Genomic DNA, 361,043 nt, shown 5'->3' with positions numbered 1-361,043 from the left:
GACTTGCATGTATTAGGCACGCCGCCAGCGTTCGTCCTGAGCCAGGATCAAACTCTCATTAAAAGTTATGATAATGTCTTGCGACATTTAGCTCATTGTTGTTTGCTAGCGAATTGACTTCACTAAAATTAAAAATGTTTGTTGTTTTTACAAGATGTAAAAACGCCCTACACATTTGGTTTGTCTTACTTTGTTCAGTTTTCAAAGGTCTACTTCGTTGCGTTTTAGCAACTCATATATCATAACAAGAAGTGAAATGTTTGTCAACCTCTTTTTTGATTTTTTTTTAAATCTTTTTGAATGAAATCAGTCGTTTGCACGAGTTGTTTCTTTCAACTTTAGTAGAATAACATAACAAGAATGTTCTTGTCAACACTTTTCTAAAAAAGTTTTTTTCGTTGATTTAAAAAGGTTTAGCTGTCTTAGCGACATGTATTAATATACCAAGAGAAAGTCATTTCGTCAACACTTTTTTTCATTTTATACAAAATAAAAATAACACTTGTTGTATTATAACGTTTTCTGTCAAATTCACTCTCTAGATAAATTATATTTCTACGAATAATCGAGTTACTCTTGATTTTGAGAAAAGATGGGCACCCCTGATACTTCTAAACTTTTGAGCACATTTCGAAGTGTTTCTGGTGGTTCCCAAGAAAACATTGAATCTAGTTCAATTTTTTTCGCTTTTTCTTCATCTAATTCAAACACAAAAAGTGGCACTTTAATTCCTTCATACGTTACGCTAGTCAAATCAACTAAATCAAGTAACTTAGTATCTACAGGAACATTTTGTTTAATTTCTTCCAGAATACAGGCCAAACTAGTCAAGCCATTTTTCGTTTCCGTTTGAAAAAACGTAAAACTACTAGCTTTTTTTTCTACTAAAAAATACTTTGATCCATCTTCTCCATTTAGCATTATTGTTCCAGCTACTTTTTGCTTGCCCATTACTCTCCACCTCGGTTAGTCTGATTGTAAATGTATTTATGAAATGATGATAGCATATTTTATGAAATATTTCAGAATTTTTTCCACTTACTCATTGCTTAATAATTCAGTTGCTTCTTCAACCCAGACTGGCAGAATATTTTTTAAAGATTCAAAGCCGATTTTTTTATTTTTATTAGTAAAAAATTTTTTTCTTCTGTACTGTGTTGGCGGGACTGCATGATCTAATACTCTGAGTGACAAGCTGATTTTTTGGGTGTACATGTCAATATCAATAATCTTTACTTTGACTTTTTGCCCTACTTCTAGTACCTCTTGAATATTCTTTATATAGCCATGTTTTACTTCTGATATATGAATCAAGCCTTGTGTGTCTTTGTCTAGAGATACGAATGCTCCGTATGGTTGAATCCCTGTGACTTCCCCTTCAATATCCGTTCCAATTGAATAATCCATTATTTTGTCCTCCTCTCTATAAATATCTTTCTTATTTTCATTCAATTATTATACTTCATATAGAAACAAATGAAAAGTTCCACTAGTTTTATAAACAGTAAAACTGAGTTTTGATCTTCTATAAAAGTCAAAACTCAGTTTTTTTATTATTTATTTAATTCTTTTTCAGCCAATAGTAAACATCCGGTAACTCCAGCTTTGTCTTCTAACGCACAAGGGACAATATAGTCTTCTAGATCAGGAACTGGCACATAGTCATTCATTTGTTCTTTAAATGATTCACGAATTAACGGGAATAATTGCTTTTGTTTCATTACACCGCCGCCAAAAATAATTTTTTCGGGTGATAAAATCAAAGTATAATTCACGATTGCTTGGGCTAAATAAAATGCTTGAATTTTCCAATATGGATCGTCTTCTGCTAGATGTTGGGCTCTTTTCCCCATTCTGTCTCCTATAGCAGGACCAGCAGCCAATCCCTCCAAACAGTTTCCGTGAGAAGGACAGTTTCCTTTGTAGGTATCTTCTGGATGTTGACGAACTAAGATATGCCCCATCTCCGGGTGACCGAAACCTTCTAGTAGTTGACCATTGACTACTCCGCCGCCGCCAACACCAGTACCAGCCGTAAGATAGACACAACTATCTTTACCAACTGCAGCACCTTTTCTTAATTCTCCATAAGCAGCAGCATTTACATCTGTTGTCCAAGCGATTGGAACCTGGTATCTTTTTTTCATTTCTCCAACAAAATTATAGTCTTTCCAAGCTAATTTTGGTGTGTTGGTTACATAGCCATATGTTTTTGAATTTTTGTTGATATCTATTGGACCAAAAGATCCGATTCCAATAGCATCTACTGGATGTTTGTCAAAAAATGCAAACACTTCCTTCATCGTTTCAGATGGTTTTGTTGTAGGAATACTAACACATTCCAAAATATTTAGTGAATCATCACTGACCGCGCACACAAACTTTGTGCCTCCCGCTTCAATCGCTCCGTACATCAAGAATATTCCTCCTATTTTTTAAAACTTATTTTGTGATTTCAATGGATTCGATTACCACATCGTATACTGGCTTATCTTGTGGTCCTCGTTGCACACTCGCAATTTCATCCACAATTTCCATTCCAGAAACTACATGTCCAAAGACCGTATGGCGAAAATCAAGCCACGGAGTTCCCCCATTTTTGTATGCTTCAATCACTTCTTTAGGATAACCCGCACCTTCTAATTGGCTCAACATATTTTGTGGAACTGTTTTGTTTTGTACTACAAAAAACTGGCTTCCATTTGTATTTGGTCCTGCATTAGCCATAGACAATGCACCACGTAAATTAAACAAATTCTGTGAGAATTCATCTTCAAATTTTTCTCCATAAATACTTTCTCCACCCATACCTGTACCAGTTGGGTCTCCGCCTTGAATCATAAAATCTGGAATAACTCGATGGAAAATCACCCCGTCATAGTATCCGTTTTCAGATAACTCAATAAAATTTTTAACCGTTTTAGGTGCTTCTTCTGGGAACAATACAATCTCAAAGCTGCCTTTATTTGTGTTTATTTTTGCTTTTGGTCCTTTAGCTGCTGCTAAGTCTACTTGTAAAAATGAAGTCATAAAATTCCTCCTAATAGTTTTTCTCATACATCATAACCAAATTTACCACTTTTTTCTATACTTTTTAAGAGTTTTTATTAGAAAATCAAATTTATGTTGTTCTTTTTTAAAATATCGTATACTACTCATTGTAGGATTTATTTAGCTTTAACTATTTTTTAGAAACTGAGGTGAAAGAATATGTCTTCTATTTCAGAAGAAATTTATGACATAACCATTATCGGTGGCGGGCCAATTGGCTTATTTGCCACTTTTTACGCTGGTATGAGAAACGCAAAAACAAAAGTTATTGAAAGTCTCCCAGAATTAGGCGGACAGCTAGCGACTCTCTATCCAGAAAAATATATTTATGACATTGCTGGTTATCCCAAAATCAAAGCCCGTACGTTGGTCCATAACCTGGAAAAACAAATTGAGCATTTCCATCCCACTATTTGCCTTCAAGAAGAGGTACTCGAAATCAGTCAAAACACAGATGGAACCCTTAAAATTTTAACTAATTTAAGGGAGCATCAAACAAGGAGTATCATCATTACAGCAGGAAATGGTGCTTTTAAACCCAGAAGACTAAATTTAGAGGCTGCTTCTTTTTGCGAAGGAAAAACTTTGCATTATCATATTACAGATAGCAAGCGGTTTGCTGATAAAGACGTCATTGTCACTGGTGGAGGCGATTCAGCTGTAGATTGGTCCCTAATGCTAGAAAAAGTCGCTAAATCTGTCACCCTCGTTCATCGTCGTCCTGAATTTCGTGCACATGAACACAGTTTAGAATTGCTAGATCATTCGACTGTCAAAGTGAAGACACCTTATGTTTTAGAATCATTGTTTCATGATGCAGGGCATCTGCAAAACATTCGGATTAAAAACCCTAAAAACGATACTACTGAGATTCTTTCAACCGACCATTTAATTGTCAATCACGGTTTTAGTTCTGCACTCGGTCCAATCAAGAACTGGGGATTAGCACTTGATAAAAATGCCATCTCCGTTGAAAGCGACATGTCAACTAGTATTCCTGGAGTCTATGCTGCTGGTGATATTTGCACATACGATGGAAAGGTAAAACTCATCGCAACCGGATTCGGTGAGGCACCTACAGCTGTAAATAATGCACTTCACTTTATCCAACCGAAAACTCGAACACAGCCTGCGCACAGTACAAGCCTGTTTAAGAACTAATTGTAAACGGAGGAAGATAAAATGGAAAAATTAGAAAAAGTCGCACGCCAACTTATTCAAGAACGTGGCGTAAAAATTACAGATATTGCTGAACTCGTTATGTTTTTACAAAAAAAATACATCAAAAACTTACAACTTGAAACTTGCATAGACAGTGTCAATCGAGTATTGAAAAAAAGAGAGGTTCAAAATGCCATTTTAACGGGAATCCAGCTAGATATTTTAGCTGAAAAAAATCAATTGCTCTCCCCACTTCAGGAAATGTTGCAAAATGATGAAGGGTTGTACGGAGTTGATGAAATCATGGCCTTATCTATCGTAAATGTCTATGGTTCGATTGGCTTTACGAATTACGGCTATGTTGACAAAGTAAAACCAGGCATTTTAGAGAAGTTGAATGAACATGACGGTAAGGCTGTCCATACATTTTTAGATGACATCGTTGGAGCAATCGCTGCAGCTGCTGCTAGCCGCTTAGCTCACTCTCAATTAGATCCAAACGGGATTTAACTACTAAAATGAGACCAAACAAAAACAAGAGCAAGACAAAACGAAGCTGTTTTGTCTCGCTCTTGTTTTTTTTCTACCTTTTCATAGATTTTTTTCCAAGCACGACTCCACCTAACATCAATCCCTCAAATAACACAAATGCTAGGATAAAACAGTGCATAAAATAATCTTCAGGTAATACTAAAATAATGGGATCTGTCGCAGGATTAAATACCCAGTTGTCGTTGGAAAACAGCAACTCATGAAATAAAACAAAAAAACGTTCAAACCCCAAAATCATGATAAATCCTAATAAAAATGGTACTGCAGAACCAATTTGAAATGGGCGGATCAAACGCCATAGCCGTTTAGATTTCAAACAATCTCTTAAAAAGAAACCTGCAGGCACAGCCGTTATCCCCAGAATAAAATAATTAAATAGAAACAAACGCTTCACATCAACAAAATGCTGCCGTCCAGCATTTGACATTGTAAAATTGGATAACTTCAAGACTTTTTGGAAAGGCCAGTTTAAATAGTGCATCAATTCTTTATAATTTAGAAGTAGTTGTTTTTGGGTTAATCCAGCACTATCTGCCAAATTCATCACGTGACTATCCACCACATAAAGTGGATAAAAGTTTATCGTAATCGTAATAACAAGCGCAATGAGAAATAAAAACAGGCACAGGAATCCAACTTTTCCACGAAATAAATTAGTTAGTTTCAAAAGACCACTCATCCAAACTGTTTAAAACATGGGTTGGTGCCACAGGCAAACTGGTAACGGCTTCTTTGGGCGTAAAGCCTGACAATACAAGCATCGTGTCAATATTATTTTGGATTCCCGCTTGAATATCTGTCTCATAGTTATCTCCAACCATGACCACTTTGCTTTTTGGCAAGCCTAGATGTGCTACAGCACGGTCCATGATAACTGCTTGCGGCTTTCCAATATAAACGGCTTTTTGTTGTGTCGCTGTTTCAATACAGGCAATTAACGAACCCGCTCCTGGTAAAAGACCCTTTTCCGTTGGAATATTTTTATCAGGGTTGGTCCCAATAAAACAGGCCCCTTTTTGAATAGCCAATGTAGCCTTTGTTAACTTTTCATAGTTCAATTGTGTGTCCAACCCCACAACGACAAAATCTGGCGTTTCTTCGTCTAGCTCAAATCCAGACTCAGTAATTAAATCAACTAACCCAGTTTCGCCAATTACAAAAACTTTGTTGCCGCGATTTTGTTCTTTCATATAGTCAATCGTTGCTAAAGATGCGGTATAGATTTGTGTTTCTTCTACATAAATATCAAAGAGCGTTGCTAGTCTTTGTTGCACTTCACTTGGCTTTTTTGTCGTATTATTCGTAACAAATGTAAATGGAATGCCTTTTTTTTGTAAGGACTCCACAAACCGTTTACCTGAAGGGATTGGTTCAGTTCCTAAGTAAATAGTTCCATCTAAATCAATTAAATATCCTTTATAGCTCACGCAAACCTCTCCTAATTGCTGTCTGAATTTTTTTGACGAATCGTAAAATGACGTTTTGTCGTTGTCACGCGTTCTTTTGTTTCACCCATCGCTTCTTTTTCAACTTTCTCTGCTCTTTTTTTGATGATTGGTTTCTTTTTGCTTACGACCTTAGTCGTTTCTACTTTCTCTTCTGTAAATGCTTCTTGTACAATTTCTTGGCTCTTTTTCTTACGATGTCGTGTTTTTTTGCGTTCTTTTTTACCACCTAGGCGTTCAATCACGAAGAAAGCACAACCAAAATTGCAGAATTCATATAAATAATCTTCTAAGGCATCAATCCGCTGATCAGCTGGTGCTTTTCGATTATAAGAATCGAAAAAACCTTTCAAGCGTAATTGTTCATATCCCCAGTCCGCTACTATATAGTCATACCGATTTAAAATGTCACTATAGCGTTCACTTAGTTTTTCAGGTTGAAATGCATCACGGTAGTTTAACACTAAGCGATATTTTTTATCTCCCATGAGAAATGTATCTTCATCAATAAAATAAATAGCATTTGGTTTTTCTTTTTCTTCTTTTATCGGGGGCATCTCTACAATTTCTTCCAAAACTTCTGTTACTTCTGTTGTTAAGTTTATGGTTTCATGTTCTTTTGTTTCACTCATCATTTCACCGCCTTCACTTTAATCTATTATATCTTTTTTTATTTTTAATGGATAGTGCTTTTCTAAGTATTTTGCAGTCACCCGACGCAAGAAATCTGGATAAACCATTTCAATCTCTCCAGCAATTTCAATTGTTGGGAAGAATGGAATAAACAAAAAGTGATCTACTGTTACAAAAGTGTACCTTTTCGTTGCAATAATGGGTTTCCCCGCGTAGTAACCTTTTTTTGAGTGTCTCTCGTACGACATGCCATCAAAGACAACCGTGCCAAAAACTTCTCCTCTAAATCCCATGCCAAGAATGGGATAATTTTTTAAAAAGCCTTGATTCTTCGTGATTTCTTGAAACAATCTCACCAAATCTGCTCCACTTAATGTTACACGGATCAAATGCATTGGATGTGGCAAGATTTGATGCAACTGGTTGGCTGTAACGATTCCTTTTGGTAGGCTTGCTAAAAATAGTCCACTATTCAACATTGCACTTGTCGTACTCGCATAAGCTTCAATTGCCTTTAGCGCTATCTCAATCAACGGATTGGCTTCTTCCCAGCTTTGAGCTAAAGAATGCGGGATTCGTGCGATTCTTTGCCCTTTTAATTGTTGATACCCTTGCTCCAGATAACTCTGTATCTCATCAGCATCCTTCTGTTGTTCAAACATCTCTGACGTAGGGTGAACCGTTGCTTCCTTTCCTAGTAGATGCGTTGCTTCTATTCTAAGCGTGATTTCGCCGACATAATACCCGTACTTCCCAGCTGCAGCAAGCAATGTTTCATGGACTTGTTCCCCGTCTGGTAACAAGTGATGCGTATGCGCGCCTATGATGACGTCAATCTCAGGAAATCTTTCTGCCAACCTTCGATCTTCTTGAATTCCTAAATGCGAAAGCAATACAATGGCATCTGCTTTTTTTTCCACCATTCGAATTAAGTCTGGTAACACCTCATCTGGACTAAGCGCACTCCAACCATTTGGATGATAGGTCAGTGGAAATGGTGCGGTCAACCCCAATACTGCTAGCTTAAAACCTTTACTACTTTCTAAAATTTTGTACGGAGTTGCCCATTTGGGTAATTGGTTCGTCTTTTCATCATATATATTTCCTAACACAACAGGAAAATCTGCCTGATTGTACAAATCGTTAAGCTCTTTTCGACTATTGCCAATCCCCTCATTATTGCCAATGGTCACCGCATCATATTCTACTTGATTCATCAATTGAATGTTGAATTGTCCATTTGTGGATTCAGTTAGTGGGTGACTTCTATCAACAAAGTCGCCTAAATCAAGTTGAAAAACAGTTGCTCCCTCTTGTTCCAACCTCTTTTTTCTTTGCGCTAAAAAACGGCGTATTTTCGGCCAATGTTCGAAATGAGAATGTAAGTCATTTGTATGTAGCAATACGATTTTCTCCATCTATTCGCCATCTTTCTCTTTTTTTAACATCATAATAGTATCATATTTCAAAAAAATTCGATATGATAATACATAAAGGAGGCGGTTACACGTGATTTTTCATTTTTCAGATTTTCCCCCAATCGAAATTCAAGCAAACTCAAAGGGAATTACATCGCTCACTTTCGACACCTCATCACCCAAGCTTCCTGAAAGCGAGCGAGAGAAGTTATTCATTCAGCAAGCACAACTCGAACTAGCCGAGTACTTCTGCCAAAAACGCAAGTCATTCAGTGTCCCACTATCTCTGCAAACAGGAACCATCTTTCAACAAAAAGTATGGCAAGCCCTTCTTGCTATTCCTTATGGTGAAACAAGAAGCTATCAAGAAATCGCCACACTCATTGACTCTCCTAAAGCAGTGCGTGCAATTGGTCAAGCAAATAAAAAAAATCCTCTCGCAATCTTCATTCCCTGCCATCGTGTTATTGGTAAAAATGGACAATTAACTGGTTACATGGGCGCCCATGCTCATTCATTATCAGTTAAGCATAAGTTACTGCAATTGGAAAAAACAGCAGACTTTTAACCTTATTTTTTTGAACACTAAATTATTTACTCTTTTTTTTGAAAATGGTATGCTTGTTTCAGACAAAGGAGTGAATTTATATGGTAAATGAAAAAAAATTTGGCTGGGGCGAATTAATATTAGGCATTCTTTTTATTATTATTGCGATGTTTAGTTTTTCAAATCCTGAAAAAACATTGAAAGCTTTTGTTGTGTTATTTGGGATTGGTGCCATTATCAAAGGGCTGTTCTCTTTGCTTTCTTATTCTAAATTAAAAGAGTTAAGTGGAATTCATGCTGGTTCTTTAATCTTAGTAGGAATTCTTGATGTTTTATTGGGGCTCTTGCTTGTAACAAATTTATATTCTGGTATTTTCGTATTCGCTGTGATGTTTGCAATTTGGTTCTTAGTGGACTCCATTGCGTCTTTAATCAACATTGGCTATTTGCGTGAAAGACACACACCGTTATTTATCTTCACCTTAATCCTCAATATTATTTGTGTATTCATTGGACTTTCATTACTATTTAATCCCATCTCTTCTGCTTTAACCCTATCATTTTTAGTTGGGTTTTACTTTATGATGTTTGGAATTGAAATGGTTGTGCTCGCTTTCCATCGTTTCTAAAAGCGCTAAAAAAGTTTGAGGATAGTTGTTATCCTCAAACTTTTTTTGTTTACTTTTTAGTTAAAAATTGATTAATTACATCGAAAGCTAAATGTCTATATCCAGCTTGGCAGTGCTGTTCACCGCCAGTTTCTTTTGTAAATACTTTAGACGTAACTGAAGCAGCGTTGACTAATTCTTTTTCAATTTGATGCAATCTTTCAATCGGCACATATTGATCTTGTTCTCCTGCAAGCAGCAATACATCTTGATTGACTAATGGTCCAAGATTAGCCATCGTATGCTTTTCAAAGTTTTTGATTAAAGCAAATGGCGTTTTTTCGCCTGTGTTTTCCATTCCCTTTTTGATTTTCCAGTTTAAGTCTAAATCTTGACTCATTTTTTTGTAAAAGATTTGATTCACAGCCTCTTCTTCTTTTGCCTCCATAAGTGCCATCAAAGAAGCCCAATCTTTTTTATCAGTTTTCATTTTTAACGTATCCAAACCTGAATAAAAAATGTCAAAACAAACCACTTTATCAATTCTCTTTTCGAAAGCTGCAGCACGAATCGCAAAGTATCCTCCCCAAGAAATCCCTACAATATTTACTTGGTCCAAATTAAAATAATCTAAGAGTGCTTTCATTGGTTTTTCCCAATTTGGTATGAATTTCAAGCCGTTTTTTAGTGCACTCCCTTGCCCTGGTCCTTCAAATAAAATAATATTGTGCTTCAACTGTTTTGCCACATTTTCTATCATGGGCAAAAGTTCTTCAATATATGAATCGTATCCTGCAAAGAAAACAGTAGTAGGTAGATTAGGGTCTTCTCCCATTCGAATCGCTGGTAAAAATGACTGTTCGTAAGGTACTTCATACATTTTAAAATGCGAGGTGTCATAGGACTTATAAAAGTTTTCGCGATATTTATGATACATTTCATTCTTGTAAGAACTTGAATCATCTAGATAAAACTCTGCAGCTTGATAATATTTTGAAGCTAAGTCAAAATCGCCATTCTGCTCACGTTCAACTGCTTTTTCATGCCAAACTTTAAACCAACCATCTACATCTATGAGTTTGGGAATGATTTCTTTTAGATCCTTTTGTGCTCTTGAATCATTTTGAAATGTATCTCCCATAAAACGATTAATTTGTAAATCAAATTGTTCATTACCTGTATATTCTTCAAACATATTAATTTCCTCCTCTTTTGATAGTCTTACTATACGCCAACTAAAACTTGCAAACGACTAGCAATGTTATATAATTAGTACGAAATCGAACCTTTCTTACTAAATCGTAGGAAAAGGATCAAATTAGGGGGAAATGTCCATGAAAGAAGATGTCCGAATCATCAAAACCAAAAAAAATATCGAACAATCCCTGATCAGCTTACTTGAGACAAAAGACTTCCGCCGATTAACCATCAAAGATATTTGTCAAAAAGCTATGATTAGCAAATCTACATTCTATGCCCATTATTTGGATAAATATGATTTACTAGAAAAAATTGTTACGACTTATAGCCAATTAGTATCCGATGAAATTGCGATGCGTTTTCAACCAGAACAACAAACACATATCGTTACAAACTTTCATAATTTCGAAAGCATCTTACTTGGAAATAGACAAGTCTATAAAACGTTACTCAAAATTCATGAGCCAGAGGCAGATTTATCTGCCAAGCTCGAGCATATTTTTTATGAGCACAGTCTGGAGTACATCAAAGCTAAAGAGCAAAAACTAGAGGTACCAAAAGAATTTTTAGCTTCTATTTATGCTACTTATGTCATGCAACTATTGGCCTGGATGTTAAAAACCGGTGAGACTTCAAAAGTTCTTCCAGTATCTGAACTATTACAGTCTACTTTTGACTTATAAAAAAGAGAACCTGAAGCCTAACTCAAAAGTTAGGTTTCAGGCTCTTTTTATCCAACTAATTAGTGAGAATAGAAGTAACTCCTTTGGAAACAAGCTGAATGGAAAAAAAGTCTAAAGGCTAATTTCTATGAATTCTTGCTTATTGCCCAGAGTTACCCACTTCTCTCCAGTCTTTTTTTGTGATTATGGGCTTATTGTAATTCAATTGTTAACCATCCTTTTTGCGCTTTGCCCATCTTTTGCATGATAGCAAAACCAATATAAGAAATGATAGCTGGAAGCACCACTCCAACCAAAAGATACACAAAGAAATCAGTTGTACTTTTCGACAAAATATTTAGCGGTGCAATCAGTGAATTTAGACCAATTCCAGCCAATTCGTAGGTGGTTTTAAAACCAAAGCCAACCGTTGCAATTGGTGCACTAATAATGGCAGCTATGAATGGTGGAATGACAAGTTGTGGATGTAGCGTCAAATTAGCAAATTGAACTTTTGGTGTAATTAAGCCCTGTGCTAAATTTGCTCCTATTTTATTCTCACGCCATGACATCACGGTAAAGCCAACAAATTGACTCGTACAACCAATTAATGCAGCAGCTGAGGAAACCGGATCTAGCGTGAGTGCAATCGCAAGTGCAGCAGAAGATGCCGGTGTCATTAACAGAACACTCCAAGCAAGCGCAATCACAGATGAACCGAGTAGTGGGGAAATCGTAATTGAAGTTGCCATAAATTTACTAATTGCAAGCAAAGCTGGGGTTGTAACCGATGCCAGACCAAGTCCAACAATCCCACCAATAGTCACTGATATAAACGGTACTAAAACCATATCTAGTGGCGTTTTACCTGTCAACCAATTTCCAATTAAAACGGCTACTAGAGCAGCTAAAACTGCACTGATTGGTTGCCCCGTCGTGATAATGCCACTTCCAATCGGTTGAACTACTGCATGACTCGTTGCCGTAGTAGCTGGAACAGCATTATTTATAAAAAAGATTGAATTTGAGCCTACGGTAGATGCGACCATCGCACTAAATAATACTAGCGTGTTGCTTTTTAATTGATAAGCTACGGCTGCACCAAAAGCTGGCGCTAGTAAAATTTTAGCCATTGTCCCAATCTGATGAAATGCTGTCCATCCTACAAAATTTGCCAACGTTTCACATAAGAGTCCAATCCCAAGCATGACTAAAACCGCATTTGATACCCCTGCAGAAACGCGATAGACATACTCTCTTGTCGTTATTTTTTCATTTTGTGATGCCTGCTCTGTTGCGCCCATCTTTTTACCCCTTTTCTAAAATCTAAATCCGAACCATCCACAATCACATAGATGTGTAAAGTAATTTTTACTATACCTTGTTTCTATTAAATAATCAATACATATAACTGAATTTTCTGAAAATAAAGTCTTTTGTTCGTTACTTATCCTCCTAACACTGATTTACATTTTAAATAATCAAAAAAAGGATAGGAGAGAAGCAGGAGCACCTTCTTCTTTCCTATCCTATCTTGAATATATGATAATTTTAAAAACACGTCATTAACGATTTTGAATAAATTGTGTAATCTCTTCTTCGGTAAGAGAAGAATCACATACTACTTTCACCTTTTCTTCTTGTACAACTAGTAATGCCGGTACTGTGGGAATTGTATATTGATTACGTAAAGCAGTTAATTTTGCCAAGTCATCAGAATTCTCACTATCAACAAAGTATACAGGAAGATTAAGCTTTATTTTTACCGCTTTTAACTTAGGGGCAAATTTTCTGCAAAAAGGACAAGTCGCTCTTCCTAAGAATAAGATTTGTTTTTTTGTTTCTGTTAATTTTTGTTCCAGCTGTTGCACATTGATTGGTTCAAATAATTCTATGTCTTTTTTAAACGCTTCAATTTCTGACATTATCCATTCCTCCATCATCACTTTTAGTAAACTACTTATATTTTCTCCTACTCTTACTAATTTGTCTAATCTAGCGCTTGTGAATGGAAATTACTTTTCTTTTAAACCTTCTTCTGTTTGACTCAAATGATGATTGGCATAACGATTAAATAAAAACCACGCACATAAAGAAAAGAAAATTGGCCCACAAATCATCCATAGCGTATCCCCCACTCCTGCTTGGCCATGCTCAAAAATTGGGGCAAAAACCGTAAAGAAATTGGCACCAAAAACAACCAGAAAAACGATTATAGATACCAAATTTATGGAAAATGGTGAGGTGAAAACTTCAAACTCCTTTTTAATCGTCTGATTTTTTTTGAATAACGGGAAAGCTATTACAAGAAAAACACTAGGCAATGTAAGCGAAACATTCGACATCAAAGTTAATTTATTATAAAAATCGCTCGGATCCTTACTAATAAAGGAAGAGAGTAAAATAATAGCCGTCACAATAGCAAATTGTGCCCACATGGCATTTTGCGGCATCCCAACTTTATTTAGCTGCGTCATTTTTTTGGACCAAATTTCTTTTGGTGTTCCAGTAATAACTGATTTTAAGGGCGAATAAGCTAAGGTGAAAAAACCACCCGTATAGGCTAAAAACATGGATAAACCCGTATACCGTGCAAAGTATGCGCCAATCGTCGTACTTTGACTAGCATCTAAGCCTAGTGCTTGACCTAATTGTACCCCTAAATTATTCATCATCACATAGGTAATATTTCCAAGATTGGTTGTCCGATGATTCAGTACCGCTTGCCAATTAGTACTAATTCCCCAACAAGCAATTCCGATAGCATACCCCAATGCAATCGTAACAGCGGCTAGTAAAATCCCCTTAGGAAAATTTTTTTCAGGCTTGTCTGTTTTTTCAACTAAACTGCCAACTGCTTCAATTCCTCCATAGGCAAATATGGCAAAAACAATAAACGACAAAACCTGCATCTGAGACTGATAGGTAGGATTTGGTGAAGAAAAAAGATGGGTTGGAGGTTGTGCAAACTGTCCGTGATTCTTGATTAAAATAATGCTACTCGTCAAAAGAAGCACCACGTTCAACACCCCTACCGCTAGACCACCGATACTGGTGATTTTGATAATTTGTTTCATCCCTCTAGATGAAACAAAAGTTAACACCACCATCCAACCAATGGATAATACACCTATTACTTGAGTCGAATTAAGCGCGAAAAAGTGCCATTTTTGAGTTTGGTCACTACCAGATGCAGATAAAAAAGTTGAAAGTGTTATCCATATTTTGGGTGCTACGGATACCATCCAGATAATGTAAGAAGCAAACCACATAAATGTTCCTATAAATGAGAGTCTTTCTCCTAGGGCATCTTTCATCCAAGTATAAATCCCTCCGCTTTCATTTTTATAGGCAGAACCAAATTCTGCCATCATCAAAGCATATGGAATAAAAAATAAAAAAGCTGCAAGTACATACCAAACAATTGAACCATATCCCATTAAATAAAACGCAATTGGACCGTTGGAAAAACCAAATACCGAAGTAAAAATCATCAAAATTAATCCTAAAATTGTCATTTTTTTATTCATTTAAACACGCTCTTTTTCTATATATTATACAAATTACAGTATAATAACATTTCTGTTCAAAACCTACCTTTATGAGAATTTTATTATTTAAATGAAATTTATTTCATAATAAGCAAGCTAAAAAGAATTATTATTCATTATTCACAAAAAAAATACAAGAATTGATGAATCAATTCTTGTATTTTTATGCTTTCTTATGCTTGATAAACGCTAAACCGTGCATTTTTATGTTTGCCAGCAATTGCTTCTTCTACAATTGCAATCGCATAATCCGCATAACTAATGAAGCTTTGACCTGCTTGATTTACTGTAAACTCTTCTCCTGCAACTTGATAGCTTCCCACTCTTTTTCCATCTGCTTGAAAATCTGCTGCAGGACTAAGGTAAGTCCAGTGAACATTTTTAGCATTCCTAATCGTATCTAACTGAACTGCCTGTGACTCTGCAAATGGTTTGTATACTTCGGGAAAATCTGGCGTATCTTTCAACTGTAATTGATGTGCCGGATCAACATACAAACTTCCTGCGCCTCCCACAATAATCAAGCGTGTCTCTAATCCACTAAAAATTTGAATCAGATGTTGGGTGGACTTCTCAAACTCATATGCTGCATCAGCCCCAACAAACCCAAGTGCGCTGATGACAACATCAAAACTTGCAACATCTTCTTTTGTTAGCGCATAAACATCTTTCACAATCTCTGGAATTCCTGTTTTCCCACCCTGTCTTACAACTGCCGACACATCAATATTTCTTTCTTTTGCTTCTTTCACAACTAATTTTCCAACTTTTCCTGTTGCACCAATTATAGCTAATTTCATCTACATTTCCTCCTATTTAGTAATCACTATAGTTACATTTTGTTTTATAATAAAACGAGAGTTAGCTCTCGTTTATTTCAATAATATCTTCTAAAACATCTTGTAAAGTCACCTTTTTCAAATCTTCTTCCATTTTTTCTTGAATTTTTCGATACTCTCGCTCAAGTGCAGTTTGAATATTTCTTCCAATCAAGCACTCAATATTTGTATCTTGATGAATATTGAAAAGGTCATTCTTTAAAGCCAGTGCTTGATAAACATCATATAAAGAAATCTGACTAGGCTCTCTAGTCAATGAAGTTTTGGTTGCACCACGAGAACTTTCGATTAGCCCTGCCTTTTTTAATGCGCTCATATAACGTCTAACTACAACAGGATTTGTATGAATACTACCTGCAATAAATTCAGAGTTGACTTGCGTTGCCTCTTTGGAACCAATCAAAGTTAGGATATGGACAGCAACACTTAGTTTGGTTGATACAGCCATTATTTCCTCACTTCCTAATGTAACTATTTAAGTTACATTTATAATACTAGACTATTTTTAAATTGTCAACTAAAAAAGCTGAGGATGCTCCTGCAGCTTCTTGATGGTCTTATTTCATCTTTCACTTTGCGCCAATCAGTTGCTCTTTGGCATGAATTAATTCGGTAAGCAACGTGCAAAATGGTGTATCAATTCCATATTTTTCACCTTTACGAACGACCACCCCATTGATGTAGTCAACCTCGGTTAAGCGATGATTTTTGACCAAGTCTTGATGCATAGAAGGATAGTGATTACCAATCCCATTTGGATCAAATGTTTTGATGATTTTTTGTAGCACAGCAGCCTCATCCAAAATCAAACGCTCTTGCTTAGCCACTAAAACAAACTCATGCAAAATATTTTTTATAATCGAAACCGCGACATCCGTCTGACCAAGCTCAGCAATTGTTGCATCCAGCAAGGCACAAGTTCCATTCACCGTCCCATTGACACAAGCTTTTTCCCAAATAGAGTACCGAACATCTGGGCTATATTTGCAGTGTAGCCCAGCTTGGTCTAAAATTTTGACCACTTCTAATGCGTAGTCTTTACCTTTTGGTGCAAGATTTTGAAGCTCGACACTTCCGTCCCCAATAAGTTCTGCTTTCCCTGCTCCTGCCAAGCCAGCAGTCCACATCGTAATACCAATTAAAATATTATCTTTAGGCATAAATTTCTCTATCACATCTTCGTGACCAATTCCATTAAGCAAGCACAATACTTTTGTTTCACTGTGAATAGCAGTAGATAGAGCTGACAGCATATCTTCAAGCTGCATTGCTTTAGTAAAAAGCAAAATCAAATCAATTTTTTGCTTAGTTTCTGCTATTTCTTCTGGAAAATAAATCGGAATGTAACTCGTAAACATTTCTCCATTCAAGTTTACTTTCAAACCATTTTTGCGAATCTCGTTGATATGATCTTCCCATTTGTCAATAAGAATGACGTCATTTCCTGCTTGGTGCAACATGAATCCAAAACGACTTCCCATAGCTCCAGCACCGGCGATTGCAATTTTCATTCTTTTCCACACACCTTAATTTATAAATTTCACTACGGATACAGTATATAAAAATTATCTACAAATGAACAGTCTTATCAAAAAGTTTGAATATTCTTAGTATACAGCCAACTGTAATGAATTTTTAAAAAGCAAGCCTCTTCCTCTACTTAAGAAAGGATGCTAAAACAGCAAAAATTTTAATAAACAAACAGCAAGCATGTACTTGCTAAACAAAAGAATCAGAGTTATACTGCAAGTACTTGCTTGCTTTATGAAGTTTTAAATATACCTTTTTGTATGGATTGAGATATTCCCCCCGCACTTCTATCTCGTATATTTAAAAAACAGGACATTGCTCTTACAAAATTCTACTATTTAAACACTTTATTCATGCAAGCAATCTATTTAAAATTTGGAGGTTATACGCGTGGAATTTAAAAAATTTATATTTAGTAAGGGAGCGCTACTTGCTTTAGCAGTCACGATTTTTTATGGCGTTTTTATGATCAGTATCTACTTTTCAGGATACAAAGCCATTCCCGACAAGATTAAAGATTTGCCTATTGCAGTAATTAGCAACGATTCCGACAGTCAAGAATTAAAGGATAATTTAGTCAAAAAGCTTCCTTTTAATACGATTCATCAAAAATGGACAATGGATAAAGCAAAAAAAGAATTAGACAAACGATCGATTTATCTTATTGTTGAAATTCCTAAAGACTTTAGTAATCACGTTCAAACTCTAGACAAAACTGCTAAACTTCACTTTTATATCAACGAATCCAATCCAACAACAGCCGTTACTGCGATGGAAAGTGTTGCAACAAAAATTGGCGCCTCTATCAATGAGAACATTCTTTTAAATAAAGGTAAAGCAATTTTAACAAGCGCACAGCTTACTGTTTTAAAAGAGCAAGTAGCACAAAAAGTTTCTGCCACACCCCAAGCAAAGGACCAAATTGAAACACAAGCAGAAGTCCAAAAAAGTCAGATTGAAACCAAAATTAATCGTACTTATAAAAATTTGGGCAACTCTTTCATACCAGTTATCCATAAAACCAATAAAATCCCTTCTGGTATGAATCACAGTATGGCTCCATTTTTCCTTTCTTTATCGATATATATTGGAACATTGATGGGTGCAACGATTATCTTAGGAACCTATACTAAATTTGCAGGGCGTATTGGTCGATTCAAATCTTTTGCCATGTTAGAAATTACGGTTGCTCTTATCTCTGTTATTACGCCTTTAATCATTGTATTATTAGCACAAGCATTTAATAACTTTGACAGTAGCCTTATTACACAACTATGGTTCACACATGGCTTAGAGCTTTTTACCGCTATGAATATTAACCTCATTTTTATTATACTAATTGGGCAACTTGGAATGATCATTAACGTTCCAATGATGTTGATGCAAGTGGTTGCTGGTGCTGGATTGATTCCAAAAAGTATTTTACCGTCATTTTTCAAAGGATTTAGTACTATTTCACCTTGTTATTACTCTATTCAAGCAGACTTTAATGTCTTATACGGTGGGAGTGGTACAGGAGATTTATGGCTGAAGCTTTTCTACGTAGCTCTAGTTGCGGTGCTCTTAAATCTACTTGCTGTCACAATTCGTAAAAAGAATTTATCTGGGGAATCTCTTTAGTCTTTTCGCTACACAAAAAATAAGAAACCTACGTCTCAATAGGTTTCTTATTTTTGTTTGTTTTAAGTTTGTTTTTTTTATTACATTAATATATTACCTCTAAATGAAAGCGTTGTCAAACGTTTTATGATATTTTTTACTTCTTATTTCAGAGCCATTACATGCAGATTTTTGGACTTTTAGCCACAAGCCAGTATTACGCTTGATTTTTTTCTTTAACTTATATCTTTTTTATTAATGCCTTCTTACTTGTTCCAACTATTTTTCTAACTCGCTAAGACAGAATTTCCTATAAGTTGAAGAAGTAACAAGTTCTTTCCTCTATCCATTAACTAGGCTAACATATAGTAATCATTTTTTACTACCCTCCCCTTACGCTTCAATTTTTATCTCTTGTAGTTTGTTTCCATAATCTTTTTTCCTCAATCACTAGACACTGCTTGAAGAGTTTGTCGATAAAGTAACGATCATGCGAGGTCACTAAAATTGTTCCTAAAAATTCTTTTAAATAACTTTCAATCTCTTCTCGAGTTTCAATGTCTAAGTGATTCGTTGGTTCATCTAAGATTAGTAGATTAATCTCTTGTTGAAATAATTTGGCTAACTCGAGGCGGATTTTTTCGCCCCCAGATAAATCGATTAGACGCTTAGTCACATCCTCTTGATAAAACCCATACTGCGCCAGAACTCTTCTGGCACTTTCTTCTTCCCCCACGGTTTCTTGAAAATAAGTTAATACGGTCTTCTTTGGTTCCGAATATAGGATATTTTGTGCTAAATAACCAATTTTCACACCACTTCCCAAACAAATTTCTCCTTGAGTGGGCCGGTCAATCCCTAACAGCATCTTAAAAAAAGTGCTTTTGCCACTACCATTTTTTCCTATTAAGGCTAAATGTTCTTGCCAATAAATCGTAAAATCTTCTGCTTCAAATAATAATCTATCTTCATAAGATTTAGAAAGCTGACACACTTTTAAAACTTCTTTTCCAGACCGAGTGAAAGACTGATTTTTTTGTCCTAATTTTCTCTTTTGAGCAATTGGTCGTTTGACTCCTTGCATTTTTTCTAAACGTTTTTCTAGATGTTTGGCTCGTTTGAAAAATTTTTCATTATCTCCTTCGTTACCCCACTGGCGATATCGACGAATTGCTAATTTAATTTTTTGAATTTCTTTTTTCTGAAGTTCGTAATTTTTTTGAATTAGCGCTTCTCGTTCTGCTTTTAATTTTTGATACCGCGTATAATTTCCTGGGTAGGTAAAAACTGCTCCATCCTCGACTTCAATGATATTTTCTACTACATTATCTAAAAATCGGCGATCATGTGAAATCACCAGACAGGCTGCTTTGGTATGCGCCAGATAGCGTTCCAACCATTCAACACTTTGAGTATCAAGATGATTGGTTGGCTCATCAAGCAGGTAAAGGTCAACATCCAAAAGCAGAATATGTGCGAGCTGAACCAGCACCTTTTCTCCACCACTTAACAAATTCAAACAAGTCGTAGCTTTTTTGGCTAAACCCAATCCCTTTAGAACAGTGGTTATTCTTTCTTCCAGAATGTAGCCACCTTTTTGTTCGTATGCTTCTTGTACTCGAGCATACTTTCCCATAATTTTTTCTAGGTCACTATTGGTCTGACACATCTGTGCCTCTAATGTTCGTAATTGATCACCCAACTGATGAATATCTGAAAAGCTAGACAGTAAGTAAGCAGATACTGACAAATCAGAGACAATCGTTTCTTGTTTAATCGAACCAATGCTCAATTTTTTTTGGCAACTAACCGTTCCTTTTGTCGCCTGTTCCGCTCCAGTAATCAATTTAAAAATCGTAGACTTCCCCGAACCATTACTGCCAATTATTCCTATTTTTTGCCCATCATTTATTTGGATAGAAACCTCTTCTAATATAGGGGCTCCTCCAAAATTTTTCGTCACATTATTTAATTGTACTAACATTTTTTGCTCCTTCTAGGCCAACCGTAAGAAAGAAAAAAGGTCATGAATTTATCATGACCTCATGTTATTTAATTATTTTCTTATTTTTATAAGAGAACAAACGACTGGTCATTTTTTTCTGTTTTTTTGTTATTTTTGATTACACTTATCCCATAAACAGAAAAACAAAAAACAATTGCATGGCAAAAACTTGTGAAATAACGCTGATAATTAGCGATTTGTGTTATTTTTGTCATACGTCTCATCCGTTGTTCCCTCCTTTTTAATTGCTCAATTTCAGTATAACAGAAATTTTTTTTCTTATCTACCATTCTTTCTCAAGGTTGCTTTGTTTGCTAAAAAGAAAGAGCTTTAAAATGTTTTTAGCCGTATTGGCAATATTTAAAAGTGTATTTTCTTTTTTTAACGCTTCTTCAAGAGAAATGGGGGCCGATTGTATACAAAATATTCCTTGGAAATTAGCTGCTAATTGTGGCTTTATTGCAGTGTATCTGCCACACAAGACTACGACTGGGACAGCGAACTTTTGGGTTAATTGGGCAATCCCAAATGGCACTTTTCCATTTTCAGTCTGTGAATCTATGCTACCTTCTCCAGTAAAAACAAGGTCTGCTTTTGAAACCATCTGTTCCAGGTTGGTAAACTGCGAAATCAGCTCAAAGCCACTTTGTAGCTCACCACCAAGTGCTACAATAGCACCACCTAACCCACCTGCTGCTCCACTACCAGCAACTTGGTTCAATACAATCTGATCATGTTCTTGTAGATAGGTAGCGATTCGTTGTGCCTTTGCATCTAATTTTTCAAGAATTTCTGGACTGCCTCCTTTTTGCATCCCAAAAACTTTAGCCGCCCCGTTTGATCCATAATAAACATTGGTAACATCTGCTGCTGCAATTAAATTTATTTGAGCAAATTGCTGTTTAACTCTAGCTAAATCTAGTTTTTTTGCAACAAGTAGTGGGTTCCCCGTACGAGCCGTGTCTCCAGTATCTGCTCCTAAAGCTTGAAGAAATCCAAGCCCACCATCCGAAGTCCCACTTCCACCTAAAGTTAGAATAATTTGATTCACCCGTTTTTCTAAGGCATCTTTTACTACTAACCCCAGACCATATGTACTTGCCTGACAAAGAGTTTCTTCACATGGGTGAATCAAGTCTAGTCCGACAACTTTTGCAGATTCAATAATCGCAATTTTTTTATTTTCTTTCAGAGTAATCAGATATTCTGTCTTACAATTTCTCCCTAATAAGTCAACTGTAGAACAACTTTGAAAATGTCCACCATTCGCTGTATAGATTGCTTCTAATGACCCTTCTCCTCCATCTGCAATTGGAATACACACACACTCAACTTGTGAAAAATCAGCCTCAATAGCCTCTTTCACTGCTTGATTTAACTCTAAAGAAGTAGCACTTCCTTTAAAAGAATCGATTGCCACAACAACGTTCATCTTTATCCCCTCCTTTTGCTATTCTTTCTCCTATTTAGTATAGCATCGATTTGCTAAAAGAAAAAAAAGATAAGGCAAAAATCAATAGACTTTGCCTTACCCACCAAGTTGCACCAAACACCGGAAAATACTCTCTTCCTTGTAACTTGCTATTTTGACGCTGATACTACTTTCTCAGATTTATTTTAAAAGAAGCTCATGAATTAAAGTTGGATGATTTTGTTGCTCTGAAATCGTGAAGCAGGAATAAAGCTTATGAATAATTGCATCAACTTTTTCTTCATTGCTATAAACAGTAATAAGAGATTCACCTTTTGCCACAGGGTCTCCAACTTTTTTATTCAGTACCAGACCAACTCCTAAGTCAATCACATCATTCTTTGTCGCTCTCCCTGCCCCTAGCATCATCGCTACCGTTCCTAGATCATGCGCAACAATCTCTGAGACAAAGCCATTCTGTAAGGCCGGAATTTCAATTTTAAAGGCAGCTTGAGGCAATTTTGTTGGATCATCTACAACAGAACTATCTCCGCCTTGATTATCTAAAAATGTTTTAAACTTTTCAATCGCTGCGCCACTTTGAATGGCTTGTTGCAACATGACACGTGCTTTCTCTACCGTATCTGCTTTATTGGATAGGACCACCATTTGACTACCTAATGTCAGCACTAACTCCGTTAAGTCTTTTGGTCCTTGTCCTTTTAGGGTATCAATGGCTTCTTTGACCTCTAGTGCATTCCCAATCGCGTTGCCCAATGGTTGCGACATATCTGAGAGAACTGCCACCGTCTTACGTCCGACTTTACTGCCAATTGTAACCATCGTTTCTGCTAATTGCTTTGCCTCTTCCTTTGTTTTCATAAAAGCACCTGCTCCAACTTTTACATCCAATACAATCGCATCAGCCCCAGCAGCAATCTTTTTACTCATAATAGAACTTGCAATCATTGGAATAGAATTAACGGTCCCAGTCACATCTCTTAGTGCATACATTTTTTTGTCTGCTGGGGTTAGATTGCCACTTTGTGCAACGACTGACAACTGATTTTGATTGACTAATGTTATGAATTCTTCTTTGCTGACTTCAACATGAAACCCTGCGATTGATTCTAGTTTATCAATAGTACCTCCTGTATGCCCTAAGCCACGCCCTGACATTTTCGCTACTGGAATACCTAACGCCGCTACTAGTGGAGCTAGCACTAGCGTTGTTGTATCTCCTACCCCACCAGTTGAATGCTTATCAACTTTTATGCCAGCTATCTCACTAAGATCGATTTTTTCGCCTGAATCCACCATAGCTAATGTTAAGTCAGCTGTTTCTTGAGCAGTCATTCCTTGAAAGAAAATAGCCATAGCAAGAGCACTTGCTTGATAATCAGGAATCTGCTCATTAGTATACCCTGTAACAAAAAATTGGATTTCTTCTTTACTTAATACTTGACCATCTCTTTTTTTACTAATAACATCGACCATTCTCATTACTTTCACATTCCTTTTCTATTTGATCTATTGGAGCAAAACTGCCTGACAAATTAAATCGATTAAAAACAAACTGGCTAGTCCATATACGATTGGGTGAATACTCGCTCTTTGACCAACTGCTACCTTTACGATTGGATAAGAAATAAAGCCAATTGCTAATCCAAAAGAAATACTATTTGAAAATGAAATCAATACCACTATTAAAAATGCTGGAAACCATTCACTAAAATCAAATAAATCAATTGTACGTAATTGCTGCATCATAATTGCACCCGTTATAATAATGACAGGAGCTGTAGCAACTTGAGGGATAAGCGCTAAAAACGGAGTTGTAAAAATGGCGACCAAAAATAAGCAACCCGCTACAAACGCCATCCCCCCAGTTCTTCCCCCACTCTCAATTCCAACTGCACTTTCTGCTGCTACAACGGTTGGGCTCGTTCCTAAAAAGCCAGAGATAAAACTAGCGACAGAGCTACTCTGAAAAGACTGCTTAAAACGCTTTTTATTAGGCAATATTCCTGACAAAATTCCCATTGACTCAAAAATCAGAATCATGCTCATTGAAAATACCGCCAAAATAAATGGAAGTGAAAAGAATTCACGGAAGTCCCCTGGACCTATATTTTTAAAATAAGTTTGAAACTCAGAAAAATGAAGTTTCGTCGTTGTCATCTGATCTTGAATATGGAAAATCAAACTCAGTACAGTTGTCAGAATAATTCCTAGCAAAAATCCCCCTGGAGTCCCTCTAAGATAAAAAATTAAGCTCATAATCAAGCCGACAACTCCAAGTAGTGTAGCTGGCTGCGATAAATCCCCCATCATCAGCAAACCTTGTTTCCCTCCTGCTTGAATCAAATGTGCTTTTTCAAGACCCAATTCTACTAAAAACAGCCCAATACCTGCTGTAATTCCAGTTTTCAAATTGTCTGGTATCGCTTTTGCGAGTTGCATGCTAAAACCACTTATTGCGATGACAAAATAAACAATACTACTACATATCGAAATTGCGATAGCTTCTTGCCAAGAAAGCTGCATCCCATTGACAATCGTGTATGTAAAAAATGCATTAATTCCCATGCCAGGAGTCATGACTATGGGCGCTTTTGCCCAGAAGGCCATCAAAAAACAACCAATTGCAGAAGAAAAAATAGTCGCGCACACACTGTAGCCGATGGGAATACCAGCATCCTTTAGAATCATTGGATTGACAATGATAATATAAGAAATAGCAACAAATGCTGTACAACCTGCAATTAGCTCATTCTTCAATTGCTTTTTGTCCTTAAAAAGTTCTATAATTGAGAAACTTTTCTTTTTTTCTTTTAATTTTGACACACCCCTTAAACTCCTTAGCCTTTAATTTTTCACTAAATATCACCAAACAAACAGACCCACAATTGCTGCAGATAGCAATGAAACCAAAATCCCCGATAATAACATATAGCTAACATTTTTTGCAATATACTCATTTTTCTCCTTATCGACAAGCCCTTTGAAGCAGCCAATAATCATTCCAAGTGTCGAAAAGTTCGCAAATGAAGTAATAAAAACAGTCAGCACTGCCCGGTAATGATTAGGAAAATGGGCAATGTTTCCTGTCACTTTGGACATGACTACAAATTCATTTGTCACTAGTTTGGTCCCCATATACTGTGCCATTTCAAAAGCAGTATGAGTATTTAAGCCCATCAACCAAGCAAATGGGAACATCACAATCCCTAAGAGGTGTTCGAGTGTTAACCAAGGATTTACAAGTTGTAACACTTTATCAATTAACGCTGCAATTGCAACAAAGGCAATGACATTTGCTGCGATAATTAAAATTAATTTTCCAGCTCCGACGATTGAATCCCCTAAAAATGAGAAAAACGGTTCTTTTTCAATCATTCCTTCTTGCTTTGTCTCTTCTCTTTCTCGAATTGACCCAACTTCTGTAGCCTCAGCATGCGATCCACTCATTTGGGCCACAGTATCTTCTTCTTGTGATACACTAACCGGATGCAAAATACTGGAAATAATGATGGAATTGATGATATTGACTGGGATAGCTGTTAGGATAAATTGTGCTGGCATCATCGCAATATACGCACCAATAATGGACGCAGTAACACAACTCATCGACATCATGGCGATAGTCAAATTTCTTTGTTTGTTGATTAATTTTAATTGCAAGCTAGAAACAGCAAGCGCTTCTGTATTCCCCAAAAACATCATTTCAATTGCAAAAAATGATTCAAATTTTGGTTGTCCTGTAATCTTAGAAATAGCTTTCCCTAACCATTTAATAACGAAAGGAAGTACGCCGATATAAGTTAATATATCAAACAATGGCACAATTAATAATATTGGCATTAAGACTGTTACAAAAAATCCGAGTTTGCCTAATGCTTCAACATTTTGGTATTGTGCTGGAAAAATAAACCAAATCCCTTGATAGGAAACTTTTACCATTTTGTCAAATCCTTCTGCCGCTAATTGAACCATCGTTCTTCCGATAGTAAAACTTGTTAAAAACCACGTCATACATAAGTTGAGCATTAACATAATCCCGATAGACTTCCACCGAATTTCCTTTTTCTTCTTTGAAAATAGACAGGCTAAACCAATAAAAACAATGAGACCAAGAACGTTTACAATTAGATACATATTCCTTCTCCTTTACTGAATCAATGGATTCATTTCATTGTGCTACATCGTCCATCTTATGTAAGTACCGTCTCATTTAATAACAAAACAAACAACATACACAAATGATTTATAACACTCACTTAAATGGATTACAATTCAAATTGTAAAGGTAAGCGTTTGCAATGTCAAAGGAATAACGAGATATAATATGGTTAGATAAGAAACCGATGAACTTCCTCTCATTTTTAAAATAACAATATTAGATATCTATTTCGATCACACATTGTTTTCTCCCCCGTTTCTTTTCATAAGATTAAAAAAGGGGGGAGAGGGTAATTTTACTTGAGTTTTCTGCCAACGTTTCAAAAAGAGCCAGAAGGATAACTTAAAAGTTATCTTTCTGGCTCTTACTATCGAAATAAGCGGTGAGAGCAGAAATACTTCTGTTCCACCCACTTCTATAAAAATACTGTTTAAACAAAACCACCGAATGGATTGTCCAAATCGATTGGCTCTTCTCTTACTACAACTAGCTCTTTGTTCATAAAGGCTTCAATACCTGGCTCTCCTAGCTCACGACCATAACCAGAACGTTTCACTCCACCAAATGGTAATTCTGGTAATGTTCCACCATAACTGTTTACAAAAACAGCTCCAGTTTCAATTTGTTTTGCTACTTCCGCTCCACGCTCTTGCGTACCAGCAAAAACAATCCCACTTAATCCGTAATTCGAATCATTTGCTAACTCAATCGCTGCTTGTTCGTCTTTTACTTTGTACACTTGACCCACTGGTCCAAAGAACTCTTCATAGTAGGCAGGATTATCAATAGTGATGTCTGTCAAAATCACTGGATGGAAAAAGCTATCATCCCCTTGATTTTTTGTCATATCACCATAAGCCAAAGTCGCACCATTTTCAAGTGCTTTTTCAACTTGTTTCACTAAATCCTTTTTCGCTTTTAAAGAACTCAAAGGTGCTAACGTAGTACGTTCGTCAAAAGGATCACCCGTTTTAGCATCTGCAAAGGCTTCTGTTAGCATCGCCAATACTTTTTCGTAGTTATTTTCAGTTACAATAAAACGCTTAGAAGACGTACAAACTTGTCCTGCATTGTACAAACGTGCTTGCCCAATAATCTTTTTCACTTCATTTAGGTTCGCATCTTCTAAAACGATAAATGGATCACTTCCACCCAACTCTAAGGAACTACGTTTTAAATTTTTCCCTGCTTCTGCTGCAATCAACTCGCCCGCACGCTCTGAGCCTGTAAGTGCGACTCCTTGGACACGCTTATCTGCAATAATTTGATTGACTTGACTATAATCTACAAATAAGTTGGTACAAGCGCCCTCTTCTACTCCAGCCTCTTTTAATAAAACTTCAAAGGCTTCAGCTGAACCTGGTGTATTACTTGCATGTTTATAAACCATTGGGTTCCCAACAATATAGTTTGGGGCAAAAACACGCATCAATTGGTAGATTGGAAAATTCCAAGGCTCAACCGCCATTAATATCCCAATTGAATGCGGAACCATTTGAGCTTTGCCCATACGAGATTCAAAAGCTGTCGGTGCCATAAAAGTATCTGCTTTTTCTGCATAATATCTTGCAATTTCTGCTGAAACCAATACTTCACCTTTTGCTTCTGAAATTCTTTTCCCCATGTCTTTTGTGATAATTGCAGCTAGCTCCTCTGCTTTTTCTGTAAAGAGCTCACTAACTTTATATAAAACCTTCGCTCGTTTCTCAACAGATTCTTTACGCCATTGTTTATATAATCGATGTCCTTTTGTAAGTGCGCTTTCTACATAAGCATCATTATGGTTGTCATATGTCTTTTCTACTTGGTTTGTATACGGATTTGTAACTTGATAAGCCATTCCATTTCCTCCTCAACTTTTTAGTTTTAGTATTTATTACCTAAAAAAGTGTATTTTAGTACTTAATACCTAAATTATACTACAGGTCTTCCCTAAATGAAAAAGAAACTACTCTGAATTGAAAAATAATCTAAAAAAGCTCCCTAAAAAATTAAAAAAGAGAGTGCGACAAAAGCAACTTTCACTCTTATCTCACTCTCAAAATTTAGACCTTCAAGGACATTCATTCGTTATTGCTCGTTTTAAAAAACTTTTTCTGTTCTAAGTATCGTTCTCTAAGTAGTTAGACTTGTTCTACTTTTTTACGCAGAACTAGTTTCGTAAGTTCCATCAAAATCATCGCTAAGAATGCTAGTCCAAATGCGATACCAAATTGGTGGAAACCAAAGGAAGCAGGAATAGAAAATACTTCTCTTAAACCAGGTAATAACGCTACACCATACAAGGCACTACAGAATAGAACCGCATAAATAACCGTTTTGTTTTGGAAAAAACCTGCACCAATTGCTGTTTGAACATTCGATCTAGCTGGAAATGTTTGCAAAGTTCTGCTAAGTATTAATGTTGAAAAAGCCATTGCTACACCCATTTCAGCTGAATCCTGCAAGCCAATAAATTGTGCAACGATCACGGCAGCCCCAATCAAAATCCCTCTATAAACAACTGATAGTAACGTTTGTCCTGCAAAAATTCCTTCGTTAGGATCTCTTGGTTTACGTTTCATTACATTCGGTTCACTTTTTTCCATCCCTAAGGCAATCGCAGGGATAGAGTCATTCACCAAATTGATGAATAGCAATTGAAGGGCGGTAAAAGGATTCACCCAGTTCATCAAAAGCGCTACAATAATCGCGATAATCGCCCCTAAGTTTCCAGCAAACAAATAAGCAATCGCCTTTTTGATATTATCATACACATTTCGGCCGACTTCCACCGCTTGAACGATAGATACAAAGTTATCGTCTGTAAGTACCATCGCTGCTGCATCTTTAGCAACATCCGTACCACTTCCCATTGCAATCCCAATATCTGCTTGTTTTAGTGCAGGGGCATCATTGACGCCATCTCCCGTCATTGCAGAAACATGTCCTTTATTTTGCCATGCACGAACAATTCTGATTTTATTTTCTGGAGAAACACGAGCATAGACAGAGATTTTTTCTAAATCTGCATTTAACTTCTCTTCGCTCAGCGCATCTAGTTCTTGACCGGTAAGCGCCATATCGCCATCAGCAAAGATTCCAATTTCTTTGGCAATTGCGCTTGCAGTGGTTTTATGATCCCCTGTAATCATTACCGTTTTAATTCCTGCACTCTTGGCATCTGCTACAGCTTGGAATACCGCTTCACGAGGAGGGTCAATCATGGCCAAAATTCCTACTAATACAAAATCATTTTCGTCATCTAAACTTACTTCATGTTGCTCTTCTAGTAATTTATACCCAAAAGCCAGTACACGTAACGCACGATTAGAAAATGCTTCGTTTTGTTTTTTCATTTGATCCAAAATTTCAGTAGTCAAAGGTTGAACTTCTCCGTTGATTAGTACCTGTTTACTACGAGAAAAGACAATATCTGGGCCACCTTTTGTCAGTAACATCCGTTTGCCATCAATAGTATGAACCGTTGACATCAACTTACGATCAGAATCAAAAGGCAATTCCGCTTGACGAGGATATTTTTTACGTAGTTGTTCGAATGGTTGATTGACTTTATCGCTAAATGAAACCATCGCCACTTCAGTAGGATCTCCTAATTCTTGTCCTTCTTCACTGATACTGGCATCGTTAGCTAGTACTGAAATCTGAATTAAACGTTCTTCATCTTTTGACCATGTTTCTGGTTGAGGATTGAACTCGCCTGTTTTCCCATTTGGTAAGTAAAAATCGACAATAGTCATTTTATTTTGTGTGAGCGTTCCAGTTTTATCCGTACAGATAATACTTGTCGAACCTAGCGTTTCTACTGCTGGTAATTTTCGGATAATAGCATTCCTTTTAGCCATTCTCTTAGTTCCAAGCGAGAGCACAATAGTCACGATAGACTGTAATGCCTCTGGAATAGCCGCAACTGCAACCGCAACTGCAAACATAAAAGCATTCAGCAAATCTTTTGAGACATCTTGTTGGCCTTCTAGAAAGATTCGAGCGACTTGAATCCCTAATATAACTAGGGATAAAATTAAAATAGCAATTCCTAATTTTTTACTGAACTTGTCAAGATTACGTTGCAATGGTGTCACACTTGAAGTAGCATTCTCTAACAAATCAGCAACTTGACCAATTTCTGTTTGATTTCCCGTACTTGTAACAATAAATGCTCCACGTCCGTATACCACAAGGGTCCCACTATGAACCATATTGACCCGGTCACCCACTGGTACTTCTTTTGTTAAATCCACTACTTCTTTTTCAGCAGGAACAGATTCTCCTGTAAGCATTCCTTCGTCAATCTTCAACGTTCCAGCTTCTGTTAGACGTCCATCTGCAGGAACATAGTCCCCAGCGTCTAGTAACACAATATCACCTACTACAAGTTCTCTAGCTGGTACACTGATTTTTTCACCAGAACGTACTACTTTAGCCATCGGTGCCGAAAGCTGTCTCAGTGCATCTAAGGAGCTCTCTGCTTTTTTGGTTTGGACAACACTTACAACTGAGTTTAGTAGTAACACAGCAAAAATAATGATTGATTCAAGAGGTGACCCCATTAATAGTTGAACAACCGAAACAATTAAAAGAACTATGACCATTGCATCTTTAAATGTTTCTAAAAATAACTTCAGAACCGATTCCTTTTTCTTGGCTTTTAACTCATTGTATCCATCTTTTTCTACTCTTTCTTTGGCTTCTTGAGTGGTTAATCCTTCTGGTTGTGTCTTAGTTTCCTGATAAACAGCTGCTAATTTTTGCTGATAGACACTATTTTTCACTTGACTAGCTGTCTTTTCTGCTACTTTTTCTTCCAATTTTCATTCCTCCTATATGTAACTCTACACATTCAAACATTAGCGTTTTATTAAATAACCTTGCCTCCATTCTACTCGCATCCTCACTTTGTTACAAAAAGAAAAGACTTAAAGTGGAAGGTTATTTTTAAACCCTCCACCTTAAGTCTCACTATTCAAGTCTGTGATTTGAAGATAATACCAGAAAATTGGCTACAATTAACTTACTGTTGATATTATCACAACGTTTCCGTTGCCAGTTACTCCCCTAAGGATGTCTTATTTGATTAATTTCATCATACTTGAATTCGGAAAAAAAAGCAACCATTCTATTCGTTTCTTTTTTATTTTAAGTATATTTTCTGCAGATAACTTCTTCCACTATATAGAATAGCACTACCAACTGCTACAGTAACTCCCGCAAAATAAAATGTTATATGCGGAGAAAACCACTCTGCTATTTTCCCTGCTAAATACGGGGCAATTGCACCTCCAGTAAATCGGACAAAACTATAGGCTGCTGAAGCGATGGAACGCTCAACAGGGGCTACTTCCATTACAGTTGTTGTCAGTAAGGTATTACTTATGCCTTGAAAAAATCCAGAAATCATAATGCCAAACATAATGACTACAGGATATTCGGTAAAAATTCCCATTACGCCTAAAACAACTGCAAAACCTAATAAAGAAAACAGTAGCATTTTAGTAGTTCCATATGTCTTTTCAAATTTGGGAGCTAGAAAGACAGAACTAACGGCCAACAATATCCCCCAACCAAAAAAAGAGAACCCCACTTCTAGTGCATTAAAATGACGCAGCAAAAATGGGGAGTATGCTAGAACTGTAAAAAAGCCAAAATTATAGCACAGTGCTGTCAAGCCAGTAATCTTCAAACCACCATGTTCCAGAGCTTTTAATGCCTCCCAAACTCCAGCTTTTTTCTTAGGCTTTGCAATTGGATCAAGCAAAAACCACACCAAAACAAATGCAACTAACATCAAAAATGCAACACCAAAAAAAGGGCCTCGCCATGAAAAGCTGCCTAATATCCCTCCAATAAGTGGCCCCACAGACATGCCCATCCCCATTGCTGCCTCATACATAATCACCGCTTTTTCGCTTCCACCAGTACTGACACCAATTATGGTCGACAAAGCTGTGGCAATAAACAGGGCATTCCCCAGTCCCCATCCTGCTCTAAAACCTATTAGTGCTCCAACGGAACCCGACAAGCCACCCAAAAAAGAAAATAAGATAATCACGACTAATCCTATTAACAATGTTTTTTTTGCCCCAATTCTACTCGAAATAAATCCTGTAAAAAGCATGACCACTCCAGTAACTAACATATAGCTAGTAAATAATAATGACGTTTGTGCTGCTGTTGCGTGTAGTGATTTGGCAATGGATTGTAATATCGGATCTACCAGTCCAATCCCCATAAAAGCTACCACACATGCAAAAGCTACTGCTAATGCAGGCTTTGATTGTTTGGATAAGCTACCAATAATACTTTCAGCTTCAGCTTTTTTTCTTTTTTTCATTTGTTTTCCCCCTAAAATTACTTCTTTCAACTTTTCTAGTATACTGCTCTTTTTTATTATATGTCAATATTTACATATAAATATTTACTTATAAATCATTGAGACCTTTTCTTTTTTTTGTGATATAGTAAAAGAAAAAGTGAGTAAAGGTGGCCTCATATGAATAAATTAGCCCATATTTTATTAGGCCTACTGTATAGAAAACCTTGCAGTGGGTACGAATTACAAAAATTATTAAATTTAATCTGGCAAGCACACCATAGTCAAATCTATCCTCTGTTAGCAAAATTAGAAAAAAATCATTTTGTGTATTTTGAAGAAACCAAAGATAAACCCGCCAAAAAAATTTATTTTCTAACTGCTTTAGGCAAAGAAAAAGTTGAAAATTGGTTAGATGAGCCTACTCCATTTACTCTAGCCAAGGATGAATGGGTCGCAAAAGTTTATATTATCGGCTCCATCGATATCGAACTTGGGAAAAAATTATTTTACGAACGCGAAAAATATTTACAAGAACAAATTAAAAACTGCCAACAAAAACTAGAGACAATGGAACAGCGAAAAGAAAATATTGAGTATTATCAGCATGATTTTGGCCGCTACTTGGTAGTCGTTAGACGGATTGGTCTTTTAAAAGAAGAACTTAATTGGTGTGCTTGGGCTAAAGAAAGTTATCAAGAATTTTTGACTCTAAAAAAGTGTGAAACAAAGTGAATACTCACTTTTATTTCACACTCAAAGTCGCTTTAACTTACCTAAACAGTGGTAACTTCTTTTTTATTGACAATTTTTTAACGTTTTGCTTTTTTTAATCTTCTTTTTCTACTTCTAGAACTGTACCTGTCTCTGCATTAAGCGTGACATCCGTCTCACTTTTTCCAGACTTCACTTTGACCTCCCAATAAACGGTATCCAGTTCTTTTTCCAAATTCCACTCTACCGCCGTTCCGTCACCTGCAGCTTCTTGCGCACGCGAAGTGATTTCTTCCAAAGATAAAAGGTTGGTTGTCACCATTCCTTTTTCCTTTCGCTCCACACCATTTTTTTCATCATTCTCTAAATTTTCGACACGTTTTTTCTTGATATCACCAGTTTTAGCATGAATTTTTAGCTCATATTCTTTTTGATCATCGACCCCCTTAATTTCGTAGTAATAGATGCCAAATGATGAATCAAGCTCAATAGAAGTCACAGATGTATTGGGGTAATTACTTTCATAAATCTGTACGGCATGAGCGAGCGTCAGCCTTGTAGTTTCTTGACTTATACTGTTTGTTTCTTTCGTCGCGGAAGTTCCACCCTCGCTTTGCTGAATTGAAGTAAGGCTAGTCAGCTGGTTATTTTGTTTAGCCTCATCCTTTTTAGCTTGCGTACACGCTCCAAGAAACAGACTCAAGCCAACTATTCCTAAAATACTTATTTTTTTCATTTTCATTCTCCTTTCATTTCCTATATCATGAGAGCTTATTTTAAAACTCTTTATTACAGACAATTAAAAATCAAAAATACTTTTCTCTCTGTTGCTTGAATAACCTGCATCTTTTACTTGCAAAGCCCTTTTATTTTTTCTACATTATTACTAAAAAGGCACTTAATTAAGCCTAAAATTAAAGCGAAATGTCCTCCCAACCTTGCGCATTTACGCAAATCAGATTGCACCTTCCCCATTCCGTTCAATTTCGTCCTATTATCATACTAACAAATTTTAAAATAATCAATCTATTTTTTTATTTTAAGAATTCGCTTGCAAATTTTAACTGAATATGGTAATTTTAACCTCGACGCAAAACGTAAATATTACGTTTTGAAAAAAATAAAACATGAGGAGCGACAATCTTGAAAAAAAAATTATTCTTACCTATTTTCTTCCTTGCCCTTTTCTTACCAATAGTCACTGGATGTACTAGCAAAACGCAGACCAATACATCTAATACCGCTACAACAACTAGTCAGACTGAGCAGCCTCAACTCACTACTTTTGAAGACACACAAGTGAGTGATCGAGCACTTTCTGATTGGGAAGGCTCTTGGAAATCTATTTATCCTTATTTAAAAAGTGGCGCATTAGATTCTGTCTTTAAAGAAAAAGCCAAAAAATCATCTGATAAAAACTTTGAAGAGTACAAAAAATACTACAGCGTTGGCTACAAAACAACTACTGAAAAAATAGATATTTACAAAGACAAAATCTCTTTTTATACAGATAATCATTGGCAAAATGGTAGTTATCAATATGTTGGCTACAAAATTCTTACTTACGAATCTGGAAGCAAAGGTGTCCGTTACTTATTCAGCAAGATTGCTGGCGATGAGTTAGCTCCAACTTCTGTTCAGTTTAGCGATCATCTGATTCAATCAGAAAAATCTGCTCATTTTCATTTGTTTTTCGGAAATGAATCGCACGATGAACTACTAAAAGAAATGGATAACTGGCCAACTTATTTTCCTAGTTCTGCTTCTGAAAGTAGTATTGTTCACGATCTGCTTCATCATTAATAACACCTTCCTTTTTTACACAGTTTTTTATTTGTGATAGTATACTTTTATAATACTTAGGAGCTGAAACAATGAGAATACTGATAACTGGGTTTGACCCATTTGGCGGTGAACAAATGAATCCTTCTTTTGAAGCAATTCAACTATTGCCCGCCTCCATTTGTGGGGTCTCTATCATAAAAGAAGAAATTCCTACTGTTTTTGGAAAAGCAAAATCCGTCATGGAACAATTGATCGAAAAGCATCAACCAGATATCGTGATTAATGTCGGTCAGGCTGGAGGCAGAAATTCTATTTCATTTGAACGTGTCGCAATCAATATTGACGATGCGAAAATCCCCGACAATGAAGGAAACCAGCCGCTTGATTGCGTCATTCAAGAAAATGGTGCACCTGCTTACTTCACACAATTGCCAATTAAAGCTATGCTACGCGCCTTGACTGAAGAAGGGATTCCAGCTACTGTTTCGAACACTGCAGGAACTTTTGTCTGTAATCATATTATGTATCAAGTCCAGTACTTAATTCAAACCCGCTATCCTACTCTTCAAGCTGGCTTTATTCATGTTCCTTACATTTTGGAGCAGAAAACATCTAGTAATCATGCAGCCTTTTTTCTTCCACTAGAAACGATTGCTGCAGGCATTAAAAAAGCTATTGCCACGATTATTGAGTATCAAAATCAGCCGGATATAAAAGAAGTTGGTGGTCAATTGTATTAAAAAAACATGTGCCCCTTGCATAAGCAAGAGACACATGTTTTTATTTTATCAACTATTTTGTTGCTTCAATCACTTTCGTATTGCTCTTAGGGCTTGTTTTGTAGAAGATTGCATACAAAATTGCACATACAATCGGAATAATGGCTGCTACAACATACAATCCTCGGAATGAAAAGAGACTACGTAATTCTCCCATCACATATGGGCCAACACCAAGACCTAAATCCAAGCCAATGAAATAAGTAGAAAGGGCAATTCCTACACGATGGCTTTCGACTTTTTTCAAACAAACTGCTTGTCCATTTGACATAAAGGTTCCATAACCAAGACCTACAAATCCACCTGAAACTAATAACATCCAACTTGAATGAGTAATACTTAATGACAGTAAACCTAAAGTTAAGAAAATATAACTTGGATACATAACATAATTTTCACCCTTATTATCAAAAATACGTCCTGAAAGCGGGCGTGTTGCTGTAATTACAAGTGCGTAGACAACGAAGAAAAAGGAGCTTGCTGAAACCAAATGAATGACTTTTGCATATGAAGATAAGAATGATAAAACACTTGAGTAAGCTAAGCCCATTAAAAAGGCAATCCCCGTAATAAACATTACTTTGTATTCAATAAAGCTACTAATACTATTATCTTTCAACATTTCCTTATGTTCATCTGATAGCACCAAATTCTTAACTGGTACTGCAAAACAAGCAATTGTCGTAATGAAAATTAAAGCAATAGAAAACATCGTTACAAAATAAAAGCTTGTCGTATTCATCAAAATCATTCCAATAAATGGTCCAATGGCCGCTGCCAAACTTGTACTTAGTCCATAATAATTAATTCCTTCTCCTTTTCTCGAATCAGGAATATATGCTGTAACCGTAGCGTTTGTAGCAGTTGAAACTGTCCCATAAGCAAAACCATTTAAAAAACGAACAATGAATAAGATTACTAAATTAGGCATATAAAGATAGGCAATTGTTGTTGCTAAGTAAAAGATTGCTCCGTAACGCATTACTGCCTTTCTTCCATACAGCTCTAAAGTTTTACCAAAATACAGACGTGCTAACAGTGTCCCGATAATATAAATACCAGAAGCAAGTCCGGCTTGACTAAGTGAAGCATGAAGTTTGTCTTGTGCAACTGCTGCAATGATAACCATTAATAAATAGTATACAAGATAAACGACAAAATTAATTAATGTAATACTGATAAACCCTTTATTGAATAACTTTTCTTCCACTTTTTCTTCCATAATTCCTCTTGTCACCTTACTTAATTTATTTGTCCAAATTCAATCAAAAATAAAAAATAAAAAATGCTTAAAAACAAAAAAACTCACTTGATTGTCCTCTAGTCAGCGCCTACAATAATTTAAAATTCAGCAAAACCAGCTGTCGCTGCGCTAGACAATTCTGGGAAAAATTCCATGCCATTCCTCCTTCAAACGAATTCAATAGGTTAATTGCTACTATACTAGAAATGCGCCAAAAAAAAATCTATTTTTGTGTATGCTAAATTAGAGTAACATTTGTTACACTTTTTTGTGGTTTTCATCTGTAGCAAGATTGTGTATTTTTAAAGAAGATTTACTTTGGGAAAAGGTTTGGTTAAGTAAAAGTAATGAGCTTTTACACTTAATAATGAAATGGTTAAAGGGAGTAGAAACAAATGGACAGGTCAATTTTAAAAAAATATCTTGAGGAACATTCATTTCCTATTATCGTGAAGGAACGTAAAAAATACCTGACATACGAAGGTCTGCAAGACCGACATGCCTATATATTGAAAAGCGGCATCATCAAAACGAGTGTCATTTCAAAAGATGGTCGTGAATTCAATTTAGAATATATCAATAGTTTGGAAATTGTTTCTCTATTAAAAGATGAGTATTCACAATTTATTGATGCTCCTTTTAATATCCGCGTTGAATCTCAAACTGCCGAACTTTATCAAATCGATCGAGTGCAATTTTGGCGTGATATCAATAACAACTTAGACCTGCAAGCCTATGTAAAAGATTATTATCGCCTGCGTCTGATGCGTTCTATGAAAAAAATGCAACAAATGCTGATGAATGGCAAGTTCGGAGCAGTTTGTGCACAACTTTATGAGTTATATGAACTTTTTGGAGTAGAAGCTGGTGATGGGATGTATTTGATTGATTTCATGGTAACCAATGAAGAAATTGCTCATTTTTGTGGAATTGCTTCTGCTAGTAGCGTCAATCGTATGATGCAGCAATTAAAAGATTTAGGGGCCATCGAGATTTGTAATCGCCGGATTTTGATTAAAAATTTAGCTATTATAAAGGAAAATATTATTTTTTAGTGTTTCATTTATCTGAAAATTACAAAAGAGATCAGTTCCACCTTTTAAGGGTGAACCTGATCTCTTTTATTACTTACTCGGTACAAAAAGAGGTACAAAGTCAGCTAAGTACTCTAACTTTAATGGTAGTTCTGGTCCTTTATCACCGTCAATTCGTGAAAAAATTTTGTGTTGCTCGTATTCAATTAGTGGTGTTAGTTCTATTTTTTTTGATTCTATGTAGGTTAGACCACTTGCCCCTTTAAATTTTCCTTTGATGACAAAATAGCCTAATTGAACTAACTTCCCAAAAGTCATATTATTTAAGATGCTCATATGAAACTTATCGACTGATGAGTCAATATATTCGAAACCACCGATTGAGTAGGTGGTTGTGATCAAAGAAAACCATACTTTCAGTCGTTCTTCTTTCTCATCTGTTTTGACCAAAACCTTATGTGAACACCCTTTCCCAAATTGCTTCAATGCCTTGATAGGGTAAATGATTAGTCCCCACTTCTTTTTTTCACTCTGTCTGACATCATTAGACATGTCTGCAAATGCGCCAAATGTAAAAGAACTCACAATTCCTTTTTTTGTGTGCCTTTCATCTTCACACACACCTACACCTACCGCTTGCTTTTTGCCTCGGAGAATCACTTGCATTGCTTTTTCCATATCCAAAGGAATCTGCCAATGTCTGGCAAAATTATTGACCGTCCCGCCGGGGAGTATCCCTAAAGGAATGGCTTTTCCTTTTTGCACAAATGCTGTCACTACAATATTGAGCGTTCCATCTCCACCAATTGAAACAATGGCATCGTATTGATCAATCGCAGCTTTCACTTTTTCAAGAGCAGTTTTTTCATCTGGTGCAGTTAAAAAAACAGCCTCAATATTTTTATCACTTAGTTTTTCAAGCAGTTTTTGTGCCAGCTCTTCCGCTTGTCCATTTCCCGCATTTTTATTAAAAAAAATCGCATATTTCATCTGTATTCCCCCGTAAACAGCCTATATAGTCGACTAACAACTAGATTTTACTTTAAGTGTATGCTACTTATTGCAAGAATACAAATTTCCTAATCTGATTTAACTAATAGTTTATTGTTGATATAAACACTTTTTAATTTAGCTATTTGATTGTATCGTTGTCGTGTTCAGCAAATCTTTCGCTTATTATCTGAAAAAATTACTTTTTATGCTTAGCTTGACACTTACACCCAAGATAACAACACCAATCAGTACCACGCTATATGATGGAGCTTTGCTGCCAGTTTTTGGCAATAATTTTTTTTCTTCCTGCTTGTTATTAGGCGAAATAGCGTTACTTGGCGTACTAGTTGTATCTGTTAGTTTTCGACTTTGTGTACTACTTGTTGATTTACTCGCTTGATTACTCGAGTCAACATCTGTCCTAGCTGTAGAACTCGAAGCTTCATTTATTGTACTGCTTGTCGTTGTATTTTGTGGATAGTTTGTTGTTTGAGTTGAAGAGATAGTTGTTTCTGAATGGTGGGAAGAACTCTCTTCAACTGAACTTGTTGTACTCGTTTCTGTTGCCGCAACTTCTGAAATTCTTTTTTCTGCAACATAACGAATTGCTTGATTCTTAAAGGAGCGGACAAAATCAACTGTCGCACTTAAATCTTCTGGTCCTTGAACTGGATTTTCTCCAAGCTTTGCTAATAAATACTTATCCGAACTATGTGGATACATATAATTATTAACCGTTACTGTATATTGACCATTTGGCTCCACTTTTTGACCGTTTGGCAGATACATATCTATTACTTGTCCGTATTTTCCCAACTTGCTATTCCAAGTGTAAAAAAAACCGCTAATGCTTACATCTGCTCCATAACTACTAAATTGACTATTAATAATTTCTCGCAAATCCGAGCCGCTTATCTCTAATTTAACAAGAGTGTTATTGAAGGGTTGAATATTAAATAAATCATTCCACGTAATAGTCCCAGCTTTTAAATTGTCACGAATTCCTCCACCATTCATCAACGCAAAATCGCTGTTCATAGATGCTCTCATTCCATCTGCAATCAAGTTACCAAGAGCGTTATCTCCAACTAAACCTTTCGTTGCATATCCTCCTTTCATCTCAAGGTCTGCTTGACCGATTACTTCATTTAATTTAGGACCAGCTTTTTCTTCATATTTTGCTAATATAGCCGCTACTTGCGGATCAGGCGTCACATTCTTTTGAACAACATCCACAATCTCTGCAGATTTTTTCACCACATCTCCAGTTTTTTTATCAAGTTTTATCTCAACGTCTGCAAAAGATTTCCCATATTCCCACGCTTGCACAATCAATTTATTGTCAACTACTGCATTTAGCTTCACATGGTTATGGGCTGCAAAAATGACATCCACTGCACTGTTTACTTTCTTGGCAAGTGTAGCAATTTCACCTGTTGCACCCTCTCCAGATTGTACCCCTGGTACATGCGCCAAAACAACAATTGCTTCTACTCCTTGTTTTTGAAGCTCCGTTGTATACTGATTAATTGCTGCTGCTTCATCTGTAAATCGAATATTTTCATTTCCTTTACTGATAATCATATTTGGCGTAGCTGTCGTCGCAACACCAATAAATCCAATTTTGACTCCTTGCACCTCTTTAATTGCGTATGGTGGTAACACAAGATTTCCAGTATCTTTGTACGATATGTTCGCTGCAACTACTGGGAACTTCATTCCAGCATAGCCTGGATTTCCATTTATATGATTTCCTCCATTAATCATTCTGATTAGCTCAGGGACTCCCTCATCAAATTCATGATTTCCTACTGTTCCTACATCAAAACCAAGTGATTGCATGATTTCAACCGTTGGTTCATCTTGAAAGAGCGCCGAGGTCGGAGAGCTTCCTCCAATCATGTCCCCAACATTTACTAAAAGTGAGCTTGGATAGCGCGCTTTCCTTTGTCTTAGATATGTTGCTAAATAGTCAGCGCGTCCCAGTAGCTGATTATTTACAGTATACTGTTCTGTGATTTTCCCGTGTAAGTCATTCACACTTAGCAGATGTAAATCAATCGTCGGTTCTTCTGAAGAATCCGTTGTTTCAGCTGGAACTACTTCATTTGAAGAGCTGCTTTTTGCAACTGTATTCGTAGTTGCACTGATTGCCTTAGTTGCAAAACCTAAATTGCGAAAGTCATCTTTCGCCTTTGATATCCATTCGCTACCACTATCAAATAGATCCACCCAATTTTTTCCCTTTGTTACTGTACTTTTTCTAACAAAGGTTTGATCCGTCCCCCAATTTTCTCGTCTGCCAATCACACCAAAAGTATCCAACACTTGATTTTGTTTTTTCAGTGCAACCGTATCATCTCCGCTAAAATTTACTACATTACTTTGAATATTAGAAACTTTTTTAACTTCTTCCCCTGCCAAAGGATGCCCCACTACGTAAACAGCTCCGCTTGACAATTGCCCACTCAACTGTAGAGAATTTGTCGGTTCAGATGCACCACTTGAATAAAGGGCTAAAGTATATTGACTCAAGTCGACTGATTGATCCGTTCCATTGTATATTTCAACGGCCTTATTATTGGCACTGCCTTCAACATACTCTGAAATATATAAATCGGTTGCTTGTGCTTCGGTTGTATCTGCCAGTGTCTTCGTATCATTTAAAACTGTTCCAAATAGTAGTAAACAAATAGTTAAAAATAAACGTCTCCCTTTCACTTTTTTCATTCTTTTCCCCTTTAAATTTTATTTTCTTTTTGTAGAAACCGCTTACTCAAAGCAAAGATACACTTTAAATTCTTTCTACTAAAGACAGATTAAATTATACGAAACAGATGTAAAAATCCAGTATAAATCATGTGAATTTTTTAAAGATAACCCTTATTAGAAGGTTAAGATTCTTTCAAAACAAAAACAGGACATAACTTTTGAGTTATGTCCTGAGCTTTTAGTATCTGAGTATGTATTGCTCGTAACAGCAGTTCCCTTAAAAATAAGTTATATAAGTTATAATTCAACCCAATTTTAAAAAAGCTTTTGTCAGGGTGTTACTTTTTTCAAAATTGAACGCTCCTGTTCTCATTGTTTTATCTCCAAAAGTAAGATTCTTAGTTCACTTAATTGATTGAATCATCCTCGCCACATCTTGATCGTAGTCGGTTGGCAAGGACATTGATTGGGATTTTTATAGAAGGTTATCGCCCCATCATGATTCGCTTGATACGTCACAATAATCGTTCCAGCCATCGTACCATCAGTACTAAAGCTTAGAGTGATACTTTCATAATCCATAGACACAGAGACTGTATACGGGAAGACAGCTGTATGCTCAGGATTTTTATGAACTGCTCTTTCAATTGGTTGTTGACGAGTTCCATAAGAATGCACTAACGCTTCTATAACTCGGGCATTTTCAATCTGTTCATCAGAGTATCCCAAAAAAGAACTTGCTTGTTGACTAACAAATGTTTGCACCGAGGTACTCTTTGTTGCTATTGAAGAGTCCTTTATAACAGCTGAAGCTGCCGTACTAGTTGTTTTAACGGTTTGTTTATTCTTCCCACATGCAGCCAATAATCCTAAACAAAGGCATACTCCCATCAACTAATTGTTAATTAAGTGGGAAAAGTCAAACTTGGTCGCAATTTTTTATAAACCAGATACTTTGCTTAATCGAGCGATAAACTCTTCTAGCTTGCTCTTTAGACATCCTATACCGCCTCTCAAAGACTGCCCGTACTTCTGTCGTCTGCTGTTTCCGATTATTTCTCCGAAACGATTGCACTTGTTTTAAACTGTTCACTTACATATTTTGCATAAGTTTGGTGTGTTTTTACAAGTTCAGTATGTGTGCCACTTCCAGTAATTTGGCCCTTTTCAAGAAAATAGATCCTATCACTATCTACAATCGTTGCTAATCTGTGTGCAATCACGAGCGTCGTACGCCCTTGCATCAAATTAGAAAGTGCGCGTTGAACTTTCATCTCAGATTCACTATCTAAACTTGCGGTCGCTTCATCTAGCATCAAAATTTTAGGATTTCTTAAAAAGGCTCGAGCAATAGCAATTCTTTGTCGTTGTCCACCAGAAATTTTGACACCACGTTCGCCAACTTCTGTATTTAGTCCTTCCGGCATCTCCTCAACAAATCCACGCGCATAAGCTAGCTCTAAAACTTGCCATAAGTCTTGATCAGAAAAATTTTGCGTTAACCCATAGGTTAAATTCTCTCGTATTGTGCCCGCCATAATAGCACTATCTTGTGAAACAAAGCCAATTTGAGCGCGGTAATTACTCAAATTCATGGCTGAAATCCTTGTATCTCCAATTGAGATAGTCCCACTAGTAGGCTCATAAAAACGTTCTAACAAACTAAAAATAGTCGACTTTCCTCCACCAGAAGGTCCTGCAAATGCAATAACTTCATTTGATTTTGCTTTAAAAGAAACATTTTTTAAAATGAGCTCTTCCTGGTTATATGCAAAGTCGATATTTTTCACATCCAGTGTTTTTCCTGTTACATCCATCTCAATACCACCGGTAAGTTCTTCTGACTCCTCTTCAAGCAATTCTTGGACACGTTTGGTCGCACCTGCTGTTTTTGCTATCTCTGTAAATAAAGTAGCTAGACTAGAGATTGAGCCAATTAAGTTAAATAAGTACATCAAAAAACTTAGTAGTGTTCCAATTTCCATCTCACCAATTGCAATACGATGCATTCCATAAATTAATAGTCCAAAGATTAAGCTCATCATGATCATCATCATAAAGGGTTGAATCATTGCATCAAAAATAGCTTCTTTACGCCCTACTTTGAATAGTTTATTCACTTCATGGCTTCCTCGTTTTTGAACTTGCTCTTCCGCATTTGACGTTTTCACCAAACGAATCTCACTCAACGTTTCATTTGCAATGCCACTAAATTCAGCTAATGCATCTTGACGCATGTGCCCTACTTTTGAGCCAAATGTAAAAATAGGAATCATCGTAATCACAACAACCGGAACAGCCACAAGCATTGCCAGACTCATCTTCCAGTCCATTCGAAACATCATATAAATAGAACCAATGACCAGTATTGCACTCGATAATGTTTGAGGAAAAGTACCAGCCAGAAGCTGTTTCACTTGAGAGGTATCGTTGACAAGTCGACTAGAAGTTTCCCCTGCCTTAGTTGTATCAAAATACTTTACTTTTAATGTCGTTAGTTTTACCCACAGTCTCTTTCTTAAATTCTGAATAACATTTTCTCCAAAAATCCCTAAAATTGTTCCACCAATCGCAGATAAGATGGCGGATATCACAAACATTCCCACGGCTTGAAGCATCAATGTATAATCAATTTTTTTGGCAAAACTATTGACTAATGTCGCAGCTAGTTTTGGGACATAAATCTGAATTCCCGAAGAAAACATCAATAAACCAATTCCTATGATCAACAAATACCATTTGGGCTTGGTGGACACTACCAAATGTGTAAATGCTCTTAGTGAAAACTTGGATGAGCCTTTCTTTAATCGCTGTTTAGCTTGTTTCTTATTACTCATTCTTCATTGCCCCTCCAAAAACGATTATTTCTACCGAATCCTCTTCTGAGCATTTCCTCAGAGAAGCCATCTATTTTGCTTCTTTTAAGCATCTGTTCACGTGCTCGTTCAAATTGAGTGGACATTGCACCCAATTGTTGCCACCTGTCTTCATTTCCAAATTGCTCTTTTAGCTGACTTTGAAACACTTCACTGGATATATTTTCAATCATACGCGTGAGGTATTCCTCTAAATTGTCAACCTCCTCTTCTTTGAATCCGCTAAATAGTTCATCTATCAAACCAGAAGAAACCGTGTCGCGATTTAAAATACTGTCTTTCCCTTTTTCAGTTAGTTTAATCAAGATAACTCGCGCATCTTTTTCTGATTTTATTCTTTCGATTGTGCCATTTGTTTCTAACTTCTTGATAATTTGGGTAACACTGGACGGTTTGATATCTAGATACTCCGAGATTCTTCCAGCTGTCACTTGTTCTTCTTTTTCTAACAATAACAGGGTTTCAAACGCATTATCTTTTTTTCCCTGAACTTGATTTGCAAAGATTAAAAAAGGCTGATGGGCTACCTCTGTTAATTTTGATAGGATCTTTTGTTTCTTCATAGTCATAACTCCATCCGATTTTTATTTAGTTTTATAAATATTAACAAACTAAATATTATCATATCTATTTAGTTTGTCAAATAAAAAGCTAAATAAAAAATACGAAGCGAAAGCAACACTCACTTTCGGTTCATATCCATAGTTAGAAAAATATCGTAAGCTATTACACCTAATGACCAATCTATCTTCTGTTAGAAATATCCATATCCACTGCTTAAAAATACTTTAAAATCCTGATATTCAACTTTTTACTGATAAAGCTAATCACGACAAGCGTCAAGTAATGAAAGAAAAGAACCACTAAAATTGCTAACACCAAAAAAGTGTACATCGGCAAATCTTCTTCCACAACTTTTGCTAACATTATAGGCGGAACGATGGTTAAAAAATTAATCAAGATAACACAACCATATCTTGCATTTTTATAAAAATAATTGAGATACTTGACCTTCTCAAATAATTTATGCATCATATCCCTCCTTGCTAGTTATTGAATACAGTATAGCATCTAAAAGAAGGACCAACTTAAATTGTGCAATATATTATACACAATCGACTTTTCATTCCATTTTTCTTTTGACTAGGAGAGTGTAAAAGAAGGCTTTATCTCCGAGAAATACATTAAAAGAACTGCATCTACAGATGTCACTTGTTTAGATACTAAGAGCCTGAGTTTTTGATTGAGGACCCAAGCTCTTTTTTATTTTTCTCTCATAAAAAAACTCAAAAGTTAGCAAAAATAGCCTAACTTTTGAGTTTCTACTCTGTCTGATTTATCTAAGATTCTACTCTACAAACGGTTCTTCACCGAGTGCCTGTTGCGCCGCCAAGTTTAATAAACTCCATTGACGATCAAAACCTGGTTGGAAAAAGAAATCTGCTTCTGCCAAATCTTCTAGCGACAATTTTTGCTGAATCGCTAAGGCTAACACATTGGCTTGTGCTGTTATATCATAAGTTGACAATACCGCACCACCTAAAATTTGGTGTGTATAAGGATCAAAGAATAGTTGTACACTAACGCTATGATTTCCATGCTCATTCGGAACATATTTTGGTCTTAGTGTATCTTCATAATAAGAAGAATGCACCTCTACTGAAGCCTTATCTGCGGTAAAACTATTTAAGCCGCTTGTTGCAAAGTGATAGTCAAACACATTAAGTGCGGACGATCCCACAAGTCCTCCAAATGGTTGAGCAGGAACTTTTTCAAACAAATGTTTGACAACATAGCGCGCTTGTCTTCGTGCAATCGTTGCAAGTGCGATTGGCACTTTTTTACGCGCAGGAATTGAATAGACAAGTGTCGCATCTCCAACTGCATAAACATCCTCTACATTTGTCTGTAAATACTCATTTGTATTAATCCAGCCGCGATCATCTAAATCAATCGTTCCTTTTAGCCATTCCGTATTAGGCTTGACTCCAGCTGCTTGGATAACAAGATCTGTTTCAATGGTCTCTTTTGACGTTTTAACCGCCACAACTTTTTCTTTTCCTTCAAAAGCTTGAATTTTGGCACTCGTAATAACATCTATTCCTTTTTCTTTTAAATGTTTTTCAAGAATATCCGTCAATTCTGGATCTAAGTATGTACCGAGCGGGCGATCAATCACATCCAAAATAGTTACTTCTTTGCCAGCCTTACGACTTGCTTCTGCTGCTTCAATTCCAATATAGCCAGCTCCGACTACAGTCACATGTTTGACTGTTGGGTCTTCTAATTTGGCTTTGATTTTAGTAGCCCAATCATACCCACGCATTAAATAAACATTTTCCAATTCATTACCTGGTACTGGCAAAGCGTTAGGCTTCACACCTGAACTTAATATGAGCTTGTCATAGTCATATTCCTTTGTTTCATTGCTAACTGAGTTGAAAACCGTTACTTTTTTAGTAGTGGTATTGATTGCTTTCACTTCATGATTATTTAAAATAGAGACATTTTCTTGCGGGAAATTTTCAGGTCGAAAATTGCGCACATCTTGAACATCTGTTACTTCATTTTCGAGATATAGCTCCATCCCACATGACATAAACGAAATGAAATCACCGGCTTCAAACAATGTAATTTCCACATTATCGCCATAACGAGACAGCAGTTCTAATATTGATTGGTGTCCTCCATGTGATGCTCCTACAATGATAACTTTTGTTTTTTCCATCTTCACCTTGTCCCCTATCTTTTATTTATAATTATTACAATTTAAGCGTACCATGGATAACTTTTAACTTCAAAAATTATGCCCTGAAAAATAAAGAAGAGTCAAAGACATAGCTTTTATGCTATGTCTTTGACTCTTCTAATCTGAATAAACATTGAGAATCGAATTCTTCAAGCCAATCTCAGTTTTCCAAGCATCCTTACTCGTTACTAGTTGAATTAGCTTTCTTTGTATAGGTTGCATCAAATTTTACTTCTGGATAGCTTGAGGATTTCTTTTGAAGCAATGGCTCTGTTTTTCCTTCCAAGTATTGATCAAAAAAGTCACTTACATAGGTTCTTGTAATATCAACCGTATGATAAGGGGTCAGACCTCTAGCAAACAAGTAAGGAGAGATAAACGCTATTTCTGTGAAGCTTTGATGGTAAAATTTATCTACAGTTAAATAATAAGTATCATTTGTGCTTTTACTCATTGCCGATTTTAAATCTGGTTCAAATTCTTCGTATGAAACTTTTTCTTTAATTTTTGAATTTGGCTTCAAGCTTTCAGCCGTATTTCCCGACATAATATACATAAAGGGTTGCGTAACACCTTTACTTGAAACAGTCCCCCAAAATCCACCTTCAAGACTAACACCAGCCTTAATTCTTTTATCTTGAGCTAAAGCCTCAGCGGTCGTTGCACCACCAAACGAGTGACCAAACATCCCAACTTTATCTAAATCCATTTTCCCTGTAAATTTACTGTTATTTTTATTCCATGACTCTAATTTATCCAAGACAAAAGAAACATCCTTAGCACGTACCGCAACGCTCTTCACATTATAATCGTAAAGTCCTTTAGAAGTTGAAAACTTTGGATCTGCTTGATAATAAGCATTTTTCCCATTTGCCAGCGTTACTTTGGCAGAAGTATACGGATGATCCATTCCTACAACGATGTATCCACGACTGACTAATTCTTCAATCGCTGACATACTTTGATATCTTGTTGACCGAATTCCTGGTGAAAATAAGACAACTGGATAATTTTTCTTTTTGTTAGAAATTGTCGCATTTTTTACTACATGAGTTTTCACTAATGACAAATGGCTAAACAATTGTTTTGGCAAGTTAAAGACTAAGCTGATTGCTTCGCCCAAACTGTCCGGATAAGATTCTTTTTCTTTTTTCTTTTGTGCACTTTTGTCAGTTGGATACCAAACACTGACTGCAACATTTCGTTTATCAGTTGGATTCTTTGTAAAGGTTTCTGAGCGAGAAGAATCGACTAGAACCTTTGTTGTTTCTCCTATACCATATTCACCAGTTGGATTAGGCATGGTAAAAACAGGTAAAACACTGCTTAAGACAACAGATACCGCAAGAAATGCAAGTGCTATTATTGTGCTAATCACTCGTAAAATAACGTGTTTACGGACGCCATTTGCTGCTTTTATTCGATAAAATAACCCAATTAAAACCAACACACCAATCGTATAAACACCTACCATTTGAATCCGTGCATGATCAATAAAAAGATGTAGCAAGCCAAATACAAGCACACTTGAAAATAGCCACGCATATATTTTTTTGCTCCATTTCCCCCAAATAGAAAAGCAAGTAGCAATAACTACCACAACAGAAAAAATAATTTCTAATACTCTCATTTTTTTCCCTCCTATGAAATAAGTTTGTTGAAAATCATTCAACTTCAATAGTATAAAGTATGAAGTATACTTCAATGTCAATCGTTTTTATGTTAAAACCTCAGTTTATTTTATAAAAATATGCTACACTAAAAAAAACTAGATATTTATTAATTAAGGGAGGTAAATCCTATGGAACCTATGACACGTGGAACACTCGCAAAAATGGCTGGTATGAGCAGCTCTACTATTCGTTATTACGAAGACTGTCAGCTGTTACCCAAAGCAAAGCGTTTAGAAAATGGCTATCGTATTTACTCAGAAGAATACTTGATCATGCTCAAATTTATCAAAGATGCTAAAAAGCTCGGTTATACACTCAATGAGATTCGTGAAATTTTGGCCATGCTTAATAGTGAGATGCACCCTGAAGAATTAAAAAAGCTTGTCCACAATAAAATTGAAAACATTGAACATAAGATAAAAGATTTACGTGCCATGCAAAAATTACTAGCTAGCTTACTTACCTTTTCTGATTCAGACATTCATAATTACTTGAACACTTTCCGTTAAATTGAGTTTCTCCTTCAATTTCCATCGCAACGGACAAAGAAGCGCTTTGCTATTTCAAATAGTCCAAAGCGCTTTTTACTTGTCCCAATTTACACAAAACTAACTATTCGTTCAAAAAGCTAACTTTTTGCTTAATTTGTACTTGTTATTTTTAAAATTACGCGAGTGTTATCGTATTCGTTCTCACATTATTTTTTACTTCTCTTTATTCGGAACACCAAAGATCCTAAAGCTCCTATTAGCATCGTCAGTCCTATATTTATCAGACTGGAATGCTTTTCAGATGTTTGTGGTAATTTTTTGACAGAACTAGATGTTTTATTTTGACTCGTTCCTTGTGTCTTAGTACTAGTTTGAGCATTCTCTTTACCCGATAACGCGTGAGGTGCTTTACGGACAACGCTTGTTGCCGGTTCACTATCGCGGTTACTTCCAGGCGCTTTTTGCGTGGCACTGAGTTTTTCATTCGCCTTAAGCGTCCCTTCGTCCACGGGGATACTCCATGTCCCGTCTTCTTTGACTGTAGTTGTTCCTAGTTTCTTCCCTGACTCATCATAGACTGTGACACTATTTCCAGGTGTTCCCGTTCCGCTCACACTTGTATCTGAATCTTTCGCGTTGTTGATTGTCGGTTTGTCTGCCGCTTTGTCTTCACTGACAACGCTTGTTGTCGGTTCACTATCGCGGTTACTTCCAGGTGCTTTTTGCGTGGCTTTCAAGTTTTCTCCTGCTTTTAATGTCCCTTCGTCCACGGGGATACTCCAGGTCCCATCTTCTTTTACTGTAGTCGTGCCTAGTTTCTTACCTGACTCATCATAGACTGTGACGCTATCACCAGGTGTTCCCGTTCCACTCACACTAGTGTCTGAGTCTTTCGCGTTGTTGATTGTCGGTTTGTCCGCCGCTTTGTCTTCACTGACAACGCTCGTTGCTGGTTCACTATCACGATTACTTCCAGGCGCTTTTTGCGTGGCTTTCAAGCTTTCTCCTGCTTTTAATGTCCCTTCGTCCACGGGGATACTCCAGGTCCCATCTTCTTTGACTGTAGTCGTGCCTAGTTTCTTACCTGACTCATCATAGACTGTGACGCTATCACCAGGTGTTCCCGTTCCGCTCACACTAGTATCTGAATCTTTCGCGTTGTTGATTGTCGGTTTGTCTGCCGCTTTGTCTTCACTGACAACGCTCGTTGCCGGTTCACTATCGCGATTACTTCCAGGCGCTTTTTGCGTGGCACTGAGTTTTTCATTCGCCTTAAGCGTCCCTTCGTCCACCGGAATACTCCAGGTGCCATCTTCTTTTACTGTAGTTATTCCTAGTTTCTTACCTGACTCATCATAGACTGTGACGCTATCACCAGGTGTTCCCGTTCCACTCACACTAGTGTCTGAGTCTTTCGCGTTATTAATCACTGGTTTGTCTGCCGCTTTGTCTTCACTGACAACGCTTGTTGCTGGTTCACTATCGCGGTTACTTCCAGGTGCTTTTTGCGTGGCTTTCAAGTTTTCTCCTGCTTTTAATGTCCCTTCGTCCACTGGGATACTCCAGGTCCCATCTTCTTTGACTGTGGTCGTGCCTAGTTTCTTCCCTGACTCATCATAGACCGTGACACTATTTCCAGGTGTTCCGGTTCCACTCACACTAGTGTCTGAGTCTTTCGCGTTGTTGATTGTCGGTTTGTCCGCCGCTTTGTCTTCACTGACAACGCTTGTTGCTGGTTCACTATCGCGATTGCTTCCAGGCGCTTTTTGCGTGGCACTGAGTTTTTCATTCGCCTTAAGCGTCCCTTCGTCCACCGGAATACTCCAGGTCCCGTCTTCTTTGACTGTAGTCGTGCCTAGTTTCTTCCCTGACTCATCATAGACTGTGACGCTATTTCCAGGTGTTCCCGTTCCACTCACACTAGTGTCTGAGTCTTTCGCGTTGTTGATTACTGGTTTGTCTGCCGCTTTGTCTTCACTGACAATGCTCGTTGCCGGCTCACTATCACGATTGCTTCCAGGCGCTTTTTGCGTGGCACTGAGTTTTTCATTCGCCTTAAGCGTCCCTTCGTCCACCGGAATACTCCAGGTCCCGTCTTCTTTGACTGTAGTCGTGCCTAGTTTCTTCCCTGACTCATCATAGACTGTGACGCTATCACCAGGTGTTCCGGTTCCGCTCACACTAGTATCTGAATCTTTCGCGTTGTTGATTACTGGTTTGTCCGCTGCTTTGTCTTCACTGACAACGCTTGTTGTCGGTTCACTATCGCGGTTACTTCCAGGTGCTTTTTGTGTGGCTTTCAAGGTTTCTCCTACTTTTAATGTCCCTTCGTCCACCGGAATACTCCAGGTCCCGTCTTCTTTGACTGTAGTCGTGCCTAGTTTCTTCCCTGACTCATCATACACCGTGACACTATCACCAGGTGTTCCCGTTCCGCTCACACTAGTATCTGAGTCTTTCGCGTTGTTGATTGTCGGTTTGTCTGCCGCTTTGTCTTCACTGACAACGCTCGTTGCCGGTTCACTATCGCGATTACTTCCAGGCGCTTTTTGTGTGGCTTTCAAGTTTTCTCCTGCTTTTAATGTCCCTTCGTCCACTGGGATACTCCAGGTCCCATCTTCTTTTACTGTGGTCGTGCCTAAATTTTTCCCTGACTCATCATAGACTGTGACGCTATCACCAGGTGTTCCCGTTCCACTCACACTAGTGTCTGAGTCTTTCGCGTTGTTGATTGTCGGTTTGTCCGCCGCTTTGTCTTCACTGACAACGCTCGTTGCTGGTTCACTATCACGATTACTTCCAGGTGCTTTTTGTGTGGCACTGAGTTTTTCATTCGCCTTAAGCGTTCCTTCGTCCACTGGAATACTCCAGGTCCCGTCTTCTTTGACTGTAGTTGTTCCTAGTTTCTTCCCTGACTCATCATAGACCGTGACACTATTTCCAGGTGTTCCCGTTCCGCTCACACTTGTATCTGAATCTTTCGCGTTGTTGATTACTGGTTTGTCTGCCGCTTTGTCTTCACTGACAACGCTCGTTGCCGGTTCACTATCGCGATTACTTCCAGGCGCTTTTTGTGTGGCTTTCAAGCTTTCTCCTGCTTTTAATGTCCCTTCGTCCACGGGGATACTCCAGGTGCCATCTTCTTTTACTGTAGTTATTCCTAGTTTCTTCCCTGACTCATCATAGACTGTGACGCTATCACCAGGTGTTCCCGTTCCACTCAAACTAGTGTCTGAGTCTTTCGCGTTGTTGATTGTCGGTTTGTCCGCCGCTTTGTCTTCACTGACAACGCTCGTTGCTGGTTCACTATCACGATTACTTCCAGGTGCTTTTTGTGTGGCTTTCAAGTTTTCTCCTGCTTTTAATGTCCCTTCGTCCACTGGGATACTCCAGGTCCCATCTTCTTTGACTGTGGTCGTGCCTAGTTTCTTCCCTGACTCATCATAGACCGTGACACTATTTCCAGGTGTTCCGGTTCCACTCACACTAGTGTCTGAGTCTTTCGCGTTGTTGATTGTCGGTTTGTCCGCCGCTTTGTCTTCACTGACAACGCTCGTTGCTGGTTCACTATCACGATTACTTCCAGGTGCTTTTTGTGTGGCACTGAGTTTTTCATTCGCCTTAAGCGTTCCTTCGTCCACTGGAATACTCCAGGTCCCGTCTTCTTTGACTGTAGTCGTGCCTAGTTTCTTCCCTGACTCATCATAGACTGTGACGCTATCACCAGGTGTTCCGGTTCCACTCACACTAGTGTCTGAGTCTTTCGCGTTGTTGATTGTCGGTTTGTCCGCCGCTTTGTCTTCACTGACAACGCTCGTTGCTGGTTCACTATCACGATTACTTCCAGGCGCTTTTTGCGTGGCTTTCAAGCTTTCTCCTGCTTTTAATGTCCCTTCGTCCACTGGGATACTCCAAGTGCCATCTTCTTTGACTGTGGTCGTGCCTAGTTTCTTCCCTGACTCATCATAGACTGTGACGCTATCACCAGGTGTTCCGGTTCCACTCACACTAGTGTCTGAGTCTTTCGCGTTGTTGATTGTCGGCTTGTCCGCCGCTTTGTCTTCACTGACAACGCTCGTTGCCGGTTCACTATCGCGGTTACTTCCAGTCGCTTTTTGTGTGGCTTTCAAGCTTTCTCCTGCTTTTAATGTCCCTTCGTCCACTGGGATACTCCAGGTCCCGTCTTCTTTGACTGTAGTCGTGCCTAAATTTTTCCCTGATTCATCATAGATCGTGACACTATTTCCAGGTGTTCCAGTACCACTCACACTGGTATCTGAATCCTTAACATTATTGATTGCTGGTTTATCAGCAATACTTGTATAAGTCATCGTGTTAAATTTAATTGAGTGATTCGTTGGATATCCACCCGTAGAGGAACTAATATTAAAATGTAATTCTGCATTTTGATCGACAATTCCATTAAGATTTTTGCTAAAATGATAGACTGTCCCGTTATAGTCTAAATCAACTGTTAGCCCCATATTCCCATCATAATTGATGGATAATTTATGATACTGACCATCTAAAAAAGAATTAGATATTTTTTGATAACTAGTGGAATCAATTGTGCCAATTCCTGATGCATTAGTAGTCACAAACGCACCGTAAGGAACTTGCTTTCCTTTATCATTTTCCCCTTTAATATCTTTGGGATTTTGAAATGGATTTGACTTCATTGATTCATTGTTTTGCCAAGTATCAATTTTCCAGCCAAAAGCATTAGGAATACCATAAATTCCTAAATTACCGGCTGTACCACCAATTTGTTGTTTTTCTCCAGTATAAAAAGCAATCCCGATTCCATCAGCAGCGGGCGCAGTTCCTACATTTATATCAATATCTAGATGAAATGATTGTTGCAGGTCAATATTATTATTGAACGTCACAACCCCTGCTTGTTGAGAACCAGTGGTCATTTTTTGAATTCCGGTACTTTCATCATAATTATTCAATGCCGAACCCAACTGAGTAAAGTTTTTTAAAAAACTCTCTTTTGAAATCGTGCTGCCGTTAATAGTACTTGCTTCGGTTGCCATTGCAACTATTGCATTTGAATAAAGTGGCACAGAACAGGTAGACAACGTCATGATTCCGGCTGCGGTCAGTTCTATTATTTTTTGCTGTTTAGACTTTTTTTTCATTTTTTCTCCCCCAAAATAACCTATTGAATATCTAATATAACATACGATTTATAAATAACTTTCATTCCCAATACAAACATATACATATTATATGATACGATACCGCTTTGTTTTATTCAATTATTTACCTTTATTTTTATAAAAAATATACCTAAAAACAAATACAAATTCTTCAAAATCAGGGGGAAGTTGCTTTATATAAAAGAGAAATAAATCTTTTTTACTTTTTCAACCCTTTCAAAAAAATCATTCCCTTCCCATTTAATAGATTAAATTATTAAAAAATAAATTTAATATACATATATTTTTTAAAATAAATATTCTGAATCAGACTTTCCTGATTCGTAATCTCTTTATTTGGGACAATTCCTCGTCTAAATAAGAAGAAGCAGAAAAGCATAACAACTTTTCCGCTTCTTCTTATTTAGACGAATTAATCACGCTTGAAGGTTAAATGAAAATCAGTATATGGTTGCAATGTCTCTAACAACAGCAGATCTTCCGTAGCAATTTGACCAATTTTGTTTACTCTGTTATCTTTCGGTCGACTTTTAAGAGCTATTTGTAATTCTGCTTTGTATTGCCCATAATTCTCATTTAAAATTAGTACATCTCCCTTCTGAATTGGAGCACTGTTTTCCCTAGCAGGAAGAGGAGACTCTCTGTATATAAAACGTGGCAAGGACGAACGGATCATGTATTCCGAACAATCACCTCTATACATGTGGTTTACATCTTCCACAATCTTTTTTTCAATCGGCCACAATCCGTCAGCAGGGACGACTGTTAATGACAGTCGCTCTTCTAGAAATGCTCTTTTCATCTCTGCTAATTCATTTTCAACAGCATAGGCATTTCCTATAATAATGTCTTCAACAACATCTAATGCTTTTAAATGTCTCACTTGTGCATACAATGGTAAGTTTCTATGCGCTTCGATTGTGCAAAGCCCTTCCTGCAATTCCCATGGTCCTAATTTAGCCGATGGCGCTGTCACAAATGCCGCTGTTCTCAAATTTTTTTTTAAAAATCGCTTTGAGCAATGAATGAAATATTCTGTTGAAAGACCTGTATAAGCTTGCGGAAAAAAATTATGACATCCCACTAGGTTTGCTCGGTTGGGGTGATAATCAAAAATCCGCTCTAAATAGTGATCCTCATTGCTCATATTAATCTCAATTTTAAGACCATAGCGATTTCTTGTCATTTCCGCTTCTTCTTTACCAGTAAATCCCATATCTAAACGAATTCCTTTAACACCTAAATCTGCAAAATAGGCTAAATCAGCAGTAGAAATTCCTAACGACTTTAACGTATACGGATTGACATCCAAATACGTTTCAAAACCTAAATGATTCCCATAAGCAATAGTTTTTTTCATTCGCTTGATTATCGGTTCAAGTTGATTTTTTTTAACATTAAATAAAAGTAAATTCATAAATATCCTTGAGAAATCATATTGTTTTGCTAATGCTAAATAGGCTTTATCTTTTTCAAAACTACTTTTTTCTGGGTATAAACTAACACCTAACTTGCCCATCTTGCTCCTCCTATACTAACGATTTAACTTTTCACTTCTATCCCAGACTCTTCTTGAAGCGCTTTTTTGTCGGCAACTTTAAAAAATGGGTACCATATTAAAATACTAACGAACAAGCAGACCATTCCCACTAGAAGTAGGGGAATTCCACCACGAAAAATCATATTAATTAAAGCAGGAGTGGTCCAAGGAAAGGAAATGGTTGGATTGTACTTTGTCAGATCAATCAATGAAGTCATTGCCCAAGCAATTCCACCCATAAGTAACGGACCAATCGCCATCGGAATAAAGAAAATCGGATTCATAATAATCGGCATCCCAAAAATCAAGGGCTCATTTATATTAAAGATTGAAGGTGCTGCTGTTAATTTGAACATCTCTTTGTAGCGCTTTGATTTGGCCGTAATCATCGAAATCACAAGACCCATCGTCGCGCCTTGACCTCCAAAGCCTGTTCCACAAGCTACACCCACAACCGCAAACATCAAATAAGGAACCGGTTGTCCTGATGTGTATGCCGTAATATTCGCAACGCTATTTGCCATCACAATTGGCGTAATCACACTGTAGACAACTTGCGGATGAATGCCAAAATACCAAAAAAAGTTGGCGAGTGATAAAATTAAAATTAACGATAATGGGGATCCGACTAAATCTTGCAGTGGAATTTGAATGACTCCGGTGATAAAGGAAAAGATATTGCCGAATCTTGAAAAGAAAGGGGCAAACTTAAAGAACAAGCGCAAACAAAAAGCAATAATCATAATGACACCCGCTATAAAAGTTGGACTCAAAGATTCCGAAACATTTGTTGGCACGCTCTCTGGTAATTTAATAACAAAATGCTTTTTATTTAAATAAATATAGACCCGAGCTACCAAATACCCTACAAACATCGCAACAATAATACCAGAAGCTCCAATATAATCGCTAGAAAAAGCATTTAACGTGCTTACAGACTCAATTGTAGCTTGTGCGGGATATTGTGTGAGTTGCTCTTTGACATTAAACAACATAAATTGCTGTGGAACAAGAATCATAAATCCAGAAAGCGAGAGAACCCCTGCAATCAAAGGATTATACTTAGGCGCATTGATTTTGACATAACTATACGCAAAGGTATACGCTAAAAACAATCCTAGTGCATTGATGGTTGCATTTTGTACAGCTACAAAATCATTATAGACTCCCACAGATACCAGCCAATTTTGCCATGCTGGTATGGGGAAAAAGCCAATAATCATCAAAATAGAAGCCCCCAACGTAACCGGCGTAATCTTCATAAATGCCTCTGTTAAAGCTCTAAAAAAAGGACTCTTATTCATATAAAGTGCAATTGGACCAAAAAATTGATCAATAAACTTCTCCATATTTTTCATTTTTTCTCTCCCCTTCTAACATTCTTGCTACTGCTCCAATCATTCCAGCCGCATTCCCCAATTGGCACGACTCAATAGCAGGCGTCCCTATGGCTGAAATCTCTGGATAACGGGTGACAAGTACTTTGAGCGCTTTTTTTATTCCATCCATTATGGTTTCATTCTCACTGATTCCACCGCCAATTAAGATTTTTTCAGGATCTAGCGAAACCGTAATATTGAGTAATAATACTGCTACATTGTTATAAAATTCTTCTAAGCTTTCAATCGCTTGAAGTTGACCTTGGCTTGCACATAGCAATATTTTTTTAATATCTAACTCCCAATCTTCAAACGCGCGATTCCCCAATTTTCGATTATAGATTCGACATAAGCCTGCAACTGCACCACAGTGAAAGCTAGCAGAATCATATCCTACAGGCTCACTTTTACCAAGTCCCATCAGCATCAGTCCAAACTCTCCTGCTGCGCCAGTACGACCTTGAATGACTTTGCCATTGAGTACAATCGTCCCCCCTACTCCAGTCCCTAGAGGCAAACAGACAAAATTATGACAATTTTTTCCAGCACCAATCCATTTTTCCGCATAGCCAACTGCTTTGGCATCGTTCACTATACAAACTTTCATCTTTGTTTTATCTCCTAGTATTTGTGCTAAATTGTACCGATACAAGCCTTCCAATGCCCCTGATGTCAGCATTTGGCTTTTCTCACTGATCACACCGGGGATACTCAGTGCAACACCCACAAGCGGTCTTACGTTTTTTATCTTTAAAATAATTTGAATCAAGGATTCAATAATTTTTTCTGGTTCTTTTCGATTACTTGGGATTTTATTTTGTGATAAAACGTTTCCATTTTCATTGATCACGCCGTACTTGATAAAAGAGCCCCCAACATCAATACCCAAATATTCCTCCACCTACCTCACCTACTTTTCTAATCCATTTTGCTGAATCACTTGTTGATACCAGAAAAAGCTATCTTTTTTGTAACGTTTCAGATCTTTTAAGTCAAAATCCTCACGATTTACATAAACGAATCCATACCGTTTACGAAATCCTTCGTGTGTACTGATCAAATCAATTGCACTCCAAGGACAATAACCGATAAACTCTACCCCGTCTTCAATAGCCAGTCTCATTTGTTCAATATGTGCTGCCAAATATTCTATTCGGTAATTATCATGAATTTTTCCATCACTTGTCAAGGTATCTTCTTGCCCTAAGCCGTTTTCAGTAATCAAAACTGGTAAGTGATAGCGCTCATATAATTGATTTGCGGTCACACGAAGCCCGACTGGATCAATTGGCCAGTTCGAAAATTCAGTTATCGGCAAATGCTGATTTGTTTCAGTCTGAAAGAATCCCGGTATTGAAAAGCCAGATTGCTGATCTTTCGCATCATTCTGTTTGCCATTTTTAGAAGCTGCAACAGTCATTGAATTATAGTAATTAAAGGCAATAAAGTCCGCTGTATTTTCTTTCAAAACCTGCTCGTCTTCTGCTGTGATCTCTGGAACTGCATCCATAGCTTTTAACATTCGCATGGCTAAATGATTGTATCTTCCATAGACTGCTGGATCCAAAAATAGCCAGTTTCTAAGGGCACTCATATACTCCGCAGCTAACATATCTTCTGGTTTTTCTGACTTTGGATACACACATGCAATGTTAGGAGCGGGGCCAATTTTCCCTGGATAACCACCCTCATGATAAATCTTCATCGCCTTCGCTTGTGCCACTAACATATGATGATTGCCTTGAAAGACTTCTTTCCAACTAGCCGTTTTGCCGTCCAAAGCTCGACTAGCAAATACCAACATATTTTGTTCGTTAATCGTTTGCCAGTAGTTCACTCGGTCCCCGTAACGCTCAAATAATAATTGACAATAAGTAACAAAAGCATCGATGGTAGCACGATTGGCCCACCCTCCTTCTGCTTGTAAAGAAAAAGGCAAATCAAAATGAAAAACAGTAGGAATAGGTTCAATTCCTTGAGCCAATAATTCGTTGATAAGATTGTCGTAAAATGCTAAACCCTTTTCGTTCACTTTTCCGTGTGACATGACTCTTGTCCAAGAAATCGAAAAACGATATGCCTTTAAGCCTAATTCTTTAAAGAGTTTCACGTCTTCTTTGTAGCGATTGTAATGGTCAGAAGCAACTTTAAAGTCGGTAGTATCTGGAACAGGCTTGCGAATATCTTGTACAGACGGCTCTTTTCCATCTTGGTTCCATCCTCCTTCAACTTGGTAAGCACTTGTTGAAGCCCCCCACAAAAAATTTTTTGGGAATTTTTTCATAACACGTCTCCTCCATTTCTTTTATCTACACTCATTATATTTGAGAAAGCGCTTTATTTATATTATAATTTAAATATCTATAGTAATAATTAAAGACGATTTGGAGGGTATTACATGTTTGAGCAAATAAAGTTATTAACCGAATTTACTGAATATCCCTTTGCACTATTTCAAGAGCAGGTTTGTATTTTTGAGTCAAAAATCAAAGCGAGTGATGTTTTAAATGCTTTTTCAAAGAAATTTTGGAACTACAGTGAGACTGATACCCTCTCCATCACTTATTTTCGTGGCTTAATTTTTCTATCAACAAAGTTTATTATCAACAAATCAAACTTTATGCTCATAATGATTATGTCCGAAAAAAACAGCTGTAATTGGACAAATTTAGACTGGACCCTACTATTTAAAAAAATTCAAGCTTATATCGCAATTCTTTCTGATACAAAACAGTTAACCATAAAAAAGCGACACTTTGAAATTCCTGCGACTCAGGACTCTGAAGAAGAGAAAATCTTTACAGAACAAACATTCCAGACAACTTTCACCGACCATTATCAATTTGAAAAACATCTAATGGATGCTTTAAAAACAAGCGACTCCTTGATTTTAAATAAAATGGTCCACAATTTGTCAAAGATTAATCAAACCCCACTTTCAAACAACAAACTGCTCGAAAAAAAATATCGTTTTGTTTCTTTGATTACGTTAGTTAGTCGTGCTGCTATTCAGTACGGCTGCTCCCCAACACATGCTTACCGGCTTTCAGATTCACTGATTCGTCAACTTGATTTCATTCAAGCCACTCCCGAGTATCATTCTTTAATCAAGCAAATGCTCAATGAATTTTCGTTGCTTATAAAAACAAATACCGCCTCGTCTACCTCTTATATCGTAAAATCAGCGATTGAATACATCCATCAAAATCTGTATGATGACCTTTCCAACTCGACTATTGCAGAAAAAATTGGTGTCCATCCAGTGTATCTATCTTCCACTTTTAAAAAAAATACAGGCAATTCACTTCGTCATTTTATTACGAAAACACGAGTCAAAGAGGCAAAATATCTCTTAGTTAACACCGATTTAGCCTTAAAAGAAATTTCTGGGTCTTTGCATTTTTCTAATCAAAGTTATTTTTGCAAACTATTCAAAGCAGAAACTACTTATACACCAAAAGAATATCGTATTCTATTTTGAATTCCTAGTAAATTTAGTAGCCTATCACTTAATTCAAGCAGAAAAAAAGACAATCGATAGTTCTTATCGGTTGTCTTTTGTTTTACGCTATGAAAATTACTGTTCAGATGACAGATTATATCTGGTTCATCTTTTTGTAACAAAAAATGGCTACAATAATGAATCCTAGACCTCCAATTATTCCTACAAGATTAGGTCCAATGAACAAGTTGTGCGCTTCCTTCATCGAGGTAAATAAATAGCTTGGCGTATACTTGTCAATCGCATTTAGCGCAGCATGGGCAACAACACACACCCATACAGATTTTGTTTTAAAAAAGAGAGAAGACAAGATTGTATTCATCACCATACAAAAGAAAATCATCATGGTAATCCCTAAGGCAGGGTGATCTGTACCATAGTTGAGGCCCATGTAAACAAGTGGTGCATGCCACACTCCCCATATAAATCCTGTTAAAACAACTGCTTTTTTCCTAGAAAATTTTTCAGATAGCTTGGGTAATAAATACCCTCTCCAAGCAAATTCTTCTCCAAAACAAGAAAGTAAGCCTCCCAACGGATTGACCAAAATACACAATGGCACAATGATTGCTAGTTGTTTAAAATATGCTCCCGCGGTAGTGAGATCGCTTTGGTAAGCAAACTTTGACCCTAAAAAGTCCAGTTGATCTGGAAAGAAGAAAAAATAAACTGCTGCGCCCGAAAAAGCAATGATGGGCGTTGCGAAATATGCCAATAAATAATACCATTTATTCTGCTTAAAAAAAGGACGCAGAAAAAGATTTTGAGCTTTTTCTTTTGTTAGAACTCTTGTAAGTATCACACTAATCATTGGCGTAAACATTAAGCCTACTAGATAATTAGGATTTTTATTTTGGGCGTACCTCAAACTTAGAACCCCCATAAAAATTGTAGCTAGTACTAGAAAAATCACTATTCTTTTGTTGGTTAACCTCGTAGTTTTCATCAACTCTCCTCCTTATCTGCATTATAGTTTTTTCCTTTCCCTAAAGAATCAGTCAAAAGTCGCATTTCTATCTAGTCTTTTTATAACGTTTGTTATATAACAAAAAATAAGAGACTGGAACATAACTCAGAGGTTACAATTCAGGCTCCTATTAGTCAAATAAAAACATTGCTTTCAGAAATAAGCTAAAATTAATAAAAAATTTGAAGCGCAACTAGCGTAAATTTCTGCTTATTTCTTAGGTTCAAAAACTTCTGTTTCTCCGTATTTCTGTTACTATTCCCAACTCTATTTTATTGTTGATCTTGAATTTCTTTCTATAATTTTTTTTCAGCTTCTCTCATATGACTTTCATAATTTTCTACTTTGTATAACAAATAATCATGTGCTTCTTGCATTTCTACAATTTTTTCTTGCATGATTTTTGCTTGTTCTATTAATAACGCTTTTCTTGCAAAAATCGTCGCGTCATCATCTTCATAAATCATTGACACATATTCTCTTAAACTTTCTATCCCCATACCTGCACGTCGCATGATTTTGGCAAATTTTAATTGATTAAGACTGCGCTCTGTAAAATCACGCATGCCGTTTTCTTTTCGCGGGATGGGCATAATTATTCCAATCCGCTCATAATACCTAATCGTATCATTGGTTAAGCCGGTTAGCTTTGCTGCTTCCTTCATATTCATTCTGTTCTCCCTCCAACTTCCATTTGATTCACTAAATTAATTGGATTTATAAAACGCGTGTCTTATCATTTCATCCATACGTGCAATATTACTTGCCAAACTGATATTCAATTCATGCCCTATCTGTGCTATTATACGTTTTTTGAACTTTTTGTACTTTAGCCTGAGTCGTTATCAACTTACCTGTTTAAAACTGGATTACTCGTTTGGCTATAGTTCTCTACTTTTTGATAATTTTTATTCTTAAGCTTCTATACTTTGTGATGCTACTATGCATTATACTAAACACCAAGCATTGAAACTAGTAGTCAGCAATAAAATTTAATGCACCTTTATTTCTCAACATCAGCTCTCACTAAAACCAGCATAACAAAGCTTTTGCTTATTTGTGTCAGCTGACTTGTGCCAAATCGTTTTGCTCGAATACTTTCATTAGTAGACATTCTACCTGACTATGATCTAACTCTTAGTTCATTTCATTGTAAAAAACAACTTTTTCCAGTGGTAATCTTGAGGTTTGATACGCTGGTTTTTTTTGTTTACCCAAAGATATCAACAAAACCGGCGTGTATCGACTCGGTATCTTAAAAGCTTTTGCTAACTGCTCTTTGTCGAAACCTCGCATTGGGGTTGTGTCAAAGCCTTCTGCTTTTGCAAGCAACATAAATTGCATTGCCGCCAGACTGGTATCGACTGTAACCGTTTGAAGTAAGTCATCCGATTGCATGTTTTGATATAAATTTGTGTATTTTGCTTCAGACATTGTCGCTATTTTCTCGGGCATATTATTTTCAAATACTGCTTGGGCATATATTTCATGTGCTTTTTTATAGCCTTCTAAATCACCCAGTGCCACGATTGTGGCGGAGGCCTCTATTATTTGTTGCTGATGAAACGCAATCGGATATAACTTTTCTTTTTGTTTTGTCTCGTCGATGACTAGAAATCTCCATGCTTGAAGATTACCGCCTGAGGGGGCTTTGGTAGCTACACGAAGGAGCTGATTTATTTTTTCTCTAGTTATTGACACATTTGGCTGATAACTTCTCACTGCATGTCGTTCTTCTATGACCGATTGTGCCGAAAGATCTTGTTGTTCTTTTTCCATCCTTTTCACACTTCTTTCTTTTTCGATAAAACCATTATATAATCGGTATAAATCTTTACAAGTACGCAAAATTTAAATACTTAGTACATTTTTTTTTACTAAAGGAGACTTTTGATGCAAAACTTTAAGCAAGACCAACAATCTACTTGCCATGTAAAAAATGCCTTAGAAATCTTACAAGGAAAATGGACCTTACAAATCATTTATCTTTTACTTACAAAGAAAACCATGAGATTTGGACAACTAAAAAGAGCGTTACCGGGTATCAATAATACTATTTTAGCTACTACTTTAAAAAAACTTGAAGAAAAAAAGATTGTCTTAAGAATACAGTAAAACGAACTGCCGTTGCGGGTAGAATACTCTTTGACTGCAACGGGTAAAAACCTTGATGACGTCTTTCAAGAATTAGATTCTTGGTGGGAAAATTCCATGCAGTAATCCGGTTGTTTTTCCTACGAGTATCAGTTAGAATGACATTATTGCTTGTCTATACAAATATAAAAAGGACGGTGGCATTATGAAAAAAATGAAAGTAGCAGTCATGGATGGAATTGGTCAAACAAGTTTTGTCGAAAGAGAAGTTCCCAGACCAAATGAACATGAGGTTTTAGTTGAATTAGACTATGTCGGAGTTTGCGGATCTGATTTACATTACTATGAATCTGGTGCTATCGGAGATTATATTGTCCAACCACCTTTTGTCTTAGGACATGAAGCTGGAGGAAAAGTAGTTGAAATAGGAAAAGGTGTCACGCATCTAAAAGTTGGGGACTTGGTCGCACTTGAACCAGGAAAGACTTGTGGGAAATGCGAATTTTGTCGCACAGGACGTTATAATTTGTGTCCCGATGTTGCATTTTTTGCAACCCCTCCTATTGATGGAGTCTTTCAAGAATATGTCACACACGATGCAAGCTTATGTTTTAAATTACCTGATACTGTTGATACAATGTCCGGTGCCCTCATTGAACCTTTAGCAGTAGGCTTTCATGCTGCTTTTCAAGGGGAAGCAAAAATTGGCCAAAAAGCCGTGATCACCGGAGCTGGAGCAATTGGATTAGTCACATTACTTGCCTTAAAAGCTCTCGGTTTGAATGAGATTTATGTCGTAGATGTAATGGACAATCGCTTGGAAAAAGCAAAAGAGCTAGGTGCTACGGCCGTCATCAACGGTAAAAAAGAAGATACCGTCGCAAAACTGCGCGAGTATACGCAGGGAAAAGAGCTTGATTTGGCAATTGACACAACTGGTTCTGCCTTTGTCGTCGGTCAAGCCATTGAGGCCGTAAAAAAAGGCGCAAATATCGTCCTTGTCGGGTACAGTCCAACAGGTCGCATGGATTTGCCGATTAGTTTATTCATGGATAAAGAGCTGTCTTTAAAATCTGTTTTCCGTTATCGCCATATCTACCCACTAGCTATCGAAGCAGTCGCTTCTGGTCGAATCAATGTTAAGGATATTGTCACGAATGTTTTTGAATTTGCTGACATCCAAAATGCGCTAGATAGTTGTGTCAATAACAAACAGGAAATAGTGAAAGCCGTTATTCAAATCAAAGATCCAACTTTAAACTAAAATAAAAAAGAAATAACCTGTTGGTTATTTCTTTTTTTTACTGTCCATTGTATTTTTTAGCAGCTGCTATTTTTTTATTGGTTTCATCCAGGATAGTCTGATTTTTTTGAGCCATTGTTTCTGCTCTTTCTTCTTGTTGCTTTTGTACTTCCTCTTGTTGTTTTTTTAATCGTTCTTTTGCATCTGACACTGATTCATCTTCTTTTTTAAACAATTTTTCCACAAATTTATCTGAAACCTTTTTGAACCCATCAACTGCGCCTTCTTCAATTGTTTTATACCCATCTACTACTGTTTTTTCTATTTTTTTATGTGTGCTGACTACTGCTTTTTCTATTTTTTTGTCCGTCATATTCCATTCTCCTTTTTTTTCTTTATTTTCATTGAACTGTTAGCTAATTTATGCAAAAAGTAAATTTAATTCTGGAAAGCCGCCATTCGTAAAGTATACGATTCCAGTAATACTCAGTGCAATAACTCCTAATAAAATGGCGGTTCCATACTTATACTTATTGATTTTTTTTCCCTTTTCTAACCCTTTTGGTAATAGCAGCAACATTAAACTTATAGATAAGCAAAATGTTGCTATGAAAATTGCTACCGCTCCAATCCCCATCCCAAAGTTTGCGAGTGCTAAAACGACAGAAAATACGATTCCTAAAACACTCATCCCCCAAACACCATATTTAGTCCCAACAAACAAATTGTCAATTGTTTTAAATAGCATCATTTTTTTACTTCCTTTCTTTTATCAAAATCTTACAACCATCTATTTTTTGCGTTTAAACCAAACGGCCCCAGCCACAACAACGACTACAACTGCTCCTACTGCAAATGTTCCTAATGACATTTCCTTCACTCCTTTTTCTTTTTTATCTTTCACTACTATTTTTTGCGTTTAAACCAAACGGCTCCAATTGCAACCACGACAACGACTACAACTGCTCCTACTGCTAACGTTCCTAATGACATTTCCTTCACTCCTCTCGTTTTGCTTTTGTTTATATTAAAAGAATAGCTTTAGCGTATTTATAAACGAATGCTAAAATGTTACGAAAATGTTAAGACTCACTTTTTCTAATAATAAAGCCACTACAAAAAAATCTAAGACAAAACTTTAATAAGTTTTGTCTTAGACATCAACTGTTTGCCGATTTTAACAACTTTTTTTTTCTTCTTTTCTCAATCGATTTTTCATTACTTTTTTTCGACCACTGATATATCTGACCCATAAAAACGTACACGGAACACACAATAAAATACCAATCCCACAATAAAGCATCGTAATAATTTCTAAGACAATAACTTTTGAATTCATCATCTCATCAAAAGAATAGTGCAAGTCTTTCACCCAAATAAATAAGGAAATATTTTGACCAAAAAAGGCAAAAAACAATGTGTTTATTGAAGAAATGATTACGTCTTTCCCCACAGTCATGGCTGATTTTAAGAGCTGATTATCTGTTATTTTAGGTTGTTCTTTCTTAAGTGCAGTGATGTATGCCACCAGAGTGACCGATGTATCAATGATAACTCCAAGCGACGCCATAATCAGTACCACAATCGTTAATTGGTCAAAACGAATGCCAACATACATCGAGAACATATCTGCATCTGCCATTTCTTCTTGAACGAACCCTTGTACTTGAAAATAATGGAGTGTCAATGTAATCAATAACGAACTAATCAAAATTGTTGTCACAGTCCCTAAAAAGGCTGCCCACGAATAGAGATTACGCTCATTCATCCCAACTGTCATAATAGCTGAAAAAAGAACTACTGTAGCAATCGACAAGAGAAATACAGGGATACCTAATGCTAGTAACACAATAAGACTCATAAACAAGACTAAGTTTAAGACCATAATCCAAAAAGCTTTTGATCCTTCTTTACCGCCGATTTTTTTCATAAGTAAATACAAAATGACACTCAAAACCATGATTACATTCATTTTATCCCCTCTTGTTTCTTAAAAAGATAAACGCGCGAATCGTGATGGGAACGGTCAACACAATGCCAATGCTTCCAACGAGTGCACGCATGACTTCAAGTGACAAAAACATTTTAAATGTATAAACGTAAGCCAGATTATTTCTCAAATAGAAGATTAGCGTCGGAATAGCTCCACTCACATAAGAAAAAAGCAACACATTATTCATGGGTCCCATAATAGATTGCCCAATTTTTCGACCTTCTTCTTTTAATTCAACATTCGAAATGTTTGGCTTTTGTTGTTTGATCTCAGTCATAGAAGCAATAATAGAAACTGCCACATCCATCACAGCACCCAAGCATCCTAAAAGCAGCTCTGCCTTAAAAATATCACGATAATGCCTAGTCAAGAATGCCATTTCTTCAAAGTGGAGACCCTTATCCTTTAAAATATACATTGTTACTGTCCCAATAAAATAGGCACTCGCTATACTGAGTAATGTCGCTATCATCGCTATTATTGCCATTTGCCGATTTCTCGTAAGAACAAAAAGCATAATAGCCACCATGACGCCTGTCGCAAAAAAGGTTAAAACAGTCAGATTTTTAAAAATATTTCCAGCATACAATTGGACCAAGCCATAGAGTACCAGACAATTCAGACCCGTCGTCCCTACTAGTTTCAGACTAAAAACAGTCCCAAACATCAATAGACAAAACAGAGAAAAACAAATTAAAGACCATAGAGCATCAACTCGCCTTGTTCCAATCAATTGCCATTTCTTTTGCCCTCCCGAATATTTTCGGATTCTTACCTTTTCTCCAACTTGATAGCGTTGATCTAACACATGAGACAAAGAATAGCTGTTATCTAGATGTATAATTGACTCGCCTTTATTATCTAACTTTAGTGTCAGACGTTGCATTGTCAATGAGTCCTGATTGCCATTTCTATCCGTCATTGACTGCTTGCTGATTACTTTTGTTTTGATGACTTTCGCAACAGTATACTTGTTGTTTGGAAAGACATTCAGGAAAAAAAGACCCAGCAGATAGATGAGTACTACACAAAAACCAACAAAAATTTTTCTTTTCAATTTTTCACTCACCCTTCCGCTTGACCCTGTCATTCAACTTTTCTTAGAACCGGTTATTTGTTATGCATCTATTCATTCTTGAAAAGACAATAACTTTAATACCTCGGAAGTAGCTAATTCGCTAATCTTTTTGTCCTGTGATATTTTTCCTCCTTCAAGTAAAAGTATCCTATCACAAGACTTTAAAATAATTTCTGGGTCATGCGTAATCATCAAAATATGCTTACCTTCCCTGGACAGCTCTTTTAGAAAGTGCGCAATAATTGTCAGATTCTTTCCATCTAACCCAGAAGTCGGCTCATCCAGTATGAGAATCTCACGTTGTTGAATCAGACCAATTGCGAGCACTAGTCGTTGCCTTTGCCCACCTGATAAATTGTACGGATGCTGATTGCGAAACGCCCAAAGTCCCATTTTTTTTAAAATTTTTTCAATTTGTACTTGATCTACATTACGTTTGCCAATCGCGAGCTCTGTCAATAAATCATCACCAAAAACTTGATAGATGCTTTCCTGCATGACCATCCACACTGATTTTTTTAAGTCTCGTTTTCGAAGCAACTGGCTTTCTAGCAAAATTTCCCCACTGGAAATGTGAGTCAAACCACTAAGCGCTTTGGCAAGACTCGTTTTCCCCGCACCATTTTTTCCGATTAAAGCAAGGACTTCTCCAGCTCTATGCTGATAGGAAACACTTTGAAGGATTTTTTTTCGTTTGACTGATGCTTGGACGTCTCTCACATTAATAGTTTGACTAAAATCCGACTGATTTTTCCTTTCATTTTCGATTTCAGACAAGTCTGTATGGCGAATTCCCATTTTGGCTCTTTGAGCATTGGAAAGCTGGGTCATTTCTAGTGCAGTCAATTCTTTGACTATTTGACCATCTTCCATATAGATAAAACGATCTACACTATCCATTAAATAATAAACACGATGTTCTGCTATAATAATAGTTTTCCCTTGCTGTTTTATGTGCTTGATCTGCTCTTTTAAACTTTCTGTACTTACCAAGTCAAGATTGGCACTGGGTTCATCCAAAATAACTAATGAAGGATCAGTCATTAATGCTGTGGCAATTGCTACTTTTTGTTTTTGTCCACTAGATAAAGAAGCCAATGTTTGATTTAAAATATCTTCTAGTTTTAACGCTTCACTGACCTGTTGGATTCTTTGTTCAATCACTTTTGGATTACAACCATAATTCTCCATTTCAAAAGCCAGCTCATCCTTTACAATAGTTGTAAAAAACTGACTTTTAGGATCTTGAGAGACAACTCCTACTTTCTTGATAAACTCCGTATTAGTTACTTCGTCTAATTTTACGTGATCAAAAAAAACTTCTCCAGAAAAGCTAGCCTCATCATAAAAATACGGAACCAAGCCACTACAAATTCTAGCGAGACTAGTTTTACCGCAGCCCGAAAGGCCAATAAAAGCAACTACTTCGCCAGTTTTTATTTCTAGTTGAATCTGATGTAAAATCTTATTATCTTTTTGTTGATACTCTATATTTTTTAGCTGTAACATCTTTTCACCTCTATTTAATAAACAACACCGCTAGTACCCCTATCATAATAAGAAGGAACGATCCATCAAATGGAGCTAACTTGTCCTCATGGATACTGGTTCTTTTTACGCCACTATCCATCCCTCGAATATACCCATTCACCGATAATTCATCGGCTAAATGAATGGTTCTCATAAGCAAAGGAACCATTGCATATTCAAACAAGCTTAGAGGATGACTCCAATTTTTAAGATGTTTATACGAGATTCCTCTCATCTGAGTACTTGCTTGAATCATTTCATTCTCATTTTTTAAAACAGGAAAAAAACGAAAAAGAATCGATAAAGTTGTGATGAACGTCTGTGGCAAGTGTAAACTTTGTAAGGCCGACATCAACTTACTTGTTGAAACCTGCGCAATAGAACTAGCGACAATTAAAGTCGGGTACATCTTGATTAGGATAAAGAGAAATACATTCAAAAAACTTAACGCAGGAATTGTCACGTAATGACTAAAGAAAAAAAACAATCCGTAAAGAATCCCTCCACCTAATAGCCAATAAAATAACGACTTATTCACACATTGAATGCCTAAAAAAAGAACACAAACTAACGTCATACTCACTGCTTGTTGCAGGTTAAAAAAGAAACCCGCTATTCCTAAAAAGAACAAAAAAACTAATTGAATGCGAACATTATATTGCCTTGTCATCTTAAAACTCCTTAATATAACCAGACTTCACAAAATGTTTTTTGAGTATTGTTCGACCAAATAACATTCCTAAGTAAGTCAAAACAAACGAACAGATTATCCCTAAAACCATCCACAATGGAGAGCTCAAGAAATAAAATATTTTCCCAATCATCTCTGAACTATAATGAACCGCTTCAAAATAAGTTTTGCCAAATAGGAATGCAATAACATAAGTTCCAAGACCGTACAACGTTCCATAAACACTATAAGCTAGCGCTTGTCTTGAAAAATTCCGATACTGTGTACCGTCTCCTTTCAAAAGAGTCGCTTCTGCTATCAAACCACTAATTACACAAAATGGGAGCATGACAGGAACCCCCATCAGCATATAAAAAACGCCCAAGATTGCCCCCATTAAAGTAAGCGTCCATTTTTTTCCAACCTTAAAAGACAATAGTAAGTAGATAATTGCCAAAAAGAACGTACAAACACCCGAAACTAGCGGTAAAATATATAACGTAACTGGGCTTAATACAATTGAAACAATGTTTTCAACAATAAACATCAGTACCCCAAAGAGACCGATACTAATCAAATCCTTGGAGGCTATTTTTTGTTTGCTCATTTTTATTTTCTTCTCCTTTACCAAATTCTAAATAAGTGAATCACAAAAACTAAAACGATAATAGTTATCATTACAGTTATTAAAACACAAAAAAAATACTTTGACAACTAATGTTTGAAACAAAAAAAAGCACAAAGTCATCCTTCTACTTTTTTTATTTTTTCAAAATACAATCTATATTTAAAAAATAGTTAGTTTATGTTATCTTATAATTAAACCATTTAAAACAATTTAATTTACTTGAAAGAAGGTCAGAAAATGAAACTTAAAGTTGCAATTTTTGAAAATCAGCGCCATCTAGCAGAAAAAATTGAAAATTTATTATTTCATTATCATCCTACTCTTTTTGAGACCTCTATCTATTATAGTTCGAACAAATTACTGGCTCACATCCCAACTATTGAATACGATTTTTTTATTTTAACACTTGAACAGCTACCTCCTAATGGTCTAAAAGTTGCACAAAAAATCAGAGAGCAAAACACAAATATTCCTCTTATTTTATTAGCAAATAATCCAAACCAAGTGAAATTAGAAGAAATATTTTTGGTGCATCCTTTTGATTATATGATACAGCCCATCCAGAAAAACCGTTTTTTTAAAACGTTGGAAAGTGTCACGAATTCTCTCGCTCAAACACGTCAGACCATCAGCTTTATGGAAAATAAAAAAACAGTAAGAATAAATAGTGCGACTATTATTTATTTTGAAAAAGACCGTCGTCAAGTAATAATTCACACAAAAGAACAGCACCACATTACTTATATGTCGACTAAATATCTCCTAAAACTGTTAAATCATAAGTTTATTCAAGTTCATACTTCCTATATTATTAACCTAGACTTTGTCTCAGTGATCAAAAAAAATTATGTTTATTTAAAAAAAGATAATACTAAAATTATTAAAGTTCCCATTAGTAGAAAATTTAAAGAATCCGCTTTTAAAAAAATAGTGTTGGATTAAGAAATGACAACTCATTTAGGACATTATAGACTCAATAAGCATCCGCCTTATCAATTTTTTTAGATAATATCCCTAGCCAATAAATCTGAAGAAAAGCTAGTAGACTACTAAAGATGAAGGTAATCCACAAATAATTAATTGTACCCAAAGCAGATAGATTCGAAAGTATTAGGATACCTACAACAGTGGTAATAATGACTGTAATTTCAGACTGTCTCCAAATTGCTATAATCTCTGAACACAGACTAATTGAGAAAACAAATAGTGTATAAATAATACAAATCCCCATTCCATTTAGTATTTGATTTTCTCCATTGCTGTCTTTTAGTCGAAAAAAATAGCTAAATAAGACTTCTAAAGCGAACAATAGTAAATTTCCTACAAAAAAAGGAACCAATAGTTTATTCATAAAAGCCAATGTCTTTATGACCAATAATCTGCTACGCTTGATAGGGTATAAAAAAGTCCGAATTCTATGTGCGCCAATATATTGCTGAACAATATTTTTTCTTAAAAAAATAGCGCCAACCAAGCACACCACACACATCGTAACAGTTGTAGCAAGCGCAAGAATTGACTGAAACTCTGATAGTAGTTTATCTTCAACTTCCAACTTTCCAACTAAATAAAAAAATAGAAAAGAAATAATTTGACTAAATAATGTTACGCAAAATATAATTTTTCCACTTCCATGCAACTTGCTCGATTCATATCTAAAAATATGAAAAAATTAAGTCGTACTTGATCTGCTTGCTTTTTTTTGGTCATAATATTCGCTTAACCCTCCTTTATACAGCATATTTATTTTGCTAATTGGTACTGATTTTTGTATTAATCCATGCTCTATAAAAAGAACTTCATCAATAAAACTAGCTAGTTGGTTTAAACCATGATCACTAATAAGTATGATGCATTTTTTAGACATTTTTCTTAATTTACTAATAAATAATGATACACCATTTTTTAAAAAAACTGAGTGAATTGTAACAATCTACAAGTTTACTGTAAGAATTAACATAGAAAATACAGAAAGCTTTTGGTTCTTTCCGTATAACACTTTATCTGTTTACACTTTTTTCCCCAAACACTAAAAAACTATGATCGAAATAGAGTATATCGAATGGATAGAAGGAAATACGACTATTGAATCCTCTCAAAGAATGTGACAAAACATCCTGAACATTCCGTTGGTCAAACAAATAGGGAAAAAGAGTGTCCAATCACAAATTAACTGCTTTTTTCTTTATGTTTTTTTCCCTAAATCTACCCCAATCGCCTTATTTTTCTCGTCACTTTTACTATAAAATAGTTGGTAAAACAAGAATTGGTATTACACAATTTATTTGATATAATAAATTGGCAGTTAAACAGCCATTTATTTCAGCCCATACTTACGTAGAAAGGGGTGAGCTCATGAATTTTTACGATTGGATAAAAATCATGATTCCACCATTTCCCATCAAAGGATGTTTTTTTCCCGTATTATAAAAATAAGGAGAATTCTTATGGAAAAAAACATCGTAACCAAAAACAAAAAAATTCATCTAGCCTTACTAATTTGTCTTGTAGGGTTTCCACAAATAAGCGAAACAATCTACAGCCCTTCTTTAACAGAAATTGCTAGAAGTTACCATATTTCGTTAAATCTAGCACAAATGACACTAAGTATTTATTTTTTAGCCTTTGCGCTTGGCGTATTTTTCTGGGGCATAAGCTCAGACTATCTTGGACGTCGCAAAGCAATGAATTTTGGGATTCTATTTTACGTCCTAGGTTCATTATTCTGTTTTTACTCGACTAGCGCTCTCAGCCTTTTTATAGGTCGCTTTATTCAAGCCTTTGGAGCAAGCACTGGCTCTGTCACAACACAAACAATACTCCGAGATTGTTATCAAGGAAATGATCGTCACCGATTATTTGGAAAAATCTCAGCAGCTTTGTCCTTTTCCCCTGCTATTGGTCCTTTAGTTGGTGGTTTTATTGGAGAATATTCCGGTTTTCGTGCTATGTTTTTATTTTTAGTCTTAATGGGATTAATCTTACTCTTTTGGAGTGTTAGTAGCCTTAGGGAAACCAAACCGAATAAAGTCCTTTCTTTTTCTACTAGCACGATTTTAGGAGTTGGAAAAGCGATGCTTGTAGATCGTTATACTCTGTCTTTTGGTCTGCAAATTGGAATTTTCAATGGCATTTTGTTTAGCTACCATTCCGAGGCACCAACCATTTTTATTCAGAAGTTTCATTTTAGTCAAAGCAGTTATGGTTTCATGGGATGTATCGTTGCTTTGGCCACCCTATTAGGAGCCTGGATATCAAGCAAAGCTCTAAAAACAAAATCAGCTAATTTAATTATAAAAGATGGCATTAAATTAGCTTTCTCCGGTGCTTTGTTACTTTGTGTTATCGTACTTTTAGCCGTTCCTTTATCCATACAGATACTCATCTATATCGTTGGAACTTTCATTCTTTTAGCAGGAATTGGAATGGCTCTGCCAAATTGTTTGAGTTTAGCACTAACCAAGTTTTCTAAAGTAGTTGGGACAGCGGGCGCATTGCTAAGTCTAGGCTACTATATCATCGTTAGCAGTTGCACCTTTTTAATTAGTATTTTTCATACCGGCTCTATTGCCGTATTCCCATTGTTTTCCGTCTTCTTACTGGTGCTTTCATTTCTTTGTATTAGGTTAGAAAACGAGCACTGAGCATAGGTGCCACTTGAGTTGAACAGAAAAAAGTCCGTCAGTCTTTGCGCAATGTAAAGGCTAACGGATTTTTTTATTCGTGTTTTAGTCATCGCTAAATAAAAGACTCATTTAAAACAAGCTTTGTGAGCATTTCAAAGTCTACTACTTCCCATTTTCTAACCTATTCAAACGCAGAGTCGGGACAAAAAATTACACGCCTCATCATTTGTTTATAGCATCCGCCACATTACTATTATAAAAAGAGCGCCTAAAAATTTGGCGTAGGTATTTTTATCAAATTGCATCCGTTTCTATTTTTTATTTGATACTATGGACTCCGTCTATATACGAATTGCCTCAATCGCTAGTTTATCGTCCAACAGCGTATCATGAAAAGAGCCTAGAACAACGATGTTCTAGGCTCTTACTATCTAAATACAGGATTGATTAAAAAACACTGCTTCGAAATAAATGGAAATCAGCAAAAATTGGAAGAGAAACTCCCGTGAATGCTTACTTATTACTCAGAAATACATATTTTTGCCACAACCGTTTTTTCCAAATAACAATTTTCCTACTCAATGCTGTCAAAATGGAGACAAATAGGCTTGTTAGCCACAGGATCTGTTCCTATTGTGGCTTTGATAGAAAATAATTCTTCTAATACTTTAGGCGTCATGATTTCAAAAGGCGTCCCTTGTTGTATGATTCGCCCCTCTTTCATTCCAATCATAAAATCGGAAAAACGCGCTGCTAAATTTAAATCATGGAGAACCATAACAATTGTTAACTTATTGTTTTGGTTTAACTTTTTTAATAAATTTAAAATGTCAATTTGATGACCTAAGTCAAGATACGTTGTAGGCTCATCAAGTAAAATAATATTGGTTTTCTGTGCCAACGCCATGCCAATCCAAACACGTTGTTTTTGTCCACCAGATAAGTTTTGCATTTTTTCTTCTGCTAATTCAAGTAAATTCGTTTGCATCAAAATATCATCAACTAGTTTGTTTTCCTCCAGAGAAATTTTTTTGAGCATCTTGCGATACGGATAGCGCCCTAGCTCGACGATGTCTCTCACAGTTGCATCCTCAGGCGCACTAGCACTTTGCGGCAGATACGCCAACTTTGTAGCAATTGTTCGATTGGACAATTGTGCCATATCTGTATTTTCAAGATATACAACACCCGCATCTTTTTTTAATATCCGACTAATCCCTTTTAATAAAGTAGATTTTCCACAACCATTTGCTCCGATAATAACAGAAATTTTTCCTTTTATAAAAGCTAAATCTAATTGTTCAATAATTTTTTTTTGGTGATAAGATAGGCTTAACTTTTCAATTATTAAGCTTTGGGTCTCTTTCACTGACAAAACCACCTTAGATTTCGACTTATAGTTTGCGTCACGACCGACATATGATTCTCATCTTGTGCCACGTAAAAGTTGAGTTTTTTCGTCATTTGAGAAAGTAGCAACTCCTCTTTTGCTCGCTTAGCTAGAGGAACCATGTCTCCTTCCAACGAACCGACAGAAAGATGAACATTTTTTTTAGCAATCATTGGGGCAAGGGCTAGTCGCTTGAAAAACATTTCTTGATCCCACCATAGAGAAGGACTAACGGCTATATAATCTGTAACAAATGGCAAAGTTTCTCTCAAGTACGTTTCCAAAACACAAAGTCCTCCTAGCGAATGACCAAAAAACCCAACTTTTTCTGGGTTGATCGTATACTCACTTAGGATAAACTGATGCGCTTGCTTGATTGATTCCAAAAAAGAATCAAGATTTCCCCCTTGAGGAAAATCTTTTCTGGGATCATTTTCTGCTACAGGATTGACTTTTTTAGGCGTATAATCTTGAAAGCGTCGTTCTCTTGAAAATGAAGTCTCCCCGTGGTAGGACAAACCGACCACTAGGATTGGAGAAACACCTGTTTTTGGTGTGTTTCTCGTTTGAAGTTTCACTACTTCACCAATCATATTCGCAAAAGCATCTCCATCCAAAACGTACAAAAGATTGATTGGAACGTCTTTTTCTATTATTTTTGGCGCATAGATATCTAGATACCGCTCTTTTATTTTAACTGTTCTCATTTCTGTTCTCATTTCTGTTGCTCCTTTCTCTGACCAAGAAATAAATAAAAAAGATACGGAATGCCAAGTAAGCCCATCATCGCATTTAAAGGCAATTCGTTTGGTGTAAAAAGCATTTTTGAACAGAGATCACAGAAAAGAAGTAGCGTCATTCCGTTAAAACAAAGCCCATAAAGATACCCTTTCTGTTGCTTTTTAAAAAACATCAAACGAGTCAATGCAGGAACAAGCAGCCCTACAAATCCGATGGTTCCTGCAGTTAGCACACTCGCACAAATGAATATCGCAGCCAGTACAATAAAGAATACACGCCAAAAAGTGGTTGAAAAACCAATTGTTTCCAAATGAGTATCAGAAAAACGTAGTAAGCTTAACTTAGGATAAAAAATAAAGAGAAGCGTCAAACTAGGCAGCACCCATGCCCCCATATCCACTACTTTTTCCCAATTCACCTGGCTAATGGAACCTTGCAACCATGTGTTCACTCGCGAATAATCATCCGCATTAATTTTTAAAGAAAAAAATGTGACCAGAGCAGAAAAACCTGAGCCAATCCCAATACCATTTAAAATAAAGCGAAACATACTGAGTTTCCGATGACTTATCGATAAAATCAGATTTAGGCTCAAAGCGGAAAAAGCACCGATTAAACCAAAAGACATTAAGGAGATAGACTGAAAAGCGCTTAACGATGTCTGATAATTGCCTAACAAAAAAAAGTAAAATACCGCACCAAACGCCACACCAGAACTCACACCCAAAATACCCGAATCGGCAATGGTATTTCTTGTAATTTTCTGCAGAATATCTCCACTAACGGACAAACAAATCCCTACTAAGCAAGCACTCAGTACCCTTGGCAAACGAAAGGCAAACAAAATCAAGCTAGCTTCTTTGGTTCCTTTCTGAAAGAATAAAAGATTGAATAATTCAGATATACTCATTGAAATCGTCCCGACTTTTAGCGCAACAAAAAACAAGACGATGAACATCCCGATAGATAAAAGTAAGGCTTGATAATTACGTATCATAACTAAATGTATTCCCCTTTCTTATGAGATATAAAAATAGAGGTACACCAATCATCGCGATGACCACACTAATCGGCGTTTCAAAAGGAGCATTTACTAGCCGTGATAGATAGTCACTCACAAGCACTAAGGAGGCCCCCAGCATTGGGACGAGCAAAATATTATCCGAATATTTTTTTCCAATAAGCAACTTAGAAATGTGTGGCACAACCAAACCGATAAATGCGAGCCTTCCCACCACAGCAACACTCACTCCCGTAAATAGAACCACCAATCCTGATAAGAGTAAACTCACCATTTTTCGATTCATTCCAATAACCGTTGTGATATCTTGCCCAAAAGCAAAGATATTCAGTTCTTTTCTTAGTATCAACAGAAAAAAAATACCCATTATAAGAAAAGGCAGAAAATACCACACATCTACTAAAGACACGCGGTACAAGCGGCTTGCATACCAGGCTGATACTGACTGTGCTATATTGAAATAAGACACTATAAAAGTCGTCGCACTGCTTAGCAACATACTCAAGACAATGCCTAAAAGAGGTAAACCTAAACGATTTTGATTATTGATTAATTTTTTAGAAATAAACGATAATAAAGTCGAGGTTAACACAGACCCTACTAAAGACAAGCAGATTTTTTCTAACATACTAGCTTCTGGTCGGAATATCATCATCAAAGAAATAGCCAAAGCGGACCCCTCCGAAATTCCCATTAAGGAAGGATCGGCTAAATCATTTTGATACTGTAATTGCATCAAAAGACCACTCAAACTCAAACTTGCTCCTACTAAAAGAGCAACTAGAATACGTGCAAAACGTGACATAAGCAACACATGTTCTTGGTTGTTGGAATCATAGTGGCTTACCGTATCGTAAAATTTAACCATCGTAAAATCAAGATTAAACTGTAGTGAAAGCAGCGAAAACGATAAGATTGTTACGAAAAGTAATAGAGACACGCCCACCACTTTATTGAAACGGATCATGTCGATTTCTCCTTTTATTTCAAGACTTTTTTATTAAGTTGCTCTAACATTTTTGCTTTGCTCAAATATGTTCCTCCTTGATAGCCACCATCCACAACATCAAAATAAACCTTGTTTTTCTTTGTGGCTGTCATACTTTTCCAGATAGGATTCGCTTTTAATTCTTTAATAAAGCTTTCGTGGCCCTTATTTTCATCTGCAGCAAACTGAACAAAGACAATATCTGGATTAATTTTAGCAAATTGCTCTATCGAAATCGTTTCTTGTCCCTTGACTTTGTCGATTGTCTCAGGTTTTTTAAATCCTAATTCATCATATAGCATCGGATTATAATAAACCTGACTTCCGTACAAACACAGCTCTCCCCCACGGACGCGTAAAATGACAACAGATAGATCCGAAATAGCTGCATGAGTTTTTTTAGTTTTCATCAGTTCTTTTTCATAATCTGAAACTAAGCTCTGAGCCTTTTCTTCTTTACCAGAAAGCTTGCCTAGTAAGCTTAGGTTCTCTTTCCATGTACTGGATTGATGAGATACATTAATCGTTGGTGCAATTTTTTCTAGATTCTTCGTTACACTCTCATCAAATTTTGTTGAACCTAAAATGACATCTGGCTGCAACGAAGTCATTACTTCTACATTAGGTCCAAATTTATCTCCCACATTCACAATCTCTGACCCCAAAGCAGAAGACAAATAATGAGGGATTTCTCCTCCAACAGTCACAGCACCTAATGGCTTCACTCCGAGTGCCGCTGCATCTTCCATTGCTTCAATACTCGCTGTCACAATTTTCTTTGTAGGAATATTCACTTGATAGTCTTTATTTAAATAGGTGATTGATTGTTTCTTGGCCGCCACACTTGTATCACTATTACTTGATTGACTCGCTGTTGCACTACCTTCTTTTTTACTCTCACAGCCCACAAGCAACAAACTAATCAGTAAGGCACCACATAACAAAACATTTTTTTTCACAATTTCCCCTCCTTTTTATAAATGATAATGAATCTCATTATCATTTATAAAAGTGTATCAAACTATCCCTAGTTTTTCAAGTAAACTTTTGCTTATAGCGCTCTGTAAATCAGGCTAGTTAGGCAACGATATATCACAAATAAACCACAGAAAGAGTTTCTTTCTGTGGTTTATTTATTTTCTTCTTCACTAAGCCCAATGAATTTCCTCCTTATTCTCTATTTTTCGCCAGCTATTTTTCCTCTTTCTTTGTTCCTTCCATCTATTTATGAAAAGATTTTTCATCACACATTCTCGTTGCACTTTGCTTGTCACATCAAATAAATGAAGATGCCGCCCCAACTGATTCACTCATTTAACGTTTCTCAATTGGGATTTTCTTCTTTTATTCACCTTACAACATCTATCTCTTCTCATTTTTCTTTATTGTTAAAACTAAAACCTATAATTGGATCACTTTATCGTATTTTTCCCTTGTTTCTGGATTAATATGATGTTCAATATCTATTGTCAATTTATTTTCAGCAAGTAGCCTTTCAAGCAGCTCTGTCCCTAGTGTAACGTCCAAAGATGAAATTGCTTCATCTATAATAAAGATGTCGCGATCAAATAATATTGCTCGTGCAATTTCCACCCTTTTTGCTTCCCCTCCTGATAGTAATTTACCAGACTCACCCACAACGTAATCCAAGCCTCTTTCTTCAACTACCGAATTTAAGCCTGCTTTAGCAACAGCATTTTGAATTTGACTATCTGTAAAACTTTTCCCTAAAGTCAGATTTTGCAAAATTGACTCATTAAAAAGTGAAGGGGTTTGCTGAATAATTGAAAAGCTTTTTAAAATCTCTTTGGTGCTTATCTTGGATAAATCAGTATTATTGATGTAAATACTACCCGACTTAGGCCTAATCTGTTTTGTAACCAACTGTAGTAACGTTGTCTTCCCCGAACCAGACGGACCTTGGATCAAAATTTTTTCATCCGTATTGAGTGTAAAACTCAAGCCAGAAAAAATGGTCTTATCATTCACTTCATAAATAACATCTTTAAATTCAATACAATTGATTTTGTCTTCTATAAAATGGGTTTCTACCTCTTCAGAGAAGGTTACTATTTCTTCAATCTCGTTTCTAATTGGGGCAGTGGATTGGATGACACTTCTTAACTTAAAAGCTCCCATCAAGCTGTTAATAATCCAAGAACTAGAATATTGAATCGCAACAAAAGTAGCCAATGGGAGATTCCCCTTAATCGTCAAATAAATTCCTATACCTATCGGCGTAAACATACAAGTGTAGCCTATAATCATTTGGAAAGATTGTGAGAGTGAGATATTATTTTTCATGCTTACTTTTTTAGTTTCTGTGTGGATTGAGTCCAAATTGATACGATCAATCTGTTTTTTCTTCACATTGTATACTTTTATCGTCCAAATATTTTGGAAAAAGTCAGTCAATGATTTGGTGAAATTTTTGTTACTATCCGTCCATCCATCGGTAGACTTTGAAATCTTACTTTTCAAAACATTCGAAAACAGATGTGGAATAGCTGCAAAAATCATAAAGATTAGTGTCAAAACAACATTACTAAAGAGTGAATAACAAAAAGTCACCCCTGCCGTGATTAATACACTATAAACCTTAAGCTTAGCTCTCAAATAGTTTTCTTCATACAGAGATAGGTCATTTTGAAAAAATGAAATATTATCTGTTACAATATTTTTGTTGGATAATGTATACTCTTCCAGTTTATGATTGAGCAACTTTCGCTTCAAGTTAACCATTTTTTCTTTTATGTACTGATTAATTGTGACCTCCTTATAGTATTCGACCACTTGAAAAAAAGCATAGCCTACAATTACAAGTAACGTAAACGGTAAAACCATTGAGAGTTGTTTATGGTCTATTACATAAAAAATTAAAGAATAGCTTATCACATTAAAAACCAATTCCAACGAACTAAGCGTTAATAATAAAACCAAAAGTATTTTTTTGTGTATTTTCATATGTCATCCTCCGATAAAATTTTGCTTTCTTTTCAAAAGTGCTAATATAACTTATTTGACAGATCTATTCTAGAAACTATCTTTAGAATTTTTTAAGCAACTTTTTTTCATAACCACATAATAACTTCTAATTATTTTATTTTTTAAAGTAATAAAAATTTTATTATAAAAAAGCCCTTCTATTAAATTTAACTTATTATATCAGAAAAAACTGGGAAATCCTTTGTTTATATAAAAAAATTAACTATATAAAGTTTAAAATATTTATACAAACATAAAAACTGATATTCCATCATTTTACAAACAAAACTTTTTAAACCTTCACACAATGAAAAAGAATTCCAAAAATATATTCTCTCACAAACTACCTCACCAACTTCTCAATAACATAGCTATAAACAATCAAACTGCGACAACAAAGGATAAAAACACGATGAATATCTACATGCATATTTTAGATTCAAAAAAATTCCAACTAATCTCTAAATTAAATAAATTTTACTCTATCGATGCAGCTAAACTAAAAAAAATATAAATCCTTGTAATCAATGCTTAAGCAGCAATCACAAAAATTTATATTGGTTCTATTATTTTCTATTTAATATGAGTAGATATAGAAAGTACCGAAATCAAAGCGATAAGGACAAGAAGAAAAAAATAGTGAGCGCTACCCTAATTGAAGATATTCTTGAATTAGTTTACACTTATCCAAAGTCAGGCAATGGTTCTATCCATCATTGATTAACGCCTCATTATAGAGAAAAACAAGAAAGCCTAAACCTTCTCGTGCCCTGCTCTTTAATTATTTTTTTGCCATTCTTTATATACTTCTAAGAAACGGATTTCTTCCTCATCAATTTATCCTTCAAATAACACTTTATCGATATTTTCAAAGAAGTATCTAAGCTCGTTTCGTATAAAACATTATAGAAACTTTCCAAACGATTTGAGCAAGTCTTAACAACCCTAGAATAATTTTAAAAGATTATGCCATATTATTTAATCGAACTTAGTCCATTTCAATTCGAAATGGGCTAGATATATGTTGAATAAATCTTTTTTATTCGCCATAACTGTTTTTACAACCGTAATTTCAGGTATAACTAGAAAGTTATTCTAATGTTGGTTTGACGATAAAGATGGTAAATAAAGAATAGTGCCAACAAATTCGCACTAGTGAAAAAAAGCCACTACATCTGCACAGATAGTGGTCTTTGTGCTAAATATACTAGCAAATCTCCTTGTTTTCGCTTCTTTATTATATCCTGATTTCAAATTTGAATCAAAATAGAGATCTATATGGGTAATAAAAAAACCTTAATTTAGTTCATATAATTCAATTTTTTTAAAAATCCAATTACCAAAACTTAGTAAATAGTCATAATTTCCTTGAATAATAATTTGAGCATTTTTTGAAGATTTTAATTGATATGATAATTTTCTTTCACTACCTTCATAGACATTATTATATTGTTTAATAATTTTCTCTTTTAATGTATCCATCTTCTCTAAAGTTATTATCGGAATATTAATAACTAAAAGCCCTCTAAATTCATTATCAATGGTATTAATAAGTTCTTGAGTATCAAAACTATCAATATCCCCTACAAATTTATACAATTCTGATTTTAGAAATCTCCATTGTCCACCGACTTTACTGCCTTTCAATTTTCCTTCAGATATATAATTTCTTATTGTTCTTGTTGTAACACCTAATTCATTAGCTATTTCTGTTACGGTTAAAAAATCACTCACATTAAATTCTCCTCAGTTATAAAGATATTATTTTGTTGGCAAATTTTTTGAATTTTTTATCATGAGACGTAAAAATAATAATTTTATCAGATGCATTGTCCATTAAAAAATTCATAATCTCACACCCTGATTCATAATCTATATTACTTATACTTTCATCAAGTATATATAAATCTGACTCATTTAATATTGTACGACAAATAGCTATTCTTTGCTTCTCCCCACCAGATAAATTTGCACCATTTTCATATAACGTTGTTTTCCACTCTTTACTTTTCAAAATAGAATCTAAGATATTTGATTCTTCAATTATTTTTTTTGTATATTATTTAATTCTTTTCCCATGGTTATATTGTTTTCTAAAGTTGTCGATAAAATAAGCGGATCTTGAGAAATATATGAAATATTCTTTCGTATATCTCTGTTTCTAATACTATTTATATCATGTCCATTAATTTTAATTCCAGTTGAATTTCTAAATTTTAATAATAATCTTAATAATGATGTTTTACCACTACCAGATTCACCCTCTAAATAGACAACATCTCCCTTTTTTAAATATCCAGATAAATCATAGTTGTAGTTCTTCTCTTTTAATTTAAAGCTAGGCTGCTTTAACTCAATAGAATTAATTTCATCTATTTCGATATTTCCATCAAGCTCACTATGCTCATCTAACTCTTTTTGAATAAAATTATGAGAAGTAGTTAATGATTTTAAATCAATATTCAATTTAGATATATCGTTTAATGAAGAATAATACATGGGAATTAATATACTTAAAATAATCAAGCTACCTACAGGCTTTGTCTGATTGATTATCATTATACTTGTCCAAAGGTATGTCAAATTTTGTACTACTTGATTAATAAAAGAAATTGAAGTGCTACTTACTTGGGCATATTTATTAGTATTAGCAAGTGTATTATACATATATTCAATTTGTGGTTTTAATAAATTTTGAATTGCTTCAGCACTGGATTGCGACTTAACGTTATCTATATTTGATAATGTTACGATTAAATCTTTGTTCGCTGATGCTGTATGTGCTTGCATAGTTTCCATTTTCTTTGATAATTTTTTATTTATATATTTATAGCCAAAAAAGTTAATTGGTAATAAAAATAATAAAACCCAAAAAATAGGTTTAGAAACAATAAATACAATAACTAGAGCTGTGACGATAGTAAATATAGCTTTTATCATATTAGGAAAACTAGAAATAATAAATAAATATAGAGTGTCTACTGCCACTAAAATTCGATTAATTAGATAGGATGATTCTTTCTCCAAAAAAGTATTGTATTCAACATTCATCAATTTGTTAATCAATTTAAATAAATAGTTAACATTAAATTTGGAAGCGAAGTTTTCTCTAAAAATCATCATAATTATTTGAACTAAAAATGATACTAACATACTAATAAAAACAATCAACATTATTTCATAGGAAACATCCATGTTTTTTTCATTATAGTATTGAATAATCATGGGAGTTATTATACCAGTTATTGCACCCAATATAACTAAAAATATAGTCACAATAATAAATTTTCTTTCTTTTTTTACTTCCTTCATATTCCTAACCTCTTTCCTAATATTTCCTTAAACGATTTTACTATTCCATTCTGTTTTTGTCAAATTTTCCTAATACTAAGAGAAAAATTAGGAATACATTTGACTTTAGTAGGAATTTATAGGAAAATAATTGTAACATTTAATTATGTTACGAAATTAGAGTTAGTAAATTAAAGGAGAATGAATATGAGTAACTATGAATGCCCCAAATTAAAATCTATTAAAGACGAAAAATCTAGTGATACAATATAAAACAAAGCATTACATACAAAATGTCATAATGGCAGAAAATATTTAGCTGTTAAAACCATTTATTCACTGCAATGTAACTTCTGTCGATCATTCGTTTCTCTTACCATTTTTTAGAAGAGGTGTTGTGTATGAAAGCTGTTCAGAATATAACATTTATTCGCTTTTTATTTCTAATTTCTTATGTTACATTTTTTATGAGTCTTATTTTTGCACTTATTAACTCTAATTTTCTAGCTATTCTTTCTATGATTTTATGCTATTTTTCAGATTACTTTGTTCCAGATAGATATGCAATTCGATATGAAAAACATTGGCATGTAAAAGAACCTTTATTTTTCACCACCATCTCAGGAACTACAGAAAAAAAGATATTTATTATTCTAGGCATTATAATATTTGGTTTTCTTCTTTACTTTTTTACTTTTTATAATGAATTATTCCATGTGGTTCTGTTGCCAAGTTTTTCAATCAAGTAAATTTAGTGTAACCTCTAGTTAAGACGACTTTGGAGTAACAAAATAATGAACTATTTTAAAGACAAATAATTTCAAAAAGATGTGCTTATTGTAGAAATTAGAGATCTACATAAGAATAGCCAAAAAGAATGAACTCTTTTTGGCTATTCAGTGTGTCTTGAAATAAAAAGATTATCGCTCATTATAAAACTTTACAACTGAATTGAAAAAATAAGGGTATAAAAAAAGCATGAGGAAATATCATGCTTTTTTAAAACCAGGATTGATTGTATTTAGAAAGTACTCTTGATTAATTTGATGCTTTTTCTTGTTGTTTCTCGTGTTCATCTATTTTTGATACGGGAATAACTTCATTGTATTTTTCTCTTTCCCATAGTGCACCTGATATATCATCTTCAAATTTAATTTCTCCACTTGCAAGTGATACTGATACAAAAAAGTTTAGTTTTTTATCATTGTTAATGAATCCATGTAATGCTGTTCCTAATGGGCTATTCGTTATTTTAGTAAATGTAATACTGTTTACGTCGGTATAATTGTATCTAATGAATTTTTCAACACGTGGTTTTTGGGTTTCCCAAAATGCCTCCACTTTTTGTTCAGATTTTTTTTGTTGTTCAACACGTATCATAATAAATCCTCCAATACACAGAATAATACTAAAAAAAGTGATCAGAATTACCTTGTTTTTTTTTGTCATATAAAAAGGTCTCCTTGTTTTTAGTAGAATAAGACAAGTATAACATATGTAATGTGAGGCAGTTCCCTGTGAAAAAGAAAGTTACGAATGAAGAATATCAAAATTTAGCTGATAAAGTCTATAAATCAGATAAACAAAAAATTGGCGATACAATAGCTAGGATCGCTCATTTGGAATTTTACAACAGAACTGAAAAAAATTGTTAGGTATAAAAAAAAGTATGAATTTATGCTTTTTTCTATCGAGGTTGTGGGTATTTTAAAGAGTGCTTATTCGTTTATTTTTTCTTACGATTGTCAATTTGGGATACTGGGATAAATTCAGGGTATTTTACATACGAATCTAAGTTTCCGCTATGTGAAATATTACTTTCAAATTCTTTTTCTCCAGTTCCTATTGAAACAGACACATCAAAATATAGATTTTTGTCATTATTGATATAGCCATTTTGAACAGTTGAAAATGGTGTTTTTTCTATATTAGTATAAGTTATTGAGTTAATATTCTTAAAATTATATTTAATAAATTTTTCGACACGTGGTTTCTGTGTTTCCCAAAAGTTAGCTATTTTTTGTTCAGAATCTTTTTGTTGTTCAATTCGTACCCTGATAAATCCTCCAATACATAGAATAATACTAAAAAAGGTGATCAGAATTACCTTGTTTTTTTTCGTCATATAGAAAGGTCTCCTTGTTTTTAGTAGAATGAATAAGATAAACAAAAGACTGGCGATACAATAGCCTGGATCGCTCATTTGGAATTTTACAACAGAACAGAAAAAAATTGTTAGGTATAAAAAAAGTATGTGGAAACGTCATGCTCTTTTAAAACCAGGATTGATTGTATTTAGAAAATCAGCTTGATTCGTTTGTTTTTTTCTTATGGTTTTCGATCTCAGATAATGGAATAACTTTCGGGTATTTTTCTAACTCCCCCATTTTTTCGCTGTAAGATATTCCTGTATTAAATTCTGTTTCTCCTGTGCCTAAAGAGACAGAAACATCGAAATCCATTTCTTTATCATTATTAATATAACCAAACAAGTTACTGCCTAGTGGATCATTTTCAATTTTAGTAAAAGTGATAGTTTTTACATCCTTAAAGTTATATTTAATGAATTTTTCGACACGCGGTTTTTGGGTTTCCCAAAAGTTAGCTATTTTTTGTTCAGAATTTTTTTGTTGTTCAATTCGCACCATGATAAATCCTCCAATACATAGAATAATACTAAAAAAGGTGATCAGAATTACCTTAGTTTTTTTTGTCATATAGAAAGTTCTCCTTGTTTTTAGTACAATGAATAAGATAAGTATAACATATGTAAAGTGCGGAGGTTTCCTATGGGTAAAAAAATTACAGATAAAGAATATAAAGATTTGGCGAAGCAGGTTTATCACTCTGATAATGCTAAAATTGGACGGACAATAGCTGATGATTGGGTAATAGTAAAAAAACTAGATGATCCTGATAACAATGGCTGTCAGGGAGTGGCGGTAGTTCGAAAAGAAGACTATAAAAAAGGGAAAACAGATTATGATAATGTCGTTATTGCTTATCGAGGAACAGAGTTCGGTAAAGGCGATGGGGACGTTACAGCTGATTTGAATCAAATTGTGCTGGGCTTGAAATCAAATACAAAACAAGTAATGATTCCAAAGACTGGCGTTATAATAGAAGTACCCGTTAAAGCTCAAACAGAAACCGCGCTTAATTTTGCGAATAAAGTTCGAAAAACGTATAAAAACGCAGAAATCAACACAACAGGACATAGTTTAGGAGGAGCTTTGGCAAGTTTTGTTGCTTGCATGGAAAAATATAGCGGAGTTGTTTTTTCAGCGCCGAATGTATATCGTTTGTTGGATAATGATGGCAAAAAAAATGTCAATAGTGGTTTGATGGCTGGAAAAATTACGAATTTCACCAACGCTGATGATTTAGTCGGAAACTTTGGTTCAGCTGACAAACTTGTCTTTTCAAAAATTACAATCCAACGTGGGGATGTTTCCAACCCATGGTATGGTTTAATTGGGATTGCTGGACATTTTTTTGAGACCTACGGAGGGTTTAATTCAAATGGGAGTATAAAGTTAGCAGTACAACCAGATGTTATCTTAGCCCAAGCAAGAGCGATTCAGGGTATCGCAGAAATTGATCAAAATCAGGCCATTCAAGCCCTATTGGATTATCTGGAAGAAGATTCTGAAGGGTTAGCAAAAATAAAGAATGATTTTGTGAATCAAGTGGGCAGTGGAGAGTTTGAGTTGTTGACTGAGAGCGATGTTCTCGAAATAATGGAAGATTTGGTTCAAGTCAAAGACGGTTCTAAATACTATTGTATTAATAAAGAGCGCGCAATGGATTTAGCGGATTCTTTGTATGAGCAACGAGTGAGATTATATGATTTTTCAGAACAAATTGGTGCAGCTGCGGCAGGATACCAGCAAATGGATTATGATACAACATCATTAATCGAAGGAGTCAGTGAAAATTTACGGTAGATAGGAGAATTAGATATGGATTTAGCATCAATTAATCGACAACTCACTCATATGGAACGTCAATTTTCAGAGGGTGTTGAAGGAATAACAGAATCAATGATTCATTTACTTAAAAAAGAGCAGAAATTTTTAAAAAGACAACAAGAAAAGTATCTTTTAAAAGAGCAACTTGATAGAAGAATTGAGCAACATGTAGACGAAATGAAACCTAAATTTAAAAAGGTGACCCAAGCAATTGAATCAGGCAATTATTCATTTGGATCCTCGATGAGAAAATTAGAAAATGGCTTTGATTCAAAAGCTGGAAAACTTGTTCAATATTATGGTGACCAAGAAACCGTATACTATAATTCCCTTGAGGTAGAAGCGGATTTTATTCAAACTACCTGTAGACAATAAATCAAGTAAGAACATGTGACAGAATCAACGGTAGCAAACAAGTGAAACGTGGACGCATCAGGATAACAAGATTATATTAATAAGCTAAAAATAGGTTGTTTAATTATACGTTTTGATATATCGATCGCTTACATTGCTTATAAAAACGAAACATTTTAGTAACCATAGTAGCCAACAGCTTAAAAATCAATGTATCGCGTCCGCCCTCTTCTCTTTTTTGTCTGATTCGATTTTCTAATAAATATAAACGATTTTTGACGGAAGCGATTCGAGGTTTATATAAGGAAAGCCGAAAAGAAAGAACTCTTTTTGGCTTTTCAGTCTGTATAGAAATTAAAGTGCTTTTGGGAATTGTTGCTTAAATTATAGAATAATTAGTCTAGATTCTTTTTCATTTGAAACTTTGCAACAGAACCTTTACATCTAGCATTTATTGAGCAATTCAACTCTCTCTATATGCTATTCTTTTTTTCAACTAAATAATTTCGAGCAAGCTCCCAAACATTGTCTTCATAATTACTAAAAACTGTAAATATATCTTTTTCCAAAGGATTGAACAGTGAAATACAGGAGACACCAGGATCACACCCTTCAATATAAATATATGGATAACTTTTTATTGGATCCGTCAACCAGACCCCTAGTCCGCATTGTTCTTTTTCATTTCCTGCATGTTTTTTTATCATTTCTGAAATGCTCTTTTCAGATAAAATTTCATAGGAGAATAGTCCATCCCAAAAGTTACAAATGTCCATCACTGTGGTATAGCATCCGCCAGCTCCTGTTCCTTTACAATCAATGGAATAAATATTACTACGAGGCTGTTCACCTTGCTTTTTTATGTAGCCAATTGCAGTATTTTCGGGTAAATTATCTAATTCAAAATATCCAGTATTTGACATATGAAGCTTATCAAACACTAGGTCTTTCAATACTTGATCAAAGTCACGGTCCGTTATTTTTTCAATAATATCTGCTAGAAGTACATACCCCGCGTTGTTATAAATAAATTCCCCCCGTCTTTTGCTATCTTGTTTTTTATCAACAAACAGTGGCATTATATCGCTATTTTTTCGAATAGAGTAATTAGGAATCTTTTGCCAAAGTTGTTCGTAATCCTCCTCAATTGATTCATCAAAATAGTCCTGAATACCCGAAGTATGAGTCAATAATTCATATATAGTTATATCTCCGTCAATTTCTTTTAAATCTGTACTATAAAAATTATCCAATGTTGTTTCTAATGATAGTTTCTTTTGCTCAATCAGTTTCATTATAGCCACCGCCACAAATATTTTTCCCATAGAAGCAGTTCCAAACTTTGTATCGATATGAATAGCTAACTGATTTGATTTATCACGCTGTCCATACATTTTAATCTGAAATTGTTGCTTCTCTCTTTTCAGAATAATTCCTGAAAATCCGTTCTCTTTCTTATCATTTCTCAATACTGTTACCTCCAATTACATATATTAACTTACTAAAAGTTCTTCAATTGCTACTTCATCTAATTTCATTACTTTATCAATCACTTGTTTATACAAAAAATCGAATTGTTGGATCAATTCTCTACAAATAAATAGTTCTGAATGATGCATAGAAAATGTTATTCCATTATATCTATATTAACTATTTAGGTAAATAAATATCAGTTTTCATTCACCTAAATTTTCTTAATTACTCTTTCCTCCAATAATTCCAATCGACTATCAATCATTTTACTAGCATCTTTACCATAAAAAACGATAGAAGTATCCCAATTATAGTATTCATAATTTTTTTCTCTACTTGCTGAAAACCAATTGAATGATCCGTCTACTAAAGCAAGCTTGTCTACAATAATCATTTTGCTATGAACACGATTTAGATCAATTAGCTTAGCACCTGTCTGCTCTAACAGTTTTCTACCGTCTCTATAACTTGTCTTCCCACTTTGATTGATAGAAGGAGAAGTATAGATAAAAATCTCTTTTCCTTCCATCACTTTTTGTTGTATCAAATTCAATAATCCCGAACAATAGTTTTTTAAAGTATAATAAGATACATATGGTGAAACAATATGTATACATTTTTCTGTTCGATTAATCAGTTTTTTTAAATAGTCATCATGAGCAGAAACACCTTCTATTCTTTGGACATTTCCTGCTAATAATCCATTGTATTTTTCTAACCCATGAATAGCATTATATTCTGAAGCAAAAATAATTTTTGCTAGCTGTGTAGAAGGTAAATTCCCATCTAAACTAAAAATATTTGTATCTCCAAAAACTAAAAAACTATCTTTTGCTCTAGATACAGCGACGTTTAACATGTGAACACTTTTATCAAAAAAGTAAGTACCTTTATAAGAAAAATCATAGACTGTTGAAAAAATCACTACAGATTTTTCAGCTCCTTGCAATGCATGGACTGTACCAACAACAATCTCATTTTCTTTAAAACCTAATTTTTTCAATTCGTTGTTTATTACAATTTTTTGTGCTTTAAAAGGTGTAACTACTGCGATAACCTCTCCAATTGTTTTCTTGTTATACATTTTCAATAATGTATCTTTTTGATCATTGATCCAATTTGCTATCGTTCTAGCTTCTAGTACATTTGCCATACTATTATCTTTTCGCATCATTTTCCCGATAATATGTCCATAGCCCATAGGTGGTAGTTTATCTTTATAATAACTCTCCTTTTCTTCTCGTTTTGCTTCTAATTTACCATCGTAGGCTAAAGTATTGCAATAAGTGATAATTTCTGGTAGACATCTACGATGTTCACTCAGAAATAACCCCCCGCTTAAATGAGAATATTTATGGAATTTGCTTTTAATCTGAGCAACTTTCATCAGATTACCGCAAGATGCTGATAGTCCACAATTCATGAATAGCGACATTTCATTTTGATTGGTTGTAAGTAATTTAAGAATATTTCCTTTATCTACTTCCGTTGACATATTCCAAATAGGCTCAATTTGTTTAGTATCACCAACTGCTAAATATTTTTTTGCAAGTGACAGGCTAGCTGTGCATATTTCAGGACTAACTTGTCCGGATTCATCTGTAATGAATAAATCAATAAAATTAAACATTGGCTTATTTTCATAAGAGAAAAATACTGGTACTTGGTAAAGAGTTCCAACAATACATGGTGTTAACATCGCACTTCTAATCCATCTCTGTTGATACTCTTTTATTGTTTTAACAGAATTAGTTAGTTCCTTTTTCTCATTCATTTCGTCGATGGAAATGAGCCACTCAGCTTCCCAATAATGCGTTGCAAATAAAAATAATAAATACCTAATCGTTTTATCTAAATGATCATTGAGGTGATCGTAACTTAGAGCTTGATCTAGATGATATCTTTTTAAGAGTAGTTCGAAGCGTTGTTCTTCATTCTTTATAGTTTCATAGTTCGTTGATAGTTGCTCTTTTTCAGCTGATAAATCTTTTACTGATTTTTTTCTTTTTCTAATAAGCTTTCTAACTCTTCAATTGAGGAAAGCTCATTGAGGTGACAGAATTTCTGTTTTCTTTCTTGTTCACGTTTTTGTTTTAGGTATGGAATCATATCTAAAATATTACTTGCTTTAGAATTAAATGTTTCCCACTCAAAACAGGTGTTTTTTAATTCTTTGATTTTTTTTTGATTTTCGTCAATCGAATTATTAATCTCACTCAACCGATTATTCCGTTTTGCTATCGTTTCTTCATAGTTTTTTGCGTTTGAGTGATATTCAATAAGATCATGCAAGTCTCTAGATAGTATTATTAACCAACGATGAATTTCTTTTTTTGCTTGTTTAATGGTAAAGTCTTTTTTATTAAAAATTTGTTCAAAATTTGATAAAAAATACACTGTTGCTTGTTCTGAAAAATCAATTGATTCCATTCTTTCTAAATATTCACTATTGTCACTGCTAATTTTTGCTTTCATCGCTGCTAAAGATGCCTCAGAATATTTCTTTTTATTTACAATATACAAACCATAACTGTCTAGCTGAGGAATCCAGCGGTCTTCAAATAAATCGAAGTTTTTCTTTAGTGAATGTAATTCTGGAAAATCTGGAAAGTGATTCAAATCAAAACTAGTTCCTTGGCTGTTATCTATTTGAAAGCTTTCAATGACATTCGTCACCGCTTGATTATTGGTTGAGGAAACAACACAAATTGGCGGTTGTTTTTGATCAATCGCTGCTTTGATCCAGTTTGATGCGATGATACTTTGCAATAAAGTTGTTTTTCCTGTCCCAGGCGGACCCGTTACTCCTATGATTTCCCCATTATCCAGTGTATTCATATGGCGAACTACTTCTCGTTGGCTAGGAGAAAGTCCGAAAGTTGGTTTCATTTGGCCTACATGGAACTTGTCCATTTCTATTTGCTTTGTTTTTGGTAGTAAATTAGAATCTGTTGAACTATTCTCATTACCTAAAAAATTGTTTAATAATAGTAACTCTCCATTATATTTTGCTATCGAGTCATATAGTTTTACAATTCTTTGAGCAGCTCCGCCATTGGATACTCCTTTAAATATTAAAACTTCTTCATCCACTTTTTTATACCAAGAGATTTCAGTTAAATCAGTTACCTTTTGTTTGCTTACATACTCATATAACTCATTTGTCAATTGAGTATATTCGTTCCAAGATAGTTCCCGAAAAGAATGACTTTCTATAAATTTAAGATAATCATCATTTTCTCCTATGACAGATAATTTTGAATTTTCCACTGGTGCCAGCAACATTCTTGGAATCCAAGGAACACCATAGGCTATATGTTTCAACTCACCGCTTTTGGTTAGACTTGCTGGGATAATTAAAGGATATAATCGCTTTTCAGATTTACCAGATCCAGATTGCAATTGAATTGGAAATAGAAAAACTTCGATTTCTTCTTCATTTTTTTCAAATAAGCGATCTATTATCTCTTCAGTTAGCTCTTTGACAACTCCTGTAAGATAGTTTTGAAACGAAATTTGGAGTGACTTATTTTTTGTTGGTTTTACTTCTGATAAAGAGGCTTGCTCTAAACTCGTTTTATAATAGTCGATAATTTTTTTCATTTTTTATTTTCATCCTATCAAAAAATATTGACATCTTGTCAGATTATTCATTTACAATTAAATCATATAACATACTGGAAGAAATTAATATAGATTAAATGAAAAATTTGGTTTATTCCTAGGTTTAAGTTAAAAGAGGCTTTTTTAATTACTAAAATACTTCAACTCTGCTCCATTTATTAATCATCGAATTTTCATTCGCTTTTTTTCTCTGTTCGCCTTAATTCTCGCTATCGATTTATTTATACTTAGTATATAAAATGGGAATAAAAAAGCTGAGCAAGTCCTGATTTAGAAGATTACCTAACTTTATAATAATTTAATCCTTGGCACTTTTTTGTTTGGCTGGCACTGAAGGCAAATGGTCTTGAAAATAGCAAGAACTGTCTACATAAGTATGCTAACAGTAATTGAATCACTAGCTTTTTTCATGTCTCTTTTTGAGCGACAACTAGAAAAGAATACTAGATTTCTTTGAAATACTATTGACTTATTCAGGTATTGGACATTGCGTCAATGCCTTTTTTGTTTCTATTCTATAGTTGATTTTTTCTAAAGTTACAGTACATGGAGTTAAAAGCTGAGAAAAGAAAATGCTCGTTTGAAAGAGGAACTTGAAATCTTAAAAAAGCCGCAGCCATATTCTCTCAGAAAACCTAAATTTGCTTGTTCAATTTATCGAAAAATGGTGTAAGGATTACACTGTTTCTTTGTTATGCCGGTTATTAAAAATCCCTAGTAGTGTTTATTATTTTTATAAAAAACAAACCGTTGACAGCTACAGAAATCAGAAATAATAAGTTGAAAAAGAAGGTGTTAACATTTTTTTTTATGAATAAATAACGCTATGGTGCCACAAAGATTCATCAAATTTTATTAAAAGAAGGTGTTTCAGTATCTCTTAAACATGTCCAAAAGCTAATGAAACAATTAAATTTAAGGTCGATTGTAGTTAAAAAATATAGACCTCAAAGGTCTAAAAAACCGATTATTTCAAAAGAGAATCTCTTAAATCAGGGTTTTTCTACTAAAACAATCTGTGACAAATCGGTAGCCGAAATTACTTACATTCCTACTAAAAAAATGGTTGGTGTTACTTATCTTCAATCATAGACTTACACACGAAAAAAATTATTAGCTATACATTTTCAAAACGAATGACTATGGATTGTGTCATTCAAGCGTTGAATAAAGCAAAAATACATTATCATATTCCAGCAGGAATGATTCTACACACTAAATTGGGTAGCCACTACACAGCGAGAGAAGTGGAACAATGGCTTGAAACCAACAAAATAAGACATTCTTATAGTAGAAAGGAAACACCTTATGATAATGCTGGAATCGAATCTTCCAATGCCTCATTGAAAAAGGAGGGAATCTACAAGACTAGCTACTCAGATTTTGAAGAAGCGAATCGAGCGCTATTTAGCTACATCGAACGATTTTATAACCGAAATCAAATCCAAACCTAAATCATCAGCTATTGCTTCTTCACTTGACTTCCATTGAAAGTTTTCCAGTAATTCTGAAGCTTCAAGGGAAACTGATAGTGCTAGGCTTTTAGCATTATGAAATTGCCGCCAATCCCTATCGTCTCTAAATTGATTAATTTCTCTTATTAAGTCTTCCATATTGCATTTCTCCTATAAGCCCACTCGTTCTTTAAATAATTTTTCTATGTTTTTATCTTCAAAGTAGACTGTACAACCATCAATCCCCCTTGATAGTAGTACATAATAAATATTTAATATGTATTCTGTTAATTCAGATAAGTTAAATCCCTCTTTCACAGGTGTCCCGCCGATATCTTTGTAGTTTTCAGGCACCGCCACAATTTTTCCATCTTTTACTGTTATATCATTACCCACAATCACTCCGGAATAGTTTAAATCATATCCTTGAATAGCGTGAATAGAGCCAATTTCTTTCTCTGAGTTTGCTTTTTTTACCCAATCTTCATAGGTTGAGTTCCATCTTTTTTGTACACCATCTACATTCCAGTCATATGGTAATTCTTTCATTGTCTTACCTTTATTTTCTTTTTTACCGCTGTTTGATACCCATTCTCTACAATAACCTGCAATCACTCTATTGGTTGTTTTAGGATATGCATGAGAATAGTCATCTACATAATCAATGACTTCTTTAAATGTACCTGCAATTTTGAAATAGTCTTCTTCAAAAACTTTTGAATTAAAATCTTTATCCTCACTTAATTGAAGACCATATAAGATTCCTTTTAGAAAATCCTCTCCTGAAAAATCCCCATTACCACCAATTCGAAACTGTTGCATCAACAATAAATTTTGATAATCATTTGTAAGTTTTCTAATTTCTGAAGGTCGGATATTTTGAGGCTTAATACCTTGATATGGGTCATACAACAAAACCAATCCATTTGTTAAGTCTTCTAGAAGAGTGATTTCTTCATCACCTTCATTAAGATGCTTTCTTGCATTTGGATGCCCCTTTCTATAGTATTTTTTCAATTTATGAGCTTCATCTACAATAATAATATCGTATTTTTTGCCATTACTCTTTGCATCCATTATTAATTGAGAACCTGTTTTAACTGTTAATTTTTCGTTCAAACCTATTGATTTAAAAATTAAGTTGAACTGTCTAGTTAAGTTTCCCGTAGTGATTAATCCTATTTTTAAAGCAGGATCCTTCTCAGCTAAAGAAAAAGCCAAGTTCGTAAAAAGAACGGATTTCCCTGATCCTGCTGGGGCTTCAACTAAATATTTTTTAGTTACATCCTTTTCAATTTCTTCAACAATCGTTTTTTGTTTAGATGATAGCTGCTTGAATGGAGAATATTTAAATAACAAACTTTCTCTTAATTCTTCGATATTGGGATTGTCCACTAATCCCAGTGTATGTAATTCATTACTCCATAATTTATAAAAGACTTCTGTTAATATCTCTTCCTTATTTTTATATACCAACTCAGTTTGTCCATTATTTCCATTAGCAAGTACAAATTTTGTCATATCAGATTCAGCAACCATATAGTTTAATATCAATGATTCCAAATCTAGAATAGACGATTTATCAAATAGACTGGAGTATATGACTAAGCAATTTTTATACTCTCTATAATCCACTTTTGGATTGGTTTCAATCAGATGTTCATAATGTCTTCTACGAAATCCATTAGTCTCACCAACATAAATTTTTTTCTTTTTAAGGTTATAATAAATATAAGTGACCGGATTATTCTCTAAAACATTAATATGAATTTTTTCCAGTTTATTCGATATTTCTCCATTTTTAAATATTAAATTTATTACTCTGTAACTTGACAATTTTTCCACCTCAATTGTGAATTTCCCATCTATAATAAATAGTATCATATTAAGAATGATATATATAAGTATTTATTTAAATCCATTAAATTTGAAAATGAAAATGACCTTTCTTTATGTTAAAATATCGCTTAAAATTCTATTTTATGGGAGGATTATTCTGCATCTACTCAATCAATTAACAATAAAAACTTATGGGTATTAAACATTATAACCTGAAATAGTTGTAGGTCTGTTTCATCTGCAATAACCCCCACAAGTATGTAATACTTTTTAAGGATTTTCAGCTAACAACTATTTTTCGTTTCATTTACATATGAAACACAGAAACCTTTGTATATCAATGTTTTTAAAACTGTATTTCATTTCGTTTCATGTATTAAAACTTATTAACCTTTTACAAAAGACAAAAAAAGAGTACCCCAAGTGAGCACTGTAGCTCATTTAATGGATACCCTTAGTACGGTCACAAAACAACGGGGGAGGGTTCTCTATCCTATTCAATTCCTTGTGTGATTCCACCGGAGATATGATTAGCTTGAATTGGTTGTCCATCAATTAGAGTAAGAGTGTACTCCGTTTTCAGTGGCTCTTTTAAGCTGACTGTTATCCCTTTTCCCACCTTCTGCTGAACAATAGACTGATTCTTTCAGATGTTCTATTGCTTCTGATATAGCTTGCTGATCATTTGGAATAGGCTCAATCCTATTACCAGTGCCATCGTTTTCAGTTGTTATGTAACCTTTATTCAGTAATTGATCGTAGTTACTGATAAAATAGCTCAGTTACCCATCTATGGTAGCCTTTGACTTAACATTATCAACGGATACATCACTGTTTACAATATTATTAACCACGTCTCTAAGCCCTTTATTCTCTGTTTCTTTAAAATATAAGTAATTATTCGGATTCCCTTGATTCTGACTAGTTATTAACACTTTGGGTACTCCTGAATTAATGGTAAAGAAATAAACATGCTTCGATAAATGATCTTGTGCCTCTGCATCCGAATAAACAGCTACTAAAGAGTAACCTGATTCTTCCTCACCACTTTTTGACCAGTTTAAAACTATTGGCGTGTTACCAATAACCACCTGCCATTCTAAAAAAATACACCTTCCCTTGCTCATTTCTAATGGATATTTACACACATATTGGGATTCAAAAAAAGCATCTCCATTTCTAAATTAAAAAACAAATAAAAAGGCCTCATTATTGTTGTTAAATCAACAGCAACAAGACTTTTTATTTACCTAACCTAGCTAGCCTTCCCCCTGGAAACCTATTCCTTGTGAAAAGTTCTATTATTTCACTGTCATATTTAACTCTTAGACTAGATTCTTCTATTGAAATCTCCTATTACAAAAAATATTTATAAACTTTTTTTCTTCATTTGCTTCTTTATCCTAACAAGTAACAAAATAGAGATTCCCACTATTATTGCAAAATGATATATTATAAGCGCAACCGAATAGTCGCTATCCTCTACTAATGTGAAATAGCCAGGTAACCATTTGTTGATTGCTTCAATATTCGAAATAAATTTTAATCCAACATAGACTAGCATAGAAAATATGACTGCGCGAAAAGTCCCAAAATTAATGGAAAATAACATACCAATAACAATAAATAATACTAAGAAAGTACAGCCAACAATGCTTTCAAGAACCAAATGAAGATGATAATCTTTGAAATCAAGAAGAATCCCTTTTCCATTTTCAGAATGGGAAATAAAAATGATATAAAATAGTGTTGACAATACATAACTCATTAAATAGCAAATTAATAAAGCTATAGATACCGAAAAAAATTTTCCTATGACCAATTTCCCTCGAGATTTCGTTCGAATAATTTCTAAAAGGATCTGTCCGTCACTCACTTCTCCTCCTAAAGTAGAAGCACCTAAAAATGAAAATAGCACTAAAGGAATTCCAAGCATCATCAATAACGCCCACATACTAGTAGAAAAAGAAATTATATCTACTCTTCCATCAATAACAATAAATTGCCATTTAAAATAAATTCCTAGTGCATATAATAGAGAGAAACTACTTAAACACAAAATCCCAATAAATATCCTTCTTTTAAACATTTTAAATAATTCAGCTTGAATAATATTCTTCATCATTCCTCACCCTTAAATAGACTACTTAGATTATGATTCTCAATAGATAACTTTTCAATTTCTCCATCTTCTGCATAAATGAATTTCAACAGATCATTAAGCAAACTAATGTCATAGTTCAAACAAATTTCGTTTTCTTTTATCAAAACTTGATTTTTTAGCGCTTGAATTAATTGTTTTTGAGGCGCTTTCAAAGTGATTTTTATCTTTATATTTTCCTCCTTGGGGACTTCTTTAATGTGTTTGCTTTCGATATAAAGATAACGGTCACACATCTGTTCTATTTCAGATAATTGATGCGAGGAAATCAAAATAGTTATCCCATATTTCTCTCGCATTTCAAAAATTGTTGTTTGTAACTGTTCTACTCCAAGTGGATCAAGACCAACAAACGGTTCATCTAATAGTAGAAACTTTGGATTTTCAAGTAAAGAAAGCGCGAGTCCTAATCTCTGTTTCATTCCAAAAGAAAAACCTTTAACTACTTTTTTATCATTGGGCAAATCTGCAAACGCTAATAGTTCAATTATTTTTTTACGTAGTTCTTTTTTACTTCTATTAGAACTAGCGTATTTGTCAAAAACATATAAATTATCGTAGGCATTCAAATATTCAAAAAGTTTACAGTCTAATAAATAGCCAAACTCACTCATTAATTCAGGTTTTTCTAAATAATTATCTTTCTCTTTAAATAGAACTTTTCCGCCATCAAATGCAGTGAGACCCAAAATCACCTTCATTAGAGTCGTCTTACCAGAACCATTCCTTCCGAGTAAGCCAACAATTTCTCCCTGATTTATTCCGAATGATACCTTATCCAAAATAGTTGTTTCATTATATTTTTTTGACAGACTCTCTACTTTCAAAATTATATTCATGCTCATTCTCCTTAAACTAACTAGCATTGCTTAATCTATAAAAAAAACCTTGTTTTTGATAAAGTTCAGTGTAGCCACCTTGTTCGACGATTATTCCATTTTTTAAACAAATAATCTGATCCATTGTGTTCAAAAATGATTTTCTAAGATCATGTGTTACAAATATCATTGTTTTTTCTTTATTGAGCAGTAGCTTTTCTATAATTTGTCGTCCAGTTTTGTAATCCAATGCAGAAGTAATTTCATCCATCAATATGATTGGTGCATCTCGTATAACAGCTCTAGCAATTGCTACTCGCTGCCTTTCTCCACCAGAAAGATTTACACCTTTTTCATTAACAATTGTTTCACCCATGCAATTATTTTTTTCTTCTAATTCTGAAAAAAGTATTGCTCGTTCCACTACAGAATCAGCATAGTTTTGTAATAAAGTGATATTGTTCTTCAAATTTTCATTAAAAATAAATGTATCCTGATGAACAAATACAGTATTGTAATTAATTTCTTGACCTACATTTATCTTCTGTCCATTGTATAAAATATTTCCTGTATAATCGTCTATTAATTGGGCGATGATATTTAGTAAAGTCGTTTTCCCACTACCACTATATCCCACAATTGCATATTTTTTTCCTTTTTCGAAAAGTAAATTAATGTTCTTTAAGACTTTGTAAGCACCATTAACAGGATAACTAACATCTTCAAGTTCTAACACATTAAATTCATTCGATATTATTTTCTTTGCTTTGTTATGGTTCTGTTGTGTGCCAACATATTGCTCTAAATCATTTCTGATAGTTTTACTTCCCGCAATCTCTACAATAGCACCACCTAAAAGTTGCAAAGGTTGTATAACCATATTGGTTATTTGTGATATGGCAATCATTTCTCCTAAAGAAAGCTTGCCTTGAATAACTAAATATCCGCTCACACAAAAACAGACAATCAAAATTAAATATTGTGTTGAACCAATCACTATATTAAATTGGTTATTTTGAATTTTCAATTGCTGATTATTCTGTTCTAAATTAGTTAAAGCCTTTAAATGTTTAGCATTAAAATTCTTCTCTACTTTAAATGACTTAATTACTTCAAAGCCACCAAAGATTTCTTTCAATACATCTAAATACTTGCTTTTCAATTTAGAGTTTTTTTCAGTCAAAGAGTCAATTTTTTTACTAGCTATTGAAGGAATAATAAACGATAAGAGCGCACATACAAATAGAACTAGGCTAATCATCGGACTCAAATATAAAAGATAGGCAAAGGAAATACTAACAACAAACAAATTTTGAATGACCAAAAAAATATTTTCTAAATAATATTGTTCATAAATTTCTAAATTATAGTCAAAGACATTAATCTTTTCTCCAATTGTTGTTTCTCTAAATATTGAAAGATTTAGTCTAAGAAAATTAGTCATAATTTGATTTTTTGATATGAGATGAATTCTTTTTAATAGCTTGAATTCTATAATTGTAGCTAAATAATGAAAGAGGAAGTTGAAGAAAATAAACAAGAAAAATAAAAGTACAGACAAACCAACCATATTCAACTCTCTATTCGTTAATGCATCAATAAAACTTTGAATAATTGGCGCAAATGAAATTTCAATAGTGCTCGCAATAAATGAAAGTACTAAAAAGATCATAATTAATTTTTTTTCTTTTCCTACAATTTTATTCATCTATTAACTCCTTAAGTGACTCAAAACAATGAATTCATTAGCACATAGCATGATTTTTAAATGTTTTTTGTCGTTTCATTATAATAATTATAGAATAAGTTACAATATGGATCTTTCGCTAATAAGTCTTTGTGTTTTAGATACGCTCTGGCACGACAACCACCACCACAGAAATACTTAAATTGACATTCTTTGCATCCACCGGTTAAATTATCTACTTCTAAAGAAGAAAATATTTTTGCTTTTTTTTCTTTTTCCCTCATAGTTGTAATTGTTTCTTCTCTAATATTCCCAATACAAAACTCTTCATACATCAACATATGGCAAGGATAGACATTTCCTTGTGTCCCAATAGAAATCATTGTCTTTCCTGCTCCACAATAATTTTCTGCTTGTAGCACTTCTCCGCCAATAGATGTATCTTCAATAAATATGTCCGTATGAAGCATAAAATCACTAATCGTTTGAATATCTTTAGACCTTGGTAAATATTGCTTCATTTCCCCTTCAAAACAAGCGGTCAAGATACTAAAACTCATCGTAACTCCAAGCTGATTGGCAAGCTTTACATATTCACTCAATTTATTGGCATTCAAATGATGCACAGTTGGTAGAATATTTACCTTGCTTCCACTTTCTTTTAAAAATTCTATTGTCCGAACTATCCTATTGAAAATCCCTTCATCTCTTATAAACGCGGGACAATCTTCCGCATAAGAGTCTACTGAAACTGAAACTGTGTCTACATATTTTGATATATTTGCTAATTTCTCCTTATTGTAAATTGTGCCATTTGTTATCAATACAATGTTACGCAGCTGACTTTCAATTTTTGCATACCGAACAATTTCTGTGATATCCTTCCGTAGCAAAGGTTCTCCCCCAGAAAACACAAGATTTTCAATTCCTATATCTGCTAGTTTTTTAATTGCCACACAAATTTCTTCGTACCCCATATCCTCTGCTCTATTTCTTTTATCATCGAACGAATAACAACCGACACAATGCAAATTACATTGATTTGTTAGATGAATATATGCTGTCATAACTTGTTCTTTCTTTTGGAACGGCTTATATGAAATAAATTCATTCTCCAATAGAAACTGAACAAACAACTTTTCTGCTGCTGATAGTTTCTCTTTTTGAAACTCATTCCCATTTTTTATACCGTCTAAAAAGATTACTCCTTTAGAATCAATTCCTGCTACTACACCATTATCAAAATTAAAAATCATATCAATTCCTTTAACTTTTAAATGACCTATACGAGAATTCATATACATAATTACTTCACCATCTTTCTACTAAATATCACTTGAAATATTTTAGTAAAAACAAGAACTATAAAAAAAATCATAACTATAGACGATAAATCATTATTGAAACTTATATTACTAATACTCATATCTTCTAAATTACCACTAATTCTATTAGTATTTTTTACGATAGTTGAAACAATAGTCTCGTTAATTAGTCCATTCACAATGAAGTAAAAGAAAGTCGAGTATATACATGAAGCAGTTATAAGAATAAGATTCTTTCTCTTTTGGAAAGGGGCAACCATATTAACAATACGTGCTACTATAATCGAGAAAAGTAATATTGGAACAATGACAATAAAGGCAAACGCTGAAAGAAAATTAAATGTTGTTACTTCTATTGCAACATATATCCACCACCCCAAAAAAATGATTGGACCAGCATAAATAGCTTTTTCTTTAAATCCGTTCACAATCAATTCACTCCTCTTCTACTTGCTTAATTTATCCAATAATCAATAAAAGATTATAAAATGCATGTATAACTGATGTATATAAAACAGAATTTGTTTTTAGTCTGAAAATTGAAAAAAACACACCTAAGGGAAACCGATATAATAAATTATCAAGAGGACTATCACCAATATGTCCAAGCAACGAAAAAATAAGTCCACACAATAAAGCGCTAAAAAAAACATTCCATGATTGTAACAGTTCGTTTAAAATAATATGTCGGTATAAAAATTCTTCTGAAAATGCAGCAATGAAATAATGTGCTAATAAAAAAAGTATTGTAACTTCCCCAAATTTTGTCCCATTAAATACATAATATAACCCGGAAAAAATGCATATTGCGATGCATGATATCACTAACTCTTTTTCATTCCATTTTAAAAAGACTTTATCAGGTTTATTAATCAATTTGGCTAAAATAACAGGGATGATAACAAGCGCAATAACAGTTGGTAAAGTCACTTTAAGTAAAATATTTGATTTAACAGGCACTATTGCCATCGTGAGTAGCGTAGTTAGCAATGTCACACCTGATAAAATTGAAATCCCAATGCAGATGAACAAAGTTTGTATTTTCTGATTATATGTTTTTAGCACTTTATTTTTAATTTCATCCACCCCTTTTCAAAAAATAGCGGTAAGCAGCTATTCTTTCCTACCGCTATCTTCAAACAAGATTTTTTTGTTAAACAGTGCTTTTAATTTCTTTGATATAGTGTCCCACTGACGCACAAAAAATCGCTCCGACTGATACACAACCGGCTTTTTTCCCTTTTTTGGAAGCGAATAGCAACATGATATCTCACCACCTTTCCAATCAATATTGTCAACAAACAACAACTTTAGGCCTTAACTGTTATTGGTAAAGTAAGTATATCTGTATTTAGTTAATTTTTACTTTTCTTGTCGTAATCTGTATGATTTTATGTACTAAATTGTTGATAAAAAAATTTTCTGATCAAAATATAAAAAAGAAACCTTCAAAAAATTAAAAAAACTGCTGAATGAATGCATTACGCACATCAGTAGTTTTAAGCAATTGCAGTTTTTTCGTCATTTATTGTATTTAATTGGTATTATAATGATGACTTTAAACTCGTCCGCTTCCCATGAGAAATCTGAATAACCATGCAATCTTTTTACTCGTTCTTTAATACTATTAATCCCCCTCCCATATCTATTCAACTTTTTGGAAGATTTTATCAACTTACCAGAAATATTTAAACTCTGAATTTTTGTAGGATTGGTTATCTTAAAAACCAGTTTTCTTTCATGATAATAAATGTGAATATTTATTTTTAAGCAAGTATCAATTCTAATACATTCTTCTAAAGCATTATCTAATGCATTTCCTAAAATTGCACAAATATCTACTGCTATTCCATCCACTTTAAGATCCGCTGGTACTTTTAAGTCTAAGAAAAATTTGATTTTTTCTTTTTCCATCTGAGTAATTTTACTATTTAATACGGTATCTATCGGCCAACACTCCGTATAAGATTTATAAGAATAAACTGAATCAGCAGCAATATCTTCCAACATCAAATTGGCTTTTTCCACATTTCCCTTTTGAATATGATAACGTAATCCAAGTAATAAGTTTTTCAAATCATGCTTTAAGATTCTTAATTCTTGCTGATTCTTCAGAACTTCTTCGTAATGTTGATTTTGAGCACTCAACAAAGTTTGTTGTTGTAGTTGATAAGTCTTTTCTGTCAAATAGTTATATAAAAAAATAGTCATTACATTAATGCCCATCATGGCAAAACTAAATAAAATTTCTTCCCAAATACTAAAAGCAAAAGGATACATAAGTAACAAAATTGAAATAAAAGGAGCAACTGATAACATCACATATTCTTTGTTTTCCAAACCTATTTCATGCTTATTTCTAAAATAGTATAAGAAAGCAACAATCAATATGGCTAAAATAGTAACAGAACTATACGAGAGAATGAACTTTAGCAACAGGATATCTGGATGATCTTTCCCTTGAGATAAGACTAAAAGTTTATTTTGAAACCAAAATAAACAGACAATACAAAAATAATGAAATATTTTTTTAGAGATAGAACCATAAAAGCAATTGATAATCATCATGGCAATTATCCCAAAAATTGAATATCTAAATTCAAGAGTTTCCACACCACGATTTACATTAATTTTAGAAACTAAAATCAATAAAGTACATATAGAAAAAAATGCTTTTCTGCTATATTTCAACTCTAAAAAACTTGTCAAATAAAATGCGATATATAAACCTTGAAGTCCAATTAAAAAGATAGCTAATAAAATCATCAGAAATTCACTCATACTCCAATTGATCTTTCAACAAAATGATTATATCTCTGTGAAAAAAACTTTCTTTTTCCTCTACTGACCGTTACTTGCTTTCCATTATTTAAATAAATTAGACTATCCTCTACCATTGTTATGCAGTTCATATTGACAATTGTCCCACAATTAATTTTAACAAAAAATAAATCATTCAGAGTCTTTTCCATTTCCTTTATTTTCCCATAAAATAAAATGTCTTCCACTTCGTTGGATAATTCAATTCTAATTTGTCTACCTTTTTCTGACGAAATCGTTACAACTTGATCGTAACAAATTTGATGCTGAACTCTATTGCTTTTAACGAATAAATAGCGCTTGCTCAATTCAATTTTTTCAACAGCCAAATCTAACAATGCTTCAATTGTTTTTTTCTCGATTGGTTTTAACAAATATCTAAAGGGGGACACTTCGAAGCTTTCCATACTGTATTTATCGTAGCTTGTAATGTAATTTAGCAACACATGTTGATCTTGTTTTCTGATTTCTTTAGCTGTTTCTATACCATTTATTCCCGCCATTTCGATATCAAGAAAAATAATTTGATAGCTAAGCAACTGTTTCTCAATCGCTTTCAACAACGATTCCCCTCGTTCATATATATCAATTTCAAATTCAATCTGTTGATTAACCAAGTATTCTGCAATCATCTTCTCTAACTCTGAACTTTGTAACGCTTCATCATCACATAATGCAATTTTGTACATATCACTCACTCCTTTACCAACTTATTTTCTTGAATCATTTTTAAAAAACAACTTTCTTACATATATTCTAATTATTTTTAGAGTCTAAATCAATTCCTTATTAGTTCACATCTTAACTTTTTAAAAATATCCATTTTAAAAAACATACTAACTATATGCACTACTAGTATAGAAAAAATACTGATTGAGTGCTTCAATATAAAATTCGAATAGCGATCATTAAATATAAATCTATGAGAAAAAACAGCTTTTAGAAAGACGTTGAACAATTATTTTCAAAAAAAGTGCAAGAAACTCAATTGTCCACAAGCTTGTACTTTGAATCAAGAGCTGGGATCCTTAACTAGACTGTATATTATTTAAAATTCATGACTGATATTCTTCGAAACTATTGGATTTTATTGCGGAGTCCTGCTCAATGTAATCAATCAAATCATCAGCAATTTTTTCTAGAAACTAATTCTGGAAATGAGTCAGTAAAATATTGAATTGGACCAGCAATCATACTCATTAATTGAGTCATTGCTATTAATTCTGGAAAGGTTAACGAGCTGGTAATAACATAAATCCCACCTACTATCCATGTTCCGGTATACACGATATTTCCTAAAGCGTAAGATACTCCATACGTTTTACCTTGAGCTGAAGCGTAGTCTACTTTAGAATCCCTTAGCCTATCGTTTAACGAAAATAATCGTCTATTGATAAACGGAAAACTATTAAATATCCTAAGCGTTAAAAATTTATATACCAATTCCTCATACTTTTCTAAAAATCGCTTTTGCTTATCTAGCATGTTACTTTTCTTTCCAGATAAAATTCTCTTTGCTAAAAAAAGTGCTGCTAGTGGAAAAATGGACAATACAACCACAATTAGTGTAAAAGAGTTCTGTAAGGTTAATGCAGAAATCAGAGAAAAAACGAACACAAAGACACTTAAAAATATTCTGGCTAAAGGATTCAAATACCCTTTCTCAACAACTTCCAACTCATTAATAAGCCTTGCTATAAAGAATGTACTCTCTATTTGATTCATATCCTTTATTGATGTACTTTCAACGTTTTCTACAAGCTTATTTCTCAAATCCATCGTAACCGATTGAACCAATCGAGCTCTTGTAAGCCTTGGTAAATAGTCCATAAGCGCATCGAATAAAAGATATAGTAGTACAAAAAAACAAAGACGAATAAACCTTTGCAAATTCCCTTCAAGTACACTTTTAGAAATAGCCTGATAGACGAAAGCTAAGCCCACTTGCGTTCCCGCTGCAATGATGCAAATAAACAAATAAATCGATAGCTTTTGGCTATGATGTACTAAATACTTTTCATCCTTTCTTCCTCAATTTCAAAAAAAAGTCTTAATAAAAATTCACCTTGCAATTCAAATAAATTGTCCTACACAACTATTGTGCTATTTTTCACATAAAAAAACAGACTGAATATTTTGAATAGAATGGTAGGAGAACACTTAAATCAATTTCTACTACCCACAAACAAGTTGAACTGAACATTGGTTATAATCTAAATCATGAAAAATACCCTTTATAATATGGGGTATGGCACTCCGTAAACATTGACATATTTTTTAAGTATCAATATCCTTTTACTCTAATAATTCCCAATTCAATAGCTTGAATAATTGCACAAACAGTTGAATTCACCCCTAATTTATTATTTATGGAAACAAGATGATTGTTTACTGTTCTTCTACTAATATAAAGACGCTCTGCTATTTCCTGTTGCCTAAGACCTTCTGCCGCACATTTTAGTATCTCTTTTTCTCGTTCACTCAGAACATATAATGTACTTTGGCACTTGGGTAGAAGATTATTTCCATGATGTATTTTTTTTAAATCATCATATAGTTCTTCAATTGTTACATTTTTATTTAATAGTCCCCATGCTCCTGACTTTATTGCTTCATTCTTATACTCAATTAAATCAAAGCCCGATAAAAAAACCACTTTTTGATTCGGAAAATTCTTAAGAATCTTTTTAGATATATCAAATCCACTTAATTTTCCAATATGGATATCCAATAACACTAAATCTGGTTGATTATTTTTTAGTTTACCTAAAAATATTTCTGGCTCAGTAAAGCTAATAATTGAGATATCCATTGGTCGAAATGCAATTTCCAGACTCTTAGAAAAAAGTGCATGATCATCTAGTAAATATACTTTCATGAACTTATATCCTCCTTTACAATCGGTAAAGTTATTGTAAATTTTGTCCCATGCGGGTTTACAGATGACACCTTCATTTTTCCGTTTAATGAATGAACTTCTTGATTGATTGATAAAATACCAAAATGCTCATGTTCAAATTCTCTAAGCTTTATTTTGCTATAATCAAATCCTATACCATCATCTTTTACAATACCCTCAATGTAAAATTCATGTTGAATAAGTGAAGCAAAAATTTTTGTTGCTTGAGAGTGTTTTAAAGCATTAGTTAGTAATTCTTGCATAATTCGATAAATATGAAACTTCTCTTCTTTTTTTAAATGCGTTTCTTGTGGACAATAAAAATGAACAAGTATACATTCATGTTCCTTATTAAATTTATCACAAAGAATTCGAATACTTTGTGATAAAGGAGCAGTTTCAATCGCAGAAGGATATAGTTCAAATATTTTATCCCTAAAGGTTTTATTTAAGGTATCAAAAGTTTCTAATACTAATTTTTTTGTTTCTACATCTTCAGTAGACATCGATTCGATTAATTTTTTTAAAGCCAAAATATTTTGCAAAACATTGTCGTGGATAAAAAATGAAAAGTCTTTATGAAAATTTTGTACCATGTTTAAATACTCATAGTTCACGTATTCATCATAAGACAAACTTTCTATTTTCAATGCTTCTTGTCTCACATCATATAAACGTTCATTTTCAATAATTATTTTCCCAACAACACAAACTAACTCATTTATTTCTTCATGTTTCATATTCGCTAAGTCAGAACCTTCTTCTTTATTTATGAGTAACCAGCCTAAAACTTGTTTGTTCTCACAAAAAGTGAATTTTCTATATTTATTGTTGTGATAATGGAATATGTTAGAGTCGCATTCAAATTCAGCAATCATTTTATTCGTTAAAACCAATTTGGAAAGTTCTCCTGCGCTAGACAAAATATAGGGGGAGTATTGATCTTTCCAAACCATTAAATAGCTATCAATTTCGTAATGTTGTAATAATATTTTACTAATTAAAGTACCCACGGAAGACAGCGTTTTTTCTTTACTGATAGTTTGTACAAGATCAATTTTTTCTTTTTGAAATTCTTTTTTCCTTTGTTGAATCCGCCTTATCTCAATACTACTCAGATACCAATTCTTCAAATAGAGGATGAACAGAATCAAACAATAAAAAATAGAAATAAAAGAGATATCTAATATAGATAATCGGAGAAAATAAAAATTAATAATAAAGAAGAGTCCTATACAGATAAAATGAGTAACTAAATTTATAATAATTGAAACTTTATCTAAGCTAATTTCATTACGCTTTATTAAAATAATTCCGACTGTGATTGGGATAAGAAAAAGAGTCAACCCACTTAAAATTGAAGTAGAAATAATTAACGAAAATAGCGATAAAACTAGTATTCGAATTAGAAAAACTTGTTCTTTTTTTGTTCGAATGGTTAGTCGATCTTTTCCTTTAAAATATAAAAATAAACAACCAAAAATATCCAAAATGATTACTGTACTCACCATCCATGTGAATTTTTCAAAATTAAGAAGCAGTAACATGGATACAATAATAGATTGTATAAATAAAATTTGATCAATTTTTTTAGAAACAGATGAGATCGAAATTAAGTTAAAAGTGATAAAAAACTTATAGACAAAGTAAGGTAAAAATGAAATTATCAGGGATTTGACAGGATGCACAAAAGAATAAGGAAATAATCCTATTACTAAGGAAATGGAAGTAAAAAAAGTAAGTACAGCGAAGTATCTAATCTTTTTAATATCTCTAGAAATGAAAATAATGACAACACAAAAAATAATAAGTCCAACGATAATCGGTACAACAATTGTTGCTTGTGAGCCATACAAATAATCATTCTGCTTAATAGTAAATAGAGCAATCACTAAGAATACAAATGAGGATAACAAATAAACAAATTTTTCTTTCATGCACTCTCCTCCAATCTAACTATTCCTTCACTATTCTATGGGTCTTCGTTTTTTAAAGATACTAATTTTGAATTCATAGTTTGAATAAAATTCTCTAATATCCCACTAATGTAATAAACAATACAGATTTTATTTATATTCCACTCTATGTCTCTTTTAATGTTAACTTCATCATACTCTTTCTTAACTAATTGCACAATATACTCATTACAAATTGCCCCCTTTTTTGTATGATTAATATGTTGATTGAATAGAAAAAAGCTACTAAAAATAAAAAAACATATTAAGAGTATACCATTTCCTGATTCTTGCTGTTTTGATCTATTGTTTAATTAAAATATAAATGTCAAGAATTTCCTAAACTCATTTTTCAGTAGTAAGTAATCCAGGTAACTGTTTTCTAATTTACTTGAATTAGAAAATTTAGTATACACCAACTATGAAGGAGGTGAACTCTATGACAAAGCAAAATTACAGTAAACCATCAATTGAAAAAATTGCAGGTTTTAAAGAATCTACTCGTGGTCTTTGGACAGGTAAATTTAGAGATGTATTTGGTGGACGCGCTCTTTTCCAAGTTATAATTTATTACTAAAATACAAAACGGGAAATAATTATGCTAGTGGTCATCGAATTATGTAATTCGATGACCTTTTTTAATAATCCGCATAGTCTTTATTTAGGGAGGTGTTTCTAATTATTTTAAACAAATCAAATATCTCAATATCCTCAAAAAAATCGATGTTTCAAAAACGTATTACTACAGACTATACTAATATACTGCTGGTATCCAATACCGAGTACTCTCAACATACACGTGATCAATTTGAAATTTACTGTATTTCTTCTGAATATTCAAGAATATTTTGTAATAAAGACCAATTTAACTACACTTCTACAGAAAACATATTAGATTATCTTCAAGCAAATATTTCTAAAGGCGTATTTGTTTTCATAACTAAAGAAGGGCTATTTATGGGAGGATCATTATTTGATGTTTCTCTTTCATGGGTGGACTCAAATGATGAACTAATCATTAGTGATTCATCAGCAAATATCGCATTATTTCTTAATTTACCAATTTCTAAATCGGCTCTTGCATTAAATCTAATTCATAATTTACCATACTACCCATTCCAAAATATTCCATTATGGGAAAATGTAAACACGATCCAACCATTCTATATTTTGAAATGTACAACAAATGGAATCTTAGAAACCATACAAACTTGGACACCTCCAAACTTAGAAAACAAAGTCGAATCTATTTATCCAAAAATACGAGAGCGCCTTCTAGAATTGCTTAGTCAAAATACAGTTAGTTACTCTGAGATATCCGCTGACCTTTCAGGTGGAGTTGATTCAGCAACAATTATTTATATCTTAAAAGCTCTTCAAGCTAATGTTAAACTTTATCACGCAAACGCTGATAGTGAATGGAATAGCGATTCTACATGGGCAAAATTAATCTCAAACGATATCAACGCCATATTTACTTCATTACCTTCTTTAGGTAGCTCGGGGAAAAATTTTGAAATTGATAGGGACTACTCAAACTCAGTGTTACCAGATTCTCCATTATTTTGGGCAGATACAGAAGGATATGTTGAATCTATAGAAAATTCAGCATTAACTCCCGCCAGTGCCACTCATTTTACCGGTCTTGGCGGGGATGAATTATTCACTCCTATGCCTGCCAACGCATGGTCTCTTGTACGCCAAAATAAATTACGCAGTATAGACTTAGGTTTACGATATTGTTTACTAAATCGGATTCCAATTTCAGTTGGGACAGTAGATCTAATAAATAATACTTCCTTTACAGAAGCTGTAAAAAACGAAATAGATAAAGGCTTTGGCTATGCTAAACAAACTCGTCAAAGTTCTACACTCAATTGGTGTGGTCCAGTCACAGTACCAAATTGGCTTACGAAGACTTACCGAGAATTAAGTTATAGCGCCCTAATAAATAAATTAGATAACACACCGAATTCTTTAGACTCCGATCGTTCTCGACACCAGATGATTGAGTCTCTACTCTTTCAAAGACATTTGATAACTCAGATTAACAACATATATGGTGTTAACGGTATGACTTGGCAAGCTCCTTTTTTAGATGTAGACATTATTAATTATTCTTTAGCTATACCAGCCCGTTATAGACAAGATCATACTGTAACAAAATCAATTTTATATAATGCCACTAAAGGACTTGTTTCAAAAAATATTTTTACACGTGGATTTAAAGGAGACTATTCCACCAGTTTGTATAAAAGCTACAAAGAAGCTGTAAAGAAGTACTCCCAGAAAGTGCACCAATTCAAATTAGTTGAATTGGGAATTATAGATGCAGATATACTAATTTCTGAATTATCAATGCCTTCTGCTCTACATACTAGAGTTGAAGCTTTTGAGAGATTAGCAGCTGTTGAACGCTGGCTTCGTGTAGCTTTAAAAAAATAGAAAAAAATGAAAGAAAATTAACGGTTGTTAACTTGTAGTTATTTTCTAAAAAGGAGGAATAATATTAATGAGAAAAGTAAAAAGAGAGTTGAAAATTATTAGCCAAGATGATGGCGCAATCGTTTTGGATAAAAGTAGAGGAATTTATTTTCAAGTAAATGCTTCTGGAGTTTCTATGTTGGAAGGTTTGAGTAAAGGCTTGACGGTAGATGAGTTAGCACTACAATTGAAAACTTCATTCTCTCTAGATAAAGCGCAAGCGGAAACAGATGTTGCTGAGTTTATGGCTCTTCTGAAGGAGATGAAACTTGCATAATGAATATCCAACTTTTTCCAGAACAAATAGATTCGGTATCTTTTAGTGCGAGATTTTTGGCTCGTTTGAGTTTAATACTGTCTGCACCGCTTAATTGGATGTCCCCTGGGAGAATTGAAAAAATATTGGTGAAGCTAATAAAAAACAATCCTCCCGCATCAGAAAAACAGGTAAAAACTGCGCGAAACGCAGTGTGTATCGTAAGTAGTAGATGTAGAAGTCAAGAAGGATGTCTTAGACGATCACTTGCTGTTGTATTAGTACTGTGGCTACAACGTAAATCAGTAAGTTGGTGTACTGGGTATGCACAAGAGCCATTTAGAGCACATGCATGGATAGAGCTAAATGAATGCCCTATTGGAGAGCCCGCAGAAGTTCAAATATATTCTAAAGCGATATGTGTGCCACACCATTCAACTGATATCCTCAGAAAAGAATCGTATTTGAAAAAAATAAAACAAGAAAATATAGAACGTAAAAAAAAGGAGTCCGAAATTATTAATTCTGAGAACCATACACCCTCAGTAAATACCAGGTCCTTGTTTGCCTTAGCAAAAGGGCATAATTGGGAATTCATTTGCGTTGGAATATTAGGATTAATCAGTGCGGCTTTAACTCTCGCTCAACCTAACCTTGTTGCTAATTTAATTGATCAATCAAATACAGGAATTAAGATTAATTCAAGTTTAGGAATTCTCATTATAGTATTGATATTATCAACGATTTTAACAGCGGTTCAATATTATTTGCTACAAATAATTGGTGAAGGGGTCGTTTTTAAAGCGCGAAAAAGTTTAATTAGTCATTTATTAAGATTACCAATCCACGAGTACGATACAAGAAGTGTAGGTGATCTACTAAGCAGGGTTAGTGGTGACTCCTCTAAATTGAGAATGGCTTTAATACAAGTAAGTATTGCGTTAAGTAGTGGCTTTTTAGTTGTTGTTGGGGCAGCTATCGGGATGATTTTGAGAGATTCCTTGCTATTTTTTATGGCTCTTTCAACAGTTTGTGTATCTTTTATTGGAACCATTATTATGAGTAAAGCTATACAGAAAGCTAGTTTTTCTGCACAAAAAGAGTTAGGAAAATTAAGTGGCGATATCGAGCGTGATTTACATGCTATCAGAACAATTCGTGCAACAAACGCAACAGACATAGAGGAAGAAAAATCTAAACTGCAAGCAGAACGATTGCGTAATATTGGAATAAGATTAGCTAAAATACAAGCATTCATGACTCCTATTTCTAATATGACTCTGCAACTATCTGGTCTAATCGTACTGGGAATAGGTGGATAGAGAAGTGTAAATTTTTAATTTAAAAACAAATTAAATAAAATAATTTAAAGGAGTCATACTATTGAAAAATATTGTCGTTTCGAATGTATGTAAACAACATAAAAAGAAAAATATACTAGAAAATATAACTTTTAAGGCTAAAGAAGGACGTATAACAGCTTTTCTTGGACCTAACGGAGCTGGAAAGAGCTCTACGCTTAGAATACTTCTCGGTTTAGACCGACCTTTATCAGGAACAGCAACTTTCGGTAAAAAAAATTATAGTAATTTCACCTTCCCATTGCAAATTGTTGGATCGGCATTTGATGGGATTGGCGGAACTCCATCAAGAAAAGTTAAAACACATCTGAAAATCATTGCAAAAAGTAACAATATCCCAAATAAACGTATTTCAGAAGTCTTAGATATTGTCGACCTATCAAATAAAAGTCATGCACAACTTGGAACCCTATCTTTAGGTGAAGGGCAAAGGTTAGGGATTGCTATTGCTCTGCTGGGAGATCCCCAATATCTAGTTCTTGACGAACCAACAAATGGCTTAGATCCCATGGGAATAAAATGGTTTAGAAATTTTATTCGCAGACAAGCTGATCAAGGAAAAACAGTATTACTCTCCTCACACTACCTTTCTGAAATCGAAGCTATTGCGGATGACGTTGTTATCATTAACAAAGGTCAGATTGTTGTTACTGGTGAACTTCATGAAGTGATGCAAAGCATTGAAACATTAGAAGATGTATTCTTTCTACTTACTGAGGGAGGAAATTAATCATGAGTTTTGTTAAAGTAACTTATTCCGAATTTTCTAAACTGATAAATAGTCATGGCTGGTGGATCATTTTTGCATTAGTAATCGTTCTTCAACCCTTACTTGGATTATTAGAAGCTAACCAATTACTTTCCATAGGATTAGATGCAACTCCAGCGACACACCCCGACTTACTAGAAGCTATACCTCCACTAGATTATTTTGGCTTTGATGCTGCTTTATTCGGAGTACTTCCAATTGTACTCTGGGGCGGAATTAGCGGCGCTAGTGAATATAAAAATCATAATTTGCGTACAACCATGTTATATAGCAATAAGCGTAAAGAACTTTTTAATGCCAAACTACTAACTATTTTGATTTCGACTATATTAGTTTCATTTATTTCAATATTTATAACCGTTGCGATTACACATGTTAGATTAGGTAGTTTAGGATTGAACCCATTCATTTTAAGTCCAATAGCTTGGAAGTTTATTGGCTATACGACATTAGATTGGACATTATTAACAGTTTTATCCTTTTTGATTGGCTTAATATTTAGAAATATGATTGTTCCATTGATATTTCTAGTTCCTCAAATCTACAATCTTGGAAGTTATCTAGCAGAGAAATGGTCCTGGGGGGAATATCTACCCGTAGCAGCAGGAAATCATATTGTTGCTACTCCGGTTAAATCTTATGCTCATGATCCAGCAAAAGGTATATTGATACTTCTTCTGTGGATATTTTTTTCTATGTTAATAGCATTCTATTCGTTTACTCGTAGCGACGTGGGAGGAAAATATTGATGATTAAGAATATTCTTCAAAGTGAACTAATCAAATTCTTCTCTTATAATTGGTGCTTATTTGGCGCAATCGGAACCATTTTAGTAGCTCCTGTAATATTATTTTTTTTGGGAGCTGGAAATGATCAACCTTTGGTAACCAATGAGATATTATCCATTAGTTTACGTAATTTATTTTTGAGCCAAGCGGGACTTGTTATTATAGCCGCTAGTTTCTTCGGTCAAGAATATTCAAATTCATATTTGCGTACAACCTTATTAACAATACCTGCGCGAATAAAACTCATTACTGCTAAGATATTTCTTCTAACAGCTATAGTTTGGATTATTGGTTTACTCTCCAGTTTAATTTGCTTAGGAGTTGGTATTATCCAATTTAATGGCTCTTTTACTCTCCCTTTAATTCTTGAATTTTTGATTAAAGTGATTATTGCAATGTTAAGTTGGACGCTAATAACTTGGATTACAGTCTTTTTGACCATCATTACCAAATCACACATTTTACCGATTGCAATAATGTTCTCTCTTATTCTTGGATTAAGTCAAATGTTATTCGCAATGACTGCATTTGCAAAATACTTACCCGATTTAGCAACTATGAATCTTTTTTTCACACCTCATACAACTACTTTATTAAATGGTTCTCAAGGTTTATTAGTTCAGGGTATCTGGTCCTTATTTCTTAGTCTGATTTCATTTGGATTGATTCAATATCGTGATGTTCGATGACTACCTTTTCACTTTCCTTAAATACTACTATATAGAAACTATCAAAAATTAATTGATAGTTTTTTTGTTGTTATTGAATGCCTTTAAAACCTCTTATTAATAAAGAGGTGATTATTTTGAATTTATTAGAAGAAAAAAGAACGCTTATGAAACTTATAGTTGAATTAATCCATGAGAGAAAAGCAATTGAACGACGATAAAACGAATAGAAAAAATTAAAAAGACTATTATTCCAAGAAAATAAATTGATTAGTCAAAGTTTAATAATCAAAAACAAAGACTGCATCTATTCCCTATGACATTATTTCTAAAGATATCATGCTCGATTCTTCTTACACAGATAACTATTTTAACATTACCAATATGCTATTACTTCACTTGAAAAGCCTTGAAACATATCGTTAAGATGAAATGCTCATAAAAGCAATACTATTCTTTGATAATTGAATAACTTATTCAATTACATTGTTTGATTACATTTATCTAGGTAAACAATTTCCCAATGACATTGAAAAAACGAGTGATTATTATTTGATTTACACTCTTCATTCTTCATTTAGAAAATTGAAGTCAAGATTTGTAGTTAATATAATAATACTCCTACCTTGACCACTTCACGGCATTGGGGAGTTTCTCCAAGTTTGAGTTGAGGTGAAATCCCTGTGGACTCTCCTAAATCGTTTGAATAAGTGATAACATCCTTTATAACAATTCTCCTTTTCCAAATTAGTACCTGAACATGAGAAGCGCAGATCAATTCGCTCAGTTTATAGAAAAAGAAAAATATCACTTTTAATCGCCGTTATAGTTAGTTTAATTTCCCAAAAAAAAGAAGCACCAGAAGCATTGATAAATCAACATTTCTAATACTTAAATTGAAATCAGCCCACACTGCCTTCCATTTAAACCAACATTATTAATTGACTTGATTTAACAAGGAATAACAAGGCGTTCAATAATAATTTATAACTACTTTATTAACTGGTAGTTATTCTATAAAATACTTTTGGCTACAAAAATAGCTACATAATTTCTATCATTCACGAGGGCATATTTACTTATATCCAATTTTTGACAACCAATCCTTTGATGGTAATATTTGTATTTTTTCATCATCTTTATAATGTTCAAAGATATTATTAAATGGATGCTTGTATACTCGTCCAAAATCATCTGTAACAATTTCATGTGCTTTTTCTTCTGTTTTTGCAACAGCCAATAATTCACACTCACCAACATCTTTATAGCGTATTGATTTTATTTCATCTCGAGTAAGTTTTCCTTCATCCAACATTTTCTTTAAATAATCTGGATCTTCTATCCATCTATAATGTCTAATTCTAATTTTTTTGTATTCTTCTCTAGCTTCTTTACTAATTTCAACCATTTGAATAAAACATTTATTACATAAAACTCCGTTAATACAGTTATCAACAATATTAAAACAACCATTTGAAAAGTTACTATTAACTGGAGGTTCTAGTTCTCTCAATATTGTAGGAGAAATATACATACCGCAATTTTCATTTTTACAAAATTTTGCCACATCAATTATTGAATCTGAAATTTTATTCATGAAAACATTAGTATCTATTAAATACCTCATTTAAAAAAGTCTAATCCATTCTTTAATCTAATGGCTTCAGCTGTGGCTTCACTGATTTCTTTTCGTTCCAACATGCATTCAAGTATATGATTCATGTATGTGTAAGGTTCACAAGATTTTTGATACTCTTTTAATTCATGATTTTTTGGTGTATAAAAATTAGAATCAAAGTGCTCTGACCAATTTTTCCCTAACTCTTTTACAATTTCTTTTTTGATTTTATTTTTTGATTTAATTAACTTTGCTTTATATAAAATTCGATTTAAAATTGCTTCGTAGCTCATACAATATTTATGGCACAATCCATCAATGTATTCAGCAAATTCTTTTCTTTTTTTTGAACTAAGTAAGTCATTGGTTCTAATATACTCATAGTCTTTTACAAAACATTCATTAGGATACAACAGTTCACTCGCAAAATCGTTAGCTTCTTTCTCGTACTTTTTATTTGAATATGATATTTGCCGATCATCGTCTGAAAATGAAATACCTTGATGCAGCATCCAATGGCCTAATTCATGAGCGAATGTAAAATTCTGATGACCAATTGGTCTATTATAATTAATACAAATAATCGCTAATTCATTTTCACCGTACCCTATAAAACCAGATAGTTTCCCAATTGATTCTTTAAAAATAAGAATTCTATTTTCATTAACATATTCTGTAAATATTTTTAATTCAAAAAAATTGCTAGGGAACTTTTCAATTTTAAAAAGTTCTCTAGCCTCTTCAACTTTAATCATTACTTTATTCAAAGAACGTCACTCTCCTGAAATCAATTACTAATTACGCTTTCTAGAAATACAAAGTCTTTTAAATAATCTTGTAAAGCTAATTTAATTTTTTTAGATTCTTCTGTATCAATACCTCTATTTTGAGTACCTACTAAAAAATCCTTTTTTCTTATACTATCATCCATAAAGTATTCAGGCGTACAATGTAAAACATTACTAATCATAGTCAAATCATATTCATCAATATTATCAAAAGTTACGCTATCATTTAATATTTTATCAATTTCAGAGTTATCCAAAAATGTTCTATCTGCTAGTTCACTAATATCAATAGAAAGCATATCCATTCGATTTTTTAGAACTTCACCAATATAGATCATAATCTTCCCTCCTAGAATATTTAAATTCATTATATTAATTTAAAATTTGCAAATATATGTTGAAACTAAATACATCAAGTAAATATAATTAATATTATTTTACTTGATGTATGCTATACAGTCAACAAAATGAGAAAATTGTTATAATTTATAACTAATTCTTATTATTTAAAATGTTGAAAATTCGCCTTTAAATCCATATTTCAATAACTTTTCTTTATATTCCTCATGATTATTTAAATTATAGTTTTGTAGAAACCAAACAACATTTTTAGTATCCATTCTTTTTATAATTTCTTTAATGTATATAGCATCAACATCAGAAAAAGAAAAACCATAAGTATAAATATCAGTAATATCATTTTCTATATCCTTAAAAAAATTACTATTTTGTTCAACTATTGATTTACATGGCTTGCTTAAATCAGCAGATATTCTATTGATAAATTCATCTTGATGATATGCTAATTCTTCTACTATAGTATTGTCTCCATGACCGATAATCGGATTATTTACGCTTCCATGTATATGAGTTATTTTTTCTTCTCTATATAAAATTTCTAAAGTATCTGTATAATTAAATGTTAAAAAAATTGGGTCATCAACAGTTTCAAATAAATCACTCAGAGTTTCGTATACATCCATATTAGATAGTGAATCATATAGTTCTGGAATTTCTACCGTTTTAATCCATTCTTTAAACAATTTTTTTACATATTTCATTATTTTTTCTAAATCACCATACGCATCCTCATACAAATTACCAGTTTTAAAAGGATTAACATCTCCTTCATTATCATATTGTTCAAAAATCTCTTCTTCAATTTCTTGGAAATCTAATAATCCAAGGGCTTTCTCAAAGTCACTCCATAACTCAATTGAAGTTAAACCTCTTCCAACATTGGATACCATATGATCGATAATATGAGCACATTCTTTTAACTCATACTTTTCATCTCCATCTGGCATTGTTGTAGATTGTTCCCAAAGTAAAGGTTTTTCATTATAATCATAATCATATTCAGTACGTAAGTATTCTTTAAAATGATTATAACTAGTTGGTAACCCATGTGCTAAATCAAACCCATTGCCAATAATAAATAAAGTTGCCATCTAATATTCTCCTCCACACAGACTAATTAAACCCATAACGCCGATGTTTTATAAATCTACTGAAAAACTATTTATTTTTTTTACTCCTTCCTTATTTACAACATACTCATATCTAGCAACACTTATTTTTTTCTCTATGCCTTTTTCTATATCTAGATAAATAATAGGTATTTCTGCATGATTATTCTCAATTACCACATTAGCGTTATCTAATTTCAAATATTTTTTCGGCTCTCTTTCATCTATTTTTTTCGTTAAAACACTAAAAGGAATTGTTTTAAATTCAATAACATAAAGCTTATCATTTGTTTTATCTTTTAGCTCCTCAACATTTTTAAAACTTGTAATTTTATTTATAAAATTAAGAAAGTGTAAATATACAGCCTCATCTATTTCATCAAAGATTAAATAGATTCCAAATAAATACTCATGAACAAGTTCCATACTATTATATATCACTTCTAAGTTAATGAAATGGTGATCATAAGAATTAGTTAAATTTCCTTTTGTATCATAAGGATATCTGTACCTGTCATTTTTCTTATCTTGTTTATAATACATTAAAATGAATTGACGAATCTCTTCAGGTAAAAGAAAAGCTTTATCTTGACTATCTAGTATATCGCACAAAGAAGTTAATACAGTTTCTAAATCATGGGTTATATTTACTTTTATACTCTGATTAAAGCATACTTGACTTTTTATTAGTAAGTCTTTTAAAGCCAATTCTATATACTGTCTATAATTAAACATAATCGGATAAACATAGTAATCGTAAAAATCGGCTCCTTTCTCAATCATTAGCTTTCCTGCCTTGTAAAAAGATTCAGCATAGCCATGGTTTAAATCTTGATTCTCCCATCCAATAATTGCGTTAACATCTAAATTAAATGATGGTTCCCTAAAATCTTTTGATAAATCAGGTAACTTTACCTCACTTTTTATGAATTGTAAAAAATAATCCATTGTTACATCAGATATTTGCATTAAAAAATTCTCCTTTTCTTTCCATTATACCAAAAAAGCCCACTAATTAAAGTGAGCTTTCAAGTATTATTCTTCTGTTTCTTTATTCGAAGCTGCTTCATATTGCTCTTTAAAAGCTGAATCATTAGCCATACGTTTATCATGTTGTTGTTCTAAGTAGTTTAGATGTTCTTCAATGTTGTAATCATCTTTCATAATGTCGAAGCGGTCAGACGATTTATCGTTATATCTTTCTTTCAAGTAAGTAAAACGATCTCTAATATCAAATTCTTTCGTTCCTCTAATAGCTCTTAGATCAAAATCATCATATTTAAGCTTATTTTCTTTTTCTACTACACTAGACAATTGAGTTCTTTCTTTTACTGGAATTTCTCCTGTCTCAACTTCTGATAAGAAATTCAAAGCTTCATTAACTCTTTCAGCCTCTTTTCCTAATTCATGAGGTTTATTTTGTATCAAGTTTAACGATCTAAGAGAAACATTGCTTACTTGATTATCACCTTTAGGGAAATACATCATTAAATCTCTTGATAACGGTTTGTCAATTAATTCGATTTCTTGTAAAGCTTTTGATAGTTCTTGATAGTGTCCATCCTGTTCATATGGTCGTTTTAGAATATTTAATTTTTTTGTAACTCTAACCTGTATTTCTGACGATAAATTATTCCGAGATGCAATCTTTCTTAATTCATATTCGCTTGGCGTCCTCTCTTTGTCACTTAAAAATCTCTCAATATCATTGTCGCTCATTGTATAAAGTTCTAAATCAAAATCTTGTCTTCTTAATATTTCTTCTTGTGGATTAGAGTAAACCGACTTAGAACGCTTGTATGAGCTTCTTAGAGTAGCCATATCTTTATTGATACGTTTCCTTTCACTTTTAACAAATTGCTGCATACTTGAATGAGTATTGTTGATGATTTCTTTTACTTCTTCATCAATCACCTCGTCTTTAACACTCATTTTATTTTTACTGATAATACTTTTTACTCCGTTTTGATAATCTTGAATTACTTTCTTGTATCCTGGTCTTGTCATAAAATTAAATCTTGCTTTCATTTTTCTTTCCTTCTTTCTGATTGAATTTCTGCCCCTTCATGACGGGTTAATCTGATGCTTTCTCGTAATTCTCGCACCGTCATTTCATCAGGTGTTTTCGTCTCTCCTTTAGAGGTGACGTGTTCTTGCGTTCGCTCTTCCTCGGGAAGTGTGGTAATTAGGTAAAGAGCATTTGTTCCTAAATTGTTGTACGTAGTAGAATTTGGTAGCTCATTAGCAACTTTCTGATTGAATAATTTTCTTTCTCGTTCGATAAACTCCTGGTCAATATCTCCATATCTTCCCTTGTTCATTTTTTCTTTAATTAGCTCATCATGTTTATAACTCATGGCTGATAAGTCTTTATTCCCTAGTTCAATTAACTCATCTAGCTCACTATCTGATAATTTTTGTATGACTAATTTAAAATAAACATATCTGACAAAATCATCTGATTCTTTATAATTAAGCTTCTCTTCAAGCTGGCTTATTTTGATGCTATATTGCGTTTCAATCCTTTAAACACCTCCTATAAGATTTAAATAAGCTTCAATCTCTTTAGAAGTCTCCTCAATAGGTTTTAAGGTTAATCCTTCTTTTGGTGTTTCATAAAACCAACTAATTGATTGAGGTGAGAAACTTCTAGTTTTATACTCATTGATTAGTTGACTTTTAAGCTCTTTGGAGATATCCGTTTTATTGATTTTATCCGCCCATTCTTCCATGGTTATTGAAGTGTCGCGTTTTAACTTTTGACTACATCCACCATCAAACATACATTCAATTTCTTTTTCAACGTTCAATTTATCCAATAATGAATGAGCTAATAATAGTCGTAGTTCTTCAACCAGCAATAAGGAGTCAGCTTTTCTTGATTCAATAGAGTTTAATTGTCTTTTTAAGCTACTAAATTTACTCATTGGCTAACTGACTTTCTAATTGGTCCACACGTTCTTGAATGTCGTCTAATTCCAAAGATCTATAAGCAATATCTAGAATATTCTTAGCTGCTTGAACTCTTGAACTTGGAGTAGCGTCACCATCTTGCATAACATCATTTAAGGTGTGTACTGCATCCTCTGAACTCTTTTGAAGCTTAGCGGTAACTTGTTGCATTAATTCACGTCTAATAGCACGGTATTCTTTCATAAAAATTTCGTCTTTTAAATACTTATAACCTGTATTTTTAGTTATACTAGCCAACTTACAAGCTTGTTCAATGGAGGGGGTATCAAGCAGTGCTTTTAAAAATCGTTCCTGTCTTTGATTTAACATAGCTTTCTCCTTTCTTCAATTATTCGTATTAATACTGGTCAAATTCGTCTAGTCTAAGAAATATCATAAATAAGGACTACTCAACGCTACCTATTGATTTTATCCATGGTCGTTTATAATAAATAGCCGGCTAATATTTTACTCTTTTTTTATTTTATCACTCAGCCAAATTTTCAATTGAGTTATCTTTTTAATTTGATCCATATGGTCTTGCTTATCAGTAATCTATTTACAATCATCATCTTTTTTATTTTATAGGAACTTTCCTAAATCCCAATGCTATCAAATCATAATACTCTCTGTTATTAATATCTTCTACAAAAATCATTCCCTCATCCATTGATTGACTAAGCAAATATTCGTTCAATCCAGTTTTTGATTCGTTTAAATATCCTTTAAAATATAGGCTTTTACCAATCATTAACTTAAACTCTTCTAATTTTTCATACATCTGATTGTATATTTCAAACATTCTATTTTTTAAATTATGTTCTGCTAGCCTCATTTTTTGAGTATATCTTTCTTCTGATAGATTACGCTTCAAACATAGTTCGCTATTCTTTATAGGTTTAACTGTTCGATATACTTCTTTCTTAAAATCAAAATCCGCCTTTATAGTGCTTTTATAGTATTTTTCTGATAGTAACTCTCTATCTTCTACTGAAATACCATTCAAAGCATTAAAGAGAGCCGTTGCATTTTCCTTTTCTAAGTCCTCAAGATAATATCGCTGCTCTTGATAATATTTCCATCTTATTAAATAAAACTTGATATTAATATGATCCTTATATCGCAAAAAAATCACACATCCTTTCTACATTCACATTCATATTCTCAGTTAATACAACATCAAAGTTTTCTGGTTCAATTCCATATCTAAAATTAATAGCTGTTTCAATTTCTCTTATTTCACCTATGATTCTTTCGAATAAAAAAGGAGGAATTTTATTCAGACATTTTAATGATAATTTTTCTTTTTCATCATCGCTAAGTGAACAAATAAACTCTTTAAAGTAATTTTTTCTTATCCTGTACCTATTTATCCGTTCTTCCACAATGTCCAAACTTTCTAAATAATTTATTACCTTTATATCTTGTCTAAATCCTTCTGAATGAACACCGTGAGCATCGTAGACTAAATGAGTAGCCATATTCTGAGAATAAAACACTTCTTTTAGCTTATTTTTATATTCGTATAATTTAGAAATTTCTTTATCTATATGTAAGTACTTCTTTATTAGTAATTCATCAAAAGAATCCATCGCTTTCACCTACTTTCGATTTTTTTATAAAGTAATCCTTTGAAAAATCTAAGCTTTTCCTATTAATATTTTAACTATTCTTGGACATTTCTTTTTTATCAAAAAATTTAATTATCTTATTAATTTCAGTATTTCTTTTTCTAACATAAGAAATACTGTACCCTATTTCTTGTGCAACATCTTCTAATGTCATACCATCAATGTACTTGAGTTTAATAATTTTATTATCAACTCCTTCAAAAGTATCAATTAATCGAACCATCTCTTGCTTATCTCGTTTCAATCTTTTAATTTCAGAAGTAATTTTGGCAATATCTTGTTGCAATTCTTCTAGCCTATTTTTATTTTCAAAATTAACACTTCTTATTTCTCCAACTTCTCCACGTTTCAATTCGAGTGTAGATCTATTTAAATTCCAATTAAGATAATTAATTTGCTTTTTAAGATCTTTATAATCTTTCACCCATCTATACTCCATTTTCTTCCTCCGCTCTTTTTTTAAATAAAAAAGAGGACACAAGTCATTATCCAACTAAGAATAATTAACTTGTGTCCTCTGGTTTTCCAGTCAGACTAATTACAATTTGATACACTTATTATAACATTTTATGACATTTTAAACTACATTTCCAAGCATTTAGATATATTCTTCACTTCATTTTTTCAGATGAAATCACTACTTTTCTAATTACTTTTCCATCTTGAATAATAAGTTTAATTTCACCATGCTGTGGCAATTCTAAAACTGTAATTTTTTCTTTTGAATCGATGTAAATTTTATCCATTTATTTTCCTACTTTCTTTAAATTGCTTCTTCATACACTACAGTCATTAATAAGTAATTACCATTTAATCCAACTGACTGTTTCACACTAACAACTTCATTATTTTTTTGGATTTCTTTTAGAAAGTCATTAATTTTATTTTCAATATTTTCTATTTGAAAAGGTCTGGCAAAAAACATTTTTACTCGTTGTCTATTTTCAGCTGCTCTCATTTTTAATATCTCCATATCTTGTTATTTTATAAATGGTATATACCTATTTTTCACCTTTTTTATTTGTCTCATTCCTCTCTCTATTGGTATATCTATCCCCTAACCAGGGAGATATCCAATAGAGAGGAGACAGCCCTTGGTATTAAAGGGTTTAACATACATAACAAGCTAAAAGTTGGTTAAAGAATGTTACGTATTAAAATGTTCCTAAATTCTTGTCACTATCTTGTTTAGGTGGTGACACTTCTTCTATAACTTTCTTTACATCTCCATCACTGATATAGAAATTATTATGTTTTTTTACTTTCCTATAAACTGACTGCCTTTTTATATTTAAGTGATTGGCTATCTCCATTACTTCTACTGATTGGCCATCTTCACTTAAAGCGTTAAACGCTGTTTCCAATTCCAATTGACTTTTATTACTTCGGGACTGGTTAGCCTTCTTAATTCCAGAAGAGACTTTTTTATAACTTTCTTTTTTCTTATACTCATTAACTTTTTTTAATCGTTCACCAATTGAATTATCAATTTCTAAATTAGGATACTCAAATCTAAAAAATTTGCTTTGGTGAAGCAATGGATAATTTCTAGTCATAAAGGAAGCTTCCCAATTCGTAATTATTTTATTTTCTTCAATGGCTTTGTTAATAAAATTAAAATTTACTACTGCATCATATAAACTATTAGGCACCGTTTTATCAAAAGTTACTTGTCTTGTGTGAGTATAAGCAATTGACGTGTTAGCCATTTCTGTTAGTCTGTTTAATTCTTGGTTAAGCATGGCCAATTGATCATAAGGACTATTAAAAGAAAGTACCGTTTGATTTCTATTAATATTTATTACATCATCTAATGAGTCAATAATAATCATCTTATAGTTATTGTCTTGTGTGTATCTTATTAAAAAATCCACTAAAGACTTAGCATCAAATATCCCTTTCCCTCTCAAATTTAAGAAGTGAATATTTTCAAGACTCTCACTTTTATCTAAACCATAGGATTTATAAATTTCATTAACTCGGTACATACAGGCTATATCATTCATTCCTAAGTTGACATATAAAACCTTTCCCTTGACAACATCAAAATTTAACCAATCCCATCCTTCTGCAACCGCTACAGCTAACTGAAGTGCTGCGGAAGTTTTACATGATAATCTTGTTCCTGTAATCATTAATTTTTCACCTACATTAAGAAAATTGTCAATTACTTCGACACCTGGATATCTGTACAAATTCTGTATTCCTGTTAATTTTTGCACTTCTATATTTTCCATTATAATTTTTCACCTACCATAAATTTATTAAAGATTTACTTCATATTCTGCTAACTCTTTGACGTGTTTTTTTACTAATAATTGAATAGACACAAGTAAACCGCTTAGAGCGCTTATACTTTCAACTTTTATATCTTTCATATCTTCTGCAACAAAATTATGATAGACAAAAGAATTTAATCCATCTATTGCACATTCTAAATATGTTGCATCCGCTACTAAATCACCTAAATCTATGTTTTTATTTTCCATTTAATTTCCCTCCATGATTAGCGACAATTTTTTTAGTTTCTAATTTTTCAGCAACCTTATAGATAAAATTATCTGCTTCATTTGAGGTGTCAATCATGCTTTCTAACTGATTTTGTAAAAGTTGTAGCATTCCATCTTTTTTTAAAGCTAAATACAATACCATACCTTTATCTTGAATATTTTCTTGTTTATTAGATACAAGCATACTTAAAAGATCCATGTAACTGACCATAATTTCCATATTACGAGTAACTTGATTCACTTTTTTAGATAATTCTTTTATTTCTTCTACGTTCAAATTATTTCCCCATTTCATCATATTTTTGATATACTAGGGATAAAGATAGTCATCGAAAATTATCTTTATCCCTCACCGTTTAGAACGCCAATTCTTAGCGGTGCTTTTTGTATTCTTCATGTAGCTAACCTCATCCCACTTCATAAATAACAACATTAAACTAGGTACACCTACAATAAAAATTAATGCTTCATTTATTATAATCAATAACATACCTATAACTAACACCACAAATAATAATGTTAATCGTCTCAATTGGTACATCTCTTTCAATCTCCTTCTACTAACCTAGCGTGCCCTCGTTTGGTTTATATTTCATGTTCAATTAAAAATTCCGTAATACTATTCTTGGATATAAGTGTGACTCCTTCAACTACGGAAGTCTTTAGCCCTTTATCTATCCAATCGTTTAGTATCTTAGGAGATATGCCGATAAATTTACTTGCCTCACCCTTGCGAAGCCATTCTTTACTTAGAGATGCTTCTTTTCTTACCAGGTCGATTGATTCCCTCGTAACAGTACAAATATATTCCCTTAATGTTTTATCCATTTCTGGATCTAATCTGACTGCTATAGATGACACTTCCATTAATTACTCACTCCTTTCTACTAATGACTTCCTTAATTTTATAATAATCCATCCCCAACTCAATTAATGTAACAACCTTTTGTTCCAATGACTGGTAACTTTCAAACTCCTCACTAGTCAAGACATCCATAAGTGAATGGCTATTCTTAGCATTTCTAAGCTCTTTTAACTGCTTAGGATTGTGATTGGTTACCGTCTTGCATAAAAGTCTCGTGATATTACCATAAGCCCATTTATCATCTGGCATATATTCTTTAATGGTATCTGTGAGTCCCTTTCTAACTGGCTTTTCCATCTCTCTAATAATTTGTCTCTTCATCAATTCTTGTTTCATGATAAAAAATTGTTCTACTAGCATTTTCTTAAATCGTCTTACTGGTTCGGTATTATCCAAATAAGTAATAATTAAAGTCGCTTGCTGCTCATTAAGATGATAAATTTTTATTTTTTGCCCACTATCAGAAGGTCGGATTTGAAATCCGAGCTTTCCTACTCCTTTTAAATCATCTAAATATTTTCTAATTAATCTTGTAACACTGGTTCTTTTTACTTCCGCATATTCTGCAATGACTTCATCAGTCGTAAATGGTTCATCTCCTAATAAATTATTTTCTGTGAATACTATTTCCATCTTTTTCACCTCTTTTTCTTAATTCAAATTGATAGGCTCATACTCAATCAATTCACTCAACGAAATTTCTAAATAATCACAAATTTTGGTTAATGTTTCTAACTGAATATTAGTAGTTCTTTGATAATATAATTCTGATAACACAGTTCTACTAATTCCAGTAGCTTTATTAACATCTGATACTCTAAGCATTTTCGATCCTAATATTTTCGAAAAATTATTCCCCATCTATACCCTCCTTCCAAAAGACAAATTAACATATCTATTAAATTAAAAATACATAAAAATGACAACTTTTATTGTCAAAAACTATTAAACTATATATATGCGTTTTTGTCAACTTAAATTATCATTTTTGTATTTAAATTGATTTTTTTGCATTTTTAGAATATCATTGATGATATAAGTATAAGTAACTATTAAAAAAGGAGAAGTATAAAATGATAAGAAATAGATTGTCTGTTCTTTTAGCTGAAAGAAAGCTAAAAATAACTCAAGTTGCAAATGATACAAATTTATCTAGAAATACCATCACTAGCACCGCTCAAAATGATGGTAAAATGATTCAATTGGAAACAATTAATGTGTTATGTAAATATCTAAATATAACCCCTTCAGAGTTTTTTGATTATTCCCCATTAGATTTTGAATATTATATTTCTATTGATGAAAATGTAGTTTCAGATCCTAGTATTGGCGAACCTTATGAATTCAGAATTGATGCCTTCCTAAATATTTTTGATTCAAATAACAATAAAAAAACTTTTGAATTTACTGGATTCATTACAGATATCGGACCAATTAGTCAGAATGGAGAGAATTTTGGAGACGCACTAATCGAGCCTATTTCTGAAAAAGTAATTACTAATTTAAATAAAGAGTTACATGGTCTATCTCCTACCTTAATAACTGCGATTCAAGAGGATTTTACAAAAGAAGCTGAAAAAGCGATAAGCGAATTCAGATACACTGAAAATAGCGTTAAAGTAAATCTTTTTTCAAAAAAGCTTGATTAAAATACTTTCTCTCCTATTAACCTAGCGTGCCCTCGTGAGATGAAAGGGAGAGAAAAAACATGGCAGAATATAAACAATACTCAAAAAAGAACGGTGAAAAGGCTTGGTTGCTACGTGCTTATCTTGGTAGTGATCCAGTAACTGGAAAATCTATTAAAGTAAATCGTAGAGGTTTTAACACCAAAAAAGAAGCTCAACAAGAATTAACTAGGTTACAAAATGATTTTGATAAGAAAGGTCAAGCATTAACCCAAAATATCACGTTTAAAGAACTTTATGAAATGTGGTTGGAACAACAAAGAAAGAGTGTTAAACCTTCTACAATCGCTATTTCTGTACGCTATGCAAGAAATCAGATATTGCCAGCATTCGGCAAGTTAAAGCTTAATAAAATCACTGTGGCATATTGTCAAAAGATTGTTAATGAATGGCACGACAAATATAAGCAGTATGCTTTTTTAAGAAAAGTTACTGCTCAAATTATGAAGTATGGTATTTCTATGGAGATAATGGACTCTAACCCAATGAAAAAGACTATCTTACCTAGAAAAAAAGAGGAAGAAACTAAAATAAACTTTTATTCTAAAGAGGAACTTCAAGAATTTATGGAGATAGTCAAAGCGAATAACAACTATAAACACTATGCCTATTTTAGAGTTCTTGCCTTTACCGGAATGAGAAAAAGCGAGCTTCTAGCTACTCAATGGAGTGACATTGATTTGTTTAACAAAACTATTAGCATAGGTAAAACAATAGCTATGGATGAACATGGTGATGTCGTGCTTCAATCGCCCAAAACAAAGAACTCTTTACGTTCAATCAGCTTAGATGATATAACTATCAAGATTCTTAGTAGCTGGCGTATGAAGCAACGTGAGGACTATTTTAAGTTAGGTTTCAATACTGGAAGTGAAAAACAATTTGTCTTTACCAATATTAATAATGAGCTTTATTATCCTCAAGTGGTCAATGATTGGTTAGACTGGATATACAAAAAAGAAGACCAAAAGCGTTTAAAGTTAGATCCTGATAGTGAAAAAATTAGAAGGATAACTCCTCACGGTTTCCGTCACACTCATTGCAGCCTTTTATTTGAATCAGGTGCCAATATTAACCAGGTGCAAGAAAGACTTGGCCATAAAGATATTAAAACGACTATGAATATTTATGCTCATGTCACAGAAAAAGCCAAAGAAGAAACTGGCCAGAAGTTCGCTCAATACGTTAACTTTTAATTTTTGGCTACAAGTTTGGCTACAAACTCATTTTTCAAGCAAAATAAAAAAGCTAGAACCCTTATTTAACAAGGTTTCTAGCTAATATCTAGGAATTAGCCAACGCTTCCTTCCATCTCATAGCTAATCAAGCGGTTCAGCTCGACTGCATATTCCATAGGGAGCTCTTTGGTGAAGGGTTCGACAAATCCCATGACGATCATTTCGGTGGCTTCTGATTCTGTGAGGCCACGGCTCATGAGGTAGTAGAGTTGTTCTTCGGAGATTTTAGAGACTTTGGCTTCGTGTTCGAGTGCGACTTCGCCGTTGTGGATTTCATTAAATGGAATGGTATCAGATTTTGACTGATCATCCATAATAATGGTATCGCATTCGATGTGGGACATGGAGCCTTTACTTTTTGGTCCAAAAGTGACTTGTCCTCGGTAGTTTACTTCGCCGCCATCCTTGGCAATTGATTTTGAGACAATAGAGCTTGAAGTTTGTGGGGCGTTGTGAATCATTTTGGCACCGGTATCTTGGATTTGGTTGGCTCCGGCAAAGGCAATAGAGAGCATCGTTCCGCGGGCACCACGTCCATCTAAGTATACACTTGGGTATTTCATTGTCGTTTTGGCACCCAAATTGCCATCTATCCATTCAACGGTTGCGCCTTCGTAAGCTTTTGCTCGTTTGGTTACCAAATTGTAAACATTGTCTGACCAGTTTTGGATAGTTGTGTAACGGCAGTATGCATCTTTTCTGGTATAAATTTCTACGATTGCCGCATGCAAGCTGTTACTGGAATAAGTCGGTGCGGTACAGCCTTCGACATAATGGACACTTGCACCTTCATCTACGATAATAAGAGTCCGTTCAAATTGTCCAGTATTTTCCGCATTAATCCGGAAGTATGTTTGTAATGGCACATCACATTTGACCCCTTTTGGGACATAGATAAACGTTCCACCTGACCACACAGCTGAGTTTAGTGCGGCTAATTTGTTGTCTGTTGGTGGGACTAGTTTGGCGAAATATTCTTTGAAAAGGTCTGGATATTCTTGGAGGGCTGAGTCGGTATCTGTAAAGATAATTCCCAACTTTTCAAATTCTTCTTTCATATTGTGATAGACAACCTCTGATTCGTACTGAGCAGAGGCACCAGCTAAATAAGCGCGTTCTGCTTCTGGAATCCCAATTTTTTCAAAAGTGTCTTTGATTTTATCGGGTACATCTTCCCAATCACGGGCAGGTTTGTCACTAGCCTTTTGATAGTATTTGATTTTTTCAAAATCAATGTCTGAAAGGTCTGGTCCCCACTCTTGCATGGGCATTTTGTTAAATTGGGCTAGCGACTTCAAACGAAAGTCAAGCATCCATTCTGGTTCTTTTTTGACCGCTGAAATTTCTCTGACGATTTCTTCTGTCAAGCCTTTTCCAGTTGAAAATAGTGGCTGCACATCATCGTGAAAGCCAAATTTATATTCTTCAAGTTGAGGTACTTCACTCATTTTTGTCACCTTCCTTAGTGTTCACTTCACAATGAGCTGCATGCCCGATTGTTGTTGTTTTTTGTTCGGCTAAAGCTCTTCCTAGAGCTTTCCAAGCCAGTGTGGCACATTTGATTCTAGCAGGAAATTTAGCTACACCACTTAACATGGCGGCATCTCCTAGCTCATCCAAATGCTTGATTTCTTGTCCTTGAACTAATTCTGAAAATTCTTGAATTAAGTGTAGCGCTTCTGCTTCGCTTTTGCCAATCATTGCATCACTCATCATACTGGCACTGGCAGTACTGATTGAACAACCACTCCCTGAAAAGCGGATATCTTGAATCACCTGTTGTGCATCTAAGACAAATTGAAGCTGAATCACATCGCCACAAGTGGGGTTATTCATTTCGATTTGGTTGGTTGCCTGATCGAGCACACCATGATGATGAGGATGAGACGAATGGTCTAAGATGACTTGGCGATACAAATTATCTAATTTAGAAAGTGCCATGATTGAAAAACTCCTTTGTCGCAAGAAGTGCTGCAACAAGGCGGTCAGCATCTTCTTTGGTATTATAAAAATAAAAGCTCGCACGTGCAGTTGCTGGTGTATCCAAATACTTTAATAATGGCTGCGCACAGTGATGACCGGCACGAACTGCGATCCCTTCCATATCTAGCGCGGTTGCGACATCATGAGGATGAATCCCTTCAAAATTGAACGCAATCACACCTGTTCGCTTGCTTGCTTCATTTGGTCCATAAATCTTTAATCCCTCAATTGCTTGCAGTTTTGGCAAGACATAGGCGACAAGTTCGGCTTCATAGGCATGGATGTTCGCCATTCCGATTTCATCTAGATAATCAATTGCAGCTCCAAGCGCAATTCCGCCCCCAATATTGGGCGTTCCAGCTTCAAATTTATAGGGAAGCTCACTCCATGTGCTTTCTTGTAAGTAGACAAAATCAATCATCTCGCCTCCAAATTCAACCGGCTCCATCTGTTCGAGTAAGGCTTGCTTACCATATAAGACTCCGATTCCAGTTGGGGCGCATAATTTGTGTCCACTAAAAGCAAAAAAATCGACATCTAATACTTGAACGTCTACTGGCATGTGTGGCGTTGATTGTGCACCATCTACTACGATAATGGCACCATTTTCATGTGCAAGCTGCGCTAGTTCTTGGATGGGATTGACTACGCCAAGCACGTTGGAAGCATGTGCAACCGCAACAATTTTAGTTTTCGCTGTGATTTTTTGCTTGGCATCTGCCATATCTAGTTCCCCGTCTGATGTCAATTCTATATATTTCAGTGTCGCTCCTACTCGTTTAGCTAGTTGTTGCCACGGTACGATGTTGGAATGATGTTCCATATACGAAAGGACAATCTCATCACCTGCTTGAACCGCTTTTTCTGCGTATCCTCTCGCAATCCAATTCAGTCCAGTCGTTGTTCCGCGTGTGAACAAAACTTCCTGGACAGAATCAGCATGGATAAACTGACGCACCTTTTGACGTGCTCGTTCGTAACTAGCGGTCGCTCTTTCTGCCAGTGTATGAACCCCGCGGTGAACATTGGCATTGTCTTGCGTGTAGTACTGCTTTATCGCCTGCAACACTTGTTTTGGTTTTTGCGTTGTTGCAGCATTATCTAAGTACACCAGCTTTTCGTCGTTAACTTCTTGGAAAAGAATCGGAAAATCTTTTTTTATTCTTTCGCTGTCTAGAGTCATCTAAACCAACTTCCCTTCAATTACATCCACCAATTCTTTTTGAACTGCTTTGATTGGAATCGCCGTAATCACCGAACCCAAGAAGCCACGAATAACCAAGCGCTCTGCTTCGTGCTTGCTTAAGCCACGACTCATCAAGTAGTACATTTCTTCAGGATCAACTCGTCCAACACTGGCTGCGTGTCCTGCGGTCACTTCGTTTTCATCAATCAAAAGAATCGGATTAGCATCTCCTCGTGCTTTTTCAGAAAGCATTAAGACACGACTTTCTTGTTGTGCATCAGCATTTTTAGCTCCTTTGATGATGTGTCCAATCCCATTAAACGTCAAGGTTGCTTTATCTCGAATTACCCCATGTTGCAAGATGTGCCCGATGGAATTCGCTGCTTTATTCGTTACTCGCGTATCAATTCCTTGGATTTGTTTGCCGGAGCTAATCGCAACCACTTTAATCTCAGAATGCGCACCTACACCAACTAAGTCCGAGTCAAAGTCCGCAACAATATCTCCATCATTGAAAATCCCAATCGCCCAATCAATCGAAGCATCCCGTCCAATATATCCACGACGGTTCACATAAGAGGTACTATTTTCACTCAATTGATCAATTGCAGCATATTTGATTTTTGCTCCTTGTTTGGCAATCACCTCTACAACGACATTGCCACTAATCTTTTGTTTTCCTTCACCAACTGCTTTGAGACGTTCTAAGTAAGTGAATTCGCAATTTTCTTCTGCAACAATCAAGACATGTTTCACAAAAGCTGTTGTAGCGCATGAATCTTGAAATAATAGTGCCTCAATTGGTTCTTCAATGACAACATTTTTCGGTACATACAAGAAAACACCGCTATTCATAAAGGCTGCATGAAAGGCTGTCAATTTGTCTTCGTCCGGTAAAACTGCCTGATTCATATAGGCTGCTTGCACTAGCTCAGGGTATTCTTGTAAGGCTGTTTGCATATCCGTGTAAATAACACCTTGTTCTAACAACTTTGTTGAAATTTGTTCGATGGTCGTCGTTTTTCCGTGCTGTACAATCAGCGGATTATCTTTTGCTTCGTCAAACGCATAGACGCTTTCTGGAACTTGTCCTTCTTTGAAATCTCCTACGTTAAATAAAGGCATCCGCTCTACTTTAACCCGCTCGATGTGTGGTAATTCAAGTGTGGCTAACTTTTCTAGAGATGCTTCTCTTAGCTCGAGCATCCACTGTGGTTCTCCTAAGCTGAGTGACAAGTCGCGCACGTCAGCAAGGTATTCTTGCCATTGTCTTTCTTTCATTGCTTTTGTCTCTCCTTTATTCTTCGGTTAGCTCAATTCCAAGTTCTTGTCCAATTCCAGCATAGCCTTCTGCTTCTAAACGTTTGGCAAGTTCTGCACCACCTGTTTTGACCACACGACCATCCATCATCACATGCACGACATCTGGTGTAATGTAGTTGAGCAGACGTTGGTAATGTGTAATGATTAGGGAACCAAAATTGTCTCCACGCATCGCATTGACCCCTTTAGATACCACTTTTAGTGCATCGATATCCAAGCCCGAATCAATTTCATCTAAAATCGCAAACGTTGGTTCAAGCATCAACAATTGTAAGATTTCATTCCGTTTCTTTTCACCACCGGAAAATCCTTCATTTAAGTAACGTTCTGCCATTTCTTCTGGCATATTTAATAAATCCATTTTTTCGTCTAATTTTTTGATGAAGGCCATGACAGACATTTTATCGTCCTCATCACGACGTGCGTTGATCGCAGCACGCATAAATTCTGCATTGGTAATACCTGCAATTTCACTTGGATATTGCATAGCTAAAAACAGACCTGCACGTGCACGTTCGTCGACTTCCAGCTCTAAAATATTTTCACCGTCTAATAAAATTTCACCTTCGGTAACTTCGTAGTTAGGATTGCCCATGATTGCAGCAGAAAGAGTGGATTTTCCTGTTCCATTTGGTCCCATGATGGCATGGATTTCACCAGTTTTCATTGTTAGGTTGACGCCTTTTAAAATCTGTTTGTCTTCGATTGAGACATGCAAATTCTTTATTTCTAATACAGACATGTATGTTTCCTCCAATTAACTAAAATTTCTAAGACTTCTCGTTTATATTCTATCTTAATTGAGAATGAATCGCAAACTCTATGCTACATAACTCGATGAAAAGAAGTATATTCTTCTACCGATTCTATCGATTAATTAAACTAATTATAATTTGATAAGAAGAAAAGAATAAGAGTATGACAGAAAAGAAAGACTCCTTTTTCTGTCATACTCTTTACTCGTTGACTGGAATAACCACACCTTTGAATTGTTTGGTAATCCACGTTTGAACTTCTTGGCTATGTAAAACTTTAACCAATTCTTTGATTGCTTTACTGTTTTTATCTTCGGTTCTAGCGGCAATGATATTAGCATACGGAGAGTTGTCTGATTCAATCAATACACTGTCTTTCTTCGGAACTAAGCCGATTCCTACTGCAAAATTAGCATTGATTGCAACCAAATCACCCTCATTATTTTGATACGCGGTTGCCAGCAGCGACGCATCAATCGCATGCTGAAACTTCAAATGTTTGGGATTTTTTTCAATATCATCGAAAGTTGCAGTTTCAAGATTGGTTCCTTTTTTTACTGTTATAAGTCCTGCATCGCTTAACATCGTAAGAATCCTTCCCCAATCAGATTCAGAATTACTCGTTACGATTGTCGCGCCATCTTTTAACTCTTTCACGTCTTTGATTTTTTGGGAATAAAGTGCCATAGGCTCCAAATGAATACTGCCCATATTTGTAAAGGCATAATTATTTTCTTTGACTTGTTTTTTAAAATACGGAATATGTTGGAAATAATTTGCGTCAATCTCTTTTCCAGCTAATGCTTTATTGGGCAAAATATAATCATCAAATTTCACCACTTCAAGATTAATGCCTTTCTTTTTTAAAATAGGCTTGATATGCTCTAAAATCTCTGCATGTGGCGTGGGGGAAGCACCAACTTTTAGCGTTACTTCATCTTTACTATTTGTCGCCTGCTCGTTTGATTTCGAGCTTGAATGTGAGAGGCTGCCCCAAACAGCGAGTCCTATCACAGCCAGTGTAGCAACTCCCCAGACAATTTTTTTCACTTTTGAGCGTTTTTTTTGTGCACTTTGTGGCAAGCGCTTGTCAGAGCGCAAGACGGCTGAGTCGCCTAAAGCTTGCACGAAAAACACTAATAATAAGATCAAGACCGTCGCAACTAGTGTCACCGTCCACCTACTTCTTTGAAATCCATCTTGGTACGCTAGACCACCAAGTCCACCAGCGCCAATCGCCCCTGCCATCGCTGTAAACCCAATCATGGTAATAGCTGTAACGGTTAGTCCTGAAATCAGGGCAGGTTTGCTTTCAGGAATTAAAATCTTCCGGATAATCTGCCAATTACTCGCGCCCATTGCTTCTGAGGCTTCAAGTACGCCTTGATCAACCTCGCGAAAAGCCATCTCAACAAGTCTTGCATAAAAAGGAACTGCGGATAAGACCAAACCCGGAATGGCTGCCTCGGGTCCAATAAATGACCCCACTAAAAGTTTCGTAAACGGAATCAGCAAAATAATCAAAATAATAAACGGAGTAGAACGAAAAATATTGCTAATAATGGACACAAGTGAATAGGCCACCTTGGCGCTCTTCTTTTTACTTTTTCCTAAATAATAAAGAGCCAGCCCCAATAACAATCCGAAAATCAGCACAAAAATCATTGATACAATTGTCATGAGTAGCGTGTCTTTGATTGCTTGGATAAAGGTTGCTAAGTCTAATTCACTCCAATTAAAATAGGTCTCGCTAAATGTTTTATTCATGATGTTTCACCTCTACGCCAACTTCTTGTTCTTTAAAATACGCAAATGCTGCTGCTACTTCTTCCTTTGTCCCAGTCACTTGAACAAGCATGGTACCAAAGGAAGCCTTTTGATTTTGTTGAATCGTTCCCTGAAGTACATTTAAGTCGACATTCGTTTGCTTGATTACTTTTGAAATGACAGGTTCTTTTGATTGTGCTCCGGTAAATTTCAATTGAAGAATAACACCTTGTGGATATTTTTGAATCAAGTAGTCAATAGATTGATCGGTTGGTTCATTTTCGGGTAGGAGTTCTTGTTGGACAAATCTTTTTGTGACTGCTTGTTGTGGTGAATGAAAGACTTGTAAAACCTCCCCCGTCTCTACAACTTTTCCAGCTTCCATAACCGCAACCCGGTGACAAATTTTTCTGATAACATGCATCTCGTGTGTGATGAGCACAATCGTCAAATTCAACTGGCGGTTAATCGTCAACAATAGCTCTAAAACTTCATCCGTCGTCTGTGGATCTAGTGCACTTGTGGCTTCGTCACAGAGCAGAATGTCCGGTTTATTTGCAAGTGCGCGAGCAATGCCGACACGTTGTTTTTGTCCGCCTGAAAGTTGGGCAGGATACGCCTCTTCCCGTCCTTTGAGACCAACTAATTGGATTAGTTCTGTTGCACGTGCTTCTCGCTCTTCTCTGGCCATTCCTTCTAGTTCTAGCGGCAATACGATATTTTCTCGCACAGTTCTAGACCATAACAAGTTAAAGTGTTGGAAAACCATGCCCACGCGTTTGCGGTAATCCCTTAGTTTGGCTCCTTTTAATTCCACAACATCTTGTTGACCAATAATGACCTCGCCAGATGTTGGTTGTTCTAGTCCATTTAGCAAGCGGATTAAGGTACTTTTCCCTGCACCAGAATAGCCAACAATTCCAAATATTTCTCCCTTTTCAATCGTAAGTGAGACATTGTTTACAGCGGAAACCAAACCTTCTTTTCCTTGAAATTCTTTTTTTACATGATGAAGTTCAATAAATGACATTCTCATTCCTCCTTTTCGCTTAACGTCATTAAAAAAGCCTTCGTCCTCGTGTCTCCACAAGGACGAAAGCTTTCTACTTACGTGTTACCACCTTTTTTCGCTACTTTCATGACAAAAGCAACCTCAGTCAGTATACTTGTATTGCTGTATACTTGAGCACGCTAACGAGTGCACCCGAAACTAGCTTACCTTACGCTCACTAGCTTTGCTCAAAGACCATCTTCCATTTTATGTCAGCTTCCTCTTTTTTCAGCAAACAGAGGTCTCTCGTAAAGCGTTTCTAAAACGTACTCTTCTTTTCAAAGCATTTTTCTTTATTTTGGTGTTAGTGTACCAGTTAATTTAAGTTTTTGTCAACTATTTATTTTTTTATTCACCAGTTTTTGATAGTACAACGAGCCAAGCATTTGCCTCATTTTTATCATCTAAAACTGCTGGATTTTCTAACGCTTTGGTGTTAACCTCAATGACTGTACCAGGAAATGGGACTAAAAATTCAGAAACAGATTTTTCAGCCTCTACTTCAACAAGTGTTTCTCCTAAGCTCAGTTGGGTGCCAACTTTAGGCAATGTAACAAAAGTAACCGCACCGATTTCCTCTTGTGTGGTATTGGTCAAACCAATTTTTACCCCGTCACCGTGTGGTTCAATCCATAAAGAATCATTGGCAATTTTTTCCATGCTACTTCGCCTACTTTCTTTTTAAATTTCTAATGCCGTTTCATAACTGCTTTCCTTAAACCCTAACAGAACATCCTCTTCGGTGATTAAAATAGGACGTTTAATCAACATACCATCTGTTGCAAGCAATTGGGCTGCTTGGCTTTTAGAAAAATCATTGACTTTGTCTTTTAAACCTTGCTCACGGTAACGAATGCCACTCGTATTGAAAAAGCGCCGAATCGGTAATTCACTTTGACCCATCCATTTTTCCAAAGTACGTTGTGTCGGAATATTTTCAATCATATCAATCGTTTGATATTCAATTTGGTGAGCATCTAACCAAGCTTTTGCTTTCTTACATGTGCTGCATTTTGGGTACCAATAAAAAGTGACCATTTAACTGCCTTCTTTCTGTTTTTCTTTTAGTATAGCATAAATGATAAAACGCAAAAAGAGACGCACAAGAAATGTTCCTTTCAAGTGAATCTCTTTTTGTCTTTATGCTCTTTGTCCTCGTGTATGCGTATGACTATAACTTTCAGACTGGAAGCGCATGGACATAATCAGTCCAATCCCAATCATATTACTCAAAAGCGACGAGCCCCCTTGACTTATAAAAGGCAACGGAATCCCTGTCAATGGAAGTAAGCCTATATTGGCGCCTATATTTTCGAAAACGTGGAATAAAATCATCATGATAATTCCAGTTGAAATGTAGGCATAAAACTCATTATTTGTATCAAAGCAAACCCGAATCATTCTATAAATCAAAATAAAATACATCAAAATTACCAGACAACCGCCTAAAAAGCCAAAATTTTCACCAATTACTGTAAAAATCATATCCGACTCCCTTACAGGTACATAAACTTGTGAAACATTGAAGCCTTTGCCAAGCATGCCTCCTGAGCCAATCGCGGTTAAACCTTGCGCTTGTTGGTAAGAAACTCCGGAAGCATCATGAAACGGATCTAACCAAGAGTCAATGCGCGAAAATTGGTACTGATGAAAGCCAACTTTGTAAAGCAACTCCCGCCCACTCGTTGTCGTAACAAGGAATAACGTCCCTCCGGCAACAACAATAAACAAAAGCACGATGGGCACGATGATCTTCCAACTGATACCCGACATCAAAAAAACGCCGCCGATAATCGCTATAAATACGAGCAATGTTCCTAAATCCTTTTGTAGCAGTAACAATACACCCACAGGTGCAAAAACTAAAAGTAGCTTTCCAATTAGCAAAAAATCGGAACGCATATCTCGTGGCTTGTACTTAGAATTGTGCTGTGTGACAACATATGCAAGCATGAGTACAAAGGCAATTTTCATTAGTTCGGATGGTTGGAAACTTTGACCTGCAATATTAAACCAGTTTTTGGATCCAGTCTGGATAAAAAGATTCTGGTCATAAAATTTGACTAGTGCTGCCATAATCAAAAGGCCAATCCCATAAAAAATCGGGGTCATCTTCCATAGCAACCTAGATGAAAACTGCATCAAAATTACAACCGCCACACCACCAAGTAGATACCAAAGTGCTTGAGAAAGCATTTGTTTCATAATATTGTGTGAGGCTGAATCATGCTTTAATGCTACATATAAAGAGAGCATCCCAATAATAGCTAGAATAAAAACCGGTAGTAAAACGCCATAATCAATTCGATTATCTAAATTATAATTTCTTTTTTTTTGCATAGTTCATCCCTTTTCTTCGATTCATCACTTCATTATATCTTACGACGCATGCGTGTATCTTTCACACGGGATACAATTTAAAAAAAGTTAAGCATTTAAATGAAGAAACGCTGTCCTCTAACTTTTTCCACTTTACCTTTAATTGTATCTTTTTTCATAAATGAACACAATAGAAAGTCATTTTTTTTCAACATTCAGCATATTTTTTTAAGTGACTTGTACAATTCCTAACATCCTACTGGCTTTTTGAAATAGGCGCCTGTTAAAAAAAAGCACTTAGGTTATTTCTGAGTACTTTTTACTTTATTTCTCGACAAAAAGAAGACTTTACAAAAAAACAGGAAAAGTTTATAATCATTACTGTACTAATAACGCCGACTTAGCTCAGTTGGTAGAGCAACGCACTCGTAACGCGTAGGTCGTAGGTTCGATCCCTATAGTCGGCATTTATTTTATAACAGCACACTCTCTGTTTAGAGAGTGTTTTTTTGTGTAAAAAAAACAAGCACTCGCATGAATGCTTGTTTTTTACTTGTTTATTTCAGAATGTTTTTTGGCTTAGTACCAACCATTTGCCATCCAGAATGATTGTGCAGCTTCCCATGAACCATAACGTTGTGCCACATAGTTATCGGCTACACGTTCTTGATTTGCTGCTGAGTAATCTCCATTAAGGTATGAAGAATCTAATTGATATCTACCAATGTAGCGACCATTCGTTGCTGTATAAGAACCGCTAGATTCTCTTTGTGCAATCCACTCTTTAGCAGATGAAGAAGTTCCAGTATAAGTAGAAGCTGCTGTTTGTGTTGTTGTTTGTGCTGCAGCTGCTGGAGCTGTTGTTGTTGCTTGACTTGTTGTAGTAGTTGTTGTTGCAACTGCTTGTCCATCAGTTGGAATAGTTAATTGTTCTCCAACATAGATCATATTAATATCTGATACATTATTTTTTTGTGCAATTGAATTGATTAAGCTATTGTCACCTTTAAATTGTTGCGAGATAGTTGATAAAGTATCTCCGCTTTTAATTGTATATAAAGTATCTGCACTTGCATTGCTTGCTCCAAAGAAAATTGCTAGTCCTGCTGTCAAAGTTGCTCCAAGTAAAATCGTTTTAAGTGATTTCATGTTGTTTCTCCTCTTTGTTTAAGTAGTTTAGTCGTTATCTCAACGACATTGATAACTTTAACAATTTTATTGACGTCGTAGGTAAAAATACTGTGACAATTCATTACGAGTATTGTCATACTGTGACATATTGTAAAAACTTCCTCTATAAACCTTGGTATTAAGCCTTTTTTTAATTTCACATAAACAAATTTTAATCTCGTTTTTTTTTTGAAATAATTTTTTTTATTCTTTTTTTCTCCAAATATTACAGTAATATTGCAATTATTTCTTAATTTAAAGGCTTTTTCCCTATAAAACGCCTTAAAATGAACGGATTATTCCTCGTCTCTTGCCAATGCACTCAAGCAGCAGAACAAATTAAACTAAAATGAACTTTTTTCTTCTTTGCTATATTGTATTTTTTCCATCATATTATCTAGCTTTCGATCTACATTTATCACAGTAGTGCTGATACCTGCCAAAGTTTGCTTCTCTTCTTCTAGGATTTGCTGTTGTTGTTCAATAAGCTCTTGTTGCTTAGTTAGCGTAACTAAATACTCTTTGCGTTCACTGATAGATTGCTCTCGTTCTTCACCTAAAACTTTGGCTACTTTATAGATTACAAAACAAAGAATCGCAAAGACAAGCATGAATAAAACTAGAAAAACAATCTCTCTTTGAACTGCCCAATCGGTGATATCCATTACTTGTTTTACTCCTGCCAATTACTTCACCTCACTTTCATCTCTAATCGTCTCATGAAAAAGCCCTATTTTCTCAGGTAAAATATTGTAAAAATCGCCTTCTTGATAAATCGGATAACGTTTACTATCACTTGGAAAGGCTTGATTAAGCCATGCTATAATTGTCCGTTTTTGTCGGGAAACCATGTACACTTTGTTTGATGAGAGCCCTATAGCTTGCCACATAGAATCGCCCTTTCTTTTTTCTTGACTAATATTTAAAACTCTTCACATGATCGCCTGTTAATTTGGCCAATATATAGAGGTAAGACTGAATTTCTCCCACTACAATTGGTGTATCATGATTGTTAAATCCTTCTCCTTTAATTCGAATATCAAAACTACCATAGCTCGTTGGACTTTTGACAATGGTTTTGCCCAAAATATTGGCATACGTATCGGTACTTAAATTTTTGCTTAATAATGGTACAACCCGTTTAGCCATTTGGGGATTGCAATTTCGAATTTCAATACGGTATGAGCCATCTGAATTTTGATTATGAACCATATTACTCTGAATATAGCCTGGCTCTGTAATTCTTAAATCTGCGGCTGCACGATTTAAAGCATATTGTAATGTTGAAAAGCTGTAGCAATCCACAACGACTGTATAGACATTATTTGGCTGTAAGTCAGCACGTACCATATGAAGCGTAAGCAAAGGTGCATATCTTTCTTTCAACCATTTCACAGTTATGTCTGCGACACTATTCGTTACATTATCAATGGCAATTCCATTGTGTGTTGCTTCGTTACTAAATAAGTTAAACCATTGTTGTGCCATCCCAATTCTTTCTGGATGTGTTACTGCTGGTCGTTCAAAGTTAGCTTCGAAAGCTACAGTTGCAGTTGCAACATTATTTAACTTAATAAATTGAGCCGGACTATATGGATAGGAAGCTTTTGCAATATATTGTCCATGATGCATATCCCAAACAAGTAACTCTAGCTGAGCAGAAATACTTCGATAATCTCCGTTAATTCCTGCAGCATTCATTTTTTGTTGGACATATTGACGACCTGGAACTTGATTTACAGAAGTCCATTGAACCAGTCCATATCCTACACCACTTCCGTATTCGTCCATATCTGGCATAATCCCCGATTCTTGTTGCATATTTCCTAAAACTCCAGCAGTTGCTTCCTTAGACCATCCTTTTGCTCTTAAATAATTCCAAACTTGTTGAGCATTTTCTTTTTGTGTTGCCATTTTTTCTTCCTTCTTTCTATTTTCTTTTAATTAATATTTAAAACTCTTCACATGATCGCCTGTTAATTTGGCCAATGCATAGAGGTAAGACTGAATTTCTCCCACTACAATTGGTGTATCATGATTGTTAAATCCTTCTCCTTTAATTCGAATATCAAAACTACCATAGCTCGTTGGACTTTTGACAATGGTTTTGCCTAAAATATTGGCATACGTATCGGTACTTAAATTTTTGCTTAATAATGGTACAACTCGTTTAGCCATTTGGGGATTGCAATTTCGAATTTCAATACGGTATGTGCCATCTGAATTTTGATTATGAACCATATTACTCTGAATATAGCCTGGCTCTGTAATTCTTAAATCTGCGGCTGCACGATTTAAAGCATATTGTAATGTTGAAAAGCTGTAGCAATCCACAACGACTGTATAGACATTATTTGGCTGTAAGTCAGCACGTACCATATGAAGCGTAAGCAAAGGTGCATATTTTTCTTTCAACCATTTCACAGTTGTGTCTGCGACACTATTCGTTACATTATCAATGGCAATTCCATTGTGTGTGTTACCTACAGGTTGATCTGCACCTTTTAGTCGGTAAAAATAAACTGGCAAACCAGATCCATCTCCCATATAACCAGATGCATTGGTTTCTGCAATGCCTAAGCTTCCAGAACAATGAATAATACGGCTACTACTCACAAAAACTCCCGTATGTCCACCAGCATTCCCACTCGAACCTTTGACACCTGCAACGAATAAATCCCCTCGTTGTACCTGGTTGCGAGCAATCGGCAGTAACAACCTTCCTTCTAAATGATATAAACTTTCTGTATTTCCGATTCCTGTTCCTTTTGATAAAAAGCCTGCTTCGATTAACGCAAAGAATACTGACGAACTACAGTCATAGCTATTTGGACCTAAACGATTGGTCATTGAATAAATGACTCTCCCTTCTCTTGCTCGAAACCAATTAATTACCCTTTCTACATTTGCCATTCTTTTTCCTTCTTTCTTTATTTTTTAAACAGCGAACACGTGTTCTCTATCTGACTTTTATTCTAGCAAATCTAATTTAGATGTCTAGTTCATTCCGGTTGTTTTTTAGCTTAAATGCTATTATGAACAAAAAAAGATGGAACAACAGGTTTTTCCTCTTGTTCCATATCTAATCGCTTAATAAAAAGATGATTCGCCACAATTATTTCTAGTCCGTTCTTCCTATCCTTCTGACCAATCTTCTAATAAATCTAGTGTTTTTACTTCTAAGATCCGCGCAATCTCTTGTAATTTTTTGGTTGTCACGCTGACTTCTCCCTTTAAAATAAGGTTAAATCGTTTGCCATCTATCCCTGTTTTCCGTTTGATCATACTCTTAGTAACATGTTTTTCGTAGATATAACGCTCAATATTTTCACCAATGACGTGATTGATTTCTCGCTCTTGTTCTTCCATATTTGATACCCCTTTTATCAGAAATTTTGCTTTTTCTATACTTTTATGCTATTATTCAGATGTTAAATAGATGTATTTTAACTTTTAAGTTAATTCTATTATAAAATTTCTAACCATTTTGTCAACACAAAATAACTTATATGCTATTCAATTTTATTAGGAGGACGTTATGGATATTGTGGGTCGTATTAAAGAGTTATGTGTCGAACGGCAGCTAACTTTTGCTGAACTGGAAAGAACTGTAGGCATTTCCAATGGTCAAATTCGTCGTTGGAACTCTGTCTCGCCAAAATCAGAAACATTGCAAAAAATTGCTGATCATTTTGGTGTCTCTACTGATTATCTATTAGGTAGGACACCGGTCCAAAAGATTGCCTCGCCACAAAGCAATGAAGAGAATGAAGAATATGATGATTTAGTCATCATGTTTCGAAAAAATGAGCGGGAAATTCCTGAACAAGAACGAGCCCATTACCGAAAAGAAGTTGAAAAGCTAATGGATTTTGTCAAATACACGATGAAAAATCTTGATGATGCTTCCAACACCCATCAGGAATGATGCCTATGCAAACACAAATCTTAACTCGGTTAACCGAAACCAATCAGCTAATCAATCGGTTTTTGCTCAAAGAAAAAATGGAACCTCGCGACTATCTGTGGAAAACGTACGTACTTCCCTATTTGAAAGAACAAGATATTCACTTGATTGAAGAACTGCCTACTAGTAGTATGGCGTGCTTTTCTGCTTTTACGGTCAAGAGTCGCTGTTCAACTGCTATTTTTTTGAATCCTAATATTCCTTTAGGTCGAAAAAACTTCAGTATCTGTCATGAACTCAACCATTGCTTGTTCGACTTTAATCAAATAACCCCAGCACAATCCTTTTTCAGTATGGAAGAGAATCCTTCTCTTTATAAAAAAGAAGAGCTAGCCGTCGAACATTTAGCCAACGCGGGTGCTGGCGTCTTTATGTTACCGGACATTACGATTCTTGCTTACTTGGACCAACCGATTAGTTTCCCAAAAATGGCAGAACAACTTGAAATGACTCAGGCTGCACTTTATATAAGACTGACACAATTTATGTTGTACCGCACAGGTATTTCTCTTGATCAGGCGCGTCGTGTGATCAATTTATTCCGCTATTACGGAAAGAAAGAAGCACTTCAGCGATATCTATCAGGTTGGGGCTCAACCGTCCGAGCACAAATTATTTTAGACTATGAAAATTGTTAGGGAGGAACCGCACATGTACATACGTAAGATTGGGATACAAGACAACGCTCCACTAAAAAAAATAATTCAAGATTCTCTAAAATCACTTGGATTAGCTATACCTGGAACTGCCTATTTTGATCCAGAATTAGGCGCATTAGCTGAGTATTATGCACGACGAGCGCACGCTCAATATTGGGTGGTAGAAAATGAAGCAGGGGTCATCCTAGGCGGTTGTGGAATTGCCCCTTTTGATGAAGGTAAAAAAATCTGTGAATTTCAAAAACTTTATCTCGTCCCTCAAGCAAAAGGTTTGGGTCTTGGTAAAAAACTTATGCACCACGCACTAGAATTTGCGGATAAGTATTATGATAGCTGTTATTTAGAAACGTCTTCTAGTTTAACTTCTGCAATTCATTTATACGATTATTTTGGCTTTACACAACTAAAAGCTCCGCTTGATGGTTCGCCACACGCTGCGATGGATCGCTGGTATATCACCCACACTCCTTTCCTTTAGCAGCAAAAGAAAAACAGCCTAGAAATCTTGTGATTTTAGGCTGTTTTTCTTTTTTTATAAGGGATACTCTCTCAACAATACATTGCCAACTGTTTTCTTCATCTATACTAGCTAGTAACTGGTAAAATAAAACCTCCATAGACTCTTTTCAAGAAAATGAAACCACTAGTCTACAAGTTTCAGTCATTGGAGAATATCACATTCATACTCCTCTTGATCATTCTGTTAATAAAAAAACTGAGACAGAAATTCTTTCATTCTGTCCCAGCTTTCATTTTACTTCATTCATCCATCAGTATTTTTTGATAAAAAGCTACTAAAGTTAAAATCAGTCTATTTCGTTCCAAATAAACGATCCCCAGCATCGCCAAGACCTGGAACAATATAACCAGCTTCATTTAAATGATCATCTAGTCCTGCACAAAATATATCAATATCTGGATGAGCTTCTTGTAACGCTTTGACCCCTTCTGGTGCTGCGACTAAACAAACAAATTTGATATTTGTTCCGCCACGACGTTTCAATGCATCAATTGCCATAATAGCAGAACCACCTGTTGCAAGCATTGGATCGACTACAAATAATTGACGTTCATCAATATCAGCAGGTAGTTTTACAAAATATTCAACGGGTTCTAAGGAATCATGATCACGGTATAAGCCGATATGTCCGACTTTTGCAGCTGGAATCAGCTCTAACATTCCATCAACCATCCCTAAACCTGCGCGAAGAATCGGTACAATGGCTACTTTTTTCCCAGACAATGTTTTTTGAGTACTTTTTACAATAGGTGTATCAATTTCAACCTCTTCAAGGGGCATATCTCGCGAAACTTCGTACGCCATAAGCATCGCAATTTCATTGACTACCTCTCTAAAAACTTTTGTCCCACAGTTTTTATCACGAATCATAGTTAATTTATGCTGAATTAGTGGATGATCAATTACTTGAAATTTGCCCATAATCATTCTCCTTTATAATGTTTTTGCCTCTTCTATTGTAATGCAAACAAAGCCGATTGACTAGTCAATCGGCAAATTTTTATGCATATAATGGGTATTTTTCAACTAATTCTTTTACTTCTTGACGTGCTTTTTCTAAAACACTTTCGTCCGTATGATTTTTGAGTACCTCTACAATAATCTCGGCCACTTTTTTCGCGTCTTCTTCCAAGAAACCTCTAGTAGTAATTGCTGGGGTTCCAATACGAATCCCGCTTGTTTTAAATGGTGATAACACTTCAAATGGAATTGTATTTTTATTGACTGTTATCGCCACCTCATCTAGGATTTTCTCCGCTTCTTTTCCGTTCAAGTTATATCCCGTCACATCAATCAAGAGAAGATGGTTGTCTGTGTCACCGCTGACTAATCTTGCTTCTGGCGCTTGGTTAAAGACTTTTGTCATGGCCTTGGCATTTAACAAAACTTGCTCAGAGTATTCTTTAAATTCAGGGGTCAATGCCTCTTTGAATGCTACTGCTTTTCCAGCAATCACGTGTTCCAATGGCCCACCTTGAATACCAGGGAAAATCGCACTATTAATCTTTTTCGCTAACACTTCATCATTAGTTAGAATAAGCCCACCACGTGGCCCACGTAAGGTCTTATGTGTCGTAGTTGTTGTAATATCTGCATAAGGAACAGGATTTTGATGCAACCCAGCAGCCACAAGTCCGGCAATATGCGCCATGTCTACCATCAATTTTGCGCCCACTTCATCCGCAATCTCTCGAAATTTTTTAAAATCAATTGTGCGCGCATACGCACTCGCACCTGCAACAATTAGTTTTGGTTGGTGTTCACGCGCTAAAATCCGAATCACATTATAATCTAGAACCTCTGTTGTTGGGTCCACACCATACCCGACAAAATGATACGTTTTCCCACTAAAGTTAACGGGAGAACCATGTGTTAAATGCCCACCATGTGTTAAATCCATCCCCAAAACCGTATCACCTGGCTCAATTAAAGCCATATAAGCGGCAGTATTAGCTTGTGAGCCTGAGTGTGGCTGTACGTTGGCATATTTAGCTCCAAATAGTTCTTTTGCACGATCAATCGCAAGAGATTCGACAACATCAACAAATTCACACCCACCATAATAACGTTTTCCTGGATATCCTTCTGCATACTTATTTGTCAAAATACTCCCTTGAGCGGCCATTACTGCTTCTGAAACGAAATTTTCAGAAGCAATCAACTCAATATTTTGCTGTTGACGCTTTTTTTCATTTGCAATTGCTTCCCATAAAACGGGATCTAGCTCTTTGTAATTCATCTGCCACACTCCAATTCACTTTTTTCGACATTATTTAGTTGCATTGATTGTACCATATTTGAAAACAAGAAAAAAACTTTTTCTATCTTCTAGAAAAAGTTTTGCGCTGCTGCTTTTTTTAACCGATTCATGTAGGCTAATCCCGACTCTTCTTCTGAAAAGGTTTGAACATACACAATATCCAGTTGAGGAACCTTTTCATCTAAGGCACGTAAACCGGCAAATAAATGTTGCATTGCCTGGTCCATTTGGTGTTCTTCTCCAAGAGAATATGTTGCGTCCACTTGTGTTTGGAATCTTTTTAAAATACTTGCATCTGCAATTAAACCAATTAATTTATTCTGATTCTTTGCATAGCGAATGGCTTCTTGCCAATTTTCTTTTTTAGCATCAATCATTTGTACCTCAACATCAGGCGAATAGTGTTTGTATTTCATACCCGGTGATTTTGGTGTTTCACTTTCTTTGACTAAATGTTGATCGTACTCCACTTTGCCAACGACTGCCTCAATTTGCGACTTCGTAATGACTCCTGGTCTTAATATTAACGGAATATCACCGGAAAGATCGATTACAGTCGACTCCAAACCAACTGTCGCCGGACCATCATCTAATATCCCTTCGATTTTTCCATTTAAGTCATGATAAACATGACTTGCTGTAGTTGGACTAGGCTTACCAGAAGAATTGGCACTCGGTCCAACAATTGGTACACCCGCTTTTGCTATCAATTGCCTTGTAACAGTGTTATTTGGCATACGAAATCCAGCTGTGGATAACCCACCCGTCACACTGGCTGAAATACTCCCTTTTTTAACAGGTAAGACCATCGTAAGAGGGCCTGGCCAAAAATGTTCCGCTAATTTTGCCATTTTCCCAGAAAAGTTATCCACAAAAGGAATCACCCTCTCTAAACTGTCTATATGCACGATCAAAGGGTTGTCACTTGGACGTCCTTTAGCTAAATATACTTTCTTTACGGCTGCTTCATTCGTTGCATCTGCCCCTAGTCCATATACGGTTTCAGTTGGAAATGCAATTAACTCACCTTTTCTAATTGCTTGAGCCGCTTGATCAATCTGATTGGGTGTAAAAAATTTTGTATCCACAGGTTATCCACACATCCTTTTTATTATTTTGCCCATTTATCAACATTTTTACCCAAGTTATCCACGAGTTGTGGAAAACTCATTTGTCAATAGTGGATAACCTTGTGGGTAACTCTTTTTAGTTTGTAAAATACTGCTACTATCCTGTTTTTTTATATTTTTTGTAAATTTTTTCTTAAGAAAATTTTTTTTATCCACAGATCACTTCATCCACACAATCCGATCCAATCCGCAGAGATCCTTTGCAATCTGGACATTTTTTTGTGGAAATTGACTTGCTACAATTTGTGTCACTTTTAGGCCTTGTCGGTACCCAATTTCCAGAAATAACTTGCCCTCTTTGTCTAACACATTCGGCAGGTACTCGCAGATTTCTTTATAGAGCGCCAATCCTTCTTCTTTGGCAAATAAAGCCTGTCTGGGCTCATATTTTAGAACACTTTGATCCATCTCTGCGATTTCTTGTTCTCCAATATATGGCGGATTTGAGAGGACAACGTCAAATCTTTCGTTTGCGAAAGGTTCTAAAAGGTTCCCTAAGCGAAAATCAATGACAACATTATGGCGAGCTGCATTTTTTTTGGCAACTTCGAGTGCCTCTGCTGAAATATCTACTGCACTAACTTGCCAATCTGGGCGTAGTTTCTTGAGTGTGATAGCAATGGCCCCACTTCCAGTTCCAATGTCCAAGACGCGAATATTCTGTCGCTTATTTTCATTTAAACAGAGCTCAACCAATTCTTCTGTTTCAGGACGAGGAATTAAAGTAGCCTCTGTGACTAAAAAGTCTTCTCCGTAAAAAGAAGCTTTCCCAACGATGTATTGCGCAGGATAATCTTGTTCTAACTGCTCAATATCTTGTTGGAATTGCCTCTGTACTGCTACAGGAGCTTCTTCTCGCATATGGAGCAACCAATCCGTTGTATTCCAGCCTAAACGAGTAAGTAATACATAGCGTGCCGCATGACTGTCTCTTCCCTTTGATTCTAAAAAAGAAGAAGCCCGTTCAAGGACTTCGTAATAAGAATTATTCGCCATTTTGCATCTGCTCCAATTTTTCAGTCTGATCATACAAGACCAAAGCATCTACAATTTCATCTAATTTCCCAGCTAAAATTTGATCTAGCTTTTGAATCGTTAGTCCAATTCGATGGTCAGTAACACGGTTTTGCGGGAAATTATACGTGCGAATACGTTCAGAACGATCTCCTGTTCCAACAGCAGATTTACGGTTCGCATCATATTCACTACGGGCTTGACTTTCTAAATGATCGTATACTCGTGCACGTAGCACTTTCATCGCTTTTTCACGATTTTTGATTTGGGAACGTTCATCTTGCATGGCAACGACAATCCCCGTTGGAATATGCGTCAAACGAACAGCAGAAGCTGTCTTATTGACATGTTGTCCACCAGCTCCACTTGCATGGTAAATATCCGTACGAATATCTTTGTCGGCAAGATCAAGCTCTACTTCTTCTGCTTCTGGCATCACCACAACGGTTGCAGTAGAGGTATGAATGCGTCCTTGAGATTCTGTTGAGGGCACACGTTGTACGCGGTGGGCACCACTTTCATATTTTAATTTGGAGAAAACATTTTCTCCTGAGATCATCATGATGACTTCTTTATAGCCACCAATCCCCGTTACATTCGCATCTAAAACTTCTGTTTTCCACCCTTGAGTTTCTGCATAACGTTGGTACATATTAAACAAATCTCCTGCAAACAATGCGGCTTCATCTCCACCAGCTGCTCCACGAATTTCCATGATAATATTTTTATCATCATTCGGGTCTTTAGGTAAAAGTAAGATTTTGATTTGTTCTTCAATGACTTCTTTTTCTTTTTTTAGTTCACTTAGTTCTTCTTTAGCCATCTCTTGCATTTCCGCATCAAGATTTTCACTTAGTAATTCTTCGGCATCTTTAATCCCTTGGACTGCTTCTTTATAACGACGATACACTTCGACTGTTTCACGAATACTTGCCTCTTCTTTTGAAAGGTTCATAAAACGTTTTGTGTCTGAGATGACTTCTGGATCACTCAGTAATTCACCTAATTCTTCATAACGGTCTTCTATCGATTGTAATTGATCGTACATATTCGCTCTCCTTTAGTTTGTTAAATTGTGTGCTTTATTTAGCCAGATTCTAATCGCTATAATGGTGGATTTATATAATGCTTGCGGCACACAGGAAAATACGATTCATTTCCACCAATTTGGATTTGTTCTCCCGTATAAATTGGTTTTCCATCTAAGATTCTCAAATTCATAGAGGCTTTTCTGTGACAGAACCAACAGATTGTTTTGATTTCTTCAATTTTATCTGCATAGAGCAATAAATACTTGGATCCTTCAAATAGCTCATTTCGAAAATCATTTTTGAGTCCAAAAGCCATCACTGGAATATCTAACTCGTCTACAATGCGTGCAAAAGCTTCGACATGATGTTTTTCCAAAAATTGAGCTTCATCAAGTAAAATGCAGTATGGTTTGGGCGTTAACTGTTCAATTCTTTCATAGACATCTGTCTCTGTAAAAATAGGGATAGCCTCTCTTTTAAGACCGATACGGCTAGATACAACCCCTACAGCTTCGCGGTTATCTAAGCCACTGGTCATCAATACTACGGGCTTGTTTTGTTCTTCATAATTATGTGCAACTTTTAAAATTTCAATGGTTTTCCCACTGTTCATCGCACCGTATTTAAAAAATAACTGTGCCATCGGTTCCCTCTTTTCTTAGCATTCTTCCTAAAATAGTATACTTGATATTCAAAAAAAAATCATTAATTCAGGTAAAATTGTTTCTTACACTTGTTCACTACACAAAAAAGGCCCCTCACAAATTTTGTTTGGCGACCTTTCGTTACTTTTAATAATTTTGTAATTCGATTTTCCCATTTGTATATACTTTATAAGAGCCTAAAATATCTGTATGGGGAGAGGTATCTTGTGTCGTTTTAAAGTTGACAATGTAATAAGTGCCCCCGTTATCTTGGTAGGTCTGATTATTAAAAGCCATAAAGTAGTATTTGCTTATTTGTTCAGTCGGAAGATTGGTTACTAAGTAATCAACTGCCCCTTGTGCACTTGTTACAACTGGTGCCACTTCCTGACTTTGAGTGGACTCACTCGTTGTAGTAGTAGATGAAGTCTCTGTGCGGTTACTTATAGTGGAAGAAGACGTTGTAGCGACAGTTGCGCTTGTAGATGTGGTAGTCGCCGTCGACTGATTTTCTGATGCTACAACTGAAGTACTTTCTTCCGTTTGGGTTGTTGCATTTGCACTGGTACTTTCAGACGAGTGTCCTTTCGATACGGTCGTTTGACTGCCTTCCGAACTCTTTGATGTTGTTTCATTTTGGTTGCTCTTTGAACAAGCGGTTCCCATCATTAACAATACACTTAAGCTGATTACAACGCCGACACTTTTTTTCATTTTATAACCCTCCCTCAGTTTCACGACTTAGCTTGTCTATAAAAAATTAAAGCCAGGCTATCCGTGGTAATTTTCTGTATCATTCTTTCCAAAATCTGACTCCAATAATTACTTGCAATGCTCTTATATAAGACATTTTTGGTTAAATATGTAGAAAAATCAAGCATGTTGGCATCCGAACCACCCATTTTGATAAAGGCTGTATGTACTTGCAAAGTGGGTTGATCAAATAAATTCTTTCAAAAAACGGGACTCCAATTACCAATTCTGCATATGTTTTTATCGGATTGTTGATTCAAGACGTAATCTTTGACTTTGCTTATAATTGTAGCTTCTTCTTTTGATTGACTTATTTCACTCATGCTCCTAGAAACGGCACTTTTTTGTACTAGTAGATCTGGTAGTTTTTCCACTGTACTGACTGTGCTAGAAGATGTGGTTTGTTTTTCCACTACTTTACCTCCACCTAGCAGACTCAATCATAGTATCATTATACTTAATAATAGAATTTTTTTCACTTTATCACTCCTAATTGATTGTTTTCAGTATTAGTATAACATATTATTTTATTTTTATTACAAAAACATTACAAAAAACAAAAAATGTAATCAAAAAGAAATGTAATGTTTTTATCTATTTTTGTTCTGAATAAAAATCTAATGACTTGCTACTATGCTATACTAGTCTCTAGATAAATTATAGAAAGGTGTTTCTGCATGTTGCAAACAAAAGAACAAATTTTGCACACTTATTTTGGATTTAGTGAGTTTCGCGATGGACAAGCACAAATCGTTGAAGCGCTGCTTTCTTCTCAAGATGTGATTGGCATTATGCCTACTGGTGCGGGAAAATCGATTTGTTACCAAGTCCCTGCTTTAATGCTCGAGGGTCTGACAATTGTGGTATCTCCACTAATTTCCCTCATGAAAGATCAGGTGAGTGCCTTAACTCAAAATGGGATTGCAGCTGCTTTTTTAAATAGTACCTTGTCTCCAAAAGAACAATACGAAACACTTCAAGCCGCTCAAAACGGAGCATTTTCTTTGTTATATGTTGCACCCGAACAACTTTGTACGCCTCGTTTTTTAAGCTTTTCCACTCGTGTTCCCATCGCATTCGTCAGTGTTGATGAAGCACATTGTGTCTCGCAGTGGGGACAGGATTTTCGTCCAAGTTATTTGTCTATCCATGATTATATTGACTCATTGCCTAGACGCCCGATTGTGGCAGCTTTCACAGCAACAGCAACAGACTTAGTCAAAAAAGACATTATTCAATTGCTTCATCTAAATGAACCTTTTGAGCTTACGACAGGATTTGACCGTAAAAACTTATTTTTTGGTGTCCAAAAACCAAAGGACAAGTTTCAAGCGGTTGTAGCGTACCTCAAAGAAAATGAGGAAAAGAGTGGAATTATTTACTGTTCGTCTAGAAAAAATGTGGAAGATGTTTGTGAGCGCCTGGACGCATTAGGCTACCCCGTTACCCGCTACCACGCTGGACTTTCTAGTGAGGAGCGAAAAAAAAATCAAGAACTGTTTGTTACGGACAACGCTCCTCTAATTGTCGCAACCAATGCTTTTGGTATGGGAATTGACAAATCAAACGTGGCTTTTGTGATTCATTATAATATGCCAAAAAATATTGAAAGCTACTATCAAGAAGCAGGACGAGCAGGACGAGATGGATCAAATGCAGAATGCATTTTGTTTTATAGTGGTCGTGATGTCGTGACCAATCAATACTTTATTGATAATAGCTTCGAAAACCAGCAGTTACAGGGAACAGAAGCACAACTGTTTAAAGAACATGAGCAACAACGACTAAAAAAAATGTCTTTTTATTGTTTTACTCAAGGCTGTTTGCGTCAATATCTCTTAAGATACTTTGGAGATGAGCGTTCTCATTATTGTGGAAATTGCAGCAATTGTTTACAAAATACAGAGAAAAGAGACATTACCGTAGCAGCGCAAAAAATTATATCCTGTGTCAAAAGAATGCGTGAATCTTATGGGATTAAATTAGTTATCGATGTACTTCGTGGTAGTAAGCAGCAAAAAATCAAAGACTTTCACTTAGATTTGCTTTCTACTTATGGCATTATGCAAGATACCAGTACACATGAGATACGAAAAATGATTGAGTTCTTGCTTGCGGAAGGCTTTTTAGATACTTCTGATGGACAATATCCAGTTTTAAAGCTTGGCTTTCGCTTTCTTGAAGTATTACAACCGACCACCCAAATTACGATGCATCTGCCAAAAGAAACACTGCAGAGTCGGACACCTAGACAAACGGAAGAAGAAATCAGTCATCCTGCACTTTATGCACAGTTGCAAGTACTGCGCCGGGAGCTGGCCGATGCACAGCATGTTCCAGCTTACGTAGTTTTTAATGATGCTACTTTAAAAGAAATGTGCCGGAAATTACCAGATACAGAAACCGAACTTAGCAAGATTAGTGGTGTCGGGGAAGTGAAACTGGAAAAATATGGTCAGGACTTTTTAACCGCCATTCAAAATTTTCAATTAGCCTAAAAAATAATCGACTTGTGACTCAAACATGCTGCATCCTTGTAGCATCATTTGGGTCTCTTTGATTTGGTCTTTGCGTTTGGCGAACAAGGACTCGATTTGCTATACTTAGTGTATTCATTTCTAGAAAGGAACGTGCTAGCCTATGCATGCTTGGCAGAAATTAAGAGCATTTCCAAAAAAAGTAACCATTTTATTTCATACTCGTTTATCGAGTATCCAGATCATTGTTCTTTACTATCTTTTCATCACCTTTATTTCATTCATTCTTTTGAGCTTACCTTTTTTTCATAAAAGTAATGTCCAGCCATCTTTTATGGATTTATTGTTCATGACCATCAGTACAGTGAGTGTAACCGGACTGACTACCTTCAATATCAACGAGGTTTTTAATCATTATGGAATTATTTTATTAGAAATTTTATTTCAAATCGGTGGTCTTGGTATTATGATGATCTCAACATTATTTTTCCTTCTTTCACGTAAGAAGATTTCTTTGCGCCAAAGGCAACTGATCATGACAGATATGAACCAGCCAAAACTAAGTGGAACCGTGCGTTTGATCCGGACGACCCTATTTATTATGATTGGTTTACAGCTATTATTCGGCGTCTTTTTTTCTGTCTACTTCTACTTTTCACACCAGTTTCAAACGGTGTCTGATTCTCTATTTTATGGTTTTTACCAATCCATTTCTTCTGTTACGAACTCTGGATTTGATGTAACAGGGGATTCAATCATGCCTTTTAGGTTAAATAGTTTATTTCTACTTGTGATCATGTTCTTGATTTTTATAGGTGGAATTGGTTTTCCTGTCATCTTAGAGGTACGCGAATGGCTTCATTACAAATTGCACCCTACTCGCTTGCCTTTTCGCTTTTCGTTATTTAGCAAACTAGCCATCAGCTCTTTTTTTATCTTATTTATTGGTGGTGCACTGTTTATTTATTTACTAGAATGTCAGCGTCTTTTTTCATCTTTAACGTTTGGGCAAAAAATTATTCATAGCATGTTTTATTCTATTACTACTAGAAATGCTGGATTACAATTGGATGATTTGAATCAATTCCAACCTGCTACTTTGCTACTCTTTTCCATTTTAATGTTTATTGGCTGTAGTCCTAGTTCCGTTGGAGGTGGTGTTAGAACGACCACAATGATCATATTAGGCTTATATCTAGTTTCTTTCATCAAAAGTGAAGATAACGTTCGAATTTTTGGTCGCAGAATTGATGAAGATGATATCAAGAAATCTGTAGTTGTTTTTTTACTCTCTTTATTAATGTGCGGATTTTCCATCATGATTTTATCTGTAACCGAATCTCACTCTTTACTATCTATTATTTTTGAAGTCTCTTCAGCTTTTGGTACAACTGGCTTGTCACTAGGTATTACAAGTGATCTCACTATAGTTGGCAAGATTGTGATTGCGCTCTTGATGTTCATTGGAAGAATTGGTATGCTCTATACGCTCATGCTCTTTATCCCCAAAGAAAGAAAAGATATGGGTTATGTGTATCCTAGTGAAAAAATTATTATTGGCTAATTTTTTCTTAATTCTAGTCCGTTAATGCTAAAAATATTTCTCCAAAATGAATTATTTTTAGATAGTGTGGTATGATAAATTGAATAAAATGAAGCAGGAGGAAGTATAGATGAGTCTAAGAAGTCAATTTGCGGTTACTGTTGGGAAATCTTCCCAATGGTTCTTACGCACTTTTCTAAAAGGAGGCAGTAGTCTTCCAGGGAAAATTGCTTTAAAAATTGATCCTAAAATATTACAACATCTTGCCAAGGATTATGAAGTTGTGGTCGTCACCGGTACAAATGGAAAAACCCTTACCACTGCCTTGACCGTTAACATTTTAAAACAAGAAGTCGAAAATGTTGTGACCAATCCTACTGGGGCAAACATGGAGCAAGGAATTGTTTCTACTTTTTTACAAGCCAAAGGAAAAAAAGGAGAAAGAAAATTTGCAGTTTTGGAGATTGATGAAGCCAGTCTGAGTAAAGTAACAAAATATATTCAGCCGAAACTTTTCTTATTTACAAATATATTTCGTGATCAAATGGACCGTTATGGAGAAATCTATACCACTTACAAATTGATTGTTGATGGGGCGAAAAATGCACCTGATGCTACGATTCTCTGTAACGGAGATGCGCCTATTTTCAATTCAGTTGCGACAATTAATCCTAGAAAATATTATGGTTTTAATCATCAAAAAGATGGGGAATTTATTGCTCATCATAATACCGATGGGATACTTTGTCCAAAATGTCAACACATTTTGCATTATAAAATGATTACTTATAGTAACCTTGGAAAATATTATTGTCCAAACTGTGATTTTAAGCGGCCTGAACTCGATTACAAGTTGACTGAGCTGACCGATATGACGAATCATTCCGCTCATTTTATCATTGATCATGAGGCATACGGAATTGAAGTTGGCGGAATGTACAATGTTTATAACGCTTTAGCTGCAACTGCTGTTGCTAAACATTATGGCGTCTCTCCTGAAAAAATTCGTGCAGGGTTGGCCTATGACGAAAAAGTGTTTGGTCGTCAAGAAGTTATTCAAATTGATGACAAAAAATGCACCCTCGTACTTGTAAAAAACCCTGTTGGGCTCAATCAAGTAATTGATATGATTGGCTTAGCCCCCCAACCGCTTTCACTTGTGAGTTTACTTAATGCAAATTACGCAGACGGTATTGACGTAAGTTGGATCTGGGATGGCAACCACGAGGCCTTTGCCCAAATGGATATTCCCCAAGTGATTGTCGGAGGAGACCGTCATACAGATATGGCGCTACGCATGAAAGTTGCTGGAATTGCTGAAGATAAGCTGTTAGAGATAGAAGATATCCCAAGTGTTATCGACCAAATCAAAAAACTACCAACAAAAAATGTCTATATCCTTGCTACCTATACAGCCGTTTTACAACTAAGAAAAGAACTCGCAAATCGTCATTACATTAAAGGAGGTATGTAGCATGAGCCAATTCTCACTTTCTGTCTGTCATCTCTATGGGAACTTGCTCAATACTTATGGAGATAATGGGAACATGCTGATGCTTCAGTACTGTGCCAAAAAAATGGGGGTTCAGTTTGATTCTGAAATCGTCAGTATCTATGAGCCCTTCGATCCAAAAAAATATGACATCGTCTTTTTTGGTGGCGGTCAAGACTACGAGCAGATGATTGTTTCAAAGGATATTCTCACAAAAAAATCAGAACTCACAGAGTATATCGAGCAAGAGGGTGTCATGCTCGCTATATGTGGTGGCTATCAAATGCTTGGGCACTACTATATTGGTGCAAATGGAGAAAAAATCCCTGGTATTGGTGCATTAGATCACTACACCTTAAGTCAAGATAATCATCGTTTTATTGGAGATATTGTGATTTATAACGAAACATTTGATGAAAAATATTATGGCTTTGAAAATCACAACGGCCGTACATTTACAGGAAATGATGAAAAACCATTAGGAAAAATCATTCAAGGAAATGGAAATAATGGGGAAGATGGATACGAGGGAGTGATTTATAAGAATACTTTTTGTTCTTACTTTCATGGACCAATCTTAGCACGTAATCAAAATTTAGCGATTCGCTTGCTCACCATTGCGCTCAAACAAAAATACGGGGACGCCTTCACGCCACCAAACTCGCTATAAAAGGTTGGAACAGAAGTGTTTAACTCCGAGAAAATAGCAGGAATTTACAAAAAATCCTCTTGAGATTTTTGTAGATTTTATCTTATTTTCTAGAAAAGTTGCTTCTGTTACTAGTATTTATTCGAACAGCAAGAGCCTGAGACGTAACATCTAAGTTACGTCTCAGGCTCTTTTTCTATTAACTCACTATAGCTCTAAAAAAGAAAGTGACCACACTCATCATTCGACAGTTTTCCCCTCTGAGCTTAGTCTGTTTTATCTATTCTTACTTCCAGGTTCAGAAGCAATCAGTTGGACCTCCCCTTCTATTTGCCACTCTTTTATTCCTGCTGGCAAAATAAAATGAGCCCCTTTCTCAATGGCGTAATTTTGCTTGCCATCTGCAAGTTTTAAAACACCTACTCCTGATAATACACTCACCAACGTATAGGGTGCTTGTTTTTTCAATACCAGTTTCCCATTAACATACCACTCATATACATTAAAGAAATCGGATTCAATAAAACAAGTAACGGCTGAATCTCCTTTTCGTTCTTCCTGAATATTGAGGATTGGATCGACGTGCGGTACAGTTGTCACGTCGATTGATTGTCTAATATGTAATGCTCTTTTTTGTCCAGTATCATCTGTGCGATCATAGTCGTATACTCGGTAGGTAGTATCACTACTTTGCTGTGTTTCTAAAATCATTACACCTTTTCCAATCGCATGTATCGTGCCACTAGGCACAAAATAAAATTCACCCTTTTTAACTTTTATTCGGCGCAGCAACTGCTCCCATTCTCCCTTTTCAATCCACTCTTTTAGTTCCGCTTTACTTTTTGCATGATGCCCGTAAATAATTTCTGCATCTGGCTCTGCATCAATGATATACCAACATTCTGTTTTGCCTAGCTCTCCTTCATGTTTTAGTCCATAAGCATCATCTGGGTGAACTTGTACCGATAAATCATCCTCTGCATCTAATATTTTGGTTAGAAGTGGAAATACCCCTTTGCCCACTTGATCAAATAATTCTGGATGATTTGCCCATAATTCATCTAATTTTTGTCCTTTATACTCACCATTTTCAATCATGCATGTTCCATGTGGATGAGCACTTATCGCCCAACACTCTCCAATCGGTTTGCTTGGAATTTGATAGTCAAAAACCGTTTTTAATTTTTGCCCTCCCCAGATTTTTTCTTGAAATACTGGCTTTAAAAATAGTGGTTCATTCATTTCAATTCCTCCCCTTGCTTTTTAACACCGTTTATTATACCAAAAATCCCTTAAGCTTGACTATAAAACAATTTTTCATTTAAATAGACATCTATTAATTGATTACGTTTTTTCAAATACTTCGCTCTTTGATCTACTGGATGAACTCGGTTAGATAAGAAAATAAAACTCGACTTTTGTAGACAATCAATAATGACAAACGTTCCCGTGTAGCCAGAATGATAGAGGAGTGGTCGTTTGCCTACTGGATTATCTAGCAATGACCAACCAAGAGATCTGCCTAAATTACCACTAGTGGTCCAGTCTGTTGCCAAACTTTTGATTGTGCTTGATTTTAAAAATTCCCTTCCAGTTTTTGTCTTTCCTTCACCTAGATAGACATTTACAAAAGAAATCATATCTTTTAACGTCGTAAAAAGACCTGCACTTCCACAATGAACACCTAAAGTATATGCTTTTGGATCATGAACTTCTCCTCTAATTACGCCTCTAAGCGGATGATTTTCAGTCGCCACACATTTTTTTGCATTGATTGGTCCAAAGCCACTCTGATTCATCCCAATACCGTCTAACACTTCTTCTTTAAAAATAGTTTGTAGTGGCTTTTGATAGATTTTCTCAAGTAAAAAACCAAGCAAAATCATCCCTGTATCTGTGTATACAACCTGTTTATCCATTTGCTTTCCAGCCGGAAGAGCAAGCATCGCCTTTTTCAGCTCATGAGCAGATAGCGCGTCACGGTTGGGAATGTAGGACTGGATGTCTGAGGTATGCGTTAACAGCTGGCGAATCGTAATGCTCGTATCTTTAAACTCTGGTAAGTATTGATGTAACGGATTTTCGATATTGATTTTGCCTAATTCTACTAATTTTAGTATCATAGTTGTCGTACAAATCACTTTGGTCAAAGAGGCTACATCAAATAACATCTCTTTTTCTAATGGAACTTTTTGTGGCATGATTTGTGCATACCCTTGAGTATGTTGCTCTATCTGATTATTTTGGATAAAAGCAAAACTGGCTCCTGGAAAAATCCCTTCATGCTGCAAACAATCAATAAACTTTTTGGTCTTAGTATACATAGGCTCTCTCCTCTTTTTACCGTTCTTTTCTTTATTGTATGCTTTCTATAAAAATGCGCAATTATTTTTTTCGATATTGATTAAACTTTAAAAAATAAAAGCCTAAGACATAACTCAAAAGTTACGTTTCAGGCTCTTATTATCCGAGTAAGCGCTGGAAGTAGCAAAACCCCCTGCAAAAATAAGATAAACTCAATAAAAATCTCAAGAGAACTTTCGTGAATTTCTGCTTATTTCTCAGAAGTTATACACTTCTGTCACACTCTTTTTATTTTTTCTTTCTAAATTCAACAAGTGAACTCACGATAAATAACGCATAAATAGCTAAGGTAATCCCGACCAATACTCCTTTGGACCACAATACAGGTTGAATCGCACCAAGCGCAATCATCGCCGCTATAATTGCAAATAACGTACTCATCAGAACCCCGGTTTTAAATTCATTCACTTTCCAGTTTAAATAAATACAAATAACACTGAGAATTAAGAAACCTAGCGCATAACTTCTACCACTGATAAGAAGTTCAGGTCCAAAAGGTCCAAATTGTCGATCTAAGATTGGGAAAATCATTACTCCTAAGTAGGCTATTGCGGCTAGGAAAAATAATATTTTTGCTTTCTTTTTAGAAAATGCCTCTTGCCGAATAGCTGCGAAAATTGAGATAACTACAACAATACTCAGCACAATAGGGACGATAGTTTTAAAAAATGTCAAGTGGATTATCGGATCGAACATCTCTGCGTAATTCATATATTGGAACAATAAAATCAAAATGGACATAGTAAAGCCGACTTGTTTCACCCCTTGTTCTGGAGGTAGCTCTTCAATCATGTCATCGCAAAGTTTTTTTGGATTTTTACCAAAATATTCTTCTGCTGTTTGACCTGACTTCTGTGCTTCTAAAATATCTTGTAAAATTTCCATCAGGGTTTCTTCTATAGCCAGCTCATTTTTGCCAGATGCCGTACGCATATATACTAAGATTTCTTCATAGTATTTTTTACTTGGTTCACTTAGCTTTTCCCGATATTCATTATTTTGTTTTATTAATTCTGTTACGTTCATACAAAACAACCTTTCCTGTTTTATTCTTCTAACAAATGATTGACTCCCGCAGCTAATTCCTGCCACTGTTTTTTAAAATGAGTGAGCTCTTTTTTCCCTTGATCCGTTAAATAGTAATATTTTCTAGTGGGACCTTCGCTTGATTTCTTTTTTATCCCTTCTATATGTCCTTGCTTTTGTAGCTTGAGTAACACGGGATAGATACTGCCATCACTAACAGAGTTCAACCCGTAAGCCTCTAATCTTTTGACCATCTCGTACCCATAAATTTCTTCTTTTGTGAGGATAGCTAAAATGGCTCCTTCCAATATTCCTTTCAACATCTGTGTTTTTTCCATTTTCCCCTCCTCTGTCTTGTTATACAAGATACTGAACTAAAAAAAATGAATCTCTTGAAGATAATATAACATAGGCTCACTATCTTGTAAAGCAAAATAGTAAAGCAATTAATAAAAGACTTTCTCAAAAAATTGTCTACACTTTTTGAGAAAGTCTTTATTCAAACTTTTTTCCTTTAGTTAAATCGCAATATTTCCACTAAATTGACTATTATATAGGTCAGCATAAAAACCATTCTTGGCCATCAATACATCATGCGTTCCCGTTTCCATAATCGAACCATTGTTCATCACAATAATATTGTCCGCATCTCGAATTGTAGATAATCGATGAGCGACTACAAAACTCGTTCTGCGTTCCAGTAAGCGATTCATTGCTTTTTGGATTAAGATTTCTGTCCGTGTGTCTACACTTGAAGTGGCTTCATCCAAAATCAAAATTTCAGGATTTGCTAGAAACGCACGGGCTATGGTTACTAATTGTCTTTGCCCTTGTGAAATATTAGAAGCTTCTTCGTTTAATACTGTATCGTACCCTTCTGGTAAGCGACGAATAAATTCATCTGCGTGTGCGGCTTTAGCTGCTTCATAGACTTGCTCTTTTGTCGCATGTTCATTGCCATAATGAATATTGTCATAAATCGAACCTGTAAATAACCATGTATCTTGAAGTACCATTGAAAAATGTCCACGTAAGGCCTCACGTGACAAATCGCGGGTATCTTTTCCGTCTAGCTTGATACTTCCGCCGCTGACATCATAAAAACGTTCTAGTAAGTTGATCAGCGTAGTTTTCCCCGCACCAGTTGGCCCCACAATAGCAACCATTTGGCCTTTTTTAACTTCTAAACTAAAGTCCGTCATGAGTAATTTTTCTGGGCTATAACCAAACTGAACAGATTCAAAAGCAATCTTATTATCTGTTCCTTTTTCCTCAGGATATCCAGAAGGTTCATCTAGCATGATCTGCTCGTCTAAGACTTCAAACACACGCTCTGCTGAAGCAATAGTAGATTGGATTGTATTAATTAAATTAGCAATTTGGGTAATCGGTTGTGAAAATTGATTGGTGTACTGTAAGAAAGCCTGTACATCCCCAATACTCATATTCCCATTTGCGACCTTGATTCCACCCAATACAGCAATAAACACGTATCCTAAATTTTTAACAAAGTTCATCAATGGCATAATCATTGCCGAGATGAATTGTGCTTTCCAGCCTGACTGGTACAATTCTTCGTTTTGCTCTTCAAAAATTGCAATTGCTTCTTGTTCATGATTAAAACTTTTCACCACGACGTGCCCACCATAGGTTTCCTCTACTTGGTTATTCAGTAAGCCTAAGCTTTTTTGTTGCTTTGAAAAATATTTTTGCGACTTTGGTGCCACAATCATGACTACGACCAAACTAAGCGGTACTGTACACAAAGCGACTAATGTTAGTTGCCAACTAATGGTTAACATCATAATCAGCACACCAACAAAGGTCACGATACTTGTCACAAACTGCGTCAAGCTTTGTTGCAACGTACTGGCAATATTATCCATGTCATTAATCGCACGAGATAAAATATCACCATTATTGTGGGTATCATAATAATGAATCGGGACAACCGACATTTTTTCTTTCAAATCTTTTCGTAACTGATATACGGTACGTTGTGAAACTCTTGTCATAATAAATTGCTGTAAGAAACTAAAAACTGCTGAACATAAATACATCGCAATCACAACAAAGAGAATCTGTGCCACTTTATCAAAATCAATTGGCAATTTATCCAGATGGGCACCTTGTTTGATTTGCGCATATCCCGCCTGAACGCCCTTAAAAACTTCTGTTGTGGCTTTACCTAAAATCTTCGGCGCTCCGATTTGAAAAATAGTTGATGCAATTGCAAGTAAAAAAACGAGCACAATTAAATAAACTTTAGAAGACATATATTTTAACAAACGTTTGGTGGTTTTTCCTAAATTTTTAGGTTTCTCACCTTTTCTACCCAAAGCTGCACCAGGTCCACCACCATGGCCTCCAGGTCTTGGTCCTTTTGGTGTCATTTGTTTGCTCATGCAATCTCCTCCTCTCTTAGTTGTGAAGAAATGATTTCTTGATACGTTGCACACGTTTCTTTCAACTCTTGGTGGGTTCCTTTTCCTACCAATTTTCCTTCATCTAATACCAAGATAATATCTGCATCTACGACTGTACTGATTCTTTGTGCCACAATCACCACAATGGACTCTGTGACATTTTCTTGTAACGCTTTTCTCAACGCTGCATCCGTTTTAAAGTCAAGTGCTGAAAATGAATCATCAAAAGCATAGATTTCTGCTGGCTTGATTAAAGCACGCGCAATACACAGGCGCTGACGCTGCCCACCAGAAAAGTTGCCTCCCCCTTGCTCTACGTGGCTATCTAACCCTTCTGCTAATCCAGAAACAAATTCTTTTGCCTGGGCAATTTCTAACGCCTTCCAGATTTCTTCATCTGTGGCATCTGGTTTGCCATAACACATATTTTCTCGAATGGTTCCTGTAAATAACACTGCTTTTTGAGGAACCAATCCTATTTGCTGGCGCAGATTATGTTTTTTTAGTTCTCTTACATCAGCATCATTCACGCGTACACTACCGCTTTCTACATCATAGAAACGTGGGATTAAATTCACTAACGTTGACTTACCCGAACCCGTTCCACCAATAATCGCAACCGTTTGACCTCTTTTAGCCTGAAAGTCAATTTTTTCTAAAGCTAAATTCTCAGCACCTTCGTACCGGTAATGAACCTGCTCAAAAACAAGACTTGCTGCTTTAGTTGTGTCATTTGATTGTGTGTGTATCGGATCTGCTACTGTTTCTTTCATGTCTAAAACTTCATTGATCCGCACCGCAGAAGCTTGTGCACGTGGAATAAATACAAAAATCATCGTTAACATCATAAAGCTCATCAGAATTTGCATCGCATACGTCATAAATGCAATCAAATTCCCAACTTCTAGATCCCCAGTGGAGATATAATGTCCACCAAACCATACAATCGCCACATTGGTTCCGCTCATGATTAGCGTGACAATTGGGATCATAAAGGAAACAATCGTATTTACCTTAATCGCAGTATTCGTGTAGTCTTGATTCGCCCCATCAAAGCGTTTTTCTTCATATTTTGAACGATTAAATGCACGAACAACACGCACCCCTGTTAACCCTTCACGGAATACAAGATTTAAATGATCGGTTTTCTTTTGCATGCTTTTAAATAACGGCACAGCAAAATACATGATCCCACCAACAAAAATAGCCATTAATGGAATGACAACTAAGAATACCTGTGTCAGCTTAGGATCTTTATGATACGCCATAAAACTTGCACCTACTAAAGTTATCGGGGCATTAATCATCAGTCTAAGTCCCATTTGGGTTACCATTTGGATTTGGTTGACATCGTTTGTCGTTCTTGTAATCAGAGAAGCCGTGCCAATTTTATCAAATTGATCATTGGATGCGTACTCTACTTTTTTATAAATCTCAGAACGTAACTTTTTCCCTAGTTTTTGTGCCTCTCTAGAAGCAAAAAAAGTGTTCCCAATTGCAGCAATAATACTCAATAAGGAAAAACCCATCATGACAAAACCAATTTGCCAAATGTAGTCAATATCACCTTTGACAACTCCTTTGTTGATGATATTGGACGTCAGTGTGGGCAAATACAAGTCACTAATGACTTGTATAATCATAAACCCCAATGCCATAAAAATGGCTAATTTGGACATCTTTTTGACCATTTTTATCATTTATTCTTCACTCTTTTCTGTTTTAGATTGATAGACTCCATATTTCAGCCAATTTATTTTTTTAGAAAACTCTTCTTTTAATTCTTCAATATCGGGTTCTTTGCCCCGTTCTTTATCCTTATACGCATGGTTAACCGTTGCAAACATAAAAGATACCAGTAAACGAAACAGCATTTTAACTTCTTCATTATCCGAAATGGTTAATTTACTCTTATCTACCAAGTCAATCACGACTTGATTCTTCAAATGATGTTCTTTGCGATGCTTGCGGTGAATATGCTCTCTTTTTTCTACCATTTCAGGCGATAATCGGTTACTGCTACGATAATCCATATGTACAAAAAAGTTCTTATAAAATCCTGCATTTTCTCCAAAAAATAATGCTTGAATAAAAAAAGAAAAATAAGTTTCCATCGCAACAAATAAGTCTCCATCTGCTTCTTTTAAAATTTTTTCTAATGTTTGACTGCTACTTCTTTTTAGCTCAGAAAATAAGTAAAAGTATAAATCTTCCTTATCTTCAAAATATTGATAAAAGCTTCCTCTTGGAATTCCAGCTAATTTCACAATATTCGCAATGGATGCTTCTTGAATGGAAGCACGTGTGAATTCCTCTTTTGCAGCATCTAACAAACGTTGTTGCTTTTCTTTTGGTAAGCCAAAGTAAGTTTTTGTTGGCATTTTCTTCCTCCCTCCCCAACATGACACATCGTCACATGACACTGTGTCATTATACACTGATAAAATAGTTCATGCAAGTGCAAAAAAAAAAAACAATTAACTTCTTTTCATTTATATAGTAGAATAATAAAAATAGGAGGTACTTATGACAAAAAAAATATCTCTAGGAAACTATCTTGCTTTAGGCTCTATGTTATTCGGTTTATTTTTTGGAGCAGGAAATTTAATTTTCCCTGTTCACATGGGACAAGAAGCAGGCAGTCATGTTGCCCTTGCAACACTTGGTTTTTTGGTCACTGGTGTAGGGCTGCCATTTCTTGGGGTGATTGCGATTGGTTTTTCTAAAAGTCAAGGTCTTCACGATCTAGCGAGTCGCATCCATCCATTATATGGGACTGTCTTTACGTTGCTGTTGTATCTAACAATCGGACCTTTCTTTGCCTTACCTAGGACCGCTACTGTGTCTTTTGAGATTAGTTTTTCAAATTATGCAACTCATCCACAACAGGCACTTTTTCTTTTTACTGCTTTATTTTTTATTGTTGCGTTAATATTTTCTCTATATCCAGGAAAAATTATGGTTTGGATTGGGAAAATTTTAAATCCGCTTTTCTTAGTCTTCCTTGCCCTTCTAATTGGAAAAGCCTTTCTAATACCGATGGGGACTGTTCACAACATTACTCCTATTGGTGATTATGGGACACATCCTTTTCTAACTGGCTTTACAGAAGGATATAACACAATGGATGCACTTGCTTCTTTGGCATTTGGAATCATTGTGATTCAAGCATTAAAAGATCTTGGTGTAGAAAAACCCAAACAGATTGCTGTAGACACTTTCAAGTCCGGCATTATTACGCTCATATTAATGAGTATTATTTACGGAAGTTTGGCCTATATTGGAACATTTAGTAGCCAACAATTTGCGGTTTCTAAAAATGGGGGGATCGCCCTCGCTCAAATCGCTCATTACTATTTTGGTTCAGCTGGTAGTATTTTATTAGCGGTAATTGTCACGCTTGCTTGTTTAAAGACAGCGATTGGCCTTATCACTGCTTGTGGTGAAACCTTTCATCAACTATTCCCCAAAATACCTTACAAGCTACTTGTTGTGGGCATTAGTCTATTTAGCGTCTGTGTGGCAAACTTTGGCTTAACAGAATTAATTCAAATTTCACTACCGATGTTGATGTTTTTGTATCCACTTGCGATTACTTTGATTTTTCTCGCACTGTTTTCTCCATTGTTTAACCATCAACGGATCGTGTATGTGATGACTACCATTTTCACACTCATTCCTGCCTTGATAGAAGGGCTAAAAACGTTGCCTCCTATCATCAGCAAGCAACCTGAAGTATTCAGGCTCACACAATTTTTCGATCAGCTATTTCCCTTTTCTAGTTTAGGTATGAATTGGGTGATTCCTGCTCTGTTAGGTCTTTCTACTGGTTTGATTTTATCCATTAATTCTCACAAACCCACTATCCATAGAACTTAAAAACAAATCAAGCTAACGACAAAAACACCTCCGTTATATTCTTCTCCAAAAGAAGAACAACGGAGGTGTTACTTTATGTCGATAAAAAAGAACAAGTATCAAAAGGATTATTTGGTTTTGATAAAAAATTTTAGCCTTCCCTCACATAGGAGTATTGCTACTTTAAAATAGAAGATAAAGACTACTCTTTCTATTTGATTAACTATTAAAAGACTGTTACTACTCACTATCCGATTATTACTTATTTCCCCACTTAAACTTTAATTTATTTTTTAGTGCTTAAAAATCGTGTTCTCCTGAACCTTTTTCTTTTTCATACTCTCCTTTATTTGCTCCGGTGATACTTAAAAAACTACTCATTTCCCATTTGGAAAATTTCACGAATATCAGATTCAGTCAAGTTGGCAAGGGCTTGCTCTTCTTCTGCATTCATAATTTTTTTAAAGAGAGCTCTCTTTTCATTTTGTAGTTGATACATTTTTTCTTCAATCGTTCCTTCTGCAATCATGCGCCAGACTTCCACAACTTTCTTTTGTCCAATACGGTGCGCTCTTCCAGTTGCTTGTTCTTCAACTGCTGGATTCCACCAAAGATCATAAAGAATAACCGTATCTGCTCCAGTCAAGTTGAGTCCCGTACCACCAGCTTTTAGTGAAATTAAGAAAATATCTTTTTCACCCGCATTAAACGCCTCTACCATATCCATCCGGTCTTTTGGTTTGGTGCTTCCCCGTAAATAAAAACTACTTAGCCCTAATTTTTCCAGCTCCGTTTCAATCCGAGATAACATACTCGTAAATTGTGAAAAAATCAAGACTCTTCGCTTGTTTTGTTTGGCTACTTGAATCATCTCTTTTAGTTGCTCTAATTTACCAGAGTCGCCTTGATAGTCCTCAACAAACAAGTGAGGATCGCAACAGATCTGTCTAAGCCTAGTCAAACCAGCCAGTATCGATAGGCGATTGCGTTTAAATTCATCATGACTCATACCATTTAGTGTTTGTTGCATTTGTTTTAGGTAAGCAAGATAGACTTTCTTTTGTTCCTCAGTTAACGAACTGTATAAGTTGGTTTCTATTTTTTCAGGTAAGTCTTTCAAAACATCTACTTTTTCTCTTCGTAATACAAATGGTTGGATCATTTTAGCAATTTGTTCTAATGATAAAACTTTAAACTTTTTCATTGGAGGGAAAAAACCTGGCATAAGCATTTGAAACAGCGCCCATAATTCTTCAATATTATTCTCAATAGGTGTTCCACTAAGCGCAAAGCGATGGGTACTTTTCAATTGTTTTAAAGACTGAAAGGTTTTGGTTGCAACATTCTTGATCATCTGCGCTTCATCTAGGATTAAGCAATGTACTTGTTTGTCTTGATACAATTCAATATCTTGACGAATCGTTGAGTAAGAAGTAATCCATACATCTTTTTCTTCGTAATTAGAAAGCAATTCTTTTCTTTTTTGTTTGTTCCCAATGACCACTTCGGTTTGAAGCGATGGTGCAAATTTCTGACATTCTACTTGCCAATTGTAAACCAGACTTGCAGGCGCAACAATAACAGTTGGTCTTGTTTTAACGCTGTTTTCTTTTTCAGAAAGAATATACGCAATCGTTTGAACCGTTTTTCCTAACCCCATGTCGTCCGCTAATATGCCCCCAAATCCATAACTACTAAGCATTTTTAACCAGCGAAAACCCGCTTCTTGATAAGGTCGAAGTGTTGCATCTAACGTTTCGGGTAAGGTGGTTTGATAATTTTCTGGATGCGTGATATCTTGCACCATTTGGTCAAACTCTTGACTAAAATCACTGTCTGAAACAGCTTGGAACGCTTCATTTACTTGAAGACTGTTATACTTAGGCACTTCAAAATGCCCTTTGTTTACTTGAAGATGCCGACGTAATTTGGCTAACGCCTGACTTGTTTGTCGAAATTCTTCTGAATCTAAAGAGAGCAACTGTCCATTTTTCAGTTGATGGAATTTTTCTTTACGCAATAAGCTTGCCATAATAGCATCAATTTCATCTTCCGCGATATCTGATACGTCAAAACGAACATCTAGCCATGAATCTTTTTCTATCACTTGAACTTTCGGTTGATGCTGCATCGCATCTAAATAAAGAACCGCTAAGTCATCCTCGACTTCAACTGTCGCAATTGTTTTCCAAAAAGGGATTTCTTCTTTAAAAAAGGCAAACAGCTCTGCATGAAGTGGAAGGCTTTTTGCAAATCCTACTGTCTTTTTCTGATAGCCATATTGTTTTATTAGTTGAACCACTCGGTCTTCTTCTTTTTGGTTGCGAACAATATAGTTAGACTTTTCGTTCTTTGTTGTATAGGCTTTGTCCGTTGAAAAAGTACAATCTTGATAATGAAAGTCAACGCGAAGCAGCAGCTGTTTTTCTTGTTTCATGAATGTCAAGCTTACCTCAAGTGGAGCATGAATCATTTCTGATTGTACGGAGTCTTCTACCGTGACCGTTCCAATTTTTTCAAGTGTTGGTAGTACATATGCAAAAAGATCGGCTAATTGTTTTTCAGGGTAAAAAAATTCTGGAGTTTCGGTTCTTTTTAATAATTGCATGAGTGCCACATACACTTTTTGCTGTACTTGCGTCAACTCAATAATCTTCTTTTCGTAAACTAACCAACCATAACTCTCGAAGTATTTCACAGGCAAGTGATGAACTGATAACCTTGCACCATCCTCAGTTTCAGATACGATAAATTCAAGGTCTGGAAGCTCTGCTCTGAAATGATTGAGCTCAATGGTTGTTTTGTCAATATGTAGTTTGCACCCCTCATTTTCCATCAAACTTTCTATGACCTCTTTAGCCTGCCCCATCGGTAACAATACAAATCGCTGTGTGAATTTCTCTTTCACTTGTCCCGTATTGGATAATAGGGTTTGGTTGTCACGATGAATTTGCGCATATTGCTGTAATCGTAACCGATCCCTGTCTGTGAAATTTTGTGACTGCAGGTAAAAAACATGCTGACTATTGACTTTATAAGCTTCTTCTTTTTCCAAAACAGAAAAAAATTCTGTTACATTTTTGATTACATAAGTCCGCTCATTTACCCAACCAATTTTCAAGTTCAATCCTAAAAATGCTTTTTCTGGATAATAGTTTGAAATATCAATATTCTCGATACTAACTTCTATTTGTAGTGCTTGTTTTTTTAGCATTTGGGTATGCAAGTCTTCTTGCAAATGAACAAATGTATCTGTAAAAATATTGGCTAAACTAGGAGGCTGGTGCGTTGTTTTAAGCTGAGGATTTTGTTGCATCACCCTTGATAAGCCATTCTTCCTTAGCGCAAGCTCTGTAGCTACAGTATGCTTACAGTAGCCATGTTCTTGCCAGTACGGACAGGTGCAAATATCTGCTTCCTTGGTTGTCCCGTCTAATTCAACATGATAGACCTCAGATCCTAAGACATCCGCATACCAAATTTGTTGTTCTACATTTTGTGTAATTTTTACCACACGATTTTCGTTCACATAATTACGACCACGATCAATAATTCTTTCTGGAATTGACCACTTCATTTTTCCACCCACTTTTACTCAAATTCAGTCTGATAAGCAATCACACTCTGCCCGGTTCCTTTCGTTTTTACTTTCAGTTGCTGAGGAATTCGTTCTTTCAGTTCTTTGACATGACTGATAATGCCAATCATACGACCTTGACTTTGGATTTGTTCCAACGCTTCCATTGCCATCTCTAAGGACTCTTCATCTAATGAGCCAAACCCCTCATCGATAAACAAGGTATCAATTGTCACACCACCAGATTGTTGTTGTACTACCTCAGCTAAGGAAAGAGAAAGTGCTAACGCCGCAATAAAGCTTTCCCCTCCTGATAAGGTATTCACACTTCTAACTTCCCCTACATTATCATCATACACATTAATAGCTAAACCTGTTTGACTTTTATAGGAGCCATCTTGGACATTTAATTCAAAACTATAGCGTTGATTGCTCAAATTCATAAAGTAGCCGTTCGCAACGCGTAATACTTCTTCCATATAACTTTGAAGCACAAAACGTTCCAAACTCAATTTACTTTGTGTTCCATCTCCACTTACAACTTCTGATAACTGATTTAACTCTGCCAATATCTGCCATTGTCGTTTAATTTGTGTCCGTTTTTCTACAATACTTTGGTAGATCCTTTGATTTTGGGCAACGGTTTGTTCAAGGATTAGCACAGCTTTTTCTAACGGATTTAACGCCTCTTTTTCGCGTGCAATTCTTTGCTCTAGTTCGACAATTTCCGGTTTTTGTCGGCCAGCAATTTTATGCTCCAAACTCTTAGCCTCGAGCTGGATCCTCTGTTGCTCCGTTTGGTACGTTTCGAGTTGTTGACTCCATTCAGGTAGTCGATTTTTTTTCTGATATAGTTCCTCAAAATCCTTTTCGGTTAGCGTAGCAGATTGTTCGGATAAAACTTTGGCAAAGCGTTCGGACAGGCGGACAAGCTGTTGTTCTGTTTGTGCTTTATACGTATCTTTGCTTTTACTTTCGGTTTGAAAACGCAAGACGACATTGGCACTGTTTTGATACGCTACTTCTGTTGCCTTCTTGTCCGTTTCATATTGTCTAATCGCCTTTTTATTTGCTTCAATTTTTTCAGCAAAATTAATTCCTTGCCATTTAGTCGGTAGTTGTTGCTTTAAACTGTCCAAACTTGAAGCAAACTGTCCTAATTGCTGTTTCGTTTCTGCTAGCGTTGCTTTTAATCCCTCTAGATCTTGAATAGCCAGTTTATTTTGCTCTGCATTGCTTGTATACTCGGCTTGTTTCTTTTCAATTTCGATTAGTGTTGCTAAAGTATCTTGTTGCTCTCGTTCTACTATTTGTTTTTGCTTGTTAAGACAGTCTAGAAATTCTTTCCAAGCTGATTTTGACTCCGAAAAAGAATCAGGCATCACTATGTGAGTGTTGGATTCTCTAAAGTCCGCTAGACGCACGATGACTTTATCCTTTTCTTTGGCATATTCTTTTTGGTTGATTCGCAATTTTTCTTGATTAGAAGCAAGCTGTTGCTTAGATTGCATCCATTTTTCTAACAACTGCATACGCTCATCTTCTACTCTTGCGTAATCTTGTTCCAATTTCGCTAACACTTCTTTTGAAACAGCAGCTGACTGAAAATGGGGCTTGGGATGTTCCGTTGAACCACACACAGGACAAGGCTCCCCTTCTAATAAATCCAAACTCAGACGCGCGATTTGGGCGCTTGCCCAGTCACTTTTCAACTGTGCATACTCTGCTTCCTTGAGCGTAACTAGTTGTTCCAATTGAATCGACTCAAACTGCTTTTCCTCCACTGATTGTTGTAGCTCATTGCCTGCTTCAAAAAGTTTGGCACCTTTTTGACTCTGTTCGATCAGTCCTTGGACTCTTTCAATAGAGCGTTCTAATTGATTTTGTTGCTTTAATAACTGTGGCTCTTTTTGGATTAGTTGCGCTAGTTGTTGCAGTTGGAATGCTTGTTCATCGATTTTTTTTTGACAATTTTCATAGGCCGCAGTTTGCACTTTAAGTTGTTCCTCGTAGTATGTTTTCATCTGACTCTGCTCATCAATCTTACCGATAAGAGGCAAAAGCTGTTCCATCTGGACTACTTGTTCACGTTTAGCCTGATATTTTTTTTCTTGCTGTGAAATATGTGTAACTTTTTCTTGAAATAGTCGCTTTTCTTCCTGCGCCTCTTTTAGCATTTGTTGCCTTGCCGAACACTCTTTTTGGGCATCAAGCAATTCTTTTCGCACTTCCGTAAGCCTAAGAAATGTCTCTTGATGTTCAATAGACCACTTGATTTGAGCAATCTCATCCTGTAATTTTTGCATGGCCGTTTGCTGCATCTTTTGAACACGCTGTTTTTCTTGGAGCTTTTCATGTTCTGCATAATAACCTAACAAAACTTGTTCTTTTTGAAGTTGATCCATCAAGACATCATATTCTTTTCGCTTAGTTTCCACTTGCTTATTTTGCAACTTGATTTGGTCGTGGTAAAAATTTTGTTGCTCCAAAAGATAGGCAACAATCGCTTCTACATTTTGGGTTTCACTCACTTGTTTTTGATAACGTTCATGCCAATTTGCTTGTTTTAGCAGTAATTCAATACTTTTTTCTTCTTCGGCTAGAGATGCTTGCTGTATTTTTTTTCTTTCTTTGATTTGGAAGGCAAATTCTCGGTAAATGTCTGTTGCAAACAACTTTCTAAGAACAGTTTCTTTTTCATTACTATTTGCATTTAAAAAGCGCCGAAATTCCCCTTGTGGAAGTAAAACAATCTGACAAAACTGAGCAGCATTTAAATGCAAGAGTGACTCAATATACGCTTGTATTTCTTTTTGCTTTTTGAATTCCTCTTTTTCTATCCCTTGTAAGTCATAAATAGTTAATACAACTTTGGCAGGTTGCTCTCTAGTCCCTTCCCCACGTTTTTTTTGTAAGGTCTGTTCGGGCATGCGGAAAAGTTGATAAATAGACTGGTTATGTTGAAAGCGAAAAGAAACCTCTGTTGGAGTACTCGGCTCCGCAAAATTGGACCGCATCTCTTTCCCTTGACGCAATCCACCTGAGGTTACACCGTAAAGGGCGTAGCACATCGCATCAAAGATCGTGGTTTTTCCCGAACCTGTTTTCCCACTAATTAAAAACAAGCCCCTATCTTCAAACTGACGAAAATCAATGTTGGCTTCTTTATAAGGTCCAAAATTTTTTAGATTTAGCTGCATTGGTTGCATGTTTAGCCTTCACTTCCAATCTTCTTTTGGCTTTCAAGCAGTGCTTCTATCATCACTTTTTCTTGTAGTTCCGTAAGAGTTTCTCCGGTCGTATCTTTGAAATAATGACGAAAGAGAGCTGCTGGATCTAATGACTTCAACTCTTTTATGTCTCGCTGTTTTTGCTTCGTAACTTCTCTGCCCTGAGCGCGTTCTAAGTGAATAATGTTGGGATAAATACTTCTTAGTTGTGCCATAACATTCGGAATTATTTGCTGATCTTTCAATGAAATTCCAATGTAATTTTCACAACAAATATTTTTATAAAAATCAGGTGACATCAGCGTTTGAAATGTTTCTTCGATACACATTACCTCTTTTAAGGGCGTAATCTTTTGAAAAGCTTGGGTTACTTTGTGCGCGTTAATTTCGACAATCCGAACCCCTTTTTCTTGCTTCCATTCTGATAAAGAATATTTTAAAAGTGTCCCACTATACTTGATTTTCTCATGACGTAATGCATTTTTATTGTGTAAATGCCCGAGCGCCACGTAATCAAAGTCTTCCATCAGCGTGACAGGGACCGCCTCCAAGCCACCAACGGTCAGTAGCGTTTCAGACTCACTTTTTTGACTTCCCGCTGCAAAAAAGTGAGCAACGAGTACCTGATTTTTATTGGAATCAAATTTCTTTTTCATTTTCCTTACAATTTTTTCCATGGCCTCTTCAAGCGACTTGATGCTTTCGTCGTGAAAGTAACGTCTAGCTTGAAACGGCTCAAAGTAGGGCAATAAGAAAAATTGGGTATCCTGCATTTCGATTGGCTCAAAAGCTTGTTCTAAGCTTGTATGCAAGTGAAACTGCGTATGCTCAAACCAAGGACCACCGGTTTCAAGGCGTGTACTACTATCGTGGTTTCCAGAAATTGCAAGAACCGGAATTTTTTTGTCTAAGTTTAAAGCGATCATCATCTGATTAAAAGCTTCTACTGCCTCTGTCGCCGGAACGCTTCGATCATATAAATCCCCCGCGATCACGATAGCATCCACTTGCTCTTGTTGCGCAATATCGACTACCTGCTTAAAAGCATGGCGCTGTTCCTCTAATAAATCAAAACCATTTAATTTTCTGCCGATATGCCAATCTGCTGTGTGTAAAATTTTCATTTTTTCACCTCTTCAAAAAAATCTCTTCCAATTATTATAACAAATATTTGAAGATAATGAAAAAAGAACAAGACTGGCTTTCATTACCAATCTTGTTCTTTTAAAAAAACTACTTGTTTACTTACTTTTAGAATAATTAGGATTCACTTCTTGATCTAATTTTAGAAAGGCTGCGTTCATTCGTTTTTCAACCTCTTCCATCCCAGCTTTATCCATTTTTTTGATATCACTCGTATCAATTGGTTCCCCAAAACGTACAATCACACGCTTCCTTAAAAACAAATGACTAAACTTTTCTGGTCCTTGATATACCGCAGGGACGATAGGCACTTTTGCCATTTTACTAATTAATGCTGCACCGCCCTTTAACTCATCTGAATGTCTAGTTCCACTTGGAAACATAATCAAACCTAAATTTGTATTTTTAAGCATTTTGACTGGCGTTTTAATTGTGCTTGGTCCAGGATTGTCTCTTTTCACTGGAAAAGCATGGGAATGCACAAGAATCCATTTAAGAATAGGGTTTTTGAATAATTCTTCTTTTGCCATAAAGCCAAACTCTTTTGGTGAAGCGGCGAGTGCAAAAAAGAGTGGATCCCACCACGTACGATGTGGTCCTACAAGGATGTAGTTTTGATCTTTGGGTAGACGCTCTTTTGCCTGATATCGACAATTTCCATTAATAATTAGAACAATAATTCGAACAACCATTCTAATAAATCTAAAAAACATTTTTTTCCCCTCACTTTGCTATTTCTCTAACAGTATGCCGAAAAAATTCCCATCTGGCAAGTTTTTTCTTTTATCCTATCAAGCTCATGGGGGAAACATGCTATAATAAATCCGACTATAATTATTAGGAGGTATTTCTCTTGTCATGAATCTAAATCCTGGAGAACGAGTGGATCAACTTTATGCAAATGATGTCCAGATCATTCAAAGCAAAGAAGTTTTTTCCTTTTCATTAGACGCAGTGCTTTTAGCAAATTTCGCTACACTCCCGCAAAAGGGACATATTGTTGATTTGTGTGCTGGAAATGGCGCGATTAGCCTTTTTATGAGTAAAAAAACACAAGCCCTGATTACTGGGATTGAACTTCAAAAACGCTTGGCAGATATGGGAAAACGGAGTATTAAACTGAATAACCTCGAACATCAACTGGAAATACATCAGTTAGACTTAAAAGATAGTTTGACTAAAGTAAGACATGACTCTGTTGACCTAGTCGTTTGCAACCCGCCTTATTTTAAAGAACTGCCTACAAGTAAAAAAAATCCTAATCCTTACCTTGCGCTTGCACGCCATGAAATTCAAACCAACCTAAATCAAGTGGTCCAAATGGCAGCTCGTTTGCTCAAAACAAACGGGAAGTTCGCTCTCGTCCATCGTCCTGATCGCTTTTTAGATATTTTAGCAGCATTACAATTAGCTAAATTAGCACCCAAAAGAGTACGGTTTGTCTATTCAAAGCATGAAAGTGAAGCAAACATGGTCTTGGTTGAAGCAATAAAGAATGGAAAAACAGATGGTTTCAAAGTCTTGCCTCCTTTATTTGTTTATGATAACTCTAATCAGTACTTACCAGAGGTTAGGAGGATGCTTTACGGTGGATAAACAATTTTATTTCTATGTTTTAAACTGTGCAGATCAGACTTTCTACGCTGGGTATACAACGGATCTAAGCAGAAGACTATCTGAGCACAATCAAGGGACTGGTGCAAAATACACTAGACTTGATAAAAGACGCCCCGCTCGTATGATTCATGCTGAAGTGTTCTCAAGTAAGAGTGCAGCAATGAAAGCAGAATATGCGTTCAAACAACTTTCCCGTGTACAAAAAGAATCCTATTTGAGTACGCATAAAAGCTGTATCACCTGACTGAGCTTTCCCCTATGACTGGATAAAGGAGTCTCTTGCTTCATGTAACTGTTACCTGTGGCACACAATCCCTTTGATTTTGTGCCACTTTTTGTCTATCTTTCTTTTATTTATATAGATAGCGTAAGTATTTCAGATATTTTAATAAATTCCCGTCTGATTTGTTCTGCAGATACTCGCTCCTGACTTTTAAGCAACCGTTTAATATAATGCTCAAATCCACCAAAACTAAAGTGCAGAACATTTTCAATAGTTTCTGCTCCATACTGGTCAAACAAGGTCTGCTTTCTTATTTTATATACGTCCATAACCTCTTGTAATATTCTCTCTGAAACTAAAAAGAGTAAATGGTTCGCTACTATTTTTTCAAAAAAACGTTTATGTTTGTTTACCAAATCAAAAACCAGAAAGGCAATATTAGCTAACGTCAGATCCGATGTTTCCTCAATACTCGCCATATAAACTTTAATCAACCTTGCGACTTCGATATTTATCACATCTAGCTTATGATCAAAATTTCTATAAAATGTTTTACGTGATACCATCGCCACCTCACAAATTTCTTTTACGCTAATTTGATGCAGTGACTGATACTCCATGATATCTAACAGTGCTTCTAAAATAAGCTGTTTAGAAAAATCAGATTTCGCATTGCCTTTATTTTTCATTTCACACACTCCTTGTTTTAATCGCTACACTTTTGAGTTTATGTAGCTATTACCCTTGATGTATTGTGCTTTCTTTAAATCTATACTAGCATAATAGATACAAATGTGTCGATTTAAAGGAGGAATTGTTATGTGGCTCAATTTTTTATGGCTACCAATTTTGTTTATCATTCATGATTTTGAAGAAATTATTTTTGTACCAATGTGGATCAAGAAACATACCAAAGTCTTAGAAAAAAAGAACAGACCCTTATTCGGAGGAATTACCAATAGTGCAGTCTTTTCCGTTGGAGTAGTAGAAGAATTTATATTATTGGTGGTGATTTCACTCTACGGTATGATCCATCCAGGTGGTGCGCTTTATTTTGGGGCAGGAATTGCTTATGTCATTCATTTATTTTTACACCTTATATTTTGTATTCAGTATCATTCTTATGTTCCAGGAGTTGTCACTGCTTTTTTGCAAATACCTGTTATGGTCTATCTTTTGCATGAAGTTTACGCTTCACTTGACTGTTCCTTGCCTCATATCGTACTTATCTCTTGTATCTGCTGTGTCCTGATACTTGGTAATGTATTATGTCTACATCAATTTATGCACCAACTGACAAAAAAAGCCTTTTTATAAGTAGGAAATCCAGATATTCAGATGTCCAAATCGCCTTTCTCTCTAGTCTATAAAAAAAAAACGATTCTACTTGCTAGAATCGTTTTTTATCAAATTAAACACTTTTAAACCAATAAAGTATAGAGTGACTGATTTTGACTCAAGTCGATATAATTTGAGTCAAACTGTTCCAAACGCTGTAGCATACTGTCATAATCTTGGCGATTTTTCAACAAAATCCCAATGACAACTGGACCACTCCCTCGATTGACACGTTTCGTATATTCAAACTTTGTAATATCGTCATCTGGACCTAAAACTTCTGTTACAAATTCTCGCAGAGCCCCTGGTCTTTGAGGAAAATTGATGACAAAATAATGTTTGAGTCCTTCAAACATCAACGAACGCTCTTCGATTTCTTGCATACGGTGAATATCATTGTTTCCACCGCTAATCACGCAGACAACCGTTTTCCCTTTGATTGAGTCTTTATAATACTCCAATGCTGCTACACTTAAAGCACCCGCTGGTTCTGCTACGATGGCCTGCTTTGTGTACAGCTCAAGAATAGTTGTACACACTCGCCCTTCTGGGATAAGCGTCACTTCGTCTACGTATGCTTGAACATGAGACAATGTTTTTGCTCCTGCTTGTTTGACCGCAGCTCCGTCTACAAATTTATCAATTGTGTCTAAAGAAATTACTTGATTGCGTTTGAGCGCTTCGGACATGCATGCTGCCCCACTAGGTTCTACCCCGATAATTTTTGTTACAGGACTTTTTTCTTTTAAATATGTTGCAATCCCGCTAATTAATCCGCCTCCACCAATGGCTGCAAAAACATAGTCCGCTTGCCTTGATTCTTTCACTAAGTCTGCTTGCATTTCCACTGCAAGTGTCCCTTGTCCTGCTATGATGGCGTGGTCATCAAAAGGTGCAATAAACACCTGCTGCATTTCTTTTGCAAAACGTTTTGCTTCTTTAGCTGAGGCATCAAAAGTATCTCCAACTAGCCTCACATCTACTTTTCCTTTGCCAAAAAATTCTACTTGTGAAATTTTTTGTTGCGGAGTCGTTGTAGGCATAAAAATCGTAGCTGGAATATCCATTTTTTGTGCGGTATAGGCTACGCCTTGGGCATGATTGCCTGCACTTGCACATACTACACCTTTTTGTGCTTGTTCTTTTGGTAAGCACGAAATAGCGTAATATGCACCTCTTAGTTTGAAAGAACGAACTTTTTGTAAATCCTCCCGTTTTAAGTAGACCTCACATTGATATTTTTGTGATAAATACTCGTCATATTGCAGCGGAGTATGAGTTACCACATCTTTCAATGTCTGATAAGCGGTTTCGATATCTGCTTTTTTTACTAATGGTTCTTGACTCACCACTTCTCACGACCTTTAATTTTTTACTTTATTTTTTTTGTTGTACAAATGGCATCATTTTTCTAAGGTCTGCACCAACTTTCTCCATTGGATGACCGGCTTCTTCTTCACGCATCTTGTAAAAATTCTTGAATCCAGCTTTATTATCATCAATGAAGGATTGTGCAAATTTTCCATTTTGGATATCTGTTAGTACTTCTTTCATATGTTTTTTCGTTTCTGCTGTGATCACTCGAGGACCAGAAACATAATCACCAAATTCAGCTGTATTAGAAATAGAATGACGCATATTTTCCATACCACCTTCGTAAATCAAGTCTACGATTAGTTTCATTTCGTGACATACTTCAAAGTAGGCAAGTTCTTTTTGATAGCCTGCTTCAACCAATGTTTCAAAGCCTGCTTGAATCATGCTTGTAAGTCCCCCACAAAGAACAGCTTGTTCCCCGAAAAGATCTGTTTCTGTCTCTTCTTTAAAGGTTGTTTGTAGAACGCCAACTCTTGTAGCACCAATTCCTTTAGCATACGAAAGGGCTGTTGCTTCAGCATGTCCAGTTGCATCTTGGTATACACCATATAATGCAGGAACGGCAAATCCTTCAACGAATGTCCGACGTACCAGATGTCCTGGTCCTTTAGGGGCTACTAGGAAAACATCTACATCTTTTGGAGGGTTGATTACATCAAAATGAATGTTGAACCCGTGGGCAAAAGCCAAACTATTGCCCGCTTCTAGATTTGGAGCAATTTCATTTTCGTATAGAGCACCTTGAATTTCATCTGGAGCAAGAATCATTACCACATCAGCTGCTTTCGTGGCATCCGCTACTGAAAGAACGTCAAATCCGTCTTTGCGTGCAGCAGCAGCAGATTTTCCTTCGCGAATTCCAATTACTACTTGATTGCCATTGTCGCGTAAATTTTGAGCATGTGCATGTCCTTGTGAACCATACCCTACAATCGCAATTGTCTTTCCTTCCAACTCATTTTTTTCTACTGAATCATCATAATATACTTTTGCCATACTTAATCCCTCCATATTTTGTTTTTATATCTAAAGCGTTAAGCTTATAGAATCTATTTTATTTTTTACTTCTCGTCAGACCAATCAAACCAGTACGCGCAACTTCTTGAATCCCAAAGGGACGCAACACATCTACAAATGCATCCACCTTTTCATTTGTTCCTGTTACCTGAACGACAATTGAATGCATACTAACATCAATAACTTGTGCTCGAAAAGGTGCAATCAAAACTTGCATTTCTGCTCGTTGAGTGCCTTTTGCATTCACTTTTACAAGTGCCAATTCACGTTCCAAATGGGGGACGTCGGTAATATCTGTCACCTTGATGACTTCGATTTGTTTGTTTAGTTGTTTTAGAATCTGTTCCACTTCGTTCAGCTCTTCAATTTGCACCACAACGGTAATACGTGAAATGTTTTCTTCCTCTGTTTGACCAGCGCAAATTGTTTCAATATTAAACTGACGTCTCGTAAGCACTCCACTCACTCGATTTAAGACACCCGAATGATTGTTCACTAAAGCAGTAATAACTCTGCGCATCTACTCCACCCCTATCATTTCATTATTCGCACATCCTGTTGGAACCATTGGAAGGACATGTTCAGTCTGAGAGATGGCCACTTCAATCAACATCGAGCCTTTAAATGAAAAAGCTTGGACTAATTCTTGTTCCAAAGTTTCAGGATTCGTTAGCCTAACACTTGCAATTTGGTAGGCTTGTGCCAGCTTCATAAAATCAGGTTGCGTCTTGAAAACAGACTCAGAGCGACGTTCATGAAAGAAACTTTCTTGCCACTGACGAACCATGCCTAACGACTGATTATTGAGTAGCACAAACTTAATTGAAAGTCCGTATTCGTTCAATATCGCTAGCTCTTGATTGGTCATTTGAAATCCGCCGTCTCCTACAAATACCACCACTTCTTTGTCCATTGCACCTAATTTTGCCCCAATACCTGCTGGGATTCCGTATCCCATCGTGCCAAGACCCCCACTGGTGACCAATTGATTGGCATGATTGAAAGGATAAAACTGTGCGGTCCACATTTGGTGTTGACCAACATCTGTGGCAACAATCGCTTCTCCATTCGTAATTTTCCCAATAATCTCAATCACTCTTTGTGGTTTGATCCCCTCTGACTCCTCTGATTTGTAAGAAAAAGGATGTTCTTGTTTTCTTTGTTGGTTGATGTCGTACCATTCGCTCGTATCTTTCATTGGAATGTCATAGCTTAGTAACTCTCGCAAAACATTTTTGACATCTGCAACAATTGGAATTTGCGTTTGGATCACTTTTCCAATCTCAGCTGGGTCAATGTCTACGTGAACAATAAGCGCATTGGACGCAAATTTTTCTGGATTGCTTGCGAGCCGATCATCAAACCGCGAGCCTAAATTAATCAGCAAATCACAATCCGTCAATGCCATATTTGCAGCAAACGATCCATGCATTCCGCCCATTCCCAAAAATAATGGATTCTGATTTGGCAATGCACCTAAGCCCAAAAGCGTCGTCAACACCGGAATGCTATAGGTTTGCACAAACTGCTGTAGCTCTGCTGTCGCCTGAGCATGTAAGACCCCTGCTCCTGCTAAAATCACAGGTTTTTTCGCCTGACTCAACGCCTCGACTAGTTTTTGTATCTGAACTGGATTGGCACTAACATTTGGCTGATAGTGGGGCAAATCAACTGGTTTTGTTGGGATCTTTTCTGCCGTTTCTAAAGAAATATTCTTAGGTAAATCAATGACGACTGGACCTTTTCTACCTGTATTTGCGATATAAAAGGCCTCTGCAATGATTTGCGGGAGTTCTTTCGCACTGCGAACTTGATAGCTATGCTTAACTATCGGCATGGTAATTCCGAGAATATCTGCTTCTTGAAAGGCATCTTTCCCAATTCCAGATGTTGCCACTTGCCCTGTGAATACGATGAGTGGGATGGAATCGCTCATCGCATCGGCAATCCCCGTAATCGCATTCGTTGCACCAGGTCCACTCGTCACAACAGCCACCCCAGGTTTTCCTGTCACCTTGGCATACCCTTCTGCTGCGTGAAGTGCTCCTTGTTCATGTCTCGTTAAAATATGAGGAATTTCTCCATCATACAAGGCATCATAAAGCGGTAAAACCGCTCCGCCTGGATAGCCAAAAATTAGTTCAACCCCTTGTTCTTTAAGGGCCTTAAGTAAAAGCTTTGAGCCTTGCATTTGATCTTTTGTCACACTGATATCCTCCATTCTCTACTTTTTACTTACTCACCTAATAAGTCGGCTGGTACTTGCATGACACCACCTGTATGGGCTGAAGTCACAAGTGCGGTATAACGTGCAAGATAACCTTTTTTAACTTTAGCAGTAAATTTGGGAACGTCTTGTTTCCTTTTGGCTAACTCTTCATCTGAAACCTCAACATTTAATGTTCGTTGAGCTAAATCAATCACAATTTCGTCTCCATCTTTGATTAAGGAAATCGGTCCACCTGCTGCAGCTTCTGGAGAGATATGACCAATCGCAATCCCTCTCGTTGCACCTGAGAAACGACCATCTGTAATAAGAGCTACTTCTTTGCCAAGACCACGTCCGACAATACTAGACGTAGGGGCTAACATCTCAGGCATTCCTGGTCCACCTTTTGGTCCTTCATAGCGGATGACAACAACATGCCCTTTTGTGACAACATGCTCATCAATTGCTTTTACTGCCTCATCATGAGAATTAAAGCAGATTGCTTTTCCTTTAAAGTAAGAGATAGATGGATCTACTCCACCGACTTTAATGACACTGCCTTTAGGAGCAATATTCCCATAAAGAATGGATAGCCCTCCAACCGGACTATAAGGGGTTTCTTTTGGATGAATCACCTCTGGATTCTTGATTTTTGCATTTGCAACATTCTCACGTAAGGTTTTACCAGTTACCGTCATACGGTCTGGATGAATCGCATTACCCAAATCGACCAACTCTTTAATAATTGCAGATACACCGCCTGCTTCATGGACGTCATGCATCGAATAAGCAGAAGACGGCGCAATCTTAGATAAATAAGGAACACGTTTTGCAATCTCATTAATTTCTTCCAAGTTGTAATCAATTTCTGCTTCATTCGCAATCGCAAGAGTATGTAATACTGTATTAGTAGATCCACCCATTGCCATATCTAAAGCAAAAGCGTCATCGATTGCCTCTTTTGTCACAATATCTCTTGGCTTAATTTCTTTTTTGACTAAGTCCATCAAATGAAAGGCGGACTGGCGAATTAACTCTCTTCTTTCTTTGGAAACGGCAAGTGTCGTTCCATTGCCTGGAAGCGCCAAACCTAGCACTTCCATCAAACAATTCATTGAATTAGCAGTGAACATCCCTGCACATGAACCACAAGTTGGACAAGCATTTTGTTCCATATGCAAAAAGTCCTCTTTCGTCATTCGTCCTTCTTTAAAAGTACCCACTGCTTCAAACATGGACGAAAGAGTGGTCGCTTTGCCATGAGGATCAAGCCCCGCTTTCATCGGTCCACCTGAACAAAAAATGGCTGGTACGTTTGTCCTGACAGCTGCCATGATCATCCCTGGTGTAATTTTGTCACAGTTGGGAATATAAAAAACACCATCAAACCAGTGCGCATTGATTACGGTCTCCGCCGCATCTGCAATAATTTCTCTACTAGGTAAGGAGTAGCGCATCCCGATATGCCCCATCGCAATACCATCGTCTACCCCAATGGTGTTAAATTCAAAAGGAATCCCTCCAGCTTCCCGAATGGCTTCTTTTGCAATATCAGCCAATTCTCGTAAATGAACATGCCCTGGGACAATATCAATATATGAATTACAGATTGCGATAAATGGTTTATTCATATCCTTCGCATTTTTTACTTGTCCCGTTGCATAAAGCAAACTTCTCGCTGGTGCTGCATCAATTCCTTTTTTAATTTGATCACTGCGCATTTTTTTCACTCCTTCAATTTTAAAAACAAAAAAGCATCTCATCTTTGTTATAAAAGATGAGATGCTTTGCAAGAATCCCATCTGTAATACACAAACAGGACTAAAACAATTGCAATTTACTTTGCGTAATTGTTCTAAGCCCTCACAATAATAAAATAATAATGACGTTTTGTGTATTTGTGTACTTCATGGTAAGATTCCTCAATTCATTTCATTTATTTTCCCGAACCAACATTAAAATTTAATGTGACAAACTAATGTTATACTTAATATACAGATTAGAATTTCGAAAGTCAATACAAAATTTAAAAAAATCAGAAAATTCATCTTTTTATGCACAATTAACTTTCACAAAAAAAATTAATTTACTGTTTAATTAATAACATAACTAAAATTAAATAAACAGCATCCCCATTGAGAAATCAGCCGTCGATTACTTTCAGAAGATGGCTGATGATTCCCAATTAGATAGATACTTCAAAATAGTAATGAAATAACAAAAGCATATCCCAAAAAGATATGCTTACGTTCTCATTTTAGTTATACAATGGTCTAGCTTTTGAAGTGTATCATTTTGCTGTTCGTTCAATTGATAAAAATATTGAACTTGCCATTTTTGTGTTTGTTGGGCTTGTTTACTAGTAGGCGCATCCCAGCTAGGATAAACTCTGATGGCCATTTTTCCTTTTTTTGTACTTGATGACAGCACCCCTTGTTCGACCAACACTTTTTTAGGAAAAATAAAGACACCGCTCTGCTCTTTGTTTTCCACGTAGATGACCGTAAAACTTGCTTTTGTATCTGAGAAGTAAGGAGAATTTTTCCCAGCTTTTTTCTCCCAAAAGGCCACAAACTGTCCAATTTTTTTTGGCGTAATTTTAGCTTTTCGAAACCTGATCCAATCTTGTTCAAATGGAATCATTGCACCAGAATACTCTTTATTTTGCTCCTCCAAATCAATGCAATACTCATCTGTTTTTTGGTTTTCTAACTCACACAACCATCTATTCAGCTCCATTAGGTCCTCCTACTTTACAAACATCGCATCGCCAAAGCTGAAGAAGCGGTATCTTTCTTCTACTGCATGAGCATAGGCTGCTAATGTATTGTCCCGACCTGCAAAAGCACTAACAAGCATCACAAGTGTAGATTTTGGCAGATGGAAGTTCGTTGAAAAAGCATCGACAATTTTAAAGTTGTAGCCTGGTGTAATAAAAATGTCCGTCCAGCCACTATCTGCTTGAATTTCCCCCTCAAACTTAGTCCCAATCGTTTCTAAAGTCCGGATAGAAGTTGTCCCTACAGCAACTATTTTCCCACCATTTTTTTTCACTGCATTTAGCTGATCCGCTGCTTCTTGTGTCAACTTGTAAAATTCACTATGCATTGTGTGTTCTTCGATATTTTCTACGCTGACTGGTCTAAAAGTTCCTAACCCAACATGAAGGGTTAAATAAACTAATTTTACCCCTTTCTCTTGGATTTTTTCGAGTAGTTCGGTTGTAAAATGAAGTCCTGCAGTGGGTGCGGCGGCGGAGCCATTTTCCTTGGCATAAACTGTTTGATACCGATCTGGATCTTCCAAACGTTCTTTAATATACGGTGGTAAGGGCATTTCACCAAGCGATTCGAGTATTTCTAAAAAAACACCCTCATACTGGAATTCAATCATCCGACCACCATGTTCAAGCTCTTTTTTAACTTCTGCTTTCAAACGTCCGTCCCCAAAAGAAATAATGGTTCCCACTTTTGCACGCTTAGCGGGTTTAATCAAGGTTTCCCATTCGTTGCCCTGCCTATTATTCAAAAGTAAGACTTCCAAGTGACCACCGGTATCTGGCTTTTCTCCATATAAGCGTGCTGGAAGAACACGTGTATTATTCATGACAAGCGCATCTCCTGGATTCAGTTCTTCTACAATATCGTAAAAGTGGCGATCTTCCATTTCTCCTGTATGATGATCCAATATTAGCAATCGAGAGGTTTCTCTATTTTTTAAGGGTATTTGTGCAATCAACTCATCGGGCAGTATAAAATCAAAATCTTCAGTTGTTAGTCCCATTTTTTCTCACTCTTTCTTTATCATTTCTCCTGTGTTAGTTTACCATTTTTTTGATGATTAAGTAAGCGAACAGCACAAAAATATCCACAGTAAAAGAAGGACCCAACTACTGCTCTTGGGTCCTCCTTGTTGTTCTATGTGCATAGCAAAAGTACCGCTATCTTGTTAAAAGTGAAAAAAGAAAAACCTCACTTTTTATGTTATTAACCACTTGATAAAGCTCAATAGTATCTCCGAACTGTAAGGACCGATTTAATGGAATTTTATAACGCCCATTTTTAGCTGAAACTGTATGATTACTATAGCTTATTCCCTTAGTGTCTGTTATTTTTACGTATACCGAGACATTGGCACGCGCAACTCCGGCAATCTCTCTCATTCCAGCCACTGTCGAATTTACAGTTGGTGCTTCTATGACTGTTGGCTTTGGTGGGATTGGACAACCTTGAACTTTGACACACGTATAGCCTTTATAGTATTTATAATAGGCTTGAACCACTTCCCCCGCTCTTAACCGCCGACCAACATTCACTCTAAAGTTTCCAAAAAAATCGGTACAGATTGGATAACCATAGCTATTTCCAACACTTACATAGACCGTGGACCAAGAAGATGCTCGTCCGCTTATTATATAATCGCCTTGTTTTGGTTGAGCTAAGGAAATGTTGCTACGACAAATTGTTGCTTCTCCTTTTACTGGATTTCCTTGAAAAGCTACAAGGACAAAGCTTCCCCCAAGTACCAACATAATTAGTATTTTTAACCGAATTTTCCCCATTATTTTTCTCCTTTTACCTCTATACAAAGTAGTCACTTTCTTGAGAATAGAGCATTTTACTTCTTCACAAGTAGCGTACTCCAAGCCTTACAAAACTTCTAGAATGATTGAGTTTCTTATCTGATTATCACCATTTTCCATTGGTTAAAATAATCAATGAGAAGTCTTGAGAGTCACTCTCTACTCCATTAATACTTTGGTATACCGTGACAACATCGCCAACTTTTGTCGGGCGAGGCAACTGAAAGACAAATTTTCCATTCTCATCCGCATTAACACTCATTTCCACGGAATCTTTCCCATCTTGGTTTTGAATCTTCAAATAAACTGTTGCCTTACTATCAGCATAACCTGCGATTTCGTTCATTCCACTTACTAAGAAATATCCCCCATCTGCTAAAGTTGGTGTTCTTGGCATTACAACACTTTCACCTGTTGCTTTTTCTCCAGTTGTTTTATCTTCGATTGTATACATAAATTTTGTTCCTGCAGGATAGGTTTTAATAATTCCGTTTGAACCAGGAAATTCGAAAACGACTTTTCCTTCTCCATCCGTTTTTCCTTTGTAAACATCTGTATTGCTTGCACCCGTAACAAATGTCACAGTCACCTCACAATTTTCTCTAGAAGCTTCTAGATTCAAGATATTATCTTGACTCGTGATTTTTTCATCTTCTGCAAGTCCAATCGTTAATGGAGAATTGACTACTTTAGCATTCGCTGTCTGGCTCTCATTTCCAGCTGCATCAGTTGCAACAGCTTCTATTTGACTATTTAGGAGATAGGTTCTTCCCATTTCAATCTGATAGTTCCCATTGCTGTCTGCTACACCACTATAGCCATGATACGAACCTGTGGAAATATCCTCGACAATAATTTTGACCGTAGCACCTGCTTCTGCTTCCCCTGAAATAGAAGTATCTTTCGTTGTTACATCATGAATCACAGGGGCTTCTGGCGCTGTATTATCAACCACGGTAAAATTCACTTCCACACTGGCAATACCGGAGAGTCCAACTGCACTGGCAACTCCTTTTGTTCCAGCTTTATATTTATTATTCAAATTCATCACGTATTTACCATCGGCACCTGTTATCACACTATATTTATCTGCTCCAAGGGTAATCATGACTTTTGCTCTTGCTTCCGCAGTTCCTGTTATGTGTAAGTCACTATCGCCAACCTTGTTCACCACAGGTGCTTTAGTCGGTTCATTAGAGGCAACAGAAATGTTCGCAGTTGGACTTTTATTTCCCGCCTCATCACTTGCATAAGCAAAAATTTTCGTCCCCACAACATAAGTTCTTGCTAAATTAATGGTAAAGTTTCCCTCTGCATCAGATACACCTGTGAAGGTCTGAGAACCAATTGATACAGTTATTTTTAAGTTGGGCTCCGTCGTTTTCCCTGTCAATACTTTGTCTGTATTCATTATTTTATTAAGTGATGGTAACTCAGGTGCTATCGTATCTATCACTTGTGCTATCTTGACTTCACTTTTATTATTCGCACGGTCCAGCGCATAAACAGTAACTTTGTCCTTAAATTTCAAGTCTTTCATCGTTTGAGTAAAGTCCCCATTTCGATTGCTTGTTAATTCCTGAATTTTTTTTCCATCTTTTTCAATGATGACTTTTGTATTTGGCTCTGTTTTTCCAGTCAATACTTGTCTGTTATACTCAATATTTTCCACCGATATCACAGGTGCTATTGTATCTTCGACAACTTTAGTCACTGCATCACTTGCATAGTTATTGACTACATCATACTGTACTAGAGTTAGCTTTTCTTTCCATAACAATGGTCGAGTTGTCTGAATGGCAAAATTGCCAAATGAATCTACAACAGTTGATCCAATTTGATTATTTACACTGTCAAAAACTTTAACCGTATGCCCCGATTGCCCGGTTCCTTTTATATTATGAGTATCTGCTTCTGGAACCTCTACGACTGGCTTAGGTTCTGTATTTGAAACATCCATCCCACCATTTGAATCATTCGCATCGTATCCTACCATCAAGAAAACACCGGATCGTTTTGGTGAGTCAAATTGCATCCTAATCACATAATCTCTGTCTTTTTGGACCACAATCGTTTCCTCATGCACACCATCAATCACAGGATTACTAGTCGCGATATATTTCTTTCCATTGAAATCTACATAGCCACTTGCACCTTTCATATGTGTTCTAGTTCCATATAAAAACTTCATTTTATACGTTTTTCCTGCCTTTAATTTGAATACACGTTTCGCTGTGAAGGTCGAATTGCCAATATTGCCAAAATTGACAGTAGCATAATGAATGCCAGTATTTGGACGCTGTCCAGCCTGTAAGAAAATATTTGAAACATCAATTCCCATATTGCTTGTATAATTTTCAACTTCCCACCCTATCGAAGGATCATAATCAGCTGGGGCTAAAGCTCTTGTTTGTTGTTTACTTTGTATCATGAGTGGACTATCACTGATATGCTCCGCTGCAAATGACTGCATAGAATGTCCGTAGATTCCCAATCCTAAAACCAAACTTGTTATGATGATCTTTTTTTTATTCATTTTCCATCCTCACTTCCAATTTTTTTTGATCGTTTTTTAAACAAAAATAAGAAAAAAACGATTGAAACTAGAAACATCCCTCCGCTCATTTCTAATCCACGAAGACTGTTTTTTTGGTTTGTTTTTGGCAGTTCCGCTTTTGTTTGATTCAAAAAATTCTCACTTCCACTATTCTGACTTGCCGCCACATCATACGTGTTCCTCGTTTCTAAAGTAGTGACTAAATTATTCGAATTACTACTAGTTTCTTGTCCACTGATTATCTTGCTTGTTCTAGTTGTACTGCTAGCCACTACTTCTCGAGTGTAATTCGTTGCAGCTTGATTTTCAGTTGATACCGATGTATCTTCTTCACTTGGATTAGTCGTAGAAGTCAACTGCGCATCTTCTTCCTCAGTAAATCCCCCTTTTGGATCACTTGAGTCATATCCGACCACTAAAGAGACTCCTTTTCCTTTCGTAGCTGTACAAGCAATGGTAATCACATAATCCATATCTACAGTTGGGCAGATGACTTCATGATAAGGCTGATCAATGATTGTCTGGTTACTAGCAACAATTTTTTCCCCGTTAAACTCTATATACCCTGTCGTGCCATTTGGAGCAAAGCTTCCATACAAATAATTCATTTCATATTTTTTTCCTGCTTTTAATGAAAACTTACGCTGCGCTTTAAACTTTACTTCACCAAAGTTGGCAATAATAACTGTGGCATACTTGACTTTAGTACCTGGCCTTGTTTGATTTTGAATAAAAGCAGAATCAATTCCTATTCCCATATCACTACTATATTCTAAAATTTCCCATTCAGAACTGACTTCTTGCGCGGATACCAACGAAGGCCTTCCTATAAAAAAAAGAAACATCCCCACTATCACTAGACTTATAAGCTTGCTCTTCAACATTTTCTTCCCTCCTTTTTCAGCTAAAATCTAGCCCTTACTAACGATAGATTTTTACGTTCTATCATTTTTCATTATAAAACAAGTATTTTAAAATCACCGTATTTTGTCATGAAACCCCTGTTTTTTTTCTAAAAATAATTTCGCAACATTTCCTTTGCTTTCCAAACCGTAGCTATGATAAAGTTATAAAAAATGTAGCAGGAGGTAATAAAGATGCTTATAATCTGCTCATGTAGCAGTAATCCTGATTTTCATACCCAGATTAAGAACTATGTCTTGCGAATATCTATCGAAAAAGATATCAACATTAAAATGACTGAATATGAACCTCAAGATATTTTAAAAACTTACAACCCTTCTATCAAAAGCTCTTTAGTTGAGCCTCATATCATTTTTCTAGATGAATTAACTAATAGCTGTCTTAGTACATATGAGTTAGGACACATATTACAAATGAGGTACCACTATTCTCTCTATATTACTTTGATTTCACAAGTCTTCATCCCGACCAATGAACTTTTTGCTATCAAGCCATGGGGATTTCAAAAAAAGCCGCTCACTTATGAAGAAACAAAAAAAACCATCTTATCAATTTATTCTGATATACTAACAAACAGCTCGCAAGACTATCTTTATGTTCTAGATAAAACATCTGGCTATCAACAAATAGTATTACAAAAAGATATTGTGGCAATCGAACTAATTAACTCTTCTACCCGCACTATTTACTTACATTTGGCTAATGGAAAAAAAATAATGACTACTGGGCGTTTAAATTTTTTTGAAAAGAGATTGAATGCTCACTTTTTTAAAATATATCGTTCAATTATCGTTAATTTAAATTATATTGTGGAATTTTCAACCGAAGATGTATTTTTAGTTAACAAACTAAAACTTCCTGTATCTAAAGCAAAGTATAGTAAACTAATGAATGCTTATTCAAAACTATTAAAGCACCTTTCTAGTTCATAAAGAGAGTGTTTTAAATAAAAAAATCTTACAACCTATCAAATGACTCTTCCTTAAAATAACAATTCCTCCTGTTTAAGCTCTGTTTAAGACAATCTTTTTATACTACATATGTCTTAAATATATTTGATCTTACAAGGAGGATTTTTATGAACTTTATCCAACGGGCTTGGCTCAGCACAAAAGCCAAAAAAGGACGCTCTTTATTATTATGTGCCGTATTTTCAGCAATATTGATCTTTATTTTAGCTGGTTTGACTATTCAAAGTGCCTCGCTGAAAGCAGCAGAAAATGCAAAAAAAAGTATGGGCGCCACCGCAACACTTTCAGCAAATCGGGAGAATGCTTTCAAAAACAACACTTCTTCCAGTACAAGCAGCTCAAGCTCAGCATCTAGTTCTTCTGATACTAAGCCCGATGCTGGTAGTTTTTCTTTAACCCCAGTTCCAGTGAGCACCGCAGAGAAAATTGCAGCCCTCTCTAATGTCGCTTCTTACAACTTACTCTCCTCAACATCTGCTGGGGCTGGAACTGATATTACTCCAATCAGTTCTTCAAGTACAACAAGTAGCAGTACTACAACTTCTAGTTCTGATAGTGCACAACAAAATGGTCCTGGTGGTGGAGCGAGTGGTAAGGCATTTGGCCCAGGAAATGCGCAAGGTGACTTTAGTATCTCAGGTGTCCTCACCTCCTCTCTTGCCAGTGATTTTTCTAGTGGGACCGCAAAAATCGTCTCTGGTACAGGCATTACGTCCTCGGATAAGGGAACCAATAATGTGGTCATTGAAAAATCGTTAGCCGATGCGAACAGTTTGAAAGTGGGCGATAAATTCACTATTTCAAATCCAACTGATGAAACAACAACCTACACAGTTACAATCAAAGGGATTTATAAAGTAAGCAGCTCTTCTAGTGATTCCTCACTTGGAAACAACTTTAACTTTTTGAATCCATCTAATACTATTTACACTTCTTATACCTTTGCTAATACGCTTAAAGGTAGTAGCTATAAAGATACTGTAGATTCTGTTTCTTATACATTATCCGATCCAGCTAAAATGGATACTTTTGTTGCAGCTGCGAAAAAACTGATTGATACAGAGAGCTTTTCAATCGAAACTAATGACCAAGTCTATCAACAAATGATTCAACCTATTTCCAATGTTTCAAGTTTTGCGAAAAATATCGTATTACTCGTAACCGTTGCTGGTATCATCATTTTGGCGCTAATTGTCATGATGATGATTCGTGAAAGACGCTATGAAATTGGCGTATTGCTTTCTATTGGGGAAAGCAGAACGAAGATGATTCTTCAATTTTTTGTAGAATTATTTATGATTATGGTTGTTGCCTTAGTAATTGCAACCTTTAGTGGACGTGTTGTCGGAAATGTAGTAGGTCAACAATTACTCGACCAACAAACAACTTCGCAAACCACGACTTCAAGCAATCAAACAGCCAACCAACCAGGCGGTGGCAGAGGTCAAGGTGGCGGCAATCGCATGAATAATTTAGGGGCATCAAGCGCTACGAACGCCAAACAGATTAAGAAATTAAATGTGACACTATCAACGGTTCAAATTATCAAGCTTGGAGGACTCGGACTCTTGATTTGCTTTATCTCCGTTTTACTTTCCTCGATTGGAATCGTTCGTCTACAACCGAAAAAAATACTAACTTAAGAGAGGCGATACTATGTTAAAAGTTGAAAATATAGGCTATTGGTATGACAATAAAAATGACTTCTTATATAAAGATGTCAATCTAACCTTTGAGAAAGGAAAATCTTATGCCATTCTTGGTAGTAGTGGTTCTGGCAAAACCACTTTTCTTTCCTTGATTGCAGGACTGGACAAACCTAAAGAAGGAGCAATTCTCTTTAATGACCAAGCAATTAATAAGATTGGATTAACCAACTACCGAAAAAAATGTGTCTCAGTTGTTTTTCAGGCATACAACTTACTTCCCTACATGACTGCCATTCAAAATGTGACAACTGCCATGGACATCACACACTCAGATCGTAAAAATCGTAAAGAGTTTGGCCTAACTAGTTTAGAAAGCGTGGGGATTGATAGTTCCCTTGCGCATAAACCCGTGACAAAGCTCTCCGGAGGACAACAACAACGTGTTGCAATTGTTCGTGCCATGTGTTGTGAACATGATTTGATTGTAGCGGATGAGCCTACTGGAAATCTTGATGAACAAACTTCCAACGATATCATCAACATCTTTCAAAAAATAGCACATGAGCAAAATAAGTGTGTGATCATGGTCACACATGAGCGTGAAGTAGCCGATGCGTGTGATTATGTTTACGAATTAAAAAACAAACAATTTGAACAAATTGTGACTCAATAAAAAACAAGTGTCTGCATTCAACCTGATTTGGTTGAACGCAAGACACTTGTTTTTTGCTCTCTCATCACAATCCATTTTTAGACAGACATCGTGCAAAACACTCTCACCTTAGCCTTTTCCTTCCTGAAAAGAGGGGTACAAGGTCATCCCTCCATCAACAAAAAGGGTGGTTCCTGTCACATACATCGATTCTGTGGAGGCAAGCCATGCAGCACATGAAGCTACATGTTCAGGTTCTCCAATAAAGTCCATTGGAATCATTTCTTCTGTTTCTGCACGCTCTTGCTCATCTTTAAACTTTTCGGCATTAATCGGCGTTGCAATTGCCCCTGGCGCAATACTGTTTGCTCGAATTTTTTTATCTGCATATTCTGAGGCAATCGTTTGAGTAAGCAATTTGACTCCACCTTTACTCGCACTATATGCAGCAAAAGTTGGCCATGGGATCTCTTCATGCACAGAGGATATGTTGATGATATTCCCGTGTTTCTCTTCTTCTAAAAAGTATTGAATGACTCTTTTTGCTCCCAAAAAAACCCCAGTTAAGTTGATATCTAACTGTTTTCTCCAGTCTTCTAAACTCACCTCATGTGTGGGAGACTTAATTTCCATTCCAGCATTATTTACCCAAATATCTAACTCACCAAACTCAGTTATAGCCGCTTGAAATAGTTTTTCTATTCCTTCTTCTGTGCTGACATCAGCTTGAATAGCCACTGCTACTTTTTTATTGTCACGGTTGTATTCTGCCATTATTTCTTGCGCTTGTTGTATGTGGGAATCTGAAAAATAATTAATGACTACTTTCATCCCCTCTGACAGATATCTCCGAACAATTGCCGCTCCAAGTCCCGAAGAACTTCCAGTCACAACCGCTACTTTTCCAACTAAATCTTGATACATATTTTTTCCCCCTCAGTTACAACGTTCTTAAACAAGCATGCCAAAACCTAAGCCAATTGTCAAAGAATCTACCTAAAGATTAATTTTGTGGAAACTGATAACCCAAATGCTCATAGCCAAAACTGGTTACGACACGTCCTCTGGCAGTTCGTTTTAAAAATCCTTTTTGGATCAAATAAGGCTCATACATGTCTTCAACCGTTTCTGTTTCTTCGCCGATATTAACAGATATCGTACTTAACCCAACTGGTCCACCTGCATACAGCTCAATCATCGTCCGCAATAACTTTTGGTCAATATAATCCAATCCTTGGTGATCGACCTGTAGTAACTTTAGCGCTTGGTCTGCAATATTGGCATTGATTTTTCCATCTGCTTGAACTTGGGCAAAATCGCGGACTCTTTTTAATAAACGATTGGCAATTCGAGGGGTCCCTCTTGATCTACGAGCAATTTCATATGCTCCTTCTTCCAGAATATCTGTTTGAAAAATATCTGCTGAACGCAACACAATTTCTTTTAAATCTGCGTCTTCGTAATATTCCATATGAGAAATAATACCAAAACGATCTCGGAGCGGAGCAGAAAGCATCCCCGCTCTGGTAGTCGCTCCAACCAAAGTAAAAGGAGGCAGCGGGAAATGTACTGGGTGAGCCGTTGTCCCTTGTCCCACCATAATATCCACATAGTAATCTTCCATAGCAGAATAAAGCAACTCTTCCACCACTCTAGGCAATCGGTGAATTTCATCAATAAATAACACATCACCTGGTTCAAGCTCGTTTAAGATAGCGACTAAATCTCCCGGACGTTCAATTGCAGGTCCGCTGGTCGTGCGCACCTGTACCCCCATCTCATTGGCAATAACCATCGCCATCGTCGTTTTACCAAGTCCCGGAGGCCCGTATAACAACACATGGTCTAATGCTTCATTACGGCTCCTAGCTGCTTGAATATAAATCGTCAACTCTTCTTTAACCTTTTTCTGTCCAATATATTGTGAGAGCAGTTGCGGACGTAATGATTTTTCAAGCGCCTGTTCATCTGCATGTTGTGCGCGCGATAAAATTGGTTCTTCTTCTGTCATAACGCTACCCACTTTCTATTTCTTCATAAGCAATTTAAGTCCGTGACGCAAATAAGCATCTGTACTTTCCAATTGTTCCTTAGCTAACTCTTTACTGATTTTTTTAATTTCACGCTCACTATACCCCAAAGCAGATAACGCCTCTAACGCTTCATTCAGCGCCACATCTTCGTATTCTGCATGTAAGGCCAGCTGAGTTCCCATTGCTTCTTTGGGCTCTCCTGTAATCCCAACTTCTCCTAGTTTCCCTTTTAAATCTAAGATTAATTGCTGTGCTGTTTTTTTCCCGACCCCTGGAAATTTCGTCAAATAGGAAACGTTCGTCGCATCAATCGCCTGGATTAGCCCTGCATGATCTGCTGAGGCCATAATGGCGAGTGCACTTTTAGGACCAATACCAGAAACACTAATAAGTTTCATAAATAATTGCTTTTCTTCCAAAATTTCAAAACCGTACAAAGTATGAGCGTCTTCACGCACTACTTGGTAGACATAAATTTTCACCTGTTGTTCTTGATACTTACTATAAGCAAAAGGATTTGCTACTGCAATTTGATAGCCCACCCCTTGTGTTTCAATTACCACATAATATGGACTGATATAGGTGATCATTCCTTTAATATATTCGTACAATCCAGTATCCTCCATCTTCATTTTGAGTACATACGTTCCCACTTATTGTACCATATTCCTTAAAAAAAAGAACGCTAGGATACGTTTTTACCAAAAAGAATAGACATGAAACAAAAGGAATCCTTCCTTTTATCTCATGCCCTAATTTTAAAATAATTAGCAATAGCTTTCGCCATTTTCTACGAATTTATTCAAATAGACTCTGATATTCTCCGTAGCCCTTTTCTTTTAACTCTTTGGCAGGAATAAACTTCAGTGCCGCAGCATTGATACAGTATCTGAGCCCACCTGTTTCTACTGGCCCATCTTCAAAAACATGTCCAAGATGAGAGTCTGCCTGTGCACTGCGCACCTCTATACGAGTACGACTGAGGGATTTGTCTTCTTTTTCTTTAATTTCAGCCTTAGTAATCGGCTTAGAAAAAGCTGGCCAGCCACAGCCTGCATCGTATTTATCCTTTGAACTAAAAAGCGGTTCCCCACTTACAATATCTACATAAATCCCCTCTTCATAAAAGTCATCATATTCTCCTGTAAAGGGTTGCTCTGTCGCCTCTTCTTGTGTCACTGTATATTGAATGGGTGTCAACTTTTTCTTTAATTCTTCTTTGTCCGCTTTCATACACGTGCTCCTCTCAAGACTCGTAGTGTGTTAACTTTCTAGATAATTGGGCAATGGGTAAGCCCATAATAGAATAATAATCGCCTTGTATGGATTTGACAAGCAATGCGCCTGCCCCTTGAATCCCGTATGCTCCAGCTTTATCTTTGTATTCATCTGTTGCCAAATAATGCACTAGCTCTTTTTCAGATAGCGGAAAAAACGTCACCTCTGATGTCGATAAAAAGCTAGTCTTCTCGCTGCCTTTGCGAATCACGACACTTGTTAAAACCTGATGCGTACAACCACTTAGTTTTTTTAGCATCGTATAAGCAGCTTTTCGATCTTTCGGCTTACCAAATATTTCATGCTCCAACGCAACGATGGTATCACAAGCAATGATTAAAGCATTGGGATTTTTTTGATGAATAACGAAAGCTTTTCTTTCAGCCATTTCTTGGACATAATCAATCGGCGTCTGCCCTTTTCTTATGGACTCATCAATGTCTGCTGCCTGACAGTCAAACTCTGGGATAATTCTTGCCAGCAGCTCTTTTCTTCTTGGCGAACTCGATGCTAATATGACTACCATATTTCAACTCCTAATGAGGGTCTTGAATTCTTTTAAACATTTTTTCCATATCTGTATTTGTAAAATGAATCAATACTGGCCGACCGTGTGGACAATTGAACGGATTTTCACACTTGGCTAAATCATCAAGTAAGACTCTTGCTTGACGTTCATCTAGATGATGGTTGGCTTTAATGGATTGTTTGCAACTCATCATGATGGCGGTTGCCTCACGAAACTTGGCCACACTCACCTTCCCAGTTTCTAAAAACATCTCAATCATCTCACGTACCGTCTGCTCCTCTTCTCCTTTTGGATACCAAGTAGGATGCGCTCGCACAATAAAACTATTTTGACCAAAGCTTTCTAGGTAAATCCCAACTTCTTGTAGCACTTCTGTATTTTCTTTAATTCTCAGTGCATCACTGTTTGGATAATCCAAAATGATTGGTACTAAAAGTTCTTGCAGATCATTGCTTACTTCTCCAATTTGTTTTCTGAAAAGTTCGTATTTGATTCTTTCCTGTGCGGCATGCTGATCAATAATATATAAACCATCTGAGCTTTGAGCAAACAAATATGTCCCGTGCATCTGCCCAAAATATTCCAGTTCAGGAAATTTTTTTGAAGGTGCAGGTTCCTGAGCCAATTTATCAGCCAAACGATTAATTTGTGCTGCATCCATTTCTGGATGTTCTTGACTCGGTGCTTCACTTTCTAAAATCTCTACTTTTTCTTCGATTAGGTTTTCTTCTTCGGACCCAAGCTGAGGCGAAGACGAAGACTGATAAAGAAGCTCATTTTCTTTCTGAACTACTTGTTTGTTGTTAAGTACTTCCGCTTGTTCTAGTTCACCATAAGCAGACTTTGGAATCCAATCAGACATATCGTAAGGATCCATAACTTTTTTATCCAGAGAAGCCCTATTTTCTGAAAGTATGCTTGATGCTTTTTCCTCTGATGCTTGAGGAACATAAAACCGACCCTCTTTCGCATCGTACGCCAAACCTTGTTGTTGCATATTTTTGTAAGTAGGATAAGTCGAAGAAACTGTTTTATCTCCCTTATCATGATCAAGTGGCATTTGAATTTGTTCGGCTTTTTGTGTCAATTCTTGCTTACGCTTAAAGCCAAGATTGTCTGCAGCGTTTGGAATCAATTGCTGCTCAGATAAGATTTCGGCAATCCCACTTGTAATTAAATCCTTTAGCTCTTTTTCCTTACTCAGACGAACTTCTTGTTTAGTTGGGTGAACGTTGACATCCACTAACAACGGATCCATTTGAATTGAGACAACTGAAATTGGGAAACGTCCCACCATAAGTTTTGAACCATAGCCTTCAATAATCGCTTTATTCAATGTATAATTTTTGATATAGCGACCATTGATAATTAGCGAAATATAATTTCTACTTGCACGAGTCAACTCTGGCAAAGAAACATAGCCATTCACTTGAAAATCCAAATCTTTTGCCGAAAAAGCCAACATTTTTTTAGCGGTACTAACACCGTAAATTCCCGCAATTGCCTGCTTTAATTCCCCATTCCCAAGTGTTGCCATCATTTTATGTCCGTCATGGGTTAAACGAAAGGCAATAGCTGGATGACTCATTGCCATGCGGTTGAGAATGTCTCCAATATTCGCAAGTTCTGTTTGAACCGATTTGACATATTTTAAGCGTGCTGGGGTATTGTAAAACAGATCCTCTACAATGATTTTGGTTCCTTTACGCAAAGAATGCGGTTTATGCTCTACCACTTTGCCTCCAAGTAGCTTGACATAAGAACCTTCATTTCCAGTTGACGTTTCAATCGTTGTTTTAGAAACAGAGGCAATACTGGGTAATGCTTCCCCGCGAAACCCTAGTGTTCGAATCCTAAACAAATCATCACGAGAATGAATTTTACTTGTCGCATGGCGCTTAAACGCACTTAAGACGTCCTCGCTTTGAATTCCTTCTCCATTATCCGTCACCTGTATTTTCTTCAAGCCAGCTTCTTCAATTTCAATGTCAATTTGTGTACTTCCTGCATCAATCGCATTTTCTACCAATTCTTTAACGACAGAAGACGGGCGTTCTACTACCTCTCCCGCTGCAATCTGGTTAGCCAATTGCTCTGATAGCTCTTGTATTTTCCCCATGTATTCTCCTCCTTTCTCTTTTTCTTTAGTCACCTACAATTTTTTCTTAAGTTCATACAGCGCGTTTAAAGCATCCATTGGCGTCATCTCTAAGACATTCATCGCTTTTACTTGTTCTAAGATATCTTGTTCTTTTGGTGATATTTCTGAAAATAAAGAGAGCTGTGCTACTTGTTCTGCCGGCTCACTTTTTGTTTTTGTTGCCTCCATCTGTTTCGGAATCTCCGCACTCACCTCTTTTAATAGAGTGATTTCTCCCGCTTCTAGAGAAGAGAGAATTGTCGCTGCCCGACTCAACAGATTGTCTGGTAAGCCAGCTAATTTCGCCACATGAATACCGTAACTCTTATCAGCTGGTCCCTCCATCATTTTATGCAAAAAGACAACCTCTCCATTTTTTTCAACCGCTCCAACATGAACATTCATTAACCCCTCAAGTTCATCTTCTAATGCAGTCAGCTCATGATAATGCGTTGAAAAAAGCGTCTTTGCCTTTACATTTTTATGAATATACTCAATGATTGCCTGAGCTAAAGCCATTCCGTCATACGTTGCAGTTCCACGACCAATCTCATCAAACAAAATCAAACTATTTTCACTGGCATGGCGTAAGGCTTGATTTGCTTCCATCATTTCTACCATAAACGTACTTTGTCCAGAAATCAAATCATCAGAGGCTCCAATTCTTGTAAAAATTTGGTCGAATATCGGCAAATCAGCTGACTCTGCTGGAACAAAACAACCCATTTGCGCCATTACGACGGTCAATGCTAATTGACGCATGTACGTACTTTTCCCTGACATGTTAGGCCCTGTTATGAGCAAAATAGCATTATTCGGCTCCATCGAAACACTATTTGGAATGTATTCTTGTTGCCCCATCACTTTTTCTACAACTGGATGTCTGCCTTCAATTAACTGTAAGTTGTGGCTGTTACTTGTCATAGTCGGACGGACATAATGATACCGTTCACTCACTGTTGCAAAGCTTTGCAACACATCAACTACTGCAATTGACTTCGCTAGTTTTTGCAAACGGCCAATCTGTGTTTTGATTTTTTCTCGTACTTCTAAAAACAGATGGTATTCTAATTCTTGAGACTTCTCTTCTGCTTCTAAAATCAAACGTTCGGTCTCTTTTAGCTCTGGTGTGATGAATCTCTCAGCATTGGCCAACGTTTGTTTTCTTTCGTATCTGCCTTCTGGTAGTGTGCGCAAATTTGATTTGGTGATTTCTATAAAGTAACCAAAGACTCGATTAAATCCAATCTTAAGATTTTTGATGCCTGTTTCGACTTTTTCTTTTGCTTCTAGCTCTGCAATCCATTGCTTACCATTCGCCATAGCATCACGGTAGCGGTCCAATTGCTCATTGTACCCCGTTTTAATTAAATTACCTTCCGTGATAGACAAAGGCGCTTCTTCTTGAATAGCCGTCGCAACTAACTTAACAATATCGGTTACCGGATCCATATCTTTGAGCAGCGTCTGCCATTCTCCTTTATTAATGCCCTCAAGAATTTGTCGAATTTTCGGAATTTGTTCCAAAGATGTCTTCAACTGAATCAAATCTCGCCCGTTCACCGTGCCAAAAGCAACTCTCCCAGCTAGGCGCTCAAGGTCATAAACACTTTTCAGACTTTCTTGCAGGTCAATGCGCTCAAAAAATGCCTTAAGCAAACTTTCGACCATATCCTGTCTAGAACGAATCTTATGCTCATGAATTAGCGGTCGATCTAACCATTGTTTTAGTAGGCGCCCGCCCATTGCTGTTTTTGTTTCGTCAAGTAGCCAGAGTAACGTGCCTTGTTTTTTTCCTGTACGAATCGATTGGGCTAATTCCAAATTGAATTTTGAGTAGTGATCCATCTTTAAATAGTGTTTTGGCTCATAAACTATTGCTTGTTGAATATGACCTAAACTCCTTTTTTGAGTAGCATTTAAATAGGTCAATAATGTTTTAAGTACATTCAACTCGAGCATCGCCTCTATTTGGCTAGTTAAAAAGGCAAACTCCGCTGTTTCCTCTTGCTCTTTTTGTACCGAAAACACCAAATCCAAACGCTGTTTTAAGAGTTCACAAAGCACTTGCGAAACATCTGATCCTAAAACTAGCTCTTTCGTTTGCAAACTTGAACATTCGTTTACCACACTTTCTTCATCTTGAAGAATCGTCGTTTTCAGCTCACCCGTACTTAAGTCTACATAAGCAAAACCAAACTGGTCTCCTTCTTGTATAACCGCTGTTAAATAGTTGTTTTCTTTTGCCTCTAGCGCCTTGGCATCCATAAATGTCCCCGGCGTAATCAGCTGTGTGACCTCGCGTTTAACCATTCCTTTTGTTGTTTTTGGATCTTCCACTTGCTCACAAATTGCCACTTTATACCCTTTGTCAATCAATGTATCAATATAGCCTTGAGCAGCGTGATGCGGAATCCCACACATAGGAATTGGGTCATCTGCGTTCCGATTTCTACTTGTTAGTGTCAGCTCAAGAACTTGTGAGCCCTTTATCGCATCATCATAAAACATTTCGTAAAAATCACCTAAACGGTAAAACAAAAAAGCATCTTTGTATTGTTCTTTGATTGCTAAATATTGCTCCATCATTGGTGTATTTTTAGTTTTTTGCGGCAAAATACTCCACTACCTTTCTTTATTTTTTCCATCGGTACGATTTTTACTCAGTTCTTCCTCCAATCGGTTGTTCACTTTCGTTTCAATTGAATTCGTTATATATTGGACTAATTCATTTGCTTCAAATAAACATTCTCGATAATGAATCACAAGTGGATGTTCGTTAAATTCTGTTGTTAGGCTATCTGCTTTCTTGATCGCTATTTTTTCTGCTTCTGGTTTGCCATAATGGGCAAAATTTACGGCATTTTTCTGTTCCACTTTTATTTGGTCAATTAATTTCGCCAAGCCCGCATGATTATTCACACGTTTTTCAGCTTGTCGATAATTTTGAATGATTTCATTTTCCAACAGGCTCTTTCCAAGCATATCCAAAGCCTTTTGAATCGACTTGTCCAATTCCAAACTCACTGATTCTCGCTTCATCGGCTCACTCCTCATCCATCCTCTTAGCTATCAAGCGGTTGTTCGTCATTAATGATATGATGCTCAATTTTTTTAGCTTTCCCTGTTTGAGGATCAAGATCAATCACACAATAAGACAACATGCTTCTACCTTCTTCTACCACCTCAAACCGATGAGGCAATGCTGTCCTAAATTTATCGATTACTGCTGCTCGCTTCATCCCTAAAATACCGTCATAAGGACCAGTCATTCCCACATCCGAAAGATAAGCGGTCCCCTGTGGTAAAATCCGACCATCATTGGTCTGGACATGAGTATGTGTTCCTACAACTGCAGAAACTTTCCCATCTAAAAACCAGCCCATTGCCTGTTTTTCGCTTGTGGTTTCACCGTGAAAATCAAGAAAAATATGATGCGTTCTTTTTCTTGCTTCTTGAACCAAGCATTCCACTTTTTTAAATGGGTCATCTAGTGCAACCATGAAGGTCCGGGCTTGCAAATTGATCACAGCCAACTCTTCTTGGTTCACTTTCACATAGACAATTCCCTGTCCAGGAGTCGTTTCATCAGGAAAATTGGCAGGGCGAACCATCTTTTTAGCCCCATCTATAAATTCAAAAATATTGCGGTTGTCCCATGTATGGTTCCCCATTGTCACGACATCTACACCATCTTGTAAAAAACCTTTATATATTTTTTCAGTAATGCCTCGACCGGATGCTGCATTTTCTCCGTTGACAATGGTCACTTGTGGCCGATATTTTTTCTTCAGTCTGGGTAATTCATCATGAATTTTTTTTCTTCCTAATGACCCGACAACATCTCCTATAAATAAAATACGCATGTATGCTTTCCTCTTCTCTTCTGTCCATCTACCTCTATTTTATCAATTTTTAGGAGTAATTGAAAGCCACGATTTAAAAGCATTACTCCATGTAGTAGATAGTCCTAGAGCAAAAAAAAGTAAGAAATAATCTTACTATTTTTCCCAAATGATTTATTTTTAAGACCGTACTTCGCTTACGTTTCAGAAGAAGGACTCGTTCCAAAAGAGCACCTGTTTCAAAATGAATTTCCCCTAATAGTGATTAATCAACCGTACTCCGGGCGTTGCTTTTTTCTTTGACTCGTTTTAATTTCTGCGTTAATGTTTGTTTGATTACTTGATTTTTCACTTTATTAATCTCTATTTGTGCTTGCTGAATCCGTTCACTTGAGACTTGACTCACGCTTTCTTTCTGACTAGATAGGGCATTGACTGCTTTCTCAGCTTGAATTTGTTGTTTATATTGTACTTCTACTTCAATAACAGCTTCAAGTACAAAATGCCTAAACTCTAAATTTTTGGCACTCCTATCTTGTATCAAATACTGCTGCAGGCTTTTTTTATTGACTCCTTGTTTAATTGCCACAGTTGCATCAAACTGATCCCCATCCAAGACTTTTTTTTGAAAAAGGTTGTTAACTCCTTTTTGCAATTCAAACTTGTAACGAATATCTACCATGTCCTTTTGGAGTTCGCGTACCATTTTTAGATTTGGTTGCCAACTTAATTTATTGATATCAGATTTTTTCGATTGTTTTTCTAAGTTTTGTACTATTACTTTTAGATTTTTTACCTTTTTTTGGATGTTTTTTACCTCAACTTTTGAAATTCCTTTTTTTAAAAATATTTTATCACTATTCAAATACAGCGCTTCAACCTCTGACGTGATTGAAATTGCATTTGTTTTGCCCATCTCATCAATTGCTCCTAATTCTTGTTTCGTTTTGCTATGTCGATACTGAAGCAATCCCGTCACTAGAACGAAGATACTCGTTAAAACCATAATTACTATAAGTTTTTTGGACATTCTCACCCGATTTTTCATTTACTTCCCTCTGTTTTCTAATTTTATGCATCTTATCTTTCCTTTATAGCATACAAGTCATTTCAATAGCCGTTACTTTTTTCCATTTTTCTAAATTTATGACTCACGCGTTTAAAGTCAGCCTACCCACTTATACTTAAGAAAGAGAAAAAAACACCTAAAATTAGAAATTACTTTCCATTTTAGATGTTCTTTTTATTTAGCGTAATCTACTGCACGTGTTTCACGTACAACAGTTACTTTAATATGTCCTGGATAATCTAGTTCTTCTTCGATACGTTTTCGGATGTTTCTAACCAAGATGGTTGACTCATCATCTGAGATAACTTCTGGTTTAACCATCACACGAATTTCTCGTCCTGCTTGAATCGCAAAACTTGTATCTACACCCTCAAAATCGTTCGATATGTTCTCTAGTCTTTCTAATCTGCGTACATAATTTTCTAGTGATTCACTTCTAGCACCAGGTCTTGCGGCTGACAGTGCATCAGCAGCTGCAACTAATACCGAAATAACCGAAGTTGCTTCAGTATCACCATGATGCGAAGCAATTGCATTGATAACAACGGGGTTCTCATGATATTTAGAAGCAAGCTCTGCTCCAATTTCTACGTGAGAGCCTTCAATTTCATGATCCAAAGCTTTTCCAATATCATGCAAGAAACCAGCACGTTTTGCAAGTGCCACATCTTCTCCTAATTCAGAGGCCAGAACTCCTGTTAATTTGGCTACTTCAATGGAGTGGTTCAAGACATTTTGTCCATAACTTGTTCTAAAACGTAAGCGTCCCATAATTTTGATTAAATCTGGATGAAGTGTATGTGCACCAACTTCAAACGCTGCCTGCTCACCATATTCACGAACTTTTTCGTCCATTTCTTTGCGAGCTTTTTCTACCATCTCTTCAATCCTAGCTGGATGAATCCGACCATCTTGAATCAATTTTTCAAGCGCCATACGTGCAATCTCTCTACGGATTGGATCAAAACCAGATAGAACTACCGCTTCTGGTGTATCATCAATGATTACATCCATTCCCGTAAGTGTCTCAAGTGTTCGAATATTTCGACCTTCGCGTCCAATAATTCTGCCTTTCATTTCATCATTTGGTAAAGTGACGACAGATACTGTTGTCTCTGATACTTGATCAGCAGCACAACGTTGAATCGCAAGTGATAACAAGTTACGAGCTTTTCGATCAGCTTCTTCTTTTGTGCGCTGTTCGCTTTCTTTGACCATTACTGCAAGTTCATGTGTCAACTCTTTTTCAGTTGTTGACATAATAATCTCTTTTGCCTCTTCGTGAGTGAGACTACTAATTCGTTCCAATTCAGCTTGCTGTGCTTCGATTAACGCGGATACTTTTTGTTGTTTTTCATCAATCAATTGTTGTCTAGAATCAATCTTTATCTCTTTATCTTCAAGTGAACGTTCCCGTTTTTCTAGAGAATCGTCTTTTCTATCAAGATTTCGTTCTCTTTGTACTAAACGATTTTCTTGATCTTTTAATTCAAATCGACGTTCTTTCAGCTCACTTTCAATTTCAGCACGATAGTGTTGATTTTTTTCTTTGGCTTCCAATAAAGCTTCTTTTTTCAGCGTTTCTGCCTCTTTTTTCGCTTGTTTCATGATAGCGTCTGCAGAATTTTTCGCTCCATCAATTTCCTTTTGATGACGCGAATTTGCAACAAACATTCCAAAAATAAGACCGACAATTAATCCGATGATAGTACCCAGTGGAACAAGTAACCCCATTCCATCCACCTCCATACTATCGATTAATTTTCTATTTATCTGTAGTTTTTTTGATAAAACCTTATATTGATTATCAATATGCCTACTTGTACAATTCATATATAACTGTACATAACTTTATTCTAATGTTAGAATCTTTTACTGTCAACTTAAAAAAACGCTAGTTGTCAATAATTCTTACAATAAAAAAACTTCACACAAAAACTGTAGCCTGTTACTACCTACTTGTGTGAAGTTTTTTATTTGATTTTTTTTGTTTTAATCTTCTAATTCTAGTGAAACTTCTTTAGAATCCTCTGTTTCATCAAGCTCAACATCACCAATGCCAAACGCTTGGCGTACTCGGATAGAAAGCTCTGCCATCATCTCTGGATGATCCAGTAAATAGTTCTTAGCATTCTCTCTACCTTGACCTATACGTTCGTCCTTGTAGCCATACCAAGCACCACTTTTGTCGATGATATCTTTTTCTACTCCCATATCAAGCAACTCTCCAACTTGAGAAATTCCTTGTCCGTACATAATATCTACTTCTGCTATTTTAAAAGGTGGTGCTACTTTATTTTTTACTACTTTGATTTTTGTACGGTTTCCGATAATATCTGTTCCATTTTTCAGTTGCTCTGCTCTTCGTACCTCTAATCGAACAGTCGCATAGAATTTCAATGCGCGTCCACCAGGAGTTATCTCTGGATTACCGAACATGATTCCTACTTTTTCACGAATTTGGTTGATGAAAATCGCAATCGTTTTCGTTTTGTTGATTGAACCTGAAAGCTTACGCAGCGCTTGTGACATCAATCGCGCTTGCAACCCTACATGGGCGTCTCCCATTTCTCCATCAATTTCAGCTCTTGGAACAAGTGCAGCCACAGAATCGACCACAACGATATCAATTGCCCCACTTGAAACAAGTGCATCAGCAATCTCTAAACCTTGTTCTCCAGTATCTGGTTGAGATAACAGTAATTCATCAATATTTACCCCTAATTTTTGTGCATACGCAGGATCTAGTGCATGCTCTGCATCAATAAAAGCTGCAGTTCCACCATTTTTTTGTACTTCTGCGATTGCATGAAGTGCAACAGTTGTCTTACCTGAACTTTCAGGACCATACACTTCAATAATCCGACCACGGGGATAGCCACCTATCCCAAGTGCCACATCTAGTGCAAGTGAACCACTTGAAATAGTTGAAATTTGTGTATCCACTTTTTCTCCTAACTTCATAATGGAACCTTTCCCAAAGTTTTTCTCTATTTTTTTTAGTGCTGCATCTAATGCTACTTTACGATCATCTGCCACAGAATAAGCCTCCTTGTATTTGCGAATCTAACTTATTGACTCTATCATACTTGTTTTTTTTATAAATTGCAAGAAAAAAGGGAACAAACATTCGCTTTCATCGTTTTGTGTCTGCTTGAACTTTTTTTCTCAATAATGATAGTCCATTCATAATAGCAGCATTTCTAACTGCCTGTCTATTTCTACTAAACTTGAAACAACTTGCACTTGGTTCTTCACCTCTAGCTGCCACACCAATCCAAACTGTACCAGCTTCTTGGTCTTCCAGCATATTGGGACCGGCAACTCCTGTGAAAGAGACAGCATAGTCTGTATCTAATATGCTACGAGCTTGCTCCGCCATCTGTTTGGCACAATACTCACTCACTACCCCATGTTTTCTCAATTCTTCTTCGCTAAGATTGAGTAATTTGACTTTTGCTTCTTTTGAATACGTTACAAAACCTCCCGCAAATACCTCTGAAACCCCAGAAACATTTCCAAGAGTAGACTGAAACATCCCTGCCGTCAAACTTTCAGCACTAGTTACGGTTTTTTTGTGTGCTTTTAGTAATTTGACTGTTTCATCGACTAGTGAGTTGTCATCTCCGTAACCGTAAAAATAAGCTCCTACGCGTTGTTGCACACGCGCCTCTAAATCGTCTAGCATTTTTTGGGCTTGTTCATTCCGGTCTATTTTAGCAGTGAGTCTCAAAGTGACCTCATTCATTTTAGCATAAGGTGCAATGGTTGGGTTCGTTTGATGATCAATCAAATCTGCCAGTTCTGTTACAAGCTGTGATTCTCCTATGCCGAAAAAGCGTAAAACTCTAGAAAAAAGTTGCTCTTGTTTGGGTAAGTTTTGTTGTAGTATTGGGATAACTTCTGTTTGAAACATGACTTTCATCTCGCTTGGCGGTCCTGGTAACAAGATATAGTGATGATTCGGGCCCTGATAATACGTACCAATCGCAAGCCCATTATGATTTGCTAATATCTTACCGTTCTGGATAGTCAAGGCTTGTCTTTTGTTATTTTCTGTTACTTTTCTTCCTAATCGCTCTATGTGTTGAATAATTTCTGTTAGCGCCAATTCATCCATCACTAGTTCTTCTCCTAGATGTTTTGCGGTAACTTGCTTGGTCAAATCATCTTCGGTTGGACCTAATCCTCCACATAGAAAGATGATTTCACTTCTTTTTTCAGCTTCTGTAAGTACTTCATCTAAACGTTGAGCATTATCCCCGACAACACTATGATAATAAACATCCACTCCCAAATTTGCTAACTCTTGTGACAAATAAGTCGCATTTGTATTTACAATCTGCCCTAATAAAATCTCTGTCCCAACAGCAATAATTTCTGCTTTCATCTTCATCATCCCTCAATTTCTAAAAACAATATACGCATTTTATTCCATATCATTTTATTTTATTATAATCTTTCTTCAAAAGGAAAAGGTTGGGTGAAAGAGCTTCTGCTCCGTCCCAACCTCTATTTTACTACTATTCTTTCTATCTGTCTTACTTTACATTGAGCCTTTAAAAACAGCTGCATTTTTTGTGAAGTAATCAACCCCTGAGTAAATGGTAAAGAGTAAGCACACATAAAGTAAAATTTGATCTACTGGAATGCTAATTGCAGCAAATGGAAAATTATTCAGTAGTAAAAAAATAATCGCAAACATTTGAGTAGCAGTTTTAACCTTACCTGGCCATGCTGCTGCCATTACTTCTCCATGTTCCACTAATAACAAGCGTAAACCTGTCACTGCAAGCTCACGGCACACAATAATCGCTACGACCCAAGCCGGAGCTTTTCCTTGCGCTACTAACATAATAAAAGCAGTCATCACCAGCATCTTGTCAGCCAATGGATCTGCAAACTTGCCAAAATTTGTTACTAGACCACGCGAACGGGCAATTTTACCGTCTAACCAGTCAGTAATGCTTGCCAGAGCAAAAATAATGGTTGCAACCAACTGCGTCACAGGTAAATTCACACCTGCTAAGTGCAATTGGCCAAAGTGAAGAGGTACTGCCATAAAAATAATAAAAATGGGAATCATGAGAATTCTTAATACAGTTAATTTATTCGGTAAGTTCACTATCTTTCACAACCTTTTTCTATTTGTAAGTGACTGTTAAATCTATATTTTTTTGATATGCTTTCGTTTGACCAATGATATCTAAATTTTGGTCATTTAACTTAGCAGACAGATTTACGGCTGCTCCAAACACAATCTTAACTTCCGCAGTTCCTTCTGGTAAAGCATACTCTGTTGTTTCACCTTGTTTAACCGTGTAGTTATACACATTTGCGCCCCCAACCGTAATTCCTACCCAACACGAACCATTTGTTCCGGTAAAAGTTAATTTTGCCGGACTTGTTATATTTTTTGCTGACATCACTAGATTTTTTCCGTCATCTGAGGTAATCGCAAGCTCTGGCTTTACCTCTTGTGTCGTTGAGGTCGTTGTTTGAGTTGCACTCGATTCTTTTGTTTTACTCGTAGTTGCTTGTGTCGACTCACGATCCACCTCAACACTTGATGAGGTTTGAATCATCGAGCTATCTTTATGCTGTTTCCAAGTTGCATACCCTACTGTTGCTATAATAGCAACGGCAATCAGGCTTAAGACAATCATTGGTAAGCGATCGGATAATACTTGTAATACATTTTTTTCTTCTTTATGCAAATTTTTTCTTGATTCTGTTATCTTCTCAATCTTTGGCTGTTCAATTTGAACTTTTTGACCATCAAATTTTTTGACCACAAGATTCCCGTCTAACCCAACCGCGTCTGCATATTGTCGCAAAAAAGTCCGAACATAGTAGGTACTAGGCATTGCCTCGTACTCATCGAGTTCCAATGCTTCTAAATATTTTTTTTGAATTTTTGTTTTCTGTTGTAAGTCATCAATGGTAAACCCTTTTTTTAAGCGAGCCTCTTTTAGCTCTTTTCCAATATCTGTCATGTTGACACCTTCTTTACTTCATCAAAACTTTCAGTATCTTGTGGATACATATAAAATCGACTCATCGCTTCTGGTTTGACAAACTGTTTGGCGCTTGCCAAAACATCTGTCAATTGAATTTCTTCAATAATTTGTGGGAAATCTAATAAAGTCAGCTCGCCCATCTGCACTTGACTAAATTGATTGGCTATATATTCCAAGGAGTTCAGTGATTGAAAAAATTTTCCCAGCATTTTTTTCTTGAGCAAAGCTAAGTTTTTTTCAGTTAATTCTTCACTTGACTCATAACCAAGTAGTAGTTTTTCTAGCTCGTCTGCTAGCCGTTCAGGTTCACCTGTATCTCCACCAAAATCAGCAAAATAAAAGGAGCGATCCATTGAGAACTCATACTCAAAACTATCATCAACCAACCCACTATCATATAATCTCAGATAGTTTTTAGAGGTTGTTCCAAGTAATAGCTGAAAAAATAATTGCAAACTAAATTTAAGACGCAATCGCTCTTTATCTGTTTTAGGATAGGGCGCAGTCCCTTTAATTCCCACTAATGACTTTGGCCTAGAAACAGGCATATAAACACTCGACTCACGAACAATATCAGTAATTTTTTCTTCGGGGAACTTCCGCTCTATGTTTTGTGTTTCAGGAAAGACTTTTGCAGCTTGATTCGCTCGAATCAAAGCCATCATACTTTCCGGTTCTAAGTTTCCAATAACAAAAAGATTCATATTGCTTGGGTGATAAAATGTTTGATAGCACAGATACAAATCCTCTGCTGTTATTTGATTGATGCTTGCCACAGTACCCGCAATATCAATATGTAGAGGATGTTTGGGATATAGATTGTTAATAATCCCAAAAAATAAACGCCAATTAGGATCATCTTGATACATTTGAATTTCTTGTGCAATGATTCCTTTTTCTTTTTCTACCGTTTCAGCTGTAAAATAAGGGGCTTGCACAAAATCAAGTAATGTCTCCAAATTTTGCGCTACTGATTCAGTCGTAGAAAATAAATAACTTGTTCGAGTAAAGCTGGTAAATGCATTTGCTGCAGCACCTTGTTTTCCAAATTTTTGAAACACATCTCCATCTTCTTTTTCAAATAATTTATGTTCTAGAAAATGGGCAATACCATCGGGTACTTCAACAAATCCCTTCTGATTAATTGGGATAAACTGATTGTCAATAGACCCATAATTCGTTGTAAAAAGACCATACGTTTTGTGATAGTCCTTTTTAGGAAGTAAGGTCACCGTCAGCCCATTAGGTAAGACTTCAGTATATAATGTTTCATTTAGCTTAGGATAAACTTTTTTCTCCATTTTTATACCGACTCTCCTTCCATAAAATAAATAGCCTTCATTGAAATTTTTTGTGCTACATTTTTCACATCTATAGCAGATACATGATTCAAGTGCTCCATCCATTCTTCAGCAGAAAGATTTGCTTGTGATAATTTAGATTGAAGATACTTTTTTTCTATCTGCGCAACAGGAGAATCTAACGAAAGTAAATAACGGTTCTTTAACATCACCTTGGTTTGCTCTAACTCTTCTGCCGTAATATTTCCTTTTTGCAAACTTTCTAATTGCCGCGCAATGAGACTCATAACTTTTTTACGATTTTCCCCATCAATCCCCGTTTGGACAGTCATGATGCCACGCATGGTATCCAACGAGCTTGAGGCATAATAAGCCAAACTTTCGCGCTCTCGGACATTTATAAACAGTCTCGAATGAGGAAAACCACCAAATAGTCCATTAAATACTTGCAACGCAAAGTACTCAGAATCAACTAAGTAAATGCCTGTATGATAAGCAATATTTAATTTTGACTGTACGACCGGTTGGACTTCGACTTTTTCTTGAGTAATGTTTTCCGATTTCTGCTTATAAAATAGCGGTGTATCTTTACTGATATTTCGATCCGTCAATGGCCATTTTTTGAAATAGTCGGCAATATCCGCTCCATTGACGTCGCCAATCACTGAAATGTGAATTTCATCTTCGCTCAGCATTGTTTGATAGACTTGAACGAGACTCTCAGCTGTTATTTCCTCTAAATCCTCTTTGCGACCAAAGCTTGGAATTTGTTGTCCTGCATCAGTAAAGTAGAGCTTTTCGAGGGCATATGCAGCGTATAGTTGTTTGTCATCATAAATTGAATCAATATATTCTTTTAAATTGTTTTTTTCTCGTTCAAAAGTTTCCTGATCAAAACGACCAGCTGTAATATTAGGGCAATAAAGAATTTCTTCCAAGAAATCGATTGCTTCCTTTAAAACCGGCTGCGTCGTAGACAAATATTTTTCAGTGACAACATTTAATACAATTGAAAAAAGATGAAAGTTTCCCTGTTTGTTTACTTGAATACCAAAATTAGCTCCATATAAATCTGCCAACTTTTCACTAATTTCTTGCTGTGTCGGATAATGTTTACTATTTGTTTCCATCAAACTAGAAAGCAGTGTTCGCTGTGTAATTTTTTTTGATTCGATTGGTGTACTGAAGCGAATCATGACACGAGTTGTCTTATATTTTTTTGTTGGAATAACTTCCAAGTACACACCCTTTTTTATTTCAGTATTCATGAACAAGCTCCTTATTTTTCTTTCACTGTCTATCATAATCGAATCGTTATCAGATAACAATTCGATTTCTTCGAGTTTTGTGAAACTTTAATAAAATCGTTTAACTCCATTTTATCATTTTTTTAGTTTATTAGAAATCATTTATCGGATATCTTTCTCGATTTATGGACAAAATGCTCCTTTTTTACCTTTTTTCTTTTAATGAAACAAAAATAGTTTAGTTTTTTTATCATTTTAGGTATACTAGTCTATATGAAAGGGGGATGAAACATGATTAAAGAATTTAAAGAGTTTATTATGCGTGGAAACGTGTTAGATCTTGCTGTTGGGGTTGTTATTGGGGGTGCGTTTACTGCTATTGTAACGTCAATTGTAAACGGACTAATTACACCGATTGTTACACTTGTGATCAAACTTATAACAGGTAGTAAAGATGGAAAAATGGATGGCTTAAACGCGACATTTAACGGTGTCAAATTTGATTTTGGACTAGTTATTTCTGCAATTATTACTTTTTTAATTACAGCATTTGTGGTCTTTTTAATAGTTAAAGCCTTTAACAAGGCTCGTACAGTTGTTGAAAAACCAAAAGAAGAAGTAGCAGCTGAAAAAGCACCTGTAGCAGAAGATTACTTAAAAGAAATTCGCGACTTATTAGCAAAACAAGAGCAACACAACCAAACAAAATAGTCCTTTCTTTTATGTACATAAAAAAAAGAAAAAGTTAGAACTTGTTTTACAAGTTCTAACTTTTTTTTATTTAGTGCGACGTTTTTTTGATTCAAATAATGGGCTGACTGGTTTATTTTCATGGATTCGCTTGATAGCATCTCCAATTAAACCTGCCACACTTACTTCATCAATTTTCGCAATTTTACGTTCTTGAGAAAGATTGATTGAATCCGTTACAACCAATTTTTCAATAGCAGAATCTTCGATACGTTGAAGTGCTGGCCCAGAGAGTACCGGATGGGTACAGCTTGCATACACTTCAATCGCACCTGCTTCTTTTAAAGCATTTGCTGCTAGCGTAATAGTCCCCGCCGTGTCAATCATATCATCAATAAGAATACATTTTTTGCCTTTAACTTCCCCAATAATGTTCATTACCTCAGCAACATTTGCTTTTGGACGACGCTTGTCAATAATCGCAATAGGCGCTTTCAAACTTTCAGCAAGTTTTCTAGCACGAGTAACACCACCATGGTCAGGTGAAACTACCACTACATCGTCTCCTACATAACCATGATCAATAAAGTAATCTGCAAGAAGAGGAGCTGCCATCAAATGATCCACTGGAATGTCGAAAAATCCTTGAATTTGAACAGCATGTAAATCTAATGTCAACATTCTAGTTACTCCTGCTGTCTCAAGCATATTGGCAACTAATTTGGCTGTGATTGGCTCACGTGAACGTGCTTTTCGATCTTGACGAGCATATCCATAATAAGGCATGACTACATTAATTGTTTTCGCACTGGCACGTTTTAACGCATCAATCATAATTAATAATTCCATCAGATTATCATTAACAGGTGAACTTGTAGACTGGATCAAATAAACATGTGAACCACGAATACTTTCTTCGATATTAATTTGAATTTCTCCATCACTAAATTGGCTGACAGATGACTTCCCTAATTTCACACCAACCGCTTTTGCAATTTTTTCTGCTAGTGGTTTGTTAGAGTTTAAGGCAAAGATTTTTAATCTAGGATCAAAATAATGTTTCGACATGAGGACCTCCGCTTTCTATTTTCCCAATTGTTTTCGCTTTTCTATTAAATAGTAGTCATTTTTCTAGTATAAATCAAGCTTTTATCCGAATTTTTATTGCAAAGGAGGGAGTTTTTTTGCGTATCCTTCTTTATTCTCTTGTTTTTGTCTAGCGATAGCCAATGCTTCTACTGGAACATCTTTTGTAATGGTCGATCCGGCTGCAATAAAACTCTTCTCGCCAACTGTTAGCGGTGCAATCAGGTTGGAGTTAGAGCCAATAAAGCTATTTGATCCAACAGTTGTACGATGCTTGTTGACTCCGTCGTAGTTCACAAAGATCACTCCACAGCCCACGTTGATATTTTCGCCTAAAGTAGCATCCCCTATGTATGTCAGGTGTCCCACTTTAGTCCCTTGATTGATTTGGGCATTTTTCACTTCGACAAAATTTCCGATATGTACATTTGGCCCAATATCTGCTTGCGGTCGCAAATGTGCATAGGGTCCTACGTCGCTCCCCTTACGAACAATTGATTGTTCAATATTAGAAGACGTTACTACAACCTCATCTTCAATCACACTATCTTTAATTTCAGAGTGTGCCCCAATGAAACAGTTAGATCCAATCACTGTTTTTCCTTTTAAAACAACTCCTGCTTCCAAACATGTGTCATTACCAATCACTACATCTGCATCAATATAGGTGGTATTAGGGTCAACAAAGGTGACACCATTCACCATATGTTCGTGATTAATTCGCATGCGCATTTGCTGATTAGCTTTTGAAAGTGCTACTCGATCATTTACCCCCAAAGAATCTTCAAATACAGGCATCACATAAGCACTCACATTTTCGCCAGCGTATTTCAAAATTCCAATCACATCGGTTAAATAATATTCTCCTTGAGCATTTTTATTACCAACTTGCTCTAACGCTTTATATAAAAATTCGTTGTCAAAACAATAGGTTCCAGTGTTAATTTCTGTGATTTTTTGTTCAGCGTCAGTAGCATCTTTTTGTTCCACAATTTTTTCAACATAATGCTCTTTATCCCGAATAATTCTACCATAACCTGTTGGAGTATCAGTTTTTGCAGTCAAAACAGTTGCTTTAGCCTTTGTTTGTTCATGATGTGCAATCAGTTGTTCTAGCGTTTCACTCGTTAAAAGTGGCGTGTCTCCACAAAGTACCAGTGTGGTTCCTTTTTTATTTGCCAGCAACTCTTTTGTCACCATTACCGCATGTCCTGTACCAAGCTGTTCTTCTTGCAAGGCATATTCACTACGGTTGCCTAATTGCTCTTTGACTAGCTCCGCTCCGCATCCTACTACTGTCACAATCTGAGTGGGTGCTAATGCTTCTACTTGTTCTAAGACATGTTCTACCATCGCTTTTCCTGCTACAGGATGTAACACCTTATATAATGAGGACTTCATTCTTGAACCTTGTCCTGCTGCTAAAATCACCGCGTATCGCGTATTCAAATCTATCGCTCCTTGTCTTAATAACTTTGTTCAATTATTTTATCGTGATTATAAATTTTTTTCAATATACCGCATAAAAGGCTCGACCTTTAGTCAAGCCTCTTTTTTGTTTTCATTTTTCACTCGATGCTTGATCAAAGTAATTTCCGGGGACTACTTTGATTGTTTTTGTTTGGGTATCTACTTCTTTGACACATAATAAAGAATGATAATCCTCAATCATTCTGCGTCCACTAAATGTTGATTCGGCAAAGACCGTAATCCCTACAAGCTCTGCTTCAAACTCGTCGATCAAACTCGTCATACCATTGACCGTGCCTCCGCCTTTCATAAAGTCATCTACCACTAGCACACGCGAGCCACGTTTTAGACTACGTTTTGATAATTCCATTTTTTCTACACGTTCTGAGGAGCCCGACACATAATTGACACTCACAGTAGATCCTTCGGTAATTTTTGAATCGCGACGAACGATTACAAAAGGAACATTTAAATAATATGAAACAGCTTGTGCGATTGGAACACCTTTGGTTGCGACTGTCATCACCGCGTCAATTTTTCGATTATTATACTTTGAAGCAATAATTTGTCCTACTTTTCTGAGTAAATCGGGTTCTCCTAACAAATCAGATAGATAGACATACCCACCTGGAAGCAAACGTTCTCTTTCAGACAAACGTTCGCATAAGGAGTCCACGATTTGCTTAGCAGCTTCAAATGAAATCTCTGGGATAAAGCGAACACCTCCCGCAGCACCTGGAATCGTTTCTAAAATCCCTGTTCCTCTTTGCTTAAATGTTTTCTTTATAATCGACAAATCTTCACTTATAGAAGACTTGGCAGAGGCATAACGCTCAGAAAAATAGGTCAACGACACAAGCGTATGTGGATGTTCGAGTAAATACTGTGTCATATCAATAAGCCGTTCACTTCTTCTTATTTTCATAATCTCACCTTTCTTTATGAATTATCTTTTTCTTATCCTTTCTATTATAATTATTTTTAGAGTAAAATCATAGTATTTTTTGCATATATTTTAAAAATGTTCGTATTTCACGCCTAAATAAAAGAGTCGAAAATAATTGCTATTTTCGACCCTTTTTATAAATTATGTTTCTTTTAACCATTTTGATTTAATTTTTTTGCCAATACTCACCAGTAAAAACATCCCAATAAATATGATCGTTATGGTTGCGCCAGGAGGAGTATCCACATGATAAGATGCTACTAGTCCAGAAAGCATGCCGATCATTCCAACAATCACACTGATCACAATCACAAGATTAAAACTTTTCCCGATTCTCATCGAAATAGCCGCTGGAAGAACCATGATAGCAGAAACTAAAAGAGCCCCTGCAATCGGAATCATGACCGTAATCGCAACTCCCGTAATGACATTAAACAATAAGGACATGATTTTAATTGGCAAACCATCTACATGTGCGGTGTCTTCATCAAAAGTCATCACATACATCGGTCGTTTTAAAAGGAGAAACAAAACCACAATGGCGAGTAATAAGACGCCTAAAATTTTCACTTGATCCCAACTGATCGTCACGATGGAACCAAATAAATATTGTTCCACACGCATTGAAGAATTGCCTTTATTCGCATTCATCAGTATCAACGCGATAGCAAGCCCACCAGACATCAATATAGCGGTAGAAACTTCCGAATAGGTGCTATAAATACTACGCAAATACTCTAGTACAACTGCAGAAACAACTACCACACAAAGGGTCGTAATCGTTGGGTTATAATTGATAAAAAAGCCAAGTGCGATTCCTGCTAAAGAAACATGCGACAGTGTATCTGCCAAAAGCGACTGCCTCCTGACCACTAAGAAAACGCCTAACATCGGCGCGATAACTGCCATAAAACTCGCCGACAAAAGCGCCCGTCTCATGAATTCATATGAAAACATCGTCAAGATTATTTTCCTCCCCACTACTATTCTTCACTATTTATTTAGATAACCTACTAACATAAAACGTAAAGATTACGTTTCGATATCAGATAAACTTTAACAAAATATCCCAGACTAGTCAAGGAATTATGAGCAATCGATTGAGGGGCTTCACTTGCCAAATATTCTTACTCCTTAACCATCCGTTTCCCACTCATAAAACCACTTAACGAAAGAAAAGTCCTCAGAAACAATCGATTGTGCCCACTTGAAAGAGAGAAACTTTCTTACAAAAAACAGAGTGGAATTGCTCCACTCTATGAATCAGGATCTATGACCCGTGCTTTCAAATCAATCAAAAGAGTTTTAAGGTTGCACCTCATTCGTGCATGTGAAAACATCTCCACTCCGAATTTTCTTTTCGGATTAAGCGAATGTGCCGATCAGCATATTGCTTAATGTCTTCGTGATCATGTGTAATCATCAAAATAGCTTTTCCATGATCATGAGCATTATGACGCAACAATTGATAAAAATCTCCTCGGGAATTCTCATCCATTCCAGTTGTTGGTTCATCTAGCACAAAAAGGTCGGGATCGGTCGCAAAGACACGAGCCAGGCAGATTCGTTGTTTTTGTCCGCCTGAAAGTTCTCCAACCCGGCGATTTCTCATCTCCCACATTCCAACAGATTTCAAGGCTTTTTCAACATGCTCGTGATCATTTTTTGAAAATGGTTTGAACCAACGTCCACGTTGATAGCGACCCGAACGAACAAGCTCCAGAACCGTACTCGGAAACCCCGCATTAAAGGAGGCAATTTGTTGAGGAATATAGCCAATACTAAGAGGATTCCCCTCTTTATTTGTTTCTGAAATCTCTACAGAACCCTTGGCAGGTTTTAAAAGACCCAGTGTATTGCGAATCAAGGTGGACTTTGCCGCCCCATTTTCACCTGTCAATATAACAAACTCACCTGGGTCCACATGATACGAAACATGTTCTAGCACGGGTTCTTCTCCGTAATAAAAGCTCAAATCTTCTACTTTTATATAATGCATTCTTTGACCTCTCTATCTCTTCTAGCTTCATTCAAATCGAAAAGGTTACACTTTTCTCGCAAAAAGAGCATACCACGCATCTATTTAACCGTCAAGAAAGAGCTATGTAGAGAAACCTTTTTCCAACTAACTAATTTAATTACATCCACTAAAGATGTCTATTGGATTGTCGCACTAGCCAACCATTCCCACTTTATCTATTATGTGTTATTTAGAGTCTCGCTCTTCTTTATTTAATAAAATAGTAAAAAACTTCAAAAATGGAATAATTTTCCAGCTTTTGAAGTTCTTTTACTGTTCTAGATTTGGTCAATCTTTACGACCGATACGTTTAGTGCTTCTGCATTAAAAATTGATTGATAGCTGCGAAGGCTAGATGCATGGCCCCTGCCTGACAATGCTGCTCTCCACCAGTTTCTTTTGTGAACACTTGTGTTGTAATAGATGCAGCATTAATCAACCCTTGCTCCATCTGTGCTAATCTGTCTATTGGTACATACTGATCTTCTTCTCCTGCTAAAAGTAACACATTTTGATTAACAAAAGGTAGTATGTTTGCTACTGTATGTTTTTTCAGATTTTGCAACACGTCGTAGGGAGTTTTTTCTTTTGTATTTTCCATTCCTTTTTGAATTTTCCACTTTAAATCTAGGTCTTGTGCCATCTTACTTGTTAAAAGTTGATTCACTTGCACTTCTTGTTTCGTTTCAAGCCATTCAAGTAATAAATTGAATTCTTCGTTACAAAAATTTGCGTGCAAATAATCCAGCCCTGAGTAAAAAATATCAAAACATACAACATTATGAATTCTTTTTTCAAACGCAGCGGCTCGAATAGCAAAGTATCCCCCCCATGAAACGCCTACGATATCTGCACTGTCCAACTGAAAATAGTCCAATACAACTTTCATCGGTTTTTCCCAGTTTGGAATGAACTTCAGCCCGTTTCTCAAAGCTCTTCCTTGTCCTGGACCTTCAAATATAATAAGTTTGCGATTCAACAATTTTTGAATTGGCGCAAGAATAGGCATTACTTCTTCCAAGTAAGCATCATATCCTGTAAAAAAGATTACCGGCAACGCCTCAGAATTTTCTCCAATCGTAACAGCTGGTAAAAAAGAATGTTCATAAGGAATCTTATAAGATGTAAACGCACTCCGATCAAAACTTTTGTCAAAATTTTCAACATAATTTTCATAGATTTGATCTTTTTTGGCATCATTTGGATCCATATAAAATTCTGCTGCTTGATAATATGTAGCAGCTAAATCAAACTCACCCTTTGTTTCCCGTTTCATTGCTTGCTTTTCCCAAGAATGAAACCAGTTTTGTGTATCTGTCAGATACGGAATAATTTCCTGAACATCTTCTGCCACACGAGCATCATTTTGAATTTTTCCTCCAATCAAACGATTGATTTGTAAATCAAATTGTTGATTTCCTGTATATTCTTTAAACATAAGAATTCCTCCTTCGATGTTGCTCTTAGTATACTGACCCCTTTCTTTACAAACAACCAACGATTTTATACAATAAGTTGGAAAAACCAACTCTGCCACGATTAGAGTTGGATAACTGGTCATTTTAGGAGGAATTGCTTATGAAAAAAGATCTACGTATCGTAAAAACCAGAAGAAATATTCAAACAACTTTACTAACAATTCTTTCAGAAAAATCGTTCCGTCAAGTAACCGTTAAAGATATTTGTCAAGAAGCCTTAATCAACAAATCAACTTTTTATGCGCATTATTCAGACAAGTACGCTTTACTTGAAGACGTTGTCGCGCATTATAGTCATCTCCTTAAGGCAGAAGTTGGTCCCCGTTTTACGCAGCTTTCTGCTACTCATTTACTCTTTATTTTTAAAAATTTAGAGACAACTTTATCCCAAAATAAAAAAGCATATCTAATACTTTTAGACATCCATGAAGCAGAAGGCGATTTAGCAAAAGAATTAGAAACTTATTTTTGCACACTATGCTTAGATTACCTAGAAAAACATGAACTGAAACTTCAGGTACCTCACCATTTTTTTGCTCTAGTTTATGCTAGTTACCTCATGCAATTATTGCTCTGGACTTTAAAAACTGGCGAAAACATGCAAATTTTAGAGCTTTCTCAAGCTTTAGAACAAATACTCTACGAATAAAAGGAGTGAATACGTATCTTGGAGCAAACAATATAATAAGCTATAACCCCTATCAAAACAATCCGGCGAATCAGGCAAATAAAAAACGTTATCCAAAGTGTGCTCCTCGAAAGGAACTCCCTCAGATAACGCGTCCATAGAATCGCTTTATGCTTTACTAAAGTCTGAAACGTTCTACTTAAACAAACAATAGGTTCGAATGATCGAGCTATCGGTAGTGGTAAAATTGCCACTACTTTGGGAACAATCCCCGAATTTCAGCACAATGTAAACTTTCCTTCTCTAATTGATTATCGAATGAACGTAACAACTTGAGCTGTTCTTTTTATTTATTTAGTGTTCGAATCAGATAGACTTCTTCACAAAATCCTTTTAGTCCATTGCACACTCGTTGTGCCCGGCTTCTTTTTTCACATAAAGCAAACACAGTAGGTCCACTGCCACTCATTACCGCAACATCTGCTCCGAATTGTTGCATTTTTTCTTTCAAAAATCCAACGATTGGATAATTTTGAACCGTGACTGCTTCAAGAGAATTGCCCAGCGAGGAAACCATTTTTTTAAAATTTTGCTGCTTGATGCTTTCTTTAATTCCTTGAATATCCGGATGAACGAGTTGTTCTAATTTTAAGTTGTGAAAAACAGTCCCAGTAGATACGCTTAATCTTGGCTTCACTAATACGACCCAACATTGGGGAACTTTGGGTAAAAATTCTATTTTTTCCCCTTTGCCACGTACATATGCTGTATTGCCATAAATACAATACGGAACATCAGAACCGACTTTTTCACCTAATTCAGCTAATTCTTCTAAAGATAATTTTAGCTTCCATAAACGATTCAGACCTCTAAGCGTTGCAGCTGCGTCACTACTTCCACCAGCCATACCAGCGGCAACAGGAATTCGCTTTTGCATCTGCACGTGCACACCTTTCGTGATGGAACACTCCCTTTTTAACAACATTGCTGCTTGATAGATATGATTTCGTTCATCTAAAGGTAAGAAGCTGTTATCCGTTTCAATAATAATTTCATCTTTTTCTAAAGTACGAAATGTTAAATGATCGGCTAAATCAATGCTTGACATAACCATTTCAAGCTCATGATACCCGTCATCTCTTTTATATAGTACATCTAAACCCAAGTTAATCTTCGCAGGGGCTTTTTCAATGATTTCCATATAATCACCTATTCTTCCCAAACAATCTTATGTATTCTACCATAATTTATTAAGAAAGTATAGCTGACACTTGCTTAGACTCCCGAACCTTCTGTCGTACTTTCTGTACTGCTACTTGTATCCCCTGATTGTTGGGGATTCTCTCCAGAGGGAGCACCGTTAGGACCACCCCCTCGCCCTCCTTTTTGTGTATTTGGCGCTTGCCTATTATTTGTTCCATTAAAAGGATTTTGTTGTGTCTGTTTAGCTTGATACAACTGAAATCCGAGTACAGCTATGATAATAATCGATACTGTACTAATCACAATCGTACTCACTTGCCATTTATTTTTCATCACTATTTTTTTCTTCATCAGATCTTTTCCTTTCTTTTTAGAATGAGCTGATTATAAAAAATGGAACTTAAAATCGACTTAAAAAAGAGACATAGCCTCTCTTTTTTAGACTAATACAACATAAAAAAGTAGGCGCACGTTTCAATCATGCGCCTACTTTTTTCTCGTTCTTTTTACAGCTTTGCCTCGTATAAAACTTCTAAATGAATTTGATACGGGTCGAAACCTTGAAGAATTTCTTTTCTTCTTCCTGGCATTTTGTACTCCCCACCAGTTATGTAAACATTCGCTGGAAAAATAGTATAGGAAGATTGCATTTTAGCGGTATCAACCTCTGCAATCTTTGTGATATAGCCGACTCTTTTTCTTTCAATCGCATTTAACCCAATATATAAAGCGAGTCGACCTCCTTCTTCTTCAATTGTACTAGACGGAACTAGTAGTTTTTTTCCAAGGCTGTATGTTTTGTCTTTGATTTTTTTTTGCTTCCCTATATTTTGTACAGTCTGTTGTTTAAAGTACTGCACCAAATCACTCAGAACCTTCTGCCCCTCTGGTGTCACCTTTACTTCCGATATTAGCCCTTGTTCTGTGACTTCTTGCTTATCGTAAATAACCAAATGAGAGCCATCTTTTCCAGTTGGAATTTCTACATGATCTTTCTTTTCTGCATTTTCAAGTTCTTTTGCCGCTAATTTTTTTTCAACCCATGGAGAAATATCCCATTTAACATTTCTATCATAAAAATAAAAAATAAAGTTTGTGATCCAAAAATAAATTAATACAATTAAAATCAAGCTATAAATAATGGCTTGAACATAAGAATGAACTGACAAAAATTGATAGATTAAATAACCAATATAGGCATTGCTAATAACACCTACTATTAAGTAAGTTCTATTCTTGGCTTTAACGTTAATATTTAAATAACTTAAAAATCGATTGATACCATCGAGTATTGTAAACATAATTGTGCTCCTTTCAACTTATACTAATTTTCTTATCCTCCACTAGTAGAAGTCGCTGTCGTTGTACTCGTTGTCGTATTCGTTGTTTCCCCAGTCGTTTGGCTACTAGTTGTACTTGTTTCTTGTGTTGTACTAGTGCTACTACTTGATTCATCATAAGTGCTCGAAGTTGTAGAACTAGTCGTCTCAGAAGTGCTACTTAACTCTGAAGTTGTTTGTGATCCATTTGAACTTGAAGCCGACCCATCTTTCGTCTCTTTTGTAGAAGAATCAGATGTTGGAACACCTTTTGTCGTAGAAGTCTGTGTCGTACTAGGTGCAACAGATTGCGTCACTTGTTTGGCAATCGTTGTCGTAGCTCCAAGTGCTAGCCCTATGGAAACAATGGCAAGCGGTGTAATAATCGGCGGAACTTGTTTGCCCATCTCAATTGCCTCCTTTTTTATTCTTTTATTATATTCTAACATCATCTTGTGAATTCTTTGCAATAAATTGTTTAAGTAATTCTTAACAAAAAATCAGGCATTTTCTTATAGCAGTCGGTTGTCGATTATTTTACATATTTTTCTAAAAAAGTCTTTGTTTGTGAAAAACACTCTTTTGCCTCAGTTGTCCGAAGCTTGAATTGATATTCATGAGAAATTTGCTTTTTCCCATCAAAAAATAAGGTTGTTACTGGAACTTGTTTTTCTTTCAAGTTTTTCTCCAACCGTTTTGCGTGCTTTTCAAAAGAACCAGAGTTACCATCTGTTAAAAAAGTCGGGGGGTACCCAGCTGTCACTTGTTGACTAACAGAAGCATTCCGAGCTGCTTGTGTTTGTTGCCAATTTTTTTGCCCAATATACGCCCATCCGAGTTGACCGATAAAAAACCGATTTAGACGTCCTTCAACATTCGTTAAGTATTTGATGTCATAAGGCCCACAATACAAAAGACTCGCTTTTATTGTGTCTTTTGGCACCACTTGCTTCATCTTCATCTCATCAGCTAAGGACTTATTTGTTTGAACAGCAATAAATTGACCCGCAATTTGCGCACCGGCAGAATCCCCCCCAACAATGAGTTTGTCCAAATCCATATTGGGATAGTGATGTGCATTTTTCTTCAAGTATGCGTACACCTCACTCGTTTGAATAACTGGTGCTGGGTAGTGTGCAGCAGGTGCTACTTCATAATTCATTGCCACTACTATATACCCCTGACTTGCCATCATACTTCCCCAATCTTTGAGTCCTTTTTTGTCACCAGTAATAAAAGCCCCTCCGTGAACCCATAAAATAACCGGATATTTTTTTGAAGTCTCTTTCTTAGGTAAGTAGATATCTAGCTTATTTTCTTTATATTTTGAAGGATAGGTTAAATTTTTCAATTGAGTCACTTGACTCGTGTAAATCTGAATATTCTTTGGCGATGGCGGTGTCTCGGTTAATTGCGGTGTACGCGCCAACCAGTGTACAAACGGCTTAGGAGACACATTCACCATCACAATCACGCCTAGCACGATAGCGAATATCCCCAAAATGAGCGCCATTAAAATCCTTTTTGCATATTTCATAATTTACCTACCTTTTTCGTCAATATCCATCATTATAGCATATATTTAATTGAAAAAAAAAACTAGACAGTTATTTTGCCTAGCTTTTTAGCTTTATCAAACACTGGTAGCAAGCTATTTCTTAAAAAAACCTTTCACCTTATCGACTACACCTGTCGCGTTGTCACCTAATAAATGACTAAACTCGGATACTTTGTCCCCGAGTTCATCTTTGTTATCTTCGATAAATTTCTTTGCTTCTTCTACGTTCCCATTTCCAACTAATTCTTTTACTTTGTCGACCCATTCATTTTTGCTCATTTCACTCACTCCTTTAAATCTATGCTATCATATTAGAAAAAAACAGTATATTTTTTTGCCCCTTTTTTGCCCATCTATAGTTGAACCTCTTGGTAGCTTTCTCCAAGATACCCGTTGATATAGTCCATTACTTTTAAATAGAACTGCCATTGCTGATATCTATTTTCTTGAATTTTGTAACCAAAAATCGTTTTTTTTGTATACTCCTCAATTTTTGCTTCAAATTCTAGTGTTTCATTTTTATAAGTATTGATTTTTTCAAAAAAAGAGCGTTCCATTTCTATTTCTTCTGCATGAACCCAAGCATAACCTAAATATTTAATTTTGCTTTTTTGAACATGATAGCAACTTTCTTTCATTTTTACCCATTTATTTGGGCTAGATTCTCTGATTTTGTCGAATAGTTCAAGGATTTCGTCCTGCAAAGCCACTTTATCAAGATCAACTAACAGTAAATTTGCCACCCTTTCTGAGGGAGTCACTTGAGCTTCTACTCTTTTTTGTTGGCTTTCTGTAGTATTCTTTTCACCTATTTGACTACTCATTTCTGGATTAGAATTTGGGTCTTGCAACATCTTCTCTGTAGAAAAATCCAGTCGTTCGAAGCGCTCTTTGTGATAGGCCAATCGCTTTGAAAGTTCTTGATTTTCTTGCTCTAACAAATTCAATTGTGCTTTTTGTTCTTCTTGCCATTCTTTGAAACTATAGTACCAAAAACGAATCCATTTTTTCCTCTCTTCCACTGTAATACCAAATCGTTCAAAACTTTTACTTTTTAAGGTAAACTCGCTGTAGTAATAATCAATATCAAATTCTTCATCAGTCTGATTCAAATCTAGCGTTAGCTCTTTGTAATATAACAAAAAATAATTCCGCCATTTTTCAGTCGTTTCTTGAAAAGCAGTCAATGTATACTCTTTTGTTTCTCCTCGTATTTGGATAATAAAAGTATTTCCAGTTGATTTATTTGAAAAAATCCCAGATTTTTGATAATGTCGGATAGTAATCACTTGTCTCACCTCTTTCAAAAAAGTGTCTTTATATAAAAATATAACAAGTTATTTTTAATTACTCAACCTTTAATAAAAAATAGCTAAAAAATGCTCGCACTAAAAAACAAGTGGCAGGACAAAATTACTATTTGTCCTGCCACTCGTTTAATTTACTGAGCTAAGTATTCTAACGCATAGCGGACGTGGTACTCTGTTGCTAGAGCAAGTCCTTTTTCATCCATATCAAACTTTTCATGATGATGACTATATTGCGTCTCCGGATTTTCTGGGTTTCGAATTCCCACGCGTCCATATATTCCTGGCTTAATTTCTAAAAAATCAGCAAAATCATCTGCACCTAAACTTTTGGGATTATCATGAATCACATTCTTGCTCCCAACAATCTCGCTTGCTACTTGTTGCGCTAGTTTTGTCGCATTTTTTTCATTAATAAGTGGTGCTGCGGCATCATAATTTTCAAAGGTAATCGTTGTCCGATGTGCTTTGGCAACATCCCGTGCAATTTCTTCCACTCTTTTGACTGCCAAGGCTCGTGCTTCATGACTAAAAGCTCGAACAGTCCCTTCAAGTGTCGCTTGATTGGCGATAATATTATATCTTGTGCCTGCATTTAGCGCACCAATCCCCACGACTACCGGTTCTAACGGAGAAATTTCGCGTGCGACAATCTTTTGTAGTTCCACCACAATACTTGCAGCAGCAAGTACCGCATCACGCCCAAGATCTGGCCGAGATGCATGCCCACTTTCTCCACTCACTTTAATTTTAAATATATCACACGATGCATTGGTTGCCCCACCAGTTGCGACTAATTTTCCCACTTCAATACTGGAGTCAACATGGATACCAAATACTTGATCTACCTCTTCTAAAAACCCGCCTTGGACAAACTGTCTAGCACCAGCACCAATTTCTTCTGCTTGTTGAAAAGCAAATTTGATGGTACCTGCAAACTCCTCTTGACGATTTTTCAGCACTTTTACAGCGCCCAACAGCGCGGCAGCGTGGCCGTCATGACCACAGGCATGATTCAGACCAGGATTTTTTGAGGCGTAGTCTTTTCCTGTCGCATCTTCTAGTTCTAAAGCATCAATATCCGCTCTGAGTAAAATGGTTTTTCCTGGACCTTTGCCACCTTTTAATGTTGCGAGTGCACCTGTTTCACCAACAGAAACATATTCTAGTCCTAAATCATCCAGCTTTTGTTTAATAGTTTTGATCGTTTCATATTCTTTTAGACTTGGTTCTGGATGTTGATGAAAATGTCTTCTTAGTTCAATTACTTCTTGGGCATTCTGTTTAATTTCATCATGTATCGTTAGTTTTACTTGTTGTGTCATTTTTTTCGCTCCTTTTATTTTTTACCAAAGGTTTCCCAAGCTGCGACGTTTGCGCCTTTAGACGTTTCTTTTATCGCTTCTTTTGTTGCTTTTGTTTGATATTCTTTTACGATTTCTTGATAAACTTTTTTATTCTTGTCTTTTTCGTTTGCTACAATAATATTTACATATGGTTTAGAAGATGCATTTACTGGTTCAAGGTAAATTGCGTCTTTACTTGGATTCAATCCTGCGTCTACCGCCATACCACCATTGATAACAGAAGCTGTGACATCTCCCAACGCTCTAGCAGTTTGAGCAGCATCTAGCTCTGTGATTTTTAGATTTAGTTTATTTTCTGTAATATCTTCTACCGTTGGGGTATATCCTTTTGCTTCATCCACTTTAATCAGACCCGCGGTTTGCAGCAAACGTAAGGCACGCCCACCATTTGTTGTATCATTCGGGATAGCAATCGTATCTCCTTTTTTAATTTGGCTAACTTTTTTTATTTTTTGAGAGTAGATACCAAGTGGAGAATTAACAGTATTTCCGATAGAAACTAATTTTGTTCCATGTTCTTTATTATAATTATCTAAAAAGATCTGATGTTGGAATGCATTTAAATCAATTTCTCCCTCTGCAAGAGCTGCATTAGGCTGCGTATAATCTGTAAATTTAACTAATTCTACGTCAATATTTTTCTTCTTGAGTCTTTTGACAACAGTATCCCACACATCTGTATCCGATCCAACTACACCAATTTTTACTTTTTGGACTGACTGGTTGCTTTCCTTACTGCCGCTCCCACAAGCTGCTAACCCGCCAATCAATAAAAATGCTAATACTGCTAACCCTAAATTTTTTAAATTCTTTTTCATTTTATTTTCTCCTTTAATCATGCGTAATTTTTTTGATAATAAGATTGCTTGCAAACTGACTGATAAAAACTAAAACTAAGATGATAATTGTTGCAACTAAGGTCACATCTGTTTGGAAGCGATTATAGCCTCTACTTATGGCCAAATTTCCCAACCCACCACCACCAATTGCTCCAGCCATTGTGGTCAGACCAATCAAATTAATAATGGTTAAGGCACTGACACGGACAATACTTACCAAACCTTCTTTTAAATACACCCGAAAAATAATTCCAAATGGTCCCACTCCCATAGACTCAGCAGCTTCTATCACACCTGAATCCACTTCAAGCAATGCGTTTTGGATTTGTCTAGCAAAAAATGGCGTAGTTCCCACAACTAAAGGAACCAAAGCAGCTGTAGTCCCTATTGAAGTGCCTACTAAAAATCGTGTAAAAGGAACAATCACTGCAATCATAATAATAAAGGGAATGGAACGAAAGATGTTTACCAATTTGTCTAACACATTGTAAAGAGGTCGATTCTCAAGAACACCATTTTTTCCAGTAACAACCAAAATTACCCCTAATAAAATGCCTAACACTCCAGCAATTATCGCTGTCCAGAATGTCATATATAACGTTTCTATCGTACTTTGGATAAATTCTTCTTTCAATGAAATCACATTGGGAAAGTGCTGAATTAAAAAATCAGTCATGACAACTCCTCCGTCTTGTTTGTTTTAATTGTTGCTAATTCTGAAGCAGTTATTTCCTTCACTCTTACCTGTTGCTGATTCAAATAGTCGAGTGTCGTTTCTATATCGGACGCTGCTCCAGATAAAAATACGATTAAATGCCCCACTGGTATTTTTTGTAAAATCTCAATATTTCCATATAAAATATTGGTTTCGATTCCAAACTTAACGTACAATTGATTAATTAATGGCTGATTCGTCGTTTCTCCAACATACGATAATTCAATTAGTCGCTGATTTTGAGATTGTGCTTGTAAGAGTAATGATTCATCTTGTGCAATCTTCGCAATAGCCTGATCAAGATGGCTAGCAGTTCGAATAAAATCTTGTGTCAAAGGACGTTTTGGTCGATTGAAAATAGCAACAATATCATTCTCCTCAATAATCTCCCCTGCTTCCATTACCGCCACACGATGACAGATCTCTTTTACTGCTTGCATCTCATGCGTAATCAGCACAATCGTCAAATCCAAGCGTTCATTAAGCTGTTTGAGTAAATCCAAGATTTGCAACGTTGTTTTAGGATCTAATGCGCTTGTCGCTTCGTCACAAAGTAATATCTCAGGATCATTTGCGAGTGCTCGTGCGATCGCGACCCGTTGTTTTTGTCCTCCTGATAGTTGAGAGGGATATGCATCTTTTTTATCTTTAAGCCCAACTAAGTCGAGTAATGACAATACTTTTTGTATTCGTTCTGATTGAGGAAGTTTAGAATATCTTAGCGGAAAGTAGACATTTTGAAAAATGGTTCTGGCACTCATTAGATTAAAATGCTGGAAAATCATGCCAATCTTTTGGCGCTCTTTTCTAAGCTCTTTTTGATTCATCTCTAAGAGCTTTTTCCCTCCTACAATTACTTCTCCGGATGTCGGCCGTTGTAAAAGATTAATCGCTCTCACTAAGGTGCTTTTTCCCGCCCCAGAATAGCCCACGATGCCAAAAATCTCCTTTCTTTTGATTGTAACATTGACCTCTTTTACCGCCTCAACTCTTTTTCCTTTTTGCTCAAAAATAATTGAGACATCTTTTAATTCGATCATTGCTTTCCCACACTTTCTTTTTTATTTAATTGCTCAAATAGCTGATGGGTTGATTTACATCCACTTTTGTTCCAGCAAAATGTTTTTTTATATACGCTTTTACCTCTGAGCTATGATAAAGCTTTGCCAATTTTTTAAGTTTTTTGTTGTTTTTATTACTAGAAGCTGTTGCTAAAATGTTGATATTTTCTTTTGTTCCTGCCTCTACTTTTTCATAATAAATCGCATCTTTTAAAACGTTTAGTCCACCTTCTAAAGCAATCGTATTTCCTATTGTGGCCAAATCTACATCCTTTAAAACTCTAGGACCGGTTTTATCATCTATCAACTTAAACACTAAATTTTTGGGATTGCTTACAATATCAGCGGTGCTGCCAATGCCAGAGTCAAAATCACTTTTTAATGTAATTAAGCCCGCAGCTGCCAATAGCTTGAGCCCTCTAGCTGCATTTGCTGGATTATCTGCAAGTGCTACAACTGCATGATTTGGAACTTCTTTAATTTTTTTGATTTTACTTGAATAAATCCCCATTGGCTCTAAATAAGTGGTTGCAATAGGAATCAGCTTACTTTTACTGTCTTTGTTAAAACTAACCAGATAACTGTATGATTGAAAGGCGTTTACATCAACTTTTTTATCCGCAGTTGCAGTATTCAGAGCTACTCCATCATTGATATCTTGTACTTCTATATTCAAACCAGCCTTTTTAGCTGCATCTGATTTGGCAATGTATTGCCAAATTTCTGCGTCTGATCCAAGTGATCCAATAATGATTTTCCCCTCATCACTAGCCTTCGTTCGTTGACCGCAGCCCCCCAATATCAAGAGAATAACTAGCACTAGACTCCATCCTATTTTTTTTCGCATCTTTCTCCATCCTTTTACCCATTATTTTTAACAATAACGAGTCAAGCGTTCCTGTTTTTCACTTAACTCGCAAAACAACTTTTTTTCTTCAAACAAAAAGCGTCCTCCAAAGCATATATTTTTTAATATATGCTTTGGAGGACGCTTTTGCGTGTTACCACCTCTTTTTTAGGAAACACTCACATGCTCCCCCTTATTAAGTACAAAACAACTATACTTTAGCGCTTTATCGGGCGCACCCGGAATTGCCTAAACTATTTTTCAGCAATTCAACTCTATGGCCATTTTCAGCATAATCTGCGCTACTCGTTCTCACCGTACCGAGCTCTCTTTAAACGTTTTTATACTTACTTTCCACTTCATTGTTTTTTGATATTTTATTAAATAAAAAAGCCCTTTTATCCAAATAATAAATTTGAATAAAAGGGCGTTGAATTTACGCGGTACCACCTTTTTTTAGAAGTATTCTGTACTTCTCTTATCCCAAGTCTTAATCGATTGATTGCAACTTGTCGCCTATGATAACGGGGACGTACCGGCATTGCTTACCTATCAGCAAATGCGTTCAAAAAGACCATCTTCCACAAAGCATCATTTATCCCTTTTCACCAAACAGGGACTCTCTAAAAAAGATAATTTATGTACTCTTCTTTTCATCGAACAAATATTGAATTGTCCTTATAATAATTGATTTTTTTTTAAGTGTCAAGCTATTTATTTGAAGTGATGAGTCTTGTCTCGCTTGGACCCGCTCCCATACTTACTGCTTAATTATGCTTTTTTCCTTTATGTACTCTTTTTTTATTATGATGTTTTGCTTTTTTGTGCTCGTCATCCAGCTTATATTCTACAGTATTTATGCCGTGTTGTTCCATCCAAATTGTGATTTTTTCTTTTGATTGCATAGATACTTTTTCCAATAAACGATTTAATTCTTTTTGTTCCTCATTGGTTAGCTCAGAAAAATAAAATTCTGTCCATTCGTTAGCCCGACTCTTTTTCTCTTGACTCATTTCTTTACCTGCTTTAGTCAACTTAATTTTCATAACACGCTTATCTTTCTCATCTTTTTCTCGTACTACATATCCTCCATCTTCCAATTTTTTAACTAATTCTGATACAGAAGATGGTCGAATATCCAAAAGTTCTACCAGCCGACTTATTGTCAATTCCTCTTGATTTTGAGTCAAAAGCTCTAAAACTTTTTTTTGCGCAAAAGCGTCTTGTTTTCTTCCCTTATTGTGCATTCTTTTTCCAATACGATGATGCTGATGAACAACTTTCTCTAAATTTTCACATAGGCTTTGAGTCAATTCACTCATCTTTATCCGCTCCTTTTTTTTTAGGTACCTAACTACAATCTATATTAGCATGCTTTCTTCTCAAAATCAACAAAAAAGATTCGGTACCTAACAAAAAACTTTCTAGATTAAAACTAGAAAATTCTTTTTTCATTTAAACGTTTTTCCTTTGCCTTTCACTATCTAGCAAACTTTATACAGGAATAGCACTCATCCCACAATTAATACGTTTTGTCGGCAATCATTTTAGTTGAAATAACTAACCTAAGCTACCAGACTGAAATGGTCCCAAAATCGTAGACTATAGCCACAACCAATAAATCAAAGGCAAGCACAATACCTAACATAGTAACTAAATCCTATGCAACGTATCCTCAATCTCAATATTTTTTCTCTTTTTTAGCCTTTCTTTTTACCTTCTGCTAATCAAATAAGTGGGTTTTCTCATGCATTTTTTCCAGATTTTGATTGCTATGTAAAGTAGCAATCCCCCCCAAGCAAATAAACTTAAAAGAATCAAAAATTTGGTTTTTTTATCCATTGCATACGTAACACGAACCTCATTGAGTCCTTTTTTGGGTGTAACGTAGAGTACTCCAATTGAAGATCGTTTTACCTCCTCATGTTTGAGCAAATGTTGATTTAGCCAAATTTGTGTATTTGCATAATCTACAATTGGGAGCATTACCTCTTTCCTATTATTGCTAACCCAGGTGAGAATCAACTCATTATTCTCAACCGTTTTTCTAACCTTTAGAGGATTTTCAATCACCTGTTTTTCATATTTAACATAAGGATCCTCTTTTTCATAACAAAAGCTAGAACTTTGGACAGGTAGATAATCTGGGGTTGCTTTGTACATGATTTGCAAAGGCGCCAGTAGTCCTTGGTTAAAAGAAGCTCTAATTTCATCTGGATCACGCTTTGAAACCTGTGCATACGAATCTTTAATCACATCCGAGGTCGTAAAGACTTTGGTTACTTGATATGTCGCAGTCAAACTGAATAGTAGCGACACAAGCGTTCCGATAAGAAGACCTTTTGTAAAGAAATCCTGTCTTTTCTTTGGGATTTCCTCAGCGAGCAACCCTGCCGATATTAATAAGAGCGCTAAAGCTGGGGCAAATAGACGTAATGGCATTTGCAAAATAGAAAGACCTTGGATGTTTGCAAACATCCAACTCCACGGAAGCAAATCGGTCGAACATATAAAAAATACACTTCCAACAATAAAAGTCATTTTCTGTGTTAATGTGGTGATTGTTCGGTAATAAAAGCTAGTTGCACCAATCATGAGCAAAAGCACTGCTAAAGGAAGCGTCAAATTTGTAAAGCCAAATGACCGGATACTCGCCTGCGCTGGATTTGAAAATAAAATAGGTCTTAAAATATGATCCTTCGTGTATAGTTCCAACATTGCTCCCCAAATATTACTCGTCAAAACAAGCGTAAGTCCCACCGCTTTGCTAACGGCCAAAAGTAACGTTCTCTTATCTTTTGTTTTTAAAAAAGCGACCACAAAGAATGCAATCAAAATCAAGACCAACTCGATTGCTGTCAAAAGATGGCTTTGTATCAAAATACTCATTGCAAACGTAAGCTCTAAGACATTCACTAGGTTTTTGCTGTTCACATTTCTTGTCATTCTAGTTGCTGCTGCTAATCCAAACGGTAGTAACGCTGCTCCAATGCCAATAAAATTAGTCCGTGTTGTAAATCGCAAAACACCACCTGTCGTACTATATAATATCGCTAAAATAGTTGCATTTTTTGTTGATACCTTATTTGTTTTAAGCGCATAATACATCGACAACCCTGCTACCGCACTATTTATTGAAATGGCAAGTAACTGAAATTTGAACCAAGACTGACAGACTAAGACAAGCGCCCCGTAAAAATAGGCTAAAAAAGGACTATACAAGGCATTTACAATCCGAGCAGACTGCGAAAAACCATACATAGAAATAAAATACTGAAAGTTATGGTTTTTCCATTGCATCGCTGTCTCATAAAACCGATTAAAATGGAATAATGTATCTCCAGATATCACGGTACTATGATGAATGATAAATGGAACAAGTAAAATATTTGGCACCAGAATTATCCAAAAAATCGGCCAAACTGATTTATTTTTCATTATTTTTCTCCTAAATTTTTACTATTTTTATCTACTTTAAACATCCACATTGATTATAACCAATCCATCTCTATTATAGCAATAAAATGTGGGATTTTTCATGAAAAAACCAAATAAGAATATTCATTTTCATATCACAAACTAAAAAAATTTTATAAACTAGCGCTGGTTGCTTGATTTTATTAATCTTAGTCAACAAAAATGTGCATACTTTTAATCGCTAAACTTTGCAAAAATATAAAACAAAAGACCCAAAGCCATATACATGATTTTGGATCTTCTATTTAAGTTTTCATCAATACTGTCTCCTACTCCGCTGAGCTTAGTAATTCTTGAAACTCACATAAACTTTGCCTCTAAAAAGGCATTCCACTAAAAAAATTATCTATTGAGTGGAACCACACTATGACTTGGTTCTCTTCTTTTTAGCTAATTGATTGATTGGAAAACTCAAGAATAGTAACACACCAAAAATTCCAAAAGTCTTATTATAACCGACTTTATCAATTCCATATCCAACTACTGGATCACCTACCGTAAAGAAGGCATTATCTAATAAGCTCGTAATAGAGAGCATAGTTGTTCGGTTATGAGAATCAATTAACTCATTCAGTTGTTTACTAATGATTGGTTGCAAAAAATCACTGATTGAAAAGGATAAACATATCAAAATGGACCAGTAAATCATTCCGTTGACAAACAATAATCCTGCTAATAAACAGGCTAAAACTAATGTTAAAAAAATAAACACATTATTTTTAATCAAATTGATAATCTGATCACTATTTCTAAGCAACAGGATAGAAACAATTTTTGATAATGCTATAATATACCCTGTAAACTCAACCGGCATGCCATTTCTTACTAAAATAGGAGAACTAAACTGATACAAATTACTAATTAAAAGAATGATCAGCGCTGAAAATAATGAAACGAAAATAAATGTTTTGTATGTTGACAGCATGGTGAATAAATGATGTTTGATTGTTTTTTTCTCTGTTTCACTTTTCGCTTTTTTCTCTTCTTTATAAATTGCCTCTTCGTTAATGAAAAAACTACTCAAAAATACGATTGTATAGATTAACAGTGACCATAAGTAGATATAGTTCCGATTTTTACTGTAAGCATAGGTCGCAATAATCGCGACAAAGATTGAGACGAAGATAACGGCACTACTGTTACTTGACAGAATTTTTCCATATTCTTTTTCTTTTTTCTCATATTTTAAGGAATCATATACAATTGAAGTATCAGTTCCACTGATAAAACAAGTAGCAACCGAAAAAATGACTTCTGCCACTACGATCTCAAAAAAATGACGACTCAAAAATAAGACCACTAAAAACACAATCGTTAAACCTTGGCCAATGATAAAATTTCGCTTTCTCCCCAAACGATCAGCAACCATGCCTAACGGTACTTCCAAAAAAGCAATAATTAAACTGCCGATACTATTCAGCGTTCCGATTTCTAAAAACGAAAGACCTTTGGACAGATAGATCAATGTAATCACCGGCCAAAGTAACACCGTCGCTTTCAATATTCGAATCCAATTGATCAACTTAACGTTGGTTGGAATTTCTAAACTCAACCTTTTCTTTCTTTTCTGATTAAACATCTTGGGTCTCCTTCCCCAAACATTTTTTGATTTTTAGATAAATTTACCATAGGACATCCACCATTACAAAAATGAACCAAGGAACATTTTAAGCATTTTTCATCTTCGGTTTTACCATACCGAATCTCACTTAGAAGTGCTGAATCGTCCCACACTTTTTTTATACTACTATCAAAAACGTTCCCACAAGAAAGGTCTTTATCCAAAAAAGAAATACAAGGAAACGAGTCACCATTTGGAAGAATTTCAAGCCTACTATTCCCAGCTTCACACCCATACGTTAATTTCTGATATTCAGATGTTACAATACTCCCATCTAAATTCTTATAAGTACTATAAATCATGCATCCTTCTACACAAAAATTTAAATTATCATATTGTGACATTCTTATATATCTCTCAAGCTCATCTTGAACATCAATAAGTGCTTTAAAGCTCGTCCAATCTGAATTAATATCATATTGATAGGCTAATGAATACTTCTCTACATTATTTTTATAACAAAAATCTACAATAGACTTCAAATCGTCAATTGATTGCCCAAGATATACAGTATTTATTCTTACTTTTTTATACTTACTAATCTCTGTCACAGTACTTACCCAACGCTGGATATTATGATTCCTCCCCATTACATCCCTATTAAATAAGCCTAAGCTTTGAATAGAAAAAATAGGCGTGACATACTGAGATGTCTGAATAAAATTTATCATTTTCTTATTCCAACACAGTCCATTACTTGTCATAGATGTTCTAATTTTTGCATTCTCTAAATAATTGACTAGTTTAAAAATATCATAATATAATAACGGCTCTCCACCCAAAATAGAAATACTTAGACAACCATCTTGAGTTGCTTGTTTAATTAAATCAAACCACTGAGTAGCACTCTTTTCAGCATATCGTTTATTCAATTTATCTCCAAGAAAACAAAATGAGCACTTCAAATTACACTGCAATGATGGATATATTGAAATTTCAAAAGGATAAGAAAGATATTTAGGCTTATCACAATTTTCTACATAGATGGGTAAATGCTCTTTTTTTATTTTATAAGATTTTTCTCCTTCCAATAACACTCCCATCTCTATAAATTTTTCTACATTGGGATAGTAATCAATACTGAAGTGTTCCTCTATACATTGAACCACCTCACTGACCTCATAACTACCTTTTGATAATATTTCTAAAAAGTAAGCATCATACTTATTAATTTCGTACCTAGTTAGATTAGATTTATTAACTAACAACCCGCCAAAAAACTCTTTTCGTAGGATAAATAATTTATTATTAAATTCCATAATTGCCTCCTAAATAGCCCTTACTCTTCGAGTAAGGGCTATTACCGTCTAAGATTTTATTTTCCAGCCGTCACCTTTTGAAAAAACTGCTCTATCAAATACTCCATTTTTCTCTTTTGAAGCTTGATTTTCAGAAATATTATTAATTTCTGATTTCACAATTTTTTTGTTATTTTTAAACATACTTATCACCTCCTAATAAATAAATATTATACTATATGTTAAATAAAAAAACAAATAAATTTATACAAAAAATAAATTTAAATATAAAATAATGATCGATAGAAACAAAACATAAACTAAATTTTAAATAATAAAAATATATTTTATATAAAAAATCATGTTAAAACCTTAACGATGTGAAATAAAATTTTATAGCTTGCATACTAAAATTATCTAATAAAAAAATACTAGCTTATTGTCTTTATTTTTGTTAGTTTAATGCGTTCTCAATAAATTTCACAATAATAGGAAATATATATAAATTCACTATATCTAATTTTTTTCGAGTCAAAATCTTACGTTAAAAATTTTGATGAATAAATCTTTTATTTCAAGGTGGTGAAACAATGATAAAGAGACAAAGTACAATTTCTCATTTCAATATGAAATCTTACATATTTGAGTAGTTACTCTACCTCATAATATTATGTCACCAATACACTTCTCAAAATTATCCTTAATTTCTTAGTTAAAATAATATAAGACGAAATAAAAACTAACTAAATTTGATAAAATTCACAGGATACAGCATTATTAACTAGAAAAAATCTAAATATTTATTTCTAACATTTTCAGCATTTCAAGTAGATGTTTTTACCTCCCTTTTTCTAACAAAAAAGCAATTTTTAACAATTTTTTTAAATAATGATTTTCTCTTAAAAAAATATATGTGCTTAACCCTATACACATCAAGCTTTCTAGCCAGAAATCTCTGGTAGAAAACTCAAAAAAAAGCGACGAAATCGTCGCTTTTGGTAGGATTTTGGAAAACTGACAGTAAAAACAGTAGCTTACTCTCCTGAATATTTGTTGATTTAACCCGTTTTTACTGAGTTTTCCACCCTATTTACGATACATTTTAAATTCTAAAAATAAATCATTGTACCGCTCAAGATTTTTACTGCCAAGATTTTTGTATACTTCTAGATTTGCCATTGTTTGATCGTCAGGATAAAATTGCTTATCCGCTGTAATTTTCTTTGGAAGCAAACTCACGGCTGCTTGATTCGGTGTAGAGTAGCCGATATATTCGGCATTCTGCGCAGCATTTTTGGGCTCTAGCATAAAGTTAATAAAGGCATACGCGCCCTTTTTATTCTTAACCGTTTTAGGCATGACAATGTTGTCAAACCATAGATTGGATCCCTCACTTGGAATGACATAATGCAAATGCTCGTTGTTCTCAAGCATCTCTGCTGCTTCGCCGGAAAAAGAAACCGCTACGGCACTTTCTTCATTGACCATATACATCTTAATCTCATCGGCAACGATTGCTTTGATATTTGGCGTTAGCAAATTCAATTTATTTTTAGCCTCTAGCAATTGCGTATGATTGGTACTATTTAAAGATTGCCCCTCGCTATTTAGGGCAAGTCCCATAACTTCTCTTGCACCATCAATCAACATTACATTGTTCTTTAGTTCAGGTCGCCACAAATCGTTCCAATGTTTGATTTTATCCGCTGAAACAAACTTGTCATTGTAGATAATCCCCAAAGTTCCCCAAAAATAAGGAATCGAATATTGGTTGTTTGGATCAAAAGACAAATTTAAGAAACGTGGATCAATATTGCTCAAGCCCTTAATTTTTGACTTATCTAATGCCACTAACATCTTTTCGTCCATCATTTTTTGAATCATATATTCACTAGGAATTGCAATATCGTAATTCGTTCCACCTTGTTTGATTTTAGTAAACATCGCTTCATTAGAATCAAATGTTTCATAGCGAACTTTATAACCACTTTCTTTTTCAAACTTTTTAATTAGGTCTGGATCAATATAGTCTCCCCAATTGTAGATGGTAACGGTGTTCTCACTTGAGAATCCTTGAGATTTTTTTAACTGTTGGCTACATACGAATAAAATCAAAATAATACTGATAATCCCAATCAATAATGTTTGGAGTTTTTTCATAGTAAATCGGCCACCTCGCTTTGCTCTTTTCGCCGTTTCTTTTGTTTTTTGGTTAAGTTATCTTGGCTCACAAAATAATAGCCAATCACTAAGAGCATTGAGAAAAGGAAAAGCAGGGTACTGAGTGCGTTGATTTCTAAATTAATTCCTTGACGTGCCCGAGAATAGATCTCGACAGAAAGTGTAGAAAAACCATTTCCTGTCACAAAAAAAGTAACGGCAAAGTCATCGAGTGAATACGTAAACGCCATGAAATAACCCGCAATAATTCCTGGTGCAATGTACGGGAAGATTACTTTACGTATCACGGCCCAATTTCCTGCACCCAAATCTCTCGCAGCATCAATCATCGAATCATTCATTTCTTGTAATTTAGGCAACACCATTAAAACGACAATCGGAATACTAAAAGCGATATGCGCCATCAAAACAGACGAAAATCCTAATTTTAAGCCTAAAAATGTGAAGAAAATCAAAAAGCTGGCTCCGATAATGACATCTGGAGAAACCATCAATATATTGTTTAAGCTAAGTAGGGTCGTTCTCATTTGTCTTTTCTTCGTATAATAAATTGCCATAGCCCCAAATGTGCCAATCAATGTCGCAATTAACGCAGATAAGAAAGCAAGCAGAAATGTAACTATCACAATTCCAAGGAGTCGAGTATCTTCAAACAATGTATGATAATGTTCAAGAGTTATCCCCTCAAAGTGGGTCATTGAACCACTCTTGTTAAACGAATAAAAAATTAGATAAAAAATCGGAATATAGAGTAACGCAAAAATTAGCAGCAAATAGATATTCGACCAACGCCATTTTTTTCTCATTTTTTCTTATGTCCTCCTTTTTTTCTTTTTTCACCCGTCAGCATCATGATTGCAATCATGGCCACAATGAGTACCACCCCAATTGTCGAACCCATTCCCCAGTTTTGTGTGACCAAGAAATGCTCTTCAATGGCTGTACCAAGTGTAATGACTCGATTTCCACCAATCAATCGAGTTAACATGAACAAGCTTAATGATGGAATAAAGACCGCTTGAACTCCACTTTTCACACCCGCTAAAGAAAGTGGAAATATTACCCGTCTAAACGTTTCAAAGCTACCTGCACCAAGATCTCGACTGGCACTAACAAGCGAAGGATTCAGCTCTTCTAGTGTGTTAAAAATTGGCATAATCATAAACGGAATCTCAATATAACTTGCGACAAAAATAAAACTAAAATCGGTAAACAAAATTTGCTGTTGTCCAATCCCAACAAAGGATAAAAACTCATTGATACTCCCATTGATACTGAAAATACCGATAAAGGCATAGGCTTTTAATAACAAATTGACCCATGTCGGTAAAATAATCAACATCAGCCAGAGCTGTTTATGTTTGGTTTTATTCAGTAAGTAGGCTGCTGGGTAACTGATGAGTAACGTTAAAACTGTAATCAAAAACGCATACCACACCGAATTTAGCGTCATTCTTAGATATGTTCCAGATGTAAAATAAGCATGATAATTTTCCAGCGTAAACTGCCCATTCATTCCAAAAAAAGACTGATAGATAATCAAAAGAACCGGAGTTACTACGAATAAAAGCAGCCACAGGATATAGGGAATGGAATAAATTCTTTTTGTGTTTGTCATAAGTGCCTCCTACTCTTCTTCGTAGCTTTCTAAACGAGCATCAAATTCTTCCTCAGATTCGCCAAAACGCATGACATGAATATCTTCTGGTTCAAAGAACAGCCCAACTTCACTACCCTCTTGTGCCTTTTTGGTTGAATGAACCATCCACTCATTTCCCTGGACATCCTGACAGATAATTTCATAATGCACGCCCCTAAAAACTTGCGTATCTACTCTGACTTTCAATTTCCCTTTTTCACTCGTAGTAATCGTCAAATCCTCTGGACGAAGAACAATTTCTACTGGTTCATTCTTTCTCATTCCACCATCGACACACTCAAATACGCTTTCTCCGATTTTCACTTGATTGTCTGCCACCATCACTCCTGCGACAATGTTACTCTCGCCAATAAAATCAGCGACAAAGCGATTAATCGGTTCATCATAGATATCGACAGGACTACCACTTTGAACAATCTCTCCTTTGTTCAATACAAAAATTTCATCACTCATAGCCAGAGCCTCTTCTTGATCATGTGTCACAAAAATAAACGTTATCCCCAAACGCTTTTGAAGCTCGCGTAATTCATACTGCATATCGGTCCTAAGCTTTAAATCAAGTGCAGAAAGTGGCTCATCCAAAAGTAACACTTCTGGCTCATTTGCAAGTGCACGCGCAATGGCCACACGTTGCCTTTGTCCACCAGACATTTCACTGATTTCACGGGTTTCGAAACCTGAGAGCTGAACCATTTTTAAGACATCTTGGACTTTTTGTGCAATCTCCTTTTTTGGTATTTTTTTTAGTTTTAATCCGAATGCCACATTTTCAAATACATTCAAGTGTGGAAATAGTGCATAGTCCTGAAAAACCGTATTCACCCGGCGTTTATTTGCGGGGATGTTGTTTATCCGCTTGCCTTCAAAAAGGATATCCCCATTATTTGTTTCTGCAAATCCAGCGATTAAACGTAAAATCGTCGTTTTTCCACATCCAGATGGACCTAGTAGCGTGTAAAATTTTCCTTGTTCAATCTCAAAGTTGATATCTTTTAATACAATTTCTCCGTCGTACTCTTTCATGACATGATGAAACTCAATAATTTTACTTATATCCTTTTTCACTTTTATTACTTCCCCCCGTTAATTACTTTATAAATACGAATTTGTTGCAACCAGGATCATTTGGGTTTCTCCTTGCTGCCGATTGAAGATTTGGTGTTGCTCTTTTGCACGGTAATAAATGGTTTCCCCTTTTTGAGCATAGTAAGACTTGTGCCCTAGCCTAACTTCTACACGGCCTTTTAGAACAAGCGCGAACGTATCGGATAAAGAAGGAGCAAACTGTTTGAACTCCCCATTTTTTTCAAATGTTAACAATATAGGTTCCATTTCATTTTCATTTGACTCTGGTACTAACCACTCAATTTTATAATTTTTTTCCTCTTCTACATAACAAGTCCGTTCTTCTAGACCATAAACGACTCGTTGTTCTTGCTTTTTGACTTGAAAGAAAACCGTCGGCTCACATCCAAGGACCTCTAGTAAAGAAAAAAAAGTTTCCATTGAAGGAGAACTAAGATTTCTCTCAATTTGTGAAATGTAGCCTTTGGTTAGATCTGTCCGTTCCCCAAGTTCTTCTTGAGTGAGCCCTTTTTGCACTCTTAAGTTTTTTAATCTTTCCCCGATATTCACTTGACTCGCCTCTTTATCTTTATTTATACTAAACAAAAGCAATCTGTAGTATACTAATAGTAAACAAATTGTTTAAGAAAACATTGTCAGTGTATCGTTTTTCTAAAACTTTTTCAAGTCTTTTGCCAATTTTTTTATTGGAATTTCTATTGTTTAATTACTAATTAAAACTGAGGTATTATATAGAAGGGAACTAACCATGAATATTTTAATAACTGCAGGTGGAACAAGCGAAAAAATTGATGCTGTTCGCTATATTTCAAATCATGCAACAGGACGTCTAGGAAAAATTATCGCATCTGTCTTTTTGGAACAAACAGACACCAAACTGACCTACCTGTGCTCCAAACAAGCGCAATACCCAGTAGATACACGTGCACGAGTCATTTTTATTGATTCTGTTACTGACCTTAAAGCACAGTTAGAGCATCTTTTGACGACAGAGAAATTTGATGCAGTCATTCATAGCATGGCGGTAAGCGATTATACTGTCACACAATCTTTTCCTTCAGAAGATTTGTTCCAACATTTTGCCCAACTGGGAGCAAGCGCACACTTAGCAGATAAAACGAGCGCACAATTGTTGGATTGGTTCAAGGAATCCTATCAAAGCTTTACTCCTAACGCTTTACCGAAAAAAATAAGTTCAAAATCCGCAGATCTATTTTTAGCATTGGAACAAACACCCAAAATCATCTCAGCAATTAAAAGCTTACAACCGCAAACCATACTGGTGGGTTTCAAACTTTTAGTTGGCACATCGGATGAACACTTAGTCAAAGTGGCCAACCAGCTGCTCCTAAAAAACCATTGTGATTATGTTGTTGCCAATGATTTAGAAACAATCCATGGCAAGGAGCATCATGCGTGGATTTTAGACGCAGAAGGAAATACTCAACACTGTTGGACAAAAGAAGAAATTGCGCAAAGTATTTTCCAAAAAATTTATTCAAAATAAAAAGGAGTTGTTTCTCATCTATGAAAACAATCGTACTAGGTGTAACCGGTAGTATTGCTGCTTATAAAGCGGCTGATTTAGTTAGTCAACTAACCCAAAAGGGCTACTTGGTCCATGTACTTATGACAGATAGTGCTACCAAATTTATTACACCACTGACGCTACAAACACTCTCTAAAAATCCTGTTCATACAGATATTCTAGTAGAGGAGGAGGCCAGCAAAATTCAACATATTGACTTAGCCAAAATTTGTGATTTATTCATCATCGCACCAGCCAGTGCTAACATCCTTGCAAAGTTAGCTCACGGCATTGCAGACGATATGCTTTCTACTACCGCACTGGCACTACCAAATATCCCCAAGCTTATTGCTCCTGCGATGAACACTACTATGTATCAACAGGCTATTGTTCAACATAATTTGCAGACTTTAGCATCCTTTGATTACCAAATAATTGAGCCCAAGGAGAGCTTATTGGCTTGCGGGGATTACGGCAAAGGAGCCCTAGCCGACCTTGACACCATACTTGCGACTGTTGAGGCACTATTACCACTATAAAAATTCCACAGGAGATCATTATGAAAACTCGTCATTTGACCTTTACCGCTATTTTACTTGCGATTCTTTTATTTTTAGCCTTTAGTCCTTTTGGGTTTATCCAGCTCGGAGTTATCAAGGCCACGTTGATTCATATCCCCGTAATTATGGCTTCTATTCTACTTGGTCCACGTTTAGGGTCCTTAATGGGTGTTGCTTTTGGATGCTGTAGTTTGGCTATCAATACGATGTCGCCGACCCTTTTGTCTTTTGTTTTTTCTCCATTTATCCCAGTTATTGGCACGCAACATGGTAGCGTACTTGCACTCATCGTCGCATTTATACCAAGAATTTTATTAGGAATCTTTCCTTACTATCTCAATCAGTCTGCAAAAAAATTATGGCAGGCAGATGCTCATCTTATAAAAACGCGTTTCTTTTTGATTGGCCTATTTAGTACCATGCTCCATACCATACTCGTCATGTCTTTTATCTTCATCTTATTTAGAGAGCATTACGCACAGGCCGTAAACATTCATTCAACTGCTCTTTTGCTCAAGGCTATTTTATCTATTGTCTTAACAAATGGACTTGCTGAGGCTATCGTGGCAGGGCTCGTTTGTGGAGCGAGTCTCCCTATTTTAAATAAATACGTTAAAAAAAAATAATCCTTTAAGCCTGATTCTTGACAAGAATCTTTAAAAAAAGTATTTTATATGTACATTGAACGTCGAAGGAGATAAAAATGACAAAGCAAAACAAAACTTTTCGTTTGACCATTCGCGCCATCCTAACAGCTATTATCATTATTCAAGCCATGATTCCTTTTCTTGGATTTATCCCACTAGGCGTCATCAGCCTAACAATTATTCACATTACCGTGATCGTAGCAGCTATTGTCCTTGGAGTAGGCGATGGCATGTTTATTGGACTGGTCTGGGGAATTTGTACAATGATACGTGCTTATGTTTCGCCAAGTACACCAATCGACACACTTGTTTTTACCAACCCACTGGTCTCGGTTATCCCACGTGTATTAGTCGGACTCGTTGCGGGAGGAACTTTCCGTTTGCTTTATAAAAAAACAAAAAAAGTAGCACTATCCTCTGTCTTTTCAAGCATACTTGGAACGTTGACCAATACAGTACTCGTTCTGCTCATGATGGGGCTACTCTATACCAGTCAAGTAGCCAACATGTATCAAGTTGTACCAAGTGCATTAGCTAAGACACTCGGCGCACTAGTTATTGTCAATGGAATTCCAGAGATGGTTGCAGCAGCAATCATTACACCACTCATTGTCAAAGCCTTATTTTCAGCTACTTCTTTACAGCCACCTAAATAAAAAAAGCTTGGACATCTAGATGTCCAAGCTTTTTTTTATTGAACGCGATTTTCATCCAATTTTTTCTTTGCTTCTTTTTTGGTTGAATTGTATGTAGATTTCACTTTATCAGCAGAGTTATCTAGTACTTCTGATGTTTTTTCTTGCAAACTTACAGAATCTTCTTCGTGTTGTTGTTTTGATTTTACATCAATAACATTGACGTTGACTTCGACAACTTCTAAACCAGTCATTTTTTTAACGTTTTCTTTAATGACTTTACGAATAGAATCAAATAATTCTGGAATATTTCTGCCATATTCAACGACTACATTTAAATCTACCGCTACTTGTTTTTTGCCGACTTCGACATCTACACCTTTTGTTACATCATCTGTATCAACAAGTTTTTGTGTAAGATTTGAGAAAAAGCCTCCGTCTACAGTTAGTAAGCCTTCTACCTTTTCAAGCGCGATTCCAACAATTTTTTGAACTACTTTGTCTTCAAAGGTTAATTCACCTTTAATTTCAGTATTTTGTACTTGTTTATTTGTTTCTACCATATCAATTTTCTCCCCTTTGTATCCATTTATTTATTATATCTCTCAATGAAAGGTGACGCTCTTTACAATAACCAACACCATACCCAATCATTGACAGAATGATAACCAAAATTGTTTGCCAAAATCCAAATATTACTAGTAAAAGAGCCAGAACAAAGCCGATTAATAAGCCAATGACACGCTCTTTATATTGTGTAAATAATGATTCCATGTCTTTCATCAACCCTTTCTATTAAACCACTCTCGTCCCTTGTTTTTTTGTTGCTTCCTTTTTGGCTTTGGGTTTGGCTTTGACTAGCACGTTCAAGTCTACATTCTCACTATGAACCCCTAACATATTTTCTAAGAGATGTTCTACTTTGTCTGATAATCGTTCACTTTTTCCTGGAAGATCCGACATTGAATAAGCAGATCCAGAAATTTTACAACTAATTTTTTGACGTTTATTTGAGAGTTTAACATTAACTTGTGGGTTTTGTAAAAAATGAAGCTCTTCTGCTTGTTGCCTCACCAATGAGCGAATAGCAGCAGCTTGAATCACCAACTGCCCTTCTGAATTTTTCAATAAAAATTCTTTTTCTTTCTTTTTTGCAAATAAACTTATCAGTAATAAAACAATAAAATAAACAAATAGCAAAATCGAAGCCCAAAATACGAAATACGTCACATATTCACCGATATATTGATACTGCGTTAATGGCAAAAATATCACATTAAACGGACTAGCACTCTGTGTTGCTGTAAAAGAAAAGAGCGAAACAACTATCCCTATAAGTGCTATACAAAATAAACTAACTTTATTTACCTTTTTCATCCAACCCCTCCTCCGTTCATAAAATATTCCCTAAAGCCATTATAAACATATAAAATATTTATATGCAAATAATATACTTGGAAAAAAAATAGCCTAAGACATAACTTAAAAGTTATGTCTTAGGCTATTAGTATTCGAGTGCTCATCGGCCGCAAAATCAACTCCATTTATTTCTCAGAGTTAAACACTTCATTCCCAATAATTCGGACCTCAGTTTCTAATACGACACCAAATTGAGCAAGTATTTCCTTTTGAATATGTGCAATCAACTCAATATAATCGGTTGCGGTAGCATGATTGATATTAACAATAAATCCCGCATGCTTTTCTGATATTTGCGCTCCTCCCCAGATAAGCCCTTGCAAACCCGCATCTTGAATTAATTTGCCGGTAAAATGGCCCTCTGGACGTTTAAACACACTACCACATGAAGGATACTCCAACGGTTGTTTGGACTCTCGCAAATCAGTCAATTCATCCATCTGCGCTTTCATCTTCTGTGCTTCACCCTTTTCAAGGACAAAAGTAGCGCTCAACACCACTCCATGATTTTCTTGTACAACGCTATGTCGATAAGAAAAATCCAGTTCCTGATTTGTAAACGTACGAATCGTCCCATCTGGAAGAAGAACTTCTGCTGACTCAAGTACATGGGCGATTTCCCCACCGTAAGCTCCTGCGTTCATAAACACAGCCCCACCAATACTACCAGGAATGCCGCACGCAAATTCCAATCCAGAAAGAGTATGATTTAAGGCTTCGTAAGACGTATCAATCAATTTAGCCCCTGCTAAAGCAGTCACCTGATTTTCCAGTACCATCACTTGATCTAAACGATTCAACATGATGACAATTCCTCGAATACCACCATCTCGTACAATGAGGTTGCTTGCATTGCCTAAAACTAGCCAAGAAATGTTGTTCTCACGAGCAAAATCAACAATCTGTTTCACTTCATCTTTATCTTTTGGAAATGCAAGGACTTCTGCTGGTCCACCTGTTTTAGTATAGGTATAATTGGCCAAAGGCTCCTCAAAAAGCATCTGAATGGGAGCAAGTACCTCTTCTATTTTCATTTGATTCATCGCTCAAAATCCTCTCTTTTAACATCTCATTTATTCTAACACGACAGAGATAGCTTGAAAAGCCTCCTCAATTTCAAAAGCGCGATGTTTTTTAGAAAATCATTAAATAGATACCTATTTTTTTTATTTTTAGGTACAATAGAGATAGAAACGAAGAAAGGTGGCACCAAGATGAAATGTATCTCATGGAATGTTAATGGTTTGCGTGCCTGTGTAAAAAAAGGCTTTTTAGATAGCTTTAATGAGTTAGATGCGGACTTTTTCTGTCTTCAAGAAACCAAATTACAAGCAGGTCAAATTGAGCTTGATTTGCCTGGCTATACTCAGTATTGGAATTACGCTGAGAAAAAAGGGTATTCTGGAACGGCAATTTTTGCAAAAGAACCGGCTCTAAATGTATCATTAGGAATTGGTAAGCAAGTTCACGATACAGAAGGTCGTGTTATTACACTCGAATATCCTAAATTTTATTTGATTACTTGCTACACACCAAATTCTCAGGCTGAACTAAAAAGATTAGAGTATCGCATGCAATGGGAAGACGATTTTTTGGCTTATTTAAAAGAGCTAGAAAAAGAAAAACCCGTGATTTTGTGTGGTGACTTAAATGTTGCGCATAAAAATATTGACTTAAAAAATTGGAAAACAAATCGTAAAAATGCTGGATTTACTGACGAAGAACGGGGAAAATTTTCAACTTTTCTTGATAGTGGTTTCATCGATACTTTTCGTTATTTTTATCCAGATCAAGAGCATGCTTACTCTTGGTGGAGCTATCGTTTTAACGCGAGGAAAAACAATGCCGGATGGCGGATTGATTACTTTTGTGTTTCTGAAGCATTAAAACCTTATCTGCAAGATGCGAGTATTTTTGATCAAATACTCGGCAGTGATCACTGTCCTGTTTCTTTAACAATAGATCTTTAAAAAATAGTGACCTTTGTATCCAAAAATATAAGGAGGAGTTCAATTGAATTTTATTGCCATGGATTTCGAAACGGCAAACTTTCAAAAATATAGTGCCTGTTCGCTTGCACTCGTTTTTGTCCAAAATAATCAGATTGTCGATCGTTATTACTCGTTAATCCAACCAGAAACAGACTTTCATTGGCGAAACATTAACGTGCACGGTATTCGCCCCGAACAAGTGAAAGATGCACCAAAGTTTCCTGAAGTTTGGGCCAAAATCGCACATTATTTCAAACCCAACCATCTGATTGTCGCTCACAATGCAGCATTTGATTGCAACGTTTTAAAGGGCTGCCTCGACTACTACAATCTAGAACAGCCCCATTATCTCTCTCTATGTACAGTAAAAACTAGTCGCAAGCTGTATCCCAATTTTGCAAATCACAAGCTTAACACAGTGTGTCAAGAGTTAGCAATTCCTTTAGAAAATCATCACGATGCATTAGAGGATAGTCTTGCTTGTGCGAATATTTTACTCACTCAACAAAAACAGTTTGGTGATGTGGCACTTAAACCACTTGTCAAAATGATTTAGTTTGTTGAACTCTGCTGCTTTACTCAGTCATTTCGAACTTTTATCGCAAAAACACAAGCAGCAAATCAACTGATTTGACTGCTTGTGTTTTTGCTTTGTGTTCTCAATCAATCAGTAGACGCATTAGTTCCACATCTAAAAATTCACCGTCATCTGTTTTAGCCCCTCTAGGCATCACTGCTTCTGATACAAACCCAATTTTACGATACAAATGAATCGCACGTTTATTTCTTTCTTGAACGGTTAACTCTAAACGTTTGATCACACCACTTTGATTCGCCCAGTCGATGATTTCTTCTAATAATTTCGTTCCAAGTCCGTATCCCCAGTATTTTTCTACAACACTAATGCCAATTTCCCCAATGTGCTCCACTCTTTTTTTAAAAGAGGCCTTAACTGATGCTGTTCCCACAACTTCATCTGCAATTAGCGCAATCAATAATATGTTATTTGGCGACTCATATAAGCGAGCCAAATGCTCTTTTAGTTGCTCCTCTGTCAACTCCAGCCCCTTTTCATCCATGACTAGATATGGCGTTTCTTGTCCTACTTGTTTCATAACCTGACTAATTTGAGCCGCATCGCTCGGTATAGCTTCTCGAATGATCACATCTATTGCTTCACTCATACCGTTTTATTTCCCCCTTCATCTATACTTTCTTGCCATGCTCTTATGCGTTCCAATGCTTGGCTACCTTGATGCTCAATCTTCAACATACGCTGATTTTCTTTTGCTTCTATCTCAATTTTTATATAATTTTCTGGAAGTTCTTCCGGGATCAATTCCCCCCACTCTACCACACACACACCTGCACCCGAAAAATATTCATCCAATCCTAGCTCTTCTGCACCTTCTGCCACACGATAAACATCCATATGGTACAGTGGCAATCTACCTGTTTCATATTCTCTAATGATTGTATACGTCGGGCTTTTGATCATCTCCTTAATCCCTAAGCCTTTGGCTAAACCCTTGGTAAAAGTTGTTTTTCCAGCACCTAAATCTCCAGCTAACACTAAAACATCTCCTGCCTGAAGAAATGTTCCCATTTCTGCTGCAAACTCTAACGTGGCTTTTTCATTTGGTAACTGATATTCGTTCACGATTGTTCCTCCACAAAATTATTTACCATTAAGTATACAATTTCCAATAAAAAAAAGCCACTAGCGAATAAAATTCGCTAGTGATTATTTTCAAGACTATCCTAGTAATGTTTGTGCCGCAGTAATAATGGATAATTTGTATACATCTTCCTCGTTACATCCTCTAGATAAATCGGAAATTGGTTTGTTCAATCCTTGCAAGATTGGACCAATTGCTTCAAAATTCCCTAAACGTTGCGCAATTTTATAACCAATATTTCCAGATTGTAAATCTGGGAATACAAAAACAGTGGCCTCACCAGCAACACTGGAGCCTGGTGCTTTTTGCCCAGCAACAGAAGATTCATACGCCGCATCGAATTGCAGTTCCCCGTCAATATCGTATTGTGGTGCTAGCTCTTTAGCAATCCTTGTTGCTTCACTAACTTTATTGACCTCTTCTGAGGCAGCAGAGCCTTTCGTTGAAAAACTCAATAATGCTACTTTCGGATCAATATCAAATAATTCTGCAGTTCGAGCACTTTCAACTGCAATCTCTGCTAAGGATTGAGCATCTGGATTAATATTAATCGCACAATCGGAAAACAAATATTTCTCTTGGTCACGTCCACGAACCATTAAAAACGCTCCGCTAGTCCGTGAAACACCTGGCTTCGTCTTGATAATTTGTAATGCTGGTCGAACAGTATCCCCTGTCGAGTGGATGGCACCACTGACCATGCCATCTGTTATGTCTAAATAAGTCAACATCGTCCCAAAATAGTTAGGATCGCGTAGTAAAACTTTTGCTTGGTCTTCTGTAACTTTTCCTTTTCTTCTTTCTACAAAAGCTGTGACCATTTTATCAAATTCATCATAGTGGTTTGGGTCGATGATTGTTAATTCATCTGTATTAAAGCCACGACTTTTGGCTATTTTTTCAATTTCAACTTTTTCTCCAATCAAGATCGGTTCAACAAGCTCTTCTGCTTTTAAACGAACCGCAGCGCCAAGCACTCGGGCATCTGTTGCTTCTGGAAAAGAAATTTTAATTTTTTTACGAATGATTTTAAATTTTAGTCCATCAAAAAGTTCCATGATAGCGCCTCCAAATATTGTTTGTATTTACTACTTACTATACACCTTTTCTTAAAAAAAGAACAGTTTTTTTTATCTGTAGCAGTTGAAAAATAAAGGATGAGAGCAATTACATTTAAAAAACAAACGTAAAATTTACTCTTCGACTGTTTGTGGTAATTGCCAGTCAATTGGTTGTTCTCCCAATTTTTCTAGCGCTTGATTGGTCTTAGAGAAAGGCTTTGACCCGAAAAAGCCTCGATGAGCGGATAATGGACTAGGGTGTGGCGCAGTCAGAACTATATGTTTGGCTTCATCGATCATTTTACGTTTTTCTTGCGCTGGTTTCCCCCACAAGATGAACACAACGGGCTGTTCTCTTTCATTTAACTTTTCTATGACAGTATCGGTTAAACTTTCCCACCCTTTCCCGCGGTGAGAGTAAGCTTGACCATTCCGAACAGTTAAGACAGTATTTAGCAATAAAACTCCTTGTTTAGCCCATTTTTCAAGGTAGCCATGCTTCGCAGGTTTACACCCCAAATCAGACTCTAATTCCTTATAAATATTCACAAGCGAAGGTGGAATCTTCACTCCAGGCTTGACCGAAAAGCTCAAGCCGTGTGCTTGATTTGGTCCATGGTAAGGATCTTGTCCCAAGATTACGACTTTTACTTTTTCAAAAGGTGTCCATTCAAATGCTTCATATATATGATACATATCTGGGTGAATCCATTCATTTTGATACTCTTCTTTTAAAAAGTTTCTCAAATCGAGATAGTATTCTTTCTGGAATTCCTCATGCAAGATTTGTTGCCAACTATTATGTATAATCGTCTTCATTGCTTCACTCCTTTTTTACTAGCATACTAAAAACAAGTTATAGAAACAAGAGGAATTCAGTCGCTTGATTCTATAAAAAGTAGTATACTAAAAAGGAAATAACCTTTAGGAGGATCATTTTTTATGATTGGATTAATCGCATCAGATATGGATGGCACATTGTTAGATGAACACATGAGCATTTCAAAAGAAAATGCTGCTGCAGTAAAAAGAGCGTTATCAATGGGGATTCACTTTATGGTAGCCACAGGTCGAGGCGCAACAGAGGCACTACCTGCTCTTGAAGAAGTCGGAATCAAATGTCCGATGATTACGGGAAATGGTGCCCAAGCATATGATGCAGAAGGACAGACTTTATTTACTTTTAGCATTGAAAAAGAAAATGTCCAACAAATTATTCAGATATTAAAAGAAAATCAGCTCTATTTTGAAATTGCCACCAACAAAGGTGTATACTCAGATAATCAACCTCAGAGAGTAGAAAATGCTGCGACAATGATTGCGAGTAGAACTCCAGGCCTTTCTTATAAAATGGCGGTGGCCCTCTCTGCAGCCCATCTAGATTTGCTGCATATCATCTACATTAAGGATTATTTAGACCTATTAGAAGATCCAACGATTGAAGTCCTAAAATTTATCGTATTTAATGAAGAGGGGCAAAAAGTGTTACAGCCCATCGCCTCACAAATCTCAAAACTCGATAATATCTTTGTTACCTCTTCTTACCCAACCAATATTGAAATTAACCATGCAATGGCTCAAAAAGGCATTGCTGTAAAAAAAATGGCTGAAAAATATGATATTCCATTGGACCAAGTCATGACGATTGGCGATAACTTTAACGACATTTCCATGCTACAGATTGCAGGAGTTAGTTTTGCAATGGCAAATGCTGAACCTGAAGTCAAAGAGCAAGCCAAATATCTCACACAGACGAATATTGAAAATGGTGTTGGAAAAGCTATTATCCGTGCCATAGAAGAATCTCTCTAGCATTATAAAAAGGAGGAACTACGATGTCTGAATTTTATGTTTCCCAACCTGCTCTCTCGCAAAACACACGTACTCTCATAAAAAATAGTCAAGGAACTCCTCTTTTTTTAATGATTGGGCGTTTCGGAACTAGAGGAGACGTACTCTCTCTTTACAAAATGAATGGTGATTTAGCTGCAAGCATCAAACAAACCACCTTTGCCCCAAGCGCAAGTTTTGATTTGTACTTAGGTTTTGAAAAAGTAGGCTCTATGAGGCGGATTTTTAATTTTCCAAGTGATTTTTATTATATTAGGCAATTAAATTGGGCAGCAGTAGGAAACATTCCCGAGCATCATTACGCTATTTTCCATTTACATCAAAAAGTGATGACTATGCAAGAAGTTCTTTTTTCAAATGGGACTTATTGCGAGCTTTCTATTCAAGATGATCAAGATGCTCCACTTTGCATCTGTGTTGCGGCTGTCCTTAATTATTGGGTGCTTAATCGGAAAAAAAACTTTTTGAAATTAGGCTATCGTGCGCTACATCTAGATCCCTTATAAAAAAGAACCAAAAGACACGTGTCTTTTGGTTCTTTTTTGACTAGAGCATTTTTTCTTGTTCTACTGTAATACCGTTTTTTGCATGTGCTTATATTCATGACCACTAATCATTTTTTTTCCTACATATGTAAACCCATGACGCACATAGAGTTTTTCTGCTTGGGGATTTGCTAAATCTACATTCAAGCCAATCCGCCTTTGGCCTGATTCTTTCGCTAAGATAGGCAAATAAGCTAATAACTCTGAGCCAATCCCTTGACCTCGAAACCGATGCGAAACGACAAGTGAATCTAAGTACCATTCGTTTGGGAATACTTCGCTATCAAGAAATAATTTTTGATCAACCTCATAGCTCTTTTCAGCTAGTAACTGTTGCAAGGGTTCATCTATCACCACTTCATCTGCTGCTGGATAACCAAATGCCACTCCTGCAACTTGTCCTTCGAGCTCCTTTACAATTGCTCTTTTGTAGCTGTAACGGTAGTTCGGATAAAAAGAGGCTTCACTCAGTAACTTTATCATTGTTGTATCACCAAGTTCTTTAACGAGGGATAATTCCATATCTTTTAAAATAACCAATACTAAGCGCATCATTTCGGGAATATCCTTTGGTTCCGCTGGTCGAATCATCTTTTTCTCTCCTTAATTTTAATAACCCAATCAGTATAACGTTGTTTTTTTGTCTTGTCAAAAAGTGCAAATCAAAAAACGTTAACCACTTTATTGGTTAACGTTTTATTTTTCAAGACCTAATTTCTATATACTTGGATCGTCACTGTGCGTCTTCCCCACTGTATACATTCAGCAATCGTTTTGTAGTGCAAGTCAATAATGTTTCCTTTGATAGCTCCACCTGTATCACCAGCAATCGCATAGCCATATCCTGGAACCGAAATCATCGATCCAAGCGGAATCACATTTTGGTCAACTGCAATACACCAAGGATTCTTACGTAAATCAATCCCAGTAGCAGTCAAAAAACCGCCTTCCTCTACTGAATAGCCCGTTGCTTGAACCGTCAACGAATAAGAACTCCCGCTTGAGGTATTGTTGTTATTGCTGTTGCTACTACTATTGTTGTTGTCATTATTTTGACTGCTTTGGTTATCATTTGTACTATTGGTAGTACTACTGCTTCCAGTTGTACTTGAGCTCGTACTGGTTTGTGTAGAACTAGAAGTTTGTGCTGCTTTTGTAGCGGCTTGTTGGGTTGCAGCTTCTGCCGCAGCCTTTTGCTCCGCTTGTTTGGCTTCTGCCACAGCTTTTGCTTCAGCCGCTTTCTTATCAGCTGCTACTTTTTCCAAGCGCGTTTCTTCTGTTTTACGTTCCGTTACAAGCTGACTAATCGTTGATTTGTTTTCTTCAAGTTTTGTTTGAAGGGCTGCAACTTTACTATCTAAGCTAGATTTTTCAGTTTCAGCATCTGCTTTTTTCGCCTCCAAATTTGCTTTTGTATCACTGAGCTTGGTTTGGAGATTCGCCAATTTTTCTTTGTCTTGATACAAAGATTCCACCTTGGTTCTTTCAGCCTCTTGAATCACCGAAACAGCGTACATCCGATTGATAAAATCTGAAATACTGTCCGATTCTAAAAGCATTTGAAGTTTATGTTGACCTGCATTTTGAATTTGCATATCTTTCATACGTCCCGCCATAGCAGCCGTTCTCTTCTTGATGCTTTCTTTCGTTTTATCGATATTAGTTTGTGTTTCAGCAATTGTGCTTTTTGCTTGTGCCACCTCACTATTTAACTTTTCTACTTCTTGATATTTTTTATTTACTTCACTTAATGAGGTTTGAATTTCACTACTGATTTTCTCACTCTGTTGCTTAGCAGCACTTTCTTCCTGCTTAATTTCATCTACAGATTTTGCAAATGTTGTTAAGGGCGAAGTGACGCTTACCAATAACATAAATACCGCAACAGTGCCAATCTTTTTAAATTTCAAAAAAAGACAACACCTTTCCTTTTTCTCTTTTTCAACTCTTATATTATACTAATAAAAGAAACAGCTTATGTAACAACAATATTACATTTTATTACAATATGTAATAAAAAGAAAAACCTCGTAATATTACAAAGTTTTCCTTTTCTACGTTTTATCAGACACTATTATTTTTGCTTTTTCTTTTGCTTATATAGCAAGACTAATTCATCTAAATTATCAATTCCTTTGATTTTTAATTGCCTAAAATTTGACAACATTCGCCGTTGGTTAAAGTTGAGCTTAGGCAAAGTTTTTTTCTTTTCATTGGTGAATTCCGATAGCCATGCTGCTTTTTCTTTTCTAAAAATATCTTGCCTCTTAGAAAACTCTGCTTTGACTTCATCAATTTTGCCAATCCAAACCTTGCTGACTTTTTGGAAAGAGATCATATTGCTGATTGTGTAGATGCTATCTGCAAACAAAACCAGTGCGATTACTAGTGGAATATAGCCTCCTGCAGCACCTTCGATACGCTCCGTTAAAAGCAAAACAAAAGGCTGAACAACCTTAACAATCAAAAGACACCCCACACCCCAAAACAAAGAGACGGGCAGCGCCACTCTTCCGTTTAAATTAAATGGAACGTCTTTGTAATCCCACCATGTCGCATGAAAAAAAGTTTCAAGGAGAAGACTAGTGACGTATTCTAAAATCGTTACCACACAGGTTGAAAAAATATAGAGAACAAGCAGATTTTTTTGATAAGGACTTACCAGTAAGAGTACTAGAAGAACGCCAAAACCATAGATTGGACAATAAGGACCCACCAAAAATCCTCTGTAGACAAATTTATGCGCCTTTGACGAGCAATAAATCGTTTCCCACAACCAGCCTATTACTGAATAAATAAAAAATAAAAGAATTAGTTCATTTATATGATTCATTTGCCCCCTCCTTTTCTTGTTCATATTGTAACAAAGTTTTTTCAGTTTGTCTTTGACAGGCCTTCCTATAGCCTTTATTTCTGATCTTTTCTAGAGTACAATGAAAATGAACGCTTCATTATTTCAAAGGGGGAATTAAATGTTTTCATTACTAAAATATGCTAAAAAATATCGCTTTCAGATTATTTTGGGGCCTATTTTCAAATTTTTAGAAGCGGTTTTTGAATTATTTTTACCCATCTACATGGCACGACTGATTGATAATGGGATCAAAAAGGGGGATGCGCAGTATGTGATACATACAGCCCGTACTATGATTTTCATGTCGCTGATTGGCCTGATATGTGTTTTGATTTGTCAATACTTTGCTTCTGTTGCATCACAAGGATTTGGTACGGAGTTGCGCTCTGCATTATTAAAAAAAATCAATACCCTCTCACATAAAGAGCTTGATGAGCTTGGAACTTCAACACTAGTCACAAGGATGACCAGTGATATCAATCAATTGCAACTCGCTTTAGCGATGCTTATTCGGCTTGTGATTCGAGCGCCATTTTTAAGCATTGGTTCGGTCATTATGGCCTTTTTCATTGAACCAAAATTAGCACTTATTTTTGTGTTAATCTTACCTATTTTTTGTATTGTACTTTATTTTATGATGAAAAAAACAGTTCCACTATATAAAAAGGTACAAAAGAAAGTTGATCATTTAAATCAAGCAATTGGCGAAAGCTTGGCTGGTGTACGAGTGATTCGCGCTTTTGCTAGAAAAGAAAACGAAGAAGAAAAAATTGCTCATGTGACAGATGACTTAGCAAAAGCTTATCGGCGTGTAGCGAATATCTCTGCTATTTTAACCCCTGCCACGACTTTAATTTTAAATATTGCCATTCTATCTTTGCTTTATTTTGGTGGAATAAAAGTCAACATTGGTTCTTTAAAGCAGGGAGAAGTATTGGCGCTAATCAATTATATGATGCAGATGTTACTCGCTCTCATCGTTGTATCCAATTTAGTAGTTATTTTCACCCGCGCCTCGGCTTCGGCTAGTCGTGTGAATGAAGTACTTGCTATCAAACCTTCGATACCAGAAGACACTCTTTCCTCTTACCAGTCAGTAAAGACACTATCTGGTACGTTAGCTTTTCAACAAGTTGATTTTCGTTATCAACCAGATGCGGGTCTCGCTCTTCAAAAAATCGATTTTTCAATAAAACAAGGGACTATCTTTGGTATTACTGGACCTACAGGAAGTGGAAAAAGTACCTTAATTCAACTCATTCCACGTTTCTATGATGTATCAACTGGTGCGATTTCACTAGCAGGGCAACCTATTACACAACTTCCAGTGGATGAATTGCGTCAGGCGATTGGGCTCGTTCCTCAAAAAAGTGTACTGTTTTCTGGAACCATTCGTGAAAACTTACAGTGGGGAAAAGCAGACGCTTCAGATGAAGAATGTCTAGCTGCATTAAAAACAGCGCAGTGTCTTGAGTTTGTCCAGTCACTTCCAAATGGTTTAGATACGCGCGTACTAGCAGACGGAAATAATTTTTCTGGTGGACAAAAACAACGATTAGCCATTGCCCGGGCTTTAATTCGAAAACCACCTATTTTAATTCTAGATGATTCACTAAGCGCACTAGATTACCGCACTGATCAAGATTTACGCCATGCCTTAAAACAAGATTTAGCTAATACCACCGTAATCATTGTCTCTCAAAGAATTAGCTCTGTTCAAAACGCCAATCAAATTCTTGTCTTGAACGAAGGAAAACAAGTGGGGCTTGGTACACACAGTGAACTCCTTACCCACTCTGCTATTTACCAAGAAATAGTTGCTTCCCAAGAAGAGCGAAAGGAGCAGTTGAATGAAAAATAGAAAGCGCATGAACTTAGCACCAATCAAACGTTTTTCTCCTTATTTAAGTCATTTTAAAAAAGAAATTGCCTTTGCCCTCGTTTCTGGACTGATAGCGGGTGGGACTACGGTTGTCATTACGGCTTATACCGGAAAAGCAGTTGATACCATGATTGGAAAAAATCAGGTGCTGTTTTCTGACTTGTGCCGTATACTCACTTTACTGGCAATGATTCTTGTGCTATCTGTTCTTTCTCAATGGATTATCCAAATTTTGGGCAATAAAATTGCCTATGTTTCTGTTGCAAATCTAAGAAAAGATGCCTTTAATCATTTAAACAAACTTCCTTTGAGTTACTACGATCAGACTTCTCAAGGAAATATTATGAGTCGTTTTACAAATGATCTAGATTATGTTTCTGAGGCATGTGTCGCGATCTTCAATACGTTTTTTTCAGGCATTACAATCGTCATCGTCTCACTTTTTGCGATGTTTTGGCTAAGCCCATTACTAACAATAGTTGTCTTGATCATGACTCCTCTAATCTTTTTAGTAAGTTGGTTTGTGACAAAAGCGAGCCAAGCACAATTCTCTAAGCAGCAACAATTGGTAGGCGATATTTCAGGATTTGTTTCTGAAGTTGTGGGCAATCAAAAAATTGTTAAAGCTTTTCAATATGAGAGCAGTTCACAAGCACGGTTTGAAAAAATGAACCAACAGTTGCTTGACTGGGGACAAAAAGCACAGTTTTATTCTTCATTATCAAATCCTACCTCCCGTTTTATTGATCATATTGCCTATATCGCTATTGGTTTAGTGGGAGGGCTTTTAGCACTGAAAGGAACAGGAAATGTTACTATTGGAATGATCTCAAGCTTCACCATTTATGCCAGTCAATTTTCAAAACCCTTTATTGACTTATCGGGTATCACGACACAACTTCAAACTGCCTTAGCTGGATTAGAACGTATTTTTACCATGATGGATGAACCCATTGAAGCAAAAGATGAGGCAAGCGCGGTTGTCCTCTCAAAAACAAAAGGAAATGTCTCGTTTGAGCACGTCTTCTTTTCTTACGATCCGTCCAGACCGTTAATCCAGGATTTACAATTGAACGTTACATCGGGTCAAACAGTCGCAATTGTTGGCAAAACTGGGGCTGGAAAATCGACACTTGTCAATCTGTTAATGCGCTTTTACGATCTTGATAGTGGCCAAATCTTAATTGATCGTATCCCTATTCAGCACTACACGAGAGATTCACTAAGAAAAGCTTTTGGTATGGTTTTACAAGACACTTGGCTTTTTGACGGAACCATCAAGGAAAACTTGACCTTTGGGAATCCTCAAGCAACAGACGAAGAGGTCATTGCTTGTGCAAAATCTGCGCTCGTTCATTCTTTTATTACCAAACTACCGCATGGATATGATACGGTTATCGGTAGTCAAGGGCTTAAAATATCTGAGGGGCAACGTCAACTTTTGACGATTGCCAGAACCATGATTTCTGCCCCACCAATGCTCATCCTTGACGAAGCTACTAGCTCTGTAGATACCTTAACAGAAAGCAAAATACAAGAAGCATTTCTTAGAATGATGCAAGGAAAAACAAGCTTTGTCATCGCACATCGCTTGTCCACGATTCGTAGTGCCGATATCATCTTGGTGATGGACGCTGGAAAAATCGTTGAGATGGGAAATCATGAACAGTTACTGAAAAATCCAAACGGTTTTTATTCAAAGCTTTATGCCGCCCAATTCTCAGAAAACAATTAAATAAGACATGATTCCGTGGATGTTTTCGGAATCATGTCTTTTCTTTTTATACTAACTAAAAAAGTTATTTTTTTATTTCTTTGGGTAATCTTCCTAATACAAGAAAAGTTAGAACTGCTTGCAAAGGAATCATCACCACTGCTTTTAACAGTCTGATGGGCATTAATCCCCAAAACGGCACTTTGTACATCAAATGCAACCAAAAAGGGGTTAACAATAAGCTACTTAATAATGTGATCACGATTGTTGAAAAAATAACTCGTTTCCAGGTTAGTTCTTTTTTGTAGTACAAGAGTCCATATAACATGCCAATCAGGCAGGCGTTAAACGTGAACCCTAAAAAGAAAGCTCCCTTTGGAAAAATCATCATTCCTAAAACATCAGCCAAACCACCACCAATCGCAGCGAGAAAAGGGCCAAATAAGGCACCCATTATTGTGGCTGGAATGAAATCAATCCCAATCCTTAAAAAGGTCGTTTCCACAGATAAAAATCGTGTAAAAACCACTTGCAAGGCAATCATCAACCCCATTAAAGCGATTACCCTGACATTCAATTTTTTCATACTTCTTCCCATGATGCGCATCTCCTTTAAGAGTTGCTACATACCTAAACTTATGCAGCGAATGCGAAAATAAAACCGCGAATCCAAACAGATTCTTCGTCCAAAAGGCAACATCCCATCCTCTTAGCACTTAACGCTTTATTTCCTACTCTGTATTTTTTGGTGTTCCAAACACCGTCCTTACTATACCATATCTATTAGGATTAACCAATAAAAAACAGGCTGCAATAAAATAAACAACCATTTTATCGCAGCCTTTTTATACCCAAAAGCTCATCTTAGCTTATGTAATTTTGGTTACTTTTTTGCTTGAGTAAAAACAGGAATATCTACAATTTTACTTAAGCGCTTCCCAATATAATATGCAATACTACCATCAATCAAACTATGAATAAATCCACCAACCCCTACTAGCACGATAACCGTGTAGACATAACCTTGACTATACATAGTTTCCGGCACATTTCCTTGAAAGAAAAATACACTCACAACCAAAAACTCTACAAATGCATGCACAATCCCTATGACAACATTAAAAATCTGATATTTTCCAAAACTAACAATAAACTTTGGCCTTTTTTTGAGCCAATACGCGCCAATCACTGCAAAAACAACATGAGATAACGCTCTAAATGCGATAATTACTGGAAATGATAAGAAAAATCCAAATGCCGTTCCTAAAGCTACACTGAGCGCCACTCCTGGTGAGATAAACATTGCCAAAAAAATAGGCAGATGACTAGCTAGCGTAAACGAAGCTGGCCCAACGACAACCTTTACCGGCATAATCAATGGAATAAGTATGCCCAATGCCACTAAAATAGCTGAAAAAACCAAATTACGTGTAGATATCCGATTTTGATTCATTTTTCACCCTCATTAACGATTCATTTTTTTATTTAGTACTAATCTATGTTGGCTTGATTCTAGCATGAGCTTTTCTTAAGTGTCAAGCAAATTTGATTTTAAAAACTGTACCAAGAGTTTTTAAAAAGAGCTGCTACGCCAAAGACGTTGCAACTCTATTTAGCTAATTTAATCAAAAAATTGTTCTTTTAGCTCAATCATCTTATTGGACAACTCTGCAAACTCCGTTAAGGATAGTGTTTCCCCCCGACGTTTGCGATCAATCTGGGCTGCTTCAAGAGATTGTTCAAGCCAGCTAACCGTTGCTTCGTCTTTCCCATAAGCATGTGTCAAGTTATTCCATAGCGTTTTACGACGCAACTGAAACGAAGCTTTTGTCAACCGAAAGAAAGCAGCCTCATCTATCACTTCAACAGCTGGCTGCGCTCTTTTAGTCAATTTTAAAATAGCTGAATCTACATTCGGCTGTGGAACAAAAGCAGTTTTTGGAACAATAAACGCTACTTCTGTCTCCATGTAATATTGCACCGCTATAGAAAGAGTACCGTAAGCCTTGGTAGACGGCGATGCGGTGATGCGCTCAGCTACTTCTTTTTGCATCATCACAATCATCTCTGAAATCTCTAAGTCAGCTTCTAAAAAGCGCATCATAATAGGCGTTGTAATATAATAAGGCAGATTAGCAACCACTTTGACCGGATAGTTTTGACTAAAAACAGCCGTCGCATCTTTTGATAGATTGGCTTTTAACACATCTTCGTGCAACACCGTGACATTCGGATAGGGTGCTAAAGTTTCTGCTAAGACCTCTAGTAAACGTCCATCAATTTCATACGCCAACACTTGATTGGCTGCACGAGCTAAATTTTCTGTAAGTGCCCCAATACCTGGTCCTACCTCAATAACATTAGTCGTACCCGTTATGTCTGCAACAGCTACGATTTTTCTCAAGATATTTGGCTCTGTCAAGAAATTCTGACCTAAACTTTTTTTAAACGAAAACCCATATTTTTTTAAGATTTCTTTCGTTCTACTGGGGGTGGCGATATCTTTATAATCCATGCTTTTCTTCCTCCGTTATTTTTTCCATCGCGTGCAAAAAAGTAGCTGGTTCTATGCGAAACATCGCCAAGCGTTTTTCCAATTGTTTCCCATTCGTATAACCGATTTTTAGGAGCTCACCTAACCGTTCTCTTCTTTTTTTTGCCTTCGCTCCTGCAATTAATCCCTGTGCTATTAGAATCGACTTATCAATTTCAGGTTCTAAGCGCGAATCAGTCGGTGTCATGACATTCTTCAGGGCTTCCAAAATCGCTTGATTACTGGCATGCTCTACGCCCAGACTACCTTTTTTACTTGGTACCGCATCTTTTCTAGCCAAAAAAGCATGTTTGACTGTTGGAATCTCTTCTGCAATAATCTTGCGGATTTTTTCTCCTGAAAAATCCGGATCTGTAAAGACAATAACTCCACGTATCGCTTCCGCATGTCGAATCTTCATCAAAGTCTCTGCGTTGATCGCGGAGCCAATCGTTTCAATGGTGTCAGCTTGGACCACTTCTTGAATTCTTTTAGTGTCATCTTTACCTTCTACTACAATAACTTCTTCAATAATTGTTTTTTTCTCTTTCATACTTCCTCAATTCTAAATAAACGATGCGCATTTTTTCTAGTCTGCATCGCAATCTGTTCGATTGATTCGCCTCGAAGCTCTGCGATTTTTTCTACAACATATCTTGTATACCCAGGCTCATTTCGCTTTCCCCGATAAGGAACAGGGGCAAGATAAGGGGCATCTGTTTCTACTAGTAATCGCTCTAAAGGAACGACTTTAGCAGCCTCTTGCACTTCAAGGGCTTTTTTAAACGTGACCACACCACTTAGTGAAATGTGCATACCTAAGTCCAAGAAACGGTTCATCCACTCTGTATCTCCACTAAAACTGTGCATAATCCCGCCAATAGTCGCTACTTTTTCATCTTTTAAAATCCGGTAAGTATCCTCTAACGCTTCTCTTGTATGGATACTAATCGGCAAATGACGCTCTTTGGCAATTGCAATTTGTCTACGGAAAACTTTCTCCTGTACATCCTTTGGGTCTTCCATCCAGTGATAATCAAGGCCAATCTCACCTAAGGCCACGACTCTGTCGCTTTCAAGTTGTTGTTGCAGTTTCGCTTCGACCTCTGGCGTATAGCTCCCCGCCTCAGTTGGATGCCATCCAATTATACTATAAATGTTGGCGTATGTTTGACTTAAACGTAATGATTTTTCAATAGTAGGTGTATCAAAACCAACGACCGCCATCTCCGTCACGCCTAATTTTTTAGCCGCCTCCATGGTTTCAGGGATATCATTTTTAAACTGCTCTGCATTTAAATGCGTGTGCGTATCAAATATCATGGTGTTTCCTCCTTCTTTAATTCATTAATCGTAAAGAAAACGACTGATCCAACAAATGGAAGGGCTCTTCCACTTGCTTTTTCAATCGTCACAAATTTATTTATGCAATAATCGCACCATTTGCTATTCCCTTAGGTGCTTCGACAATTTCTAATTTGCCGTTGCTTTCAGCGGATAAAATCATCCCTTGGCTGATTTGACCACGGAGTTTTCTTGGACTAAGATTTGCTACAATGACAACTTTTTTACCAATCAATTCTTCTGGACTCGGATAAAACTCAGCCACACCTGACAAGATTTGACGATGCGTCTTGTCCCCTGCATCTAATCTGAATTGGAGTAATTTGTCTGCTCCTTTGACTTTTTTACAGTCAATGACTTCGGCCACTTTCAGTTCTACTTGATCAAAGGCCTCATAGTTAATTTCTGATTTATCACTTGCTAATTCTGTATCTTCTGGGTTCCACTTGACTTCATCTGCTACATTGACCGTTTCCGTCATCTTCGCTTGAATGTAAGCCACTTCTTCTTCCATATCTAAGCGTGGAAAAATAGGTTTCCCCTTACTCACTACTTTTTTATCTTGAGGGAACTCGCCAAAGCGAATATTTTGAATATTAATTTGCTCAACGTTTAATCCTAATTGGCGATAAATTTCTTTTGGAGCTTGGGTCAGAAATGGCTGTAATAAAATAGCTGAAATCCGTAAGCTTTCTGCTAAATGAACCATCACACTATCCAGCTCACGTTTCTTCTCTGGATCTTTAGCCAGATTCCAAGGTTCAGTTTCATCAATATACTTATTGGCACGAGATACTAGCGTCCAAATTTCAGAAAGCGCTAGGTTGAACTCTAACCCATCCATCATCTTGTGGTATTTTCCGATAACATTTGCAGCAGTTGTAGACAACTCACTATCAAAATCCGTCACCTGTGAGGCATATTTGGGAATATTTCCATCACAATACTTATTAATCATGGCTACCGTACGATTTAATAAATTGCCCAAATCGTTAGCTAAGTCGTAGTTTACACGTGAAACAAAATCTTCTGGTGTAAAGACTCCGTCGCTACCAAATGGTACTGCGCGCATCAAATAATAGCGTAAAGCGTCCAAACCATAACGTTCTACCAGCATCTCAGGATAGACAACATTTCCTTTTGATTTAGACATTTTCCCATCTTTCATCAATAACCACCCGTGTCCAAAAACCTGCTTAGGCAATGGCAAATCGAGGGCCATTAAAAAGATTGGCCAATAAATAGCATGGAAACGAACGATTTCTTTTCCCACCATATGAACATTGGCTGGCCAGAACTTTTGGAAATTTGCATCATTTTCCGTACCATAGCCTAGTGCAGAAATATAATTAACCAAAGCATCCAACCAAACATAAATGGTATGCTTGGGATTACTTGGAACTTTTATTCCCCAATTGACCGCTGTTCGAGTAACAGCCAAATCTTCTAGCCCAGGTTTGATGAAATTGTTAATCATTTCATTTTTACGTGTTTCTGGTTGTAAAAATTCTGGATTTTCTGCATAAAATGCAAGTAAGCGATCTGCATACTTGTTCATTCTAAAGAAATAACAATCCTCTTTAACAAGTTCAACTTCATGTCCACTAGGTGCTTTGCCACCCGTCATATTCCCCTCATCATCACGGTAAACTTCCGCTAATTGTGTTTCAGTAAAATATTCTTCGTCTGATACTGAATACCAACCTTCGTATTCACCTAAATAAATATCTCCTTGTGCTAATAATTGTTCAAAAATCTTTTGCACACAAATCTCATGAGCTTCATCCGTGGTACGAATAAACTTGGTGTTGCTGATTTCTAATAATTTCCACAATTTTTGGACATCCGCAGCCATTGTGTCTACATACTCTTTTGGTGTTACCCCTAATTCTTTTGCTTTATCTTCAATTTTTTGACCGTGTTCATCTAGCCCAGTAAGGTAAAAAACATCATAACCAGTCAGTCGTTTATACCGTGCCATCACATCACAAGCAATGGTTGTGTACGAACTTCCAATATGTAATTTGCCACTCGGATAGTAAATCGGTGTTGTAATATAATATGCTTCTTTTTCTGTCATCTCAGAAAAACCCTCCCACCAGTAAAAAATAGCTATATTCTCTCTGTATTTTATTGGATATACTCTGTAAGTATACCATATTTTTTATTGAGATACTTCTCTTTTTTTGAGTGCCATTCTTTTTGGTTGTGCAAAAAAAAAAGACAGATATTTCTGTCTGTCTTTGAATTTGAATTAAAAATCGAAATGATCTGGATCTGGTCCGAATCGTTCATTGGTGTTTAAGTCGTTAATCGTTGCAATATCTTCAGCACTCAACTCAAAATCGAATATCGCAGCATTTTGTTCAATTCTTTCTTTATGCACTGATTTTGGAATCGTGAAAATATTATTTTGCAAATCCCAACGCAAGATCACTTGTGCTGGAGTCTTTCCGTATTTGTCTCCAATAGCTTTTAATTCTGGACGAACTAGGAGTTTTCCTTGTCCCAGTGGTGACCACGCTTCTACAGCAATTCCGTGTTGCGCACAAAATTTTCTCAAGGGTTCTTGATTTAACAACGGATGTAATTCCACCTGATTAATCATTGGAGCAATTTTCGCATCTGCTAGTAAATCTTCGAGATGGTGTTCTTTAAAATTGCTGACCCCAATTGCCCGAACTTTTCCTGCTTCGTATAACGTTTCAAGTGCACGCCAAGTTTCTTTATATTTTCCTTCGACAGGCCAATGAATCAAATATAAATCTACGTAATCAAGATTCAGTTTGCTCAAACTTTCTTCGTAAGCTGCTAAAGTTTGGTCATATCCTTGATCTGAATTCCATACTTTCGTCGTTACAAATAATTCTTCCCTTTTGATCCCAGATTGAGCGATTCCTTTTCCCACTCCTGCTTCATTCTTATAAACTGCCGCTGTGTCAATCGCTCGATACCCTGCTTCAATTGCCCATTGAACAGAATTGACCACCTCTGCCCCACTATCCACTTTCCAAACGCCAAGTCCTAACTTGGGCATTTCAACACCATTTGCTAACTTCGTTGTACGATTTCTATCCATGTTTGTTTCTCCCTTTCTGTAACTGCTTACTTTTTATTATACAGTTCCTTTCTTATTCACTCAAATAATTGAATTTAGCTTCTTGCGATTTTTAGCTTCGTTTAAGCTCCATGCCTTATCCTTTATTCATACCACAGCTAACAAACTTAAAACCTAAAACTCTTTTTCATTTTTTTACTCCTTAGAACTGGAACCCCCTTTATTCCAGTTCTTTTTTTGCACTTTTTTTATTTTCCCTATGCTCTTTTAGCTTCGTTTAAGCTCCATGTCTTATCCTTTATTCATACCACAGCTAACAAACTTAAAAACCTAAACTCTTTTTCATTTTTTTACTCCTTAGAACTGGAACCCCCTTTATTCCAGTTCTTTTTTTGTACTTTTTTTTATTTTTCTTGCGCTCCTTTAGTTTCGTTTAAGCTCCATACTTTATGCTTTATTTATACCACAGCTAACAAACTTAAAACCTAAACTCTTTTTCATTTTTTTACTCCTTAGAACTGGAACCCCCTTTATTCCAGTTCTTTTTTTGTTCTTTTTTTTATTTTTCCTATGCTCTTTTAGCTTCGTTTAAGCTCCATACCTTATCCTTTATTCATACCACAGCTAACAAACTTAAAAGCCAAAACTCTTTTTCATTTTTTTACTCCTTAGAACTGGAACCCCCTTTATTCCAGTTCTTTTTTTGTGCAAAAAAAGCTCCTTGCTCACACAAGGAACTTCAGCTTTACTTCGATTTAACTTCTTTTTTCGTTTTTCATTAGAACCATTGATTTTTTTAGTGCTTTCCACGTACCACCATCACTGTATATTAGCACATTGGACCGGTAAAAATTAGCTGATATAATCGTTAAAGCTACTGATGCCACCGCGAGTAGAAGCAACGAAATCCAAATTTCCGGTGTTGCAACTGTCCCGCTAGCAATTCTGAACGGCATCACAAATGAGGATAGTAAAGGGATAAACGACGTAATTTTAACTATGATACTTTCAGGATTGTTTTGTCCCACAAAAATCCCAATGTAAAATCCAGCAATTGCTATAAAAACAATCGGTTGAATTGATTTTGCCACATCTTCTGTTCTGCTGACTAAAGAGCCTAGAAAGGCCGATAAAACCGCAAAGGCTAAAACACCCAAGACAAAAAATAGCAAATTATAGCCGAAGATAGCCGTCACCAAATCATGAAGTTTTACATTTGAAAGTAATTGTTGTACGATTTCAATTTTTTTCACATTCTGATACGCTACAATCCCTAAGACACCGTAAATGACAATTTGGGTCAAGCAGACCAACAAAATCCCAATTAATTTTCCATAAAAGTGAGTAGTCGCTTTTATACTGGAAAGGATGATTTCCATAATTCTTGTGCCCTTCTCAGAAGCAATCTCCTGCCCAATAATACTAGAGTAATTGACAATAAATAAAAAGATTAAGAATGACGCTGCAAGTGCCCCAATCATCATCAAACCTTGATTGGAACTTTTATTTTCCTTATCGCCATCAAATTTGAGCGTCGTACTAGTGACCTTAGCGGGTTCGTTCAGTGCGCGTAACTGTTCTTGACTCAAATTGAGCTGTTCTGCCACAATAGAAGTTTTCATCGCAGTCAACTTTTGCGTCAAGTCTGCTTGCAAGCTTGCCTGATCATTTGAAGAGCTATATAACAATCCTTCAACCGTTGCATCTTGTCCTTTAATTACAAAATAGCTATCAATTTTTTCTTGTTTCAATGCTTTTTTTGCTTGATTTTCTGTTGTAATTTTCTTGTTAATGGTATAACTTTCTGATTTTTGATTCATGAAAGCAGTACGATAGGCTGAATCCTCTGCTATAATGGCCACTGTTTTATCATTAGACGATTGTGTCATCAAGTAACCAAATACTCCTCCGATTGCAAGCATGATAAAAGGCATTAAAATCATCACCAAAAATGCAACTGATTTCACATTTCGTTTGTATGTTTCTGCTGCTACAATCCACAATTTATTCATTTGGCTCACTCACTTTCATCTTAAAGATTTCTTCCAGCGTTGGAGGCTGTTGGCTAAACATTGGAATGTACCCTTCTTGTGTGACTAGACTAAAGAGTTCTTTCCCAACCTCTGGATTTTCAAGCGTTAGACGCGTGACGCCATCCTTATGTTTCACTCCATTTACAACACCTGGTACCTTTTCTAACTCCGATAAAGGATAGGTCGTTTCTAAATATAATTTGATTCTGCCAAATTGTTCGCGAATCTCTTGGACTTTTCCATTTAAGACCGGTTTGCCATTTTTCAACATTAAGAGCTGGTCACAAATTTTTTCAACATTATCCATATTGTGGCTAGAGAATATAACACAAGACCCTTTACTTTTCAATTCGATAATCGCTTGAGTCAAAAGTTCTGCGTTTACTGGATCTAATCCACTGAAAGGTTCATCTAAAATAATCAGCTTTGGTTCATGAATTAGTGTACAAATCACTTGTACTTTCTGTTGATTTCCTTTAGATAAAGTCTTCACTTTATCTGTTTTTTTCCCTTTTACTTCAAATTTCTTTAACCACTCATCAATTTTGGGAGCAATTTCTTCTTTTTTCTTGCCTCTTAGTTTGGCAAAATAAATAATTTGATCCTCAATCGAGATTTTAGGATACAACCCTCGTTCTTCTGGCAAGTACCCAATTATGTTATAAACTTCTTGATTCAGTTTTTGTCCATTCCAAAGTACTTCCCCTTGATTGGCTGTTAAAAAATCCAATATCAGACGAAACGTCGTGGTTTTTCCAGCGCCATTTTGCCCAATCAGGCCCAATATAGTTCCATCTTCAATTTTAAAACTGACATCATCTACTGCTGTCATCTCATCAAACGTTTTGACCAACCCATTTACCTCTAACATTTATTCTCCTCCTTCGACCTACATTTTATTTTTATATGTAACAAATGCAAGAGTATATACTCCTAAAAATACTCCTACAAGTAACACCATAATCCAAGCAAATACTCCATTAAAAAGCATCCCAATAAAGCCAATAAAATAAGCAACAACCAATAATGAGATTCCTGCTACTTTGTACGCTCTCAAACTAATTTCAAGAATTCGTTCATCGTGTTCTTCGATACGCTTTTTTTTAAGTTTTTCGCTACTCTGAACGATTTTTTTCAACTGAATGGCTTTGATACTTCCAGATGAAATCAAGCCAAAACCAACCCCTGTATATATACCCGATGCAAAATCGCTAATTTGAAAACCAATCATGCTAGGCAATAGCCACAGTAAAAGTAATGTTAACACACCCATAAAAGCGATCAACAACATTTTATTTCTTCTTTTGTTCACTACTTCCTTATACTGTTCATCATTTTGAATAGTTTTATTTGTAAAATTCATTTTTAACTGTCCTCCTCATCGTCAAAAATAAATACTGCTTCAATGTGCGTTTCAAAGAGTTTTGCAATACGGTGGGCCAAATGCAGCGAGGCATTGTACCGACCACTTTCTAAAGAGATAATTGTTTGTCTCGTAACACTGACAGCTTCGGCCAACTCGCTTTGTGTTAGCCCTTTTGCTTTTCGTAATTGCTGAATTTTGTTCTGCAACATACTCGCCCCATTCATATTCCACTTTAAAAAGTATAGCTCACTTTACTTTTTATGTAAAGCTTATTTTACTTTTTTAAAAAAAGTGATTGTTCTAGTAGTACTTTTGTTGTTTCTAGGTGTTTTTTTTGTTGTCGGTAAGCTTCGATTTTTTGACTGACATTTTGTAATTCACTTTCCACTAATTTCAAATTTTCTTGGTGCTGGTCCTTCGTATTACACCCTAGTTTTGCACGATTTTCCTTAATTACTCGGATCGTGGAAATCGAAAACCCCATGGCTTTTAACTCCAAAATGGCTTCAAAGTCTGCTATTTCCTGCTCTTCAAACCAATAATTCCCATTTTTTTTCTTGGGATGTAGCAGCTTTTGCTCCATATAATATCTTACTGTATCACGTGTCGTATTCATTTGTTGCTGAAATTTTCCAATATACATATTTTCTCCTTTTCAGGGGGTTCACCCCCTGTGGTAGACTTATTTTGTTTTAAGTATAGCTTAAGGAGGAAAAAAATGAAATTTATCTTATACGGAGTACTTTATTCTTATTTATTCTTGATGGGGACAAGTGGGGTTTTGGCCTTTTTACGTCAACAAATTCCTTTTTACTTGATGTGCTTGAATGTTGGCTTCGCTTTGATTGGAATTTGCTCACCACTTTCACCATGCTTTCTTTGGATTTCATTAATCGGGTTACTCGGAACAGCCTGCCTAAACGGATTGATCTTAAATGGTCGCATCCAAGTCATTCATCTAGCCAGTCGTTTACTATTATCTGTCCTCTTGCTTCTTTTTTATTATTTAAACAAATAAAAAAGAAGGTAGGACAGAAGTGAGTAGCTTTGAAAGTCCAACCGGAATTTCTCTGCAAGTCTTTGCTGATTTAAGTTTACTTACAAAGAAGTTACTTCTGTGCCCTCCGCTTATTTGAAGACTAAGAGCCTGAAATATAACTTAAAAGTTATATTTCAGGCTCTTTAGTGAGGGCTTGCCGCAGTCGTATTTTGTACTGCTTCTTGTGTTGTTTCACTTCGATCTTTCGCAAAATGTGTGTAGACCGTGTGTGCAACGTTGGTTGGCAGTCCAGCTTGTTTTAATTCTGCTTCTGAGGCTTCAATTATTTTTTTCAAAGATTTGAATTGGCGCAATAGCTGTTGTTTCCGCTTTGGTCCTAAGCCTTCAATCTCATCCAAACGCGAAGCAAAACTATTTTTACTTCTAAGCTGACGATGAAACGTAATCGCAAAACGATGCACTTCGTCTTGAATTCTTTGTAATAAAAAGAATTCTTGTGAATTACGAGTCAAATTTACTACTTCAAGTGGATCCCCGTATAACAGTTCACTCGTACGATGTCGATCATTTTTGGCAAGCCCTGCAACTGGAATAGCTAAGCCTAATTGTTCCTCTAGGACTTCTTTAGCAGCATCTACTTGTCCTTTCCCGCCATCGATTATAATAAGGTCTGGAAATGGTAAGCAATCTTTTACAACACGAGCATATCTTCTATAGATTACTTCCCGCATAGAGGCATAGTCATCTGGTCCCTTAACGGTTTTGATTTTGTACTTTCGATATTCTTTTTTACAGGGTTTTCCATCTACAAAAACAATCATCGCCGAAACAGGATTCGTGCCCATGATATTTGAATTATCAAATGCTTCTATACGGTTTGGCGTAGCAATTCCCATTGCCAGACCCAGCCTTTCAAGGGCTCCTGTCGTCCGCTCTTCTTTTTGCATAATTAAATCAAATTTTTCAGTCAACGAAACAAACGCATTTTTGTTGGCTAACTCAACCAGTTTTTTCTTCTTCCCTCTTTGTGGCTGGATCAGTTTGGTTGGAATAACTGCTTGTGCACTTTCTGCTTCGATGTTTCCTGGTAATAAGACTTCTTTTGGTGGCAGGTGTTTTTGATTATGATAAAACTGTCCCAAAAAGGTTAAGAAATCTTCTTCTGCTTCATTATAAAACGGAAACATCGAAACATCTCGCTCAATCAATTTACCTTGCCGAACAAAAAAGACTTGGACACACATCCAGCCCTTATCAATTGCATATCCAAATACATCACGATCAACAAAATCAGTATTCGTCATTTTTTGGTGAGTCATAACGGTTTGAATGGATTGAATTTGATCACGGAACTCAGCTGCTTTTTCAAACTCCAGATTTTCAGCAGCTTGCCCCATCTTCTTTTCAATATTTTTTTGAATTTCTGTGTACCCTCCATTTAAGAAATGCTTAATTTCTTCCACCATATCTTGATAGACTTTTGGATCAACCTCAAAAACTGAAGGGCATAAGCATTGGCCTAAGTGATAGTATAAACAAGGTTTTTTTGAGGACAAACTGCATTTTCTTAAAGGATACAGTCGATCCAACAAACGTTTGGTTTCGTTAGCAGCCTTGGCATCTGGATAGGGTCCAAAATAGTGTGCTTTATCTTTCAAAACTTTACGCGTAATCATGAGTCTTGGGTACTTTTCATTGGTTATTTTGATATAAGGATAACTTTTATCATCTTTTAGCATAATATTGTACTTGGGATCATTCTTTTGAATTAAATTGATTTCAAGAAGAAGTGCCTCCACATTTGACTCTGTTACGATATATTCAAAATCCACAATTTCACTAACTAGCTTTTCTGTTTTTGTATCATGACTACCAGTAAAGTAAGAACGCACACGATTTTTCAATATCTTGGCTTTCCCTACATAAATAATCGTCCCATTTTGATCTTTCATCAAATAGCAACCAGGTTGATCTGGCAACAACGCTAATTTTCCTTTGATTTTTTCATTCATCTATTCTCTTCCTCTATCCTAGTTTCTCTTCCTCTCTATTATAACATGAGTGTCTAATTTTTGATGCTGGCGCGCACTTATTCTACATTCTGGAAATTTTTGTATTCCAATCGTTGAAACGCTTCTAAATCTTGGTGCGCAAAGCGCTGTGACCAAGCGCTCACATCGTAGAAATCCAAAATTTCTTTCTTCACAGGCTCATAAGGCTTTTGCATAAATTCAGGCAAATACGCGTTATCATCTTGGCCTAGAACAAAAATGTTATGAGGATGATAAAAACAATAGTCTTTTATCACTGGATTCGTTGTAATTAATTTCTTTTTGAAATACAAAGCCTCCATGCTACGTAAAGTCAGCCCTGTTTGATGTTCTCGCATGATTTCTAAAATAGCACGACTTTGAAATACAAAATCTAAATACTGATCATAAGGCACATATTCAGAAGTCGTTTTGCCTTCCCCTTTTGTGATGTGGTAAAACGTAGTCAAACCTAATAATTCAAATGTTTTTTCTAACTCCAGTGCTTGGTCAACCCGACCTTTATTTGACGCACCAAAAAATATGTCATACTGGATTGGTAAGGTTCGGTTCTTCAAATTTAACGAATAAAAAGTTGAGTTATGCAGCAATCCGTATTGTTGGGCCTCAATTGGATCAAATGAAAAAATTTCATCCACAACTTTTGCTGCTTGTGTTTGAGCTAATAGCAACTGTTTGTCCGCAGCAAAATAATTCCAAAAATAAAGAACAACTTTAGCCGCAGTATATCTTTTAACAAATACCGCCATTTCTGGTGAAAAGCCATAGTCCAAAAAGATAATCAATTGATAGTGGCTAAGTTTTTCACTCCAGAGTGCTTGATTCACACTTAAAAGAGGATTTGCCATAGCATCTAGAAGTTCAGTTCTTGACCAAACATCGATTTCAGTACAATACGGAAAAAAGTATAAGTCACGATTTTTTGCAATTAATAACGTCTCACTCATTTTACTCACCCTTTCAAATTCTTTGATGAACTAAATCATAGCATACTTTTTCTCATTTTTATTTAATTATGCTTTTTTAAAAAGCGTTTGCACTTCTTCTTTTAGGCCAGTATACTTTAAGTACTAGAAGAAAGTGAGGCGGATAACATGAAAATTGCATGTTTTGGTGCAGGTCAGATTGGTAGTGCGTTTATTAGAGGCGTATTAAAAAGTCAAATCGTACGACCAGAAAATCTATTAGTAAAAGGCGGGAAAAGTGGAACAGCGGAGGCATTACAAGCAGAGTTAGGTTTTCGTTTAGTAAGAAACGTAGCGGATTTAACAGACTGTGACGTTGTTTGTATCGCAACAATTCCCTCTGTTATTCCAAGTATACTTAAGGAATTGAAAGGAAACCTTGGGCAAAATACAATCGTTTTATCTTTGGCAACTTCGCCAAGTATCGCAGTTCTCCAAAGCGCATTGGGTTCGCACTCCTTGGTTGCACGTGCCATTCCCAATACACCCATTCAAGTCTTAGCGGGTATGACAGGCGTAAGCTATGGAAAGAATTGTCAAACAACGCACAAAGAAACGGTCCAAGCCCTCTTAGGTTCACTTGGTCAAGCTTTGGAAGTCCCAGAAGAAAAATTGGGTATTTTTGGCACAGTCGCTGGCTGTGGCCCTGCATTTGTCGATGTATTTATCGAAGCTTTGGCAGATGCCTCTGTACTAAACGGACTCTCACGCAAAGAAGCTTACAAAATCGTGTTACAAATGATTCAAGGAGCGGCTACTTTAGCGCAAGAAAGTCAAACCCATCCAGCAGTTTTAAAAGACCAAGTATGTTCTCCTGGTGGTTCAACGATTCGTGGTGTGGCGGCGCTTGAAGAAAACGGCTTTCGCAATGCGGTCATTCAAGCTATTACAAAAGCGAACATTCATTAATCCTATAAGGCAAAAAGACACCCGTTTGAAAACGAGTGTCTTTTTTTAAATTAGTGGAACGGATTATAAAATCTTCCACCATTAACATAAAATAAACTAAAGCTAATAATGGTTAACCCAATTCCGATTGCCAACACAGCAAAATCTTTTGGCTGGAGTGACTTTGATGCATACCAGGTTCTTTTTTTCTTCTGGCCGAATCGACGTAGCTCCATAGCGGTACTGATCGTTTCAATCCGATCTAAACTCGAAAAAATGAGGGGCATAATAATTTGTGCGGTTCCTTTGATACGCTTTGATAAGCTAGCTTTCTTTGACATTTCATACCCTCTTGCTTGTTGCGCCTGAGAAATATTAAAAAAATCTTCTTGAATATCTGGTATATAACGCATCGCAAGGGCAACCGCATAACTTATTTTGTAGCTGACACCAATCTTATTCAGACTTGCCGCTAGCTCGCTAGGATTTGTCGTCAAAATAAACAATAGAGCTAATGGGATTGTTGAGAAATATTTCAAGACCAAATTGAACTCATAAAATAGCTGTTCTTGAGTCAAACTATATCGCCCAATCCCTTCAAAAATCACTGTTTTAGAATGGTATAAAGACACCCCGTATTCAGGAGAAAACAGATACACTGCGACCAAATTTAATAAGGAGAAAAAAGCAATGAACCGTAACACAAAAGAAACTTGCCGTAAGCGAATGTGCGAAAGCTTAAATAAAACCAGCGAGCACACACTCATAAAAAATAAAAATCTCGTATCATAGGTTGTCATACATGCCACTGAAAGAAGAATGAAAAAGAGCAATTTTGTTGTTGCATTCAGCTTATGAATAAAAGTATGATCCGGTATATACCCTAACATCTGATGTTCTTTCATTGAAAACGCACCTGCCGATCATAGCGAATAAATGTCTGCACAAATTCTAGTGGATCTGCCAAACCAATCTGCTTGGCAAACGTAAAGAGACTCGTTTCTTTGAGCTGCGCTTCTGCAACCAATGCTTGGTTTGTTAGGACACTCACTGGGGCGGTATCTGCCAAAATCAATCCTTCACTGACTACAAGCGCACGTTCTGTATACTCCAACATCAAGTGCATGTCATGCGTGATCATCACAATGGTCACCCCTGTTTGGTTCAACTCCTCTAAAAAGTGCATCATTTCTGTGTAATGTTTAAAATCTTGTCCCGCAGTCGGTTCATCCAAAATAATCATCTCAGGATCTAAAACCAAAATAGCCGCAATTGTTACCCGCTTTTTCTGTCCAAAACTTAAAGCAGAAATCGGCCAATTTCGAAACGAATACAGCCCACAAATCTTAAGAACCCGCTCCACACGCTCTTTAATTTCTGCTTGCGGAACTCCTCTTAGAACCAAACCAAGTCCAACTTCATCTGCAATCATTTTTTTTGAAATCATTTGATTGGGATTTTGCATCACAAAACCAATCTTGTCAGCCCGTTCTTTGATCGATAGCTTTTGAAAATCTTGTTTTTTCCAAGTCATCTTGCCACTCTGTGGTTGAATAAATCCACAAACAGCCTTACATAACGTCGATTTTCCCGCACCGTTTTTCCCAACGATGCTCACCATCTCACCCTTATGAAAGGTTGTCGATACTTCATCCAAAACCAGACGTTCTTCTGAATGATATTGATAGGTTACTTTTTCCAATTTAAGCAAGTCTTCTGTCTTGCTTGCATCAATCTGAAATTCTTGCTTTGCTACCCATTTTTCAATTTGTTCCTTTAACTGTGGCGCTGAAATACTCGTGCTCTTCTCGATGCCAGAAACACTAGCTAAATCAACTCCTGCATACTTCATAGCCGTAATATACAAAGGCTCTCTAATTCCTTGAGCGGCTAAAACATTAGTTTTTAGTAACGCATCTGGTTTTTGATCCGCTACGATTTTCCCTTCATTAAATACAATAATTCGGTCCACATCACGGTATAAAACGTCCTCCAAACGATGCTCAATAATTAAAATCGTAGCCCCAGTTTGTTTGTGAATTTTATCAATCAAATGAATGGTTTCTTTTCCAGAAGCAGGATCTAAGTTTGCGAGTGGCTCATCAAACAATAAGATTGGCGTTTCATTAATTAAAACTCCCGCAATGGAAACACGTTGCTTTTGACCTCCAGATAAGTCTTGGGGACGGTGTGTTAAAAAATCTATCAGACCAACTTCTTTGGCCCATTTTTGAACTTCTTTTTTCATCTTTGGCTTGTCTACCGCATCATTTTCAAGAGCGAAAGCAATATCTTCTGCAACAGTTAATCCAATGAATTGGCCGTCTGTGTCTTGCAAGACCGTTCCGACATCAAACGATCTTTCCCCTAACGTAACCTCTTGATTGTCTTTTCCATTGACCAACACTTTGCCTTGACTTGTTCCTTCATATTGATGTGGGATTAACCCGTTGATACAATGAGAAAACGTTGACTTGCCACTACCACTGGGGCCTACTATGGCAATTTTTTCCCCCGGATATATCTGTAAATCAATATGATGCAGCGTTGGTTCTGCTTGACTATGATACTGAAAACTAAAGTCCTCAAATGAAATCAACGGTTTTTTCATGCCCGTTTCTCCTCTTCTTTCATCATTATTATTGGTAAACTTAAAATAGTGCGCAAAATGGAGGCAAGATGATCAAGCACTCTCATTGTGCGCACTCACTCTTTTGGTCTTATTTTTATTTGCTTAAATCAAGCATTCTAGAGTATTAAACCACTGCCTTACTCTTCTTCTTTGGTTAAGCTTCCCTTTTGAGGACGCGTTGCGGCATAGGCTTTCATTAGTAACGTTCCAATGACACCTACAGCTACCATATTTGCTATACTGGCAATCGCTGCTTGTGTAAAGACTTTTCCTGCTGGTTCACTAAACATCACGATATCTAATATCGGTGCAATGATACCCCAAACAAGCGCATTTCCAACTATTTGATACAGGTTAAAATGGATAATTTCTTTTTTCCCAAACTGTCCGTGTATCAAATCAATTTTTCGTCCTGCAATTCCGTAAATTACGCCAACCAAACCCGAACATATTACCCAACTCCACCACGCGCTTCCATATGTAGTGAAATCTTTTAAAGTGTGTCCAATAAAGCCAATCAACGCACCTGCTAAAGGCCCATAAATAACAGACATCAAAGCTAAGAAAGGATAGCTTGTCTCCAAATTAGTATTGGGAAAACCCGTTGGAATAATAGCAAATCTTCCTAAAATCACAAAAACTGCAGCGCCAATTCCAATAGCAACAATTGTTTTAACTGATAATTCTTTTTTCATTCTTTTCTCCTTATTCAAAAATTATTTTTGGAGCTTTTCTAACTTCGATGGTCCAGTCGATTCCTGTCCCAATATGATACAAATCGGAAAACGAGTCTTGATTGACTGCTACCCCAATATTCACCAAAGAATTCACATAGACAAGTGGCTCTCCAACTTGAACATCAGCAAATGACTTGGCAAATTTCATAATATTTTGGTAAACCTTATGCCCATGATGATAGATTGTCACTTGTAAGGAATCTCCGTGAACAATTGCAACCTCTTGTAAGGAATTTAATGGAATATTTGTCCAAAGTGAACCAAAGCGGACATCCAAGACATCGATGCTGCCTGTTAGAATTCCATTATCAATTGTAGCATCAACCATAGATAATTGCTCGATCGAAGTCGTTTCAATTACACTACCCAACTCTTCAAACGATACTTCTGCCGAAGCTAGACGAGCACCGTTATACGCATAAATGTCACGACCATGGAAAGTATGACTTTCTTCAGAATGAGGCAACCGGCTTGTTACTTCGTCGATTACTCTGACTTCTTCCAATCCTTGATAATGCATAATATGAGTCAAAGAACCATTATCTGGTGTAATAATGTAATGACCTGATTTTGTCTTACAAACAATACTCTGTCTTTGACTACCTACGCCTGGATCTACCACCGAAACAAAGACGGTGCCTTTTGGCCAATATTGAACTGTTTGATACAGCCTATAAGATGCAACCCAAATGTCATATGGCGGAATATCGTGGGTCAAGTTTTCAATCACCACATCATCACTTACCATATGTGCAACGCCATACATCGCGCTAACCGCACCATCGCCTAAACCAAAATCTGTCTGCAACACTAAATAATTTCCCATGATCATCCCCCTATAAAGTAAAAAAATAAAAATTTTCAGAAAATTTAGTTTCTATTTGGTATTAGGATACCTTTTGATTCCCCGATAGTCAATATAAAACGTAGCTTACATTCTTTCTAAAAAACAAACAGGATCCAAAAGTAGTGATTACTTTTGGATCCTGTTTGTTTTTAACTGTTAGACAATGCTAATGCCTATTAAAAGCTAAATAATGCTCCTACTTCTATTATAGATTGTTACTTTGTGTACGCTATCTAACTGATTAAGCCTCACTGTTCGCCAAATCATTTCCTTCTAAAAAGAAAAAATACAAAGTGACAATCAGTAAATCAGCCGACCCACCTATGCTAAGATTTTTATCTTTAAATTCTTGATTTAATGTAGCCAAGTCTTGCTTACCTTGATCACTTTTGCTTCCACCATGATCAAAATAATTTTTGATTTTTTTCCGAACTTCAAAAAGAGTCGCCAATGAACCGCCTCGTTTAATAAGATTTGTATCCTCAGCAAGTGTCACAAGATAAAGCAGGGTATCGAGCATGCGTTCATGCGTGGTGCCTTTACTCTTCTTTAAAAAAGGCAGTGCATAGTTGTAAACAAGCGGATAACCTGCACTCGCCTCACCTCTAATGCCAGAAATACCATATTTCAGATACAGTTGCTCCCCCGCAGTATAGGATTGATTCTCACCTAAGTTTAATTTCTTAAAATCGGCGGACAGTCGAATCAACATTTTTTTCGTCACAGACAATACTTTTTCTACTGTTATGCTAGTATTTTGCTTGTGCACATACCCTGTAGCACACAGCAAGATGCCCAACGAAAAAATGGCACCCTTATGCGTATTCACCCCAAAAGTTACTTGGTACATGGCTTGTTCCGCTTCAAGGCCTAGTTGTCTAATTTGTTCGAACAATTCAGGTAACGGTAGCTCTTTTTCTGCTTGATAGCCTCTTTTAAAAAACTCTTCAAAGTACCCTCTCAGTACACAGCTACTTTTGATGAATGTGAAAATATCCATATCCTCATGTGCTCCCGCATCCACGGCATCTACTAGCCCTGGTTTTGGCGTACACGTTACCTCATATAGTAGCGCTCTTTCAGCGTAAGACGCTACCTCTCTCATCTCTTTTTCCACAGGATTCCCTCCAGATTTATTCATCAAAAAAAGTGAAATACAGGGTACTCATCTCTCGTTGAACTTCTTCTAGAGAATGTGTCCGGTTACGCGCACAATTTTTTGCTTCCTCTTTACATACAAAGCATTTTCTTGGAGCAACACCTAACGACGTACGTGAAATGTCTGAAAGTTGGCCTGCTTGCACTTGGAAAACATCCATATCTATCAATGGACCTAGACAAAAACTCTGTTCAACATAAAGCGTGCATTCTTTAAGTGCCTTGGCCTTGACGTTGACTACTAAAAACAGTTCCGGTCCACTGGCCAAGTCACGGATAACCTTTTCCAAAACAGCCATACTCGCTTGTTTTAAAGTGTCTTCCAGGCGTTGTGTCGTTTCACAAAAAATGTTTTGAATGGCTTCGTTATTTTTAACGGGTCCAGGAACATTAATTTTCAGTGCCAGTAAGGTCGCATCAGGGAATCGTTGCATCAGACTTTTCTGAAATTGACTCCGATTTTCCCGTGCCTCCAACATGTCTTCCAATCGTTGAGGGATCCCTTTTTCAAAAACATTTTTCATTTTTTCACAACTTCCTTGTTATTTAATTTCTTTCACGACATCAATCAATGTGCCATCACGGTACTCAACGAGAGCAACCACTCGATCTGTAAAGACTAATGGTTCCGGCACGCCAACAATTTTTTCAGCTCGTGCTTGTAATTCTTCGATTGGAAAGACAGGAATTTTGGTTTGCTTAAACAACTCTACTAAATCTTGACGATTTGGATTGATAGCAATCCCAACTTCTGTTACGAGCACATCGACACTTGCCCCTGGTGTGATGACTGTTGTCACATCTTTTACAACTGTAGGTATTCTACCTCGAACGATCGGTGCAGAAATAATCGTCATTTTAGCATTGGCAGCGTCTTGGTGACCCCCAATCGCCCCTCGTAAAACACCATCAGAACCAGTCATCACATTGACATTGAACTTCGTATCAATTTCAAGAGCAGATAAGATCACGATATCAAGTTGGTTGACTACCGCCCCTTTATTGTGTGGATCTGCATAAAATGAGGCATCAATCTCTTGTTGGTTTTGATTTTGGGCCATGCCAAGAGCAGCACCTTTATCAAAGTCTTGAACATCTAATATTTTTTCAACTAATCCTTCATTCAACAAATCAACGGTTGGCTTGGTAATGCCCCCTAATGCAAATGAAGCCTTAATATTTTGTTCTTTCATGTCTTCTTTTAGGTACCTTGTCACAGCAAGTGCAGCCCCACCTGTCCCAGTTTGGAAGGAGAAACCATTTTTAAAATACGGCGAGTTGACAATCACTTGGTTAACGGTTTGCGCAATCTTTAATTCCTTAGGATCTTTGGTGAAACGTGTCGCACCTGCTCCAATCTTTTCTGGATCTCCAATTTCGTCAATTTTTACAACATAATCGACTTGTGTTTGTGGAATACTAATTGGAGTATTCGGATAAGGAACCAGAGTATCTGTCAAAAGTACCACTTTATCCGCGTATTGAGCATCTATTTTGGCATAGCCTAACGACCCAAAAACCGCTTTTCCGTAAATAGCATTCGCATTTCCATAAGCATCTGCATTTGGTACGCCTAAAAACGCCACGTCAATCTTAATATCTCCTGCTTCAATTGCGCGTGCGCGATTCCCATGCGAACGTAGAATCACTGGATTTTTCATGCCACCACGTGAGACAAACTCGCCTAGCGAACCACGCATGCCGCTTGTAGTGATAGACGTAATCACGCCTTGCTTGATGCACTCAACCACTCGATCATTCATAACATTTGTAAGTGAGCTGGGCGCTAATGTCAAATCTTTAAAGCCCATTTCTTTGATAACTTTCATGACATGATTAAACACATAATCGCCTTCGCGGAAATGATGGTGGAAAGAAATCGTCATGCCATCTTTTAACCCAGACTTTTTGATGACTTCCTCTACACTGTTTACCAATTTATCATCTCCTAAAGTCACTGCACGTACTTTGGGTGCACTACGTTGGATGATAGGATTGCCGATTTCCGTTGTTTCAAACGGTTGATATTCTTTCAAAAATTCTGCTGGAATATCACGATTCACTTGATTTTTCATGTTACATATCCTCCTCATCTAGTAAACCAGATGCCTTTGCTAACATCATGACGCGCTCTGCACGTTCCACCACAGGTTTATCAATCATTTTTCCATTTAGCGCAATAACACCTGAGCCTTTTGTTTTTGCTTCTTCAATGGCCCTGATTACTGCTTTGGCATTCTCAATTTCTTTCTCGCTAGGTTGATACACACTGTTAACTACAGGAATTTGACGTGGATTAATCACCGATTTTCCATCGAACCCTAACTGATGAATCAACTCCACTTCAGCTCGCAGTCCTGCTTCATTCTCTACATCTGAATAAACCGTATCAAATGCAGCAATTCCGGCTGCTCGAGCTGCATGCAAAATCATGCTACGTGCAAAGAATAGCTCTTGACCATCTGGATAGCGGTGCGTTTTCATATTTGTTACATAGTCCTCTGCTCCGATGGCAATCCCAATCAGTCTTTGACTTGCTTTTGCAATGTCTGGTGCATTAAGAACTCCTGATGCACCCTCGATAGCTGCCATCATCTTGGTTTTTCCTATTGGAATATTAAAAAATTTCTCTGCTGCTTCAATCACCTCTTCTACTTCGGTTACATCTTCAACCGTTTCCGTTTTAGGTAAGCGAATCACGTTGACCCCAGCTTTAACCACAGCATAAATGTCTGCTTTCCCAAAGTCAGAATGTAACTCGTTGATTCTAACAACGAGCTCTGCTTTTCCATAATCTACTGTCTGTAAAGCTTGAAAAACAAGCATACGTGCAGCGTCTTTTTCTGTCATGGAAACAGAATCTTCCAAATCAAACATGATTGAATCTGCTCCGTAAATGCCTGCGTCTTTGACCATACTTGGATTATTACCTGGTACGAACATCATCGTTCTTCTTAATCGTTCCATTACACAAGCGCCTCCCAATCTAAATCATGTTCTTTGCCCAGTGATCGTTGAATCGCTGCTCTTGTTCTTGCTTGAATTGTACAATCAAGCGCTCCTTTGTCTACTGCTTTTACTTTTACTTGATCAATTCCATAGCTTACCAACGTTTCACGAATTACTTTGGTAATTTGTTTGCCAAATTGCTCCATGACTTGACTTTCTAATTCAATTTCAATGCCGTTTTCTCCTTGAGAGAGCATAATTTGAATATCACTTGATTCCAATGTACCTGCAAGTGCTGTCTTTTCAATCTTCATGTTCTTCGTCCTTTCTACTTGCTTTGATCCTCAATTTTTTTATATTTGAAACAATAAAATCATAGGTCGATTGAGGGAGCCATTCCAACAGCTCATAAATCTGGTCTTGCGCAATGAATTGCCGAACTTTCGAAGCCGAAATGACCTCTTTTTCTTTTGTTTCTTTCCTTTTTATAATTTTGACCGTAACCTCAGGGGGTAATATTTTACACAGCATTTCATTATAAAGATCTGTCGTATGTGAACAGGGCTCGCTCCCTAAAAAACGTTTGGTTATGTGGCAGTAAGGCACAATCCACTCTTTGAACAATCGCGCATCCAACTCCGTTTGATACGCAATAACCTCATCCTCTGATTGAAGAAAATAAGCAGGAAAAGTGGCCAAACTAACCATATATTCTCCCCCAGGACAAACCGCCACATTTTTCAAATGATCCACCCCAGCTCGTACCAACTCGTAGCGCTCTTTTGAAGTAAACAGAGATTCTTCCGCGCTCACAACAAAAATATATAAGAAATCACTTTGTTTTAACGCTTCTTCAATCAAATAAAGATGCCCTTTGGTAAAAGGATTCGCATTCATGACAATGGCTGCAACTTCCGCATTTTTTTGTGCTTTGGGCAACTGTGCAAGATAGCGTTGAATGGAGTCATCTCCCGTCTCTAAAAATGCCCCCTGAGGTGTTTGAGTCAATAATTGAAAGCCTAGATAATTGAACGACTGAATATAAACTGGCTTTGTAAAAACCAGTATGTGAAAAATTTGTTCGTAGGCTAGTGTACTCATCACTTTAGAAATGAGTTGGTTGAATACTCTGCCACCTTCTCGGTAATTTTCTAAAATTGCTACATACTTGATAATATTTTTACTATAAGAAACGGTTGCGACCAAATGGTCATCTTGATAAAGGCCAAATGTTCGGTCTAACGAAAGAATCTCCGCTTCTGAAACTCGCTCAATCCCACTTTGTTGCAAAAGACTAAGCCAAGACTCCCTCATTTTTTTATCTTTTAAATAAACAACACTTAGCTCTTTTTGACCATACATTATTCTCGCATCCTTTATATTTTAAGTTAAAATCCCCATCAAAAAGATGGCAAAGGTCACGGTCATTGCTCCGCCTAACCGAACGGCAACTTGAGCAAAAGGCATCAAACTCATCCGATCACCAGCAGCCAAAATGGCAAGGGCGCCCGTTCCACCTTGTCCGCTACAACAAGAAACTGCAATGGCTGTATCTACCGGATACAATCCTAAAATCTTTGAAGTGATGAAGGCCGTCAACACAATCGCTACAACCGTTGCAAAAATAGTAAGAATCATCGGCACATGTGTAAAGACCGTGACTAATGATTTCCAGGGAGTCATCGCAACCCCTACCCCAAATAAAAGAGGTGGAGTAATACCTTTTACAGTTAAAGTATACAACGAATTGCCACCATTTTGGATATCATTTGGAATCCAGCCTAACATTTTCGCTCCCATAACGGCAACCAATAACACAATAGGTGCTGGCAAATGAATCGTGCTGTTCACCCAAACCCCAAATAGATATAGCGCTATTGCTAGTACACCCGTAATTAACATTTTTTCAATGTCTACGTCGACTTTCGCCCCTTTCAAATTATCCAAATGTTCGTCATCTTCGTCAATCAAGCGTCCATTTCCAGTTAATTCTGGTTTCATTTCCCCCAGTTTACGTAGTATTCCTGCACAAATCACCGCAATTAAACTTCCAAGCATGACACAAGGAAGGATTGAAGCAAAAACATCGGGCTGTTTTGTCGCAATAAACCCAGCATAACCAATAGATAATGGCAATGCACCTTCTCCAACACCACCAGCCATAATTGGTGCTACAACAAAGAAATAAGCTTGCCATGCAGGTAGACCAAGCAACATTCCAACACCCGTTCCAACTAAAGCGCCTACAATATCACAAATAATCAAAATTAGAATAATTCGAGAGCTTGCTTTAATCAACGTTTTTCGATTCATAGAGCAAATACTTCCTACAATTAAAAGAGCGATAAAAAAATTCAAGAAATTATTATTGCTCATAAAATCTGTTACCGTCTTGATGGAAGACTCTGGCAACCAAGACTTATAAACTAAATAGGAAGGAAGAAACGTGACAACTAACACTTTCCCACCTAAAGAGTTTAATACTGGAATATGTTTGCCAATTTCTTCTAATATAAACGAAAATAAGGTCATGATACCAAGTGCACCTAACATGTCATTCGGCATAATTTTGCCAAGTGTTAATAGAAAATAAACGGCCACTAAGAGTAAATAAATAGGTAGCGGAATAAAACCAATTTTAAGTTGAGCTATTTTTTGCACCAACGTTTTCGTTTCAGTTTGTTTCATTTTTCAATCCTCTTTTCTTTATTTTTTAAAAAAATTGATGACCGCATGTTTCACATTTTCGACTACATCTGGTTCAAATACACCGGGAATAAACTTCTCTGCTGTTGGCTGTTTGACCATGTCTGCAAGTGCTTTAGCCACTTGGTACTCTAGAGCTTCATCAACTTTTTTCCCTTTTGCCTCTAGCAGACCTTTAAATAATCCTGGAAATGCTAAAATATTGTTGATTTGATTTGGATAAGCAGAACTTCCGGTTGCCATCACACGTACACCTGCTTCTTTTGCTAAGTCTGGCGTAATTTCAGGCACAGGATTGGCTAAAGCAAAAACAATGGGATCCTCATTCATCGTTTCCACCATCTCCTTGCTTAGTACTGATCCCACTGAAAGACCAATGAAAACATCTTGCATTACAATCGCTTCTGCAAGAGAATTTCCTTCTGTTGAGCAAGTTAATTGCTGTACGAGCGATGCTTGATAGGGGTTAAGTGTTTTATCTCCTTCTTTTAATACACCTTGTTGATCTACTAATGTAATCGATTTGATCCCTGCAAAAGCAAGTAACTTTGCCGTTGCTACACCCGAAGCGCCGATACCATTAATCACTACTTTCAAACGCTCAATAGGTTTGCCCACAACTTTGGCAGCATTCAATAAACCTGCAAGTACAACAATCGCGGTGCCTTCTTGATCATCATGATACACTGGAATGTCTAATTGTTGTTGTAATTTTTCTTCGATTTCAAAACAACGCGGTGCCTGAATATCTTCAAGATGAATCCCAGCAAAGCTGTTCGCCATATTTTTGATAGTTGCCACAAATTCGTCAATGCTTACCTGCTCCATGGCCAAAGGAACCGCATCTACTTTTGAAAATGTTTTGTACAGCAACGCCTTTCCTTCCACAATTGGCAAACCTGCTTGTGAGCCTATATCTCCCAGCCCTAATACCGCAGAACCATCTGTTACAACCGCAACGAGCTTGCCACTAATGGTGTACTCTCGAGCTAAATCATGATCCTTTTCAATCAACTTACTGAGCGCCGCCACACCAGGTGTATACGCTTTCGATAAATCGTGACCGTTTAGTACAGGCAGATCTGAATGGATGCTTAAAACACCCGTGTGCTTTTTGTGCAAAGCGAGTACTTCTTCTTCCAAATCCATCCCCTCCTTTTCAAATTATTAAAAAATATTTCTATTTTTTAAAGTTTTTACAAATATATCATAACTTATTTTTTAAAAAATGTAAATAAAATGTCTATTTTTTATTTTTATCAATTTTAGAGCTTGACACTTTTGGTATAATATTGATAAGTACATTAGGGAAAGGCTTGAGTCTATGAACAATTATCATGATGAACAAAATGAACTTTTAATCCAACTAGCCAAAGATTTTTATTTAGAAAATATCCCTGTCATTGAGATGGCCAAAAAATATGAACTAAGTCGTTATAAAATACTGAAATACTTGAGTGAGGCAAAAGAGTCTGGCATCGTAACCATTAACATCCGCTCTCCCTATGAGCGCAATTACGAACTAGAGAACTCCCTCAATCAGCACTTTAAAACGAAACTTTTCATTTTAAAAGATACCGAGGACTTGGCCCATCGTGATATTCATTTTTGGCATTTCACCGCACATTGTGTGCAAGAATTTATTCAAAGTGCGAATGTTGTAGCTCTTTCGTGGGGGGATAGTGTCTACAAGGTCATCGAGCAATTCAAACCAGAAATCCGAGAAAAGCTCATCTTTACCCAATTTATCGGAGAAATCGGAAAATATCAATCTTTAGCTGGTTCGATGCGTCTTGTACAAAAAGCGGCAATGAAATATGAGTCAAAATATCTAACGCTTAGTGCCCCGTTGTATATCATCAACAGCCAAGCACGTGAGTTACTCGCTTTAGAGCCAATTTTACAAAAGACATTGTTGACCGCTGCTCATTCCGATATTATTTTATCGGGTATTGCCACCCCTGCCTCTATCACTAGTGTAGAGGCTTGGAATCGCAATCGCCACCTACTATTTGGCAATCACTTAGCTCAAGCTTGTGGGTTAGTTTATGGGCGACCATTTGATCAATACGGACACTTTTTAAACTTGGAAAATGATCCAACGTTTGGTCTAAGCCTAGAGCAAATCTTGGATGTCCCAACTCGGATTGGGGTAAGTAACTCAAAATTCAAAGCTGAAGCAGTTTTAGGTGCGCTTCGAGGAGACTTCTTCACTCATTTTTTCATCGATGAAAAAAGTGCTTTAAAAATTTTATCTTTATTAAAATAAAAATACTGCAGTCCGGTTTATTAGATAAACGGGACTGCAGTATTTTATTTGAATTCCTTGTATCTTACTATTTATTCGTCTTCCTTTTTTACTATTTGAGCGTAGGGGATGACCGTCTTACTCAGCAAATCAAAGACCATAAATTCGTCCTCAGCTGTCCATCTGATGATTTCAACAATACAGCTGTTTTCCAATTTTTTAATCACACACCCAGTAAAGGGTTGATCAAAGTTTGAACTATGACAAATATAATTTCTTTGCGTCGCGACCTGTTCTTTTTCCATTTACTTGGACCCCCTCTAAAAAAATCTCATTTTCTATTTATTGACTATTTATTTAACAAACGATTTTGTTCTTATTTTAATTATACAAACCTTACTTAAAATATCAACCGCTCTTACTTTCTTTTTTTTTTATCTTTAGCAAAAAAGAAAAAACCACCCTATTCCATTTAAGGTGGTTTTAGCATTTGTGCTTACATTTGTGCTAACGCTGCTTGTGCAAGTAGGTTTAAGTAGTTCCAAGGACGGTCAAAATGTGGTTGAAAGAAGAAATCAGCCGTTGCTAAGTCTTCAACCGTCATTTTGTTTTGAATAGCTAATGATAAAGTATTGGCTGATTGTGTGACATCATATTTCGACATCAACTGTCCTCCCACAATTCGGTGGGTATCCGCTTCGTAAACCAATTGCATATAGATTTTTTCCGTTGTCGGCATAAATTCTGGCCGGTAGTTGTCTTCAAATTCAACTGCACGTACTTCTAAATTATTTAACGCTGCACTGGTTTTTGTCACGCCCGTTGAGCCAATATTCCAGCCAAACAAATATAAGCCAGAGGTTCCTTGGGTGCCTCTATATGCCATGCGCTCTTCCGTTAAGTTTTGTCCAACAAGCATGCCTTGTCTAACTGCATTTGTGGCTAGTGGAATGTATTGTTTCAAGTTACTTGGATTGTAGTGTACCACTGTACTATCACCAGCTGCTAAAATGTTAGGATTGCTTGTTCGCATATACTCATCCACAATCAAAGCTCCATTTGGCAACATCTCTACTTTTCCTTTGAGCAAATCAGTATTGGGCCTAAAGCCAACACACATAATGACCATATCTGCCTCATAGCTACCCTTTTCGGTGATTACCTGCTGAACTTTTCCTTGATCATCTGCTTTGAATTCTGATACAGATTCATTAAGGGCAAGTGTGACACCACGTTCCTTTAATTCTGTTTCCAGAATATCGGTCAAATGTTGATCCAAATACTTGTTTAAGATCCTATCTAGACCATCAATCAAGGTCACCTCTTTGCCAGATTCCACAAAAGCTTCGACTAATTCAATACCAATATACCCTGCTCCAACAATAGCGATTTTTTGTGCATGTTTTGCTTTATCGATAATCACATTGGCTTGATTATAGTTTTTACACAACAAAATATTCTCTGCCTCACGTCCGGGAATTGGTGGAATAATTGGCCAAGACCCTGTTGTCATAACAAGCTTGTCATACGCAACTTCGAATGCTTCGTTTGTTTGTAAATTTTTTGCTTTTACTTTTTGTGCTTGTACATCTATTTCAGTCACATCATGTTCCATCTTAACTGTAGCTCCTAAAGAGGCCAATTCTTCTGGGTTTGAATAAAAAAGCCCCTTGGGATCGCTTACAACTCCGCCGACGTAAAGAGCTATTCCGCAAGATAAAAAGGAGATGTTATCATTTCTTTCAAATACCGTCACTTCTGCCTCCGGGTGTAAAGCAAGAATATTTTTGACTGCTGCTGTTCCCGCGTGTGTACATCCTACGACTACTACCTTCATTTTTTGAACACTCTCCTTCAGTATTATTGTGACACTAATCACAAAAAAAGTATAGCAAAGAAAAAGATAGAAGACAACGTTTCTGCTTATAAAAAAAATGGGCAACTGTATCAATAAAATACAGTCACCCACTTTTCTTATTTTAAAAATTATCCTTTAATTTTCACTTCAATTTCTACCGTATCGACTTCGGGAGATTTTCCAAGTTTTGCTTGTAACATCCAAATATTCTTTTCAACAGCACCCTTGCAAGCAATCAGCATATCTTGGGTAACGTCGTCTCCTTCTTCACCAGAAACTTCGATTCCCTTACCGTATAAAGCTTGCAAATAGCGGTATCCCTCAACTAAACGTGCCATGCGCTCTTCTGTTGATTTTTGATAAGTACCAGTTTCATCGCCTAAATTTGTATGGGCAGCAAATTCTGCTAATGTTGAATAAGGAGCCCCACCAATTGTGATCAAGCGTTCTGCCACTTCATCTAATTGATCGTTAATTTCATCCATATACTCATCCATTTTAGGATGTAATGTAAGGAAGTCTTCCCCTCTCATATACCAATGTGTTTGATGGATGATTGTTGCAAATTGACTAAGGTCTGCCACCAATTGATTTAAAACTGCTTTTGATTTTTGATAACTCATTTTCTTCACTCCTTCTTATTTTTACTATTTCATCATACCGTTAGTTAAAAATAAAATCAAATATAATGCGTTATCAGCGCTTATTTTTATAATTATTATCATTTAATAATAATTATATTCAAATACGAAACTGCTACTAAGGAAAACCCTTTGCTCAATTACAAGTAAATTCCTACAAAATACATAATTGTTTTTTCACAATAAAACGTTCACTTTAATAACGTGACACATGACTTTTTTAGCGGATTTTTTGGGTCAGATCTTTGACGTACTCCACTTGATTTTTTTTACCAAGTAAAAACGCATAATAAAGCTTTTCTAATTGCTTGCCAGTATCTTTTTTTAACTTCCATTTGTTCTTTTGATCAACTACAAAGAGCAGCTTGACCGTTACGGGCTTTTCCACTCTTTTTGTTTGTTGCAAGCTTTCTTTAAAAACGATTAATAATTGCTCTGATTTTTCATTTTCTGATAAGATTGTCTGAGTTTGTTTTACTTCTTGACTAAATGTTGCCAATGTCTGGCTCATCAAGCCCACCATATCCAAGCCATAGATTTCATACCAAACTTGAACTACACTTTTTCTTTGCTGCATTTTCACTTGACTAAATGTACTAACAAGCTTTACGCGATCAAAAAAAGTTGCAGCAAGCTCCTGTAGTTGCAATGAGGAAATACTTTGATTTTCTGTTTGCAAAAATCCTTCAATAAACCCTTCTTGAAAAATCCCTCGTGTCTGCTGGGACAAAGCTATCAGTTCTTTACTTTGACTAAATTTTTTTTCAAATGACTGTTTTTTTTCTCCCAAAAACATGTATTCAATAAACAAATTTGCTGTTTGCTCTTTCTCTTTTTCACTACGTACACAGCCTCCTAATAAAAACAAAAAAACGATACTCCCAAAAATCCATCTACTTTTCATTTTACCCTCCTAATATATAAGTTCATATTAGCGTAAATTTTTAAAAAAAGAAAGACTTATTTGAGATTCGATACTTCTCGTAGTTTTTGATAGCTTGTTGCCATTGTCCCTTGCAACTCTTTAAAAACAGGATACAGCTGTTGGTATTGCGCAGATTGTTCTGGTTTTGGTAAAACAAGCTCCTGTATCGTATTCAAGCTTGCTACGGCTTGATACGAGTCAAGTTCTCCTAAGCTTTTCCAAGCAACCACTGCAGCGCCGTAGCAACATGCTTCTACCGTTTCAGGAAAAGACAACGGACAATTTAGCACATCTGCTACTAGCTGTTTCCAAACCCTAGAATTTGAAAAACCACCTGTACTTAAAAGCTCGGTCACAGAGCCAGAAATTTGGATAATTTCTTTTAAAATTTGAGCCAAGTTAAAAGCCACACCTTCTAAAATAGCACGCATCATTGCCTGATTCGTATGCTTGATTGTCAACCCGACAAAACTAGCACTTGCTTTTGCATCCCAAATAGGTGCTCGTTCCCCGCAAAGGTAAGGGAAAAAGAATAGTCCATCTGAACCGACGGGTATATGTTCAATTTCTTCAAATAATTGTTCGTATTCTTTCTTACCAAAATTTATTTCACTACTCAACAACTGTTTGATGCCCCATTCAAATGCGTTGCCCGCATTACTAGATGCCCCACCAACAAGCCAATGTGTATCGTCCAGCATATAACAAAACGTTTGCGTTTGCACATCAATTTGAGGCTTGTGAACCATCGTTCGAATGGCTCCACTCGTTCCAAGCGATAAGGTCGCTTGACCATCCTTAAGCGCACCTAGGCCAACATTGGCTAGAATGCCATCTGAACTGCCAATCACAAAGGGAATAGCCGACATTTCTGGCAAAACAGTTTGTCCGAATTCCGTTACAGGACGTAGTTGATAAGTTGGTGGAACAAGTGTAGGTAATTGATTTCGCTTAATAGCTAGAAAAGATAAAATCTCTTCATCCCAGTCTTTTGTAGCAAAATTCCAAAAGCCCGTAGCAGAAGCACAACCGTAATCACTCACAAACTCCCCACACAACCGGTACAGCAGATATTCTTTGATACCTAAGATTTTGTCGACTTTTAAAAGAAGTTCTGGTTCTTCCTTTTTAAAATACAAATACTTTGCAAAAGGGCTCATCGCATGAGTCGGAACCCCTGTTTTTGTATAAAATTTTTGCGCGAGCTTGCTTTTTTTCAGCTTCTCTATCACTGATTCACTGCGCGTGTCCGCCCAAATAATCAAATTAGTCAGACTCTCATCTTGACGATCTAAAAGAACAAAACTATGCATCGCACTAGAAAATGATACGGCTTTAATCGTCCTATTTTTTTCTGTTGCATACTTGCTAGCAGTTTGAATACAAAACAGAACTGCCCGTTCGATCTCTTGCAAGGATTGTTCTGCGTACCCCACTTTAGGGTGACTGGTAGGATACTTTTGGTAAAAGCTTTTTTGTGCTTGTCCAGTCTTTGCAAAAAGAACTGCCTTGGTTTGAGTTGTGCCTATATCCACGCCTAAGGTCCACTCTTGCTTCATGATTTTCCTCCTAAAATGAACCCCTCACTTTTTTACGTATTTAATAAAAAACGCATAAAGGAGTTGCCAATGAATACATTCATTTATTTTTTCTTTGGTTTATATTTTGGTCGTATCTTGCTAGATGTTTGTCTCATTTTACCGCCTTTATTATTTAATAATCTAAAGTCCTATCATAACTTACTAACAGACACTTCTTCCACTCTTTTTCCATTTGTCGCAAATCCTCTCAGATTTACTAGGATATCCGATTATTCAGGCAGGTATGATGCCATTATTCTCAATAGTTTTATCCTCAATAGCGCATTCCTTTTTGTACATCTATATACTCAAAGGCACACACCACTTTGGCTACTTTTACTCTATCTCATGGCTCTATGCCTGTCAATTACCGATTACTACTACCTGATTGTGTGCCCTTTTCTCTATTCTGTCTTTGTTTTTCTATGCCTCTTTAGTTTCATAGTAGAAGAGAATTTTTTCATGCTTCATTTTTTCCAAGCGTTTGGGTGCTACCTCTTCTTCAAGATTTTTTCTTTTTATTTTTCTTCCCGACTTGGAGGTGGCGATATCAAAATCCTGATTTTTTGGTGTTTATTACTCAACTTACATTCCGTCTTATGGATTATTTTTTGGGCTTCGTTTTTGGCGATTCTTGCTTGCTTTTATTTCTCTTCTTGGACTTTTTCCCTTAACCACCAAGTCATCCCCTTTGTCCCCTTTTTAACAGCTGGTTTATTCCTTGTTACATTGTATTGAACAAAAAAAAAGAGCAGGAATCATTCCTGCTCTTTTTCCAAGCGCTTATTCTTTATTTTTCAAAGCATCTTCAACTGCCATTTGTGCTTCAATATCACTAATACTGTAAACATTTTCGCTTGCAGCGCCTACTTCTTTTGGCTCCATATTACGATATTTTGCCATACCTGTACCAGCAGGAATAATCTTCCCGATGATAACATTTTCTTTAAGACCAAGAAGTGGATCTTGTTTTCCACGAATCGCTGCATCTGTTAACACACGCGTAGTTTCTTGGAACGATGCTGCTGATAAGAAACTATTGGTTTCAAGAGATGCTTTGGTAATACCAAGTAAGACAGGACGACCAGTAGCAGGTGAGCCACCAGAGATAAGTGTCTTATAGTTACGGTCTCTAAACTCTGAAATATCCATCAATGTTCCTGGTAAGATATCAGAATCACCTGGATCCATGACACGAACTTTGCGTAACATTTGACGAACCATTACTTCGATATGTTTATCGCCAATTTCTACCCCTTGCATCCGGTATACACGTTGTACTTCGCGCAATAGATAGTTTTCAACAGATAATACATCACGAACACGAAGCAATTGTTTTGGATCAATTGATCCTTCCGTCAGAGGTGCTCCGCGGTGAATTGTATCCCCTTCTGCAACTTTTAGACGTGCAGTATAAGGAACGGTATAAGTACGAGTATCCGTTGCACCTTTTATCGTGATTTCACGAGTACGTGTTGCTGCATCTTCTTGCATGTCAATCACTTCACCCGTTACTTCGGTGATAACAGCTTGCCCTTTAGGATTACGTGCTTCAAAAATTTCTTGGACACGAGGAAGCCCTTGAGTAATATCGTCTCCGGCAACCCCACCGGTATGGAAGGTACGCATTGTAAGCTGTGTTCCGGGTTCTCCGATGGATTGGGCAGCAATTGTTCCCACTGCTTCTCCTACTTCTACTTCAGAACCAGTTGCTAGGTTCCGTCCATAACAATGCTTACATACTCCATGTTTGGTATTACATGTAAAGACTGAACGGATATTAACCGTTTCAATACCTGCATCTACGATTTCTTTTGCAATATCCTCAGAGATAATTTCATTTTTGGCAATGACAATTGCACCAGTTTCGGGGTGATGAACAGCTTTATTGGTATAACGACCAATTAAGCGTTCTTCTAAAGGCTCAATAATTTCGTTGCCTTCTTTGATAGAAGAAATGTCAAGACCACGATCTGTTCCACAATCATCTTCACGAATAATTACATCTTGTGCTACGTCAACTAAACGACGTGTTAAGTACCCTGAATCGGCTGTTTTAAGGGCCGTATCGGTCATTCCTTTACGCGCTCCATGTGTGGAGATGAACATTTCTAAGACAGATAGACCTTCACGGAAGTTAGAGATAATTGGAAGTTCCATGATGCGTCCATTTGGTGCTGCCATCAGTCCACGCATTCCTGCCAGCTGAGTAAAGTTGGAAATATTCCCACGAGCTCCTGAATCACTCATCATGAAGATTGGGTTTTTCGCATCCAAACTTTCCATTAGTTTTTGTTGAATGGTGTCTTTGGCTGCATTCCAAACGCCGATAACACGTTCATACCGTTCATCATCTGTAATCAAACCACGACGGAATTGTTTAGTGATGACCTCTACTTGTTTGTGTGCATCATCAATGATTGCTTGTTTTTCTTTCAAGTTCATGATGTCGGCAATCCCAACAGTCATACCAGCGAATGTAGATTGGTTATAGCCTAAGTCTTTCATACGGTCTAACATTCTTGAGGTTTCTGTAATTTTGAAACGTTTGAAGACTTCTGCAATGATATTTCCAAGATTCTTTTTCTTGAACGGTAAAATGATGGGTTGTTCTTTGATAAAGGCTGGAATATCCGTACCTGGCTCTACAAAATATTTGTCTGGTGTTTGTACAGTCAAGTTGTAATCGGTTGGTTCATTTAAGTAAGGAAACTCAGGTGGCATGATTTCATTGAAAATCACTTTTCCAACTGTTGTAATCAAGATTCGTTCTTTTTGCCAAGAGGTAAACGGTTTGTTTTTAAGAGAAGAAGTTTGCAAACCAATTCTTGAATGTAAATGCACGTAACCATTTTTAAAAGCAAGAACCGCTTCGTTTAGATCACGGAAAATCATTCCTTCTCCTTCACGCCCATCTTCTTCCATTGTTAGGTAATAGTTTCCTAGTACCATATCTTGGGAAGGCGTTACAACTGGTTTGCCGTCTTTAGGATTCAAGATATTTTGAGCCGCTAGCATTAGCAAACGAGCTTCTGCTTGCGCTTCTTCATTTAACGGTACGTGAACCGCCATTTGGTCTCCATCAAAATCGGCATTGTAAGCTTCACATACAAGTGGGTGAAGACGAATGGCACGTCCTTCAACTAAAACAGGTTCAAATGCTTGAATTCCTAGTCTGTGGAGTGTCGGTGCGCGGTTTAGAAGTACTGGATGCTCACGGATCACATCTTCTAATACGTCCCAAACTTCATCTTCTTGACGTTCGATTTTACGTTTTGCGTTTTTGATGTTGCTCGCTTCGCCACGTTTGACTAATTCGTGCATGACAAATGGTTTGAACAATTCAATAGCCATTTCTTTTGGCAGACCACATTGATACATTTTTAGGAATGGTCCTACGACGATTACAGAACGACCAGAGTAATCCACCCGTTTTCCTAGTAAGTTTTGACGGAAACGTCCTTGTTTCCCTTTCAACATGTGAGAAAGAGATTTTAGTGGACGGTTACCCGGACCTGTGACCGGACGGCCACGACGCCCATTATCAATCAAGGCATCCACGGCTTCTTGAAGCATCCGTTTTTCATTTTGCACAATAATGCTTGGTGCATTTAAATCAAGCAATCGTTTCAAACGATTGTTACGGTTGATTACACGGCGATACAAGTCATTTAAATCACTTGTCGCAAAACGTCCACCTTCTAATTGGACCATTGGACGTAAATCTGGTGGAATGACAGGAACAACGTCCATTACCATCCAGCCAGGTTCATTGCCAGAACTGCGGAAAGCTTCTAAGATATCTAAACGACGGATAGCACGCGTTCTTTTTTGTCCTTGAGCAGTTTTCAATTCTTCTTTTAACGCCACAACTTCTGCATCTGCATCCACGTCATCTAAAAGACGTTTGATTGCTTCTGCACCCATTCCAGCTTGGAAGCCTTGACCATATTGGTCGCGTTTTTCACGGTACTCGCGCTCCGTTAGTAATTGTTTTTTCTCTAAAGAGGTATCTCCAGGTTCAATCACAACATAAGAAGCAAAATAAATAATTTCTTCTAATGCACGTGGACTCATATCTAGTACAAGTCCCATACGACTAGGGATTCCTTTGAAATACCAGATATGTGAAACAGGTGCTGCAAGTTCAATATGCGCCATCCGTTCACGACGAACTTTTGAACGAGTAACCTCTACCCCACATCTATCGCAGACGATTCCTTTATAACGAATACGTTTGTACTTTCCACACGCACATTCCCAGTCCTTAGTAGGACCGAAAATGCGTTCACAGAAAAGACCGTCTCTTTCAGGTTTCAATGTACGATAATTTATTGTTTCAGGTTTTTTAACTTCCCCATAAGACCAACTTCTAATTTTTTCAGAAGAAGCAAGGCCGATTTGCATGCTCTCAAATTTATTTACATCAATCAAAAGGTGTTCCCTCCATTTCTTTTAATGATGAACTTAATCTTTAGTATCTTCTAGACTGTCCATGTTTTGTTCGAAATTTTCTGCTTCTGCCATTGCTTTTTGCTCGGCTTTTGCTTTAATCTCTTTTTCAGACTGTTCTTTTGCCGCATGCTCTTGTGCATATTTTGTCAAGGCATCTACGGTAATCAAATCGTCATCATCATCATCCATATCACGCAATTCGATTTCCGCATTGTCTGCATCTAGCACGCGCATGTCGAGACCTAAAGATTGTAACTCTTTAACAAGTACTCGGAATGATTCTGGTACACCTGGTTTTGGAATTGGTTCTCCTTTGACGATTGCTTCGTAAGTTTTCACACGACCAACAACGTCATCTGATTTGTAGGTTAAGATTTCTTGAAGGGTATAAGCAGCACCATAGGCTTCTAGTGCCCAAACTTCCATCTCACCAAAACGTTGTCCACCGAATTGCGCTTTCCCACCTAGTGGTTGTTGCGTTACAAGTGAGTAAGGTCCTGTTGAACGCGCATGCAATTTATCATCTACCATGTGGGCAAGTTTGATCATGTACATCACCCCAACAGAGATTCGATTATCAAATGGTTCACCGGTACGACCATCATAAAGAATCGTTTTGGCATCTTTGGCCATCCCTGCTTCGCGAACCGTTGACCATACATCTTCATCGTTCGCTCCATCAAATACTGGTGTTGCAACGCGAATATTTAACTGACGAGCAGCCATTCCTAAGTGTAACTCTAATACTTGTCCAATGTTCATCCGTGATGGCACACCTAGTGGGTTTAACATGATATCAACAGGCGTTCCGTCTGGTAAGTAAGGCATATCTTCTTCCGGCATAATGCGGGATACAACCCCTTTATTTCCGTGACGTCCGGCCATTTTGTCTCCTTCGTGAATCTTACGTTTTTGAACGATATACACACGAACAAGCATGTTAACACCTGGAGATAATTCATCTCCTGCTTCACGAGTAAAGATTTTCACATCATGGACAATACCGCCACCGCCATGAGGAACACGAAGAGAAGTATCACGAACTTCACGGGCTTTTTCTCCAAAAATTGCGTGTAACAAACGTTCTTCAGCAGATAATTCTGTTACTCCTTTTGGTGTTACTTTTCCAACAAGTAAATCGCCATCTTGCACTTCTGCTCCGATACGAATAATACCCATTTCATCTAAATCTTTTAATGCGTCTTCTCCGACGTTTGGAATTTCACGAGTAATTTCTTCTGGTCCTAATTTTGTATCACGTGCTTCTGATTCGTATTCTTCAATATGAATAGAAGTATAAACATCATCTTTAACAAGACGACGACTCATGATAACCGCATCTTCATAGTTGTACCCTTCCCAAGTCATGAAGGCAACCAAAACATTTTGACCTAAAGCCATTTCTCCTTCTTCCATTGAAGGGCCATCTGCAAGAACATCTCCTGCATCTACTTTTTCACCTAGTGTCACAATTGGACGTTGGTTGTAACACATACCCGCATTGGAACGACGGAATTTCGTTACAAAGTATTTATCCAGTGTCCCGTTACTACGACGCACGCGCACTTCTTTAGCATCTACAAATTCAACTACCCCATCATGCTTACATACAAGGGCTGAACCCGAGTCATGGGCTGCTTTGTATTCCATACCAGTTCCCACAAATGGTGACTGTGGTTTGATTAGAGGAACTGCTTGACGCTGCATGTTTGCTCCCATCAATGCACGGTTGGAGTCATCATTTTCCAAGAAAGGAATACATGCGGTTGCGACTGCGACTACTTGTTTTGGTGATACATCCATGTAGTCGACTTTGTCTGTCGCAATCTCCATGTTTTCACTTTGGCTTCTAGCCATGACAACATCATGTGTAAACGTATTGTCTTCATTTAATTTTGAGTTTGCTTGCGCTACGATATAGTGATCTTCTTCATCGGCTGTTAAGTAATCAATATGTTCTGTTACGCGTCCAGTTGCACGGTCTACTCTACGATAAGGTGTTTCGATGAAGCCATATTTATTGACTTTCGCATAACTTGAAAGACTATTGATCAATCCAATATTCGGACCTTCTGGCGTTTCAATCGGACACATACGACCATAATGGGAATAATGCACGTCACGTACTTCATATCCAGCGCGGTCTCGTGTCAGTCCACCAGGTCCTAAGGCAGATAAACGACGTTTGTGGGTTAATTCCCCTAATGGATTGGTTTGATCCATAAACTGTGATAACTGAGATGAACCAAAGAACTCTTTGATGCTTGCCACAACTGGACGAATGTTGATCAATTGTTGTGGTGTCAAGGTTTCTGTATCTTGAATGGACATTCTTTCACGTACCACACGTTCCATACGAGCTAACCCAATACGGAATTGATTTTGTAAAAGTTCTCCGACAGAACGAATACGACGATTTCCCAAGTGATCGATATCATCTACATTTCCGATTTCTTCCATCAAGTTAAAGAAATAACTCATAGAAGCAATAATATCTGCTGGACGAATCGTTTTCACTTTGTCATCTAATTGACCATTGCCAATCACATTGACAATACGCTCTGGGTCTTTTGGAGACTGAACTTTGATCACTTGAATGGTCATTGGTTCCGTTACAACCCCATCTTCTGTTGGGTAATACGTAACATTGTTTAACCCATTTGCCAAATGTGGTGCAAGTTCTTCCATCACGCTGTGTGTGATGACGGTGCCTTTTTCAAATAAAATCTCACCTGTTTCAGGATCAACTAACGTTTCACCCAATGTTTGGTTCAATAAACGCGTTGTTAGACTTAACTTCTTGTTGACTTTGTAACGACCAACATTCGCTAAATCGTACCGTTTTGGATCAAAGAAACGAGCAGTTAGTAAGCTACGTGAGCTATCTGCTGTTTTAGGCTCCCCTGGACGTAAACGTTCGTAAACATCTTTCAAGCCTTCTTCGGTACGTGTATCACTTGAATTTTTGTGAATATCTTTTTCAAGAGTTAGACGTAAGCTTTCACTTTCTCCAAAAATTTCTAAGATGGTATCATCTGAGCCAAAGCCTAAAGCACGAACAAGTACAGAAAGTGGAATCTTACGTGTACGGTCAATCCGTACATAAGAGATGTCTTTTGCATCAGTTTCCATTTCTAACCATGCCCCACGGTTTGGAATAACCGTTGAACCAAAGCCTTCTTTTCCATTCTTATCTACTTTCCCGTGGAAATATACTCCTGGTGAACGGACTAACTGGGAAACAATAACACGTTCTGCACCATTGATGATAAAGGTTCCACTTTCAGTCATCAGTGGGAAATCACCAAAGAAAACTTCTTGTGATTTAATTTCGCCAGTTGTTTTGTTGTCTAGGCGTAGTGTCAAATGTAACGGTGCTGAATAGTTTGCATCATGTGAGCGTGCTTCTTCAACGGTATATTTTGGTTCTTTCAATTCATAATCAACAAACTCTAGTGATAATTTATCACTAAAATCTTTGATTGGTAAAATTTCTTCAAACATCTCTCTTAGTCCTTCATCCAAGAACCACTTGTAAGAATCTGTTTGAATCTCAATTAAATTCGGTAATTCTAATACTTCACTGATACGTGCGAAACTTCTACGTTCACGGTGCTTTCCGTACTTTACTACGTGTCCAGCCAAGTTCTTCACCCCTTAAGCAATTTCTTTTCAAAATACTGTCCGATTAAATTGTTACAAAAATATTACAAATATTTTTTTTTGATTAAAACAGAAATTTTAACCCAATAATGGGCAAAAAAAAACCAAAAATAGAACAAGCTAAAAATAAATTTTCGCGTTTCTACTTTTGTTTTCCTATTCTAAAAGGCAATATGGACAATATTTCACATTGCTCTTTCTCATGTAATAGACAGTTTTTGCATTAGATAATGATACGCTTTTCTACAAATAAAGTCAAGGGGTTGTTTCTCTTTTTTCTATATACTGCAGTAAGTTTTGTACCTGTTCAGCCATTTGCATGAGCTCTGTTTCAAAAAGACTATCTTTCAAATAAACAAACGCAAACTGATGTGCTGAGTGAACATGGAGGACCTTGATTTTCTTGAGTTGTTTTTGTCTTATCTCCTCTTTGACCACTGCCTCGTATAAAAAAGAAATCCCTCGATTTTCTTTCAATAAATATTTGATTGTATGAAAATGGTTAACCGTCACACATTGCGCAAAATCCGCAACTTCAAAATTTTGTTCGCTCAATACCATATCTACTAGTTTCCTTGTGCCAGAACCTTTTTCTCTTGTGATAAAATTTTCTGCTAGTAGTTCAGACAACAGATACGTTTTACGTGCGTCAAGCGTACTCTCTTGCGCTGCTACCATCACCAAAGGTTGTTGTCCCAACTCGATATAGGAAAAAAATTCTTTAGGGAAGTTCCCTTCGATTAGAGCAAAATCAATTTTGCCTTGGGTTAGGAGTTGTAAGATGCGTTCCGTATTTTCAACAGCACATGAAACAGCGACTGCTTGCTCTTGAAGCAGCATCTTTTCAATTAACTGTGGTAAAAGATATTCCTGAATGGATAGTGTTGTTGCAAAGCGGATTTGTTGTTTTTTAGAAGAATCGTGGACTAACTCATGCTCGATTTTGACTATATTGGCTTGGAGCTCCGTCACGTAGCGATAGAGTTCTTCGCCTTTCTTTGTTAGCGAGAGTTTGCGATGGCGATATTCAAATAAACTAATTCCATGCTTTTTTTCTAACCATTGAATATGTTGGGAAACAGCGGGTTGGGTAATAAACAGCGCTTTGGCTGTTTGTGTATAATTTTTCTTATCACACAAGACCATGAATGTTTGATACCGATAATCTAGCATTTTTTCACCTTTTATCCATAAATTTATTTTATAGATGTATTATAATATATCATTTCTTTTTATGCTATTTCTTTGCTATGCTACTTATAGATTCATTAATCAAATGAAGGAGGCTACTCACTTGAACACCATAACACACTGGGTGAAAGAGCATGTATCCGGCATTGTTTCCTGTGTCGCCCTAGCTTTTATCGCCCAAATCATCGGGAAGCTTTTCCCACAAATCGGTGCAGCACTTTTTGCTATCTTTTTAGGAATTATTTTGGGGAACACCGTGCTCAACCATCCTAGCTTTAATAAAGGCGTCAAATTTTCAGAAAGTCGTCTGTTGGAATATTCCATCTGCCTGACTGGGCTCACCCTAAATATCCGTGACGTCCTAAGCGTGCGGGCAAACGGCATTTTATTTATCGCGCTACAAATGACTGCGACCATCTTTTTTGCTTATCTCATAGGAAAAAAAATGCGGTTCCACCGAAAGTTTGCTCTTTTGATGTGTGCCGGAAATGCCGTCTGTGGTTCTTCTGCAATCGGTAGTGTCGCCCCCATCCTTGAGGCGGACGAAAAAGATAAAGGAATCTCAATTACAATTGTCAACTTAACCGGAACCGTGTTGATGATTACTCTACCGATCCTTACTTCCTTTTTTTATCATCACGAAGTCATACCTACCAGCGCTATGATTGGGGGCACATTGCAATCAATTGGACAAGTCATTGCTTCTGCCAAGCTTGTAAGTGATGGAGTCGTGCAATATGCTACAATTTTTAAAATTATTCGGATTATTTTTTTGGTCGTTGTCGCATTTGCTTTTTCAAAAATGAATACCCAAAATCATGGCCGCCTCTTTGATAAAAAGTGTATAAAACACTCTAGCCAAACAACGAAAAAAACCAAGATTGGCATTCCTTGGTTTATCCTCGTCTTCTTTGCTTGTTGCCTCTTTGTCACTTTTATCAAAGTACCGCACTTTTTACCCCTGACTGCTAAAACAATCAGCAATCAGTTTGAAATCATTGCCCTAGCCGGGATTGGCATGCGTGTAAAATTTGCCGATCTCATCAAAGAAGGCCCCAAAGCAATGATGTACGGTCTCTCGATTGGGTTTTCCCAAATCATCATCGCCTTGCTCCTCATTGCTCTTTTCTTTTAACTAACAAAAAAGGATGCCCTAATTGTGCATCCTTTTTTTAATCCCACCGTCATCTTAGCTATTTCTTTTTTACACTCTGTAAAATGTAATACCCTTTTTCCTTTTTTAACGTTGCCACATTGCCAAACGTCTCTTCCATCTTTTGCATCGCACTGGGTGCTCCTTGTTTTTTTTGGATTACCACGGTTAGAGTTCCACCAACTTTCAGTCGCGAAAACGCCCCCGTTAGGATCTCATGCACCACTTTTTTTCCTGCACGAATCGGAGGATTACTCACAATCGCAGCATAGTGCTCTTCATAAACATTGTCATAGATATTGGATATATGAATTGCGGTATGCTCTAAATGATTGTTACGTGCATTTTCTTGTGCCAAGGCAACCGCACGCTCATTGACATCTACCATTTCAACCTGACGTCCAGTCGCATGTGCTAACGCTAAACCAATGGGTCCGTACCCGCACCCAACATCAAGAAGAGACCCTTCTGGCAAATCACTTTCTGGCCAAGTATCAATCAACACGCGCGAGCCAAAATCCACCGTCTTTTTGGAAAAAACACCGCTATCCGTCGTAAAGAAAAACGTATTGTCCTTCAGTTTAAACGACCACGTATCCTTTTGATGTGGCGTTTCCGGTTGATTGGTATAATAATGATTATTACTCATGTTCCTTGTTCTCCCCTATCTTTCTTTCCAGTGCCTCTATCATCTGTTTCGCTAAAAAATCATAGCCGATTTCTGAAAAATGAAGACCATCCGCTTGAAAAAATGCTGTCACTGCTTGGTCTTGCTTCATTCTTTTATAAATTGGAACCACAGGTATGCTCAACTGATTGCCTAAAGATTCAACCGCTTGTGCGTAGTCTTTAATCCGACTTTCTGGTCGATCTTGTGCATGGTTCTTTTGGTTTGTGTATGGTCCTGTCAACAGAATGACTTTTTCTTTGCCAATAGCCTCAACGATTGCCTGTAGATTTTGTCGATAAATCGCCTTTGTCTGCACCTTGTCTTCTGCCACATCATTTGCGCCAAAAAAGACAAAAACATAGTCTGGATTTACGTTTACTACCTGCTCATACACACGTTCTCTCCCACCTTGCGAAGTATCTCCTGGAATCCCTAGATTGAGTACATCATATTTTTGGAACGCTTGTGCTATGCGCTTAGTCAAGGCTTGTGTATCACCTTCTCCGTGGACATATCCAGCAGTAATACTATCGCCAAACAAAACAATCGTCATAACTCTTCCATCCTCCCTAGTCCCAGTCAGTATTTCGACGTTGATTGAACCTTTATGCTATAATACGCTGTATAAAATGATGTCTCTATCATAGCATGACAAAAGGAGATTTGAACATGAAAAACATCGAACGACCGCAAAAATTTTGCACAGACTCTCTCGTTGTGCAGACCACACGAATCTTCCCTGGTGATTTGAATCCTTTTTCTGCGCTTTTTGGTGGAAAACTCCTTTCTTTAATTGATCAAGCTGCTTCGATTTCCGTTGCCAGGCACTGCCATTTGGGTGCCGTCACCGCTTCGATTGATCAAATGAATTTCTTACAACCTCTAGCAGAAAACCACGCCGTCACGATTGAAACATTTGTCAGTGGTGTTGGAGAAACTTCCTTAGAGGTATTTGCAAAAGTCACGGGTGAAAACTTATCTAGTGGGGATACATATCTTGCGGGAACTTGTTTTATGACCTTTGTTGTGATTCACTCCCACATGAATACCGAATCCCAAGCACTCGTCGTTCCACGGGTTGTAGCTCAAACGAATGCACAGCAAAAAATTATGCAAGGCTATGCGGAGCGAAAAGCAATCCGCACACTACAACGCCAACAAAATCAAGAATTGTTCTAAGTTTCTGCTCTTGACAGCCGTAGCATTACAGCATAAAATCTATCGTAAGAACGAAACAAAAAGTTGTAGGAGTGCCTTCCTTCTTATGTTAGAATAACGTTGAGATGTTTGTGAAATAGTGACGGAGGAAAGCAAACCATGGAAACAGCAAATCCAATCAATTACTATGCCTTGTCCAGAAAGACTTGGCAGAGCTTTTATCGTGACGGGATTCCCCCACTTAGCGAAGCGGAGTTACAACAAATTAAGGGATTTAATGATCAAATATCCTTACAAGATGTCCGTGATATCTATATCCCTTTGACTCACCTGATTCATGTCTATATGAAAGAATATGAATCACTTCAATTGGGTAAAGATTTGTTTATGCAACAGTACACTGGCCTAACCCCATTTGTGATTGGGGTCGCAGGAAGCGTTGCCGTGGGGAAAAGTACCACAGCCCGGTTACTGCAAATGATTCTTGCTCGGACATTCCCTAAAAAAGATGTCCAATTGATTACCACCGACGGCTTTTTATATCCCAATAGCGAGCTGGAAAAGCGAAATCTGCTCTCTCGTAAAGGATTTCCAGAAAGCTATGATATGCCCCATTTGATTCAATTTTTAAATCAAGTCAAAAGTGGCAAGCGTGGGTTAAAAGCGCCCGTATACTCGCATAGCGTTTATGATATTATTCCAGACGCTTATGATTTAGTTGACCAGCCAGATATTTTGATTGTAGAAGGGATCAACGTGCTGCAACTCCCAATGAACGAACAGATTTATATTAGCGACTTTTTTGATTTTTCGGTCTATGTAGACGCAGACGAAGCCTTGATTGAACAATGGTACTTAGAGCGTTTTGGGGCTTTGCTCGATATAGCCGTTAAAGATCCTACAAACTTTTATTATCCCTATGCGAAAGGCAACCGAGACGAAGCTTTCCGCATGGCAAAAAAAGTGTGGCAAGACGTGAATCTAAAAAATCTCACAGATTTTATCTTGCCTACCAAAAACCGTGCAGACCTTATTTTGCACAAAACCACGCATCACAAAATTGACAAAATTTTTCTTAGAAAATATTGACTAAGTAAAAATACATAAACTATAAGGAATAGGGTGAAGACACTTGACGAACGTTGCCGATTTGACAACAATGGAAAAAATTATCGTGCTTGATTTTGGGAGTCAATACAACCAATTAATCACACGTCGGATTCGTGAATTTGGAGTATTTTCAGAATTACTGAGCCATCGCATCACCGCAAGCGAAATTAAAGAAATGGCCCCTAAAGGAATTATTTTCTCTGGTGGACCTAACAGTGTATACGGTGAAGGGGCTTTTGATATTGACCCAGAGATTTTCGAGTTAGGAATTCCAATCCTTGGAATTTGCTACGGCATGCAGCTTATCACGCACAAACTTGGTGGACAAGTAGACGTTGCTGGAACTGCTGGAAATCGTGAATACGGCCAATCCAACCTGACACACACCAAAGATTCGATTCTTTTTAGCGGAACGCCTGAAGAACAAGTGGTCCTAATGAGCCACGGAGATGCGGTCACTGAAATTCCAAATGGCTTTGTCACAACAGGGACTTCCCATGACTGTCCTTTTGCAGCCATTGAAAATGTAGAACGCAATATTTACGGTATTCAATTTCACCCAGAAGTTCGTCACAGCCAATATGGCAATGACATCCTAAAAAACTTTGCCTTTAACATCTGTCAAGCAGAAGCAAACTGGTCAATGGGGAACTTTATCGACTTAGAAATCGCAAAAATCCGCGAAAAAGTCGGAGATCGTAAAGTTTTACTTGGCTTATCTGGCGGTGTGGACTCTTCTGTCGTTGGCGTTTTATTACAAAAAGCCATTGGCGATCAACTCACCTCGATCTTCGTCGATCACGGACTGCTTAGAAAAGGCGAAGCAGAACAAGTCATGGAAACACTCGGTGGCAAATTTGGTTTGAACATTATCAAAGTAGATGCCCAAAAACGCTTCTTAGATAAACTCGCTGGCGTTTCTGACCCAGAGAAAAAACGTAAAATCATCGGAAATGAATTTGTATATCTTTTCGACGACGAAGCAACCAAACTAGACGGAGTCGACTTCCTTGCCCAAGGAACTCTTTACACTGATGTCATCGAATCTGGTACAGAAACAGCCCAAACCATCAAATCACATCACAACGTTGGTGGCTTACCAGAAGACATGCAGTTCCAACTAATCGAGCCTTTAAATACTCTATTCAAAGATGAAGTCCGCGAACTAGGAACAGCGCTTGGCATGCCTGATGAAATCGTTTGGCGCCAACCGTTTCCAGGACCAGGTCTTGGCATTCGTGTCATTGGTGATATCACCGAAGAAAAACTCGAAATCGTCCGCGAAAGTGACGCCATCTTACGCGAAGAAATCGCCAAAGCCGGCCTAGAACGTGACGTATGGCAATACTTCACTGTCTTACCAGGCTTTCGTAGCGTCGGCGTGATGGGCGATGGCCGTACCTATGACTATACCGTGGGCATTCGCGCCATTACCTCTATCGACGGTATGACCGCTGACTTTGCTCGCTTTGATTGGGACTTGCTCCAAAAAATCTCTGTCCGCATCGTCAACGAAGTCGCACACGTCAACCGTATCGTGTACGACATTACCAGCAAACCACCCGCAACTGTGGAGTGGGAATAAAGTACAGGTGAATGACTTACAAACCCATTGATTTATAAGGGTTTCTACACCATTGAATTATTCCAAAAGAATAAAATTAAGCAAATTTGATAGCTTGTGTAACCATGTTTGTAGCCACGAAGTCAGTCGATAAACGACTGGCTTTTTAATTGTTTAACAGTATATTGAAAGTAATAAAAACAGATTACGAAGATTTGCCTATAAAATTATAGGTTGTACAATAATAATATATTTTATATAAAATCTGAAAAATGTTAGGAGGAAAAAATAATATGAGTATTTTAGTAACAAATTCGTATGTTACACCATTAGAAACAAGACAAACTATAGCTAGAAGATATCGTGCTGTGACTAAAGCGATTAATGTAGAGTTTTGGAATTCAATTAGTGAAACAGCTCATAGTTTTTACGTAGGGTCTTATGGACGTGGAACTGCAATAAGTACAAGTGATATTGATGTTTTGGTAGAAATCCCTAATTCAGAGTATGATAAATTCAATTCGTCTACTGGTAATGGCCAATCACGATTATTACAGTCAATTAGAAAATCACTTCAAGTAGCATACCCTCGAAGTGATATAAGAGCAGATGGACAGGTGGTCAAAATTAATTTTCATGATGGAATAAAATTTGAAATTTTACCTGCTTTTCAGAATATGGATTATTGGGGTAATCATCAGGGATATATCTATCCCGACTCAAATATGGGTGGAAATTGGAAAGCGACTAATCCAAAAAGTGAACAAGAAGCTATGAAGGTAAAGAATGGTCCAACATATAGTAATGGGTTGCTTTATACAACGTGTAGACATTTTCGTTATGTTCGCGATACTTATTTCAGCAGTTATCATCTTTCTGGCATAGTAATAGATAGTTTTGTTTACAATGCGATGGAAAACTGGAGATATACTGAACCTGGAAGTAGTTCTAATGCAAGTATGGGAGCTTATGAGAACATCTTATTAGAATATTTTAATAATAATACAATTTTGGGATTAAGTTCATTAAATTTGAATTCGCCAGGTAGTAATCAAACTGTAGACACTTCTAATAGTACTGAATGTCTAGAAAAAGTGATAAAGAAGATTGCAACTTAACTAAATGAGGAGGAGTAATAATGAGTGATTTACAGCATAAAGAAAAATTAGAGATACAACTTCGAGAAGCATATGGACGCGTTACTTATACATATACTTCACATTTGAAGTTTATGTATAGGCTTAACCAGAAAAATAAAATCTTAAGATATTCACAAATCACTCTATCTGCCATATCAACAGGAGGATTCTTAGGTACAATCGTATTTGATAAAATCATATTAACCACTATTGCAGGTCTTGTTTCAGCTGTTTTACTCGCATTAAACCTTTTCTTTAAAAACTTTGAATTAGACGAGGAGTCAAAACAACATAGGATGGCTGCTGATAAATTATGGTTAATTAGAGAAAAATACGTAACATTATTGACGGATTTTGAAACTCTCTCAATAGATGAAATCGTTGTAACAAGAGATACACTTCGAGAGGAAACATATATAATCTATTCTGAGTCTCCTAAAACAGACAAGAAGAGTTATTCAGAATCACAGAAAGCTCTAAAGAACGAAGAAGAACAATTTTTTACCGAAGTGGAACTCGACAAAATGTTACCTTTACAACTTAGAAAAAATAAATAAATATCAATATTTTTTATTATGATTATGTTAGTTTTCCATTTGGAAAAAAATGTACCTCTAATTTCATTTTCAGCTATGATGGAAACCCAATGCAGAAATCAAAAATTGCTCGAATTATTGAACGTTATTCAAGACTGGCTGGAGTTCATAGAATTCAAGCAAAGGGTTTAAGGCACTCTCATGCCTCGTATTTAATCAATGAGTTTAATGTGGATATTCTCTTATGTTAAGTAAAAGATTAGGTCACTCAGGACCTGAGATTACCCTGAGACACTATTCTCATTATTATCCTAACCGTGATGAGGTAATTGCAGACAATATTACAGGAAATATCAAAATACAAACCTCTAAAGAGAATCAAGTTAAATTTAATAGGAATCAAAATATTAAAATTGACGAAAAATACTGACTATTCTATGTAGTAAGTTTTATGTACGTTCTAAAATTTTCATAAAATAACCTTGGCTGTAACTACTATAGAGACTCGCTATTCAATAATATTTAACTTTAGGTTATAATAAAGTTAAATACAATATTGGAGGAGTTTACTTGAAACTAGATTTAAATATAACAGATATACTGAATTTGCCTGTCAAAATAATGTCTGCTCTCGCTTTAGCAAGTGGTTTAATGCTTCTTCTACCCTCAAAATTCCTAGCAAAACTTCATTTAACATCTTTTATAAATAAATATGGATTTATAATAGGATTGGTCTTCGTTGTATCACTAGCGATTTTAATAGTCACGTTACTTATCCAGACTTTTAACTTCGTATCAAACAAAAGAAAAATGAAATGGTTCTATAAAACAGCTGAAAAACGTTTAAGAAAACTAAGCCCATATGAAATTTGTATTGTACTAAGCTTATTTGAAAATGAAAACTATACCAATTTATTACCTATCAATGATGGGGCTGTAAAAAAAATAGAAAATGAGATTATTATAGGGAAAGTGACAACTCTATATATGATATCAAATCTAAATACTGCTAAAATTCCATATTTACTACAACCATGGGTAGTTAATGAACTAAAAGAAAAACCTGATCTTTTAACTTTCTTTGAAAGTAGCGCTAAAGAATTTATAAAGAATGAGAACAATAAACAATTAGTCTACGATTCTCTTATTCGACCGCCAGATTATTTTTAAAAACATAAAAATAAAAAGGGAACTACTTCCTCTATAACCCTGAATGATAATTGCAATTGAGACAATTTTTCTACTCTACCCATTTTAATCAAATACAGGGAACAAAATCTTGAGTTGAATTGTAAGTCTGATATAATTAATATTGTAACCCTAAGCGTGACCAGATAAAATATAATCCAAAACTATACCAATATTCGCTTACTTTTTAACCCTAGCGGATTGGTTAGAGTGGGAATAAAATGAACAAAAACAAACAAAATATAAAGTAATGAAATGCGCTAAATTGGCTTAAGTACAACTGAGTTAGCATGAGTTGAACTGAGTTAAAACGAGTAGTCGAGTACTAAAAAAAGTACCAAGTAGTCTATTGATTGACTACTTGATACTTTTTTATTTTGTGTAATTTCAATCCCTCTAATCAGGAATAATTACCAGCCTCCCGATTCTAATTTCCAACCATTAGGGCCGTCAATACCCATTGTATCAAGCTCCCAACTATTTGGACCATCCATACCTGAAATGTCATTATTGTTTGCTGGAGGGAGTGGTGTGGGTGCATTGTTTACGGTATCTTGTGCTGCATTATTATTTGATGCACCACCACCATTATTAGCAGGAGGAACATATTCACTACCGTTATTGGTAGCCTCATTTTAGTATTGTTCAGCTTGAGTAAATAAGAAAACCGTGCAGCCTTTGATATCAGAGGGTTTCACGATTATTTTTTTATTTTTGCAACCAATAAGGAATTACCGTATCCAGTAATTATTTCATTTAAATTATCTAAAACAGGTCGGAAATTTTCAAAATCAATTTCTTCATAATGTTTCAAAACGTATTTTGAAAATATTTCTTTTCCATAACAGCTATGACTATCCCCATCTTTAGAAAACTTTTTCCCACCTTCTTATAGTAAATAAGTCATATTTTTCTTTGGGATGTTTAATAGTCTAAAAAAATCATTTCGATTTTTAATATCTGAAAAAGTACTCATAATAATCTCTCCCTTAAAAATTGCGTGTGGCAACTCATTAGGCGAATATCAGCGTAGAAAATTATTAATATGCTTAAGACAGTTACCAAGTAGCTATACTACCAGCAATTTGATCAAAACCTTGCGAATCACAAGTAAAAAATCTAGCCACACACAATATTTATTACACCCTGAACGAAATTGTTAGCCAACATCAATAGATGCTTAATGTAGTTAAAAAATGGGCATTCTATATACAACCTTAAAATAATGGCGATGATTTCTTATAAATCTATTTATCCCTATTTCTCACAATCAAACCATTGACTCTTTTTAATTTAGTTGGGATAATTAATTTAGAGAAACGTTCTTTTTCTATATTTTTCTTGCACTAACATCTTGATGATTAAAGGAGCGTGAGGCTTTGAAAAAGAAAACATGGTTTATTGGTTTACTTGTACTTATCCTAATTGGAGTTGTTGGGTTCATGTGGTTCAAACAAAACGAAGCAGAGCGAAAAGAACAAGAAATGGTAAGAATGGAAACAATTACGGCGAAACAAATTAAAAATACATTTGCAGATGTAACTGAAATTAAATTTTCAGAAAATTATGGTGAAAATAAGTTAACAGGTTATACAGAAGTTATGGTTACAGTATCAACTCGCTATGGTGTAAGTTCAGAAATTGGAGTAAGTATGTCTCTAAACAATAAATCAAAAACTCTTAGATCCTATGATGGAGGTTCTGAATTTGAAATAGGTACTACAGGAAACAAAATGAAAGTTACCTTTTCTAATGGAACAGAGGTAAGTTTATAATGGCAACAGAAGAAGAATTAAAGTATTTAAACAATAGAGTTTATCAAGTTGATCCTGACTATAAAGACAGTGAAATTAAATATACTGATAAAGAAGATAATTAATTAAAAAAAATGAACGCAACATTGTAAGGATTCCAGATGATTTCTTATAAATCTATTTATACCTATTTCTCACAATCAAATCATTGACTCTTTTTAATTTAGTTGGGATAATTAATTTGGAGAAACATTTTTTTTTATATATTTTTTCTTGCACTAACATCTTGATGATTAAAGGAGCGTGAGGCTTTGAAAAAGAAAACATGGTTTATTGGTTTAATTTTACTTATCCTAATTGGAGGTGCTGGGTTCATGTGGTTTAAACAAAACGAAGCAGAGCGAAAAGAACAAGATATGGTAAGAATGGAAACAGTAACTGCAAAACAAATTAAGAATACATTTGCAGATGTAACTAAAATTAAATTTTCAGAAAACTATGGTGAAAATAAATTAACTGGCTATACAGAAGTTATGGTTACAGTATCAACTCGCTATGGCGTAAATTCAGAAATTGGAGTAAGTATGTCTCCTAAAGATAAAGTTGATGAGTCCTATTTAGGAAGTGGAGAATTACCTGTTTTGAAAAAAGGGATAACAGAGACTGAGGCTATAGTTGTTTTCTCTAATAAAGAGGAACGGAGTTTTTAATCAATGGCGACAGAAAAAACATTAAAAGACTTGAATCAAGAAGTTTATAAAGTTGATCCTGATTATAAAGACAATGGGAATAAAATTCAATATACAGATAAAAAAGATAATCAATTAAAAAAAAATGAACGCAACATTGTAAGGATTCCAGGAGAGGGGGAATTCAAAGTACTTTCAATCAAAGACGGCGACTATGGATTTCAAGGAATGGCAGTGGCTCCTATAGTGAATGGGACTCCAGACTATGGACAAGTAACAGTCGTTGCAGCTGGAACCTATCCTAGTGACTCTAACGATTTAAAAGCAGCTATAAAAGGAATGTCTCCAAACGGTTCTCCTCAAGCAGACATTGCTTTAAAGTATGTGGGAGAACTTATTGACAACAATCCGAAGTGGACGATTAACCAGCTATCTGGTTATTCTCAATCTGCTTATATGCTAAAAGTAGGCGCTCGTTTTAAAATACCAACAACAGTTTTTAGTGGCTGGTTTCAATATCGTTCCTTAACACCAGCGGAGGCAAAATTTATGAAAGAAAATCCCCATTTATTTTTAAATTACCGTCAAAAAAATGACGATGTGACGAAATGGAATGATTTCAATTCTAAATGGGGAAATAGTGATGATTTTGGAACGATTGTATGGGTAGATGGTAATAGTCATAAATTAACTAGCTGGGAATTTGATGAAAAAATAGGACAGTTAAAAATTTCCGATAGTTTGGGCAATTCTGAAGGAGCCATGATACAAGCCAGTCATTTTCTGATGCGTGGATTTTCAACTCAATTGACTATGTTAGATCAACTAAAAGCTAAACTAACTGCCAGTGGTGGCGGACTATCAAAGAATGAAAAAATTTATTTAGATGACCAACAGGCGTTACTAGCAGTTAATACAGGGCAATCAGCTTATCAAAATGCGATGGCTAATGCTATAAAAGTATATCAACAGGCAATTACAGATGCAGAAGATATCTGGCAAGAAACATTACGGGAAGCTCGTTCTCAAATAGAAGTACTGTCTGATAATGAAATGAAGGATAATTTATCTGCAGTAGGTGCTACTGAACAACGAATTGTCGGTGAACCAACCGAATTTTTTCAGCAAAAAATCAATAAAGCAAAAATGATGGATGATAAATTCGAGTCATTGTCTAAAGAAATTAAAAGTAAAATTAATGAACTTGTTCAACTAGATCAACAATTAGCTCAACAACTAAGGTCTTAAAAAGGAGCGAAAACATGAAAGAAGAACAGATTACAGCAGATTATCAGCGAAAACGCCGTGAACTTGAAGAGGATGAAGATATTCTAAATAATACTCAACGAACAGGAGAACAATTAATCCAAGAAACGTTGTCAGATATTTACCGAATTGTTCAACAGTCAGCGGTAGATAGCGAGCCTTTTGATCGTGCCAAACAATCAATTATACAAATAGAAAATAACTACCACGAAGAGTTATCAAAAGCGAAAAAACAGCTGTATCAGCGACAAGAAAAACTTGAACAAGACTATCGAAATGACCTCCAAAAAGCAAATAAAGAATAAGGAGTTGTTCTATTGGAAGAAATAGCAAAAAAATTATTGAAAGAGTTAAAAAAGAATTTAGAAAAAATACGTGTGCAAGCAATTGGCTCATCCAAAATACAGAAATCTCATACCATGAAACAAGAAGCTAAAAAGCAAGGTGAAACAGCAATACAAAGTGCTAACAAGGCACTGTCTTCTTCTTCTCAAACATTAGAATCTGCTGTTAAAGGTCAGTTTGAAAAAAAAGTAACAGAAGCTTTTGAAAAACAACAACAAACTTTAGATAAACTATCTTCTTAGCGTTCAGTGATTAAATTGATAACACTTTATTAAAATGGCGTAAACTTATCTATTACGTACCGTGCAAAACTAATTTATTTTTGAGTGGGAATAAAGAGCCAACATAATAAGGATGGAGAATGCCGATAAATCAACGTTTTTCAACTTATGAAATGCTTGATTTTCATTGAAAATGATTTGGTTTCCTACTATTTCCCCTAATTAGTTTCCTATAAAGAAATAGCCATTTAAATGTAATGAATGCCATAGAATTATGTAATGTGTCACAAATTATAGCGTTAAATCAAAAAAGACATCTTATTTAGCACAATTTGATCTTAAATATATTTCTCAAAAGTTGTTCACCTCAAAAAAGAAAAAGCAAAAAAAATCCCAACCACTTCCCTAACATAGTGTAGCAGAGGATATTGTTACTATGGATCAAAAGTCCACAACTGACAACAAAATAGTGATAGTATGAGCAGACGTTCCCCCCCCCCAAGAAAGAGTTCTACTCTTTAATCTCTTAGGTTACTACTAAACTCTTGGTTACACAAGTTCCCCCTATTTTTTTGTTTTATGTTTACGGTCTTCTTCCTTTTTCATCTTTGTTAATTTTCCAGAACCTAGACCTGCAAAAAATTGTGCTATTATATCGAAAACAGCCTCAGTTAGCCCCATACTTTTCAATCCTTTCAAACAACATTTTTAAAATATAATTTTATATTATTTATATAATAAATAATATTTAAAAAAACGTCAAATTGAATCCTTTACACAAAGTTGTGCTATCTTGTATTTTTTTCAGACAATTCACAAAAGTTTTCGCTGAAGTCAGTTGTTTTAATTCAAAATTTGTTGAAGCATCGATGACACTGAATCCATCTTGTGTTTTTGATGGATCAGTTCTAGCTGCGACTACTACCTGACTCTTATCCTCATGTGGAAATGATTTATAAATAACCCCTCCACACTTCACTCACATTCTCTACGCCAAAAACAGGGTCGTGGTTCCAATTCAACATTTTCTAACAAGTTTATTTGGGGTGAAATAAAGAGCCCATTAGGAATACCCACCCGATCGACTAACATGAAGTAATCTACGCTAGAACATAATGGCTTTAAGATATAGGCTTCTTAACATGCTGTTTCCTATTTAAAAACAAGCTTGGCCATCCTTTTTTTAGGACGGCTAAGCCTGTTTGATTTGTTCGTGATTAAAAATTTTCTAATCTCAAAGTGCTAGCTTTTTGGATTATTTGACCTCTGTAATACTGTTTGCCGTTCCATCAACTCAAATGGAATAATTTCCGAGCGAATCTCTTGGTTCGTAGTGACTGATTCAATAAGCCGTTTGCATCCAAGTGCGCCCATCTCATAAAAAGGTTGTGCAATGGTAGTAAGTGGCGGTGTCGTCATCCATGCAACACTGGTATCATCATAGCCAATAACCGATAGTTGCTCTGGAACTAGAATCTTATACTGATGGGCCATCGAAATAATTCCAAGCGCGGTATCATCACTTGCGCAGACGAGTGCGGTAGGTAATTCGTGGGTCATGTAATAGTCCATCGCTCGTTTCCCTGCATCAAAGCTAAAGTCGCCAAAAAAAATCAACGCCTCATCTCTTAAGATTTGGTTCTTTTCTAAGCAATCACGGTAACCAGCTAGTCTTGGCTGTCCAGCAACTTGATCATTTTGATTGACTCCTGCTAAACCAATTTTCTGGTGACCTTGATTCACTAAGTACTGCGTAGCGTGATAGCTGGCAGCATAATCATCTACCTTTATATAAGGCAATCGATTGCCTTCTGAAATAGTTGAAAGAAGAATTGTTGGAACTCCTAGCTTACGGATCATCTGCTGTTGCTCCTTATTCAAATAAATCGATACAATAATAATGCCATCTACCCGTCGATTGACCATAAGCTTCAAGCTATCAAATAAACGATTCCCTTCAACCCCGGCATGTGTCAGGATTACACTATAGCCAAAATCATAGGCCACATCCTCAATCCCTGTCACAATATTGCCATAAAAAGAAGTACTCACGTTGGGAATGATAATCCCAATTGTTTTCGTCTTGTTGGTTACCAGACTCGTCGCGGTTTCATTTTTATAATAGCCCAGTTCCTGTGCGGCCGCTAATACTCGATTGCGCGTGTCACTGCCATAGCCGCCAATGCCATTGATGACTCTGGAAACGGTAGCGGTCGAAACATTGGCTCGCTTCGCTATATCTTTAATTGTGATTGCCATTTTGTACCTCCCAACATCGATCATTCCAAAAACGAATGAAAAGAAACTCGGTCCCTTGTAATCCTTCTCTTTTCCTATTATACACTAATTCACTTGATAGATAAGAGCTTTTCAAAGAGTGAATGTCACTTTTTTCATCCTGTCTGACTTTCTTAGTAAAAATAAAGCATAGCCCAATATTCTAAACTACTTACTGGAATTTCAAGATAGATACCTCTCTGATCACGCTTTTGTGTTATCGCTACCTTTTTTGATAGTCCATCAAATTCTGGGTCAGGAGAAGTAAGATAAGCATGGGGATAAATCTGCTCAGTATAATATTTTACCGTCAAATTACTTTTCTTTTTAGGTGTTTCTTTTTTCCCCTCGTTGGCACGCCAAGTCACATCCATCACTCCACTTAGATTAATAAGTTGGATGGCTTCCATACCCTCTTTTTCTTTTGCATACGCCCAAATCGTATCCGCTTGGCCGTCAATACTTGTTTTTTCTTGATCAATACTAATTGGTTTTTGGTTATCCTCTAATCCATCGCGCAAAATATTTTGATAGGCGACAATAAATTCTTGCAATGCGTGTTGTCGTTTTTGGTGCTCACAACTCATGTAGAGCTGATTACTGGGAAAGTATTCATTAGATAGCATTTCAGTTCCGTTTCCCAGTTCCATTCTGGAACCTCCTGCCGCGTATACCGCAGCAGCGGTCAAGAGAACTGCCGCTTGGTTGAACGATTGACGGATTTTCTGATTTGCCGCATAGTCATACTCCATATATGCTGGAATAATTAACGATTTTCCGCCGCTTTCTTTTCTGGATTGATCAATTTCTCTTTTTAAACTCATATAGTCTTCATATAGATTTCCTTCGCTATCCTTATCCCAAGGCCAAATCTCAGCATACAACACATCAACATTCGAAGTGTTAACCTGCTCAATCCCTTGTGCGCCAACAGGATTAAATGACAAATAATAGGCATTCCCTAATCGTTCCTTGACCGTATTCAAAAACGAGCGATAGCTGTTTTTGACATATTTAGCTTGGTCTTCTTGACCAATATCAGCTGCTGCCCACATTTTTCCCCATTCGCCCACAGTATCTCCATGCCAACCATCAAATCCCATGACGGCTAATGCTTCTTGATTTTTTTGAATGATATATGTTTGCCATTCAGAACAATCCAAATCAAAGAAAAACAACGTAGATTGTCCTGACGGGCTGTCCCCCATCTCAAATGAAAAAACCTCTCCTTTATGTTTACCTTTTTCTCCGTGTTCTTCTGCATAGTGAAGGAGCCAATCCGCTTTCACCCCATATTCTTGGTAATTATTTGTAGCCGCATAAATCATGTTATAGCTCATACTCACTATATTCGCTTTCTTCGCTTGCTGGATATACATTTTTACTTTGTTGCCATCAATCTGACGTCCTGACCAGTCTTGCCAAGTCATAGCACCATCTTCTGGAATCAATTGATGGTGCAAAAATTTCCAGTCATAGTACTCAATGGAATTTAATTGCCAATCTTTCATTTGTTCTATCGTTTTTTCTGGCGTTGTCGCCCCACCAAATTCTGTTAAATAGCCGTAACGAGGGAATTTCGTCCAGTCACTCGACACGTCGATTGCCTTATTCGCATGAGCGACTATTTGTCCATCTAGATTTCTTAATTCAAGTTGTGCCAAGTATCCTTGATAATCCATAGATGGTGACCGCCAATCAAGTACAATCGTTCCTTCACCCTCTTTCGTAGTCCATTCGCCAGACTTTTGTCCCACCTTGTCACCTAAATGAGTAACGACCAGATGGTACGTGCCTTGACTCTCCTGTCCTTTATCAGATAACCGAACAGTCCATTTGACTGGAAACCCTGGTCGATAAACCGCTCGATCTGCCGAAATTTTTTGTATGGAGACCGTTTGCTTTTGATCTTTTTTCACTACGCTTCTCACTCCATCCTCCTAATAAAAATATCCAAACCATAGAGAGTTTGCTCACGCGATAGAAAAGAAACCCGATAGCAAGTTTGCTTTCACCACTGTTACTCATCCTCTTCTCTATAGTCTGGATAGACACTTGCTAGACAAGTTTAATTGTGTCTTGTTAGAGCTGTTTATTCTTCTCGTTGGTCTGTGTATTCACATTCAAATAATGCTTGTGCTAAATCAGGTAAAGAGAGTTGCGAAAATAAGTTGAAACGTTTCTTTTTACTTGTTTCATCACCATAACGTTGCCATATTTGATCTTTTAGTTGATTCTCAATATTTGCTCGTTTTAAAATATCAAAAACTGCTTGCTCACTCGTTTGTGTTTTGCTATACGCAAAGCCAACAATGCTTAATATATTTTGCCGCTCTGATTGTTGCACGATAATTACTTGTTCCTTAGTCTGTTCCTGATAGCTTGAAGACAGACACTCTCCAACGACCTGTACTTCATCTGTTACCCGTAGATGAAACTCGTGTTGTCGATTGCTAGGAAGAATTTTGTTATCCCCTTCTGTTTCGATTGACAATTGTTGTGTAGCTTCATCTAGGCGAACTCGCGTGGTACATCGGTTTCCTGCGAGGTCTTCAATCAGTTCATACTCATTAGTTTTACCGGGAAATATTTCCCAGCGTATCTTTTCTGGTAATTCGTTTGCTTTAGTTTCCTCTGGCGTAGCATCTAACGGAATAATAGCTCCTGCTCTTGCTAAAACCGGAATATCTGTTAACGAGCGATACATCGTAATGGACGTATCTCCTTCATAACGGCAGTTGCGAAATAGATCAAACCAATCTCCCGGTGGCAAGAATACCTTCGCTTTGCCCAGTTCGGTTTCTTGATTTATCGGTTGCGTAATTGGTGCAACGAGTAACTCCGATCCAAAGAAATATTGATTCCGACTGTTGTAGGCCTCCTCAATCTCTGGATAACGGTAATACATCGGTTGCATCAAAGGTACTCCCACTTCATGTGTACGTACATTTGCAGTATATAGATAAGGAAGTAACGAATGACGGAAGCGCAAATAGTCTTTCATAACACCTGCAATAGTCGGCTCAAATGTCCATGGTTCTTTGCTTGTAAAAGCACTAGAAGAACTATGAAGCCGATTAATCGGACTAAATACCCCAAACTGAAGCCAACGTAAAGAGAGTTCTTCATCTTTGTAGCCCAACATATGCCCTCCAATATCATGACTCCACCATGAATAGCCTATATTAGAGGCAGTTGTCGTCATGTACGGTTGAAAAGCTAGGGAGGCCCAACTGATAATCGTATCCCCTGAAAAACCTAATGGATAACGATGACTTCCTGGACCTGCATAACGCGATAAAATTAGGGGATCTTGTTTGCGCTGTGTTTGGTCTAAAAAGTGATAATGATTTAATTGCCAAAGAGGATCCAAACCGGCAACTCCACTTTTCGTTCCTTGTTGCCAGTCAATCCACCAAAAATCAACTCCCTCTTCTTCCATCGGATGATGAACATCCTCAAAATAACTGACACGGAAAGCTTCATCATTTAAATCAAAGCGCGCGGGCTCTTCTTCAGCTTGATTCAACTGGAGACGTTGTGCCACTCTTGGATAGGCCTCTTCAAACGCTCGAATTCCATCTGCCGGATGGACATTCAGTGTGACTGCAAGTCCCTTATCATGCAGAGCCTGCATGAAGCGTTTGGGCTGAGGAAATAACCTTTTATCCCAGGTATAACCAGTCCAACCATTGCCAAAGCGTTCAGGAATCTCGGTCAAATGCCAGTCCATATCAATCACCGAAACAGACAACGGAATCTTCTCCTCTTGAAACTGTTCAACCAGATTCAAATAGCTTTCCTCTGTGTATTTCCAATAACGACTCCACCAATTTCCAAGCGCATATCTTGGTAGTAATGGGGTTTGACCCGTCAATTGATAAAAATCTTTGAGCGCTTTAAAGTAATCATGCCCATAAGCAAACAGATAACAGTCAGTTGTACTTCCATGACGTTTCACTGGATGATTTTCTTCATCAAGTATGAATGTGGTAGAATCATCCATCACCGTCACTCCGTTTCGACTCAAAATCCCGTCTTCCAGCATCACTTCTCCATCTGCCCCATCCAGCGTTCGAGTCGTTCCTTTTAAATTCCACTCTGTATCTCCAAATCGCCAGTGATGAGTATAGCCTGTTTCAAAACGTACATCCAACGACACCGTATATTCGTTAAACTTTTTTTCTTTCTCGTAGAAAAGCGCAACATTCGGAGTATGAAGTGCTAGTTGCTCATTTGTTTCAGTCACCGTGACTTTTGGTGGATCAAAGGTTCTATTTAATACCGTTTGCGTGAAACGATCTTCAAATTGCCCGTCCTCGCTGTATTCCATTCGTATTAACTGATTGGTTAAGACAGTAATTCGGTAGTGCGCTCCTTGAAAAATTGTTTTCGCCATAATATTCTCCTATCTTCTTTCACTTTTAATTTTTGCCGCAAAAGCTTCGTATGGTCGCAGTCCCAACTCACCTGTATCCGGAAGATCCGTTTGATAATTGTGAATAAGCACCTTATCCATCACATCTCTAAGTAGAAACGTTTGATTTGTTTCTGAAAAATTTGCTACAACCAACCATTTTTCACCCGCAAGCTCACGATAATAAGCAAAAACTTCTTCCGCTGTATCTTCGATTAACTGATACTCGCCCCAAATGACAAGCGCGTGTTCTTTTCGCAGTTCAATTAGTTTTTGGTACGTATAAAAAATAGACTGGGGATCTGCCAAACTTTCTTTGACGTTGATTTCATGATAATTGGGATTCACATGCAACCACGGAGTCCCTGTAGTAAAGCCGGCACATTCTGTATCATCCCACTGCATCGGTGTCCGGCTATTATCTCGTCCTTTTGCATTAATTGATTGAATAATTGCTTCTTTACGGTACCCTTTACTAAGACGTTCTTGATACATATTGATACTTTCAATGTCCCTAATCTCTTCAATAGAGGTGACTGGGCAGTTGGTCATTCCTATTTCTTCTCCTTGATAAATGTATGGGGTCCCTTTCATCAGGTGGAGCAGAATCGCAAGCATTTTGGCACTCTCTACTCGGTATTCTTGATCATTCCCCCAGCGTGACACAATCCTTGGCAAGTCATGATTATTCCAAAACAAACTATTCCACCCTTGATTTCCAAGCGCTGTTTGCCACTTAGAAAGAACCCGTTTTAATGCTCCAATTGATAACGGCTTTATATCCCATTTTTCTTTACCTTCTTGTTGATCTAAACCAATATGTTCAAACTGAAAGACCATAGATAGTTCTTTCCTTGCTGGATCAGAGTATTGTTTGGCAATCTCAGGAGTTGCACCCCAAGTTTCTCCAACCGTCATGACATCATGCGAACCAAATGTAGCTTGATGCATCTCTTGTAAATACTGGTGGAGTAAGGGACCATTTCCTGTAAGTCCTTGATCTGGTAGCTTCCCAATCAGATCAATCACATCCATCCGAAAACCACCAACACCTTTTTCTAACCAAAAGTTCATCATATTGTAGATTTCTTGTCGAACGTTTGTATTTGCCCAATTTAAATCTGGCTGTTTTTTGCTAAATAAATGTAAAAAATATTGGCCTGATGTTGCATCAAACTCCCAAGCACTGCCACTAAAAGTTGATGAAATTTCATTTGGAACATCCCCATTTACTGGATCACACCAAATGTAATAGTCCCGATACGGATTCTCTTTTCCTTTTTTTGCTTCTATAAACCACTTATGTTCATCCGATGTATGGTTTACGACCAAGTCCATGATAATCTTAATGTTTCTTTTGTCTGCTTCTACAATCAAACACTCCATCTCTTCCATCGTACCAAATTCTTCCATGATTGCCTCATAGTCACTGATATCATAGCCATTATCATCATTGGGAGACTGATACACCGGTGAAAGCCAGATTGCCGTAATTCCTAATAATTGTAAATAATCCAAACGACCTATAATTCCTAGAAGATCTCCAACTCCGTCTCCATTACTATCTTGAAAACTTCTTGGATAAATTTGATAGACGACAGCTTTTTGCCACCATTTTGTTTGTTGTTCCAATTTTTCGATTCCTCATTTCATTCAAATTTTTTTAAGACACTTAGTAATACATAACTTTGTAAAAAGAACTCAAAAGAAAAACTAATAAAACAAGCGAGGTACATAGAAAAAACAAGAAGAATTGGTGAGAGGATGCTCAAGACAACTGGAACGAACCACACCGTTAGTAGTAAAATCCCTAGAAAAGGATGAGCAAAAAACAATTGAAATGCTAAAGGGAGAACTTTCCCTAAGGAGTTTTGATACCTCGCAATCAAAGCAAAAGAATACTGCAAAATAACGAGTAATAAAAAACCGACTATTCCGATTCCAATCATTGGCCAACTCAACAGTGCTTTTTTTTGAACCAAATACAAAATATCAATCCACAAGATACCTAAAACAAATAAACTACCTATCCATACGACAGTCGCTTGTTTAAAGGATTGACGAAAAGCCTTAAAATAGTTAGTCGTTACACGTAAGTCATCACTTTCTATCATTTTCATGCACGCACTAAATGTTGCACTTAAAGAGGCCCCAATTGTAACAAGAGGTACGCAACCTAGTAAGAAAAGAAAATTTAGAATCAATAATTGTACGACTTTGGCTGAAGTTTTGTAAAAAAGACTATCAATTGATAAAAAACTTCTCATTTTTCCCCCTCTTTTCTGTCATTCTTTCACTGATCCAACAACAATACCTTTAACGAAATACTTCTGCATAAAAGGATAAATCAGCAATAAGGGTAAGACTGCTACCACTATTTTCGCAGCGTTCAAGTTTTTATTAGACACTGCTGTTAACGCTTGGAACTGTTCTGCTGTTAAACCTGTAGAATTTTGTAAAGTTTCTGAAATATTTATTGTTAAAGACTGAATATACGTCATTAACGGATAGTTTTCCGTTCGTGTCATGTAAAGTAGTCCTCCAAAAAAGTCATTCCAACTACCGACAATACTAAATAAAGAAACAGTTGCCAAAGATGGCAACGACATCGGAATATAAATTTTTAACAATGTCTGCCACGGAGTCGCACCATCCATAGCTGCGGCCTCTTCTAATGACTTTGGAACTCCACGGAAGAAGTTCATGACCAAAATGACACTGCCAATCGGAACTGCTCCAGGTAAAATCAACGACCAGATTGAATTGATGAGTCCTAATCTTTTCACAACTAAATAGGTTGGAATCATCCCACCACTAAATAGTATGGCAAAAATCATGATATTCATAAAAATTTTTCTCGTTGTAAAAGCCTTCTCAGACTTGGATAAAGGATATGCCATGGTTACAATTAGGAACAAATTAATTGCCAAAGTCGCTACCACACGAAACACAGAAATACCAAAGGAACGCCAAAATTGGTGATCACTGATAATTTTTTCATAAGCACCTAAAGTAAATTTGACAGGAAACAACCCCACTTTGTTGGCCATTACTGCATCGCTGCCACTTAAAGAGATTGCTACTACATTCCACATCGGTATTAAACAGGATAAGCCTAGTAAAATAACAATTATATAAATAATCGTACTTCTAAAGATTGATTTATCTTGCATTTTTTTCTCCTTTCCTAGAACATTACCCGGTTCATTTTCTTTTCAACAAACTTATTAGAGCCAAAAATTAATACTAAGCCAATAACAGACTTAACAAGCCCAACAGCTGTTCCAAGACTGTATTGTCTCCCAATCAATCCAATACGATAAATATAGGTGTCTAATACATCCCCACTTTTATAAACAATAGGTGAATACAAATTATAAACTTGATCAAAACCTGCGTTTAAAATATTGGGAACATTTAAAATCGTTAATAAAAGAATAAAAGGTAGCATCCCTGGCAATGTGACATGCCAGACTTTTCTTATCCATGTCGCGCCATCCATTGTTGCAGCCTCATACAAACCCGGATCGATCGACGTTATAGCAGCTAAATAGACAATCGAACTATAACCGAATTCTTTCCAAACATCTGTCCCAATCAACAAATTTGGAAATAACTGATTGCTACCTAAAAAGTTCAAACTAGACAGACCAAACTGGTTCAATATTTGATTGATAGTTCCATCTAAATTAAACAAATTCACCACCACCGAAGCCAATACCACCCAGGACAAAAAATGTGGCAAGTACACGATGGTTTGAACTGATTTTTTCACCCATAATACTCGAATTTCATTGAGGAGTATGGCAAAGGTGATTGGTAATACCGTGTTAAAAATCATTTTCATAATCGCAATGTAGAGCGTGTTTTTTGTAACTTGCGCAATATCTGGTAGTTTTAGAATATATTGGAAATGTTCCAGACCTACAAACTTTGAACCAAATACGCCCTTAGCAGGAATATAGTCTTGAAATGCCATCAAAAGACCATACATTGGCGCATAAGAAAAAATAAGTAAAAAGACGATTCCTGGAATGACCATTGCAATAAAGAGTAGTTCATTACGTGTTACTCTTTTTTTAATTTTTTTATGTTGTATTTCCATTTTTTCACCCCTAACGAATGAGAAAGAACGATATCGTTCTCTCTCATTCGAGATTATTTATCTGAACTGTCTTGAACTTTTTGCATTTCCTTTAGTACATCCGAACCACCCTGCTTCTTCCAATTCGCAATAAACTGATCAAAGTTCGCTAATGATTCTTCTCCCGTAACAAATTTAATAAATGTTTCTTCTTCTAGTTTCGTTAGTTGAGCACCATTTTTTTCTAAAGCTTTGATTCCATGAAACTTTGGCGGGACAATTTCATTTAAAATACCTAATTCGCGAGGAATTGCCATCGTTTTAGCCCTAGCGACATAAGTTGTGATGTATTTGTTCCAATCATTGATATCTGGATCTTTGGGATTGTCGACAACTTTTTTAATGCTTTGTGCTAATGTTTTGTCCGTTGGTTTCGTTAAATCATTTATATTAATTTTCCCGTCGACTGCATCCGCAATTTGTACCGAATCTTCAATACCACTATTCGCATCATATATTTCGACATTAAAAGGACGTGCGGTTCCGTCTACATCCAACTGACTGTATTTGTATAAGTCTGGATACTCTTTTTGAATATTGTCAGAGTTGGGGACTTTGTCATAAATTAAATTAACGATTTTCAGAGCTAACTCAGGATGCGCAAATCCTTTTTTAACTACGATAAAGCTTCCAGCCCCTTTATCAGAAGTAGCATTTATTTTCCCATCTCCATTTTGATTTTCAATAGCATAAGGAACAAAGTCTGCTTCTGGATTACTTTCTTTTACTTGAGATAAATTCCAGCCTGGTAAATGCCACGGTCCAGGTGCTATTCCTGTCTCCCCGTTGATCAGCATAGCGGTGATGTCATCAAATGTACGTGTCCCAAACTGAGGATCCAACAACCCTTCATCATACCAAGACTTTAAATAGGTTAAGGCTTTTTTAGTCTCATTAGTAGTCGATCCGTAGTATACTTTTCCAGATTTATCAGCTAAATAGTATCTAGGAAATGCACCAAATGAATGCATAATAGTCGAACTTGTAAAAGTTGAATTTCCGTATCCGGTGGCAGCTAACCAGTAGTTTAAGGCCAATCCTACTGGTTTTGCTACATTGTCGGGGTTTTTATCCACAAAAGTCTTGGCTGTTGCTTTTAATTCCTCTAACGTAATCGCTCCGTTCCCATCCGCATCTAACTTAATGCCTAACTTGTCTAACCAATCTTTACGGATCCAAACAAGACCCGGACCGTCATCCACAGATGTCCCTGGAATCGCCATCAGCTTATCATCAAACGTTGCTTCTTTTAATGGAATCGAATCATATGATTCATAGATTTCTTTGATATTTTTACTAGCATTTTTATCATAATAGTTTGTAAGATCTTCTATTAGATCGTTATCAACTAACTCTTTTAATTCATCGTAACTGTTCACCACCATCAAATCAGGCATATCACCAGAGGCAATCGCCAGAGAAACCTGCCGATCATAATCTTCCCCATTCGCTTCAAATGTGCTTTTCAGCTCAACACCTAATTTTTTCTCCACTAATTTGGTATAGGCATTATTTTCATAAGTATCGCCTTTTGGTAATTTTGAATTTTGAATCGTTTGTCGGCCAATCGTTACAATTAAATCTCCCTTTGCATTTTTTGTTTCTTTTCCTCCACCACATCCAGTTACTAACAAGGCACTACTCAGCACTACGAATCCAATCAAAAACTTGCGCATTTTCCCCATCTGTTTTCTCCTTTAAATTTTTTACGTAATCGTTTACGTAAATGCCAAAAAAATATAAATTTGGAACATTACGAGAACGATTACGGTCAAAACAGCCAATACGTAAACGCTTACATTGAGATAGTATCATTCCTCTCTATCTTCTGTCAATAGTATTTTGGATTTTTTCTAAGACTCATTTTTTACTTTTTTGATCTAGTACAATAAAAAATAATCTATCATAGAAGATGGCATTTTTTCTCTTACTTGTAAAAGAAAATAAGTTAACCAGGGGTAAAAAGAATCTATTTATTTTAAAAAACGATCTTTTTTATCGAACATTATTGAAACCGCTTTCTCATCATGATATAATTAAATAAAAAAGGGGTGTTTATTATGAAAAAATTTTTTTCTAGCTTGCTGCTATTGTTTTTTGGATTACTTTTATTTGGAACAAAAAATATGTCCGCATCCCAACTGCAAGAAAAACCAACTCTAATACCTCATTCCTATTTTGAAGACAATGAGAATTATTATATTCTCACACCTAGTCCTAAAAAAGCCCGTACATGGTCAAAAACTCAAGGTTACACTATCACGAATACGAAAAGAACTTATTTAGGCCGTTTTAAAAATGGACACTCTATCACAATCAAAATTCCGCTCCCATTCCCCGGACTCAAACCAATCGTAATTTATAAATATTCAAAAAGTGGTTTTTTTAAAGAGTATCGGCAATCTATTACTATCCGAGTTACTGTTAAGGTTTATCGAAAAATTGATAATCGATACTTAAAGACCACCACTTACACCTCTCATACTTCTTACATTGATAAAATTCCAGACTAATCATAATCTAAAAAGCCTTTCGTAAAAAAGAAAGGCTTTTATAGGAGGTTTTTTCTTTGAACAATATGGTTGCTTTTAAATTATGGGCCTTACCCTTATATGTCCTTTTCTATAATTTGTGTCTTTTTAACCGACTGAATAAAATTTACTATACAGATTTTTTTGTACTCGAGCTTTTGAATGACTTACTCTTTTTATTTTTACCCATTTTATTTTTTTCTGGTTCTAAACGCCCTCAACCTCCCCAACCAGATGCACGTACACCGCTTGATAGGACTGCCCTCTTCTTAAGCAGCCTTTTTGGTATCAGTTTTATTTTGACGATCCATTTTGGTAAAACCATCTACTTTTTAACTCACTATTCTTTTGATGATCTGTTAAAATATCAGGAAACTTTGACGGTTGCTCTTCAGTTACTTGTCTCTGCCGAAATTTTTGCGCCCCTCTTTGAAGAATTCTCTAGAAAACGCTTATTTTCTCAAGTTGAAAACCGTTATCCAAAACATTGCTTACTCCTCATGACTTTAAACTTTACTGGTATGCATCTATTTGTTATCTTATATTATCCTAGTACAATCATATTCTATCTCCCTATCTCACTCTTTTTAAACTGGCATTATTTGCATCATCGAAGCCTTTCATTCAACATCTTTTTACATTTAATTTGTAATTTAACAGCCTGCTGCATCGACTACTATTATTTTTTTATTCCACAACAGTTGTATCTCACAATTTTTTTAGTTGCTTTGGTTAGTTCTGTTATCTTACTTCCTTTCATGATACGAAAAAGAAAAGTGGCTTAATTTTTTATGTCACTCTTTTTCGTCAGCTTTTTCTACAAATTCTTCTTTCCCCACTGGTCTAAAGTCCGTAGAATTGGCACTAGTGAAGCTCCTTTTTCGGTTAAGGAGTACTCAACATGGGGTGGAATCGTATTAAAATCTTTCTTTTTAACCAAATTGTACGCGATTAATTCTTTCAATGAGCGCGTTAGCATGACGTTTGTAATCCCTTGAACAGCTCTTTTTAATTGGTTAAAACGAATGGGCTCTCCCCTCGAGATTGCCCACAGGATATTAATCTTCCATTTTCCGCCAATGACCTCCATTGAGCGCGTCACGCCGCAATCAAACGGTCTCTTTTTTTCCATTTCTCTTAGCTCCTTTAAGTAACAAAAATGTGCGTACTGTTATTATTGTTACAGCTAAATTATACTAGAAATAGAAAAAATGAAAAGGGGAATGAACGATGAATGATTTGCAATTTTTAAACGCTAGGACTTCCATACGAGACTATGATGCGGAGTATGTGATCTCAGATAGAGAGCTTTACTTGATTTTACAAAGTGCTAGAAATGCGCCATCCAGCAATAATTTTCAACCTTGGAAAGTATTTGTTATTAAAAATAAAAAAAAACAAGCAGTACTCAAAAAATTTTCTGCTAACCAAAAACAAGTACTGGATGCCTCTGCCGTTTTTCTTATTTTTGGCAATCAATCTCTGTACGATATCGAAGATCTCATCCAGTATGAGCAAAGAGTGCGCCACCTTTCTGCCGCACAAGTTGAGGCTAGAAAAAAAAGAATACAACTCTATTTTGATATGCACCCAGAAGATAGAAAAAAAGAAGGCCTCAAACTGGACTGTGGCTTATTTTCGATGAACTTAATGCATGTGATTCGTGCATTTGGTTACGATTCTGTCCCTATGAGAGGGGTCGATTTTGAAAAAGTGCAAGAGTACTTTGCAATTTCTAAAGAACTCATTCCCATACTCATGCTACCAGTCGGAAAATCCATAAAAAAAGGGCATCCCCATATAAGAAAAGGGATCCACCAATTTGCTGAAATTATTCATTGAAAATAACCAATTTCTCAACTAGCAGTCCCTCCCTATCAACCAATGTTGATGGGGAGAGGTATCGCTTTTAGAGAGTAACGCTTATAAAAAATGCTCCACAACTTCTTCAATCAATTCATTTTGAATCTGACAAATTTCTGCACCTTTTATGTGCTTGTCTACAATATAAATTTTTTGTTGTTTTTCTAGTGCTTCAGAAAAATTCCGAGCCCAGCGTCCATTTGCTCGTTCGTTTGCTGGAACTTTTTGATACAAATCAGAAACTAAGGTTTGTAATCTTTGTTCGTCAAACTGCCAATTTCTCTTTAAAATATTGCGCACAATTTGCGCGATTTCGTCTGGCGTATAATCTGGAAAGATAATGCGTTTTTGAACTCGGGAACGCAAGCCTGGATTGGCATTTAAAAAATGCTCCATCTCATTCGTGTAACCAGCAAAAATTACGACAAATTTATCTCGGTAATTTTCTAACGCAGTCAACAGTGTCTCCACTGCTTGTTTTCCAAAGTCATTCCCCGAGTTTTCTAGGGTCAGCTGATAGGCTTCGTCTACAAACAAAACACCGCCCATTGCTTCTTCAATCACCATTTTTGTATTTTTTTCAGTATGTCCCACATAACTTCCGACTAAGTTTGAGCGTTCGACTACTTTTACGTTTGGTGTGGGCAAAATATCCAAGTTATAAAATAATTTTGCAATTATTTCTGCGACACTTGTTTTTCCCGTTCCAGGATTCCCTTCAAACACCATATGATAGGCAGGTTTTATCATGTGAGGGCTTACTTTCAATAATTCACGATTGGCTTGTGCTTCCTTTATTAAATTTTTCACTTCTACTTTAATTGTCTCTAGTCCAACTAGCTGATTGAGCTTTTCGATTTGTTCGGTAATTCTAGCTTGTTTTTCATCTAGATTCCCCCCAGTAAGTTGGTCCAAATCTTCTGAGGTGATCGTCATTGTATCCTGTGAATTTGTTTCCAAAACGCGATCAGCCATAATCGAAATGAGTTCATCATTAAAGTTGCGCACCCATCTTGCATTACTAGCGTCCATAGAGTGACCATAACGGTAACTTACCAATTCTTTGTAGCGTTGTTCAGCTACTGAATAATCATTTTCAAGTAAATGATGGTAGCCAATTTCTGCAATTTCCGTAGGCGTGTAGTCTTCAAAAACAAAAACATTGGGTACTCTAGAGCGTAAGCCTGGGTTCATATTAATAAAATTTTGCATTTTATCGGTATATCCGGCAAAAATTACCATAATATCCTCACGATGATCCTCTATGTATTTCAAGATGGTATCAACTGCTTCACGCCCAAAATCGTTTTGTCCCTCACTAAATAGCGAATAAGCCTCATCAATAAACAAAACACCACCTGTTGCTTGCACCAGTTTTTCCATTGTCCGTTTGGCAGTTCCACCGATGATCTCATCTACCAAATCAGTTCGATCGACTTCAACAAATTTACGTTCTCGAATGACCCCTTCATCGGCCAATATCTCGCCTAAGAGTCGAGCTACAGTTGTTTTCCCTGTCCCAGGATTTCCTAAGAATAGCGAATGTAGCGTAATGGCATTGGCTTTTAAGCCTTGCGCTTCACGTTGTTGATTGAACTGAACCATTTTGATAAATTTTAGTGCTTGCTGTTTCACTTTTTCTAATCCATTTAACTCATTTAATTTTTGTAGAGCTGTTGCGGCTTGTGGATCAGAGATTTCTTCTGCTTCTTCCAATTGACCGGGAAGCTCCTCATCGAGCCATTCATTAAAATAATCTGTATCCTCAGCTTCTACTATTTCTTCTTGGGCTTTTTCTGTCACCACTTGAGCCGAGTGTTGTTCCACGATTTTTCCCTCTTCATCTAAGTTATAAACCTCTACTTGGCTATCATCTAATGTTGTTTGTCCCTTTTGATTGATTAATAAATTAAGTTTTTGCTGATCCGGTAGTTCCAGTGCTGTAACATTTAAGATGCTATCCAGCACTTTCAGATGCACCAATCCCTGAGGAATCGCAAGTAAGTCAAACTCGCTTCTGGTCCCTTCTTGTAAAAGTATCGACACCGTATCTACTTGATTTTCCAACACTTCAAGATACTCTTGTCCTTGTACGGTAGATCTTTTGGAGCTTAAAATCGTCACTATCTGGGAATTACAGATGACCAGATTGGAGTCATTGACATGAACAGAATCAATGATACACCCATTGAATGTAAGATTTGAGGCGTCTACAGCATAGACTGCTCCGGAGTTGTGGCTATATTCAATCTCACAATTGATGAACGATGCGGTTGAATTTTCTACCCAGACTACTGGGTACTCTCCTGTGAGTTCTCCCTGAAAAACCACTTTTTCAGCTTCTAAGTGCGTTCTTTCTTTCAGATTAATTCCATTGCTGTTATTTGTGGTTAAGACAAGGTTTTTTAATGTCAAAGATTGTCCATTCCTCAAAGTAAACACACTTTGAAGCTTGACATCTCTAGGGTCTTCGCTTGTTCCAATGATACTTATAGAATGCTTCAAGGTATAGCCCGCCATAAAACTATACGTTCCAGGATCAAGCATAATAACATCGCCATTTCCTGCCATATTGATAGCCTGATCAAAGTTTTTTTTTCCAAATCCTTTTCCCACACGATAGGTCCTTTTCATCATATTCCTACCCCTTCATTCTCTTTAGATCACGTAACATTAAGGCCAGCCCAACAAGCCCTAAAATAAAGCCAAACTTCCAAATAAACGCAAAAAGTATCAACTTAGAACCATACCAGAGGATGGCACCAATATTCGTAGTTCCTTGCTTAAGCTGATTCATTTTAGGGTTGATCCAATCTGCTAAAGTAGAAAAATTTGAGATCATTAATGATCCTTCTGCTAATAAAATTAACACAAAAGGAAATAAAATAAGATCAATCAAGCCGATTATCCCCGTAGTCAAATTCCCCCATCGCGCTAAATAAAATAAAAAAGAAAGCGCATATGCTTTGAGCCAAAAGTCGCGTTTTTGTAAAGAGAAAAGCTCTTTTACTATTTCTGCATTGACTCCTTTTTCTGGCTCTTCCTTTTGCACATGCGTCCCGAATTCTCTCTTACTTTTGCTTTTATCTGCGACTTTTTCATTTGTTTGACTTGCTTCTTTCTCTGACTTAGAATCACTTGCATTTACACCAAAACTCGGCCTTTTTCCACTCATCTTGTCTTCCCCCAATTATCTAAAAAATAGCTGTTTTTCTCCCTAGCATAGAGTAAAAAAACAAACAGTAAGAATTATCAATAAATATAAAAAATTCTGTCTATTAGTTTACCACAATTGTTTTAGACTGTCTTCAACACCCCAAAAATTAATTTCGTCATTTTTACTTGTAGCACCGTTTCTCATGAGGGGATATTTTACTTAGATAGCTTCGTTACTAACCAAATCTATAAAACTTTTAAAGACATGAGCTATCTTAAGTTGAATAGCTTAAAAATCTGAAAAGAACACTAAAAATAGAGGCTGAAGCAGAAATCTTTCTCTCCGAAAAATAAGAGAAAATAGTTTTGTTCCCAATATTTATTGCGATACTAAGAGCCTAGGACATAACTTAAAAGTTATGTCCTAGGCTCTATAAAAATTATTTATATGTTTGCTTCCACAAACTCTGCTTGTGTTAATTTTTCAGTTTGCTCTTTTTAAATACAAAAATTGGAATTAAAGAAAGTATCGCGGCTCCAATCAAAGTGAACATAGGTGTCTCTTGCTCCCCAGTTTTTGGAAGGGGAGAGTTGCTGCCTTTCAAGTTGCTCTGCTTTGTTTTAGTTTTAATAGGCTTTTTCGTTTGACGTTCTTCTTTTTTCTGATTATTACTTGGGTCAGGTTGTGGCCTTGGTTTCACCGTTACTCTTGCAACACTAGTCATCCCCTGATACACATAGCTAATTTCGTAGCTTCCTGCTTTTTTAGTATCCACACTACCTGTCACAATAAGCTCTTTAAATGCAACTTTCTCACCCGCTTTATCAATCGCACTATCAAAATTGTCTTCTGCGCGCCACTTATCTCCTTCATAAATGGTAGAATCATGGACATTGATTGCTGTCTGTGCAGCTTTAACCGTTATTTTTACCGCAACGGTCACACCATCATAGCTATAGAAAACTTCATAAGTTCCTACTTTACTAGTATCAAATTCTCCATTTACTGAGATGTCTTTGAAAGCTAAACGATTACCCTCTCTATCAACCGCACTGTCAAAATTATCTTCTGCGCGCCACTTATCCCCAACATAAATTGTGGAATCATGGACATTAACCGCGGTCTGGACATCTTTTACCTTTATTTTTGCGATACTTGAGATGCCGTTGTAATTGTATGTAATCTCATAGGTTCCTGCTTTGCTAGTGTCTACCGTTCCCTCCACTGTAACAGCTTTAAAATCTACTGGATTGCCTTCTTTATCCGTTGCACTGTCAAAGTTATCTTCTGCGCGCCACTTATCCCCAACATAAATTTGGGAACTCTTTGTTTTTATAGAAGTTTTATCTTTTACATAATAATACACAAGTGTTTGCTGATAATCTGTATATTTTCCAGAAACCACGGGACCCTCTTGTACTTTTTGGTTAAGTTCTGCCTGTTTATAGATATACTGTTTAATATCTTTTGCTTGACTTTGGAATTGATCCCCATACACTGCATCCTGATCAAATACTGTATCTTGGGCACTAATTTCCTTTTGTGTTTCGATATCTATATATTTTACCAAAACTGGTGCGGCTTTTTTTAGTTTATAGGTATACACAACCGTTTGGGCCTTTTCATCATCGTATAACCCATTTCCAGCTGCTACTTCTTTTCCATCAATCTCTATTTTCTTAATTTCATATCCTTCAAACGATTTGATTTCTGTTTGGAAAGAATCATTCCATTTTTTATTTTCACCACTAAGCTCTTCTTTTCCAAGTATCTTTCCTTTTTCATCTTGATAGACAACATGAACAGGTTTAGCTTTTGCTCGGTCATATTCAAAATAGACATTAATCACTTTATTTGCAGCAGGATAGACACCTGTTGCGTTGGTAGGGATCGTTGTCACAACATAATGGGGAATTGATTTTGCTTCAAATTGATAGTCTTGATTCACACCACCTGATTTCACATCAGTAGTGGCAATTGGTTTCTTCGTTTCTTTGCTTATATAGTTTAGTTCAACTGTTCCACCAACATTTGGTTCATACAAATAAACAACCTCTGCAGCCTTCTCTCCAAATGTACCCGAGCTATTTTCTGGTATTTTGGTTAAATGGTAATCTTTAATAATTTTTGGTTGGCTTGTATACGTTTCATCATATTTTCCCGTCAAGGTATCTGAATCCGCAATTTCTTTATTTGTTTGACTATTAAGATAACGTACTTTTATCTTACCAGGAGCCATTTTTTTGTTAAATTTATAGATGACATGACTTGAATATTTTTGCGCTGCATCATCAGTAAACTTACCTGTTACATCTCCCGCTTTATTCGTCAATTGGTAATGTCTGTCAGTGATTTTAGTTAAAATATCCTGAACATCCGTGTTACTTTCACTTACATCAAAAGCTTCATTATATTTTCCATTTAGTAGATAGCTTTCATTGATAAGATTCCCCGTTTCATCTTGGAAATCAACTCGTACTGGCTTGCCGCCATTTTTTGTATAGACAAACGTAATTTCTTGCTTCTTGTCCGTAATTTGACCTGTTATTTCATCATTTTTTTGCTGATAATGCTCGATTTCTATCGCTTTTTCGGTAAACTGTTGGCCAAATTTTAATCCTGAAAGTGTCTTATCTTTTTTCAGTTTTTTTCCGTCTTCATCCAAATAATGAATCTCTACTGGTGCACCTTCCGCTACTTGATAATGATACACAATCTCTTGAGCTTCGTCCGTCAGTTCTCCTTTTATCGGTTCAGCACTATCAATTAAAGTGTAAAAAGGAATCTCTTCTCTGGGAACAACGGTATATTCGTCTCCCCATCTCCCAGTAACCAACTTGTTATCAACGCCAGCAATTGGTTTACCGTCTTGATCCACATATTTAACGGTTACTGGCTTGGCCTGAGATAGCTTGTACTCAAATGTTACCTGTTGAGGATTTTCATTTAAAGTTATTGGTTTCTCTACTTTTCCATCTATTGTTTCGTAGTGAGGAATTGATTGCGCTTTCGCAACTTTGGTTTCTCCATACTTTCCGCTCAGAGTATCTGATTTCGGTGTACCAAAAGCTGCTTTTTGCTTGTCGTTCAGTGAAGTATCGTTATTAACATGGTTTACTGTTATATCTCCTCCTTGAATTCTTTCAAACTGATATTCAGCTTGAACGGTGCCATCCATATAGTTCCCATGTGTATTTTTTTCGCCAACATATTGATAAAATTGTCTTTGAATATATTCTTTTTTGGCCTCATAGTCTGCCGTGACATCTTTGTCAAAAGAAGTGCCGATTTTTCCATAAAGCGTATTATCATTAATAACAGACTCGCCTGTATCTATATCTGTATAGGATACTTTTACTGTACCTTCTTCATTGTCCTTGGTCACGTGCACTCGAATCGAAACTGGATTGTCTAATAAGTCTTGAGAGTACCAGGTTTTTTCTTCACTCCCCGAAAAAGTTTCCCATTTATACGTATGCCATACAACATAAACACTACGAACTTCCAACCAGAAACTGGTATCTATTTTCTTGTTCGTTTTTGCTGTGATTGAAATACTACTAGGGGACGTATTTGTTGTACCTGATCCTGGACGATTAAAATCAATTTTCAATAAATTTGTGTCCACTCCGTCTGTCGTATATATTGGATTTGAACTGATAACAAACGCCTCTTTGCCCCATGTAGGCCCCCCTTCTGTATATTTTTTTGTTTCACCTGCCTTATACGAAAATAGATTATTCAGCGGTGTCGATACTGTACTGATGTGTTGCTCTGATTTCGTTGTAATTAATTTTTTTACTTCTTCTGTTACGGTTTGTTTCGAAGCATTTTTCGCTTGGCTTACAAGATTGTCCAATCCTGAATCTGCATAGGCAGCTTTAGGCTCCAAAATAAACAGTATATTAGGTACCAACAACATTACAATCAAACAAATTTTTACATACTTTTTCACTCTTTCCACACTCCATTTCGAAAAAATGTTTTAAATCAAAAAAATAACTAATCTAATATACACAGACTAGTAAAAATACAGGGTTTATTTTTTAAAAGAGTCCAACGCTTTTGTTTATTAAACGTCCTGAATAGAATAGCATAAAAAAATACTTGTTGCTATTTACTATTGTTGTACATCAAAACACAATAATTATCCACAACTCTTTTATATACCTTATTTTTAAAGAATAATTCTTCATATTTCTTTAGAAAAAAATTGTAATAAAGACAACCATTTCAAGATTAATTATCTATCAAATTCATATTCATTCCTAATTTTAAACACCAAATAGTTCATTTAACAAATATTATTAGAAATCTTTTTCTGCTTTTTAAAATTATTCATTAAGAAAATGTACAAAAAATGTTCCTGATGTTAAGATGAGTGCAAAGACTTACTCAACATATAGAATGATTCCTAATAAATCTATACCAAAATTCATATTTTAAGCTTGGACCACAATCAAAATTAGCCTTACGCTTAATTGCTTGTTTTCAAAAAGCTTTCAGAAGTGCTTAATTCAGCTCATTATTTAATGAAAGAGAGGAATTTACATTGTTACCCAATTATTTAAAAAGAGAGCTATCTATCTTATTCTTTGTTATCAATAAGAAGCAGACCACTGCAGATGAAATCTCACAATCGTTAAATTTTTCAAAAAGAATAGTCAAAGAAAATCTACTGATTATTAACAAACATTTTACAGAATATTTAAGTATTGAAAATTTTATTTTATCAAAAAAAACCGGTATAATTACGGTGCGTCCCGAACTACGTACAAATGCCGTATCCTATGCGTATCATTTGAAATTATTCTTACTAAAAAATAATGTTTTGTTCAATTATTGCGTACTCTTAGTGACCAGCGATACAATAGAGAAAAGCCAAATTTTAGAGAAACTTTTCATTTCACCAAGTTATTTGCATAAATTAACCCAACGATTAAATACTTTTTTTGACCCTTTTGATTTTAAGATTATCCGTGCCAATCATCTTTATTCCCTAGAAGGCAATGAAATGAATATTCGCCTATTTACCTACCTGTTCTTACAAGATTCTTTTCAAGATCTTGAATGGCCCTTCCCTACTATTTCAATTGAAAGTCTCCATAATAAAGTTCCCAAAGAATTATTAGAAGAGGCCTTTAAAAGACCACATACTAAGAACAGAACCATGGATATTATATCTGCTGTTTTGCAAATTAGAATTAGCAAAAACCATTATGTACATCCACCTAAATCAATTGCTATTCAAACGTTTTTTACACTGGTTCAAGATAGCTTTGACATAACTGTCCCCTTTCAAAAATGGTATTCTTCTCCTATCCCAGAAACAGATAAAAAAGTTGAAATTCAATATTTAAACTTTTTATCACATATTTTTATTTCTGATATTGTTCCCAAAAAAGAAAAAATTAAATTGGGAAAACTCTTTTTGGGACATGACCATTCTTTTTGTACCTTATCAAGAGATATCTTGTTATCCAGCATACATATAGAAAATTTTGCTGTTGCTAAAGAACATCAGTACTTATGCATGTATTACCTCACCTTTTTGAATGCCTTCTACTTTTTAGTGGGTAATGCTATTTATCCTATTATTAGCCTTTTTATTCCTTCGCCAACTTTTCATTTACATATCCAAAGTAAGTATCTCACAGCAATCACGGATAAAATTGCGCCTATTGTCGACAATGTCGACCACCGTACTTTAATTGCAACAGCATTATACACACTTTTTACTTCTAAAAAAAGCGCACAAATAAAAATCTATCTACAGATGATCAAAGATTTTACAGCTAGCTATTTTATTGAGAACAGATTACTCAGTCTTTACAATCCAAGTAGCGTCATCATCACCGATGATTACTCCTTAGCAGATATTATTGTTACAGATACTTTGGAGCGAGGAGATCCTAGTAAAAAAGTTTTCTATCTTGACTCAGTGAACAATAAAGAAAGTTGGCAAGAACTGATTCATTTAATCCAACAGTCTTATCTTGAGCAACAGGGCCTGCAAAATGAAATAAATTGAGCAGAATAAAAAAAACACAAAAAAGTGGGTAAACCATTTTTTGTGTTTTTTTGTGAGGGTTTTCCTATCTGATATGTTTCATGACAAGTCATAATGAAATACCCCTGTTTATAAGTCTGATACCATTCATCCACTTGATTCCGTCCATCAAGCATCCCCAGACAGAGCAATAGTTCTCGCGTAAACTCTAATGGAGCTGTCCCATTTGCCGTGATGATTTTCCCAAAAGAAACCGCTTGGAGCTCTTTGAAATGTGCTGCTCCTGCGTAATCAAGGCCTTTATTTTGTAAATGGACCAACGAGTTGCCCGTATGATCTATTTTGTTCAAATAGCCATTATCAGCTAAGAACGTAGCACCATCACAAATGCCCGCTACGATTATATGTTGGCGGATCAGACACTCATCAATCAATGCAGTGATACTTGCACTTGAGCTTTCATCGTAAACGTTGGGATGATACCCTTTGATTAGGTGCTGATTCCCCCAACCAGTCCCACCAATCAAAACAAAAGCCGAGAGTTTGTCGAAGTCATCAAATGATTCAAGTGTATTCGCCGTATTCGTGACAAAATTTCCTTGCGAAGTGACGGTCTGCGTCTCTAAAGAAATCGTTTGTACTTCAAAGCCTAGTTCTGGTTTGTTCAGCTTGGCACTGACAAAACCAGCTTCCCAATCAGCATATCCATCTAGCAAAAATAGTAAAATTTTTTTCATTGATGTTCTCCTCCAAGTACTTTTAGACAAATTATAACACCAAAATTTTTTTAAGACGAATCATTTTACTAGCTATATAGTGCTATTGAATATGACTAAAATCATGTTCGATGATTTCTTCTAGCACAAATTTGGACGCTTGATAACTGTATTTGAACAAAGAACAATTCTGAATTCTATTTGGCTTTCCAACACGACTCGTATGTGCCCAATGCCGATTAAAATTAGCAATTGCAGCTCCGTGTGACACAACTAAAATATGACTCGCACTTGTCTCACTCAAGATTTTTTCCATCGTGTGACTGATCCGCTCTTCTACTTGAGCCTGAGATTCCCCACCAAACTGAACAAAAAAGTCCTCATAAGGCAAAGGAGGGTTTAAGTGCTCGCCTTCGCCTTCATACGTGCCAAAATTCCATTCTCTTAACTCTTTTATCCTCTTGTAGGGAACATCTGCTAGTAGCTCCAGTGTATCTACCGCTCTTTCAGATGTGGAAGCATACGCCTCTTCGAACTGAATGCCTTGCTTTTCCAGATGTTCACGAGCAATTTTTGCTTGGTTTATTCCAGTCTTTGTTAGTGGAGAATCACAAACCCCCTGTATTTTGTGTTGCACATTGAATAAAGTCTGACCATGTCTAACTAAATATACGGTTTTCATCCTGTTCCCTCTTTCTTTCATTTTTTTGTGTTTCCTCTTCGAGACATTTTTTCAAATAACATACCATTTTAACTACTATAGTCATTATATACCCTAGAGCGCACTTCAATGCAAGCGTTTTCTTTGTAATTCTCCTATTTTTTTATTTTCTCATTCACTCCACTCTCTGAGACGCGATAATGAATGATTCTTTTTTGACCAACAACTAACACAAATAAGCCAAAAGTAATAAAAAAGCTTTATTACTCTTGACTTGTAATAAGAAGAATTCACCTTAAAAACTAACACTTGCGTGAAAAAAACTTTTCCCACTAAAACTTAGCCAGTAATCTTTATTGTGATACATGCAGTATCTCATAAATAGAGGCTGTTGCTTCCAAACTTTGGGGGATATCCTCCAAAAAGTAAAATTCTACTTTTTTCCATTTATCTGGATTATATACCAATACTCTAGCTTCATATGGGACGTTTTCCACGCTGAAGTTCAGGCCTGCCATATGAGCAGTTTCGTTGATTTCTTGTTCAACTTCTAAAACATATTTGGCATTTTGAATTGTTGGGTTTAATTCGACAATATAAGGGATGGCGATATTGATTTTTTGCCAGCCAAAAGTGCTTAAAATATTGTCATAAAAACCATCAAAAATAAAGTGATTCATTCCAGCTTGTTGCTTCCAAATATAGAGTGGGGCGTATTCTTTTTTTGTAGGCGTATCTTTTATGAGGTAAGCTTTCATTTCCAAGTCTTCAAATCCATCTGTTTTCATCCCATTCTGTGCGACCCTTTCCCTAATCTTGTTCATATCATAATCATTTGGTAACTTGATTTTGTATTGCATAGCATTCATTTCGTTCTCCACCTTTCTTGTTACAAATCAAATTATACAGTTCCCCCTTTCTGCTGTATAATGAAGAATCATCACGCTAGATATTCCATATTGGAATAGAGAAGGGGGAATTCAGATGGATACAAAAGACTTACAGATTTTTTATGAAGTAGTGCAATCAAAATCCACTAGTAAAACTGCAGAAAAGCTTGGTTATGTTCAATCAGCTATTAGCAAACGAGTCACGAAGCTAGAAGAAGAAATTGGCCTTACTTTATTTACTAGAAGTAATAAAGGGATGGTTTTAACCCAGAATGGGGCGGATTTTTTAAAGTATGCGCAGCAGATTCTGACCACCGTTTCAGACATGGAACAACACTTTCATCAGAAAATCGCCACGCTGCGCATTGGGGCGACTCCGACAATCTCAAGCAACTATCTAAAAAAAGCTTACGTAAATCCCCATGTTACTGTCTATACTTTTTTAATATCTGAGCTTTTTGTACGTTTGAAAGAAGGTCATGTAGCCATTATCTTAACAAACCGAGCATATCCTTCCCCTGAGTTCCACTGCTTAAAACAAATCCGCGAGAAAATCGTTTGGTGCTATGCTGCTAAGAGAGAGACTTTGAATATGCCAACCAAAATTGTTGTGAGCCGAGATCCTAACTGTCCTTATCGCTTGGCAACGTTGTCTACTCTCACCAAGAAACAAGAACAAAGCATTTCATTGATTGAAGTAGATACACTAGATGTGTTGCTTTCCCTAGTAAGCGCAGGGGATGCCCTAGCTGTTTTACCTGAAAAGACGGTTACTTCTAACAAGCAGCTTCAAGCTGACAGGACCCGCTCAATTGGCGCAGTCGATCTCTTTGTCTATAAACTTAAAACAAACCAAACACCAATAGATTTAAGCTTTTTATCCTAGAGAAATTCCAAAACGATCAGGACATCCAGAAAAACATTCTGTGACTTTTAATAATTTCAGACTATTTCTTAGAGTAATGAGAAAAACTCAGCTAGTAGTCTGTAACAAGCTTACTAGCCCGTTCTACACAACAGGGAGCGGATAGATTTCGTCTTGGTCGATAAAAAGTTTCCCCTCTGGCATCAAGATAAATTTACACCTTAAATGGCGTGCCAGTGTTTCAGAATAAGTATGTTGAACAATAGAGATGTTGAGGGCCGAAATCACTACTGCTTGAATTATTTTCGGTAAAATTTTTGCATAATCAATAGAGGTTTGGGTAAAGTTTACTAATTGCAGTTGTGTCCATAAAGTTTCATCAAAACCCACAACCAAAATCAAATTGGCCTGCTGTATCTCCTGTTGATTCAAAGAGACCAATTCTCTTTATAGCCAAGAAAACCAATTAGCCAGAGTGTTCGCTCTATATCCGTGAATCAAAAAATAGTTTTTTTCATTTACGTTTTTCGCCGTTCCTATAAATTTTTCTTGACCTATTTTGCTCCTCTTAGAACTTTTTTCAGAACTTTTTTCGTGCTGTTAATCTCCTACATTTCTCCATGCTCTGGGGTATCTTTTTATACTCAAGTGAGGTGTGTCTGCTTAAAGCCCGTTTGATATTTCAGCCCATATCCCATCGTTCGGTCCATATAAATATGACTCGCCCAAATCAATGAAAGTTGTATGCCAATCTCTTGCTGACAAATAAGAGACCCTATCATTAAGAGACTTGGTAGAATTAGATTATGTCCTAAATTGTAAACTTTTGCTCCGAGCTTGTTCCCAAAAATATACCCAACCATTGATACATCCGGGACGAAAAATAAAAAGAAAAATAACTTTCCCGAATAATTGAATACAAAAAAGTAAGTATACACTATGGTCAAAAATAATGTGAAAAATTCTAGTTTAATTGTCTTTCTCATGCTCTATTCCCCCACGTTCTAGCTGTTTTAAAATTGATAGTACCTTCGTCATATCTGCTTCACCCTCACTTTTTTGTACCACTGATTTGATCGCTACAAATTGGTCATGAACGAGTTGCGTTAGTTTGATTTGAAGCGCTAATTGTGAAATTTGTCGCTCCAAGAAGCTTAAAGTTTCTTCTTTACACAACAAAGAAGTTTCTCTATTTTTTAATGCGACAATCCTCGCGATATCTTCTAGTGATAGATTAGCCGTTTTTAAAGCTAAGATCGTCTTCATCTCTAAGACGTCCTCTTCCTGGTAATCCCGATAACCATTGTCATTTCTTTTAGGGCACAGTAGCCCTTTTTCTTCATAAAAACGAATAGTTCTAGGTGTTGCGTGCGTGCGTTCCGCAAATTCTTTGATATTCACCTGTATCCTTCCCTTTCTAGCTTTAGACTAACATTACACCAAACGTTAATGTCAAGTGTTTTAGCCTACTCTTACCTAAAAAAAGACTGAGCCCAAGATGCTACATCACTTGGGCTCAGTTTTTTTCTAATTAGTATTCACTTTTATTTTCGATTATTCCCACAAAAGACGGACTTAATTAATTTCTACGCTTGGTCTTCTTTCCTTGCCATTTTTTCAGCCATGGTTTTCTCGTGTTGAATCAACCATTTTTTGCGTTCAATTCCTCCACCATATCCGCCAATCCCTCCGTCACTAGCAATAATCCGGTGACATGGAATTAGGAGTGCTAATTGATTTTTTCCATTTGCATTCGCTACCGCTCGTGAAGCCTTACTATTTCCAACCCGAGTCGCTAATTGTTTATACGCCATGGTTTCCCCTACTTTTGTTTGTTGCAATTGTGACCACACCTCTTTTTCGAAATCGGAGCCTAACCGAAATAGTGGTACCTCAAAATCCATACGCTTGCCTTCAAAGTACTCCCAAAGCTCTTGCTCAAGCTGCTCCATCACCTTTGTCCGTTGTGGGATAATCGCTGCATTTAACCGCTTCCTCAACCGAACAATCTCATTTTCAAGTCCACGACGATCGACAAATTCTAACAAATAAATTTTCTCTTTATCACTAATCACAAGCATCGCGCCAAGTTTGGTTTCTATCCACGAAGAAGAAAGTGCCAAAACCTCTTTACTCTTTGATGGGAGTTCCCCCATTATCTTAGAAAAAGCATCTCGAAAACCATTTCCCGAGTCAAATCCACTCTCTAATTGTGCCTGAATCAAAGGATTTCCTGCTCGAATCTCTTTAAAGGCAAGTCCTAGTCTTCTTGCTCTTGAATACTCGATGAACGTCATACCAAAATTTTTTTTAAACTGTCTGCGGGCAGTATTCGGATGAATCGCCAGCTCATCAAAATCTTTATCCATCCATTTTTTTTGTGGATTTTTTTCCACTGCCTCCACTAACTTTCTCACATCATCTGACAAATAACTTTGATTTGTCAGTGGCTTACATCTTTTACATGGCCGATAAGCAGCTAGTAGGGCTTCTTGCGCGTCATGGAAAAACTCACAATTTTCTTTTAATGGTTTTTTTGCGGGGCATGTGGGACGACAAAATATCCCCGTTGTTTTGACTCCAACAAAGAAAATCCCTTCATACTGGGAATTCTTGTTTTGGAGCATGGTATAGTATTCATCGATTTTTGCTTGATCCTTAATCATAGGCGCCTCCTAAAATGCTCATAATTTGTTTGATCTTCTCGCAACCTACATTTTTTTAGCAGCTACTTTATTAAGTAAGCACAGGTTGAAAGTCTTGCTCGTTTTGCTGATTTCTTGTAAGCCTAGTTTAGCAGAACTTGACACGTCGTTATCCCAGTTAAATTAACATCAATTTTTTATTGTTGCATCCGAAAAATCAAACATTTTTTTTAAGATTACACCCATTTGTGCGGGGCTTTCTTTCATCCCACTTTTTAGCCATTCAACCTCTGTGGAAATGACTGCGCCTGCAATAAAGCTGGCAAAAAATTTGTTTTTTCCACGCTGTGTATTGGAGGAGTCGATATACCCATGATGGATTAAAAAAAGATAGACACGTCTAAAGGTACTGATTAAGACATCCGTTAACCCTGCATTGATTAACAATAAGGTTTCCGTTGCATGCGCCCCCATCAACTGAAAATATACTGTCATCAGCTTAGAGAATTCAATAGAAGTGGCATGTGGGACGAGACGCAAATACGAAATAATTGATTGTTCTTGATATTTCGCAATGATTTCTTGAAAAGATGAAAAATTACGATAATAATATGTTCGAGAGACCTCTGCTTCTCTGCATAACTCTGAGATTGTAATATCACTTAAACTCCGATTTTGTAGCAGCGTTAATAGCCCTCGGTAGATTGCTTTTAGTTTCTGTTGTTTTAGCTCTTGTGGCGACATGGTTTACAATTTTCCTCCTTTGTGTAACCTAATTATTCTTATTTAGTATAGCACGATGTATAGTGTTATCAATCAATATAAAGGAGTGATTTTTTTGAAAAAGAAGCAAACGATTATTTTGATGACCATGTCCATCGGAATCTTTCTCTGTATGCTTGATACAACGGTCATGAATATTGCCCTACCCGCAATCCAGGTTGGACTTAAGACAGATCTGAGTACCCTTCAATGGGCTTTAAATGTTTACACGATTACCTTTGCTGCACTTACAATCCCATTAGGTCGGATGTCGGATCAACTAGGTCGGCACAAAGTTTATTTGGTCGGTCTTATTCTCTTTTTCTTTGGTTCTTTACTCTCTGCTTCTAGCTCTACAGTAGCAATACTGATTGCTGGTCGAGAGCTCCAAAGTCTCGGTGCAGCGATTGTTTTCCCCGCTAGTATGACAATCGGAATCAACGCACTAGAAGCAAATAAACGAGACAAAGCAATTTTAGTACTCGGGCTGACCCAAGGCCTAGCCGCTGCATTTGGTCCTACTATTGGTGGTCTACTCACTCAGTTTTTAGGTTGGCGCGGAATTTTTTCTATCAATATCCCCTTAGTCTTACTTTCGATTATCCTGTGTCTACTTTTACTCCCAATGAAAAATGAAACAGTTGTAAAAGCAAAGATTGATTTACTAGGGATGTTTCTGGCAATTTTGATGCTATTCTCGTTAGCTCTAGCACTTGTCAAAGGAAGTGAATGGGGCTGGACAAGTTTCAAAGTCTTAAGCTTACTTCTTGTCTTTGCACTCTCGCTTGGTCTGTTTATTTGGCAAGAATCTACTACCTGTGAACCAATGATTCCACTAGCCTTATTTCGCTATCGACACTTTACAGGTGCGATTATTGTCACTGTTTTTTCTGGAATATTCTTTGTGGCACTGATGGTTTTAATGCCTAGTTTTTTCACCAAAATTCAAGGATATAACGAATTAACTGCTGCTCTTATGATTACCCCAGCATCTGCAATGGTCTTTCTCTTTTCACCAATCAGTGGCTTGTTGCTGAAAAAAATGGGGAGTCGCTTGTTGATTGCTTTGGGCATCACTGGTCTTGCCACAGGCTATGTTGTACTTGCATTTATGAACCCGAATATTTATTGGCAATTTGAGCTTGCTTGCATTCTGATTGGTTCAGGATACGGAATTATTATCGGTCCCATCACTGTTTTAAGTGCGGGTCGTTTTACAGGTGAATTACTTACTGCCTCTCAAAGTGTAACTGGTGTCTTTAGGCAAATCGGTACACTACTTGCGGTTGCAATCTTCGTCTCCGCCTTATCATCAAATCTACAAACAGCCAAAGCACAAGTTTTTTCAACAGCCCAAACTGAAGTAAACAAAATAGAAACCAGCCCGGCTCAAAGAAAGCAAATCTTAAACGCAACACATCGAAATCTCTATGCCACTGAAAGTACCTCGCTCGACCGTGGGCCTGCTATTAGTTCTAAGGACCAAACGAAATTGATTCAAAAAGAAACACAAGCGTACTTGGTTGCACATAACGGTACACAATGGCCAGATGCAACAAAGAAAAAAGTACAAGCAGAGATTGCGGTTACTGTTAAAAATAAAAGCAAAAAAATGAATCAAGAAGTAGTTACTTATCGTTCTTCTATCTCGAAAGCTGTGAAAAAATATATGACGATTGCATTTATTCGTCCTTATAAAATAGCAATTCCCTTTGTCTGGCTCTTACTGCTTAGTATCTTTATCTTTGAAAAGCGCAAAACAAAAGTCATCCAATGCTAACTAGAGCTACTGGCTGGCTCCTGAGCCTTTTTCACTTTTTGCCGCTACCATTTAAAAATTATCTATTGATTAAAATACGATTAAAATATATAATAAATTATAACCTTTTTATAATAAAAGATTACTATATTTAGCGAAAGCAACCTAGCCTCTTAAATTCTTTTATTGAGAGGTGAGTAAAAATGAAAAAGGAGTGATTGGTATGAACATTTTAACTTTTTTTTCCGATTATTTAGAGGAACGTAGAAAAAAGAATTATCAACGAATAAGAGAACGAGCTGAAAGGCTCAAACGTCAAGGTAAAAATCCTAGTAAAGGCGGTTGGAACACGATGGTCCACTCAGGATTTGGTGGGGTTAAAACCAATCCAATCGATAGAGTAGCAGATTTTGCGCAGCAACAAAAAAATATTGCGGAGCAAAATGAAATCAAAGAACGCCACTCTGGCCAAGTAAAAAGAAAATAACAGATTGTGATAACAAGGCTTTGAAATAGCTCGATCTCATCAAAACACAAAGCAAAAAAGGTTCAGCAAATGCTGAACCTTTTTTACTTGAAATAATCTCGTTAGAAAAGTGAAGAATTAATGATTTCCTGATACCGTCACAAGATCCCAAATGTTTAGAGAAGGCAGCTTGAACGTGACAAAGTATTGACCATTTTCATCTACATGGGGCCAAAATTCGACAAGTTTTTTCTCAGATTGATAGGCTGAATCTGGACTAGATACTGCAATACTTTTAACCTCGTTCACGTTTTTAGGGTAATATTTCACCCACAAGTCCTTTTGGTCTTGAAGACCGTCTTTACTTTTTTCGTCCTCTTCATTTTTAATCTGCCATGTATCAGTTGTCACCCCTCTTAGATTGACAAAGTTAAGCGTTTCAACCGATTGATTGGTCGTTGAAGATTTGCTAAACGCATAGACTTTATTTTTCTCAGCACTTGCGCTACGAATGTTTTCTCCATCACCTACAAATGAACCTGTCCATATTTCTAATCCCTGATTATTTAGTCGCAAGTCATTCCCACGTAATAAACTTTCATAGCTGGTTACAAAGTCATAGACATGCTTTAGTTTCCCATGATCTGAATTTCCAAGTTCATCCGACATTTGAATGCCCGATTCTTGGTTTTTTCTTGGGTCTAGGTAGTATTCTGTGTACAATTGACGCCCATTATCAACAAGTTCAAAGCTATCTCCACCATTTGCAAAAACAACCGCATCTTTTAAGAGAATCGCATTATCGTTAAAGGTTTTTGGGAGCGTACTTGGGTTATTTCTTGCCCAAGCATGATACATGTAAGCAGGAATAATTAAAGATTTGCCACTTTTTTCCATGGTGTTGTTAACATTATCTGCTAGATCTGAATATTTTGGTTGATTAAAATACCAAGTTTCTGCATATTGGAAATCTGCTTTTGATTGGGCTAATAAATCTGCTCCACCATATGCTACAGCATTAATTCCAAAGTATTTGTCTTTAAAATAATTAGCTTTCATATTATCCGCAAAATACTGATACCCAGATTCTGTGTCAAAAGTGTCTGTAGTCCCACGATTTTCATAAGAAGTACCATGAATATTTCCAATCGTATCGCCTTGCCAACCATCAAATCCTAATTCATCAACTGTATTTTTCATAATTTTACCGATATATTGTTGCCAATCTTTAGACCAAGTATTGTAGTAAGATTGAATTTTATTGCTACTATCTTTCTTACTTTCTTCGCCACCCCACATGTTAAAAGTCGCCTGGTCTCCGGCCTCATCATACGTAACACCAGAGGTTGCTTGTTTTTCAGTCCTAAAGACACCCCATTTTGATTGAATCATTTTCGTTCCATCCGCTTTTTGGACGGTTTTGGCATCCAGCTCAGACATATTAGTCCCTGCCTCATCTGGTGTACCTGTTGTAGCGTTGATCATATTATACAATAATGCCGTTTGATTGTATGAGTGTTGGGTTTGAATGGTATTACGAATCAACGTACGATTGATATTTTCTCCAATCCATGTTTGATAATCTTCTGATGGAATTGGATTTTGAGGACGTGCGTATGCATCATAATACATTGATACATTCATATGGTATTTATTTTGGGTCGAAACATCTGTTTGTACATTATCTGAACTAGTCTGGTCTTGTTTATTAAAGTTAGTAAATCCACCCATACGTGGATATGTTGTCCAGTCTTGACTGTTATCGATTGCTGTTTTTTTCGTTTCTAGAAGTTGTCCCTTTTCATCAAATAATTTAACCGTCACAAGGTACCCTTCATTTTGTTCTGCGGGTGTCTGCCACGCACAGCTTAACTCTTTATTTTGTTGATTAGCCTTTACTGTATAATTGTTTCTCGTCACAAAAATATTTTTATCTGAGTACGCATTTTGAATACTAATTTCATAGCTACCAGACTTTTCATTACTTTCTGGGTTTGACATCATTAACTTTAATGTAGCCGTTTCTTGGGCATGGTATAGTGATTTATCTGGTACAAAACTATTGATTGTAACCCCTTCTGCTACTTTTGCATGGACGCCGTTCACCATCCCAATTCCTAACAAGACACTTGCGATACTTACCCCTAATTGCTTTTTCATCATTTTTCTCCTTTTAAACATTATTCTTACTTGAGCGTTTCTTAGCCTAAAAATTCACGGCTAAATTTCTCTTTTCTGCTTTGAAATAAGCGTATTAACACCTAATTTTCAAAAGTCTTTTCAGCCCCTACTGAAAATAAACTTATGTGAAATAATTTTAGCATTACGTATAATCTTCATCTCTATTAGTGAAATCCCCAAATTCCTATTTATTAGGATAACCGTAAATATAACTTATAAAGGGAATTCTGATAGGAATACGATAGATATTATTTATTTTTTGAATTTTCAATCAGTTCTATGCTGAAAAAAATGCCCCCAGCTTTGAGTCACTCAAAAAATAAGATAACACCATTTAGTTTATTTTTTTCTAACTGATTTTCCCTTTTTAAAAAAGTCCTACATAACGATAGCTCCAAATTAATAAAGAATTTTAGCGTAAGTTGGAACAACTTTTTAATAGCCTACTTACTTTAGCTATCTATCCAGAGAATTTCCCAATAAATAATAGAAGAAGTAAATGCTTAAAATTGCCAACACCTCTTTATATCCATCCCCTTCTTTTGTTATTTTTTATAGTCTTTTTCCACACATCACTTGTTATATTCTACACTTATTCTGCATATAGATAAACACTTTTTTATTTTATAAATTTATTTAGTTATTTAAAAAACGGTTAAGCCAAACATCAACCTCCCGTACACGCTACTTTCCACTAGTTAATTTTCTAATAAAAATATATTTGTTTTTTTAACTTTTACAAGTAAAAAAAAGTCATTATTGTAACTTCCACCATTTTCCATCACTTTTCGTGAGTGAAAAATGACTAGATGATGATTCCGTTCTTTTCAGAATAGTTGATATTTTATCCTTGTAAAATAACAATATGGATAGAATGAAAAGATGATCTTTTCACTCTATCCATATTGCATTTTCCTCTAACCATTTCTGTTCCAATCCTCTTATTTTTTGGTATCTTTCTCTTTGCTACTTTGTATCAAAGCATCCTTTATTTTATCTTTTTCGTCATATAATTTTTTACCCAATCCAAGCAACACACCACTTGTTAATAACTTAGAGATAATGCCGCCTTTGCTCTTTTCTTTGTGATGTCCTCCTAAATGATGTCCCATCATTATCTCCTCCAGATTCTTATTTTTTATGATTCCCCTCTATGACAGCTAGATGGGAAATTTATCTTTAATAATTCATAGTGGTTATAACGTTTCAATGACGACAGATTTTATTTTTCCTTGGTTCATAAAATAAGCGTGTAAGTTCGATTTCCAAAAATCTTCCTTGCTGTAATAAGTAAGCTTAACCACTTGTTTGTTTTTAAAGTTTTCTACTATAAAACTGACTATCTGCTCTTCTTTCCCAAGCAGGCTTTCACTCTTTTCGTATAATGGTGAAGTAACCGTTTGTTGCTCTTCGGTATTACTCAAAAGAAGAGTCAAGCTTATTTTTTTCCTATTATTTTTTCTTTTAACTTGCGCTACTACCAAAATAACCATCGTGGCACCTAGATTGACAAACGCAATAGTTAAAAAACCCATTCCGATGACAAGGCCAATAACCGTGACATTCCACATCATCACTGCTGTTGTTAATCCCGAAACTTTTCTCTCTTTAAAAACAATAATCCCGGCTCCCAAAAATCCTACTCCACTAATCACTTGCGCCCCGTATCGTGTAATATCAACTGAAATAATAGAGGAGAGAGTATTATTTTGTTTCACAATATCGACCAAAATATCAATTGATTGAATCTGTAAAATGGAAATGGTACAAGCCGCTAAACATAGGATGGCATTACTACTGACACCAAAATCTTTTTTTTTATACTTCTTTCTAACCCAATTACTGAGCCAAAGACTAAGGCTAGGAACATTCGCAGTACAATATCATTTAATGAAATTTCAATCATTTTTAATGAAGTCATTTTGATACACCTCTAGCGTCTTGAATTATTAGTTTTTAGTTTAGCCAATAGCCGTAATCCATTAAAGATAACCACTAGTGTACTTCCTTCATGGATTAAAACACTAAACGAAATGTTGGAGATTCCAAAAAAGTTCAATAAAATCAATATTCCTACGACGGACATCGAAAAGATAATGTTCTGTTGAACAATTTGATTGAGACGCTTTGAGACTTGGTGCGCATAGCTTAGTTTTTCCAAATCATTTTGCATGATTACTACATCTGCCACATCGATTGCAACGTCCGTTCCATCTCCCATTGCCACACCTATATCTGCTTTAACCAGTGCTGGTGCGTCGTTGATCCCGTCTCCAACCATTCCGACGATTCCATTTTCTCTTTTCAATTGATCGATTATTTGGGATTTTTCTTCTGGCAAGACATTCGCAAATACTTGTTCTACCCCTACGATTTTTCCAACTGCTTCTCCAGTTAATTTGGCATCTCCAGTAATCATCGTGGTACGGATGCCTTGATTTTTAAAATAGCTCATCGCATCGATAGACTCTTTTCTAGGAACATCCATCAAGGCTACCCAGCCAATAATCTGATCATTCTTGGCAAAATAGACAACCGTTTTCCCTTCGTTTGACAATTGTTTCGTTTTTTCCTCTACTTCTTGTGGGACAACGGCAAAGCTTGACGGCTTGCCAATACGAAAGCTAGCATCTGAGAATTGGGTAACTAAGCCCACACCAATCACATTTTCTACCTCTAAATTCAGCTCCTTCATTTGATCTTCAAATTTATCTAAAATGGCCCGCGCTAAAGGATGATTCGATTTTTTTTCCATATTGACTAAAATATCAAGTAGTTCTGCTTTACTTTCCGGTAAGTCATTTACAAGATAATAGTCTGTAACTTTGGGTTTCCCTTGCGTCAGTGTCCCCGTCTTGTCAAATGCTAACGCTTTAATATCTGCTAAGTTGGCTAAATAAGCGCCCCCTTTAAAAAGTACCCCTTGTTTGGCTAAATTGGAAATACCTGAAAGTGTTGCTGGAACCGCAC

340 protein-coding genes, 1 tRNA gene, 1 rRNA gene, 7 pseudogenes, 1 riboswitch and 3 other annotated features (1 of these 353 only partly in view) are annotated in these 361,043 nt (G+C 36.2%); of the genes and pseudogenes, 83 read left to right on the top strand and 266 right to left on the bottom strand.

Going from position 1 to position 361,043, the window contains the following annotated elements:
* The 5 genes from CBF30_RS09065 to CBF30_RS09045 all read right to left on the bottom strand — a co-directional run.
* A 16S ribosomal RNA gene (locus tag CBF30_RS09065) occupies positions 1-63 on the bottom strand; the annotation flags it as partial.
* Positions 64-570: 507 nt separating this feature from the next.
* Entirely contained in the window at positions 571-951 is a 381-nt protein-coding gene (locus CBF30_RS09060; RefSeq protein WP_126825496.1) for a hypothetical protein, read from the bottom strand.
* Positions 952-1,038: 87 nt separating this feature from the next.
* Positions 1,039-1,407 (bottom strand): CvfD/Ygs/GSP13 family RNA-binding post-transcriptional regulator, encoded by a 369-nt coding sequence (locus CBF30_RS09055; protein ID WP_126825493.1) that lies wholly within the window; start codon positions 1,405-1,407, stop codon positions 1,039-1,041.
* A 146-nt stretch (positions 1,408-1,553) separates the two neighbouring features.
* Complete coding sequence (locus CBF30_RS09050) at positions 1,554-2,414, bottom strand: ROK family protein (protein ID WP_126825490.1); 861 nt, start codon at positions 2,412-2,414, stop codon at positions 1,554-1,556.
* Between the two features lie 28 nt (positions 2,415-2,442).
* Positions 2,443-3,030 carry a peptidylprolyl isomerase gene (locus CBF30_RS09045; protein ID WP_126825487.1) on the bottom strand — a complete coding sequence of 196 codons (588 nt, stop codon included), beginning with the start codon at positions 3,028-3,030 and terminating at the stop codon, positions 2,443-2,445.
* Between the two features lie 180 nt (positions 3,031-3,210).
* On the opposite strand from CBF30_RS09045, the gene CBF30_RS09040 reads away from it, so the two are divergent.
* Both CBF30_RS09040 and CBF30_RS09035 read left to right on the top strand, forming a co-directional pair.
* Complete coding sequence (locus CBF30_RS09040) at positions 3,211-4,212, top strand: NAD(P)/FAD-dependent oxidoreductase (protein WP_126825484.1); 1,002 nt, start codon at positions 3,211-3,213, stop codon at positions 4,210-4,212.
* 21 nt (positions 4,213-4,233) lie between these two features.
* Positions 4,234-4,722 carry a phosphatidylglycerophosphatase A family protein gene (locus tag CBF30_RS09035; protein WP_126825481.1) on the top strand — a complete coding sequence of 163 codons (489 nt, stop codon included), beginning with the start codon at positions 4,234-4,236 and terminating at the stop codon, positions 4,720-4,722.
* 73 nt (positions 4,723-4,795) lie between these two features.
* Here the strand turns inward: CBF30_RS09035 and CBF30_RS09030 are convergent, their stop codons facing one another.
* From CBF30_RS09030 to CBF30_RS09015, 4 genes are read right to left on the bottom strand one after another with little or no spacing between them, the layout of a single operon-like run.
* Positions 4,796-5,431 carry a TIGR01906 family membrane protein gene (locus CBF30_RS09030; RefSeq protein ID WP_245975056.1) on the bottom strand — a complete coding sequence of 212 codons (636 nt, stop codon included), beginning with the start codon at positions 5,429-5,431 and terminating at the stop codon, positions 4,796-4,798.
* Complete coding sequence (locus tag CBF30_RS09025) at positions 5,418-6,191, bottom strand: TIGR01457 family HAD-type hydrolase (RefSeq protein ID WP_126825473.1); 774 nt, start codon at positions 6,189-6,191, stop codon at positions 5,418-5,420. Before CBF30_RS09025 ends, CBF30_RS09030 begins: the two co-directional genes overlap by 14 nt.
* Positions 6,192-6,202: 11 nt before the next feature.
* On the bottom strand, positions 6,203-6,841 hold the full coding sequence (locus tag CBF30_RS09020) for a YutD family protein (RefSeq protein WP_245975055.1): 639 nt from the start codon (positions 6,839-6,841) through the stop codon (positions 6,203-6,205).
* An 18-nt stretch (positions 6,842-6,859) separates the two neighbouring features.
* A complete protein-coding gene (locus CBF30_RS09015; RefSeq protein ID WP_126825467.1) occupies positions 6,860-8,260 on the bottom strand; it encodes a bifunctional metallophosphatase/5'-nucleotidase in 1,401 nt (466 codons plus the stop codon).
* A 94-nt stretch (positions 8,261-8,354) separates the two neighbouring features.
* Here CBF30_RS09015 and CBF30_RS09010 point away from each other — a divergent pair, with 94 nt between their 5' ends.
* Positions 8,355-8,828: a methylated-DNA--[protein]-cysteine S-methyltransferase gene (locus CBF30_RS09010; RefSeq protein ID WP_126825579.1), complete on the top strand. Its 474-nt coding sequence runs from the start codon at positions 8,355-8,357 to the stop codon at positions 8,826-8,828.
* 80 nt (positions 8,829-8,908) lie between these two features.
* Entirely contained in the window at positions 8,909-9,436 is a 528-nt protein-coding gene (locus CBF30_RS09005) for an HdeD family acid-resistance protein (RefSeq protein ID WP_126825464.1), read from the top strand.
* A gap of 49 nt (positions 9,437-9,485) precedes the next feature.
* Here the strand turns inward: CBF30_RS09005 and CBF30_RS09000 are convergent, their stop codons facing one another.
* A complete protein-coding gene (locus CBF30_RS09000; RefSeq protein WP_126825460.1) occupies positions 9,486-10,610 on the bottom strand; it encodes an alpha/beta fold hydrolase in 1,125 nt (374 codons plus the stop codon).
* Positions 10,611-10,749: 139 nt separating this feature from the next.
* Between CBF30_RS09000 and CBF30_RS08995 the strand changes: the two genes are divergently transcribed.
* Entirely contained in the window at positions 10,750-11,298 is a 549-nt protein-coding gene (locus CBF30_RS08995) for a TetR/AcrR family transcriptional regulator (RefSeq protein ID WP_170168991.1), read from the top strand.
* 191 nt (positions 11,299-11,489) lie between these two features.
* Here the strand turns inward: CBF30_RS08995 and CBF30_RS08990 are convergent, their stop codons facing one another.
* From CBF30_RS08990 to CBF30_RS08965, 6 genes are all read right to left on the bottom strand, one after another.
* A complete protein-coding gene (locus CBF30_RS08990; RefSeq protein ID WP_126825454.1) occupies positions 11,490-12,581 on the bottom strand; it encodes a PTS sugar transporter subunit IIC in 1,092 nt (363 codons plus the stop codon).
* A gap of 261 nt (positions 12,582-12,842) precedes the next feature.
* Positions 12,843-13,202, bottom strand: coding sequence for a DUF6568 family protein (locus CBF30_RS08985; RefSeq protein WP_126825451.1), 360 nt, complete (start codon positions 13,200-13,202; stop codon positions 12,843-12,845).
* Positions 13,203-13,292: 90 nt separating this feature from the next.
* Positions 13,293-14,807, bottom strand: coding sequence for a glutamate/gamma-aminobutyrate family transporter YjeM (gene yjeM, locus CBF30_RS08980; protein WP_126825448.1), 1,515 nt, complete (start codon positions 14,805-14,807; stop codon positions 13,293-13,295).
* 194 nt (positions 14,808-15,001) lie between these two features.
* Complete coding sequence (locus CBF30_RS08975) at positions 15,002-15,628, bottom strand: NAD(P)-dependent oxidoreductase (protein WP_126825445.1); 627 nt, start codon at positions 15,626-15,628, stop codon at positions 15,002-15,004.
* A 61-nt stretch (positions 15,629-15,689) separates the two neighbouring features.
* Positions 15,690-16,115 (bottom strand): Rrf2 family transcriptional regulator, encoded by a 426-nt coding sequence (locus CBF30_RS08970; protein ID WP_126825442.1) that lies wholly within the window; start codon positions 16,113-16,115, stop codon positions 15,690-15,692.
* Between the two features lie 121 nt (positions 16,116-16,236).
* Positions 16,237-17,178 carry a 2-dehydropantoate 2-reductase gene (locus tag CBF30_RS08965; RefSeq protein WP_126825439.1) on the bottom strand — a complete coding sequence of 314 codons (942 nt, stop codon included), beginning with the start codon at positions 17,176-17,178 and terminating at the stop codon, positions 16,237-16,239.
* 409 nt (positions 17,179-17,587) lie between these two features.
* Here CBF30_RS08965 and CBF30_RS08960 point away from each other — a divergent pair, with 409 nt between their 5' ends.
* Complete coding sequence (locus CBF30_RS08960; protein WP_126825436.1) at positions 17,588-18,817, top strand: YhgE/Pip domain-containing protein; 1,230 nt, start codon at positions 17,588-17,590, stop codon at positions 18,815-18,817.
* Positions 18,818-19,196: 379 nt separating this feature from the next.
* On the opposite strand, the gene abc-f is transcribed toward CBF30_RS08960, so the two are convergent.
* From abc-f to CBF30_RS08920, 9 genes are all read right to left on the bottom strand, one after another.
* Positions 19,197-20,780: a ribosomal protection-like ABC-F family protein gene (gene abc-f / locus CBF30_RS08955; RefSeq protein WP_126825433.1), complete on the bottom strand. Its 1,584-nt coding sequence runs from the start codon at positions 20,778-20,780 to the stop codon at positions 19,197-19,199.
* Between the two features lie 86 nt (positions 20,781-20,866).
* Positions 20,867-21,025 (bottom strand): hypothetical protein, encoded by a 159-nt coding sequence (locus tag CBF30_RS11850; protein WP_170168990.1) that lies wholly within the window; start codon positions 21,023-21,025, stop codon positions 20,867-20,869.
* 59 nt (positions 21,026-21,084) lie between these two features.
* Positions 21,085-22,233, bottom strand: a complete 1,149-nt coding sequence (locus tag CBF30_RS08950) for a glycerate kinase family protein (protein ID WP_126825430.1) — start codon at positions 22,231-22,233, stop codon at positions 21,085-21,087.
* 180 nt (positions 22,234-22,413) lie between these two features.
* Positions 22,414-23,715: a pyrimidine-nucleoside phosphorylase gene (locus tag CBF30_RS08945; RefSeq protein WP_126825427.1), complete on the bottom strand. Its 1,302-nt coding sequence runs from the start codon at positions 23,713-23,715 to the stop codon at positions 22,414-22,416.
* Between the two features lie 27 nt (positions 23,716-23,742).
* On the bottom strand, positions 23,743-25,059 hold the full coding sequence (locus CBF30_RS08940; RefSeq protein ID WP_126825424.1) for an NCS2 family permease: 1,317 nt from the start codon (positions 25,057-25,059) through the stop codon (positions 23,743-23,745).
* 39 nt (positions 25,060-25,098) lie between these two features.
* Positions 25,099-26,370, bottom strand: a complete 1,272-nt coding sequence (locus CBF30_RS08935) for a NupC/NupG family nucleoside CNT transporter (protein WP_126825421.1) — start codon at positions 26,368-26,370, stop codon at positions 25,099-25,101.
* Positions 26,371-26,825: 455 nt separating this feature from the next.
* Positions 26,826-28,235, bottom strand: a complete 1,410-nt coding sequence (locus CBF30_RS08930; protein ID WP_126825418.1) for an NAD-dependent succinate-semialdehyde dehydrogenase — start codon at positions 28,233-28,235, stop codon at positions 26,826-26,828.
* A 283-nt stretch (positions 28,236-28,518) separates the two neighbouring features.
* The gene (locus CBF30_RS08925; protein ID WP_281273613.1) at positions 28,519-31,203 is read right to left on the bottom strand and encodes a cation-translocating P-type ATPase; all 2,685 of its coding nucleotides are present in this window, start codon (positions 31,201-31,203) and stop codon (positions 28,519-28,521) included.
* A 323-nt stretch (positions 31,204-31,526) separates the two neighbouring features.
* A complete protein-coding gene (locus CBF30_RS08920; protein WP_126825415.1) occupies positions 31,527-32,726 on the bottom strand; it encodes an MFS transporter in 1,200 nt (399 codons plus the stop codon).
* Between the two features lie 159 nt (positions 32,727-32,885).
* Between CBF30_RS08920 and CBF30_RS08915 the strand changes: the two genes are divergently transcribed.
* A complete protein-coding gene (locus CBF30_RS08915) occupies positions 32,886-33,440 on the top strand; it encodes a PadR family transcriptional regulator (RefSeq protein ID WP_126825412.1) in 555 nt (184 codons plus the stop codon).
* 94 nt (positions 33,441-33,534) lie between these two features.
* Here the strand turns inward: CBF30_RS08915 and CBF30_RS08910 are convergent, their stop codons facing one another.
* Positions 33,535-34,155, bottom strand: coding sequence for a PepSY domain-containing protein (locus tag CBF30_RS08910; RefSeq protein ID WP_170168989.1), 621 nt, complete (start codon positions 34,153-34,155; stop codon positions 33,535-33,537).
* A 407-nt stretch (positions 34,156-34,562) separates the two neighbouring features.
* Between CBF30_RS08910 and CBF30_RS08905 the strand changes: the two genes are divergently transcribed.
* Both CBF30_RS08905 and pcp read left to right on the top strand, forming a co-directional pair.
* Positions 34,563-35,222: a ZinT/AdcA family metal-binding protein gene (locus CBF30_RS08905; RefSeq protein ID WP_245975054.1), complete on the top strand. Its 660-nt coding sequence runs from the start codon at positions 34,563-34,565 to the stop codon at positions 35,220-35,222.
* A 71-nt stretch (positions 35,223-35,293) separates the two neighbouring features.
* The gene (pcp, locus tag CBF30_RS08900) at positions 35,294-35,944 is read left to right on the top strand and encodes a pyroglutamyl-peptidase I (protein WP_126825406.1); all 651 of its coding nucleotides are present in this window, start codon (positions 35,294-35,296) and stop codon (positions 35,942-35,944) included.
* Between the two features lie 52 nt (positions 35,945-35,996).
* Here pcp and CBF30_RS08895 read toward each other — a convergent pair whose 3' ends face one another.
* On the bottom strand, positions 35,997-37,205 hold the full coding sequence (locus tag CBF30_RS08895) for an MFS transporter (protein WP_126825403.1): 1,209 nt from the start codon (positions 37,203-37,205) through the stop codon (positions 35,997-35,999).
* Positions 37,206-37,621: 416 nt separating this feature from the next.
* Here CBF30_RS08895 and CBF30_RS08890 point away from each other — a divergent pair, with 416 nt between their 5' ends.
* Positions 37,622-38,281: a Crp/Fnr family transcriptional regulator gene (locus tag CBF30_RS08890; protein ID WP_126825400.1), complete on the top strand. Its 660-nt coding sequence runs from the start codon at positions 37,622-37,624 to the stop codon at positions 38,279-38,281.
* A 69-nt stretch (positions 38,282-38,350) separates the two neighbouring features.
* Here the strand turns inward: CBF30_RS08890 and CBF30_RS08885 are convergent, their stop codons facing one another.
* The 8 genes from CBF30_RS08885 to CBF30_RS08855 all read right to left on the bottom strand — a co-directional run bounded on the left by CBF30_RS08885 (position 38,351) and on the right by CBF30_RS08855 (position 49,220).
* Positions 38,351-39,250, bottom strand: a complete 900-nt coding sequence (locus CBF30_RS08885) for a diacylglycerol/lipid kinase family protein (RefSeq protein ID WP_126825397.1) — start codon at positions 39,248-39,250, stop codon at positions 38,351-38,353.
* Between the two features lie 186 nt (positions 39,251-39,436).
* Positions 39,437-41,983, bottom strand: a complete 2,547-nt coding sequence (locus CBF30_RS08880) for a 5'-nucleotidase C-terminal domain-containing protein (RefSeq protein ID WP_126825394.1) — start codon at positions 41,981-41,983, stop codon at positions 39,437-39,439.
* Positions 41,984-42,385: 402 nt separating this feature from the next.
* Entirely contained in the window at positions 42,386-42,730 is a 345-nt protein-coding gene (locus tag CBF30_RS11845; protein WP_170168962.1) for a hypothetical protein, read from the bottom strand.
* A gap of 287 nt (positions 42,731-43,017) precedes the next feature.
* Positions 43,018-44,802, bottom strand: coding sequence for an ABC transporter ATP-binding protein (locus tag CBF30_RS08875; RefSeq protein WP_126825391.1), 1,785 nt, complete (start codon positions 44,800-44,802; stop codon positions 43,018-43,020).
* Positions 44,799-45,404 (bottom strand): MarR family winged helix-turn-helix transcriptional regulator, encoded by a 606-nt coding sequence (locus tag CBF30_RS08870; RefSeq protein ID WP_126825388.1) that lies wholly within the window; start codon positions 45,402-45,404, stop codon positions 44,799-44,801. Before CBF30_RS08870 ends, CBF30_RS08875 begins: the two co-directional genes overlap by 4 nt.
* Before the next feature lie 214 nt (positions 45,405-45,618).
* Positions 45,619-45,873: a hypothetical protein gene (locus CBF30_RS11995; RefSeq protein ID WP_245975053.1), complete on the bottom strand. Its 255-nt coding sequence runs from the start codon at positions 45,871-45,873 to the stop codon at positions 45,619-45,621.
* Positions 45,874-46,189: 316 nt separating this feature from the next.
* Complete coding sequence (locus CBF30_RS08860) at positions 46,190-47,569, bottom strand: FAD-dependent oxidoreductase (RefSeq protein ID WP_126825385.1); 1,380 nt, start codon at positions 47,567-47,569, stop codon at positions 46,190-46,192.
* Between the two features lie 199 nt (positions 47,570-47,768).
* Positions 47,769-49,220, bottom strand: a complete 1,452-nt coding sequence (locus tag CBF30_RS08855; protein WP_126825382.1) for an alpha/beta hydrolase family protein — start codon at positions 49,218-49,220, stop codon at positions 47,769-47,771.
* A gap of 171 nt (positions 49,221-49,391) precedes the next feature.
* Between CBF30_RS08855 and CBF30_RS08850 the strand changes: the two genes are divergently transcribed.
* Positions 49,392-49,772: a MerR family transcriptional regulator gene (locus CBF30_RS08850; protein ID WP_126825379.1), complete on the top strand. Its 381-nt coding sequence runs from the start codon at positions 49,392-49,394 to the stop codon at positions 49,770-49,772.
* A 188-nt stretch (positions 49,773-49,960) separates the two neighbouring features.
* On the opposite strand, the gene CBF30_RS08845 is transcribed toward CBF30_RS08850, so the two are convergent.
* The 5 genes from CBF30_RS08845 to CBF30_RS08825 form a co-directional block, all read right to left on the bottom strand.
* On the bottom strand, positions 49,961-54,898 hold the full coding sequence (locus CBF30_RS08845) for an Ig-like domain-containing protein (protein ID WP_126825376.1): 4,938 nt from the start codon (positions 54,896-54,898) through the stop codon (positions 49,961-49,963).
* A 433-nt stretch (positions 54,899-55,331) separates the two neighbouring features.
* On the bottom strand, positions 55,332-56,438 hold the full coding sequence (locus CBF30_RS08840) for a DUF871 domain-containing protein (protein WP_126825373.1): 1,107 nt from the start codon (positions 56,436-56,438) through the stop codon (positions 55,332-55,334).
* 23 nt (positions 56,439-56,461) lie between these two features.
* Positions 56,462-57,817, bottom strand: coding sequence for a PTS sugar transporter subunit IIC (locus tag CBF30_RS08835; protein ID WP_126825370.1), 1,356 nt, complete (start codon positions 57,815-57,817; stop codon positions 56,462-56,464).
* On the bottom strand, positions 57,792-58,739 hold the full coding sequence (locus CBF30_RS08830) for an ROK family protein (RefSeq protein ID WP_126825366.1): 948 nt from the start codon (positions 58,737-58,739) through the stop codon (positions 57,792-57,794). The genes CBF30_RS08835 and CBF30_RS08830 overlap by 26 nt, the downstream gene beginning before the upstream one ends.
* Positions 58,740-58,748: 9 nt before the next feature.
* Positions 58,749-60,122: a glycoside hydrolase family 1 protein gene (locus CBF30_RS08825; protein ID WP_126825363.1), complete on the bottom strand. Its 1,374-nt coding sequence runs from the start codon at positions 60,120-60,122 to the stop codon at positions 58,749-58,751.
* Between the two features lie 114 nt (positions 60,123-60,236).
* Here CBF30_RS08825 and CBF30_RS08820 point away from each other — a divergent pair, with 114 nt between their 5' ends.
* Positions 60,237-61,319: a helix-turn-helix domain-containing protein gene (locus CBF30_RS08820; RefSeq protein WP_126825360.1), complete on the top strand. Its 1,083-nt coding sequence runs from the start codon at positions 60,237-60,239 to the stop codon at positions 61,317-61,319.
* A 115-nt stretch (positions 61,320-61,434) separates the two neighbouring features.
* Here the strand turns inward: CBF30_RS08820 and CBF30_RS08815 are convergent, their stop codons facing one another.
* The 3 genes from CBF30_RS08815 to CBF30_RS08805 all read right to left on the bottom strand — a co-directional run bounded on the left by CBF30_RS08815 (position 61,435) and on the right by CBF30_RS08805 (position 64,086).
* A complete protein-coding gene (locus tag CBF30_RS08815; protein ID WP_126825357.1) occupies positions 61,435-62,286 on the bottom strand; it encodes a CPBP family intramembrane glutamic endopeptidase in 852 nt (283 codons plus the stop codon).
* 317 nt (positions 62,287-62,603) lie between these two features.
* Positions 62,604-62,978: a MerR family transcriptional regulator gene (locus CBF30_RS08810; protein WP_126825354.1), complete on the bottom strand. Its 375-nt coding sequence runs from the start codon at positions 62,976-62,978 to the stop codon at positions 62,604-62,606.
* A 466-nt stretch (positions 62,979-63,444) separates the two neighbouring features.
* Complete coding sequence (locus tag CBF30_RS08805; protein ID WP_126825351.1) at positions 63,445-64,086, bottom strand: nitroreductase family protein; 642 nt, start codon at positions 64,084-64,086, stop codon at positions 63,445-63,447.
* Between the two features lie 114 nt (positions 64,087-64,200).
* Between CBF30_RS08805 and CBF30_RS11990 the strand changes: the two are divergent.
* Positions 64,201-64,527, top strand: a pseudogene (locus CBF30_RS11990) (winged helix-turn-helix transcriptional regulator).
* Between the two features lie 79 nt (positions 64,528-64,606).
* Entirely contained in the window at positions 64,607-65,665 is a 1,059-nt protein-coding gene (locus CBF30_RS08790) for an NAD(P)-dependent alcohol dehydrogenase (RefSeq protein ID WP_211340490.1), read from the top strand.
* 37 nt (positions 65,666-65,702) lie between these two features.
* Here the strand turns inward: CBF30_RS08790 and CBF30_RS08785 are convergent, their stop codons facing one another.
* From CBF30_RS08785 to CBF30_RS08755, 7 genes are all read right to left on the bottom strand, one after another.
* A complete protein-coding gene (locus tag CBF30_RS08785) occupies positions 65,703-66,017 on the bottom strand; it encodes a hypothetical protein (RefSeq protein ID WP_126825341.1) in 315 nt (104 codons plus the stop codon).
* 48 nt (positions 66,018-66,065) lie between these two features.
* Positions 66,066-66,395: a hypothetical protein gene (locus CBF30_RS08780; RefSeq protein WP_126825338.1), complete on the bottom strand. Its 330-nt coding sequence runs from the start codon at positions 66,393-66,395 to the stop codon at positions 66,066-66,068.
* A 426-nt stretch (positions 66,396-66,821) separates the two neighbouring features.
* Positions 66,822-67,616: a YibE/F family protein gene (locus tag CBF30_RS08775; RefSeq protein WP_126825335.1), complete on the bottom strand. Its 795-nt coding sequence runs from the start codon at positions 67,614-67,616 to the stop codon at positions 66,822-66,824.
* A gap of 1 nt (position 67,617) precedes the next feature.
* Complete coding sequence (locus tag CBF30_RS08770; RefSeq protein WP_170168986.1) at positions 67,618-68,694, bottom strand: YibE/F family protein; 1,077 nt, start codon at positions 68,692-68,694, stop codon at positions 67,618-67,620.
* 72 nt (positions 68,695-68,766) lie between these two features.
* Complete coding sequence (locus CBF30_RS08765; protein ID WP_126825329.1) at positions 68,767-70,224, bottom strand: ABC transporter ATP-binding protein; 1,458 nt, start codon at positions 70,222-70,224, stop codon at positions 68,767-68,769.
* Positions 70,225-70,234: 10 nt separating this feature from the next.
* A complete protein-coding gene (locus CBF30_RS08760) occupies positions 70,235-70,915 on the bottom strand; it encodes an energy-coupling factor transporter transmembrane component T (protein WP_126825326.1) in 681 nt (226 codons plus the stop codon).
* 1 nt (position 70,916) lies between these two features.
* Positions 70,917-71,522 (bottom strand): MptD family putative ECF transporter S component, encoded by a 606-nt coding sequence (locus CBF30_RS08755; RefSeq protein ID WP_126825324.1) that lies wholly within the window; start codon positions 71,520-71,522, stop codon positions 70,917-70,919.
* Positions 71,523-71,780: 258 nt separating this feature from the next.
* Here CBF30_RS08755 and CBF30_RS08750 point away from each other — a divergent pair, with 258 nt between their 5' ends.
* Entirely contained in the window at positions 71,781-72,485 is a 705-nt protein-coding gene (locus tag CBF30_RS08750) for a LytR/AlgR family response regulator transcription factor (RefSeq protein ID WP_126825321.1), read from the top strand.
* A 31-nt stretch (positions 72,486-72,516) separates the two neighbouring features.
* Here the strand turns inward: CBF30_RS08750 and CBF30_RS08745 are convergent, their stop codons facing one another.
* Positions 72,517-73,098 carry an accessory regulator AgrC gene (locus CBF30_RS08745; RefSeq protein ID WP_126825318.1) on the bottom strand — a complete coding sequence of 194 codons (582 nt, stop codon included), beginning with the start codon at positions 73,096-73,098 and terminating at the stop codon, positions 72,517-72,519.
* A gap of 892 nt (positions 73,099-73,990) precedes the next feature.
* Here CBF30_RS08745 and CBF30_RS08740 point away from each other — a divergent pair.
* On the top strand, positions 73,991-75,187 hold the full coding sequence (locus CBF30_RS08740; protein WP_126825315.1) for a multidrug effflux MFS transporter: 1,197 nt from the start codon (positions 73,991-73,993) through the stop codon (positions 75,185-75,187).
* Positions 75,188-75,743: 556 nt separating this feature from the next.
* Here CBF30_RS08740 and CBF30_RS08735 read toward each other — a convergent pair.
* The 9 genes from CBF30_RS08735 to CBF30_RS08700 form a co-directional block, all read right to left on the bottom strand.
* The gene (locus CBF30_RS08735; protein WP_126825312.1) at positions 75,744-76,538 is read right to left on the bottom strand and encodes an ABC transporter ATP-binding protein; all 795 of its coding nucleotides are present in this window, start codon (positions 76,536-76,538) and stop codon (positions 75,744-75,746) included.
* Positions 76,535-77,278, bottom strand: a complete 744-nt coding sequence (locus tag CBF30_RS08730; RefSeq protein WP_245975052.1) for an alpha/beta hydrolase — start codon at positions 77,276-77,278, stop codon at positions 76,535-76,537. Before CBF30_RS08730 ends, CBF30_RS08735 begins: the two co-directional genes overlap by 4 nt.
* A complete protein-coding gene (locus CBF30_RS08725) occupies positions 77,275-78,297 on the bottom strand; it encodes a FecCD family ABC transporter permease (protein WP_126825309.1) in 1,023 nt (340 codons plus the stop codon). Before CBF30_RS08725 ends, CBF30_RS08730 begins: the two co-directional genes overlap by 4 nt.
* Entirely contained in the window at positions 78,287-79,288 is a 1,002-nt protein-coding gene (locus tag CBF30_RS08720) for a FecCD family ABC transporter permease (protein ID WP_126825306.1), read from the bottom strand. Before CBF30_RS08720 ends, CBF30_RS08725 begins: the two co-directional genes overlap by 11 nt.
* Before the next feature lie 14 nt (positions 79,289-79,302).
* Positions 79,303-80,268 (bottom strand): iron-siderophore ABC transporter substrate-binding protein, encoded by a 966-nt coding sequence (locus CBF30_RS08715; protein WP_126825303.1) that lies wholly within the window; start codon positions 80,266-80,268, stop codon positions 79,303-79,305.
* A gap of 442 nt (positions 80,269-80,710) precedes the next feature.
* Positions 80,711-82,273, bottom strand: coding sequence for an ATP-binding cassette domain-containing protein (locus CBF30_RS08710; protein WP_126825300.1), 1,563 nt, complete (start codon positions 82,271-82,273; stop codon positions 80,711-80,713).
* A gap of 1,317 nt (positions 82,274-83,590) precedes the next feature.
* Entirely contained in the window at positions 83,591-84,028 is a 438-nt protein-coding gene (locus tag CBF30_RS08705; RefSeq protein WP_126825297.1) for a helix-turn-helix domain-containing protein, read from the bottom strand.
* Between the two features lie 16 nt (positions 84,029-84,044).
* Positions 84,045-84,308 (bottom strand): ATP-binding cassette domain-containing protein, encoded by a 264-nt coding sequence (locus CBF30_RS12105; RefSeq protein WP_281273612.1) that lies wholly within the window; start codon positions 84,306-84,308, stop codon positions 84,045-84,047.
* 29 nt (positions 84,309-84,337) lie between these two features.
* Positions 84,338-85,606, bottom strand: a complete 1,269-nt coding sequence (locus CBF30_RS08700) for an ABC transporter transmembrane domain-containing protein (RefSeq protein ID WP_281273611.1) — start codon at positions 85,604-85,606, stop codon at positions 84,338-84,340.
* A gap of 380 nt (positions 85,607-85,986) precedes the next feature.
* Here CBF30_RS08700 and CBF30_RS08695 point away from each other — a divergent pair, with 380 nt between their 5' ends.
* A complete protein-coding gene (locus CBF30_RS08695) occupies positions 85,987-86,334 on the top strand; it encodes a hypothetical protein (protein ID WP_126825295.1) in 348 nt (115 codons plus the stop codon).
* A gap of 289 nt (positions 86,335-86,623) precedes the next feature.
* On the opposite strand, the gene CBF30_RS08690 is transcribed toward CBF30_RS08695, so the two are convergent.
* A complete protein-coding gene (locus CBF30_RS08690; protein ID WP_170168985.1) occupies positions 86,624-86,965 on the bottom strand; it encodes a DUF1433 domain-containing protein in 342 nt (113 codons plus the stop codon).
* Between the two features lie 137 nt (positions 86,966-87,102).
* On the opposite strand from CBF30_RS08690, the gene CBF30_RS11840 reads away from it, so the two are divergent.
* On the top strand, positions 87,103-87,240 hold the full coding sequence (locus CBF30_RS11840; protein WP_170168984.1) for a hypothetical protein: 138 nt from the start codon (positions 87,103-87,105) through the stop codon (positions 87,238-87,240).
* Between the two features lie 71 nt (positions 87,241-87,311).
* Here the strand turns inward: CBF30_RS11840 and CBF30_RS08685 are convergent, their stop codons facing one another.
* Both CBF30_RS08685 and CBF30_RS08680 read right to left on the bottom strand, forming a co-directional pair.
* Positions 87,312-87,710, bottom strand: coding sequence for a DUF1433 domain-containing protein (locus CBF30_RS08685; protein WP_170168983.1), 399 nt, complete (start codon positions 87,708-87,710; stop codon positions 87,312-87,314).
* 178 nt (positions 87,711-87,888) lie between these two features.
* Positions 87,889-88,233: a DUF1433 domain-containing protein gene (locus tag CBF30_RS08680; protein ID WP_170168982.1), complete on the bottom strand. Its 345-nt coding sequence runs from the start codon at positions 88,231-88,233 to the stop codon at positions 87,889-87,891.
* Positions 88,234-88,374: 141 nt separating this feature from the next.
* On the opposite strand from CBF30_RS08680, the gene CBF30_RS08675 reads away from it, so the two are divergent.
* Both CBF30_RS08675 and CBF30_RS08670 read left to right on the top strand, forming a co-directional pair.
* Positions 88,375-89,532 carry a lipase family protein gene (locus tag CBF30_RS08675; protein WP_126825283.1) on the top strand — a complete coding sequence of 386 codons (1,158 nt, stop codon included), beginning with the start codon at positions 88,375-88,377 and terminating at the stop codon, positions 89,530-89,532.
* Between the two features lie 15 nt (positions 89,533-89,547).
* Complete coding sequence (locus CBF30_RS08670) at positions 89,548-89,931, top strand: hypothetical protein (RefSeq protein WP_126825281.1); 384 nt, start codon at positions 89,548-89,550, stop codon at positions 89,929-89,931.
* Between the two features lie 452 nt (positions 89,932-90,383).
* On the opposite strand, the gene CBF30_RS08660 is transcribed toward CBF30_RS08670, so the two are convergent.
* The 4 genes from CBF30_RS08660 to CBF30_RS08650 form a co-directional block, all read right to left on the bottom strand.
* Positions 90,384-91,379, bottom strand: coding sequence for a serine hydrolase domain-containing protein (locus CBF30_RS08660; RefSeq protein ID WP_126825278.1), 996 nt, complete (start codon positions 91,377-91,379; stop codon positions 90,384-90,386).
* A 24-nt stretch (positions 91,380-91,403) separates the two neighbouring features.
* A complete protein-coding gene (locus tag CBF30_RS12100; RefSeq protein ID WP_281273610.1) occupies positions 91,404-91,529 on the bottom strand; it encodes a hypothetical protein in 126 nt (41 codons plus the stop codon).
* 65 nt (positions 91,530-91,594) lie between these two features.
* Complete coding sequence (locus CBF30_RS08655) at positions 91,595-93,157, bottom strand: AAA domain-containing protein (RefSeq protein WP_126825275.1); 1,563 nt, start codon at positions 93,155-93,157, stop codon at positions 91,595-91,597.
* A gap of 215 nt (positions 93,158-93,372) precedes the next feature.
* A complete protein-coding gene (locus CBF30_RS08650; RefSeq protein ID WP_126825272.1) occupies positions 93,373-94,986 on the bottom strand; it encodes a UvrD-helicase domain-containing protein in 1,614 nt (537 codons plus the stop codon).
* Positions 94,987-95,841: 855 nt separating this feature from the next.
* On the opposite strand from CBF30_RS08650, the pseudogene CBF30_RS12175 reads away from it, so the two are divergent.
* From CBF30_RS12175 to CBF30_RS12090, 3 genes and pseudogenes are all read left to right on the top strand, one after another.
* Positions 95,842-96,099, top strand: a pseudogene (locus tag CBF30_RS12175) (IS3 family transposase); the annotation flags it as partial.
* Positions 96,081-96,302, top strand: a pseudogene (locus CBF30_RS12095) (DDE-type integrase/transposase/recombinase); the annotation flags it as partial. The pseudogenes CBF30_RS12175 and CBF30_RS12095, both read left to right, overlap by 19 nt.
* A complete protein-coding gene (locus tag CBF30_RS12090; RefSeq protein WP_281273614.1) occupies positions 96,282-96,461 on the top strand; it encodes an integrase core domain-containing protein in 180 nt (59 codons plus the stop codon). The pseudogene CBF30_RS12095 and the gene CBF30_RS12090, both read left to right, overlap by 21 nt.
* On the opposite strand, the pseudogene CBF30_RS11985 reads toward CBF30_RS12090, so the two are convergent.
* The 14 genes and pseudogenes from CBF30_RS11985 to CBF30_RS08565 all read right to left on the bottom strand — a co-directional run.
* Positions 96,459-96,620: pseudogene (locus tag CBF30_RS11985) on the bottom strand (nucleoside triphosphate pyrophosphohydrolase family protein); the annotation flags it as partial. The gene CBF30_RS12090 and the pseudogene CBF30_RS11985 sit on opposite strands and share 3 nt — an antisense overlap.
* 12 nt (positions 96,621-96,632) lie before the next feature.
* Positions 96,633-98,306 (bottom strand): DNA/RNA helicase domain-containing protein, encoded by a 1,674-nt coding sequence (locus CBF30_RS08630; protein WP_245975051.1) that lies wholly within the window; start codon positions 98,304-98,306, stop codon positions 96,633-96,635.
* 776 nt (positions 98,307-99,082) lie between these two features.
* Entirely contained in the window at positions 99,083-99,448 is a 366-nt protein-coding gene (locus CBF30_RS08620; protein WP_281273609.1) for a DUF4767 domain-containing protein, read from the bottom strand.
* A gap of 221 nt (positions 99,449-99,669) precedes the next feature.
* Positions 99,670-100,422 carry an ABC transporter permease gene (locus CBF30_RS08615; protein WP_126825255.1) on the bottom strand — a complete coding sequence of 251 codons (753 nt, stop codon included), beginning with the start codon at positions 100,420-100,422 and terminating at the stop codon, positions 99,670-99,672.
* Positions 100,422-101,300, bottom strand: a complete 879-nt coding sequence (locus tag CBF30_RS08610; RefSeq protein WP_126825252.1) for an ABC transporter ATP-binding protein — start codon at positions 101,298-101,300, stop codon at positions 100,422-100,424. The genes CBF30_RS08615 and CBF30_RS08610 overlap by 1 nt, the downstream gene beginning before the upstream one ends.
* A gap of 16 nt (positions 101,301-101,316) precedes the next feature.
* Entirely contained in the window at positions 101,317-102,987 is a 1,671-nt protein-coding gene (locus tag CBF30_RS08605; protein ID WP_126825249.1) for an ABC transporter ATP-binding protein, read from the bottom strand.
* A 56-nt stretch (positions 102,988-103,043) separates the two neighbouring features.
* Positions 103,044-104,270, bottom strand: a complete 1,227-nt coding sequence (locus tag CBF30_RS08600) for a radical SAM/SPASM domain-containing protein (protein WP_126825246.1) — start codon at positions 104,268-104,270, stop codon at positions 103,044-103,046.
* A gap of 2 nt (positions 104,271-104,272) precedes the next feature.
* Positions 104,273-104,719 carry a hypothetical protein gene (locus tag CBF30_RS08595; RefSeq protein WP_126825243.1) on the bottom strand — a complete coding sequence of 149 codons (447 nt, stop codon included), beginning with the start codon at positions 104,717-104,719 and terminating at the stop codon, positions 104,273-104,275.
* A 31-nt stretch (positions 104,720-104,750) separates the two neighbouring features.
* Complete coding sequence (locus CBF30_RS08590; protein WP_126825240.1) at positions 104,751-105,377, bottom strand: CPBP family intramembrane glutamic endopeptidase; 627 nt, start codon at positions 105,375-105,377, stop codon at positions 104,751-104,753.
* Between the two features lie 435 nt (positions 105,378-105,812).
* The gene (locus tag CBF30_RS08585; RefSeq protein WP_126825237.1) at positions 105,813-107,057 is read right to left on the bottom strand and encodes a sensor histidine kinase; all 1,245 of its coding nucleotides are present in this window, start codon (positions 107,055-107,057) and stop codon (positions 105,813-105,815) included.
* Between the two features lie 11 nt (positions 107,058-107,068).
* A complete protein-coding gene (locus tag CBF30_RS08580) occupies positions 107,069-107,800 on the bottom strand; it encodes a LytR/AlgR family response regulator transcription factor (protein ID WP_126825233.1) in 732 nt (243 codons plus the stop codon).
* Between the two features lie 436 nt (positions 107,801-108,236).
* Positions 108,237-109,088 carry an ABC transporter ATP-binding protein gene (locus CBF30_RS08575; RefSeq protein WP_170168981.1) on the bottom strand — a complete coding sequence of 284 codons (852 nt, stop codon included), beginning with the start codon at positions 109,086-109,088 and terminating at the stop codon, positions 108,237-108,239.
* Positions 109,089-109,395: 307 nt separating this feature from the next.
* Positions 109,396-109,989, bottom strand: a complete 594-nt coding sequence (locus tag CBF30_RS08570) for a response regulator transcription factor (protein ID WP_126825227.1) — start codon at positions 109,987-109,989, stop codon at positions 109,396-109,398.
* A complete protein-coding gene (locus tag CBF30_RS08565; protein ID WP_126825224.1) occupies positions 109,986-111,947 on the bottom strand; it encodes a sensor histidine kinase in 1,962 nt (653 codons plus the stop codon). Before CBF30_RS08565 ends, CBF30_RS08570 begins: the two co-directional genes overlap by 4 nt.
* 457 nt (positions 111,948-112,404) lie before the next feature.
* Between CBF30_RS08565 and CBF30_RS08560 the strand changes: the two genes are divergently transcribed.
* The 7 genes from CBF30_RS08560 to CBF30_RS08530 all read left to right on the top strand — a co-directional run bounded on the left by CBF30_RS08560 (position 112,405) and on the right by CBF30_RS08530 (position 118,312).
* The gene (locus CBF30_RS08560; RefSeq protein ID WP_126825221.1) at positions 112,405-112,542 is read left to right on the top strand and encodes a putative RiPP precursor; all 138 of its coding nucleotides are present in this window, start codon (positions 112,405-112,407) and stop codon (positions 112,540-112,542) included.
* Positions 112,543-112,634: 92 nt separating this feature from the next.
* Positions 112,635-114,410, top strand: a complete 1,776-nt coding sequence (locus CBF30_RS08555) for an asparagine synthase-related protein (RefSeq protein WP_245975048.1) — start codon at positions 112,635-112,637, stop codon at positions 114,408-114,410.
* 67 nt (positions 114,411-114,477) lie between these two features.
* A complete protein-coding gene (locus CBF30_RS08550) occupies positions 114,478-114,726 on the top strand; it encodes a PqqD family protein (protein WP_126825218.1) in 249 nt (82 codons plus the stop codon).
* Positions 114,726-116,027, top strand: coding sequence for a lasso peptide biosynthesis B2 protein (locus CBF30_RS08545; protein WP_126825215.1), 1,302 nt, complete (start codon positions 114,726-114,728; stop codon positions 116,025-116,027). The genes CBF30_RS08550 and CBF30_RS08545 overlap by 1 nt, the downstream gene beginning before the upstream one ends.
* A gap of 61 nt (positions 116,028-116,088) precedes the next feature.
* Entirely contained in the window at positions 116,089-116,796 is a 708-nt protein-coding gene (locus tag CBF30_RS08540; RefSeq protein ID WP_126825212.1) for an ABC transporter ATP-binding protein, read from the top strand.
* 2 nt (positions 116,797-116,798) lie between these two features.
* A complete protein-coding gene (locus CBF30_RS08535) occupies positions 116,799-117,584 on the top strand; it encodes an ABC transporter permease (protein WP_126825209.1) in 786 nt (261 codons plus the stop codon).
* Positions 117,584-118,312 (top strand): ABC transporter permease, encoded by a 729-nt coding sequence (locus tag CBF30_RS08530; protein WP_126825206.1) that lies wholly within the window; start codon positions 117,584-117,586, stop codon positions 118,310-118,312. Before CBF30_RS08535 ends, CBF30_RS08530 begins: the two co-directional genes overlap by 1 nt.
* Positions 118,313-119,366: 1,054 nt before the next feature.
* Here the strand turns inward: CBF30_RS08530 and CBF30_RS08525 are convergent.
* The 20 genes from CBF30_RS08525 to CBF30_RS08435 all read right to left on the bottom strand — a co-directional run bounded on the left by CBF30_RS08525 (position 119,367) and on the right by CBF30_RS08435 (position 130,985).
* A complete protein-coding gene (locus CBF30_RS08525) occupies positions 119,367-119,888 on the bottom strand; it encodes a hypothetical protein (RefSeq protein ID WP_126825203.1) in 522 nt (173 codons plus the stop codon).
* 26 nt (positions 119,889-119,914) lie between these two features.
* A complete protein-coding gene (locus tag CBF30_RS08520; protein ID WP_126825200.1) occupies positions 119,915-120,676 on the bottom strand; it encodes an ImmA/IrrE family metallo-endopeptidase in 762 nt (253 codons plus the stop codon).
* A 20-nt stretch (positions 120,677-120,696) separates the two neighbouring features.
* On the bottom strand, positions 120,697-121,035 hold the full coding sequence (locus tag CBF30_RS08515) for a helix-turn-helix domain-containing protein (RefSeq protein WP_126825195.1): 339 nt from the start codon (positions 121,033-121,035) through the stop codon (positions 120,697-120,699).
* 168 nt (positions 121,036-121,203) lie between these two features.
* Positions 121,204-122,148, bottom strand: coding sequence for a bacteriophage abortive infection AbiH family protein (locus CBF30_RS08510; protein WP_126825192.1), 945 nt, complete (start codon positions 122,146-122,148; stop codon positions 121,204-121,206).
* A 48-nt stretch (positions 122,149-122,196) separates the two neighbouring features.
* Positions 122,197-123,135, bottom strand: a complete 939-nt coding sequence (locus CBF30_RS08505) for a hypothetical protein (protein WP_126825189.1) — start codon at positions 123,133-123,135, stop codon at positions 122,197-122,199.
* Between the two features lie 66 nt (positions 123,136-123,201).
* Complete coding sequence (locus tag CBF30_RS08500) at positions 123,202-124,194, bottom strand: hypothetical protein (protein WP_126825186.1); 993 nt, start codon at positions 124,192-124,194, stop codon at positions 123,202-123,204.
* On the bottom strand, positions 124,191-124,523 hold the full coding sequence (locus tag CBF30_RS08495) for a hypothetical protein (protein ID WP_126825183.1): 333 nt from the start codon (positions 124,521-124,523) through the stop codon (positions 124,191-124,193). Before CBF30_RS08495 ends, CBF30_RS08500 begins: the two co-directional genes overlap by 4 nt.
* Before the next feature lie 168 nt (positions 124,524-124,691).
* Complete coding sequence (locus CBF30_RS08490; RefSeq protein ID WP_126825180.1) at positions 124,692-125,093, bottom strand: hypothetical protein; 402 nt, start codon at positions 125,091-125,093, stop codon at positions 124,692-124,694.
* On the bottom strand, positions 125,086-125,448 hold the full coding sequence (locus CBF30_RS08485) for a phage replication protein (RefSeq protein ID WP_126825177.1): 363 nt from the start codon (positions 125,446-125,448) through the stop codon (positions 125,086-125,088). Before CBF30_RS08485 ends, CBF30_RS08490 begins: the two co-directional genes overlap by 8 nt.
* A 247-nt stretch (positions 125,449-125,695) precedes the next feature.
* Entirely contained in the window at positions 125,696-126,244 is a 549-nt protein-coding gene (locus CBF30_RS08480) for a hypothetical protein (RefSeq protein WP_126825174.1), read from the bottom strand.
* Positions 126,234-126,710 carry a hypothetical protein gene (locus CBF30_RS08475; protein WP_126825171.1) on the bottom strand — a complete coding sequence of 159 codons (477 nt, stop codon included), beginning with the start codon at positions 126,708-126,710 and terminating at the stop codon, positions 126,234-126,236. Before CBF30_RS08475 ends, CBF30_RS08480 begins: the two co-directional genes overlap by 11 nt.
* Positions 126,711-126,780: 70 nt before the next feature.
* Positions 126,781-127,188, bottom strand: a complete 408-nt coding sequence (locus tag CBF30_RS08470; RefSeq protein WP_126825168.1) for a hypothetical protein — start codon at positions 127,186-127,188, stop codon at positions 126,781-126,783.
* Positions 127,189-127,360: 172 nt separating this feature from the next.
* A complete protein-coding gene (locus CBF30_RS12085) occupies positions 127,361-127,495 on the bottom strand; it encodes a hypothetical protein (protein WP_281273606.1) in 135 nt (44 codons plus the stop codon).
* 17 nt (positions 127,496-127,512) lie between these two features.
* Positions 127,513-127,707, bottom strand: coding sequence for a hypothetical protein (locus CBF30_RS08465; protein WP_126825165.1), 195 nt, complete (start codon positions 127,705-127,707; stop codon positions 127,513-127,515).
* A 196-nt stretch (positions 127,708-127,903) separates the two neighbouring features.
* Complete coding sequence (locus CBF30_RS08460) at positions 127,904-128,986, bottom strand: AAA family ATPase (protein WP_126825162.1); 1,083 nt, start codon at positions 128,984-128,986, stop codon at positions 127,904-127,906.
* Positions 128,987-129,013: 27 nt separating this feature from the next.
* Positions 129,014-129,238, bottom strand: coding sequence for a hypothetical protein (locus tag CBF30_RS08455; protein ID WP_126825159.1), 225 nt, complete (start codon positions 129,236-129,238; stop codon positions 129,014-129,016).
* Positions 129,228-129,536, bottom strand: coding sequence for a hypothetical protein (locus tag CBF30_RS08450; RefSeq protein ID WP_126825155.1), 309 nt, complete (start codon positions 129,534-129,536; stop codon positions 129,228-129,230). Before CBF30_RS08450 ends, CBF30_RS08455 begins: the two co-directional genes overlap by 11 nt.
* 308 nt (positions 129,537-129,844) lie before the next feature.
* The gene (locus CBF30_RS08445; protein ID WP_126825152.1) at positions 129,845-130,126 is read right to left on the bottom strand and encodes a hypothetical protein; all 282 of its coding nucleotides are present in this window, start codon (positions 130,124-130,126) and stop codon (positions 129,845-129,847) included.
* Between the two features lie 7 nt (positions 130,127-130,133).
* Positions 130,134-130,757 (bottom strand): Rha family transcriptional regulator, encoded by a 624-nt coding sequence (locus tag CBF30_RS08440; protein ID WP_126825149.1) that lies wholly within the window; start codon positions 130,755-130,757, stop codon positions 130,134-130,136.
* Positions 130,758-130,775: 18 nt separating this feature from the next.
* Positions 130,776-130,985 (bottom strand): helix-turn-helix domain-containing protein, encoded by a 210-nt coding sequence (locus CBF30_RS08435; protein WP_126825146.1) that lies wholly within the window; start codon positions 130,983-130,985, stop codon positions 130,776-130,778.
* 212 nt (positions 130,986-131,197) lie between these two features.
* Here CBF30_RS08435 and CBF30_RS08430 point away from each other — a divergent pair, with 212 nt between their 5' ends.
* The gene (locus tag CBF30_RS08430) at positions 131,198-131,773 is read left to right on the top strand and encodes a helix-turn-helix domain-containing protein (RefSeq protein WP_126825142.1); all 576 of its coding nucleotides are present in this window, start codon (positions 131,198-131,200) and stop codon (positions 131,771-131,773) included.
* 59 nt (positions 131,774-131,832) lie between these two features.
* Entirely contained in the window at positions 131,833-133,008 is a 1,176-nt protein-coding gene (locus CBF30_RS08425) for a site-specific integrase (protein WP_126825139.1), read from the top strand.
* 95 nt (positions 133,009-133,103) lie between these two features.
* Here the strand turns inward: CBF30_RS08425 and sufB are convergent, their stop codons facing one another.
* From sufB to CBF30_RS08370, 11 genes and pseudogenes are all read right to left on the bottom strand, one after another.
* Complete coding sequence (gene sufB / locus CBF30_RS08420) at positions 133,104-134,498, bottom strand: Fe-S cluster assembly protein SufB (RefSeq protein ID WP_126825136.1); 1,395 nt, start codon at positions 134,496-134,498, stop codon at positions 133,104-133,106.
* A complete protein-coding gene (gene sufU, locus CBF30_RS08415; RefSeq protein ID WP_126825133.1) occupies positions 134,491-134,991 on the bottom strand; it encodes a Fe-S cluster assembly sulfur transfer protein SufU in 501 nt (166 codons plus the stop codon). The genes sufB and sufU overlap by 8 nt, the downstream gene beginning before the upstream one ends.
* Entirely contained in the window at positions 134,978-136,216 is a 1,239-nt protein-coding gene (locus CBF30_RS08410) for a cysteine desulfurase (protein WP_126825130.1), read from the bottom strand. Before CBF30_RS08410 ends, sufU begins: the two co-directional genes overlap by 14 nt.
* Positions 136,217-137,500, bottom strand: coding sequence for a Fe-S cluster assembly protein SufD (gene sufD, locus CBF30_RS08405; RefSeq protein WP_126825127.1), 1,284 nt, complete (start codon positions 137,498-137,500; stop codon positions 136,217-136,219). It abuts the gene before it with no gap.
* Positions 137,501-137,516: 16 nt separating this feature from the next.
* Complete coding sequence (gene sufC / locus CBF30_RS08400; RefSeq protein WP_126825124.1) at positions 137,517-138,284, bottom strand: Fe-S cluster assembly ATPase SufC; 768 nt, start codon at positions 138,282-138,284, stop codon at positions 137,517-137,519.
* Between the two features lie 214 nt (positions 138,285-138,498).
* Complete coding sequence (locus tag CBF30_RS08395) at positions 138,499-139,347, bottom strand: MetQ/NlpA family ABC transporter substrate-binding protein (protein ID WP_126825552.1); 849 nt, start codon at positions 139,345-139,347, stop codon at positions 138,499-138,501.
* Positions 139,348-139,380: 33 nt separating this feature from the next.
* Positions 139,381-140,064: pseudogene (locus CBF30_RS08390) on the bottom strand (methionine ABC transporter permease); the annotation flags it as partial.
* The gene (locus tag CBF30_RS08385; protein ID WP_126825121.1) at positions 140,057-141,094 is read right to left on the bottom strand and encodes a methionine ABC transporter ATP-binding protein; all 1,038 of its coding nucleotides are present in this window, start codon (positions 141,092-141,094) and stop codon (positions 140,057-140,059) included. The gene CBF30_RS08385 and the pseudogene CBF30_RS08390, both read right to left, overlap by 8 nt.
* Positions 141,095-141,149: 55 nt before the next feature.
* Positions 141,150-141,406 (bottom strand) — a binding site (T-box leader).
* 57 nt (positions 141,407-141,463) lie between these two features.
* Positions 141,464-141,775, bottom strand: a complete 312-nt coding sequence (locus tag CBF30_RS08380; RefSeq protein WP_126825118.1) for a glycine cleavage system H family protein — start codon at positions 141,773-141,775, stop codon at positions 141,464-141,466.
* 21 nt (positions 141,776-141,796) lie between these two features.
* Positions 141,797-142,153 carry an arsenate reductase family protein gene (locus CBF30_RS08375; protein ID WP_126825115.1) on the bottom strand — a complete coding sequence of 119 codons (357 nt, stop codon included), beginning with the start codon at positions 142,151-142,153 and terminating at the stop codon, positions 141,797-141,799.
* Positions 142,154-142,255: 102 nt separating this feature from the next.
* Positions 142,256-143,455 carry an FtsW/RodA/SpoVE family cell cycle protein gene (locus tag CBF30_RS08370; protein ID WP_126825112.1) on the bottom strand — a complete coding sequence of 400 codons (1,200 nt, stop codon included), beginning with the start codon at positions 143,453-143,455 and terminating at the stop codon, positions 142,256-142,258.
* A 373-nt stretch (positions 143,456-143,828) separates the two neighbouring features.
* On the opposite strand from CBF30_RS08370, the gene CBF30_RS08365 reads away from it, so the two are divergent.
* Positions 143,829-143,901, top strand: a tRNA-Thr gene (locus tag CBF30_RS08365).
* Between the two features lie 112 nt (positions 143,902-144,013).
* Here the strand turns inward: CBF30_RS08365 and apf are convergent.
* From apf to CBF30_RS08335, 6 genes are all read right to left on the bottom strand, one after another.
* Positions 144,014-144,583 carry an aggregation-promoting factor gene (gene apf, locus CBF30_RS08360; protein WP_126825109.1) on the bottom strand — a complete coding sequence of 190 codons (570 nt, stop codon included), beginning with the start codon at positions 144,581-144,583 and terminating at the stop codon, positions 144,014-144,016.
* Positions 144,584-144,948: 365 nt separating this feature from the next.
* On the bottom strand, positions 144,949-145,290 hold the full coding sequence (locus CBF30_RS08355; protein ID WP_126825106.1) for a hypothetical protein: 342 nt from the start codon (positions 145,288-145,290) through the stop codon (positions 144,949-144,951).
* Positions 145,291-145,494 carry a hypothetical protein gene (locus CBF30_RS08350; RefSeq protein WP_126825103.1) on the bottom strand — a complete coding sequence of 68 codons (204 nt, stop codon included), beginning with the start codon at positions 145,492-145,494 and terminating at the stop codon, positions 145,291-145,293.
* A gap of 25 nt (positions 145,495-145,519) precedes the next feature.
* Entirely contained in the window at positions 145,520-146,518 is a 999-nt protein-coding gene (locus CBF30_RS08345) for a phage tail tip lysozyme (protein ID WP_126825100.1), read from the bottom strand.
* Between the two features lie 30 nt (positions 146,519-146,548).
* Entirely contained in the window at positions 146,549-147,517 is a 969-nt protein-coding gene (locus tag CBF30_RS08340) for a peptidoglycan amidohydrolase family protein (RefSeq protein WP_126825097.1), read from the bottom strand.
* A 222-nt stretch (positions 147,518-147,739) separates the two neighbouring features.
* Positions 147,740-147,973: a helix-turn-helix domain-containing protein gene (locus CBF30_RS08335; protein WP_126825094.1), complete on the bottom strand. Its 234-nt coding sequence runs from the start codon at positions 147,971-147,973 to the stop codon at positions 147,740-147,742.
* Between the two features lie 169 nt (positions 147,974-148,142).
* Here CBF30_RS08335 and CBF30_RS08330 point away from each other — a divergent pair, with 169 nt between their 5' ends.
* The 3 genes from CBF30_RS08330 to CBF30_RS08320 are packed head-to-tail and all read left to right on the top strand — an operon-like array spanning position 148,143 to position 149,708.
* Positions 148,143-148,532, top strand: a complete 390-nt coding sequence (locus tag CBF30_RS08330; RefSeq protein ID WP_126825091.1) for a helix-turn-helix domain-containing protein — start codon at positions 148,143-148,145, stop codon at positions 148,530-148,532.
* Between the two features lie 5 nt (positions 148,533-148,537).
* Complete coding sequence (locus CBF30_RS08325) at positions 148,538-149,209, top strand: ImmA/IrrE family metallo-endopeptidase (protein ID WP_170168980.1); 672 nt, start codon at positions 148,538-148,540, stop codon at positions 149,207-149,209.
* A 13-nt stretch (positions 149,210-149,222) separates the two neighbouring features.
* On the top strand, positions 149,223-149,708 hold the full coding sequence (locus tag CBF30_RS08320) for a GNAT family N-acetyltransferase (protein WP_126825083.1): 486 nt from the start codon (positions 149,223-149,225) through the stop codon (positions 149,706-149,708).
* Positions 149,709-150,041: 333 nt separating this feature from the next.
* Here the strand turns inward: CBF30_RS08320 and upp are convergent, their stop codons facing one another.
* From upp to CBF30_RS08280, 8 genes are all read right to left on the bottom strand, one after another.
* Positions 150,042-150,671 carry a uracil phosphoribosyltransferase gene (gene upp, locus CBF30_RS08315; protein ID WP_126825080.1) on the bottom strand — a complete coding sequence of 210 codons (630 nt, stop codon included), beginning with the start codon at positions 150,669-150,671 and terminating at the stop codon, positions 150,042-150,044.
* Positions 150,672-150,750: 79 nt separating this feature from the next.
* A complete protein-coding gene (gene glyA, locus CBF30_RS08310; RefSeq protein ID WP_126825076.1) occupies positions 150,751-151,989 on the bottom strand; it encodes a serine hydroxymethyltransferase in 1,239 nt (412 codons plus the stop codon).
* Positions 151,990-152,078: 89 nt separating this feature from the next.
* Positions 152,079-153,098 (bottom strand): L-threonylcarbamoyladenylate synthase, encoded by a 1,020-nt coding sequence (locus tag CBF30_RS08305; protein ID WP_126825072.1) that lies wholly within the window; start codon positions 153,096-153,098, stop codon positions 152,079-152,081.
* 201 nt (positions 153,099-153,299) lie between these two features.
* Positions 153,300-154,136 carry a peptide chain release factor N(5)-glutamine methyltransferase gene (gene prmC, locus CBF30_RS08300; RefSeq protein WP_126825069.1) on the bottom strand — a complete coding sequence of 279 codons (837 nt, stop codon included), beginning with the start codon at positions 154,134-154,136 and terminating at the stop codon, positions 153,300-153,302.
* Positions 154,126-155,202, bottom strand: coding sequence for a peptide chain release factor 1 (prfA, locus tag CBF30_RS08295; RefSeq protein WP_126825066.1), 1,077 nt, complete (start codon positions 155,200-155,202; stop codon positions 154,126-154,128). Before prfA ends, prmC begins: the two co-directional genes overlap by 11 nt.
* Before the next feature lie 56 nt (positions 155,203-155,258).
* Positions 155,259-155,828 (bottom strand): thymidine kinase, encoded by a 570-nt coding sequence (locus CBF30_RS08290; protein WP_126825063.1) that lies wholly within the window; start codon positions 155,826-155,828, stop codon positions 155,259-155,261.
* A gap of 148 nt (positions 155,829-155,976) precedes the next feature.
* Complete coding sequence (locus CBF30_RS08285) at positions 155,977-156,543, bottom strand: hypothetical protein (protein ID WP_126825059.1); 567 nt, start codon at positions 156,541-156,543, stop codon at positions 155,977-155,979.
* A 239-nt stretch (positions 156,544-156,782) separates the two neighbouring features.
* Positions 156,783-156,995, bottom strand: coding sequence for a hypothetical protein (locus tag CBF30_RS08280; RefSeq protein ID WP_126825056.1), 213 nt, complete (start codon positions 156,993-156,995; stop codon positions 156,783-156,785).
* A gap of 264 nt (positions 156,996-157,259) precedes the next feature.
* Here CBF30_RS08280 and recQ point away from each other — a divergent pair, with 264 nt between their 5' ends.
* The 4 genes from recQ (at position 157,260) to CBF30_RS08260 (ending at position 162,764) form a co-directional block, all read left to right on the top strand.
* Positions 157,260-159,080, top strand: coding sequence for a DNA helicase RecQ (recQ, locus tag CBF30_RS08275; protein WP_126825052.1), 1,821 nt, complete (start codon positions 157,260-157,262; stop codon positions 159,078-159,080).
* Between the two features lie 142 nt (positions 159,081-159,222).
* Entirely contained in the window at positions 159,223-160,623 is a 1,401-nt protein-coding gene (locus CBF30_RS08270) for a TrkH family potassium uptake protein (protein ID WP_126825049.1), read from the top strand.
* Between the two features lie 109 nt (positions 160,624-160,732).
* Positions 160,733-162,076 (top strand): Mur ligase family protein, encoded by a 1,344-nt coding sequence (locus tag CBF30_RS08265; protein ID WP_126825046.1) that lies wholly within the window; start codon positions 160,733-160,735, stop codon positions 162,074-162,076.
* Between the two features lies 1 nt (position 162,077).
* Positions 162,078-162,764: a type 1 glutamine amidotransferase gene (locus CBF30_RS08260; RefSeq protein WP_126825043.1), complete on the top strand. Its 687-nt coding sequence runs from the start codon at positions 162,078-162,080 to the stop codon at positions 162,762-162,764.
* Between the two features lie 255 nt (positions 162,765-163,019).
* Here CBF30_RS08260 and manA read toward each other — a convergent pair whose 3' ends face one another.
* The 7 genes from manA to CBF30_RS08225 form a co-directional block, all read right to left on the bottom strand.
* Positions 163,020-163,985: a mannose-6-phosphate isomerase, class I gene (gene manA, locus CBF30_RS08255; RefSeq protein WP_126825040.1), complete on the bottom strand. Its 966-nt coding sequence runs from the start codon at positions 163,983-163,985 to the stop codon at positions 163,020-163,022.
* 50 nt (positions 163,986-164,035) lie between these two features.
* Positions 164,036-165,067, bottom strand: a complete 1,032-nt coding sequence (locus tag CBF30_RS08250) for a serine hydrolase domain-containing protein (protein ID WP_126825037.1) — start codon at positions 165,065-165,067, stop codon at positions 164,036-164,038.
* A gap of 268 nt (positions 165,068-165,335) precedes the next feature.
* Positions 165,336-166,133, bottom strand: a complete 798-nt coding sequence (locus tag CBF30_RS08245; RefSeq protein ID WP_126825034.1) for a DUF1129 domain-containing protein — start codon at positions 166,131-166,133, stop codon at positions 165,336-165,338.
* 20 nt (positions 166,134-166,153) lie between these two features.
* On the bottom strand, positions 166,154-166,471 hold the full coding sequence (locus CBF30_RS08240; RefSeq protein ID WP_126825031.1) for a PadR family transcriptional regulator: 318 nt from the start codon (positions 166,469-166,471) through the stop codon (positions 166,154-166,156).
* A 180-nt stretch (positions 166,472-166,651) separates the two neighbouring features.
* Entirely contained in the window at positions 166,652-168,538 is a 1,887-nt protein-coding gene (locus CBF30_RS08235; protein WP_126825028.1) for an ABC transporter ATP-binding protein, read from the bottom strand.
* The gene (locus tag CBF30_RS08230; protein WP_126825025.1) at positions 168,535-170,259 is read right to left on the bottom strand and encodes an ABC transporter ATP-binding protein; all 1,725 of its coding nucleotides are present in this window, start codon (positions 170,257-170,259) and stop codon (positions 168,535-168,537) included. The genes CBF30_RS08235 and CBF30_RS08230 overlap by 4 nt, the downstream gene beginning before the upstream one ends.
* Entirely contained in the window at positions 170,260-170,940 is a 681-nt protein-coding gene (locus CBF30_RS08225) for a TetR/AcrR family transcriptional regulator (protein ID WP_126825021.1), read from the bottom strand.
* A gap of 145 nt (positions 170,941-171,085) precedes the next feature.
* On the opposite strand from CBF30_RS08225, the gene brnQ reads away from it, so the two are divergent.
* Positions 171,086-172,438, top strand: a complete 1,353-nt coding sequence (gene brnQ / locus CBF30_RS08220) for a branched-chain amino acid transport system II carrier protein (protein ID WP_126825018.1) — start codon at positions 171,086-171,088, stop codon at positions 172,436-172,438.
* A gap of 352 nt (positions 172,439-172,790) precedes the next feature.
* Here the strand turns inward: brnQ and CBF30_RS08215 are convergent, their stop codons facing one another.
* The 4 genes from CBF30_RS08215 to CBF30_RS08200 all read right to left on the bottom strand — a co-directional run bounded on the left by CBF30_RS08215 (position 172,791) and on the right by CBF30_RS08200 (position 181,080).
* Positions 172,791-175,994 (bottom strand): DEAD/DEAH box helicase, encoded by a 3,204-nt coding sequence (locus CBF30_RS08215; RefSeq protein WP_126825016.1) that lies wholly within the window; start codon positions 175,992-175,994, stop codon positions 172,791-172,793.
* Positions 175,995-176,008: 14 nt separating this feature from the next.
* The gene (locus CBF30_RS08210; protein ID WP_126825013.1) at positions 176,009-179,203 is read right to left on the bottom strand and encodes an AAA family ATPase; all 3,195 of its coding nucleotides are present in this window, start codon (positions 179,201-179,203) and stop codon (positions 176,009-176,011) included.
* Between the two features lie 2 nt (positions 179,204-179,205).
* Complete coding sequence (locus tag CBF30_RS08205) at positions 179,206-180,348, bottom strand: exonuclease SbcCD subunit D (protein ID WP_126825010.1); 1,143 nt, start codon at positions 180,346-180,348, stop codon at positions 179,206-179,208.
* A 117-nt stretch (positions 180,349-180,465) separates the two neighbouring features.
* Positions 180,466-181,080: a lysophospholipid acyltransferase family protein gene (locus CBF30_RS08200; protein WP_126825007.1), complete on the bottom strand. Its 615-nt coding sequence runs from the start codon at positions 181,078-181,080 to the stop codon at positions 180,466-180,468.
* 145 nt (positions 181,081-181,225) lie between these two features.
* Here CBF30_RS08200 and CBF30_RS08195 point away from each other — a divergent pair, with 145 nt between their 5' ends.
* Positions 181,226-181,963: a tRNA1(Val) (adenine(37)-N6)-methyltransferase gene (locus CBF30_RS08195; RefSeq protein WP_126825005.1), complete on the top strand. Its 738-nt coding sequence runs from the start codon at positions 181,226-181,228 to the stop codon at positions 181,961-181,963.
* Entirely contained in the window at positions 181,956-182,228 is a 273-nt protein-coding gene (locus CBF30_RS08190) for a GIY-YIG nuclease family protein (protein WP_211340489.1), read from the top strand. Before CBF30_RS08195 ends, CBF30_RS08190 begins: the two co-directional genes overlap by 8 nt.
* 110 nt (positions 182,229-182,338) lie before the next feature.
* Here CBF30_RS08190 and CBF30_RS08185 read toward each other — a convergent pair whose 3' ends face one another.
* Entirely contained in the window at positions 182,339-182,896 is a 558-nt protein-coding gene (locus tag CBF30_RS08185; protein WP_126825002.1) for a TetR/AcrR family transcriptional regulator, read from the bottom strand.
* 130 nt (positions 182,897-183,026) lie between these two features.
* On the opposite strand from CBF30_RS08185, the gene CBF30_RS08180 reads away from it, so the two are divergent.
* On the top strand, positions 183,027-183,524 hold the full coding sequence (locus tag CBF30_RS08180) for an HXXEE domain-containing protein (protein WP_170168979.1): 498 nt from the start codon (positions 183,027-183,029) through the stop codon (positions 183,522-183,524).
* A 104-nt stretch (positions 183,525-183,628) separates the two neighbouring features.
* Here CBF30_RS08180 and ilvA read toward each other — a convergent pair whose 3' ends face one another.
* From ilvA to CBF30_RS08130, 10 genes are all read right to left on the bottom strand, one after another.
* Entirely contained in the window at positions 183,629-184,894 is a 1,266-nt protein-coding gene (ilvA, locus tag CBF30_RS08175; protein WP_211340497.1) for a threonine ammonia-lyase IlvA, read from the bottom strand.
* A gap of 28 nt (positions 184,895-184,922) precedes the next feature.
* Positions 184,923-185,918, bottom strand: a complete 996-nt coding sequence (gene ilvC / locus CBF30_RS08170; RefSeq protein ID WP_126824994.1) for a ketol-acid reductoisomerase — start codon at positions 185,916-185,918, stop codon at positions 184,923-184,925.
* Between the two features lie 58 nt (positions 185,919-185,976).
* A complete protein-coding gene (gene ilvN / locus CBF30_RS08165) occupies positions 185,977-186,459 on the bottom strand; it encodes an acetolactate synthase small subunit (protein WP_126824991.1) in 483 nt (160 codons plus the stop codon).
* Entirely contained in the window at positions 186,460-188,160 is a 1,701-nt protein-coding gene (ilvB, locus tag CBF30_RS08160; RefSeq protein ID WP_126824988.1) for a biosynthetic-type acetolactate synthase large subunit, read from the bottom strand.
* A 14-nt stretch (positions 188,161-188,174) separates the two neighbouring features.
* Positions 188,175-189,869 carry a dihydroxy-acid dehydratase gene (ilvD, locus tag CBF30_RS08155; RefSeq protein WP_126824985.1) on the bottom strand — a complete coding sequence of 565 codons (1,695 nt, stop codon included), beginning with the start codon at positions 189,867-189,869 and terminating at the stop codon, positions 188,175-188,177.
* Between the two features lie 523 nt (positions 189,870-190,392).
* Positions 190,393-190,887 (bottom strand): MepB family protein, encoded by a 495-nt coding sequence (locus CBF30_RS08150; protein ID WP_126824982.1) that lies wholly within the window; start codon positions 190,885-190,887, stop codon positions 190,393-190,395.
* Positions 190,888-190,896: 9 nt separating this feature from the next.
* Positions 190,897-191,931, bottom strand: a complete 1,035-nt coding sequence (gene queA / locus CBF30_RS08145) for a tRNA preQ1(34) S-adenosylmethionine ribosyltransferase-isomerase QueA (protein ID WP_126824980.1) — start codon at positions 191,929-191,931, stop codon at positions 190,897-190,899.
* Positions 191,932-192,088: 157 nt separating this feature from the next.
* Positions 192,089-192,709, bottom strand: a complete 621-nt coding sequence (locus CBF30_RS08140) for a hypothetical protein (protein ID WP_126824971.1) — start codon at positions 192,707-192,709, stop codon at positions 192,089-192,091.
* Between the two features lie 127 nt (positions 192,710-192,836).
* Positions 192,837-195,266 (bottom strand): Ig-like domain-containing protein, encoded by a 2,430-nt coding sequence (locus CBF30_RS08135; RefSeq protein ID WP_126824969.1) that lies wholly within the window; start codon positions 195,264-195,266, stop codon positions 192,837-192,839.
* The gene (locus CBF30_RS08130) at positions 195,263-196,171 is read right to left on the bottom strand and encodes a hypothetical protein (RefSeq protein WP_126824966.1); all 909 of its coding nucleotides are present in this window, start codon (positions 196,169-196,171) and stop codon (positions 195,263-195,265) included. The genes CBF30_RS08135 and CBF30_RS08130 overlap by 4 nt, the downstream gene beginning before the upstream one ends.
* Before the next feature lie 213 nt (positions 196,172-196,384).
* Here CBF30_RS08130 and CBF30_RS08125 point away from each other — a divergent pair, with 213 nt between their 5' ends.
* From CBF30_RS08125 to CBF30_RS08115, 3 genes are all read left to right on the top strand, one after another.
* Positions 196,385-197,143, top strand: a complete 759-nt coding sequence (locus tag CBF30_RS08125; RefSeq protein WP_126824963.1) for a LytR/AlgR family response regulator transcription factor — start codon at positions 196,385-196,387, stop codon at positions 197,141-197,143.
* Positions 197,144-197,289: 146 nt separating this feature from the next.
* Positions 197,290-198,825: an ABC transporter permease gene (locus CBF30_RS08120; RefSeq protein WP_126824960.1), complete on the top strand. Its 1,536-nt coding sequence runs from the start codon at positions 197,290-197,292 to the stop codon at positions 198,823-198,825.
* A gap of 13 nt (positions 198,826-198,838) precedes the next feature.
* Positions 198,839-199,504, top strand: a complete 666-nt coding sequence (locus CBF30_RS08115) for an ABC transporter ATP-binding protein (protein ID WP_126824957.1) — start codon at positions 198,839-198,841, stop codon at positions 199,502-199,504.
* A 108-nt stretch (positions 199,505-199,612) separates the two neighbouring features.
* On the opposite strand, the gene CBF30_RS08110 is transcribed toward CBF30_RS08115, so the two are convergent.
* From CBF30_RS08110 to yfmF, 17 genes are all read right to left on the bottom strand, one after another.
* Positions 199,613-200,407, bottom strand: a complete 795-nt coding sequence (locus CBF30_RS08110; protein ID WP_126824954.1) for a glucose 1-dehydrogenase — start codon at positions 200,405-200,407, stop codon at positions 199,613-199,615.
* Between the two features lie 79 nt (positions 200,408-200,486).
* A complete protein-coding gene (gene ruvB / locus CBF30_RS08105) occupies positions 200,487-201,494 on the bottom strand; it encodes a Holliday junction branch migration DNA helicase RuvB (protein ID WP_126824951.1) in 1,008 nt (335 codons plus the stop codon).
* A gap of 15 nt (positions 201,495-201,509) precedes the next feature.
* Complete coding sequence (gene ruvA, locus CBF30_RS08100) at positions 201,510-202,127, bottom strand: Holliday junction branch migration protein RuvA (RefSeq protein WP_126824948.1); 618 nt, start codon at positions 202,125-202,127, stop codon at positions 201,510-201,512.
* 187 nt (positions 202,128-202,314) lie between these two features.
* A complete protein-coding gene (gene msrB / locus CBF30_RS08095; RefSeq protein ID WP_126824945.1) occupies positions 202,315-202,749 on the bottom strand; it encodes a peptide-methionine (R)-S-oxide reductase MsrB in 435 nt (144 codons plus the stop codon).
* A 13-nt stretch (positions 202,750-202,762) separates the two neighbouring features.
* Positions 202,763-203,320 carry a Maf family protein gene (locus CBF30_RS08090; protein WP_126824942.1) on the bottom strand — a complete coding sequence of 186 codons (558 nt, stop codon included), beginning with the start codon at positions 203,318-203,320 and terminating at the stop codon, positions 202,763-202,765.
* Positions 203,321-203,330: 10 nt separating this feature from the next.
* Positions 203,331-205,442, bottom strand: coding sequence for a DNA mismatch repair endonuclease MutL (mutL, locus tag CBF30_RS08085; protein WP_126824939.1), 2,112 nt, complete (start codon positions 205,440-205,442; stop codon positions 203,331-203,333).
* 33 nt (positions 205,443-205,475) lie between these two features.
* A complete protein-coding gene (gene mutS / locus CBF30_RS08080) occupies positions 205,476-208,079 on the bottom strand; it encodes a DNA mismatch repair protein MutS (protein WP_126824936.1) in 2,604 nt (867 codons plus the stop codon).
* Between the two features lie 9 nt (positions 208,080-208,088).
* Entirely contained in the window at positions 208,089-208,505 is a 417-nt protein-coding gene (locus tag CBF30_RS08075; protein ID WP_126824933.1) for a YlbF/YmcA family competence regulator, read from the bottom strand.
* Between the two features lie 23 nt (positions 208,506-208,528).
* Complete coding sequence (locus CBF30_RS08070) at positions 208,529-209,329, bottom strand: TIGR00282 family metallophosphoesterase (RefSeq protein WP_126824930.1); 801 nt, start codon at positions 209,327-209,329, stop codon at positions 208,529-208,531.
* A gap of 244 nt (positions 209,330-209,573) precedes the next feature.
* Complete coding sequence (locus CBF30_RS08065) at positions 209,574-210,356, bottom strand: hypothetical protein (RefSeq protein WP_126824927.1); 783 nt, start codon at positions 210,354-210,356, stop codon at positions 209,574-209,576.
* Positions 210,357-210,551: 195 nt separating this feature from the next.
* Positions 210,552-212,111: a ribonuclease Y gene (gene rny / locus CBF30_RS08060; RefSeq protein ID WP_126824922.1), complete on the bottom strand. Its 1,560-nt coding sequence runs from the start codon at positions 212,109-212,111 to the stop codon at positions 210,552-210,554.
* Positions 212,112-212,369: 258 nt separating this feature from the next.
* The gene (gene recA, locus CBF30_RS08055; RefSeq protein ID WP_126824919.1) at positions 212,370-213,416 is read right to left on the bottom strand and encodes a recombinase RecA; all 1,047 of its coding nucleotides are present in this window, start codon (positions 213,414-213,416) and stop codon (positions 212,370-212,372) included.
* Between the two features lie 97 nt (positions 213,417-213,513).
* Positions 213,514-214,767, bottom strand: a complete 1,254-nt coding sequence (locus CBF30_RS08050; protein ID WP_126824916.1) for a competence/damage-inducible protein A — start codon at positions 214,765-214,767, stop codon at positions 213,514-213,516.
* Between the two features lie 156 nt (positions 214,768-214,923).
* On the bottom strand, positions 214,924-215,502 hold the full coding sequence (gene pgsA, locus CBF30_RS08045; protein WP_126824913.1) for a CDP-diacylglycerol--glycerol-3-phosphate 3-phosphatidyltransferase: 579 nt from the start codon (positions 215,500-215,502) through the stop codon (positions 214,924-214,926).
* A gap of 19 nt (positions 215,503-215,521) precedes the next feature.
* Positions 215,522-216,373, bottom strand: a complete 852-nt coding sequence (locus tag CBF30_RS08040) for a helix-turn-helix domain-containing protein (protein ID WP_126824910.1) — start codon at positions 216,371-216,373, stop codon at positions 215,522-215,524.
* The gene (gene yfmH / locus CBF30_RS08035) at positions 216,370-217,698 is read right to left on the bottom strand and encodes an EF-P 5-aminopentanol modification-associated protein YfmH (RefSeq protein WP_126824907.1); all 1,329 of its coding nucleotides are present in this window, start codon (positions 217,696-217,698) and stop codon (positions 216,370-216,372) included. The genes CBF30_RS08040 and yfmH overlap by 4 nt, the downstream gene beginning before the upstream one ends.
* A 2-nt stretch (positions 217,699-217,700) precedes the next feature.
* Positions 217,701-218,966, bottom strand: coding sequence for an EF-P 5-aminopentanol modification-associated protein YfmF (gene yfmF / locus CBF30_RS08030; protein ID WP_126824904.1), 1,266 nt, complete (start codon positions 218,964-218,966; stop codon positions 217,701-217,703).
* Positions 218,967-219,236: 270 nt separating this feature from the next.
* Between yfmF and mscL the strand changes: the two genes are divergently transcribed.
* Positions 219,237-219,656, top strand: a complete 420-nt coding sequence (mscL, locus tag CBF30_RS08025) for a large conductance mechanosensitive channel protein MscL (RefSeq protein WP_126824900.1) — start codon at positions 219,237-219,239, stop codon at positions 219,654-219,656.
* A gap of 66 nt (positions 219,657-219,722) precedes the next feature.
* Here the strand turns inward: mscL and CBF30_RS08020 are convergent, their stop codons facing one another.
* The 6 genes from CBF30_RS08020 to CBF30_RS07995 form a co-directional block, all read right to left on the bottom strand.
* The gene (locus CBF30_RS08020) at positions 219,723-220,703 is read right to left on the bottom strand and encodes a ribose-phosphate diphosphokinase (protein ID WP_126824896.1); all 981 of its coding nucleotides are present in this window, start codon (positions 220,701-220,703) and stop codon (positions 219,723-219,725) included.
* A 93-nt stretch (positions 220,704-220,796) separates the two neighbouring features.
* Entirely contained in the window at positions 220,797-222,170 is a 1,374-nt protein-coding gene (glmU, locus tag CBF30_RS08015) for a bifunctional UDP-N-acetylglucosamine diphosphorylase/glucosamine-1-phosphate N-acetyltransferase GlmU (RefSeq protein ID WP_126824893.1), read from the bottom strand.
* 112 nt (positions 222,171-222,282) lie between these two features.
* The gene (gene purR / locus CBF30_RS08010) at positions 222,283-223,116 is read right to left on the bottom strand and encodes a pur operon repressor (RefSeq protein ID WP_126824889.1); all 834 of its coding nucleotides are present in this window, start codon (positions 223,114-223,116) and stop codon (positions 222,283-222,285) included.
* Positions 223,117-223,278: 162 nt separating this feature from the next.
* Positions 223,279-224,100, bottom strand: coding sequence for a metal ABC transporter permease (locus CBF30_RS08005; protein WP_126824886.1), 822 nt, complete (start codon positions 224,098-224,100; stop codon positions 223,279-223,281).
* Between the two features lie 355 nt (positions 224,101-224,455).
* The gene (locus tag CBF30_RS08000) at positions 224,456-225,136 is read right to left on the bottom strand and encodes a metal ABC transporter ATP-binding protein (protein ID WP_126824883.1); all 681 of its coding nucleotides are present in this window, start codon (positions 225,134-225,136) and stop codon (positions 224,456-224,458) included.
* A gap of 331 nt (positions 225,137-225,467) precedes the next feature.
* Positions 225,468-226,595 (bottom strand): alpha/beta hydrolase family protein, encoded by a 1,128-nt coding sequence (locus tag CBF30_RS07995; protein WP_126824880.1) that lies wholly within the window; start codon positions 226,593-226,595, stop codon positions 225,468-225,470.
* A 140-nt stretch (positions 226,596-226,735) separates the two neighbouring features.
* Here CBF30_RS07995 and CBF30_RS07990 point away from each other — a divergent pair, with 140 nt between their 5' ends.
* Positions 226,736-227,284, top strand: coding sequence for a TetR/AcrR family transcriptional regulator (locus CBF30_RS07990; protein ID WP_126824877.1), 549 nt, complete (start codon positions 226,736-226,738; stop codon positions 227,282-227,284).
* A 325-nt stretch (positions 227,285-227,609) separates the two neighbouring features.
* On the opposite strand, the gene ispE is transcribed toward CBF30_RS07990, so the two are convergent.
* The 22 genes from ispE to CBF30_RS07885 all read right to left on the bottom strand — a co-directional run bounded on the left by ispE (position 227,610) and on the right by CBF30_RS07885 (position 249,291).
* Positions 227,610-228,464: a 4-(cytidine 5'-diphospho)-2-C-methyl-D-erythritol kinase gene (gene ispE, locus CBF30_RS07985; protein WP_126824873.1), complete on the bottom strand. Its 855-nt coding sequence runs from the start codon at positions 228,462-228,464 to the stop codon at positions 227,610-227,612.
* A 74-nt stretch (positions 228,465-228,538) separates the two neighbouring features.
* On the bottom strand, positions 228,539-228,817 hold the full coding sequence (locus CBF30_RS07980; protein WP_126824870.1) for a hypothetical protein: 279 nt from the start codon (positions 228,815-228,817) through the stop codon (positions 228,539-228,541).
* A 155-nt stretch (positions 228,818-228,972) separates the two neighbouring features.
* Positions 228,973-229,767 carry a DUF6681 family protein gene (locus CBF30_RS07975; RefSeq protein ID WP_126824867.1) on the bottom strand — a complete coding sequence of 265 codons (795 nt, stop codon included), beginning with the start codon at positions 229,765-229,767 and terminating at the stop codon, positions 228,973-228,975.
* A gap of 32 nt (positions 229,768-229,799) precedes the next feature.
* A complete protein-coding gene (locus CBF30_RS07970; protein ID WP_126824864.1) occupies positions 229,800-230,192 on the bottom strand; it encodes a hypothetical protein in 393 nt (130 codons plus the stop codon).
* Positions 230,193-230,317: 125 nt separating this feature from the next.
* The gene (locus CBF30_RS07965; RefSeq protein ID WP_126824861.1) at positions 230,318-231,322 is read right to left on the bottom strand and encodes an alpha/beta hydrolase; all 1,005 of its coding nucleotides are present in this window, start codon (positions 231,320-231,322) and stop codon (positions 230,318-230,320) included.
* A gap of 114 nt (positions 231,323-231,436) precedes the next feature.
* Positions 231,437-231,622: a hypothetical protein gene (locus tag CBF30_RS07960; protein ID WP_126824858.1), complete on the bottom strand. Its 186-nt coding sequence runs from the start codon at positions 231,620-231,622 to the stop codon at positions 231,437-231,439.
* A gap of 74 nt (positions 231,623-231,696) precedes the next feature.
* Complete coding sequence (locus CBF30_RS07955; RefSeq protein ID WP_126824855.1) at positions 231,697-232,632, bottom strand: hypothetical protein; 936 nt, start codon at positions 232,630-232,632, stop codon at positions 231,697-231,699.
* Between the two features lie 152 nt (positions 232,633-232,784).
* Complete coding sequence (locus CBF30_RS07950) at positions 232,785-233,975, bottom strand: amidohydrolase (protein WP_126824852.1); 1,191 nt, start codon at positions 233,973-233,975, stop codon at positions 232,785-232,787.
* Positions 233,976-233,989: 14 nt separating this feature from the next.
* The gene (locus CBF30_RS07945; protein ID WP_126824849.1) at positions 233,990-234,835 is read right to left on the bottom strand and encodes a MetQ/NlpA family ABC transporter substrate-binding protein; all 846 of its coding nucleotides are present in this window, start codon (positions 234,833-234,835) and stop codon (positions 233,990-233,992) included.
* Between the two features lie 13 nt (positions 234,836-234,848).
* Positions 234,849-235,532: a methionine ABC transporter permease gene (locus CBF30_RS07940; RefSeq protein WP_126824846.1), complete on the bottom strand. Its 684-nt coding sequence runs from the start codon at positions 235,530-235,532 to the stop codon at positions 234,849-234,851.
* Positions 235,529-236,611: a methionine ABC transporter ATP-binding protein gene (locus CBF30_RS07935; protein ID WP_126824843.1), complete on the bottom strand. Its 1,083-nt coding sequence runs from the start codon at positions 236,609-236,611 to the stop codon at positions 235,529-235,531. Before CBF30_RS07935 ends, CBF30_RS07940 begins: the two co-directional genes overlap by 4 nt.
* Before the next feature lie 25 nt (positions 236,612-236,636).
* Positions 236,637-237,479: a MetQ/NlpA family ABC transporter substrate-binding protein gene (locus CBF30_RS07930; RefSeq protein ID WP_126824839.1), complete on the bottom strand. Its 843-nt coding sequence runs from the start codon at positions 237,477-237,479 to the stop codon at positions 236,637-236,639.
* Between the two features lie 134 nt (positions 237,480-237,613).
* Positions 237,614-237,851 (bottom strand) — a binding site (T-box leader).
* 48 nt (positions 237,852-237,899) lie between these two features.
* Positions 237,900-238,145: a binding site (T-box leader), on the bottom strand.
* Positions 238,146-238,246: 101 nt separating this feature from the next.
* Positions 238,247-238,801, bottom strand: coding sequence for a MarR family winged helix-turn-helix transcriptional regulator (locus tag CBF30_RS07925; RefSeq protein ID WP_126824836.1), 555 nt, complete (start codon positions 238,799-238,801; stop codon positions 238,247-238,249).
* A 391-nt stretch (positions 238,802-239,192) separates the two neighbouring features.
* Complete coding sequence (locus tag CBF30_RS07920) at positions 239,193-240,917, bottom strand: hypothetical protein (protein WP_126824833.1); 1,725 nt, start codon at positions 240,915-240,917, stop codon at positions 239,193-239,195.
* A 403-nt stretch (positions 240,918-241,320) separates the two neighbouring features.
* Positions 241,321-242,535 (bottom strand): MFS transporter, encoded by a 1,215-nt coding sequence (locus tag CBF30_RS07915; protein WP_126824830.1) that lies wholly within the window; start codon positions 242,533-242,535, stop codon positions 241,321-241,323.
* On the bottom strand, positions 242,505-243,836 hold the full coding sequence (locus CBF30_RS07910) for a radical SAM/SPASM domain-containing protein (RefSeq protein WP_126824827.1): 1,332 nt from the start codon (positions 243,834-243,836) through the stop codon (positions 242,505-242,507). The genes CBF30_RS07915 and CBF30_RS07910 overlap by 31 nt, the downstream gene beginning before the upstream one ends.
* Positions 243,837-243,884: 48 nt before the next feature.
* Positions 243,885-244,019: a hypothetical protein gene (locus tag CBF30_RS12080; RefSeq protein WP_281273604.1), complete on the bottom strand. Its 135-nt coding sequence runs from the start codon at positions 244,017-244,019 to the stop codon at positions 243,885-243,887.
* Positions 244,020-244,901: 882 nt separating this feature from the next.
* Positions 244,902-245,975, bottom strand: coding sequence for an ABC transporter substrate-binding protein (locus tag CBF30_RS07905; RefSeq protein ID WP_126824823.1), 1,074 nt, complete (start codon positions 245,973-245,975; stop codon positions 244,902-244,904).
* The gene (locus CBF30_RS07900) at positions 245,972-246,802 is read right to left on the bottom strand and encodes an ABC transporter permease (RefSeq protein WP_126824820.1); all 831 of its coding nucleotides are present in this window, start codon (positions 246,800-246,802) and stop codon (positions 245,972-245,974) included. Before CBF30_RS07900 ends, CBF30_RS07905 begins: the two co-directional genes overlap by 4 nt.
* A complete protein-coding gene (locus CBF30_RS07895) occupies positions 246,799-247,614 on the bottom strand; it encodes an ABC transporter permease (RefSeq protein ID WP_126824817.1) in 816 nt (271 codons plus the stop codon). The genes CBF30_RS07900 and CBF30_RS07895 overlap by 4 nt, the downstream gene beginning before the upstream one ends.
* A 9-nt stretch (positions 247,615-247,623) precedes the next feature.
* The gene (locus CBF30_RS07890; protein ID WP_126825544.1) at positions 247,624-248,679 is read right to left on the bottom strand and encodes an ABC transporter ATP-binding protein; all 1,056 of its coding nucleotides are present in this window, start codon (positions 248,677-248,679) and stop codon (positions 247,624-247,626) included.
* A gap of 69 nt (positions 248,680-248,748) precedes the next feature.
* A complete protein-coding gene (locus CBF30_RS07885; RefSeq protein WP_126824814.1) occupies positions 248,749-249,291 on the bottom strand; it encodes a helix-turn-helix domain-containing protein in 543 nt (180 codons plus the stop codon).
* A 199-nt stretch (positions 249,292-249,490) separates the two neighbouring features.
* On the opposite strand from CBF30_RS07885, the gene CBF30_RS07880 reads away from it, so the two are divergent.
* The 4 genes from CBF30_RS07880 to CBF30_RS07865 all read left to right on the top strand — a co-directional run bounded on the left by CBF30_RS07880 (position 249,491) and on the right by CBF30_RS07865 (position 252,133).
* Positions 249,491-250,249 (top strand): phosphopantothenoylcysteine decarboxylase domain-containing protein, encoded by a 759-nt coding sequence (locus tag CBF30_RS07880; RefSeq protein WP_126824811.1) that lies wholly within the window; start codon positions 249,491-249,493, stop codon positions 250,247-250,249.
* Positions 250,250-250,269: 20 nt separating this feature from the next.
* Positions 250,270-250,809 (top strand): phosphopantothenoylcysteine decarboxylase, encoded by a 540-nt coding sequence (gene coaC / locus CBF30_RS07875; RefSeq protein WP_126824808.1) that lies wholly within the window; start codon positions 250,270-250,272, stop codon positions 250,807-250,809.
* A gap of 20 nt (positions 250,810-250,829) precedes the next feature.
* Positions 250,830-251,456, top strand: coding sequence for an ECF transporter S component (locus CBF30_RS07870; protein WP_126824803.1), 627 nt, complete (start codon positions 250,830-250,832; stop codon positions 251,454-251,456).
* A 77-nt stretch (positions 251,457-251,533) separates the two neighbouring features.
* Positions 251,534-252,133 (top strand): ECF transporter S component, encoded by a 600-nt coding sequence (locus CBF30_RS07865; RefSeq protein ID WP_126824800.1) that lies wholly within the window; start codon positions 251,534-251,536, stop codon positions 252,131-252,133.
* Positions 252,134-252,168: 35 nt separating this feature from the next.
* On the opposite strand, the gene CBF30_RS07860 is transcribed toward CBF30_RS07865, so the two are convergent.
* The 4 genes from CBF30_RS07860 to murB form a co-directional block, all read right to left on the bottom strand.
* Positions 252,169-252,675: an Asp23/Gls24 family envelope stress response protein gene (locus CBF30_RS07860; RefSeq protein ID WP_126824797.1), complete on the bottom strand. Its 507-nt coding sequence runs from the start codon at positions 252,673-252,675 to the stop codon at positions 252,169-252,171.
* A gap of 1 nt (position 252,676) precedes the next feature.
* Positions 252,677-252,895 (bottom strand): DUF2273 domain-containing protein, encoded by a 219-nt coding sequence (locus tag CBF30_RS07855; protein ID WP_126824794.1) that lies wholly within the window; start codon positions 252,893-252,895, stop codon positions 252,677-252,679.
* Between the two features lie 12 nt (positions 252,896-252,907).
* Positions 252,908-253,489, bottom strand: a complete 582-nt coding sequence (amaP, locus tag CBF30_RS07850) for an alkaline shock response membrane anchor protein AmaP (RefSeq protein WP_126824791.1) — start codon at positions 253,487-253,489, stop codon at positions 252,908-252,910.
* A 167-nt stretch (positions 253,490-253,656) separates the two neighbouring features.
* Entirely contained in the window at positions 253,657-254,574 is a 918-nt protein-coding gene (gene murB / locus CBF30_RS07845; RefSeq protein ID WP_126824788.1) for a UDP-N-acetylmuramate dehydrogenase, read from the bottom strand.
* A gap of 171 nt (positions 254,575-254,745) precedes the next feature.
* Here murB and CBF30_RS07840 point away from each other — a divergent pair, with 171 nt between their 5' ends.
* Positions 254,746-255,501, top strand: a complete 756-nt coding sequence (locus CBF30_RS07840; protein WP_126824785.1) for an exodeoxyribonuclease III — start codon at positions 254,746-254,748, stop codon at positions 255,499-255,501.
* A gap of 43 nt (positions 255,502-255,544) precedes the next feature.
* On the top strand, positions 255,545-256,078 hold the full coding sequence (locus CBF30_RS07835; RefSeq protein WP_126824782.1) for a 3'-5' exonuclease: 534 nt from the start codon (positions 255,545-255,547) through the stop codon (positions 256,076-256,078).
* 103 nt (positions 256,079-256,181) lie between these two features.
* On the opposite strand, the gene CBF30_RS07830 is transcribed toward CBF30_RS07835, so the two are convergent.
* From CBF30_RS07830 to CBF30_RS07815, 4 genes are all read right to left on the bottom strand, one after another.
* Complete coding sequence (locus CBF30_RS07830) at positions 256,182-256,706, bottom strand: GNAT family N-acetyltransferase (RefSeq protein ID WP_126824778.1); 525 nt, start codon at positions 256,704-256,706, stop codon at positions 256,182-256,184.
* Complete coding sequence (gene tsaE / locus CBF30_RS07825; protein ID WP_126825541.1) at positions 256,703-257,128, bottom strand: tRNA (adenosine(37)-N6)-threonylcarbamoyltransferase complex ATPase subunit type 1 TsaE; 426 nt, start codon at positions 257,126-257,128, stop codon at positions 256,703-256,705. The genes CBF30_RS07830 and tsaE overlap by 4 nt, the downstream gene beginning before the upstream one ends.
* Positions 257,129-257,278: 150 nt before the next feature.
* Entirely contained in the window at positions 257,279-258,259 is a 981-nt protein-coding gene (gene pta / locus CBF30_RS07820) for a phosphate acetyltransferase (RefSeq protein WP_126824775.1), read from the bottom strand.
* A 135-nt stretch (positions 258,260-258,394) separates the two neighbouring features.
* Positions 258,395-259,081 carry a uracil-DNA glycosylase gene (locus CBF30_RS07815; protein WP_126824772.1) on the bottom strand — a complete coding sequence of 229 codons (687 nt, stop codon included), beginning with the start codon at positions 259,079-259,081 and terminating at the stop codon, positions 258,395-258,397.
* A gap of 123 nt (positions 259,082-259,204) precedes the next feature.
* Here CBF30_RS07815 and CBF30_RS07810 point away from each other — a divergent pair, with 123 nt between their 5' ends.
* Together CBF30_RS07810 and CBF30_RS07805 are read left to right on the top strand one after the other, a co-directional pair.
* Entirely contained in the window at positions 259,205-260,074 is an 870-nt protein-coding gene (locus CBF30_RS07810; protein ID WP_126824769.1) for a Cof-type HAD-IIB family hydrolase, read from the top strand.
* 23 nt (positions 260,075-260,097) lie between these two features.
* On the top strand, positions 260,098-260,619 hold the full coding sequence (locus tag CBF30_RS07805) for an LURP-one-related/scramblase family protein (RefSeq protein ID WP_126824765.1): 522 nt from the start codon (positions 260,098-260,100) through the stop codon (positions 260,617-260,619).
* Positions 260,620-260,679: 60 nt separating this feature from the next.
* Here the strand turns inward: CBF30_RS07805 and CBF30_RS07800 are convergent, their stop codons facing one another.
* The 3 genes from CBF30_RS07800 to CBF30_RS07790 all read right to left on the bottom strand — a co-directional run bounded on the left by CBF30_RS07800 (position 260,680) and on the right by CBF30_RS07790 (position 263,491).
* Positions 260,680-261,249 (bottom strand): GNAT family N-acetyltransferase, encoded by a 570-nt coding sequence (locus CBF30_RS07800; RefSeq protein ID WP_126824762.1) that lies wholly within the window; start codon positions 261,247-261,249, stop codon positions 260,680-260,682.
* A 119-nt stretch (positions 261,250-261,368) separates the two neighbouring features.
* Positions 261,369-262,568: a 3D domain-containing protein gene (locus CBF30_RS07795; protein ID WP_126824759.1), complete on the bottom strand. Its 1,200-nt coding sequence runs from the start codon at positions 262,566-262,568 to the stop codon at positions 261,369-261,371.
* A gap of 164 nt (positions 262,569-262,732) precedes the next feature.
* The gene (locus CBF30_RS07790; protein WP_126824756.1) at positions 262,733-263,491 is read right to left on the bottom strand and encodes a putative ABC transporter permease; all 759 of its coding nucleotides are present in this window, start codon (positions 263,489-263,491) and stop codon (positions 262,733-262,735) included.
* 139 nt (positions 263,492-263,630) lie between these two features.
* Here CBF30_RS07790 and CBF30_RS07785 point away from each other — a divergent pair, with 139 nt between their 5' ends.
* Together CBF30_RS07785 and CBF30_RS07780 are read left to right on the top strand one after the other, a co-directional pair.
* Complete coding sequence (locus CBF30_RS07785; protein ID WP_126824752.1) at positions 263,631-265,373, top strand: ABC transporter ATP-binding protein; 1,743 nt, start codon at positions 263,631-263,633, stop codon at positions 265,371-265,373.
* Positions 265,363-267,129: an ABC transporter ATP-binding protein gene (locus CBF30_RS07780; RefSeq protein WP_126824749.1), complete on the top strand. Its 1,767-nt coding sequence runs from the start codon at positions 265,363-265,365 to the stop codon at positions 267,127-267,129. Before CBF30_RS07785 ends, CBF30_RS07780 begins: the two co-directional genes overlap by 11 nt.
* Positions 267,130-267,193: 64 nt before the next feature.
* Here CBF30_RS07780 and CBF30_RS07775 read toward each other — a convergent pair whose 3' ends face one another.
* From CBF30_RS07775 to CBF30_RS07720, 13 genes and pseudogenes are all read right to left on the bottom strand, one after another.
* Complete coding sequence (locus CBF30_RS07775) at positions 267,194-267,706, bottom strand: folate family ECF transporter S component (protein WP_245975047.1); 513 nt, start codon at positions 267,704-267,706, stop codon at positions 267,194-267,196.
* Between the two features lie 41 nt (positions 267,707-267,747).
* A riboswitch (THF riboswitch) is annotated at positions 267,748-267,849 on the bottom strand.
* Between the two features lie 142 nt (positions 267,850-267,991).
* Positions 267,992-268,561, bottom strand: coding sequence for a putative antibiotic biosynthesis monooxygenase (locus tag CBF30_RS07770; RefSeq protein ID WP_126824746.1), 570 nt, complete (start codon positions 268,559-268,561; stop codon positions 267,992-267,994).
* 168 nt (positions 268,562-268,729) lie between these two features.
* Complete coding sequence (rsmA, locus tag CBF30_RS07765) at positions 268,730-269,623, bottom strand: 16S rRNA (adenine(1518)-N(6)/adenine(1519)-N(6))-dimethyltransferase RsmA (RefSeq protein ID WP_126824743.1); 894 nt, start codon at positions 269,621-269,623, stop codon at positions 268,730-268,732.
* Entirely contained in the window at positions 269,613-270,194 is a 582-nt protein-coding gene (gene rnmV / locus CBF30_RS07760; RefSeq protein ID WP_126824740.1) for a ribonuclease M5, read from the bottom strand. Before rnmV ends, rsmA begins: the two co-directional genes overlap by 11 nt.
* Positions 270,191-270,964: a TatD family hydrolase gene (locus CBF30_RS07755; RefSeq protein ID WP_126824736.1), complete on the bottom strand. Its 774-nt coding sequence runs from the start codon at positions 270,962-270,964 to the stop codon at positions 270,191-270,193. The genes rnmV and CBF30_RS07755 overlap by 4 nt, the downstream gene beginning before the upstream one ends.
* 100 nt (positions 270,965-271,064) lie before the next feature.
* Complete coding sequence (metG, locus tag CBF30_RS07750) at positions 271,065-273,065, bottom strand: methionine--tRNA ligase (RefSeq protein ID WP_126824733.1); 2,001 nt, start codon at positions 273,063-273,065, stop codon at positions 271,065-271,067.
* Between the two features lie 174 nt (positions 273,066-273,239).
* On the bottom strand, positions 273,240-274,064 hold the full coding sequence (locus CBF30_RS07745) for an aldo/keto reductase (protein WP_126824730.1): 825 nt from the start codon (positions 274,062-274,064) through the stop codon (positions 273,240-273,242).
* Between the two features lie 734 nt (positions 274,065-274,798).
* The gene (locus CBF30_RS07740; RefSeq protein WP_126824727.1) at positions 274,799-276,055 is read right to left on the bottom strand and encodes an ABC transporter permease; all 1,257 of its coding nucleotides are present in this window, start codon (positions 276,053-276,055) and stop codon (positions 274,799-274,801) included.
* Positions 276,048-276,281, bottom strand: coding sequence for an ATP-binding protein DrrA1-3 family domain-containing protein (locus CBF30_RS12170; protein ID WP_390221236.1), 234 nt, complete (start codon positions 276,279-276,281; stop codon positions 276,048-276,050). Before CBF30_RS12170 ends, CBF30_RS07740 begins: the two co-directional genes overlap by 8 nt.
* Positions 276,263-276,947, bottom strand: a pseudogene (locus CBF30_RS07735) (ABC transporter ATP-binding protein); the annotation flags it as partial. The pseudogene CBF30_RS07735 and the gene CBF30_RS12170, both read right to left, overlap by 19 nt.
* A gap of 18 nt (positions 276,948-276,965) precedes the next feature.
* Entirely contained in the window at positions 276,966-277,439 is a 474-nt protein-coding gene (locus CBF30_RS07730) for a hypothetical protein (RefSeq protein WP_126824720.1), read from the bottom strand.
* Between the two features lie 2 nt (positions 277,440-277,441).
* Positions 277,442-277,648 carry a helix-turn-helix transcriptional regulator gene (locus tag CBF30_RS07725; RefSeq protein WP_126825535.1) on the bottom strand — a complete coding sequence of 69 codons (207 nt, stop codon included), beginning with the start codon at positions 277,646-277,648 and terminating at the stop codon, positions 277,442-277,444.
* Between the two features lie 68 nt (positions 277,649-277,716).
* On the bottom strand, positions 277,717-278,085 hold the full coding sequence (locus CBF30_RS07720) for a MerR family transcriptional regulator (protein WP_126824717.1): 369 nt from the start codon (positions 278,083-278,085) through the stop codon (positions 277,717-277,719).
* Positions 278,086-278,160: 75 nt separating this feature from the next.
* Between CBF30_RS07720 and CBF30_RS07715 the strand changes: the two genes are divergently transcribed.
* Positions 278,161-278,460: a hypothetical protein gene (locus CBF30_RS07715; RefSeq protein ID WP_126824714.1), complete on the top strand. Its 300-nt coding sequence runs from the start codon at positions 278,161-278,163 to the stop codon at positions 278,458-278,460.
* Between the two features lie 164 nt (positions 278,461-278,624).
* Here CBF30_RS07715 and uvrC read toward each other — a convergent pair whose 3' ends face one another.
* A complete protein-coding gene (uvrC, locus tag CBF30_RS07710; protein WP_126824711.1) occupies positions 278,625-280,454 on the bottom strand; it encodes an excinuclease ABC subunit UvrC in 1,830 nt (609 codons plus the stop codon).
* A 77-nt stretch (positions 280,455-280,531) separates the two neighbouring features.
* Positions 280,532-281,440, bottom strand: a complete 909-nt coding sequence (locus CBF30_RS07705) for a WaaS/CpsH family glycosyltransferase (RefSeq protein ID WP_126824708.1) — start codon at positions 281,438-281,440, stop codon at positions 280,532-280,534.
* 147 nt (positions 281,441-281,587) lie between these two features.
* Between CBF30_RS07705 and proC the strand changes: the two genes are divergently transcribed.
* Positions 281,588-282,367 (top strand): pyrroline-5-carboxylate reductase, encoded by a 780-nt coding sequence (gene proC, locus CBF30_RS07700; protein ID WP_126824705.1) that lies wholly within the window; start codon positions 281,588-281,590, stop codon positions 282,365-282,367.
* Between the two features lie 50 nt (positions 282,368-282,417).
* Here the strand turns inward: proC and CBF30_RS07695 are convergent, their stop codons facing one another.
* The 12 genes from CBF30_RS07695 to CBF30_RS07640 all read right to left on the bottom strand — a co-directional run bounded on the left by CBF30_RS07695 (position 282,418) and on the right by CBF30_RS07640 (position 294,518).
* Entirely contained in the window at positions 282,418-283,251 is an 834-nt protein-coding gene (locus CBF30_RS07695) for an energy-coupling factor transporter transmembrane component T family protein (protein WP_126824702.1), read from the bottom strand.
* Positions 283,248-284,957 carry an ABC transporter ATP-binding protein gene (locus tag CBF30_RS07690; RefSeq protein WP_126824699.1) on the bottom strand — a complete coding sequence of 570 codons (1,710 nt, stop codon included), beginning with the start codon at positions 284,955-284,957 and terminating at the stop codon, positions 283,248-283,250. Before CBF30_RS07690 ends, CBF30_RS07695 begins: the two co-directional genes overlap by 4 nt.
* A 158-nt stretch (positions 284,958-285,115) precedes the next feature.
* The gene (locus tag CBF30_RS07685; protein WP_126824696.1) at positions 285,116-285,673 is read right to left on the bottom strand and encodes an ECF-type riboflavin transporter substrate-binding protein; all 558 of its coding nucleotides are present in this window, start codon (positions 285,671-285,673) and stop codon (positions 285,116-285,118) included.
* Between the two features lie 10 nt (positions 285,674-285,683).
* Positions 285,684-286,547, bottom strand: coding sequence for an SAM hydrolase/SAM-dependent halogenase family protein (locus CBF30_RS07680; RefSeq protein WP_390221184.1), 864 nt, complete (start codon positions 286,545-286,547; stop codon positions 285,684-285,686).
* Positions 286,548-286,803: 256 nt separating this feature from the next.
* A complete protein-coding gene (gene citG / locus CBF30_RS07675; protein ID WP_245975046.1) occupies positions 286,804-287,679 on the bottom strand; it encodes a triphosphoribosyl-dephospho-CoA synthase CitG in 876 nt (291 codons plus the stop codon).
* A gap of 16 nt (positions 287,680-287,695) precedes the next feature.
* The gene (citX, locus tag CBF30_RS07670; RefSeq protein WP_126824690.1) at positions 287,696-288,244 is read right to left on the bottom strand and encodes a citrate lyase holo-[acyl-carrier protein] synthase; all 549 of its coding nucleotides are present in this window, start codon (positions 288,242-288,244) and stop codon (positions 287,696-287,698) included.
* An 18-nt stretch (positions 288,245-288,262) separates the two neighbouring features.
* Positions 288,263-289,795: a citrate lyase subunit alpha gene (citF, locus tag CBF30_RS07665; RefSeq protein ID WP_126824687.1), complete on the bottom strand. Its 1,533-nt coding sequence runs from the start codon at positions 289,793-289,795 to the stop codon at positions 288,263-288,265.
* Between the two features lies 1 nt (position 289,796).
* Positions 289,797-290,687, bottom strand: a complete 891-nt coding sequence (gene citE, locus CBF30_RS07660; protein WP_126824684.1) for a citrate (pro-3S)-lyase subunit beta — start codon at positions 290,685-290,687, stop codon at positions 289,797-289,799.
* The gene (gene citD / locus CBF30_RS07655; protein WP_126824681.1) at positions 290,687-290,983 is read right to left on the bottom strand and encodes a citrate lyase acyl carrier protein; all 297 of its coding nucleotides are present in this window, start codon (positions 290,981-290,983) and stop codon (positions 290,687-290,689) included. Before citD ends, citE begins: the two co-directional genes overlap by 1 nt.
* A complete protein-coding gene (citC, locus tag CBF30_RS07650) occupies positions 290,973-292,031 on the bottom strand; it encodes a [citrate (pro-3S)-lyase] ligase (protein ID WP_126824678.1) in 1,059 nt (352 codons plus the stop codon). Before citC ends, citD begins: the two co-directional genes overlap by 11 nt.
* A gap of 21 nt (positions 292,032-292,052) precedes the next feature.
* Entirely contained in the window at positions 292,053-293,333 is a 1,281-nt protein-coding gene (locus tag CBF30_RS07645; RefSeq protein ID WP_211340494.1) for a 2-hydroxycarboxylate transporter family protein, read from the bottom strand.
* Positions 293,334-293,375: 42 nt separating this feature from the next.
* On the bottom strand, positions 293,376-294,518 hold the full coding sequence (locus CBF30_RS07640; RefSeq protein ID WP_170168978.1) for an NAD(P)-dependent malic enzyme: 1,143 nt from the start codon (positions 294,516-294,518) through the stop codon (positions 293,376-293,378).
* A gap of 181 nt (positions 294,519-294,699) precedes the next feature.
* Here CBF30_RS07640 and CBF30_RS07635 point away from each other — a divergent pair, with 181 nt between their 5' ends.
* Positions 294,700-295,644 carry a sugar-binding transcriptional regulator gene (locus tag CBF30_RS07635; protein WP_126824670.1) on the top strand — a complete coding sequence of 315 codons (945 nt, stop codon included), beginning with the start codon at positions 294,700-294,702 and terminating at the stop codon, positions 295,642-295,644.
* A gap of 71 nt (positions 295,645-295,715) precedes the next feature.
* Here the strand turns inward: CBF30_RS07635 and CBF30_RS07630 are convergent, their stop codons facing one another.
* From CBF30_RS07630 to CBF30_RS07595, 8 genes are all read right to left on the bottom strand, one after another.
* Complete coding sequence (locus tag CBF30_RS07630; RefSeq protein WP_126824666.1) at positions 295,716-295,928, bottom strand: hypothetical protein; 213 nt, start codon at positions 295,926-295,928, stop codon at positions 295,716-295,718.
* A gap of 191 nt (positions 295,929-296,119) precedes the next feature.
* The gene (locus tag CBF30_RS07625; protein ID WP_126824663.1) at positions 296,120-297,460 is read right to left on the bottom strand and encodes an FAD-dependent oxidoreductase; all 1,341 of its coding nucleotides are present in this window, start codon (positions 297,458-297,460) and stop codon (positions 296,120-296,122) included.
* Between the two features lie 149 nt (positions 297,461-297,609).
* Positions 297,610-298,104: a Dps family protein gene (locus tag CBF30_RS07620; RefSeq protein WP_126824660.1), complete on the bottom strand. Its 495-nt coding sequence runs from the start codon at positions 298,102-298,104 to the stop codon at positions 297,610-297,612.
* Between the two features lie 238 nt (positions 298,105-298,342).
* Positions 298,343-299,026, bottom strand: coding sequence for a hypothetical protein (locus tag CBF30_RS07615; RefSeq protein WP_126824657.1), 684 nt, complete (start codon positions 299,024-299,026; stop codon positions 298,343-298,345).
* Between the two features lie 56 nt (positions 299,027-299,082).
* Positions 299,083-300,606, bottom strand: coding sequence for a gluconokinase (locus tag CBF30_RS07610; protein WP_126824654.1), 1,524 nt, complete (start codon positions 300,604-300,606; stop codon positions 299,083-299,085).
* An 804-nt stretch (positions 300,607-301,410) separates the two neighbouring features.
* On the bottom strand, positions 301,411-305,061 hold the full coding sequence (gene rpoC / locus CBF30_RS07605) for a DNA-directed RNA polymerase subunit beta' (protein ID WP_126824651.1): 3,651 nt from the start codon (positions 305,059-305,061) through the stop codon (positions 301,411-301,413).
* Positions 305,062-305,094: 33 nt separating this feature from the next.
* Positions 305,095-308,727 (bottom strand): DNA-directed RNA polymerase subunit beta, encoded by a 3,633-nt coding sequence (gene rpoB / locus CBF30_RS07600; RefSeq protein ID WP_170168977.1) that lies wholly within the window; start codon positions 308,725-308,727, stop codon positions 305,095-305,097.
* A 273-nt stretch (positions 308,728-309,000) separates the two neighbouring features.
* Positions 309,001-309,918 (bottom strand): LysR family transcriptional regulator, encoded by a 918-nt coding sequence (locus tag CBF30_RS07595; RefSeq protein WP_126824645.1) that lies wholly within the window; start codon positions 309,916-309,918, stop codon positions 309,001-309,003.
* A 121-nt stretch (positions 309,919-310,039) separates the two neighbouring features.
* On the opposite strand from CBF30_RS07595, the gene CBF30_RS07590 reads away from it, so the two are divergent.
* A complete protein-coding gene (locus CBF30_RS07590) occupies positions 310,040-311,071 on the top strand; it encodes a YeiH family protein (RefSeq protein ID WP_245975045.1) in 1,032 nt (343 codons plus the stop codon).
* 58 nt (positions 311,072-311,129) lie between these two features.
* On the opposite strand, the gene CBF30_RS07585 is transcribed toward CBF30_RS07590, so the two are convergent.
* Positions 311,130-311,738, bottom strand: a complete 609-nt coding sequence (locus tag CBF30_RS07585; RefSeq protein WP_126824639.1) for a class I SAM-dependent methyltransferase — start codon at positions 311,736-311,738, stop codon at positions 311,130-311,132.
* Positions 311,731-312,312: an SGNH/GDSL hydrolase family protein gene (locus CBF30_RS07580; protein ID WP_126824636.1), complete on the bottom strand. Its 582-nt coding sequence runs from the start codon at positions 312,310-312,312 to the stop codon at positions 311,731-311,733. The genes CBF30_RS07585 and CBF30_RS07580 overlap by 8 nt, the downstream gene beginning before the upstream one ends.
* A 116-nt stretch (positions 312,313-312,428) precedes the next feature.
* On the opposite strand from CBF30_RS07580, the gene CBF30_RS07575 reads away from it, so the two are divergent.
* The 13 genes and pseudogenes from CBF30_RS07575 to CBF30_RS07520 all read left to right on the top strand — a co-directional run bounded on the left by CBF30_RS07575 (position 312,429) and on the right by CBF30_RS07520 (position 322,750).
* On the top strand, positions 312,429-312,938 hold the full coding sequence (locus tag CBF30_RS07575) for an acyl-CoA thioesterase (RefSeq protein WP_126824632.1): 510 nt from the start codon (positions 312,429-312,431) through the stop codon (positions 312,936-312,938).
* Between the two features lie 138 nt (positions 312,939-313,076).
* Positions 313,077-314,006 (top strand): type I pantothenate kinase, encoded by a 930-nt coding sequence (coaA, locus tag CBF30_RS07570; RefSeq protein WP_126824629.1) that lies wholly within the window; start codon positions 313,077-313,079, stop codon positions 314,004-314,006.
* Between the two features lie 70 nt (positions 314,007-314,076).
* Positions 314,077-315,612: a glutamine-hydrolyzing GMP synthase gene (gene guaA / locus CBF30_RS07565; RefSeq protein WP_390221239.1), complete on the top strand. Its 1,536-nt coding sequence runs from the start codon at positions 314,077-314,079 to the stop codon at positions 315,610-315,612.
* Between the two features lie 272 nt (positions 315,613-315,884).
* Positions 315,885-316,709 carry an SMODS domain-containing nucleotidyltransferase gene (locus CBF30_RS07560; RefSeq protein ID WP_126824623.1) on the top strand — a complete coding sequence of 275 codons (825 nt, stop codon included), beginning with the start codon at positions 315,885-315,887 and terminating at the stop codon, positions 316,707-316,709.
* A gap of 20 nt (positions 316,710-316,729) precedes the next feature.
* Positions 316,730-317,287: an SLATT domain-containing protein gene (locus CBF30_RS07555; protein ID WP_126824620.1), complete on the top strand. Its 558-nt coding sequence runs from the start codon at positions 316,730-316,732 to the stop codon at positions 317,285-317,287.
* A 56-nt stretch (positions 317,288-317,343) separates the two neighbouring features.
* Positions 317,344-317,696: pseudogene (locus tag CBF30_RS11980) on the top strand (tyrosine-type recombinase/integrase); the annotation flags it as partial.
* A 140-nt stretch (positions 317,697-317,836) separates the two neighbouring features.
* On the top strand, positions 317,837-318,436 hold the full coding sequence (locus CBF30_RS07545; RefSeq protein WP_245975044.1) for a superinfection exclusion B family protein: 600 nt from the start codon (positions 317,837-317,839) through the stop codon (positions 318,434-318,436).
* Positions 318,437-318,955: 519 nt separating this feature from the next.
* Positions 318,956-319,093 (top strand): hypothetical protein, encoded by a 138-nt coding sequence (locus tag CBF30_RS11835; RefSeq protein ID WP_170168976.1) that lies wholly within the window; start codon positions 318,956-318,958, stop codon positions 319,091-319,093.
* Between the two features lie 740 nt (positions 319,094-319,833).
* Complete coding sequence (locus CBF30_RS07540; RefSeq protein ID WP_126824617.1) at positions 319,834-320,229, top strand: hypothetical protein; 396 nt, start codon at positions 319,834-319,836, stop codon at positions 320,227-320,229.
* 290 nt (positions 320,230-320,519) lie between these two features.
* Positions 320,520-320,918, top strand: coding sequence for a hypothetical protein (locus tag CBF30_RS07535; protein ID WP_126824614.1), 399 nt, complete (start codon positions 320,520-320,522; stop codon positions 320,916-320,918).
* A gap of 3 nt (positions 320,919-320,921) precedes the next feature.
* Complete coding sequence (locus tag CBF30_RS07530; protein ID WP_126824610.1) at positions 320,922-322,145, top strand: hypothetical protein; 1,224 nt, start codon at positions 320,922-320,924, stop codon at positions 322,143-322,145.
* 14 nt (positions 322,146-322,159) lie between these two features.
* Positions 322,160-322,468 carry a hypothetical protein gene (locus tag CBF30_RS07525; RefSeq protein WP_126824607.1) on the top strand — a complete coding sequence of 103 codons (309 nt, stop codon included), beginning with the start codon at positions 322,160-322,162 and terminating at the stop codon, positions 322,466-322,468.
* 12 nt (positions 322,469-322,480) lie between these two features.
* Positions 322,481-322,750, top strand: a complete 270-nt coding sequence (locus CBF30_RS07520; protein ID WP_126824604.1) for a hypothetical protein — start codon at positions 322,481-322,483, stop codon at positions 322,748-322,750.
* A gap of 727 nt (positions 322,751-323,477) precedes the next feature.
* Here the strand turns inward: CBF30_RS07520 and CBF30_RS11755 are convergent.
* The 9 genes from CBF30_RS11755 to CBF30_RS07480 form a co-directional block, all read right to left on the bottom strand.
* Complete coding sequence (locus CBF30_RS11755) at positions 323,478-323,708, bottom strand: hypothetical protein (protein WP_148112260.1); 231 nt, start codon at positions 323,706-323,708, stop codon at positions 323,478-323,480.
* A gap of 263 nt (positions 323,709-323,971) precedes the next feature.
* On the bottom strand, positions 323,972-324,988 hold the full coding sequence (locus CBF30_RS07515; RefSeq protein WP_126824601.1) for a LacI family DNA-binding transcriptional regulator: 1,017 nt from the start codon (positions 324,986-324,988) through the stop codon (positions 323,972-323,974).
* 152 nt (positions 324,989-325,140) lie between these two features.
* Positions 325,141-326,925, bottom strand: a complete 1,785-nt coding sequence (locus tag CBF30_RS07510; protein ID WP_245975043.1) for a glycoside hydrolase family 66 protein — start codon at positions 326,923-326,925, stop codon at positions 325,141-325,143.
* A gap of 173 nt (positions 326,926-327,098) precedes the next feature.
* Positions 327,099-329,405 (bottom strand): glycoside hydrolase family 31 protein, encoded by a 2,307-nt coding sequence (locus CBF30_RS07505; RefSeq protein WP_245975042.1) that lies wholly within the window; start codon positions 329,403-329,405, stop codon positions 327,099-327,101.
* A gap of 9 nt (positions 329,406-329,414) precedes the next feature.
* Positions 329,415-331,055 (bottom strand): glycoside hydrolase family 13 protein, encoded by a 1,641-nt coding sequence (locus tag CBF30_RS07500; protein WP_126824592.1) that lies wholly within the window; start codon positions 331,053-331,055, stop codon positions 329,415-329,417.
* 17 nt (positions 331,056-331,072) lie between these two features.
* A complete protein-coding gene (locus CBF30_RS07495; protein WP_126824589.1) occupies positions 331,073-331,690 on the bottom strand; it encodes a DUF624 domain-containing protein in 618 nt (205 codons plus the stop codon).
* An 18-nt stretch (positions 331,691-331,708) separates the two neighbouring features.
* Entirely contained in the window at positions 331,709-332,596 is an 888-nt protein-coding gene (locus CBF30_RS07490; RefSeq protein WP_126824585.1) for a carbohydrate ABC transporter permease, read from the bottom strand.
* 14 nt (positions 332,597-332,610) lie between these two features.
* Entirely contained in the window at positions 332,611-333,528 is a 918-nt protein-coding gene (locus CBF30_RS07485) for an ABC transporter permease (protein ID WP_126824582.1), read from the bottom strand.
* A 53-nt stretch (positions 333,529-333,581) separates the two neighbouring features.
* The gene (locus tag CBF30_RS07480; RefSeq protein ID WP_126824579.1) at positions 333,582-335,252 is read right to left on the bottom strand and encodes an extracellular solute-binding protein; all 1,671 of its coding nucleotides are present in this window, start codon (positions 335,250-335,252) and stop codon (positions 333,582-333,584) included.
* A gap of 375 nt (positions 335,253-335,627) precedes the next feature.
* On the opposite strand from CBF30_RS07480, the gene CBF30_RS07475 reads away from it, so the two are divergent.
* Positions 335,628-336,080, top strand: coding sequence for an LMxysn_1693 family intestinal colonization protein (locus tag CBF30_RS07475; protein WP_126824576.1), 453 nt, complete (start codon positions 335,628-335,630; stop codon positions 336,078-336,080).
* Positions 336,081-336,145: 65 nt separating this feature from the next.
* Positions 336,146-336,883 carry a CPBP family glutamic-type intramembrane protease gene (locus tag CBF30_RS07470; protein WP_342774853.1) on the top strand — a complete coding sequence of 246 codons (738 nt, stop codon included), beginning with the start codon at positions 336,146-336,148 and terminating at the stop codon, positions 336,881-336,883.
* A gap of 32 nt (positions 336,884-336,915) precedes the next feature.
* Here CBF30_RS07470 and CBF30_RS07465 read toward each other — a convergent pair whose 3' ends face one another.
* A complete protein-coding gene (locus CBF30_RS07465) occupies positions 336,916-337,230 on the bottom strand; it encodes a winged helix-turn-helix transcriptional regulator (RefSeq protein WP_126824570.1) in 315 nt (104 codons plus the stop codon).
* Between the two features lie 98 nt (positions 337,231-337,328).
* Here CBF30_RS07465 and CBF30_RS07460 point away from each other — a divergent pair, with 98 nt between their 5' ends.
* Positions 337,329-337,940, top strand: coding sequence for a nitroreductase family protein (locus CBF30_RS07460; RefSeq protein WP_126824567.1), 612 nt, complete (start codon positions 337,329-337,331; stop codon positions 337,938-337,940).
* Positions 337,941-338,021: 81 nt separating this feature from the next.
* Here the strand turns inward: CBF30_RS07460 and CBF30_RS07455 are convergent, their stop codons facing one another.
* From CBF30_RS07455 to CBF30_RS07445, 3 genes are all read right to left on the bottom strand, one after another.
* Positions 338,022-340,598 (bottom strand): AAA family ATPase, encoded by a 2,577-nt coding sequence (locus CBF30_RS07455; RefSeq protein ID WP_126824563.1) that lies wholly within the window; start codon positions 340,596-340,598, stop codon positions 338,022-338,024.
* 4 nt (positions 340,599-340,602) lie between these two features.
* A complete protein-coding gene (locus CBF30_RS07450; protein ID WP_126824560.1) occupies positions 340,603-341,136 on the bottom strand; it encodes a hypothetical protein in 534 nt (177 codons plus the stop codon).
* Between the two features lie 457 nt (positions 341,137-341,593).
* Positions 341,594-345,073 carry a MucBP domain-containing protein gene (locus CBF30_RS07445; RefSeq protein WP_126824557.1) on the bottom strand — a complete coding sequence of 1,160 codons (3,480 nt, stop codon included), beginning with the start codon at positions 345,071-345,073 and terminating at the stop codon, positions 341,594-341,596.
* Positions 345,074-345,670: 597 nt separating this feature from the next.
* Here CBF30_RS07445 and CBF30_RS07440 point away from each other — a divergent pair.
* Positions 345,671-347,149, top strand: coding sequence for a helix-turn-helix domain-containing protein (locus CBF30_RS07440; protein ID WP_126824554.1), 1,479 nt, complete (start codon positions 345,671-345,673; stop codon positions 347,147-347,149).
* Here the strand turns inward: CBF30_RS07440 and CBF30_RS07435 are convergent.
* The 3 genes from CBF30_RS07435 to CBF30_RS07425 form a co-directional block, all read right to left on the bottom strand.
* Positions 347,110-347,865: a DJ-1/PfpI family protein gene (locus CBF30_RS07435; protein WP_126824551.1), complete on the bottom strand. Its 756-nt coding sequence runs from the start codon at positions 347,863-347,865 to the stop codon at positions 347,110-347,112. The two genes, CBF30_RS07440 and CBF30_RS07435, sit on opposite strands and share 40 nt — an antisense overlap.
* 82 nt (positions 347,866-347,947) lie before the next feature.
* Positions 347,948-348,526 (bottom strand): histidine phosphatase family protein, encoded by a 579-nt coding sequence (locus tag CBF30_RS07430; protein WP_126824548.1) that lies wholly within the window; start codon positions 348,524-348,526, stop codon positions 347,948-347,950.
* 332 nt (positions 348,527-348,858) lie between these two features.
* Positions 348,859-349,374 carry a DUF4865 family protein gene (locus CBF30_RS07425; RefSeq protein ID WP_126824544.1) on the bottom strand — a complete coding sequence of 172 codons (516 nt, stop codon included), beginning with the start codon at positions 349,372-349,374 and terminating at the stop codon, positions 348,859-348,861.
* A 115-nt stretch (positions 349,375-349,489) separates the two neighbouring features.
* Here CBF30_RS07425 and CBF30_RS07420 point away from each other — a divergent pair, with 115 nt between their 5' ends.
* Complete coding sequence (locus tag CBF30_RS07420; RefSeq protein ID WP_126824541.1) at positions 349,490-350,281, top strand: LysR family transcriptional regulator; 792 nt, start codon at positions 349,490-349,492, stop codon at positions 350,279-350,281.
* 123 nt (positions 350,282-350,404) lie between these two features.
* Here CBF30_RS07420 and CBF30_RS07415 read toward each other — a convergent pair whose 3' ends face one another.
* The 5 genes from CBF30_RS07415 to CBF30_RS07395 form a co-directional block, all read right to left on the bottom strand.
* Positions 350,405-350,692 carry a hypothetical protein gene (locus tag CBF30_RS07415; RefSeq protein ID WP_245975041.1) on the bottom strand — a complete coding sequence of 96 codons (288 nt, stop codon included), beginning with the start codon at positions 350,690-350,692 and terminating at the stop codon, positions 350,405-350,407.
* A 212-nt stretch (positions 350,693-350,904) separates the two neighbouring features.
* Positions 350,905-351,246, bottom strand: coding sequence for a DUF4260 domain-containing protein (locus tag CBF30_RS07410; RefSeq protein ID WP_126824538.1), 342 nt, complete (start codon positions 351,244-351,246; stop codon positions 350,905-350,907).
* Positions 351,230-351,661 (bottom strand): MerR family transcriptional regulator, encoded by a 432-nt coding sequence (locus CBF30_RS07405; protein WP_170168975.1) that lies wholly within the window; start codon positions 351,659-351,661, stop codon positions 351,230-351,232. The genes CBF30_RS07410 and CBF30_RS07405 overlap by 17 nt, the downstream gene beginning before the upstream one ends.
* A gap of 185 nt (positions 351,662-351,846) precedes the next feature.
* Positions 351,847-352,926, bottom strand: a complete 1,080-nt coding sequence (locus CBF30_RS07400; protein WP_126824531.1) for a bifunctional transcriptional activator/DNA repair enzyme AdaA — start codon at positions 352,924-352,926, stop codon at positions 351,847-351,849.
* Between the two features lie 168 nt (positions 352,927-353,094).
* Positions 353,095-353,649 (bottom strand): TetR/AcrR family transcriptional regulator, encoded by a 555-nt coding sequence (locus CBF30_RS07395; RefSeq protein WP_126824528.1) that lies wholly within the window; start codon positions 353,647-353,649, stop codon positions 353,095-353,097.
* Between the two features lie 94 nt (positions 353,650-353,743).
* On the opposite strand from CBF30_RS07395, the gene CBF30_RS07390 reads away from it, so the two are divergent.
* Both CBF30_RS07390 and CBF30_RS07385 read left to right on the top strand, forming a co-directional pair.
* Positions 353,744-355,447, top strand: coding sequence for an MFS transporter (locus CBF30_RS07390; protein WP_126824525.1), 1,704 nt, complete (start codon positions 353,744-353,746; stop codon positions 355,445-355,447).
* Between the two features lie 202 nt (positions 355,448-355,649).
* Positions 355,650-355,913, top strand: coding sequence for a hypothetical protein (locus tag CBF30_RS07385; protein ID WP_126824522.1), 264 nt, complete (start codon positions 355,650-355,652; stop codon positions 355,911-355,913).
* Between the two features lie 117 nt (positions 355,914-356,030).
* On the opposite strand, the gene CBF30_RS07380 is transcribed toward CBF30_RS07385, so the two are convergent.
* The 4 genes from CBF30_RS07380 to CBF30_RS07370 form a co-directional block, all read right to left on the bottom strand.
* Positions 356,031-358,052 carry a glycoside hydrolase family 66 protein gene (locus tag CBF30_RS07380; RefSeq protein ID WP_170168974.1) on the bottom strand — a complete coding sequence of 674 codons (2,022 nt, stop codon included), beginning with the start codon at positions 358,050-358,052 and terminating at the stop codon, positions 356,031-356,033.
* Positions 358,053-359,014: 962 nt separating this feature from the next.
* Positions 359,015-359,185, bottom strand: a complete 171-nt coding sequence (locus CBF30_RS11830) for a hypothetical protein (protein WP_245975040.1) — start codon at positions 359,183-359,185, stop codon at positions 359,015-359,017.
* 84 nt (positions 359,186-359,269) lie between these two features.
* Complete coding sequence (locus CBF30_RS07375; protein ID WP_126824516.1) at positions 359,270-359,860, bottom strand: MgtC/SapB family protein; 591 nt, start codon at positions 359,858-359,860, stop codon at positions 359,270-359,272.
* 146 nt (positions 359,861-360,006) lie between these two features.
* On the bottom strand, positions 360,007-361,043 hold the 3' portion of the coding sequence (locus CBF30_RS07370; RefSeq protein ID WP_126824513.1) for a heavy metal translocating P-type ATPase. 853 nt of this gene lie beyond the right edge of the window; the window shows 1,037 of its 1,890 coding nt (coding positions 854-1,890); its start codon lies off the right edge, out of view; it ends in the stop codon at positions 360,007-360,009.

This window comes from Vagococcus entomophilus, from assembly GCF_003987595.1.
Classification (GTDB): Bacteria; Bacillota; Bacilli; order Lactobacillales; family Vagococcaceae; genus Vagococcus_E; species Vagococcus_E entomophilus.
This window is presented reverse-complemented; position numbering and strand designations above follow the sequence as displayed.

Coding starts and splice junctions, on each gene's coding strand:
- CBF30_RS09060 (WP_126825496.1), bottom strand. CDS start 951: ATGGGCAAGCAAAAAGTAGCTGGAACAATAATGCTAAATGGAGAAGAT.
- CBF30_RS09055 (WP_126825493.1), bottom strand. CDS start 1,407: ATGGATTATTCAATTGGAACGGATATTGAAGGGGAAGTCACAGGGATT.
- CBF30_RS09050 (WP_126825490.1), bottom strand. CDS start 2,414: ATGTACGGAGCGATTGAAGCGGGAGGCACAAAGTTTGTGTGCGCGGTC.
- CBF30_RS09045 (WP_126825487.1), bottom strand. CDS start 3,030: ATGACTTCATTTTTACAAGTAGACTTAGCAGCAGCTAAAGGACCAAAA.
- CBF30_RS09040 (WP_126825484.1), top strand. CDS start 3,211: ATGTCTTCTATTTCAGAAGAAATTTATGACATAACCATTATCGGTGGC.
- CBF30_RS09035 (WP_126825481.1), top strand. CDS start 4,234: ATGGAAAAATTAGAAAAAGTCGCACGCCAACTTATTCAAGAACGTGGC.
- CBF30_RS09020 (WP_245975055.1), bottom strand. CDS start 6,841: ATGAGTGAAACAAAAGAACATGAAACCATAAACTTAACAACAGAAGTA.
- CBF30_RS09015 (WP_126825467.1), bottom strand. CDS start 8,260: ATGGAGAAAATCGTATTGCTACATACAAATGACTTACATTCTCATTTC.
- CBF30_RS09005 (WP_126825464.1), top strand. CDS start 8,909: ATGGTAAATGAAAAAAAATTTGGCTGGGGCGAATTAATATTAGGCATT.
- CBF30_RS09000 (WP_126825460.1), bottom strand. CDS start 10,610: ATGTTTGAAGAATATACAGGTAATGAACAATTTGATTTACAAATTAAT.
- CBF30_RS08995 (WP_170168991.1), top strand. CDS start 10,750: ATGAAAGAAGATGTCCGAATCATCAAAACCAAAAAAAATATCGAACAA.
- CBF30_RS08990 (WP_126825454.1), bottom strand. CDS start 12,581: ATGGGCGCAACAGAGCAGGCATCACAAAATGAAAAAATAACGACAAGA.
- CBF30_RS08985 (WP_126825451.1), bottom strand. CDS start 13,202: ATGTCAGAAATTGAAGCGTTTAAAAAAGACATAGAATTATTTGAACCA.
- yjeM (WP_126825448.1), bottom strand. CDS start 14,807: ATGAATAAAAAAATGACAATTTTAGGATTAATTTTGATGATTTTTACT.
- CBF30_RS08975 (WP_126825445.1), bottom strand. CDS start 15,628: ATGAAATTAGCTATAATTGGTGCAACAGGAAAAGTTGGAAAATTAGTT.
- CBF30_RS08970 (WP_126825442.1), bottom strand. CDS start 16,115: ATGGCTGTATCAACCAAACTAAGTGTTGCTGTCCATATCCTAACTTTG.
- CBF30_RS08965 (WP_126825439.1), bottom strand. CDS start 17,178: ATGAAAATTGCAATCGCCGGTGCTGGAGCTATGGGAAGTCGTTTTGGA.
- abc-f (WP_126825433.1), bottom strand. CDS start 20,780: ATGTTAGTACAATTAAATAATGTGACGAAAAATTTTGGAGGAGCCCCT.
- CBF30_RS11850 (WP_170168990.1), bottom strand. CDS start 21,025: ATGAGACGTATGACAAAAATAACACAAATCGCTAATTATCAGCGTTAT.
- CBF30_RS08950 (WP_126825430.1), bottom strand. CDS start 22,233: ATGAACGTTGTTGTGGCAATCGATTCTTTTAAAGGAAGTGCTACTTCT.
- CBF30_RS08945 (WP_126825427.1), bottom strand. CDS start 23,715: ATGAGAATGGTCGATGTTATTAGTAAAAAAAGAGATGGTCAAGTATTA.
- CBF30_RS08935 (WP_126825421.1), bottom strand. CDS start 26,370: ATGTATCTAATTGTAAACGTTCTTGGTCTCATTGTTTTTATTGGTTTA.
- CBF30_RS08930 (WP_126825418.1), bottom strand. CDS start 28,235: ATGGCTTATCAAGTTACAAATCCGTATACAAACCAAGTAGAAAAGACA.
- CBF30_RS08920 (WP_126825415.1), bottom strand. CDS start 32,726: ATGAAAAAAAGAAAAAAAGCTGAAGCTGAAAGTATTATTGGTAGCTTA.
- CBF30_RS08915 (WP_126825412.1), top strand. CDS start 32,886: ATGAATAAATTAGCCCATATTTTATTAGGCCTACTGTATAGAAAACCT.
- CBF30_RS08910 (WP_170168989.1), bottom strand. CDS start 34,155: ATGAAAAAAATAAGTATTTTAGGAATAGTTGGCTTGAGTCTGTTTCTT.
- pcp (WP_126825406.1), top strand. CDS start 35,294: ATGAGAATACTGATAACTGGGTTTGACCCATTTGGCGGTGAACAAATG.
- CBF30_RS08895 (WP_126825403.1), bottom strand. CDS start 37,205: ATGGAAGAAAAAGTGGAAGAAAAGTTATTCAATAAAGGGTTTATCAGT.
- CBF30_RS08890 (WP_126825400.1), top strand. CDS start 37,622: ATGGACAGGTCAATTTTAAAAAAATATCTTGAGGAACATTCATTTCCT.
- CBF30_RS08885 (WP_126825397.1), bottom strand. CDS start 39,250: ATGAAATATGCGATTTTTTTTAATAAAAATGCGGGAAATGGACAAGCG.
- CBF30_RS08880 (WP_126825394.1), bottom strand. CDS start 41,983: ATGAAAAAAGTGAAAGGGAGACGTTTATTTTTAACTATTTGTTTACTA.
- CBF30_RS08875 (WP_126825391.1), bottom strand. CDS start 44,802: ATGAGTAATAAGAAACAAGCTAAACAGCGATTAAAGAAAGGCTCATCC.
- CBF30_RS08870 (WP_126825388.1), bottom strand. CDS start 45,404: ATGAAGAAACAAAAGATCCTATCAAAATTAACAGAGGTAGCCCATCAG.
- CBF30_RS11995 (WP_245975053.1), bottom strand. CDS start 45,873: ATGCATAAATTATTTGAGAAGGTCAAGTATCTCAATTATTTTTATAAA.
- CBF30_RS08860 (WP_126825385.1), bottom strand. CDS start 47,569: ATGGAAAAAACAAAAGTTATCATTGTAGGAGCATCACATGGAGGACAC.
- CBF30_RS08855 (WP_126825382.1), bottom strand. CDS start 49,220: ATGAGAGTATTAGAAATTATTTTTTCTGTTGTGGTAGTTATTGCTACT.
- CBF30_RS08850 (WP_126825379.1), top strand. CDS start 49,392: ATGGAACCTATGACACGTGGAACACTCGCAAAAATGGCTGGTATGAGC.
- CBF30_RS08845 (WP_126825376.1), bottom strand. CDS start 54,898: ATGAAAAAAAAGTCTAAACAGCAAAAAATAATAGAACTGACCGCAGCC.
- CBF30_RS08840 (WP_126825373.1), bottom strand. CDS start 56,438: ATGGGCAAGTTAGGTGTTAGTTTATACCCAGAAAAAAGTAGTTTTGAA.
- CBF30_RS08835 (WP_126825370.1), bottom strand. CDS start 57,817: ATGAAAAATATGGAGAAGTTTATTGATCAATTTTTTGGTCCAATTGCA.
- CBF30_RS08825 (WP_126825363.1), bottom strand. CDS start 60,122: ATGAAAAAATTCCCAAAAAATTTTTTGTGGGGGGCTTCAACAAGTGCT.
- CBF30_RS08820 (WP_126825360.1), top strand. CDS start 60,237: ATGTTTGAGCAAATAAAGTTATTAACCGAATTTACTGAATATCCCTTT.
- CBF30_RS08815 (WP_126825357.1), bottom strand. CDS start 62,286: ATGAAAACTACGAGGTTAACCAACAAAAGAATAGTGATTTTTCTAGTA.
- CBF30_RS08810 (WP_126825354.1), bottom strand. CDS start 62,978: ATGAATATGAAGGAAGCAGCAAAGCTAACCGGCTTAACCAATGATACG.
- CBF30_RS08805 (WP_126825351.1), bottom strand. CDS start 64,086: ATGGAAAAAGAACAACAAGATCTTTCGGCACAATCGGTCATAGAAGAA.
- CBF30_RS08790 (WP_211340490.1), top strand. CDS start 64,607: ATGAAAAAAATGAAAGTAGCAGTCATGGATGGAATTGGTCAAACAAGT.
- CBF30_RS08785 (WP_126825341.1), bottom strand. CDS start 66,017: ATGACGGACAAAAAAATAGAAAAAGCAGTAGTCAGCACACATAAAAAA.
- CBF30_RS08780 (WP_126825338.1), bottom strand. CDS start 66,395: ATGATGCTATTTAAAACAATTGACAATTTGTTTGTTGGGACTAAATAT.
- CBF30_RS08775 (WP_126825335.1), bottom strand. CDS start 67,616: ATGAATGTAATCATGGTTTTGAGTGTCATTTTGTATTTACTTATGAAA.
- CBF30_RS08765 (WP_126825329.1), bottom strand. CDS start 70,224: ATGTTACAGCTAAAAAATATAGAGTATCAACAAAAAGATAATAAGATT.
- CBF30_RS08760 (WP_126825326.1), bottom strand. CDS start 70,915: ATGACAAGGCAATATAATGTTCGCATTCAATTAGTTTTTTTGTTCTTT.
- CBF30_RS08755 (WP_126825324.1), bottom strand. CDS start 71,522: ATGAGCAAACAAAAAATAGCCTCCAAGGATTTGATTAGTATCGGTCTC.
- CBF30_RS08750 (WP_126825321.1), top strand. CDS start 71,781: ATGAAACTTAAAGTTGCAATTTTTGAAAATCAGCGCCATCTAGCAGAA.
- CBF30_RS08740 (WP_126825315.1), top strand. CDS start 73,991: ATGGAAAAAAACATCGTAACCAAAAACAAAAAAATTCATCTAGCCTTA.
- CBF30_RS08730 (WP_245975052.1), bottom strand. CDS start 77,278: ATGAGAACAGAAATGAGAACAGTTAAAATAAAAGAGCGGTATCTAGAT.
- CBF30_RS08725 (WP_126825309.1), bottom strand. CDS start 78,297: ATGATACGTAATTATCAAGCCTTACTTTTATCTATCGGGATGTTCATC.
- CBF30_RS08720 (WP_126825306.1), bottom strand. CDS start 79,288: ATGATCCGTTTCAATAAAGTGGTGGGCGTGTCTCTATTACTTTTCGTA.
- CBF30_RS08710 (WP_126825300.1), bottom strand. CDS start 82,273: ATGAAAATACACAAAAAAATACTTTTGGTTTTATTATTAACGCTTAGT.
- CBF30_RS08700 (WP_281273611.1), bottom strand. CDS start 85,606: ATGAAGGAAGTAAAAAAAGAAAGAAAATTTATTATTGTGACTATATTT.
- CBF30_RS08695 (WP_126825295.1), top strand. CDS start 85,987: ATGAAAGCTGTTCAGAATATAACATTTATTCGCTTTTTATTTCTAATT.
- CBF30_RS08690 (WP_170168985.1), bottom strand. CDS start 86,965: ATGATACGTGTTGAACAACAAAAAAAATCTGAACAAAAAGTGGAGGCA.
- CBF30_RS08685 (WP_170168983.1), bottom strand. CDS start 87,710: ATGACGAAAAAAAACAAGGTAATTCTGATCACCTTTTTTAGTATTATT.
- CBF30_RS08680 (WP_170168982.1), bottom strand. CDS start 88,233: ATGGTGCGAATTGAACAACAAAAAAATTCTGAACAAAAAATAGCTAAC.
- CBF30_RS08675 (WP_126825283.1), top strand. CDS start 88,375: ATGGGTAAAAAAATTACAGATAAAGAATATAAAGATTTGGCGAAGCAG.
- CBF30_RS08670 (WP_126825281.1), top strand. CDS start 89,548: ATGGATTTAGCATCAATTAATCGACAACTCACTCATATGGAACGTCAA.
- CBF30_RS12100 (WP_281273610.1), bottom strand. CDS start 91,529: ATGCATCATTCAGAACTATTTATTTGTAGAGAATTGATCCAACAATTC.
- CBF30_RS08655 (WP_126825275.1), bottom strand. CDS start 93,157: ATGAATGAGAAAAAGGAACTAACTAATTCTGTTAAAACAATAAAAGAG.
- CBF30_RS08650 (WP_126825272.1), bottom strand. CDS start 94,986: ATGAAAAAAATTATCGACTATTATAAAACGAGTTTAGAGCAAGCCTCT.
- CBF30_RS08615 (WP_126825255.1), bottom strand. CDS start 100,422: ATGAAGAATATTATTCAAGCTGAATTATTTAAAATGTTTAAAAGAAGG.
- CBF30_RS08610 (WP_126825252.1), bottom strand. CDS start 101,300: ATGAATATAATTTTGAAAGTAGAGAGTCTGTCAAAAAAATATAATGAA.
- CBF30_RS08605 (WP_126825249.1), bottom strand. CDS start 102,987: ATGAATAAAATTGTAGGAAAAGAAAAAAAATTAATTATGATCTTTTTA.
- CBF30_RS08600 (WP_126825246.1), bottom strand. CDS start 104,270: ATGTATATGAATTCTCGTATAGGTCATTTAAAAGTTAAAGGAATTGAT.
- CBF30_RS08585 (WP_126825237.1), bottom strand. CDS start 107,057: ATGATTTTATTAGCTATCTTTTTAATTGGACTTCAAGGTTTATATATC.
- CBF30_RS08580 (WP_126825233.1), bottom strand. CDS start 107,800: ATGTACAAAATTGCATTATGTGATGATGAAGCGTTACAAAGTTCAGAG.
- CBF30_RS08570 (WP_126825227.1), bottom strand. CDS start 109,989: ATGAAAGTATATTTACTAGATGATCATGCACTTTTTTCTAAGAGTCTG.
- CBF30_RS08565 (WP_126825224.1), bottom strand. CDS start 111,947: ATGAAAGAAAAATTTGTTTATTTGTTATCCTCATTTGTATTCTTAGTG.
- CBF30_RS08560 (WP_126825221.1), top strand. CDS start 112,405: ATGACAAAGCAAAATTACAGTAAACCATCAATTGAAAAAATTGCAGGT.
- CBF30_RS08550 (WP_126825218.1), top strand. CDS start 114,478: ATGAGAAAAGTAAAAAGAGAGTTGAAAATTATTAGCCAAGATGATGGC.
- CBF30_RS08545 (WP_126825215.1), top strand. CDS start 114,726: ATGAATATCCAACTTTTTCCAGAACAAATAGATTCGGTATCTTTTAGT.
- CBF30_RS08535 (WP_126825209.1), top strand. CDS start 116,799: ATGAGTTTTGTTAAAGTAACTTATTCCGAATTTTCTAAACTGATAAAT.
- CBF30_RS08530 (WP_126825206.1), top strand. CDS start 117,584: ATGATTAAGAATATTCTTCAAAGTGAACTAATCAAATTCTTCTCTTAT.
- CBF30_RS08525 (WP_126825203.1), bottom strand. CDS start 119,888: ATGAATAAAATTTCAGATTCAATAATTGATGTGGCAAAATTTTGTAAA.
- CBF30_RS08515 (WP_126825195.1), bottom strand. CDS start 121,035: ATGATCTATATTGGTGAAGTTCTAAAAAATCGAATGGATATGCTTTCT.
- CBF30_RS08510 (WP_126825192.1), bottom strand. CDS start 122,148: ATGGCAACTTTATTTATTATTGGCAATGGGTTTGATTTAGCACATGGG.
- CBF30_RS08505 (WP_126825189.1), bottom strand. CDS start 123,135: ATGCAAATATCTGATGTAACAATGGATTATTTTTTACAATTCATAAAA.
- CBF30_RS08500 (WP_126825186.1), bottom strand. CDS start 124,194: ATGAAAGCAAGATTTAATTTTATGACAAGACCAGGATACAAGAAAGTA.
- CBF30_RS08495 (WP_126825183.1), bottom strand. CDS start 124,523: ATGAGTTATAAACATGATGAGCTAATTAAAGAAAAAATGAACAAGGGA.
- CBF30_RS08490 (WP_126825180.1), bottom strand. CDS start 125,093: ATGAGTAAATTTAGTAGCTTAAAAAGACAATTAAACTCTATTGAATCA.
- CBF30_RS08485 (WP_126825177.1), bottom strand. CDS start 125,448: ATGTTAAATCAAAGACAGGAACGATTTTTAAAAGCACTGCTTGATACC.
- CBF30_RS08475 (WP_126825171.1), bottom strand. CDS start 126,710: ATGGATTCTTTTGATGAATTACTAATAAAGAAGTACTTACATATAGAT.
- CBF30_RS08470 (WP_126825168.1), bottom strand. CDS start 127,188: ATGGAGTATAGATGGGTGAAAGATTATAAAGATCTTAAAAAGCAAATT.
- CBF30_RS12085 (WP_281273606.1), bottom strand. CDS start 127,495: ATGGATAAAATTTACATCGATTCAAAAGAAAAAATTACAGTTTTAGAA.
- CBF30_RS08465 (WP_126825165.1), bottom strand. CDS start 127,707: ATGAGAGCAGCTGAAAATAGACAACGAGTAAAAATGTTTTTTGCCAGA.
- CBF30_RS08460 (WP_126825162.1), bottom strand. CDS start 128,986: ATGGAAAATATAGAAGTGCAAAAATTAACAGGAATACAGAATTTGTAC.
- CBF30_RS08455 (WP_126825159.1), bottom strand. CDS start 129,238: ATGGAAAATAAAAACATAGATTTAGGTGATTTAGTAGCGGATGCAACA.
- CBF30_RS08445 (WP_126825152.1), bottom strand. CDS start 130,126: ATGGAAGTGTCATCTATAGCAGTCAGATTAGATCCAGAAATGGATAAA.
- CBF30_RS08440 (WP_126825149.1), bottom strand. CDS start 130,757: ATGGAAATAGTATTCACAGAAAATAATTTATTAGGAGATGAACCATTT.
- CBF30_RS08435 (WP_126825146.1), bottom strand. CDS start 130,985: ATGGGGAATAATTTTTCGAAAATATTAGGATCGAAAATGCTTAGAGTA.
- CBF30_RS08430 (WP_126825142.1), top strand. CDS start 131,198: ATGATAAGAAATAGATTGTCTGTTCTTTTAGCTGAAAGAAAGCTAAAA.
- CBF30_RS08425 (WP_126825139.1), top strand. CDS start 131,833: ATGGCAGAATATAAACAATACTCAAAAAAGAACGGTGAAAAGGCTTGG.
- sufB (WP_126825136.1), bottom strand. CDS start 134,498: ATGAGTGAAGTACCTCAACTTGAAGAATATAAATTTGGCTTTCACGAT.
- sufU (WP_126825133.1), bottom strand. CDS start 134,991: ATGGCACTTTCTAAATTAGATAATTTGTATCGCCAAGTCATCTTAGAC.
- CBF30_RS08410 (WP_126825130.1), bottom strand. CDS start 136,216: ATGACTCTAGACAGCGAAAGAATAAAAAAAGATTTTCCGATTCTTTTC.
- sufD (WP_126825127.1), bottom strand. CDS start 137,500: ATGAAAGAAAGACAATGGCAAGAATACCTTGCTGACGTGCGCGACTTG.
- sufC (WP_126825124.1), bottom strand. CDS start 138,284: ATGTCTGTATTAGAAATAAAGAATTTGCATGTCTCAATCGAAGACAAA.
- CBF30_RS08385 (WP_126825121.1), bottom strand. CDS start 141,094: ATGTCATTTATTGAACTTCATCATGTAAAAAAAGAATTTCAAGGAAAA.
- CBF30_RS08380 (WP_126825118.1), bottom strand. CDS start 141,775: ATGGAAAAAATTGCCAATGATTCTTTATGGATTGAACCACACGGTGAC.
- CBF30_RS08375 (WP_126825115.1), bottom strand. CDS start 142,153: ATGGTCACTTTTTATTGGTACCCAAAATGCAGCACATGTAAGAAAGCA.
- CBF30_RS08370 (WP_126825112.1), bottom strand. CDS start 143,455: ATGCAAAAAAAAAGAAATTATAATTTAGATAATCGAATTGATTATGGC.
- apf (WP_126825109.1), bottom strand. CDS start 144,583: ATGAAATCACTTAAAACGATTTTACTTGGAGCAACTTTGACAGCAGGA.
- CBF30_RS08350 (WP_126825103.1), bottom strand. CDS start 145,494: ATGTGGCAAGCTATAGGGCTCTCATCAAACAAAGTGTACATGGTTTCC.
- CBF30_RS08345 (WP_126825100.1), bottom strand. CDS start 146,518: ATGGCAACACAAAAAGAAAATGCTCAACAAGTTTGGAATTATTTAAGA.
- CBF30_RS08340 (WP_126825097.1), bottom strand. CDS start 147,517: ATGGCAAATGTAGAAAGGGTAATTAATTGGTTTCGAGCAAGAGAAGGG.
- CBF30_RS08335 (WP_126825094.1), bottom strand. CDS start 147,973: ATGGAAGAACAAGAGCGAGAAATCAATCACGTCATTGGTGAAAATATT.
- CBF30_RS08330 (WP_126825091.1), top strand. CDS start 148,143: ATGGATATTGTGGGTCGTATTAAAGAGTTATGTGTCGAACGGCAGCTA.
- CBF30_RS08325 (WP_170168980.1), top strand. CDS start 148,538: ATGCAAACACAAATCTTAACTCGGTTAACCGAAACCAATCAGCTAATC.
- CBF30_RS08320 (WP_126825083.1), top strand. CDS start 149,223: ATGTACATACGTAAGATTGGGATACAAGACAACGCTCCACTAAAAAAA.
- upp (WP_126825080.1), bottom strand. CDS start 150,671: ATGGGCAAATTTCAAGTAATTGATCATCCACTAATTCAGCATAAATTA.
- glyA (WP_126825076.1), bottom strand. CDS start 151,989: ATGAATTACAAAGAGCTAGATCCCGTTTTATGGGAAGCAATTGCAAAT.
- prmC (WP_126825069.1), bottom strand. CDS start 154,136: ATGGCGAATAATTCTTATTACGAAGTCCTTGAACGGGCTTCTTCTTTT.
- prfA (WP_126825066.1), bottom strand. CDS start 155,202: ATGTACGATCAATTACAATCGATAGAAGACCGTTATGAAGAATTAGGT.
- CBF30_RS08290 (WP_126825063.1), bottom strand. CDS start 155,828: ATGGCACAGTTATTTTTTAAATACGGTGCGATGAACAGTGGGAAAACC.
- CBF30_RS08285 (WP_126825059.1), bottom strand. CDS start 156,543: ATGAAAAAAAGTGTCGGCGTTGTAATCAGCTTAAGTGTATTGTTAATG.
- recQ (WP_126825052.1), top strand. CDS start 157,260: ATGTTGCAAACAAAAGAACAAATTTTGCACACTTATTTTGGATTTAGT.
- CBF30_RS08270 (WP_126825049.1), top strand. CDS start 159,223: ATGCATGCTTGGCAGAAATTAAGAGCATTTCCAAAAAAAGTAACCATT.
- CBF30_RS08265 (WP_126825046.1), top strand. CDS start 160,733: ATGAGTCTAAGAAGTCAATTTGCGGTTACTGTTGGGAAATCTTCCCAA.
- CBF30_RS08260 (WP_126825043.1), top strand. CDS start 162,078: ATGAGCCAATTCTCACTTTCTGTCTGTCATCTCTATGGGAACTTGCTC.
- manA (WP_126825040.1), bottom strand. CDS start 163,985: ATGAATGAACCACTATTTTTAAAGCCAGTATTTCAAGAAAAAATCTGG.
- CBF30_RS08250 (WP_126825037.1), bottom strand. CDS start 165,067: ATGTATACTAAGACCAAAAAGTTTATTGATTGTTTGCAGCATGAAGGG.
- CBF30_RS08245 (WP_126825034.1), bottom strand. CDS start 166,133: ATGAACGTAACAGAATTAATAAAACAAAATAATGAATATCGGGAAAAG.
- CBF30_RS08240 (WP_126825031.1), bottom strand. CDS start 166,471: ATGGAAAAAACACAGATGTTGAAAGGAATATTGGAAGGAGCCATTTTA.
- CBF30_RS08235 (WP_126825028.1), bottom strand. CDS start 168,538: ATGAGCAAACAAATGACACCAAAAGGACCAAGACCTGGAGGCCATGGT.
- CBF30_RS08230 (WP_126825025.1), bottom strand. CDS start 170,259: ATGATAAAAATGGTCAAAAAGATGTCCAAATTAGCCATTTTTATGGCA.
- CBF30_RS08225 (WP_126825021.1), bottom strand. CDS start 170,940: ATGCCAACAAAAACTTACTTTGGCTTACCAAAAGAAAAGCAACAACGT.
- brnQ (WP_126825018.1), top strand. CDS start 171,086: ATGACAAAAAAAATATCTCTAGGAAACTATCTTGCTTTAGGCTCTATG.
- CBF30_RS08215 (WP_126825016.1), bottom strand. CDS start 175,994: ATGAAGTGGTCAATTCCAGAAAGAATTATTGATCGTGGTCGTAATTAT.
- CBF30_RS08210 (WP_126825013.1), bottom strand. CDS start 179,203: ATGCAACCAATGCAGCTAAATCTAAAAAATTTTGGACCTTATAAAGAA.
- CBF30_RS08205 (WP_126825010.1), bottom strand. CDS start 180,348: ATGAAAATTTTACACACAGCAGATTGGCATATCGGCAGAAAATTAAAT.
- CBF30_RS08200 (WP_126825007.1), bottom strand. CDS start 181,080: ATGTTTTTTAGATTTATTAGAATGGTTGTTCGAATTATTGTTCTAATT.
- CBF30_RS08195 (WP_126825005.1), top strand. CDS start 181,226: ATGAATCTAAATCCTGGAGAACGAGTGGATCAACTTTATGCAAATGAT.
- CBF30_RS08185 (WP_126825002.1), bottom strand. CDS start 182,896: ATGAAAAATAAAGGCAATGCGAAATCTGATTTTTCTAAACAGCTTATT.
- CBF30_RS08180 (WP_170168979.1), top strand. CDS start 183,027: ATGTGGCTCAATTTTTTATGGCTACCAATTTTGTTTATCATTCATGAT.
- ilvC (WP_126824994.1), bottom strand. CDS start 185,918: ATGGCAAAAGTATATTATGATGATTCAGTAGAAAAAAATGAGTTGGAA.
- ilvN (WP_126824991.1), bottom strand. CDS start 186,459: ATGCGCAGAGTTATTACTGCTTTAGTGAACAATCATTCGGGTGTCTTA.
- ilvB (WP_126824988.1), bottom strand. CDS start 188,160: ATGGAGGATATCAGTGTGACAAAAGATCAAATGCAAGGCTCAAAGCTT.
- ilvD (WP_126824985.1), bottom strand. CDS start 189,869: ATGCGCAGTGATCAAATTAAAAAAGGAATTGATGCAGCACCAGCGAGA.
- CBF30_RS08150 (WP_126824982.1), bottom strand. CDS start 190,887: ATGGAGCTGAATAGATGGTTGTGTGAGTTAGAAAACCAAAAAACAGAT.
- queA (WP_126824980.1), bottom strand. CDS start 191,931: ATGGGACTAACAACTGAAGATTTTGATTTTATACTGCCCGATGAGTTG.
- CBF30_RS08140 (WP_126824971.1), bottom strand. CDS start 192,709: ATGGGGAAAATTCGGTTAAAAATACTAATTATGTTGGTACTTGGGGGA.
- CBF30_RS08135 (WP_126824969.1), bottom strand. CDS start 195,266: ATGAATAAAAAAAAGATCATCATAACAAGTTTGGTTTTAGGATTGGGA.
- CBF30_RS08130 (WP_126824966.1), bottom strand. CDS start 196,171: ATGTTGAAGAGCAAGCTTATAAGTCTAGTGATAGTGGGGATGTTTCTT.
- CBF30_RS08125 (WP_126824963.1), top strand. CDS start 196,385: ATGCTTATAATCTGCTCATGTAGCAGTAATCCTGATTTTCATACCCAG.
- CBF30_RS08120 (WP_126824960.1), top strand. CDS start 197,290: ATGAACTTTATCCAACGGGCTTGGCTCAGCACAAAAGCCAAAAAAGGA.
- CBF30_RS08115 (WP_126824957.1), top strand. CDS start 198,839: ATGTTAAAAGTTGAAAATATAGGCTATTGGTATGACAATAAAAATGAC.
- CBF30_RS08110 (WP_126824954.1), bottom strand. CDS start 200,407: ATGTATCAAGATTTAGTTGGAAAAGTAGCGGTTGTGACTGGAAGTTCT.
- ruvB (WP_126824951.1), bottom strand. CDS start 201,494: ATGACAGAAGAAGAACCAATTTTATCGCGCGCACAACATGCAGATGAA.
- msrB (WP_126824945.1), bottom strand. CDS start 202,749: ATGAAAGCGGACAAAGAAGAATTAAAGAAAAAGTTGACACCCATTCAA.
- CBF30_RS08090 (WP_126824942.1), bottom strand. CDS start 203,320: ATGGTAGTCATATTAGCATCGAGTTCGCCAAGAAGAAAAGAGCTGCTG.
- mutL (WP_126824939.1), bottom strand. CDS start 205,442: ATGGGGAAAATACAAGAGCTATCAGAGCAATTGGCTAACCAGATTGCA.
- CBF30_RS08075 (WP_126824933.1), bottom strand. CDS start 208,505: ATGAAGCGAGAATCAGTGAGTTTGGAATTGGACAAGTCGATTCAAAAG.
- CBF30_RS08070 (WP_126824930.1), bottom strand. CDS start 209,329: ATGCGTATTTTATTTATAGGAGATGTTGTCGGGTCATTAGGAAGAAAA.
- CBF30_RS08065 (WP_126824927.1), bottom strand. CDS start 210,356: ATGAAAAATCGGGTGAGAATGTCCAAAAAACTTATAGTAATTATGGTT.
- rny (WP_126824922.1), bottom strand. CDS start 212,111: ATGGGGTTACTTGTTCCACTGGGTACTATCATCGGATTAATTGTCGGT.
- CBF30_RS08050 (WP_126824916.1), bottom strand. CDS start 214,767: ATGAAAGCAGAAATTATTGCTGTTGGGACAGAGATTTTATTAGGGCAG.
- CBF30_RS08040 (WP_126824910.1), bottom strand. CDS start 216,373: ATGACAGATATTGGAAAAGAGCTAAAAGAGGCTCGCTTAAAAAAAGGG.
- yfmH (WP_126824907.1), bottom strand. CDS start 217,698: ATGGAGAAAAAAGTTTATCCTAAGCTAAATGAAACATTATATACTGAA.
- yfmF (WP_126824904.1), bottom strand. CDS start 218,966: ATGAATACTGAAATAAAAAAGGGTGTGTACTTGGAAGTTATTCCAACA.
- mscL (WP_126824900.1), top strand. CDS start 219,237: ATGATTAAAGAATTTAAAGAGTTTATTATGCGTGGAAACGTGTTAGAT.
- CBF30_RS08020 (WP_126824896.1), bottom strand. CDS start 220,703: ATGTCGAAACATTATTTTGATCCTAGATTAAAAATCTTTGCCTTAAAC.
- purR (WP_126824889.1), bottom strand. CDS start 223,116: ATGAAAATAAGAAGAAGTGAACGGCTTATTGATATGACACAGTATTTA.
- CBF30_RS08000 (WP_126824883.1), bottom strand. CDS start 225,136: ATGCATTATATAAAAGTAGAAGATTTGAGCTTTTATTACGGAGAAGAA.
- CBF30_RS07995 (WP_126824880.1), bottom strand. CDS start 226,595: ATGTTTAAAGAATATACAGGAAATCAACAATTTGATTTACAAATCAAT.
- CBF30_RS07990 (WP_126824877.1), top strand. CDS start 226,736: ATGAAAAAAGATCTACGTATCGTAAAAACCAGAAGAAATATTCAAACA.
- ispE (WP_126824873.1), bottom strand. CDS start 228,464: ATGGAAATCATTGAAAAAGCCCCTGCGAAGATTAACTTGGGTTTAGAT.
- CBF30_RS07980 (WP_126824870.1), bottom strand. CDS start 228,817: ATGAAGAAAAAAATAGTGATGAAAAATAAATGGCAAGTGAGTACGATT.
- CBF30_RS07975 (WP_126824867.1), bottom strand. CDS start 229,767: ATGTTTACAATACTCGATGGTATCAATCGATTTTTAAGTTATTTAAAT.
- CBF30_RS07970 (WP_126824864.1), bottom strand. CDS start 230,192: ATGGGCAAACAAGTTCCGCCGATTATTACACCGCTTGCCATTGTTTCC.
- CBF30_RS07965 (WP_126824861.1), bottom strand. CDS start 231,322: ATGAAATATGCAAAAAGGATTTTAATGGCGCTCATTTTGGGGATATTC.
- CBF30_RS07960 (WP_126824858.1), bottom strand. CDS start 231,622: ATGAGCAAAAATGAATGGGTCGACAAAGTAAAAGAATTAGTTGGAAAT.
- CBF30_RS07950 (WP_126824852.1), bottom strand. CDS start 233,975: ATGACACAACAAGTAAAACTAACGATACATGATGAAATTAAACAGAAT.
- CBF30_RS07945 (WP_126824849.1), bottom strand. CDS start 234,835: ATGAAAAAGAATTTAAAAAATTTAGGGTTAGCAGTATTAGCATTTTTA.
- CBF30_RS07940 (WP_126824846.1), bottom strand. CDS start 235,532: ATGACTGATTTTTTAATTCAGCACTTTCCCAATGTGATTTCATTGAAA.
- CBF30_RS07935 (WP_126824843.1), bottom strand. CDS start 236,611: ATGATCGAATTAAAAGATGTCTCAATTATTTTTGAGCAAAAAGGAAAA.
- CBF30_RS07930 (WP_126824839.1), bottom strand. CDS start 237,479: ATGCGAAAAAAAATAGGATGGAGTCTAGTGCTAGTTATTCTCTTGATA.
- CBF30_RS07925 (WP_126824836.1), bottom strand. CDS start 238,801: ATGAGTGAATTGACTCAAAGCCTATGTGAAAATTTAGAGAAAGTTGTT.
- CBF30_RS07920 (WP_126824833.1), bottom strand. CDS start 240,917: ATGAAAAATAAATCAGTTTGGCCGATTTTTTGGATAATTCTGGTGCCA.
- CBF30_RS07915 (WP_126824830.1), bottom strand. CDS start 242,535: ATGTTTAATCAGAAAAGAAAGAAAAGGTTGAGTTTAGAAATTCCAACC.
- CBF30_RS07910 (WP_126824827.1), bottom strand. CDS start 243,836: ATGGAATTTAATAATAAATTATTTATCCTACGAAAAGAGTTTTTTGGC.
- CBF30_RS12080 (WP_281273604.1), bottom strand. CDS start 244,019: ATGTTTAAAAATAACAAAAAAATTGTGAAATCAGAAATTAATAATATT.
- CBF30_RS07905 (WP_126824823.1), bottom strand. CDS start 245,975: ATGAAAAAACTCCAAACATTATTGATTGGGATTATCAGTATTATTTTG.
- CBF30_RS07900 (WP_126824820.1), bottom strand. CDS start 246,802: ATGAGAAAAAAATGGCGTTGGTCGAATATCTATTTGCTGCTAATTTTT.
- CBF30_RS07895 (WP_126824817.1), bottom strand. CDS start 247,614: ATGACAAACACAAAAAGAATTTATTCCATTCCCTATATCCTGTGGCTG.
- CBF30_RS07890 (WP_126825544.1), bottom strand. CDS start 248,679: ATGAAAGAGTACGACGGAGAAATTGTATTAAAAGATATCAACTTTGAG.
- CBF30_RS07880 (WP_126824811.1), top strand. CDS start 249,491: ATGAATATTTTAATAACTGCAGGTGGAACAAGCGAAAAAATTGATGCT.
- coaC (WP_126824808.1), top strand. CDS start 250,270: ATGAAAACAATCGTACTAGGTGTAACCGGTAGTATTGCTGCTTATAAA.
- CBF30_RS07870 (WP_126824803.1), top strand. CDS start 250,830: ATGAAAACTCGTCATTTGACCTTTACCGCTATTTTACTTGCGATTCTT.
- CBF30_RS07865 (WP_126824800.1), top strand. CDS start 251,534: ATGACAAAGCAAAACAAAACTTTTCGTTTGACCATTCGCGCCATCCTA.
- CBF30_RS07860 (WP_126824797.1), bottom strand. CDS start 252,675: ATGGTAGAAACAAATAAACAAGTACAAAATACTGAAATTAAAGGTGAA.
- CBF30_RS07855 (WP_126824794.1), bottom strand. CDS start 252,895: ATGAAAGACATGGAATCATTATTTACACAATATAAAGAGCGTGTCATT.
- amaP (WP_126824791.1), bottom strand. CDS start 253,489: ATGAAAAAGGTAAATAAAGTTAGTTTATTTTGTATAGCACTTATAGGG.
- murB (WP_126824788.1), bottom strand. CDS start 254,574: ATGAATCAAATGAAAATAGAAGAGGTACTTGCTCCCATTCAGATGCTT.
- CBF30_RS07840 (WP_126824785.1), top strand. CDS start 254,746: ATGAAATGTATCTCATGGAATGTTAATGGTTTGCGTGCCTGTGTAAAA.
- CBF30_RS07830 (WP_126824778.1), bottom strand. CDS start 256,706: ATGAGTGAAGCAATAGATGTGATCATTCGAGAAGCTATACCGAGCGAT.
- tsaE (WP_126825541.1), bottom strand. CDS start 257,128: ATGGGAACATTTCTTCAGGCAGGAGATGTTTTAGTGTTAGCTGGAGAT.
- pta (WP_126824775.1), bottom strand. CDS start 258,259: ATGGAACTTTTTGATGGACTAAAATTTAAAATCATTCGTAAAAAAATT.
- CBF30_RS07815 (WP_126824772.1), bottom strand. CDS start 259,081: ATGAAGACGATTATACATAATAGTTGGCAACAAATCTTGCATGAGGAA.
- CBF30_RS07810 (WP_126824769.1), top strand. CDS start 259,205: ATGATTGGATTAATCGCATCAGATATGGATGGCACATTGTTAGATGAA.
- CBF30_RS07805 (WP_126824765.1), top strand. CDS start 260,098: ATGTCTGAATTTTATGTTTCCCAACCTGCTCTCTCGCAAAACACACGT.
- CBF30_RS07800 (WP_126824762.1), bottom strand. CDS start 261,249: ATGATTCGACCAGCGGAACCAAAGGATATTCCCGAAATGATGCGCTTA.
- CBF30_RS07790 (WP_126824756.1), bottom strand. CDS start 263,491: ATGAATCATATAAATGAACTAATTCTTTTATTTTTTATTTATTCAGTA.
- CBF30_RS07785 (WP_126824752.1), top strand. CDS start 263,631: ATGTTTTCATTACTAAAATATGCTAAAAAATATCGCTTTCAGATTATT.
- CBF30_RS07780 (WP_126824749.1), top strand. CDS start 265,363: ATGAAAAATAGAAAGCGCATGAACTTAGCACCAATCAAACGTTTTTCT.
- CBF30_RS07775 (WP_245975047.1), bottom strand. CDS start 267,706: ATGGGAAGAAGTATGAAAAAATTGAATGTCAGGGTAATCGCTTTAATG.
- CBF30_RS07770 (WP_126824746.1), bottom strand. CDS start 268,561: ATGAATCAAAATCGGATATCTACACGTAATTTGGTTTTTTCAGCTATT.
- rsmA (WP_126824743.1), bottom strand. CDS start 269,623: ATGGATTATAAAGATATCGCCACCCCCAGTAGAACGAAAGAAATCTTA.
- rnmV (WP_126824740.1), bottom strand. CDS start 270,194: ATGAAAGAGAAAAAAACAATTATTGAAGAAGTTATTGTAGTAGAAGGT.
- CBF30_RS07755 (WP_126824736.1), bottom strand. CDS start 270,964: ATGATATTTGATACGCACACGCATTTAAATGCAGAGCAGTTTAAAAAT.
- metG (WP_126824733.1), bottom strand. CDS start 273,065: ATGACAGAAAAAGAAGCATATTATATTACAACACCGATTTACTATCCG.
- CBF30_RS07745 (WP_126824730.1), bottom strand. CDS start 274,064: ATGGATAGAAATCGTACAACGAAGTTAGCAAATGGTGTTGAAATGCCC.
- CBF30_RS07740 (WP_126824727.1), bottom strand. CDS start 276,055: ATGAATAAATTGTGGATTGTAGCAGCAGAAACATACAAACGAAATGTG.
- CBF30_RS07730 (WP_126824720.1), bottom strand. CDS start 277,439: ATGAATTTTACAAATAAAACTATTCAAAATGATGAACAGTATAAGGAA.
- CBF30_RS07720 (WP_126824717.1), bottom strand. CDS start 278,085: ATGTATATTGGAAAATTTCAGCAACAAATGAATACGACACGTGATACA.
- CBF30_RS07715 (WP_126824714.1), top strand. CDS start 278,161: ATGAAATTTATCTTATACGGAGTACTTTATTCTTATTTATTCTTGATG.
- uvrC (WP_126824711.1), bottom strand. CDS start 280,454: ATGAATGAAAAAATCAAAGGAAAATTAGCGTTGTTGCCAGATCAACCT.
- CBF30_RS07705 (WP_126824708.1), bottom strand. CDS start 281,440: ATGAGTGAGACGTTATTAATTGCAAAAAATCGTGACTTATACTTTTTT.
- proC (WP_126824705.1), top strand. CDS start 281,588: ATGAAAATTGCATGTTTTGGTGCAGGTCAGATTGGTAGTGCGTTTATT.
- CBF30_RS07695 (WP_126824702.1), bottom strand. CDS start 283,251: ATGAAAGAACATCAGATGTTAGGGTATATACCGGATCATACTTTTATT.
- CBF30_RS07690 (WP_126824699.1), bottom strand. CDS start 284,957: ATGAAAAAACCGTTGATTTCATTTGAGGACTTTAGTTTTCAGTATCAT.
- CBF30_RS07685 (WP_126824696.1), bottom strand. CDS start 285,673: ATGAAAAAAGAATTATCAGTTAAAACAATTGTTGCTATTGGAATTGGC.
- CBF30_RS07680 (WP_390221184.1), bottom strand. CDS start 286,547: ATGATCATGGGAAATTATTTAGTGTTGCAGACAGATTTTGGTTTAGGC.
- citX (WP_126824690.1), bottom strand. CDS start 288,244: ATGAAAAATGTTTTTGAAAAAGGGATCCCTCAACGATTGGAAGACATG.
- citF (WP_126824687.1), bottom strand. CDS start 289,795: ATGAAAAATCAAGTGAATCGTGATATTCCAGCAGAATTTTTGAAAGAA.
- citE (WP_126824684.1), bottom strand. CDS start 290,687: ATGGAACGATTAAGAAGAACGATGATGTTCGTACCAGGTAATAATCCA.
- citD (WP_126824681.1), bottom strand. CDS start 290,983: ATGAAGATTGAAAAGACAGCACTTGCAGGTACATTGGAATCAAGTGAT.
- citC (WP_126824678.1), bottom strand. CDS start 292,031: ATGTATGGTCAAAAAGAGCTAAGTGTTGTTTATTTAAAAGATAAAAAA.
- CBF30_RS07635 (WP_126824670.1), top strand. CDS start 294,700: ATGAACAATTATCATGATGAACAAAATGAACTTTTAATCCAACTAGCC.
- CBF30_RS07630 (WP_126824666.1), bottom strand. CDS start 295,928: ATGGAAAAAGAACAGGTCGCGACGCAAAGAAATTATATTTGTCATAGT.
- CBF30_RS07625 (WP_126824663.1), bottom strand. CDS start 297,460: ATGAAGGTAGTAGTCGTAGGATGTACACACGCGGGAACAGCAGCAGTC.
- CBF30_RS07620 (WP_126824660.1), bottom strand. CDS start 298,104: ATGAGTTATCAAAAATCAAAAGCAGTTTTAAATCAATTGGTGGCAGAC.
- CBF30_RS07615 (WP_126824657.1), bottom strand. CDS start 299,026: ATGAAAAGTAGATGGATTTTTGGGAGTATCGTTTTTTTGTTTTTATTA.
- CBF30_RS07610 (WP_126824654.1), bottom strand. CDS start 300,606: ATGAAGCAAGAGTGGACCTTAGGCGTGGATATAGGCACAACTCAAACC.
- CBF30_RS07595 (WP_126824645.1), bottom strand. CDS start 309,918: ATGCTAGATTATCGGTATCAAACATTCATGGTCTTGTGTGATAAGAAA.
- CBF30_RS07585 (WP_126824639.1), bottom strand. CDS start 311,738: ATGAGTAATAATCATTATTATACCAATCAACCGGAAACGCCACATCAA.
- CBF30_RS07580 (WP_126824636.1), bottom strand. CDS start 312,312: ATGACGATTGTTTTGTTTGGCGATAGTATTACTGCTGGATATGTCCAC.
- CBF30_RS07575 (WP_126824632.1), top strand. CDS start 312,429: ATGAAAAACATCGAACGACCGCAAAAATTTTGCACAGACTCTCTCGTT.
- coaA (WP_126824629.1), top strand. CDS start 313,077: ATGGAAACAGCAAATCCAATCAATTACTATGCCTTGTCCAGAAAGACT.
- guaA (WP_390221239.1), top strand. CDS start 314,077: ATGGAAAAAATTATCGTGCTTGATTTTGGGAGTCAATACAACCAATTA.
- CBF30_RS07560 (WP_126824623.1), top strand. CDS start 315,885: ATGAGTATTTTAGTAACAAATTCGTATGTTACACCATTAGAAACAAGA.
- CBF30_RS07555 (WP_126824620.1), top strand. CDS start 316,730: ATGAGTGATTTACAGCATAAAGAAAAATTAGAGATACAACTTCGAGAA.
- CBF30_RS11835 (WP_170168976.1), top strand. CDS start 318,956: ATGTCATTATTGTTTGCTGGAGGGAGTGGTGTGGGTGCATTGTTTACG.
- CBF30_RS07530 (WP_126824610.1), top strand. CDS start 320,922: ATGGCGACAGAAAAAACATTAAAAGACTTGAATCAAGAAGTTTATAAA.
- CBF30_RS07525 (WP_126824607.1), top strand. CDS start 322,160: ATGAAAGAAGAACAGATTACAGCAGATTATCAGCGAAAACGCCGTGAA.
- CBF30_RS07515 (WP_126824601.1), bottom strand. CDS start 324,988: ATGGCAATCACAATTAAAGATATAGCGAAGCGAGCCAATGTTTCGACC.
- CBF30_RS07505 (WP_245975042.1), bottom strand. CDS start 329,405: ATGGCGAAAACAATTTTTCAAGGAGCGCACTACCGAATTACTGTCTTA.
- CBF30_RS07495 (WP_126824589.1), bottom strand. CDS start 331,690: ATGAGAAGTTTTTTATCAATTGATAGTCTTTTTTACAAAACTTCAGCC.
- CBF30_RS07490 (WP_126824585.1), bottom strand. CDS start 332,596: ATGCAAGATAAATCAATCTTTAGAAGTACGATTATTTATATAATTGTT.
- CBF30_RS07485 (WP_126824582.1), bottom strand. CDS start 333,528: ATGGAAATACAACATAAAAAAATTAAAAAAAGAGTAACACGTAATGAA.
- CBF30_RS07480 (WP_126824579.1), bottom strand. CDS start 335,252: ATGGGGAAAATGCGCAAGTTTTTGATTGGATTCGTAGTGCTGAGTAGT.
- CBF30_RS07475 (WP_126824576.1), top strand. CDS start 335,628: ATGAAAAAATTTTTTTCTAGCTTGCTGCTATTGTTTTTTGGATTACTT.
- CBF30_RS07470 (WP_342774853.1), top strand. CDS start 336,146: ATGGTTGCTTTTAAATTATGGGCCTTACCCTTATATGTCCTTTTCTAT.
- CBF30_RS07465 (WP_126824570.1), bottom strand. CDS start 337,230: ATGGAAAAAAAGAGACCGTTTGATTGCGGCGTGACGCGCTCAATGGAG.
- CBF30_RS07460 (WP_126824567.1), top strand. CDS start 337,329: ATGAATGATTTGCAATTTTTAAACGCTAGGACTTCCATACGAGACTAT.
- CBF30_RS07455 (WP_126824563.1), bottom strand. CDS start 340,598: ATGATGAAAAGGACCTATCGTGTGGGAAAAGGATTTGGAAAAAAAAAC.
- CBF30_RS07450 (WP_126824560.1), bottom strand. CDS start 341,136: ATGAGTGGAAAAAGGCCGAGTTTTGGTGTAAATGCAAGTGATTCTAAG.
- CBF30_RS07435 (WP_126824551.1), bottom strand. CDS start 347,865: ATGAAAAAAATTTTACTATTTTTGCTAGATGGATATGCTGATTGGGAA.
- CBF30_RS07430 (WP_126824548.1), bottom strand. CDS start 348,526: ATGAAAACCGTATATTTAGTTAGACATGGTCAGACTTTATTCAATGTG.
- CBF30_RS07425 (WP_126824544.1), bottom strand. CDS start 349,374: ATGAATGCTATGCAATACAAAATCAAGTTACCAAATGATTATGATATG.
- CBF30_RS07420 (WP_126824541.1), top strand. CDS start 349,490: ATGGATACAAAAGACTTACAGATTTTTTATGAAGTAGTGCAATCAAAA.
- CBF30_RS07410 (WP_126824538.1), bottom strand. CDS start 351,246: ATGAGAAAGACAATTAAACTAGAATTTTTCACATTATTTTTGACCATA.
- CBF30_RS07400 (WP_126824531.1), bottom strand. CDS start 352,926: ATGATTAAGGATCAAGCAAAAATCGATGAATACTATACCATGCTCCAA.
- CBF30_RS07395 (WP_126824528.1), bottom strand. CDS start 353,649: ATGTCGCCACAAGAGCTAAAACAACAGAAACTAAAAGCAATCTACCGA.
- CBF30_RS07385 (WP_126824522.1), top strand. CDS start 355,650: ATGAACATTTTAACTTTTTTTTCCGATTATTTAGAGGAACGTAGAAAA.
- CBF30_RS07380 (WP_170168974.1), bottom strand. CDS start 358,052: ATGAAAAAGCAATTAGGGGTAAGTATCGCAAGTGTCTTGTTAGGAATT.
- CBF30_RS11830 (WP_245975040.1), bottom strand. CDS start 359,185: ATGGGACATCATTTAGGAGGACATCACAAAGAAAAGAGCAAAGGCGGC.